We start from the raw sequence: 453,954 nt of genomic DNA, 5'->3' as shown, positions 1-453,954 counted from the left end.
CCGGCATAATAGTCGAGCGGCTGTCCTGCCTCCATCTGCTGGTCCTGACGAAGCATCTCCCGGGCGCGCTGCATGTCGCGCTGAGCGTTGTCGTCGCCGCGCTGTCCGACCTGCTGACTGGCCCCGGCATCCTCGAAACGGATATTGGGCTCGCCAGTCTGATTGAACCTGATTTCCGGTTCGCCCTGACGCTCCACCTGAATATTCGGCTCGGCCTGCTCATACTGAACGTTGGGCTGCTGGCGCTGCACGTCGATCTGGGCCTCGTTGCCGGTCGATTGCACCTGCACGCGGGGCTCCTGGCGCTGCAGGTCGACATTGCTGTCATCCTGGTCGGCCTGCGAGGCCTGTGACTGATCTGCCTGCACGGACACCTGCGGCTCGGGCTGGGTCACATTGACCTGTGGCGGCTGCTGCCGCACCTCAACCTGCGGCTTCGGATTGGTCACGGCCACATCCGGCTCAGGCATGCGAACAATGATCTCGGGTTGAGGCTGATCAATGGTGATGATGGGCTGCGGTATCTGGACGCGCACATTGGGCTGCGCCTGCCGCACGATGATCTGCGGCTGGCCCTGGTCGACCCGTACGCGCGGCTCCTGCTGGGTTACCGAAACCAGCGGCGCCTGCTGCCGCACGTTCACTTCCGGATCAGGCTGGGTCACGACGATCCGGGCCGCCGCCTCGCGGTCCATCTGCTGTCCATTCGGGCCGAGCGCCTCATTGGCCTGATCATAATAGGTCTGGCAGCGCTCCTGATTGCCCGCTTCGACGACGGAGCGGCTTTCCTGCACCCACTCGGCGCGCAGCCGGTCGCTCTGTTCGCTGGAGAGCGCACGAAGCGCCTCACAATGCTGCTGCTGTTCTGCGTAATCGGCCGATGTCTGCGCATAGGCCACTGGCGTCAGGACGGTCGCACCAATCGCGGTCGTCATGAGCGCACGCAAAAATCTCCTGTTCATCATGCCTTCCTTCAAATTGAGGGAGCCGGATGACGACTCCGAATTGTGGGCGAGCAACAAAGGCGGTGCGACAGGGCCCCGCGCAGTGCGCTCAATCTCGATGTGAAGCCCTCCTATCGAGGACCACGGCCGCTGCGCCTGGGCGCAGGGCTCGTCCCGCTCAATGAAGCGGGCGCTCTTTGCTGTCTGGCGACGCGCAGGCCGCCGTCGTGCCCGTGGCACTGACCGCCAAACGGGTGGAGGACGCCTCGGTTCCGAACGAAACCCGGGTTATTTCAGAGATGACCTGGCTGGGATCGGCTCGTGCTCAGCCCATGAACCGGCCGAGTTGGGTAAATAGCCCGCCGCTCGCAAAAACATCGACATAGCGCGATTTCTGGAAGTAACCGTTGAGCGAGACGCGCGGCAGTTCGGTCAGCTTCTGAAGGTGGCTCGGATAGAGACCGCCCGGCCGCGTCGTGACCGCGGTGCGAAACCCCAGTTCCGCCGCCAGGGCGAATTCCCGCGGCCCGCAGGAGAGCGGACCACCCAGGGGGTAGGAAAAATGCTGCGGCCGCAGGCCGAACTGGGCCTCAATGACATCGACGGACTGGCTCATCTCGGATCGCGCCTGCTCCGCCGGGAGCTTGGCCAGCTCATAATGGTTCACCGTGTGGGCGCCGATGGTGCAGAGCGGATCGCCGGCAAACAGCCGCAATTCCTGCCAGTCCATGATCAGCTCCCGGCATTGCTTGTCGAGATCATAGCCATAGGCGGCAGTGAACTCGTGTAGCAGCGCCAGCCGGTCAGGTTCGGGCAGTTTTCGCAGGCGCCAGTAAAGCCGGTCGAAGGCCTCGCGCTTCTGGGCCAGGGTACGGGTATCGACATATTCGGTCTCCCCGTCCTCCGTGAAAGCCACCGCTTCCTGGCGGGCGATGATATCCTCGATGGCCTGCCACCAGAGCTGCCCGACCCCGTCCACGAAGGCCGTGGGAACATAGAGGGTGAATGGCGCCTCATGGGCACGCAGGATCGGCAGGGCGTGGCGCAGATTGTCCTTGTAGGCGTCGTCGAAGGTCAGCACGACGAATGAGCGGCCCTTGCGGGGTTCCGCCAGGCGCTCCAGGGCCTCGTCCAGGCTGACGATGTCGATGCCGAGGTCGCGGATGCGCTCGATGCAGTAGTCCAGGAAGTCCGGCTGCACCTGCAGGATGGCGTTGGGCGAGAAGTCGGCCGGCTCCTCGGGCAAGACGCGATGCAGGGTCAGGATAACCCCGCGCGAACGCGAGAGCAGCCGGAACAGGGCTGGCATGCCCGTCAGCCAGAGCAGTTCGAAACTCGCCCGGATGGCGGCATATTTCAGAGACATGCCGTCTCTCCATCGCTAGGCCGCAACCGAGTCCGTGAGAGCCGTGATTTCGACGCGGTCGAGACCGGCATCTTCGAGCGCCCGGCGCGCCGACTCGGCCCGTTCCATCTCGGCCTCATCATCGGCCACCAGAACGATGCGACCGCCCAGCTCGGCGAAAACATCGAGGCTTGAATTGCGGCCCACCTGGCCGGTCAGCACCACCACCACCTCGTAGATGTCCCCGAGCGCCTCGACCAGGGTAGCCGGACGGCTGGAGCGGCGATTTATGGCGCCCCCCTGCCCCCAGGTCACTTCGGCAAAGCCGTTGTCGGCGGATTTCTGCACCACGTCGCCAAAGCTGGCATCGCCTGTGCTGAGATCGCTCAGGCCGGGCGTATCGGTGCGCCGGCCGGTACCGGCATCGACCAGGGCGACGCTCAGCCCCTTGCCGATGGCGATGCCGATCAGGTCCTCGGCCAGAACCGGGCTGGCCCGGCCCGTATCGTGGTCTGCCAGCAGCAAGAGATGCGTACGGCCGAGCACGAGGTCGGAAACGAGATCGGCATGGCGCACCACCGCGCCGGATGGACGGGGGGCCGGTTTGCCCGATGCGGGCGTCGGCGCGCGCTCCCTGATTGCGCGGATCGCCTCGAATGCCTCGGCCTGCGCGTCGCGCCCGTCGTCGGCATCATCCATTGCACCCGTCGCGGCCAGCGCCGGGTCGGTTATGGATGGGCTCGTCTCAGCGTCGATCTCGGGGGACGTTCCAACCGAGGCAAAGCGGGACAGCACCTCTTCCAGGGTCTCGTCGGATGCCGGGGCTTCCTCAATGACGTCGTCCACCGCATCGACCTCGGACGCCACCGGCACGACGACGGCCTCGACCACGGGTTCGGTTTCGACATCCTCCTCACGCGTTTCCCAGCGCTGATCGGGTTCAAGCTCGTCGGCATCGAAGGGCTCTGCGCCCAGGTCGTCGGTGGTGTTCACGTTGCGCGCGACCGGCACTAGGGCGCGACCGGACATCAGCTCGCCAAAGGCCACCGCCCCGATCTGCAGGATCACCGACACGACGCCCACGCCGATCATGATCATCGAGGTCTTGGGCGATGCCGGGGTCACCGAGGGGGCCGCGACCGAGACGACGCGCACGTCGGGCAGAGCGGAATTGGTGTCGACGCGGGTCGAGGCTTCGTTGAACCGCAAGAGATAGGCTTCGAGCAGGTCGCGTTGGGCCTTGGCCTCGCGCTCCAGGCTATCGAGGCTGACCGTGTCGCGGGTGGCCAGCGAGGCGCTCGACTTGGCGCGGGCCAGATCGGCCTGGAGCGAGGCTTCCAGATCGGCCTCGATCTGCGCCTCGGCTTCCAGCGACTGGGCCACGCGCGCGCCCTCGATGCGAATCTGGTTGTCGAGTTCGGCGATCTGCGCGTTGAGCGCACGGATGGTCGGGTGGTTGGCCAGGAGCGTTGCGGAACGCTGGGCCTTTTCACCCTGCAGGCGCGCCTTTTCCTCGCTCAGGCGCTGGATGACCACCGAATCCTGTACATCGGCCACGCCTTCGATCGGCTGGCCGCGCTCGATCAACCCCCGAATGAGGGAGGCGCGCGACAGGGCCGCGTTCTTGCGCTGCTGCGATTCGGTGATCTGGCCAGAAATACTGGACAGCTGCTGGTCGAGCAGGCTGGTGTTGTTCTGGCCGGTGAAGAGGTCATTGTTGACCTTGAAATCGGCGACGGCCGACTCGGCCTCCTGCACGGAGACGCGGAGGCGCTCGATCTCCTCGCGCAGCCAGCCCGAGGCATCGACGGTATCGGAAATGGAGAGCTGGGCACGGCGGGCCACATGCGCGGCGGCAACGGCATTGGCGATCTTGGCCGAGAGCGCCGGATCGGTGGTGCTGACACTGACCGAAATGACGCGCGAATCACGTTCCTGCGCCACGTCCAGGCGCTCATAGAGCGTCTTGAGCACCGTCTCGTCGACACTATCGGGCGTGGCCGTGCGGCGCCCTGCTAATTGCATGATCATGCCCAGCGGCGAAAAACCCGAGGCAGCGCCGTTGAATTCGGGATTGGAGCGCAGGTCGAGCTGGTCGATGACACCCAGCAGCGTATCGCGGGACTTGAGCAATTCGATCTGGCTGGAGACCACGCCGACATCGCCGGCGGACGAACTGGGCGCCTGCTCGTTGGACGCCCGGACATAGGGATTGGACCGATCCTCGACGAGGATGGAGGCCGAAGACTCATAAAGACGCGGCTGAAACATCAGCACTACGAAGGTGATGGCCAGCAGCCCGAGCGTCACGACCAGAATGCGCGGAATGCGCCGGACGATGGCCGATAACAAGGCGGAAACATCAATCCGCGCATCGTCAGTTGCTGGCAGGTCGTAGGCCATGGCGCTCCCTCAATTCTGAGAAATGATTACGCCTTTCAAGGTCAATATTGGGTTAATCGCTCATGCATTTCGCCAGTGAAGGGGCCGGGCGTAAGCAAAATTTTAATCATGCCGAACCAGACTGCACGCAACTCAAACGCGCGGGATTCTCATGCGCTGGCTTGCCCTTATCACTGTCCTCCTGTCCCTGGTTCTGACCGGCTGCGCCACCACGCGGCCCACCACCTACATGGTGGACACCAAGGGGCCCTATCTACTCGACACCGGCGATATCGTGCGGGTCAGCGTCTATGGCGATGCTGAACTGAGCAAGACCTACAAGGTCGATGACAATGGCGCCGTGGCCTTCCCGCTGGTCGGGCCGGTGCCGGTTCGCGGCGGAACGACCGAGGACGCGGCACAGCGCCTGGCTCGGGCCCTTGCCAATGGCTATATGCGCAATCCCGATGTGGCCGTGGAAATCGACCAGTACCGTCCGTTCTACATCCAGGGCGAGGTCAAGACTGCAGGGCAGTTCCCCTATGTCTATGGCATGACAGTGCGCGCAGCGATCAGCACCGCTGGCGGCTATACCGAGACCGCCGATCGCGGACGTGCCGTCGTCTATCGCCGCCAGGGCAGCGAAATGGTCAAGGGCGCCGTCGACCTCGACTTCCCGATCTTCCCGGGCGACACGATCGTCGTGCAGGAACGCTGGTTCTAGAGGTGGGTGGCGACGGCTTCCGTGTGTTGCAGGTCTTGCGGGCACCGGTTGGCGGGCTGTTCCGGCACGTTGCGGACCTGACCCGCGCACTGGCCGCCGAGGGCCATAGCGTTGGCATCGTCGTCGATAGCCTCGCCAATGACGCGCAAACCGAGCGGCTGCTGTCCGCACTCGGTTCCGATGCCGTGCTGGGTATCCATCGCTTTGCCATGCCGCGGCTGTTCGGACGGGGCGATCTTTCGACCCCATTCGCGGTCAGCGCGCTCGCCCGCAAGCTCGACATCGACATCCTGCACGGCCATGGCGCCAAGGGCGGGTTCTACGCCCGGCTCGCAGCATTGGGCGGCAGCAAGGCCAAGGTCTTCTACACACCGCATGGCGGCGTGTTGCATTTCCCCGCCAGCAAGGCCTCAGGGCGGATATTTCATCGCATCGAGCGCCAGCTCATGCGGAAGACATCGACGATCATCTTCGAAAGCGCTTATGCGCAGAAGACGTATTCGGCACTGATCGGCACGCCCACCTGCCACAGTACCGTCATTCACAACGGCCTGCGTCCCGAAGAATTCGTGCCCGTGCCCCCCGGCCCCGACGCGGCCGACTTCGTGTTCGTCGGCGAATTGCGCGACCTCAAGGGCATCTTTCCGCTGGTGGAGGCGCTGGCGCAGGTGACCAGGCCGGATGGCAGGCCCGCCAGCCTGGTCATGGCCGGCGACGGACCCGATCGCATGGCCCTGGAAGCACGGATCGCCCAGCTGGGACTGACAGACAGAGTGATGCTGGTCGGCTCACAGCCGGCCCGCGAGGTCTTTGCCATGGGCCGCAATGCGGTGGTGCCATCGCTCGCCGAGTCCCTGCCCTATGTCGTGATGGAAGCCGCGGCAGCGCAGCTCCCGGTGATCTCGACCCGCGTGGGCGGCATCGCAGAAATATTCGGGCCAACGGCTGACAGCCTGATCCCGCCCGGCGATGCGGCCGCGCTGGCCGCAGCGATGACTGGGGTCCTGGCCGATCCGGCGGGGGCCAGTGCGGAAATGCAGGCCCGCCTGGGACATGTGGCGGCGGAGTTCTCCGTCACGCGGATGGCCGGCGCCATCGAGGCCCTCTATCGCGCCGCCGCCTAGCAGACTGCGCATAAGGATTTCACCGAGTATAAAGGTCTCTTGGTGACAATGCCGCGCAAACAACAAGCGCCGGTAGCCCCCATGTATCGCGTCGACCCGCAGAAGGCCATCGAAGAGCACGCGTCCCGTCACGACGACGCGGGCAGCGTGCGTTTGTCGCCCAAGGCCGAACAGATCATCGCCGCCCCCGTTGAACCAACGCTTTCGGGCGCGGTCATCGCGGGGGTTGCCCAGATCGTGGAGGCCGCCCTTCTGGCGCTGCTGGGCTACGGTATTCACGCCCTCTATGTCGAGCCGCCACAGGACAGCTTCTATATCCCGGTCATTCTCGCCAGCGTTCTGGTCGCCAATATCGCGTTCAACGCCGCACGCGCCCATCGCATCACCGTCTACCGCACCCACGTCTCGCAGATCGGCCGCGTCCTGGGGGCCTGGCTCGGTGTCATGCTGCTGCTCATGGTCGGCATCTTCTTTTTCAAGGCCGGGGACCTTGTCTCCCGTGTCTGGTTGCTCTCCTGGTTCCTCTCCGGCGCGGCGCTGCTCGTGGCCTATCGCCTGCTGTTGCGGAGCCTGGTGCTACGCTGGACGGCGCAAGGGCGCCTCAAGCGGCGTACGGTCATCGTCGGCGGCGGCGCGGATGCGGCGCTGCTGATCGAGCAGATCCAGGCCGGCTCGGAAAAGGACATCAACCTGCTCGGCCTGTTCGATGACCGCGAGGGCGAACGCTCGCCCGAAATCGTCTCGGGCTGCCACAAGCTGGGCAAGGTGTCGGACCTGATCGAGTTCGCGCGCCGCACGCCAGTGGACCTCGTGATCGTCTCCATGCCGCTCTCGGCCGAAAAACGTGTGCTCGATATGCTGACCCAGCTCTGGGTGCTGCCTGTCGACATCCGCCTGTCGGCCCATATGAGCAAGCTGCGTTTCACCGAGCGGGCCTATTCCTATGTCGGGGACCTGCCGGTGCTCGATATGGCCGACCGCCCGATCTCGGACTGGAACCTGATTTTCAAGTGGATCTTCGACAAGGTCGTTGCGCTGACCGCACTGATCCTTCTGTCACCGGTGATGCTGGTGACGGCCATCGCCATCAAGATCGAGAGTCGGGGGCCGGTCTTCTTCGTGCAGCCGCGCCACGGCTTCAACAATGAGCTGATCCGCATCTACAAGTTCCGCTCGATGCGGACCGACATGCTGGACACGGGGGCAGCCAAGCTGGTCACCAAGGGGGACCCGCGCGTGACCCGCGTCGGCAGGTTCATCCGCAAGACCTCGATCGACGAGCTGCCGCAATTGTTCAACGTGCTCAAGGGGGAGTTGTCGATCGTCGGCCCCCGCCCTCACGCTTTGCAGGCCAAGGCCGCCAACCAGCTCTATTATGAGGCGGTCGAGGGCTATTTTGCGCGCCATCGCGTCAAGCCGGGCATGACCGGCTGGGCCCAGATCAATGGCTGGCGCGGCGAGACCGACACGATCGAAAAGATCATGCAGCGCGTGAACCACGATCTCTATTATATCGAGCACTGGTCCATCCTGCTCGATCTCTACATCGTGGTGATGACACCGATCCGCCTGCTCAATACCGAAAACGCCTACTAGGCCGGATGATGGCAGGTCTTCGGTTCCGCACCGCCGGCGTCCTTGTCATGGCCATCATCGGAATGGCCATGGCAAGCGGTGCGCGCAGCGCGGAGAACCCCATTTGCGTGGATTGCCTGCGTGTCCGGGTCGGGCCGCCGACCGTGGTTCGGGGCCCCTTTCCGGACGAAATCGACGCTGCGTTTTCCGCGCTGAAGCTGCCCGACGGGACGTTCCGCGGGTTCAGTGCCAATGGCGCCACCTATGCCATCGACGGGCCCGATCTCTTCGACCTGAATGGTCCGAGACGTGCCGTGCTGGAGCCCGGGGGCGCCGGGAGCATCAATGATTGCGGACGCTGGCTGACGACGGCCCGGCGCACCGAAGGCGCGGTCCTGGGGTTCGTGCATCAGGAGCGGCAGTGTGATTACGACCAGGGGCAAACCGACAAGTCCATGGCGCTGGCCCGGTCCACCGATGACGGCCTGAGCTGGACCGATCTCGGAACCGTCATCACCGGGACCGACACACCCCGGCCGGGCACGGTCACTGGCGAAGGCGACTGCTCGTTGGTCGATGGCCATGACGGCTACTACTACGCTTACTGCCTGCGCAATTCCGATTGGCAGACCATCGCGGCGCGGGCCCCGATCAGCGAGCCGACCGAGTGGCGCAAATATCATGACGAGGCCTGGAGCACGCCCGGGCTGGGCGGTGATGCCACGGCCATCGGGTTTGTCGGCACCGGTGCCGGCTATCTCGAAGCACCGGGCTGGGTGGCTGCGGTAGCGACGGATCCATGGTTCGGGGGGCTACGCCTCTCCCTATCCGCTGACAAGGTCAGTTTCGTCGATCTCGATGAGCCGCTGCTGCCGATCGACGGCGCAGACTGGGAGCGGCCGGCCGCCACGGACCTGCTCGCCTATGCCACCTTCCTCAACCCTGAGAATGGCGGCAATACGCTCGGCAACAGCTTCCTGCTGGCCTATCTCTATGTGCCGGCCGGTCTCGGCTTCGAGAGCCGCTATCTCGTCCTGCGGGAGGTAAGCCTGACCGAGGAAGACGCGCCGCTGCCGGTCCAGGCGGGTGTGGCCCTGACCCGCTGGTCTGATCCCGCGCAGGGTGGTTTCGTTACCTCGACGTCCCCGCTGACGGGCGATCGCGCCACCTACCATGAGGACGCGGTCGTTGCGCATATGCTGACGCGCGCGCCGGACAGCCAAGCCAGCATAAAGTTTGTCGAATGCGCGAAGGATGTGGGGGGGCGGGTGGACCACATTCTGGCCGAGGCGGCCCAATGCGCAGCCACCGGCTACGTCCACGAGCGAACTGCGGGGTGGTTGTTTGCCCGTGAACAGCCGGGGTCGGTGCCGGTCTATCAATGCCTCTCGACCAGAACCCGCACCCATTTCGCTTCCAGCGCCGCGGATTGCGAAGGGCTGGGCGTGCGCAATTTCCTTCTCGGATACGGACTGGAGCCATAAGCATGAGTGGACAGGCAGGGGTTGGCGCGCAGGGCATGGGCGTGAGCCTGATGGGGTTGCGGTTCGCCGTCCTTTCGACGCGCAACATGCTGTTCCTGCTCGCCGTCCTGGCCATGAACTACACGCTCAGCCGCCCCTCCCCTGTCGATATGCTCTATATCGGGGCGTTCCTGCTGACGCTGTTTCACCTCACGCTATTCCCCAAGTTCGAGGTGACCCGGCGCGCCTTGATCCTCTCGCTGCTGCTCGGCTCCTGGGCCGTCTTCTTCATGGTGCCGTCGGTGCCGCATCTGGGCGAGGAGTTCGTGGCCTTCGAGCTCCTGGCGAAAACCTTCGCCATTGCCATCGGGGTGATCGGTGCCTTCGTCTCGATGAGCTGGCAGCGCCGGCATTTCGAAACCTTCATGCGGTTCTACGTCGCCTCGTGTGTGGTGGCCTCGATCCTGGGCACGATCGGCTTCCTGCTGCAGACCGAGCTTTTGACCTGGGACGGGCGCGCCAAGGGCCTCATCGACGACCCCAACATGTATGGCTCGTTCCTGATCCCGGGCATGATCTTCTGCGCCTATCTGCTGGCCCGCCCGCGCAGCCGCAAACTCGTGTTGCTGGGGGCCATGGCGATCATCCTGCTGGGCGTGCTGCTGTCCTTCTCCCGCATCGCGGTGGTCGCTTCGGCCGTGTGCCTGTTCGGCTTCTTCTTCTTCCAGAACCGGCGGCGTCCGCGGCGCCTGGTGATGATCATTGGTGGGACCGTGGCCATCGGCATCGTGATGTTTGCGGTCGCCAGCCTCACCTCCGCCGAGTTCATGGCCAAGCTGCTCGACCGCCTGACCTTCGCCAAGTCCTACGATCTGGGCGAGGAAGGGCGCTATGCGCGCTATCTGCTGGTCTTGCCGATGATCATGAACAACCCCATCGGCGTCGGCGTGCTGCAGCTCGAAAAGATATTCCCCGAGCCGATCCACAACATCTGGCTCAGTTCCTTCGTCAATTATGGCTGGGGCGGCGGCATCACCTGGATCACTCTGGTGATCTCGAGCGTCGTGGTCTCGATCCGCAATTACCGGCGGACGCGCGATGAGATCGTCGTGGCATTGATGATCTCGATGATTGCCGTGGTCATGTGTACCTCGCTGCATGAGGGCGAGCACTGGCGGCATTTGTGGCTGATGTTCGGCATGGTGTGGGGCGTGAACATCTACAATCTCGGCGCTGTTCGAAGGTCCCCCGCCCCGACGCCCTCACCCGGCCGAGGTCAGGGCCAGATCGGACCGCGCAGATAGCGCTCCGCGAGCGCAGCCGTCCCTTCGGCGAAGCCGGGCATATGGGTCTGCGCCAGGCTGGTTTCGGCATGCGAGCCGATCCAGGCCAGCAGCGCCATGCGCCGCAGCATCACCATGGAATCGAGCGCCTCGATATCTTCGTCCGAAAGCGGGCGGATCGCCTGGTAGGCCTCCAGCCAAGACGCCTTGAGGGCGGGAACGGCCTTGTGCGTTTCGTGGAAGGAAATGGCCGCGGCAAAGTCGTAGCCGAACCAGCACAGGCCGCAATCGTCGAAGTCGATCAGGCAAACCTGGTCGCCCTCGACCAGCAGATTGCCCAGGCGCATGTCGGCGTGAATGAGGCCGTAGCGGTCGGGCGCCGTGCCATAGGCGTCGAGGCGGCGCCGCAGGTCCTGCTGCGCCCTGTCCAGCACCTGGTGGATGTCAGCCGTGACACCGGGCGCGACGCGCCAGTCGCCCCAGAGCCCGCCGGCGTCCAGAATGCTCGCCGCCGTCCAGGCCTGGCGCTCGAAGCCCGGAGGCCGCTTCCAGGCGATGGCGTGCCGGTGCAGCCCGGCCGCATAGCCGCCGAGCACGGAAAACAGATCGACCAGATTGCTGTCCGGGCTCGGTTCATGCCCGGCGATGAAGTGAAACAGCACCGCCTGCCGCACCTCGCCGGTGGAGGTGCGGAACTGCTGCAGCAGCTTGCCGTTACGGCCGGCCACCGGCTCGGGAATGGACAGCTCGGTCTGCCGGTGCAGCGCCTCGAGCCAGGCCAGTTCGCTCTCGATATTGGCCACGCTCTGATAGTCGGGCCGGTGCACGCGCAGCGTAAACGCCTCGCCGCCCGGCACGGAGAGCAGGAAGGTGTGGTTCTCGGAATGGTTGATCAGCGACGGCTCGGCCCCCGCCAGATCGGCCCAAAGCGGTATGGCATTGTCCAGGTCGCGCACTTGCAGCGGCATGGTCTGCTCCAGCTTTGGCAACGGACCCAAAGGGTCCCGGAAGGGCTTAGAGTGAATGGTCGGAGCGGCCGGATTTGAACCGACGACCCTTTGTCCCCCAGACAAATGCGCTACCAGGCTGCGCTACGCCCCGACTGGTGCGGACAGATAGAGATTCCGGGTGCTGAGTGCAACCCCGTTTTTGCGGCACATGTGCACAAAGCCGAACAATTGAGGGACAGCCGGACTGGCCTGCCTCGGATCGTGGCAAGGCTAGCCCAGCGCCGCCAGCGTTGTGCGCCATTGGCCGCCGGCGTCGTCCATCTGCAGGCGTGCTGCCGCGAGGGCGCTGTCTATGGGCGGCTGCGAAACCTCGATGTCGGGCAGTTGCGCCCTGATCTGCGCACCGATCACCGGATGCAGCTGCAGCACTCCGCCGATAAAGGCAACGGGCCGCTCGCCAACCCTCGCCGCAAGCGCCTTTGCCAATCCGGCCAGTTCCGTTCCGGCCTGGCGCAGGATGTCGAGTGCGGTCGCGTCACCCGCTTCGGCGGCCCTGGCGACGCCCACGGCCAGGGCACCGATGCGGCCGCGGTCGCCCGCATAGACATATTGGCGGACGTCGTGCCACTCGGCGCCACCCACGAGCGCGAAGATCGCCTCCGCGAGGGCCTCGATAGCGTCATAGGACCCGGTCCGGTCCAGGACACGATAGATTCGGTCAAGCGCCTGCAGGGCAATCCAGCTGCCCGACCCCGCATCGTCGATCAGGATGCCCCTGCCCCCGACGCGGGTCGTCGTTCCATCAGCCGCCACATGCACGCCGATGGACCCGGTGCCGGCGGAGACCAGATGCCCCTGCCCCGGCCGAAAATGCGCCGCATAGGCGAGGATGATGTCGTCCATGACCAGTATTCGGTCCTGCGTCAGTCCAAGCGCCTCACTCGCCAGGAGGCGAATGTCGTTGCTCGCCGCGACACCGAAACCGGTCAGCCCGCCCACCAGTCCCACCGGCTCCAGTCCCGCAGCCGCGACCGCCTCGGCCACCTGGCCCAGCGCGGTGCCGAGACGCTGGCGCTCGGCCGGGTTGAACACATGCGCGGTGGCGCCGCCGACGCTGCCGCGCGCCACAACCTGCCCCGCCGCGTCACAGGCGACCCACCGGCTGGCCGTGCCGCCGACATCGAGACCGAGATGGACTTGTCTCACCGGGGCACGCCCTCTTGGACAAACATGCGGGTGATTTCACGCGGATTGGTGATCATGGTTCCCACGACGACGGCATGGGCACCCAGTGCGAAGGCCTCGGCCACCCGTTCGGGTGTGTTGTAACGCCCTTCGGCGACGACCGGAACCTCGAGACGGTTCGTCAGCGCTTCCAACAGGGCCAGGTCCGGCGCGTCCGGCTTGGGCTGGGTGGCCTCCGTATAGCCGGAGAGGGTCGTGGCAACATAGTCGGCGCCCCATTCGGCGGCCTTGAGGCCTTCCTCGAAGGTCGAGACATCGGCGAAGACTTCCGCCCCCAGCTCGTCGCGGATACGGCGGACCAGCACGCCAGGGTGTTCCCCGTCGCGCGGGCGCTCCGTGCAATCAAGCGCCACGATCCCGGCCCCTGCGGCGACAATGGCTTCGGCGGCCGCAAAATCGGGCGTGATGTAAACCGGGTAGTCGCTGGAGAACACCTTGTGGATGCCGATCACCGGCAATCCCGCTGCGCGCACTGCCGCGATGTCGTCCGGGCCATTGGCCCGTATCGCAACGGCGCCGCCATCGCGGGCCGCCAGCGCCATGGCGCCCATGAAGTGCGGACCATGCAGCGGGTTGTCTGCCCGTGCCTGGCAGGAAACGACGAGGCCCCTGGGCAGCATCATTTCACCGCGCCTGAGGTCATGCCGGCGATAAACTGGCGCGAGAGCACGATATAGATGAGGATGATCGGTGCGGCCGACAGGGTCAGCCCGGAGAAGAGCACCCCCCAGTCGGTCGTATATTCGCCCATGAAGGTGGTCAGGCCCTGTGGCAGGGTCTTGAGATCATCATTCTGGATGAAGACCAGCGGGAAAAAGAAGTCGTTCCAGATGGGCACCACATTCTGGATGCCGGCGATGACCATGGCCGGGCGCACCAGCGGCAGCATGATCGACCACATGATCCGCGCCTCGGAGGCGCCATCCATCCGGGCCGCGTCCTCCAGCTCATTGGGCAGGGTGCGGATGAAACCGGTCATGATGAATATCGTCGTGGGCAGGCCCATGGCCGTATAGACGAAGATCAACGAGAGCTGGTTGTTGAGGATGGAGAGGTCGCGCATCAGCATGAAGAGCGGAATGATGGCGAGCTTGAGGGGCAGCGTCAGCCCGGCCACGAAGAACATCAGGATGAAATTCGCGCCGGTAAAGGCATAACGCCCGATGGCGTAGGCTGCCATGGTGCCCAGGGTCAGGATCAGCACCATGGAAGCGCCGGTGACCACGAAGGAGTTGATCAGGTAGCGCAGGAAATTGGTCTGCGTCCAGATCTTGGCGAAGTTGCCGACCTGGGTGAAGTCGGGAATGCCGAAGGGCGACTGGAAGATCTGCGGCGTGGTCTTGAAGGCCGAGAAGATCATGATGACGATCGGCGCCAGCATGATGATGGTATTGGCGATCAGGATGACCTGCAGCAGCCCATCCCGGCCCAGCGTCCCGAGAAGCCCCTTGCGGTCGTAATAGGTCGCGGTGCCTGCGGTGGTACTCATATCTGGATCTCCCGGGCGCGCAGCCGCACGGTGATGACCGAGGCGATGACGGCTATGAAGAGGAAAATCAGCACGGCCAGGGCGCTGCCTAGCCCGAAATCCTGCTGGCCGGCGGAGACGTTGCCGAAGGCGGTGCGATAGAAATAGAGCCCGAGCACGTCGGTCGACCCGAAGGGCGAGCCATCGAGCCCACCCATGATGTAGGGCAGCTCGAACCAGTTGAAGGCGCCCACGAACAGCAGCGTGAAGACGATGGTGGCGCTGGGCGCAACCAGCGGCCAGACGATCTTGGAGATCTTCACCCACTCGCTTTCGGTTTCCATGCGCACCGCGTCCAGGATTTCCCCGGGGATGCGCTGCATGCCGGCGAGGAAGACCAGCGTGGGGAAGCCCACCATGTGCCAGGCCTGGGCGACGATGATGCTCCAGAGTGCGGTGCCGCTCTGCCCCAGCCAGGGCTGCGCCATCCATCCCAGGCCAATGGACTTGAGGGTGATGTTCACCACGCCGAACAGCGGGTGATAGAAGAGCTTGAAGAGATAGGCGACGATGATCGTCGACAACACGACCGGCAGGAAGACCGCGATGCGGTGGAACCGGGCGCCGGGCAATTCACGCCAGAGCGCATAGGCCAGGATGAAGCCGAGGCCATTCTGCAGCACCATGAGCGCGAAGAAGACTATGATATTGTTCTTGAAGGCGTTGAGCGTCCAGCTGCGATAGGGCTCGACGAACAGCACGGTGTGGAAGTTTTCCAGCCCCACGTACGCACCGCGCTTCAGGCCCTGCCAGTCGAAGAAGGCATAGGCGAAGGCCGAAATGATCGGATAGACGATGAACAGCGCCACGAAAGCCAGTGGCGGCACGATGAGGACGGTGATCCAGAGGCCACGTCCTGTCATCCGAAGTTTGGGCATTTGGGCTCGCTGTGGCTCTGTTGACCCCGGCCTCACCCCACCCTCAATCCCTCCCATCAAGGGGAGGGAGGCGCAGGGCCGAAGCCTTGGTGTTCATCGTCTCCCTCCCCCTTGTGGGGAGGGATCAAGGGTGGGGGTGGCAACACGCACAAGGCATTTGGGTCACCCCCAGGTCAGAGGGTGGGGTGGAGCCGCGAGCCCGGAGGAACCCGATGCTCCACCCCGGAGGCGGAGGGAGTGGCCGCCTTAGTTCTGGAAGGGCTCGTACCAGGCCGCAAGGCCAGTGGTCAGAACCTCGCCGATGGCCTCCGAAGTGGTCTCGCCGGAGAACAGCTTCTGCATTTCGCCCTGGATCAGCACCGAGCCGGAGGGCTCGCCATAACGGAAATGCGCCAGCATCAGGTATGGGATCGAGGACTGGTTGAGCTCGGCAACTTCGGCCAGCAGCGGGTTGTCGAACGTGACGCCCGGAATGGTCGAGATGTTGTTGAGCGTATTGGCGAAAGCCTGGCCGAATTCCTGGCTGGCAAGGTAGTTCACGAAGGTGATTGCCGCGTCCTTGTTCGGCGTGGCGGCGTTCACCGCATAGCCACCGTCGAAATAGACGGCCACCAGCTTTGCATCATCGGCAGTTTCGCCGGGTGCCGCGAACATGCCCAGCTCGATATCCGGGTTCTGGTTCTTGAAATTGGCCAGTTCGTACGAACCGCCGATGAACATGCCGGCCATGCCCGAGGAGAACAGCTGCTGGGCGGAGGGGTAGTCGAGGCCGATGAACCCATCCGGGAAGTAGTTGGCCGCGATGTCGGCGACTGCGCCCAAAGCAGAGGTGAAGCGCTCATCGGTGAAATCGGCATTGCCGGCCACGAGGTCATTGTAGAAGTCTTCGCCCATCAGCGAGGAGCCGAGACCGAAGGTGACCGTTTCGTTCTGCCAGGCGGTGGCGGTGCCATTGGCGAAGGGGATGACGCCGGCGTCCTTGAGCTTCTGGCTCAGGGCTTCCAGGTCCGCCCAGGTCTGGGGTTCTTCGAGCCCGTTGGCGTCAAAAATGGCCTTGTTGTAGATGACGAACTGGGTCTGGCTGGCGAAGGGCACGGCGTAGATCTTGCCGTCCGAACGCATGCTTTCCGCCGACAGCGAGGCCTGGGAGAAATCGGCCAGCGCCGGGACTGTCTCGGTCGAAAGCGGCTCAAGGTAACCGGCCGACGCCACGTTTTCGAGCCCGCCATAGGCGCGCACCATCATCACATCCGGGCCAGTGCCGCCGGCCAGGGCGGTGGAGAGGATGGTGTTGTAATTGGTGGCTTCGAAGGTCTCGAACTTGACGGTGATGCCGGGATTGGCAGCCTCGAAGGTGTCGATGAACTGCTCATAGGCAGCCTTGTCTTCCTGGCGCCAGCTCCAGAACGTCAGGTCCTGGGCCAAGGCCGGGGCGGCGACGAGCACGGCCCCAAGGGCAGCGCCGATACGGATCAGATTGGTCTTCATGGAGTTCCCTCTCCTTGCAAAGTCTCTTGGAAGGTCTTGTCCCGGCGCCCCTCAGGGCGTCAGCCGCCGGCCATCCTCGGCGGAAAAGTAGTGCGCGGCCCCTGGCGCAACCGTCACGGTCACGGCCTCGTCGGGCGCGAAAAGGTCATTGGGTGTGGTCCGGGCCGACAGCAGCGTGCCATCGGCCAGGCGTGCATAGACATAGGCGTTGTCGCCCAGATACTCGGTGTAGACGATCTGGGCCGACAGCCCGTCGGCCTGCCCCCGCACCAATTCAACGGCATCGGGCCGCAATCCGAGCTTGAGCGTCTGATCCGCGGGCAAGGGGCCGGTGGCGACAGATCCGCCATTGGCGACGCCGAGGCGATCGCCGTCGCGGGTCACGTCGACCAGCGTCATGCGCGGCGAGCCGATGAAGGTTGCAACAAAGGTGTTGGCCGGCGTCTCGTAGAGTTCGCGCGGCGCGCCCACCTGTTCGATGCGGCCATTGTTCATCACCACGATCTTGTCGGCCAGGGTCATTGCCTCGACCTGATCGTGCGTCACATAGATCATCGTGCCGCCGATCTCGCGATGCAGCCGCGCAATTTCCAGGCGCACTTCCGAGCGCAGCGCCGCATCGAGGTTGGAAAGCGGCTCGTCGAGCAGGAACACGTCGGGCTTGCGCACCAGGGCCCGGCCGATAGCGACGCGCTGGCGCTGACCGCCGGAGAGTTCGCGCGGCCGGCGCTTGAGCAATTGATCGAGCCGCAGCATGCGGGCCGCATCGGCGATGCGCTTTTCGACCTCGGCCTTGTCGAGCCCCATCAGCCGCGCACCGAAGGCCATGTTTTCATACACGTCCATGTGCGGATAGAGCGCGTAGGACTGGAACACCATGGCAATGCCGCGACGGGATGGCGCGACATCGTTCATGCGCGTGCCGTTGAGGATGAATTCTCCGTCCGTGATCGGATCGAGACCGGCGATCAGGCGCAGCAGGGTGGATTTTCCGCAACCCGAAGGGCCGACGAAAACCACGAACTCGCGGTCACCGATTTCCAGATCGATTCCGTGCAACACGGCGGTGTCGCGGAACCGCTTCTTGATGCCGCGAAGCGATAGCTGCGCCAATTGCTCTCTCCATCCCGACCTGCCCCACGCAGGTCCCGTCACCATGCCCTTGCCGGCCATGCTGAACGGAATACTAAATTCCGCAAAACTCTTGTGTCAAGAATATTCAATTACGCTGCGATTGTCAGCAATGGGCCAAAAACCGCGCAGATAGGCCGTTCAGGATCCGTTCATCCGCGGGGTCCAGGAGGCACCCGGTTATCGGGCCTTGAGGACAGTCACCGCGCTTTCGGAATTGTGGATGAAGTCGTGGGCATCGGCCTGGCGGCGGATCATCAGGATGAACAGCATGTCCATCAGCATCAGCTGCGCATCGCGCGAGGTGATGGCCGAGGATCGCACCCGCTCTTCATCGGCCACGGTAAACAGGTGGATATCGGCCAAGTCGAGCAGCGGATTGGGCTGCAGTCCCGTCATCGAAATGACCGTTGCCCCCCGCTGCTTGGCAATCTCGGCGATGCGCAGCGTCTCGAGGCTCCTGCCCGAGTGCGAGAGGGCCAGGAGGACATCGGTCTCGTTCAGCGCCGAGGCATTGGAAATCTGGATATGGCTGTCGCTGTCGATCAGCGCCATGCGCCCCAGCTTGAGGAGCTTATAGGAGAAATCCTTGGCCACGAGAGACGATGCGCCCACGCCGGCAAGCTGGATTTTCCGCGCTTTGACCAGGGAATCAAGCGCCAGATCAATGGTTTGCTCATTGTTGGCGGCCAGCGTCTCGCGCATCGAGAGCAGCTTGGACCCGATGAGCTTTTGCAGGATGGTGACATAGCTGTCGCTGGCATCGATGGTGCCATGGATGACGCCGCCCGGCGTGTGCCACTCAATGGCCTTGGCCTTGTTCACCGCCAGCTTGAGCTGCTGGTAGCCCGCATAGCCGAGCTTCTGGCTGAACTTGACGACACTGGACTGGCTGCGACCGGTCGCTTCGGCCAGGGCCGCAGAGGACAGGGTCAGCATCTGCTCGGGATGGTCGATGATGAACTGGGCGATCTGGCGATCCGCCTGAGTCATGGTGTCGAGCTTGGCACTGAGGACTTTCAGAATCGACATTGCAGTTTCCGTGACGCCGGCCCCGGCCCTGCCCGGAACTCGAGCACTAGAGCCGACACCCCTGTGTTGCAACAAGGTTCTCATACCCGCCCCGGCCGCAGACGCGCCGCCAACCACCGGAGCCACACAAATATGGAATACAATATTCCTTGTTGCGTTGACACCCGGAATATTCACTTCTAGCATCGCGCAGAAATTGAGCATAGGCACGATGGCAAAAACCACCCTGATGGCCGAGCTGGAACAGCTCGTTTCCGAAGCCCGCAACCCTGACACGCTGCAGATCGACCTGATGTCGTCGGGCGAGATCGTGGCAGCGATGAATGCCGAAGACGCCAAGGTCGCCGAAGCGGTGCGTCAGGTCCTGCCGGAAGTAGCCGCGACAGTCGATTGCATTGTGGAGGCCTTCAAGGTTGGAGGCAGGCTTGTCTATATGGGCGCCGGCACCAGCGGCCGCCTGGGCGTGCTCGATGCCTCGGAATGTCCGCCCACCTTTGGTGTTCCCGAGGGGATGGTGGTCGGCCTGATCGCTGGTGGCGACCGGGCCCTGCGCTACCCCATCGAAGGCGCCGAGGATTCGCGCGACGAAGGCCGAAGCGATTTGGAAAGAATCGGCGTGTCGGCCAAGGACGTGGTTGTTGGGATCGCGGTCAGCGGCAGAACCCCCTATGTCATCGGTGGCCTGGATTATGCCAAGAGCGTCGGCGCCGTCACGGCCGCTCTCTCGTGCAATCCTGATTCCGCCATTGCCCGCATGGCCGACATCGCCATTTCGCCGCTGGTTGGTCCTGAAGCCCTGACCGGCTCGACGCGGCTGAAATCCGGCACGGCACAGAAACTGGTTCTCAACATGCTGACCACGGCCAGCATGATCCGCATCGGCAAGTCCTATGAAAACCTGATGGTGGACCTCTCGGTCAGCAATGAGAAACTGGCAGCCCGAGCCACTCGCATCCTTGTCGAAGTGACCAATTGCTCGATGGAAGACGCCGAGCGCTTCCTGGCTGCAAGCAGCAACAATGTGAAGCTCGCCATCCTCATGGCGCTGACTGGAATGGACGCTGCGCAAGGCGAGGTTGCGCTGCGCCAGGCGGACGGTTTCCTGCGCCGCGCCGCCGCGCAACACCAGCCGCGTGCGGCCGGTTGAACGGGCGCATTGATGGATCTCCTCGTCAATCTCTATAGCCGCAAGGTCGATGAGTTGCGCGAACGGGCTGAGAAGGTCGCCGCCACCATTCGCGTGGCCCTGCCGCCCGAGCAACACATCATCAAGGATTGGGTCCGCACCCATTTTTCCGAGTACTGGGTCAGTGAAGTGACCGCAGCCATGGCGCATCAACCGCCGGGCTGCCTCATTGCCACTGTCGACGGTCAGTTGGTGGGCTTTGCCTGCTACGACGCCACGGCGCGCGGTTTTTTCGGCCCCACCGGGGTCTCCGAAGACCAGCGCGGCAAGGGCATTGGCCTGGCGCTGTTCTATCACACGCTCGTGGCCATGAAGGCCCATGGCTATGCCTACGCCATCGTCGGTTCGGCTGGGCCGGTGGACTTCTATGTCAACGCCGCCGGTGCGCTGCCCATCCCCTCCGACAAGGAGGACATCTACCAGGGACTGCTGCGCATCAAGCCGCAGCAGCAGGGAAACTAGGACATGTCGTCGACGCCACTCGCCCTATTTGTCGGCATGCCGGGCCATGAGCTCTCGCCCTCCGAGATCGCCTACTTTCGTGAGGCCAATCCATTCGGTCTGTTCCTGTTCAAGCGCAATCTCGACAATCCCGAACAGATCAAGCGCCTGGTGGCGCAGTTCAAGGAAGCGGTCGGCCGCGACGACGCCCCGGTCTATATTGACCAAGAAGGCGGACGCGTGCAGCGCCTGGACAATGGCAATTGGCCGCTCTTTCGCCCGCTTGGTGATTTTGGCGCTCTGGCCCGCAAGGACCTCGAAACCGGCAAGCGTGCGCTGCGCCTCTCGACCCAGGCCATGGGCACCATGCTGGGTGAACTGGGTCTGGGCAGCGGCACGACGCCAGTGGTCGATCTGGCGCGTCCCGGCACGCACAATGTCATCGGCAACCGCTCCTTTGGCGACGATCCGGAACTGGTCACGGCTCTTGGACGCGTCGTGGTCGAGGCGATGCTGGAAGTGGGCTCGATGCCCATCTTCAAGCACATACCCGGCTATGGTCGGGTCAATGTCGATCCGCATTTCGACTGCCCGGTCGTCGATGCCAGCATTGCCGACATGGCCCAGAGTGATTTCAGGCCCTTCGTTGCGCTCAATGATGCGCCCTGGGCCATGGTGGCACATCTCATCTTCTCGCAGATCGACCCGGAACATCCTGCTTCGGTGTCTTCCGCTGTCTGCGACATGATCCGCCGCGACCTTGGTTTTGACGGCGTGCTGATCAGCGACTGCCTCACCATGGAGGCACTCAAGGGAACATGGCCGGAGCGCGTCAAGGCATGCCTCGACGCCGGCTATGACATCGCCCTGCACAGCCAGGGCGATCTGGCCGCCAGCGAGGCGGCGGCCAAGGCGGCGCGGCCGCTGACTACGGACAGCCTTGCCCGCATTGATCGAGCCCAGAAGCGGCTCGGATCGCACCACGTCGACGTGCGCGCCCTGCACGCCGAGGTAGAGGGAATTTTCAGGGAGAATGGCTTCGCCTGAGGGCCTGGCTAATAACAAGGAGAGAATTGATTATGCGACAGATTTCATGGATTGCAGCCGCGTCCGTGCTGGCCCTGATGGCGGCAGCGCCCGTCCAGGCCCAGGACTCGAGCGGCAATGTTCTGACGCTCGCGTCGGAACAGACCACCACTTTCGTGCGCAACTTCAACCCGTTCGGGCAGACCTCGGCGCGCTACACCACGCTCGATTTCATGTACGAGCCGCTGGTTGTGTTCAATCGCCTCAAGGGCAATGAGCCGAACTTCCGCCTGGCCGAGAGCTACGAACTGGCTGACGACCTCAAGTCGATCACCTTCGTGCTGCGCGACGGCCTCAAGTGGTCGGATGGCGAAGCCCTGACCGCTGACGACGTCGTGTTCACCTATGACTATATCGCCAAGTTCCCGGCGCTGGACTTCATCTCGGTTGGCGCCCTTCTGGACAGCGTCGAGAAGGTCGACGACCGCACGGTCAAGTTCAACCTCAAGGAAGCCAACTCGCTGATCGCCAACACCATCGTGGGCATGCCGATCGTTCCGGAACATATCTGGGCCGACATCGAAGACCCGGTGACCTTTGCCAACGAGAATCCTGTGGGTTCGGGGCCGATGACCGAAATCACCCGCTTCACCCCACAGGTCTATGAGCAGTGCCGCAACCCGCACTATTGGGACGCGGACAATCTCAAGGTCGACTGCCTGCGCATGCCGCAGCTGGCCGACAACCCGCAGGTGCTGGCCGCGCTGGCCGATGGCACCCTGGACTGGGCCACGAGCTTCGTCCCCGACATCGACAACACTTTCGTCGCCAAGGACCCGGAACACCACAAGTACTGGTTCACCCCGTCGAGCCTGGTGTCCTTCCAGGTCAGCATGGTCACGCCGGACGAGAACAACCGCAAGGCGTTCAACGACGTCAATTTCCGTCGTGCCCTCTCCATGCTGATCGACCGCCAGACGATTGTGGATATCGCCGGCTATGGCTATCCGCTGGTCAATGACGATCCGGCCGCCCTGGGCGAGCTCTACAAGAGCTTTGCCAATCCCGAGGTCGAAGCCGAGTTCGGCAAATACGGCACGTTCGACCTCGAGGCCGGCATGGCCCAGCTCGACGAGGCCGGCTATGTCGACGCCGATGGCGACGGGTTCCGGGACAATCCCGATGGCACCCCGATTGCCATCGAGATCATGGTTCCCAATGGTTGGACCGACTGGATTGATGCGGTGCAGATCGCATCGGAGAGCCTGACCGAGGCGGGTCTCAACGTGAAGATGGCGACTCCAGAAGCTGCCGTCTGGACCTCGAGCCTGATCGCGGGCGAGTACTCGATGACCCTCAATGCCCTGGCATCGGCGGCCAACCCGTACTTCCCCTATATCCGCTCGTTCAACCCGAACGATTTCGGCAAGTCGCGCTTCACCGCCCCGCATTGGGAAAATGAAGAGCTGAGCGCACTGCTGGCCGAATACACGCAGATCAAGGATCCGGCGGAAGCCAAGGCTGTCATGGACAAGGCCCAGATGATCGTGGCCGAAAACATGCCGATCATCCCGGTCTATAACAGCCCGTCCTTCTACGAGTACAATACCAGCCGCTTCACCGGTTGGGCCGATGCCGACAACCCGAAATACTCGCCGGTTGTCTCCAATGCCAATCCGGCTCGCCTGCTGCAGCTGCTCGACCTCGACCCGGTGGCCGCCGAGTAACTCCTGAAGGGAGCGACCCGCTCGGCCGCTCCCACCACCCTCGGTCCATCCCCATCAAGGGGAGGGAAGCGCAAGACCGAGATGCCAATGCTCATCGTCTCCCTCCCCCTTGTGGGGAGGGATGAAGGGTGGGGGTATTGGTGTCTCGGCCTTCGCGATGCACTGAAAGGAACACATCACCATGGCCTTTTTGCTGCGGCGACTGGCGTTCTACCTGGCGGCTTTTCTCGTCGCCGCCACCATCAACTTCTTCCTGCCCCGGCTCATGCCGGGGGACCCCATCCAGATCATGTTCGCCAGCGCCGGCTCGGAACTGTCGCTGGAAAACCTCAACGCGCTCAAGCTGACCTTCGGCTTCATCGACGCGCCGCTGCACCAGCAGTACTTCGCCTATCTGCAAAGCGTGTTCACCGGCGATCTGGGCCGCTCGATCAAATATTTCCCGCTGCCGGTCACCGAACTGCTCGGGCGTGCCCTCATCTGGACGGTCGGCCTGATGGGTATTGCCACCCTTGTCAGCTTCACGCTCGGGAGCCTTCTCGGCGTTTTCGCCGCCTGGCGCCGTGGCAAGATCGTCGACTCGGTCATTTCGCTCACCGCCATCTTCTCCAGCTCGGTGCCGGCCGTCGTGGTGTCGCTGATCATGCTGTTTGTCTTTGCCTATACGCTGGGCTGGTTCCCCAATGGCTACGCCGCCGACCCGCTGATCGATCCCGCCTGGAGCTGGGAATATATCTCCAGCGTGATCTATCACGGCACCCTGCCGATGCTGACCCTAGTCTTCGTGCTCTCGGGCGGGTTCGCCGTGACCATGCGCAATAACATGATCAACCTCCTGGGCGAGGACTATATCGTCATGGCCCGCGCCAAGGGCCTCAGCGACAATACCGTCATGATCTGGTATGCGGCGCGCAATGCCCTGCTGCCCACCGTATCGAGCCTGGCCATTGCCATCGGCACAATCCTGGGCGGCTCGCTGGTGACCGAGGTGGTGTTCAACTATCCCGGCCTCGGCAATACGCTCTACCAGGCCATCATCGCCCGCGACTATCCCGTCATCCAGGGCCAGCTGCTGATCATGACGGGCGCCATGCTCGTCTCCAATTTCGTCGTCGATCTGAGCTATGTGCTGCTCGATCCGCGTCTGAAGAAAGCCTGACGCGATGAAGCTGTTTTCTCAACTCCTGCACAACAAGAAGGCCATGACTGGCCTCGTCATCCTGGCCATCATCCTGCTCGTTGCCATTCTCGCGCCATGGCTGACCGAATACAGTCCGGTCAAGCGCGTTGGCCGGCCGCACCAGGCGCCGAGCTGGGACTACTGGATGGGCACGACGCGGCTTGGCCACGACGTTTTCTCCCGCCTCGTGCATGGCGCGCGCGTGTCGCTTGCGGTCGGTTTCGGGGCAGGTCTCCTCATCACCCTCATTGGCACCGTGCTTGGCATCATCGCCGGCTACAAGGGTGGCGTGATCGACGAAGTCATCAACTTCTTCACCAATATGGTGCTTGTCGTTCCCAACCTGCCGCTGCTGCTGGTTCTGGCCGCCTTCATTGGCCAGGCGAGCCCCCTGGTGATCGCCATCATCCTGGGTCTCACCTCCTGGGCCTGGGGCGTTCGCGTGACGCGCTCGGAAACGCTCTCCATCCGCCAGCGCGACTTCGTCAAGTCGGCCGAAATGCTGGGCGAACCGAGCTGGCGCATCATGCTGTTCGAGATCTTCCCGAACCTGATCTCCATCGTCGGCATCAATTTCATCGGCTCGGTCATCTTTGCCGTGATCACCGAGGCGACGCTGGAGTTCCTTGGCCTGGGCGACCCCAATACGGTTTCCTGGGGCATCATGCTCTACAATGCGCAGAACGCGGCGGCCCTGTCCGTCGGCGCCTGGTGGGACATACTGGCCCCCTGCTTTGCCCTCGCCCTGCTTGGCCTCGGGCTTGCGCTCATCAATTTCGCCATCGACGAGATTGCCAATCCGCGCCTGCGGACCGGCGGCATGCTCAATCGCTGGACCAGAATGGTGCGCCTCGGGGAGGGCAAGCTATGACCGAGCCCGTCCTGTCGGTTCGCAATCTCAATATCGACTATGTTGGCGCCGAGGGCGAGTTCCACGCGGTCAAGAATGTCAGCTTCGACATCGCGCCGGGCGAGTTCTTCGGCCTGGCCGGGGAGTCCGGTTGCGGCAAGTCGACGATCGCCTTTGCCATTTCGCGCCTGCACCGCCCCCCTGCCCTGATCCGAACCGGCAGCCAGATAATGGTCGGGGGCCGCGACGTCATGGAACTGGATGACGCGGAATTGCGTCGCTTCCGCTGGCGCGAGGTCGCCATGGTGTTCCAGAGCGCCATGAACTCGCTCAATCCGGTGCTGACCATCGAGGCGCAGTTCCATGACGTGCTCAAGGCGCATGGTCGCATCACCCGCGCCGAGGCGCGCGAGCGCGCCGCAGAACTGCTCAAGCTGGTCGACATCGCGCCGGAACGGCTCGATTCCTATCCGCACCAGTGTTCGGGTGGCATGCGGCAGCGCATCGTCATCGCCATTTGCCTCGCACTCAATCCCAAGCTGCTGATCATGGACGAGCCCACCACCGCGCTGGATGTGGTGGTGCAGCGCGAAATCCTGCAGCGCATCGACGTGCTGCGCAAGAAGTTGGGGTTCTCGGTGCTGTTCATCACCCACGATCTGGGCCTGATGGTGCAGGTCAGTGATCGTATCGGGATCATGCTGGAGGGAGAACTGGTCGAACTCAACGATGCCCAGACCATCTATCGCCAACCCCAGCACGCCTATACCAAGCGGCTCTGGGCTTCCATGCCCAAGCTCCATGGCGAGCAGACGCGCGTGGAGGCCATGCCATGAACGAGACCATGAGCAACCCCATTCTCGCCCTTGACGATGTCTCGAAGGTCTTCGGTCGCGCTGACAAGCCGGTCTATGCTGCGCGTTCGGTAAGCTTTGCCCTCCATCCTGGCCGCACGCTCGCCCTGGTGGGGGAGTCCGGCTCTGGCAAGACCACTGCCGCGCGGCTCATCATGCGCGAATATTCCCCCGATCAAGGACGGTTGCTGTTTCACGGCGCGCCGCTGGGGAAAGCAGACAGCAAGGCCCTCAAGGCATATCGCTCCTCGGTACAAATGGTGTTCCAGGATCCGTTTTCGTCGCTCAATCCGACGCATACGATCCGCTATCACCTCGAGCGCCCCCTCAGGCTGCACCAGAAGGGCCTCAGCCCGGCGCAGCGACGGGCGGCCATCGTGGAACTGCTCGAACGCGTCAAGCTCGGCCCGAACCTCATCATGGACAAGTTTCCGCATGAACTTTCGGGCGGACAGCGGCAGCGCATCTCCATCGCACGGGCACTGGCGGTGAACCCGCAGGTCATCGTTGCCGACGAGCCGACCTCCATGCTTGACGTCTCGGTGCGCCAGGGCATCCTGAACCTGCTCAACGACATGAAGTCCGAACTGGGACTGGCCCTGCTCTACATCACCCATGACATTGCCACGGCGCGCTATGTCGCCGACGAGATCATGGTCATGTATGCCGGGCAAATCGTGGAATGGGGGGCGGTCGATCGGGTACTTGACGATCCGCGCCACCCCTATACGCGGCTGCTGCTGTCCGCCGTGCCCGACCCCGATCGGCGCTTTGACGACATCCGTTTCGCCGACGAGTTGGGTCGGATCGAGGAAATCCGAGCGCAGGCCGCGAAGGCCCAGCCCGCGGTCAGCCAGGTGGGCGAGAACCACTTCTTCCGTCCCATGCCGGCCTGATCATGACCACCCAGCTCCACGCATCGATCGAGACCTTTCCGATCGCGGGACAATTCACCATCGCCCGGGGCAGCAAGACCAAGGCCGTGGTGGTCAGCGTTGCGCTCGAACGGGACGGCCATGTTGGCCGGGGCGAATGCACGCCCTATGCCCGCTATGGCGAAACCCCGGAGACGACGCTGGCAGCGATCGAAGCGTTGGCACCGGCGATAGCTGGCGGGATGACGCGGCAGGAGCTTCAACGTGCGCTGGCGCCGGGAGCAGCCCGCAACGCCCTCGACTGTGCCTTGTGGGACCTTGAGGCAAAACGGGCCGGAACCTCGGTCGCGGCACTCGCCGGGATCACCCTGCCGCAACGGATCGAGACCGCCTTCACCATCAGCCTGGGCTCGCCCGCGGCGATGGCGGAGGCCGCAGCCAGGGTGGCTCACCTGCCCCTGCTCAAGATCAAGCTGGGGGCGCCGGGCGACGCCGAACGCCTGGGCGCGGTACGGGCGGCCGCGCCAAACACCCGTCTTGTCGTCGATGCCAATGAAGGCTGGCATGTCGACGATCTGGGCGTCCTGCTTGAGGTCAGCCGGCATTGCGGGGTGGAACTGGTGGAACAACCGCTGCCGGCCGGCGCCGATGCGGCGCTGGCCGATATCGACCATCTGGTGCCCATTTGTGCCGATGAAAGCGTCCATGCCCTGCAAGGGCTGGAAGACCTCGTGGGACGCTACGATGCCATCAATATCAAGCTCGACAAGACCGGCGGCCTGACCGAGGCGCTGGCCGTCGCCGGGCGTGCCGAAGAGCTTGGACTGGCGGTCATGGTGGGCTGCATGGTCAGCACCTCGCTTTCGATGCTGCCGGCGCGCCTGCTCGCAGCCAAGGCACGCTGGGTGGATCTCGATGGACCGCTGCTCCTGGCCGAAGACCGGCCGGGCGGCCTGGCCTATCGCGGCGGTGTTCTCGACACCGGTGCTTCGGCGCTCTGGGGCAGTTGAGCCCAGACCGCAGCCCTATTTCGGATGCGTCACATCGCGGGTGCGCCGAAGCGCATCGACCGTCTGTTCATAGCGCTGGCTGGCGACGCCGAGGAAAAGACAATCGACGATGGCCAGTTGCGCAATGCGGCTAACCATGGCGCCGGCGCGGAGCCGACTTTCACGGGCCCTGCTGACCAGACATTCGTCGGCCGCCTGGGCCAGGGGCGAATCCGGCGAACCGGTCAGTGCCACCGTGAGGGCGCCCGCCTGCCGCGCGATGTCGAGAAATCGCACAGTGTCGGCGGTAGCGCCCGAATGCGAAAAGCCCAATGCAACTGTCCCAGCCGGCGAAAGCAAGGCCGCTGTCCAGGCCTCGTGTGGATCGGCCAGCAGAAAGGCGTTGCGACCAATGCGGAACAGCTTGTGATGCAGGTCCTGGGCGACGAACTGGCTGGCGCCAATGCCGAAGAGCAGGATGCGCTCGGCCTGATCGACGGCCGCTACCACGCGCTCAAGCGCGCCATAGTCGAGGCCGGACACGGTTTCATCGATGGCCAGGATTTCCAGAGAAGCCACTTTGGAGGCCATTTCCTGCAAGGTGTCGGACTGCGCGATCTCGGCGCCGAGTATCAGGTCGTTGCCGAACTGGGCTGCTTCCTTGCCCAGTTCCGTGGCGAGCGACATGCGCAGTTGCGCATAGCCCGAAAGCCCGAGGACCCGGCAGAACCGGACAACCGAAGCAACCGATGTGCCGCAGCTGTCGGCCAGTTCGGAAATGGTCTGCTCAAGCACGATCCGGGGCTGGTCACGGATCACCGTAGCCACCCGCTGCATTGCGGGGGTGAACTTGTCCACAGAGGCTTCGATGGTCGATTGTATCCCCAAGGTCTTCTCCCTTCGGCCCGCCTCCCGGGGGTCGGGCGCGAAATCGGCGCGACCCTATCCGAACCGCTTCCGCATGCCCAATGAAACTAAAGTTCAGAACACTGATCAAGTATGAAAATTATTGACAGCCTCCAGTGGGACTTCATAGGCTTGTCATAGAGGTTGGTGTCGCCCGCGTGAGAGAGAGCGCAAAGACGATGCACCGAAGACCTTGGCACAGCCTTCAAAGATCGGGGCTGGCTCAACAGTGAGGGAATTCCAAGATGCAATTTTCCAAGAAACTCCTTGCCGGGCTGGCCGTGGCCACCGCCCTGACCGCTGTCGGCACCGCACTGCCCGCGCAGGCGGCCGAACTGCGCATGGCCTGGTCGCAGGATGCTACCGGTCTCGACCCGCACAAGCAGACCGCGTTCTCCTCGCTGCGCCTGCTCGAATTGATCTATGAGCCGCTGGTCCGCCTGGACGCCGAGCTCAATGTCGTGCCCGCCATTGCCTCGAGCTGGGAATTTGCCGAGGACGCCAAGACCCTCACCTTCTCGCTCGATCCGAATGCCAAGTTCTCCAATGGCGCCCAGGTCACCTCGGCAGACGTGAAGGCTTCCTTCGAACGCCTGCTCGATGAAGAGACCGCCGCGGCCGCCCGTTCGAACTTCCTCTCGATCGAGAGCATCGACACTCCGGACGATGCGACGGTGGTGTTCAACCTTTCGACCGCAGACGTGCCGATCCTGGTCGCCATGGCAACCATCAACGCGGCAATCGTCCCTGCCTCCGAGATCGAGGCGGGCAATGTTGGCACCGAGGCCGTCGGCTCGGGCCCCTTCAAGCTCGACAGTTGGGAGCCCAACGCCCGAGAAGTGCTGAGTGCCAATGAGGACTGGGCCGGCGGCGACCTCGCCATCGATGGGATCACCATTTCCGTGCTGCCGGACGAAACCGCGATCCTGGCCTCGCTCCGCGCCGGCCAGACCGATTTCGCCCTGCTCAACGATCCGCTGGTGGCAACTCTGGTGCCGATGGAGCCCAATCTCGAGCTCAACCGCGTTGGCGTCCTGTCCTACAATGTGCTCCAGCTCAATCCGTCGCGCGCGCCCATGGACAACCTCAAGGTTCGTCAGGCGATGAGCTGCGCCATCGACCGCCAGGCGATCATCGATGCCGCCCTGGCCGGCGAGGGCAAGGTGACCGGCCCGCTGACCATGCCGGCCTTTGCCCAGGACCCGTCCAACCTCTTCTGCTACGAGCAGGACATCGAAAAGGCCAAGCAGCTGATGGCCGAGTCGGGCGTTGGCGGCTTCACCGCCAAGGTGATTGCGGCCACCGGCGAGCCGCCTGTCGCGGCGTCCGAAGCGCAGGTGCTCCAGGCCCAGCTGGCCGAGATCGGCGTCAATCTCGAAATCGAGATGATGGAGCTCAACGTTTATGTCGACACCTGGCTGGCCGGTGACTTCGACATGGCCGTGGCCCAGAATGGCGGCCGCCCGGACCCCTATCCGATGTACAACCGCTACTTCACCAAGGAAGGTAACCTGGTCAAGGTTTCCAACTTCGTGGACGACGAACTGGACAGCCTGATGAAGCAGGGTCAGGCCGAAACCGATCCGGCCAAGCGCGTCGAAATCTTCCAGGCCTTCGAAAGCCGGCTGGCCGAGCTGTCGCCCTGGCTGTGGCTCTCCACTGGCTATAGCTACACGGCCCAGCTCAAGACCGTTTCCGGCTTTGAACCCTCGCCGACGGGAACGCTTTTCGGCCTGACCAAAGTGTCGGTAGAATAGTCCAATCAGGGACCGGCCGTCCCGGCCGGTCCCGCCTTTCGGGTCACGTCCATGAGTTATGTGGTTCAGCGCCTGCTGACCTTTCCGCTGATCCTGCTCGGGGTATCCGTGCTGGTCTTCGTGTCGATCCGTCTCGTGCCGGGCGACGCCATTACCGCGATGCTCGGCACTGAGGCAGGGTTGCTCACCCCCGACCAGCGCGCGGCACTTGCCGCCTATTTCGGCATCGACCAACCTGTCTGGGCGCAATATCTGCGCTGGCTGGGCGGCCTGGTCCAGGGCGATCTGGGTATATCCTCGATCTACGGCAAGCCGGTCCTCGCTGTCATTCTCGAGCGCTTCCCGCTCACCCTGCAGCTGTCGCTGATGTCGATGGTCATCGCCCTGGGTGTCGGCGTGCCGCTGGGCGTTCTCGCGGCGTCGCGCAATGAGCGTCCGAGCGACCTGGTGGTGCGCGTCCTGGCCATGCTGGGCCAGTCGACACCGAGCTTCGTCATCGGCATTCTCATCATCTATGTGCTGTCGGTCTATTTCGGCTTCGTGCCGGCCATGGGCACCTTCACGCCACTCCTGGTCGACCCACTGGCCAGCATCGGGCAGCTGATTTTCCCCGCGATCACCCTCGGCTTTGCCTTCGCCGCCTCGGTAACGCGCATCTCCCGCTCGTCCATGCTCGACGTGCTCAGCGACGATTACGTACGCACGGCCCGGTCCAAGGGCGCGACCCCGGCAAGCGTGATCTGGCATCACGCCCTGCCCAATGCACTCATTCCCGTGGTCACGCTCTCGGGCGTCGAATTCGGCTACCTGCTGGGCGGCGCGGTCATCGTCGAGCAGATTTTCGCCCTGCCCGGCCTGGGGCGTCTCGTTCTCGATGCCATCACCCAGCGCGACTATGCGCTGGTGCAGGGCACGGTCCTGTTCATCGCCTTCAACTTCCTGGTGGTCAATCTGCTGGTCGATCTCGCCTATGTCGCCCTCGATCCCCGCATCCGGATCGGGAGGCGCTGATGGGCAAGCTGTTCTCCGCCCTTTTCCGCCATCCCTCGGGCCGTATCGGCCTGGTGATCATCGGAATCTATGTGCTCGCCGCGATCCTCGGAACGCTGGGCCTGACACCCCATGACCCGCTCAAAATGTTCCCCATCGACCGGCTGAAGGCGCCGAGCGGCGGCTACTGGTTCGGTACCGACCTGTTGGGCCGCGATGCCTTCAGCCGCCTGATGGTGGGCATCCGGCAGTCCATGCTGATCGCCTTTGCCTCGGTGGCCTGCGCCACCCTCGCCGGGACCATCATAGGCCTGCTTTCCGCCTGGTGGGGGGGTATCTGGGATGGCATCTTCATGCGCGTCATGGATGTGCTGCTTGCCTTCCCGGCGATCCTCCTGGCGCTGCTGATCATCGCCATAGTCGGGCCTGGCACCATGACCAGCGTGGCCGCCATCGCCATCGTCTACACCCCGATCTTTGCGCGCGTCGTTCGCGGCCCGGCCCTGTCGCTCAAGCAGCGCGACTTCGTGGACGCGGCCCGCACCTTCGGCAGTTCGCAGTTCTACGTGCTGACGCGGCACTTGCTGCTCAACTTGGTGGCACCGCTCGCCGTGCAGGTGACACTGGCGCTGGCCTGGGCCTTGCTGACCGAGGCGGGCCTGAGCTTTCTCGGCCTGGGCACGCAGCCACCGACCCCCTCGCTCGGGCTGATGCTGGCGGAAAGCCGCAACCTTATGCAGCACGCCCCCTGGCTGATGATCTTCCCGGCCCTCACCATCATGCTGGGCATTCTCGGCTTCAACCTGACGGGTGACGCCCTGCGCGACATTCTCGACCCGCGTACCCAAAGGAGGGAAGCATGACCCCCCTGCTCTCCGTCCGCGATTTGCGCGTCGGCTTCGGCCGCGACCACAAGGCCAATGAAGTGGTCAAGGGTGTCAGCTTCGACCTCAATGCCGGCGAAACGCTGGCCATTGTCGGCGAGTCCGGCTCCGGCAAGTCGGTGACGGCCCTATCCATCAACCGGCTGGTGGATTTCGGTGGCGGCCGTATCACCTCGGGTTCGATCAAGCTCACCCGCAGCGATGGCTCCAGCCTGGATGTGGTGCGCGCAAACGAAAGAACCCTGCTTGGCATTCGCGGCCGCGATGTCGGGATGATCTTCCAGGAGCCGATGACGTCGCTCAATCCCGTGCACACCATCGGCGCACAGATCTCGGAGGCGTTCCGCCTCTCCAAGGGACTGACCGGCGCTGCAGCGCACCGGGCCAGTCTGGAAGTGCTAGGACGCGTCCGCATCCCCGACGCGAAATCACGCCTGGATTATTATCCGCATCAGCTCTCGGGCGGCATGCGCCAGCGGGTGATGATCGCGATGGCACTGGCATCGAGCCCGCGCCTGTTGATCGCCGACGAGCCTACGACTGCCCTCGATGTCACGGTGCAGGCGCAGATCATGGCACTCCTGGCCGAATTGCGGGCCGAAACCGGCATGTCGATGATCTTCATCACCCATGATATCGGGCTGGTCGCCGGCATCGCCGACCGCATCATGGTCATGCAGAATGGCGTCGCGGTCGAGCAGAACGACACCGGCGCCGTCCTCGACGATCCTCAGCACGAATACACGCGCCACCTGCTGCGCGCGGTTCCGCACTTCACCTCCGGCAAGGCTGTGCGCAGCGACGGCACCCGGCAGGAAACCATCGATCCGATCGTCAAGGTCGATGACCTAGTCGTCCGCTTCCCCGTTGGCAGGGCCTGGTTCGGACCGAAGGGCGCTATCCATGCCGTGGACGGGGTCAGCTTCGACCTGATGCCCGGCGAGACCCTGGCCATTGTCGGCGAAAGCGGTTGTGGCAAGTCCACTACCGCAAGAGCTCTGCTCAACCTCAACACCCCGCACCGCGGACAGATCCAAGCCGGTTCGGGTCATTCCAGGCGGCCGGTCCAGATGGTGTTCCAGGACCCGTTCGCCTCACTCAATCCGCGTCTTGATGTCGAAGCGCTGTTGGCAGAGCCAGCCATTGCCAATGGCCAGCGTCCGGACGCCGATCTTCGGGAGCGGATGCATTTTCTGCTCGACCGCGTCGGACTGCCCAGGGACGCCCTAACGCGCTACCCGCACCAGTTCTCCGGCGGCCAGCGGCAAAGGTTGTGCATCGCACGGGCGCTGATGCTCAACCCCGATGTGGTGGTGCTGGACGAGGCAGTGTCGGCCCTCGACGTCTCGGTGCAGGCCCGGGTTCTGGAGCTTCTGGTCGACCTGCAGCGCGAGTTTGGTCTCGCCTATCTCTTCATTTCCCACGACATGGCCGTGGTCGAACGCATTGCGCACCGCATCGCCGTGATGTTTGCCGGCCAGATCGTGGAAATTGGCGACGCCCGCGCCGTGTTGGCCGATCCGCAGCATAGTTACACCAAGCGGCTGATTGCTGCCGTGCCGGCGATCGAGCGGCGCAAGCAGCACTTCGCCGTCGACATGACACAGGTGCCCTCGCTTGTCCGTCCGCCAGGCTACGAGCCACCGCCGGCGCTTTGGCATGACAACGGGCAAGACCACCGTGTCCGACTCGAGGAAACACCATGACGGAACTTGACGTCCGGCTGGACCGGGCCTTTGCCCCGCTGGCGGCGGCCATCGAGGCCGGCCGCATTCCCGGCGGGGTGCTCGGGATGATCGATGGCGCCGGCAATCGTGCCGTGCGCGCCCTGGGTCAGGCGCAGACCGTTCCAACCAGCAGGCCAATGCGCGCAGTGACCTGGTTCGACCTCGCCTCGCTGACCAAGGTGCTGTTCACCACCGAGCGAATCCTGGCGCTTGCGGAGAGTGGCCGGATCGATCTCGACGCGCCCCTCACCTCGGTTTTGCCTGATTATCGGCACTACAATCTCGACAATTGGGAGCGCAAGGTGACCTTCCGGCAGTGTCTGGGGCACCAGACACCGTTTCCGGCGGTCTTTCCCCTCTATACTTATGGGCGTGATCCGGACCTGTTGCGCACTTTCCTGTTGCAGCACGAGTTCCCGGCTGGACCCTCTGTCTATTCGGACATCAACTTTATCCTGCTGGGCCTGGCGCTCGAGCGCATCGAAGGCGAGTGGATCCGTCAGATGGACCCCGGCCCGGGCTTTGCCTGGTTCGCCGATCCCTCCGAAGCGGCAGCTACCGAGGACTGCTACTGGCGCCATCGCGTGCTGGTGGGCGAGGTGCATGACGACAATTGCTCGGCGCTGCAGGGCGCAGGCCATGCGGGCCTGTTCGGCACGGTAGACAGCGTGCTCGACTTTGCCGCCTCCAAACTTGCCAGCGCTGGCGCCGATGCCCTGATCCGCACACCCTTGTCAGGTCGCCGGACCCATGGCTGGGAGCGCCCCTATGAGGGTTGGTCTGGGGGAGAACACTGCTCGCCCCGGACCATCGGCCATACCGGCTTTACCGGCACTGGCCTCTGGATCGATTTCGAGAAGGGCCAGGCCTGGACCCTCCTGACCAACCGGGTGCATCCAACGCGACATTTCGATAGCGGCATCATTGCGCTGCGCCGCGCCGTCGGGGATTGCATCAATGCCCAATAAGGAGACTGCAATGGAGCCGATCTGGGCCATCGGACTGATGACGGGCACCGTGCTCGACGGCAATATCGATGTGGCGCTGCTGCGCACGGACGGCGAATCCATCGACAGTTTTGGCGCTTACACCCTGGCGCCCTACCCGCAGTCCATTCGCGACCTTTTGGAAGAAACTCTGGCTCAGGCCCGCAAGTGGAATTTCGAGGGGCCGGAACCGGCAATCTTCAAGCAGGCAGAGGATGCGCTGACCCGCGCCCAGTCCGCAGCGGTGCTCAACCTAGTCAGGCAGGCCGGACTGCGCCCCGAGGATGTCGGGATCATCGGGTTCCACGGCCAGTCGGTATTGCACCGCGCGCCGCAGCCGGGCCGCATTGGCGCCACCCGCCAATTGGGCAATGGCGCTCTCATGCGCGAGCTGACCGGCATCAAGACCGCCTATGATTTCCGCTCGGCCGATGTGCGCGCCGGTGGCCAGGGCGCGCCGCTGGCGGCGCTCTATCACCAGGCGCTCCTGCGCAAGATTGGCGCGACCGACGGCAAGACGGCCGTTCTCAACCTTGGCGGTGTCGCCAATGTCACCTTCTGGGATGGCGCCGATACGCTGGTGGCCTTCGATACCGGGCCGGCCAATGCCCCCATCAATGACTTCATCAAGGGCCTTGGCCTGGGGGACATGGATCGCAATGGCGAGATGGCCCTGCGCGGCACGGTCGATGAGGAGCGGTTGGCGCGACTGCTGACCCATCCCTACCTGTCGGCCCCCTACCCCAAATCGCTCGACCGCTTCGACTTCCTGGCCAGCATGGCAGACGGGCTTGGCGCCGAAGACGGTGCTGCAACGCTCACCGCCTTCACCACGGGGGCCGTCGGCAAGGCGCTGGACCTGCTGCCATCGCGACCGGACAGGCTGATCGTCTGCGGCGGGGGGCGGCACAATCCGGCGATCATGGCCATGTTGAAGACGCGAGCCAACGTCGACGCCGTACCGGCCGAAGCCGTGGGCTGGCGCGGCGACGCCATCGAGGCGGAGTGCTTCGCTTTCCTCGCGGTGCGCGTGCTGCGCGACCTGCCGATCAGCTTCCCGACCACGACGGGGGCGCCACACCCGCTGACTGGCGGCATGCTCGCGGCCTGACATGGACGGGTTGAGCCTGGAAGTATCGGGAACGCCGAGGGCTGATGACCTGGAGGTCATCGGCCGGCACCTGACGGCGTTCAACGAAGCCGATGTGGGGCCATCGGAGCGTCGGCCCCTGGCCGTATTGGTGCGCAATGACGCTGGAGAGATTGTGGCCGGCATTTCCGGCTACACGGCCTGGGGCTGGCTCTATGTGCAATGGCTCTGGGTGGCCGAGGATCAGCGCGGAAAGAAGCTGGCTGGCACGATGCTGGCAGCGGCGGAAGGTGAAGCACGCCAGCGCGGCTGCCACGGCGCCTATATCGACACCTTCAATCCCCATGCGCTCCATGTCTACCAGCGCGCCGGCTACACTCCGTTCGGAACGTTGCCGAATTTTCCGCAGGGCCGCACAAGAACCTTCCTCCAGAAAGCGCTCAGCGGTTCCGCCTGACGCTATCCTCGATAGCCCAGCAAACGCGGCACAAAGAGCACGAAGTCGGGCACGAAGGTGATGAAAGCGAGCGCTCCCAGCAGGGCGATCAGGAAGGGCGTTAGCTCTCGCACGATCGCGCCCACGGGCTGCCGGGTGATGTTCGCGACCACGAAGAGCAGCAGCCCATAGGGCGGCGTCACCAGGCCGATCATTGTGTTGACCACCACCACGACGCCGAAATGCAGCAGGTCAATTCCCAGCGCCTGTGCGGTCGGCACGAAGATGGGCACGATGATCAGCAGGATGGCACCCCCTTCGAGAACACAGCCAAGCACGAGCAGGAGCAGGTTCATCACCAGCAGGAAGCCGATGGGCGAGAGGTCGAATTGCTGGATGAAGCCGGCAAGGCTGGCCGGCACATCCTGGCGCGTAATCACGTAGTTGAAGGCCAGAGCCCCCGCGATCAGAACACCCACCGATGCGGTGGAGCGCGCACTGTTGAGCAGGGTCGTGAAGAACTGACCGGCACTGACCGAGCGATAGACAACAACGGATACGGCCAAGGCGTAGAAGGCGGCGACGGCGGCGGCCTCTGTGGGGGTCATGATGCCACCATAGATGCCGCCCAGCAGGATGACCGGCAGGAGCAGCGCCGGGACGGCACGGAAGGTGGTGACGGGGATGTCCCGGAGCGCCACCGACTCGTCGCGAGGAAAGTTGCGGCGGGTGGCGATGAAGGCGTTCATGGCCATCAGTACCAGGCCCATGAGCAGGCCCGGCAGGATGCCGGCGGCGAAGAGATAGCCGATCGATGTATCGGAAACCAGGGCATAGAGCACCATGGGGATGGAGGGCGGTATGATCGGCCCTATGGTGGCTGAGGCCGCCGTGATCGCAGCAGCGTAGGACGGGCTGTATTGGCCATTCCTGGTCATCATGTTGATGATGATGCGCCCCATGCCCACGGCGTCGGCGATAGCGGAGCCCGACATGCCCGAGAAGATGAGGCTGGAAAACACGTTGACATGCCCCAGCCCACCCCGAAAGCGACCGACCACGGCCTGCGAGAAGCGCAGCAGGCGGTCGGCCAGGGAGCCGGCATTCATGATGTCGGCGGCCAGAATGAAGAGCGGAATAGAGAGGAGCGTGTAGCTGTTGAACAGGCCCTGGAGCAGGGTTTCCGAGGCAATCGAGGTGTCAAACCCACGGCCTGCGAGAAACACGATGGAGCCGACCAGCATCGAAATACCTATCGAATAGCCGAACAGGGACAGCAGCGCGATGAGCGCAAGGGCCCAGACAAAGGGGTCAAACATGCTCGGCAACCTCGGATGCAGAAGGCGCGGAATTGGTGTATCCGGCGCCAGTCAGGGCGCGCCAGCAGGTGCGGAGGCTGCGCGCGACAACGGCCAGAACGAAGGGGATGTAGATCGCGAACAGGATATCGAAGCGAATGTGGAGGAAGGCGGTCTTTTCCACCTTCATGAAGGTCACGTAGCCGTAGATGTCGGGCAGCGACCACAGGAGAATGGCGGCAACGATGGCGGCGGCCGTGAAATCCATGAAGCGCTGCACCGGGCGGGGCACGGCTGCATGGATAATGTCGAGCCGGATCACCTCCTCGTCGCGCAGCACGAAGGCATAACCGAACAGGATGCCCCACAGCCAGGCGACCGTCACATATTCCACCGTCCAGCCCAGTGGCAGGTTGAGGAAATAGCGGAAGACGATCTGGATCAGAAAGCTTCCGAACATGCTGGCCAACAGCAGGACGACGAAAAGCTCTGCGACCCTGTGCAGGCGGCTCCAGAGACTGGCCAACTGGTTCATGGTATGACCTCGACAGGCATGGCATGCTGTTCCCGCCACCGGATGGCGGGAACTTTGGGACGTCCCCGGGGGAAGACGGTCCCGCCTTGGCGCAGGTCGGGCCGCCTTCCCGATGCTCACCAGGAACGAGGAGAGCATTGGCCGGGGATGAGTTCAACGCGTTCTAGAGCGCGTTGATCTTGTCCAGGAGGCCCTCGGGCCAGTCCTTGGAAAATTCGGAGTTCAGGTATTCCGCGAGCACGTGATCGCGGAACGCGGTCTTGTCAGGCTCGTAGACGTCAAGCCCTTCGCCCTTGAAGAAGTCCACCAGCACGGCCTCCTGTTCAAGGGTTGTCTTGTCGAGCGCGGCCTCGAATTTGAGGGCACACTCCTGCACCTTGGCCTGCTGGGCCTCGGTGAGGCTGTTCCACTTGGACATGGAAATGGCGAACTGGTTGTTGGCAATCAGGTGGCCAGTGAGAATGATCTGGTCGGTGACTTCGTAGAATTTCATCGACTTGTCGGCCGGGAGCGGATTGTCCTGTCCATCGATCGCGCCTGTCTGCAGGCCCGTATAGACTTCCGTGAAGGCCATGGGCGTGGGGCTGGCGCCGAGGGCCTCGCCTACGAACTGCCAACCTTCGCCACCGGGCATGCGCAGCTTGACGCCGGCGAGATCGGCAGGAGTCATGATCTTCTTGTCGCCGCGCAGATTGACATGGCGCGTGCCAATATAGGGGTTGGCGAGAACCTTTACGCCGGCCTCGCTCTCCACGGAGGCCCAGAGATCGTCGAGGACATCGGAATGCGTTACCGCCCGCAGGTGGTCGTAATCCCGATAGAGATAGGCAGCGCCCAGAATGCTGGTGGCCGGCACCTGGTTCTGGAAGTCGTAGATGGCGAGGCCCGCCATGTCGAGATTGCCGCGCTGCATCGCGGTCAGTTCGGTGCCCTGCTTGAACAGGGTGGCGCCAAAATAGGGCTTGAAATCGAATTCGTCGCCGAGACACCCCCCGAACTCGGTCCGGAGCAGCTCACTGCGAATGTCGGTCTCGGCGACCGTGTCGGAATAGATCAGCTCGACCTTGTCCTGAGCGAAACTGGTCGTGGCCATGAGGGCCACAGCCAGCGCTCCGAAGCCGGTCTTGATTGTCGTATTGATCGAACGCATTGGTTCCTCCCTTTTGCATTCCATGCCGGCGCCAAGGGCCCCGGACACTCTCCTCACCCCGGCTGACTGACCGGAGAATTCTCTGTTCCGAAGGACTCGAACGTCACCCGCATGGCGTCGGCGTCTGCCGGCAGGCCGGTGAACAGCTCGAAAGCCTTGACCGCCTGGAACACGGCCATTCCAGCGCCCGACATGGTCCGGCATCCGAGCGCTCGCGCCTTGGCCAGCAGTGCCGTCTCGAGCGGGAAATAGACGATATCGGCCACCCAGGTCTGGCGGCGCAGCAGGTCAGGATCGATGGGCAGGCCCGGCGATTTATCCATCCCCACGGGTGTGGTGTTGACGATGCCGTCGAACACCATGTCGGCGAAGTCGCCATGCCGAGCCGCCCTGACATGGGTTTCACCGCTCGCGAAACGGCCGGCAAGTTGCTCGGCCCGCCCTTGATCGATGTCGGCGATAACCAGTTCGCTCACCCCGCACTCAACCAGGGCATTGGCAACGGCCGACCCGGCGCCTCCCGCCCCGAGCTGAAGCACGCTTCGGTTGGGCGCGCCTGCCATTTCGAACCGGAAGGCCTGGGCAAAGCCCCAGAGATCGGTGTTGTAACCAATGGCCCGGCCGTCACGGAACACCACGGTGTTCACGGCGCCCACACGGGCAGCGCCATCGTCGACGTCGTCGAGATGGGTCATGATCGCCTGTTTGAAAGGATAGGTGACGTTCAGTCCTGCGAAACCGAACAGCTTTGCGCAGGAAAGTATGTCACCGATTGACGGAGCGCCGGCCCCTCGATGCGCTGTGTCGATAAGGGTGTATGTGTAGTGCAGGCCCTGCCTGCCGCCCTCTGCCATGTGCATGCGCGGTGTACGGGACCGCTGGATATTCTCGCCGACCAGGCCGACCAATACCGATCGGAGCGCAGGCCGGGACGCGGTCCTGTTCAACTCAACGCTGGCAGAATGAACCAACGGCACGAAAGTCTCCTCCCCAGGCGTAAGGCACGCCAGCGCAGTCCAGGCTCAACCGCGATCGTCGAATGTCCGCGGCCCCAGGATCATTGGAAGCACTTTGTACGAACTGGTTAGTTTAGTCAATATTGCTCGTGACGGAAGGGTGTCCATTGCATTCGGCAAACATCCAATCTGGCAATTTCTTGTTCCATAACTGATAGTTACGGGGAAATCACGCTACTGCCCGAGGCCCTAGCGGGCTGTGGACGGCGACCGCACCGCACCTGCGGACAGGCACAACATGCATTGACATGTACGAACCGGTTAGTACGCTAGATTCAACGACCCTGATCGGCGGTCGAAGGAGGCGATTTCGTGCTGAACACTGAACTGGAGCCGTTCCTGGCTGCGTGGAACGAAAAATGGTCGCGGCTGCCTCAAGGCGCCAAACCGGCAGATCGCCGAGCGCTGTTCGAGGTCATCGCCAGGGAAATGCGTCTGCCAACGCCCGAAGGCGTGGAGACCACCGCGGAGCATTGGGTGCCGAGCGCTGCCGGGGACGTGCGCGTCCGCATTTTCCGCCATCAGGGCGACCAGATACAGCCCTGCCTCATCTACATGCATGGCGGGGCCTGGATGCAGGGGAGCCCGGAGACGCATTGGGACATCACGGCACGCATCGCAGCCGCCAACCGGCAAACAGTGATCAGCGTCGACTATGCCCTGGCGCCCGAACATCCCTTTCCGGCCGCTATCACCCAATGCCAGGACGTTGTGCGCTGGGCCAATGCGAACGCCAGCGCGCTGGGGATCGACCCGGAGCGGATCGCCGTGGGCGGCGACAGCGCCGGAGCCAATCTCGCGGCTAGCCTGGCACTGGCGTTTCGCGACTCCGACATCCGGATCATCGGGCAGTTGCTGGTTTATCCTGCTGTCGATTTCGAAATGCAGCGCCCGGCCTATGTCGAGAATGCCCATGCGCCACTGCTCAGTGTCGCCGGGATGCCGGCTGTGAACGCCATGTACTGCCCCAATCCCGAGGATCGGCGGAATCCGCTGGCGGCGCCGATGCTGGCCGAACGCCATGACGGCCTGCCGCCCGCCTTCGTTGCCGTCGCGCAGTATGATCCGCTCCGAGATGACGGCCTCGACTATGCCGCAAAGCTGCGTGAATCCGGCGTTTCGGTAGAGCTCGATACCGGCGCCGGATTGATTCATGGCTATCTGCGGGCAATGGACTATTGCGCAGCCAGCCGTGACAACCTGGGCCGGATGTGCTCCTGGCTTGATCAGATGAACAGGTCTGCCACTTGATCATGGATGGTGTTCCCCTGCCCTCGACGCCGCGACTGGAGTTCGCCTTTTCCATTTCGGCCGAAATAGGCCAGGCGCGTAGCGCCGGTCGCCATGGCCAGGGAGAGCGCCTCCACATCCCCATCCTCTCGGGACGGGTGGAAGGGCCGCGCCTGAGCGGCACCATCCTTCCAGGCGGGTCGGACTGGCCCCTGATCCGTCCCGACGGAACCTCGGAGATTTCGGCGCGCTACACGATCCTGACTGCCGACGACACGCCGATCCTTGTCCACAATGACGGTCTCAGGGTCTCTTCGCCGGACGTCCTGGCCCGTTTGCGGCGGGGCGAAGCGGTCGACCCGGCAGAGTACTATTTCTTTTCAACGCCCCGCTTCGAGGCACCGGACGGCCCCTATCGCTGGCTCAGCGACACCATCTTCGTTGCGTCATTGGCGCCGCGTCCCGGCGGCATCGAAATTCGTGTCTTCGCCGTCTGTTGACCCATTGCCTTGCACCGCTTCCCGTAATTGACTGCGTATCGGAGGAACCGCCGGTTGCATTCAGCACCGGCGTTCACGCGTTTTCGCGATGCTGAAGCAGAGGAGAGCAGCACGATGGACTACAATGACGATTCCGGTCTCGACTTCATCGAGGGCTTTTCGCTGCTGGCCGGCGCCATCTGGATCATAGGTGCACTGCTGATCATTGCGTTGGTCTTGCTGGGGCAAGGCCGAGTCTAGGCGGCCGACACGTCCCGAAAGTCCCCCGCGCGCTCGACGCAGGCAGCATAAAAACGTCCCAGGCGGCTATCCACCGCGATTGCCGCACGTCGGCAGACGTCAAGCGACTGGGCGTGATCAGCGCCCGTCGCGAGATCGGCAAGCAGCCGGCCATGGGCCTGGGTCAGGGCAGCAAAGGCAGCGCCCTGGGCCGTGATGGCGTCTCCAACCAGAATGTGAACCTGCTCCCGCTCGCTCATGCCCTTGAGCTCCACCGCTCCGGCCGGCAGCAGTGCGAGATGCGGGACGGCCGAGGCGGTCTGTCCGGTCACCAATATGTCGTGTCCGACATGGCGGCACATGCCTTCGATGCGGCTGGCGACGTTGACGGTGTCGCCAATGCAGGAATAGTCGAAGCGTTGCTCAAAGCCCATATTGCCGACCAGGGCCGGACCGGTAGCAATGCCGATACCGATCGAGATCGGTTCGCGCTCGGAAGCATTGAGCCGGTCAAGCGCGTCGCGCATCTCAAGCGCGGCGCGGCAGGCCCGCTCGGCGTGACGCTCGACCTCGACAGGCGCGTTCCAGAACGCCATCACCGCGTCGCCCATGAACTTGTCGATGGTGCCGTGCTGTTCGACAATGGCCGCGCCCAGCGCCGCGAACAAGCGATTGAGAATGGCCACCACGGCCGAGGGCTCGGTGCGTTCGGCCAGGGCCGAGAAGTTGCGAACGTCGCAGAACATCACTGTCAGCTCCCGCACGTCTCCGCCAAGCCGCAGCAGCCGGCTATCGGTTTCGATGCGGGTCAGCAGCGAGGGTTCGACATAGTGGGCGAAGGCGCGGCGGATGCGGCGCCGGTCTGCATCGGTGACCGCGAAGCGGAAGAAGGCCATTGCCGCATAGATCAGCAAGGCGCCGAGCAAGGCGAAACTGGGGTCGATCAGGAGCCTGGGTACGGAAAAGGCCCACCAGCTTGCCCCGAGCAGCACGCCGCCAATGGCCAGCGAGACGATCAGTCCGGCGATCGGGCCGGTGAAGATCACGGCGAGCACGATGAGCAGTCCGGCCAGCGCGAAGATCGCCATTTCCAGCCCTCCGACCCAGTCGGCCCGAACCAGATAGGTGCCGGTCAGCATCTGTTCGAGCGCCTGGGCGTGGATGGAGACGCCGGGCACCGCGACGCCCAGCGCGCTGGCCCTGATATCGAGCAGGCCACTGGCAGAGGCGCCCACCAGCACGATCTGGCCGGACACCAGCGGGGCCAGGTCCTGATAGTCATCCGAGAGCAGGTCGCGGGCGGAGACGTAGATGTCCGGTGGCAAATGCCGGTAGTAGAGCCAGATGTCGCCGCTCGGCCCGGTGGGCACCGAGACATCGCCGATACGCAATTGCTCCACCGTGCCGGCGTCGGCGCTGTCCCCGATGACCACCAGGGTCGACACACCCAGGGCAACACGCAGGGCTTCGGCGGACAAGGTCGGCAGCACGGAGTTTCCGCTGCGCCAGAGCATGGGCAGGCGTCTTGCGACGCCGGCGCCATTGCGGTCGAGGCTGGCCACGCCGAGCCCCTGGGCCGCTTCGGTGAGCGCAGGCAGAGGCTCGGCCGCGCCTCCCAGTTCCGGCAGCATGCCCAGCGGGTCCGAGCCTGTCATGGCCAGTCCCGATTTCGGCGCGAGGTTCGTGGCGGCGGCCCGGCTGCTCTGGGCCAGGCTCAGTACCGTGGGGCCCCTGGCCAGCGCCGCGGCAAAGCGCGCGTCATAGTCCTCTCCGCCCCCCGCCACGGAGGACGGCGAGAGCCGGTCAGGCTCGCTGAACAAAAGATCGAAAGCGATCGTGGCGGCGCCAAGCTCGGTCAGGCGCTCCGCGATAATGGCCATGGTGCTGCGCGGCCAGGGCCACTGCCCCAGTTCGGCCAGGGAGGGCTCGTCGATGTCGATGATCCGGATGGGCAGCTCCTGCGGCACCTCACGCGGCCGCAATTGCTGGAAGACGTCGAACGTGGTCTCCCGCGCCACTGCCAGGGCATAGGGGTCGGCGGCGCGCACCAGGGTCAGCCCGGCGATGACAGCGAGGCCAAACAGCAATGCCAGCCAACCCCGCCTACCCATGCAATGCCTCAGTTGTAGCGGCCATCGACCGCCATTGACGGGGCCGGGGCCACCTCTGGGCGACTGCGCACCTCGCGACGGAAGTCGCTGGGCGACATGCCCGCAATCTTGCGGAACGACTTGTTGAAGGCGCTGAGCGATCCAAAGCCGCTGTCCATCGCCACCGCCAGAACGCTCGCCTCTTCCTTCATCAACAGGGCCTGCGCATAGGACAGGCGCATGAGGTTGATATAGTCGTTGAGGGTCATGCCCGTGCATTTCTTGAAGACGGTCATGGCGTATTTGGGGTGGATATCGGCGGCCACCGCAATGTCGACGGAGTCGATCTCCTCGCGGAAATTGTCGGCTATGAAGTCGCAGATGCGCACGACGATGGGCGAGATATGCGGATCCAGTCCCCCGGCATCGGCGATGGGCTGCGTCTCAGGCAGCAGGCGATAGGGCGAGAAGCGCAGGCGCTCGATCCGCAACAGCAGCTCATCGACCGCCAGGCTGGCCTTCATCGGGTCGCCCGATCTTGTGTAGTCCAGCCAGCGCTCGAAATTGACCGGGTCGGCTGCGTCGGTGGCGCCGGAGACCAGCGTTGCCCCCTGCATCAACCGCGCTTGGACATCGGCCGGCAGGCGCAGCCGGAAGAAATGCACCAGCGGCAGATGACCGCCCGCATAGATGAGATCGTCGGAGGCGTCGTCGAGACGGTGCGGCTGCCCGCCCCAGAACAGTGCAAAGTCACCGGCTGCGAACCGGGCTTGGTGGCCAGCCATATGGTAATGCGCCCAGCCGCGAACGATGTAGTTCACCTCCACCTGCGCATGCCAGTGATCTGCTCGCATCAGGCGCGGCGAGGTCAGAAACATCTGCAGCGCCGTGGGGACGCGTTCGACGCCATTGGCCCGAGGCTCGTAATAGGGGCGCGTATCCATCTTACTTTCCGCCCGATCTGCATACCCGAAATCGGGGTATGGCTCCTTGGGTCGCGCTAACTTAGAAATCGCACGGCTCAAGAGCAATTGAAAAGCATGCCTCTCAGGCGGCTGGCTCAGCCATCCGGACAACGATCCGCACCTTCCTGAGGAAACCAGATATGACCGACACCAAGATTCGCTGGGGCATTATCGGCCCGGGCAGCATCGCCAAGGCATTCCGCGGTGGGCTCAATGGCAGCCAGCATGGCGTGCTGTCCGCCATCGCCACCCGCAATCCAGATCGGCCGGGCCTTCAGGACACATTCCCCGAAGCGCGCATCGTGCATGGCTATGAGGCCCTGCTCGCCGACAAGGACATCGACGCGGTCTATATCGCGGTGCCGCATCCGGGCCATGCCGAATGGGCCATCAAGGCCGCCGAAGCGGGCAAGCATGTGCTGGTGGAAAAGCCCCTGGCGCTCAGCGCGCATGAGGCCGATGCGGTGTTCCATGCCCATCGCAAGGCGGGCACCTTTGCCGGCGAAGCCTTCATGTACCGCCTGCATCCGCAGACGGCCAAGATCGTCGAATTGCTCCGCTCCGGCACGATCGGTGAAGTGCGGATGATCCAGTCGAGCTTCGGCTTCTCGATGGGCACGTTCCAGCCGGAGCATCGGCTGTTCGCGTCGGCGCTGGCCGGCGGCGGCATCATGGACGTCGGCTGCTATCCCGTCTCGATGGCGCGGCTGATCGCCGGTGTGTCCGTGGGCAAGGACTATGCCGATCCGGTCAAGGTCGCGGGTACGGCCAATCTCAATGCCGAGGGCACCGACGACTGGGCCGCGGCCACGCTAACCTTCGAGAACGGCATCGTGGCGCAGGTCAGTTGCGCCGTGATGGCCAACCTCGACAATGTCCTGCGTATCCACGGGTCGGAAGGCCGGATCGAGGTGCCGGACTTCTGGTTCGCCGGCGGCAATCGCGACCAGGGTCTCGGGCGCATCGACATCATCAAGGGCGGGAAGACCGAGACGATCAGCGTCAACGAAACCGCCCATGTCTATGCCTTCGAGGCCGAGGCGGCGTCGCAGGCGATCCTTGCGGGCAAGCAGGAATTCGACGCCCCCGGCATGAGCTGGGGCGATACGCTGGGCAATCTGCGCGTGCTCGACAAATGGCGCGCCGATGCGGGCGTGGAATTCTCGATCGAAACGCCGCAGGTGCGGACCCGGACCCTGGACAATCGCATTTTGGGTCCCAATACCGGCATCATTCCCAAGCGCTCCATTCCCGGCCTTGCCAAGCAGGCATCGGCGGTCGCGCTCGGCTTTGAGGACTTCAAGACCTTCTCGTCCGGCGCCATCCTGCTCGATGCCTTCTGGGAGCGCGGCGGCAATATCTTCGACACCGCCTTCATCTATGGCGGCGGCTATACCGAAAAGCTCTTCGGCATGTGGCAGAAGAGAAGCGGCGTGCGCGAACAGGCCGTGGTGATCGGCAAGGGCGCCCATTCCCCGCTGGTCTATCCCGATGTCATCGGCAAGCAGTTGACCCAGTCTCTGGACCGTCTCCAGACTGATTATGTCGACATCTATTTCATGCATCGCGACAACACCGACGTGCCGGTGGGCGAGTTCGTCGATGCCATGGATGCAGAGGTGAAGGCGGGCCGTATTCGCGGGCCGTTCGGCGGGTCGAACTGGACCAAGGAACGCATGGACGAAGCGATCGCCTATGCCGAAAGGACGGGAAAGACCAAGCCGCAGGCGCTCTCCAACAACTTTGCGCTGGCCGAAATGCTCGACCCGATCTGGGCCGGATGCGTAACCGCGGCGACACCGGATTTCAAACAGTGGCTGGTCGACCGGCAGGTAACGAACTTCTCCTGGTCGAGCCAGGCGCGCGGCTTCTTCACCGACCTTGCCGGTCGGGACAAGCGCGACAATGAGGAACTGGTGCGCTGCTGGTACAATGACCAGAATTTTGGGCGACGCGACCGCGCGATCGAACTGGGCAAGCAGCTCGGCCACTCGCCGATCCACATCGCCCTGGCCTATGTGCTGGCCCAGCCCTTCCCCAGCGTGCCGCTGATCGGCCCGCGCCGGCTGGTGGAGCTGGAAGACAGCCTCAAGGCCTTCGAGATCAAGCTGACGCCGGAACAGGTGCGCTGGCTGGAACAAGGCTGATCGAAATGAGAAGGCCCCGGAGCGATCCGGGGCCTTTCAGTTTCTATTCGCTGGCAAAGGCCGCAATCGGCGTACTTTTTGCCAGATGCACCATGCGGAGCGCGGCGAGGAATGCCAGCCCCGCAAACACCACCGCGACAACGAAAAGCGGCACGATGGCGAGCAGGATCGCCGCGTTGTCGGTGGCCTGGGCATAGCCGGCCGCGTTGGCAGCGACACCGGCCAGGGCGGCGCCGAGGGCATTGCCTGCCGACTGGGTCGTGGGAAGCAGTGCCGAGGTGCGGTCACGCTCAGCATCGCTGCTGGCCTCCATGATGGTGAGCATGGTGTAGCCATTGGAAATGCCGAAGCCCATGCCAATGGCCAGCTGTGCAACAATCAGAATGACCGGCTGGGTCAGCTGGAGCCCGGCAAATACGCCAACCAGCCCCAGCGCAAGCAGCACAGGCCCAAGGCGGATGAGGATACGTCGGGTGGACCGCCTGCGCACATTGGCAACCGTCACGGAAGACAGGCTCCAGCCGATGGCCATCACCGCCCCGATGATTGCCGCCTGGGTCGGGCCGTATCCCCACAATTGCTGCAACAGCAGCACCAGATAGACACCCGTGGCCGCGCCGGCGATCGGCATGAGCAGGAACATCCAAAGCCCGGACCCCACCGCTGAACGCAGGGAAAAGGCATCAGGCGGCATCAGTCGCTCGATGCTCCGCCGGTCGAGCCACACCGCCATGATGAGGGCAACGGCCGCGACGGCGAGCAGCAGTCCCGCCTGCATTGGCGGTGCGATGGCGGCCAACGCCACCAGCATGGTCCCGCCGCCGATCGTCACCAGCCGCAAGCCCGGGAAGCCGCTGCTCTGGGTCACCCTTTCACCCTGCGGCACGACAAGGAGCACCATGGTGCCGAAGATCAGCACCAGCGGGACATTGACGAGAAAGGCAGCGCGCCAGGAAATCAGCTCCGTAAGCGCCCCTGCCCCGGCCGGGCCGCCAAAGGCCGCAATGGCCCAGACCATGGCCTGCATTCCGAACACCTTGGGCACCAGTCGGCTGGGGAACAGCTCAGGGATGAGCGCAAAACAGAGCGCGGCAACAACGCCCTCGCCGAACCCCTGTATCGCCCGGCCCACCAGCACCTGCGACATGTCTCCGGCGGTCGCGGCGATCAGCGTGCCCACTAGGAACACCCCCGCCAGGCCCAGCAGCGAGCCACGCGATCCCAGCCGACGCTTGAACAGGGCTGCGGCCGCGCCACCGACAATGGCAAAGACCAGATAGAGCGTGGTCGCCCAGGAAATGACCTCGATGCCGCCCAGCTCCTGTACGGCCGAGGGCAGAGCCGCCGAAGTGAAGAACGCATTGAATGCGAACAGGGACACGCCCAGGGCAAGAATGGTTGTGACAGCCAGATAGCGGGGGCCGAAAATTTCGGCCCAGCGGCCTTCCACGGTTTCAGACATGACGGGTGCCTTATTAAACAAGATACCACTTGTTTAATTAGAGCCGGGGCGGAATGCAATCCGATTTCGCTCAAATTTTGGGCAGAACCGGTATCACCCCTGTGCGTGCTTGTCAGACCCGGCCAACTGGCCTATCTAAGCCCCTGCAGGCTTGCCTGCATTGTTCTCAGGGCGGGGTGAAATTCCCCACCGGCGGTAAAGGCAGACATGCCAAGCCCGCGAGCGCTCCCGACCATCGGGAGGTCAGCAGATCCGGTGTAAATCCGGAGCCGACGGTCACAGTCCGGATGAAAGAGAACGGGACAAAGCGCCTTTGCCGGCGCGCGTGGCTATTTGGCTGCGCCATTTTCGGCATGTCGCCTCCCGTAACCCTGAGGAAACTGGTTACGGAAAGGACGACAGATGAGCCAGATTTCCTCGACTTCCAACAGCGCCGCAACGTCGGGCGCCGCCTTCATGGTGGTGGCCAGCATCGTGTTTGCAGGCACCAATGTTCTCCAGTCGGTTCTGCCGACGCCCGCCGAATGGGGCGGCTTTGGCATGAGTTCGACAGGTATGGCCTTCTGGCAGTACGTGATCGCCTCTATCCTGGCGCTGCCCCTGATCCTCAGGATCGGCCTCTCAAACCTGCGGACCAGGCGCCCGGTCGCCCACGAGATCCGGGCCTTCGTCTCGGCCCTCGGCGTCCATGTCTTCGTCTATGGCTTCGCCTCTGGCGTGCCGATCTGGCAGATGGTGACCCTTCTGGCCACCGGCCCGCTCTTCATCATTCTTGGCTCCGCCCTGTTCCTGGGTGAGAGGGTGTCCTCGGCACGCCTTGCTGCCTCCATTATCGGCTTTGTGGGAGCCATCATCGTCTCGGGCGTCGGAACTGAAAGCCTTGGCTGGCAGGCGCTGATCCCGATCACTGCCGCTGCGCTCTGGGCCGGCACCGATGTGCTGACCAAGTATCTGGCCCGCAAAGGCGAGAGCCCTGAAACCATGACCATCTCGCTGCTGGTCCTGATGACGCCCAATCATCTTGCCATTCTCCTCGTGGCCAATGCCCTTTCTGGCATCCTGCCCATGGGTATGGCGCCGGGTTTCCCGTTTGCACTGCCCGATGGCACCGGCCTCTGGCTGTTGTTGCTGCTCGGCGCCCTGACGGCTGTCGCGCAATATCTGCTGGCCTTCGCCTATAAGGTTGCGGACGCGACCTATCTGCAGCCCTTTGGCGACCTCAAGGTGCCACTGAGTGGCCTGGTGGGCTGGATTGCCCTGGGCCAGGTGCCATCGCAGTGGTTCTGGGTCGGTGCGGCGCTGATCGTGGCTGCGTCAGCCTTCATCTACTGGGTGGAGAACCGTGGCGCACCGAGCCGCCTGCAGCCCGCCTGACAGGTTCCAGCATCGCAGTTCAAGGGCAGGACGGGTTCCGTTCTGCCCTTTTTCTTGCCGTGAGGCGCGATTCATTCCAGATATGGAACGTCCATTCCACGGGAAGCCGCCATGTCCGCGCCGCCTATTGTTGCCCCAGAGGATTTCGAAGCCCTTCGTGCCGCAATCATGGCGCAGCGAACCACACTGCCCAAGCGGCTCATGCAGGTCGGCGCCTATGCGCTGGAGCATCCGGACGAAATCGCCTTCGGCACCACGGCCAGCATAGCGCAGGCGGCGCAGGTGCAGCCGTCCACGCTGGTGCGGTTTGCTCAGAACTTCGGTTTCGATGGCTTCTCCGGCCTGCAGCATCTGTTTCGAGCCCGGCTCAAGGGGCGGAACTCATCCTACGAAGACCGGCTCCGGCAGATCGAGGAAAGCGGGGCCGAAGAGGCGGAAAGCAGCACCATCCTCAAGGGTTTCATCGCGGCGGCCCATCAGAGTCTGGAGGCGCTGACCGCCACCATCGATGCGGATCAGTTCGAAAGAGCCGTTGCCCTCTTGGCAAAGGCCGACACCATCTACCTCATTGCCCGACGTCGCAGCTTTCCCATCATCAGCTCAATGGCTTATGCCTTTGGCAAGCTCAAGGTGAGTTGCCAGGTGGTCAGTTCGGCCATCGGCAATGATGACGACATCCTCACCCTGGCATCACCCGTTGACGCGGCCATCGCGGTCAGCTTCTCGCCCTATGCAGCGGAGAGCGTGGTGCAGGCGCAGAGCCTTTCAGAGCGGGGGGTTCCCGTTGTCGCGCTCACCGATTCCGCCCTGTCGCCGCTGGCGGCCTGTGCCACCGAGTGGTTCGAACTGATCGAGGCGGATCACGCGGGCTTCCGCTCCCTTTCCGCCAGCCTGGCTTTGGCCACAGCGCTTACCGTCTGCGTTGCGGAGCGCCGCCGGCAGATCTAGGCGCGGTGACGCCCGGATCAAATGCTGCGGATTCTCGTTTGGAACGAACATTCCATATTGAATGAAATCAGAACCTGTGTTTCATTCTCCGTGACAGTTCGCAGCCCGGAGGAGGAGCAGGCTTTGGCCCCAGGCTATGAAAACACCAAAGACAACAAGCTGGACGTGATCACGATTGGTCGCGCCTCCGTGGACCTCTACGGCCAGCAAATCGGGACGCGCCTCGAGGACGTTGGCAGCTTCGCCAAGTCGGTCGGCGGCTGCCCCACCAACATCGCCGTCGGCACGGCACGACTGGGCCTCAAGTCGGCTTTGATCACGCGTGTGGGCGACGAGCAGATGGGGCGATTCATCCGCGAGCAGCTGGTTCGCGAAGGCGTGGAGACCGCCGGAATTGTAACCGACCCCGAACGCTTGACCGCGCTCGTGCTGCTGGCTGTCGAGAATGACAAGTCCTTCCCGCTGATCTTCTATCGCGACAATTGTGCGGACGCGGCGCTGAACGAGGACGACATTCATGAGTCGTTCATCAAGTCGGCCCGGGCCGTGCTGGTGACCGGCACGCATTTCGCCAAACCGAACAGCGACCGGGCGCAACGCAAGGCGATGCGCATCGCCCGCGCCAATGGCAGCAAGGTCATTTTCGACATCGACTACCGCCCCAATCTCTGGGGACTGGCGGGCCATGATGCTGGCGACAGCCGCTATATCGCCTCGGACGCCGTATCCGAGCATCTCAAGACCGTCCTGCCCGAGTGCGACCTGATCGTGGGCACGGAGGAAGAAGTGCTTATTGCGGCCGGCGCGGCCGATATCCGATCCGCGCTCAGGACGATCCGGACACTCTCCTCCGCCGTGATCGTCCTGAAGCGTGGGCCCATGGGCTGCATCGTCTATGAGGGGCCAATCCCGGACGATCTGGAAGAGGGCATCGTCGGCAAGGGCTTTCCCATCGAGGTTTACAACGTATTGGGGGCCGGCGACGCGTTCATGAGCGGCTTCCTGCGCGGCTGGCTGCGCGGGGAGAGCCATCAGACAAGTGCTACCTGGGCCAATGCCTGTGGCGCCTTTGCGGTGAGCCGGCTGCTCTGTGCACCCGAGATTCCGACCTGGCCAGAACTGCAGTACTTCCTCGAGCACGGCAGCACCGAGAGGGCGCTGCGCAAGGACGAGGCGATCAACCATGTGCATTGGGCGACCACCCGGCGGCGCGAAATTCCCAAGCTCATGGCCCTGGCGATCGACCATCGCAGCCAGCTTGAGGACATGGCGGGCGGCGATGCCGGCAAGCTGGCGCGCATCCCCGATTTCAAGGTTCTGGCTGTCCGTGCTGCTGCTCAGGTCGCGAATGGGCGCGACGGATTCGGTATGCTGCTTGACGACAAATATGGGCGCGACGCGCTTTACGCTGCAAACGCCCTGCCCGATTTCTGGGTGGCCAAGCCGATCGAGCTGCCGGGATCGCGCCCCCTGCAGTTCGAGTTCACGCAGGATCTCGGGTCGCGCCTGGTAGACTGGCCGGTGGATCACTGCATCAAGGTCCTGTGCTTCTTTCACCCGGACGACCCGGCGGAATTGCGGCAGGTCCAGATCGCCAAACTGCGTTCGGCTTTCGATGCGGCGCGCAAGATCGGCCGGGAATTGCTGGTCGAGATCATTGCCGGCAAGCATGGGAAATTGAGTGACGATACGGTGGCGCGCGCGCTGACGGAGATTTACGATGCCGGCATCAAGCCGGACTGGTGGAAGCTCGAACCGCAGGCCAATGCTGCGGCATGGGCGGCCACCGATGCGGTGATCGAAGCGCGAGACCCGTTTTGCCGCGGTGTGGTCCTGCTGGGGCTCGATGCACCGCAAGCGGCGCTGGAGGCCGGATTCGCGGCGGCCAAGACGGCGCGAACCGTCAAGGGTTTCGCCGTGGGTCGCACAATATTTGGTGACGTAGCCCGCAAGTGGCTGGATGAACAGACAAGCGACGAAGAGGCCGTAGCCGAAATGGCCAAGCGGTTCGGGGCGCTGGTAGCGATATGGGAGCGGCCATGAGCCAGAAGACAATCCGACTGACGATGGCGCAGGCCGTGGCGCGGTTCCTGAGCGCCCAGAAGACGATCATCAATGATGAGGCGGTGCCCATCTTTGGGGGCGTCTGGGCGATTTTCGGCCATGGCAATGTCGCCGGGGTGGGCGAGGCGCTGCATGCGGTCAAGGATAAGCTGCCGACCTATCGCGGCCAGAACGAGCAAAGCATGGCCCATGCAGCCATCGCCTATGCCAAGGCCAATTTCCGCCGCCGCTTCATGGCCTGCACGTCCTCGATCGGGCCGGGCGCGCTCAACATGGTCACGGCCGCGGCCCTGGCGCATGTCAACCGCATACCGGTGTTGTTGCTGCCCGGCGATGTGTTCGCGAACCGACTGCCCGATCCGGTGTTGCAGCAGGTCGAGGATTTCGGCGACGGCACTGTTTCGGCCAATGACTGCTTCAAGCCCATCAGCCGCTATTTCGACCGCATCACCAGACCAGAGCAGATCATTCCGGCACTGCGCCGCGCCATGCAGGTGCTGACCGACCCGGCCGAATGCGGGCCGGTGACCCTGAGCCTATGCCAGGACGTGCAGGCAGAAGCCTATGACTATCCCGAGAGCTTCTTTGCCGAGAAGATCTGGATGCCCCGGCGCATCATGCCGGACGCCGATGAGTTTGCCATGGCGGCCGCGGCGCTGAAGCTGTCGAAGAAGCCGGTGATCATTGCCGGCGGTGGCGTGCTCTATTCGGAGGCCAGTGACAGCCTGGCCGCCTTCGCAGAGGCGCATGGCATTCCGGTGATGGAGACACAGGCAGGCAAGAGCGCCCTGCCCCACGACCATGCGCTCAATATGGGCTCGGTCGGCGTCACGGGCACGTCCGCGTCCAATCGCCTGGCCGAGGAGGCCGATGTCGTGCTCGCCGTCGGCACGCGGCTGCAGGATTTCACCACCGGTTCCTGGGCCTTGTTCAAAAACGAGGACCTCAAGATCATCGGGTTGAACGTGCAGGTGTTCGACGCGGCCAAGCACAATGGCATGCCGCTGGTGGCTGATGCGCGGGTCGGGTTGGAAGCGCTCGGTGCCGCCCTCATGGGCTGGCAGGTCGATTCCGCATGGACCGGGGGGGCCCAGGAGGGCAAAGATGAATGGCTGAAGGCGGCAGATGCGGCGCGGGCCGCGTCCAATGCGGAACTGCCCTCGGACGCCCAGGTGATCGGCGCGGTGCAACGCGGCCGGAGCAAGGCGACGCTGGTCTGCGCCGCCGGTGGCTTGCCGGGTGAATTGCACAAGCTGTGGCGCGCGGAAGCGCCAGGCAGCTACCATCTCGAATATGGTTTTTCGACCATGGGCTACGAGATTGCCGCCGGGCTGGGCGTCGCCCTGGCACGACCGCAAAGCGACACCCTGGTCATGGTCGGCGACGGCAGCTATCTGATGATGAACTCGGAAATTGTCAGTGCCGTGATGCTGGGCGTTCGGCTCACCATCGTGGTGCTCGACAATTCCGGCTATGGCTGCATCAATCGGCTGCAGATGGCCACGGGCGGCGCCAACTTCAACAACCTCTTCCGCGACACGCGACACGAAACCATGCCAAGCATCGACTTCGCCGCACATGCCGCAGCCATGGGCGCGACGGCGAGGAAGGTGGCTTCGCTTGCCGAACTGGAAGCGGCATTGAGCGAGACAGAGGGTGCGGCAGGCGTCCATGTATTCGTCATCGACACCGACCCGCTGATTACCACGGATGAAGGTGGTCACTGGTGGGACGTGGCCGTGCCGGAAGTCAGCGATAGGCCGCAGGTCAATGCGGCGCGCGAGGCCTATGTGAAGGCGCTGAAGGCCCAGAGGGCCGGGTAGGAGAACAGGAATGAAAGCCAAGCTCGGCATGTCGCCCATCGCGTGGTGGAACGACGATCTGGTCGAATTGAGCGATGACGTCTCGCTCGAAGAATGCCTCAGGCAGTCGCGCTCGGCCGGGTTCACCGGCATGGAGAAGGGGCGACGCTTCCCCGACGATCCGGATGTGATGCTGCCCATTCTCAAGGCGGCCGACGTCACACTGTGCGGCGGCTGGTTTTCAGGCACTTTGGTCGATGAGGACATCGGGGCCAACAAGGACCGCATTCAGCCCATGATCGAGCTGTTCAAGGCGGTTGGCGCCCCCTGCATCGTCTATGGCGAGGTGGGTCGCTCGATCCAGGGCAAGCGCGAGGTGCCGCTTGCCAACAAGCCGAAACTCTCCGACGACGAGATGAAGGCCTATGCCCGGAAGGTGACCGAGTTCGGCGAATGGTGCGCCGACCAGGGCATGCCGCTGTCCTACCATCACCACATGGCGGCAGTGGTGGAGACCGAGCCGGAGCTGGACGCCTTCATGGCCGCGTCGGGCGAAGGCATCCCGCTGCTGCTCGATGCGGGGCACCTCGCCTTTGCGGGAGGCGATGTTCTACGCGCCATCGACAGGCACCATGCACGCATCAACCATGTGCATGTGAAGGATATTCGCCGCTCGGTCGTGGACGCGCTGGACCGGAGCAAACAGAGTTTTCTCGATGCGGTAGCGCTGGGCGCCTTCACCGTGCCGGGTGATGGCTCGCTGGATTTCGGCGCCATCGTGCAGCGGTTGGCGGACCATGGCTATGAGGGGTGGTTCGTGGTCGAGGCCGAGCAGGACCCCGTGAAGAACCCGCCGCTCAAGATGGCCCAGATCGGCCACAAGGAACTGATGCGGGTGATGACGGCGGCCGGCTACGCAGTCGAGACGCAGGGATTCCCGAAAGGGTGAGTCTTTTGAACCGGTTGTGCTAAAGCCTTGCCGAACTGAATCACGCGGGAGGCGAGCATGGCCCTGAAGGAAAACGATCTCAAATGGTTCCGCCCGCTCTGGCGTCGGGTCGCGGTTGCCGCTTTCCTGCTCCTGTGGCTGGGTTGGGAACTGTTCTACACCAAGGACACGTTCTGGGCCGTGCTTGTGGGTGCAGCCCTGGTCTATGTGGCCTGGAACTTCTTCTACAACTTCCCCAAGGAGCAGCCCAATGACGCACTCCCCCCTGCTGGTTCGGCCGACGACGAAAACCGGCAAGATCCATGACGTGACGCCGGCCTCGGCCGGCTGGACCCATGTCGGGTTTGGGCTGCACCGGCTGCAATCGGGCGAGGCCTATGGCGAAGAGACGGGCGAGCGCGAAGTTTGCCTGGTGCTCGTCAGCGGCAAGGGGCGTTTTGCCGTCGATGGCGAGGATTTTGGCGAACTGGGCGAACGCATGAGCCCGTTCGAGGGTGCCCCCTGGGCGCTCTACGTGCCGGCAGGCCGCCATTGGGCGGTCGACGCAACCACCGATCTGGAACTGGCGGTCTGCTCGGCGCCGGGCGGCGGCGACTACCACGCCCGGGTGATCGCGCCGGGCACGCATCCGCGGATCAGCCGCGGCAAGGGCGCCAATGTGCGCCACGTCTACAACATCATGCCCGAGGATGACGGGGCAGCCAATGCGCTGCTGGTGGTGGAAGTGATCACGCCGCAGGGCAATACCTCGTCCTATCCGCCGCACAAGCACGACCGAGACAATCTGCCCCATGAGAGCCAGCTCGAAGAGACCTATTACCACCGCATGAATCCGTCCCAGGGTTTCGCCTTCCAGCGCGTCTACACGGACGATCGCAGCCTGGATGAGGCGATGGCGGTGGAAGATGGGGATGTGACCCTGGTGCCGCGGGGGTATCATCCGGTCGCCACGACGGCGGGCTATGATCTCTATTATCTCAACGTCATGGCCGGTCCGAAGCGGGTATGGAAGTTCCACAATGCGCCGGAACACGAGTGGCTGCTGAAGTAGCCTCGGTCATACGTGCTGATCGAACAGGATGACATTGCCGTCCGGATCGGTGATCGAGAAGTTCGCCGGTCCGGTCGATTGCGGGTCGATTTCCGTTCCCGCGTCGATTCCGCTGGCACTGAGCGCCTTCTGGATCTGCCGAATATCGGTGAAACTCGGCAGGGTTTCGGAATTGGCATTCCAGCCCGGATTGAAGGTCAGGATGTTGCTGTCGAACATGCCCTGAAACAGACCGATCACATGGTCGCCGTTCTTCATGATCAGCCAGTTCTGAGCCTCTTCGCCCATGATCGCGACAAATCCAAGCTTCTCGTAGAAGGCGCGAGAGGCGGAGATGTCCTTGACGGCGAGGCTGACGGAAAAGGCGCCGAGTTCCATATTGTCCTCCCTGGTCAGACCAGGGAAGACTATGGATCAAAGGCCCTCGTCGCAAGGCGCGAGGCCTATCGGGCTTCCGAACCGCTCGAAACTCAAGGCGGCCCGTTGTGAATGTGGATCAGCGACCCTGGAAGACTGACTTGTCGGCCAATGGACCGGTGATCTCGCTGACCTTGACCGCCCTTCCCTCTTTGACGGATTTGAGGGCTGCTTCGGCGAGCGCCAGGGCAATCAGCCCGTCGGTGCCGCTGGGCGAGGCGGGAGATTTCGATTCCACGAAATCGATGAAGCTACTGATTTCAAAGGCATAAGCCTCCGTGTAGCGGGTCATGAAGAAATCGTGCAGCGGCGGGCGCGTATAGCCACTGGCATTGGCGATCTCGACGGAGACCGGGCGCTGGTTCTCCGCCGCCACCGCCCCCTTCGAGCCATGAACTTCAATGCGCTGGTCGTAGCCATAGGTGGCGCGACGTGAATTGGAGATGGTGGCGTGCTTGCCCGATGCCGTGGCAAGCATGACCGAGGCACTGTCATAGTCTCCGGCGTCGCCAATGGCCTTGTCGACCAGCACGGAGGCCTGGGCCGAGACAGTTTCGATTTCCTCGCCCAGGAGAAAGCGCGCCATGTCGAAGTCATGAATCGTCATGTCGCGGAAAATGCCGCCGGAGCGTTTCACATAGTCGGCCGGAGGCGCGCCCGGATCGCGCGAGACGATGGTGACCATTTCCACGTCGCCGATCTGCCCGTCCGCGATGGCCTGCCTGACGGCGCGGAAATGCGGATCGAAGCGGCGGTTGAAACCAACCATCAGCGTCGCCCCGGTTTCGTCGACGACGCGCAGACAAGCCTTAACCCGCTCGACGTCCAGGTCGATCGGCTTCTCGCAGAAGATGGCCTTGCCGGCCCGGGCAAAGCGCTCGATCAGGTCCGCATGGGTGTCGGTTGGCGTGCAGATGATGACGGCGTCGATATCTGTTGCTGCCTCGATGGCTTCGATGGTGCGAACCTCGGCGCCATACTGGGCAGCCAGAGCGTTGGCAGCATCGGCCATGGCATCGGCCACGGCGACCAGTTTGGCCAGCGGGTTGGACGTGACGGCCTTGGCATGCACCTTGCCGATGCGACCTGCACCGAGCAGGCCAAAACGAACGGTCATCGAAAGAAACTCCACCTTTTGCCGGGCCTCAATCGGCCCGGCGACAATGGAACGAATAATCGATTTCGGAGGGAAACGAAACGGAAATTCCAGACCGTTCAGTGTTCGCGCGCGCGCTCCAGAATGCGCTTGCACTCGAGCAGTTCACGCAACACGTCAGACAGCTTTTCGCGGGCTTCCGCGTCCAGCGTCGGGTTGGCGAGCATTGCCGCCTCTTCCAGTTCCGCCTCGTCGCCAGCGGCCTCGGCCTGCTCGATCAGCGGGAGTATTTCGTCGAGACCCTTGCCCTCGCCCACGGCGATGACATAGCGCGGCCCCTGGTCCTTGAGGATCTTCTGGACGCCCTTGATGGTGAAGCCCTGATCATAAAGCAGGTGGCGGATGCCGCGCAGCAGCATCACGTCTTCAGGCCGGTAATAGCGGCGGCCGCCGCCGCGCTTCAGCGGCTTGATCGTGGAGAAGCGAGTTTCCCAGAATCGCAGAACGTGCTGCGGGAGATCGAGCTCTTCGGCAGCTTCCGAGATGGTACGGAAGGCGTCTGGCGACTTGTCCAAAACGCAGGTCTCCCCGGCGTGAGCACCACAATCGATGCTCTCTCAACTCGTCTTTCCGGCTGCAGAACTGGGGCTAACCCCCGCAGCGCAAGGCTCCTAAAAGCCTTACTTTCCAGCGGAGACCATAGACTTGTTGATCTTGGACTTCAACACATTGGACGGTTTGAACACAAGAACCTGGCGCGGCAGGATCGGCACTTCCTCGCCGGTCTTGGGATTGCGGCCGATCCGCTCGTTCTTGGAGCGTACCTGGAATGAACCGAAGGAGGAGAGCTTGACGTTGGCCCCGGTCACCAGAGCGTCAGTAATAAGCTCAAGGACACGCTCAACCAGTTCCGCCGATTCGGTCCTCGAAAGGCCGACAGAGCCATAGACCGCTTCGGCCAGATCGGCCCGCGTTACCGTCTTCTGCGTCATTCGCACCCCCGTGTTGCCATGAGTCCAGTCTCCCGGCGTTCGGCAAGCCAGATGTCACCACCAATGCGCCTACCCGGCCAGAGCGGCCGAGCACTGGCTCGGGATTCCGTCCCAGATCGACGCCACCTTGCGATCTTCATGTCGCGGCTTCAGCGCCGGGCTCCTCCACCCACCAAGACACTAACGCCTTGAAACGCTTAAGGTCAATGCAGGTTGCCGCCTACCAGCGAATGAGCGAGGCGCCCCAGGTGAACCCGCCGCCCATGGCCTCGAGCATGACGAGATCACCCTGCTTGATGCGTCCGTCTGACACCGCCACGCTGAGAGCGAGAGGCACGGATGCGGCGGAGGTGTTGGCGTGCAGGTCCACGGTGGTGATGACCTTCTCCGGCGGCAGGCCGAGCTTGGCCCCTGCCCCGTCGATGATGCGCTTGTTGGCCTGGTGCGGCACGAACCAGTCGAGATCGTCCACGGTGTAGCCGGCTTGTTCGAGCGTGGCATAGACGACGTCAGTGATCTTGCCCACGGCATGGCGGAAAACCTCGGGCCCCTGCATATGCACATGGCCCGTCGTGCCGGTGGTCGAGGGGCCGCCGTCGACATAGAGTTTGTCCCAATGGCGCCCGTCGGAGCGCAGGGCCGATGTCAGGACGCCGCGCGCCGGTTCATCCGGTGCCTGGTCAACCCGCTCCATGACAACGGCACCGGCACCATCGCCGAACAGGACACAAGTGGTGCGGTCGTTCCAATCGAGCAGGCGCGAGAAGGTTTCCGCGCCGATGACCAGCACGCGGCGGGCCATGCCGTTCTTGATGTAGCTGTCTGCAGTGGCAACCGCATAGACGAAGCCGGAGCAAACCGCCTGGATATCGAAGGCGAAGCCGTGATGCATGCCCAGCTTCATCTGCACCAGCGTTGCGGCACTGGGGAAGGTGTAGTCCGGCGTGGTGGTGGCCACCACGATCATGTCGATATCTTCGATGGCGAGCCCGGCATGAGCGAGAGCCGCGCGTGACGCGGCCGTCGCGAGATCCGAAGTATATTCGCCTTCGGCAGCGATGTGGCGCTCCTTGATACCAACCCGCTGCTGGATCCATTCGTCCGAGGTGTCGACGGTCCTGGCCAACTCCTCGTTGGTGAGCACTTTTGCCGGCAGATAGCTGCCAACGCCACGGATGACGGAACGAATGATGCTGGTCACGCCGAATTTGCCTCGGTCTCGGAGGGCAGGTCGGGGTCTGCCTTGTGGATGGGGAAACGGTGCATGGTGTCGCCAATCTTGTCCATGAGGCGGCTGCGCGCCATCTCATAGGCAAGGCCGAGGGCGCTCTTGTAGCCGATTTCGTCGGTGCCGCCGTGAGACTTGATGACGATGCCGTTGAGGCCCATGAACACGCCGCCATTGACGGTGCGCGGGTCCATCTTGCGCCGCAGGGCATTGAGCGCCGAGGACGCGAAGAGCGCGCCGATCCGGCTCATCAGGGTCGCCTTGAGCGACTGGCGCAGATAGGTGGCGACCTGTCGCGCCGTACCTTCTGCAGTCTTGAGGGCAATATTGCCGACAAAGCCTTCGGTGACGACGACGTCCACCGTGCCCTTGCCGATGTCGTCGCCTTCGACGAAGCCGTGATAGGTGAACCCGGCGCCGCTGGCCTCGGTCAGGATCTTGCCGGCCTCCTTGATGGACTCGAGACCCTTGACCTCTTCGGTGCCCACATTGAGCAGCCCAACGGTGGGCGAGTCGGAATCGAACAGGGCGCGAGCGAGGGCCGAGCCGAGAATGGCGTAGTCCACCAATTGCCGTGCATCGGCGCCGATGGTGGCACCCATATCGAGCACGATGATGTCCGAGCGCAAGGTCGGCCAGATCGCAGCAATGCCGGGGCGGGAAATTCCTTCCATGGGGCGCAGGCAGAAGGTGGCCATGGCCATGAGCGCGCCGGTATTGCCACCAGAGATGGCGACATCAGCCTGCTTGTCCTTGACGGCCTGGATGGCCATCCACATGGACGAGGTGCCCTTGCCCTTACGCAGGGCCTGGCTGGGCTTTTCGTCCATGGCAATGATGGTTTCGCAGTGGCTCACTGTCGAAACGGGCTTGAGGTCCGGGAACTCGTCGAGCAGCGGCTCGATCTGGTCCTTGACCCCATGAAAGATGAAACGCGTGTTCTTGCGCTCCTTGAGGGCAAGATGTGCACCATGGATGACGGCGCGCGGGGCGTGGTCGCCGCCCATGGCATCCACGGAAATCGTTATAGAATCGGTCATTTCAGCCCGTTTTTCGGCCCGCAGGCGCAGGCAAGCAAACATATCCCATCATCGGGTCGGCGCAAGCCCCGGAGGACCGGCGCTCAGCTCTTGTCCCCGTTTCCGTCCTTGAGACGGGCCAGCTTGGCGAAGGGCCCCGGCTCTGCTTCGTCGAGCGAAACCCCAATATTATCAAGGCTTTCGCCCTCGAGACGCGGATAGGAATCCAGCGCCAGTGCCAGCGTTTCGAGCAGCAGCGCACTCAGATCGACTTCGGGGCCGTCGATATGATCGGGAAAATCGTCGCTTTCAAGGTCGACGAAGACTTCGGAGCCGGGCGTGGGCTGCTGACTGTCCCGCGGGGCGGGCAGGAACACGCGATCGATGTCTTCGGAAATGGTTTCGGCGACCGGTTCGAAGCTGACGACAGAGGACTGGGTCACTGCGGCATCGAGATGGCCCTGGGCGCGCAGGCCTCCCCGTAGCGGCACGACGGTCAGATGCGCTGAAAAGCGCTCGACGGAGAGGATTTTCATCACCTTCGCGATGGCCTCGCGCGTGGCCTCGTCGGCCTCCACCGACACGGAGCGGCCGGCGGCCGGCAATTTGTCGATCCGCACCACGGCGTCGAAGATAGGCTCCTTGCGCTGGCTCATGCCGCCACCTCGAAGCGGATCTGGCCAGCGGTGATCGATTCGACCGACTGGGTCGCCAACTCGGCGTCGCGAGAGCGGACATAGTCGGCCAGAGCCAGCAATCGAGTGGTGTCTTCGCCTTCGAAGATGTTGCGGGCGAGGACGCCGGCCAGAGCCTCGACATCATCGCGGTCCAAGGCTTCGTTCAGTGCAGCGAGCAGGCCGAAAAAGATGTTGCCCATCTTCTGGATCTTCTTGGGCACGCCCAGATCGGTGACGCCCATCTCGCGCAGCGAACGGTCCATATCCTTGAAGAAGAGATCGAAGACGGATTGGCTGAACGCCTTGGCGCTTTCCGGGCCGTGGCGGAGTCGGCGGAACAGCAGCGCCATGTGCAGGCTGATCATGTCAAAGCGCCCGGTCACCGTGTCGGGGACCCCGTACTGGGTATAGAGAACTGGCTGCCGGGATTGCGCCACAATGGAATTATAGACGGCGTAAACCGCGTCCGAGGCAGTCTTCTTGCGAAACAGTGACAGGATCATGGGATTGCGCTCGTCGTCGGTATCGGTCAAACACGGGACAGTAGCGGGTGCCGGCCCATTGCCAGCTTGCCAGACCGCCAAGTTGACAGCTACACAGTCCGGCAGCCTAAGGGCACGCGCCCAAGTGTCACGCCTATAGTCGAGAGCCATCGGGAAAGTCAAATTCATGCCCCTGCGTATTGCAAAAGCCTCCGTTGCCGCAGCCGTCCTGGCCGTCGCGCTCGCCGGCTGCACCAGCAGCACGTCGCTGATTTCCAAGCGCACGCAAGGCTATGAAATTCCCGACTCGGCACTGCAGCAGATCCGGCCCGGCCAGAGCCAGCAATTGGTGACGCTGGTACTGGGCTCGCCGCAGTCCACCAATACCTTCGGCGACCGCACGGCGTGGTATTATGTCGAGACCAAGGTCAACCAGACTGCCTTTGGGGTGACCATGGTGGAAAGCCGTACGGTGCTGGCGATCTATTTCGACCGCAACAAGAAGGTGATCGAGCGTGCGGTCTATGCGCTGCAGGATGGCAAGGCGATCAACATCGAGACGCGCCGCACCCCGTCCTTCGGCGAGGACGCAACGTTTATCGACGCGATCCTGTCCTCGTTCTGAGGCAGAAACCGAAGCGAACACTCAAAGCCCCGGTCCGCCGGGGCTTTTCTGTTTCAGGCGCGGGCCTGCCGCCAGGCGCCCAGCCCCAGAAGCAGGATTGCCACGCCCGCCACGGGAATGGCCAGAAGGTTGATCGCCTCCCAGCCCACCAGCTGCAGAAGCAGCCCCGAGCCCAATGAGGCCAGTGCGCTGGCACCAAAGACCACCTGCTCATTAACGGCCTGAACGCGTCCGGCCTCCTGCGGACGATAGCTGCTGGCGAGCATCGCGGTGCCGCCAATGAAACCGAAGTTCCAGCCCACCCCCAGCAGCACCAGGGTCACGGTGAAATGTGCCACGCTGGTGCCGTTGAGCGCGATCATGGCGCAGGTCATGATCAACAGCAGCCCGATCGCGGTCACCAGATGCGCGCCGATCCGCTTGATGATGGCACCGGTGACGAAGCTGGGCGCGAACATCGCAACGACGTGCCACTGAATGGCGCCGGCAGCCTCGGTCGGCGAGTGGCCGCACAGATGCACCATGGCCAGCGGCGCCGCGACCATGATCAGGGTCATCAGGGCATAGGCCAGCGCGGCTCCCATCATCGGGAGCAGTACCTCGGGCAGGCGCAGCAGGACCGACAGGGGGCGACCAGCATCCGCCGTGCCGGAGGCTTGAACGACCGGCGCCAGACGCGTGGCCGAGAGAATCAGCACCGACAGTGACGAGATCACGGCGATGACCATGAAACTCGCCGCATATTCGGCGCCGGGGACCCAGGTGCGGGTTATGGCGCTCAGTTGAGGCCCGAAAAAGCCGGCCGCAACGCCGCCAAACAGGACCCAGGAAATGGCCTGACTCTTGAATTGCGGCGCCACGCTGTCGGCCGCGGCGAAGCGGACCTGCTGCATGAATGCGCCGGAGACACCGACAAGGAACAGGCCGGCCGCAAACAGGTAGAACTGGCCGAGTATGACCGCGAGACTGGCCAGGACCGAGGCCGGGATACCGATCGCCGCGCCCAGCATCAGGCCCCGTGTCCTCCCCAGGCGGTAGATGAGCATGGTGGCGGTGGAGGTCGTCAGCGCAAGGCCCACGATCATGGCGGTGACCGGCAGGGTCGCGGCCGACGGGTCGGGCGCGAAGTTCACGGCGGCCAAGGCCGCCACGGACATGATGATGGAGGAATTCGACCCAGCAAGCGCCTGCGTTGCGGAGAGCAAACCGATATTGCGGATGGACTGGCTGCGGCTGTCGGGCATTTCCGACTCCCTTGGAGGAGCCGGGAAGGTGCGCCTCGCCGCGCACGCCGTCAATGATGTTGGATCAGGCCAGGTCGGCTCCCGCCGAACGGGCAATGGAGTCCAGCGCGGCATTGACCAGGCCGGTGGCATCGTCCTCGTAGAAGGCGCGCGCCACATCGACATATTCGGAGATCACGACGCGGGCCGGAATGTCCTTGCGACGAAGCAGTTCGAAAGCGGCCGCGCGCAGAATGGCCCGCAGAGTGGCATCGACGCGTTCGATCGGCCAGCCCTCGGCCAGCGCCTTGTCGACCGAGGGATCGACCTCGAGCTGGTGACGGGTGACCCCGGTCACGATCTGCCGGAAGAAATCAGCGTCGGCGGGGAGATATTGCTCACCCTCGACTTCGCGCCCAAGGTGAAAGGCACCGAACTGGGCCAGCGTGTCTTCCAGCGTCGCCCGGCCAATATCCATCTGGTAGAGGGCCTGCACGGCAGCAAGACGGGCAGCGCCGCGCTGGTTGGCGGGGCGCGCGGCGCCGGGATCACGTTTGGGATGGTCGGTCATCTAGTTATTCAGTTTCGCTTTCACGTCGGACAGGGCGAGCGCGGCACGCGCCGCATCCCCGCCCCTGTCCTGGTCATTTACATGGGCCCGTATCCAGGCCTGAGCTTCGTTTTCTACCGTCAGGATGCCGATGCCAAGAGGCAATGCGTCAACGACCGCCAGTTCGGCAAGCGCGCGAATGCTTTCATTGGCAACCGACACATAGTGGTTGGTCTGCCCGCGGATGACGCAGCCCAGGGCGACATAGCCGTCGAAGCGTCCGGTTTCAATCGCCATTGCCATGGCCACGGGCACTTCCATGGCGCTGGGCACCGCGATCACCTCGTGGCTCGCCCCGGCCTTCTCCAGTGCCGCGATGGCGCCGCGCTTCATCTCGTCGGCGATATCGGGATAGGCCCGCCCCTCCACGATCAGGAAACTCAACCCCCTGCCCGCATTTTCGGGCAATGGGAACCGCACACCATAGGAGTCCATGAGCTACCTCCCTCCGTTCGCGCCGATAATTCGACGCGCGCAGATCATAGCGCAACATGGCCTTGCCCGGCAGCGCAGCCTGAAACCGGTGTGAACGAAAGCTTCACAGTGCGCGGCGCAGGCGGTCAATCCTGATCGTCTCGCAGCACCGTCTTGTGCTCCGCCAATTCCGCAAGGAACGAGCGGAAGTCATCGGCCGCAGAGAAGTTCTTGTAAACACTGGCAAATCGGACAAAGGCCACGTCATCAAGACCCTTCAGGCCCTCCATGACATATTCGCCGATCTGGTCGGAGGTCACTTCGACTTCGCCGAGGCTCTCGAGCTGGCGCACGATGCCGGAGATCATGCGTTCAACGCGCTCGGGCTCGACCGAGCGCTTGCGCAATGCGGTATTGACCGAACGAGCCAGCTTCTCGCGGTCGAACGGCACTTTACGGCCAGTCTTCTTGACCACTGTGAGATCGCGCAGCTGGACGCGCTCGAAAGTGGTGAAACGCCCGCCACAGGCATTGCAGACGCGACGGCGGCGGATGGCGCCCGAATCCTCGGTCGGGCGGCTATCCTTCACCTGGGTATCGTCATTGCCACAATAGGGGCAGCGCATGGCGGGCCTTCTGGTTGGTCAGTTGTAGATGGGGAAACGATCGGTGAGCGTTTTAACCTTCTCGCGCACCTGAGCTTCGATGGCGCCATTGTTATCGTCGCCATTGGCCTTGAGGCCGTCGAGAACCTCGATGATCAGCTCGCCCACTGTCTGGAACTCGGCCTCGGCAAAGCCGCGCGACGTGGCGGCCGGAGTACCCAGGCGCACACCGGAGGTGATGGCGGGCTTTTCCGGATCGAAGGGCACCGCATTCTTGTTGCAGGTGATGTGCGCGCGTTCGAGCGCCTTCTCAGTTGCCTTGCCGGTCAGACCCTTGGGCCGGAGATCGACCAGCATGAGGTGATTGTCTGTGCCGCCCGAGACGATGTCCACGCCGCCCTTGACGAGCGTTTCCGCCAGGACCTTGGCATTGGCCACGACCTGACGGGCATAGGATTTGAACTCCGGCGAGAGCGCTTCCTTGAAGGCCACTGCCTTGGCGGCGATGACATGCATCAGCGGGCCACCCTGGATGCCAGGGAAGATCGCGGAGTTGATCTTCTTGGCGATGTCCTCGTCATTGGTGAGGATCAGGCCGCCGCGCGGGCCGCGCAGGGTCTTGTGGGTCGTGGTGCTGGCGACATGGGCGTGGGGGAACGGGCTGGGATAGACCCCACCCGCGACCAGGCCGGCGACGTGGGCCATGTCCACGAACAGGATTGCACCAACCTCGTCGGCAATGGCGCGGAACTCGGCCCAGTCCATGACGCGCGAATAGGCCGAGAAGCCAGCCACGATCATCTTGGGCTGGTGCTCGCGGGCGAGCTGGCGAACCTGGTCCATGTCAACGCGGCCATCCTGCTTGCGCAGGCCATATTGAATGGCATTGAACCATTTGCCCGACTGGTTGGGCTTGGCACCATGTGTCAGGTGGCCACCAGCGTCCAGCGACATGCCCAGGATGGTATCGCCGGGCTGGATCAGCGCCTGATAGACGCCCTGATTGGCCTGCGAGCCGGAATTGGGCTGCACATTGGCGAAGCTGACGCCAAACAGCTGCTTGGCGCGCTCGATAGCCAGCGTCTCGGCGACGTCCACATACTGGCAGCCGCCGTAGTATCGCTTGCCGGGATAGCCTTCGGCATATTTGTTGGTCAGCACCGAGCCCTGCGCTTCCAGCACGGCACGCGAGACGATGTTTTCCGAAGCGATCAACTCGATTTCGTGCTGCTGGCGTCCCAGCTCGTTCTGGATGGCCTGCGCCAGCTCCGGATCGGTTTCAGCAACTGAATTGGTGAAGAAGTGCGGAAAAAGCGGCAGTGAGGTGGCAGCGCTCATCGGACGGTTACCTCGCAAGGGATCGTGTGTGTCGGCGTGGCGGTGGCTTTATCACGGCGCAAGCCGCGATTCCAAGGCTCGGAATGGAGTGGTGTCTGGGATTGCAGGCGCATGGGGCTCCCCTGATTGCGGATGGGTGCCCAGGCGAGCGGCAGGACATGGTTCGCGTTCCCCGGTGGTTCCCCACCTTTTCTCGCCAGTCGCGCGAACGGGCCTGTTATGGCGCAGAATGGTGCTGAGGGAAAGGGGGAAGCGCTCCGCCTCAGGCAAACTTGCCCCGCGTCGGCGCGGGAGCGGGCCGATCCTGTTCCAGCTTGCGCTTGAGCTTGGCTAGCGCGACCCGCTGCATCTGCAGCTTTGTCGCGTTGAGCGGGGTAATCACCACAACTTCGATGCCGGTCGCCTCGTCAACGGCGGCAACCCGCATCTGCTGGCCGATCTGTACAAATTCGAACAGGACCTCGCCGTTGCTCATTGCGACGCACCTCCGAATGTCAGCATAGCGGAGTCGCGCAGAATGAAAAACGGGGCCCCTGCCCCGCAGGAACCCCGTATCAGACGTGACGTCACCCGAGCATGACCCTCATCGGCCTGCTGGCGTGAGGGGCTCCAGCGGGGCGACCTTGCCTATCTCCGGCTTCAGGTGAAGCTGACCTTGCCCTCTTCGTCGAACTTGTAGACGTCGTCGCGGAAGCTGACCGTGCCCTGGCGATTGGCCCAGGCCGTGATGTAGGTCGTGTGGATCGGCATCTGCGAGGAGAGGTTCACGTCGAGGCGTTCGAGCGAGTCGAAGGTGCTGTCCACGCGGGTCTGGTCCCAGTCGCCATTGTCGCGCAGCAGCCAGGCCACCAGTTCGTTGACACCATCGACACGCACACATCCAGACGAGTGGAAGCGCGCATTTTCGCCAAACAGCGCCTTGGATGGGGTGTCGTGCAGGTAGACGTCGTAGGGATTGAAGAAATTGATCTTGCAATGCCCCATGGAGTTTTCGGCGCCCGGCTCCTGGCGATACATGTAGTTTACCTGGGCATCCGTGATATTGGCCCAATCAATGGTCGCCGGATCGATGGTGTTGCCGCTGCCGTCGTAGATGAAGATGTTCTGCTTGGCCAGATATTGCGGATCTTCCAGCATGTACTTGGTCAGGTCCTGGCGGACCAGGGACTTGGGCACATGCCAATAGGGGTTGAAATTGACCTGGTGGATCTTGCTGGCCAGGATCGGCGTGGCGCGCTCGACCCGGCCGACCACCGCGGTGTGGCGTTGCTCGACCATGCCGCCGCCCACCGCTTCGATGGTCGCGGCGGGAATATTGACCACCACGTAGCGCTCGGACAGGTTCGGAGCCATGTTCTGGACGCGGGTGTAATTGAGGTAGAGCTGCTGCAGGCGTGTGGCGGCGGGCACGTTCAGGGCGTACCAGGTCGCTTCATCGATCCAGCCGTTGACGATCAGCCCGTGGCGGGCCTGGAAGACGCGCACGGCGCGATCGGTATCGGCGTCGAACATGTCACTGGCGAACTCGACCAGCGGCATGTCGCCGGAGGATATGAGACGACGCTTGAGCTGCACCACCGCCGGATCGGACTTGCCCAGATTGAGCTTGAACGCCCGCTGCGGGATTTCCTCCCAGCCGCCAGCGGCGACGAAGGGTTCATATTGCGAGATGGCGAGCTGCAGGTTGTGCAGCGTGTCGAAGGACAGGATCGGCTCATTGGTGGCGATGGTCGCCGCGGCCGCCGCCGTGTTGCTGTTGGGATCGGCCTCATTGATGATGCGGCTGCGCTGCATCATGTCGAACACAGAATCCTGCGCCCAGGCCGGTACCGCAGCCGAGGCGCCGGCAAGTGCCATGGACCGGATAAAATTACGTCGCGTCAGCCGCATTCAACCACCTTAGAATTCGCCCGCCATTTTGCCTTGGCGACTAGCGTGCCCCGGGGTGCTTCGCAACGTCTGTCAACGTCTTGTGAACCCGGCGGAGCCCTAGCCATGCCAGCAAATGGTTTCCAACCAGGTAATCTGGGCTGCATGTGCTTTGCGGCACAAATAAGAAACGCCGGCCTCGCGGCCGGCGTCTTCCAGGCAGTTGTGGCATGGAGGCAACACATGCCGCCATCTGCCGATTGTTTTGTCCTGCGCGAGGACGACTAGAGTTTGTACAGGATCTGATCGACCCAGAAGCGTTCGAGACGGGCGAGAGCCTTGTTGAGGCCGTCGAATTCCTCGTCGCCCAGGCCGCCGACCTTGTCGATCGACTTCAGGTGGCGGTCATAGAGTTCGTCGATGACTTCGGCCACCTCCTCACCCTTGGGTGTCAGCTTGATGCGAACCGAACGGCGATCGGTACGCGAGCGTTCCTGGAAGATGTAGCCGGTCTCGACCAGCTTCTTGAGATTGTACGAGACGTTCGAGCCGAGATAGTAGCCGCGGGAGCGCAGTTCGCCGGCGGTCAGTTCAGCATCGCCGATATTGAACATGAGCAGCGCCTGGACGGGGTTGATGTCGTCCCAGCCCATACGGTCGAATTCGTCCTTGATCAGGTCGAGCAGGCGGCGATGCAGACGTTCGACACGTGCAACGGCCTCCAGATAAAGGGGCTTGAGACCTTCACTACGTTCCGGGGTAAGCGCCTCGGCCGCGTTCGACTTGATTGCCATTTGTGCCTCACTGTTTATCCAACGTGCGATTTTTCGCATCTCATGAGGCCAAACTACGGCTGCCCAACTAAGATCGCCCTAAGCCATACGCTTAAAACTATCTTACTGGAATGCAATGAGAATTTGGCTTAATGGCGCCTTACTGCAGGTGAGAAACTTGTAACCATTCCCGAGCGTTAACAGCGCCCGGGCTGTGCCGCCAGACCAATCGTCAGTCGGCCTGGGCGCGGGTGAAGCGCAGGCTGAGGGCAAAGATAAGGACGATGGCGGCCAACAGGACCAGCCGGACACCAAAACCGAACACGCTCATCCGGATGTCGGGATTGCCAGATAGGTAGAGCGCCAGTTCCAGCGTCGTCGCCCCCACCAGCAGCACGGCTCCCCAGCTCGCCTTGATCCACAAACCCACCGCCGCAAACAGTCGGGCAAGGCAGAACGCCGCAAGGAAGGTGAAGGAGGTGAAGCCCATCGCGGTGATCGGGCTGGTCGCCCCCAGATTGACACCCAACAGGCGCGCGGCATCGCTCAACCCAAGGATCAGCGCCAGAATGGCAACGATCCGCACATAGAGCGACAAATTGGGAGCCTGGAACAGCATGGCCGTGTGATAGCGCGGCAAGGGGCCTGCGACAAGCAGTGGCTTGGAGGCCGGTCCCGTCGCTGTTAACTAGAACTCACAAGGAGAGCACCATGACCCAGAACTGGCCTCGGCACGACATGTCCTTCCTCGGCGGGCGCCGGTTGCGCCGCCTGCGCCAAGCGGAATGGAGCCGGGCCATGGTGCGCGAGACCGAACTCTTGCCGCGCGACCTGATCTGGCCGCTCTTCGTCATCGAGGGACAGAACGAGAAGACGCAGATCAAGACCATGCCGGGGGTGGAACGGCTCTCGATCGACCTGATGGTCGAGGCGGCACGCCAAGCGCGCGATGCCGGCATTCCGGCGCTGGCAATCTTTCCCAATACGCCCGATCATCTGCGATCGGAGAGCGCGAGCGAGGCCTACAACCCGGATAATCTGATGTGCCGGGCGCTGAGCGCGATCAAATCGGCGGTGCCCGAGATCGGGCTGATCGCCGATGTGGCGCTGGACGAATATTCCAGCGACGGCCAGGACGGGCTGGTGCGGGACGGCGAAATCCTCAACGACGAGACGGTGGAGGTCATGGTCCGATCAGCTCTCGTCCAGGCCAGTTCAGGCGCCGACATCATCGCCCCGTCGGACATGATGGATGGGCGCGTGGCAGCCATTCGAGCGGCGCTCGATGCGGGGGGCTTCGAGCATGTGCAGATCATGTCCTATGCGGCAAAATACGCCTCCTGCTTCTACGGTCCGTTCCGCGAGGCAGTCGGCTCCGGGAGCCGGTTGAAGGGCGACAAGCGCACCTACCAGATGGACTACGCCAATTCGGACGAAGCCCTGCGTGAGATCGAGCAGGACATTGCCGAAGGCGCTGACAGCGTCATGATCAAGCCCGGCCTGCCCTATCTCGACGTGGTGCGCCGGGCGGCGGACACGTTCAACGTGCCGATCTACGCCTATCAGGTGAGCGGGGAATACGCGATGATCGAGATGGCGGGCGCCGCCGGGGCGATCAATCGCGACGCAGCCGTGCTGGAAAGCCTCTGGGCCTTCAAGCGGGCTGGCGCCGATGGCGTGCTCACATACTATGCCCTGGAAATGGCCCGCAAGCTGGGTGGCTGAGCCTGTTGCGGTGAGCGCCTAGCCCGCCCGTTCCGTGGTCCCGGCTTCGGCAATCAGCTGAGCCGGGCGCTTGCCCCGCCGCGGCCGCACGGCGCTGACAATGCCGGCCATCGCCACCAGCCCCATGCCCGCGAGGGCCGGAGGCTCGGGCGCATGGCCGAAAACCAGCCAGCCCAGCGTCCCGGCCCAGACCAGATGCATATAGGTCATCGGCGCCACCAGCGCGGCCGGCGCATAGCGATAAGACTGGGTGAAGAGATAGTGCCCCAGCCAGGCCGACACCCCAAGCCCGATGAACAGCACGACCTGCATCGGTGTCGGCGCCACGCCATGCAGGGTCCAAGGCAGAAAGATGCCGAAACCGATGGCGCCGACCAAGGCCGAATAGAACAGCATTGCCATGGTCCGCTCGGTATGGGCCAGCACCCGCGAGAGCAGGTTGTAAGCTGTGGCAACGACCACATTGCCCAGTACGAAGACGACCCCTAAAGGGTCGAGCCCACCGCCCGGCCGGGCGATCAGCAAGACGCCAGCAAAGCCGACAAGAGCCGCAACCCAGGCAGCGGGGCCAACCTTCTCCTTGAGCAGCGGTCCTGAGAGCAGAACCACCAGCACCGGGCCGAGATAGACAATGGCCGTGGTTTCGGCCACCGGCATGCGCTGCAGTGCCAGGCTGACCAGGAAAGAGCCCAGCGCAAGGCTGGCAGCCCGCACCAACACCAGGCCTGTGCGCTGCGTCCGCACCATTTCGCGGCCATGTATCGGGGCGACGATGGCCAGCATCAGCAGGCAATGGCCGATATAGCGGATGGCCGCCACCATGGGCACATTGTACTCGGTGATGAGCAGCTTGTTGGTGGTGTCATTGTAGGCGAACAGCAAGGTGGCGCCCAGAATGAGGACGAGACCACGCAGAGGCTGATGCGTCAGCGGCGCGGACGAAGAGGCGGGTGCAGGCATGACCAGGAATCCGACGGGTCACCTTGGCGGAAACGCTAGCCGGCGACTCGAATAATGCGAGACCTCCAGACTAGCGCCCTTCGCGCGTTCTGCCCAGCAGCGGCAACGCATCAGGTCGCGGCGCCGGGCGCAAAAACGCCCGCACCGGCATGCCCGCGTCCCCTAAGCTTCCGCGATCAGCTCTTGCAGAGGTTGCCCGACACCCATTGCACGATCTGGCTGGCGGGCATGGCGCCGGAGGTGCGGGCCTTTTCCTTGCCATCGGCATAGAGGATCATGGTGGGGATGCCGCGAATACCAAGGCGCGCGGACAGGGCCTGGTTCTCGTCCGAGTTGAGCTTGGTGAAGCGGACGCGCGGCTCCAGCACGTCGGCGGCCTTCTCGAATTCGGGCGCCATCATGCGGCAGGGCCCGCACCAGGGTGCCCAGACATCGACGAGCACCGGAACGTCTGACCGCGCGATCTGCCGTTCGAGGGCCTCAGAGGCGAGATCGGCCGGCTCGCCAGCAAACAGCGGCTCACCGCATTTCCCGCACTTGGCGGCCAGCGCGTCGCGTTCGGCATCGACACGATTGATGGCATTGCAGTGGGTACAAACGATATTGCTCATGATCCTGTGTGGCCTCGAAACTGTCCTTTCGCAGATATATTAGACACGCCTAATATCTTCAAGTCCACGATTGTGGCTTTTCTGGCCGCCGCCTCTTGCAAGCCGGTACGGCCATGACAATCTGTTGATCCATGACACAGGATTTTGCTGCACGCCCCGCCCTTCCAGACCCTGCCACGGCCCCGGAACTGTTCGACGGGCTGCTGACGCGACGGGCCACGGCCTATCTCGTCGACGTGGTGCTGATGAGCGTGATCGTGTTCGCGATCACGCTGGTCGGGGCGATATTAGGGTTCTTCACCTTCGGGCTGGCCTGGGTGTCGCTGGTCTTCGCGGTTCCGGCCGCCATTATCCTCTACTACGCGGCCACGCTGGGCTCCCCGCGCCGGGCGACCGTGGGCATGCAGATGATGGATATCGTGCTGACGCCGACGCGCGGCCAACCGCTCGACGGTTGGATGGCGGTGCTGCACGCGCTGGTGTTCTGGATCACCATCTGGATCTGCTGGCCGGTGACGCTGCTGTTCGCGCTGTTCACGCCGCGCCGGCAGATGATCCACGACCTGATCATGGGCACGCTGATGGTGCGCCGCTCGCCGATGCTGCGCCACTGGCAGCGCATGCGCATGGCGGATCAATACGACGTTTGAGGCGTTGAAGCGGAGTGCGGCCAGGGTTACACTGGCCGTCTCTGCATTAGCGGGTCTTGAATGACCGACCAGACGCCCGAAACCACGCAACTCTTCCTGACCGCCGCCCTGCCCTGCCCCTACCTGCCGGGCAAGATGGAGCGCAAGCTGTTCACGCATCTCAGCGGCCGACGGGCGTCCATGCTGCACCAGTTGCTGAGCGATAACGGATTCCGCCGCAGCCAGAACCTGATTTACCGGCCCGCCTGCGAGGGCTGCAATTCCTGCCAGTCGGTCCGTATCGTGGCGGGCGAGTTCGCGCCCAACAAACGCTTCCGTCGCGTCCGGCGTGACAATGGCGATATCGGCGTGACCGTGCAGCCCACCGTGGCGACCCTGGAGCAATACGAGCTGTTCAAGCGCTACCTGGATGCGCGCCACGCGGGTGGTGGCATGACGCAGATGAGCTACCAGGACTATGAGTACATGGTCGAGGATACGCCGGTCCAATCGATCCTTGTCGAGTATCGCCTACAGGACCTGCCCGACCAGCCCCTGGTGGCAGTGGCGCTGACCGATGTGATGCCAGACGGGCTTTCCATGGTCTATTCGTTCTACGATCCCGATTTGGCGCATCGGAGCCTGGGGACCTTCCTCATTCTCGACCATATCGAGCAGGTGCGTTCGGCTGCCCTCAGCTATGTCTATCTCGGCTATTGGGTGAAGGACTCGCCCAAGATGGCCTATAAGGGCGACTATCGCCCCCTTGAGGTGCAGCGCGGCTCGCTGGGCTGGACGCGGCTGGAAGACTAGCGGCTCACACCACGATATCGAAGACGACGAGACCGTCGCGACCGCCCTCAAGCGCCGCGACCAGGCGGCCGCCTGCGGCCTTGTGGGCGGGATGCACCAGATAGGCGTCGCGGGCCGCTTCGTCGACAAAGTCGATGCTGAAACCCTCGGTGAAACCTTGATGCAGCCCTTCCGGGGAGACATTGGGACCATAGCTCATGCCCAGGAAGCCTGGGACAAGTTCACGCAGAGATTCAAGTTCACCGTAGATGGCGGACTTTTCTGCGGCAGTGATCTCGGGACGGAAGCGGACGAGAACGATGTGGCGGATCATTTTGTTGAGTCTTTCGAGCCGGTTAGGCGTGGTGTTTCAGATGTTGAGTCCGTCTTAGGGGCCCCTCACGGGCGTTCCGGCCGCCCCTCGGATCACGCCCGAGGGCAAGCTCTTTTCCCCAAAGGGAGAGATAAGGGACTGCGTTCGCCGAAGCGTCGTCCGGCCCTACGCGCCTAGCGCTCCGGGCGTTCCTCGCTAAAATCGGTCCACCGGACCGATTTTCCGCTGCGCGAACGCTCGTCACCCCCTGAACTTGTTGTTGCGCGGGAAGCCGGTCGGCGGTTGGCGACCGGCAGTGGCGCGGTCGCCAGCCCAGTCGACCAGTTCCTCGGTGGGCTTGGAATAGGTGCGCCCCGACGAGTCCGTCCAGGTGAGACCGTCGGCGGCGTAGAAGGTCTTGATGTCCGATATGCCGCCGTCCTTGTAGCGCTGCAGGCGGACGCCCTTGCCGCGGCTCATGGAGGCGAGCTGGCTCAGCGGGAAGACAAGGAGCTTGCGGTTCTGGCCGATGACGGCGACGCGATCGCCCTCGCAGGGCACGATCAGCCGCGCCTCGTCGGGCAGCGAGACATTGAGGATCTGCTTGCCCTTGCGGGTGTTGGCGATCAGGTCGTCCTCGTTGACGATGAAGCCATAGCCGACCGAGGAGGCGATGATGCGCTGCTTGCCTGGGCGATAAACGAAGAGGTCGACAATGTCCTGCCCCTCCTCGATATCGACCATGATGCGCACCGGCTCGCCCTGGCCGCGGCCACCGGGCAGCTTGTCGGCGCCCAGCGTATAGACCTTGCCACCGGTGGTGAGCATCAGGAGCTTGTCGGTCGTCTCGCAGTTGAAGGCAAGCTTGAGGCGATCGCCGGTCTTGAAACCCTTTTCGTCCGTCGGGGCATTGTGCCCCTTGGGCGCGCGGATCCAGCCCTTTTCCGACAGGATCACCGTGATCGGCTCGCGCTCGATGAAGGCCTCGGTGATTTCGGCGGCATCGGCTGTCGGGGTGTCCCCGAAAATGGTGCGACGGGCGCCAAGTGCATGGGGCGTCACGCCGTCTGCCTCGAAAAGCGGATAGGCTTTCTTCAGCGCCTCGACCTGCTTGGCGATTTCACCCCATTGGCGCTTGTCCGAGGCCAGAAGCGCTTCGAGCCTGCCCTTCTCCTCGGTGAGGGTCTTGTGCTCCTGCCGGAGCTCAATTTCCTCGAGCTTGCGCAGGGACCGCAGGCGCATGTTGAGGATAGCCTCGGCCTGGTTGTCGGTCAGGTTGAAGGCGGCGATCAGGCTCGCCTTGGCATCGTCCTCCTCGCGGATGATGCGGATCACCTCGTCGAGGTTGAGATAGGCGATGATATAGCCTTCGAGCACTTCGAGGCGGTTGGCGATCTGCTCCAGCCGGTGCTGGGAGCGGCGCATCAGCACCACCTTGCGGTGGTCGAGCCAGGCGCGCAGCGTATCGGCCAGGCTCATGACCTTGGGGGTCGTGCCGTGATCGAGGACGTTGAGATTGAGACTGAAGCGTACTTCGAGCTCGGTGAGCTTGAAGAGCTGCTCCATGAGAATGACGGCATCGACGGTGCCGGCGCGCGGCTCGAGCACGAGCCGAATGTCGTCGGCGCTCTCGTCGCGCACGTCCTTGAGGAGCGGCAGCTTCTTGGCCAGCAACAGTTCAGCGATCTTTTCCACGAGGCGCGATTTCTGCACGCCATAGGGGATCTTGGTGACGACGATCTGATAGACGCCCCTGCCCTTTTCCTCCTTTTCCCAGATGGCGCGGTGGCGGAAGGCGCCACGGCCGGTCTCGTAGGACTGGACGATGGAAGAGCGGCTCTCGACGAGCTGGCCGCCGGTGGGGAAGTCGGGCCCGCGAACCAGGTCGTCCATGCTGGGCGGAGCCGAGAGGTCCTGGTGGATCAGCTCTTCGGTGGTGGCATCGGGATGATGGATGAGCTTGAGCGCGGCGTTGCAGAGCTCGACCAGATTGTGCGGGGGCACCGAGGTCGCCATGCCCACGGCAATGCCGGTTGAGCCGTTGGCGAGCAGATTGGGGAAATTGGACGGGAGCACCATGGGCTCCTCGTCCTCGCCGTCATAGGTCGGCTTGAAGTCGATGGCATTCTCGGTGATGCCTTCGAGCAGACGCGTGGCCACATCGGTCATGCGGCTTTCGGTGTAGCGCATGGCCGCCGGGCTATCGCCGTCGATATTGCCGAAATTTCCCTGGCCATCGACCAGCGGGTAGCGCAGGGCAAAATCCTGCGCCAGGCGCACCAGCGCGTCATAGATCGACTGGTCGCCATGGGGGTGAAACTTACCGATCACGTCGCCGACGATGCGGGCGGACTTCTTGTAGCCCTGGTTGGGATCGAGCCGCAGCAGGCGCATGGCATGAAGGATGCGGCGATGCACGGGCTTGAGCCCGTCACGCGCGTCCGGCAGGGCACGCTGGGTGATGGTGGAGAGGGCGTAGCTCAGATACCGCTCTTCAAGCGCCTGCTTGAGATCGACGATGCGCTGGTCATCGGGGGGCGGAAGGGTATCGGCGTCGGACATGCTTTGCTCAGTTCAGGAGAACGAATCAGGAGCAGAGTATAGCGTCCCGGTCGCGTCAGCCGCAGGAAAGTGCCGGTTTTCCTGAGCTTTCTGGCCCACTAGCTCCGCGTCAGCAACTCGATCAGTGGTTCGCGGGTGGGCGGTGGATCGATCTGGCGGGCGTGCCAGACGTGCATATCGAGGAAATGGCCGGTGAGGCGAAAGGCATTGCGCAGATCGTCAGGCGAGGCGTTGCCACGGGCATGGAGGAAACTCGGGAGCGGCAGGAGCCGATCCTTGTAGGGCTCGGCGGCGGCACGGGACACGGCGCGACCGGACTTGGGAGAGACATGGGTCAGATTTTCGGTCACGCCTGTGGCGGCGCAGCTTTCGAGATCAAGTCCGAAGCCCAGCTCATCAAGCAGCGCCAGTTCGAAGCGTGCGAAGGCCACCGCGTCGGGATCATGGTCGATGAGATCGAGCGCCATGCCGAGCAATCGATCATGCGGATCGCGTTCGGGCAGAAGATGGAGATGTTCGCAGACGGTCTGAGCCAGATAGAGGCGCTTGCGATCGGCAATCAGGCCGGCGGCGCGGGCGTGGAGGAGCTCGACAGTGAAGGTGCCGAGATGGTCTTCCAGGCGGGCGCGCCAGGTGAGCTGGATGGTGTTTCCGGGCTGCAGCGTGGCCGCGAGCCTGGGCGACCGCCCACCGCGAATGAGGCCGGAATAGCGCCCACGCCCGGCAACCATCGCCTCGGCAATGACCGAGGTCTCACCGTGGCGGCGTACGCCTATAAGAAGGGCTTCACCGGTCCATTCCATCGTGGCCGCACCTCCCTTCTCCCCTTGTGGGAGAAGGTGCCCGAAGGGCGGATGAGGGGTACAGGTTCTTTTCACTGGCACCGAGTGCGCGGAGAAAACCCCTCACCCTGGATGTTCTGCTGAACGCAGAAAATCCTGTCCCTCTCCCACAAGGGGCGAGGGGGGCACCGGTGCGTGTTTCACTTTTTCCCATGGGGGAATTCCAAGCCCATCTCGCGGTAGCGTTCCGGGTCGTCGGCCCATTTCTCGCGAACCTTGACGAAGAGGAAGAGGTGGATGGGCACCTCGTACATTTCCATCAATTCCTTGCGGGCTTCGGCGCCAATGGCCTTGATGGTCTGGCCGCCGGCACCGAGGACGATCTTCTTGTGGCTCTCGCGGCTCACATAGACGACCTGGTCGATCTTGTAGGAGCCGTCCTTCTGGATCTTGAAGCTCTCGGTCTCGACGGTGGAATTATAGGGGATCTCGTCATGCACGCGCAGGAACAGCTTCTCGCGCGTGACCTCGGCCGCGGTGATGGCCATGGTCAGGTCGGTCAGGTGATCTTCCGGGAAATGCCAGGGACCGGGCGGGATGTGCTTGATGCACCAGTCGATGAAGTCCTTCACGCCATGGCCCTTGAGCGCGGAGAGCATGAAGGTGGCCTCGAAACGCAGGCGCTCGTTGAGCGACTGGGACAGCGCGAGCAGGCTCTCGTGCTTGACCGTGTCGATCTTGTTGAGGATCAGCACCTTGGGCTGGCGGATGTTTTCGAGGCCCTCCAGCAGGGTCTCGATTTCGGGCGTGACGCCCCGATCGGCATCAAGGATGAAGGCGACAATGTCGCTGTCCCCTGCCCCGCCCCAGGCATTCTCCACCATGGCGCGTTCCAGCCGCTTCTTGGGGGCGAAAATGCCGGGTGTGTCGACAAAGACCAGCTGGGCGGAATCAAGCGTCAGCACGCCGCGCACCTGCGACCTTGTGGTCTGGGCCTTGTGCGTGACGATGGAGACCTTGGTGCCGACCAGGGAATTGAGCAGGGTCGACTTTCCGGCATTGGGGGCGCCGACAAGGGCAATGAAGCCGCAGGAGGTGTCGGCCAGTTCGGTCGGTGTGTTCATTTGCGTTCCTTCCAGACCTTCTGGCGGACGAGGAATTGTTCGGCGACGCGGTGCTCGGCAATCTTCTTGGAGGGGCCGATAGCCTCGATGCGCTCAAAGCCGGCGAGATCGACGCCAATGGTGAATTCGGGCGCATGGTCTGGGCCGGTGCGCTCGACCAGCACATAGGATGGCGGCTCGAGGCCGCGCGCCTGGGCCCATTCCTGCAGGGTCGTCTTGGCATCGGCCCGATTGGCCTGGCCATCGGCGAGGTAGTCTTCGAAATGCTGCTCGATGAAGCTGCGCGCCGGCTCCAGCCCGCCATCGAGATAGATGGCGCCGATGACCGCTTCGGTGACGTCGCCGAGAATGGCGTCCTTGTCGGCGCCGCCGGAACGGGCCTCGCTGTCGCCCAGGATGATTTCGCGCCCCAGGTCGAGCTGGCGGGCGATATCGGCGCAGGTTTCCTTGCGGACCAGGGTATTGAGCGTGCGGCTCAGTTCACCCTCATTGGAGCCGGGATAGCGCCGGTAGAGCATGTCGGCAACAACGAGCCCGAGCACCCGGTCACCCAGGAACTCGAGCCGCTGATAGGAGCGTTCGATGCGCTTGCCCGGCGACACGGCACTGGAATGGGTCAGCGCGCGCTCGAGAAGGTCGGCATCGGCGAAGCGATAGCCGAGCCGGAACTGGAGCTTTTCGTGGGTCCTGTCGCGTCGGCTCACGGCGCAGCCAGATTGGTGTCCGGCTGATCGCCATAGACCGAACGGAACATGCGATCCCAGCGAACATTGGCCGGCCACTGCCAGATCTGCCAGGGCGGAATATTGTCCTTGATCGAGAAGAAGCGGGCTTCGGCCTTGGCGATCAGGTTTTCATCCGGAACATAGCCGACCTGGCTCAGCACGCGGCTATCGGCGGACCGGTCGCGATTATCACCCATCATGAAGTAGTGCCCGGCAGGCACGACATATTCGGGCGTGTTGTCGAGCGAGAGATTATCGCCAATCTCCTGGATGATATGGGTTGTGCCCTCCGGGAAGGTCTCGCGATAGACGGTGACCTCGCGGGTATCGCCATTGCTATCAGTGTCCAGCGCCTTACCCACTTCCTCGCGTTCCACCATGGTGCCGTTGATGTAGAGGCGGCCATCCTTCATCTGGATGCGGTCACCCGGCAGACCCACGACGCGCTTGATATATTCCATGGTCTGCGGGACCGGGCGGAACACGGCGATGTCGCCGCGATTGGGCTCGCGACCCAGAATGCGGTTGGAGATGGGCAGCTCGAAATCGAGCAGCGCGAAATCGCCATAGCGACCCAGCGAGAAGGAGTGCTTGCCGTAACCCCAGACGAACTTGTTGGCGATGAAGTAGTCGCCGATCATCAGCGTCTGCTGCATCGAGGCGGTGGGGATGGAGAAGGGCTGGTAGAGGAAGAAGCGCAGGAAAATGGCAATCAGCAGTGCTTCGACAATGACCACGAAGGTTTCCACCCATTCATTGGTGGCAGTCTTCTTGGCGGGCTTTTCGGCAGGCTGGCTCATGGTGCTTCCCGGATTGGCGGTGCGGAAGGGTTAGGCGTTTGCCCGCGTGGGGTCAACGTGCTTCGTCGCGCCGGGTGGTCGCCTTCACTTGATCGGAAGAGCTTCGATAATGACGAAGGCCTGGGCCAGGCCCGCATCGTCGGTAATGGTGAGGTGGATATGGGGCTCGTGACCCTCGGGCACAAGGCGCGCCAGGGCGCGGGCCGCCCCGTTGGTCAGCTGCATGGTCGGCTTGCCCGAGGGCAGGTTCACCACGCCCATGTCGCGCCAGTACACGCCCCAGCTGAGGCCGGTGCCCAGCGCCTTGGAACAGGCCTCCTTTGCGGCAAAACGCTTGGCATAGGAGGCTGCACGCTGTGCACGACGATCAGATTTTTTCTGCTCGATCGGCGTGAAGCAGCGCTGCACGAAGCGGTCGCCGAAACGGTTGAGCGTTTCTTCGACGCGGTGGATCTGAATGAGGTCGGAACCGAGGCCGACGATCATTTGACCCCCTGGATGCCACGGCTGCCCGGCTTCACCGCCGGGATGGCGGCCAGCTCGGGAGGCAGTTGATCGGCCGGATAGGCGGGCACCTTGAACTCGATCAGGCTCACCAGCGGCACCCCGACATCGGCCTCGCCGCCAGAGCGATCGATGAGGCACGCTGCCGCAACCACATTGGCGCCAATCTTGCGCAGGGCATCGACGCATTCGCGGATCGAGAGGCCGGTGGAGACGATGTCTTCCACGACCACGACCTTGTCATCGGCGGAAATCTCGAAGCCGCGCCGCAGCTCGAACTGACCTTCGACGCGCTCGGTATAGAGCGCCGGCACGCCCAGATGCCGGGACGTCTCGTAACCGGGGATGATGCCCCCAATGGCGGGGGAGACAACCTTTGTGACGCCCGGCACTTCGGCGCGGATGCGCTCCGCCAGCGCCTTGCAGAGCTTTTCGGTCTCGCTGGCGTATTGGAAGACCTTGGCCTTTTGCAGGAAGACCGGCGAGCGCAGCCCCGAGGACAGGATGAAATGCCCCTCCAGCATGGCCCCGCAATCGCGGAAAATCTGAAGGACTTCTTGTTTATCCATCGCGCGCACTCCTATCGACACTGCCGTCCCATTCGAGCGTCGAGATCATTCCCGCCTCGCGCAGGCCGGCCCGCTGGACCGCGGACAGGCCAGGACTGCGCTTGAGCGTTGCCAGAACATCGGTCAGTTGCGCAAGGTCACGCACCTCGATTTCAAAGATCATCTGGTGGAAGTCGGGCGAGATCATGCGCATCACCAGATTGTTGATGTTCGCATCGCATGCCGCGATCGCCGAGGAAATCTGGGCCAGGGAACCCGGCCGATTGACCGATTCCATCGAAATGACGGTGGGATAGAGCTTTTCATCGGAACGCGTCAGATTCCAGCGCACGTCGACCCAGGCCACGTCGCTATCATGCTTGGCGATCAGTGCGTCCGAGTGGATCGGGTAGACGGTGAGCGGGTTATCCGGCTCGAGAATGCCGACCAGCCGGTCGCCGGGCACGATGCCCTCGCCCGATACGGTCACCGGGGTGTGGAAATCGAGTTGCGCGAGGGCCGCCTTGGCGCGCGGGCCCGAGCGCTGGCCGCCCGGCACGCGGAAGCGGAACTGATCGGAACCCCGCAGGGCAAACCAGCCGTCAGCGGTGTCGGCCACCGGCAGGTCAAGCTTGCGGCGGCGCTTGCGGATGCCCTTGACCTGGGCAAGCGCCGCGGCGAGCGCTTCCGAACCGATCTTGCCCTCACCCACGGCCACCAGCAGGTCGCGCTTGGACTGTTGTTCGAGGGCTTCGGCCAGCGCCTTGCCCTCGCTCTCGTCCAGCATGACGCCCTCACGCTCCAGCATCATGTTGAGCACGTGTTCGCCAAGGGCATGGGCACGCTGCGCCGCCGCCTGGCGCACGGCACGACGAATGGCGGCGCGGGCCTTGCCGGTTGCAGCAATGCCGATCCAGTTGCTGGGCGGACGATGGTTCTGATCGCGCAGGATCTCCACCTCGTCACCAGAGCGGAGCTGGGTGACGAGCGGCAGGATCAGGCCATTGATCTTGGCGCCGACGCAGGTGTCGCCAATATCGGTGTGCAGCGCATAAGCGAAGTCGATGGGCGTCGCGCCGCGCGGCAGGGCGATGAGGCGCCCGCGCGGGGTGAAGCAGAACACCTGGTCCTGGAACAGCTCGAGCTTGGTGTATTCGAGGAAGTCTTCGCTCGAGATGCCGGAGGTCAGGTGGCTGATGGTCTGGCGCAGCGAGCCATAGGCGTGCGATTCCATCTCGATGCGGCCCAGATTAGCCGAAGCACCGTCCTTGTAGAGCGCATGGGCGGCGATGCCGAACTCGGCGATGCGGTCCATGTCCTCGGTACGGATCTGCAGTTCGACACGCTGGCGGCTTGGCCCGACAATGGTGGTGTGGATCGACTGATAGTCATTGTGCTTGGGGACCGAGATGTAGTCCTTGAAGCGGCCGGGCACGACCTTCCAGGTGGTGTGGATCATCCCCACGGTGCGGTAGCACTCCTCGGTCGACCCGACGATGACTCGGAAGCCGATCATGTCGGACAGCTGCTCGAGCGCGATCGACTTGCGCTCGATCTTGGAGAAGATCGAATAGGGCGACTTGACCCGCGCCTTGACGCGGGCAGCGATACCCGCCTCGGCCAACCGCTCGGTCAACTCAGCGGTGATCGTGTCGATGGTTTCGCGATTGTCCGCCTGCATCTGCTCGAGGCGCGCCGTGATCGCCTTGTAGTGATCGGGCTGGAGGATGCGGAAGGAGAGATCTTCGAGTTCGTTGCGCATGTCCTGCATACCCATGCGCCCGGCGAGCGGGGCGTAGATATCCATGGTTTCCTGCGCGATGCGCCGCTGCTTCTCCGGCGCCATGAACTGCAGGGTGCGCATGTTGTGCAGCCGGTCGGCGAGCTTGACCAGCAGCACCCGAACATCCTGGCTGATCGCCAGCAGCAATTTCCTGAGATTTTCGGCCTGCGCTTCCTCGCGCGAAACCAGATTGAGACGCTCGATCTTGGTCAGGCCATCGACAATCGTGCCGATCTCGCCGCCAAACATCTGGTCGATCTCGGCGCGGGTGGCGTCGGTGTCCTCGATGGTGTCGTGCAGGAGGCCCACGGCGATCGAGGCATCATCGAGCTTGAGCTCGGTGAGGATCGCTGCCACTTCCAGGGGATGGTTGAAATAGGGGTCGCCCGAGGCACGCTTCTGCGAGCCATGCTTCTGCATGGCGTAGACATAGGCCTTGTTCAACAATTGCTCGTCGGCGTTCGGGTTGTAAGCCTGAACCCGCTCGACAAGCTCGTACTGACGCATCATGGAGTTAGCCGCCCGCTCGCACCCGCAAGCTTAGCGCCTGTATCGGAAATGAAAAGAGCGCCCGACGCATGCCGGACGCTCCCTGATATAATTGGAACACTGTGCGCCGCAAGGCCAGTGCATGCCATTCGAGCTGCCACTCAAGCTAGCTTTCGTGGCCTGCTCGCCTCATATCTCTCCAGTGGAGAGATTTGCCACTTAGGGACGGCTCTCAGTCGTCGCGACGCTCCGGGGGTGCCAGGCTCTCGATGCCGCGCAGCAGCTCTTCTTCGCTGATGGTGTCGAAGTTGATCGCGTCGTCGTCGCCGGCGCTCTCGATCATCGGAGCAGCGCTGGTCTCGGGCTCGTCGACCTCGACATATTTCTGCAGCGAATGGATCAAATCTTCGCGCAGGTCTTCGGGCGAAATGGTGGCGTCGCCGATTTCACGAAGGGCAACGACGGGATTCTTGTCGTTGTCACGCGAAACAGTGATCTGCGCGCCGGAGGAAATCATGCGCGCGCGATGGGCGGCCATGAGGACGAGATCGAAGCGATTCTCGACCTTTTCAATGCAGTCTTCAACGGTGACGCGTGCCACGAACGTCTCCACACTTTGGGGAATGAAGGGCCGCAATACACGATGGGGACCCTCATGACAAGGGTCCCTCCCGGTTCAAGGGCGGCGGGGTCGCCGCTTTACGCGCGGGCCCAAATGTGCGAATACCGAACTTAAGATATTAAAAGTCTCGGCGGAATTTAATTAATGGCCGTCCCGGACGGCGTTTTATCATCGGCAGCCCTGCCCCCTGGGAGTGTTCATCATGGCCATTGATCCGCGCGAGAAGATCGCTCTCTTTATTGACGGCGCCAATCTCTATGCCACGTCCAAGGCGATTGGCATCGATATCGACTATCGAAAGCTGCTGACCGAGTTCAGCGCCAAGGCCTATCTGCTGCGCGCCAACTATTACACGGCGCTGGTCGAGGATCAGGAATATTCCTCGATCCGGCCGCTGATCGACTGGCTCGACTACAATGGCTATACGGTGGTGACCAAGCCGGCCAAGGAGTTCACGGACTCGATGGGGCGCCGCAAGGTGAAGGGGAATATGGATATCGAGCTGACGGTGGATGCGCTCGAGCAGGCCCCCTATTACGACCATCTGGTGCTGTTTTCAGGCGACGGCGATTTTACCGCCCTGGTCGCGGCGCTGCAGCGCAAGGGCAAGCGCGTGACCGTGGTGTCGACGCTGACAACCTCGACCCCGATGATCTCGGACGAACTCCGGCGCCAGGCAGACTTCTTCCTCGACGTGGCGGAACTGGCCAAGACGGTCGGCCGGCCGCAGGTGCAAAGGCCGGTGGAGGCCTGAGGCACTTGCCGTCAAAGATGAAGGTCCGTCCTCGGGGTTGACGGGACGAGCTGCGCCCTACCCGCGCCCGCCCTCTTTCATGATGCGGGCCTTATCGCGGTTCCAGTCGCGTTCGCGGCTGGTGGCGCGCTTGTCGTAATTCTTCTTGCCCTTGCCAACCCCGATCAGCAGCTTGGCCTTGCCCTGGTCGTTGAAATAGAGCTTGAGCGGCACGATGGTGTTACCGGCGCGCGCAACTTCCTGGTCGAGCTTGGCCAATTGCTTCTTGCTGACCAGCAGCTTGCGGGGGCGCTTTTCCTCGTGATTGAAGCGATTGGCCTGCAGGTATTCCGGTATATGCGCGTTGATCAGCCAGAGTTCGCCGCGCTCGGGCGAGGCATAGGATTCCGCGATCTGCGCCTTGCCCAGGCGGAGCGACTTGACTTCGGTTCCGGTGAGCACGATGCCGGCCTCGATGGTGTCCCCGATCTCATAATCGAAACGCGCACGACGGTTCTCGGCCACCTGCCCGTGGCTGATCCATCCGTTCTTGTTCTTGTCGTTCTTGCTGGCCATGAGCTCGATCAGTTCTCAAAAATAAAATGCCCGGCCCTCAGCTCACATCCGAGGGCCGGGCAACAAAGCTTATCCTACTAGATAAGGCCGGCGTGCGAGATTGCAAAGTCCATGGCATCCTGGGTCGGCTTGCTGACCGGCACGAGCGGCAGCCGCATCTCGTTGGCACAGAGGTTCAGGCGGTTCGCCACATATTTTGCCGGAGCCGGGTTGGGCTCCATGAACAAGTCCTTGTGCAGGAAGGCCAGCTTGTCATTGATGGCGCGCGCGCCAATGAAATCACCGGCCAGCGACAGTTCCTGCATCTGCGAGCAGAGACGCGGCGCCACATTCGCCGTCACCGAAATACAGCCGTGTCCGCCATGGGCGTTGAAACCGAGCGCGGTGCTGTCGTCCCCCGAGAGCAGGATGAAGTCACTGCCCAGGCGGACGCGCTGCATGGTGGCGCGCTCCATGCTGCCCGTTGCGTCCTTGACGCCGATGATATTGGCGTGAGCATCGCGGAGGCGAGCGATGGTGTCCACGGTCAGGTCGACCACGGTACGCCCGGGCACCGAATAGAGGATGACCGGAATGCCAATGGCGCTGGCGATGGCCGAAAAGTGCTGAAACAGGCCTTCCTGGTTGGGCTTGTTGTAATAGGGGACAACCGACAGCACAGCGTTGGCACCGGTCTTTTCGGCGAACTGGGCAAGCGAGACAGCCTCGGCGGTGGAGTTTGACCCGGCGCCGGCCACGACCGGCACGCGGCCATTGGCCACTTCGATGCAGATTTCGACCACGCGGCGATGTTCTTCATGGCTGACAGTGGGGCTCTCACCGGTAGTGCCCACCGGCACCAGACCATGTGTGCCCTCGGCGATCTGCCAATCGACAAAGCTGGCGAAGGCTTTCTCATCCACGGCCCCATCGCGCATGGGAGTGATGAGTGCCGTAATCGAACCACGCAGCATTTGTCGGTATTCCTCAATTGGATGCCGGTCACACGTCCGGCCTCTTGCTCATGTGTGAAGGGTACGGCGCCGGTTGGCGCCGATCGGGCCGCACCTTACTTTCAACGGCGGTCCGCCACAAGGCACGCGAAACGCCTTGTGACTCGCTGCAAGAGGCCGGTAAATGGGCGCATGAAACCGCTGTTTTCGCGCCGGCGCATTGTCCCCGACGACCACGCTGCCTTTTCAGGCCTGCCGGTGTCGCATATCGCCCTGCGCGATGCGCGCACCAGGGCCGCCGTGCATCTGCGCGGCGATTTCGGGCAAGGCGGAATGCCGCTTGTGTGCCTGTCTGGCTATCACCGGAACATGAGCGACTTTTCCGCCTTCGCCGATTACTTCCAGCGGCTGGGACGTGGACGGTGGCCCATGGTTCTTGTCGATCTGCCCGGCCGCGGTCGGGCGGACGACCGGCCAGGTGGCGCCGACTATAGCACGCTCAGCGATGCCCAGGACGTGGCCGATGTGCTGGCGGCGCTGGGAATCGGTCGCGCGCTGATCCTGGGGCAAGGCCATGGCGGCCAGGTGGCGATGGCGCTGGCGGCCCAGCACCCGCTGCAGATCGGCGGCACCATATTGCTCGACGCCGGCCCGGTGACGGACTCGCGCGGCATCGTGCGCCTGCGCAATAATCTGGCCCATATATCGAGCCTGCGGGGCAGCAAGGCCGTGATGGCCGGATTCCGGCGCATGCTGGCGGGGGATTATCCCGGCCTCGGGGAGGCGGAGCTCGACGCACTCGCCTTGCGCAGCCATTGGTTCGACAAGCGGGGGCGCGCTCGCCCATTGTTCGACACGCGGCTCGTCGATCGGATCAAGGATATCAGTTTCGACGATATCTTGGTGGCCCAGTGGCCGCTTTATGACGCCCTGCGCTGTGCGCCGCTGATGTTGCTGCGCACGCAGCTGACGGACCAGGTGCGGCGCGAGACCTTCGAGGAGATGGTCAAGCGGCGCCCCGACGCGGTGGCGATCACCATTTCCGGGCAAGGCTCCCCTGCCCTGTTCGACCAGGAAGCGGAAATCGAGGCAGTCGCCGAATTCGTGTTCCATGTCGGCAAGGGAACCCGCCGCGCCGCGTGAGGTCGGCCCGGCAGCGCCACTCAGGTGGGCGCGGTTGCCGTTGCCAGCAGGATGGCTTGCTCCACCCATTGTTCGCGCCTGATGCGCCCCCTTACGGCGATGCGTCCTTCCAACCAGTCGATATGCGCCGGTTGCCAGGCCGCGACCTGATCGAGGTGATAGACACCCAAATCATTGAGCGATGATTCCGTCTTTGCACCTATGCCTTTGATTTTCTTGAGATCATCGGGTTTTCCACCGCGCGGTGAGGGCAGGTCCGGCGGGCGCTGCTGGGTCGGCACGGACTGTTGCGGCACGGATGGCGCGTCGTCTCGATCCACTGCCCCGGCGAGGCGGCGCGCGGCCGACCGGGGCGCAGCCGCAGGGGCGAGCGTTTCGGGCCGGTTCATCTGCGCAGCCGCCAGGACCTGTGCCTGCAGCCGGGTCTCGAAACGAGGGCGATTGGCGAAGGCGCGCGCGGCAATATGGGCGCAGTAGCCCAGCACACAGCCGGTCAGATAGGCCACCAGCACGAGCAGCGCCACTTCGACGACATGTTCGGCCGTGATCACGATCGGCCCTCATCCGGCGCCCGGCTGAGGCTGAGCCATCCGGTCACGACGCCGACGAGCGCGGCGCCGGCCATGAAGGGCCAATAGACCCCCACGAGGAAGAGAACCGAGCCGAGGAGCGATGCCATGACCGTTCCCGTCAATCCTGCCCGTCGGCGTCGCGCACCGTCACCACGATGCGGCGATTGCGGCGCTTGCCGTCGGCCGTGTCGTTGTCGGCAACCGGCCGCATTTCTCCATAGCCGATGGCATAGAGACGCGACGCGGATACGCCTCGCTCGATCAGCGCGTTGACCACGGACTCGGCGCGCGCCACCGACAAGGCGAGGTTGCGCTGGTCGTCGCCGTCGCTGTCGGTATGCCCCTCCACCTCCACAACGGCGTCAGGGCACTGGTTCAGGGCCTCAGCAAAGGCATCGAGCTCCGCATTCGCCCCGGCCGCGATAATCGCTGCGCCGGACTGGAACAGGATGGCATTGTGCTCGGAGAGTTCCGCGACGCGGGTCCGGCACTGGTCAAGTCCGGACGGCGCCGAAATGGCAGAGGTCCAGCCGGCGCCGAGGGCGGCGATCTGCGCCTCGATGGCGGCCTGCTCCTGCCGGCTGGCCGCTTTTCCGTCGAGGTGCCAGGCGCCGCCCGCGAAATCCAGCCGGCCCTGCTGCAATTGCAGGAGCGCCCGCAGGCCCGCCTGGGCATTGGGCACGAAATCCCCAGGGCCGCCGGCGGCAATGGTCAGTGCGTCCGATTCGGTGCCAGCCAGCATGGCAAGATAGCGCGCCGTCGCTACGGCGGGCACGCTGCCGGCCAAAGTCACGGTGCCATCGGCTGCGCGTGTGGCACTGAAGCGATAGGGCTCCTCCGGCTCCTGAGGGGCAACGGCATCCGCCGGTGGCGGCTCGGTCGGCCCGGGTTCCTGCGCTTGAGCGACCGCTTGATCGTCCGGCTCGGTGGGCTGAGGCAAGGCAAGTGCCAGCGTCCAGCGCGGGGCCGACGTGCCGAGCATGCCCTGAGCCTGCGCCTCCGCATCGGCGTCCAGCAGCGTGCCGCTGGCGGTCCAGCGCTCGCCATCATAAGCCACCTGTCCCTCGGCAAGGAGCGTCAGCATGTCCATGGCCTGCAGCACATCGGCGGCAAAACCGTCCGGGGCGTCGGGACGAACCACTGTCTGGTCCACCACCGCCGCACCAGCGCGAACCGCGAGGAAGCGTTGTAGCGACTCGGCTGGAACAGCGCCATCGAGCACGACAGAACCATCGGCCGCCTTGGTGGCGGCCCAGAAATACGGCTCGACGGGTGCAGGGTCGGGAATCGAAATACCGGCGTTGGCAGACAGGTCCGCTGCAGCCGCGAGGGCGAGGACCGCGTCGCGGGCCACGCTATCGGCTGCGGTACCGGACAGGGTCCAGCCCTTGCCGTCGAACGCCGCCCGGCCCTGTTCCAGACCCAGAAGGGCGTCGACGGCGGCCCGGGCCTTGGCTGGAAAATCTTCCGGCGCGCCCTTGGCGATGCGCGTGGTGTCGGTCACGCGGGTACCCACATGGATCTTGAGCCAGGATTGCAGAGCCGCCGCGGGGACGTTGCCGGCAAACAGGAAGCTGCCATCGGGGAGACGCTCGCCGGACCAGACGAAGGGATCCGCAACAGACGGCAAAGCCGGAGGCTCGGACAGCGCCAGGGTCCAACCCGCCTGGGCCAGGCCCAGCACCGCAAACTCGGTCTGGATGGAGCCCTTGTCGATCGCGGAGGCAGGCTCGCCCTCAACGGACCAGCCAGTGCCATCGAAGCGCACGCTACCCTGCCTTAACCAGGGCAGGAAGGCCATTGCCTGCCCAGCCGAACTGACGAAGTTTGGGCTCTCGCCCGAGGCAAAGCTGAGCTTGGACGTCGCCGCAGAACCGGCCTGTGCCAATAGATCGGCCTCCACAGCCGGACTTGGCACCATGCCTTCCAGCACGATACTGCCGCCGGCGTCGCGCCGGGCGGAAAACACATAATTGGCAGCGCGCGGCGCCTGAACCGCCATTTCGCCAAGGACGAGGCCCTGCGGAACCGCGGACTGCAGCAAATTCTCCATGGCACGGTAGTCGGTCGGTGACTGTGCGGTGCCCGAGATCGAGATTGTCTCGGACCGCAGGGAGAACCGCCCCTCGGACATGTGGCCGAGCAGTTCGAGGCCAAAATCGACCGCGCGACGGTAACCCTCGGGGGCGCCCGCGCCATATTTAAGGAAGCTCACATCTGCCCCCGCAAGGGCCGCAAAGTTCTCACGCGTGGCGTCGTCCGGGACGTAACCATCGAAAACCAGCGCCCCGCCGGGTTGCCGGTTTATGCTGAGCCAGTATTCGGTGATGCGCGGTGGTGCGAGATCGACGATGGAATCGGTCCCCGACAGCGCCTCGGTCACGGCCTGAGCAACCTCGATGCTGGGCGGCACGCCTTCGAGGTGACTGACACCATCGATGATGCGGGCCTCGCCCTGCTCGAGGCGGGCCAGCTGCTCGACAAGCAACTTAGTGCGCTCTGCAAACCCCTCGGGCGCGCCGGAAGCGAGCGAAAGGCCTGTGGCGATGGGCACGCCGGCGACATCAGCTAGGCGCAGACGATCAGCCACGCGCTCTTCCGGCACGTGGCCGGAAATGGCGATGCGGTTGCCGTCGAACTCGGCGCGCCAGGTATAAGGCGCGATGCGGACAGGCTCGACGACGATATTTCCCTCAGAAATACCTGGAGGGAGATCGGCCAGAGCCATCTGCACGGCGCCCAGAGCTTTTTCCGACCGGGCCCGGCCTGCGGCGTTGAGCGTCAGCCCGGACAGCTCGAACAATCCGCTGTCGATCAGTTCGGCCTGCGCCAGCGCAAAATTGACGCCAGCGCGCCAGAGGGTCTCGTCGGGTTGGCCGGAGCGGATCTGCAGATCCACTTCTGCCAGGCCAGGTATGGATCCCAACTCCTGGCGCATTGTCTCATTTGGCACGCTCCCAAAGAGACTTATGGCATCGCCCTCAACAGACACGTTAATTCTGTATGGCGTTGCGAGCGGGGCAATGGTGACCGTCTCGTCGACCGAGGCAATGCCGGACAATGCCGTCAGGCTGGCGATGGCCTGATCACGTTCTGTCTCCGAAGCGGTGGTTCCGGAAAGCGTGACCCGACGGCCCGCCAGTGCGATATGCGCCCATTCCTGGCCCGACGCCTCAAGAGTGGCCCTGCCCTCCTGAGCAAGGGTATCCAACATCGCCGGACTTGCCATGGCCAAGGCGGCCACAGTGCCGCCGAGAACAGTCACAAGGCCTGGCGCCACCCACTTGAGGAGGTCCCTGATCATCCCGAATCCATTGGAAAGCCGCTACTTGGGCAAGGGTAGATGATTTACGAACAAGGACAAAGGAAAAAGGGCGCCGGCGGGTCTGCGGATCGACACGCGGAAACAAATTGCAGAAAGGGCGTCGACCAATGCGGCGGAGGTTCTGCCAGGGGTCAGCCGAAGACAGAAAAAAAGAAAGGCCCGGCAGAGCCGGGCCTTTCCGAATTCAGTCGTAATCCAAGGATTACTTGAATTCCTTGGCAGCCTTGAAGGTGACCTTGTAGGCACCGTTCTGGTGAGCTTCGCCCTTGATCGAGGAGGTGAAACCACCGCCCGGAGCCCAAGCGAGTTCGGCAGCACCGTAGAAGTCGGTGGTCGAAGCAGTCACGTTGCCGAAGACACCGACTTCGCCGGTGACCTTGACGGTCTCGGAGACGGCAGCAACGAGCTGAGCAGCGATCTGGTAGCCGTCCTGGCCGCCAGCGTTGTTCGAGTCGAAGTACTTGCCGCCGAGGTTGATCGACACGCCTTCGGTGACGGTGGCGCCGATGGAGCCGCCGAAGCCGAAGTCGGTGTTGGCGCCGACAGCCGAGTTGTTCAGAGCTTCACCCGACAGGGCGATCTTGAACATGTCGAAGGTGCCTTCAACCGAAACCAGGCCGTGCCAAGCGGTGGCAGCGGTCGTGTTCTGGACAGCGAACGCGCCGCGGACCTTGAAGGCATCGAAGGTGCCGGTGATGCCAGCGTGCATTGCCCACGAGTCGACGGTGCCGTCGAGGATACCACCAGCAAGGCCGGTGACATGAGCGGTGATGCCCTGGCCAGCATATTCGAGAACGCCGATGGCGGTACCAGCGGAGGTAACCGGAGCAACGTCGTTCAGGTTTTCGAGGCCGGCCTTGATGGTGACGCCGTCAGCAACAGCCGAGACGACCTGGATCACGTGACCACCGGTGTCGAGGTTGCCGTCGAGGATGTCCCACTTGACGCCCTTGTCAGCCCAGTCCGAACCGAACAGGCCGAGGAAGTTGAACGGCTCGTCGTCGCCGAAGTTGGCAATCGAGCCCTTCTTACCAGCCATGATGGTGGTGGTGTCGCCGACCGAAACATAGGCTTCGTCGAAAGTCAGAGCGGCATTGTCGCCATCGGGATCGTTGGCTTCGTTGCGAACGCGGCCAATATCAACCTGCTTCAGCTTCAGGGTAACAGAAGCCGGACCGAAGTCGGAAGAAGCAGTGCCAACGAACTTCAGCCAGGCTTCGAACTTCGAGCGCCAGTCCAGTTCGGACGGCGAAACGCCGTCGTTGTCCATGGTGTCACGAACGCTCGCACCACCGAGGATGCCGGCGACCGGGAACGAACCGCGGTAGTCGCCCCAGTTGAATTCGTAGGAGACGCCGCCGGTGATCTGCAGGCAGTTGTCCGAGGACGAGATGGTCAGGCCGGAGATGCCCAGCGAGTCGCAAACGTCGAGCGAGGTGAGAACGCCCAGATCAGCAGCGAAGCCAGCGGTCGAGAGACCAGCGGCAGCAACAGAACCGAGGATAAGGCTCTTGAGTTTCATTAATTGACCTCCAAAGTCAGTCATTCTTTGTGCCGGTTACCCAGCGGTTTGTCGAAACGCGACCACACAATTCGTGGTGCTGTGTGTTGCCGTCGCGTTGCGACCGACAAACGATCCCATGCATGGATTCGCAAGACCCACTCTACGCATGCAAAAAGCTGACGCAATCGCGGCAAGCGGGTTTTGGGGCTGACACAATGTGGTTGCACACGGGTTGTTGCAGATTCAGCACACAGTTGGAAACGGACTGTTAAGCGGCGTGAAGATTTCGTTAAAATCCGCGGTATTCCGGGGCTTTGCCGACCAATCGGGCGCTGCAGGCGCGGGTTTGGCGTCGATTCCGTGTACGATGCGGCTCCTGCCCAAATCGCGGCGGCGCCATGGTGCAATCGTGACCAGGGCAGCATGGGCAAATGTGCCAGCAGGCCAGCCGCGCGACGTCCGCAAGGTTGTCGAAGTGGGGCCGTGCGCGTGGGGTCGATGCGTCATTGTGGGCCGGGCGGGCATTGACGGCACCCGGGGACTCGAGGGGCTGCCGGGCAACAGAGAGCCGCGTCGGTCGGGGCTAGTTCGACCCCGACCACACCTTTTCGCCAGCGATCCAGGTGGAGCGGACCCGGCGGTCGTCCGAGAGATGTACGAAGCTGGCCGCTGCAGCGGGGCCCAGGTGACCCAGGGTTTCGGCCATGCCAATCGCTTGCGCTGGATAGAGGGAGGCCATGCGGAAGGCCTCGTCCGGCTCCAGGCCAATGGTGTCGATCATGAAATTGACAGCGTCGATCATGTCGAGATCTGCCCCGGCCAGCGTGCCGTCGGCCAGGCGCAGGGCGCCGTGGGCACGGGTGATGGTGCGGCCATTGAGTTCGAAGCTGGTGAGGTCGGTACCGGTCTGGGACATGGCGTCGGTCACCAGGAATATACGGCCGGGACCGCGCTTGGCGCGCAGCGCCGCGCCCATCGAGGCGGGGTGAACGTGAATGCCGTCGGCAATCATCCCGGCGGTGACCTCGGGCCGGGCGAGGACCGCACCGACGACGCCCGGTTCACGGTTGCCCATCTGGCTCATGGCGTTGAACAGGTGCGTCGCCATGCTGGCGCCGGCATCGAAGGCGGCTATGGCCTGATCATAGCTGGCGTCCGAATGCCCAATGCTGACAATTGCTCCGGCCGCCGCCAGCGCCGCAATCCGGTCGGGCGGCACGGTTTCGGCGGCGACTGTACACAACAGGGTGGGCAAGGCTTTCGCGGCGGCTGTGAGGCGCGCCAGATCGGCGTCGTCCATCGGACGGATCAGGGCAGGATCGTGGGTACCCTTGCGGGCCAGCGCCAGATGCGGCCCTTCCAGATGAAGGCCGATGAAGCCAGGCACGCGCTCGGCGTCCGCAGCAATGCCCGCGGCGATGGCCAGGTCGTTGATGGCCGCAGTGTCGGTAATCAGGGTCGGCAGCAACGCCGTCGTTCCGAACTGGGCGTGCGCCGAGCAGATGGTGCGGATGGATTCGAGCGTGGGCGCGTTGTTGAACAGCACGCCGCCGCCGCCATTGACCTGCAGATCCACAAAGCCGGGCACCAGCATGCCCCCGTCCAGCGCGATGTGCTCGGCATGGGCCGGCACGGCATCGCGCGAAACGATGCCGGAGACGTAACCGAACTCTACGAGCAGAACCGCATCGTCATGCCAGTCATTGCCATCAAAGATGCGCGCGCCGGAAAAGGCGAGAAGGTCGCTCATACCGTCTCCGTGACCTTGCGCAGCATTGGCGGCTCATCGGGGTTGAGGCCGCGATGGCGCGCCAGCGCCTCCACGAAGCCGTAGAAGGAAACGATCAGGGCGAGCGGATCGGTGATCGGGTGGCCCGTGGCGGCAAAGGGCAGACGCGTCGCCGCTCCCGCCCGATCGCTGGTGAGGAAGGCGCGCGCGCCCTGCCCGGCCAACTTGTGGGCCATGTCGGCGACCGAAGCCTCGGCCGCATCCCGGGCCGCCAGGCCCAGTACCGGATATCCGGGGGTCACGATCGAGACCGGGCCGTGCATCACCTCGGCGGCACTGTAGGATTCGCCCTGGATGCCGCAGGTCTCCTTGAACTTCAGCGCCGCTTCATTGGCGATGGCAAAGCCCGGACCACGGCCCAGCACATAAAGCGCGGAATGTCCGTCCAGCGCCGGAATCATCTCGGACCAGTCGCAGGCCACAGCCTGGGCCAGGCTATCGGGCAGCGCATCGATGGCGCAACCGAGGTCCGCATCGCCGCTCCAGCGCGCCAGGAGCGCAAGGCCCGCGACGACGGAGGTGACGAATGTCTTGGTTGCCGCAACGCTCTTTTCAAGGCCGGCATGAAGATCGATGGTCACGTCACTGGCGCCGGCCAGCGGCGAGTCCGGCGTGTTGGTGATGGCGATCGTGGTGGCCCCGCTGCGGCGGGCAGACTGCGCCATGCCGACGATGTCCGGGCTCTTCCCCGACTGCGAAACGGCGATGGCCGCAGCCTTGCCGAGCTTTAAGTCGCGTCCATAGATCGAGGCGATGGAAGGGCCCACCGAGGCCACTGGAACACCCATGGTCAGCTCGATCGCGTATTTGAGATAGGCCGAGGCATGGTCCGAGGAACCGCGCGCCACGGTCACCACCAGGGCTGGGTCAAGGGCGCGCAGGCGCGCCGCTGCATCGTCGAGCGAACCGGCCGAGGCCTTGAGGAACCCGGCAACCACCTGCGGAATCTGATCAACTTCCTGGCGCATAATAGTTTGTTCGGTCACGATTTGCGGGCTCCATTGCTGGCATCGCCAAGCCGCAGCTCGGCAACAAAGTCATAGGTGTCGCCCCGATAGATGGAGCGGGTGAATTCGATGACGCGGCCGGTGCCGAGATAGGAAATGCGCTCGATATGCAGTCCTGCGGACCCGACGGGAATCTGTAGGAGGTGGGCATCGTCCTCGGCGATATTGGCGGCGCGAATGCGCTGGATAGCGCGCACCGGACGGGTGCCCGACACTTCGAGATGCTTGTAGAGCGAATCCTTGATGGCGGTTGGCTCGGGCAGGATGTCGGCAGACAGGCTCGCGCGCTCTATGGCGAGCGGTGTGTCGCCGGTGAGGCGCAGGCGCGAAATGCGGGCCACGCGCTGGCCGGCGCCGAGCCCGAGGATGATGGTTTCCTCCGGCGACGGCAGATAGAGGCCACGCTCCAGCCATTCGGCCCGCACCGCCATGCCACGGCGCGCCATATCTTCGGTGAAGGAGGTGAGCTGGGAGAGCGATTGCTCGACCCGCTGGGTTTCGGGCGCGACGAACGTGCCCGACCCGTGCCGCTGCACCAGCACGCCTTCGTGCACCAGCTGCTGCACAGCCTTGCGAACGGTGACGCGCGACACATCTGCGCGTTGCGCCAGGTCCCGCTCGGAGGGCAAGGCATCGCCGGGGTTGATAAGCCCACGCGTTATGGCATCTTCTATCCAGCGCTTGAGCTGGAGGTAGAGCGGGCCACCAATCGGCAGCACGACCGGTCCCTCGCCAAAAATATTGCCGGACTGTTCAGTCACTGGTGCTCCTAGGCCGCCCTCGCGCGGGACGGCAGGTCAGGTACGGCAGATGCCGCACCGGCCTATAATACCAATAAAATACCATTTACCAAGCCCCTTTGCGTGGAGCTGCGCGCAAACATCGCATATCGCTGTGGATATTGCGCTTTTGCGAAACGCAAATTATCCCTTGGGCGTTTGATACGCTTAAGTGGTATTTTTTTGGCATCATTGCCAGGCGGGAGAACCAATGGCCGACAAGCAGACCGAAGGGCGCCACGCGCAGGCGGCAGGGCTGGACCTGATGGCCGATGCCGACATCCTCGCGCTTCTCGCCCGCGGCCAGGTGGCGGCAGCCGAATGCGTTGGCGCTGCTGCGCCGGCCATTGCCGAAGGCGCGGTCTTGGCCGCCCGCACAATCAGGGAGGGTGGCAGGCTGATCTATGCCGCAGCGGGCAGTTCCGGCCTGATGGCGCTTGCCGATGCCCTCGAATTGCCGGGCACCTACGGCATCGCGCGGGACCGGATCGTCGTATTGCTGGCAGGCGGCCAGGACGCGCTCGTCGACATGCGCGGCGGACCTGAGGACGATGGCGACGCCGCCCGCACCGCACTCGAAGCGGTTGCACCGGACGCGCGGGATTGTGTCATCGCGGTGACCGCCAGCGGGCATACGCCCTATCCACTTGCGGCAGTGGATGCCGCCCGGCAGGCCGGTGCGCGCAGCATCGGCATCGCCAACAATGCCGGGGCGAGCCTGTTCGAGCGGGTCGATGTGTCCATCTGCCTCGAGACGCCGCCAGAGGTCATCGCCGGGTCCACGCGCATGGGCGCGGGAACGGCGCAGAAGATCGCACTCAACATGCTGTCCACCCTTATGGCGATCCGCCTGGGTCATGTGCATGACGGGTTCATGGTCAATGTGGTGGCGGACAACGAGAAATTGCGCGGCCGGGCGCGGGGCATCGTGATGGCCGTGGCGGGCGTGGACGGCGTTATTGCCGAGAGAGCGCTGAAGGCCAGTGGCGGCGCCGTAAAGCCGGCCATTCTCCTGGCCCTCGGCGTCAGCTCCCCCGCCGAAGCCGAGACGTTGCTGGCCCGCCATGACGGCCATCTGCGCCCTGCCATTGCACAGCTGCCAGAACCCAAGGCCGGGTAGTGCCGATCAACCAGACTTGCTTCAATTGCACCTGTCGAGAGCGACCGGGAGCCGAGGCGATGTCGTGGATATCCATCAGAACCGCCCGTGGCGTGATTAAGATCAAGCCGCGCTGGCAGATGCGCTGGGCCGAGCGGACCGGCAAGGTGCGCGTCATTGATCTCGGGCTGGTGATCATCGCCTGGTGGTCGGATGACGATCTGGCGCGACTTCAGTGACCCGGACGGGAGCCCACGCGATAGCCTTGCTCGGCTTGGTGAAGCCGGTCTGACGCACCGCAGAATTGGCCCCGTGCGAGGGTCGCAAGCGCTGGCAGACACGCAGGTATTGAATGGGAAGTGGCGGAGAGGAAGGGATTCGAACCCTCGAGACCGTTCCCGATCTGCACCCTTAGCAGGGGTGTGCCTTCGACCACTCGGCCACCTCTCCGGCGCGGTCGGGTCTAGCGGGAGCGTTCGGGGATGGCAAGCGGTTTTTGTCCCCGCCGCGGCAGGGGCGGGCCGGATGTGGATACCGACTGCACGGCGCCGCCTCAATTTGGTTGGTAAGCTGGGCCATTCTTGGCTTAGATCGACGCGGCGGCGGACGGGTCCGAATCTTCGGATGCGTCGATTCCCAAGATGTGCCGGAACCAGGCAAGAGGCGGAAACGAATGACAGGCAGGATCGACATATGGCGCGGATGGCTGGCAGCACCGCTCCTGGCCGGCATGGTCGGCACTGTTGCAGCGCAGGATGCGGCATCGCCGGCACTGATCGAAGGGGTCTGGCGCACGCTGCTGCAATCGGAAATCACCATCAGCCCATGCGAGGGCGGCTATTGCGGCCATCTTTCGCACATCGTGGTGCCCGAGGGCATGCTGAGCGGCGCCGAGGCGGAAGCGGCCGCGGCCATGGCACCCGAAGACTTCTTCGACTATCGCAATGAAGATCCCGCCCTGCGGGACCGCCCGATGCTGGGGCTACAGATCCTGACCCTGTGGCCGGGTAAAGAGGCCTACATTTTCGACGGGGAGATCTACAATCCCGAGGATGGCAAGACCTATTCGGGCTATGTCGAGATGGTCGGCCCGGACACGCTGCGCCTCAATGGCTGCGTGCTGTTCAATGTCGTGTGCCGCGGCGAAGAATGGACGCGCGTGCCGGCGGAAGAAATCGAAGCGCGGCTGGAAGCCGAGGCGGCAGAGCCTGCCGCCTCGGTCCAGTAGCTCACTCGCGCATCAAGCGCATCTGCGGCACGCCATTGCCACGCAGGGCGGGCGAGACGCCATGGATATCCACGGTCGCGGTCACCCGCTGGCGCAGCGCGGCGAACATGAAGGTCGGCGTCACATTCACCGGTTCGTCGAACTGGATGGTGACGGTATAGGCCTGCATGTTGTGGGCCAGCTGCACGCCGATCAGCAATCCCCTGAAGGGCTGCTCAAGATAGTGGCCTTTGACGCGCATGCCGACCTGGAAGGGCACGGCCACCCGGTCCGGCAGGGCAGCGCGGGCGGTGTTCCAGTCGCGGTAGCCATGGGCGCGCGCCACTTCTTCAAGCGCGGCGCTGTGGCTCAGTTGCTGGCCGGATCGGGCGCGCTGTTCGCGCAGGGATTTTGCCTCGGACTTCAGAGTCTGGGCGGATGGGGTATCGAGAGAAAAAGACATGGTTCGGGTCTCTCCAGACATGGAGGCGACTTCGTGCATGGGGCCCGCATTGCCATGATGCGCCTTGGGAGAAAACAACCGAAGGGCTCACAAAACGGCTGGACTTCACCAAGGATCTTACGATCCGCGGGCGGCAGGCGCCAGCAACCGGGGCGGTAAATGCGCTCGATAGGCGTTCGAGTCAAGAGCGCGCCGATCAAATGCGGTGATGGTCTGATCAGACAATTGCGTTGGGCGGACGGGCGGTGCCGGTCTAGGAACAATGCCAAACGCATCGCGGGGGACCGATGACCGAAATCCTGTTGCTGTTGGCGGGCCTGGTCGGTGGCGCACTCAATTCGCTGGCCGGTGGAGGCTCGTTCATCGTGTTTCCGGCGCTGCTGTTTTCTGGCGTTCCGCCGGTGCTGGCCAATGCTTCCAACACCTATGCGGCCCTGCCCGGCTATGTCAGCGGCGCCGCCGGCTATTGGAAATCGGTGGCCGGCTACAAGGATCGCCTGGTGATCTATGGCCTCGTGTCAGCGGTCTTCGGCTATCTGGGTGCCGAACTGCTGCTGGTGGTTTCCGACGAGCAGTTCTCGCTGGTCGTGCCCTGGCTCATGGGATTTGCGGTCGCGCTGTTCGTTTTCGGCAACCGGATCAACATGGCGCTGCGAGCCCGCAGCGGCGAGAAACGCGGCATGAAAGCGCTGGGCGCAGTGCTCTTGATGGCGCTCCTGGCGGCGGTCTGCGTCTATGGCGGGTTCTTCAATGCCGGGCTCGGCATCTTGCTGCTCGCCTTTCTCGCCATGGCCGGCATGACCGACATTCACGCCATGAACGGGCTCAAGCTCTATATCTCGTCCATCGTGGCGGTGGTGGCGGTCGCCCGCTTCGCGCTCAATGGTTCAATCGACTGGTATCACGGCTCGATCGCGCTGGTCGGCGTCACCATCGGTGGCTATGCCGCGGCCCGGCTGGCCAGATTCATCCCGACGCATTGGATCCGCATTGGCGTGATCGTCTATGGCATCGGCATGACGGGGTATTTCTTCTGGGGCGCGTATTTCGCATAGAGCCGCTATCCTCAGACTGTCCTCAACCACACCGCCGCGTCATGGAAGGGCGCACCCCCAAAGGGCGGTGATGGCACCGCGCTGGTCAGCATGTTGATGCCCTTGCCGCCACGATGCGCCTTGTTGCGGTGCAGCCCCTCGGCGATGAGCACGCCGGTGCACAGCCCGTCATGGATACGGGCTGTCAGTTCGACCTGACCGCGACCATTGCCGATGATGACGGCGGCGCCATCGGCAATGCCGTGCCGGACCGCATCCTCGGGATGGATGAAGACAGTCGGCTCGCCCTCGCGCCGGAGGCTGCCGGGCGTCTGGTTGAAGGACGAGTTGAGAAAGGCGCGTGCCGGGCTGGTGGCCAGCTTGAACGGATGCGTCTCGTCCGCGGCCTCGTTGATCGCCCAATGATCGGCAAAGCGCGGCATTCCGGCCGGATCGCAGACCCAGCGATAACCCTTGCGATCGGCAACGTCCTGCCAGTTGGGGGCAAAACGGAAGCGACCATCGGGCCAGCCGAAACCATTGGCGAAGCGGGCGACCCCGTCAGGGCGCTCGCGATCGACAAAGCCGGTCTTTTCGACCTCTTCGAGTGCCGGATAGTTCGAGCGGGCAAAGGTGTCAGCCACCACCTCGCGGTCGGTAGCGTGGAAGACCGGGTCGTCGCTGCCAAGCCTCAAGGCGATAGCGTTGATGACCTCGTGGTTGGAACGCGCCTCGCCCGGGGCCTCGACCACCGCCGGACCGTAGAGCACGCGCGTGTGGCCGCCGCGGGTGTAGTAATCGTTGTGTTCGAGGAACATGGTGGCCGGCAGCACGATATCGGCAAGTTCGGCCGTTTCGGTCATGAACTGTTCGTGCACGACCAGGAACAGGTCCTCACGCATCAGCCCCTGCCGCACCAGCGCCTGATGCGGCGCCACCGTGGCCGGATTGGTGTTCTGAACGATCATCGCATGCACCGGCCCGCCGCCCTGCAGCGCTTTTGCGTCGCCGGTGAGGATGGGGCCGATCTCGGACATGTCGAGCAGGCGCGGCGTGCCCTTTTGCAGATGCGTGCCCTCGAGGCGTGATTTGTCGAGACCCCAGGTGCCGGAATTGGAATGGAAGGCGCCGCCGCCGCGATGCTGCCAAGCCCCAGTCATCGCGGGGATGCAGAGCGCAGCGTGAACTGCCGTGGCGCCGTTGCGCTGGCGGGAAAAGCCGTAGCCGAGGCGGAAAAAACTGCGCGGGGTCTTTCCTACCAGATGGGCGAATGCCTCGATCTCGGCCACCGAAAGGCCCGTGACCTCGGCAGCCCATTCGGGTGTGCGCGTCGCCAGATGGGCTTCGAACTCGGGCGAGAAATCGGTACGCCGGGCCATGTAGTCGCGGTCGGCGAGGCCGTCACGCAACAGCACGTGCATGGTGGCCACGGCCAGGGCGCCATCGGTGCCGGGACGCAGAACCAGGCCCATATCGGCCTGTTCCATGGTGGCGTTGCGATAGATGTCGATGACCACGACCTTGGCGCCGCGGGTCTTGCGGGCCTTCATCGCGTGCGTCATCACATTGACCTGGGTATGCACCGCATTGGTGCCCCAGATGACCACGCAATCGGCCTCGGCCATCTGCTCGGGATTGACGCCGCCCAGAAGGCCGGTGCCGGCAATGTAGCCAGGCCAGGCGAGACCCACGCAGATCGTGTCATATTGGTGTGAATAGCCGCGCACGGCGCGCAGGCGTTCGATGCCATCGCGCTGCACATGGCCCATGGTACCGGCATAGAAATAGGGCCAGACCGCCTCAGGGCCGTGGGTGGCCTCGACCTCGAGGAAGCGCGCGGCGATCTCGTCCAGCGCATCGTCCCAGGAGATGGTTTCCCACTGCCCTGCCCCCTTGGAGCCAATGCGGCGCATCGGCTGGAGCAGCCGCTCCGGGTGGTGGATGCGCTCGGCATAGCGCGCCACCTTCTCGCAGATCACCCCGGCCGTATAGGGATCATCCTTGGCGCCGCGCACCCGGCCGACGCTGCCGTCGGGCAGGATGTCGACATCGAGCGCGCAGACCGAGGGACAGTCATGCGGGCAGACCGAGCGGATGGTGCGTTGGGCGAGCGGAGCGTTCATGCCCACAGGGTATCGCCGCCCCTGCCCCGCGACAATCGCATTGTGGTGATGGGTCCGATCAGGGGCGATGATGGCCGCGTTTAGGTGGCAAACGCCTTGGTTGCGGTTTCGGCATTGCGACGGGCGCGGGTGGTGGCATGTTTGGCCAATTGCGCTGCTCCGCCATGGAACTGCGAGAAGGTGATGCGACCCGATGCGCCGGCAATCGTCACACCGCGCCAGTTGGGCCGTACTGAGCGGACCTCGGACCAGTCCAGCGCAACCACGCGTCCCAGGGCGCTACGATGCGTCACTTGCCGATGATCCCACCGCGTCTGGGTAAACAGGCCCGCCATGCCGATGCCGAGGGCTCCGCCCGAGAGCAGCAGTACGGCGATGTAGGTGGCGACCAGTTGAGTCGTGTCAGCGACATGCCCCATGATGACAACGGCGAAAAGCAGGATTGCGGCCAGCGCCGCCGCCCCGTAGCAGGCAAAATACTCGACCATGGATGGGCGCAGCTCCGCCCAGCCCCCTTCGACCACTACTGCATCTTCGGGCTGCAGCAGCCGAAGCGCCAGGAACGCGGCATAGCCAAAGGCGACCACCCCCGCCGCGCGCGAAAGCGGCAAGTGGGCAGTAGCGGGAATGTACTTGAGAAGGATGAGAAGGGTGATCGTCACGAGTGGCAAAGCCACTTCCTGCCAACGCAAAGGCACGCTGCTATTCTCCACGGTGCTGGGGCCGGTGACGCGGTCTCGACCAAACTTGTGAAAACAAAGGTACGCATGCGCAGTGATTTGGCCATTCACAATTTCGCCAAAACTGGGGCAGTGCCCTCGTCGGGTGGCGAGGGGACGGGCCTGGCGGTTGAGAATATGAATCAACTGGCTGACAGATTGAGTCTCCTGCAACCCTCAAGCCATTGATTTTTCGCCACTTGCCTTGACCGAACAAGCAAAGGCCGCCCCAGCGCGTGACCGGGGCGGCACTTCAATTCTTGTCGGTCAATTGTGGCTGAAAAGCCTCAGCGACCGGCTGTGACGGGTGCGCCAACCATGGCCGCCGTGGTCTGTTCCTCCGCGTCGATCTCGGCTTCAGGCTCCTTGCGCAGCGTGGAGGACAGCGGTCGTTCCTCGAGCAGGAAGGTGAGGCCGAAGGCCAGCAAGGCCGCAGCGGCGGCAGTGAAGAACACCGGGTGGAGGGCGCTGGCGAATGCCTCGAGCACGAGGTTGCGAACGGGCTCGGGCAGCGCCGATACAGCCTGGGCGCTGAAGCTGCCGGTTCCGCCACCCGTGGGCATGACATCGCCAAGCCGCGACGCGAGACCGCTCGAGAAGATGGCGCCGAAAATGGAGACGCCTATGGAGCCACCGATCTGACGGAACAAAGTCGTTCCTGCGGTCGCCGCACCCACCACGCTGCGCGGCACCGCGTTCTGGGTGGCCGTGACGCTGACGCTGTTGACCGGGCCGATGCCTGCGCCCACCAGGAACATGTAGAGCGCGATCTGCCAGGACGGGGTATCGAGCTGCATGGTGGCGAGCAGCAAGAGGCCGATCGTGAGGCCGAAGGTTGAGACCTGCGGCAGGACCTTGTAGCGGCCGGTGCGAGTCATGATGAAGCCGGAGGACATCGAGGCGCCGATCAGACCCACCATCATCGGCACCAGCTGCAGCGCAGAATCGGTAGGCGAGACGCCCTTGGCGAGCTGCAGAAACATGGGCAGGAAAGTGATGGAGCCGAACATGGCCATGCCGACGAGGAAACCCACGGCGCTGGTGACCGCGAAGGTGTTGTTGCGGAACAGGGCGAGCGGCAGCACGGGCTCGGCAGCCCGGGCCTCGGTCCAGAGGAAGGCCCCAAGCATGACCAGCGCACCGACGATGAGACCGATGATCTGTACGGAAAACCAGCCCCAGGTATTGCCACCGAGCGAGGTGGCAAGGACGAAGGCGGTCAATCCGCCCGATAGCAGCACGAAGCCGGGATAGTCGATGCTGTGCTTGACCCGCTCGCCACGTGGCTTGAGCGCCACCGCGATGACTGCGAGCGCCAGTACGCCCAGCGGCAGGTTGATGAGGAAAATCCACTGCCAGGACATGTGCTCGACAATGAAGCCGCCGAGGAGCGGGCCGACCACCGTAGCAACGCCAAAGACCGCGCCGAACAGGCCCTGCACCTTGCCGCGCTGGCGCGGGGGGATGATGTCGGCCACCACGGTCATCGCCACGACCATGAGACCACCCCCGCCCAGGCCCTGAATGGCCCGTGCGAAAATCAGGAAAGTCATGGAACTGGCCATGGCCGACAGCACGGCGCCGACCAGGAAGATGACTATGGCAGCCTGCAGCACGATCTTGCGGCCGTAGAGGTCGCCGAGCTTGCCATAGATGGGCGCGACCACGGTGGAGCTGAGCAGATAGGCAATGACGACCCAGGTCAGGTGATCAAGGCCGCCAAGCTGGCCGACGATGGAGGGCAGCGCCGTCGATACGATGGTCTGGCCCAGCGAGGCCAACAGCAGGGTTACCGCAACGGCGCCGATGACCAGCGCGACGGAGGGGTTCTCCGGCGCTTCGGTCGGTTGAACAGGTTCGGACATTGGGGCATTCCTTGCGAAGAGAGCCGGCGGGGTGCGCCAGGCCTTGCGAATTCGATCTTGGCGGCATACATGTGCCGACAGCAATTACATGTCAATAGCATGCATCTGCAGGAAGCATGCAAATATGCGGAGGCTGCCATGCCTTTCAAGAGCGGAACCGAGCTGGCCGCCATGTTGCGCGAGGCCGGCATCGACCCGGCGACGGCCGAGGCCGTGCTCGATATTGACGGGTTGATGCAGAAATGGCGTCGCCGCGCCATGCGCCGGGAACTGGGTCACCGCGCTCTGGTCGACCTTAAGGTGGGCATCGATCTGGCCCAGTTCGATGTGCTGGCGGCCATCGAAGGGCCGTCCCTGGATGCGGGCGAGAGCCAGGGCGAAACCATGATCGCCACGGTCGCCGAACGGCTCAACATTGATCCTTCCCGCGCCAGCCGACTGGTCAGCGAGATGGTGGAACAGGGCTTTGCGCAGCGCGCCGTCAGCCAGGCCGATGCGAGGCGCACCGTCATCGTGCTCACCGAACGCGCGCGCGCGGTGGTCGGGGCGGTGCAGGCCTACAAGTTCCTCATCATGGGCGACTTTCTCTCAGAGTGGGACCCGGCCGAACTGGCCGCATTCGTGCCCCTGCTCAAGCGCTTCGGCAGTTGGATGGATGGTATCGATCCGGCCATGGAAAAGCATGCCGCGGAGATCGCAGCCTTGGCCGAAAGTATCGCCCAGCAAGGAACGCAGTCCGAGCCGGCCTGACGCACCCGCCCGCCAGGCGGCGAGCAGGCGACCGGCCGGACCGGTTCGGCTAGTGTTTACGCACGTCGTACTCGGCGGCGACTTCGCCCGAAACGGGATCGGTCAAACCCAGATCGTCGCCAAGATCCTCGAGCATGGACCGCATGCCATCGAGTGACTTGATCATAGCGGGACGCGCCTTGACGATGCTGTCGAAATCATCCCACTCGCCCAGCACGCAGTAGGATCGGTCGCCCGTCTTGACGAGGCTGAAACGCCGCATGCCGGCCGATTTGAATTCGTCGCCGGCCGATTTCAGCATGTCGTTGTGATGGGCAATAAACGCGTCGTCGAAGCCGGGTTTCACCCGCATACGCACGATATTATAGGCCGTCATTCAAGGCCTCCCATGTTTGGCCGCACCGGCCGCCCACGCGGCCTGACGCGGAGCCGACATGATACGCCCGCCCGGTCTCTGTTTACAGGGGGTTTCATCGATCGAACGGGTGCTGCGGCGCAGCGATTGCCGTGATGGCAGCCATGAAAACGATTTGTTGGACAGCAGCGGTTTGCGCGCCTAGCAATCTCGGCGCCACGGAGAGGAGCGGACTGAGGATGACACAATCACGCCTGCCGGTCACGGCGCTCCTGGGCGCCAACATGTTCTTTTCCGGCGTCACCTATGCCGCCACCATGCCCTATGCCTCGCTGGTCGGCGTGGACAATCTGGGTATGTCGCCAGGATTTTTCGCGGCGGTGATGAGCACGGGCGCCATCTGCGGGACCTTTGTTTCGCTCGGTCTGGGCTATCTCTCCGACAAGCTGCCGGATCGGCGCATCCTGGTTTTGATCACGGCATTGGCCGGCATTCTCGCGCATGGGCTTATCTATCTCTTTCCGTCGCAACTGAGCTTTGCCATTGCCATGGGGCTCATCATGCCGCTGGCCGGCGCCTGCTATGGCCAGGGCTTTGGCTATGTGCGCGTGTTCTATCTCAAGCATCGTCGGGCCAGGGCCGACTTCATGGTCACGAGCCTTCGGACTGTGTTCACGCTGGCCTGGGTCGTCGTGCCGCCACTGGCCGGGTGGGTCGCCGCCCAGTTCAGCATCTTCGACATCTATCTGGCGTCGTCACTCAGCTACGCCGCCATGGCCGGAATCTTCGCCCTGCTGATGACGGATCAGCGGACGGCGGTGCAAGTGCCCGCTCCCGTACGGGCCGAGGGGGCATCGCTGCTGTCCGTGTTCGAGCTCAGGCCCGGGGTACTGGCCGGGCTGGCCGGGCTGATCGTCATGGTCGGCGCCATGCGGCTCCTCACCTTGACCGTCTCGCTCTTCATCGTCAGCGACCTGGGCGGGACGGTGACTGATGTGGGGTTCTATGCCGGCATCACGGCCGCCGTCGAGGCACCCTGCATGCTGCTGCTGGCCTGGCTGACAACGCGGCTGAGCAAGGAAACCCTCTTGGCGGCGGCGGGGCTGGTCATGGCGCTTTTCATCGGGCTTACCAGCGTTCTGACAAGCGTAACGGCGCTCTACTGGCTTTTGCTGCTCAATGGCCTGGGCACGGCGGCACTGATGAGCATCAACATTCCCTATATCCAGGACGCCATAAAGGGCCGCATCGGGCTATCCACTTCGCTGATGGACATTGTGGCCATCGCCGCCAACCTCCTGGGGGCAGCCGGGTTCGGCCTGCTTGCCTCGGGCGGCAACTACCGGCTGGCGCTGGCGGTTGCTGCGGGTCTCTCGGTGATTGGCGCAGCCATCATGGCACTTGGCAATCTGGAACGGCTGGGCCGGCCGAAACCGGCCCTTGCCTGATCATTCGGAGGCCCGGCTCTTCTTGTGGTCCTTGGGCTTCGCCTTCCTGGCGGGGCGCTCGGCACCATCCGCGGCGGGCTTGGCCCATTTCGGCTTACCCTTGTCCTTGGGGAAGGGCTTGTCCTTGGCGGCGTAGGGCTTTGGGCTCTTGGCGGGCCGGGCCTCGCGCGGCGGGCGCGGGGTCTCCATCATGGCCTCGAAGTCACTATCGGCCTTGGGCTTGGCGTAGCGTTCCTTGCGGTCGGCACGCTCAGGACGGGCTTTCATCGGGTCGTACTTTTCCGGCGGCCCTGGCGGCCGGCGCTTGGACTGCGGTCGATCCGGGCGCTCGCCGGGACCCTCGACGGCATTGATGTGCACACCCTTTTCGCCGGTGCCATTGGTGCCGACATTGCGCAGGAAGCTGTCGACCTTGTCGGCCGCAACTTCGAAGATCGTCTCGGTGTCGAAGATGCGGATCGAACCGACGGCCGATTTGGTGACACCACCGGCCTTGCAGATCATCGGCAGCAGCCAGCGCGGCTCGGCCCGCTGCTTGCGTCCCAGGTTGACCTTGAACCAGGAGCCGCCGGCGAAGGCCTCGCGGCTGCGCGGCGCGCGATCTTCCTCGACCGGAACATTGATGTCCTCGGGCACAGGACGTGCGGCCAGTTGCATGCGCAGATAGGCCGCAGCCACCACTTCGGGGTTGTGCCGCTCCAGAAGTTGGGCGACCAGCGGCGCCTCGTCCTCATTGGCGGGCACGAGCAGCGTCTCGGCGGTCAGGATGTGCTCCTGATAGCGCGCGTCGATCTCGGCGGCCGTCGGCGGCGCCAGCATCTGGGCGTCGATCTTGGCGGCGCGCAGGATGGACTGCGCCACGCGCTTGCGATGGGTGGGCGAAATGACGACGCAGGTACCCTTGCGCCCTGCCCGTCCGGTGCGGCCCGAGCGGTGCAGCAGGGTCTCGGCATTCATGGGCAGTTCGGCATGGATGACGAGGTCGAGATTGGGCAGGTCGATGCCGCGGGCGGCGACGTCGGTGGCGACGCAGATGCGGGCGCGGCCGTCGCGCATGGCCTGGAGGGCATTGGTGCGCTCGGCCTGGGTCAGTTCGCCCGAGAGGGTGACCACGTCGAAGCCGCGATTATGGAGGCGCGCCGAAAGGTGCTTCACTGCTTCGCGGGTCGAGGCGAAGACGATGGTATTGGTGCTTTCGAACCAAAGCAGCGTGTTGATGACGGCGTTCTCGCGCTGATCGGCGGGCACAACCATGAGCTTGTAGTCGATATCGGCATGCTGCTCGCCCGAGCTGGTGGCCGAAATGCGCAGCGCATCGTTCTGGAAGGTCTTGGCCAGCTCGGCGATGGGACGCGGCACGGTGGCCGAGAACAGCAGCGTGCGGCGATCCTCGGGGGCCGCGGCGAGGATGAACTCGAGGTCTTCGCGGAAGCCGAGGTCGAGCATTTCGTCGGCTTCATCTAGGACGACAGCGCGGAGGGCCGACATGTCTAGCGCGCCACGGGTGATGTGATCGCGCAGGCGCCCGGGCGTGCCGACGACGATATGGGCGCCGCGCTCCAGCGCCCGGCGCTCAGTGCGCTGGTCCATGCCGCCGACGCCGGCCGCCGTCTGGGCGTGCATTTCGGCACAGAGCCAGTCGAGTTCGCGACGGACCTGCATGGCCAGTTCGCGGGTCGGGGCGATAACGAGGGCCAGTGGTGCGCCGGGGGCGGGCAGGATCAGGTCGTCGCCGAGCAATGTCGGGGCGATGGCCATGCCGAAGGCGACGGTCTTGCCCGACCCGGTCTGGGCGGAGACGAGCAGATCGCGTCCATCCGCTGCGGGCTCGATCACGGCGGCCTGCACCGGGGTGAGACTGTCATAGCCTTTGGCCTCTAGGGCGCGGGCAATGGGGGCGATAATGGTTTCAGGCAGGGACATTAGGGGGCTTTCATGAAGCAGAACAGCCCCGGCAAGCGCGATGTCCACTCCCAAAACTCCGGGACATCTTCGCTCAAAAAGGGCGGTCGTTGGTAATGGTGCTCCGGCGATGTGCGAGAGCAATCGGACTTGATTGTGCACAATAGCACGATCAAGCAAAAAGGCCGCCCGGCTGGGCGGCCTGGTGTTTGGGGGTGGCGGAGGCATCGGCCCGGCCCTTCGCGGGGCTCAGGGCGTTCGCCCCTCAAATCGCTCCACTGGAGCGATTTGCCGGCTGACCAAAGTCAGCCGTCGGGTCTTACCCGACGATCTCGTCGTCGCTGAAGAAGAACTTGATTTCCTGGGCGGCGGTTTCGGGGGCGTCCGAACCGTGGACGGAGTTCTCGCCGACGGAGAGGGCGAATTCCTTGCGGATGGTGCCTTCGGCGGCGTTGGCCGGGTTGGTGGCGCCCATGATCTCGCGGTTCTTGAGGATGGCGTTTTCGCCTTCCAGGACCTGCACGACGACCGGCGAGGCGATCATCTGCTCGACCAGTTCACCAAAGAAGGGGCGCTCCTTGTGAACCGCGTAGAAGCCTTCGGCCTGGGCGCGGGTCATGTGGATCTTCTTCATGGCAACGGGGCGCAGGCCGTTCTCTTCGAACTTGGCGACGATCTTGCCGATCAGGTTGCGGCGGACGGCATCGGGCTTGATGATGGAGAAGGTGCGTTCGATCGCCATGGCGGTCATATCCTGCATTTGCTTGGAAAAGGTGGCGCCTTGTAGCGGGGACACGTGTCAGGCGCAAGACGCCAAGATGCCGCCGGGTCAGCCCTTGGGCGCCAGGCAATCGGTCTGCCCTTCGGTGGCTTCGATCTCCCCTTGGGCCACAACATTGTTCTGGGGGTCGGCGGCGGTGACAGACAGATTGATGACCGGCTCGGGCGCTTCGATGACCTGCTCGGTGCTGACCGGGACAATCTGCATGGTGCAGATTTCGGCGGTGCTGATGGTGGGCAGGTGGACGGCTACAATAGTGCCGCGCGGCTCTGCCAGACCGGCAGGCTCGACCGACCAGCAGGCGCTGCCATCGAAGGTGGCCTTGATGAGGATGCGTTCGGCGTCGATGCGGCAGGCCGAGAGGGACGTGAAAATGGCGGCTTCCTGCGCCACGACGGCACCAATGCTGAAGCTGGCGGCAAGGACGACCGGGACGGCGGCAAGGCTTCGGCGCATTAGACATCTCCTCGGGGGCGCTGTATTGGCACAGCGACACGTTTGAACGACTTTATGGACCGCCGATCCTTTCCAGCGGATCGGCGAGATTATGGCATGCTCAATATCAATAACCTGACCTATCGCATCCAGGGCCGCGTGCTGCTGGAAGATGCGGCTTTGGTGTTGCCCGACGGGGTCAAGGCCGGGTTCGTGGGCAAGAACGGTACGGGCAAGACCACGCTGTTCCACCTGATCCAGGGCCATATCGGCCCTGACGCAGGCTCCATCGAGGTCAACAAGAAGGCGCGGATCGGCGCGGTGGCGCAGGAAGCGCCGGCGGGCGACGAAACGGTGCTCGAAGTGGTGCTGGCTGCCGACAAGGAGCGCGCGGCGCTGCTGGCCGAAGCCGAGACGGCGACCGACCCGCACCGGATCGGCGAAATTCATATGCGGCTGGCCGATATCGACGCCCATAGCGCCGAGGCGCGGGCATCCTCGATACTCAAGGGCCTCGGCTTCGAACACGACCGGCAGAATGCGCCGACCCGGGAACTCTCGGGCGGCTGGCGCATGCGCGTGGCGCTGGCGGCGGTGCTGTTCAGCCAGCCCGACCTGTTGCTGCTGGACGAACCGACCAACTATCTCGACCTCGAAGGGACCTTGTGGCTGGAGAAATACCTGGCCACCTATCCCTACACAGTGTTCCTCATCAGCCACGACCGCGACCTCCTCAACAAGGCGGTCAATGCCATCGTGCATCTCGAGCATCGCAAACTGACCTTCTACAAGGGCAATTACGACACGTTCGAAGAGACGCGTCGCATGCAGATGGAGCTCAACAACAAGCAGCGCGAGAAGACGCTGGACCAGATCGCGCACTTGCAGAAATTCGTCGACCGCTTCAAGGCCAAGGCGACCAAGGCCAAGCAGGCGCAGGCGCGCGTCAAGATGATCGAGAAGCTGCGCCCGCCCGAGGCGATGTTTGACGAGCATGCCGCGCCGTTCCAGTTCCAGCAGCCCAAGACCGAGCTGCCGACGCCCATGATCACGCTGGACAAGGTGTCGACCGGCTATGGCGACAAGGTGATCCTCAGGAATGTCACCCAGCGCATCGACCCGGATGCGCGCATCGCGCTGATCGGCGTCAACGGCAACGGCAAGTCGACCTTTGCCAAGCTGCTGGCCGGGGACATTCCGGTCATCGACGGCAATCTCAAGATCAACAAGAAGCTCGAGATCGCCCATTTCGCGCAGCACCAGATGGACAAGCTCAAGCCCGAGCAGACGCCGCTGGAGCATGTGGCCGAATTGATGCCGCTCGACAACGAGACCAAGCGCCGGAGCCGGCTGGCGCAGATGGGGCTGACCACCTCGCGCATGGACACCAAGGCGAAGAACCTCTCGGGTGGCGAGCGCGCGCGACTGCTGATGGGGCTCATCACCTTTTCGGGGCCCTCGATGATGATCCTCGACGAACCGACCAACCATCTCGACATCGATAGCCGTGATGCGCTGGTCTATGCGCTCAACGACTATGAGGGCGCAGTGCTGATCATCTCCCATGACCGGCACCTGATCGAAGCGACCTGCGATACGCTCTGGATCGCCGAAAACGGCACGATCCGTGAGCTGGACGAGGACCTCGACAGCTACCAGCGCAACATCACCTCCAACAAGGACGGCAAGGCGGGGAGCGGCTCGAATGGTAATGACCGCAAGCAGTCGCGACAGGAGGCGGCCGCGCGTCGGGCCGAACTGGCTCCGCTCAAGAAGAAGATCGCCGACGCCGAGAACAAGATGAAACGGCTCAGGACCGAGATCGACAAGATCGAGGCGCAGCTTGCTGACCCCAAGGTCTATGACGGCCCGCCAGATCGCCTGATCGCGCTGGGCAAGGACAAGGCCCGCTTCGGCGCCGAGCTGGAGGCGCTCGAAGAGAGCTGGCTGGAGCATTCGGCAGAGCTGGAAGAGGCAGAGCGCGCATGAAGGCCGCGGCGATCATCGCTGAACTCGGCCTCGTCCGGCATCCGGAAGGCGGCTGGTATGTGCAGACTTTCGAGGGCGCGCCCGGCCCGGACGGCCGGGCTCGCTCCACGGCGATCTATTTCCTGCTCGAAGCCGGCCAGGTGTCGCATTGGCACCGGGTCGATGCCGTGGAAATCTGGCACTGGCACGCCGGGGCGCCACTGGAGCTCCGCATCGCGGCCTCCGGAGGCGTTGAGACCGGCATTCTGGGCGTTGACCTGGCCGCCGGGCAGCGCCCGCAGGCGATCGTGCCGGCACATGCCTGGCAATCCGCCCGGAGCCAGGGCGAGTGGACCTTGGTGAGTTGCACGGTGGCGCCCGGCTTCCGCTTCGAAGGTTTTGAGCTGGCCGCGCCTGGATGGGAGCCTGTCGGCTTCACCAAACCGGCATGAAGTCGTTGACGGGCGCGACGCGGTCCTCTTCACTCGGGGCGTGAACTCCGCGAGGCACAAGATGACCCGCCTGCCTGCCCTGATCCTTGCTTTGATCCTGTCGCTCTCTGCCCTGCCCGCTGCGGGGCAGGACCTGTCTGGCCTCACCAAGCAGGAACGGGCCGATACGCTGCGCTTTGCCGTGAACAATGGCCTGTTCACGCTCTACCACGAAGTGGCCCATCTGCTGATCGACCGGATGCAACTGCCGGTATTGGGCAAGGAAGAGGATGCTGCGGACAATTTTGCCACTTGGGTGCTGCTGCACAAGAACACGCCCGAGGCCAACCAGACGCTGGAAGACGCCGCGCGCGGCTGGGTGCTGACCGGCAAGAGCTATGGCGACTATTTCGGCGACGAGGACTATGCCTCGGGCTACAGCCCCGACCAGCACCGGGCCACGCAGATTGTCTGCCTGATGGTCGGTGCCGATGGCGCGGCCTTCCGGCGCGTCGCCAATGCCTACAACATTCCCGCCGAACGGCAGCACACCTGCCTTTACGACTATGAGCTTGTTGACCGGACCTTGGGCGGCCTCCTCTCTCCCGCGGGGTCGGGGAGCCGCGTGGACGTCACCTACCATGATGGCGGTCACCGGCTGCGGCTGGCGGAAAGGGTTTTTCGCGGCAGCGCCATCTTCGACACCGTCGCCGAGGAGTTGCGCCGGGGCTATCGGCTGGATGGTCGGGTAAAATTCACGGCGCGGCGGTGCGGAGAATCCAATGCCTTCTATGACCCCGCGACAACCGAGATTATCTTCTGCTATGAGCTGATGGCGGACTTCATGCAGCTCTATGTGGACGAGCTGCCGCGGCGCAGCCGCGATTGAGGGAGACGTCGGGGGGCGACGTTGTTTGGGCGGCAGGCGCCGCTGGATGGGGGACATTTCATGAAGCGAACAATCACGGCAGCGGCCGTCGGCTTGCTGTGCCTGGCAATCGGCTCCGGTGCGGCCCTGGGCCAGGATGACGAGAACCAGATCCTGGACGACGCCATGGCTTTTGCCATGCACGATGCTGCCTTCACCATCTATCATGAGGTGGGGCACATGCTGGTTGGCGAACTCGGCCTGCCCGTGCTGGGCAAGGAAGAGGACGCCGTCGACACGCTGGCGACCATCTGGCTGCTCAATGACGAGGACCAGGATTACGCCTTCAACGCGCTCATCGACGCCTCGGACGGCTGGTACTTCAACGCCGTCAACTCGACCGGCTCGGGTGTCGACGAGTTTTCCTATTATGACGAGCATAGCCTGGATATCCAGCGCGCCTATGCCATGGTCTGCCTGATGGTGGGGGCGGACCCTGATAATTTCGGGGAAACCGCCGACATCTATGAACTGGCCCCCGAGCAACAGGAGGACTGCGCCTATACCTATGAACAGGCGATGGCGTCCTGGGGCACCCTGCTCGCCTCATTCGAAATCAATGGCAACGAAAGCGCGCCGATCGAGGTGGTGTACGACGATGCCGGAGAATTTGAGGAATTCGCCCAGGCCCTCAAGCAGGACGAGTTGCTCGAGCGGGCGGCGGCCGAGATCATGGGCACCTATGCCCTGCCCAACCCCGTGACCTTCCGCGCCACCCAGTGCGGCGAGGCCAACGCCTTCTACGACCCTTCCGCCAGCGAAGTGACCTATTGCTACGAACTGGCTGCGGAGATGTTCAACCTCTACGTCTATGACATCGCCGGCTGGGGCGACACCGCCAATTGATCGCGTCGGCGGCAATTGCGCCGCCGGCAATTTTCATTTCGAGAACAAGATATTGCCTCATCATGTATCGTTTGCTGATAGCGCTTTTGTGCCTGCCTTTCCTTGCCTCCACCGCCCCGGCGCAGGAGTTGCACCCCCAGGCCTATGAACTGGCCGAACTGCGTGGCGACATCTCGCCGGAAGAAGCCGAGATTGCCCTGGAACTGATGTTCCGCCATATCGCCTATGTGCTGCATCACGAGGTGGGGCACCTGCTGATCAACGAACTCGACCTGCCGGTGCTTGGCTGGGAAGAAGACGCGGCGGACTCGCTCTCGACGCTGCTGCTGATCTGGGGCGACTCCGAAGATGCCTTCCGGACCCTGGATTCGGCCATCTATGGCTGGGTGCTTGGGCACGAGCGCGGCGGCATGCCGGGCGCCGATCGCCTGGCCGACGAGCATAGCCTCGATCTGCAGCGGGCGTATCACTCGGTGTGCATGATGATTGGCGCAGATGCTGAAATCTACACGCCCATCGCCGACAAACTGAACATGCCGGAGGCGCGTCGCCAGCGTTGCCCGGGTGAATTCAATCGCCTGCAGCGGAGCTGGGACGCGGTCCTGGAGCCGCATCGTCGCCCCGAAGGTCAGGCGGAAAGCGTGGTGCACGCCGTCTGGCTCGACCCGGACGAGGACACAGCCCCTTACGCCTCGCTGCTCAGGGACGAAGGCTTGATCGATATGGCAGCCGCGCAGCTGGCCGATGCCTTCCACATTCCCCGTGAAGTCGGGCTGGTGGGCCGGAACTGCGGCCACCCCAACGCCTATTATGTCCCCGACTATGCGCGGGTCGACCTTTGCTACGAGTTGGCAGCGCTCTCGTTCCACATGTTCGCCGATGACATCGTGGCCAGGCGCCAGCAGGCGGCCGAGGCGCGGCTCCCTGCATCAGCGCCGGCTAACTGAAGCCGACATAGCGCCCGGGCCGGTGGTTCAGGGCAATGATCATGTTGAGCACCAGCGCCCCGAGGATCGAATAGAGCACGCGATCGAAGGGCAGGACGAAGAAGGCGATGACGAGGATGACCGCATCGACGCCAAGCTGGAAATAGCCGGCGCGGATGCCGAAATTGTCCTGGAGATAGAGCGCCAGGATGTTGATGCCACCCACGCTGGCCTTGTGCCGGAACAGCGACAGGATGCCGAGCCCCATCAGCCCGCCCCCGACCAGGGCGGCAAACAGGGGATGGATCTGCTCGATGCCGATCCAGCCCGGGATCTGGCTTGTGAAATAGGAGACCAGCGCCACGCTGGCGATGGTCTTGACCGCGAAGGGCCAGCCCATGCGCAGAAATGCCAGGCCGTAGAACGGCAGGTTGATGGCAAAGAACAGCCAGCCGAAGGGAATGCCGGTGATGTATTGCAGCAGCAGTGCCAGGCCGGCACTGCTGCCGGTGGTCAGTTGCACCTGCGCATAAAAGGCAATGCCCAGCGACACCAGCATGGTGCCGATGAGCATGGCAAAGATATCCTCGTGCAGCTTGTGGCGGCTGGGCGTCGAGAGATCCGGCGTCATGCCTTCTTCACCCAGCGGCCATTGGCCTCCTGCTGCCAGTACGTGACGTCATTGTCGGCGCGCAGCAGCTTCCAGGCCTGGCGGGCCGCTGCCACGGCCTCCGGGTCGTGGCCGGAAAACAGGTAGACCAGGCGCACATAGCCCTCGCCCGATTGCGGCACCGCGCCATCGGCGAAAAAACGCACCGAGGCGCCATTGGCATTGTCGGAGCCGGTCGTGATCAGGATGGGCTGGAGCGGGTCGGTCTCTTCCCCGGCAAGACCGTGGGCAAGGAAGCTGTCGTCGCGATAGGACCACAGATGTGCATCGAGTGCCTCAGCGCGTTCGCGCGAGCCCACCTCCACCACTGCGCGCCAGCCGCGCTCCAGCGTCTTTTCGAGCAGGAGCGGCATGACGGCCTCGAGCGGGCGGGTTTCGAGATGATAGAACAAGACTTCAGCCATGAAATCATCCTATCGATGGCCCAAGGATTGCGCCAGCGAGTCGCGTGCCATAGGTGGAGCGGCGGCGTCAGGGTGCGTTGTGCCCCGGCGCCAACTGCCGCAATCTGAACGCCGACTGTTTCCCGTGGCCAAGAAGGTGGACTGACGTTCAATCCTCATGAGACGCCTGACGCGCTACCTGACGAGGCTGTTTGCCACCGATGCCATGATTCTGTTTGGGATCGTGTGTTTCCTGCTCTGGCTGGTCAATTGCCTGCGCTCATTCGACGTCGTCTCGGTCAAGGGGCAAGGCTTCGGGACGCTGGCCCTGCAGGCGCTCTACACCATGCCGCCGCTGGCCCTGTCCTTCTTCTATATCTGCGTCGGCATCGGCGTGGTGCGGGCGCTGACGGCGCTCCAGACCAGCCATGAGCTCCACATCATCCACACCAGCAACGGCATGTCGGGGCTGTGGCGGGCAACGGCCGCCACGAGCGCCGTGGCCATCGTTGCGGTGCTGCTGCTGGCGCATGTGATCGAGCCGCTGGCCAATCGCCAGCTCAACCAGCTCTCGGCGGAAGTCGCGGCGGACCTGGTCAGCTCGACGCTCAAGCCGCGCCGTTTCACCCAGGTCACACCCGGGGTGATCCTGCTCATCGGCGGCCGCGCCGATGGCGGGGTGATCACCGAATTCTTCGCCGACGATCGGCGCGATCCTGAAACACGGCGGACCTATATAGCCGCCTCGGCCAAGGTTCTGGGCGTGGGCGAGGACTATGTGCTCGAGCTCAACGACGGGACGCTGCAATATACCGAGGCCGACGGTCGCTACTCGGAAATTCGCTTCTCCAGCTACAATGTCAGCGTGGAGAGCCTGGCGCAGCAGACGCTGCAGGTCGACGAGCTCGCGGAGATGGACAGCTTCAGCCTGATCGACCGCGCCCTTAACCAGACGGGCTGGCAGCCTGCCATCGTCCAGCGTCTGCTCGATCGTTCGGCCGAGGCGCTGCGGGTGCTGGGCCTGGTGCTGCTGGTGGTGGCGATTGCCGGATTTCCCAGCGGCAACCGCACGCGTCTCAAGCTGCCGCTCGAGGCTATCGTCATGGTGCTCGCCTTCGGGGAACGCGGCATCAGCGCCTATAGTCCGCTGGGCAGTGGCACCGGCGCCATCATCCTCATCGTCCTGGCCGTGACCGTGCTGGCCGTCCGTACCTGGCCTCGCCGGGTGATTGCGGAGGCAGCGGCATGATCAATCGTATCGACATCGTCGTGCTGACGCGGCTTTCGAGCCGCATTGCGGCGACCGTGTTCATCTTCTACGGGCTGATCGCGCTGGTGGAGTCGCTCGACACCTGGCGCTTCAATTTCGTGGCCGAGCAACGCGGGCTGCATATGGCCATTGTGATGGTCGCGATGAGCGCGGTGCGCTGGACCATCAAGACCCTGCCGGTGACCGTGCTCATGGGCGCCATCCTGGGCCTGGTCGATCTCAAGCTGCGACACGAACTGACCGTCATCAAGACCAGCGGCATCTCGATCTGGCGGGTGCTGCGGGCGCCCGTCCTGGTGCTGATCGCCGCCAGCTTTCTGATTGCCCTGGGGGCGGAGACCCTCAGCACCCAGATCAATCGCGAGCTTGCCCCCACCCCGCCGGGCCAGACGGCCCAATTGACCCCGCCCGGCGAGATCTGGCTCGAGCAGCGTGGCGAAGGCGCACATTACGTACTCATGGCGCGCAATATGTCCCAGGGCGGCGCCTTGCTGGCCGATGTCACCCTGTTCCACCTCGAGGGAAGCGACCTGCCTCGGCTGGAGGCCCCGGAGGCCATTCTCGAAGCGGGCCAATGGCGCTTTCCGACAGCCACAGTGCGCGTACCGGACGGGCCGGCCCGGACACTGCGCGATGTTCTGGTGCCGACGACCTCGCGCCCGGCCGAGATCAGCCTCAAGCTGGCCTCGACCGAGGACATGACGTTTTTCGAATTGGCGCGATTGCTGCAGCGGGGGATCAGCGATCCTTCGGTCCGCTCGGCCACCGCCATGCGGCTGATCAAGCTCCTGGCGCTGCCGCTGGTGCTGACCGGGTCGCTGTTGATCGCCTTTGCCTTCACCGCCGGCTACAATCGCAGGACCCAGTTCGGCCCCGCCGTGCTCTACGGTGTCGTGTTGGGTTTCATCGTCTTCATCATCACCGAAATGGCGGACCGGGCGGGCTCGACGGGCGTCGTCGATCCCGTCTTCGCGGCTGTCGGGCCGGCCGTTGTCGCCATCGTGATCGGGGTCAGCGTGCTGCTGCGCAAGGAGGATGGCTGGACCTGAACCGGGCGCGGCCCGCATTCGGATTTTGGCCGTATTCATCGACCAATTGACAGCGTGGCCACAACGCCGCATTGAAGGCGCTACTCGAGAAGCGGACCAAACCATGACCTTTTCAGACCTCCGGCGCGCCTTGGGCGCGATGTTCATCGGCCTCGCGCTGGCATTCATCCCGGCCGTCCCGGCCATGGCCGCCACCGTGGTGACGGTGAATGGGGAGCCGATCAGCGACGTGCAGGTCGACCAGCGCCTGCGCCTGTTCCGCATGGAAGGCAATAATACCGGCCGCAATGGTGCGCTGGAGCAATTGATCACCGAGGCGATCCAGATCCAGGAAGCCAAGCGTCTCGGGATCAACGTGTCCAACGCGCAGGTCGACGAGGCCCTGCTGCAGATCGCCCGCAATCTCAATGTCAGCCGCGACAAGCTGCAGCAGATGCTGCAACAGGGCGGCGTCAGCTCTGCGACCCTGCAGGATCGCCTGCGCGCTGCAATCGCGTGGAACGGTGTAACCGAGGCCGTCGTGGCACCGCAGGTGCAGGTCTCCGAGCTTGAGCTGGACCAGCAGGCGGCCCAGCAGATCGCCGATTTCCAGAAGTTCGACTATATCCTCAAGGAAGTGGTGTTTATCGGCGGCGGTGGCCGCTCGGGCCAGGCCAATCGCTACCGCTCCAGCTTTGCCGGCTGCGACACGGCGGTCGAACTCTCGCTGGCCTATACCGACGTCGCCGTTGTCGATATCGGCCGCCGCCACGCCACTCAGATACCTGACCCGATCGCCAAGGAACTGGCGGGGCTCAATGTTGGCGGCATCACCAAGCCGCGGGCGGTGGAGAATGGTCTTTCCATGCTGGCAGTCTGCGAGAAAGTGCAGGCCGAGGACCTGACCTTCGTCAAGGGCGGACTGCGCGAGGATGCCGGCGGCGACGCCATGGCCGCGGAAACCAAGGCCTATCTCGAACGCCTGCGCAGCCAGGCCAAGATCATCTACCAGTAGGACTGGGCGGTCTCGACCGCGGAACCATGGCCCGGAGCCGGGCGGAAAGAAGCGGTCGCAGCATCATGCGGCCGCTCTGTCTTTGGGGGACAGAATGCCAGCACCTCTAGCGGTGACCATGGGAGAGCCGGCCGGCATCGGGCCGGACCTATTGCTTGCGCTCTATGCGCAGCGCGTCGAGCGCCAGTTGCCGCCTTTCGTGGTGTTCGGGCATGTCGATTTTCTCAGGGCAAGGGCGCAGCGACTGGGGCTGAATATCGACGTCATTCCGGCCGATCCCTATGAGGGTATGAAGGCCTTTGCCCGCGCCCTGCCGGTGTTTCCGATAAGCGGCCCCATTGAGGACACGCCGGGTGAGCCAAGCAGCGACACCGGAGAGGCGGTGATAGACAGCATCGAGCGAGCAGTAACCGCCGTTCAGGATGGCACCTGCCGCGCCGTGGTCACGGCGCCGATCCACAAAGGTGTGCTCTACCAGGCAGGTTTCTCCTATCCCGGCCACACCGAGTTTCTGGCGGCACTTTGCGCTCATGACGGGACAGCCCCCCTGCCGGTCATGATGCTGGCCCATGAAGACCTGCGAGCCGTGCCGCTGACCATTCACGTGCCCATCAAGGACGTGCCCGGGCTGATCAACCGCAAGCTGATCCTCGATACGCTGCGCGTGATGGCGCATGACCTCAGGCAGCGATTTCACATCGCGGCGCCCCGTATCGCGGTGGCCGGGCTCAATCCGCATGCGGGCGAAGGCGGCACCATCGGGCGCGAGGATGTCGAGATCATTGGCCCGGCCATTGCCGATGCCGTGGCCGAGGGGATCGACGCCGTGGGTCCCCTGCCCGGCGATACGCTGTTCTATCCGCCGCACTGGCGGCAATACGACGCCGTGCTCGCCATGTATCACGACCAGGCACTGATCCCGATCAAGACGGTCGCCTTCGATTCCGGGGTCAATGTCACCCTGGGCCTGCCTATCGTGCGCACTTCGCCCGATCACGGCACCGCCTTCGACCTTGCCGGCACCGGCAAGGCCTCCCCTTCCAGCTTCGCCGCGGCCATCGCCATGGCGGACCAGATGACGGCGCCAAAGCCATGAGCCAGATCGACAATCTTCCGCCGCTGCGCGAGGTCATCAATGTCCATGGGCTGCGTGCCAAGAAGGAGTTGGGCCAGAACTTTCTGCTCGACCTCAACCTGACAGCCCGCATCGCCCGTGTCGGCGGGTCGCTCGAGGGCGTGCGCGTCATCGAGGTGGGGCCGGGCCCCGGCGGTCTGACGCGCGCCCTGCTTGCCGAAGGCGCCCGCGAGGTCATCGCTATCGAACGCGACGCCCGGGCCCTGCCGGCACTGGCCGAAATCTCCGACGCCTATCCCGGCCGGCTCACGGTCATCGGCGGCGACGCGATGGAGATGGACTATCGCCTGCTGGCCGACGGTCCGACCCGGATCGTGGCCAATCTGCCCTATAATATCGGCACCCAGCTTCTCACCGGCTGGCTGACCATGGAGCCCTGGCCGCCCTTTTTCGAGAGCCTGACGCTGATGTTCCAGCGCGAGGTGGCCGAACGCATCGTCGCCAGGCCCGGCGACAATCACTATGGCCGCCTCGGCGTCCTTGCCGGCTGGCGGACCGATGCGCGCATCGCCTTCAATGTCTCGCGGCAGGCCTTCGTGCCGCCGCCCAGCGTGACCTCGGCCGTGGTGCATATCGTGCCCAAGCCTGTCGAGGAGGGTCTACCGGTGAAACTGGTCGAACAGGTCACCAAGGCCGCCTTCGGGCAACGCCGCAAGATGGTGCGGCAATCGCTGAAATCGCTGGGTGTTTCCGTGGAGGAACTGCTTGCGGCGGCCAGGCTTAAGGGCGACGAACGGGCCGAGGAACTGCCGATCGAGGCGTTCCTGGCCATGGCGCGGGCACTGCCGGGGCTGCGGTAAGTCCCCATCGTGCCGTCGAGCTAGCCGCTTGGAGGAACAGTGATGATAAATGGCTATCGGCTGACCACTAGACGTGGTCCCAAGGTCGACCCTTGGCTTGAGAGGTATCCGGCCCTATCCATACATGAAGTCATCGATCGCAAAATTACCCGTGTGATTGATATTTGGATCGACGGCCACACGGGAATTGCGCGCAGCAGGGATATGCTGGAGTTGGGCGGCAGTATGGTCCCTGAGCATCCCGACCCACATCCGGGGCCCGACATCCCGTTTACCGAGCTAACCAACGAGCAGTTCGAGCGCTTCTGGACGAATGCCGTCCGGCGGGTCGAGTGGGAACTTGGAACCAAGGTGCCGGAGTAGCCTCTCGCTAAGCCCCTATCGATGATTTCACTGGGCTCTCTGGCACCGGCAAGGGCGCCACGAATACCAGCCTCACAGCCACCAGCAAAGCCAACGCCGCCGCGCCGCCGCTGACCAGCATGACACCAGGCCAGCCCCAGGCCGTCCAGGCATAACCGCCGAGCGTGCCCAGGATCGATGCGCCGAGATAGTAGGCGACGAGATAAATTGCCGAGGCCTGCGCCTTGCCGGTGCGGGCGCGGCGTGTGACCCAGGCGCTGGCGATACCATGGGCGGCAAAGAAGCCCATGGTGGAGATGGCGAGACCGAGGATGATGACGAGGGTATCGTCGATCATGGTAACGGCCATGCCGGCCCCCATCAACGCCACCAGTGCCCAGAACACCTTGCGCCGACCCAGTCGCTGCGACAGCCCGCCCGCCCAGGTCGAGCTGGCGCTGCCCAGGAGATAGACGAGGAAAATCGCGGCAATGGCCGAATGGCTCAGCGCAAAGGGCGGCAAGGCCAGCCGGAAGCCGGCATAATTGTAGAGCGTGACGAAGCCGCCCATGAGCAGGAAAGCGCTGGCGAACAGCCAGGGCAGTGCAACATCGTCAAAGCTGGCCCGGCAGCGACGCCAAAGCTCCGCAAGACCAATCGGATCGCGCACGAGCTGCCGTGGCTTGGGCAGCAGGATGGCAACGGCGAGGGCGGCGAGAAGGATCAGTCCCGCCAGGATACCTGTGCCGAGGCGCCAGCCCAGCCAGTCCGAGAGCACGCCGGATATGACGCGGCCTGCCATGCCGCCAATGGCGGTGCCGCCGATATAGAGGCCCATGGAAAAGCCCAGCGCATCCGGGTCCATCTCCTCTGAGAGGTAGACCATGGCCACGGCGGGAATACCGGCCAGCGACACACCCATCAGCGTGCGCAATGTGATCAATTGCCACCAGATCTGCGTGAAAGGCAGCAGGATGCCCAGCAGCGCGGTGACGATCAGCGCGCCGACGATCAGCCGGCGCCGCCCCAGCCGATCGGCCAGCATGCTGGCCGGGATTAGCGCGACGGCCATGGTGGCCGTGGTTGCCGAGAGGGCCAGCGAGGCCGTGCCGGCATCGCGCACCCAATATTGCGCAAACATGGGCAGTAGCGGCTGCACCGAGTAGAGCGAGGCAAAGACCGAGAAGGCCGAGAGGAAAAAGGCGATGTTGGCGCGGAGGAATGCCGGCGTGCCGCGACGGATGGCGGGAGTGGTCATGGGGCGACGCGATTCATGAATGGCTTTCCACCGCAACAGAATCCTTGCCAAGCACTCGTGCCATTCGAGCGCAGCTCTCATGGCCTTTTCGCATCAAATCTCTCCACTGGAGAGATTTGCCCTGCGGGACTGCTCAAAGAGAATCGATCTGGCTCTGCAAGTCCTTGACGAAGCTGGCCAAATTCACCTGTCGCTCGCGCCTGAGGCGGGCCGAGGCAAGGATGGTGCGGACGCGGTCCACAGAGTGCTCGAGGTCGTTGTTGACGATCACGTAGTCGTATTCGCCATAATGGTCCATCTCGACGCGCGCATTCTTGAGGCGCTTCTCGATGGTGCCGACGCTGTCCTGGGCGCGACGTTCGAGGCGCGCCCGCAGCTCCTTGATCGATGGGGGCAGGATGAACACGGTCACCATGTCGGCCCGGCACTTCTCGTAGAGCTGCAGCGTGCCCTGGTAGTCGATGTCGAACAGGATGTCCTCGCCACGGGCGAGCTGTTCTTCCACCTGGGCACGCGGGGTACCGTAGAAATTGCCGTGCACCTCGGCCGATTCGAGCAGCTCGCCATCGCGCTGCATCTTCTTGAAGGTCTCGACGTCGATGAAATAGTAGTGTTTGCCATGCACCTCGTCGGTGCGGCGGGCGCGCGTGGTCACCGAAACCGAGAGCTTGATATTGGGATCGGCGCCGAACAGCGATCGGGAGATCGAGGATTTTCCTGCGCCTGACGGGGAGGCAATCACCAGCATGACGCCGCGGCGCTGAAATTCCATTTGACCTGTCTCTATTCGACGTTCTGAACCTGCTCGCGTAGTTGATCGATCACCGCCTTGAGGTCAAGACCGATGGCGGTGAGGTCCACTGCGTTTGCCTTGGAGCAGAGCGTATTGGCTTCGCGATTGAATTCCTGGGCGAGAAAGTCGAGCCGACGGCCGACCGGTCCGCCCTGCTCGATCAGGGTGCGGGCAGCCGCGATATGGGCGCGCAGCCGGTCCAGCTCTTCCTGGATATCGGCCTTGGTGGCGAGCAGCAGCGCTTCCTGCGCCAGCCGCTCCTGTGACAAGCCGGGGTCGTCGCGCAGGGCGGCCAGCTGCGCGCGCAGGCGGATCTCGATGGCGGCGCGGGACCGGGCGGGATGGGTCTCGGCCTTGTCGACCAGCAAGGCGATGGAATCGAGCTGCCCGCGCAGGACCGCGGCGATTTCCGCGCCTTCCTGCAGCCGTGCAGCCTTGAGACGCTCGATGGCCTCGGCAGCGCAGTCGAGGATCAAGGCCGCTTGCTCGTCCTCGTCCGTCGCCCCTGCCCCCTCATCGAGTTCCAGCACACCGGGCAGTGCCAATATGCCGTCGAGGCGCGGCGGCGCCGCATCGACCTGACGCAGGTCCTCAAGCGCGGCAATCACCGTCGCCAACGCTTGCTGGTTGACGCGCACGGCGCCGCTGCCAGCGCCGCGATCCAGCGTCACCACGAGGTTGATCGAGCCACGGCTGAGGGTCTTCGAGAGCAGTTGGCGCAGCGGGATTTCAACCGCGTCCAGCCCCGGCGCCAAGCGCAGCCGCATGTCTAGCCCGCGGCCATTGACGGATTTCAGTTCGATGCGCACCCGCAAGGGTCCGGCCTGCCGCTCGGCGCGGGCAAAACCGGTCATGCTGGAAAGCGCTGCACTCACTGCTGCGTATCGCCTTCGGCGGCGGCCTCGGCCTCCTGGGCCTCCAGCGCCTGGCGCGCGGCCTCCGCCTCGGCTTCGGCCTGGGCAGCAGCCTCGGCTGCGATCTCGCGATAGCGCGCTACATTCTCCTGGTGCTCGGCATAAGTCTCGGCAAAGACATGCCCTTCGCGCGGGGTCGCGCCCTTGGCCACGAAATAGAGATAGTCGTGGCTGTCGGGATTTGCGACGGCCTGCAGCGCCTCGATGCCCGGATTGGCGATGGGCGTCGGCGGCAGCCCATCAATCTGATAGGTATTGTATGGTGTCTTGCCCTCGATTTCGGAGCGACGAATGCCGCGATCCAGCGTCGATTGCCCCAGCGTGATGCCATAGATGATGGTCGGGTCGGACTGCAGGCGCATGCCTTCGCGCAGGCGATTGACGAAGACAGCGGCGATCTGCGGCCGCTCGCTGGCAATCCCGGTTTCCTTCTCCACGATCGAGGCCAGGATGAGCAGCTCTGCCGGGGATTCGAGCGGCAGGTCGGCTTGGCGGGTCTCCCATACCTCGGCCAGGGCCTGGGTCATTGCCAGTTGCATGTCGTCGAGCACGGATTGGCGCGTGTCCCCCGGCGTGTAGTCATAGCTGCCGGGCAGGATCGAGCCTTCGGGCGGCAATTGGTCGATGGAGCCGGTCAGCCGGTCATCGGCATTGATGCGCTGTATCGCCTGCCAGACCGTCCAGCCCTCGGGAATGGTCACCGCATAGCGCAGCGGATTGCCCGTGGTCAGTTCCTTGAGGATTTCCGACATGCTGGCGCCGGCAGGGATATTGAAGTCGCCGGCCTTGACGACGGCGCTGTCTTCCACGCGGCTGCCGAACTGGCTGAAGATGAAGGCATTGCTGATGAAGCCCTGGTCCTCGAGCCGTGCTGCGGTCGTCGAAAGCGTATTGCCGGACTCGACCCGGAAGACGCGATCCTCGCGCGTCGGGCCATCGCCGTAATATTGCGAGGCAACATAGAAGAAGCCGCCGCCGGCCACTACAAGGCCTATGACCAGCAAGGTCAGCAGGCCGTTGAGGACGTCGATCAAGCCATTGCCCGAGCGGCGGCGGCGCCGGTTCCTGCGGTCGTTCATCTTCCCTGTCACTCGCGAATTGGGCCTGTTGTCACTTCGACGATGCGGAACAAAGGTTCCGGCTATCCGCGCGAAGCGATTTCGGCCTTCATGTCATTGTTCTTGCGCCAAACTGTGGCGGGGCACCGGCATTGTTGGCGATGGCGCGGCGCAAAGACAAGGGGCACACCGCATCCCGTGCGATGTGCCCCCTACAATTTTCATCAAAAACTCAGCTGACCTTGCGCATCACCAGCGTGGCATTGGTGCCGCCAAAACCGAAGCTGTTGGACAGGGCCACGTTGATTTCCTTCTTGATGGGCGTGTGCGGCACCAGATTGATCTCGGTCTCGACCGAAGGATTGTCGAGGTTGAGCGTGGGCGGCGCAACGCCGTCGCGCATCGCCAGCAGGCAGAAGATCGCTTCCACCGAACCGGCAGCACCGAGCAAATGGCCGACAGCCGACTTGGTCGAGCTCATAACTGCCTTGGGTGCGGCATCGCCCAAAACGCGGGTCACGGCGCCAAGCTCGATCTCGTCGCCCAGCGGCGTCGAGGTGCCATGGGCGTTGATGTAGTCGATATCGGCCGGAGAGATGCCGGCACGCTTGACTGCCGCGCTCATGGCGCGGAAACCGCCATCGCCATCGGGCGAAGGGGCGGTAATGTGGTAGGCGTCGCCGCTGAGGCCATAGCCGATCACTTCGCCATAGATCTTGGCGCCGCGGGCCTTGGCTCGCTCATAGTCTTCGAGAACGACAATGCCGGCGCCCTCGCCCATGACGAAACCATCGCGGTCCTTGTCATAGGGCCGCGAGGCGGCGGTGGGGTTGTCGTTGAAGCCGGTCGAGAGCGCGCGGGCGGCCGAGAAGCCGGCCAGCGAGAGGCGGTTGACGCAGCTTTCCGTGCCGCCGGCAACCATCACGTCGGCATCGCCCAGGGCGATGAGACGCGCGGCGTCGCCAATGGCATGGGCCCCGGTCGAACAGGCCGTGACCACCGAGTGGTTGGGGCCCTTCAGGCCGAAGCGGATCGAGACATGGCCCGAGGCCAGGTTGATCAGGCGCCCGGGGATGAAGAAGGGGCTGATACGGCGCGGCCCCTTTTCATGCAGCGTAATGGAGGCATCGTAGATGCCGCCAATGCCGCCAATTCCCGAGCCGATCAGGACGCCAGTGCGTTCCTGCTCTTCCTGGGTCTTGGGTTCCACGCCCGCATCCTGGATGGCCTGAGTGGCCGCAGCCATGGCATAGACGATGAACGCATCGACCTTGCGCTGCTCCTTGACCTCCATCCACTCGTCGGGGTTGTACTTGCCGTCGGCATAGTCCCCGAGTGGAATACGATGGGCGATCTGGCAGGCAATATCGTCGATCTCGAAATCGTCGATACGCTTGGCGCCACTCTTGCTGGCAAGGATGTTGGCCCAGGTCGGCTCAACACCGCAACCAAGCGGCGTGACTAATCCCAGTCCGGTGACGACGACTCGGCGCAATTCCATGGTCAGCGGCCTAGCCCCCAGTCTTAGCTGGTGGCCTTGGTCAGGAAGGCGACCGCATCACCGAAGGTCTGGATCGACTCGGCAGCGTCATCGGGGATTTCGACCGAGAATTCTTCCTCGAAAGCCATCACCAGCTCGACCTGATCCAGGGAGTCAGCACCCAGATCGTCGATGAAGCTGGCCTTCTCGGTGACCTTCTCGGCATCCACATTGAGGTGTTCCACAACGATCTTGCGGACCCGATCAGCGACATCGCTCATATTTGACTTCCCTTTTTAGAAATCGACGTTTCAATTCGCTTCTTATTGGCGCAAAGCCAAATCATCAAGCGCAGTGTTGGTTTGCACAGGGGCAATGTAAGCGGCCTTCCAGGCGCCCGCAAGGCAGGCCGGCAGAAGAGACCGGGGCGCGAGGTATCACGTTTCTTCCGCCATAGCCAGCCGCGTTCGGCCCGGTTTCCAAGGCTTTCGCCCTGAAAACCAGCACTAGATCATCGCCATGCCGCCGTTCACGTTGAGCGTATGGCCGGTGATATAGGCGGCGCCGTCGCTGGCGAGAAAAACCGCGCAGGCCGCCACTTCCTGGGCCGTGCCGAGCCGTCCCGCGGGGACGGTCGAGAGGATCGACTCACGTTGCTTGTCGTTGAGTTCGTCGGTCATGGCCGAGGCGATGAAGCCGGGCGCGATGGAGTTCACGGTGATGTTGCGGCTCGCGACCTCATAGGCCAGCGCCTTGTTCATGCCGATCAGCCCGGCCTTGGAGGCGGCATAATTGCCCTGCCCCGGATTGCCCATGACGCCGACCACCGAGGAGATGCCGATGATGCGGCCCCAGCGCTGCTTCATCATCCCGCGCAGCACCGCGCGGTTGAGATGGAAAGCCGCTGTCAGGTTGACGGCCAGCACCTCGTCCCATTCCTCATCCTTCATACGCATGAACAGATTGTCACGCGTCATGCCGGCATTGTTGACCAGAATATCGAGACCACCCATGGCCGCCTCGGCGCTGGGCACCAGCTTGTCGACCTCTTCGAGCTTGCTCAGATTTGCCGGCAGGATCGGGCAGTCCTTGCCGATGTCCTTGGCGGTGTCTTCGAGGGCGCCGACCCGCGTTCCCGAAAGCGCCACCGTCGCGCCTGCAGCGGCCAGCGCCTTGGCGATTTCGCGGCCGATGCCGCCGCTGGCGCCGGTGACGAGGGCGCGTTTACCAGAAAGATCAAACATTTAGGTCTCCTCCGAGGAGAAAGCGATTCAAGCGCTTCAGACTTTGATTCAGGCGTTGAGCTGCGCGACGAAGGCTTCGATATCGGCCGGCGAGCCGATGGCCTGGGCCGTTGCGTCGGTGGCAATGCGCTTGGCAAGGCCAGTGAGCACCTTGCCCGTGCCCAGCTCCACCAGATTGGTGACGCCACCCTGGGTGGTGAGCCAGGTGACGCTTTCGGTCCAGCGCACGACCCCGGTGACCTGTTCGACCAGCCGCTGGCGGATTTCATCGGGATCGGTAATTGGTGCGGCCAGCACATTGGCGACCAGGGGCACCACGGGTGCCTTCATGTCGACTTCGGCAAGCGCTGCGGCCATAGCGTCGGCGGCCGGTTGCATCAGCGAGCAGTGGAACGGCGCGCTGACCGGCAGCAGCAAGGCGCGCTTGGCGCCCTTGCCCTTGGCGATCTCGACGGCGCGCTCGACGGCGGCGGTTCCCCCGGAAATCACGACCTGGCCGGGCGCGTTGTCATTGGCAACATCGCAGACTTCACCTTGGCCGGCCTCCGCGGCCACTGCCCTGGCAGTGTCGAGATCGAGGCCGAGCAGCGCCGCCATGGCGCCATGGCCGACCGGCACGGCTTTCTGCATTGCCTGGCCGCGCGTGCGCAGGAGGCGCGCGGCATCGGTAAGGCTGAACGTGCCGGCGGCGCACAGGGCAGAATATTCGCCCAGCGAATGGCCGGCGACAAACTTGGCGTGGTCCTTGAGCGAGACACCCTTGGCCTCGAGCACACGCACCACGGCCACGGAAACGGCCATCAGCGCGGGCTGGGCGTTCTCGGTCAGGCGCAGAATGTCCTCGGGACCTTCGAACATGGTGGCCGAGAGGCGCTCGCCCAGAGCTTCGTCGACTTCCTGGAAGACGGCGCGGGCCACGGGATATTCGTGGGCGAGATCCTTGCCCATGCCGACGGCCTGGCTGCCCTGGCCGGGAAAGGTGAATGCAGTGCTGGACATGACGAGTCCCCCCTTTGCAAACCAATGTGACAACCCGCACGGGGGCTGTCCAGTTGCCGCGGGCTTTGCCGGGAGTGTGTGGCGGTGTCAAGGCGCAGCGGCCACGGCGCTTGCCTTCTCCCCCTGTTTCCCCTATAGGCACGCCAGCAATTCGTTTGGCCGGGGGCTGAACGGAGGGTTTTCGCTTTGGCGAAGACAGGGTCCGCCGGACCCGGCCTCCCGTGTTCCCGCTCTTTGCAAGACTGCTTTGACGCCTTTCCGGCTTCGAAGGGGCTCCGCGCCAGGCATTGCTGAGACAAACTCGAAAGGAAGGCGCATCAATGGCCCTTTACGAACACATCTACCTCGCTCGCCAGGACGTGTCCCAGCAGCAGGTCGAAGAACTCACCGCAGCACTGACCGAAGTCCTCGGCCAGGGTGGCGGCAAGGTGACCAAGAACGAATACTGGGGCCTCAAGGGTCTCTCCTACCGCATCCGCAAGAACCGCAAGGCGCACTACACCCTGCTCAACATCGAAGCCCCGGCCGCTGCCGTCGCCGAGATGGAGCGCCAGATGCGCATCAATGAAGACATCCTGCGCTTCATGACCGTGCGCGTGGACGAGTTGGAAGAAGGCCCGTCGGCAATGATGCAGAAGCGCGACCGTGACGACCGCGAAGGCGGCCGCGGTGGTGATCGTGGCGGCTTCTCCGGCGAACGCCGTCCGCGCCGCTTCTAAGACAAGGAACGAGTCCAAATGGCTATCAAAGACCTTACCACTTCCCAGGCCCGCCGCCCGTTCCAGCGTCGTCGCAAGACCTGCCCGTTCTCGGGCGAGGGCGCGCCCAAGATCGACTACAAGGACGTGCGCCTGCTCTCGCGCTACGTGTCGGAGCGCGGCAAGATCGTGCCGAGCCGCATCACCGCCGTTTCGGCCAAGAAGCAGCGTGAGCTGGCCCGTGCCATCAAGCGCGCCCGCTTCATCGGCCTGATGCCCTACGCCGTTCAATAAGCTCGCCGGGACGGCGATCTTGCGGCGTCCGCCTGCGCTTCCGGTGCTCACGTACTGATGTACGCTCCGCTCCGGTTCTCGGCAGCCACCGCCATCTCATCCGTCCCGACGGCTTCTTGAGGCACCTCACCGCAAGGTGAAACGTTGGGGTCGCGAATGGTTCGCGGCTCCTAACCGCCCCAGAGGCGGGACAGCCAAAGGAATAAAAATATGAAAGTCATTCTGCTCGAGCGCGTTGGCCGCACCGGCACCATCGGCGACGAAGTCAACGTCAAGGACGGCTTTGCCCGCAACTTCCTGCTGCCCCAGGGCAAGGCCCTGCGCGCCACGGAAGCCAACCGCAAGCGGTTCGAAAACGAGCGTGCTCACATTGAGCAGCGCAACGAAGAGCGCCGCAATGCCGCTGCAGGCATCGCCGAAGGCCTCAACGGCACGACCGTGACCATGATCCGCCAGGCCGGCGAAACCGGCCAGCTCTATGGTTCGGTTGCCGCCCGCGACATCGTCGAAGCCCTGGCTGTCGAAGGTTTCACCGTGCAGCGCAACCAGGTCGACCTGGCCGAAGCCATCAAGACGGTCGGCGTGCACTCGGTGTCGCTCGCCCTGCACCCGGAAGTCGAAGTCTCGATCACCGTCAACGTTGCCCGTTCGGCCGACGAAGCCGAGCGCCAGGCTGCCGGCGAGGACGTCACCGTTCATACGTTCGACACTGACGAGGATGGCGATTTCGCTGCCGGTCAGGCCGCTGCCGCCGCCGAAGACCGCTTCGAAGAGTAATCTTCGTTCAGGTTTGCCTTCGAAAGGCCGGGCCCAGTGCCCGGCCTTTTGTTTTTCCGGATCACGCCGGACGAATCGGCGGCCCGGCCACAGGCAAGGGGCGGCGCGCATAATTCACGATGTCCCCGGTGTTCACAGGGAACGTTTCCAGTACATTAACCCTGCTCCAGCTAGCCCAAGACTCAAGCCCGAGTCGCATGGTTAAGAAAGGTTAACGCCCACAGGAACCGTCATGGCCGAGATTGCACGCCTTCACCCCGCCGAAGACAAGTCCTTTCGCGTCGCCCCGCACAATGTGGAGGTGGAGCAGGCGCTGCTGGGCGCCATCCTGATCAACAATGACGCCTTCTATCGCGTCGCCGATTTCCTGCTGCCGGAGCACTTCTACGAGCCCATCCACAGGGAGATCTATGAGCTGGCCGGCAAGATCATCCGCGCCGGCAAGGCGGCGGAACCGGCAACGCTCAAGACCCACCTGCCCGACCAGCTGCTGCCCGATGTCACCATGATGCAGTACCTCTCGCGCCTGGCGGCGGAGGCGACGACGGTGCTCAACGCCGCTGATTATGGCCAGGCCATTTATGACCTCGCTATCCGGCGCAACCTGATCATGGTGGGCGAGGAAATGGTCTCGGTCGCCTATGACGGCGATGTCGAGATGACGCCGGTCAAGCAGATCGAAAAGGTCGAGGGCGAGCTGTTCCAACTGGCGGAAAAGGGCCGTTATGACGGCGGCTTCCAGGCCTTTGGCGCCGCACTCAATGCCTCTATCCAGATGGCCGGCGAAGCCTTCCAGCGCGATGGCGGGCTTTCGGGCGTGGCCACGGACCTGCACGATCTCGACCGGCAGATGGGCGGGTTGCAGCGTTCCGACCTGATCATTCTCGCCGGCCGCCCTGCCATGGGCAAGACCTCGCTCGTCACCAACATCGCCTATAATGTCGCCAAGGCCTGGCGGGGCGATGTCACTCCCGACGGCCATTCCAAGACCGTCAATGGCGGCATTGTCGGCTTTTTCAGCCTGGAAATGAGTTCGGAACAGCTCGCCACGCGTATTCTGGCGGAGCAGGCGGAGATTTCCTCCTCCGACATCCGGCGCGGCCGCATCCACGACAACCAGTTTGCCAAGCTGGTCGATGTCAGCAACATGATGAGCAAGGTGCCGCTCTATATCGACGATACCGGCGGCATTTCGGTGGCCCAGCTTGCCGCCCGCGCCCGGCGCCTGAAGCGACAAAAGGGGCTCGACCTCCTCATCGTCGACTATCTGCAGTTGCTCTCTGGCTCGTCGAAGGCGTCGAGCCAGAATCGCGTGCAGGAGCTGACCGAGATCACCACCACGCTCAAGGCGCTGGCCAAGGAACTGGAAGTGCCGATCATCGCGCTTTCCCAGCTCTCCCGTCAGGTGGAAGCGCGCGACGACAAGCATCCGCAACTGGCCGACCTGCGCGAATCAGGTTCTATCGAGCAGGACGCGGACGTGGTTCTGTTCGTCTATCGCGAAGAATACTATCTCAAGAACAAGGAACCCAAAGAGGGCACGCCGGAGCATCTGACCTGGCAGGGGGAAATGGAGAAGGTGCACGGCAAGGCGGAAGTCATCATCGCCAAGCAGCGTCACGGTCCCACCGGCACGGTGCAGTTGAGCTTCGAGGCTCAATTTACCCGCTTTGGTAACCTTGCCCGGGCAGACTACCTGCCTGAACGCATGGAATAGGCATGGCGCTGACTTCGGGCCTTGGGGGCCAACTGAGCATCGATCTGGGGGCCCTGGCCCGGAACTGGCGAGCCCTGGACAAGGTGAGCGCCGGCGCATTGACGGCTGCGGTGGTCAAGGCCGACGCCTATGGCATTGGCATAGATGCGGCTTCGAAGGCGCTGCACGCGGCCGGCGCGCGCTTCTTCTTCGTGGCGACGCCCGATGAAGGCATGGCGGTGCGGGCCGCCCTGCCCGACGCGCACGTCTTCATCCTCTACGGGCTCTATCCGGGTGCGGCCAATCTCTACATCCGCCAGAACCTCATGCCCGTGCTCTCCTCCATGTCGATGCTGGAGGAGTGGCTGGCAAAGTGCGTCGAACGCAACGAGGCCTACCCGGCGGCCTTCCATTTCGATACCGGCATCAATCGCATCGGCTTCCGGCTCAACGAGGCGGGCCTGGTCCGCGAGCGGATCGAGGCGCTCGGCTATGCGCCACAGATGGTGATGAGCCACCTCGCCTGCGCCGACACGCCCAACCACGAGAAGAACCGCACGCAGCTGGCCCTGTTCGGCTCGGTCATGTCGCAGTTCCCGGGCATTCCCGCCTCCCTGGCGAACTCGGCTGGGCTGATGACGGGACGTGACTATCATTTCCAGATGGTGCGCCCGGGCATCGCGCTCTATGGCGGCCGTGCCGTCAATGGCCGCAAGAACCCCATGCAGCCCGTGGTGACATTGCATGTGCCCATCCTGCAGGTGGCCGAGGGCCGCACCGGCGAAACCGTGGGCTATGGCGCCGCCTATACGCTCAACCGCAATTCGCGGCTGGCGATCCTGGGCTATGGCTATGCGGACGGTTTCTTCCGCTCCCTGTCGGGCACCAATCAGCGGCCCGGCGGCAAGGTCTTCATCCGCGGCAAGCTGTGCCCGGTGATCGGCCGGATTTCCATGGACCTGACCGTGGTGGACGTCACCGAACTGGGCTCCGACTTGCCCATGCCCGGGGAAGGCGCCGAAGTGCTTGGCGCCCATATTGGCGTTGACGACCAGGCCGATGCCGCCGGCACCATCGGCTACGAAATCCTCACCAGCCTCAAGGGCCGCTACACGCGCAACTATGTCGGTGACGGCCGGCTGCCGGAGTAGCGTCAACCCGTGCGCAGCCGCCTGCTCATCGGCCCTAAGCGCTTGGCGCCATGGGCACGCTTCCTCGCAATCGGTCGGATGCGAAAGCCGCCTTTCACCGTGCAACCGCAAGCCGCGAGGCCGGGCGGTCGCTGGCGTTCACCCAAGGTGTTCTCATTTCGTTCTTGCCTCACCCCCGAGTTGACTGCTAGCCTCGCGCCCACTCAACGTCCGGATTCGACTTGCCCAGCTCTCCTCCCCTCTACGTCATCCTGCTGCGCGCCATCGGCCCGGCGACACACCGGCTGATGAGCATGGCGCAATGGCGGGAGGCCGCCGAACGAGCTGGATTCGTGGCGCCCGAAACACTGGTCAACACCGGCAACATGATTGCCGGCTTCGAGGGGACGGCGGCGGCCGCGCGCAAGGCGATGGAGCCGGTCCTGCGCCATTTCGGGTTGGGCGAGAATGTTGCGGCCATTGTCCGGACGCCGGCGCAATTGCGGCGGCTGGTCAAGGCGGACCCGATTGCCGATGCAGCGCAGAACCGGCCGGCGGAAACCGGCGTCTATTTCTTTGCTGCGGCCAAGCCGGACTTTGGCTTGATCAAGGAGCACGATGGCCCGGAGGCTATCCATATCGTGGCGGACCACCTGATGGTGGATTTCTCACAGGACGTGGCGCAATCGGGCAAGCTCATCCGCAAGATCGACAGGCTGTGCGGCCTCAACACGGCCCGCAACTGGAACACCACACGCAAGCTGGCCGAACGGGCCACGGCGCGGGAGAAAGCATAAGTGGCCAAGAACCGATCCCAATTCATCTGCCAGTCGTGCGGCGCCGTTTCGAGCCGATGGCAGGGGCGGTGCGATGCCTGCGGCGAATGGAACACCATAGTCGAAGAACTGGTGGATTCCGGTGTTGGTGCCGGCCCGAAGGCCGCCAAATCCAATGGCCGCCCTGCCAATCTTGTGCCGCTTTCGGGGGAGACCGAGAGTGCCGCGCGCGTCGTCACCGGCATCGCCGAACTGGACCGCGTGACCGGGGGTGGCTTCGTCAAGGGATCGGCCCTGCTGGTGGGCGGCGACCCGGGCATCGGCAAGTCGACACTGCTCCTGCAATCGGCGGCGGCGCTGGCGGCGCGGGGCAAGCGCGTCATCTATGTCTCGGGTGAAGAGGCGGTGGCGCAGGTGCGTCTGCGTGCGCAACGTCTCGGGCTGGGCGAGGCCGGTGTCCTGCTGGCCGCTGAAACCAATGTCGAGATCATTCTCGCGACCCTGGAGAATGGCCCGCCGCCGGACCTCGTCATCATCGATTCCATCCAGACCCTGTGGACCGACCGCGTGGACAGCGCCCCGGGCACCGTCACGCAGGTGCGCACCTCGGCCCAGGCGCTGACCCGGCTGGCCAAGAAGAGCGGCGCCGCCGTGGTGCTGGTCGGTCACGTCACCAAGGACGGGCAGATTGCCGGGCCGCGCGTGGTCGAGCACATGGTCGACGCCGTTCTCTATTTCGAGGGCGACTCCAGCCACACCTTCCGCATCCTGCGCGGGGTGAAGAACCGCTATGGCGCCACCGACGAGATCGGCGTCTTTGCCATGACCGAGCGGGGGCTTGAGCAGGTCGCCAATCCCTCCGCGCTCTTTCTCGACCAGCGCGACAAGGACGCGGCCGGCTCGGCAGTGTTTGCCGGCATGGAAGGCACGCGCCCGCTGCTCATCGAAATCCAGGCGCTGGTGGCACCCTCCCCGCTCGGCACGCCGCGCCGGGCCGTGGTGGGCTGGGACAGTTCGCGCCTCTCCATGGTTCTTGCGGTGCTTGAGACGCGCTGCGGGGTGCGTATCGGCGCCAATGACATCTATCTCAACGTCGCCGGCGGGCTGAAAATCAACGAGCCGGCAGCCGATCTGGCGGTGGCAGCGGCGCTGATCTCCTCGCTGACCGGAGCGGCCCTGCCTGCCGACGCGGTCTATTTCGGCGAGATTTCGCTGGCCGGCGGCGTACGCCCGGTGGTGCATGGTGCGCTGCGCCTGCGCGAGGCCGAGAAACTGGGCTTCGGTTCCGTGGTGACCGGCAAGTTGGGCAAGGCCGACCGCGCCTCGGGGCTTGAGGTCACGGAATATGCGCAATTGAGCGACATGGTCAGCCGTATCGCGGCCCAGGGCAAGCGCCCAATGCCCGAGCCGGAGCCGGAGGGCTGGTAAACAAAGTGTTTCCGGGGAGATCGGTCGAGCATGCAAAGGCTAGGCTTGGCAGGGCGCATCAAAGTCGCTAAAGGTCCGGCAAGAGCGCTATCCGGCCGGTGGCCGAGCGCTCTAGCTTTTGTTGGGCATGCTGAACTGTCCGGGAGTGGTCGCCACGTTCCGGTCCCATGCCAATAAGCCGGGGCGGCAAGGAAACAGGCGAAATCATATGCTGACTGCGTTCGACGTTGCTGTGGGTGTGCTGGTGCTGATCTCGGCAATCCTGGCCACTGCGCGAGGCCTGACCCGCGAAGTTCTGTCCCTGGCAACCTGGGCCGGTTCGGCCGCTATTGCCGTTTACATGTACTTCTTCCACGCAGACATAGCGCAGCAGTACATTGCCGAGGAAATCGTGGCCAATATCGCCACGGTGCTGGTGAGCTTCATCGTGTCGCTGATCGTGCTGCACCTGCTCACGATGCGCATTGCAGACTTCGTGGTGGACAGCCGTATCGGGCCGATCGACCGCACGCTGGGCTTCGTGTTTGGCGTTTTGCGCGGCGTGCTGATTGCCGTGGTGGTGACCATCTTCGGTCTTTGGCTGATGCCGAACAATCTGCCTGAATGGGCGTCGAACGCCCAGTCACTGCCCTATCTGCGCAACATGGGCAACACGCTGGTTTCCATGCTGCCCGAAGGGATGGAAGAGTGGGCGACCGATATCCTGCGCGGTGGTGGCACCAACCTGACCGAGGATCCGCAGGCCCCGGCGACCCCGCTTGAGGGCGGCGAAGCCGACCCCAGTATCGATGGCACGGTCGATCCAACCGATCCGGTGGTCGATCCGGCAGCCTGACCCTTTTTGAGGCGGGCAGCAGCGCACCCGCCTCATACCGGCCGCGTGCACTTGTCATTGGTGGCCGACCCCGAATTGCGCTATTGGCAAGCGAAGCGTTTTTCGCATGGAGAGCCCGGTGACCCATTGGAACGATGACGATTTCGATCTCAATGGAGACACGCTGCACGAGGAGTGCGGCGTGTTTGGCATTTTGGGGCATGGCGACGCGTCCACGCTGACGGCGCTCGGCCTGCACGCCCTGCAGCATCGCGGCCAGGAGGCAGCGGGTATCGTCAGCTTTGACGGGCGTCAGTTCCACCAGGAAAAGCATATGGGCCTGGTCGGGGACCACTATACCGACCCCGCCGTGCTGGCGAAGCTTCCCGGCAACATCGCCATCGGCCACACCCGCTATTCCACCACCGGCGAAGTCGCGCTGCGCAATGTGCAGCCCCTGTTCGCCGAACTGGAAGTGGGCGGTATTGCCATTGCCCACAATGGCAATTTCACCAATGGCCTGACGCTGCGCCGCCAGATCATTGCCACGGGCGCCATCTGCCAATCGACCTCCGACAGCGAGGTGGTGCTGCATCTGATCGCCCGTTCGCGCCATTCCTCCAGCACCGATCGCTTCATCGATGCAATCCGGCAGATGGAGGGTGGCTACGCCATGCTGGCCATGACCCGCACCAAGCTGATTGCGGCGCGCGATCCGGTCGGCATTCGCCCGCTGGTCATGGGCGAACTCGATGGCAAGCCCATCTTCTGCTCGGAGACCTGTGCCCTCGACATTGTCGGCGCCAAATATGTGCGCGACGTCGAGAATGGCGAGGTCATCATTTGCGAAATGCAGCCCGATGGCTCGATCAGCATTGAGGAGCGCAAGCCCGCCCGCCCCGTGCCGGAGCGGCCCTGCCTGTTTGAGTACGTCTATTTCGCCCGCCCGGACAGCATGGTGTCGGGTCGCAGCGTCTATACGGCGCGCAAGAACATGGGCATCAACCTGGCCAAGGAATCTCCGGTCGACGCCGACGTGGTCGTGCCGGTCCCCGATGGCGGCACCCCTGCGGCGATCGGCTTTGCCCAGCAGAGCGGCATTCCGTTCGAGCTGGGGATCATCCGCAACCACTATGTGGGCCGCACCTTTATCGAGCCGACCCAGCAGATCCGCGCCTTCGGCGTGCGCCTCAAGCATTCGGCCAATCGTGCCGAAATCGCCGGCAAGCGCGTGGTGCTGGTCGACGACTCCATCGTGCGCGGCACCACCTCGGTCAAGATCATCCAGATGATCCGCGACGCCGGCGCCACCGAGGTGCATATCCGCGTCGCCAGCCCGATGATCTTCCATTCGGATTATTACGGCATCGACACGCCCGATCCGGACAAGTTGCTGGCCAACCAGTATGGCGACCTCGACGCAATGTGCCGCTATATCGGCGCGGATTCTCTGGCGTTCCTGTCGATCGACGGGCTCTACCAGGCCGTGGGCGGCGAGAAGCGCAATCCCAAGGCGCCGCAGTTCACCGACCACTATTTCACTGGCGACTATCCGACGCAGTTGACCGATCTGCATGGCCGCACCATGAGCGATCCCAAGCAGATTTCGCTGCTCAAGGAAGCGGGTTAATGACTGATACCAAAGAGCTGGCCGGCAAGGTCGTCCTGATTACCGGCGCGTCGCGCGGCATCGGCTATGCCGCTGGCATCGAGGCGGCGCGGCGCGGCGCCCACGTCATCGCCGTGGCCCGCACGGTGGGTGGGCTGGAAGAGCTCGACGACGCCATCCAGGCCGATGGCGGTTCGACCACACTCGTACCGCTTGACCTGCGGGACGGCGATGCCATCGACCGGCTGGGCGCGGCGATCTTCGAGCGCTGGGGACGCCTGGATGGTCTGGTTGCCAATGCCGGGCAACTGGGCGTGCTGAGCCCGGTGGCGCATATCAAGCCAGACGATTTCGACAAGGTGCTTGCTGTCAACGTCACCGCCAACTACCGCCTGCTGCGTTCGCTCGACCTGCTGTTGCGCCAGTCGGACGCTGGGCGCGCGGTCTTTGTGTCCTCCGGTGCGGCGCGCTCGGCGCGTCCCTTCTGGGGGCTGTATGCTGCCAGCAAGGCGGCACTCGACGCGCTGGTGAAATCCTATGCGGGCGAAGTCGCCACGACCAAGGTCCGCGCCAACGTGTTCTATCCGGGCATCGTCCGCACCGCCATGCGCGCCAAGGCCATGCCGGGCGAGGACCCCAACACGCTGCCCATGCCGGCCGAAATCGTACCGCTTCTGATCGACATGCTGAGCCCGGCTCTCACCGAGAACGGCCGCCTGTTCGACGTCGGCACCGGCGCCTTCGAAAACATCTGACCGTGCTCAACCTGCGCCCCTATTCCCCCGAAGACCTTGATGCGCTCTATCGCATCTGCCTCGAAACAGGGGATGCGGGCGCCGATGCAACACCGCTGCACAATGACCCGCAATTGGTGGGTCACATCTATGCGGCGCCTTACGGCGTGCTTGAGCCGCACAACGTGTTTGTGGCCGAGGATGAGCAGGGCGTGGCGGGCTATGTCGTTGGCACCCATGACACCGACGCCTTCGCCGCGCGCCTGGAACGCGATTGGTGGCCAGCCCTGCGGTCACGTTATGCCGATGCGCAGGACCTGACCGAGGCCGACCGCGGCCGTGTTGCCTCGATATTGCGACCCGCCCACTCGCCGGCTGATCTCGTCGCCAGCTTTCCAGCCCATATCCATATGAACCTCCTGCCGCGCCTCCGCGGACAGCGCGTCGGCACGCGCCTCCTCGCTCTGTGGATCGACAAGGCCAGGGCGAGTGGCGTAACCGGCATCCACCTTGGCGCCAGCGCCAGCAATACAGGCGGCATCGCCTTCTGGACACGCAGCGGATTTGCGCCGCAGCGCGAAGAGCCGGGTGTCGTCTGGTTCGGGATGACGCTTTAGCCCGAAAGCGGCGTTACCAGAACCTTGTCGATGCGGTGCCCGTCCAGGTCCACAACCTCGAAACGCCAGCCGTCGCTTTCGAAGCTCTCACCGGCCACCGGCATGTGATTGACCTGAGAGAGAACGAACCCGGCCAGGGTTTCGTAGCGAGCGTCCCTGGGAACATCCACCTTGAAGCGGTCACTGAAGTCGTGGATGGGCATCCACCCGGCCACCAGCCATGAACCATCCTTGCGCTGCGTCAGGGCAGGCTCGTCACCCGGCTCCTCGTTGTAGACGCCGGTGATTACCTCGAGCACATCGCCATAGGTGATAATGCCCTCGAAATGTCCGTACTCATCGACCACCAGGGCCATCTGGGCCCGCGCCTCACGCATGGTTTCGACCACGTCGAGGGCGTCGGCATGTTCCATGACCACGGGCATTGGTCGAACCAGGCTCCTCAAATCCGGCTGCCGGCCAGCGGCCAGTGTTGGCAGCAGGTCAGACAGGGCCAGGACGCCGATGATGGAATCAGCGTCCCCTTCCTGGACCAGCACCTTGGTGTGGGTGGTCTCGAGCATGGTCTTGAGGCTTTCCTCATAGGTGTCCTCAAGGTCGATCGTCACCACATCGAGCCTGGGGGTCATGATGCCGCGCGCAGATCGGTCCGCAAGGCGCATCACGCCCGAGATCATGGAGTGCTCCTCGTGCTCCAGAATGCCAGCGGTGGTGGCCTCGGCAATGATGGTACGCACTTCCTCTTCCGTCACGGAATCCTCGGAGGCGCCGGACTGCCCCAGCAGTCGCAGCACCAGTTTGCCCGAGATGTCGAGAAGCCAGACAATAGGGGTGCCGACCAGGGCCAGAATGGCCATGGGCTGGGCGACGCGGGCGGCAACGGCTTCGGGATTGCGCAGGGCAACCTGCTTGGGCACGAGTTCCCCCAGGATCAGCGAGCCATAGGTGATCAACACAACAACCACGCCGACGCCGGCGACATCGGCGATGTTGTCAGGCATGCCGAGCGCTTCGAGCCATGCGGTGAGGCGCAGACCGAGCGTGGCGCCGGAGAAGGCACCAGACAGGATGCCGACCAGAGTGATGCCGATCTGTACAGAGGACAGAAACTTGCCCGGATCTTCAGCCAGCTTGATTGCCGTGGCCGCGCCCTGATTACCCTGGTCGGCCATGACCTTGAGACGGGCGGAACGGGAGGAAACTACGGCCAGTTCGGACATGGCCAGGGCGCCGTTCACGAGGATAAGAACGACGACGATGATGATTTCTGTAAGCAACAAACTGCGAAAATGGCACGCCGCGACCAATGGCGGGGTGTTACGACGTGCGCACTATAGGGCAAGCGGGCGACAAGTGAATAGGCCGATGGGCGGACAGAGCGCCTCCCAGGCGGACCCTACTTCTTGTCCGCGTAAGGGTTCTTGCCACCGCGAAGCCACATGCGGATGGGCGTGCCCTTGATATCGAATGCTTCGCGCAGGCCATTGACCAGATAACGCTGATAGGACGCAGGCACGGCATCGGGCCGCGAGGCGAAGACGATGAAGCTGGGCGGCCGGGTTTTGGCCTGGGTCATGTAGCGCAGCTTGAGACGGCGACCCGACACAGCCGGCGGCGGATGACTCTCGGTCATGCCAGCGAGCCAGCGATTGAGACGCGAGGTAGAGACGTGGGCGTTCCAACTGCGTTCGATCTCGAATATGGCGTCCATCAACCGATCGATGTTCTTGCCGGTGAGGCCGGAAAGGGTCACCAGCGGCACGCCGCGCAATTGCGGCAAGAGTCGCTCGCAGGCCTCGCGCAGTTCGGACAGCGTCTTGTTCTTGTCCTCGATCAGGTCCCATTTGTTGAGCGCGATGACCATGGCACGGCCCTCGCGTTCGACGAGGTCTGCCAGCGCCAGATCCTGCTTCTCGAAGGGAATGGTGGCGTCGAGCATCAGCACGACGACTTCGGCATATTGGATGGAGCGCAGGCTGTCGCCAACGGCCAGCTTTTCAAGCTTCTGGGTGACGCGGGAGCGGCGACGGATACCGGCGGTATCCACGAGATTGATGGTGCGGCCTTCCCATTCCCAGGGCACGAGGATGCTGTCGCGCGTGATGCCCGCCTCGGGGCCGACCAGCACGCGGTCTTCCCCGACCATGCGGTTCACCAGTGTCGACTTGCCGGCATTGGGGCGACCGACAATGGCGACGTTGAGGTAGCGGCGGGGGTTCCAGCGCAGGGTGGCGTCTTCACCCTCGCCCTCGAGCATGTCGGGTGTGATGTCGACATCGACCTCGGGCATGATGTCGAGGTCTGCTGCCGGGTCCCTCCCCTCGGCGGCTTCGGCTGCCTTCTTCTCTTCGGCCTTGTCGATGGCGGCCGAGACGATCGAATAGAGTTCGGAGAGGCCCAGCCCATGCTCTGCCGACAGCGGTATGGGTTCGCCAAAGCCGAGCTTGAAGGCCTCAACGAGGCCCGCTTCGGCCGAGCTGCTCTCGGCCTTGTTGCCGACCAGATGCACCTGCTTGCCGGCCTTGCGCAGGACTTGGGCAAAACGCTGATCGAGCGGCACGACGCCGGCGCGGGCGTCGATCATGAACAGGATGACATCAGCTTCGCGAATGGCCAGTTCGGTCTGCTGGCGCATGCGGTCTTCGAGGCTGCCGTCCTTGACGTCCTCATACCCGGCGGTGTCGAGCACCTTGAAGGTGAGATCGGCGATGCGGCCCTCGGCCTCGCGACGATCACGCGTGACGCCGGGGGTATCGTCCACCAGGGCAATCTTGCGGCCAACGAGGCGATTGAAAAGAGTCGACTTGCCGACATTGGGACGGCCGACAATGGCAAGTGTGACCGTCATGGCGGTATCCTCTCGGCCGGCCGGTTATTCGGCGGCGGGTTCAGCGGCGGGCTCAGCCGCGACGTCGGCCGGAGCATCGCCCTGCACAATCGCATCGATGGCTTCCGCCGCAGCTTCGGCCGGCTCTTCGGGAGCGACAGTCCCTGCCGAGAGCATTTGCGCCAGATAATAGGCCATACGGTTGCGCACCGCCGACTGCGCGAGCGGATCGTTGATGACAGCTTCAAAACTGGCCTGGGCAGCGGCGTAGTCGCCAGCCTTGTACTGGGCCAGGCCCAGCAATTCCCGGGCGACGCGGCGCATGTGACCATCATCGGTGGCCAGCGTCGCGACACGCGCCTCCACATCGCTCAGAGTGCCGGTATCGACCAGAATATTGGCGGCCAGCAGCAGCGCCAGTTCGCGCAACCGTGGATTGGACTGACTGTTGGCCAGCCCATCATAGGCGGCGACGGCGCCGGCAGTGTCGCCCTCCTCCTCAAGGAGTGCGGCCTTGCGGAACTCGGCCAGCACCGGATAGCCACCCGAGCCTTCGGCGGCCAGGGCATCGAGCTGGGCCTGCGCATCGTCCAGATTGCCCGCACCGGCCGCATCCAGGGCGGAATAGAGCTTTTCCGAAGCCGCTGCAGACTGGCTGGACGTGTACCAGGCCCAGCCTTCATTGACGGCCACCAGCGCCACGATGGCGATGGCGCCGCCAATGACGAAGGGGGCAAACCGACGCCACAGCGCCCGCATGCGATCGGAGCGCAGTTCCTCGTCGATTTCGTTGAAGATGTTCTCGTTGGACATGGAAGGCCTAGCGTCGAAAGAATTTGAGGGGGAGCATTATCATGCGGCCCCGGGAATGCAAACCGGCTCGCCGAGGCGAGCCGGGTGGAATTCGATTGTGCCCGTTAAGGACCTGAGCCCTGCGAGCATAGCTCTCCGGGCGTAGCCACCTAAAATCAGTCCGCCGGACTGATTTTGCGGCGCGTGGCGCCGCCGGTGGCTACTCCCACTCAATCGTGCCGGGCGGCTTGGACGTCACGTCATACACCACGCGGTTGATGCCGCGGACTTCGTTGATGATGCGGGTGGCCGTACGCCCAAGGAAGTTCATGTCGAACTGGTAGAAATCGGCGGTCATGCCATCGACCGAGGTGACGGCGCGCAGGGCGCAGACGAATTCGTAGGTGCGGCCATCGCCCATGACCCCCACGGTCTGGACCGGCAGCAGCACGGCAAAGGCCTGCCAGATCTTGTCGTACTGGCCGGATTTGCGGATCTCGTCGAGATAGACGGCATCGGCCTGACGCAGGATATCCAGCTTTTCGCGGGTAATGCCGCCGGGGCAGCGGATGGCGAGGCCCGGCCCCGGGAAGGGATGGCGACCGATGAAGCTTTCCGGGATACCCAGTTCGCGGCCCAGCGCGCGCACTTCGTCCTTGAACAGTTCGCGCAGCGGCTCGACGAGCTTCATGTTCATGCGCTCGGGCAGGCCGCCCACATTGTGGTGCGACTTGATGGTGACCGAAGGGCCGCCGGTGAAGGACACGGATTCGATCACGTCCGGATAAAGCGTGCCCTGGGCCAGGAAGTCGGCGCCACCAAGCTTCTTGGCTTCAGCTTCGAAGACCTCGATGAAGAGGCGGCCGATGATCTTGCGCTTGGTCTCGGGGTCGGACTGGCCTTCGAGTTCCCCGACAAAAAGGTCTTCTGCGTCCACATGAACCAGCGGGATATTGAACTGGTCGCGGAACATGGTGACGACCTGTTCGCTCTCGTTCAACCGCATCAGGCCGTGGTCGACATAGATGCAGGTGAGCTGGTCGCCAATGGCCTCGTGAATGAGCACCGCAGCCACCGATGAATCGACACCGCCGGAGAGGCCGCAAATGACCTTGCCGGTGCCGACCTGCTCGCGGATCTTTTCGATCATCTTCTGCCGGTAGGCAGACATGGTCCAGTTGCTGGCAATGCCGCAGATGTGGTGCACGAAATTGGCGTAGAGCTTCGCCCCATCGGGGGTGTGCACGACTTCGGGGTGGAACTGCACGGCCCAGATGCGGCGCGCCTCGTTGGCGATCATGGCAAAGGGTGCATTGGCCGATGTGCCGACGACCTCAAAGCCTTCGGGCAGCGCGACGACGCGGTCGCCATGGCTCATCCAGACCTGGTGGCTGGTGCCAAGGTCCCAAACACCTTCGGAGAGGGCATTCGTCTTGTGCACCACGACTTCGGCGCGGCCGAACTCACGGTGGTGGCCGGCCTCGACCTTGCCGCCCAGGGCCATGCAGAGCGCCTGCTGACCGTAGCAGATGCCGAGGATCGGCACGCCTGCATCGAGAATGGCGGGATCGATTGTGGGGGCGTTTTCATCCAGGGTCGACGCGGGGCTGCCCGATAGAACCACACCCTTGGGCTTGAGCTCTGCCATGGCGGCGCCAGCCGACTGGAAGGGATGGATTTCGCAATAGACACCGGTCTCGCGAATGCGCCGGGCGATCAGCTGCGTAACCTGCGAGCCGAAGTCGACGATCAGGATGGTATCGTTGCGGGTGGCGGTGTCTGGGTGCTGCATGGCGAGCCTTTAGCCTCGCCAACCAGATTCCGCAAGCATGGCGTTACCGATCAAGCCATGCACCTGCCACGCGAGCCATGCACGGCCCGAAAGCGCTAGTTTAGCAGGGCGATGGAGAGGTTCAGGTATCCGGCAAAACTGACCCAGGCCAGGTAGGGAGCGAACAACCATGGGGCAAGCCTATCATGCCTGCGGGAAGCGAGGATGAAGCCGACGATGGCCAGCCACATGGCCACCAGGATGACGAAGGCCAGCCAGGGTTGCTGGGCGAGGAACCAGACTGGGGACCAGGCCCAGTTGAGCAGCATCTGCGCGCCCCAGAACTTCATGGCGCTCGACTGTGGTGCCGCTACCCAGACGCGCCAGCCGGCCACTGCGATCATCACATAGAGTGCAAACCATACCGGGCCGAATACCCAGTTGGGGGGATTGAGCGGGGGCTTGGTCAGGGATTCGTACCAGGCGCCGGGCACCGACTGGGTACCGATCAACCCGCCGACACCGATCACAAGCACAAGAAAGACGGCGAGGGTGATCCAGGACTGAGGCGTTCGGTAGTCGGTCGTGGCGGTGTGCATGGCGCTCTCCCGTAGAGGTTACTGTAGAGAGAACGAGGTAAACCGGCGGGTGGTTCAATGGGCTTCGTCAGCGCAACCGACGGCCCTCGCCCCGAAGGGCGATGCGAGGCCGGAGCCCATCAGCCCTTGTTGCGCAGCAGGTGGCAGTAGAATCCGTCCGTATTGGTGCGATGGGGCGTGAGGCAAATGCCACCGCCCGGGGTGGCTAGGCCCTGGGGCAAGTCAGTGATGAGGGCACTGCGCCAGGCCTTGGCCATGTCCATGGTTTCAAAGCCGGGATAAGCGGCGAGAAAGGCGGCCACTTGGTCGTCGTTCTCCTCGGGCAGGATGGAGCAGGTGATATAGACCAGCGTCCCACCGGGCTTGAGATAGCGCGCCGCCTCGACCAGCAGCGCCGCCTGCTCGGACTGGCGCTGGGCGAGAAGTTCGGGCGTCAGCTTCCACTTGGTATCGGGACGACGGCGCCAGGTGCCGGTGCCGGTGCAGGGCGCGTCGACGACAACGCGGTCCATTTTTCCGACGAGATCATCGAGAGCACCCGGCTGGGGCGCGCGGACCTGGGCATTGCGCACGGCATTGCGCTTGAGGCGCTCGTAGATCGGCGCGAGGCGCGAGCGGTCGGCATCGTAGGCGAAGATCTGGCCCTTGTTGCCCATGGTGGCGGCGAGGGCCAGGGTCTTGCCCCCTGCCCCGGCACAAAGATCGAGCACCTGTTCGCCCTCACGCGCGCCGGCCAGCGCCGCGACGATCTGGCTGCCCTGGTCCTGCACCTCGAACCAACCCTTTTGGTAGCCCTCGTCAGTGGTGACATTGGGGGTCCGGGCGTCGCGGGGCCCCGCCGGCATGGTGATGCCGAAGGGGGCGATGGTGGTTGGCTGGGGCGAGAAGCGCGCCAGCGATTTCATGACCTTTTCGGGCGAGGCCTTGAGGGCATTGGCGCGCAGATCGAGCGAGGGCCTCCCGGCCATGGTATGACCCTCTGCCACCCAGTCCGCGCCAAGACCCCGTTCGAGGGAGGGCGCCAGCCATTCGGGAAAATCGGCCCGAACGGCCGCAGGAGCGCCGGACATGTCAGTAGTGGCGCCGGCCGCTTCTTCAGCGCTGAGAGCATCGGGCGCGTGAGCATCATCGGCAAAGGCGGCGTTCAGCGTCTCGGGCATCTCGCCCCAATCCCGCATGGCGACGGCCAGGATCAGGGCACGCGGGCTGTCGCTGCCCATGGCAAAGGCGTGGGAGGCGCGACGACGCAGGGCATCGTAAACCAGATTGCCGATGGCGGCGCGGTCCCCTGCCCCGGCGAAGCGATTGTTAAGGCCCCAGGCCTTGAGCGCTTCCGACACGGGACGCTTGCGCGTCTCCACATCGGTCAGGACTTCGATGGCGGCGGCGAGACGGCCGGGGAGGCGCATGGATCAGCTTTCCGGGAAATGGCAGACATTGACGCGATTGCCGGCGATGTCGACGAAGTCGAACCAGCTCATGGCGCCATTAGCGTTGATCGCGGTCACCTCGCGGCCATCATCGGTCAGGGCCGTATGCAGGGCCTGGGGATCGGGCGCAAAGAAATTGAAGGCCACATAGGTCTGGTCCGGCATCTTGTCGACCGGGATCAGCGTGAGTGCCGTACTGGTGCGACCGGCGCCGACGATCCGCATGCCGATATGCCCGGCGGAGCGGAAAATCTCTTCAAAGCCAAACATGCGAGCGTACCAATGCGCCGCGGCCTCGGTGTCGGCGGCGGGAACAAAGATCGTGTCGATGCGGGAGATCAGGGCCATGTCTGCTCAGCTTTGCAACAGGATGCGAAGGGTGAGCCATAGCCAGAACAGCATCAGCACGGCAAGCCCAGCGGTGTAGAAGGCAAAGCGGCGATAGACGCGATTGGTGGTGACGTGAATGGCCGCGTGAGCAATGCGCAGGACCACGAAGAGCCAGGCGAGACTGACAACGACAGCGTCGACCAGACCGAAATGCAGGACGACCAGACTGCCGACATAGAACAGGACCGGCAGCTGGAACTGGTTGTCGAAGCTGTTGGAGAGCAGTCGCGCCTTGAGTGGATAGGCACTGCGGTCTACAGCGATGTCGGCCACCCGGATCTCGCCGCGGGTGACGCGCGGTACGCGTTCGAAGCCGAGCCAGAAGACCAGGCCGAGCGCCAGGAAGACCTGCGCGGCCATGGCGAGGACCAGCAGCTTGTCGAGAAGGGGCATTGTTCAAGCTCCGGCAAAGATTCGGGTTGAAGCAGTAACGGACTGGAATTGAACCAGTTTTGGCCCCAACCTTTCCTCTCCCGCTTGCGGGAGAGGGGGACCATGCCTGGCATGGTGGAGAGGGGTGCCGCCTGCGCCGAATTGTGCCTAGACAGCACGTTGCGCACAGCTTGTGGCTCCCCCTCCACCGCCCCGAGGCGGTTCTCCTCCCCCGCGAGCGGGGGAGGATGGCGCAGTGAGCGTGTTCAGATCAGCGCCCGCTGCGATAATTGGGGGCTTCGCGGGTGATGGTCACGTCGTGGACATGGCTCTCGCTGAGCGCGGCGCCGGAAATCTTGACGAAGACCGAGTTCTCGCGGAAGTCCTTGAGGGTGTGGGCGCCGGTATAGCCCATGGAGGCACGGAGGCCGCCAGCGAGCTGGTGCAGCACGGCATTGACGGGACCTTTGTAGGGCACCTGGCCCTCGATACCTTCGGGCACCAGTTTCATCTGGTCGCGCACGTCCTGCTGGAAGTAGCGGTCGGCCGAGCCGGCGCCCATGGCGCCTACCGACCCCATGCCGCGATAGGACTTGTAGGAGCGGCCCTGGTAGAGGAAGACCTCGCCCGGTGCTTCGTCGGTACCGGCCAGGAGCGAGCCGACCATGACGCAGGAGGCGCCGCCGGCCAGGGCCTTGGCCATATCGCCCGAGAACTTGATGCCGCCATCGGCGATGACCGGCACACCGGACTTGCTCGCCTCTTCGGCGCAACCCATGACGGCGGCCAGTTGCGGAACGCCGACACCGGCAACGATGCGGGTGGTGCAGATCGAGCCCGGACCGATACCAACCTTGACGGCGTCGGCGCCCGCGTCGATCAGTGCGCGGGTGGCTTCGGCGGTGGCCACATTGCCGGCGACGATGCGGGTGGAATTGCTCTCGCGCTTGACGCGTTCCACGGCCTCGGCGACGCGCACCGAATGGCCGTGAGCAGTGTCGATCACCAGAAGGTCGACGCCAGCATCGATCAGTTGCAGCGAGCGCTCGAAGCCACCATCACCCACCGTGGAGGCGGCGGCGACGCGCAGGCGCCCCTGCTCGTCCTTGACGGCATTGGGGTGGAGCTGGGCCTTTTCGATGTCCTTGACGGTGATCAGGCCGATGCAGCGATAGTCCTCGTCCACCACCAGCAGCTTTTCGATGCGGTTGCGGTGCAGCAGCACCTTGGCCTCTTCCTTGGAAACCCCCTCGCGCACGGTGATGAGGTTTTCATGCGTCATCAGCTCGGAAATGGGCTGGTTGGGATTGGAGGCGAAGCGCACGTCGCGATTGGTGAGAATGCCCACCAGCTTGCCGATGGCGCGACCACCACGACCGCCATTCTCGACCACCGGAATGCCCGAGATGCGGCTGCGATCCATCAGGGCCAGCGCGTCGGAAAGGGTGGCGTCGGGACCGATGGTGATCGGATTGACGACCATGCCGCTCTCGAACGACTTGACCATGCGAACCTGTTCGGCCTGCTGCTCGGCGGTGAGGTTCTTGTGGATGACGCCGAGCCCGCCGGCCTGGGCCATGGCGATGGCCATATTGGCTTCGGTGACGGTATCCATGGCCGAGGACAGGATCGGCAGCTTGAGCGCTATGTCCTTGGTGACATAGGTCGAGATGTCGGTTTCGGTGGGCAGGATGTCGGAACGCGCCGGCTGCAGCAGCACGTCGTCGAAGGTCAGTGCCGCATCGCCGGTGATGGTAGTAATAATCTTCGCCAAGGCCAGACCCTTCCTGCCTTCTGATAAAACCAGAGCTGTTGGAATATGAACCGGCGGAGAGGAGTTCGCGGGTTCAGGTTGGCGAGGGTCAATAGCACCCAAGGGACACTTTGCCTAGTGCCCGGAACACGGCATTATGCCCGGGCGTGAATGAGAGAGGGTGACATGCAGCGGCTATATCTGGTGACGGCCCTTCTTGCCATCTCTTGCCTGCCGGCCCTGGCCGCCGAGCTGACCGACTTCGTGCCCGCAGAGGATGGTGCCGTTGCCTGCTGGCAGCGCATCTATTCCCCCGATCATCTGGCCGCACATCCCGACCAGCAGGTGACGGCGATGACCCTGGCCATGAGCTTTCTCAAATACGATCAGGAGGACGAGGGGCTGCACTATTTCGGCGTCGACGTGGCGCTGCGCGATGGCCGCAAGGGCGAGACCGGCGGCGGCTGCTGGGTTTATGACGGGTTGTCCGGTGCGGCGTGGACTGCGACGGCGGCGGCATGGAACTGAGCCTGGACGAAGCCGGCAATCTCCGCGCCGATCTTGATGCCTATGGCTATATGCGGGTCGAAACCGAATGCGGCGGCGGCGAAGGGGCCGAAACTTTCGAGCTGCTGCCCGGTCTCGACGACAAGGTGTTCCTGCTCCACAAGGCAGAGGCCAAGGTCTGCAAGGGGCTAATGCCGAGCTGGTGAGGTGGCCGGCACAATGCCTGGCCCATCCGGCAGCACTGGTCTATCTCAGGCGCAAATTTCCGGCCCGTTCAAAGGCGGAGGCTAATACCAGCCCGCGATAATCACACTGGCGGGGTATAACCGCCGCCATGATCGACGATCACGGGCGCTGATCCGCTCTCTGAGAGCGAGTGGGGATATGATGGCTTTTCGCAAGTGATGCCCGGCGTTTCGCCCTGGGCGACATTGCGCCACAAGTTCGTCTGTGAATCGAGGCAGGCCTTCGTCTGCTGCCATTTGAGGTAGTCATTGATGACTCCCCCTACGTCGGTCGACGTCGTGGTGCAGCCACCCGATGCAGCTGCCGCTGCGCACGCGCCCAGAACGACCCAGCGCGACGTCTTCTCACCATTACCAAACATGCAATATTGCCCCGATGATCCGGCCTTGCTTCTCAAATCCATGTTGAGATGCCGAATCGTTTCACGATCATAGCTTAGCGCCGCTCCGGGGTGGTTCAAACGGATCAGGTGAGAGGGACCACCAAAATCAGGACGGCCAAAGGTGCCAGTTCGGCCCCCGGCTGGGTGAATGGCGGCCAGCCCCACGACCAGCGCCCGCGCAGGTGGCGCGAGAGCAATCGAATGGCGAGGTGTCCGCCGATGACGACACCGGCACCCAGGCGTTGCAGTCCCGCCAGCGACAGCGCGATGGCCAAACTGATCACCGCAATGGACAGCACGATTTCACCGAGGCGCAGGTCCTTGAGCACGAAGGGGCGCACGGCCCGGCAACAGCCGACCTTCAGGCAAGCGGTCTTGATGGGCAGGTAGGCGCAGTTGATGCCTAGGCCGAAGGCCAGCCAGACATAACTCACCTCGAGCGATTGCCAGGCGGCAGCGCCGCCCAGCAGAAGCGCGAAGAGCGCCGTCGCCGCCGTTGCGCCGGACCAGGAGACGGGTGACGGCTCGACCCGGTTGCGCGCCACCGCGATCAGGATGCGGTAACCGGTGCCGACCATGAAAGCCGTCCCGAACAGGAAGCCCAGGCTCACCGCCACCCAGAAGCTCCAGGGCTGGAAAGCCATGGCGGCGACGAGGCCGAATACCATAGAGGCGAGCACGGCGCCGCCAAGGCGCAAGAGAAGAACCGGGCCTGGCAGGGACATGGGCGCTGGAGCCACCGCGTGGGATTTCGTCACGTCCATGGGTGACGCATTTGCCCGCGTCTGTCCATGCTGCCGAGACCTCAAGGAAATCGTGTTCGGCCAGAGATTTGTGCGTTTGGGGCTAGGCGGACTGCGCAGAGCGGCCCATAGTGGAGCGGCCGCATTCGCGGCTTCTCCGACCCATCCGGTTTTCTGCCTTGCTCCGCGTCACTCCGCTCATTCTGGCGGTCGCCCTGTTCATGGAACAGATGGACTCGACTGTCATCGCCACATCGCTGCCGGCTATTGCCCACGACATCGGCACCGAGCCGATCGCGCTGAAACTGGCGCTGACGGCCTATTTCGTGGCGCTGGCCATCTTCATACCGATCAGCGGCTGGATGGCGGACCGGTTCGGGGCCAAGAACATCTTCCGCCTGGCGATCTTCGTGTTCATGCTCGGCTCCCTGGCCTGCTCCTTCGCATTTTCGCTCGAGACTTTCGTGGGCTCGCGATTCTTCCAGGGCATCGGTTCGTCGATGATGACGCCCGTGGGGCGCCTGCTGCTGGTGCGCACCACGCCGCGCAACGAATTGGTGGCGGCCATGGCCTGGCTGACCATCCCGGCGCTCATCGCCCCGGTGACAGGACCGCTGATCGGCGGGTTCCTCACCACCTATCTCTCCTGGCACTGGATCTTCTGGATCAACATCCCCATCGGCATTGCCGGGATCATTCTTTCCAGCATCTATCTCAACGTGCCCGACGAGCGGACGCCACGGCCGGTCGATCTGGTCGGCTTCTTCATCGCGGCGGTGGCGTTTTCGGGCACGGTGTTCGGTCTATCGGTCATCAGCCTGCCGGCGCTGCCGATCATCTATGGCTACATGACGCTGGCCATCGGGGTGACTGCGGCGCTGTTCTACCTGCTGCATGCCCGCAAGACCCCTTATCCGCTGCTCGATCCGAAACTGTTCCGCCATCGCCTCTTCCGCTCCTCGATCACCGGCGGCTCGTTCTTCCGCATCGGAGTGGGCGCCATGCCATTCCTGCTGCCGCTGATGCTGCAGCTGGCCTTCGGCCTCAATCCATTCCAGTCTGGCGCCATCACCTTCATTTCGGCGATTGGCGCGATCATGAGCAAGTTCATCGCCGAGCGGGTATTTGCACGGTTCGGCTTTCCGCGCGTGCTCGGGCTCGCGGCGATCTTTGGCGGCATTCTGATCGCGGCGCAGGGCCTGTTCACGGCCGAAACGCCGGTGACCGTGATGATGGCGGTGCTGCTGGCGGGCGGCGTGCTGCGCTCCATCTTCTTCACCGGCACCAACGCCATCGGCTATGCGGACATTTCCGACGAAGAGGCCAGCCAAGCAACCGCCATCGTGGCCGTGGGCCAGCAATTGTCGGTGGCTTTCGGCGTGGCCGTGGCCGGCGCCATTCTCGAACTCACCAGCGCCTTCAGTGGCGGACATCTGACGCTACTCAATTTTCAGATCGCGTTTTTCACTGTCGGCGGGCTCAGCGCGCTGGCGGGCCTCATCTATTTCAGGCTGCCGGCCGATGCGGGCAGCAATGTTTCCGGCCATAGGGCCATCGCCAAGGAGTAAGCGGCCCCCTGGGCCCAAAACCAGATTGTCGCGCGCAACACCCCTGATCCTGGCCACCGCATTGTTCATGGAAAACATGGACTCCACGGTCATTGCCACCTCGCTTGCGGCCATCGCGGCCGATATCGGGACCGATCCCATCTCCCTGAAGCTGGCCCTGACCGCCTATCTGGTGGCATTGGCCATCTTCATTCCCATCTCGAGCTGGATGGCCGACCGCTTCGGGGCGCGGCGCGTGTTCCGCGTGGCCATGCTGGTGTTCATGATCGGCTCCATCGCCTGTGCTTTTTCCGGTTCACTGGCGCAATTCGTCGGCGCGCGCTTCGTCCAGGGCATGGGCGGCGCCATGATGGGGCCGGTGGCGCGGTTGGTGCTGGTGCGGATGACGCCGCGCCATCAACTTGTTGACGCCATGGCCTGGCTGACCATCCCTGCCCTTATCGGCCCGATCGTCGGCCCGCCCTTTGGCGGCTTCCTCACCACCTATTTCTCCTGGCACTGGATCTTCATCATCAATGTGCCGATCGGCCTGCTCGGCATTGCGCTGGTGAGCTTTGCGCTGCCCAATGAACAGCGCAACCGCCCGCGCAATATCGATGGCAAGGGCTTCGTGCTGGCAGGGCTGGCCTTTGCACTCTTCGCCTTTGGCTGCTCGGTGATCAGCCTGCCCGCCCTGCCTCCGATCATCGGCGTGGTCGCCGCTGCCATCGGCATGGTGCTGGGAGTCTTCTACACCCGTCACGCCCTTGCTACCGAATATCCGCTGCTCGACCTCAGGCTGCTCAGCGTGCGCAATTTCCGCATCACCATCGTGGCCGGCACTTTCTTCCGACTGGGCCAGGGCGCAACGCCATTCCTGTTCCCGCTGATGCTGCAGCTGTCCTTCGGGCTGACGCCGTTCGAAAGCGGCATGGTGACCTTTGCCGGCGCCATCGGCGCTTTGGCAGCCAAGTTCGTGGCCAACTGGATGTTTGCCCATTGGGGTTTCAAATATCCGCTGGTGATCTCTACCGCCATCGGCGCGGCCGGCATATTGGTGATGGGCTTTTACGACGCCAGTACCCCGGTGCCGCTGATGCTGGCCATCCTGGTCTTCACCGGGTTCTGGCAATCCACCTTCTGGACCGGCTCGAACGCCTTCACCTTTGCCGATATCGAGGACAAGGATGCCGGCCAGGCCAATGTGATGAGCCAGGTCTGGGGCCAGCTGATGTTCGCCATGGGCGTGGCGCTGGGTGGCGGCACGCTGGAACTCGCCCATCGGCTCCGCGGCGGCGGCGAGCTGGCGCTGGCCGATTTCCACATCGCCTTCTACGTGGTGGCGGCGGTTGGGTTCATTGCGACCGCCCTGTTCCTCAGGCTGCCACGCAATGCCGGCCACCAGCTGATCGGCGGGCCGCACGTGCATTGAGGGGGTGGCAGGGCATCATTGATGCGCAGCGCCGTTGAAGGTGCCGAACCCCCACCCTTGATCCCTCCCCACAAGGGGAGGGAGACGATGAACACCTGCACCCCGGACCTGCGCCTCCCTCCCCTTGATGGGGAGGGACTGAGGGTGGGGTGGGCAATGCACGCCGAAATCTAGGCTCTGCTATTCATCCGCTTCGCGGATCGGCTGCGAAGCTTTGAACCCCTTGGCGACGAGATAGGCCTCGGCCGAATCCTTGCGGCTCGATGGGGGTTTGATGTGGAACGTGCTGGTGAAATGGCGCTTGAGCATGTGCAGCAGCTCATGCTCGGTGCCGCCCTGGAACACCTTGGCCACGAAGGACCCGCCCGGCGCCAGCACCTGGATGGCGAACTCGGCGGCGATCTCGATGAGGTGGACGATGCGCAAATGGTCGGTGGCGCGGTGGCCGGTGGTCGGCCAGGCCATGTCGCTCATCACCACATCGGCCTTATGGCCGCCCAGCGCCTCGATCAGCAGCGCAGGCGCGTCGTCCTCGGTGAAGTCCTTCTTGAACAGGATGACCCCCGGGATGGGGTCCATGTCGAGATAGTCGATGCCCACCACCAGCGGGTTTTCGACGGTCGAGCCGACCGCCTTGGCCGCCACCTGCGACCAGCCGCCTGGTGCGGCGCCCAGATCGACGACGCGCATGCCCTTCTTGAAGAAGCGCTGCTTTTCGTCCATTTCCTTGATCTTGAAGGCGGCGCGCGACCGATAGCCTTCGGCGCGGGCGCGCGCCACATAGGGGTCGTTGAGCTGGCGCTCGAGCCATTTGGTCGAGGCGACCTTGCGACCCTTGGCCGTCTTCACGCGGATCTTGAGGTCCTTGTCGGACTTGCGGCCGCCGGTGCCCAGAGCCTTGTTATTGGCCATTGGCCTGTCTCCTCGGGTAGCGGTTGGGGCGCTTTTGCGTCCGGTCGGCGTCCATCAATGAAATCAGGATGCCCTCGCGCAGACCGCGATCGGCGACGCGCACGCGATCGGTCGGCCATTCGCGGCGAATGGCTTCGAAAATGGCGCAGCCGGGCAGCACCAGGTCGGCGCGGTCCTTGCCGATGCAGGGATGGGCAACACGCCTTTCGAACGGCATGCCGAGCAGCGCCCGCATGGTCTCGTCCACCTGGTCGCGGCGCATCCACAACCCGTCGACCTTCTGCCGCTCATAGCGCTCGAGCCCCAGATGCAGGCCCGCCAGCGTCGTCACCGTGCCGGAGGTGCCAATCAGATGCACCGGGTGGGTGCCGATCATCTGCCTGAGCTTTTCGCGACCGCGGAACTGGCGCAGATGCGACGCGACGAAAGCCACCATCTCCTCGAAGACCGCCGGGGTCACATCGACGCCGCCAAATTTCTCGGCGATCGAGACCACGCCCACCGGCAGCGACTGCCAGGAGCGAATCGAGGCCGACATGCGGCCCTGCGCCCGCGGCCGGCCGCCGCGGAAATCGAGCCAGGCCAGCTCGGAGGAGCCCCCGCCGATGTCGAACATCAGCGCGCCCTGAGCCTCGCCATCGATCAAGTCGGCGCAGCCGGTCACGGCCAGTTCGGCCTCGGTGCGCCTGTCAACGATTTCGAGGTCCAGCCCGATTTCGTTCTTCACCCTGTCGAGAAAAGCGGGACCATTCTCGGCGGCCCTGCAGGCCTCGGTGGCGATCAGCCGCATGCGGGTGGGCTGGTGGTCGCGCAGCTTGTTGCGGCACTGGCGCAGCGCTTCCATGGTGCGCTCCATGGCCGCGTCGCCGAGCCGTCCGGTGACCGAAACGCCCTCCCCCAGCCGGACAATGCGGGTGAAGCCATCGAGCACGCGGAAGCCGCGATCATGCGGGCGGGCAATCAGCAGGCGGCAATTATTGGTGCCCAGGTCGAGCGCCGCGTAGAGCGGGCCGCGATTGCGGCGTGGATGGGGGGCGATATGCGTCCGCTGATCCGGGGCCTGAGCGGGCGGCGTACCGCCCCGCTCCTTCCGGAGGGAACCGGAAGGTGCACCGGACCCTGCCTCGTCCACAAGGGCCGAGGCAGCGGCGGACCGAACAGAATCGGTCACGAAAGGCTCCTTTGTGCGCGGTCGCAAGGACCGGAAGGCCGGTCGCGCCCGAACGCACATCATGTTGCGTTGTCGGGATCGACGGTAGAGCAAGGGGGCAAGAAGCGCAATGCATTGGATGGCATGGCCACCCAGCCACAGTCCCACCGCCGGCGCCCGCACGCCGCCGAACTGGAAGTGCGGCTTTCCACATTGCCTTGCGACGTCGGTCCATTCCGGGTCGCGCCACCGAACCGGAAATGTGGCTATCCACATTTCCTGGCGACGCTCCGTGCCAGACGCTTGCAATCTGCCTGCGCTTTGTCTAATGAGACCCCGCGCCGCGCTTCGCAGCCCTCACCGGCCCGCGCCGCACAGCCAGCAGGCACCTGCTGGGGAATAGTTCAATGGTAGAACAGCGGACTCTGACTCCGTCGATCTTGGTTCGAATCCAGGTTCCCCAGCCAAACTCTCTTGCAGTTTCTTAAACAGTGAGCTCACCGCCCGATCGGGTGGTGCGATACGGCGTTGGCGCGTCATGGGCTGCCGTCCGCGCTTCGATCCGACGCCGATGGCGCATGGCATTTGGGGCGCATGTGCCGGCTTGGTAGCCGAACCGCCCTTGTTTTCGCGTTGCGGTCGCCGCTACAAGAGCGACACGCCTTGCGCATTGAACGAACCGGTTCGTTGTGTGGGCGCCGATGTGAGCGAGAAAGGCGATATTGCCATGTCCGAAAGCGGGTCTGAAGTGCGGAAAGCTGCGCGCAAGGCGCCGGGCCGGCAGCAGGACCCGGAGGGGACGCGGCAGAACATCATCGAGGTGGCGAGCCAGGAGTTCGCGCTCAACGGCCTTTCGGGCGCGCGCATCGACGAGATCGCGGCCAAGACGCGCTCGTCCAAGCGCATGATCTACTACTATTTCGGCGACAAGGACGGGCTCTATCTCAGCGCATTGGAGAGCGCCTACGCGCAGGTACGCGAGGGCGAAGCGGAACTGGACATAGCCGGGCTGACCCCGATCGAGGGGCTGAAGCGGCTGGTGGAATTTACCTTCGTGCATCACCACCAGCACGAGGATTTCATCCGCATGGTGATGATCGAGAACATCCATCACGGCCAATATCTCGAGCGTTCCAGCGTGATCGGCGACCTCAACGTCACGGCCATCGCCCAGATCAGGGACCTCTATGAGCGCGGGCTGGCCGAAGGCCTGTTCCGGCCGGGCCTCGATCCGCTCGAAATCCACTGGCAGATCAGCGCGCTGTGCTTTTTCAATGTCTCCAACCGGGCCACTTTTTCGCGGCTCTTTGCCCGCGATTTCGGGGCAGCAGACATGCAGGAACGGCTCAAGCGCAATACGGTCGAGATGGTGCTGCGCTACGTGGTCAAGGCCGAGGCGCTGACGGAATAGCGCCACCGCCCGGGGCGCGAATGTTCCGCGCGCGCCTGCCCGCTCGCCGTTGCGCGGCTGTCGCCATGGCTCGGACACCGGGTCGAAGATGTCGAGCCGGCCAGCGCCAGGGCACCAGCGGCGAGAGGCAGGCTCCGCTTCCGTAAGACCGATGGAAGGCTGCAAGCGCTTCCGTCTTGCCTCCTCCGTTTTGCCTCCCCTCCCCATCGCCCCCATGCCCCCTGTTCCCAACCCGCATTGACCACACCCCCTCCTCTCGTTATTGTACGAACTAGTTAGTTCGTACTGGGCAAGCACCATGAAAACGTCCATTGCCACGGTGTCGATCAGCGGCGACCTGCGCGAGAAGCTCGAGGCCATTGCAGCGGCTGGGTTCGATGGGGTGGAAATTTTCGAGAATGATTTCCTGGCCTTTGACCGCAGCCCGGCCGAGGTGCGGCTCATGGCCGAGGATCTCGGTCTCGACATCACGCTGTTCCAGCCATTCCGCGATTTCGAGGGCCTGCCTGAGCCGCAGCGCCGTCAGGCTTTCGATCGGGCGGAACGAAAGTTCGACCTGATGCAGGCCCTTGGGGCACCGCTGATGCTTGTCTGTTCCAGCGTGGCGCCGGCCGCAATGGGTGGCATCGACCGCGCGGCGGCCGATTTTCGGGAGCTGGGCGAGCGCGCCGCAAAGCGTGGGTCGAAGGTGGGCTATGAAGCGCTGGCCTGGGGGCGGCACGTGAATGACCATCGCGACGCCTGGGAAGTCGTGCGGCGGGCGGATCACCCCAATGTCGGGCTGATCCTGGACAGCTTCCACAGCCTGTCGCGCCGTATCGATCCGGACACGATTCGATCCATTCCGGGCGACAAGATCTTCATCGTGCAACTGGCCGATGCACCGGCGCTGGACATGGACCTGCTCTACTGGAGCCGGCATTTCCGCAATATGCCGGGCGAAGGTGATTTGCCGGTGGTGGATTTTGCCCGGGCGGTCGCGGCGACGGGCTATACGGGGCCGCTGTCGCTCGAAATCTTCAACGACCAGTTCCGCGCCGGTTCACCGCGCACCATTGCGCTCGATGGCCATCGCTCGCTGACCTTCCTGATGGACCAGGTGCGCGAGGCCGAGCCGGCCATTGCCCCGACCCTGCCTGCCCTGCCCCGGCGCGTGTCGGTGAAGGGCGTAAGTTTCGTCGAGTTCACCGCCGATGAGAGCGAGGCGGAAACCCTGCGCTCCATGCTGGGCCAGCTCGGTTTTGCGCGGACCGGCCGGCACCGCAGCAAGAGCGTCGAGCGCTTCAGCCAGGGCGATATTAACATAGTCATCAATACCGAGCGCGAGGGGCTGGCCCATGCCGCCTATCTGACCCATGGCACTTCGGCCTATGCCATGGGCCTGCTGGTGGAGGACGCGCAGGCGACATTGGCCCGCGCCCAGGCGCTCGACGCGCAGCCCTTTGCGCAACGCGTGGCCCCGGGCGAACTGTCCATTCCGGCCGTGCGCGGCGTTGGCGGCGGCGTCATTTATTTCCTCGACGATCATTCCGACCTGGCCCGCGTTTGGGATGTTGAGTTCGAGGCGGCCCCGGCCGCCGGGGCGGGAGGTGCCGGCCTTGTGGGCTTCGACCACATCGCCCAAACGATGAATTACGAGGAAATGCTGACCTGGATATTGTTCTACCGCTCGATCTTCCTGGTCGACAAAGGACCGATGGTCGATGTGGTGGACCCCTCGGGCCTGGTGCGCAGCCAGGTAATCGAGAATGACGATGGCTCGCTGCGACTGACGCTCAACGGGGCGGAAAGCCACCGGACGCTGGCGGGGCATTTCATCGCCGAGACCTTTGGCTCGAGCGTGCAGCATATTGCCTTTTCGAGTGGCGACATCTTTGCCAGCGCGCGCGCCCTCAAGGCCAATGGCCTGGAGCCGCTGCAGATTTCGCGCAACTACTATGACGACCTCGCCGCACGGCTGGGCCTCGCGTCCGAGACCATCGCGCAATTGGCAGAACTCAATATCCTCTATGACCGGGACGCGGGCGGCGAATTCTTCCAGCTCTACACGCCCAATTTCGGCGAAGGCTTCTTTTTCGAGATCGTGCAGCGCAAGGGCGCCTATGCCGGCTATGGCGCGGTCAACGCGCCGTTCCGCATCGCAGCGCAGAAGCGCTCTATTCGTCCGGCGAACATCCCTGCCCGCTAGGTCCGAAAACCGGACTATCCGTTGGCATTGTCCGCCGGCTGGTGCGGCTGCGCCTGGTATTCGACGCCCAGTTCCTTGAGCGCGCGCCAGACGACGCGGCAGGGCTGCGGACGGTGACCGGGCACGATCAGGTCAAAGCGATCGGGAATACCGCCGACCCGCGCGACTTCCAGCTTGGCGCCGGTGTCGGAGACATTGCGAACGATGCAGGGCACGCTTGCGAACCCCATGGCGATGGTGGCCTGGATGTATGTATTGCGGCGCGGCGCGATACGACGTTCGAGGAGGAGCGGGGACCTGGCGGGACTGCGGGAGGGCGGCTGTGGCATGAGAGCAGGCTAACCTGCGGCCATTGCCGCCGCCTGAACGCGGTATCGACAAGTTTACGCATCTGACCTGCGGCTGCGGCCCGACCCAGGCGTAAACCATTTCTTCACGATAAGGCAGACAAGGCCGCCCCTGCCCGTTAAGGTTTCGTCAACCACGAGGAGGCGGCCATGCGGGTACCCAATGGCGGACAGGATCTGGAAGAGCGCCGCATCGTGCGCGAGGGCAAGCGCCTGGCCGAGGCCATGCTGGCCAATTATGTCGATCCGCCCTCCTTTTCGGTTCTCGGGCTTTTCGAGCAGATCAAGGGCTGGCGCCTTCAGGCATTGAGCGCGCTGCGCAACCTGTCCCTCAAATATTAGGGCGGCCTGCCGCCGGCCTGTTCATTGGCCCTAAATCCAATTCCCCATTGTCCCGACAATGCACTAGTGTCTCCGGGCGAGGAGGACGCATGCGCATATTGCTGGTGGAGGACAATGAGGATCTGGGCGAGGCGATCGAAAAGCGCCTGCGCTCGGCCGGCCATTCGGTGGAGTGGGTGCGCGACGGCGACGATGTGGTGCCGACGGCCGAGGCGGAACCCTTCGACGCCGTGGCGCTCGATCTCATGCTGCCGCATCGCGACGGCATCAGCTTGATTGCCGAACTGCGCAAGCGCAAGTTCAACGCGCCGATCCTGGTGATCACTGCGCGCTCGGAAATCGACGACAAAGTGAGCCTGCTCGACCTGGGCGCGGACGACTATCTGGTCAAGCCCTTCGACCTGCGCGAACTCGAAGCGCGGCTGCGCGCCCTGTTGCGCCGCACCGGAGGCCAGGCGTCCAGCACGGTGGGCGTGGGCAATCTGGAACTGGACCTGGCCGGGCTCAATGCCGCCGTCGATGGCAAGGCGCTGGAGCTGGGGCGGCGCGAATTCCGGCTGCTGGAAATCCTGGTCGCGCATGCCGGCAAGGTGGTCGCCAAGGAGCGGCTGATGAACCAGCTGTTCAATTTCGACGAATCCGTTTCGGTCAACGCGCTCGAGCTGCACATTTCTCGCCTGCGCAAGAAGCTCGAGAACGCCAATGTCGAGATCGGCACCATTCGCGGCGTCGGCTACATGATGCGGGTGATCGATGCGTAATCCCCATCCAGCGTTGCTCCCCAATTGACCGCCAAACGCTTTTCCTTGCGGCGCCGTATCTTTGCGCTGGCGGTGGCGCTGCTCATGCTCGCTGCCGTGGTGCTGATCATCTTCATCCGCGACTATGCCGAGCGCGCCTCCGACCGCGCCTTCGACAGGCTGCTCGCCGCTTCCGCCCTGACCATTGCCGGCGCCGTACAGGTCGAGAATGACGCTGTGGTAGTGGAAATCCCCTTTGCCGCCTTCGCCATGTTTTCGGGCCGTGACCGGGTGTTCTACGCCGTGGAAGACCCGGATGCGCGCACCGTGACCGGCTATGAAGACCTGGCGGCGCAGGTGGGCGAGACCGTTTCAGCCGAGCCGAGCTTTGTCGACATGCGCTATCGCGGCGAGACAGTGCGCGTGGCCAGCGTCGGCAGGCTGATTTCGACCCCCAGCGATACCGGCTGGGTCACCATCCATGTCGCCGAGACCCAGAACCAGCGCGAGGCGCTGTCCAACGAAATCCTCTCCAACGCCGTGTTGCCGGTTATTGCCCTCACCTTGCTGGCAGTGGGTCTGGTCTGGTTTGGCATTTCGCGCATGTTCGCGCCACTGACCGAACTGGAACACGAATTGCGGGCGCGGGCGCCCGATGATCTCTCCCCAATCACCGTGCCGGTGCCGGAGGAAGTCGACCACCTGGTTTCAGCGCTCAACGGCTTCATGGGACGGCTGCAAAAGGCCATGGAGCGGGTGAGCGGACTGGTGGCCGAGGCCGCGCACGAGGTGCGAACCCCCCTCGCCTCTTTGCGTGCCCAGGCGGAAGTGGCGATGGACGAGCAGGACCCGGACGCCCTGCGGCGGCGCGTCGGGCGCATCCATACCGGTGCGGTGCAGGCCAGCCAGCTGGTCAGCCAGTTGCTGATGGAAGCCACCATCTCTCATCGGATGGAGAACCAGGAAATTGAAACCACGACGCTGGCGGCGGTGATCGAGGACGTGCGGCAGAGGCTGGATCCCGAGCAGGCGCGCCGCCTGGTGATCGACCTGGCCGCGGACGCCGCGGTAGCCCAGTTGCGGGGAGACCGCGTGGCGCTGCGCGAGATGATGCGCAATGTGGTGGACAATGCGCTGGTCTATTCGGAGGCGTCTGTCGATATCGCCGGTCGCATCGAGATGGGATATCTGGTGGTGGAGGTCAGCGACAGGGGGCCGGGCATCGAGGAGAGCGAGAAGGCGAGCGTGCTGGAACGGTTCAAGCGCGGCAGGGCCAGCAATGGCAAGGTGGGGTCGGGGCTGGGCCTGTCCATTGTCGCGCGCGTGGCCGCGGCGCATCGGGGCACACTGACCCTTCTCGACCGATCCGGCGGCGGCCTCGTCGTGTCCATCGCCCTGCCACTGCTCCGCCGCTCGGCCGGCGCCGGCGGCTCGGGCGTCTTGCCGGTTATGGGTGCGCTGGTCGTGGTGGCTGCCCTCTGGGGATCGCCCGCACCTGCAGAGGCGGCCACGACCACTTACCCGGCTCCCGATGGGTCGAGCCAGACCACGCTGACCATTCTGGGTACGACCGACACGCCGCTCTTTGCCTATTTTGTCGCGGGCTTTCAGGCCCAGCGACCGGATGTGAGCGTGATCTACGAAGAGACCGACTCCTTGCCGCTCTATGAAGGGTTCCTGGCCGGCACGCTCGACCGGGCGCCGGACCTGCTGATCAGTTCGGCCTCTGACCTGCAGCTCAAGCTGGCCAATGACGGACATGCCCTGGCCTATGACAGCCCCTGGCTTTCCGGGCTTCCCGACTGGGCACATTGGCGCAGTGAAGTGTTCGGCTTCACCTTCGAGCCGGCCGTCATCATTTATAATCGCGACCTGATCGCCGACGACGAAGTGCCTCGCACGCACCTGACACTGGCGGAACTGCTCGAAACCCAGACCGAGCGCTTCCGCGGCAGGATCGCAACCTATGACATTGGGGTTTCCGGCGTCGGCTACCTTCTGGCCGCGCAGGACCAGACGATCTCATCCACCTTCTGGCGCCTGGCCAGCGCCTTTGGCCGGGTCAATGCGCAATTCTCGGGCTCCAGCCCGGCCATTCTCAACGGCGTGGCCGATGGCACGCTGGCGCTGGGCTATAATGTGCTCGGCTCCTATGCCTTTGCCCGGCAGGCCGAGGGAGCGCCGATAGAGATCGTGGTGCCCGACGACTATGTGCTGGTGCTGACCCGCTCCATGCTGATCCCGCGCGACGCACCCAATGCCGAGCTGGCAAAGGCCTTCGTGGATTTTGCCCTGTCGCCGGCTGGGCAGGCCATTGCCTCGGGCCCGACCGCCCTCGGTTCGGTGGTGCCGAATGGTTCGGGCGCATGGACCAGCGAAGCGATCGCGGCACGCGGACGCGGCGTCATCCAGCCCATTCCGCTCGGTCCGGGCCTTCTCGTGGCGCTGGACAGATTGCGGCGGCAACGCTTCCTCGACACCTGGCAGGAAATCGTCTCCCCTAAGCCCTAAGTCACGGCCCCTGACTTCGCCGCTCGGCATGGCCCGGTGACGTCAGGAGAAGATTTTCCCTCAATGCATGGCTGGGGTGAACAATCGACCCCTACCGATCCGGCAGGACGAGGTCCATCTATTGGGCATGGAAACGACCGGGATCATCCGGGTCGGACAGGAAGGATTGGAAAATGAGCACCCCGCGCAAGAACAAGTTCTTTGCGACCCTCGACACTTTTGCCACCGTGTTCGGCAGCGCTGCTGCTGTGTCGGCGGCGGTTGAAGCGGGACGGGCGCCCAAGGCCAAGCACCTGGACACCCTGGGTATCGACCCGGTCGCGTTCCGCAACATCGGCAAGCTCTAAGCTCCGCTCTTCCCGGCGTTGAGCATAGGCAGGCAATGGGGCTCAGGCCCTCCCTCCGGAAGCCCCACGCCACAGGCCGATATGACAAAGCCCGACTGCCAGGCTCCTCCCTGGCAGTCGGGCTTTTCGCATTTTTCGCGCGCGCCTGAACGCGAGGTGAAAGCCAATCTCATCCCGGGTTCAAGCATCATGGCGAATAAGGCGGTCATCGAAAACAAGCCGGGTTACCCCAACCCGCTGATGAGGAGACCGACCATGAATACCATCGAACTCCGCGCCATGAGCGCTGTCGCCCTGACCCTCGGCGCCCTGCTCGCCATGATCCCGATGGCACCCAGTGCTGCCATTGCGGATGACGACGACATTATCTGCTTCGAGTATTCATTGCCCAATGGGCAGGACGAACTCGAATGCGATACGCGCGGCAACTACAAGGCCGAGTGCAAGCTGACTGACCCCGAGAACACCACGGATTTCTGCCAGGATATCAATTCGGCCTTTGAGGGCCGGGACGAGGCGCCGCAGTCGCTATCCGGCGGTGGCGGCGGCCCGGTCGATCCAGTGCCGCCGTCACGGCCACTGGGGCTGGTTTCCCGCTGATCCAACCCGGGCGTCTCTCCGCGGCCGCGTTCAGGCCGCGGAGAGATCGAAGTGTTCTGGCTAGTCCTCGTCCGCCGCGAGCTGGCTCAGGACCTCGCCCTTGCCGCGCATGCGCAGATAGAGCGGGATCAGCACGGCGGCGGCCGCAACCAGGTAAAGGCCGATGGCCAGCGGCGAATGCACCAGGATCATCGGGTCGCCCTGGCTGATCGCCAGCGCGCGGCGCAATTGCTGCTCGGCCAGCGGCCCGAGAATGAGGCCGATCACAACCGGCGCGATGGGATAGCCGAAGCGGCGCAGGACATAGCCCAATATGCCGAAGCCCAGCAGCATCATCAGCTCGAACGAAAAGTGGATCGGCCCCAGGGTCCCCGACATGGCGCCATTGGCCCCAAGCGTGCCGAGCGTGGCAAAGAGCAAGATGCCCGCATAGAGCCAGGGCTTGGGAATGGTGAGGAGCTTAACCCAGAGACCGATCAGCGGCAGGTTGAGCACCAGAAGCATGAAATTGGCGACGAGCAGGCTGGCAATCAGCGCCCAGACCAGCGGCGCATTGCTGGTGAACAGCAGGGGGCCGGGCTGCAGGCCGAACTGCTGGAAACCGGCCAGCATGATGGCGGCGGTTGCTGAGGTCGGCAGGCCCAGTGTCAGCAGCGGCACCAGGGTACCGGCGGCGGAGGCATTGTTGGCGGCCTCCGGTCCGGCCACGCCCTCGATGGCGCCCTCGCCGAATTCCTCGGGATGCTTGGAGAGACGGCGCTCGGCGGCATAGGAGAAGAAGGTGCCGATCTCGGCGCCGCCGGCGGGCATTGCGCCGATCGGGAAACCGATGAGTCCGCCGCGCAGCCAGGCGGGCCAGGAGCGCTTCCAGTCCTGCACGGTCATCCAGATCGAACCCTTGACCGCGATGATCTCGTCCTTGACGTTGGCGGCGGTGGCCGCGATGGCAAGGGTCTCGCCGATGGCAAATAGCGCCACCGCCAGGGTGGTCACCTCGATCCCATCGAGAAGATCGGGAACGCCGAAGGAAAGGCGCGCCTGGCCGGTCTGCAGGTCGATGCCGATGACCCCCAGGCCCAGCCCGATGAACAGCGCGGTGATGCCGCGCAGCGGACTGTCGCCAAAGGCGGCCGAAACGGTCACGAAGGCCAGGACCATCAGCGCAAAATAATCGGCCGGACCGAAGGCGATGGCGATGCGGACCACCCAGGGGGCGACAAAGGCCAGGGCCAGCGTGGCGATCAGGCCTGCTACAAAGGAGCCGATGGCCGCCGTGGCAAGGGCTGGACCACCCCTGCCCTTGCGCGCCATCTTGTTGCCCTCGAGTGCGGTGACGATAGAGGCACTTTCGCCTGGCGTATTGAGCAGGATGGAGGTCGTCGAGCCGCCATACATGCCGCCATAATAGATGCCGGCGAACATGATCAGCGAGCCGGCAGGGTCGAGGCGGTAGGTAACGGGCAGCAACAGCGCCACGGTGAGCGCCGGGCCGATGCCGGGCAGAACGCCCACGGCGGTGCCCAGGGTCACGCCGATAAAGGCATAGATGAGGTTCTGCCATTGCAGCGCGGCCGCGAGGCCGTTGGCGAGAAGGCCGAATGTGTCCATGGTCGTGCTACCCGATCAGGGAATGAGGCGCTCAAGCGGGCCGGTGGGCAGCGAAAGCTGCAGTCCGCGAGCGAAGATGAACCAGATGACGAAGGCGAAAGCCGTGCCGCACAGGAAGGTGAACCACAGCGGACCGCGCCCGAAGGCCTTGGTGGTGCAGGCCACCAATACGCCGGTGCCGATGGAAAACCCGGCCCAGGAGACCAGCGTGATCTGTCCCAGCAAACCGGCAATGACCCAAAGGACGGGCCCGTAATTATCCCGGGTGCGGGCGGGGAAATTTCCGCGCCAGGCGGAAATGGCGGTGCCGATGGAGAGAAGGAACAGCCCGGCCGCAATGCCATAGGGGAAGACCTGGGGCCCGACCCGCGCCTGCAGCGGCGGCAGGCGCATGGTGCTGGTCTGCCAGAAAATGACGAGGGAGATGGCCAGCAGGATCACGGCAATGACAAGCGCCGCCCCATCGGGGCGGCGCTGAAGGTTGGTGCCGGAACTCATTGCACCAGGCCGATGTCTTTGAGAACGGCGGTGGTCGATTCGATATCCTTGGCAAGCTGGGCATCGAAATCGGCGCCGGACATGTACATGTCCTGCCAGCCATTGGTTTCCATGATCGACTTCCAGGTGTCGGACGACGCCATCTTTTCGATGTCGGCCGTGATCGCGGCCTTCTGTTCATCGGTGATGCCGGGAGCCGCGGCGACCATACGCCAGTTCTCCACATTCACGTCGACATTGGATTCCTTGAGAGTCGGAATGCCGTCGACTTCATCGGCGCCGGTCACGGCCAGGGCACGCAGCTCGCCGGCAGCGATCTGCGATTCGAATTCGCCATATCCCGAGATACCGACGGTAACCTGGCCGCCAAGCACGGCCGCGAGGGCCTCGCCACCGCCCGAATAGGCGATGTAGTTGACCTGGGTCGGATCAACACCAACGGCCTTGGCGATGAGACCAGCCGCAATGTGGTCGACGCCACCGGCCGAACCACCGGCCCAGGCAACGGCGCCCGGATCGGCCTTGAGCTTGGCCACCAGGTCATCCATGGTCTGGAGTTCGGAATTGGCGGGCACCACGATCACGTCCGATTCACCGATCAGGCGGGCGATCGGGGTGACGTTCTCAAGCGTGACGGGCGACATGTTGGTCAGGATAGCGCCGACCATCACGTAGCCGCCCACGATCAGAGCGTTGGGGTTGCCGTTTTCCTGGGTGGCAAACTGGGCAAGTCCGATAGTGCCACCGGCACCGGGGACGTTGGTCACCTGCACATTGCCCGAAATGCCTTCCTCGGTCAGGGCCTGCTGCATGGAGCGGGCCGTCTGGTCCCAGCCACCACCGGGCGAAGCCGGCGCCATGATGGTGTAATCGGCCGCATAAGCGGGAATGGCAATGGCGCTGGACACCAGCGCCGCGAGAAGCAGCTTGTTCATAGATCCTCCCTAGAACAATTGCGAACGTCGTTGCGTCCGTATCCGGGAGCTTAGGCCCGCTCCCTGTCACTGTCCTGTCACGGAGGCTACGCCTTTCGGATGGGCGTGGGCAAGGTTCCTGTGCTGGGCTTCACGCGGTGCAAGAATGCCCACAATGCCGTCCCCCGCCTGTCCAGAGGACCAGTTGCAGCGGGCTCCATGAGTTGTACGGGCGTCGACTGGCCCTCGGGTCATGCCCGAGGGCGGCGCGGTGATTGCAGCGTGAGCAAGGTTTATCCGAAACTCGGCAAGACCAATCCCGGTGCGCTGGTGGAGACACATGTGCCAGCGTCGAATCGCCGGCGTTCATTCGGGGCGATGGAGACGGGGATGGATTTGCCGTCCCACTCCAGGCGTCCCGTCACCGTGCGGCTGGTGAGGCCGACGATTTCGAGAAGAGCGCCGGAGCGGTCGGTTACGACGCGAATGCCGGCCGGAAAGCGGCCGAGCAGTCCGCCGTCGCACCAGATCTCGCTGCCCTCCTGCGTATTGACGAGCTCGAATTCCACCCCATCGACCCGGCGTCCATAGGCGGTTTCCCAAGCTTCGTATCGGTGCGTTGCAGGCTTCGGCAATAATCCGGTGAACCACAATGCCCCCTCCGGCCGCGGCAGGATGCCGGAGAGGCGCTCGATGAAGTCGAGCAGGCACAGGATGGAGGGGGAGTACTTTTCGGTGAAGCCGGCCGCGCCTGTATAGGGGTTAAGCGTCTGCGGAAACCGGTCGGTGGCAAAGAGGGCAGACAGGGTCGGCTGCAGGATCCAGCTCAGTTCCACATGACGTCCATGGTGCTCGAACGCGTGGGGCGCGCGGATGAGACTGAGGACGTTCGTCGGCCCGTTCCAACTGTTCTGGCCGAAATTGGGGTCGAAGCGGGGATCGTCGAGCGCCATCGAAGTCACGGGGAATTTGGCAAAGAATTTCCGTGTGTTGAGCAGGTATCGCTCGAGTGCTTTGGCAAAGTTGTCCGCATCTCCGATCTCGCAGGCCAGCACCCGCAGAAGGTTGTCGGACTGGATGCGGACGACGCGGCCATGGCGGTCGCGGTCGTAGAAGAAGCCATCTTCGGGATCGTAGCACTGCGCATAGAGCGCGGCACGACTTGCTCCGGCCTTGAGCCGCCAGGCATTGGCGTCGCCGCCCAGATGGTCGGCAATTGCGCCGAGATAGTCGCGCTGGCAGGCGACATTCGCCGTCAGATCCGGGGCGATGAAGGGCAGGATCGGGTTGTCCAGATCATAGCGCGTGGGGTCATTGCCAAAGGGGCTATCGGGCACATGCCAGAAGCGCGACGACAGATCGTGGCCGGTGTCATAGGTCGAAAAGGCCTCGACGGCGCCGGTGCCCAACGTGTTGCGATAGCGTGCGAGCCAGGCGTCGTAACGCGACATGGCGCCGAACATCTGGCTCAGCCAGTCATCGTCCAGCCTGTTGAGCCGGAAGTGGTTCCAGACCGAGCGCGCCAGCGGGGTCACCAGCTGGATCTGGTTGAAGGCCGGCCCCTGTGGGGTGACCTTGTAGGGGAAAAGGCCATCCTCGCGCTGGAAGCGGGCGAAGGCCGAATAGGTCGCCGTGGTGATCGAGGGCAGGAAGCGGCTCAGCAGCTCGGCATTGATGGTGCCGGTGCTTTCCAGCCAGCAGCCGTGATAGATGCCCCCCTCGTGAAGGATCGGCGTCTCGTCCGCTGCCGGTGCGATGCAGTCGAAAAGCTCGCGCACGGCGTCATAGTAGCGCTCAGTCAGCCGGTCGGCGCTGGAGACGAAGCGCACGCCGGAGCGCTGCCACTCGGCCAGCAGGGTGGCGTCGGCGGGCTTGGCGAGCGGGCCGACTTTTTCGGCGACATCGGTCGCCCGCAATTGCTCAAGCAGTGGAGGGATCACGTCGACGCCTCGATGCGCAGGCCCTCGGCGTTGAAGAAATGCGCGTCAGCGGCCTTCAGGCCAAGAGAGACCGTGTCGCCACGCTTGTGCTGCGCATTCCCGGGCGCCTGGGCCATCAGCGTCTGGCCACTGGGCAGCGCGACATAGACGAAGAGTTCGCTGCCCAGATATTCGACGAGGGTGATGGTGCCCTCGACGGCAATGTCGCCTTGCGTGTCGATCGTCAGATGCTCGGGGCGGATGCCGACGGTCACGCCGCCGGTCGTGTTGAGCGGGGTTGCCAGAGTGCCGATGCCGGCAAGCTCGATCCCCTGCCCCGAGGTCGTGCCCTTGAGCAGGTTCATCTTGGGTGAGCCGATGAAACTGGCGACGAAGAGGTTGCGCGGATTGTTGTAGAGCTCGAAGGGCGTGCCGACCTGTTCGAGATTGCCTTTGTTGAGAACGGCGATGCGCGTGGCCATGGTCATGGCCTCGGTCTGGTCATGCGTCACATAGATCATGGTCGTACCCAGCCGGTTGTAGAGGCCGGCCAGTTCGACGCGCATCTGCACACGCAGCTCGGCATCGAGGTTGGACAGGGGCTCATCAAACAGGAACAGTTGCGGCTCGCGGACGATGGCGCGGCCGATGGCGACGCGCTGCTTCTGTCCGCCCGAGAGCTGGCGTGGCTTGCGTTCGAGCAATTCCTCGATCTGCAGGATGCGGGCGGCATCGGCGACACGGCGGGCAATCTCGTCCTTGGGCATGCGCAGGTTTGAGAGGCCGAAGGCCAGGTTCTTGCGCACACTCATATGCGGATAAAGCGCGTAGGATTGGAACACCATGGACAGGTTGCGCTGGCTGGCCGGCAGGTCGTTGACCACGCGATCCCCGATGGAAATCGTGCCGTCGGTGATCTCTTCGAGACCCGCAATCATACGGAGCAGCGTGGACTTGCCGCAGCCCGAGGGGCCGACCAGCACGAGGAATTCGCCGGACTGGACCTCGAGGTCGATGCCGTGAACGACTTCGAAACCGGCATAGGCCTTGCGAACTTCGGAAAGGGTAACAGATGCCATGTCTACCTCGGCCAGGAAAAGTGTTGTTTGGAGCACGAAAGGCCCCCTCTCCCTCTGGGGGAGAGGGTTGGGGTGAGGGGGCCTTTTGGCAAGCGCCGTGACAAAGGCCCCCTCACCCGGCGCTGCGCGCCGACCTCTCCCCCACAGGGAGAGGTGAAAAACTGCGGACGTCCGCTCATTTCAACCCGCTCATCGCGATTCCGCGGATGATGAGCCGCTGGAAGACGAGGAAGAACAGGAGGATGGGCAGGATAGAGAGGATCGACATGGCGAACATCGGCCCATACTGGCTGACGCCGTCGGTGCTGATGAAGCTGCGCAGCGCCAGGGGCACGGTGTAGTCCTTCATGTCATTGAGATAGACCAGCGGCCCCAGGAAATCCTCCCAGGTCCAGATGAAGGAGAAGATCGCTGCGGTCGCCATGGCGGGCAGGCTCAACGGCATGATGATGGCCCAATAGATCTTGAACGGCGAGCACCCGTCGATCATCGCTGCCTCGTCCAGTTCGCGCGGCAATTGGCGGAAGAACTGGATCATCAGGAAGATGAAGAAGGCGTCGCCGGCCAGGAATTTCGGCACGATCAGCGGCAGGTAGCTGTCCACCCAGCCCAGATTGAGAAACAGGATGTACTGAGGGATGAGCACCACGTGATAGGGGATCATCAAAGTCATCATCATCAGCGCGAACCAGATGGTCTTGCCGGAAAATTCCAGCCGCGCGAAGGCATAGGCCGCGAAGGAACACGAAACCACATTGCCGACCACCGAGAGCACGGTGACGACGGTGGAATTCCAGAAAAAGGTGGTGAAGCTCACCGGCAGGGCGTTCCAGCCCTTTGAATAGTTCTCCCAGTGGAACTCGCTGGGCCAAAGGCCCAGATCGCCGAAAATCTGGTTATCCGGCTTGAGCGAGGCCGCCAGCATCCAGAGCAGCGGATAGACCATGACCAGCGAGGTCAGGATCAGGAAGACATGCTTGAGAATGGCCAAGCGTCGCGCCCGCCTGGCCTTCTCCTGACGATAGGCATGGGCGATTTCGGCGGTGGACTGGCCGGGCATGGTGGTGGTGGTCATCTTGTCTCTCCCCCAGCGCGGTGCTGCTCCCTCCCCCCTTGAGGGGGAGGGATGGGGTGGGGGGTGTCGGCGTTTCCGCGAGTGCAAGGCGGGTTGATCGCCAATGCTCCGACACCCCCACCCTCGGTCCCTCCCCTCAAGGGGGAGGGATGCAACGGAGCCGATAGTTCAAAGGTCATTTGAAGCATCATCAGCCCCTCTCGTTCTCGTAGTGGACCCAGTATTTTGAGGTCCAGAAGGCGATGGCGGTGAAGGCGGCGATGATCAGCAACAGCACCCATGCCAGCGCCGAGGCATAGCCCATGCGCAGGAAGCTGAAGGCCTCGTTGTAGAGATAGACGGTGAAGAACAGGAGGCTATCGAGCGGCGCGCCCGAACCACCGGAGATGATGAAGGCACCCGAAAAGCTCTTGAAGGCCTCGATCATCTGCAGAACGAGGTTGAAGAATATCACCGGGGCCAGCAGCGGCACGGTGATGGCGAAAAACTTCTTCACCGGCCCCGCCGCGTCGATTTCGGCGGCTTCGTAAAGCTCCTGGGGAATGGCGCGCAACCCCGCGAGAAAGATCAGCATGGGTGAACCGAACTGCCAGATGGCGAGCACGATGAGTGTCCAGAGCGAGAATTTGGGGTCGGCCAGCCAATAGGGTCCGTCGCCACCAAACAGGCGCAGGATGGAATTGATCACCCCGTCATAGTTGAAGAGCTGGCGCCAGAGAATGGCCACGGCGATGGAGCCGCCGAGAATGGATGGCAGGTAGAACAGCGCCCGATACCAGCCGATGGCACGAATGCCCTTGTCGAGCGCCATGGCGACGCCGAGCGCGAAGATCAGTTTCAGCGGCACTGATATGACCACGAACTGGAATGTGACCTGCAGCGCCTTCCAGAAGCGCTGATCGAACTGGACCATGTAGGCGTAATTGTCGAGGCCGATCCATTGGGGCGGGCGCACGACGTTGTACTTGGTGAAGCTGAGATAGAGCGAGGCCAGGATCGGCCCGATCGCCAGCAGGAAGAAGCCGATTAGCCAGGGCGAGAGAAAGGCGTAGCCTGCAAGATTGCGGCGGAAGAATTTTTGCACGCGCGGCTCCAGTCGAAAACCAACCCGTCAGGGCAAGATAGGCCGGGATGCAGCACCTGTCGTGACCAATGACAGGTGCCGCCTCGTCCCGGGGAGAATATCCGCCGCCCCACGGGAGAGAGGGCGGCGGACCGGGTCAGCAGGCCTATGCGCGTGCCAGGATTGCGCGGGCCTGATTGAGGAAGTCGGATGCGACCTCCGGGATCGAGCGCTCGCCGAGCAACACGTTGACCGCCAGCCGTTCGAAGGTCTGCTCGACCTCATTGGAGCCGCTGGGGGGCGGCGGCGGCAGCACGGCGGTCTTGCCCTGGATCTTGTCGAAAAATTCGACCGAGAGAGCTTCGACTTCGGTCAGCTTTGGCTGGAGCGCCTCACGCACCTCGCTCTGGCTCGGGATACCGCGTTCCAGACCCAGCACCGCCGTCATGTCGAGATCGTTGACGAAGGCGCTCATATAGGCCGTCGCCGCCTCGGGATTGGCGCTGTCGCGAGTGAGGCAGACGAACTGGCTGGGCTGAACGATGGAGCCGGGCACCATGTCGGGGGTGTTCGGATACATGGCGGCGCCCAGCTTGTCCTGCATCAGGCTCTGAACACCGACCAACTGGTTGGACCAGAGATAGGTCATGGCCGTCTTGCCGGTGACGACGCCCATCTGCGCCAGGTCGGAAACGCCAGCCAGGCTGGCGCTTTCCGGTCCCGGCGGGGTGCCGCCGGCATTGCGGATTTTCTCCCAGGTCGACCAGTATTCCTCGACGATTTCCTGGGTGGGGCCATAGGAACCGTCCTCATTGAACAGCATGGCCCCCTTCTGCACCACGAAATCCGAGAAGTTCTGATAGTCGGCGGTGTTGTCGTCGGTGCCCGGAACGCCAGTGGCTTGCTTGATGGCGGCGGCAAACTCGGCCAGTTCGTCATAGGTATAGCCATAGGGGTCGAAGGTTTCGCCCGGGACAATCCCGGCTTCCTCGAACAGGCGCGTATTGAACATAGCCATGTGGCTATTGGCGCCGATGGAGAGGGCATAGAACTTGCCATCGACGGTGCCCGCATCGATGGCGCTCTGGTCCATCTTGGAAATGTCGAGGCTCTTGCCGACATAGTCGTCGAGCGGAACAATGGCGCCATTGGCGATGTATTCGAACAGCACGCCATAGCCCTGCTGGATCACGTCGGGCATGTTGCCACCGGCGATCTGGGTCGTCAGCTTGGTGAAATAGTCTGCAAAACCAAGAGTTTCGCCGGTGACGTGAATGTCGGGATTCTTCTGGTTGAAGATGTCGATCACCGCAAAGGTGCGCTTATCGCGCTCGGGATTGCCCCACCAGAAGTGACGGATTTCCGTGCTCTGAGCGAAAGCCGGACGGCCGATGGCCGCCAGGGCCAGCACCGAGCCCGACGCCCCCAGAAATGTTCTTCTTGTCAGTTTGCTCATCGTTGTTCCTCCCTTGAGCATTCCCTCGTTGAGCGGTGCCGGGTCCTCGACCGGCATCGCCATTGCTCCACTGACTTACGTACCTCGCAGTACGGGCCAGCAAATTCTTCGCCCTATCGTCGCCTAGCCATTTGCGGCAATCGGGGCCTTGTGCGGCATGACGATCCGCCGCCGCTCGGGCGTCAGCCGCGCCAGAAGCGCAGCACTCGGGATCATGTCGTGCCGGAAATACCCCCAGCTGGGGCCGTAGCGATAAACTGTCATGCGCCGCTGGCCCGGATTGGTGCGCCGCGCCGAGCCATGCATGATGGCATCGACGAACATGAGCGCGTCGCCGGCCTTCAGATGCACCTCCACCGCGCCGGCAATGCCATCGACCGAGGATTGCTCTTCGCGCTTGTCCACGGCGACCGTCTGCGGGTGGCGCAGATTGGATTTGTGGCTGCCGGGAATGACCATGGTGGCGCCGTCACCGGGGCCGATATCGTTGAGCGCCACCAGCACATTGACCTGGCCGCAGTGGAATTTGCCCGCATGGAAGCGGTATTGCGTGCGGATGGTGCCGACATGGCCGCCCGAATGCAGGCGCAGGGCCTGACCCGGGCCACGGACCGAGGCGAAGCATTCATCGATGAAGGCGGGGCCATGATGGCCGTCGAAGTTTTCGGGATCGTCCGAGCCGATGAAGTGCACCGCCTTGGCGAACCATGACGGGTGATCGATCATCTCTTCCCAGACGGGGCCGGCCTCGTAGACCTGCTGCAGGACCAGACCTTCCTGCCGGTCGGGATTGTTGTAGAGGCGCAGATGGCCGTCCCACCCGTCGCCGACGAAATCCTGATGCTGGTCGAGCGTGGCGTTGCAGGCCGCCACCTGCTGAGGCGACAGCGCGTCGGGGATGACGAGATATCCATTGAGGTCGAACAGATAACGTTCGAGTTCGGTGCAGGCCGCACCGGATCCGGTCTCCATCCCATCCTCCCGCTACGCCCCCCAATCGGGGTCGCTGTCACAAGCGCGGTGCTGCTGGGAAGGATCGTCCCGCCAACCGCGACCGCACGGTTGCAATCGTTTTGCGGGCAACTCAGAAGGTCGATACGAGCAGCTGTCCGTTGGTTAGTATCGGTCAGACAGCAGACGTACCGCGTAGCTCACGCTTTACCACATACCCTGGCTGGGCCCTTGGGCCCATGACGTGTCTCCGGCCGTTCCTGAGAGGTTGTCCCCGCTCAGATTGGCGACAAGATCACAATTGCTTCCATACAAGTCAATAGGCTTGACGGCGTCGCCGCGGGGTCGCTGCGGCCGAAAACGATACCGCCCCCGAGCATCCCGCCAGCTGCGCTTCTCCCCCCTGTGCATAACCGCCTCGAAACGAAGCAATTTTTTGCGCAATGGCGGGCAAGAACGCATTCCTGCGCTTTGAGCCGATGGACGCCCGATGCTACGGGGAGCGCCATGAATTTCCTTGTCCGCTTCCTGCCCAACATGGTCACCGTAAGCCCCCTCGAGCGGCTTCGCGCGACCCTGGGCGCCTTTCTCGGTATCCTGATCACCGCCGGCGTCACTGCACTGGCACTGGGACAAGGTCCGGAACTGCCCCTGCTGATGGCCCCGATCGGCGCGTCGGCCGTGTTGCTGTTTGCCGTTCCCTCCAGCCCGCTGGCGCAACCCTGGTCGATACTGGCTGGCAATTGCATCGCAGCGGTGGTGGGGGTCACGGCCGCGCAATGGCTCGGGCCGACCCCGGTGGCAGCGGCCCTTGCGGTGTCGATCAGCATCGGGCTGATGCTTTCGTTCAAATGCCTGCATCCGCCGAGCGGCGCCGTGGCCCTCACCGCCGTCATTGGCGGGCCGGCCATCACCGGGCTCGGCTATGGATTCGTCGCCTGGCCGGTCGCGATCAATTCGCTGCTGCTGCTGCTCGCCGCCATGGCCTTCAACCGCCTGACCGGCAAGGACTATCCGCACCGGCCGGCCCCTGCCCCGGCTGCAGAAGCCAAGGTGATCCCCTTTGCGCCAAAAGTAAGCCTTGGCATTTCGGTCGAGGACCTCAAGCTCGCCATCGAGGAGCGGGACGAAGTGGTCAGCGTGGATCCGGTCGATCTCGAACAGATGCTGGAGCGCGCGGCCCTCCTGGCGTTTGCGCGTCGCTCGGGCGGCATTACGGCCGGCATGGTCATGACCCGCGAGGTCATTAGTGTACAACCCGGGACGTCGCTGCGCGTTGCCCTGCGCACCATGCGTGCCAATGGGGTCAAGGCCCTGCCCGTGGCCGACATGGCCGGGCATGTGGCCGGCATCCTGACCCAGACGGACCTGCTCGAGAAGGCGGAATGGGGACCCGCACATGCCTCATCGGGGCTGGGCTGGCGCCTGCGCTCCATGTCCAATTCCGACCGGCCCTTGCGCGGCCGGGTCCGTGACGTGATGACCACCCAGGTTGCAACCGTCTCCGAAGCGATGCCGATCGCGCTGGTGATCAAGCTGATGCTCGATACCGGCCACCATCATCTGCCGGTCGCCGCGGATGACGGCACTCTCAGGGGCATGGTCACCCAGGCCGATCTGATCGCCGCCCTGTTCGGCGCCGACACCAAGGAACTGGCGCAGATCGCCTGAGCGCTCGCCAAGGCGGCCTCAGACGGCCCTGCCCGTCTCGCCGTCGAACAGATGTACGCGATCGGGCGCGATGGTGAGGGCGATCTGATCGCCCGCCCGCAGGTCGCTGCGGCCGGTGACGACGACGGTCATTTCCGCCGCGCCCGACGTCGTCACATAGGTCAGCGAACCGGTGGATTCGACAACCGCCACCGGCAGGGTCAGCGGCGCCTCGAGAGGATTGCAGGCCACCAGATGCTCAGGGCGCAGGCCCACCAGCACCTTGCGGCCGGCCTCCGCCGCGCGGCCAAGGGGAATTGGCCTTGTGCCGGGGAGATCGAGTGCAACGCTCTGCCCGTCCGCGCCAATCCTGCCGTTCACGAAGTTCATGGCCGGCGAGCCGATGAAGCCGGCGACGAAGCGGGTGGCCGGGCTATCATAGAGTTCGAGCGGGCTGCCCTGCTGTTCGATCACGCCATCGCGCATGACCACCACGTGGTCGGCCATGGTCATGGCCTCTATCTGGTCGTGCGTCACATAGACCGAGGTGGCGCCGAGCCGGTCGTGCAGGGCGCGGATTTCCTTGCGCATATGAACGCGCAGGGCGGCGTCGAGATTGCTCAGCGGCTCGTCGAACAGGAAGGCCTTGGGATGGCGGATGATGGCGCGCCCCATGGCCACGCGCTGGCGCTGGCCCCCCGAGAGTTCACGGGGGTAGCGATGCAGCAATTGCGACAGGCCGATGGTCTTGGCCACCTCTTCGGTGGCCCGCTTCATCTCTTCGCGGGACACGCGTTTCAGGCGCAGCGAATAGGTCAGGTTCTGCTCGACAGTCATATGCGGATAGAGCGCATAGGACTGGAACACCATGGCGACGTCGCGCTTTCGCGGCGGCACGCCATTCATCACGTCGCCGGCAATCTTCATGGTGCCGCCGGTGATGCTTTCCAGCCCCGCCAAGGAACGCAGCAGGGTGGACTTGCCACAGCCCGAGGGTCCGACCAAGGCCACGAACTGGCCCTTGGGGATGGTCAGGTCGATGTTCTTGAGGGCGTGGAAGCTGCCATAGTGCTTGTCGATGCCGATGAGTTCGATCTGCGGTTGGGCACTCATTTGAGGGCTCCCGAGGTTAGGCCGGCGACGATGCGGCGCTGCAGGATGACGAAGGCGGCCAGAATGGGCGTCACATAGATCGTGGCGTAGGCCATGATGTTGTTCCATTCGGTGGTGTTGGGACCCATGAAGGCGTTGAGCCCCACCGATGCGGGCTGCAGTTCGACGGCAGGAATCATCGACTTGGAATAAACGAACTCGCCAAAGGCCTGCATGAAGATCAGGATGGCCGAGACCAGGATACCGTTGCGGGCCAGCGGCAGCACGATGGACCAGAAGGCCCCGGCCCGTGAATTGCCGTCCACAAGGGCTGCCTCCTCGAGTTCGGCGGGAACGCTCATGAAACTCGCCCGCACCAGGACCACGAAGAACGGCATGGACTTGGCGGTGATGGCCAGGACCACTGCAAGCTGCGGATGGTTGAGCAGGCCAAGTTGCGCAAAGCCGACGAAGATCGGGGTGATCATCAGCGATGCCGGCAGCACCTGCAGCATCAGCACCAGGAACAGCGCCACGTCGATCCAGATATTGCGATAACGCGCCAGCACATAGGCGCAGCCGGTGCCCAGAATGGCGGTCAGCGCCATGGTGCCGAAGGCGATTATGGTCGAATTCCAGAGAAAGCGCCCCATGCCGCGCAGTTCCCAGACATAGGAGAATACGCCCCATTGGGGATTGGCGGGCACGAGGCCGGGCGGGGTGGCAAAGATCTCCGAACCTGTCTTGAGGCTGGTGACATACATCCAGTAGAGCGGGAAGAGATAGAGCGCCGCCAGGGCCAGGGCGACCAGCAGCAGCAGGCGTTGCATCCAGATCTGGGTCATCCGCGCACCTCGTGACGGGTCGAGCGCACATAAATGATCGAGGCGATCATCACGACGGCGATCATGACCACGGAAATGGTCGAGCCCTTGGCGAAGTCATACTGCCGGAACGACTGCTCCCAGGCCCAGTACTGGGCGACATTGGAGGAATTCGCCGGCCCGCCGGAGGTGATGGCGGCGAAGAGGTCGAACTGCTGCAGGGTGAAGATCAGCCCCAGAGAGATAACCGCGCCGATTGTCGAGCGCATCATCGGCAGCGTCATGGTCCAGAAGCGCTGCCAGGAAGTGGCGCCGTCCAGTTCGGCAGCTTCATAGAGATCGCGCGGTATGCCGGCCAGGCCCACGGCCAACAGGATCATGTTGAAGGCGGTGCCGAGCCAGATATTGGCGATAATCACGGCCCAGAGCGACCAGTTGGTGTCCGAGCGCCAGAAGATGTTCTCCGAGATGATGCCGAGGGCTTTGAGCACATAGTTGAGGACGCCGAAATCGCCGGCAAGGATCCAGTTCCAGATGGCGCCCACTACCAGGCCCGGCATCACCCAGGAGGCCAGGAACAGGCCGCGGATATAGGATGCCCCGGGGAATTTCTGCGTGAAGAACAGCGCCAGCCCGAAACCGAGGAGAAACTGCCCGGCAATCGAGCAGACCACGAATACGGCGGTGTTGCGCATGATCGGCCAGGTTTCGGGCGCGCTGAACACGGCGATGTAGTTCTTCAGACCCACCCATGGGCGGGCGAACGTCCCGAGGCTGAACATGTCAACCTCCTGAAAACTCATCACCACGTTGTAGATCAGCGGCAGGCCGGAGAGCGCAAGGAGGAACAGCAACGGCACCGCGACCAGCACGATGTCGAAGCCCTTGCCGTCGCGCAGGCTGGAAAGCAGGCGGGTCAACGCACCCTCCCCTGGAACAATGAGAAAGTGCTGCCCGGTTGCCCGGGCAGCCAGTCGTCGGGAGGGATCAGTTGCCCAGGATGCCGCCGATGGTTGCGGCGGCCTGGTCGAGCGCGGCCTGCGGCTCGGTCTGGCCGGTCAGGGCCTGCTGGATGGCGTCCTGAATGGCTTTGGAAATCTTGGGCCATTCCGGATGCGGGCCACGCGCCTGGGCATATTGGAGCTGCTCAAGGAAGACTTTGAGCGCGGCATCCTTCAGGGCGACGCCGGTCTCCGGCAGTCCGATATCCGAGCGGGCCGGAAGCTGGCCGAATTCGGGGAACAGGCGATCGTCCTGGCTGGCGAAATATTCCAAGGCCTTGAAAGCTTCGTCAGGGTGCTGGGTCGAGGCAAAGATCGCCCAGTTGAAGTCGCCCATGGCCGAGGAGCGCGTGCCGCCCTCGGTTTCGGTGGGCAGGAGCGCGACGCCCCAGTCGAACTTGGCTTCTTCGAGCATGCGGTTAAGTTCCCACGGGCCGGAGATGACCTGGGCCGCATTGCCCGAATTGAAGGTGCCGGTGGAATCCCACTGGCCACGGGTCAGCGTATCGGGCGAGGCCAGCTTTTCGTCCAGAATGGTCTTCCAGATTTCGAGCGCCTTCACCGCGCCGGGGGCATTGATATTGTCATAGCCGCCGCCGCCCATCTGGGCCCAGGGCAGGAACTGGAAGGTGCCTTCTTCGTTCGCCTTGGCCGAGAAGGCCAGGCCATAGATGTTGTTGGCAGGATCATTCAGCTTGCGCGAGACTTCCACCAGTTCGTCCCAGGTTTTGGGCGGCTCGGTGATACCGGCCTTGGCGTAGAGATCCTTGTTGTAATAGAGCGCGATGGTGTTGGTGGCCTTGGGGACACCATAGAGCTTGCCGTCCCAGGCTACCGAGTTGAGCGGGCCGGGGAAGTAGTTGGCCGGGTCGATCACCTCGGAATTGGCGATCCTGTCGGTGATGTCGAGGAAGGCGCCGCGCGCTGCAAACAGGGCGTGCTCGGGATTGTCGACGGCGATGATGTCGGGCGCCTGGCCGGTAGCAAAGGCGCGCATGGCCTCGGACACAACGTCGTCGAACTGGATCTCGCGGTATTCCACCTTGATGCCGGGCTCGCGCTCGTCAAATTCTCGCGCCAGGTTCAGCGCCGGCTGGTTGGCGTCGTCCAGCGACCAGATGGTGATGGTCACTTCATCCTGGGCCAGCGCGGCACCCAGCGTCAGCATCGATGTGGTTGCAAGGGCAATCGCCCCCACCAGGCCGAAACGGATAGTCATGGTTCTCTCCTCCCATTGATGACGGGCCCTCCGCCCGCCGTTCATATCCCCGCCCCGCACTCTCCTCGCTGCGCGGCGGGAAATTTCGTCACTCGCGGTTGTCGACGTAGTCGCCACCACGCGCGTCTTTCAGATGATTGAGCGCGCGGACCTGCCCCGTCATTTCCAGCGCGTCGCGATAGACCGGGTCGTGCCAGCCTTCGATGTCGATGGAGCCCGACCAGCCGGCCAGGCGCAGCTCGGAAATGATGTCGGTCCAGTTGCTGTCGCCGAAGCCGGGCGTGCGCATGAACACGAAGGGATGCTTGCCAAAAATGCCGTGCTCGCGGATCACGTCCCAGCGGATGGTCGCGTCCTTGCCATGCACATGAAAGATTTTCGGCGCCCATTTGCGGATCTGCGGCAGCGGGTCGATGAGATAGACCATCTGGTGGCAGGGCTCCCATTCGAGCCCGATATTGTCATCCGGCGTCTCGTTGAACATCAGCTCCCAGGCATCGGGATTGTGGGCGATGTTCCAGTCGCCGGTCTGCCAGTTGCCATCCATGGCGCAGTTCTCAAAGGCGATGCGAATGCCCTTGTCGGCGGCGCGTTTGGCAAGGTCCGACCACACCTCCTTGTACCGCGGCAGGCTATCGGTCAGCGGCTTGTTACGGATGCGGCCGGTGAAGCCGGCGACGCAGGTAGCGCCGAAATGGTGGGCGTTGTCGATGCAGTCCTTCCAGCCTTGCAGGGTCTGGCGGTCCATCTCCTGGTCTTCGAGCGGGTTACCAAACATGCCGATGGTGGAAATGGTGATGTCGCGGTCGCCAATGGCGTCCTTGCAGCGCTTGCCCAGTTCGGCGAGATCCTGCCCGTTAGTGGTCTGCCAGAAGAAGGGCTCGAAGCTTTCAAACCCCAGATCGGCGATCTCGCCGATACGCTCGGCGGCCTTGCCGGCCGATGCGCTGATCATGGTGCCGATACGAATGGATTTGGCGGGATCGCTCACGAAATGGTCCTTCAGGTAAAAATGGGGATGCGCTGGCCGGCCTTGGCGCTTTCGATGGCGGCAAAGACCATGGCGAGGCTCTTGATATTGTCGGCGCCATCGGTTTCCGGGGCCCGCCCGGCTTCGATGGCGTCGAGGAATTCGGCCAACACGCTGGCATGGCCATGCGTCTGGTTCTCATCATTCGGTGGGGGAACGTCGATGTCCGCGAGATCGCGGAAAAAGCCGGTGTCGCCGGTCACGACGCGGGCCTCGAAATGGTCGGCACCATCCCAGATCACGGTGCCCTTGGTGCCAATGATGCGCCAGGCGCTTTCCCAGCTGGTATTGGCGCCTTCGGCCGCCCAGGAACCGCGATAGTTGAACACCACATTGTCGTCGAACTCGAAAATGGCGTTGGCCGCGGCGCCATGCCGATACCAGGAGCCCGGCGGATTGGTTTCGAGGCAATAGACGGCGCGCGGTGTCTTGCCGGACATGAAGCGTGCCGCGTCCAGCGTGTGGATGGCCATGTCGAGCAGCAGGACATTGTCCATCTCTTCGCGGAACCCGCCGAAATGAGCACCGATGAAGAAATCGCAATTGAGGCTGGTCAATTCGCCAAGCGCGCCGCTCTCGATCAGCCGACGCAGCCGGCGTACGCCGGCGATGAAGCGCCGGTTCTGCACCACCGCATGCACGCGGCCCGCGGCCTTGGCACGCGCAATCATCGCCCGGCCCTCCGCGATGCTGGCCGCCATCGGTTTCTCGCTGAGCACGTGGCAGCCATGGCGGAGGCCGGTCTCGACCACACTGGCACGGGCAGCCGGCACCACGACGTCGAACAGCAGGTCCGGCCTGGTCTGGGCCAGCACGGCATCGAGATCTGTACCGATGACGATATCGCCGAGCCCGAACTCGGTGGCGCGCGCCGCTGCCGTGGCGCGATCGAGGTCCACCAGGCCGACAACCTTCACCCTGCCCTTGAGCAGGGGATGGTCGGCAATGGCCGACAGCCAGCCCTTGGACATGCCGCCGCAACCGACGAGCACCGCCTGAAACACCACGTCGTCCTCCCTATGGACATTCACGCGTCCTTGCCATCTTGTGCGGCATCACAGAACGCTGTCCCGTAAACGTTTACGACGCTATTATCGGGACGGCGCCTGTGTCAATAGGTTTTCGTAAACGTTTTCGAATGCGACGGGCCGCACTTGGGGGAAAGTCTGAAAATATGACTGGTATCAGGCGTTTGGCAGAGGCACTCAATGTGTCCATCGGCACGGTTTCCCGCGCGCTCAACGGCAAGCCCGACGTCAGTGAGGAGACTCGGAAGCGTGTGATGGAGGCTGCCGCGGCCATGGGCTATGTGCCCAACCAGGCCGGCCGGTCCTTGCGCAAAGGCACAACCGGTGTGGTTGGCTTCATGATGCAGTCCGGCTCGCAGATCACTGGCGAGGGCGACGTATTCTTCATGAGTGTCTTCGATGGCGTGCAGGCGGTGCTGGCGCGCCACCAGCTCGACCTCGTCGTCCTGCTATGCTCGTCCGAGGAAGATCCCGATGCCTATCTGCAGCGTGTGGTGGCGCGGGGCTTTGTCGATGCGCTCATCATCTCCGCGACCAAGCGGCACGATCACCGGATCGACTATCTGGCCGAGCGCAAAATTCCCTTCATCGCATTGGGGCGCAGCCTGACCGACGTCGGCCACCCCTGGCTCGACCTTGATTTCGAGGGCATGGCGCGGACGGGCGTTGATCGCCTGGTAGCCAAGGGGCACCGGCGGATCGGCGCGTTCGCCCCGATCGATGACACCAATCTGGGGTTCGTCTTCATCGACAGCTATCGCGAGGCGCTGGAGCGACATGGCATCGCCTTCGACCCGGACTTGATCTTCCGTTCCTTCCCCAACGACCGCGGTGGGCACGAGATCGGCGAACGCATCGCGGCCATGCCGCCCGATCGACGGCCAACCGGCTTCATTCTCACCAATGAAATGCTGACGGTGGGGCTCTATCGCGGGCTCTACGATTGCGGCATACGGCCGGGCGCGGACTTTGCCATCATCGGCCGTCACAGCACCAATTCGCAGTATCTCAACCCCAAGCTGACCTGTTTCTATCTTTCGCTGCGCGACCTGGGCATCGAACTGGCGGAATCCCTGCTGGCAACCATGCCCGGCTATGCCGAGCACTATCCTTTGGGTGTCGTGCGCCGCGTCGTGCCGCTCGAACTCATCGAGGGGGACAGCGACCAGCCCCTATCTAACCCGCCGGTCTGACCAGCACCCTGCCCCTGACCTGGCCGCGCAGGATCTGTTCCGCCTTTTCGGGCAATCCCTCGAGGCCAATCTCCGCGACATTTTCCGCATAGGCGTTGAAGTCGAACAGGCCGGCCAGCCGTGACCAGGCCGCCATGCGGGCATCGAAGGGCTGCATGACGCTGTCGATACCGGCCAGTGTCACGCCGCGCAGAATGAAGGGCAGGACATTGGTGTTGAGGCCGATACCGCCGGCATTGCCGAGGCTCGCCACGACGCCGCCATAAGCGATCTGGCGCAGCAGCTTGCCCAGCACGTCGCCGCCGGCGCTATCGATTGCCGCAGCGAAACGCGCGCTTTCGAGCGGCTTGTCGGGTTGGCCCAGGAATTCGGCGCGGTCGACGACGCTGGCAGCGCCGAGGGCGGTCAGCATGTCGGCATGCTCGGGCCGCCCGGAGAGTGCCGCGACGGTGTAGCCCAGGCGCTTGAGCAGGGCCACGGCGATAGACCCAACGCCACCGGCGGCGCCGGTCACCAGTATCTCGCCGCTCGCAGGCGTGATGCCCTCGGCCTCGAGCCTGTTGATGGCCAGCATGGCGGTGAGGCCTGCCGTTCCGATGACCATGGCGTCGCGCGTGGTCAGCGTACCCGGCAGGGGCACCAGCCAGTCAGCCTTCACCCGAGCCCGCTCGGCATAACCGCCCCAATGCGTCTCGCCGACCCGCCAGCCCGTCAGCACCACCGCATCCCCGACGCGATAGCGATAGTCCTGGCTGTCACGCACCTTGCCCGCAAAGTCGATCCCGGCCACGTGGGGATAGTTTCGCACCAGTCCGCCCTGCCCGGTCAGGCACAGACCGTCCTTGTAGTTGAGCCCGGCCCATTCGATGTCCACCGTGACATCGCCTTCGGGCAGGCGCGCGTCGTCCAGTGCCTGAACCGACGACGATATGGACCCGTCGTCTGCCTTCTCGGTCAGCAAAGCGCGGAAACTCATGGGCTTTTCTCCTCTTGCGGCCATTTCTCCTGCGAGGCCGTCGCCGACCTTAGCGAAGAGCGCTTGCCGGTGACCAGCCCTGGAAACGCCAAAGACCTGATTGCGGCCTCGACAAGACTTATCCCCGCGCCAAATCCACCCTCATACTCTGCCCGTCCTCACCGACAACACGCGGGACCGACGAACTTCAAGCCGTCCCGAAGGGCTCGACGCGCCGGTGGCGCGGCTGGAGGTGAGAAGGCCACGAGAGCTTCGTCGAATGGCGGGTAGTGCCTATCCCGCCGCTTCCGTGGCCGCGATGGCGGCCATATTGACAATGCCGCGGCTGGTAACGGTGGGTGCCAGGATGTGAGCCGGCTGGGCCGTGCCCATCAGGATCGGCCCGATGTGCAGCCCATTGTTGAGTTCCTTGAGCAGGGTCATGGAGAGATTGGCCGCTTCGAGATTGGGGAAGATCAGGAGGTTGGCCTCGCCCTTGAGCACTGAGTCCGGGATGTAGCGTTCGCGCAGTTCGGCATTGACCGCCAGATCGCCCTGCATTTCGCCCTCGACCACCAGGTCCGGGGCCTCGACCTTGAGCCGGTCATAGACGGCCCGCATTTTCTCGCTGCTGTCGCCGTCGCGGGAGCCGAAGTTCGAATAGCTCAGCAACGCCGCCTTGGCCTCGATGTTGAAGCGCTTGAGGTGATCGCGCGCCTGCAGGGCAATCGAGACCAGCTCATCTTCACTGGGGTCGATATTGGCGTAGGTATCGGCGAGGAAAAACACGCCGCGGTTGAGGATGAGCATGGAAAGCGCCGAAAGCTGCTGCGCACCCGGCGCCACGCCAATCACCGAATGGATGTCGCGGGCATGCTTGATGAAGCGCCCCTGCAGTCCGCAGATCAACGCATCGGCCTCGCCGCGCCGCACGGCCAGCGCGCCGATCACCGTGGTATTGGTACGCACAATGGTGCGGGCCGTATCCGGCGTGACGCCCTTGCGGCCCACCAGGGCGTGGAAATCGGCGACATAGTCGCGATAGCGCGGATCGTCTTCGGGGTTGATGACCTCGAAATCCGTGCCGGGCCGGATGGGCAGGCCGAAGCGCTCCAGCCGGTTCTCGATGACCGAGGGTCGGCCAATGAGGATCGGCTTGCCGATGCCGTCCTCGAGGATGACCTGGGCCGCGCGCAGCACGCGCTCATCCTCGCCATCGGCAAAGGCGATGCGCTTGCCAGCGGCCTGCGCCCGCTCGATCATCGGCTTCATCACCATGCCGGAGCGGAAAACGAAGCGCCGCAGCGTGTCGCGATAGGCATCGAAATCGGCAATCGGCCGCGTAGCGACGCCCGACTCCATGGCCGCCTTGGCCACGGCCGGCGCAATCCTGAGGATCAGCCGCTGGTCGAAGGGATTGGGGATCAGATAATCGGGACCAAAGATCGCCGGCACGCCATGGGCCGTGGCTTCGAGACCCGGTTCATGAGCGAGTCTGGCGATGGCGTGGGCCGCAGCCGCCTTTATCTCCTCATTGATGATGGTGGCGCCGCAGTCCAGGGCGCCGCGGAACAGGAAGGGGAAGCAGAGGACGTTGTTGACCTGGTTGGGGTAGTCCGAGCGGCCGGTACAGACCAGCGCATCGGGACGCGCCTCTTTCGCCAGCTCCGGCATGATCTCGGGCACGGGATTGCTGAGCGCCAGGATCAGCGGGTTTGGCGCCATATCCTTCATCATCTCGGGCTTCAGAGCCCCGGCCTTGGACAGACCCACAAAGATATCCGCTCCCGCCATGACGGCGCCAAGCTCGGTCTCGTCACTGTCCTGGGCAAAAGCGCCGCGCCAGCGGTCAACCGAATTGTCCCGCTTCTTGGTCACCAAGCCCTTGGAATCGGCGATCCAGATGTTTTCCCTTCTTGCCCCGACGGCGATCAGCATGTTCATGCAGGCAATGGCCGCGGCCCCTGCCCCCGACGTGACGATCTTGACCTGGCCGATGTCCTTCTTGACCAGCCGCATGGCGTTGATCACCGCCGCCGCGACGATGATCGCCGTGCCGTGCTGGTCGTCATGAAAGACCGGAATGTTCATGCGCTCGCGCAGGGCTTCCTCGATCTCGAAGCATTCGGGCGCCTTAATGTCCTCGAGGTTTATGCCACCAAAGGTCGGCTCCAGCGGCGCGACGATCTCGATGAAGCGCTTGGGATCCTGTTCGTTGACCTCGATATCGATCGAGTCGATGCCCGCAAACTTCTTGAACAGGACTGCCTTGCCTTCCATCACCGGCTTGGACGCCAGCGCGCCAATATTGCCCAGGCCGAGGACCGCCGTGCCGTTGGAAATCACCGCGACCAGATTGCCCTTGGAGGTGTAGCGATAGGCGTCGAGCGGATTGGCCGCGATCTCCTCGCAGGGCGTCGCCACGCCCGGGGAATAGGCCAGCGACAAGTCCCGCGTATTGGCCAGTGGCTTGATCGGCGTGACTTCCAGCTTGCCGGGCCGCGGGAACTCGTGGAAATGCAGCGCGGCTTCGCGAAGGCTGGCGGCCTTGTCGTCGGACATCGATCTCTCCCATGTTCTGGTGCGCCGCATCGCGACGCGCCGGGCCGCGTCCCCACGCGGCAAAACTCCTCAAGAACAGGTCCGGCAGCGCGTGGGAAGCTATGCCTTAGTCGTATTCAAAGCCATCGCGATTCCTGAATCAAATCCAGCGATCCGTGGCTCCGGGTTGATTGGTTCCGAATTCATGATAGACAATTGTCTGGAACGCGTCGAAATCGATACAGCAGACACCATGAGCCGCAATTTTCTGGTCATTGATCCCGAAGAGAATATCGATGTTCTCAAGGGACTTGCTTCGCCGATCCGGGTGAAGATGCTGAAGCTGCTGCACATGGAAGGTGCACTCAACGGCAATGATATTGCCGAGAAACTGGGTCTGCCCCAGTCCACAGTGTCGACAAACCTGCAAATTCTGGAGGGGGCGGGCCTGATCCGCACCGAAACGCAGAAGGCGCGCAAGGGCAACCAGAAGATCTGCCATTCCACCTTCGATGAAGTGCTGGTGATGTTCAAGGATGACATCAAGCCGCTGCGCGCCAATACGATCGAAGTCTCGATGCCGCTTGGGCTCTATACCAGCTGCGAAGTCTCGGCGCCATGCGGGCTCTGCTCGACCGAAGGCATTATCGGCCTGCTCGACGTCCCCGACACCTTCCTCGATCCGGACCGGATGAAGGCGGGACTGATCTGGTTCACGCGCGGGTTCCTCGAGTACCAGTTTCCCAACAATGCCAAGCTGGCGCAGAACACCATCGAATCCATGGAATTCGTGATGGAGCTGAGCTCGGAAGTGCCCGGGACTTCTGCGGACTGGCCCAGCGACATTACGCTCTCGGTCAACGGCACCGAGATCGGCACGTGGCTCTCCACCGGCGACTTTGGCGACAAACGCGGGGTCTATACGCCCGATTGGTGGAAGCTCAAGGGCAGCCAGTATGGCAAGCTGAAAAGCTGGCGCGTCACGCTGGACGGCACCTATGTGGACGGGATGAAGATCTCCCCGGTATCCCTGCACGATCTGGATCTTGGCAACCATCATTCGATCCGCCTGCGGATCGCGGTGAAGCCCGACGCCAAGCGTCCCGGCGGGATCAACATATTCGGGCGCGGCTTCGGCAATTACGACCAGGACATCATCCTGCGCCTGCAGACGGCACCCTAATTTATCCCCGGGTCCAGAACCTCACTCATAATGCCCCCATCACTCCCGCGCGGACGGACTGCAGCGAACTTTTGCGGGAGGAGCCGGGCGTAGCTGGGTCGCTCCAGTTGCGCGTCCAGGAAGCGGTCACCCTGCGACGAGCGTTCAATGGGGGCCGGAGTCCTCTACGAAAAACCGGTGTCCCGAGGCGGCGACGTCTCTATTACTTAGTTTTACTGAGACGCACGCGCCTCGGGACCGTCCATCTCGCAACCGGAGGCGATCACGCCGGCCGGCGCTCGCCCCTGCCCTCACGCAAATAGTCATATTTTTGGCCTTGCGCCACTCTCGGCGCGAGGCTAAAACACAATCACTGATACAAATCAGAAAAACGGAATTAGTGGGAGGAGCCGGTGAAGGCGTCCGTCATTGCCAACAAGGACTACACGATCGCCAAAATCGATGACCGTGTCTATGGGGCTTTTCTCGAGCATCTGGGCCGCGCTGTCTATGAAGGGATCTACGAACCCGACCACCCGACGGCCGACAAGGATGGCATGCGCGGCGACGTGGTCGATCTGGTCAAGAAGCTCAACGTGCCGGTCGTGCGCTATCCCGGCGGCAATTTCGTTTCTGCGTACAATTGGGAAGACGGCATCGGCCCGCGCGAGCAGCGTCCGACGCGTCTGGATCTGGCCTGGCATACCTCGGAAAGCAATGCCGTCGGCGTTCACGAGTTCGCGGACTGGTGCGCCACGGTCGGCACCGAGATGATGCTGGCGGTCAATCTGGGGTCCCGCGGCGTCGACGATGCCCGCAACTTCCTCGAATATGTCAATCATCCCGGCGGCTCATACTGGAGCGACCTGCGCATCAAGAACGGGCGCAAGGAGCCGTGGAACGTTAAAATGTGGTGTCTCGGCAACGAGATGGACGGTCCCTGGCAGGTCGGCCACAAGGATGCCGACGAGTATGGCAAGTTGGCCGCCAACACCGCCCGGGCCATGCGCATGTTCGACAAGTCGCTGGAGCTGATCGTCTGCGGTTCATCGCATATGGACATGCCGAGCTTTCCCGACTGGGAGCGCATCGTGCTCGAGCATACCTATGAGCATGTCGACCATATCAGCCTGCACATGTATTTCGCCAACCGCGACGACAATACGCCCAATTACCTTGGCCTGAGCGCCAAGCTGGACCGCTATATCGAGACCGTCGCCGCGACGATCAAGCAGGTGAAGGCGAAGAAGAAGTCGAAGAAGGACATCTATATTTCCTTCGACGAATGGAATGTCTGGTACCATTCCAACAAGAAGGATCGCGAGATCCTGGACGGCAATGGCGGCTGGCCGCATGCGCCGGGCTTGCTTGAAGACATCTACAATTTCGAAGATGTGCTGATGGTGGGGTTGATCCTCAACACCTTCATCCGCCGCTCGGATGTGGTGAAGATCGCCTGTATCGCCCAGCTGGTGAATGTGATCGCGCCGATCATGACCGAAAAGGGCGGGCCGGCCTGGGCCCAGACAATCTACTATCCCTATTATTTTGCTTCGGTTTTTGGCCGCGGCACGGCGCTGCAACTGGTGACGAACTCGCCGGGATACGAGACGACGCACGCCAAGGATACGGCCTTTGTCGACGTCTCGGGTGTGCACAATGAAGAGGACGGGACGCTGAGCTTCTTCCTCGTCAATCGCCACACCAGCGAAAGCATCGAGACCGAAGTCAGCCTGCAAGGCTTTGAAAACGCGACGGTTATTGACCACCAGGTCATGACCCACCCCGACCTCAAGGCCGTCAACACGGCGCGGAACCAGGACGAGGTGGCCCCGAAAAAGGGCTCGGGTGCCAAGGTCGATGGAGACAGGCTGTCGGTGGTGCTGCCGCCTTATTCCTACCAGATGGTGCGGGTCAAAATCTGACCCACCGGGCTCCGGCCCGGGTCCAGGACCCGCTGGATGAACGGGTCATGAATGCGAGGCGCGCCCCGGAAGTGGCGCGCCTCACTGTATTTTGTATCATAGTTCTGGATTTACATCACAAAACACATTGACAGCCTAAAACCCTCAGTTAAGTATGACTTATCTCAGGGTCGAGGAGCCCTGCGAAAGGGGATGCCACAAGGCATCCCGCATAGGGAGGACATCGATGGATAGACGCAATTTCCTGATCGGCTCGACGGCTGTCGGCGCACTCATGGTGGCCGGCAAGGGCCTGGCCATGGCGCAGGATGCCGGAGGCTCGGCACCGGACCTGACCCAGTTCCCGCGCAATGAAACGGTCATCGTTCACAACCCCGAAGGCATCATCCGCAACCCGGCCTGGTTCAATCTGTGGGCGGTGGGCGCCGGCAACGGGACCAGCAACGGCCTGCACAACCTGACCACGGACACGCTGTGGTTCATCGACCCGGATGCCGGCATCGAGGGCGCCAGCGAGAACGCGGTCTACAATTCGCTGGCCGACGATGTCTGGCAGTACAATGACGACTTCACGGAGATGACCGTGAAGCTCAAGAAGGGCATCTACTGGAGCGACGGCGTCGAATTCACCGCCGATGACGTGGTGTTCACGGTCGAAAAGCAGGCGGCAACGCCCGGCACGCCCTATAATGGCGCGTTTTCGGCCCAGGTGGCCGAAGTCACGGCTCCAGACCCCTATACGGTCCACTTCAAGCTCAAGAACCCCAATTCCCGCTTCCACGCGCTGTTCTCGGTGCGCTGGACTGCGGCCTGGATCATGCCCAAGCATGTCTATGAGAATGTCGAGGACATTCTCAGCTACGACGCCAACCCGCCAGTTTCCATCGGGCCGTATACGCTGCATTCGTTCGATCCGAACGGCACCTGGTATATCTGGGAGAAGCGCGAGGACTGGCAGCGTACGGCCATGGGCATGATTGCCGAGCCCAAGCCGCGCTACATCATCTACCGGAACAATATTTCCACCGACAATCGCCTGATCGAGATCCGCAACGGCAATCTGGACATGGTGCACGACCTGACGCCGGAAGGCACGTTCTCGGTGGTGCAGCAGGACCCGCAGATCCAGGGCTGGTTCCCGGGCTTCCCCTATGCCCATCCCGATCCGACCCTGGTGATGGCGATCTTCAACCACCAGAATCCCAAGTTCCAGGACAAGCGCGTTCGCTGGGCCCTGGCGCTGATGCTGGATGCGCGCGCCATGTCGATGGCGTCCTATCGCGGCGCGGCCACGCTCTCGGCCATTTCGGTGCCGCCGACCGGCACGCATCCGCGTGACTACCACGCCCCGCTGCAGGACTTCCTGATCAATTACGAGATCGATACGGGCACGTCCAAGGTGAAGCCCTACGATCCCAATATCGGGGTGCAGATCGCCGATATGGTGCGGCCGCAATTCGGTGACGCCGTGCCGAGCGATGAAACCGCGGTGCGCAACGCCTTCGGTTATGGCTGGTGGAAGCAGAACATCCCCGCCGCCGAAGAACTGCTCACGGCCGCCGGCTTCACCAAGAACGGCAACCAGTGGATGATGCCGGACGGCCAGCCCTTCACCTTCTCGGTGATGGTGCCGCAGGAAGGCGTGGTCAACCGTCTCGGCGTGATCATTGCCCAGACCTGGGCCCAGAACGGCATCGGCGCCACCGCCGAAGTGGATGCCGACACCTGGGGCCGCCAGCGCGTGGGCAATTACGAGTGCAATATCGCCTGGGCCGTGGAAACCTGGGGCGGTCACCCCGACCTCAGCTTCTTCATGGACAGCTATCACTCGGCCTATGTCGCCGAACCGGGCCAGAGCCAGCCGGACCGCAACTGGATGCGCTGGAAGGACCCGCGTCTCGACGAGATCATCGAGAAGATCCGCGGCATCGACTTCAACGATCCCAAGGGCATCGAATATGGCCACGACTTCGTGAAGCTGCACCTCGAAGAGATGCCGAACATCCCAATCATGGCGTACAACGTGTTCTCCATCCAGTCGAACCGGTTCTGGACCGGCTGGCCGAATGCCGAGAACAACTATGCCAATCCGGTCACCAACTGGTCGAACGGACGGTATATCTTCACGCAGATTTCGCCCGTCGAGGGCGCCGCGTAAGCTCCTCCCTGACGGCGCGGTCCCAGGCCGCGCCGTTGCCAGGGGGCGTGATGGCACGTCACGCCCCTTCCGCCTTCTCTGGGCCCCTTCCAATGATGATGGAGGGACATAGTGAGGACGGATCGGGGAGGCGCCAGCCTCTTTTGCTCTTCCTCCGGCCCGCGCCGTAGCGCGGCACAACAGGGCAAGGCTCCGTCGGTGACGGATGCCGAAGCCAAATGGATCGAAATCCTCGGGGCCCTGAAGGGCCCTAACCTATCGGGGGAGACCCTGCGGATCGGTGCAGCGGATGACGAGGAGAGCGAATGCGAGGCTATCTCTGGTTTGCGGGCAAGCGGCTGCTGCAATTGCTGGCAGTCATATTCTTTGGCGTGTCCGCCATGTTCCTGGTCACCTATCTCTCGCCGATCGACCCGGTCGAGCAGGTGCTCGGCCGCCTTTCGGCCCGCTCCAACCTGTCGCCGGAAGCCATTGCCTCCACGCGCATCGCCCTGACCGAGATGTTCGGCACGGGGCAACCCATGCTGCAGCAATATTGGAATTTCTGGACGCGGCTGCTGCGCGGTGACCTGGGCGCCTCGCTGATGGCGTTCCCGACGCCAGCCATGGAACTGGTGATGCGGGGCATGCCCTGGACGCTGGGCCTGCTGCTGACCTCGACCCTGATCACTTTCCTCATCGGCAATCTGATGGGCGGGCTGGCCGGCTACTTCCAGAACAATCGCTTCTTCAAGGCCTTCGGCATTGTCACCATGGGCCTCCAGCCGATCCCCTATTACATCGTGGCCTTCATCATCCTGATCATCTTCGGCTTCCTGTGGCCGGTGCTGCCGATTTCGGGCGGCTTCTCGATGGATGTACGGCCGAGCTGGACGCTGCCCTTCATCCTTTCGGTGCTGCAGCACTCGCTGCTGCCGGCCTTGTCGCTGGTGCTGGTGGGGCTGGGCGGCTGGTTCATCGGCATGCGGGCCCTGGTCAGCAATATCGTCACCGAAGACTATGTGACCTATGCCGAACTGGCGGGCGTGAAGCGCGAGACCATCGTGGGCAGCTATGTGATGCGGAACGCCCTGGTGCCGCAGATCACGGCGCTGGCCATGGTCATTGGCGGGGTGTTTTCGGGCACCATCATCACCGAGCAGGTGTTCAACTATCCCGGCATGGGCTCGCTGCTGGTCGATGCGGTCAATGCCGGTGACTACTCGACCGTATTGGCGGTGTGTACCGTTTCGATCACCGCCGTGGCCACGGCCATCTTCATCGTCGATCTGCTGCATCCGCTGCTCGACCCACGCGTGCGGACGGAGTAGTCCATGTTTGCCGTTTTCCGCGATCTGATCCGCTACAATATCGAGTTCACCATCGGGCTGATCCTGGTGGGGATCATGGTGATCTTTGCCGGCCTCTCGTTCTTCTCGCCCATCGATCCGAGCCTGATCTACATGGCCATTCCGGACCAGCCGCCCTCGGCGCAATATTGGTTCGGCACCAATTCGCGCGGACAGGACCTGTTCTGGCAGCTCTCCGCCGCCTTCAAGAACAGCCTGACCTTCGGCATCACCGTGGCCGTTCTCTCACGCATCATCTCGATCACGGTGGGCCTGGCCGCCGGCTATATCGGGGGCTGGGTCGACCGGGTGCTGATGTTCGTCAACGACATCTTCGTTGCCGTGCCGATCTTCCCGATCCTGGTGTTGTTCTATTTCGTGCTGCGCAACAATATGGACAGCTTCACCATGGCGCTGATCCTGGCTTGCTTCGGCTGGCCGTTCGATGCGCGGCTGATCCGCTCGGTGGCGCTGGGTTTGAAGCATCGCGAGTTCACGCGACATGCGGTGTTTGCCGGCATGAGCACGCGGCGCGTGCTGATGGAAGAGCACCTGCCCTATGTGATGCCGATCGTCTTCGCGACCTTCATGAACAACATGCTGTGGTCGATCGGCATGGAGGTGACGCTGGCGGTGCTGGGCTTCACCAATATCAACAATCCCACCATCGGCACCGTGCTCTACTGGGCCAATTCCCACTCGGCCATGGTGGTGGGCGTGTGGTGGTGGATCGTGATCCCGGTGATCCTGATCGTCATGACCTTTATCGGGCTGTTCCTGCTGGCGATGAGCATGAACGAATATATCGACCCTCGCAGCCGCCTGCGGAGGATGGGCGCATGAGGGTTTTGCTCGAGACCGCTCCCCTCCCCCTTGAGGGGAGGGGCTGGGGGTGGGGGTCGATCAGTGGACCACACAGCCACCCCCTCCCCGGCCCTCCCCTCAAGGGGGAGGGTGCCAAGGAACCGCACCATAGGGGCGCGAAAGAATGACCCTGGAAAAGAACCCCGAAATCCTCAAGGTCGAAGGCCTCAAGGCCTATTACCAGATGAACTATTTCGGCGTGTCCCGCGAGGTGCGCGCCGTCGACGACATCACCGTGACCATGCGCAAGAACGAGGTCTATGGCATTGCCGGGGAAAGCTCCTCGGGCAAGACCAGCTTCATCAAGGTGCTGGCCGCTGCCATCCGGCCGCCGCTGCGGGTGGTCGAGGGGACTGTCAAATACAGCTTCAGCAGCGGGCCGATCGACGTGGCACATGCCAGCCCGGCCGAGATCGAGGCGGTGCGCTGGAAGCATCTGAGCTACATCATGCAGGGCTCGATGAGCGTGCTCAATCCGGTGCGGCGGATCGGCCGGACCTTCCAGGATTTTGCGCAGCGCCCGCTGGGACTGAAAGGCGCGGCCTTTGAAGAGCGCGTGATCAAGCATCTGGCGCGGCTGAACCTGCCGCCGGACGTGCTCCGGGCCTATCCGCACGAACTCTCGGGCGGCATGCGGCAGCGCGTGACCATTGGCCTGGCAACGGTGTGCCACCCCGAATTCATCATCGCCGACGAGCCGACAACGGCGCTGGACGTGGTGGTGCAGAAGGAGGTGCTGAGCCTGATCCGCGATATCCAGAAGGAAATGGGCGCCTCGGTGGTGTTCGTGACCCATGACATGAGCGTCCATGCCAATGTGGCGGACCGGGTGGGCATCATCTATGCCGGGCGGCTGGTCGAGGAAGGCCCGACGCGGCAGATGTTCTTTGCGCCCAAGCATCCCTATACGGCGCATCTGGTGGCGAGCCTGCCACGCATCGGCGACACGCAGCAGCGTCCGGCGCTGGAGGGTCGACCGCCCAATCTGGCCGATCCGCCCCAGGGCTGCCGATTCCACCCGCGCTGCCCACTGGCAGTGGACAAATGCCGAAAGGAGGTGCCGCCGATGGAAGTGGTGGGACCCGATCATCGCACGGCCTGCTGGCGCTGGAAGGATGTGGAGCCCCTGGTCAATGTGGCGGCTCCGGCAGGAGCAATGGCATGACGACGCTGCTTGATGTGCGCAATGTGTCCAAGCGCTTCACCATGGGCGGGCTGTTCGGCCGCAAGACGGTGGATGCCGTGGTCGATGCCAGCTTTTCTCTGAGCGCGGAAAATCCGGAGATCTTCACCATTATCGGGGAGAGCGGCTCGGGCAAGACGACGCTGGCGCGGATGATCCTGGGGCTCGAGGACCCGAGCGAGGGCGAAATCCTGTTCCGCGGGGAAAAGGTGGACCGGCATGCCGGACGGGCCGAGCGGCTGAAATTCATGAGCCATGTGCAGCCGGTGTTCCAGAACCCGTTCGAGGCGTTCAATCCGCTCAAGCAGATCGAGCGGTACCTGGAAAGCACGGCGCGGCGGTTCCTCGACACAAGCGACAAGGCGGTCATCGACCGGGCCATGGACGAGGCGCTGCAGAAGGTGGGGCTGAGCCTGAAAGAGGTGCGGGGCCGGTTTCCGCACGAGATGAGCGGCGGTCAATTGCAGCGCTGCGCCATTGCGCGGGCGCTGATCCCCAATCCGCCGTTGCTGATTGCCGACGAGCCGGTGTCGATGGTGGATGCGAGCCTGCGCATGAGCATCGTCAACCTGCTCAAGAGCCTGCGCGATGACCTCAAGGTCTCGGTGATCTACATCACTCATGACCTGGCGACCGCCTATTACATTTCCAACCGGCTGATCATCATGCAGCGCGGGCGGATCGTGGAAATGGGGGATGCACGCACGGTGCTGGACAGTCCCGAGCACGCCTATTCGCGGCTGCTCAAGGCCTCGGTGCTTTCGACGGACGATGCCGGGGACGGCAAGCTGATGACCGACCCGGCCATGGTGGAGCTGGCCGGCAGCATGGTGGGGCAGGACGGGGAGCTGGTGCAGCGGCCCGATGGGCGCAAGGTGAGGGTCTACGCATGAGCGCGCCGATCTATCGCGACCCGGTTGAAGATGGCGCGGCCGACCCGGTGGTGGTCAAGCGCGAGGGCACGGATGAATGGTGGATGTTCTACACCAATCGCCGGGCCAGCGCCGACGAGCCCGGTTTTGGGTGGATCCACGGTTCGCCTATCGGCATCGCAGTGAGCAATGATGGTGGCGGAAGCTGGCACTATCGCGGCACGGTGAAGGGGCTGGATGCGCCGGGTGACAGCGGGCTCAACACGCACTGGGCGCCGGAGGTGATGTTTGCCGAGGGGCAATATCACATGTTCCTGAGCTATATCACCGGCGTGCCGACGCATTGGAAAGTGCCGCGCACCATCGTGCATTTCACCAGTGCGGACCTCGAAAACTGGACGCGGGTGGGGCCGCTGACGCTCTCGAGCAGCAATGTCATCGATGCCTGTGTGTTCAGGAGTTCCGGTGGGCTGTGGCGGCTGTGGTACAAGGATGAAGGCCAGGGCTCGAGCACCTGGAGCGCGACCAGCACGGACATGTTCAACTGGACGCTGGAAGGGCTGGTGCTGCCCGGTTCGCCCGATGCGCCGCCGCATGAGGGGCCGAATGTGTTCGCGCTTGGCGGGTTCTACTGGCTGATCGTGGATGAATGGCGCGGCCAGGCGGTCTATCGGTCGGACGATACGCTGAACTGGACGCGTCAGGGGATTGTCGCCGGCGATCCAGGCGCCGACCCGATGGACAGGCGCTATGCACGCCATGCCGATGTGGTGGTCAATGGCGATCATGCGGCGATGTATTACTTCACCCATCCCGAATGGGACGAGCGGGCGCAGAAGGACGGGCCACCGGACGTGGCGGCGCGGCGCACGGCCATCCATCAGGCGCGGCTGCGCGTGGAGAATGGGGTGCTGGTGTGCGAACGGGACGTGCCGGCCGGCCTGGCGCTACTGGCCTAGGTTCGGCGCTCGGGTTGCGCCGTCTTGGTCGTCGGTCGAAAATAGCGATGCTCGTTCGTCGTCAGGGCAAGGACCGGAGGACCACATGGACCGCGAATTTGCCGATGACGCGCTGACCCGCTTTGCTGCCGAGGGCGTGCCGCCGCTACCCGAGGGTGGCGGGACGCTGGAGCGGGACGATGTGCGGGTGTGGTTTGGCGATTATGGCAGCGGCCCTGCGGTCGTGCTGCTGCATGGCGGCATGGGCCATGCGGGCAATTTCGGTCACCAGGTTCCGGCGCTGCTTGCAGCGGGCTATCGCGTCATCGCCGTGGACAGCCGCGGCCAGGGGCGGAGCAGCTGGGATGGACGCCCGTTCTCCTATGAGCAATTTGCCGGGGACGTCGCCGCCCTGCTCGACCGGCTCGATATCGCCCGTGCGGCGATCGTGGGCTGGAGCGATGGGGCCTGCACGGGGCTGGCGCTGGCCAGGGCACACAAAGCCCGGGTGGCCGGCGTGTTCTTCTTTGCCTGCAATGTGGATGGCAGCGGGGCATGGCCATTCGAGATGACCGAAGTCATCGGCAACTGCCTGGTACGGCACCAGAAGGACTATGCGGCGCTGTCCCCTGCCCCCGATGGTTTCGAGGCCATGAGCCAGGCGCTGCAGGTGATGCAGTCGACCCAGCCGGACTATTCGGCGGCGGACCTTGCCAGCATCGACGTGCCGGTCTGGGTAGCACAGGCGGCCGGGGACGAGTTCATTCGGCCAGAGCACGCCCGCTATATCGCAGAGACCATCCCCGGCGCGCGTCTCGTGATGCTCGATGGTGTGAGCCATTTCGCGCCAGTGCAAAGACCGGCGCTGTTCAATGGGGCCGTGCTGGACTTCCTCACCAGCCTGTCCGATTGGCGCTGACTCAGGCGGGCGGCTTCCAGCCTGGCGATCCTTCACGCTGCAGCGGGCCGAGCCGGGTGATGTCCTCGCCACGGCGCATCGAGATATTCATGCGGAAGGAGTTGCCGATGCGCTCGGAGCGCTCGACAAAGAGAGCCGCAATATCGGGCGGACAGATTTCTTCCACCGTTTCGCGGAACAGGCGCAGCCAGCGCATGAAATGGGCATCGGCCAGTTCGGGGATGGCCATGTGCCGGGGCATGGGGCGGCCGGAATAGCGTCCGGTGCCGAGCAGCATGGAGCTCCAGAAGTCGGTGATCTTGTCGAGATGGGCGGGCCATTCGGCATCGGCAATGACGCGATTGAACACCGGGCCGATGAGATCGTCACGGCGCGCCCTGGCATAGAATTCGTCGACCACGGCGCGGATCATGGCTTCGTCGAGCCCCTCCGGCGTCTCCCAGCCGATCCGATGCAATTGCGTGCCAACGGGCGGACGATCAGGCGGATGCATGGGTGACGGCCTTGATGGAATAGGTGCAGCGACGGCCGCCCGAGACAATGTGATCCTGGCGTTCGACCTCGACATCGGGGCCGAGCACGGAGCGGAACACTTCGAGTTCGGCGCGGCAGAAACCCTGGCACGCGGTGGCGGCCGCGCAGATGGGGCAATGGTTTTCAATCAGCAGCAGGGAGCCATCGGGCTGCTCGGTCCAGGCGGCCATATAGCCTTCCTGGCTGCGCAGTTCCGCCAGCGCGGCGACCCGCGACTTGAGATCGGGCGCCGGCTCGACGGCCGCCACATAGGCGGAGCGGGTCTCGGCTTCGCGGACGGAGATGATGGCATCGAGCGCATCATCGCCAAGGCGGCTGCGGACGATGTCGAGCAATTGTACCGTCAGGGCGGCATGGGTATCGGGGAAACGGGACTGGGCCGTGGGCGTCAGGCTCCAGAGCTGCGTCGGCCGCCCCACACCCGCCGACGCGCTGCGCGCCTCGACCAGGCCTTCCTCGGCCAGCCGCGCCAATTGCTGACGGGCGGCCTCGCTGGTCGTCCCCAGCCTGTCGCCCAGAGCCGTCGCCGACAGCGAGCCCTGCATCTTGAGGGTCATGAGAATCCGCTCGGCCGGATTGCGCGGTGACCAGGCCGAATTTTCCAAGGCCGAACTTGACATATCTGCGGAAAGAGTTTTCAAAGTCATTGCTTGGAAATTAACCCGCCTTGCCAGTTCTTGCAAGCCGGTGCCGAAAGGACCCCGAAATGACCTTCTCGCTTCCCGCCCTGCCCTATTCGCCAGCCGCCCTTGCCGAGCGCGGCATGAGCCAGGAAACCCTGGAACTGCACCATGGCAAGCACCATCAGGCCTATGTTACGGCGCTCAATGGCTTTGTGGAGAAATATCCCGAACTGGCCGGCCAGTCGCTGGAGCAGATTGTCGCCTTTGCCAAGGACAAGCCGGATCTGGCACCGGTGTTCAACAATGCCGGGCAGCACTGGAATCATGTGCATTTCTGGCAGGCGCTGAGCCCCAATGGCGGCGCGCTGCCCGGAAAGCTCGAAGCCAAGATCGTCGAGGATTTCGGCTCGGTGGACGCGTTCAAGGACAGTTTCAAGACCGCCGCCACCACCCAGTTCGGCTCCGGCTGGGCCTGGCTGGTGCTGGGCACTGACGGCAAGCTCAAGACGACCAAGACGCCCAACGGCTCCAACCCGCTGGCGACCGGCGAAGGCAAGGTGCTGCTGGGCCTGGATGTGTGGGAGCACGCCTATTATGTGGACTTCCGCAACCGGCGCCCGGACTATGTGAGCAATTTCCTCGACAAGCTCGCCAATTACGAGTTTGCCGAAGCCAATCTGGGGTGAGGCGATTTCGGCGGCCTGATGCCCAACCCTTCCCTGCGGAGAGCCGGGTGGGGAACACCGAAGCCCAATCGGGGGGTGAGCGCGTGGCGCACCCCCAACCTCCCCGTCCACCGCCTCCCAACCTCACGTCAATGGAGAGGATGCGGTGCGGTGATCGCCTTTGAATGTTGCCCGCGCATTTGCTCCACTGGGTTACAATCGATAATGACTAGTCTGATGCCCGATTTCGATCTGCCCGACAGCATGGCCTTGCGCCCGCTCCGCCGACCCACGGTGAGCGATGCGGAATTTCGCGCCGCCATGTCGGGACTGGCATCGAGCGTGCATGTGGTGGCGGCCAGGCGCGGCACGGAGCGCGTGGGCCGGACGGCGACATCGGTGCTGTCGCTGTCGGCGCAGCCTCCTGCCATTCTCGTGTCCATCGACATCGTCAGCCGGCTGGCCGATGTGATTGCCAAGACCGGCGGGTTTTCCCTGGCCATGCTGGCCACGGACCAGCAGCAGATTGCCGACGCGTTTGCCGGACAGGTTCCACCCGAAAAGCGTTTTGCGGATGGCGGGTGGGAGGCGTGGCCATCGGGACAGCCCAAGCTCAGGGGCGCGGTAACGGCACTCGACTGCGACGTGATCGGCGCCATGGAAACCGGTACGCATGTCTTGTTTGCGGGCGCCATCGTGGACGCCGAGACCGATACCAGCCGCAGCCCTCTACTGTGGCACAGGCATGGCTACCAGGCCCTGCACGGGGTCGACTGACCGCAGGCGAGATGCCACACTGCAAGACAGGTGATTTGGCGCAACGTTTGCCGCCCTTCGCCGTTTAACCCGGAGAACGGGGATCGACCTTGCCACGCTATTACTTCCACTACCGCACCGATGACGCCCTGATCCGCGACGACAAGGGCAGCGAACACGCCAATCTGGAGGCAGCCGAGCAGTCGGCGGCCGAGATGGGGCGCGCGATCATCGAAAAGGTGGCGGGGGAAGGCGGCGAAATGGATGCGCCACGCTCCATCGAGATCACCGATGCCAGCGGCAAGGACCTGCTCTATGTGGTGTTCTGGGCGGGACCACAAATCGGCGACGGCTCGGCAACGCCCATCGAACCAGCCACGCTGCATTAGGCGCCCGCCGCTTGAGGAGCGGCGGGACACCTTGGAATGACCGCCTAGAAATTGCCCTCGAAGACCTGGTCGAAAATGCCGCCTTCATCGAAGAAGCGTTGCTGCACCTGACGCCAGCCGCCAAAATCATCGACACGCCTGAGGTCCAGATCGGCGAAGACCGAGAGGGCTTGCGGTTCAACCGCGCTGGGATCGGCAGGGCGGAAATAATGGCTGGCAGCCAGTGACTGCCCCTCGGGCGAGTATAGATATTCGAGATAGGCCTGGGCCAGGTCCCGCGTTCCACGCGCATCCACATTGGCATCGACTATGGCGACGGAAGGCTCGGCCAGGATCGACACGGAGGGGGTGACGATCTCGAACTTGTCGGCGCCGAGTTCGGCCAGGGTGAGCAGAGCCTCGTTTTCCCAGGCGATCAGCACATCGCCAAGGCCACGCTGGGCAAAGGTGATCGTCGCTGCACGCGCGCCGGTATCCAGCACGGGCACATTGCTGAACAGGCGGGCGAGATAGTCCCGGGCCGTCTCCTCATTCCCGCCCGGCTGCGCCAGGGCCCAGGCCCAGGCGGCCAGGACATTCCAGCGCGCCCCGCCCGAGGTCTTGGGATTGGGGGTAATCACCTGCACGCCATCGGCGACAAGGTCGTCCCAATCCGCAATCTGCCTCGGGTTGCCCTTGCGCACCAGGAAGACGATGGTCGAGGTGTAAGGGGCATTGTCATGGGGCAGCGTGCCGCGCCAGTCGGACCGGATCCTGCCGGTGTGGTCGGCAATGGCGTTGATGTCGCTTTCGAGCGCCAGCGTCACGACATCGGCGGGCAGGCCTTCGATGACTGAGCGGGCCTGGGCGCCCGAACCACCATGGGTGGTCTGAACGGCGACGGCCTCCCCGGTCAGCGCCTGCCAGTGGGTGACGAAGGCCTGGTTGAAGGCCTCGTAGAATTCCCGCGTGGGATCGTAGCTGACATTGATCAGCGTGCGCGACTGGGCCGCGACAGTGACGATTGTACTGAACGCCAAAGCGGCGACCAGGCCGGCACAGGCCAGGATGCGAGCAGCAGTTTTCATCGGAAACCCTCCCGTTGATGACCCTAATACGCTACCAAATTGGTATAGTATCGCAAGGCGCGGGTATGTTGCGGAGGACGGGCCGCAGGAAATATCCATTGCGCCATGATGGGCTGGATGAAAAATCATTTTTGCCCACAGGGCGCGGTGCAGGCTGAGAATGAAATTCTTTTCGGATAAAAGGCGTCATACTTCAGAAATGCGCCGCACCTGTACTTTCGGAAATGGAAACATTCTTTGGCGAAAATGAAAATGGCGGCCGATTGGCCGCCATTGCTGACGTTTTTATATTGGTGAATGCTGGATCAGAACGACATGCCGACATGGACCGTGACGACAAATCCAAAGAACAGGGCGGCGATGAGCGCCGCATAGGAAACGTACTGAGACAGTTTGGGCATGCATGCACCTGCGTTGTGACGTAGGCAAAGACTACCAGATTGATAGAGTTTAACAAGTGGTAAACCAACCCCGGACCCGTCCGCAAGGGAAACGCTTTGCCGCGTTGTGACGATTTCATGAAATAAAGCTGCCGGGGGCGCCTGCCCACCCTGCCGGCATTCAACCCAAGGGGTACAGACAGTGTCATCTGCGCCGCCTAAGGTAGCGCCATGCGAGTCACAGGGAGCAGGGCATGACGACGGCGGTTGAGGCGCAGTATCGTGAACGGGCGCGGTCCAGGGCAAGTGACAATGAAAGCCTCCTGCTGTTCCTGAGCCGGGCCATTGCGGCCATCGACCCCGACGATCTTTCCCGCCAGGACCCGGATGCCCTTATCGATGCGCTCGCGACCAGCCATGGGCGGCTGCTGTCGGGACCCGTGGATTCGACACGCGTGCTGGCGACGCCACCGGTGGTAACCGGGGCCCCGCTGGTGCTCGACATCCTCTCGCCGGACATGCCCTTCATCGTCGACAGCGCCCTGGCGGCGCTGCGCGCCATGGGTGGCGCCATCCGCCTGTTCGCGCATCCGGTGCTGCGCGTGGCCCAGGGGCAGGTCGTTTCGGAAGGCGGCACCGCGGTCAGCGTGCTGCATATCCAGAGCGATCCAGTCGCCGATCCGGATGCGCTGGTTGCCGAGCTGGAGGCGACGCTCAAGGACGTGGCCAATGCGGTGGGGGACTGGCAGCCCATGCTCGACCGCGTCCGGCGCGCTACGGCGGGGCTCGACGTGCTCAAGCCGGCGCAGCGTGAGGAAGCGGCGCGCTTCGTGGAATGGCTGATCGAGCACAATTATACCTTCCTGGGAATGCGCGAATATCGGCTTGAGGGGGACGAGCTGGTGCCGGTTCCCGGCACGGGCCTGGGCATCCTGCGCGACGAAGATCTGCGGGTGCTGCGGAGCGGGCCGCATTATGTGGAAAGCACGCCGCAATTGGTGGCCTTCGTGCAGGGGCCCGATCCGCTGCTGGTGACCAAGGCTAATGTCCGCGCCCGCGTCCATCGGCGCGCCCATATGGATTATGTGGGCATCAAGCTGTTCGGGCCGGACGGCAAGGCGAATGGCGAATTGCGCGTGGTGGGCCTCTATACGGCGCAGGCGCTGGCGACGCCGCATACGGAAGTGCCGCTGATCCGCCGCAAGATCGCCGAGGTGATGCGCCAATCGGGTGTCGATCCGCTGGGCCATGCCGGGCGCACGCTGCTGGGCGCGCTGGACAGCTATCCACGCGACGAATTGTTCCAGATCGACACGCCGCAACTGGCCGAGTTCGCCGAGGCTATTGCCGGGCTCTACGACCGGCCGCGGGTGCGCGTGCTGCCGCGCATCGACCGGTTCGACAATTTCGTGTCCATTCTCGTCTATGTGCCGCGCGACCGCTATGACGGCAATGTGCGGGCCCGGATCACCCGCTATTTGGCCGATCTCTATGACGGGCGGGTCTCGGCCTATTATCCGCACTTCCCTGAGGGGGAACTGGTGCGCCTGCACGTAATCATCGGGCGCAATGGGGGGCCGACGCCGCAGCCGGAGCGGCGGGCGCTGGAAACCGGCGTCGAGGCGCTGACGCACGATTTTTCCGACATGCTGATGGCGGCGGCGCCGGAGCCGGGCCTGGTCAGCGACTGGAAGCAGGCCTTTTCGGGCGCCTATCAGAGCCGCAACGACGCCGAGGACGCGCTGCGCGATATCGGCGTGTTCAACGGGCTTGGCGATGACGGCATTGCCATTCGGCTTGCCAGGCGCAGCGGCGCAGATGGCACGCTCGGGCTCAAATTTTACCATGAGGGCACCGCCATTCCGCTGTCGGACCGGGTGCCGATGCTGGAGCATTTCGGCTTCCGGGTGATCGACGAGCGGACCTATACGATCGTCCCGCGCGACGGGGTCGAGCGCTATCTGCACGACATGGTGCTCGAGGTGGGCGAGGACGGCGGCGGCGACGTCCTCACCCGGGCGCGCGCCATCGAAGCCGGCCTGATGGCAGTCTGGACGGGGGATGCGGAAAGCGACCAGCTCAATACGCTGGTGACGCTGGCCGGGCTCGACTGGAGCCAGGCGGCGCTGCTGAGGGCGCTGTCGCGCTATCTCAGGCAGGTCGGGACCTCCTATTCGCAGCGCTATATCGCTCAGGTGATGGTGAGCCAGCGGGAGGCGGCGCGGGGCCTCGTGGCCCTGTTTGCGGCACTGCATGACCCGGCCGGAACCGACCGCGAAGCGGCGGCCGATGCGGCGCGGGCGGCGATTGCGGCGCAGCTCGACCAGATCTCCTCGCTTGATGAAGACACGATCGTGCGGCGGTTCCAGAACCTGATCGAGGCTTCGCTGCGCACCAATGCCTGGCAGCGCGACACCCATGGCGGACGGCGCCCGGCACTGGCGATCAAGTTCGATTGCAGCAAGGTCGAGGGGATGGTGGCGCCCCGGCCCTATCGCGAGATTTCGGTCTATTCGCCGCGGGTGGAGGGGGTGCATCTGCGTTTCGGGGCGATCGCACGCGGCGGCATCCGCTGGTCGGACCGGCCGGAAGACTTCCGCACCGAGGTGCTGGGGCTGGTCAAGGCGCAGCAGGTCAAGAACGCCGTCATCGTGCCGGTGGGAGCAAAGGGCGGGTTCGTGCCCAAGCGGCTGAGCGCCGGCATGGCCCGCGAGGCCTGGCTGGCGGAGGGTACGGAGAGCTACAAGGTGTTCATCGGCGCGCTGCTCGACGTCACCGACAATCTGATAGCCGGCGAAGTCGTCCCCCCGGCCAGTACAATTCGCCGCGATGGCGACGATCCCTATCTCGTGGTGGCGGCCGACAAGGGCACGGCGAGCTTTTCCGACCTTGCCAATTCCATTGCGACCGGGCGCGGCTTCTGGCTGGGCGATGCTTTCGCCTCGGGCGGTTCGGCCGGTTACGACCACAAGAAGATGGGGATCACCGCCCGCGGCGGCTGGGAGGCAGTGAAGCGGCATTTCCGCGAGATGGACCACAATATCCAGACCGAGGCGTTCACCGTGGCGGGCGTGGGCGACATGAGCGGCGACGTGTTTGGCAATGGCATGCTGCTCTCCCGCGAAATCCGCCTGGTGGCGGCGTTCGACCATCGCGACATCTTCATCGATCCCGATCCTGATGCGGCCGCAAGCTATGCCGAGAGGGAACGGCTGTTCGCCCTGCCGCGGTCGAGCTGGCAGGACTATGAGAAAGGCCTGATCTCGCGGGGCGGCGGGATATTTTCGCGCGCGCTCAAATCCATTCCGCTCAGCCCCGAAATGAAGGCCCTGCTCAGCCTCGAAGCGGACGCGGCGACGCCCGCGGAGGTCATGCGGGCGATCCTCACCGCGCATGTGGACCTGCTGTGGTTCGGCGGCATCGGCACCTATATCAAGGCGACCGACGAGGACGACGCCAAGGTCGGCGACCGGGCCAATGACGCGATCCGCGTCGCCGCCAGCCAGGTGCGGGCCAAGGTCGTTGGCGAAGGCGCAAACCTGGGGGTGACGCAGCGTGGGCGCATTGCCTATGCCCTCAATGGCGGCCGTATCAACACCGATGCCATCGACAATTCGGCGGGCGTCAATTCCTCGGACCTCGAGGTCAACATCAAGATCGCGCTGGCGCCCGTGGTCGCCTCGGGCCAGCTCAGCATGGAGGAGCGCAACATCTTCCTCGCCTCGATGACCGAAGAGGTGGCGGCGCTGTGCCTGAGGAACAATTATCTTCAGACCCTGGCGATTTCGCTGGCAGAGCGCGCGGGCCTGGCGGAGCTGCCCGACCATCGCGTGCTGATCGAGGGCCTTGAGGCTCGCGGCCTGCTCAACCGGGCAGTGGAGTTTCTACCGACCGATGCGACCCTCGACCTGCGGGCCGCAGAGGGCAAGGGGCTGACACGCCCGGAGCTGGCAGTAATCCTGGCCTATGCAAAACTGACATTGTTCGACGACCTGCTGAGGGGTACGGCGATCGACGATCCCTATCTGTCAGGCGAACTGTTCCGCTATTTCCCGGAAACGCTGCACCGGGCCTATGGCGAGGCTGTCGAGAACCACCGGCTGAAGCGCGAAGTCGTGGCCACGGTGCTCGCCAATGCGATGATCAATCGCGGCGGCCCGGCCTTCGTTTCGGAGCTGACCGCAGCCACCAGCGCCAGTGCCGGCGAGGTGGCGCTGGCCTATGCCGCGGTCCGTGACGCCTATGGCCTGACGCCCCTCAATGCCGAAATCGACGCCCTCGATGGGGCGGTCCCTGGTTCAGTGCAGCTTTCGCTCTATGCCCAGGTCGAGGCCTTGCTGCGGCAGGAAGCGCTTTGGTTCCTGCGCAACGGCTCGGTGACCGGCGGCCTTGCCGCATTGGTCGAGCGGCATCGCGACGGGGTTGTTCGCCTGGCTGCAGCCAAGGGCCTGTTGCCGGACGACCAGCAGGCGGCGCTCGATGTCCGCGTGAGCGGTCTGATCGCACACGGGGTACCGGCCGAGCTGGCCCAGCGCATCGGAGAACTGCCCTTCCTCAGCCATGCCAGCGACATCGTGCTGGTCGCCGAGCGCAGCGGCGTGGACGTGCTGGTGGCGGCCCGCGCCTATTTTGGCGTCGCGGGACTGTTCGACCTGTTCCGCATCATCGAGGCCGGCCGCGCCATCGTCCTGGGCGACCGGTTCGACCGCATGGCGCTGGACCGCGCGCTCGCCAACCTGATGCGGGCGCTGCGCGACCTGACGTCGGATGTGTTGTCTGCCGGGACGGTCAGCGACTTCATCGCCCAGCGTTCGGTTGCCGTGGCGCGGACTGTTGCGGCGGTAAAGGAGTTGACCGAGGGCGGCATAACAGTGTCGCGGCTCAGCGTGGCGGCGGGCCTGCTGACCGACCTGGCGCGGGAGGGGTAGGCGGCCGGACGGCAGACATGTTGTTGGGCCCCCTCCCCCGGATTGCCTTGCCGGGCGGCAGTCACCCGAAAGTCGGCCTTGTATGGCTGAGACGATTGGGGCTTGTGGGTGGCAAAGATGGAGACCTGCCGATGACCGACCTCGCCCAATGGCTCGACACCCAGACGACGGACCGGGAGCTTGGCTCGACCATCAAATCCATGGCGGCGGCAGGGGCCGAAATCGCGTCGGTGTTGCGCCAGGCGCCCATTGCGGGGCAAACCGGCCTCGCGGGCTCGGACAATGTGCAAGGCGAGGCCCAGAAGGCGCTCGACGTGATTTCAAACGACATAGTTTTGAATCACTTGCGGGCAAATCCGGCCATTTCGATTCTGGTTTCTGAGGAGCTGGATGAAGCCGTTGAAATGTCGAGTCAGGGACGGTTCATTATCGCCACTGACCCCCTGGATGGATCTTCAAATCTCGACGTAAACGTTACCGTGGGCACGATTTTTTCGGTGCTGGCCAGCGCCGGTGGCCTCTTGCAGAAGGGCGAGGCCCAGTTGGCGGCCGGATATGTCGCCTATGGGCCGGCGACGAGCCTTGTCATTCGCATCGCGGGCGACACAAGCGTCTTCACGCTCGATGCGAATGGCCAGTGGCAGCAGACGGTTTCCGCCGCGATCATCCCTGCTGCGTCGGGCGAATTTGCCATCAACACGGCGCGGGAACGCTTCTGGGACGCGGCGACCATCGGCTATGTGCGCGAAAGCGTGGCGGGCGAAACCGGGCCGGCGGGCAAGCGCTACAATATGCGCTGGGTGGGCTCGATGGTGGCCGACGTGCACCGCATCCTGATGCGCGGCGGCATCTTCCTCTACCCGCTCGACAGCGAGACGGCGAGCAAGGGCGGGCGGCTGCGGCTGCTCTACGAGGCCAATCCGATGGCCTGGCTGGTCGCAGGCGCGGGGGGCGCATCGACGACTGGCAGGCAAGGGATTCTCGATGTGCAGCCGACCGGCATTCACCAGCGAGTTCCGGTGATCCTGGGATCAGCCGAGGAGGTTGGCCGGGTGGAGGCGTGGTACGCCCGGGCGTGACCGAGGGGCGCGGTCTGCGTCCGAGCCAGGCTTTTCGCAACAGATCAGTGGCTGGTGATCCCCAGGCTCTGCTCCACGCGGGCAATATCCTCGGGCGTCGGATTGACGATGGCTGCCAGTTCCAGGAACAAGCGCTCCGCTCCGCCAGGACTGACAATACCCATCATGCGTCCGGTTGTTTCGCCAATGTTGACCCAGTGATGGAGAACATTGGGCGGCAGCGTCACGACGGTTCCCGCGCCGCCCTCAAAGCTATCTTCACCGCACCAGAAGCGGAATGTCCCCTCGATAACGCGGAAGACCTCGGTTTCCCTGGTGTGCGTATGGGGCGTGGGTCCCTTGCCCGGGGCGACAAAATTTTCCCAAATGCCGATCGTGCCGTCGGTCTGCGCGGCAGTGACGTGGACCAGAACGGGGCTCCCATGCGGGGCGCGGCCATTTTGAGGACTGTCGGAAAAAGAAACCAAGGCTCTATTGAAAGACATGGCGCCAATCTCCTGTGGAGGCCTGGCAGAATATCACCGTTGGCGGGGGCACTCCAGATGTCGGCTCGGCACCGGTCGCGAGAAATTGCAACGATGCGATTGTTTGGCTAGAAGGCTGTTGATATGGCCGGCAACAGGTAGTGCCGGAAGGGAGCCAGCATGACCAACGACCCCAATCGCCTGCCGGAAACCAATTGGGGGGCATGGCAGAAGCGCCCGTTCCACCGCCAATATCTGATGACGCAGGCGAGCCGGCTGTTCGACTTCTTCGAGGCAGCCTCGCTCAATCCCAAGGGTGGGTTCTTCGAACTGTCCGATGACGGCCAGCCGCTCTCGCCCGAGAATGGCCTGCGCCAGATCCACGTCACCACCCGCATGATCCACTGTGCCACGATCGGCAGCCTGATCGGGCGACCCGGTTCGGACGAGATCATCGACCATGGCATGCGCTATCTCTGGGAGAAGCACCGGGACACGAGGCATGGCGGCTATGTCTGGTCGCTCGATGACAACGGCACGGTCGATGACAGCAAGCAGGCCTATGGGCACGCCTTCGTGCTGCTCGCCGGATCGAGCGCCAAGCTCGTCGGCCACCCGCTGGCCGACCAGGTGATCGCCGACGCCTCCGAGGTGATCGAGACACGCTTCTGGGACAAGAAGGTCGGGGCGGTGCGCGAGGAATTCGCCAATGACTGGCGGCAGATCAGCACCTATCGCGGCCAGAACTCGAACATGCACCTGACCGAAGCGCTGATGGCGGCCTATGAGGCCACCGGCGAGAAGGAATATCTGCGCAAGGCCACGCGGATCGCCGACCTCATCATCAATCGCAATGCGGCACGCCTCGATCATCGCGTGGCCGAGCACTTCCATGAGGACTGGAGCCTCGACAAGGATTATCTCGGCTCGGAAATGTTCCGACCCTCCGGGACCACGCCGGGGCACGCGCTGGAATGGTCGCGGCTCCTGTTCCAGCTGTTCGTGCTGACCCGCAAGGAAAGCAGCTGGATGCCGGAATCGGCGCGCGGGCTATTCCGCCAGGCGATCGAGCTGGGCTGGGACAAGGTGCATGGCGGCTTTTTCTATACGCTGGACTGGAACAACCAGCCGATCATGCGCGAAAAGCTCTGGTGGCCGGTGGCCGAGGCAATCGGCGCGGCAGCCTTTATCGGCGGCCATGATCGCGATGACTTCTACCAGAAATGGTATCGCAAGCTCTGGGACTTTGCGGAGAACCATGTGATCGACCATGAGCGCGGCGGCTGGCACAGCGAACTGACCGAACAGCTGGTGCCCACATCGCGCCTGTTCGTGGGCAAGCCGGACCTCTACCATGCGCTGCAGGCCTGCCTCATTCCCCTCTATCCGGTGACCGGGAGCCTGACGCACGGGATCATCGAGGCCGATCATCCCAAGCGGCTCTGACCGCACACCGAGCGCGTTGACCACAACCATTGCCCGTTCTCTGCGTTTGCCCTGCTCAACGCGGAGAACGGGCAATGACATTTCTGGACGGCAAGGTCGCGCTGGTCACCGGCGCAGGATCGGGGATCGGCAAGGCGACGGCCTTGAAGCTGGCGCGGGACGGCGCGGCGGTGGTGGTGATGAGCCGCACCCGCGAAGAGGTGGACGCGACAGCGGCCGAGATCGAAAAGGCCGGCGGCAAGGCCAAGGCCAGCGTGGCCGATGTCACCGATGACGGCGCAATGCGCGCGCTGGTGGCCGAGACGCTGGGGCATTTCGGGCGGCTCGACATCGTGGTGGCCAATGCCGGGATCAATGGCGTGTGGGCCCCGATCGAGGAGCTGGCGCCGGAGGAATGGGACACGACCATTTCGGTCAACCTGCGCGGCACCTATCTCACCATCCACCACACCGTGCCCGCGCTCGAAGCGGCGGGCGGGGGCGCGATTGTCGTGGTCTCTTCCATCAATGGCACGCGCACCTTCACCTCGCCCGGCGCCAGCGCCTACTCGGCCACCAAGGCAGGGCAATTGGCCATGGTGAAGCAATTGGCGCTGGAACTGGGCCGGCGAAAAATCCGCATCAACGCGGTCTGTCCTGGGGCGATCGAGAGCGACATCGAGGACAATACGGAGCACCGAAACGCCGGGAAGGCCGGCATACCGGTCGAATTTCCGGAGGGCGACATTCCCCTGACCGGCGGCAGAAGCGGCAAGGCGGCCGACGTGGCCGATGTCATTGCCTTCCTGGTGTCGGACGCGGCCCGGCATGTGACGGGCAGCCCGGTATGGATCGACGGGGGGCAGAGTTTGCTGCGCTAGGCCGGCCGGAGACAAATCCATGCTCCCGGTCGCGGTTGTCAGCGTGGCGCGCGCGGCGTAAAGCACGGCCGATCAATCGTTTCGGTGAACCAAGATGACCGCCCTGCCCGCCCAATTGCCGCGCCTCGTGGTCGAGCGCGCCGTTGCCGCCGCGCTGGAGGAGGATCTGGGCCTGGCCGGGGACCTCACCAGCCAGGCGACACTGGCGGTGGACGCCTGGGCAAGGGCTACGCTATCGGCCCGCGAGGCCGGCGTGATTGCCGGGCTGGACCTGGCGGCGGCGGCATTCCGGCTGTCCGGCGAGGGCGTTCAGTTCGTGCCGCGCCTGCGCGACGGGGACCGGGTGGCCGAGGGCGGCCTGGTGGCCGAGGTCTCGGGGCCGGCGCGCGCGGTGATGTCGGCCGAGCGCGTGGCGCTCAATTTTCTCAATCACCTGAGCGGCATTGCATCGCTGACGCGCATCTATGCCGATGCCATAGCCGGAACCGGGGCGCATATCTGCGACACGCGCAAGACGACCCCGGGGCTGAGGGCCTTCGAGAAATACGCAGTCCGGTGCGGGGGTGGCGCCAATCACCGCTATGCGCTGGACGACGCCATCCTGATCAAGGACAACCATATCGCCGTGGCCGGCGGCGTGACGGCCGCCTACAAGGCCGCGGAGGCCTTTGCCGGACATCTGGTGGCCATCGAAATCGAGGTGACCACGCTGGCCGAGCTGGAAGAGGCCCTGGCGGCGGGCGCCCGGATCATCATGCTCGACAACATGGACAATGACATGCTGCGGCAGGCCGTGGCCATCAATGCCGGGCGGGCGCGGCTCGAAGCATCGGGCGGGGTGAAGCTGGATCGGGTGCGCTCGATCGCCGAAACCGGGGTGAACTACATCTCCACCAGCCAGATCACCATGGGCGCCAGGCCGCTCGACCTGGGCCTGGACGTGATTATCGAGGGCGCGGCATGAGCGTGGTGACCGAGGCGCCTCCCCTGACGCTCACCGAAGTGGCCGTCGAGGCGGCCATTGCCGCGGCCAAGGTGATTTGCGCCGTCTATGAACGGCCGATCCAGGTCGTGACCAAGGACGATGGCTCGCCGGTCACCGAGGCCGACGCCGCGGCGGAGGCGGTCATCATCGAGCATTTACGGCCCACGGGGTTGCCGGTCCTCGGCGAGGAAAGCGTTGCCGCCGGCATCGTGCCGGTACTGGGCGAGCGCTATTTCGTCGTCGATCCGCTGGACGGCACCAAGGAATTCATCAAGCGCAATGGCGAGTTCACCGTCAATATCGCGCTGGTGGATGGCGGCAGGGCCGTGATGGGCGTGGTGCTGGCGCCGGCAACCGGCGACATCTTTGCCGGAGACGCCGATGGGGCCTGGACAGGCAGGGTCGTCGATGGCGAGGTCACCGGGCGGCGCGACATTCGTGTTACGACGCAGGCCCGTCCCCGCATCGTGGCCAGCCGGAGCCACGGCCACGTCGCGCTCAAGCAATTGTGCGAGACCCTGGACGTGGAGAGCGATGTCTCGGTCGGATCATCGCTGAAGTTCTGTTTGCTGGCGCGCGGCGAGGCGCAGCTTTACCCTCGCTTTACCCCGACCTGTGAATGGGATACCGCCGCCGGTCAGGCTGTGCTTGAAGCAGCGGGCGGAGCTGTCGTCACGCTCGACGGAGCGCCGCTGCGGTATGGCAAGGGGGATCTGAAGTTTCTCAATCCCTATTTCGTGGCCGCGGCCAGTGCAGAACTGGCCGAGGCGGGCGCGGCCGAAATGCGGCGCCTGCTCGGCTAGCGGCGCGGATTGCGCTGAAGCGCGGTCCCATATCGAGTGCCCTGATGCGCCGTTCGGGCGCCGATATGCAATCAGCGATTAACTGATCTGCGTGGTTCCAGCCCTCGTAAGGCTTGCAGCAGTCAAGCCAGGCATATATAGGCCGAGCATATATCGGACCGAAATATGGTCAGGGATCCACGCGCATGAACGTCAGGACATTGTGCCTATCCATTCTCTACGAGGGGGATGCGAGCGGCTATGACATTCGCCGGATGTGCACGGAAGGCAATTTCGCCTATTTCGTGGAAGCCAGCTATGGCTCGATCTATCCCGCGCTGGCCCGGCTCGAGGACGAGGGGCTGGTCAGCAGCCGCACCGAGCAGCAGGACGGCAAACCGGCCCGAAAAGTCTACACCATTACCGAAGCGGGCCGCACGGCGTTTGCCGAGGAACTGAGCGAACCGTTGGGCGAGGACGTGTTCCGCAGCCCGTTCCTGCTGTTCGCGCGCTTTGCACATATTCTGCCGCAGGAACTGGTGGAAGAGCGGTGCCATGAACAGCTCCAGCGGACGCTGGAAGAGCTCAAGCAAATCTACCAGGCGCCGGCCGAGCACGACTGCTCGCCGGCCGATCACTGGGTCATCAATTACGGACGTGCAGTATTGGAGGTTGCGGAGCAGCATCTGCGCACCCATATGCACGAACTGATCACAATGGCGCGAGCCGAGCCACGAAAAGACGCGGCTGAATAAGGGGCGAATTCAACTATGCGTGCAATGCTTTCCTATGGGCTGGCGTTTGGCATCCTGCTTCTGGCGGGCGGCTGGCTGGCAACCGGTACTCTGGTGCAGGGCGGTCAGGGCCCCGGCAAAGGCGAAAAGCCGATCATTTCGGCTATCGAGGGCGAAGAGCATGGGCCGATCGCGACAGCGCTGGCAGATGCCGGCGTCCTGGCCGAGCATCCCGAACCGGAAGTTGATCCGGCGCTGACGATCGCCCAGCGCAACGAAACCACCACGGGCGCCAGCGCCCCGCTGCAAGCTGTCAGGACCGAGCGGTTCGTGGCCCAGCCGATGCCGATCGAAGTGCCGCTGCGTGGCCGGACCCAGGCCAAGGCAACGGTGACTGCCGTGGCCGAGACGAGCGGCGCCGTGGACACTGTTCACGTGACCAAGGGCGAGCGCGTGGAAGTTGGCGACAAGCTCTGCACGCTCGACCAGGGTACCCGTGCTGCCGCCGTCGCCCAGGCCGAGGCCGGGCTGGCCCAAGCCGAAGCGGCCCTGGCCCAGGCCCAGCTCAACTACGACACCAATGCCGATTTGCGCGAGCGCGGGGTGGCCGCGGCCAATACCGCCAATGCGGTTGATGTCGCGCTTGCCCAGGCCAAGGCCGGCGTCAGCCAGGCCAAGGCCGGTCTCGACAATGCCAAGGCCGAACTGGACCGGACGGAAATCGTCGCCAAGGTTGCCGGCCTCGTGCAGGACCCGGTCGCTGTCGAAGGCGCCATGCTCAATGCCGGCTCGCCCTGTGCCACGATCGTGCAGCTCAATCCCATGGTGTTCAAGGGCATGGTGCCCGAAGCCCATATCGGACTGGCCAAGACCGGGCTCGATGCCACCATCAAGACCGTGACCGGCCAGACGGTCGACGGCAAGGTGACCTATATTTCTGCGGTTGCGGACAGCGCCACACGCGCCTTCCCCGCCGAGATCGAGATCCCCAATGAGGATTTCGCCATCCGCGACGGCGTGACGGCTGAAGCCATCGTCAACATCGGCACCGCCCCGGGGCATCTGCTGCCACAATCTGTCCTGACGCTGGACGATGATGGCGTGCTGGGCGTCCGGACCGTGGAAGACGACGTGGTCGCCTTCTACCCGATTACCATTGTGAGCGACACGCGCGAAGGCGTGTGGGTCACCGGACTGCCCGTGATCGCCGATGTGATCACTGTCGGCCAAGAGAATGTGAGCGCCGGTCAGACCGTCAAGGCCAGTCCGGTAGATGAAGCCACCGAAGCCACCGCCAGCTAAGGACCCAAGCTATGCTCGATTTCATCGAAAAAGTCCTCAGGATGCCGCGGGTTGTCCTGACGATCATGGTCGTCGTCCTGGGTGGCGGTACGCTTGCCTATCTCTCCTTGCCCAAGGAGAGCTTCCCGGCCATCGACATTCCCTACCTCTATGTCTCGATCAGCCAATCGGGCGTTTCGCCCAGTGATGCGGAAAACCTCCTCGCCAAGCCGGCGGAGGATGAGTTGTCCAGCCTGCCTGGGCTCAAGACCATCACGACCACGTCGACCACCGGTCACGCCTCGGTGCTCCTCGAATTCGACATCAACACGGACAAGGACCAGGCGCTGCAGGATACGCGCGCCAAGATGGACGCGGTAAAAGCCAAGCTGCCGGCCGACGCCAACGACCCGACTGTTTCCGAGATCGACTTTATCGGGCCGGTCATGTCGGTGGCTGTCTATGGCTCCGCTCCGGAAAAGGAACTGGTCCGTCGCGCCGAGCAGTTGCAGGATGCCATCGAAGCCATTCCCGAAATTCGGGAAGCCGTGCTTTCCGGCGCCCGCAAGGAACAGCTCGAAGTCCGCGTCGACCTGCTGCGCCTCGAAACCTACGGCCTGACGGCCAACCAGCTGTTTGACGCGCTGTCGCGCAACAACATGGTGGTGGCCGGTGGCACGCTCAATACCGGGCAGGGCTCGTTCAACGTCGAAGTGCCCGGGCTCATCACCACGGCGGAAGACGTGTTCAACCTGCCGCTCAAGACCGATGGCAACACCATCGTGACCTTTGGCGACGTGGCCACGATCACCCGAACTCTCGCCGATGCGACCGAATTCACTCATGTGAACGGCTCCCCTGCCCTGATCATGGGCGTTTCCAAGAAGCCCGGCACCAATATCATCGACGTGTCCGACAAGGTCCGCGCGGTGACTGCCGAGGTCGCCAAGGACTGGCCGACGGGCGTCAGCTATTCGTTCTTCCTCGACCAGGCGGAAACGACCACGTCGCTGTTCCGTTCCCTCGAGGCGGCGGTTCTGACCGCCGTGGCGCTGGTGCTGATCACCTGCGTGGCGACGCTGGGTGTTCGCCCGGCGATCATGATCGGCCTGTCCATCCCCCTGTCGTTCATGATGGCATTCCTGGTGGCCCAGGGCCTGGGCATGACCATCAACATGATGGTGATGTTCGGTCTGGTGATCGCGGTGGGCGTGCTGGTCGATGACCCCGTGGTGGTGGTCGAATATGCCGAGCGAAAGCTGCAGGAAGGCGTTCCCAAGAAGGAAGCCTTCATCATGGCCATGCGCAAGATGTTCGTGCCCGTGGTGGGTGCAACGGCGACCACGCTGGGCGCCTTCGTTCCGCTGCTGTTCTGGCCGGGCATCATCGGCAAGTTCATGAGCTACCTGCCGACGATCGTGATCATCGTCATGATCGCCTCCTTCATCTCGGCGCTGATCTTCATGCCGGTCATCGGCTCGATCATCGCCTCGACCCATGTTGACCAGAAAGAAAAGGCCAAGGCCGACATCGTCATGTATCCGGACAAGTTCGACACCAAGAAGGTGGGCGGTTTGACCGGGTTCTACGTGCGGATCATGGAGAAGCTGCTGCACTGGCCGCTTCCTACCCTGGCCGTGGGCATTGGCATCATCGCCACGATCTTCGTCACTTATGCGATGAACCCCACAGGCTCGGAGGCCTTCCCGGCATCCGAACCCGAATTCGCCACGGTGGCGGTCGTCGGACGCGGCAATTACTCGCCCGAAGAAATCCGGGACATGCTTGTGGAAGTCGAAGACGAGCTGATGCAGGTCCAGGGTATCCAGGACGTGATCATGCAGTTCGGCACGACCGGCGCCTTCGGCACCATGCCGCCTGACACGATCGGCAATTTCCAGCTGCAGCTGACCAAGTGGAGCGAGCGTGTTCCGGCCGAACAGATCTTCGCCAATATCCGCGAACGCGTGAAGGACTTTGCCGGTCTCGATATCCAGCTGCTGGCGGCCGAAAGCGGTCCGCCGGCCGGCAAGGACATCAATATGCGAGTGGAGAGCTCGAACTACGACGACCTTGTTCCAGTCGTGACCGCAATCCGCGATCACCTCGCCACATGGCCGGAGATCGTTGACGCCGAAGACGGTCGCCCGTCGCCCGGCATCGACTGGGAGATCACTGTCGACCGTGCGGAAGCGGGCAAGTATGGCATCGGCGTGCGCGAACTGGCACCCTATGTCCAGCTGGTGACCTCGGGCGTGAAGCTCGGGACCTATCGGGATGCCGAAACCGGCGACGAGCTGGATATTCGCGTGCGCCTGCCGGAAGATGAGCGGACCTTCGACGCGCTCGATTCGATGCGCATTGCCACTGCCCAGGGCCTGATCCCGGTCAGCAACTTCATCGAGCGCACCGCCGTGCCCAAGGTGGCCAGCATCCAGCGCCGCGACCAGGTCTATACGATGAACGTGGCTGCCGGGCTGACCAATCTTCCAGACGGCGTCTATGCCGCCGACAAGGTGGAAGAGCTGCAGACCTGGATCGCCCAGCAGGACTTCCCCGACCGGGTGAAGGTGGTGTTCGGTGGCGCCGAAGAGCAGATGGGTGACGCCAATGCCTTTATCGGTCAGGCCATGATCATGGCCCTGGTGCTCATCTCGTTCGTCCTGCTGCTGGAATACAACAGCTTCTACCAGGTGCTGGTGACATTGATGACCGTCGCCATGTCGGTGGCCGGCGTGCTGCTCGGCATGCTGCTGACCGGGATGACATTCTCGGCGATCATGACGGGGCTGGGCATCGTGGCGCTGGCCGGTATCGTGGTGAAGAACGGCATCGTGCTGATCGACACCTATAACGACTACCACCGGCACCAGAACGTCGAAGCGGTCAAGGCGATGCTGCTGACCGTCAGCCAGCGCGTGCGGCCGGTGCTGCTGACCGCGTTCCTCACCGCGCTGGGCGTGATCCCGATGTGGGCCAATATCGAGTTCGACTTCATCCGCCGCGAAATCGTGGTGGGTGGCATCGCCGGCTCCTGGTTCATTCACCTGTCGGCAGCGCTGGTTTCGGGCCTGTTCTTCTCCACCGCCCTGACCCTGATCATGGTGCCGGTGATGATCACGGCACCGACGGTGATGTGGAGCCAGATCCGCTGGCTCGGCTCGGTCTTGGCAGCCTTCGGCGCGTGGGTGGCAAGCCCCCTCCGCCGCCGCCAGGCCGTCGCCGCCCCCGCCGGTTTCGATGGCATGGCGGTGGAGGTGCCGGACGATGCCGACAGCGCCAAGCGCTACATCGTCTCCAAGGATGCCGGGCTGAAGGAAAAGGAAGCCAATGGCGTCACGGTGGTGAGCCGGAGGGATGCAGCGGAGTAAGCGGCCCCCGCCATTCGACCCCAGGTCTCATGGCCCTTCTCGCTCAAATCGCGCCTGGCGCGATTTGCAAGACGCTCAAAGGCCCGCAGCGATGCGGGCCTTTACTTTTTGGCTATTTTAGCCAATATTCTTTTAGCTAAAATAGCTAATGGAGCCAGCCATGGGTACGATGTCCGCAACCGATGCCAAGAACAAATTCGGTCAGTTGTTGGAGATGGCGCGAACCGAGCCCGTGCGCATCCAGAAAAACGGCCGCGATGTTGGCGTGCTGGTGTCGCCTGAGCAGTTTGCGGCTATGGAGAATCAGTCGGCTGCGCGGAAAGTCCGGCCGGCCATTGAGGATCTGATGCAGCGCAGCATGAGCAGGCGCAAGTCACTCTACGAAGCGCTTGCAAAATAGATCATGGCCTTCACCTACCTCACTCTCGATGAGGCGTTGCGAATTCACCAGTTACTCATCGAGCGCTTTGGTGGTGCGGAAGGCGTTCGTGACTACGGCCTGATTGAAGCTGCCTTGCTCCGCCCGCAGACCGGCTACTATGCCGACCTGCTTGAGGAGTCCGCCGCGCTCTGGGAAAGCCTGGCAATGAACCACGGCTTCGTGGATGGAAACAAGCGCGTCGCCTATGCGTGTCTCGAACTCTTTCTGCAGTTGAATGGCATCGATATTTCGGCCGAGAATGATGAGATCGAGCGCTTTATCTACACCCATCTGGAGGCCGGCACGTTTCGCAAGGACGTTCTGGAGGCGTGGTTGCGCGCCCACACAACGCCACTCGCCTAGGCCGATGCAAAGGCCTCGAACAGGGCCCTGATGCGGGCGGTCTGGCGCAGTTCCATGGGGGTGAGCAGCCAGATGGCGATAGCAAAGGCGGGTTCGTCGGAGAGCCGCACGAGCCCGGGAGATCCAGCGGCCAGGGCGGCGGGCACCAGCCCTGCCCCAAGGCCGGCATCTACTGCGCGATACATCATCAAAGGCGTCGGCACGCTGGCCTGCGGACGTATTGTGGGGTGAACCCGCCGCAGCCAACGCGCGGAAGGCTGGCTGCAATCGCGATTGCCGTATTCGAGCCAGGGCATGGCCTCCGGGTCGGCGGCGATGTCGGCCCGCGCATAGGGATAGAATTCGAGCTTGCCCAGTTCGCGCCCGAAGAGGTGCTCATCGGGGCTGTTGGTGGCGCGCAGCGCCACTTCGGCCTCGCGGCGGGACAGATTGCGCAACTCTGATCCGACCTCGACGGCGAGGTCGATCTGCGGGTGACGGGCACGAAAGCGGGCCATGACGGGCATATAGAGCCAGGCCAGGGCGTCGACGGTGGTGAGCTTGATGTGGCCGGTGAGGCGGTGATCGCGGCCGGTGATGTCGCGCTCGAGGCCCGCCAGCTCGGCTTCGATGCGGCGGGCGCTTTCGAGCAGGCGCTCGCCTTCGGGCGTGAGGATGACGCCATCGTCGCGGCGATCGGCCAGGCGGGCGCCGAAATGAGCCTGGGATGGTATTGCCCCCGGCCGTAGCATTGATGGTGCTGGGCGTGGACAGCGTGGTGGTGACCGGGGCAGCGCTGGCCTATGCGGCGGCGCGGGTGGGGTTCACGCTGAGCTATTGGAGCGGCGTGAACAGGCCCCGATCCCTGTTCTGGGGTGTGGGCATGGCAATGATCGCCGTCCTCACCGCCCAGGCAATGGTGGCGGTGTTGGCAGGGTGGCGCTGACACCCTGCCCGCTGTTCGGCCCGGCGCTGGGCCAATGCCTATTCTGCGGCCGGGACGCCCCGCTTGACGAAGCCTTCCGGGTCGTCCTGGGTGCGGGCCAGCAGTTCGGCGGCCTCAGAGGCCTCGCGCTGGCGGTTCCACATCTGCGCGTAGAGGCCTTCCTGCGCGAGCAGGTCGAAATGGCTACCGCGTTCGGCGATCTGGCCGTCGCGCAGCACCAGGATTTCGTCGGCATTGACGACCGTGGAGAGACGGTGGGCGATGACGACGGTGGTGCGGTTGCGCGACACCTCGTCGAGGGCGGCCTGAATGTCGCGCTCGGTCTTGGTGTCGAGGGCGGAGGTCGCCTCGTCGAGGATCAGGATGGAGGGCGATTTGAGAATGGTGCGGGCAATGGCCACGCGCTGCTTCTCACCGCCGGAGAGCTTGAGCCCCCGCTCGCCCACCTGGGTGTCATAGCCCTTGGGCAGGGTATCGATGAAATCGCCGACCTGGGCCATGCGGGCCGCGTCGCGCACTTCCTCGGTGCTGGCATCGGGGCGGCCATACTGGATATTGTAGCCGATCGTGTCGTTGAACAGCACCGTGTCCTGCGGCACCATGCCGATGGCCGAACGCAGGCTTTCCTGGGTCACGTCGCGCAGGTCCTGACCATCAATGGTGATGCGGCCGCCGGTGACGTCGTAGAAGCGGAACAGGAGACGCGAGATGGTCGATTTACCGGCGCCCGTGGGACCGACGATGGCAACTGTCTTGCCAGCCGGTACCTCGAAGCTGACACCCTTCAGAATGGGCCGATCCGGGTCGTAGTGGAAGGCGACATCCTCGAAGCGGACAACGGGGCCGGTGACCTGGAGCGGAGCGGCGCCGGGCCGGTCGGTGATCTCGGGGTCCTGATCGAGCAGCTTGAACATCTCCTCGATATCCGTCAGCCCCTGGCGCAGTTCGCGATAGACAAAGCCGATGAAGTTGAGCGGCCGGTAGATCTGCATCAGGAAGGTGTTGAGCAGCACGAAATCGCCCAGCGTCAGCGTGCGGTTCATCACGCCCATGATGGACATGATCGAGATGATCAGAAAGCCGCCATAGAAGATGACCGCCTGGCCGAAATTGAGAAAGCCGAGCGAAGACCAGATACGGATGGCGGAGCGCTCATAGCCCTCCATGGCCTTGTCGAAGCGCCTGGCCTCCATCTCCTCATTGGCAAAGTACTTCACCGTCTCGAAGTTGAGCAGGCTGTCGATGGCCTTGCCATTGGCGTCGGTGTCGCTCTCGTTCATGGCCCGGCGGATCGAGATGCGCCAGTTGGAGGCCTTGATGGTGAAATAGAGATAGGCCCAGATCATCACCACCAGGACGCCGAGATAGCTGACGCCGAACAGCCACACGAAGATGACTGCCACGACGACGAACTCGACAATGGTGGGTGCGATATTGAGCATGGCGAAGCGGACGACCGTCTCGATGCCCTTGGTGCCGCGCTCGATGACACGGGAAAGCCCGCCGGTGCGCCGCTGCAGGTGAAAGCGCAGCGAAAGCCGATGCATGTGGTGGAAGGTCTGGAGGGCCAGCTTGCGCACGGCATGCTGGCCGACGCTGGCAAACAGCACGTCGCGCAATTGCTGGAAACCGGCGTCGACAATGTTGCCGACCACATAGGCGATGACGAGGACCAGCGGGATGGCGAGGCCCAGGACAAGGGTCGAATCCGGGGTCGGTCCGTCCAGACTGTCGATAATGCCCTTATAGGCAAAGGGAACGAGCGTGGTGGCGACCTTGCTGGCCAGCAGCGCCGACAGCGCCAGGACCACACGCAGCTTCAGATCGGGGCGATTTTCCGGCCACATATAGGACCAGAGATTGCGGACCGTAGAGAATACCGATCCTTCGTCCGCGCTGACGGACGGCTTCTTCTCAGAACTGTTTCGAGCCATCAGGCCGTTTCCGTTTCCTTGTTGGCGGCGACGGGCGCCAGCCCCTTGAGGAGACCGCCAAAGGCCGAGTTCAACTCGGCCAGTCTGTCGTGGCGGATGCAATAGCGATTGCGCGTGCCGTGCGGCTTGCGCTCGATCAGCCCGGCATCGTGCAGCACCTTGATGTGCTGAGAGACGGTGGACTGGGCCAGGGTGAGGCTGTCGGTGACATCGGCGCAGCAGCACTGGCCCTGCTGCTGGGTCGCGAGAATGCGCAGAATTTCCAGCCGGACCGGGTGGCCCAGGGCCCGCATGATACTGGCAATGTCGTCGTCATGCATGGCGCAGCACTCAATTCGCTCATCACCGTGCCGCCCGGGAGCAAGGCGCTCGACAGCGGTTGATCGGTGAATTGCGATGGAAGATGGGGCCTCTTGCCCTGAAAATCAATAGGCACGCAAAAACGGCGCCCTAAGGCGCCGCTTTCCAGTGGATTATTGCCCAGCCGCCTCGTCGGGCAGATCGAAGACCTGGCCGGGATAGATGCGATCGGGATCACGGATCTGCCCGGTATTGGCCTGGTAGATCGTGGTGTATTTGAGCCCTTCGCCATAGACGCGGCGGGCAATGGTCCAGAGGTTGTCACCCCGTCGGATGATGGCCTTGCCCGACATGAAGCGCTGCGCTTCGGGGTCGCCAAGCGACACGGCCACCATGGTCGGCACGGCAGGCTCGGCCGGCTCGACCTGTTCGGCTTCCGGTGCAGCGTCTGCGACGGCGGCCGGTTCGGCCGCAGGTTCGGTGCTGGGCTCGGTCACCGGGGTCACCGCTTCCACGGCGGGCGCTTCCACGGCAGGCGCTGCCGCAATGGCAGGTGCCGGTTCGGCCGCAGGGGCGGCGGGCTCGGCTGCCGGTGCAGTCTCCGTGGCGGGCTCGGTGGCCGGCGCTTCGGCCGGGGCAGCCGGCTCCGCAGCGGGAACCGCCGGCGCAGCAGATGGCTCTGGTGCGGCGGGCTGCGTGGCTTCAGGTTCGGCTGGCGTTTCGGCAGGAGCTGCTTCGGTTGGCGTGGCCTCGGCAGGCGCCTCGGCTACGGCCACCGGTTCGTCGACAGCAGGAACATCGACGACGAAATCGACCTCGGCACGGGCCACCACATCGGCGGAACCCGGCTGCAGCAGGTCGACGCGGACACGCTGGCTGGGCTTATCCAGCACCGGGCCCGCTTCAACCAGCCAACGGCCACCTTCGACGGTGGCGTCGGCGATGAAGCTGTCGTCGACATAGAGGCGAATGGTCCCGCCATCCGGGCCGGCGCCGGCAAAGAAGGTGCGATCGGTCTCGATTTCGATGGCATCGATGGTGGGCGGCACGTCGGCCAGTTGTGCGGGTGCCGGGGCGGTTGCCGGTTCGGCCACGGGCGCAGGCTCGATCGCCGGCGCGGGTTCGACCGGTTCGGAGGCGGGCGCCATGGCAGCGGCGCCGGCGGGTTCGTCCGCCGCCGGGGCCTGGGCTACAGCAGTCGCGGCCGGGTTGGTCGTATCGGCCTCAGGCGCCGATGGAGACGCCTCCGGCGTTGCGGGCGCGGTTGCCGGCGCCGTCTCGGTCACAGGCGCGGCGGCCTCGGTGGTAGGCGCCGGTGCGACTGGCTCGGGAGCCGAGGCCACCTGCATGGTCGAGGTGTCGGCCGGTGCCGCAGCGGGCTCGGCCTCGGTCTCTGCCGGTTCCGCGGCAGCCATGGCCGTGGGCGATTCCGTCGCGGCTGCTGGCTCTGGCGCCTCGGCCACGGTGGTTTCGGGCGCAGTGGCCGGTGCCGGCGCTGCCTCGGGCGCAGCGGCGGCCGCCGGCGTCTCGGGTGCAGCGGGCTGTTCGGCGGGGGCCGGCGCAACTGGTTCGGGCGCCGCCGCGACCTCGACGGGCGCCGTCAGGCCCTGGAGGACCTCGCTGGCTTCGCCGGGCTTGCTGGCGACCACCAGCGGCTGGCTGGTCTTGTCTTCATTGATGACGACGATGAAGGAGTCCTCGGCGGTGCCGGGCTTACCCTCTTCGCCCAAAGTGATCTCAAGCCCGCCGGGCGGCAGGGGATTGTCGGGCACAAAAACCCAGTCGCCGCTGTTCTCGACTTCGACGGTTCCGAGCAGTTCGCCATTGGCGAACACTTCCACCTTGCTTCCGGGCGCGCCGCTACCGGCGATGACCACGGAGCCATCGGGCTCGGCACGCAGCAGGCCAAAGGTGGCCGCGATCACGCCATCGACATTGGCATCGGGTTCGGCGGGCGGGGTCGTGTCCAGTTCCGGTTCGGCGGGCACGGCCTCGTCGGCCTCTTCGGCAGCCTCCTCGGCCGGTTCCTCGGCGTCGGCGACCACCGGGGCGGGCGCGGCCGGGATCAGGCCGACTTCGGCCATCTTGCCGCGCAGGCACTGCCCCATGCCATCGGGGCTGTTGAAGCAGGAGACAATCGACGGGCCGGAAAGGACACCGAGAATAACGAGAAGAGTGACTGCCGCTGCCCCGATAGTCAGAGCCAGAGGTCGTTTCGGAGCGGTTTCGGCCAGTTTGCCCTCCCGGTAAATGCGCTCAGCCGGCGAGGTTTCTCGCCCGGCTTGTCTTTGCCCCAGATGCCGAATCCCAAGACGCCTCAGTCTTCAACAGCTTGTATGTGATTGATTCATACAGAGCTTCAAACGAGGCATCAATGATATTGGGCGAAACGCCGATGGTTACCCAGCGATCGCCGCTGCTGTCACGGCTTTCAACCAGTACACGGGTGACCGCGCCCGTGCCGCCGTCCAGGATACGCACCTTGAAGTCGACCAGTTCGAGATCTTCGATTCGGGCCGAATACTTGCCCAGGTCCTTGCGCAGGGCCTGATCGAGCGCGTTGACCGGGCCATTGCCTTCGGCCACCGACATCAGCAGCTCACCATCGACACGGATCTTGACCACCGCCTCGGTGACGGTGACCTCGTCGCCCATGGCATTGTGGCGGCGCTCGACCATGGTGCGGTAGTTTTCGACATCGAAGAAGTCCGGCAAAGTGCCGAGGACCCGCCGCGCCAGCACCGCAAAGGACGCGTCGGCGCCATCATAGGAATAGCCGCGGGATTCGCGTTCCTTGACGGTGGCGAGCAGCTTTTCGAGGCGGGGATCGTCCTTTTCGAGCACGATGTCATGGCGGGCCAGCGCCGTCAGCAGGTTGGACTTGCCCGCCTGCTGGCTGACCATGATGGCGCGTTCATTGCCGACGCTTTCGGGCGGCACATGCTCATAGGTGGAAAAATCCTTGAGCAGGGCCGAGGCATGGATGCCGGCCTTGGTGGCAAAGGCAGAGGCGCCGACATAGGGCGCCTGCCGCGCCGGCGCGCGATTGAGGCGATCATCGAAGGCGCGCGAGATATGGGTGAGCCGTTCGAGCTGGGCGGGGGTGATGCCGGTTTCGAAGCGCTCGGCATAGAAGGGCTTGAGCACGAGCGTGGGGATGAGGGTGACCAGATTGGCATTGCCGCAGCGCTCGCCCAGGCCATTGAGCGTGCCCTGGATCTGGCGGACGCCGGTTTCGACAGCCGCCAATGCGTTGGCGACGGCCTGGCCGGTATCGTCATGGGGGTGGATGCCCAGCCGGTCGCCGGGGGCGATGGTCATGACGTCGGCGACGATCTCGCGCACCTCCGAGGGCATGGTGCCGCCATTGGTATCGCAGAGCACGACCCAGCGGGCGCCGGCATCGAGCGCCGTCTGGACGCAGGCAAGCGCATAGGCGCGATTGGCCTTGTAGCCATCGAAGAAATGTTCGAGATCGACCAGCGCTTCCTTGCCGGCGGAAGCGGCGGTGCGCACCGTATCGGCCAGGCCTTCGAGGTGCTCCTCGGTGGTGGAGCCCAAGGCCAGCTCGACCTGGTAGTCCCAGGCCTTGGCGACGAAGCAGGTGGCGTCGGCAGCCGAATTGACGAGGGCCTGGACACCCGGATCATTGGCGGCAGAGCGCCCTGCCCGCTTGGTCATGCCGAAAGCGGTGAAAGTGGCCTTTCTGGTGCGCTTCTTCTCAAAGAAGGCGGTGTCGACGGGATTGGCGCCGGGATAGCCGCCTTCGACATAATCGACGCCCAGCTCTTCGAGCATGCCGGCAATGGCGATCTTGTCCTCAAGCGAGAACTCAATGCCGGCGGTCTGCGCACCGTCGCGCAGGGTCGTGTCGAAGAGGTAGAGGCGTTCACGGGACATGGATTGGGCCTAACTCGGATTACTTGCCGGTCTGGTCTGGCTGGGGCCAGACCTCGGTGTCGTGGTCGGGATGCTGGTGGTTGGAGGCCTGGATGGCACTCCACCAGGCCTCGCGATCGGGCTGCTCGGTGGCGCCGCCATGCGCGATTGTGGGCAGGGTATCGAACCAGGGCACGCGGCTCTCATTGCCGGTATTGGCATGGGGCGGGAACAGCTCGGGATGGTCGAGCGAACCGATGGTGAAATTGACCCGGTCGCCGGTGGTGTCGTCATAAAAGAGCGGCGTGCCGCACCTGGCGCAGAAGCCGCGATCGACATGATCGGAGGAGCGGAAGCGCGCTGGCTCGCCGCGGGTCCAGGTGATGGCGTCGCGAGGCGCGGCCACCAGCGCGGCAAAGATATTGCCCACCGCCTTCTGGCACATGCGGCAGTGGCAGATGTGGGAATTGTCCATCATTTCGGTGGCGTGGTAGCGCACGGCGCCGCACTGGCAGCCGCCGCTGACGTCCATCTTGTAGCGGTCCATCAGGTGTCCTCCCGGGGTGGCCAATCGGCCGTATCGTGATCGGGGTGCTGGTTGGAATGGATTCCGGCCATGAAGTCGCGCCATTCGTCGCTGACCTCGGTGCGCTCGGGCAAGGTGCTGAGGCCGGCAAAGAAGGGCAGGCGATCGTTGAGATTGACCTGGATTTCGGGGGCGGCGACGGTGGGATCGTCGAAGGCACCGATGGCCAGTTCGAGCCCATAGCGGGTTTCATAGGCGAGCGGGGTGCCGCAATCGCCGCAGAAGGCGCGGCGGGCGGCGTTGGAGCTCTGGAACCATTTCGGTTCGCCGCGGGCCCAGACGGCGTTATGCGCGGTGACCAAGGGGCCGAAAAAGCCGCCAAAGGCCTTCTGGCACATGCGGCAATGGCAGATGGAGGGGCGGCCGAGCCGGGTGACGCGGAAACGCACCGCGCCACACTGGCAGCCGCCGGTATGGGCTTCAGCCTGGGGCATGACACACTGCTTCTATGTTGTTGCCATCGGGATCGATGACGAAGGCGCCGTAATAGTGCTCGTGATAATGCGGGCGCAGGCCCGGGGCGCCATTGTCGGTGCCGCCTGCGGATAGGGCGGCAGCGTGGAAGGCGTCGACGTCGGCGCGGCTATTGGCGGAAAACGCGTAGTGGCGGCCGGGGCCGGTCTCGGCGCTTTCAGTCAGCCAATAATCGGGCTTGGTGCGGCCATAACCGCCGACCTTGACGCCGCCGGTGAACTCGACGGGCACCTCATTGAGCAGGGTGACGCCCAGCGGGGCGAAGGCGGCGTCGTAGAAGGCTTTGGATTTCGCCCAGTCCGCAACGAGAATTCCAACGTGATCAAGCATGATTGCATCTCCGGTTTATGGAGCGGCGATCTGCAGCGATTCCGCTGACAGGAGGTGGCAGGAGGGTCACCGCTTGACCTCCCATTTGGTCTGGCGGGCGCCGGTTTCGTCCTTGTAGTCCATCAGGGCGATGCCCTGTTCGGCCAGTTCGTTGCGGATGCGGTCGGCTTCGGCGAAGTTTTTGGAATTGAGGGCGGCGAGGCGGGCAGCCACCAAGTTGGGCACGGCGGAATCGACCTGGACGTTGCGCTTGATGCGCAAGCCCATGAGGTCGGCCAAAGCGAGCCCCTCGGCCGCCTTGTCCTGATCCATAATAAGCGCATGGATGCGCGCGATGGCACCCGGGGTGTCGAGATCATCAGCGAGACGATCAATGACCTCGGTCGGCAGATACGCGGACGGCTCAGCGTCCCCAACCGCGCGCTCCCACTTCTCGAGCAAATTGACGGCCTCCTCCAGCCTTCTCTGGGAGAAATCAATCGGCTCGCGGTAGTGGGTCATCAGCATGGCCAGCCGGAGCACCTCGCCGGGCCACTTGCGACCGCCGAAGGCTTCGGTTTCGAGGAGGTCGTGGATGGTGAAGAAGTTGCCCAGGGACTTGCTCATCTTCTGGCCTTCGACCTGAAGGAAGCCGTTGTGCATCCAGACATTGGCCATGGCGTGGGAGCCGTGGGCGCAGCGGGACTGGGCGATTTCGTTTTCGTGGTGCGGGAAGATGAGGTCGAGCCCGCCGCCATGGATGTCGAAGGTTTCACCCAGATAGCGCTCGGACATGGCCGAGCACTCGATATGCCAGCCGGGACGGCCGCGGCCCCAGGGGCTGTCCCAGCCGGGTTCATCGTCGGAGGAGAGCTTCCAGAGGACGAAATCGGCCGGGTTGCGCTTGTGGCTGTCCACGGCGACGCGGGCGCCGGCGAGATTGTCCTCGAGATTGCGGCCGGAGAGCTGGCCATAGTCGGGCATGGAATCGACGGCGAAGAGGACTTCGCCGCCGGCCTGATAGGCGTTGCCATTGTCCAGCAGGCGCTGGATCATGGCCTGCATTTCGGGGATGTTTTCGGTGGCGCGGGGCCGGATGGTGGGCTCCAGGCAGCCGAGAGCGGTCACGTCCTTCTGGTATTGTGCGGCCGTGGTTTCGGTGACCTTGCGGATGGCTTCGTTGAGCGGCAGGTCGGGATGATCGCGCAGGGCGCGGGCGTTGATCTTGTCATCGACGTCGGTGATGTTGCGCACATAGGTGACGTGGTCCGGCCCATAGACATGGCGCAGGACGCGGAACAGCAGGTCGAAGACGATGGCGGCGCGGCCATTGCCGATATGGGCGAAGTCATAGACCGTGGGGCCGCAGGCATAGAGACGCACATTGTTCGCATCCATGGGCTCGAAGGGCACCTTGGAACGGGTGAGCGTATTGTAGAGGAACAGCTGCGGCTTTGCCGTGGTCATAGAGAGGTCCTGTCGCCAGACACATTCGGTGCTCGGTCGTTCGTGGTCGCGTTCTCGAACCGGAAAAGCGGCACCCACTTTTCCCGAGAACGCTCCGCTGGCGGGGAGGCTCTATCCATTGCGCAATTTCAGGATGAAGAAGACCGCTCCGCCAACGCTTGGGTTAGCAGGTAATAATGCAGCAGGTAATGGTGCACGTGGACTTCATGGCGCGGAGATTGGCCGGACGAACGGAAGAAATCAAGCCCAAACAAAAGAGGGCGACCCCGAAGGGCCGCCCAATCGCTTTGGAGGCGACAGGTAACTGATGCGGGTCGCTAGGACCTAAACTGCTGGTGGCACTGGCCGCAGGTGCCCATGATGGTCTTGACGGCCGCGCCATAGCCGGCGGCATCGCCGGCCTCGGCAGCGGCAATGCCCGCTTCGGCCGCCGCAACACCGGTGTCGACGATGGCGGTAAAGGCTTCCCAATTTTCCCAGATGGCCGGCAGCGCCTTGCTGCTGCCAACAATCGACCCTTCGGGGAAGAGGGCCGGGATGTGACTGTAATTGTCGCGCACCGTGGTCAGGGCCGCGACGGCTTCGGCGCCGGACAGGTTACCCAGAGTGCGCATGATGCCGCCATCCTCCTTCATCAGGGCCTGGCGCATCGCCACAGCCTCTTCGGGGGTGGCGGGCGGAGTGAAGGCGTCCTGGGCGAAGGCGCCAACAATGCCTCCGGCCAGAATAGCGGCGACAGCAAAGGCGGAAGCTTTGCGGATGAGCATCAATACTTTCCCTCAATCATGATGGACATCGAAGCGGGCCCCTCTACCCGAGCCAGCACACTTGCATGGCAAGATGACGCGCCCAACGAGCACACGCGAATGTTATCAATCAGTTGGCGAGCAGCGCCACGGCCTGATCGATGTCGCCGAACAGCGATTTTCCACCCGCATCCAGGGCGCCGATGCGCACCCGGTCGCCGGGCTTGAGGAAGGGTGTGCGGGCCCGCCCATACTTGGCCTTCTCGGCCGTGCGGGCTTCGGCGATGCAGGCAAAGCCGATGCCATCGGCCTTGATGGGCAGGGTCTGGTCGTGCGGATTGGACACGGTGCCACCGCCAATGATCGTCCCCGCAGCGAGGTTGCGGGTGCGGGCGGCCTCGACGATGAGATCGGCGAAGTCGAAATGCATGCCGATGCCTGCATTGGGCTGGCCGTAGAGCACGCCATTGACCTCGATGCGGATGGGCAGGTGGAGGCGATTGTCGTGCCAGGCGGCGCCCAGGCTGTCGGGCGTGATGACCACGGGTGCGAAACTGGTCGAGGGCTTGGCATGGAAGAAGCCGAACCCATTCTGCAGGTCATCGGCCACCAGCCGGCGCAGCGACACGTCGTTGAGCACGGTGACGAGGCGAATGGCCGCTGCGGCCTGTTCGCGGGTTGCCCCCATGGGCACGGGTCCGATGATGACGCCGACTTCAGCTTCGAAATCGAGCGCCAGATCGTCGCTTGGAATGATGATGGGCGCAGTGGCCGCCGACAGCGAATCGGAGCCGCCCTGGTAAAGCAGCGGGCGGATCGATTGCAGTTCCTCGTCCTTGCTGCCCTTGAGCGACCGGACGCGCTCGAGATGGCTCATATAGGCGGAGCCGTCGATCCATTGATAGGCGCGCGGCAAAGGGGCGTGAGCATCGGCAGCGTTGAACGCCTGGCCCGCGATCTCGCCGGCGTCGAGCTGGCGCGCCAGATCGGCCAGAGCCGGCGCGGCCCGGGGCCAATCGTCGAGCGCGGCCTGCAGCGTGGGCGCGACGCGGCCAGCCGAGACATAGCGGGAAAGGTCGCCGGAAACGACCGCAAGCTGGCCATCCGGGCGATTGTTGCGCAGGGTGGCGAGTTTCATTGCAGGCTCTCCTTGGGTCCGGTGTTGCCGCAACGCGCTACCGCCGGGCAAATCACGCGGCTATAATGTTGCCATGGAGCTTAAAGCATTATCCACTCCGACAGAATCGGAACCAATGCTTCAAGCCATTGTTTTGACGCATGATCGATCTCCGGCCCGCGTCCGGAAAGCAAAGCCGCAGGCTTTGCCGATCGTGCTCCAGCGATGTCTCAGGAGCCCTCGGGCTCGCGCGGTTGCGGACCCGCATACGGGAATTTGGCGTGCATTTCACCTTGACCAGGCTTCGGCCCCTGATCCTGCTTATTCTGGCCAGCGTGGTGCTGGCGCTCGATATCGACGCGGCCCATGCGCAGGCAGCCCAATGCGCGCAATTGCAGGCGGCGCTGGCCCAGTTCGACCGCAATAGCGAGTTTCGCCAGATGGGCGGCAATTCCAACGCGGCCCGGCAGCTGCAGCGGCAGGTGCAGCAGGCGGAGAGCCGCTATATCCGCGACGGGTGCAATGATGACGCGCGCGCCGGCCGGCAGCTGACCCGGGCCTGCCAGCTCATCGCCCGCGAAGTGCTCGACCTGCGCGACGAGTACGCCCAGGTCAGCCAGTCGGTGGAGACGGCCAACGCCGTCGCGCAGCAGCGCGAGTCGATCCTTCAGGAAATGGCGCGCTTCGGCTGCAATTCGGGCTCAAGCGCGACCTTCACCCGCGACCGGCAGAATGTGTTCGACCGCGTCTTCGGCACGACCACCGAGAATGACTTCACCAATGGCGATTTCGTCGATGGCGGCGACTATTGGGGCTACCAGGGCTACAACACGGTGCGGACCGTCTGCGTGCGCCTGAGCGACGGCTATTTCTGGCCCATCAGCTACGCCACCCTGCCAGACTATATCGGCAATGACGCCATGAGCTGCCAGCAGATGTGTCCCAATACGGCGGTAGAGCTCTACTATTACAACAATCCCGGCGAGGAGCCGGAGCAGATGCGCAATATGAACGGGACGCCCTATACGGCCCTGCCCAGCGCCTTTGCCTATCGCAATGAATTCGACAAGTCCGCCACCTGCCAGGCCGCGCCTGTTGCCGATGGATCGGTGACCGTCACCAGCGCCGCCGATGGCAGCAGCCGGGCGATGCTCGACATCAATGGCGTGCGGTTTCCGTTGCCGCTGCGCGATCCGCGCGGCGTCGCGCCGGTCCAGGCGGCGCCGGTGGAGGAAGTCGCCACGGTGGCGCTGGTCGACGTGCCCCTGCCCCGCCCAAGGCCCTCCGGCCCCGGCGAGGTTGCGCGTCAGCCGCTGGCGCAGGCCGAGCCGGAGCTGCGCATCGTCAAGCTGGGTGACAAGACTGTCAGGGTAGTCGGTCCAGACACGCCTTACGCCCAAGCAGGACAAGCAGGGACTTGAGCTCGGGGCCGTCGTGACGGCCGGTCAGCGCCAGCCTCAGGGGCAGGAACAGCGCCTTGCCCTTGCGGCCGGTCGATGCCTTGAGGGCATCGGTCCAGTGGCTCCAGGTCGTCTCGTCCCATGGTTCGGGCGGCAGCAAGGCCTTGGCGAGCGCCAAGAAATCGCGATCTTCATCGGCCACGACCGGCTCGACCGGACCGGTGACCAGCTTTGACCACTCGGCGATGTCGGGAAATTTGGCGAGGTTTTCGCGCAGCAGCAGCCACATGGCTTCGCCTTCGAGGCCGAGGGCCGAGAGGCGGGACGCTGCCGCGGCATAGGGCATGGCGTGAAGCATGCGGGCGTTGAGCGTATCGAGTTCGGCCGGATCGAAGCGGGCCGAGCCATGCGAGATCATCGAGAAATCGAGCTTTTCGGCGATGGCGTCGAGGCTCTCATAGGGCTCGACGGAAAGGCTGGTGCCGGTCAGCGTCGCGACGATGGCGATGGCCAGGGGCTCATAGCCCTCGGCGCGAAAATCGGCGATGGACTGGCTGCCCAGGCGCTTGGAAAAGCCTTGGCCCTGCGCGTCGGTGAGAAGGTTATGGTGGCCGAAAACGGGCACCGCGCCGCCCAGTGCCTCGAAGATCTCGATCTGGGTGCCGGTATTGGAAACGTGGTCTTCGCCGCGGATGACATGGGTGATGCCGAGGTCAATGTCATCGACCACGGAGGGCAGCGTATAGAGATAAGAGCCGTCGGCGCGGATGAGTACCGGGTCGGACATGGAGGCGGTGTTGACCGTCTGCGCGCCCTTGATGAGATCGTCGAAATGCACGGGACGGCCATCGAGCCGGAAGCGCCAGTGCGGGGTGCGGCCCTCGGCCTCGAGGCGGGCGCGATCCTCCTCGGTGAGGGCGAGCGCGGCGCGATCATAGATCGGCGGCTTGCCCAGCAGGCGGGCGCGGGCTCGCTTGCGGTCGAGCTCGTCCTCGGTTTCGTAGCAGGGGTAGAGGCGCCCCGCGGCGATCAGGCGGTCGCGGGCAGCGTCATAGAGGGCGGTGCGCTCGGACTGGCGAACCAGCAGGTCTGGTTCGACGCCAAGCCATTTGAGATCCGCTTCGATACCATCGGCGAATTCGCGGGTGGAGCGCGCCAGATCCGTATCATCCATGCGCAGGACATAGCGGCCGCCATGACGGCGGGCGAAGAACCAGTTGAGCAGTGCCGGGCGGGCATTGCCCAGGTGAATGCGGCCGGTGGGGGACGGCGCCCAGCGAACGGTGACGCTCATCCGACGGTTCCGTCCTTGTAGCCATTGGTGATGGGATATTTGCGGCCCTGGCCGAAGGCGCGGGGGGTCAGCTTTGGGCCGGGCGCGGACTGGCGGCGCTTGTATTCGGCGATATTGAGCAGCCGCTCGATGCGCTTGACCAGGTCGGGCGCGTGGCCGCGCTTGACGATGTCGCCCAGCGCCATTTCCTCCTCGACGATGCAGGTGAGGATATCGTCGAGCACCGGATAGGGCGGGAGGCTATCCTGGTCGGTCTGGTCGGGGCGGAGTTCGGCGGAGGGCGCCTTGTCGATGATCGACTGGGGGATGACCTCCCCTGCCCGGCCGAGGCAGTCGCCCGGCACGTGCTTGTTGCGCCAGGCGGCCAGGGCATAGACGTCCATCTTGAACATGTCCTTGAGCGGATTGTAGCCGCCATTCATGTCGCCATAGATGGTGGCGTAGCCCACGCCCATTTCGGACTTGTTGCCGGTGGTGAGCAGCATGGAGCCGAGCTTGTTGGACACCGCCATGAGGATGGTGCCGCGCATGCGCGACTGGATGTTTTCCTCGGCGGTGTCGATGGGGCGATTGCCGAAGATGGGCTGCAGCTCATTGAGCGCGCCATCCACGGGGTCGCCGATGGCGACGACGTCGTAGCGCACGCCCAGGCGATCGGCGCAGTCCCTGGCGTCGCGGATGCTCGCCTCGGAGGTGTAGCGATAGGGCAGCATGATGGCGTGGACCTTGTCCGGCCCGAAGGCATCGGCGGCCATGGCGGCGACCACGGCGCTGTCGATGCCGCCGGACAGGCCCAGCACCACATGGGAAAAGCCGTTCTTGTGGACATAGTCCCGGAGACCCAGCACGCAGGCGCGCCAGGGCGCTTCCTCGACCGAGGTCAGGTCTTCGACCTGGCCATTGGTGCAGGTCCAGCCGGCGTCTTCGCGCACCCAGTCGGTCACGATGAAGTCGGGCGTGAAGGATTTGCCCTGCATCACCAGCTTGTCGCCCGGCTCCATGGCGAAGGAGGCGCCATCGAAGACCAGTTCGTCCTGGCCGCCGACCTGGTTGAGGTAGAGCATGGGCACGCCATCCTCGGCGACGCGGGCGCGGACCAGATCCTTGCGGATATGCTGCTTGTTGGTCCAGTAGGGCGAGCCATTGGGGCAGAGCATGATCTCGGCGCCGCGCATGGCCAGATGTTCGCACACGGCCGGGTGCCAGATGTCCTCGCAGATGGGAATGCCGACCGGGACGCCCTTGATGGTGACCGGCAGCGGCAGCGGGCCGGCTTCGAAATAGCGTTTCTCGTAGAACACGTCGCTATTGGGCAATTCGCGCTTGTAGCGGATGGCGGTGATCTCGCCGTTCTCGGCAACCAGCACCGCATTGTGAAGGCCGGTCACGTCGAGCCAGATGGTGGGCAGGATGAGGACCACGCCGCAGCCGACCGTGTCGGCCACAAGCGCGCGCGCGGCCGCAATGGCGTCCTTGATGAACTGGTCCTTGAACAGCAGGTCGTCCGGGAAATAGCCGGTCAGGAACAGCTCGGACAGCATCAGGATATCGGCCCTGGCCGCACTGGCGTCGTCGAGGGCCTTGCGGGCGAGCGCCAGATTGCCGGCCAGATCGCCGACCTTGGGATTGAACTGAGCGAGCGCGATGCGGAGCTGGTCGGTCACGGGGGATGGGCCTGGGTGCAAGGGACAGGGCCACCCGGCCAAAGGCCGGATGCGGCGCCAGACTTAGCCGCTCACCCTATCAAGGGCAAGCGGCGCGGCCGGCAGGACGCATTGCCGGCTGGCGATGCTACTCGCCGGCCGCCTGCAACTGGCGCGGGGGTTTTTGCGCATGCACTTCCTCGGCCACGAGGAAGGCCAGTTCCAGCGCCTGGCTGGCATTGAGGCGCGGGTCGCAATAGGTGTTGTAGCGGTCCGACAAGGTCGCCTCGGTGACGGCAGAAACGCCGCCGACGCATTCGGTGACGTCGTCGCCGGTCATCTCGATATGGACGCCGCCCGCATAGGTGCCCATTTCGCGGTGAACCTCGAAGAAGTTTTTCACTTCGGAGAGGACGCGGTCAAACGGACGGGTCTTGAAGCCGGTGGAGGCCTTGACGGTGTTGCCATGCATGGGGTCGCAGCACCAGACAACGGTGCGGCCGGCCTTCTGCACGGTTTCGATCAGGCGCGGCAGGTGCTCGTGCACCTTGTCGGCGCCAAAGCGCGAGATCAGCGTGATGCGCCCGGCCTCGTCGGTGGGATTGAGCCGGTCGAGCAGGCGCAACAGGTCGTCATTGGCAAGGCTTGGTCCGCACTTGATGCCGATGGGATTGTTGATGCCGGCGAAATATTCGACATGCGCCTCGTCGGGATTGCGGGTGCGATCGCCGATCCAGAGCATGTGACCGGAGGTGGCGTACCAATTGTTGGTGATCGAATCCCGGCGCGTCAGCGCTTCCTCATAGCCGAGCAGCAGCGCCTCGTGGCTGGTGTAGAAGCTGGTCTGCTTGAGCGCCGGCGTGTTCTCAGGGTTGAGGCCGAGAGCACCCATGAAGGTGATGGCATCGTCGATGCGTCGGGCCACTTCCTCGAAGCGCGCGTCCCAGCTCGAGCCCTTCATGAAGCCCATGGTCCATTCATGGATGCGGGTCAGTTCGGCATAGCCGCCCATGGAGAAGGCGCGCAGCAGGTTGAGCGTGGCCGCCGACTGGCGATAGGCCATCAGCAGGCGATTGGGATCGGGAACGCGGGCCGCTTCGGTGAAGGCGATGTCGTTGATGATGTCGCCGCGATAGGAGGGCAGCTCCACGCCGTCGATCGTTTCGGTATCGGCCGAGCGGGGCTTGGCAAACTGGCCGGCTACGCGGCCGACCTTGACCACGGGCTTGGACGCGCCATGGGTCAACACCACCGCCATCTGCAGGAAGACGCGGAAGAAGTCGCGGATATGGTCCGCACCGTGCTCGGCAAAGCTTTCGGCGCAGTCGCCGCCCTGGAGCAGGAAGGCCTCGCCGCGGGAAACGGCGGCCAGGCGGGACTTCAGCTCGCGCGCCTCGCCGGCAAAGACCAGCGGCGGGAAGGTGCCCAGCTGACGCTCGGCTTCAGCCAGCGCCGCCGGATCGGGATAGGCAGGCACCTGCTTGATCGGCTTGTCACGCCAGGAGCTGGGGGTCCAGGTGGTCATTTTCTGTCTCGCTTGAGCCGGGGCACGGTCACTGTGGGCGCTCTAGCAAGCCAGAGCGCCCCTGCCAAGGAGAAAGGCTCAGACCTTCTTACAGTCGCGATAGACATAGGTCGGCGCCTTGAAGGTGACGAGCTCTTCGGCGGCCGAAGGATGGAGCGCAATGGTGCGGTCGAAATCGGCCTTGGTGGCGCCCATGCCGACGGCGATGCCGACGAGCTGGATCATCTCGGCCGCCCCTGGACCCAGAATATGAACGCCCAGGACCTTGCCCCCGTCCTTCTCGGTGATGAGTTTGAGAACCATGCGCTCGGTGCGATCCGAGAGCGTGTTCTGCATGGGGCGGAAGCGGGCGACATAGACGTCCACGTCGCCATGGGTAGCCGCCTCGGCCTCGGTGAGACCAACCGTGCCGATCTCGGGCTCGGCGAAGACCGCGGTGGGGATCAGCGAATGGTCGACCTTCATTGGATTGTCGTTGAACACGGTCTCGGCAAAGTACCAGCCTTCGCGGATGGCGACGGGCGTCAGCTGGGCGCGGCCGGTGACGTCGCCGACGGCATAGATGGATGGCACAGAGGTCTGCGAATATTCATCCACCGCGACCGAACCGTGTTCGGTCAGCTTGACGCCAGCGGCTTCCAGGCCAAGGCCATCGATGTTGGGGCGGCGGCCCGTGGCGAACATCACCGCACCAAAGGGTGCCGAGGTGCCATCACTGAACGTGGCGGTTGTGTCGCTGCCGGTGCGGGCCAGGGATTTGATGGTGGTCTGGTAGATCAGCCGGATGCCACGCTCGGTGAGGCCCGCCTCCAGGCCGCGCCGCATGTCTTCGTCAAAGCCGCGCAGGATGCAGTCCCCGCGGTAGATAATGGAGGTGTTGACGCCCAGCCCGGCGAAAATGGTGGCGAACTCGACGGCAATATAGCCGCCGCCCTCGATCAGGATGGAGTGCGGCAGGGCCGGAAGGTCAAAGGCCTCATTGGAGGTGATGCCGAATTCGGCGCCCGGGATATCGGGAATGAACGGATGGGCGCCCGTCGCGACCAAGAGATATTTGGCGCTCAGTTCGCGGCCATCGCGGACGAGGCGAATGCCATTGGGTCCGGTGACCACCGCACGGTCGCGGATGATCTCCACGCCGGGCTTTTCGAGATTGCTGGTATAGCCGTGCTCGAGCCGGGTAATTTCCTTTTCCTTGGCGGCAACCAGGGTCGGCCAGTCGAAGCTGGCATCGACCTGCCAGCCGAAACTCCCGGCCACATCGAACTGATCGCGGAAGCGCGCCGCGTAGACATAGAGCTTCTTGGGAACGCAGCCGCGGATCACGCAGGTGCCGCCAACCCGGAATTCCTCGACGATCGCAACCTTGGCTCCATAGGTGGCCGCCATGCGCGCGGCGCGCACGCCGCCTGAGCCTGCGCCGATGACAATCAGGTCGTAGTCGAATTCCATGAGAGCCCCCTGCCCGGATGCATGCCGCGCATCACAGTTCTGGTCCATCGTCTAGTACCGATGGATATGATGTGCGGCTTCGCACAAAAAAAGACCCCGCACAAGGCGGGGTCTTCAACTCAGGACTGCGCTGCGCTCAGAGCTCCACGCCCTTTTCACGCAGACCGGCCCGCACCTTGGCGAAGAATTCGGTCCGAAGGTTGTTGGTGTAGACCTGCAGGACACGGCGAATATCGGTGTTGAGGTCGGAATTGGCCTTGGCCAGTTTCTGGCCCGTGGGCGACTCGTAGAAAGCGACGATTTCGGTCAGCTCTTCCATGGAAAAGTAGATCGCATAGATGCGCGCGAACTGATCGAGCAGTTCGCCCTTGCGACCGTTGTATTCCTTGATGACATCGCCGATGACGTCGCTGGTCTGTTCCTGGATTTCCGGGTTCTGGGTCACGATCTGGCGCAGGGTATCGATGCCAACCTCGACGACAGTGGTTTCGAACACGGCGCCACGATCGGTCAGGTCGATATATTTGCGCGCCATGGCCAGTTGCTCGGGGGCAACTTCCTGGGCCAGGGCCGGCACAACGGCATTGGCACCGAGCGCCACCATCGCGGCCAGCGCAATCATCCTGACGCCACGCGCCCAGTTTCGAATATTGGAGAAAGCCATCGTGTCCCGTTCCACCCTGGTCAATTGCCCTTGAGAAGTGTTTCTACGCCATTTGGCGTCGCCACATAAGCCTTGCGGCACATATTGAGGAACAGCCCGTGCTGGACGACGCCCGGAATGTTCAAAAGCTCGCTGGAGAGCGCTTCTGGCTGCGAAATGCGGCCAAAAAAAGCATCAAGAATGAAATGCCCACCGTCGGTGACGAAGTCCTTGCCGTCGGCGGTCACGCGCAGCCTTAGTGCACCCTGGGCATCATGGCGTGCCAGGACATCGGCCACAGCGCGCCGGGTTGCACCAAGGCCGAAGGCATTGACTTCGATGGGCAGCGGAAAACGGCCCAGAGTCTCCACCAGCTTGGAGCTGTCAGCGATCACGATCATGGCGTCCGAAGCCGCCGCCACGATTTTCTCGCGCAGAAGCGCGCCGCCGCCCCCTTTTATCAGGTTCAGCGCCGCATCGATTTCGTCGGCACCATCGACGGTGACGTCGAGCCGGTCGAGAGCATCGAGGTCCGAAAGCGGTATGCCGCAGTCGCGGGCCTGTCGGGCCGTCGCCTCGGAGGTCGGGACGCCGACGATCTCGAGTCCCTGCGTCACGCGCTCACCCAGCAGGTCGACGAAATGGCGGGCGGTGGAGCCGGTGCCGAGCCCCACTTTCATACCCGACGATATCTCGGCGACGGCCCGGGCCGCAGCTTCACGCTTGAGGGCTTCGCTCATGGCGCCACTCCTGATGCAATTGGCGGGGGTGTGACAGGCGCAAACGCCTGCTGTCAAGCCGACCTTGGGCGGTCAATCACGCTTTGGTGAGCCACCAGTGTAACCGGCTGGCAACACAATATGGCGATGATATCGCATATGCGGCGGAAAAGTGGCACGTCTCTTCCGGGAGTTCCGCATACACAGTAAAGAGCGCAAATAGTCGCGGGCACGAATCAGGCCAGCGCATCAGAGGCCAAGTGGAAGCATGAGCATCTTTAGAATTGCATTGGCGATCGGCATGGCGATCCTGCTGGCGGCCAGCAGCGTGCTGCCGACCAGCGCAGCATTGTGGTATAATCCCGACACCAATCAGTTCGAGGATCGCGCCGCGACTGCCAATCGCGGCGGCAGCCCGATCCGCAAACAGATTGTCAGCTACGAAACCACCCACAAGCCAGGCACGATTGTCATCGAGACGAGCGAGCGCCGCCTGTATCTTGTGCTCGAAGACGGCAAGGCGATGAAATACGGTATTGGCGTGGGCCGTGACGGGTTCCGCTGGTCCGGCACCCACCGGATCACCCGCAAGGCCGAGTGGCCCGGCTGGACCCCGCCGCCGGCCATGCGCAAGCGCGTTCCCGACCTGCCGGCCTATATGCCCGGCGGCCCGGACAATCCGCTTGGCGCCCGCGCCCTCTATATCGGCTCGACGCTCTACCGCGTGCATGGCACGTCCGAGCCCTGGTCCATCGGCCAGGCCGTGTCCTCGGGCTGTATCCGCCTGACCAATGACGACATCACCGATCTCTATGATCGCGTGCAGGTCGGCGCGCTTATCGTGGTCAAGCACTGAGCGACATAAAGATTTCGACAGGGGCCGCCAATTTGGCGGCCCTTTGCTTTTCGGCCGCTTTGCGCCGGGCCCGATGACGATTAGATTGTGTGCATGACTGGTTCGTCCCTTTCGCAACGCCCCCTGATCGACAGCTTCGGCCGCCGCATCTCCTATCTGCGCATTTCGGTCACTGATCGCTGCGACTTCCGCTGTGTCTATTGCATGGCCGAAGACATGACCTTCCTGCCCAAGAAGGACGTGCTCAGCTTCGAGGAAGTCGAGGCCATAGCCGGCGCCTTCATCGCGCGCGGCACCACCAAAATCCGGCTGACGGGCGGCGAGCCGCTGGTGCGCCGCGATATCATGTCGCTGGTCCGCAGCCTGGGCAGCAGGATCGGCAACGGGCTTGATGAACTGACCCTCACCACCAATGGCAGCCAGCTCGGCAAGCATGCCGAGAGCCTGTTTGCGGCGGGCGTTCGTCGGGTCAATGTGTCCCTCGACACGCTCGATCCCGGACGCTTCCGGCAGATCACGCGACGGGGGCGGATCGAGGATGTGCTGACGGGCATTGCAGCGGCCCAGGCGGCGGGGCTTGCCATCAAGATCAACATGGTGGCGATGCGCGGCGTCAATGACGACGAGATCGAAGCCATGATGGCCTGGGCGCATGGCCAGGGCATGGGCCTGACCCTGATCGAAGGCATGCCGCTGGGCGAAGTCGGGATCGATCGGGTGGACAGCTATTTGCCGCTGCGCGAACTGCATGAGCGGCTGGCAAGGCGATATACTTTCGCCAAGCTCGACAAGCGCACCGGCGGGCCTGCCCGCTATGTGCATGTGGCCGAGACCGGCGGCACGCTGGGCTTCATCACCCCGATGAGCCACAATTTCTGCGAGAGCTGCAATCGCGTGCGGCTAACGGCCACCGGGCAATTGTTCCTCTGCCTGGGCCAGGACGACCAGGTGAACCTGCGCGATGCCTGGCGCGAAGGGGGCATGGCCGCGCTGGACGCGGCGCTGGACCACGCCATGATCATCAAGCCCAAGGGCCATGATTTCGTGCTCGACCGGACCCACGAGGCGCCGGCCGTGGCGCGGCATATGAGCGTCACGGGTGGGTAAGCCACAGATCGAGGCCAATGCGCTCAAGGCCCTGTTGGACAAGGACTTTGCCGGCATTTCTGCCTTCTGGCCGCTTGTGGAAGGAGAAGAGTCTCGCGTCTATGCCTTTGACATTGAGGACGACCGCCTTGTCGTGCGGGTCAACCGTTCCGCCGCGGGATTTGAGAAAGATCGCCTGGCGCATGAGCGATTTCACGGCCCGGGGATTCCCGTGCCTGAGGTCTTGCGGCTAGCGCCCACCGGGACCGGTTCCTGGTATTGCGTATCTCGCCGACTTGCGGGCGACACTCTGCAAGCGCTGCCGAGGGGCGAGGCCCTGCACTATGGCGCTGCGATGGGACAACTGCTTGATGCCCTGGCCGCACTGGAGTTGAGTTGGGTGCGAGGCGCAGGACCATTCAACGCGTCTGGAGAAACAGCCTTTGCTCAGTGGCCGGATTTTGTTGCAGAGGTCGGGACGTGGAACTGGACTGCATTGCCCGCGTCGCCAGGCACAGATGTTTCCCGCCTGGTCGACAGGGTGTGCCGGATGGCAGTGGCGCTGCCGGATCGTCGCAGACTCGTTCATGGCGACTTCGGATCGAACAACGTGCTGGTACAGGGCGGCGCGATAACCGGCCTGATCGACTGGTCGGAGGCCATGATCGGCGATCCGCTCTATGACATCGCCAATGTCTTCTACTGGCGACCATGGCTCGACAGTATGGAGCAGCAATGCCGCTTCATAGAACAGCATGAGCCCTGGCGGATCGAGGAGCGCGACACCCTGACCTGCTACCAGATCCGCGTCGGGCTGGGGGTGCTCCACGATGCCCTGAAGGACAAGGATGCCCGGATGACAGCATGGGCGCTGAGGCGCTGCCTATCCATCGCCGCTGCAGGCTAGCGTCCCGGCGCGCGTTCGATCAGTTCCACCAGGATGCCATCGGGATCGCGGACGAAGGCGACGCGGCGGATCATTTCGGTATTGTAGGCGTCGCGCGGCTGCTCGACGATCTCGACGCCAGCGGCGGCGAGCAATTCGACCATGGCGTCGACATCGTCATAGGCGAGGGTCAGATGGCGCATGCCCGCTTCGGAATGGGGCACGTCGCGGAAGCGCTCCACCGCATGGGCGGGCGCCGCCACTTCCAGCATGCCGCCGCCGGCATCGAGAAAGGCCAGTTCGCCGCCCGCCGTGGTGCGGCGCAGGGCCAGGCGCAAGCCCAGGAGGCCGCAATAGAAATCGATGGCGCGATCCATGTCGCTGACCGTCATGCCGACATGTTCGAAGCCGAGCAGCATGGCGCGAACCCCGCTCCTACTTGTCGTCGTCGGAGATGATGGCGAAGTCGAGCGGCAGCGCCGTGGTATACTTGATCTGACCCATGGCGAAGGCCGAGCTGACATCGGTCAGGTTGATCTTGCCGATCAGGCGCTTGTAGAAGGCGTCGTAGGCGCCGATGTCGGGCACGACGACGCGCATCAGATAGTCGACATCACCGCTCATGCGATAGAACTCGACGACCTCGGGGAACTCGTCGACCACGCCCGAAAACTTGCGCATCCAGGCATCATTGTGCTCGTTGGTCTTGACCGAGACGAAGACAGTGACGCCGACATTGACCTTGACCGGGTCAAGAACCGCCACGCGCCGCTGGATGACGCCGTCTTCTTCCATCTTCTGGATGCGGCGCCAGCAGGGGGTGGTGGAGAGGCCCACCTTGCGGCCGATTTCAGCCACCGGCATGGTCGCGTCCTTTTGCAGCAGCGTCAGAATCTTGCGGTCGATCTTGTCCAAAGCCATCCCGGTCCCTTGAAATCAGATTTTACCTTGAGAGCCATTCGTCTGCGTCGGCGACAGAAGCAGTGCCATATTGGCCAATCCGGCGCAATAAAATTGCGCGTCACAATGTAATTGCCCGCGCAACACTAACTTAACCCTGTCCGCGGGCGCCGCGCCACCGCTTTTGCCGCAGCGGACATCCTCGCCAGCCGCATGGGTCATGCAGGCGGCCCCCGTTTCACGCCCTGTTAACTACGCGCCGCCTAAGGTTTCGCCGTGAGCGTCGCGAGCGCGTTTTTGTTCGCATCATTGAGTAACGAGTAACACTTCCATGCCGGTTCCCGACGCCGATCCCCGTGCCCGCTCCGGGCGTGACGGCAAGCGATCAGCACAGAAAACCGTGCTCGAGGCCCGCCAGCGGCTGACCTCCAGCTCTGGCACGCGTGCGGATTTCGACTTCGAACTGATGCACGACTATGCCGATGCCCGCATCGGCGCGGCGCTGCCCATGGCCGCCATCGTGGGCATTCTGGCTATCGTTGCGAGCTTCTGGGTACCGATCACGGTCGCCGCGCTCTGGGCCGGACTGGTCATCGCGACCCTCTTGGTGGTGGTGCTGACGGCCCGCCGCTTCAAGACGGTCGATCCCTCAAAATTCAACGCCGCGCGCTGGACAACCAGCTTCGTGGCCGCCGAAAGCGTTGGTGGCCTGGCCCTATCGCTGCTGGCCTTGTTCACCCTGGTGACCGATCCAGAGGCCCTGGCGCCGGTGATGTTCGCTATGGTGCTGGTCAGCGTGGCGGCCAACGCCGTTGCAACCCATACCTTGCCGCCGGCCACGCTGATGAGCACGCTGCCGGTGACCACCACCGTGTCCATTTCGCTGATCGCCCTGGGCGGCACGCTCAGCTACACGCTGGCCGCCGTCGCGGTTTGCGGGGAAATCTTCTTCCTCTATCTCGCCCGCCAGCTGCACGCTTCTGAGCTGGAAACCATCACGCACCAGGCGGAGAAGGACACGCTGATCTACGAGCTGGAAGAAGCGCGCACCATGTCGGACGAAGCGCGCCGCCATGCCGAACAGGCCAATATTGCCAAGAGCCAGTTCCTGGCCACCATGAGCCACGAACTGCGCACCCCGCTCAATGCCATCATCGGCTTTTCCGAGGTGCTGAAATCGGAGCTGCTGGGCCCGCACCACGTCGCGCAATACAAGGAATATGCGGGCGACATCCATGCCAGCGGGCAGCATCTGCTCAACCTGATCAACGAATTGCTCGACCTCAGCCGGATCGAAGCGGGCAAGTACGAGCTCAACGAAGAGGCCGTGTCGCTGGTTGATATCGCCGCCGACTGCCGCCGGATGATGGAGTTGCGCGCCAAATCCAAGGGCATCGAGCTGGTGTTCAGCGTCGGCGATAACCTGCCCAAGCTGTGGGGCGACGAGCGCGCCATCCGCCAGGTGGTACTGAACCTGCTCAGCAACGCGATCAAGTTCACGCCGCAGCAGGGCAAGGTCGTACTCGTGGTGCAACGCAGCGGCGATGGCGGGCAGATGATTTCGGTCAAGGACAATGGCCCCGGTATTCCGGAAAACGAGATCGAGACAGTGTTGTCCTCGTTCGGCCAGGGCTCGCTGGCGCAGAAGACCGCGGAACAGGGCGCGGGGCTGGGCCTGCCGATCGTCCAGAAGATCATGGACCTGCATCAGGGCCGGTTCGACCTGTTCTCCAAGCTGCGCTTCGGCACCGAAGTCATCGCCACCTTCCCCCGCGCCCGGGTGATGGACGCGCTGGCACCCGTCGTCGAGCGCCGGAACAGGCTGGAAATCTATTCGGAAGCCGGCTGAGCAGTGGCAACGCCTTGCGGCCGCCGAAATTTGGCCGCTTTCCCCGCAAGGATCGTCGGCCTGGAGTGCCCATGACCAAGCGAGCCTTACTTGTCCTGATTGCGGCCCTGCTGGCGCCTGTGAGCCTGCCTGTCCTGACTTACGGCCAGGACGAGGAGCCGCCGGAAGCCACGGCGCCGAGCAATGACGCCGCCGCGTTCGACACCAGCTACTGGCCCTCACCCTCGGTATCGGCGCGGCTGCAACGCGAATTTCTCGATCGGGTGCGCTGGTCGGCGGGCATGGCAGCGCGCGACAGCCTGGCAGCGGCCTTTGCGGAGAAGTCGCCAGTGGATACCTGGCTCGAGCTGGTGGCACCGGACGGGCTGGAGGCCAATAATGTCGCCGATGCGCTGACCGCCTATTGGGTGCTCAACTGGGTGGCCGCCAATGGCGCTTATGACGCCAAGGTCGACAATGCGCCGATCCAGCGGCAATTGCGGGCCGCCTTCGCCAATGACCCCAATTTCATCAAGCTCAGCGACCAGCAGCGCCAGGAACTGGCGGAGGGATATATCCTCGAATTCCTGGTGGAACACGCGGCGCTCAACAGGGCGGTCGGCCAAGGCGATACCGCCACGCTGCAACAGCTGGCGGCCTCGGCCGTTGCCCGGTTTCGGCAGAAGATGAAGGTCGACCTGCTGTCGGTGGAGCCGGGACCGGACGGTTTTGTCGGCAAACCGCCTAGCGCCGATTAAGACGACTTGCCGCTGACGGCGGCACTCTCGAAGGTCGCCATGTTGTCGTGCAGGTGGAGGGCGGTCTTGGCCATGACGGCTGCAAGGGCCGCGCCACTGCCCTCGCCCAGCCGCATGCCGAGATCGAGCAGGCCCGTCTGCCCCACCTTTTCGAGCGCCCTGGCATGGGCACTCTCGGCTGAGACGTGCGCAAACAGGCAGTGATTGATGGCAGCCGGGTTGACGGCATGGGCAATGGCGGCAGCGGTGGTGGCGACATAGCCATCGACAATGACCGGCACCTTCTGGTGCCGGGCGGCGACCAGTGCGCCCAGCATGGCGCAGATTTCACGGCCGCCCAGCCGGGCCAGAATTTCCAGCGGGTGGTTGAGCTGGCCGGCATGGTGCGCCAGAGCCCGATCCACCGCCTCGGCCTTGCGCTTGAGCCCAGCATCGTCGACGCCGGTGCCGCGGCCGACCCAGTCGGCGCCGGTGCCACCATAGAGCGCGGCATTGATGGCGGCGGCAATGGTGGTGTTGCCGATGCCCATCTCGCCCAGGCAGATGAGGTCCGGCTTGCCGGCAACCGCTTCCATGCCATAGGCGATGGTGGCCGCGCACATCTGGTCGTCCAGCGCCGGCTCGACGGTGATGTCGCCGGTCGGCAGTTCGAGGGCAAGTTCGAAGACGCGCAGATTGATTTCGTGCAGCGCGCAAATCTGCGAAATGGCAGCGCCGCCATTGGTGAAGTTGGCGACCATCTGCGCGGTCACCTCGCGCGGGAAGCTCGAGACGCCCTGATCGGTGACGCCGTGATTGCCGGCAAAGATGGTCACCATGGGATTGTCGAGGCGCGGCCGGGCACGATGCTGCCAGCGCGCCAGGAACTCCACCAGCTCTTCGAGCCTGCCCAGGGACCCGGGCGGCTTGGTCAATTGTGCATCGCGCTCGCGCACGGCCGCCACGGCCTTTTCATCCCCTTCGGGCACGGCCACGAGCAGGTCGACGATGTCGGAAAAGGCGGAATTGAGTGGCATGGCAGGTCCGGCGCAATGTGTTAGGAAGGCGGGGTCTTGTTGCCCATTACGGAGCGAAAAGCAATTGACGGACGGGGCACCGGAGACCGGCACAGGGGACCATATCGACGCCGACAGCCGCGAGGCCTATCGGCCGGACCCGGTACGCGGCGGGCTCGGGCTCAAGGACGATCTGGTGATGGCGCTGCGCTTCTTTTCGCGCCTGCCCACCGGCGACTCGCCGCATGAGCAGCCCGATCTGGGGCGCATTGCCATGGCCCTGCCGTTTGCTTCGGTGGTGATGGGCATTGGGCCGATTCTGCTGCTCGGCGGCGTCTGGCTCGGCCTGCCCGGCTATTTTGCTTCCGCCCTTGCCGTCGGTGCAATGGTGCTGATCGGCGGCGGCATGATGGAAGATTCGCTGGCAGACGCCGCAGATGGCCTGTTCGGTGGGGCCACGCGTGAGCGCCGACTGGAAATTCTCAAGGATAGCCGCCATGGCACTTATGGCGTGGCGGCGCTTTGCCTGTTCCTGGTGTTGCGGGTGACGGCCATTGGCAGCGTCGCCACCATCAACCCGCTGGCGGCAGCGGGATTGTGGCTTGCGGCCAATATTGCCGGCCGATCCGGTGCGCTCTGGGTCGCCGTGGCGCTCCCGCCCGCCCGGGCCGATGGTGCCTCGGCAAGCGCGGGTGCCCTGCCCCTCTCGCGCTTTGCCATCGGCGCGGCACTGGCTGCATTGCTGGTCTTCGTGATCGGCGCGCCCGCATCGAGCCTCATGGGCGTTATCCTGGCGGTGGTGGTGGTGGCGCTCGTGGCGCTGGGCTGGACGGGGCTTTGCCGACGCCTGGTGGGAGGTCAGACCGGAGATCTGATCGGGGCTGCTGCGGGACTGGGCGAGGTCGCGGCGCTGGCCGTGCTGCTGGTCTTTGCCTGAACGGGCGTCCTCTCGCCTTGAAATCGCCGCGCCGACACCCATTATCGAAGAGGCGTGGACAGGAAGGGCAAGCACAGCATGATCTTTATCGGCATTGCCCTGGTCATCGCTGCCGGCCTCGTCCTGATGATCAGCGCCGATGCGGGCAGCCTGATCGGCCTCACGCAGATGCAGACCGCCCAATTGGTGCCGCTCGTGGTCTTGCTGGTGATCTTTGCCGGCGGCCTGTTTACCCGGCGCCATCGCGCCTCTGAACTGGTGGGCGGTGTGCTGCTCTGGGGTGGGCTGTTTGGCGTGGCCATGGTGACCTATGCCTATCGCGACGAATTGCTGGGGGTCATGGGACGAGTGGCAGGCGAGCTGCAACCCGGCGTGGCGCTGGTCGATGCCAATGCGGGCACGGCCACCTTCCGCCGCGGCATGAGCGGGCATTTCGAGGTCAATGCCACGATCAATGGGCATACGACCCCGATGGTCTTCGATACTGGCGCCAGCGCCGTGGTGCTGACAATTGACGACGCCATTGCGGCGGGGGTCAATGTCGAGGGGCTGCGTTACGTCGTGCCGGTGTCGACCGCCAATGGCCAGGGAATGGCGGCGCGAACGCGGCTCGACAGCATCGAGGTGGGCGGCATCGTGCGGCGCAACCTGACGGCCTTCGTTACCCAGGACGGCGCGCTGGACACCAGCCTTCTGGGCATGACTTTCCTTGAAACGCTCAGCCGCTACAGCGTCACGCAGAATTCCCTGGAACTGGTCGATTAGCCGGCGTCGGCCAGGGCCCGGTCTTCCACCACCGCCAGAGCGCGCATGAACACCTCGGGCCCGGCGCCCGGGCGGCAGGCATCGACACTCATGATCTGGCGGAACTGGCGCGCGCCGGGGCGGCCATTGGCAAGGCCGAGCATATGGCGCGCGATGGCGTTGAGCCTTGTGCCCTGGCCGCGCTGGGTCTCGGCGTAATCGGCCATGGTGCCCATGATGCCGGCCAGATCCGGTATGGTGCGGGTGTCGCCAAAGAAGCGGGCGTCCACTTCGGCGAGCAGCAGGGGATTGTGGTAGGCGGCGCGGCCCAGCATGACGCCATCCATGTGCTCAAGGTGTCCGGCCGCCTGGTCCAGCGTGTCGATACCGCCATTGATCATGGTGGGCAATGGCGCCAGCCTGGCGCCCAGCCGATAGACGCGCGGATAATCGAGCGGCGGAATGGTGCGGTTTTCCTTGGGGCTCAAGCCCTGCAGCCAGGCCTTGCGGGCATGCAGATAGAGCGCCGCGACGCCGGCCGCGACCATGGCATCGGCAAAGCGGTCGAGGCTCTGCTCGGTGTCCTGATCGTCAATGCCGATGCGGCATTTGACTGTCACCGGCCGGTCGGTCGCATCGCGCATGGCGCGGACGCATTCGGCCACCAGCTCCGGCTCGGCCATCAGGCAGGCGCCGAAGCGCCCGGACTGCACCCGGTCGGAGGGGCAGCCGACATTGAGGTTGATCTCGTCATAGCCGAAGGTTTCGGCAATCCGGCAGGCCTCTGCCAGTTCCGCCGGGTCCGAGCCGCCCAATTGCAGCGCTACCGGATGCTCGACGGCGTCGAAACGCAGGTGTCGCTCGGCGTCGCCATGGACGATGGCGCCGGAATTGACCATTTCGGTGAAGAGCAGGCTTTGGCGCGTCAGCAGGCGATGGAGGAAGCGGCAATGCCGGTCCGTCCAGTCCATCATGGGGGCCACGGAGAAGCGGCGGGCGCGCTCCAGCGGTGTGGCAATGTCCGGTTTCGCCTGCAGCAAGGGGCGCGGTGCTCCGTCGTTCGCGTCAGATCCAGCGGCGCGTCCTGGCCGTGTAGTCCAGATAGGTTTGCCCGAAGGCGCGCTCAAGGCGGCGTTCCTCTACCGGAATGACCAGGCGGTCAAGTGCCAGCCACGTGAATGGCAGCACTATCATGCCCCAATCGAGGCTGGCCGCGATCATGATTCCGGCCACCAGCAACAGAATACCGCAATAGAAGGGATTGCGAGACCAGCGGAAGACGCCGTCCGTCACCAGCGCCGCGGGTGCATCGTTGGGCCGCGTGGAGGTGCCGCTGCCCGCCAGGGCCCGGGCCGCCGCAACCTCGAGTGCCAGGCCGGCGATTGCCGGAACCAAGGCAATGGGAACCAGCGGTCCCCACCATGCCGCCGGCGGCAAGATGGGCAGGGGCAGCACCGCCTCAAGCAGGACTGCGACGGCAAGTGCGAGAACCACATAGCCATCGGGCGGGATCGGCATGGTTTCGTATCGAGGTGCCCTAGTCATCGCCCCGAGATAGGACGCCTCGTGCCCATGATCAACCAGTCTGATCTGGATCAAAGCGCGGTGCGATGCATTGTTCTAGGGTGCAAGTACAATCAAGGGGCAAAGGAGTTCGCCATGTATTCCAATATTGTCTGCGCAGTCGACGGTTCGGAATTGAGCACGAAGGCGCTCCGGCATGCGCTGGGGCTTGCGGCCAAGACCGGCGGCAAGGTGACGGCGGTGACCGTGACGGAGCCGTCCATCGTGCTGGCACCGGGGGCGGAAATCATGATGGTCGATACCAGCTCGATCATTGCTGACCTGGAGAAGGCCAAGGCCGAGTCGGCCAAGGGCATCCTGGCCGATGCAGAGGCCGCCGCGAAGACGGCCGGGGCATCCGTGACAGGCATTCATATTGCCAACAGCCCGGCGGCAGAGGGAATTTTGCAGGCCGCCAAGGAGATCAAGGCAGACCTGGTGGTGATGGGATCGCATGGCCGGCGCGGCCTTGGGCGGCTGCTGCTCGGCAGCCAGGCGGCCGAGGTGCTGGCGCATACCGACCTGCCGGTGCTGATCGTCAAATAGCAACTAACATGTCAGTGGTGGCGCGGCGGGGTGAAATGGGCTAAAGGCCGTCAGACCTCACCTCTCCGGGCCGGCCATGACCAATTCCGCACCGCAAACCGTCGCTGTCATCGATATCGGCAAGACCAATGCCAAGGTGGTGCTGATCGACAGCGTGACACGCGCGCAGCTGGCGGCCGAAGGCACGCCCAACAGCGTCCTCGCCGACGGCCCCTATCCCCATGCCGATGTGGAGCGTCTGTGGCAGTTCATTTGTGGCTGCCTGCGCCGCTTCCACGCTGCCCATGGCATCGGGGGGATTTCAATCACCACCCATGGGGCCACCGGCGCCCTGCTCGCCGGGGATGCGCTGGCGCTGCCGGTGCTCGACTATGAATTCGATGGCCCTGAGGAAACCGGCGCGACCTATGGCCGGGTGCGTCCGGAATTTGCCGAGACGCTGTCGCCGCGCCTGCCGAACGGGCTCAACTGGGGTGCGCAGCTCTTCTGGCAATCGCAGCGGTTCCCCGAAGCGTTCGGCCGGGTCACGGCAATCGTGCCCTATCCACAATATTGGGCGTGGCGGCTGACGGGCCAGCTTGCCAGCGAGGTCACCTCGCTGGGCTGCCATACCGACCTCTGGGCGCCGGACCGGGCGGACTTTTCAAGCATGGTGGATGCGCTGGGATGGCGGAGCCTGTTCCCGCCCGTGCGCCCCGCCGCCTCGGTCATCGGAACATTGCTGCCCGCAGTCGCGGCGGAAACCGGCCTGCCCGCCAGCACGCCGGTGACCTGTGGCATCCACGATTCCAATGCGTCGCTGCTGCCCCATCTTGGGCGGCACGAGGCGCCGTTCACCATCGTTTCGACCGGCACCTGGACCATCCTGATGACAGTGGGGGGTGATACCGGGGCACTCGACCCCAAGCGCGACAGCCTCGCCAATGTCGACGCCTTCGGCCGCCCGGTGCCGACCGCCCGGTTCATGGGTGGACGCGAATTCGACACCCTGGTGCCGGTTATCGCCGAGCCTGGCCCGGCCGATATCGCGCATGTCATCGCCCAGGACGTGCAGGTATTGCCCAGCTTCGCGCCGGGCGTCGGCCCGTTCGGCGACCGCGACGGGCGATGGACAATTGATCCGGGGACGCTGAGCGCCGCCCAGCGGACCGCTGCGGCCTCGCTCTACCTGGCGCTGGTGGCCCGGGCCTGCCTCGACCTCTGCGGGCTGGGCCACAGCATCACGCTCGAGGGGCCGCTGGCACGCAATCGCCTGTTCGGCGCGGCGCTGGCACGGCTGTCCGGCGTCCCGGTGCTGGCCTCGGGCGACGCAACCGGAACCAGCCTGGGGGCCAGCCTGTTGTTCGGGGGACGCTTGCCGGAAACCGACGGCAGCCATGCAATTGCGCCCCTGCAAGTGGACGGGTTCGATGCCTATGTTGACAGGTGGCAGGCGAGGGTAAGCGAGCGATAGGGTCACCCGGCCAGACGGGCCTCGCAGCAGCAAGGAGACCGCCATGGCACAAGGCAGACACCGCGTCGTCATCGTTGGAGGCGGCTTTGGCGGGCTGGCGGCGGCAAAGGCTCTCAAAAGCGCCGATGTCGACATCACCCTGATCGACCGCAGCAATCATCACCTGTTCCAGCCCCTGCTCTACCAGGTGGCGACGGCGGCGCTCAGCCCTTCGGAGATCGCATGGCCCATTCGCCATGTGCTGCGACGTCAGGACAATGTGCGGGTGCTGATGGCCGAAGTGGTGGGTGTGGACGCCGAACAGAGTGCGGTGCTGCTCCAGGACGGCAGTCGCCAACCATATGACAGCCTGGTGCTGGCGACCGGTGCGCAGCACGCCTATTTTGGTCACGACGAATGGGAGGCGTTCGCGCCCGGCCTCAAGACCGTGGACGATGCCACCGCCATCCGCCGGCAGCTGCTGCTGGCGCTGGAGGCGGCGGAGCGGGAGACCGAGCCGGAGCGGCGCAAGGCCCTCCTGACCTTCGCGATCATCGGTGGTGGCCCGACAGGCGTGGAGATGGCCGGGGCCATCATCGAACTGGGACGCGCCAGCACGCGCGGCCAGTTCCACACCATTGCGCCGGGACAATTGCGGGTGGTGCTGATCGAGGGTGGCGACCGGCTGCTCGGCAATTTCCGCAAGGAACTGTCGGACTACACGCTGAAGTCGCTTCGTGACCTGGGCGTCGAGGTCGAGCTGGGGCAGATGGTGAGCGGCATTGATGCGGATGGTGTCAGCTTCGGCGACAAGCGCCTTGAGACGCACACCGTCATCTGGGCGGCCGGCGTGGCCGCCTCCCCCGTGGCGCGCTGGCTGGGCATCGAGGGTGACAAGGCCGGCCGTGTCAGGGTGGAACCCGACCTGTCCGTGGCCGGTCATCCCAATATCTTCGTGATCGGCGACGTGGCCAGCATCACCCAGGACAATGGCAAGCCAGTTCCGGGTGTTGCGCCCGCCGCCAAGCAGCAGGGCCGGCACGTGGCCCAGGTCATCCGGCGCCGCCTCGCGGGAGAGACGGCGCCCCTGCCCTTCCGTTACCATCACGACGGGGACCTTGCCACCATCGGCAAGAGCGCGGCGGTGATCGACTTCGGCTGGATCACGCTCAAAGGCCGGCTGGCCTGGTGGATATGGGGCATTGCCCATATCTATTTCCTGGTGGAGACACGGACCCGCATCTTCATCACTCTGAGCTGGCTCTGGATCTATCTGACGGGCCAGCGTGGCGCCCGGCTGATCACCCATGGGCGCCCCCCGGAGCGCCATATGCCCGAGCGGAAGGGCCAGGATCAGCGCTCCGCGACCACCACGGTCACCGGCTTGGACAGCGCGCGCTCGCGCAGCCAGATATAGAGGCCCGAGCCGATGACGATCGGCGCGCCGACATAGAGCCAGACATCGGGCGGCTGCCGGAAGATCAGCCAGCTTGCCGCGGACATGAAGAAGATCTGGAAGTAGGAGAATGGCGCCAGCACCGTTGCCGGGGCGAGGCTGGACGCGATGGTGATCAGCTGGTGCCCGAGGAAACCGAACAGGCCCACGGCAAAGAAGGCCACCCAGCCATCGACCGTTGCCGGCAGCGACCAGAAGAAGGGCACAACCGGCAAGAGAAAGACGGTGGCGAAGATGCCCACATAGAACTGGCTGGTGGCGGCGCTGTCATAGCTGGCAACCTTGCGGGTCAACAGCATGTAGAAGGCGGTGCTGAGCGCGGCGGCCAGGCAGAGAAAGGTCGCGGGATGGAAGGCGTCTGTGCCCGGGCGCACGATCACCAGCACGCCGATGAAACCAACACCGATGGCACTCCAGCGGCGCCAGCCCACCTGCTCGCCCAGGAGCGGCACCGACAGAGCGCAGATCAGCAGCGGCACGGTGAAGGCGATGGAGCCGGTCACGGTCAGGGGCAGAAATTGCACGGCAAGGAAATTGCACCCTGTTGCGCCCAGCAGGGCCAGCGCCCGGAAGACCTGCAACCTGGGATTGGCCGAGCGCAGCATGGTGCGGCCATGGCGCGGCAAATGAATGGTGGCCACCAGAACCAGATGGATCGCGTAGCGCAGGAACACGATCTGAACAAAGGAAATGCCGACCAGGCCCAGCCATTTGGCCGAAGAATCGATGCCGGTGAACATCAGATAGGCGGATAGAGCCAGGCCGATGCCGAGCAGGCGGCTCTCGGCCGGCGGGGAATATGGTCCAGACATTGCGATTTCCAGGGGCCGCGCGGGAGTAGCAGCCGGGCGCAAGGCTGGACAAGACCGCTTCGCATGTCAATCGCAGGACGGCAAATTCTTGTATGGAAGAAGGCCGGTGGCGGCACGGTCCCTCACCCGGAGGCCGGGTGAAGGATGCGTTTGCGCATGGGGTAATTCCCGTTCTGATTGAATCAGAACGGGAGCTCTATCTCTTTGTTTTGTCACGCTTTCGAACCGCAAAAGTGGTGTCCACTTTTGCTGAAAGCGCTCTAGAAGGTTTCGGCCAGATGGCTGAGCCTGAGCGAGCCGGACAGATCCGAAGCGGTCACTGTTGCGCCATGGCGCGGGTGGAACAGCAGCTCCACCGGGCGCCCCGGGAGCAGGGTCAGCGCGTTGTCGCTGAAATAGCCCGGAACATCGACGCTGGCCGTGGCAAAGAAGGCCGGCTTGTCGGTTTCCAGGGTCAGCACGGCCTTGCCATCCCGATCGGACCAGCTGGCGCTTATGTTGGCGCCGACCAGCTCATAGGCCTTGTAGGGTTTGGGGAAATAGTCGTTTTCACCCAGCACCTCACCGCGCGCATCCTTCCAGACGAAATAGAGGAATTCGTCCTCGGCAAGCCCTGCGAACGGAATGTCGGCGATGGTGATTGCCGCGTCGGGGCCGACAGCGGAATTGCCGGAGAAGACAACGCGGCTTTCGCCGGTCACCTTCACCGCCAGGACTTCCAGGGCGATCGATACCGGCCTTCCCGTGTCATTGATCGCCCGCAGCGCGATCTGATCGGGCAATTGGCCTTCGACAGGCGTGCCGCGCGAATTGGTCTGCACGGTCGTGATTTGCGGCACGGCAACAACATTGACGAGGTTGAAGAAGCGCCGCGCCATGTAGTGCATCAGTTTCCACTGCCCGCCATAGTCCAGGCTCGACCAGCTTGCCACCGGCCAGATGTCATTGATCTGCCAGTAGAGCGTGCCCATGCATCGGGGTTTGGTCGAGCGCCAGTATTCGATGGCGGTCTTGATGGCGAGCCCCTGCTGGATCTGGGACAGGAACACCATGTTCTCGAAATCGCGCGGGAAACGGAAATAGCGCGTCATGGTTTCAAGGATGCGCGCATTGCCGCCGGCATTGCGCTGGTGGTTTTCCATGACGGGCGAGGACGGATTGCGGTCCTTTTGCTCGGCAAAGGTCTCGACGACATTCATCGAGGTGAAGGACTGGAAGCCGAATTCGGAGGCAAAGCGCGGATTGACCGTGCGGTAGGCCTCAAAGCTCTTGGCCGAGTGCCAGACGTCCCAATAGTGCAGATCGCCCCGGGTGTCGGAATGCCAGCCATCGGAGAAGTCCATATAGCCCAGAGAGGGCGAGGACGGCCAGAAGCGGCGGGCGGGGTCCTCGTCCTCGACGATGCGATGCAGCAGCGAATTGAGGCGGTCGTAATTGGCAATGTAGCGGCCCATATCGGCCTTGGTCTCGGGATACCAGTTGAGCGAACCGATGACCTCGTTGTCGCCGCACCAGAGGGCGATGGAGGCGTGGTGGCTGAGCCGGCGCACCTGCTGGGTGACCTCGGTCTCGACGCTTTTGAGGAATGTGCGGTCGGACGGGTAGCTCATGCAGGCGAACATGAAGTCGTGCCAGATGAGGATGCCGAGTTCGTCGCACAGGTCGTAGAACCAGTCCGGCTCGTATTGCCCGCCACCCCATATGCGCAACATGTTCATGTTGGCTGCCTTGGCGCTTTCGAGCAGGTCACGGACGACGGCCGGCGTGGCGCGACTGGGGATGGCGTCGGCCGGAATCCAGTTGGCGCCCATCATGGTGATGTCGCGGCCATTGATGCGACACTTGAAGGAATGGTCGATCTCGTCCTTCTCGACCACCCACTGCAGAGCGCGCAGGCCGATCTTGCGGGTCGTGACTTCGCCTTCGAGATTGGTGACCAGCTCATAGAGCGGCTGCTCACCCTGCCCGGCCGGCCACCAGATGCGTGGGTTCTGGATGGTGATGTTGTGGGTGAAGACATTCTCGCCCTTCGCCACCACCAGCTTGTCGGTAATCACCTGGCCGTCGATGCTGTGTTCAAGTTCCACTTCACCATGCGCGAAGGCAAAAAGCCGAGTCTTTATCAAGAGTTCGACCGAGTTCTGGCCATGGGCCTGGTCGACCTGCACGCTTTCCTGCCGCGCCAGGCGCGACTTGCGGAGGCTCATGGTGCCATAGACACCGATCGGCATCAGGCAGATGCCCCAATCCCATCCCGCATGGCACGCGGCCTTGCGGATGAAGTTCATGTGGATGCCCTTCAAGCCGTTGGTCTGGTAGTTCTTGGTGAAGGGGATCGGGAACGGATGCGCGTCGGCGCGCGCCTTGGCGACGTCCGGTGCAATGCCGAACTCGATGCGGAGCGTGTTCTCGCCTTCATGCACCTTGCCGGTGACGTCGATATCGTTGCGGACAAAGCTGTTGTCGGTGCGCGCAACTTCTTCGCCATTGAGGAAGATGGTGGCGATGCAGTCCACTTCCGCCAGGGTCAGTGTCAGATAGCCGTCAATATCGGAGGCCGATGCAGCAAAACGGCGCTCGAGCGTCCAGGCGGTCTCATTGACCCACATGACCACCTTTTCGTTTTCACCGAAATAGGGGTCCGGGATCAGGTCCGCAGCCAGGAGCGCATGATGCACGTCGCCGGGCAGCATGATGGTCGTGGATATGTCGCGTGCCGGCGCGGCAAGCGTGAATTCTCCGCCCAGAGCGAGGGCAGAATTGTGGGCAGCGATCGGCATGACAAGTTCCTCCGGGTCGGCAGCAGCCGACACGAAATGGCCAATAGCAGTCTCCGCAATCGATTTCAATGCAACGTTACAACGCATTTTGCCGACATCCCGACGCGGTCGCCGAGCGGGCCGAGGGCACCCCGCCGCCATTGACGAAACCGCGCCGAAACCGCACGTTCCGAAAACGTTTTTTCCACTAAATTAGGATTTGCCCGGATAGCCTTGCGGAATGGGGGGCCCGTACCATGTCTGCATTCCAGCGCATCGCTGAGATTTTTTCCAAGCCTCCCGACGCGCCGGACCTGGCCGTGGCGCAATGGCGCGCCTTGAGCCGGCAGGTTCCGCTGATGTACGCGATGCTGGTGGCGAACACGATCATCGTGGCCTGGACCCATTACGCGGTCGCCCCGGTGACACTCACCGTCTACCTGCCCGCCGCCCTGGTCCTTCTCAGCATAGTGCGCGCCTATATGTGGTTGCGGTCGCGCCAGCGCATTCTGAGCATCGCCAAGGCGCGGGCCAATCTGCGCGCGATGATCTTTGTGGGTGCAGCACTGGCGCTGGGCTTCACCAGCTGGAGCTTCAGCCTGTTCCCCTATGGCGATGCCTATCTGCAGTCGCAGATCGCCTTCTATATGGGCATCACCACCATTGGCTGCATGTTCTGCCTGATGCATGTGCGGGCTGCCGCGCTGGCCGTTGGCATCTGCGTGCTGGGACCATTCACCGCGTTTTTTGTCGCTTCGGGCCAGGAGACGCTGATTGCCATTGCGATCAACATGGTGGTGGTCATTGCCGTCCTGCTGATCATTCTCCTGGCCAATAATCGGGATTTTGCCGATCTGGTCGCCTCGCGCAATGCCATGGCGCATCGCCAGTCCGAGACGCAGCGGCTGCTGGACGAAAACCACCGCCTTGCCAATATGGACAGCACCACCGGCCTGCCGAACCGGCGCAGCTTCGACCGCCGTCTTGCCGTGGCGCTGCAGGATGCCGAGGCCACCGGCCGGACCATTGCCGTGGCCCGTATCGATCTGGATCGCTTCAAGTCGATCAACGAGATTTTCGGGCAGCTGGCGGGTGACCGGGTGCTGCTTGAGGCGGCACGCCGTATCGACGCGCTGCGCCGGCCCGATACATTCGTCGCGCGCCTCGACAGCAATGCGTTTGGCTTGATCCTGCAGGGTCCGGTGGACGAGCAGACGCTGAGCCATGCAGGGGAAGTGCTGTGCGGGGCGATGCGCCTGTCCTTTGACCAGCCCGAGGGCGCCATCCGCCTTTCGGCCTCGGCGGGCTTTGCCGCTTCGCGCCCCAACGAAACCGCACACAGCCTTTTCGACCGGGCGGATTATGCGACCTCGGTGGCCAAGCGCGAAGCGCGCGGCAGGGCCGTGATCTTCTCCGAGCGGCACGCGCGCGAGATCAGCCAGGTGCGCCGCATGGAGCACCAGTTGCACGCGGCCAATCTGGAAGACGAGATCTATGTGCTGCTGCAGCCGCAGTTCGACGTTTCGCTTGGAGAGACCACCGGCTTTGAAGTTCTGGCCCGCTGGCGCAGTCCGGTTCTGGGAGAGGTTTCCCCGGCCGACTTCATCCCCATGGCGGAACGCACTGGCCAGATCAACCGCATCACCCAGACGGTGCTCCGCAAGGCGCTTGCGGCCAGCGTCCACCTGCCGAAAGGCATCCGACTCTCGGTGAACCTGTCCGCCAACGACATCGGCTCGACCACGGCCATCGAACAGATCGTGGCGCTGTTCGGGGCCAACAGATCGCCCTGCCGGATCGATTTCGAGATTACCGAAACGGCGGTGATGCGCGACCTCAAGCAGGCCAACCAGTCGCTGCTGATCCTGCTGGGGCTGGGCGCCCGCATCGCCCTCGACGATTTCGGCACGGGCCATTCCAGCCTCACCCATGTGCAGAAACTGCCGCTGCACCGGATCAAGATCGACCGCAGTTTCGTGGCCGAGGTGACCAATGACCCAGCCAGCCGGGCCATCGTCAAGACCATGATCGACCTGTGCCGGAACCTGGGCATTTCCTGCGTTTTCGAGGGGATCGAGACGGAGGAGCAATTGCACGCCCTGGTGGCGCTCGGTGGCACGGTCATGCAGGGCTATCTGTTCGGCCGCCCCATGGCGCTCGACCAGATCGACGGCTATCTCACGCGCGAACGCGGGCTGCGGCACCTCGAAGGCCGGGCCGCGAGCTGATGGCGTGAGGGGCGGGATTTGACCCCGCCCCCTCGTTTACTGCGCTGCAGCTGCATCCAAGTCGAGAAATCCGCCGGACTGGCGCTCCCAGAGCATGGCGTAGTGTCCGCCCGAGGACAGCAATTGGGCGTGGGTGCCCTCCTCGACGATCCGCCCCTGCTCCAGCACCACCAGGCGATCCATGGCCGCGATGGTGGAGAGGCGATGGGCAATGGCGATCACCGTCTTGCCGCGCATCAACTGGGTCAGCTGCTCCTGGATGGCCGCTTCGACCTCGCTGTCGAGGGCCGAGGTGGCTTCGTCGAGCACCAGGATCGGGGCGTTCTTGAGCAGCACCCGGGCGATGGCGACACGCTGGCGCTGGCCGCCGGAGAGCTTGACGCCCCGCTCGCCCACATGGGCGTCATAGCCCGTGCGGCCCTGCGGATCGGCCAGGCCCATGATCACGTCGTGGACATTGGCCTGTTCGGCGGCCCGGATCATCTCCTCGTCGGTCGCGTCGTGGCGGCCATATTTGAGGTTCTCCCGCACCGAACGGTGCAGCAGGGACGTATCCTGGCTCACAAGGCCGATGGCGGCCCTGAGGCTTTCCTGGGTCACCGCCCGCACGTCCTGGCCATCGATGCGGATGGCGCCGTCCTGCACGTCGAACATCCTCAATGCCAGGTTGACCAGCGTCGACTTGCCCGAGCCCGATCGGCCGACCAGGCCGATCTTTTCGCCCGGCGCCACGGAGAGGCTGAACCCATCGATCACCGAGCCCTGCTTGCCGCGCCAGTAGTTGAAGCTGACATTGTCATAGTCCAGCCCACCGGATTTCACTTCCAAGGGCCTGGCCTCGGGCGCGTCCAGCATGGTGAGGGGCTGGGCGATGGTGTCCATCGAATCCCGCGTGGTGCCGACCTGGCGGAAAATGTTGGAGCCGATTTCGAGGATCCAGCCGCTCATGTTCATGATCTGCAGCGCGAAGGGGATGGCCGTGGCCACGGCTGCCGCCGTCAGCGAACCATTGTTCCACCCGGTCAGCGCCAGCCAGGTGACCGAGACCACCAGACCCGCATTGAGCAGGAAGAGGATGGACCACATATAGGTGAACACCCGCATCAGCTTGCGGAATTCAACCGCGTGTTCCATCACGCTGTCGGACACGTAGCGGTCCTCGTGTTCGCCGGTGGCGAAGGTTTTGAGGGTCTGGATATTGGTGTAGCTGTCCACGATGCGGCCGGTCATTACCGACTTGGCCTCCGAGAGCGTCTCGGAATAGCGGGCAATGAGCGGCATGGCGATGGTGAAGAGCACTGCGTAAAGCAGCAGCCAGACCCCGATGGGCACCAGCAGCACCGGATCGAGCCGGGCCAGCACGACAATGGCCACGACCACGAAGACCAGCGCGTACCAGGCCGCGTCGATGGTCAGGTTCACCCCGATCTCGATAGCCTCGCCGGCCTGGATGATCTTGTTGGCGATGCGCCCGGCAAAGTCGTTCTGGAAAAAGGTCCAGCTCTGGCGGATGACGTGCCAGTGGCTCTGCCAGCGGATGAGATCGACCAGGTTGGGGACGATGCCGTGATTGCGGATGAGCGTATCGAGGAGGAAGGTCAGCGGGCGGACCAGCACGACGACCACCACCATCCAGAGCAGGGTCTGGCTGTGTTGATCGAAGATTTCACCCGGATTGGTGGTGGCCAGCATGCCGACCACGAGACCGACAAAGACCGGCATCAGCGCATCGGCCACCGAGCCGATGGCCACCAGGATGATGCGCAGGAAAAAGGCGACCCGGAACTGGCCGACGAAATAGCCCACGAAGGCATTGAGGCCCATGGGCGGCTGGCGATTTTCGGCCAGGGCCACGGGGGAGTAGAGGTTGTCGAAGAAGGTGACGACGCGGTTGAACATTGTTCTGCTCTTTTATTGAGCCGCGCCTGACGGGAGATGGTTTCTCTACGGTCAGGTTCGGTATCGGTCCGATTTGGTGTGTTTGCTGATGGTCATTCCCGCAGCGGGATGGCGATTGCGTCGGATCGTGATGATGTCACCCATCTGGGTTCTCCTTGGTCTGATTGATCTTGAAGGCTCGGCACGTCCTCCCCTCCCCCTTGAGGGGAGGGGCCGGGGGTGGGGGTTCAGGACCCTCCCCTAACTCCACTCTCGTGGCATTCGCCGGAACCCCCACCCTAGCCCTCCCCTCAAGGGGGAGGGAACAGATCGAGCGTCCGGCAATACTCGTTCTACTGCGCCGCCTCTTCGGGCTGGTCGGCGTCGATGAAGCCACCGGACTGGCGTTGCCAGAGGTGGCTGTAGATGCCCCCGCTGTCGACGAGCTGGGCGTGGGTGCCCTGCTCGACGATCTTGCCCTTATCGAGCACCACCAGCCGGTCCATCATGGCGATGGTGGAGAGGCGATGGGCGATGGCGATCACGGTCTTGCCCTGCATCAGGCGCTGCAACTGGCTCTGGATGGCCGCCTCGACTTCGGAGTCGAGTGCCGAGGTCGCCTCGTCCAGCACCAGGATCGGCGCGTTCTTGAGCAGGACACGCGCAATGGCGATGCGCTGGCGCTGCCCGCCGGACAGCTTCACGCCGCGCTCGCCCACATGGGCGTCGTAGCTCTTGCGACCCTTGGGGTCGGTGAGACCCGGAATAAAGTCGGCGGCCTCGGCCTGTTCGGCTGCGGCGATCATCATCTCCTCGGTCGCATCGGGGCGGCCATAGAGGATGTTCTCGCGCACCGAACGATGCAGCAGCGAAGTGTCCTGGGTGACCACGCCGATATTGGCCCTGAGGCTATCCTGCGTCACCTCGGCAATGTCCTGGCCGTCGATGAGGATGCGCCCCTCCTGCCGGTCATAGAAGCGCAGCAGAAGGTTCACGATGGTGGACTTGCCGGCGCCGGAGCGGCCGACAAGGCCGATCTTCTCGCCCGGGCGAATATGCAGGTTCAGCCCCTCGATGACGCCCTTGGACTTGCCATAGTGGAACGAGATGTTCTCGAACCTGATATCGCCATTGACCGTGCCGATGGGCTTGGCCTCGGGCTTGTCGGCCACGACGCGCGGCAGGGAGATGGACGAGATGCCGTCGCGCACGACGCCGATATTCTCGAACAGGGCCGACATTTCCCACATGACCCATTGGCTCATGCCCTGGAAGCGCAGCACCAGGGCGGCGGCCACGGCAATTGCCCCGGGGGTCATGTTGCCACCCAGCCATTGCCAGATGCCGACAGCGAAGACCGCGAAGAGCAGCGTGCAGTTCATGAGCGTGATGGAGGTCTGCAGGAGCGTGACCATGCGCATCTGCTTGTAGACCGTGCCCAGGAAGCCATCCATGGCTTCGCGGGCATAGCCCTCCTCGCGCCTGGAATGAGAGAAGAGCTTGACCGTGGCGATATTGGTGTAGCTGTCCACGATCCGGCCGGTCATCAGCGAGCGGGCATCGGCCTGGGCCTCGGAAATCTTGCCCAGGCGCGGGATGAAATAGCGCAGCAGTGCCAGGTAGCAGCCCAGCCAGATGACGAAGGGCAAGGCCAGCCAGGGATCGCTCATGAAGGCGAGGACGACGGCGCCGGTGAAATAGACAATCACGTATACGGTGACGTCGAGGACTTTCATGACCACTTCGCGCACGGCGAGGGCGGTCTGCATCAGCTTGGCGCCAATGCGGCCCGCAAACTCGTCCTGGAAGTAGCTCATGGACTGGCGGATGAGATAGCGATGCGCCATCCAGCGGATGCGCTGGGGGAAATTGCCCAGCAGCGTCTGGTGGATGATCATTGCGTCGGTCACCTGCAGCAGCGGAATGACCAGCAGCAGGAGTACGCCCATGCCAGCCAGCTTCCAGCCCTCGTCGACAAGGAAGGTCTCGCGATTGGCGGTGCCCAGCCAATCGACGATCGATCCCATGAAGCCGAACAACATGATCTCGAGCGCAGCGATGGCAGCACCCAGAATGGTCATGGCAGCCAGCCAGCGCTTGGCGCCGTCGCTATAGTGCAAACAAAAGGCCAGCAGGCCCTTGGGTGGCTCTACCGGCTCGGCCTGCGGATAGGGATCGACCCGTTTTTCAAACCAGTGCAACATTGTTCGTAGCCATCTCGTTGTCGTTCGCGGCAACTCGCCGATGGCCCACACCCTTGCGACCTCAAGCGCGGTTGAGGTCAAGGCATAAATGGCCGCCGGCAACAAACCGCGCGGAAATTTCGGAACCGACGCTCATGGGACCACGAAGGCGCAGAGGAGCGTCGTGCAGGCAGCCGTCTAGCGCCTCCTCCCCAGTGTCGTCCCAATTGACGCCACAAGAGTCATGCTATGCAGCCGAGAGCCGCATAGGATACACGAGAACACAGACTCGGCTGTCACCTGACGGCCACACCTCATAACCAGAACAACGTGACAATTGGACCGCTTCATGCGCACCGAGAGCGAACAGACCATCTACCTCAAGGATTATGCCCCGACCCCGTACCGGATCGTGTCAGTAGAACTCGATTTCAGGATCCTGGAGGAGAGGACGCGCGTGCGGGCGCAACTGACCGTGGAGCCACGGCCGGACACCGCGCCGGGGACGCCTCTGGTGCTCGATGGCGACGACCTCAAGCTCGATTCCATTGCCCTTGATGGCGCGCCGCTGGTGCTCTCGGCCTATGCGGCGGATGCCAACAGCCTGACCCTGGTCGAGCCGCCGCATCGCCGGTTCGTGCTCGAAACCGAGGTCACGCTCGAGCCCGCGTCGAACACCAAGCTTATGGGCCTCTATCGCTCCAGCGGCACCTGGTGCACTCAGTGCGAGCCCGAGGGGTTTCGGCGCATCACCTATTATCTCGACCGGCCGGACGTGCTGGCCCCATTCAAGGTGCGCATGAGCGCCCCCAAGGCGCTGGCGCCGGTGCTGCTGGCCAATGGCAATCTGGTCGACAAGGGTGAACTGGGCGACGACCTGCACTTTGCCGTCTGGGAAGACCCGTTCCTCAAGCCTGCCTACCTGTTCGCCCTGGTAGCGGGCGATCTCGGCTCGATCACCGACAGCTTTACCACGATGAGCGGCCGCAAGGTGGAACTGGGCATCTATTGCACCCATGGCAAGGAAAGCGAGTGCTTCTACGCCATGGACAGCCTCAAGCGCTCCATGGCCTGGGACGAACGTCGCTTCGGGCGCGAATATGACCTGGACGTGTTCAACATCGTCGCCGTCTCCGATTTCAATTTCGGGGCGATGGAGAACAAGGGGCTTAACATCTTCAATGACCGGCTGGTCTTTGCGAAGCCCGAGACGGCCACCGACGCCAATTATCATGGCATCGAGCGGGTCATCGCCCACGAATATTTCCACAACTGGACCGGCAATCGCATCACCTGCCGCGACTGGTTCCAGCTTTGCCTCAAGGAAGGCCTGACCGTCTTCCGCGACCAGGAATTTACCTCGGACGAGCGCAGCCGCCCGGTGCAGCGCATCCACGACGTACAAAACCTGCGCACCAGCCAGTTCCCGGAGGATGGCGGCCCGCTGGCCCATCCGCCGCGCCCGGACAGCTTCCGCGAGATCAACAACTTCTATACGACCACTGTCTATGAGAAGGGCGCCGAGATCGTGCGCATGCTGGCGACCCTTCTGGGGGAAGCCGGTTTCCGCAAGGCCATGGACCTCTATTTCGAGCGCCATGACGGCGACGCGACCACGATCGAAGCCTTCATCAAGGTGTTCGAGGATGCGAGCGGCCGCGATCTCAGCCAGTTCGCCACCTGGTATCTGCAGGCCGGTACGCCGCAGGTCGGCGTGTCGGACAGCTACGATGCCGCCAGCCAGACCTATACGCTGACCCTGACCCAGAAGGTCGACCCCACCCCAGGGGAACCGACCAAGAAGCCGCTGCTGATCCCGGTGCGGTTCGGCCTCATCGGCCCCAATGGCAGCCCCGTGGGCTGGAACGGGGTCTCGGGCGGCACCGTGGAGGGCGATCTGATCGTGCTCGACAGCGAGAGCGTGACGCTGACCTTTACCGGTGTCGCCAACAAGCCGGTTCCCTCGCTGTTCCGCGGCTTTTCCGCTCCGGTGAAGGTGGAGTCCGGCCTCAGCCAGGACGACCTTCTGTTCCTTGCGCGACACGACAGTGACCCGTTCAACCGCTGGGATGCATTGCAGTCGGCGGCGACGACGCTGATTGCCAGCGCGGCGCAGGGGAGCACTTGGTCGGCGACTGACGCCGATGCCCTGCGGCAGGCGCTGGTCGATACGCTGGAGAACCCGGACCTCGATGACGCCTTCAAGGCACAGGCCATCGACATTCCGGCCGAGACGGTCGTTGGTCGCCATATCGGCAAGGACGTCGATCCCGACGCCGTGGCCGAGGCTCGCAAGGCGCTGGTAACGGCCTTGGTTGGTCCGATTGCGGAAAAGCTGACAGCGCTCTATCGCGACCTCGCCATCAGCGTGCCCTATAGCCCCGACGCGAACCAGGCCGGACGCCGCTCATTGCGCAATGGCCTGCTGGCCCTATTGGTGGCCGGATCGGATCAGGGCGCGGGCCTGGCGGCGGAGCAATATTCTGGCGCGACCAACATGACCGATCGCTATGCGGCCATGGCCATTTCGGCGCGCAACTGGACGAGCGAGGCCCCTGCCCTCCTGGGCGATTTCCGCACCCGCTTCGCCGGCGACCCGCTGGTGTTCGACAAATGGCTCACGGCCAGCGCACAGGCTCCGGACGGAGGGGTCATCGAGCGGATGCGCGCCACGCTGGCGGCGCCCGACTTTCCGCGCACCAACCCCAACCGGCTGCGCTCGCTGCTGGGCAGCTTCGTGATGACCAATCCGGTGCAGTTCACCCGCACCGACGGCCTGGGCTTCCGCTTCATCACCGAAGCGGTTGTCGATATCGACAAGGTGAACCCGCAGGTGGCCTCGCGCATCCTGACCGGCTTCCGCATTCTGCCGACGCTGGAAGCGGCGCGGCGGAATGCGGGACTGGAGGCCCTGCAGGCGCTCAAGGACCAGCACAAGCTCAGCCGCAATGTGGGTGAAATCCTCGACCGCATCCTGGCCGGCTAGGCAGGTTTGCGGGGGGCGCAGCAGCGCCCTCCGCAGCCAACCCGTCGCGGCGGTGATGGTGCGAAAATCTTTGGAAGATTTTTTCTTCACCGCTAAGTGATTCAGCCGACTCTGCTTTTTCCCATCCGGCCAAATTTGCCCTGACAGACGCTCTGGACAAGTCGGGGCGACCTGATTCATACCTTGTTAAGGGCAAGTTTGGTTGGGGCTAAACCCCTTTAAAGGATGGAGAATTTCATGCGGTCGTCGGGGGCATCCGGCGCCGGCGCACTCGGATTCCGCGTCGGCAAAGGTAACGACAAGCAACACCTTCGCGCGCGCGGCTCCAGCTCCCCCGGATGGCGCTTTTCTCACACCGCAGCCGCCGTTGCCGCCACGGCCTTCCTCGCCGCAAGCCTGTTCGTCGCTTACGACGCAACGCAGACCTTCGCCGATGCGCGCCGGGACCTGGCCATGATCGGGGAGATGCTGGCCGCCGATCTGGCGCAGCGCTCACCGGACCAGGCACGAGAGTCCCTGGCGGCGAGCGAGGCGCTGTTCTCCGACGCTATCGATGCCCAGTTCATCGACGCCAGCGCGGATATATCCGCGCCACTTTCGCTGGTGGTGCCGGCGGGCCCGCATGGCAGCCTGGCAGTGTCTGCGAGCTCTAGCCAGCCCCTTGCAGAGATTGCAGGGCGCGGGGCGGCCGCCTTCGCCCTTGCCGGCCTTCTGACGCTGGCCGCCTCAAGGCGCCGCCGCAGCCAGCCCGATCCCACGCAACGCGACAGCTACAGCCGGCTCGCGGCCGCCATTCCGATGGGCCTGGCCTGCTGGACCGGCACCGGGCAGTTGATCGTCTGCAATGATCAGTATCGCAGCCGTCTCGACATCGACGATGCCACGCTCACCTATCATCAGGCAGTCAGCCGCCTGATCGCCGGGGGCTACATGAAGCTGGTGCGGGACGATAGCAGTGTGCGGCTCCTGGAGCTGCACTGCGAAGACGGCACCTGCCTGCAGATCGATGAACGCCCCCTGGGCGACGGCGCCTTCATGACGCTGGTTTCGGACATTACCGAAACCCGGCGAACGAACGCCCTGCTACATGCCATCCGCGACGAACAGCGCCTGCTGGCCCGCCGCTACCACGAGGAAAAGCTCAAGGCGGAGGCGGCCAGCCGCGCCAAGACCAATTTCCTTGCCCATCTCAGCCACGATATCCGTACCCCGCTCAACCACATCATCGGCTTTGCCGACCTGATGCAGCACCAGACCTATGGGCCGCTGGGCGACGCGCGCTATGCCGAATATGTCGCCACCATCAAGAATTCGGGCGAACACCTGCTGGCCTCGTTTGCGGCGATCCTCGACCTGGCGGAGCTGGAGAACGGCAGCAAGGCGCTGCGGCAGGACCCGGTATTGCTGGACGAGGTTCTCGGCGTCGTCGCGCAGCGGTTCAGGGGCCAGGCCAAGCGCGCCGGCATCACCCTCGATATTGGCCCGGCAACAGGCGCCGTGCTGCGTGGCGACCGGCTCGGACTGATCCGCATGGTGGGCAATATCATGGACAATGCCCTGCGCTTCACCGAGACCGGTGGCAAGGTGACGCTCGCCAGCTTCGTGGCCGACGATGGCGTGGTCATCGAGGTCACCGATACCGGCATCGGCATGTCGGAAGAGCGGCTGGCGGGGCTCAGCCAGCCCTTCGCCCTGGGCGATGCCCGCTTCACCCGCGAAGGCGTCGGGCCGGGCCTCGGCATCTCGATTGCCCGGGCCATCGCCGAACAGACCGGCGGGCGCATCGCCATCGACTCCAGCCCATCGCTGGGCACCACGGTCGCCATCTCCTTGCCGATCGACCCGGCAGCAGCCGAACTGATCGCCGCCTGAGCCGCTAGAGTTCAGCCGCCCGCGCGTACCACTCGGCCGCGGCCGCCTGCACTTCCTGCTGCATCTGCGCAATATCCAGCTCCAGCCGGCCAAAGTCGGGATAGTTGGACAGATGGGCCAGCAAATCCTTGAAGGCGGGGGTCCAGGCCTCCTCCTTGAACGGGCTGACCAGGGCCGAGCTCATCACCTGCAGGGCCGTCGAATAGAGGGCGTGAATTTCTGCCAGGCGCTGCCCCGTCGGAACCAGCCCGATCTCTCCAAGGCGAGCGAGGACGCGCGACGTTGGGGCCTGCGGCAGCGCTACCTTCGCCCCGGCCACGAGTTGCGCGGACTGGGCGATGAATTCGAGATCGACCAGGCCACCTGCAGCCAGCTTGAGATCAAAGGCATGGCGCGGCTTGCGTTCCCGGGCCATGAGCGCCCGCATCGAGACGACGTCCGCAATGGTCTTGGCGACGTCGCGCGGCCGGCCCATGACATCGGCAATCTCGGCGTCCACCCTGGCGCCGAGGTCGCCAGTGGCGGCAATGACCCGGGCGCGGCTGAGCGCCAGGTGTTCCCAGGTCCAGGCATTGTCCTTGTGATAGGCACGGAAGCCGGCAAGGCTGGTCGCCAGCGGCCCGGAATTGCCCGAGGGCCTGAGGCGCATGTCGGCCTCGTAGAGCACGCCCTCCGCCGTCGGCGCCGAGACGGCGGCCACCAGGCGCTGCGTCAGCCGCGCGAAATAGTGTGAAGTGGACAGCTGCCGCTCGCCATCGGACTCGGTGTCCGGCGCGTCGTAGAGCAGGATGAAATCGAGGTCGGAGGTGAAGGTCATTTCGCCGCTCGCCATCTTGCCGAAAGCCAGCAGCGCCACATCGGCACCCGATATGCGCCCGTGGCGCGTGGCGAATTCGTCCTGCACCTTGTCGAACAGGCGATGCAGCAGGGTTTCGGCCAATGCGGTGAACTGCTCGCCGGCACCCTGCGCGGTCACCGTCCCGGAGAGCAGCCCGGCGGCGACCAGGAATTTCTGTTCCTGCCCGATGATGCGGGCGCGGTCGATGAGCTCCTCATAGGAGCGGGCTTCGGCAAGGAAGGCATCCACCTTGCCCACCAGCACGTCGCGATGCGTCACCTCATTGGCGAAGGCGGGATCGATCAACCCGTCCATGACATGGGCGCGATGGATGACCGCCTCGGCCATGCGTGGCGCCGAGGCCATGAACTGCACCAGCAGCGTGCGCAATTGTGCGTGGTTGCGCAGCAGCGCAAAGAGCTGCACGCCGCCCGGGAGGCGGGAGAGGAAGTCGTCGAAATGGGCCAGCGCGGCATCGGCATTGCCGGCCCGCCCCAGTGTCTGCAGCAGGGCCGGCAGCAATTCGGTCAGGTGGGCGCGGGCGGCCGAGGTGCGGGTTGCCGCATAGCCGCCATAGTGCCATTTGCGCACGGTCTCGATCACCTTGTGGGCATCGGCAAAGCCCATGGCGGTGAGGGTTTCGAGCGTATCGGGATCGTCGTCGCTGCCGGTGAAGACCAGACTGCCCTCGTCGGAGCCCAGGGTCTCGCCCTGGGTGAAGAGCTCGGCATAGTAGCGGGCCACCCGCTCCAGCGCTGCCCGATAACGCTTCTCGAAGACGGGGAGGTCAGGCTCCCCCATCAGCCGGGCGATGACCGCCACACCCTCGGAGGTGTCAGGCATGATGTGGGTCTGTTCGTCGCGCAGCATCTGAAGGCGGTTCTCCACCGCGCGGAGGAACCAGTAGGTCTCGGTCAGTTCCCTGGCGGTGTCGGCGTTGATCCAGTTGGCGGCGGCCAGGGCGGCCAGGGCCTGGGAGGTAGGGCGCACCCGCAGGGCCTTGTCGCGGCCGCCCGCGATCAATTGCTGGGTCTGGGCGAAGAACTCGATTTCGCGAATGCCACCGCGACCGAGCTTGACGTTGTGCCCCTCGACCCGGATGTCGCCGACCTTCTTGGAGACATTGATCTGCCGCTTCATGGCCTGGATGTCGGCAATGGTGGCGAAGTCGAGATGCTTGCGCCAGACATAGGGGGCCAATTCCTTGATGAACGCCTCGCCGACCGCCTTGTCGCCGGCGCAGGGTCGCGCCTTTATCCAAGCGGCCCGCTCCCAGTTCTGGCCGCGCACCTCGTAATAGGCGAGCGCCGCATCGACCGAGATGGCCACCGGCGTCGAGCCCGGATCGGGGCGGAGGCGCAAATCGGTGCGGAACACATAACCGCCGGCCTGCCGATCCTCCATCAGGCCGACCAGCTTCTGCACCATGCGAGAGTAGATTTTCGTGGCTTCCGAGGGGTCGGCGAGCACGGTCTTCTGCGGATCGAAGAAGGCGACAATGTCGATGTCGGACGAATAGTTGAGCTCGCGGCCGCCATGCTTGCCCAGGGCAAAGATGGCGAGACCCGAATTGGCGGCGGTCGCCTGGTCGGCGGCAATGGCAAGCTGGCCCTTCTCGGCGGCCTGTCGCATAAGCAGGTTCAGGCCGGCCTCCAGCGCCGCGTCGGCCAGATCGGAAAGCGCCTCGGTTGCGCGTGCCGTGGTCCAGGCACCGCCTGTCTCGGCCACGGCGGCCAGCAAAGCGGTGCGACCCTTGGCCAGCCGCAGCGCACCGGCGACCCCAGCTTCGTCGCCCGTGCGGCCCATCTCGTCGACCGTTTCGAGCAGAGCCGCAAAGGCCGTATCGGGACCTGTCTCCAACGCTCCCGCCAGCCACTCGGCATTGGCGCGCGTCAGGTCGAGCAGATAGGGCGCTGATTGCAGCAACGGTCCCAGCACCGGCGCCGCCGCATGCAGCGCCCCAACGCGGTCGGGTGGCAACTCGGCCAGCAAGGCGTCGAAGGCGGGGTGATCGAGAGGCGGCAGGGGCGCAAGACTGGTGCTCATTTTTGAGGCATAGCTTGCGGCGCCTGACGCGGCAAGGCGTCGCGTTCAGCCGGCCGGCAACTCGATGACCGCCCGTACGCCGGGCTGGTTGTCCTCGATGCGGAAGCTGCCGCCATGCAGGCGCGCAACTGCATTGACCAGCGAGAGCCCGAGGCCAGACCCCGGTTCGGAGCGGCTCTTTTCGAGGCGCACGAAGCGTTCGAGCACCCGCTTGCGGTCCGCCTCGGGTATGCCCGGGCCGTTATCGGCAACGCTGATCAGCACAAGTGGCCCCTCCCGTCGCAAATCCACGGCAATGCGGCCCGGGCTGCCATCCTCCGGCCGGGCATATTTCACGGCATTTTCGAGCAGGTTGACCATGGCCTGTCCGACCAGTTCCCGGTTGGCCTTGAGGGTCACGTGGGGCGCGACGCTAGTCTCCACAGTGATGCCGGCATCCTCGGCCACGGGACCATAGAGCTCGGCCACATCGGCAACGATCTCGCTGACATCAATTTCGGAGAGCGCGCCGGATGGCGCACCGGCTTCGGCACGGGCGATCATCAGGAGCGCGTTGAAGGTCTGGATCAGCCGATCGCTCTCGGCAATGACCGTTTCCAGCGCCTTTTCGCGCGTTTCGACGCTGGCGGTATCGCGCAGGGCCGCTTCGGCCTGGTTGCGCAGCCGCGTCAACGGCGTCTTGAGGTCGTGCGCGACATTGTCGGTCACCTCCTTGAGCCCCTGCAGCAGCTGCTCAATGCGATCGAGCATGGCGTTGAGATTGGTCGCAAGGGCATCGAACTCATCATTGCGCCGCGTCACCGGCACGCGCTCGCTGAGATTGCCCGACATGATCTTGGACGAGGTCTGCTGGATGGTGTCGATGCGCCGCAGGACGCGCCGCGCGGTGATGCCCCCGGCGATGACCGAGAACAGGATGATCCCGACCACGCCTGCGAGGAAGCTCTGCAGGATGATGGCCGAATAGCCCCGGCGTTCGACGACGTCGCGACCGACCACCAGGCGCATGCCATTGCCCAGCTCGATCGAGCGCACCACCGCGACGCCCTGGCGCTGGCCGCCGGGACGATCGGGCTGGGGCCCACCTGCGGCGGCGTCATCGCCCAGGGGATCGGGCCGTTCATAGTCGAAGCTATAGACGCCGGGCTCGATAACCACTTCGGCGGGAACATCGGTGACGTTGCCGAGCAGATAGAGGCCGGATGCGTCGCCAAGAAAGTATATCCCCGGCCCTGGCTGGGTCGACAGGCGATTGACGGCAAAAGCCAGCGCGCGAATGCCCTGATTGGCCTCGATACGCTGGAACAGGCGGATTTCGCGATCGATGTCGTCGGTCTGCTGGCGCTGGATCTGCACGCTGGATTGCCAGCCGATGAAGCCCATCAGCAGGATGGAAAAGACCACGAAGATGGCAATGAAGGTGACGGTCAGGCGGACGGTGGAGGTGCGCCAGACCTGGGCGATGCGGCTCAATGGCCTACTCCCGGATCATGTAGCCGGCGCCTCGCACCGTGTGCAGCAGCGGCGTGGCATGCCCCTTGTCGATCTTGGAGCGCAGGCGCGACATATGGACGTCGATGACATTGGTCTGGGGATCGAAGTGATAGTCCCAGACATTTTCAAGCAGCATGGTGCGGGTCACCACCTTGCCGGCATTCTTCATGAGATATTCGAGCAGGCGGAATTCGCGCGGCTGGAGGAGAATGTTCTCGCCGTCGCGCTCGACCTTGCGGCTCAGCCGATCGAGCGAGAGGCCACCCACAGTGTAGCTGGTGGCTGCCTCTGCCGGGCTTGAGCGGCGGGCCAGAACTTCCACCCGCGCCAGAAGCTCGGTGAAGGCATAGGGTTTGGTGAGGTAGTCGTCGCCGCCGGCGCGCAGGCCGGTCACCCGATCATCGACTTCACCCAGGGCTGACAGGATCAGCACCGGGGTCTTGTCGTCCTCTGCCCTGAGGCTCTCGACGATGCTGAGGCCGTCGCGGCGCGGCAGCATGCGATCAACGATGAGCACGTCATAGTCCATGCCCGAAGCCATGGCATAGCCGGTTTCGCCATCGGCAGCGTGGTGGGTCACGTGGCCCGCCTCATCGAGGGCCTGCACCAGATAGCTGGCGGCTTCACGGTCATCTTCAATGAGGAGGATTTTCACGCCTGACGCTCCGACGCTTTGGTCTGATAGGGCCCCGGGACCGTCCCGGAGCCCTGATTGCTTTATTCAGTATCGCCAATCGGCAGGCCGATGAAGCGCGCTTCACCGTCGCGGGCAACCTTGATCAGCACGGTGTTGAGACCGCGATCCTGAACGGCCTGCACAGCCTGGTTGAAGTCGGCCGGCTCGGACACCGGCTTGTTGTCGACTTCGAGGATCACGTCACCGGTCGCCAGACCGCGCTGGGCGGCGGCGCTGTCGCCATCGACGTTCTGGATCAGCAGTCCACCCGAACCGTCGCCATTGGGCACCAGGGTCATGCCGAGGGCCGTGGCCGCTTCAGGCAGGGCCTGCGGTGGGGTGGGCTGCTCCGGCGTCTGGGCGGCGGCGGTCTCGTCGAGCTGCTGCAGGGTCACCGAGACGGTGGTTTCAGCACCATCACGCCAGATGGTCAGCTCGACAGTGGAGTCGGGGGCCTTGCTGGCAATGGTGCGGCTGAGGTCCAGCGCATCATCGATCTGGTCGCCATCGACCTTGAGGATGATGTCGCCAGACTGGACGCCAGCGGCGCCGGCCGGACCATCTTCGGTGGGTTCACGCACGATGGCGCCGCGGGCATTGGACAGGCCAACGCTGTCGGCGATGTCCTTGGTGACGTCCTGGATGGAGACACCGAGATAGCCACGGGTCACCGAGCCCTTGTCGATCAGCTGGTTGACGATCTGCTTGACCGTGTGAGCCGGAATGGCGAAGGCGATGCCGACATTGCCGCCATTGGGAGAGTAGATGGCGGTATTGACGCCCACCACTTCGCCATTGGTGTTGAAGGCCGGGCCACCCGAATTGCCGGTGTTCACGGCCGCGTCGATCTGCAGGAAGTCACCATAGTTGGAGCCACCGATATCGCGGCCGGCGCCGGAGATGACGCCCACGGTCACAGTGCCGCCCAGGCCAAAGGGATTGCCCACGGCAACCACCCAGTCACCCACGCGGCTCGGCTCCTCGTCGCTCTCGAAAGAGACGAAAGGCAGGTTGTCGCCCTCGATCTTGAGGACGGCAAGGTCGGTCCGCTCGTCGGTGCCGACGATCTCGGCTACCTGCTCGGAACCGTCCTCGAAGACCACGGTCACCTTGGTGGCGTCCTCGACGACGTGATTGTTGGTGACCACATAGCCGTCTTCGGAAATGATGAAGCCCGAACCCGCAGCCATGAAGCGGCGCGGCGTGGCATCTTCGCCCGGCGCGCCTTGGCCGTTCGGGCCACCAAACTGGTCGAAGAAGTCACGGAACGGGTGATCTTCGGGCAGGTCAGGGAAATTGAACTCGAAATTGAAGTCGCGGCCACCGCGCTGGACGGTCCGGCCGGGCGCTTCGGCTTCCACGAGAATCGAAACCACGGCAGGCTTAACCGCCTCGACCAGGTCGGCAAAGCCCTGCTGGACCTGCGCCTGCGGCACCACGATCTGGGCCGCGTTCTGCACCTGCGCATTGGCGGCCTGGCCAGTCAGCACAAAGGCAGTGGACACGCCGCCGACGCCGACCAGAAGGGCAAGTGCGGAAGCGCCCAGCCAGCGGCGGGTGCGCGAAAGAATTGTCGAACGCATGGGAACGTATCTCCTTCGTTAAGCTCTCAACAGCTTATGGCGATACGTATGGAACGACGCGCCTTTCTGTGAAGTTGCGCCAAGATTAAGCTTTGGCAATGTTGCCGGCGGGATTATGGCGCTAGCGCGCGTCGCTGTCGCGTTCGAGGGCATCGAGGGCCGCCTGCTCCTCGGCTGTGAGCCCGACGGCCGCCTCGACCGGCAGGCGCCGGCGCGCGACGAGCAGCAGGCCCAACCCGACCAGCAGCAGCGCCGGCGCTGCCGCCCAGAGCAGGATCGTATGCGCGTTGAGACGCGGGTTGAGCAGCACATACTCGCCGTAGCGGTCCACGATATATTGCTCGACCTCTGCATTGCTGTCGCCGGCCACCAGCCGCTCCCGCACCAGCACGCGCAGGTCGCGCGCGAGATCGGCATCGCTGTCATCGATGGACTGGTTCTGGCAGACCAGGCAACGCAGGCCCTCCGAGATGTCGCGCGCGCGCTGCTCGAGGGCCGGATCGGCCAGCACCTCGTCGGGACTCACCGCAAGCGCCGCTGGCGAAAGAACAATCAGCAATGCGAGGAGGACGGCGCGCAGGGTCATTGCGCGGCCTCCGGCTGGTGCTTGCGAGCCCGCTGCGGAACGCCCACGCGGAGGCGACGGTCGGTCAGGGACAGGACCCCTGCCCCGGCCATGACCAGGGCCCCGATCCAGATCAGCAGGATATAGGGCTTGTGCCACACGCGGATGACATGGGTGTCGTCCAGCGGTTCGCCAAGCTGCAGGTAAAGCTGGGAAAGCCCATAGGTCTGGATGGCGGCCTCGGTGGTGGGCATGCCGCTCGCCACATAGCGCCGCCGCTCGGCCCGCAGGGTGTCCCGGCTGCCATCGGGCCCGATCACGGTGAAGGTGCCGGTGTCGGCGACATAATTGGCGCCGGGCACCTGCTCGAAGCTCTCGAAGGTTATCGAATAGCCGGACAGGTCGGCGGACTCACCCGGGTTAAGCGTGGTCACCAGTTCGGTCTCCCAGGCGGAGACCGAGACGATGCCCAATACCGTCAGCCCAAGCCCGAGATGGCCAATAGCGGTGGACCAGATGCTGCGCGGCAGGCCCATGAGCCGGCGGGTGCTTTCGCCCAGGGGGATGCGACCGAGGCGGCTGCGCTCGATGAGTTCGGCGATGGCGCCGAAGCTCACCCAGAAACCGAGCAGCAATCCGATCGGCACCAGCGAGATGGACACCCCACCCAGCGCGGAAATGAGGATGGTGAGGAAGATGGCAAGCGCCGCGAGGCCCATCAGCCGCTGCCCGGCCGCCACCAGGTCGGCGCGCTTCCACGCCAATAGAGGCCCGAAGGGCAGCACCAGCAGGAGCGGCGCCATCAGCGCGCCGAAAGTGAGGTTGAAGAACGGCGCACCCACCGAAATCGTGGTGCCGGCAATTGCATCGAGCAGAAGGGGATAGAGCGTCCCGACCAGCACGGCGCCGGTGGCCGTGGCCAGGAACAGATTGTTGAGGATCAGCGCTCCCTCGCGGCTGATGGGGGCGAACAGCCCTCCCTGCCGCAATGCTGGCGAGCGGATGGCGAACAACAGGAAGGCGCCGCCGATCAGGACGGCCAGAATGGTGAGGATGACGAGCCCGCGCGCCGGATCGCTGGCGAAGGTATGGACCGATGTCAGAATGCCGGAGCGCACCAGGAACGTGCCCAGCAGGGACAGGGAGAAGGTGATGATGGACAGAAAGATCGTCCAGATCTTGAGGGCGTTGCGCTTTTCCATCACCAGCGCCGAATGCAGCAGCGCCGTGCCGGCCAGCCAGGGCATGAAGCTGGCATTTTCCACCGGGTCCCAAAACCACCAGCCGCCCCAGCCGAGCTCGTAATAGGCCCAGTAGGAGCCCATGGCGATGCCCAGGGTGAGGAAGGTCCAGCTCAGCATGGTCCAGGGCCGCACCCAGCGCGCCCAGGCCTGGTCGATGCGCCCGGAGACGAGCGCGGCAATGGCAAAGGAAAAGCAGATCGAGAAGCCGACATAGCCGGCATAGAGCAGCGGCGGATGAATGGCGAGGCCGATGTCCTGCAGGACCGGGTTGAGGTCGGCGCCTTCGAGCGGGGCGGGAACCATGCGCTCGAACGGATTGGAGGTGAAGAGGGTGAAGCCGGCAAAGGCTGCCACCAGCAGGCTTTGGGTCCCAAGCACCAGATTGGCAAGATCGTCCGGCAGGCGGCGCCCGAACGCCGCGACCAGGGCACCGAACAGCACCAGGATCAGGATCCAGAGCAGCATGGAGCCTTCGTGATTGCCCCAGACGCCCGAGATCTTGAAGATCAGCGGCTTGAGCGAGTGGGAATGATTGGCAGCCAGCGCGAGACTGAAATCAGAGACCACGAAGGCCTGGATGACCGCGAGGAACGCGACCGCCACCAGCACGAATTGCAGGATCGAGGCCTGGGCCAGCACCTGCGCCAGCCGATCCCCGCGCCGCCAGAACGTCAACCCGCCAAGCGCCGCCAATGTGGCGATGGCAAAGGCCAGTATCAGTGCGAAATGTCCGAGTTCGATGCTCACTGCGCCGCCGTCTCCGGCCGCCATTCGCCCTGGGCCTTGAGGGCCTCGACGACTTCCTTGGGCACATAGTTCTCGTCGTGCTTGGCCAGGACATTATTGGCCTCGAAGCGGCCGTCCGCAGCAAGGCTGCCTTCGGCCACGACACCCTGCCCCTCGCGGAACAGGTCCGGCAGGATGCCGGCATAGTGAGCCACAATCTCCTGGCCGCCATCGGTGATGGTAAAGACATTGTCCTGCCCGTCGCGCGTCCAGCTGCCGTCCTTGACCAGGCCGCCGAGCCGGATCGCCTGTCCGGGCGACACATTGCGCGCCATGACATCGCTGGGCGAATAGAAGAACACGATCTGGTCGCGCAACGCCGTCAACACCAGGGCCGCGGCAATTGCCAGCACCAGCGCAAGACCGGCAATAACGGCCAGGCGCTTCTGCTTGCGGGTCATGCCTTTGCGGCGCGCATTTGCCGGCATGGTCATTGCGTGTCTCCGTCGAGCGTCAGGCCCGCGCCCAGCGCGAGCGTATCAAGATCACCGCGGTCGAAGGCGGCCGGATAGGCCGCGACGGCCGCATCATAGGCCTTCTGCGCGCTCTCGCGATCATCGAGCACCAGATAGGACCGCACGAGCTGCGTCCACTCCGCGATCGTTCCGCCTTCCGAGAATAGCCGATCGGCCAGCCCGGCAACCATGTTCTGGATCAATTCGGCGTCAGGCGGAGAAGCGGTATCGACACCGCCATTCTGCGCCACAGCCAGTCCCTGTCGGGCAGCCAGCAACCAGGCTTCGTCGCCCTGTGCCAGGCCGATCACGTCCTGCCAATAGCGCGCGGCCGTCTCGAAATCCCCGGTCCGCATCATTTCTGCCGCCAGATAGAGGCGCGACCGCACATGGGTGCCGTCCGCTTGAGCGGCAGCCTGTAACAGCTCCATCGCCTCCGGCGAGCCCGCGCCATCGGCCTGCAGCAACAGCGCCTCGGCCAGGTCGGTCTGCACGTCGGGGTTGGGGCCGCCCAGCGCGATAATTCGGCGATAGGCGTTCGCGGCGTCGGCAAAGCGCCCCTGTTCGAGATAGGCCGGCGCGATCACCTGCCAGCCGCGAAGATCGTCGGGGACCTGGGCAAGCCGCGTTTCGATGCGAGCGATCGCGTCCGCCAGATCCATCGACTGGACGGCCAGTTCCGACCGTTCCGCAAGCGGTTGGGCGGGCAGGTCCGGTCGCCCGAGAATGGCGTAGAGGCCCAGGCTGAGTGCGGCAACGGCCATCAGCCCAACCAGCAGGGGCACGCGTCCCAGTTCCCGCACGGGAGATGGCTGCGATTCGGCCTGGCCGCGCAGCATTTCGCGGGCCAGTTCGCCCCTTGCCGCCTGCGCCTGCTCGGCATCGAGCTTGCCCGACTGTTCGTCGGCCTCGATCCCCAGCAGGGCGAGACGAAAATGATCGTTGGGATCGGCCAATTCGGTCCCGGTTGCGTTGACCGTGCGACCCGCCGCCGCATAAAACAATGCGGCGCAGGCAATGGCGGTAACGGCTATGGCAATCGACCAGAAAATCATGGGCCCCAAACGCTTGTCTGCCAGACGCGGCAAGGCATGGCCCTCTATAAGCCGAATGCGGCGAAAAACCACCAAAACCGCATGCATGGGCAGGGACGCATTGCCACAGGGGTCGATGGTCGCGGGCGCACTTGCCGCATGACAAGCCCTGAATTCGACTTTGCGGTCTTCGGCTCCACCCCGCTTGCCCACATGCTGGCGGGGGTGCTGGCGTCCCGCCATGGGCGGCGCGTGCTGCTGGTGGGGGAAAGCCAGGCGGGCTATCGGCTGCCGCGCGGCATCGATCTGTCCGTTGCGCCCATGACCCGGCCGGAAAGCTGGTCCGTGCTTGGCCAGACCCTGCCCGAAGCCATTCGGCTGGTGGGGCGGATCGCCGGACGCAGCGGAACGAGCCGCGTCGACCCGGTCTTCTTTGCCGAGGGCGGTCGGGACAAGGAGGCCTTGGGCCATCTGCGCCATATGGCTGCAGGATTTGGCATCGCAGCCGAGCCCGTCGCGCCGTCGATGCTCGGCGCCGGCAGGAGTGGCGTCATCCTTCGCGACGCGGTCCGCATCAACAGGCCGGCACTGGAGGCAGGTCTCGAGCGTTGGCTCAGCCAAGCCGCTGTCGAACGGGTCAGCGTGCACAAGGCCACTATCGCCAATGACGGTCAGGTAGAGGTCATTGCCGCGGGCCAAAGCCACATTGCCCGACAGGCGGTATTGGCCGATGACGAGGCCATCATGGCCTGGCTGCCATTGCGGCAATGGCCGCCGCTGCTCCGGCGCCTGGCCTCGTCCAGCATATTGACGACACCGACCCAGCAATTGGCCGCCAGCGTCATGCTGGACCTTTCTTCCGGGGTGTTCCTGGCCCAGCAGCCCGAAGGCGGCATTGCCGCATTCGGGCCCGGCGACCTAGCCGATTTCTCCGGCCGCCTGCAGGCCCTGCTGGGACCGAACCGGCGCGTCGAACAGGCGGGACAGACCACATTCAAGGCGCTGGTGACGCAGGATGGGGCGCCCGCATTCGGGCGCGCGGCCGGCACCGGCGCCGATGTCGTCGTCGGACTGGGGTGCATGGGGGCCTTTCTTGTCCCCGCCCTCGCCCGATGGCTGAGCGGATCGGCCGCCCCCCATGAAGCTGCGTGGTTCGAGGCCCGGCTGATCAACCGGACGGCGCGGACGGCGCCGGTGGACGAGTGTGTGCCTGGACTGGTGGGCGAGCCGGCATGAGGGCACAGATCAACCGCCTGCCCGAGGGAACTGCCAAGGGATTTGCCGGCGCCGCTATCGATCGCGGGCGGCCGTTGCGGTTCCGGCTGGATGGCCGGATTGTCTCGGGCTTCGATGGGGACACGGTGCTGAGTGCGGCGCTGGCCTCGGGGATCGACACGCTGGGGCAGTGCCAGGGCAGCCCTGTCGGGCTCCTGCCCCGAGCCACACCGGCCATCAGCCATGCCAGTCTCGCTAATGACCCGCAAAGGGCCCTGCCGATGGCCCGGACGCTGGCCCAGGACGGTGCCGAATATATCACTCTGGGTGTCCGGAGGCCGGGCGCACTGACCCGCCTGTTCCAGCCTGGGCGAACCCTGGGCTTGCTGCTTGACGACCTGCATGCGCTGGACCGCCCGTGGCGCACCACTGCCGGGGCGTCGAACCTTTCTGCAGACCTGCTGGTGATTGGCGGCGGGGTCGCGGGCCTTGCGGCGGCGCTGGCCGGCGCCCGTGCGGGACTGCAGGTGATAGTGCTGGAGGCCCGGCCCCAGTTGGGCGGCTGTTCGGGGCTGTTCGGCACGCAGGAAGGCGAGGATACGCCGGAAGAGAGCATGAGCCGCCTGGCCGGCGATGTCGTCGCAAATGACGCGATCAAGGCGTTGACGGCCACGCGGGCATTTGCGGTGCGGCCGGGCCTGGTGCGGGCCCATCAGGTCGCCTCCGAAGCCGGGACTGTCCAGGGGCGCGTCATCGACATCAGCGCCCCGCATATCGTGCTGGCGACAGGGTCTCTGGAAAAGCTGCCGATCTTTGCCGGAAACCGTCTGCCCGGGGTTATCGGCACCCTCGACGCCTATGAACTGGCGACCCGGTACGGGGTCTGGCCCGGCCAGACGGCATTGGTCGCCACCTCCAGCAATCCGGCCTACCGGCTGGCCATGCTCGCCAGCGATGCCGGCATTGCAATTGGTCGCATCTTCGACACACGGCCGCGGGCCAGTTCGCGCTTCATCGAGTTTTCGCGGGCCTATGGCATGGTCCAGTCGCCGGGCACCACCCCTGCATCGGTGGGCATCGCCCGGGCAGGCGGGACATTATCGGTCCATCTTGACCGGCAGGGCGGTTCGACCATGGTCACCGATCGCCTCCTGGCCTGCGGCGGCTGGCAGCCCGATCTGACCCTCTGGCACATCGCGGGCGGCGCCAGCCAATGGCATGCTGGCCACGGTCGCATCGAGGCGATCGGGTCCTGCGATGGTGTCGCGCTGGCGGGCAGCGCGGCGGGCTATCTCACGCGTCTTGGTTGCATCCAGAGCGGATCGGACGCTGTGGATCAATTGTTGGGGCGTCCCCGGCGTCCCGTAGAAGACCCGGTCATCGATCCTCTCTATGAAACGCCTGATGGGCCGCCCGGCATTTCGGAGCAGAGGCCACAGGCCGCGCCAACCTATCTGGATGGCGGCGTCAGCCTGCTGCAGCGCCCTGCCCCGGCGAGCCGTCGTCGCGCGTGGCCATTCTGGCGTCATGGGCCAGCGGGCCTGACGGTCCTGTCCGAAGCGCCGCAGCCGCTGGCGATCTGCGATGTTGCAGCGGGCGTCGAACTCGGCCTTGTGCCTCCGGCTGCCGCCGGCGTTGTGGCGCAGGAACGAGTTGCCCTGGTCCCCCTGTCCCGTCGGGATGGTGACGATAGCGAGAAAGTCGACGCGGACGAGCAGCCGGGGGCTCTGGAGGTTCCGAGCTATCTCAGGGGCCGGTACGGGTCCGACGCGCAATTGGTACGGCTGGTGCCCGGCGAGCCGCGGACATTTGATACCGGGGCGCTGGTCTATCGCAGTTCGGACAATAGCCATCCGCTCCAATCCATCGGCGTGGTGCTGCGCCAGGGGGCGGGTGCGGCCATTGCGCTTGTGGCAGTGCCGGCGATCGCTGCGGGGCTACCGGTGACCGTACGCGACAAGGGTTCTGCCCTCGCGCGGATCGAACCACTGGAGCGCTAGCGAGCGCCGCGCGGCCGACCGCGGTCGGAATATGGCAAGCAGATCTTCAGGTGCGACGTTCGGCCGTTGCGCGTGCGCGTTTCAGCGTCTCGGCATAGTCGGCGTTGAAGCGGATCTCTGCCATCTTGATCGCGGCATCGAGCCGGGCGCCGGTCATGACATCGGCCGGGTTTTGCCGCAGCAGGTCGAGATTGCGCTGAATGTGCAGCTCCAGAGCCTGCCCGGCCTGGCTCCACGCCTGGTCGAAGGCAGCGTTGAGGGCCAGCGAGTCGCGGCAGTCCCGGACGGCCGAGAGCAGGTAAACACCGCTTATGGCGCCGAGAAGCCGATCATTGTCGATACGGTCGGCACCGTCGCGGGGACGGCGCATGGCCTGGTTGAGGTCGGTCACCACTTCCTTGAGGCGAGGTTCGACCCGATCCGACACCAGTTTTGTGATGGTCGAGAGCACCTGCGCCGTTCGGCTGCCGCGCGCGAACTCGATATAGCCGGTCAGCGACCGCACCAGCCGGTGGAACCGATCCAGGCCGCGACACGCAAGATCGATATCGGCAAAGGGGCCGGCCAGCTGCAAATGATGCAGCTGGTTCTGGGCATGTCCGAGAATGGCCTCGATGAGTGGGCCAAAACCGTTGCGCACGACGGCCACCTCGCTGGCATTGCCGGACAGCTTGATGACCGTGGTGATCAGACGCGTCGGGTTGGCGACCTGTCCGATCGCGGCATGAAACAGCATCGCCGCCAGGTTCGGGTCCTGCAGTGGCATGGATTGGAGCGCCACCCCCAGCGCGGCATCGTCGGTCATCGTATTGACCGCCTTGCCGAATCCCTGAGCCTTGGGAAGCAGGGCGCGGGCGCGCAGCGCCGCCATCACCTTGCCCAGCTCTTCGCGGGCATTTTCGCGGTTGAATTGCGCCCGCAGGCGCCGCATGGCCTCGTTGTCGGCGTCGACCTTGTCCAGTGTGGCTTTCATGCGGCCCAGCACATCGGGCATCAGCGGCTCGAGATCGGCCGCACCGAAATTGCCGTTGGCCACGCCATCTGACGAAATCAGGCCGGGACAGAGGTCTCTCACGACCCAGACCCAGGCAGCACTGGCGGCATCGACGCTGACCGAGCCGGCCAGGGCGTGGGGCACGGGTTCGTTGACCAGCACGGGATCAATGAGACCACAAAACGGCCTGCGCGCCGGCGCGGCAGTGCGAACGGGGACCCGCGCGGGCTGCGTTGCGGCAGCGTCGATGCTTTGTGCGGGCTGGTTCATATGCTCTTCAGGTCAGGAAGGACGTCACCATCGACCCTAAAGGGGCTTGGTAAACAATCCTTTTCCTGCCCGAATTCGTGAACGCTAGGCGGCACCCTGCACGACGTTCCACACGCCGTTCTGCTCGCGGCAGGCGGTACCCTTCTTCACATAGTCCGAACCACCGATCTTGACGGTGTGGGTGAAGTCGCGACAGTCCAGATTGTTGACGCGAACATAGGGTCCCACGGCAACCGTGCCGGTCGTGCCCTTGTCCCCGGCCCATTGCCGCGGCGCGCCGGGGCGGCCAAACTGCAGCGCATAGAACTGGGCGCTGTTGGCCTCGTTGGAATCCTTGGCGGTCATCAGGGCAAGCGCGGCCGGATCAACAAAGCCATTGGCGATGCTGGTTGTCAGCTTGGCCGTTTGCACGGTCTGGGCCGATGTGGGGACCATGGGCTGCGCGATGACGGGCTGGGTGACAACGGGCGCCTGGGCCACACGGCCTGTCCCCGTGCTCGAGCATCCTGCCAGCACCAGAGCAAGGATCGGAAGGGCGACGGTCGAAATGCGATTCATGAGCGATGTGGCCTCTGCGTGCAGTCGTTTGGTACTTGTTGTCGTAATGCGGCGAAAGTGCGTCAATTCCCGGTCGGTCGAACCAATCCGCCCAGCCGTGCGGTGGGCAGGCGCAACTCGACGAGCAGCCCCCCAAGCTGGGAGCGCTTGAGCTCAAGGCTTCCCCCGTAGACATCGACCAGTTCCTTGACGATATCCAGCCCCAGTCCGGTTCCCGGTGTCTTCTCGTCGAGTCTGACGCCCCGGCGCAACACTTTTTGCGCATCTGCATCGCTCAGTCCGGGGCCGTTGTCGTCAATGCGAATCAGAAGGTCGCGTCCCTTCTCGGTGCGCTCGCTCGAGAGCCGCACGCCAACCTGGCCCTTCGACCACTTGCAGGCATTGTCGAGCAGGTTCCCCGCCATCTCCTCCAGATCCGCTTCGTCGCCCCTGAACCAGGGCAGGGATGCATCGGGGCGCTGGAAGGCGATGGTCACCTCGGGATGAATCTTGCGCATGACGCGGGTGAGACGCAGCATGATCATGGTAGCATCGGCCTTTTTGCCGACCACCGAGGTGCGCGCGGCCAGGCGCGCCCTTTCGAGATAGGTCGAGACCATGTTGCTCATCTTCTCGGTCTCGGTCGATACCACGTCGGCCAGGGCGCCCTTTCGAGCATGAGCCTCATTGCGGAGCACGGCTATGGGGGTCTTGAGCCCGTGGGCGAGATTGCCCACCTGGTTGCGGGCGCGCTCGATGATCTGGGTATTGGAGCGCAACAGCTCGTTGACCTCTTCGGCGAGGGGCGCGATCTCGGTCGGATAACTGCCAGAGACTTCTGCGCTTTCCCCTTCGCGCACGGCTTCGACGGCGCGGCTGAGCTGGCCGATGGGACGCAGCGCAATGCGGGCGACGAAGGCGCTCATCGCCGCCAGCATCAGGCCCACCGCGCCCAGCACGATGAAGGTCTGGCCCCGGAAATCCGACACCAGTTGCAGAATTTCGGTGAGATTGCCCGCCACGGTGATGCGGTAGCTCTGCTGGTCGAGCGTGACCGTGCGCTGGACCATGCGCAATTGCGTGCCGAACGGGTCGTTGGTGACTTCGGTGCTGCGGCCGAACGCATCCGCCGCGCTGCCTACACCCGGCAGGTCGATGCCGACTACCGAGGTCGAGAGATTGACCAGGGCACCGTCCTCCTCGCGGATGATCCAGTACCAGCCCGATCGGGGCCGCTCGAAGCGCGGGTCGGCCAGTGCGATATCCGGGGACTGGGGATCACCGGCTTCGAGCAGCGCCCCGGCAAGGCTTTCGACGTGAAAGTCGAGCGTCTCGGTCAGCGTCGTGTCGAGGGCCCGGGAGTAGAGATCGGTCAGCAGAATGCCGGTGGTCACAAGGGCGAGCACCAGCCAGCCGGCGGAAAGCCAGAACATGGAGGCGGCGATGGAGCCCTTGCGCAGCATGTCAGGCCCTTGTCTGGTCGGCCATGTTGGAAAAGGCGCGCTTAATCGCCGAGGATCTGGTAGCCCAGCCCGCGCACCGTCTGGATGCAATCGTCGGGGAGCTTCTTGCGCAGGCGGCCGACGAACACCTCAATGGTGTTGCTGTCGCGGTCGAAGTCCTGGTCATAGAGATGTTCGGTCAGTTCCGTGCGGGAAATGACCTTGCCCTTGTGGTGCATCAGATAGCTCAATAGGCGCAGTTCGTGGCTGGTCAGCTTCACCGACTGGCCATCGACGGTCACCTTTCCCGAGCGTGCATCGAGCCGCACTGCACCGCAGACGATCTCGTTGCTTGCGTGTCCGGCTGCCCGGCGCACCAGGGCCCGCACCCGGGCCAGCACCTCTTCCATGTGGAAGGGCTTGGCAACGTAGTCATCGGCGCCGGCGTCGATGCCCTGCACCTTGTCGCTCCAGCGGTCACGCGCCGTCAGCAGCAGCACCGGCGTGGTCTTGCCGGCGCGGCGCCATTCCTCGAGCACCGAGAGCCCGTCCATCTGCGGCAGGCCGATATCGAGGATGATCGTGTCATAGGGTTCGGTGTCGCCGAGGAAGTGTCCTTCCTCGCCGTCAAAGGCCACGTCCACGGCGTAGCCCGCTTCCGTCAGCGCTTCCTTGAGCTGCCGATTGAGATTGGTATCGTCTTCAACAACCAGAACACGCATGGTTCGCCCCCCGCCAGGCCCTTGCCACTATTGAGCGTCCAAAGTCAGGTTTTGCGCCTGACCATCCGGGCTCAACACACCGATAACATATACCAGCGCGCCGCCTTCGTCACAGACCTGCACGTTAAGTATTTCGGCATTCGGGTCGACCCCCGCCCGGGCCAGCACGGCGTCGAGCGAGAGTATCTCGCCAGAAGACACCGCTTCCTGGATCTGGCGCTTGTCGAGGCATGCCTGCGCCTGCGTCGTCCCTGTGCTCGCAAGGGCCAACGCAAGCGCCAGGGCAAGGGCAATCGAGGCCGAGGGTTTTGGAGTGTTCGTTTTCATGTCCCGATCAATAGCGGCTGCAAACTGAATGGGACATGAATGGGGCAAGACTTGCCCGGTTTCCACACAATTGCCCTCAGGCTTTCCCGATATCCGCCTTGAGCCCCTTGCGCAGGAACAGGACGGCCAGCGCTTCGAGCACCAGGCTGCCGGCAGAGCCGCTGTCGAGCGTAGGCAGGTCGATGCCCAGCATCTGGGCCAGACCCGCCAGCAGCATGAAGGCAGCGACGATATAGGTCTTGTAGCCGGAAAGAATGTCCATTTTCGTATCTCCATTGGAGGTTGAGGAAGAAATGGGGGCCGCGGCGAGGGACGCAGCCCTGATGGCTGCGACCCGCCCGGTCCAGCCGCGTCCGAAAATCGCAAAGGTCGAGAGCGCCCGGAGAAAGCCGAGCCGGCGGTCGCAGAGCGCGTTGATCGTCCGGGCCGCGTCCGCGCGCTGCGTAGCACCCAGGGTCAGGGGCCCGACAACCCCATCCACCACGACGCCCAGCGTGGCCTGCAGCGTGCGGATGGCGCGATCGGGGCCGGAATTGACGGCATAGTCGAACACCGCGAGATCGACACCCGGCGGCAGGTCTCCGGCGTGGCAGGCGTCCCAATATCCCTGGCGATAGATTTCCGCGGCCTCGGCCCGGCCGAGCCCCCGCACGGCGGCTTTGGGCAGGTCCCACCAGGGCGACACGCTGCGCCAGCGGGCCAGCGTCTTGCGGGTAATGCCCATATTGGTCGCGCCGCCCGGATCGGCGGGATGGTCCACATAGCCGCCCTCGTGGCGCAGGACTTCTGCAAGGCACGCTTCAAAGCGATGTTCAGACATTGAAAGCTCCCATTGCTGCCTGCCCTGCCCCCAGCACGGCGCTCATCTGGGTGACGGCAAAGGTGAACGCCGACGCCGCACCCCCGAAATCGACAATTTGATCCGCCAGGGCGTAGTCGGCCGTCGGCGAGCCGGAGACCAGCGTGCGGACCGGCGTCCCTCCATCGAAAATCTCGACCTGCCAGGCCTCCGGCACATGCTCCAGCGCCGGCTCCGCGATGCCCCAGCCATCCGCGTCAGCGCGGCTGCGCCGGGTCCAGCGCAGGGCAATTGCACCGTCGGGCTGCCGGGCCGCCTTGAGATGCACAGGGGACAGCGGCCGCACCGGCCCCGTCTCGATCGAAACTGTCTCCATCGCAACGGCATCGCCTGCAGAAAACCGGATTGTGCGGCTTTCGCCGATCCAGTGCGGTTCGACCGGCAGCGTCGCGGCTCGGTTATCAAGCACCAGTACCCGTCGTCCGGCCGACACCGGTCCCATCGCCGCCTCCGAACCATCAAGGCCTCGCAGCAATTGGGTCAGTCGATATTGCCCGGCCCCCGTGAGTTCGGCCTTGGCAAAGCCAATGATTTCCCATTGCCCGGCGTCGGTCTCGACCGCGATCCGGTTGCTTCCCGCCAATGCCGAACCGGGTTCGACATCGGCCAGATGTCCCGCAAGGAGCCTGATCTCCAGGCTGGTGCCGCGATCCCATCGAGCCGGTGGGCCGGCACTCACATCGGTCAGCACCGTCCCGATGGCAGCGGGTCGCGAAAGGCTGGCCAGCGCGGCACCGGTGGTTGCGTCGCTGACCCGCACCAGCCCCGGCCATGGGTCCGCGAAAGCGCCGAGCACCAGCCGGCTCCGCGTCGGATCGGCCGGCAGGGGCGGCAGTTGCGCGGCCAGGACGAGCGGCGTGACAGGGGGGACGGCAAGGGTGGCGCTACCGCTCGGCCGGTCCACCCCGGTCGCTATCGCATCGCCCCGCGGCACCGCGCCAGCCGTTACCTGACGCACACTTCCGTCTCGGATCTCGGTGATCTCGAAGGGCCCCTCGGAGAGACCAGCCAAGGCAATCCTGTCCCCCGGCTCCAGCGCGACTGTGCTGGGGGGCAAGGCAAATTCGACCCGGTCACCACTGGACGAGCGGAGGTTGAGAAGGCGCTCGGCCGCCAGGCGCGCCGCTGCGCCGTCCAGCACCAGCGGCAAGCTCTCGGACACCAGCGGCCCCGTGCCGCCGCAATGCCGTCGCGGTTGCGGCCAGATAGTCACGCTCCCGATCGAAATGTCCCAGAGCCAGACGCCCCGGTTTTTCGGCGGGATCGCCACGGCGGCGCGACAGGGTCGGGGCGTCGGTCTGGGCGAGATCATCCTGCTCAATGAGCGCCGCCGTGACCGGTCCCTGTGCGAGGCCCACAAGCACACCACCGCGGGCAGCCAGTCGCTGGCCCGTCATCTCGAGGACCGGCTCGATGGCCTCCCGGGCCGTAGCTGGCGCGGACATGGTCAGTCCGCCGATCAGCGGCGCTGTGGGCACTGCCTGCAGATCGCAATCATGTTCGGCGGCAATCGCCATCGCCAGCTCATCGCTGGCCAGGGCACCCAGTCGCCCGGTCAGCCAGTGGCCCGTGCGGTGGTTGGAGCCGTCGGCCCAGACATCGGTCTGCGCAGGAAAGGCCGGAAAGGGCCGTGCATCCCAGGTCCAGCAATAGAGTCTGTCCGGGTCAACCATGCCGGCGGGATTGTTGGCCGGGTCAGTCCAGTGGTTGTGGTGAGCACGCAGCACCTGCCGCTGGATCAGGCCGTCCGGTGTGCCGCTGGAAAAATAGGGCCGCCCGCTCTCGGCGCTCTTCTCGTCCCCGAAAATATTGGGCTGGTTGGCCCCCTTATCGACGGCGCCACAGCCCAGTTCCGTCAGCCAGATCGGCTTCGAGCCCGGCACCCAGGCCGTTGGGGTCGGGCTGCGCACGCCGCCCGGCCGGTCATGGTGATATTGCCCCCAGAACGCGGCAATGTCCTTGACCCGCCAGACCCAGTGCTCGCCATGGGCTTCGTCGGTGATCGGCGTGCGCGCCTGCGCCCGCCGGTCGGCATCGCTGGCATAGTACCAGTCGAAGCCTTCACCACCCGCAATGTTTCCAGCGAGATAGCCCAGCTCATAACCAGTGGTCGCCAGCGCCGCATCAGCATGCGCTTCCCCGTCGCGCCAGTCGGCCAGCGGCAGGTAGCAGTCGATGCCCACCGCATCGACATCGTCCGATGCCCAGAGCGGATCGAGATGAAAGAACTTTTCCGTCCCGTTCTGGCAGCCCGAATATTCACTCCAGTCGGCGGCGTAGGTGAGCTTGGTGCCCGGCCCGACGATCGCCCGCATGTCGGCGGCCAGGTCAACCAGCGCCGCGACGAAGGGGAAGCTGTTGCCCGCCCCGCACACCGTGCTCAATCCCACCATCTCGGAGCCGATCAGCATCGCATCGACGCCGCCCGCGGCAACCGCGAGATCGGAATAGTGCAGCATCATGGCCCGATAGCCCGGCACAAACGCCGCCACTTGCGACGCCGCGTCGGCAGTGCCATCGGGCGACCCAGCCTGGCCCGGTGCCGGATTACAGGTCAGCCGGCCCCGCCAGGGATAGGCCGCCTGCGCTGTACCGCCATGGGGATCGGGCAGCGCATTGTCCTGGGGGATATCCATCAGCACGAAGGGATAGAGCGTGACCTTGAGGCCCCGCGCCTTGAGATCGGCAATGGCGGCCAGGACCGAGGCATCCGACGGCGTCCCGCCATAGGCCGGTCCGCCCTCATGGCTGGACACGACCTGGGCCACCTCCCGGGAGACCCCGGCCACCGACCAGGTCGCACCCTCTACCTGGCGCGTCGCGCCCTCGACCCGCGGCGAAACCGTACAGGTGCCGCAGCGCAGGTCGTCGCCGAACCAGCTGACGACCAGGGCAACATGTTCGAGGTTCGGGCACAGCGCCTGCAATTCGTCGATCGAACAGGTCCAGTCGCTGACGCCGGCGGCCAGATGCGCGTTCTCGCTGACCCCTGCCCCCGGCCCCAGCACCCGCACGCGCGGCACCGGATCATAGCCGAATTCTGTGGCGCCCGGGATCACCGTCACCGCACGGATCGCCGGTTCCAGATCGCCCACCACCCGGCAGAGCTCCGCCGAGAGTTGCGGAATGCGATTGCCGAAGCGGCTGAGCGGCAGGTTCTCGACCACGAGATAGCACAGCCCCCGATAGGCCGGCGCATTGCCAACGCCCTGCACCGCCTCGATCAGGCTGTCCGGCATCTGGTCGTCGTCGCCGTGATAGAAGCGCAGGTTGAGATCGCGCGTATCGAGCAATTGCCCGTCGGCCCAGATGCGGCCGAGCCGCGCCACCCGGCCTTCGCAGAAGCCGATGGCAAAGCTGGCCAGCACTTCCTCGGTGTCTTCGGTGGGGCCGAACCCTTTCGAGCCGGCCGTTTCGCTCTGATGACGCACCAGTTCGCGGGCCCAGATGATATTGCCGCTGAGCCGTCCCCAACCATAGAGGCGCGGCACCCCCAGCCCCTCGCTGGACGAACCGAGCCGCACATCGAACAGCGGTCCTTCGGCCTTGTCGCCGCCGAACAGAAAGCCATCAACGGCGCTGCCGGCCAGCGCGCCCAGCGCCCGCCCCACGGTCGCGCCGATCGGACCGCCCACCAGGCCGCCGACAAACTGTCCGGCCACCGAAAGTGCCAGTGTCGCCATGTCTATTTGTCCTTGTTGCACCCAACGACTACCCCGCCGCCCTCGGGCTCGACCCGAGGGCCAGCCGCGGCAGGCACCGTCACTTCAATTTAAGTAGATGGCGGCCCTCGGATCAGGTCCGAGGGCGACCCGGATGCGTTGCGAGATCGGCGCTATCGGGAAACCGGTAGCGCCCGCTCACGCGCTTCACCCAGCCGGCCGTCAGGTTCGCTTCCACCACACCCAGATGCTCCTGGGCATGAATGAACCGCGTTTCCGAAACCAGGATGCCGCAATGGCGCGGTTCGCTCAGGCCCGCCAGCCGGAACAGCACCACCTGCCCGGCCCCTGGCGGCTCCGACTCCGCAATGAGATAGCGCTCTGCCGCTCGCCTGAGCGCTGCCGGCTCGTCGTGATCGCGCCAATGCGCGCGATAGGGCGGAATTGCCGCCGGCTCCGCACCATAAAGCGTGCGCCAGACGCCGCGCAGCAGCCCGAGGCAATCGCAGCCCGCCCCGAGGGTCGCCGCCCGGTGCCGATAAGGCGTCCCCAGCCAGGCCCGCGCGGCTTTGACGATGTCATCTTGGGTCATGGCACCACGGCCCTGCCGTCCATGACATCGCCATTGCGCGGGTGGCGGAGCACATAGTCGCTGCCCGGAATGTGCGGAAAGCCCCTGAAATTGGCGGCATTGCCGAACCGCGCCTTGCAGGTGGCGAAGCGTCGGTCGCAGCCCGCGGTCACGACCAGCGCATCACCGGGAACGACCCATTCTCCCAGGCGCGTGGCAAAACCAAGCACATCGCCCTCCGGCGTGCGTCGATGGGTCAGCACCGGGTCGCGCACCCCCTCGCGCCGACCGCTCGTCCAGTGCCCCAGGCCGAAGGCAAACCAGTCTTCCGCGAAGCCGGAAAGGCCGCTCACGCGGACCTGGAAAGCATCGATTACGGCGGTGACGAGCGCCGATCCCTTGTGAGCGGGCAGGTCCAGGTCGACGCCGCAGCGCCCATCGCCGATCTCGGCATCGCACAGCGCCTGATAAACCCGGCCACGCCGCATATTGAGCGCCTGTTGCGCAGAGCGCAGCTCGGCGCGGAACACCGCGTCCTCACGCACGATCTCGCCGATCGCGTCCACCCGCAGCAGAAGCTGCTGCTCCGGCGCCGCCCAGTTCACCAGCCAGCTTTCCACCCGCGCACCGTCATAGCGGCCCAGCAGAATGTCATCCTCGGCAATGGCGAGGCTGTCGAGAACGCCCAGCACCTCACCGGTTTCGACCTGCTGGCCCAGTCGGGCCGGCATTTCGCCGCTGTCCAGCCCATGGGTGGGCGCACAGTTGGTGCCCTCGATCATCAGCGGCCGATCATGATCGGTGAAGCCGAGCGTCACGCCATCCGCACGGATGACCCGCCAGCACCGGGCCGTGGTCGTCTCGCCCTGTGCCAGATGCGCGGCGAAATCTTCTGGGATCGTCCTCATGGCAGGATCTCCACCAGCGGGATACTGGGCGCCTCGGCGCCATCGAAACCATTGAGTTCGATGTCGAGGCGATCCGTATCGAAGCGCACCGGCACGTCGAACAGGAAACCAGCGCTGACCACCGCTCCATCGGCGGGAGCAACATCGAAGCCGACCAGCCCCGTGGCCACATCGACGGTCCAGCCGCCTGGCAGCTCAACCCCATCGACCGCGATCCTCACGCTGCCCGCCACCGGCTTGGTGATGTCCCGCAAGTACGGGTCGAACGCAGCGCCATAGGTCTTGACCAGCTGAAACTGGGCACGAACCCCGTCGCCAGTGCCGAGCACCTGGTCGGTCGGCAATGGCACGAGCCCGCCGGAGGAATGGTCCAGCCCATCGCGCCACAGAAACCCGTGCAGCCGCCCGCGTCGCTCTTCGAAAAAGGCCAGCACGGCCTGCATGTCGGCGCGCGACTTGACGCCATAGCCGGCATTGTAGCGCCGGCGCGAATGCGCCCAGCGCCCATTGCGCTTCTCGCCCCCACCGGCCAGCGTTGTCACCTCAGTCCGCCGCTCCGGCCCACCCCGCGCGCCCAGCGCGATATCGAGCGGAAATCGTATGTGATGAAAGGCCATTTTTTGTTCCGCGCTGTCGGTTCCATCGCCTCCCTCCCCCTTGCGGGGAGGGAAGCTGAGCAGGACTTGGCTCGCCAAGTCCGTGGTGAAGCAGGGTGGGGGATCGTCAGACACCGCGTCCGCGTCGCACCCCACCCCAACCCTCCCCGTCAAGGGGAGGGAGCTAAATCGCGCGCGTAGCGAACATCAGCTTCCCCTCGTACCCCGCCGCACGGCGCGCAACAGCATCGCGCTCACTTCCGCCTCGCTGGCCGCAAAGCTGCGCGCGTCGCTGGCGGTGACATTGAACGTCACGTTGACCGCGCCCCCGCCGCCGGCCACGCCCAGCCGTCCGTCAGCGCCGCGCTGCAGGGGCATGATCGCCTCCGGCCCCGCCTCGCCGGCCAGGCCCATTCCCCTTCCCAGCGGGAAATAGCTTGGAGACGCAATCACCCCGCCCTTGGCAAAGGGCGTCACCGCCGGATTGGTCGATGCGAACAGGTTCTCCACCAGCCCGCCAACCAGCGTCCCCAGCGGCTTGAACGCGGCCTTCAGGGCAATGTCCGCAAAGGCCCGCCCGATGTCAGAAAGCACCGAGCGAAATGACTTCCCGTCCATCACGGCGCCACGAAAGGCCCGGCTCACCGAGTTGGCAACGCTGTCGGCCAGGTCGCCAATGCGTCCCAGCTCCACCGAGACATCACCGAGTTGATCGCGAAACTCTTCGCCAAACAGGTCACCGGCCATCGGGAAAGGTCTCCATTAGTCTCTCGAGCTCGTTTCGCCCCAGCGGGCCGGCCCGATCGCCCATGATCGCCCCCCAGGCTGCGGCCAGTTCGCGCGGCGTCATCGCCCAGAAGTCGCGGGGCGGCAGGCGCAATACGCCCAGCCCGAAGCGCATGGCTTCGCTCCATGGAAAAGGTCTCATTCGCCGTCTCCGAAAGTCGCCCTGAGCAATCGCACGGCAATTTCCGCCGCCCCGCGCAGGCCGCCCTCGACGCTCATGCGCGCCAGGTCGTCATCGCTGATCCCATTACCACCACCGCGCAGTCCCGCCCCGAGAATGGCCGTCAGGTCGCGCGCGGAGATCCGCCCCTCGGCGAAACGCTCCGCCAGGCCCGCCAGGTCCCCGGCACCCAACCGCGCCTCCAGCTCGGCCAGCGCGCCCAGCGTCAGGCAAAGCGTTCTCGTCTCGCCACCGATCTCGGCCGCGATTTCACCCCGATGAATGTTTGTCATTGTCTTCCTCCGCGCCGATGGGTCGGCTCCTACGTCTCCCTCCCCCTTGCGGGGAGGGAAGCGAGATAGGACTTGGCGCTTGCCAAGTCCGTTAAGTCGAGCAGGGTGGGGGAACGACGTAGCAGGGTGTGCGTGGCTCCCCCCACCCCAGCCCTCCCCGCGAGGGGGGAGGGAGCTGCATCGCGTCAAACCGCCACGAAGCTCACTTCGCCCGCGCTTTCCAGCGCCAGGTCGAAGGTCACTTCTCCCGCATGATCGGCCGAAAATTCCAGCGCCACGATCTGGAACGGTCCCTCCACCGTGCCGAAGCTGGGCAGGATCAGCTGCCAGCTGCGGATCGTGCCGGCAAAGAAGAGCGACCGGATCGTCGCGTCGGACGCCTGGTCCTTGAAGACCCCCGCCCCTGACACCGAAGCCCTCTTGACCCCGCCCCCGGCGAGCAGTTCGCGCCAGCGCCCGGCACTCTCCTGGTCGGTCGTGTCGACGCTCGCCGCATTGAAACTGAGGCTGCGTGTGCGCAGCCCTGCCACGGTGAGAAAACTCCCCGACCCGGTCTGGTCGAGTTTGAGAAGCACGTCCTTGCCACTCTGGGCTGCCATTTTCCTGTCCTTGCCTGGAAGGTCACCCCACCCTCACTCCCTCCCCATCAAGGGGAGGGAGGCGCAGGATGCGATGCCCATGTTCATCGTCTCCCTCCCCCTTGTGGGGAGGGTAGTGAAGCTGGCCCCAGCGGGGCTTAGCGAAACTCGGGTGGGGGTCCTTTTCCGCGCACCAGAGATCGCCTCACTCGCTGAAAAACCGCAGCGTCACCGCCGCCCTCGCCTGTCCGGTCGCCGTATCGATGCTGGTTTCCGTCCGCATATGCTCGCCATGCGTGACCACCAGCCCGGCCGGCACCAACCCCGCCAGCGCCACCGCCACCACGCGCTCGGCGATTTCCAGCGCCGCCTTGCGGCTGGGCTGGTCGCTCCAGCAGTGGAGCAGCACGCGATGTTCCTGGCCCGGCGCCGCGTCGCCGTCATGCTGGCGCATGTCGTGGCGGTCAATGACCACATAGGGCGCCGGCCGGTCGCGCGGCGGCGCGTCGAACACGCCCCCTGCCCCGATTATTGCCGCCAGCGCCGTATCGGCCTCCAGCGCCGTCACCAGTGCCGCCTGCAGGCTCGCAATCGGATGCATGGCCTACCCCGTAAAGCTGGTTTCGCTGCACGCGCAGCTGAGATGGGCCCGCCGGCCGTTCAGGTCCGCCGTGCTCACCACGTCCAGGTTGCGCCCGCGATAGACCACCCGATCACCAGGCGAGACGTCGCTGCGGAAGCGCATGACCACGCTATGCGAGATGGCAACGGTCCGGCCGTCGGCATTGGTACCCTGCCGCCCCGAAAGGCTGCGTACCCGCGCCCAGAGATTGGTCACCGGCACGTAGATGCGCGCGTGCCCGCCACCGCCATCACCGAGGCTTTCGCGCCGCTTCAATTGCACCCGGTCGGTCAGCGTGCCGATGGCCGGGATCTTCTCCGCGCTCACAGTCGCACCCGCTTGTGCCGGGCAACGGCACGGTCAAAGCCTGACGGCACGATCGCCCCCGATCCGGCCACGACCACTGCGTCGCGATGCTCGAACCAATGCGCCACCAGCCCGAGCAGGGCCTGCCGAAGGTCGGCGGGCACATCCGCAGGCTCGGTGCCGAAGCCGGCGACATAGTCAATCTCGAGGCCTTGCCGCTCCTGCAGCAGCGGCATGCCCACCACGACGCGCGGCACCACCAGCCTGTCGGGTTCACTCAGAAACTGCGCCAGCGCGATATCGTGGCTGCCGCCATTGTCGTCGACGGCATTGATCGCGGTGACCGAAATCAGCGGCGATACCGGCAGCCTCACCGTGCCGCCTTCGGGCCAGTCGTCGAGCACCACGCGCCAGCTTTGCGCCAGCAACGCCTTGCCGGTGACGCCCTCGACATGCAGCCGCGCCGCACCAATGAGGGTCGTGATCAGCCCGTCTTCGGCACTGTCATCGACCTTGAGGAAAGCCTTGGCCTCGGCAAGCGAAACCGGCTCCTCGGCGGGTCCCGCCAGGAGATAGGAAGTCATGTTTGTTGTCCCGATATTGTGTCGTCAACCGGCCCGGCGCCGGAGGCGCCACCCTCCCCCGTGTGGGGAGGGAAGCGAGATAGGGCTTAGCGCCAGCTAAGTCCGTTGAATCGAGCAGGGTGGGGGTGTCTGTCCGTGGCTTCGGTGACAGAAATCACCCCCACCTAGCTTCGCTATGGCCAAAGGCCAGGCTCACGACCCTCACGAGGTGCCAAACTTCAGCAGCTTGATCGCGTCATAATCGGCGATCCCGCCGCCAACCCTCTTCGTCGTGTAGAACAGCACATAGGGCTTGGAGCTGAACGGGTCGCGCAGCACCGACACACCCTGGCGGTCGACGATCAGATAGCCGCGGCGGAAGTCACCGAAGGCCAGCGAGAAGGAATTGGCGCCGATATTGGGCATGTCCTCGGCCTCGACCAGCGGGAAGCCCATGAAGCTGGCGCGTCCATCGGCCGCCGCCGCTGGCTGCCAGAGATAATTGCCATCGGCATCCTTGAGCTTGCGCAGCGCACCCTGCGTCTTGCGGTTCATCAACCAGGTCGCATTCTGGCGGTAGCCGGCCTTGAGCGCATAGACCAGGTCGATCAGGATATCACTGGCATTGCTGGCCGGCAGCGCGCCGGACACGCCCGTGGCGAGATAGCCCAGATTGCCCCAGCTCCAGCTCGCCTCTGCCACCTTGGTGGCATTGAGGAAGCCATTGGGCTTGTTGGTGCCGTCGCCGGTCACGAAAGCCGTGGTCTCCTGCGCCGCGAAGGCCGCATTGACCTCGTCGGCAATCCACTGCCCCACATCCACCGCCGCATCGTCGAGAAAGGCCGAGGTGGCTGCCGGCATGGCATAGAGCTCGGTCGTGGGGTAGCTCAGTTCCGCCAGGGTCTGGCTGTTGGTGGTCGGCCGCGCTGCGGCCTCGCCCACCCAGCCGGTCGCCGGACCGGTCACGGTGATCGGCCGCTTATAGGCTGAACCCGACACCTGCCGCACGCCGGCAATGGCGCGGATCGGCGAGATATGGGTCATCAGCCGCGTAATCTCGGTTTCGACCTCGGCCGGCACCACATAGCCGCCATCGGCATTGACGCCGATCTGCAGCGCCTTTTCCTCGCCATGCTTCACATAGGCCGAGAACGCTTCCTTGTATTCGCCATCGGGCAGGTTGCCGCCCTTGCCCTCGATGGCCGGGCGCCCGCGTTCGGCGGTCAGGCGATCCATCGCCGCCTTGTGGCCGTCGATCACCCGGTTGAGCTTTTCGAGCTTGCCCTCGATGAGGCCATCGGCCGATCCGCGCTTTTCGATCTCCTTCAAACGCTGGTCATTGGTGGCCTTGAATTCCTCGAATGCCGAGGAAAATTCGGCGAAGAGCGCGGCAATGTCGCCCCCTGCGCCGGCCTTGGTCTCAAGGCCGTCGTCGATCCGATCCATGTCGGTTTCCTTCTATCGGTTACGGATAGTTTTCGTGGCGGCGGCAATGGCCGCGCCGGCCGTGAGGGGGGAAGCGATGCGCGCTTCCTCCATCATCGGAAAGGTGACGATCGAGACCTCGTAGAGGTCGATCTCATGCAGCAGGCGATTGCCGTCGCGACGGCTCGCCTTGACCGTGCGGAAGCCGATGGAGAGGCCATCGAGCGCCCCGTTCCCGATCAGCCGTTTGAGCGCATCCGAGCGCGGCACGCCTGGCACCAGCCGTCCAGTGACGAACAGCCCGTGGCTGTCCTCGCCCATGCTCTCCCAGGTGCCCACCGGCTCCTTGGGATCGTGCTGGAACAGCAGCCTGATCCGCCCGCGCCGTCTGACGAGGCTTTTCGCAAATGCCCCCGGCAGCACAATATCGCCGCCGCTATCGAGCCTGCTGAAGACGCTCGCATAGCCGGCAAACCGTCCCTCCGCGTCGATGGGAATGGCACTCATCCGCGCTTCGCCCCGCCCGAACGCGGCTTCGGCGAACTGCGCTGCTTGTCGGCCAGCGTCCCCGCCAGGTTCCAGGCGAATTGCCGGAACGTTTGCTGAGCGCCCTCGCGATCCTGTTTGTCTGCCATGGGCTTAGTCCTCCTTTCGGAAAAGCCGATTCAACTGTGCGATCTCCTGCACGAAGTCGTTGAAGTGTTGATTCACCTTCGTCATCTCCCTCAGGCTCCACACGAGCAGGGCGCTCGAACCGCTTGCCCAGAGAAACAGCGCGAGATGGGCCAGGTCCCCGCGCTCGATGACGGTTTTTGTCAGCTCGTCCATGGGTTCCTCCAGGCAATAAAAAAGCCCCCGGAGGGGGGCTTGGAAAAGGGCTTGCGATTTTCTATTCCGGGCTAAAGCCTGCCGCGAACCACGACGAAGAATTTCTCGATATCCGACGCCTGCGCAAAACCGAAATCTGCCTTGGACTTTTTCCAAAGCCGAAGCAGGCGAACGCCGGCATCGGACTGGGCGAAAACCACATCGAGAAAGCCCGCCAGCGCCCGGCGTTCTTCCAGGTCCAGCCCCCCGACGAGATAGTCGGCCAGCGCGACCTCGTTGGCTTCGACAAAGAAGGGCACGTCCTGATGAAATCGCATGGCGAGCGCCCAGAAGCTGGCGGGTGTACCCATGGTTTCACTCCAATATTGGGTAAGCGGTCTGTATCCTGAATCCCTCAGGAAATCTGGGGTCATGAACAATGTAGATGCCGACCGAGGTAGTCGTGCGAATATATGGTTGTGATGTCAGGCTGAGCCTGAACGCCTCTTTGCCGGTCGGCGATCCAAACTGCGCAACTATATAGGCATCCCGCTTGATCCCATGCGCTACTTTTAACACAGTCGCATGGTTCAATGCCAAAGTAGAATTTACGAGACGGTTCGCCGATGCCAAGGAAGAAAACGAACCTGCCCTGTACCTGAAGATGGTCGTTGGGCCAGCCTGCCACGCACCTCCGCCAACGCGTGCTAATAGATAAGCATCTGATTTCCCTACGTGTTCTGCAATAGCATGAGCACCATCTATGCCTTCATGATCGAGGAGGTCCACAGGTCCCAGGCCGTCAGCCTGCGCCACCTGAACTCGTTCACCGGCAGGTCTCTCCTGCGGGGCGCCTCCGAGATCGTCAATCCACTGCCCGCCCTCCGGCGTCCCTTTCGGTGCTCGCGGTTGGTCCGGCCGATAGCGCCGCTCCAGCCCGGCGATCAGCACATCCAGCTTCAGCGAAAGCGTTGCCAGCCGGAATTCATACCCAAGCGCGTTCAGCGCTCGCTCCGCAATCCGTGACGTCACCTAAGCCCCGCTCCCGACCCCGGTCAGCTCCCGCTTCTCCGCATCGGTGAGGAAATCCGCCGCCCCGACCCTGGCCCAAAGCGCCGCGCGGTCCTCGGCCAGCGCCTCGACACCCTCGAAGTCCGGAACGATTTCTGCCCCTTCAAAGGCCGGTCCCAGCCACCCGCTCAACTCCTCTGCCACCCGCATCACCAGCGGCACCAGGGTCTGCCGCCACAGGGCCCTGTTGGCTTCGGCGAGGTTGGCATAGGTATTGTCGCCGGGGATGCCGAGCAGCATGGGCGGCACGCCGAAGGCCAGGGCGATGTCGCGCGCTGCCGCGTGCCGGGCCTCGATGAAGTCCATCTCGCGCGGGCTCATGGCGATGGCTTTCCAATCCAGCCCGCCATCGAGCACCATGGGCCGGCCGGCATTGGCCGCCCCGGCAAAATGGGCTTCCATCTCTTCCTTGAGCCGGTTGAACTGCTCTTCGGTCAGGCTTCCCGCCCCCGCCGAATAGACCAGGGCCCCGCTGGGCCGTGCCGCATTGTCGAGCAGCGCCTTGTTCCACTGCGCCGAGGCATTGTGAATGTCGAGGCTGGTCTGCGCCGCTTCCAGCGGCCCCATGCCGTAATGGTCGTCGAGCGGATGGAACAGCGCCATATGCAGCACGCCCGGCACCGGCAGCGGCTCCTGGGAAATCCGCACCGCCCTGCCCCCGGCCTTGTAGTCATAGGCCACCGGCCAGCCATCGCGCCCGGCGACCACGCTCATCCGGTCGGGCCGCAAGACGAACAATGTCCGCACCGTGCCATCGACGATCCCCGCCTGCAGATAGGCATTCCCTGCCGTCTGCAGATAGGCATAGACGGCCTCCAGCAGTTCCGCGCCCGATTGCCGCCCATTGGGCTTTTTGAGCAAGAGCTGAAGCGGATGTTCGCTCACCACCCGACCATCGGCCCTGACCACCAGCGGCACCCGATTGGCAGCCTCGGCAATCAGCCGCACGCAGCGATAGACCACCGGATTGCGCATGAACCCCTGGTTGACCAGGCTGGCATAGCCCCGCCCGCTCCACTGCGCCGGCCCCAGCTGGCTCAGCGTCAGCATGGTGTGTCCGGCAAAGTCCTTGGTTTCGTCGGGCGTGTTTGTCCGTCCGCCAAACAGGCGGTTCAGCAGGTTTGGCATGGAATAGCACCTCAGTACCGTGTAAGTTCAATTGCAGGTTGGAGACAGACGATGCCCCGAGCCATTTCGGCAGATCAGATGCGACGACTGAAGCGAGACGAGCAGAACCGCTACCAGTCTCGATACTCTGTCCCTATGCAGCCGGTCATTTCTGACTATGCCGACGTTCAGAGGCTGAGGCCTGTTCCGTCACTGCACGCGCTTGAACAGGTCGGCGGGCCCGAATTGGACGAACCATTATCCCTGCCCGACCGGCAGGTCTGGTCGTCCCGGATCAATGATCTGCTCGGCTAGACGTGAGCCTGCTGCTCGACACCAATGTCCTGTCTGATCTGAGGCGAAACCGCCCGGGGAACGCGGTTCTCTTCGACTGGAGAGAACGCGTGCAGGCTGAGCCAAAATACATTTCCGTTGTTTCGATCCTTGAACTCGAATTTGGCGTATTGCAGGCTGAGCACCGGCAGCAGGGCAATGCCGCCGCCCTTCGGCGTTGGCTGGATACAATAGTGATCCCCGGATTTGCCGGAGCAACAATTAGTGTTGATGTCCAGATCGCTTTGGCATGCGCAAAACTGCAGCGCATTCGCACGCTCCCGGCCAATGACGCCCTCATCGCCGCGACTGCGTTGGTCCACAACTTGACCATTGTCACCCGCAACACAGCCGACTTTGCCGGCTTGGGCGTAGAGCTCGTGAACCCATGGGTAACCGGCTGATCGCCCTTCACAAGCCCCTCACCCGCGGTCTTGCATCGTTCAGCACCAGCTCCGTCAGCGCCCAGACCAATGCATCCACCCGATCCGGCGAATGGCCCTCGGCCTTGCCGTCCGGTCCGAAGGCGCAGAGTTCGTCCTCCAGCGCCGTCAGCCCGGAGACGTGGCGCACCAGTCCCCGTGCGTAGAGCGCCGCCACCGGCTCGGCGCGCACCCATTTGCCGCGACTGGCCCTGACCGTGCGCACTGGCACCGCCCCATCAACCTGCGCCAGCACCTGCCGCACCAGATCCCCGCCCTGGTTGACTTCCACCACGATGCAATCGGCCTCATGGGCATGAAACGCCGCCACTGCCCGCGCCGCCCAGATGTCGGGGCGCACGCCCTTGAGCGTAGCGTCTTCGAGCACCACGGCGCCCTCGCCTGCCCGTCCGGCGACGACAATGCCGCAGGCGTCCGAGCGCTCTGTTCCGGTCACCGGCGGATCAACTGCCACGACGATGCGACCCAGTTCGGTGCCCTCAAAGCGCGCAAACATGCGCCGCTGCCACAGCGCGTCGGGCCGGTCCTCGATCAATTCGCCATCGAGTTCCTGCCGCCCGAGTACCGTATCCCGGTAGCGCGCCACCACCGCCGCCATGAAGGCGTCCGCCAGGTGCTTGTTCACCTTGGTCTTTGCCCGCGTGATCACGGTCGCGTCGTCCGCCATCAACCGCTTCATCAGCTTGGTCGTGCGCGGGGTGGTCGTCACCAGCTGGCGCGGCCGCGCGCCCAGCCGCAACCCGAATTGCAGCATGTCGAAGGCGGCCTCCGCCTTCTTCCATTTGCCGGTCTCGTCGCACCAGGCCGCCGCAAATTGTGGTCCGCGAAAGCGCTCGGGGTCCGATGCCGGCAAAAGATGTGCCTCTACGCCATTGGGCCAGATCAGCACGTTTTCCCGCAGTTTGGGACTGCGATCAGGGGGGCAGACGCGCAGAACGCCGCTTTCGCCGCGCACCATCACCGCTTCGGCCTCGGTCATGGTTTCGCCCACCAGGGCGATCGGCCCCACGCCTTCTTCGGCAAGCCTTCGCACCCATTCGGCGCCGGCCCTTGTCTTGCCGGCTCCGCGCCCGCCGAGCAGCAACCAGGTGGTCCAGTCGCCCTCCGGCGGCAGTTGATGCGGATAGGCCCAGACCTGCCAGTTGAAGGCCAGGCGCCGGATTTGGTTATCCGGTAGCTGACCGGCCTCCCGCAGCAGGCTAGACCGCAATGTCGACATCGTCTTAGGCGAGCCCCTTGGTTATGGCATTGATGCGCGCTTCGAGCTTGCGGCGCAGATCGGCTGCTTCTCCGGCGTCATTCAGCGTACCATCAGGCCGGGCCTCGGCACGCTCCAGGGCGATCAGCTTGTCCAGGTCGCGCACAAGGTCGCTGAGGACCTTGCTTTCCACTCTTGATCCCATGCTCAACTCCGTTTCCACTAGGTCCATCTGGCGCTCCAGCAGGCCCATCAGGCGCGCGATCAGCAGCTGCCGGTCCATGGCCTGCGGGCTGCCGGGACGCAGCCATTTGCTGGCCCGCGCCCGCGCGTCCAACTGTCCGCGCCGCAGCCGGTATCGGTGGGCAATGCCATTGCAGGTCAATCGGCCAGCTTCATAGTCGTGGCGCACATCGTCCCAGGGCACGGAGTCGCCATCGCGGTTCCGCTCGGGGTCAAACTCATCCATGTCGGGAACTTTCGTTCAGGCCGCCCGAAGGCGTTTTCATCGACCCAATTCGTCGACCATGCCTGAACTCTACCAGACCAGCGTCACGCGGGGATATCTTCTTGATTTTGCAATCCAGGCAATGGGTTACCGCCGCCTGGCTGGAGCGCTTTCAGCAAAAGTGGACACCACATTTGCGGTTCGAAAGCGCGACAAAACAAAGAGATCGAGCTCCCGTTCTAGTTCAACCAGAACGGGAATGGCTCTAGTCCAGTTTGCCCGCTGCCTTCAGTGCCGCCTTGTCGCTCCTTGCGCTCATGGCGGTGGTGCCGCGATCGACGGCGTCCTTGATCATGCCGGTCGCCGCCGCCTCGAGGTCCGGCCGGCCGCGCGCCAGCGTCTTGAGTCCGGCGATCATGCGCAGCATCACCTCGATACTGCCGGCCCCGTCGCGCGCGATGGGACGGAAGGCGTCCGCCATCAGGTCATTGGCGTCGAGCGGCGCAACCAGCACGCGGTCATATTTGAGCTCACTGTCGTCGGTCGGTCGGTCCGTGAGCACCCGCACCAGCGTGCCGATCACCACAATGGCGGTGCCGGGGTCATTGATGCCGGGTGAAAGCGCCTTGCTGGCAATCTCGGCCAGGACGATGAGGCCGAATCGCGGATCGCTGTCGAAGGTGCGGGCCTTGCCCACCACAAAGGCGCTGGCCAGCTTTTCGGCCAACCCTTCATCGACTGAACCCTCGACCAGGACGAGTGGGCGGTCGGGCGCGGCATAGGCACCGGGCCGGGCGGTGATCGAGACCACCAGCTCATGCTCCTCGGCCAGGTCCTGCAGGCGACCGGTATCGATATGCTGCACATAGCCGATCTTGCGCGAAAACACGGCTTCGCCTTCGGCTTCCGCTTCCAGCGGCCGGCAACCCAGCAAGCCCCGCCCCGGCACCGAGCGAAACGCCCGCTCCGCTGCTTCGCCGGCGCGTTCCACCGTCTCTCCGACGCGGCCGATGGCAGAGATCTGGCCGATCCAGCGGATCAGGGCCGCCACGACCAGCACCACGACACCGAGCGTCACCGCGAACAACAACAGCCGACCGGCTTCGCTGTAGATGCCGGCCGAGAGCCCGATAATGCCCACGATGGAGAACAGGAACGCGCCGATAAAGACCGAGATGGAAGTCTGCGCGCTTCGGTCGCCGACGATCAGCGGCACCGCCCGCGGCGTCGTTTGAGATGATGCACTCGATAGGGCACTGACGATGGTCGAAAGCGCAAAGACCGCCACGGTCAGAAGGCTCGATGCCAGCACCGTCAGGATCGATTCCACCGCTTCCGATGACAGCGTGAAGGGCAGTCCGTCCGGAATGAGGCGCGCCATGCCAAAGGCGATCAGCAGGGTCAGCACCGCGACCAGCGAAAACGCCAGCGGCAGGAACCACATGCGCTGGACAACCTGCCTGAACTTGAACGCGATCTGACTCATGGACTGCTCCCCCGCACAGAAAAGGTCTCACGCGGCAAAAGGTTGCCTCGGCTCCCGCGGCGGCGCGCAGGGCCTAGGGACCGAATATGCGCCGGGCCTCGAGCGCCAGCCCCATGCCCACGCTTCCCAGCACATCGGTGCGCACCACCTCGGCGTCCGGCATCATGGCCCTCAGGCGATCCGCAACCGCCGGCACCAGCGTCGAGCCCCCGGTCAGGATCATGCTGTCGACGTCACCGGCGCCAATGCCGGCGAGGCGGACGGTCTCCGTTATGGTCTCTTCAAGCCGCCCGATGGAGGCTGCCAGCGCCTCACCGAGCTGGGAAACGGTGATGGAGGTCTCGATCACGCGCTCACGCACCGCGAAGGAAAAGGCCACTTCGTCGCTGTCCGACAGCGCAATCTTGGCCGCCTCGACAGCGCCAATCAACCGGTGCCCCAACCGCTCCTCGACCAGCATGACGAAGGTCTCGACTTTCTCGGCCTCCCGCGCCTCGCGCATGGTGGACCGCAGGTCGCGCAGGGCCTTGGCATCATAGAGCCGGTTGATCCGATGCCAGGTCGAAAGGTCATTGTAGGGGGCCACCGGCAGGTGCCGCTTGCCGTCCAGCGTCCTTGATCCAAGACCCAGTTCCGGCATCACCCGGCTCATGGCCAGCAGCCGGTCGAAATCGGTGCCGCCGATATGTACGCCCGCCGTCGCAAGGATGTCGTCAGTGCGGTCGGGCCGGCCGGCGCGGTCGGGCGAAACGCGCACCAGCGAGAAGTCCGAGGTACCACCGCCCAGGTCGACGATCAGCGCAAGCTTCTCGCCTGCCACCTGCCGTTCATAGTCGAGCGCCGCCGCGATCGGCTCGAACTGGAATTCAACATGGGCAAAGCCTTGGCGGCGCACTGCCTGTTCGAGCTGGCGCTGCGCTTCGGCGTCTGCCACCGCGTCGTCATCAACGAATTGCACCGGCCGTCCAACCACCACTGCATCCAGTTCCAGGCCGGTTACCGCTTCGCCGCGCGCCTTCATCTCGGCGACGAAAATCCCCAATATGTCGTCAAAACGATAGACACGGGCGCCCAGACGCACGCCGTCATCGAACAATTTCGTGCCCAGAACACTCTTGATCGAGCGAAGCAAGCGCCCATCGGCGCCCGAGACATACTCGCTCAGCGCCGCTCGCCCAAAATGGATGGTCCGGTCTTCGGCGCCAAAGAACAGGACACTGGGCATGGTGGGTTGCCCGTCTTCCAGGTCCACCAATTGCGGCACGCCGTTTGCGTCCACCCTGCCCAGGGTCGAGTTGGACGTGCCGAAGTCGAGGCCGCAGGAAAGGGTCATGGGAGCCGCCATCGTCATGGGAAGCACGCGGGGGTGGCGCGCGGGGACGGCTCTCTTAAGGGGAGAAGGCGATCATGGCAACCGCCGGCGCGCCTCAGGCCGCCTTGCGCTGCCGCTGCTGGCGACCGCGCAGGTCGACCACTTCGAGCCGGGCAAGGCCACGTCGCTGGGCCTTTTTCACGGCCTCGCCCGCGGCCTCGATCACCGACCGGTCAAGGGCACCCGCGGGATTGACCACGGCGATGCCGGTGCTGAGCGTCACCTGCCCTGCATGGCTCTCGCGATTGGCCAGACCTTGAAGACGCACTGCGGCGGCGATGCGGCTCGCCAGGTCGCGCGCCATCAGGGCGGGCATGTCGGGCAGGACCAGCATGAAGCCGGACCGGCCCGAGCGCAGGCAGCGGTCGGTTTCGCGCGGCAGCAGTCCGGCGATCACCTCTTCAAGCCTGTCGAGGCTGTCCTCGACCGCCTCGCGCCCATAGGCCGCGAAATAATCCGCGTAGCCGTCCATTTCGAGCGCGATCACGCAAAGCGATACATTGCGCTGGGCGGCATGCTGCCAGCTGCGGCGCAGCTCTTCATCGATGCGCTGGGCGAGGCGGGATTTCTTGTTCGGATTGCGGGCGATGGCGGCCTGGCCGTAGGGCGGCTCCTGGGCCCCGGCGCCGCGGCCGAGTGCTGCGCGGATACGCGCCCACAGGCCATCATTGCCGCTCATCGTCACTTTGTTCATCAAGCCTGTCCTGGGCCACGTCCGGGTCGACCAATCAGGCCATACTTATGGTTAACAGGAGGTAAGCATCTCAAGCTAAAGGGATTCCGGCGGCTCCCATTCGGGCCATTCCACCGCGTGCTCCTCCCACTCCTCCGGATCGATCTCCGTTTCGAGGAACGTGCGACCCTTCACCGAAACACCGACATCCACGACCGTCTGCGGGTCGCCGGAAACCAGCGGATGCCACCAGGCAAGGCCCTTGCCTTCGGCCAGCCGCCGATAGGCGCAGGTCACCGGAATCCAGGGAATCTCGCGCACGTTCTCAGGCGTCAGCTTGATGCAGTCTGGCACGATTTCCTTGCGGCGGGGATAATTGGTGCAGGCACAGCTGTCGCCATCGAGCAGCCGACAGCGCACATCCGAGGTGATGAGCGTGCCGGTATCCTCGTCCTCGAGCTTGATCAGGCAACAGCGGCCGCAGCCGTCGCAGAGCGCTTCCCACTCCGCGGACGACATCTGCTCAAGCGTTTTTTCTTCCCAGAAGGCCATGTCTACCGTTTGCCGTTCATGTTGTTGCCGGTTTGCGCTTGCGGGCGCGGCAATGCAATCATATTCCAGCGATTGTGTTGCCTTGTCCGGCGTTTAAGGACAACTCTGCCCAGATCAGGGCATCGGGGTCAGTCGTGCAGGATCCATTCTATACCAAGGAAAAGAAGCGCCGGCCCAAGGGCAGCATGCTGGCGGCGGATGCCTGGCTCGATTCGTCGCTCTACGAATTCTGGCAGGCGCTGGGTCGCGGCTATACGCGCTACCAGGATTTCATGTCCCGGTTCCATGTCTCCGGAATCAGGCGCTTTTTCGTCGAGATTCTGTCCGACGCCTTCACCTTCGGGGCCATCGGCGCCGTGTTGATGACGGCCCTGGCCCTGCCCGCTTTCGACATCATCGATCGCGGCGCCTTCAACAAGGCCGAAGACTATTCGGTGGTCTTCCTCGATCGGTTCGGCAGCGAGATCGGCCGGCGCGGCATTCGCTCGGATGACAGCGTGGCACTCGACCAGATGCCGGACTACCTGATCAAGGCAACCCTCGCCACCGAGGACCGGCGCTTCTACGACCATTTCGGCATCGACGTGGTGGGCACATTGCGTGCCCTGGCCAGCAATGCGCAGGGCGAACGCGGTACCCAGGGCGGGTCGTCGATCACCCAGCAGCTCGCCAAGAACCTGTTCCTGTCCTCCGAGCGCACCATTGAGCGCAAGATCGTCGAGGCGTTCCTGGCGGTTTGGCTCGAGTGGAACTACTCCAAGGATCAAATCCTCAAGCTCTATTTCGACCGCGCCTATATGGGCGGGGGCAATTACGGGGTGACTGCCGCTTCTGAATTCTATTTCGGCAAGCGGGTGCAGGACATCAACCTGGCCGAGGCAGCCATGCTGGCGGGCATGTTCAAGGCACCGGGCAATTACGCTCCCCATGTCGATCTGGCGGCGGCGCGCGGGCGCGCCAATCTGGTGCTGACCAATCTGGTGGCCGCCGGGTTCCTCACCGAAGGTCAGGTTACCGCAGCGCGCCGGCACCCGGCCGCGGCGGTGGACCGTACCAACGACATCAATTCGCCGAACTACTTTCTCGACTGGGCCTTCGAGGAAGCCAAGGCGATCATCGAGTCGTCCAACGCGCCGGGCAACAATTTCATTGTCCGGACCACCATCGACACGACGCTGCAGAGCTACGCCGAAGAGGCCATTACCTCCGTCATTCGCGACCAGGGCGAGCAGTACCGGGTTGAACAGGGAGCCATGGTGGTCACCGACACCCAGGGGGCCATTCGCGCCATGGTCGGAGGAACGGACTACGCCAAGAGCCAGTTCAACCGGGCCATCGTGTCCACGCGCCAGCCTGGCTCCTCTTTCAAGCCCTTTGTCTATTCCGAAGCGTTCGAACAATTGGGCCTGACGCCCAGCGACACGATTTCGGACCGCCCGGTCTGTATCGGTGACTGGTGCCCGCAGAATTACGGCCGCTCCTATCGCGGACAGACGACACTGCTGGCGGCCTTCGCCGCCTCGATCAACACGGTGCCGGTTACGCTCTCGATCAAGACCGGCCGCGAGCCGATTGCCGCACTCAGCCACCGCATGGGGCTGCGGGCCGATTATCCCGTCACCCGCTCGCTGGCCCTGGGCGTCGCCTCGGTTTCGGTGCTGGACATGACCTCGTCCTATGCGGTTTTTGCCAATCACGGCTACAAGACCCCGGCCTATGGCATCACCCGCATGACCACGTTCAACGACCAGCTGGTCTTTGAAAAGGACCCGAATGCTGCGCGCGAACGCGTTCTGTCGGAGCAGACGGTGGCCTATATGAACCAGATGATGCGGACCGTGGTCACCGGCGGCACGGGGCGCCGCGCGGAGATTGAGGGTGTTCCCACGCTGGGCAAGACCGGCACCACCACGTCCTATCGCGACGCCTGGTTCTGTGGTTTCACCGGCAATTATGTGGCGGCCGTCTGGTTCGGCAATGACGACTACCGGCCCACAAACAACCTCACGGGCGGAACCCTTCCGACCATCGCCTGGCAGAAGTTCATGGCCTATGCGCACACCAACATCGAGGTGAAGCCGGTCTTCGGCATCGACTTCGAGCCACCACAGGTCGTGGTAGCCGATGCCGGACTTGAGGATGTGGAAGACCTCGAAGAGCGCCCGCCCAGCCTCAAGCCGGCCGCCGCGCGCAAGCTGCTCGATCTGGCGGAACGGCTCAAGAGCACCCTGGACCATGCCACGCCGCTGCGTGACACCGCCCAGGCGTCCGGCCCGGACGTCACCGAGCTCTAGAGCGCTTTGAGCAGAAGTGGACACCACTACTGCGGTTCGAAAGCACGACAGATCAATGAGATGGAGCCCGTTCTGATCCAAGCAGAACGGGAATGGCCCTAGTGACCCGGCTGGCGCCTATAGGTGCCATTGAATGTCACGTTGTGACCGCCACACATCATGTTGTCTGTCGCCACCAGCGCCGCCTGCATCAGTTCCAGCGCGATGACGCAATCGTAGTCCCCAGCCTCATCAGGCCGCAGGGCGCCGTCCATGCCCACGGCAAATTCCAGCCGATGCCGTTCGACATCGACCCATGATATCGGCACGACCACGGTGAACTCGCCGACATGGACGGCCCCAAGTTCGACCCGCTGGGGGACGGACGCGCCCCAGCTCGCAAAGCCTTCGATCGACAGGGCAGCATCGCCGCTTCGGGTGATCGTGAGGTCCTGCTCCGGGCTGGCCGTCCATTGACCAAGCCAGGCCGCAATTGATTGTGGCTTGTCCTTGCCTGCCGCATCGCCGATGCCAATAGCGAGAACCAGGCCTGCCAGAACTGCCCCAGTCAGTCCTTCTCCCAAGCGCATCGTCCCTCGCCTGCCGAAAACGGCAAAATCACCTTCCGCCCCGGTTCCCCGGTTGCTACAAGCCTAATCTATCCACAACGCATACGGTCCAGCCATCCCATGCCCCAATTGCAGAGAAGCTGACCGTGCGTTTTGTTCTACGTCTGCTGATGAGTATTGCCGTAGCCTTGGCTGTGGGGTTTGGCCTCAGCTACTACGCCCTGACCGATGGGCGGCTGTTCGGCGCGGTGTCGCTGGGGCCCTGGATGGCCTGGCCCGATATCGGCGCACCCAACCCCAATCCCTATACGACAGGGCATATTGTGCGCGCTGCCGCCCTGCAGCTTGGCCGGAGCGAAGGGCTGCAATTCGTGGCGACGGCCGATAGCGACGGCGCGGCGCTGGACCTGGCCTGTACCTACCGGATTGACGGCCACGTGCCCGTATCCACCTTCTGGACCCTCGCCGCCGTCGACGAGGACTGGGTCAACCTGGCGGCCCCGGGCACTGACGCCGCGTTGCGCTCCAGCGAGATCGTGCGCCAGTCGGACGGTGCGCTGCGCATTCATGTGGGCACGTCGCTGCGCCCCTCGAACTGGCTCGAACTTACCGGCTCGGGGCTTTTCAGCCTGGTTCTCACGCTTTATGACACGACCGCCCTGTCCAGCTTTGCGTCTTCCGACGTGACCATGCCATCCATCACTTTGGAGACATGCTCATGATCCGCACGCTGCTCTGGCTGGCCGGCGGATTGCTGCTCGGTGGCATCATCCATATCGCCACCATCCTCACCCTCCCCCTCCTGGCCGAGGAAACCACCTGGACGCGCGTCTCCGCGCTCAACGCCCGGAACCAGCTGGTGGTCCTGCCGCCGGTGGAGCCCGGGCAGCCCAATCCGCTGCATCTCGACCCCGAACTCAGCTATGGCATCTGCCAGCTCGACCTTTCCGAGGGACCGGCCTATCTCAGCGGCGTCCTGCCCGATGCCTTCTGGTCGGTGGCGCTCTTCAACGAGGCGGGTGTGGTGACCTATTCCACCACCAATCGCGACGGCATCGGACAGACGGTCGAGATGGGTATCTTCAACGCTGCGCAGACCCGACTTCTCGCCCAGCAACAGATCGACATCGCCGAGGGTCTCCTCGTGGTCGAGGCCAGTTCGGACCGGCTGTTCGTGCTGGTTCGGCTTTCCGCGCCCCACCACGCCATGCGCAGCCGCTTCGAGGCGGAACTGTCCGAAATCAGTTGCGGTCCGCGGGAGAGCTGAGCCATGCAGCCGGCCGCTTTCGACACCGCTCTCGCCGCCACCGTCCAGCGCTATCTGGCGGACGTCGCCGGGCCGCGCGAACACCTCTCGCTCCTGCGCTGGCAGATCGCCCAGGGCCATCGCCTCGACCAGCGCACCACCTTCCCGGGCCATCTCACCACCAGCGCGGTGATCCTCTCACCGGATCATCGCCAGACGCTGCTCATCGACCACGTCACCATCGGCCGCTGGCTGCAACCGGGCGGCCATTACGAAGCGGCGGATGCCTTCCACCTTTCGGCGCTCCGCGAAGCCGAGGAGGAAACCGGCGTCACCGGCCTTGCCCTGCATCCCTGGCACATGGGAGGGGACCTGCCTTTCGTCATCGACAGCCATGACGTGCCCGGCAAGCCGGCGCGCAACGAGCCACCGCATGTCCACCACGACCTGCAATATCTCTTCATTGCCGACCCGGCCCTGCCCCTCGTGCCGCAACTGGAGGAAGTCCACGCCGCGAAATGGTGCGACGTCACCATGCTTGGGGACTTTGCCCCCAAGGTGCTGGAGCGGCTCAACGCGGTGACGCCGCCGGGCTGACAGGCGCTTACCTGCTCAGGAATGGCCTCATGGCAGTTGCATGCAGGGCTGCAAATTCCAGCCGTCGAATCCACTGCAGCGGTTCGGCATCATCCGCATCTGCCTCCGCGCCGAACCCCTCGATCGTCCGGTAGAAGAGCACATTGGACTCGGCGTAGCCGATCCGCAGGCCCGCCTGGCGCACGAGCAAGGGCCACTCGACGTCGTTGGCCAGAGTATCCACCCGGCTCTCCGACGTGACGAGCCGTGTCGCCTCGGGAGACAGCCTGCGGATGGCAAACATAAGGTCCCAGTAGTGGCCAGTCAGCAGCCCAAAAGTGTGATTGACCAAGGCCTCACTCTCGCGCAGGCGTCTTGGCTCATGGGCAAGCGCTTCCTGGGATCGCCCGACCACCAGCATATCGGCTTCCGGGTCGGCATCCAGCACCCGGCGCAGGTCGTCCTCGCCGAACTCGATCCAGCGCAGCAAGTGGTCGAAATCCGCGTAGAGCACGTGCCGAGCGTCGGAGGCTAGCGCGATGGCATCGCGGCGGAAGCGCCCGATATTCGCCTCGCTGGCACGGTGAATCATCGTCCTGGCATCCAGGGCATCGGTTGCCGCCACCACGTCAGGGTGGGTAGCGTCGGATATGTTGAGCGAAATCGCCGGAAAAATCGCCGCCAGGCGCGGGGCTAATCGGGCAATTGCCGGTGCCGTCCGGCCTATCGGATCGTGCAGTGTCGCCCCGAGTACAACGTCCACGCTTCTGCCCCCTGCCCCATGTCATCCATATCCGGTCGCCCGTCCAAGATGGGAACCCTCCCCGCTTCTGCCTAGTCCTCGAGCGGCAGCAGGGCATCCACAAAGCCGGGTTCGACGAACTGGATGCTGCCATCGGGCAGGCCCAGTATCCTGTCGATGATGATGCCCTGGAAAGTCAGGCCCTGCTCGAGCGCGGCGTTGGCCCTGGCGCGATCCGCCGTGCCGCGGGCGGCGATGGCATTGGCGACCATGTCATGGGACATGCTGCCCAGCGCCAGGATGGCTTCCGCGGCCAGCCGCGCATCGGGCACGTTAAAGCAGCCGTCCCGCCGGCCCGCTTCGATAATGGTTTCGAACATGGGCAGCACGGTCTTGATATTGGCCCGGTTGATGCGGTCATAGAGCGCGATGTTTTCGGGGCGCAACAGGGTCTCGAACGCCGCCAGGATGCCGTCGGCCTGATCCCGCTTGAAGCGGCGCAGCGCCCGCAGGCACTGGTCCATCTGCTCGAAGGCCGAGAGGCCCGGCTGGGAAATCACCTCTTCGATAATGCCCACGGTGAGCCCGGCCATGCGCGCGCTCAGGGCTTCGAGCACGTCATCCTTGGCGGCGAAGTGATGGTAGAAACCGCCCTTGGATACGCCCGCCGCGATCATCAGGTCCTGCACTGTGGTGGCTTCGAACCCCTTGCTGAAAAACAGCCTCTGCGCGCAGTCCAGGATCTGCTCCCGTCGCTCATCCGCACTGAGATACGCTCGCGCCAATCCAATTCTCCTTGCAAACCGACCGTCGGTCTGTTTATGCTGCACGCCATCTGGCAAGTCAAGGAGCCATTCATGGCGGGGGCAACAGAACCGGTCGACATCATCGCGGTGCGTAACCTGGGTTATCGCTACAAGGGTCAGGCCCGACCCGCGGTGGACGGGGTGAGTTTTACAGTACGGCGCGGCGAAATCTTCGGCTTGCTGGGACCTTCGGGCGCGGGCAAGAGCACGACGCAGAAAGTGCTCACCCGGCAGCAGCGCAGCTTCACCGGCGAGGTTGATATTTTCGGTAAGCCCCTCGCCGATTGGGGGCAGGACTATTTCGAGCGCATTGGCGTCGGCTTCGAGCTGCCCAATCACTACCTCAAGTTCACGGCCCGCGAGAACCTCAGCTTCTTTGCCTCGCTCTATTCGCGGCCCAGTCGCGATCCGCGCGAGCTCATGGCCTTGGTGGGCCTCGAGGACTATGCCGACAAGAAGGTCGAGACCTTCTCCAAGGGGATGCGGATGCGGCTCAATTTCGTCCGGGCCATCCAGCACGATCCCGAACTGATCTTTCTCGACGAACCGACCGCAGGGCTCGACCCGACCAATGCCGGTATCGTCAAGGAGCTGGTCGCCGATCTGGCCCGCGCCGGCAAGACCATCGTCCTCACGACCCACAACATGAACGACGTGGACCAGCTCTGCGACCGCATCTCCTTCATGGTCGACGGGCGCTTTGCGGCGCTTGATCGCCCGCAGGCCCTCAAGGCCGCCCATGGCCGGCGCATGGTCGCCGTGACTCGGGAGGATGGACCGACCGAGGAGTTCGCCCTTGATGGGCTGGGCGCCAATGACCGGTTCCTGGCATTGCTGCGGACCGGCCAGGTGGAGCGCATCCACTCCCAGGAGGCCAGCCTCGACAAGGTGTTTGCCGACGTAACCGGGCACCGCCTCGATCAGGTCGAAGCCGAGGCGACGCCATGAGCACCGTGTTGTGGCGCCTTGTCGGTTGGGACATCCAGCTTCAGGCGCGGGAAAACATCTATGCTTTCACGGTCCTCACCACGGCCGGCTTCGCGATATTCCTCACGCTGCTGCCGGCGGAGGCTCCACCCACGATTTTTTCGCTGGTGCTGTATTTCGATCCCGCCATCGTCGGCGGCAGCTTCGTGGGCTCCATCGTGCTCATGGAGCGCAGCCAGAACACGCTGTCGGCGCTTGCCGTATCACCGGCCCCGGCCGCCGACTATGTACTGTCCAAGGTGATCACGCTCACCCTGCTGGCCATCGCCGGGAGCCTGTGCCTGGTGGCCGTCGCTTTTTGGGTTCCGCCCATCGACATGGTTCTGCGCTTCACGCTGGTCCTGGTGTTCACCGGCGCCATCGGCGCATTGGGCGGTCTCCTGATCGTGGCCGGGGCCAATTCGATGAACCACTTCCTGGCCCGCGCCATCCCGATCACGCTGGCGCTGTCTCTGCCGTTCCTGTCGCATTTCGGTATCGTCACGGGTGTCTGGCAATGGGTGCTGTTTGCCATCAATCCCGGCCACGCCATGCTTCGGGCCATGCTCTGGGCGACCGACCCCACGGCCGTCACCCTCCCCGATATCGTCTATGCCCTGACCTACATGGCCATATTCTGCCTGGTGCTGTTTCGCTGGGCCGTCGCCGTCTACAGCTCCGAACTCAGCCGCGTCGAGGAGTAGGGCGAAATGCAACCCATTCTCACCGTCATCCGCCACGACATCGTCTCGATCACCCGTGACAGCATCATGATCAACGTTGTGGTCATGCTGTTCGTGATGGCGATCGCCACGGCCATCCTGCGCCATATGGGCCTCTATCCCGAGTGGTGGCACAATACCCTGCTCCTGCTGCTCCTCGCCTATATGCCGGGCATGGGCTACCTGTTCGCCATGCTGATCGTCGACGAGATGGACAGCGGCGTGAACCAGGCGCTGGTGGTCAGCCCCGCCTCGGTCACCGGCGTGTTGTGGGCGCGGGTCACCCTGCCGACCCTGTTCGTCATCGCCTATGCGTTCTTCTTCATCTACACCGCGCGTGCGATCGACCTGCCCTTTCACGAGTGGCTCCTGCCGGTGCTCACCCTGTCGCTGTCGGTGTCCTGGGTCACGCTGCTGGTCCCGGCCCTGTCACGCGACAAGGTGCAGGCGCTGGGCCTGTTCAAGATCCTGAACCTTTATTGCGCCATCGCCACGGTCGGGCTCTTCATTCCGGACGACGTCTGGTATCGCCCGGTGCTGTTGCTGACTCCCTCGAGCTGGGCCCTCAACGGCATCCAGGCCTTCATCGCCGGGCGCGTAGGCGCAGGCTATGGCTGGTCGATCGGGGGGCTGGTCTTTTTCGGCCTGCTCGTGGCCCACGCGGCATTTCTCTATCTGCGCCGCCAGTCGCGCTAGGCCTGAACCGCGCCAAGCAGTGCGCCGGCGATCCCCAGGGCCAGCACGACGGCCCATGGCGGGCATTTCCAGGCCACCAGCGCCACGAAGCCCGCCAGGGCCAGGGCAAAATCCAGCGGGGCGAGGACTGCGCTCGTGAACACCGGATCGTAGAGCGCAGCGCCCAATATCCCGACAACGGCGGCATTGGCGCCGCGCATGCCTGCCTGTGCCTGCGGCCAGCGCCGCAACTGGTTCCAGAACGGCAAGGCTCCGGTCAGCAACAGCATGCCGGGCAGGAATATGGCGACCAGCGCAATGGCGGCGCCGGCCAGTCCGTTTGGCCCGGGGCCGCTGACGGCACCGAGATAGGCCGCAAAGGTAAAGAGCGGTCCCGGCACCGCCTGGGTGGCTCCATAGCCCGCCAGGAACTGGTCCGGTGTCACCCAGCCACGCGCCACCGTCTCGGCCTCGAGCAGCGGCAGCACCACATGCCCTCCCCCGAACACCAGCGCTCCGGCCCTGTAGAATGCGTCGAACAGGGCAATCGCCGGATCGAGCGAAGAAAGCACCGGCAAGGCCAACAGCAATGCGCCGCAGAGCGCCAACAGCATGGCGCCCAGTCGTCGCGAACCCGGGAAGGCATGATCGACGCTGGTCTTTGTCGCACCACGGCACAGCCAAAGCCCCGCAAGTGCTCCAGCTATAATGGCCCCCACCTGACCAGCCGCTCCCCCTGCAACGGCCAGTATTGCCACGGCAGCGACCGCAATCGCGGCCCGCTCCCGGTCCGGGGTCAGGCTGCGCGCCATCCCCAGAACCGCCTGGGCGACGATCGCTACCGCCACCAGCTTCAATCCATGCAATGCCCCTTGCGCGATGGGTCCGTCGAGCAGTGCCGCGCCATAGGCGAAGGCCACGAGCAACAGCGCCGATGGCAGGGTGAACGCGGTCCAGGCAGCCAATGCCCCCAGGGGCCCGGCGCGCATCAATCCCAATGCAAAGCCGACCTGGCTCGATGCGGGGCCTGGCAGAAACTGGCAGAGGGCAACCAGGTCCGCATAACCGGCCTCGTCTATCCAGCGCCGCCGGGTCACCAGCTCGTCGCGAAAATATCCCAGATGGGCGATTGGACCACCAAAGCTCGTGAGACCGAGCTTGAGAAAGGTCCCGAAGACCTCGCCGGGTGTCCCCCGGTGGGTTGAGCCATCGTCTGTCAATCGACCCCCGTGTCCCGCCTATTTCTGCGGGATGACTTCTCTATCATAGACCATGGTCTGGAACCGCGACGGTATGGTGACACCAGTCCCATTGCCCGCTCCTGTACCCGACATGCAGAAGTCGCCGCGATTGGCCCGGTCCACCCAGGGCCGCAGGCGCCGCAGGTTCTCGTCAACGCCCATGGATTGCTCATGCGGCGTTTCGACCAGCAGATGGTCGAGCGCGTAGGCGTAGCTGTCATAACGATAATTGAGCGCCCGCACGAACCAGTCGATATGCCATTGGTTCTCGGTGCGGCGGGCCGCAACATTGTCGGCCACGCTCTGTTCTATGCCGCCAAGTTCGGCCAGCGCGATGCGGCGTTGCCGATCGACCGCTTCGACCGCGCAGATCGACTGGAACGTCGTCGGCAGCGTGTCGAGATCGGCCAGGATATGCCGTCCGACCGTGTTGTAGCGGGTGGGGGACGACTGATACTGCGTGGTCCGCAGCCAGGTGTAGTAGCGCTCTGGCGTATAGCGGAAGTCGCGCGCCGGCCCGATCCGTGTGCGCTGCAACTCCACTGATCCATCGAACAGCCAGTCCCGGCTGTGGGCGGCGATCAGGAAGCGCCAGGTGCGGTCATGCATCTCGCGTTCCTGGTCGGTCTGATTGAGATTGCTGACCGGTTCCTTGCGATTGGTCGCAATCAGCTTTCCGGCATAGGGCATGACCGTGTCATGCAGCACGCTGGGCTGGGCTCGACCGAAATCACCCACGGGACGCGCGACGCATCCGGCGGCCAGCATCGCCACGGCAGCAAGAAGCAAGGGCCGGACCAGGCGGCCGGCAGAACTAGACACGCTTGCGCTTGCGCCGCGTGTCGCTGTGATTTTTTGGTGGCGGCGGCGTCCCGCGTTCATAACGCACCCCGGTAAATATCAGGATCTGGGCGTCGCCGGGGACTTGCGTCCCAGCACTGGCGGATTTCTTCCGCCCCTCGAACTTCAGCAGCTTTCCCAAGCCAGCCTCCTCTATGCGCCGCTCCCCCGTCCCTAATGGGGGCAGCGAGTTCAGTTAACTTCGTCCCGGCGCGACGCCCCTCGCGCTGTCTGCCATTAAGAGATCGTCAAGGTTAACAGTCTGCTAACGAATTGACGGCAAGAGTCGGTCTCGCATCAAATTCGATGCAAAAAACGAGTCGATGGTTCCGCCGGAAATGCTTGGATTTCAGCCCTACGAGACCTTTCAGCTGCTGATCGAAACGGGTGGTGTAGATCGCACCAACACCCTCCTGATCGCGGCCTGCGACGCCTATGCGCGACGCGGCAAGCCGACTGTTCCCGAAATGGAACAGTTCGAGACGCTGGCGGCCCGGCTGTTCCCCACTGCCGGCCCGCAGGCGCGGGCCAAGGGCGCCGCCATACTGGGCCGCGCCGAAGTGCTGTCGCCGGCGCTGGAACGCCTGGTCGTCGACAATATCGGTGAAGACCTCATCCCCTTCCTCGAAGGGGCTGCCGAATTGTCCGACCAGACCATGCTCGACATCATTGCCCGTTACGACGTGCCTGCCAGCGCCACGCTGGCCAGCCGTTCCGACCTTTCCAATGTCGTCCTGGCCAAGCTCTTCCAGATGAACTCGCGCAAGGTTTATCGCGCGCTGGCAGCCAATGGGCACATTACCCCGCGCGGCGCCTATCTCAGCGCGCTGGCCCGCTCGGCCCAGATGGACCATCTCGTCGCCGAGGCGCTCGGTCGCCGTGACGATTTCGACGCGGCTCTCCTGGCCCCCGCCTTTTTCGACCTGTCCGACGCCCACCGCGTCAAGGTCATCCAGGCCTTTGCCAATCGCACCACCCCGACGGCGCCCATCTCGCGCACCATCGAGCAGCTGTCGGTCGCCAGCGGCGAACTCACCAAGGCGCTGATGAAGCTCTTCTCGGAGAACCGCCGCCCCGAGGTCACCCGGCTGCTGGCCCAGATTACGGGGCTCGACGAAGTTCGCTGCGGGCAGATCGCTCACGACGTGACCGGCGCCTCGCTCTTTGTCATCCTGCGTGCCTTTGGCGCCACCGCCTATGACGGGCTCAAGGTGTTGATCCATGCCACCAGCCATGACAGCGAGCGCTCCCGTGCCCTGGCCGATTTCGCCACCCTGTTCGGCGCCGTATCGTCCGAATCCATGGCCTATCTGATGAGTGCCTGGCGCGGCGAGGTGAACCTGCTCGAGCTTTCCAAGCCGCAGCACCAGCCCTTTACCCAGCCGAGCAAGCGCACCGCCGCCATCGGCCCCGCCCACAATCCGGTGGTCGAGCAGGCCATCGAAGCCCTCGCCAAGATCGGTGTCCGCCGCGCCGGGTGACCGATCGGTGATGTCCCAGACAAAAGGCCCCCGAACCAGGTTCGGGGGCTTTTTCTATGGCCGATCGTCCTTGATCAGATCGATGTCGAGATCGTCGCCGCGCATGTCGATGCTCAGCACCCATAGGTCCGGATCGAAGTCGATCTCGCGGGCGATGCGCTCGCGCACCTTGTCTGGCTCCACGCGCGCAAAGCGACGCTGGAACACCGGCCCGACTTCGTCGCCCCGGCTGACGACCGGCGCCGGCGTATAGAGCGAGCGCGTGCCGTCGAGATGATCGACCTCGATGAATACCTGCCCCGCTATGGGGTCGCCGCGGCGCGCCACGACGCACATATTGCCCATGTCATTGTGGCGCCGCACGAAGGCCATGCACCACAAATCGCTGCGCAGGCTCGCCACGTCAGATCGTAGCGCCGGCCTTGACCAGCAGTTCGACGAGGTCGGGCTGCACCTGCCCGGTCATCTTGTAGCGATGGAAATTCTCGAATTCGCGGATCGCCCGCGACGTTTCGGGACCCGGCTTGCCATCGATCGGCCCCCGGAAGAAACCAAGACTGGCAAGGCCCGTCTGGATCTGCGCCACCAGCGCGGCGTCGGTGGCCGGTGGCACGCTGGCGGGAACAGCGGCGCTCGCAGCGCTGGCCAGTTGCACGGCTTGCGGCGGCTGCGCGGCCACAGCGGGCTGGACCGGCGCCGGCATGGGCTGGGTCTGCGCCGTCAGGGAGGGCAGCGAGGCGCCGGGCACTGGTGGGCTGGACGAGGCCGGCGCCGTGCCGCGCGATCCGTCCACCGCTGCAATGATCGAGTCGATCGTATTGGCGGCCGACTGCGCCACGTCGTCAAAGACCTGCTCGGCCGGCGACAGCTCGGGCAGCCGCGCCACCACCCGGTCCTGCTGGACCGGTTGCGGCTGCGCTGCGACCGGGGCCGATGCGGCCACGGCCACCTGCTGGACGGGCTGAGCCTGAACGACCGGCGCGGGGGCAGCGGCCGCCTGGGGCTGCTGGGCGACAGGCGTTGTGGTGCGGCCGGCTGCGTCAGAGCCCAGAATGGCTTCGATGACGGCGGGGTCATTGGCCCCGGTCGGCGTCATGCCATTGCGCATCTCGAAGGCGCGGATCGCTTCGGCTGTCTTGGGGCCGTAATAGCCATCCACCTTGCCGGAAAACAGCTGCAGTTCGAGCAGCTTCTTCTGCACCGCGAACATCTGCGCATTTCCCACCGGCGCATCGGGCACCACTGGCGCTGCGGGGGCGGCAACGCTGCCCGTGGTTTCGGCGCTGCTCACGGGCGCTGCGGGGACTTCGGGCAAGGTCCTAACGGCGGCCGGCTCCGTCGCGGGACGCTCCACCACCGGGGTCGGTAGCGCGGCGACATGGTCGCGCGGGGCGACAAAGAAGGGCGAGGGATGTTCGGCGGTCTGGAAGAACAGCGCATTGCTGCCGGCGAGCGCCGTCATGGTCACCATGGCCAAGAGGCCCGTGGACGCCAGGGGCGCGCGCATATAGCGCGAAAAGGTCCAAAGCCCCGCACGGCCGAGGCTGCCGAGCAGGGCGCTGCCGGCCATCAGCGGCAGCTGGGTGAGGGTCGAAGCCGTCATTGCGCTTTTCTTTTTTCGTTTGGCCATGAAACCGGGGCTGCGGGAGCGGGCTCGCGATAGAGGGGCAGAATGTCGGCAGTTTCGCCCGGTTTGGTTGCCGGACCGTTTATGGGCAGCAAAACGGTGATGGTTGTCCCCGCCCCGATCTCCGACATGGCGCGCAGCGTGCCGCCATGGAGCTCGACCAGCCCCTTGACGATCGACAGCCCCAGTCCCGTCCCTTCATATTTGCGGCTCAGCCCGTCCTGGACCTGGAAGAAGGGTTCACCGATTCGCGCCATGGCCGCAGGCGCCATGCCGATGCCGCGGTCGCGCACCGAGAAATTGATCGACTGTCCCTGCCGCTTGACGCTGGCCGTCACGACGCCGCCATCATGGCTGAACTTGATGGCATTGGAGAGCAGGTTGATCATGATCTGCCGGCAAACGCGCTCATCGGCCGTCATGACCGGCAAGTCGGGCTCGATCTCCGGCACCAGCCGGATGTCGCGCTCCTGCGCCAGCGAATCGACCATGGAGAGGCATGCCGGCACGATCTGCGCGGGATCCATGGATTCGGCCTGGATTTCAAACTTGCCTGCCTCGATGCGGGACATGTCGAGCAGCATGCCCACCACTTCGAGCAGGTGCTTGCCGCTCTGCTGGATAAGGCCAGCATATTCCTTGTGCGTTGGCGAGAGCTCGCCGCCGATGCCGCTGGTCATCATTTCCGAAAAGCCCACCACGGCATTGAGCGGCGTGCGCAACTCATGCCCGATCGTGGCAAGGAAACGCGACTTGGCGTTGGACGCATCCTCGGCGACCCGGCGCGCCTCGGCCATGGCCGCCTCGGCGTCCTTGCGGGCGGAAATGTCGCGCACCAGGGCAATCACCTCGTGGCGCGGGCCGCGGGCCTCGTCCTCGACGATGGGCGAGAGCTGCATTTCGACCCAGACGAAGCTGGGGACGTTGCTGCCGGCGCGGGGATCGTCCTGGCGCAGGCGCACCTCGATAGTACGGCTGCGCCCATCCTCGGCAGCGTCGGCAAATGCGGTGAGGAAAGCCGGCCGGTCCATGACGTGCAGCCGATCGCTCAGCTTGGCCCCGGCAATCTGGTAGCGGGGGCAGCCGAACAGGGCTTCGGAGGAGCGCGATGCCAGTAGAATCGCGCCTTCGGGCGAGAAGCGGAGCACGGCGTCCTGCACATGTTCGATCAGGTGCCGATAGGCGCTGATCTGGGCCTTGTCGTGCACCTCATAGGCGGCATTGATGCGGTGGGCGCTGTGGGCGACGACGGCGAAGGCCATGATGAAGCCCAGCGCCGAACTGGCCAGCAGGAAGGGCTCTGCGACCGGCGTTGCCGGCAGGCCCAGGAGCGAGGCGACCAGTCCGAGCAGTGACACGGGAACCAGGGCCAGCCAGCTCAGCCGGCGCAGCACTGTGCGTGCGACAAGGGCGGCCAGGACCGGGCCCTGAACCGCGACAGCCAGGCCGGCATCGCCCAGGCGCGGATCGGCCAGGGTGAGCACCATGCCCACGGCCATCAGCGTTGCCACCTGGGTGGCGACGGCAAACTCGACCAGGCCGCGCTGGTGCATGGCAAGGCTTACCAGCCCGCCCGCCAGGATCAGCGATGCGAGAAGGAAAGGCAGCGGCGCTCCGACCAGAAGGGCGTAGATCGCCGGAAACATGCTGAGGCCTGCGGCGGCAACCAGGATGCGCGCGTTGTTGGCGATGGTCTTGCGACGGAGCATTTCGGGCCGGTTGCCGACCCCTGCCCCGGCAGGATCACCCGCCTTGCTGGCTCCGAAAAGCTTGAAGCTACGCATCCACAAATTACTCACTCACGACGCCTGTTGTGTCCGGCCCGCATGGCCCGGATCGCGGCCCTTCCCCGAGCCGCCTTGCCCGAATGGGTTCGGGTCTTTGTTGATGTCAGCCTCGACCCGCAACCGCTAAGACGAGCTTAAGTCGGGGCGCCCAGGCACCCGCTTCCGGGCTCCCGGGAGCCGGTTTTGGGAGTTAGCGTAAACAAGGGGTTGCCTGGCTTGCGGATGGCGATGGCATTTGTCTCAAATTTTATCGACTTGTCCCAGCCGCGCTTAATCCGGGGCGCCTAGCGTCATCTCATCGGACGGGATGGTCCCGCCGCGATGGACTTGAAATGATGTTTCTCCTGCGCTCGGCATTCTGGCTCACCCTCGCATTCCTGGTCATCCGGCCGGGCATGGGAGAAGATGTGAGCAATGGCGCCGGCCAGCTCTCCAGGGACGCAATGGCCCGCGGCAGTCAGTTCGTCGCCGAGCAGATCGAGGCCATCGAATGCAGTGATATTCAATGCTTCGGCGGCAAGGCGCTCGCCACCGCGGCATTGCAGGCTACCCCGCTCGCCGGTGCACCCATGCATGGCTCTCCGGCGAATCTCCCGGTTCCGCTGCCCAGACCTCGGCCGGACCGGGCGGGATAGAAGGCGCCTGCCCCGGCGCCGACAACGTTACCCCAGGGGTCGTGTCACTTCCCCAAGCGACGCTACTCCATAGGCCCCTGGCCCCTGCCGCAGATGCGCTGCCCCGCATCTGCGGCTTTTCTTTTTCGCGGCACCCGGGACACTGGCAAAGCCGCGGCACATCCCCTAGATAGGGCACATGACACAGCCGCAGGCCTTTCAGGACATCGCCGAGAACCTCTCTTTCCTTGATGACTGGGAGGACCGCTACCGCTATCTGATCGAACTGGGCCAGGCTTTGCCCAAGCTCGACGAGGCCGAGCGCAATCCGGCAAACAAGGTCAATGGGTGCGTATCCCAGGTCTGGCTGGTCGCCGAACCCCAGGCGGTCGATGGTGCGCCGGGGCTGCGCTTCCGCGGCGAAAGCGACGCCATGATCGTGCAGGGGCTGGTGGCTGTCCTGCTGGCGCTCTACTCCGACCGCCCGGCCCGCGATATTTCCGAGACCGATGCGATCGCCCTGTTCGATGAACTGGGCCTGCGCGAACATCTGACGACGCAGCGCTCGAACGGGCTGGTGGCCATGGTCAACCGCATTCGCAACGAAGCGCGTGCCGCGCTCGCCTAGAGCGTTTTCAGTGACAGCGCGAAAGCTGAGAGCGTAGCGCTAGGCAAACCGTCTCAGCCGCACCAGCAGCGGCTTTTCCACCACGGTATAGACCATCCATCCCAGCACCAGGCCTCCGGCAATCGCCAGGGCGATGGCTCCGCCGACCACCAGGCCATTCTCCGGTTCCAGCAGCTTGAGAAGCACGCCTGCGACGGCGGCCACCGCGAAGATGTGCACCAGGTAAATCGAGTAGGACGCATCGCCCAGCAGCTCGAGGAGCCTGAAGCGCGGCAGACGGTCTTCCAGTCCCACGAACAGGGCGATTGCGGCGCAGGCAAAGGCGAGGAAGCCCAGGAACGCCGTCTCGTCCTCCATGATCCCGCGATCCACCCAGAAGCCTTCGACGAGGCCAGCGAGGCCGATGGCCACCAGCGGGGCAATCATCGCCCTTGGCATGCGGACGAGGCGCCCCTCGACATGGGCCAGCCCCAGCCAGGCGCCAGCCACGAAGGCCAGGGGCATGTAGCTGGTATAGAAAGCGGGAATGGCGCTTTCCGGGTGGAGGATCAGTCCGACCAGGCTCAAAAGGGAATAGGCTACCGTCAGCACGAGAACGCGCTGCCGCCCGTTCAGCACCGCCAGCAGCGCGAAGCTGACATAGAAGAACATCTCGTAGTTGAGCGTCCATCCAAGCTTGTAGAGCGGATGCAGGCCGTGGCTGGCGGGATTGTAGAATGGGATAAAGGCCAGCGAGAGCAGCAATTGCTGGCCGTCAAAGACCGTGGTCTTGAAGATGTCGGGCAGGACCAGGGCCAGCAATGCCGCCATGAAGGTAAAAGCCCAATAGAGCGGAACCACCCGCAGAACCCGGCGCCGGATGAAGCTGCCGGCCTCGAACCGCCCCTGTCCCGTCACAGCGACCATGATGAAACCGGAGACCACGAAAAACAGGATCACGCCAAGCCATCCCAGCCGACCATAGGCAAGCGATTGTTCGGCCAATGGATAGAGCAATGCGTGCGAAGCCAGGACCAGAATGGCGGCACAGGCTCTGAGGGACTGAATACCGGTGATCTTGCTTGACATTTGATCGGGGCGCTCGGGATTTACCTATCCATATCACCACTCCGCACCGACCAAACATTACCAACGAAGACATCGTTAATTTGGCCCGCTCAGAACATCGGCACGCGCTCGGGCAACCAGTTCCGCGTCGGCCCCCGGTCCGGTCCGATGGCCTCCTCGCCCAGGCCCAGTGCGGTCGCCGCCTGCTCCAGCCCGATGCGCAGGACGAGCTTTGCGCTGCGGCGCGGCCAGTTGCGCGTCTGCTCGATATCCTGCAGGCCCCGGTCGTAAAGGCAGACATCGGTCAGCACGCCCCAGCAATCCGCCGGCAGCCGGCGTGCCAGGATGGCGAGCCGTTTGCGCGCGTCGGCGGCGCTGTCCGCCAGGTCACCCTGCATGGGCGGCCCGTTCCGGCCCACCCGCCCGGGGTCGTATGACATGGTCACCCGCTGGCGCAGGCTGGCCCGGTCGAACAGTCGCATCAGCCGGCCAGCAGCTTCCAGATGGTGGGGCGACAGGAAGTCGTGGTCCCGCCCGCCACTGCCGAGACGGAGCACGGCATCCGGCAGAGGCAACGGGCGCTGCTGCGCATCTTCCGCCATCTTCAATGCGCCTCGCCCTGAACCTGCTGTTCGAGGACCGAAACCTCGGCATCGAAGGCCGGATCGTCGCGCATGTCTTCGATCAGCCCGCAGGCATAAGAGACTGTTGTCCTATCTCGCCCAAAAGCAGCACCAACGGCCGAGAGGCTTTCCCCCAGCATGACATGGGCCAGGTACATCGCCAGTTGGCGCGACCGGGCGATGCCGAGCCGGCCACGAGCTGTGCTCAAAATCAGGGTGACCGGCACCTCGCAATGCTCGGACACCAGGCTCACGACGCGTTCGACCGCCGTGTGTTCGCGGAAGATTGGAGACGGAAATTGGGCCCGGCTGGCGGCCTGTCGTTCAGCGTGCATGATGCTCTCCACTCAAGATAGGATGATATTCCTATCATTGACCGAACACCAGCCACCCGGGGATAAGTCTGTTTCGTTTTCGCTGCTTCACCGCCTGATCGGCTCTGCTGCCGCCTTCCGACAATCCGGGGAGACGACCGCAAAAGAAAATGGCCGCCTCGTAGGGCGGCCATTTTGACGACGCTTGGGATGGGGTGGACGCTCAGTCGGTCTTGCGACCGAGGCCATTGTCCTTGGCGAGCTTGGAGCGGGTCGCCGAATAGCTCGGGGCAACCATCGGATAGTCGGCCGGAAGGCCCCACTTCTCGCGATATTCCTCGGGCGAAAGGTTGTAATGGGTCCGCAGGTGGCGCTTGAGCGACTTGAACTTCTTTCCGTCTTCCAGACAGATGATGTAGTCGTTGGCCACGGACTTGCGGACCGGGACGGCCGGCTTGAGTTCCTCGACCGGAGCCGGTGTCTCATTGGCCTGGAGGGCGCGCAGCGCGCCGTGCACTTCGGCGATCAACTTGGGCAGGTCGCCCGGGCTGACGGCATTGTGACTGACATAGGCGGATACGATCTCCGTGCTGAGTTCGATCAGATCGGCCTCAACAGTTGCGAACGCGCCGGTATCGTCGTTCATTTTTCAACCTTCCGTTTTTTTTATTGGGCAGCAACAAGGGCAGCCGCTGCCTTGTTGCTCTATTATGACTGTTTATTATGCCACGCAACCCCGTAGAGTCCCCGTAACATACAAATGAGCGCCAACTATGAAGCGGAATTTTGTTCTTTGTTTGGGGCCAGTTCATCAATCATAGTTTCTTTGCACGGTTTGTAGCCGGACAAATAACTGGCTCTGGCAAGGAGATGGGCTGAAACAGGCGTGGTCAGCCACAGGAAGACCATGCCAATAATGGCGCGCAGGGAGACTGCGGCATCTTGGCTCAGAACAGCCACCGCCAGCAGAATCAATCCGCCCCCGACTGCCCCGGCCTTGGAGGCGGCGTGCATGCGCGTGTAAAGATCGGGCAGCCGGACGACGCCCACGGCCGCCAGCAGGGTGAAGACCGCTCCCACCAGCAACAGCACGCCGCCGATATAGAGCTCCAGTCCGCTCAGCATGGTCAGCGCTCCTCAGTCACGATGTCGTTGCGCGAGCCCCGCAGCAGAACGTACCGGGCCAGGGCAACGGTTGCCAGGAACCCCAGCAGCGCCAGGGCGATGGCGATATCGAGATAGAGCCACAGGCCCGTTCGCACGGCGATCGCACCGACAAAGCCCATGGCCACCACCGTCAGCAGGTCCAGGGCGAGCACGCGGTCGGACAAGGTCGGGCCGATGACGATCCGCACCAGCGAGACGAGCAGGGCCAAGCCCAGCAGCACGAGCGAGATCAATGTCGCCCATTCAATGAAGATCGCGGCCGTCATTCGAACACCTCACTGACCTTCTTCTCGAATCCACTGGCGATGTCGGCAATCATTGCTTTTCGATCGTCCATGTGGAGAGCGTGAACATAGAGCACGGACTTGTCAGCCGAGACATCGACGCTCAGCGTGCCCGGCGTCAGGGTGATCATATTGGCCAGGAGCGTGATCTCGGCGTCGGATTTCACCGTGAGAGGGAAGGCGATGATCGCCGGCCGCACGGCTTTGGATATGTCGGGGCGCACCACCACGATCGCCACACGCACCGCGCTGACCATCAGTTCGTAAACGAACAGCAGGGTCAGCGACACAACGCGCCGCACCCGCCGCAGGGTCCTCGGGCTCGCCAGGGCCTCGCGCAGGACGAGAACGGCAACACCGCCGATCAGCCCGCCGAACACCAGGTTGAGCCCGGTAAAATTGCCGGAAATGCCGGCCCAGATCAGCGCCAGTATGACGACGAGGAAAGCCGTGTTCATGGTGCGTCTCCTGCAAGGCCGGTCGCGGCCACATAGCGCGCCGGGTCGGCAATGTCGGCGGCCCCGATGCTGATCTGGTCCATCAGCGGCCCGGGCCAGAGGCCGACCACCACGATACCCGCGACCAGCAGCGCGGTCGCGCCGAAGGCCAGGCGGCCACGGCCATCGAAGGCCACCAGAGTGGCCGCCGCATGTTCGCCGCCCTGCCCCTCGGGCCCGGCACGCCAGAACATATGCGCCCAGAGCCGCGTGCCCGCGATCAGGGTGAGCACCGCATTGATCATCAGCGCCAGCACCATGGCCGTGCCCACCCAGCCGGGCGTCGATCCGGTCACGCCCTGCGCCAGGCCCGCATCGAGCAAGAGCAGTTTGGGCCAGAAGCCGAGAAAGGGCGGCACGCCCGCCGCGGCTAGGACCAGCACGAGGAAGAGGATCGAGATCGGCGCGCTGGCCGCATAGAGCCCGCCCATCTGCCTTGTATCGGTCGCCCCGGTGCGCTTCTCGATCAGGCCGGCGACCATGTAGAGCGCCGTCATGGTCAGGATGGCGTGGAAGATATAGAGCCCCGAGCCGGCGATGCCGTTGAGCGAGGGCATGGCCAGCCCCGCGACCACCGCGCCGATGCCGCCGATGACCACAAAGCCGATGGCGCGGCGCAGATTGGTCTCGGCGATGGCCCCAAGCGGGGCAATGAGCAAGGTGGCAATGGCGACCAGCGCCAGGGCCGGCTCCAGCAGCTCACGGCTGGCCGGCAGCACCGCCACCAGCGCCCGCAGCATGGCATAGGCACCGACCTTGGTCAGCAGGCCCGCGAACAGCGCCGACACGGCCGCGGCCGGGGTGTGATAGGAGGCCGGCAGCCACGCATTGACGGGAAAAGCCGCCGCCTTCATGCCGAAGGCCAGCATCAGCAGGGCTGCCACCCCTGCCATGGCCGCGGGATTGGCGGCGGGCGCCACGCGCATGATGTCCGACATGTTGAGCGTGCCCAGGAGGCCGTAGAGCAGGCCCAGCGCCAGCAGAAAGAAGGTGGTGGCCAGGAAATTGAGGAAGCCGTATTTGACCGCCCCGTCGAGCTGCATCGGCCGGTTGCCCTGCACGATCAGGCCAAACGAGGCGATCAGCATGACCTCGAACCACACATAGAGGTTGAAGAGGTCGCCCGTCAGGAAAGCCCCCGTCACCCCGGCGAGCAGCAGCAGCACCATGGAATGGAAGGCGTCACGCCCGTCCGCCTCGGCACGGTCGATCTCGGCATAGAGCAGCACGATCAGCGTCACCACTGCCGCCGCCAGCGCAAAGCTGGCGCCGAACAGGTCCGCGGTCAGGCTGATGCCGAAGGGCGGCAGCCACTTGCCCATGGTCATGCTGACCGGGCCGTTGGCCACGATTTCGAGGAGCAGCGCGATCTCGCAGGCGATGATGCCGGCCACCACGATCAGCGCCCCGATCAGCGGCGTGCCATTGCTGCGACGGAACATCAGGAGCCCCGCGGCTCCCATCAGCGCCAGCGCCACGGGCAGCACGATCACCCAATCGCTTGCGGGGGTGAGGATGTCGAGCATGCCCATCGGCACTTCGCTTGCGGGGGTCGGTGAGGCCATGGGTCAGTAACTCAGTGGCGGGCTTGGCGAGCGTTCGGGCTCGGCCAGGCGCATGGTATCGGTATTGTCGGCATCCAGGCTCTGATAGGCGCGAAAGGCCAGCACGAGCAGGAAGGCAAACATGGAAAAGCCAATGACGATCGCCGTCAGGATCAACGCCTGCGGCAAGGGATTGGCGATCGGCCCGTCGGGCGCATCGAGCCCGTCGGGGACGATGGGCGCGATGGCCTGGGTGACCCGGCCGGCCGTGAAGATCAACAAATTCACCCCATTGCCGAAGATCGTCATGCCGATCAGCATGCGGATCACCGATCGCGACAGCAGCAGATAGGTGCCGATGGTGATGAACAGGCCCACCAGGGCCGCCAGCACATAATCCATCAGAGATCCTCCTCGCGGTCGCTCTCGAGCGACAGGGCAATGGCCGACAGGGTGCCGAAGACCACGCAATAGACGCCGATGTCGAAGAACATCGGCGTCGACAGCGGCAGCTCGGTATTGCCGAAATCGAGATAGAGCCAGATGCTGGTCATGAAGGGCGATCCGGTGAACAGGCTGAGCAGCCCGGACAGGCCCGCCAGCACCACGCCAAAACCGGCAATGGCCATGGGATCGATATGCAGCGCGCGCCGCACCGCGCGCACGCCGACCGCCATGCCGAACACGGCAATGGAGGCCGCCGCAATCAGCCCGCCGATAAAGCCGCCACCCGGTTCATTATGGCCGCGCAGGCAGACATAGACCGAGAACACCAGCATGACGGCAACGATCAGCGGCGCCAGGGTGCGAAAGATGACCGTGTTCATGGGGTGACCTTTCCAGGCTTGCGTGCCCGCTTCGGTTTGTCCGTCGCCGGCGGCGGTCCTTCCATGGTCTTCTTCTGGCGGCGCAGCAGCGCCAGAATGGCCATGCCGGCGCCCATCACCACCGCAATCTCACCCAGCGTATCAAAGCCGCGATAGTCCACGAGGATCACGTTGACGATATTGTGCCCGTGGGCGATCGGCACGCTGGTGGCGGTGAAGAAGTCCGACAGCCGCGTGTTCAGCGTGCCGTTGAGCACCAGCATGAGCAACAGGCTCACGCCCAGGCCGCACACTGCCGCCAGCGCGCCATCGCGCGACCAGTCCTCGAAGGGACGGTGGTCGCGCTGGTCGAGCCGCAGCCGCGTCATCACGAAGGTCAGGATAACCACCGAGAGGATTTCCACCATGAGCTGGGTAAAGGCCAGGTCCGGCGCCCCGAAGAGCAGGAAGATCAGGGCCACTGCCGTCCCCTGAACGCCGAGCGACAGGATGGCGATCAGTCGCGAGGACGCCACCAGGACGGCGGCAAGGCCGAGCACGGCCAGGCCCAGAATCCCCCATTCGTAGATTTCGAGCGATGGCGGCACGAGCCGCTGGCTCCAGTCACCCAGTTCGGCCGCCGGCACGATCCAGTCGAGCCCGCCCCAGGCCAGCATCGGGCCGAACAGGGCAAGGGCCATCGCCGCGAAAACCACGACGAGATAGAATTCGAGCTGCCCGTGATGCAGGAACCGCGTCACCGCGCCGGCAAACCGGATCAGCGAGAACATGACCGCGTCAAAAACCGTATCGGCGGTCCAGCCCAGCGCATTGTCGAAGCGGCGCAGCACCGTGCGAATGGTGTCCGCCTGGCGATAGACCAAAATGCCCAGGCCCCAGGTCAGGGCCGACAGCCACAGCAATGGCGAGGTAACGTCCAGCGCCAGCGTCAGGTGGCTTTCGACCGCCTGCCCGAGAATGGCCGAAGCCCCCGGAACCAGCACGTCATGCCCCAGCCAGTCGGGCAGGATGCCGGTGACGATGCCCGCCGCACCCAAAACGATCGGACCCGCCAGCATGGCGATGGGCGCCTCATGCGGGCTCTTGGGCGTCGGCACGGCCTCGCCCAGGAAGGGCCGGATCATCACCAGCATGGCGACACCGGCCAGCATGGCATTGCCCAGCACCAGCACGGCCAGCACCAGAATGGCGGTCCATTGGCCGCTCATCAGCCCGAGATACATTTCCTCCTTGGCGAAATAGCCGATGGTCAGCGGCAGGCCGATCATCGAGAGCGCCGCAAGGGCTGCACCGATGAAGGTCACCGGCATCTTGTCCGCAAGCCCCCTCAGGGCGGTAATCTCGCGCGTCCCCGCTTCATGGTCGATGGCGCCTGCCACCATGAACAGGCCGGCCTTGTAGAAGGCATGGGCAACGAAATAGACCACCATCCCCGAGATGGCGTAGGGGCTGCCCAGCCCGATCAGCAGCACCAGCAGGCCCAGCGAGGCGATGGTGGTCTGGGCCAGGATCTGCTTGAGGTCGGTCTGCTTGAGCGAACCGAGCGCGCCCCAGATCAGGGTTACCCCGCCGAAGATGACCAGCACATTGGTCCAGACATCGGTCCCACCCAGCACCGGCGTCATGCGGGCCAAGAGATAGACGCCTGCCTGCACCATGGTGGCCGAATGCAGGAAGGCCGAAACCGGGGTCGGCGCTTCCATCGCATTGGGCAGCCAGAAATGCAGCGGAAACTGAGCCGACTTGGTGAAGGCCGCGCCCAGAAAGCAGATGAGCACCAGCAGATAGAGCCCGTTGTCGCGCAGCACGTCGCCCATGCCACGCAGCGCGCTCATCTCCCAGGTGCCCGTCAGCTGGTGCACCAGGATCGCACCGGCGAGCAGGAACATGCCACCGATATTGGTGATCACCAGCGCCTGGATGGCGCCGCGCCGGGCCGCCTGCCGCGCATGGTCGAAACCGATCAGCAGGAACGAGGTAACCGAGGTCAGCTCCCAGAACAGGAACAGCGAAAGCAGGCTGTCGGCCAGCACAAGGCCCAGCATGGCGCCCATAAAGGCCAGCATGAAGCCCAGGAACCGTCCCTGATGGGGGTGTCCGGCCAGATAGGCGCCGGAATAGAGAATGATCAGCGTGCCGACGCCCGAAATGGTCAGCGCGAAGATCAGGCTCAGCCCGTCGATGTGAAAGGACAGGTTCAGCCCATAGGCGGCGACCCATTCGAGCGCGCTGGAAACGGCGTGGCCATGAATGACGGGGTCGGCAAAGCCGAGCAGGAACACGAAGATACTGGCGGGTACGATCGCCAGGATCCATCCGGCAAAGGCGCCGGCAAAACGGTGGATGAACGGCGCCAGCATGGCGGCCACGAAAGGCGCAACGGCGACAAGCCCTATGCCTGCATCAAGGGTCGGCCCCAATGCTGCCACTCCTCTCTCGCCTTTTGGCGATTCAAATGGAATTTGGCCTGCGACCTTACCGATTGGGGTCCCCGGGACAAGCACAATCGGACCGGGTGCGACCATAGGGCCATGCGTTTTCAACCATTTCCGGGGCTGGCAATGCCGCGCCGGGCGGCCTATGTCCTCTCTCAGCTTCCCTGGGCGGCCCGTTCTGCCCATCCTGCGGAGAGATCATGACCAAGACTATTCCGCCGAGTGCCCGGCGCGTTTCCCATAATCACACCCATCACAATGTCACCCGCGAGGACCCCTATGCCTGGCTTCGGGCGGACAATTGGCAGGAGGTGATGCAGAAGCCCGAGACGCTCGATCCGGAGATCCGCGCCTATCTCGAGGCGGAAAACGACTATTACGAAGCCGAGTTCGGCAAGCCGACCGCTGAACTGCAGGACCGGATCTACAAGGAAATCCGCGGCCGCATCAAGGAGGACGACAGCGGCGTCCCGTCCCCGGATGGCGAATGGGCCTACAACACCCGCATGCTGGAGGGGAAGCAGTACCCGCTGATCGTCCGCACGCCGCGCGAAGGCGGTGCAGAAAGCATTCTGCTCGACTGCAATGTCGAAGCCGGCGAGGGCTATTTCGGCTTTGCCGGTGCCAGCCACGACCCGTCGCACCGCACGCTGGCCTGGGCCGCCGACCGCGCCGGCTCGGAATATTACGACATCGTGCTGCGTGACCTCGAAACCGGCAAGGACAGGGACGAGGTGATCCGCAACACGGCGGGCTCCTATGTCTGGTCCAATGACAGCCGCGCGCTCTATTACACCGAATATGACGACAACCACCGACCCTATCGCATCCGCCGCCACGATATCGGCACCGAACAGGCGAGCGATCCGATCATCTATGAGGAAAAGGACCCCGGCTTCTTCGTGGGCGTCGGCAAGACGCTGTCGGACAAGTTCATCATCATCGATGCGCATGACCACCAGACCAGCGAAGTCCGGCTGATCGACGCCGAAAAGGGTGGCGAGCCGCGCCTTGTGGCCCCACGCCTGATAGACCGCGAATATGAGGTCGATGAGCGCGATGGCGTCCTTTATATCCGCACCAATGCCGATGGGGCCGAGGACTACAAGATCGTTACTGCCCCGGTTCACACCCCGGCGGCCGAGAACTGGACGGACCTCGTCCCGCATCGCGAGGGCGTGCTGATCCTCGATGTCGCCTTGCTCAAGAACCACATGCTGCGTCTCGAGCGTGAGGATGGCCTGCCGCGCATCGTCGCCCGCGACCTGCGGACCGGCAAGGAAGAAACCGTCAGGTTCGACGAGGAGGCCTATTCGCTCGGCATGTCGACCGGCTACGAGTTCGACACGACGGTGTTCCGCCTCACCTATTCCTCGCCCACAACGCCCAGCCAGGTGTTCGATGTCGATCTCGAAACCGGCAAGCGTACCCTGCTCAAGACCCAGGAAGTGCCCTCGGGACACAATCCGGCCGACTATGAAACCAGGCGCCTGTTTGCAACCGCGCCCGATGGCGAGCAGGTGCCGGTGACCCTGCTCTACCGCAAGGGAACCGCGCGCGACGGCTCCAACCCTGCCCTCCTCTACGGCTATGGCGCCTATGGCATGTCGATGCCCGCATCCTTCTCGGTCTCGGTGCTCTCGCTGGTGGATCGCGGCTTCGTCTATGCCATCGCCCATATCCGCGGCGGCATGGAAAAGGGCTATCGCTGGTACCGCCATGGCCGGCGCGAGCACAAGCCCAACAGCTTCTCCGACTTCATCGCCGCAGCCGAGATGCTCATCGCCGAGGGTTACACGAAGAAGGGCCGGATCATCGCCCAGGGCGGTTCGGCCGGTGGCATGCTGATGGGCGCCATCGCCAATCTTCGGCCCGACCTCTGGGGCGGCGTCATCGCACAGGTGCCGTTCGTGGACGTGCTCAACACCATGCTCGACGACACCCTGCCGCTCACCCCGCCCGAATGGCCCGAATGGGGCAATCCCATCACCTCGCCCGAGGATTACCACCGCATCGCGGCCTATGCGCCCTATGAGGCGGTTTCGGCCCAGGCCTATCCGCCCATCTTCGCACTGGCCGGGCTGACCGATCCACGCGTCACCTATTGGGAGCCCGCCAAATGGGTTGCCAAGCTTCGGGCAACCAAGAGCGGCGACGCGCCATTGTATCTCAAGACCAATATGGGGGCGGGCCATGCCGGGGCGTCCGGCCGCTTTGACCGCCTCAAGGAAACCGCCCAGTGCTATGCCTTTGCAATAAAGTCAGCAGGATTGGACGGTTAGTTCCTTCACCGTCATTGTTGCGACAGACCCAAAAGCCTATAAACGCCAACGAATAGCCGGTTCCCGCCAGCGTCAAACCTTTCCAAGAACGGAGGCTACCATGACCACCAAGTTCACCCTGCCGCCCCTGCCCTATGCCTATGATGCGCTGGGCCCCTACATGTCGGCCGAAACGCTCGAATATCACCATGACAAGCACCACCAGGCCTATGTCACCAATGGCGAAAAGCTTTTGGAAGGCTCGGGCCTGGAAGTGCTGCCGCTCGAGGACATCGTCAAGGAGAGCTATGGCAAGAATGCCGGCCTCTTCAACAATGCCGGCCAGCACTACAACCATGTCCATTTCTGGAACTGGATGAAGCCCAATGGCGGCGGCAACAAGCTGCCGGGCAAGCTGGCGGCCAAGATCGACGAGGATCTGGGCGGCTTCGACAAGTTCCGCACCGACTTCATCGCCGCCGGCACCACCCAGTTCGGTTCGGGCTGGGCCTGGCTGAGCTTCGACCACAAGGCGGGCAAGCTCTCGGTCACCAAGACCCCCAATGGCGAATCGCCGCTGGTCCATGGCGGCATTCCGCTGCTCGGCGTCGATGTGTGGGAGCACTCCTATTACATCGATTATCGCAATGCCCGCCCGAAATATCTCGAAGCCTGGTTCGACAATCTGGTGAACTGGGAGCATGTCGAAAAGCTCTATGAGGAAGCCACCGCCTGATCGCGGCGCACGGCCTCTCCTGCCCATCGAACCCGCCGGCCCCTGGCCCGGCGGGTTTTGTTTTTCCGCAGCCGATTTCGCCGAACCGGAACCGCACCCTTCATTCCCCCGTTGAGGCATGTTAACGAAGCCTTAACGATAAGAGGGGCCGTCGTGACCGTTCCAGGCAAAACCATCGCCATTCTGGCCGCAAATCCGGCCCTGAGCGCCGTGCTGACCATGGTGCTGGCGAGCGACTCGCGCCTGCGCGTCCGTCCTTTCGACAGCGAAGCCGAGCTCTTTGCCTATATGCGCATCGCCCCGCTCGACATGCTGGTGGTCGATTTCGACCGCGAGGGCCGTCCGGCCTATGAAATGGTCGAGGCCATTCGCCTTGATCCCAGCTTCGTGTCCCGCGAATTGCCGGTCATTGCGCTCACCCGCGCGATCACCCCGCCGATGCGCCAGCAGGCGATCAGCGCCGGCATCGACGAAGTGGTGGTCAAGCCGATGTCGCCGCGCCATCTGCTGCAGCGGGTGCAGGCGCGCCTGCTCAACCGCAGCGTCATCGGCGCCCTGGGCTTCGGCTATCGCGGCCCCGAGCGCCGCAACCGCGTGCCCGCCCGCACCACCGAGCCGCATCCGGCCCGCCGCTATACCGACAATGTCGTGCCGCTCTTCCCCGACCGCCGCGCCAAGCGCCCAGATCTCGGCCCCCTGGCCTGACCCCTCACCTGTCGACCCGGTACGTCTGCCCGGCGCGCCCTACCGCTTCTGCTCGCTGACCCAGACGACCTTGTTCCACAAATCCTCGACCGAGTCGGCGAACTGGATGTTGCGGTCGTGATGCGACACCGAGGCGGCCAGCACATCGGCGGCAAACCCCCTGACAACCTCGAAGGCGCGGTGACGATTGAGCATCACCACGGGCCGCACATTGCCCGCCGCCCAGGCGCCGAAGAGCGCGGATATCGAGGCCAGCGAGCCGGGCAGCGCCACGAAGGCGACACTGGAGCGGGCGAGAAACGCCAGGCGCTCGGCCTGGTCGGGCAGCACGGTGATCGGCACGCCGGTCAGCGCCTGCGGTAGCACGATGCTGGCATCGGCGACGATCTCCACCGTGCCCCCGGCCGTCCGGGCCGCGGTGATCAGGGGCACCGGCAAGACCGCGTTCTCGGCCAGGCACAGCATGCGCGCGCCCTTGCGCGCAAACACGCGCCCCACTTCGCCCATCAGGCTGGCGCGTTCCGGGTCGCCGGGCCCCCTGTCCGAGGCAAAAATGGCGACGGTCAGCGGCGATTGCATGGACCCGACCATCAGCGCCGCCGCCCCGTCAGCCCACCCAGAATGCCGCGTACCAGTTCGCGCCCCAGCGTATTGGCTACGGTTCGCGCGAAGGAGTTCATCGCGGCCTCGGTTGGCGATTGGCGCGTGCTGCGACGTGGCGCGGCTGCCTTTTCGGCCCGCGCCCTTTCCTTGGCCAATGCCTCGGCTTCTTCGCGCCGCTGCGCCTCATATTCGGTCCGCTCGTCGGCGAGCTGCTTGTCCCGCGCCCTCCTGTGCAGCACCTCGAAGGCGGATTCGCGGTCGAGCACCGTGTCATAGAGCCCGCCAACCGGCGAATTGGCCAGCGTCGCGTCGCGCTCGGCCGGGGAGATCGGCCCCACCTGCGCCGAGGGCGGGCGAATGAAGGTGCGCCCCACTATCGAGGGCACGCCCTTGTCCTCCAGCACCGACACCAGCGCCTCGCCGATGCCGAGCTGGGTGATCGCCTCCTCGGTCGAAAAGGCCGGATTGGGCCGGAATGTCTCGGCCGCGACGCGCACCGCCTTTTGCTCGCGCGGCGTATAGGCGCGCAGGGCGTGCTGGACCCGATTGGCGAGCTGGGCCAGCACGCTTTCGGGAATATCAACCGGGTTCTGGGTGACGAAATAGACGCCGACGCCCTTGGAGCGGATGAGCTTGACCACCTGCTCAACCTTGTCGATCAGCGCCTTGGGCGCGTCATCGAACAGAAGATGCGCCTCGTCGAAGAAGAAGACCAGTTTCGGCTTGTCCGGATCGCCCACCTCGGGCAGTTCCTCGAACAGTTCGGACAGCAGCCAGAGCAGGAACGTGGCGTAGAGCCGTGGCGCCTGCATCAGCTGGTCGGCGGCGAGGATCGACACATAGCCCTTGCCATCCGTGTCGGTGCGCATCAAATCGGCAATGCTGAGGGCCCGCTCCCCGAAGAAATTGTCCGCCCCCTGCTGTTCCAGCACCAGCAGCGCCCGCTGGATGGCGCCGATCGAGGCGGTGGTGACATTGCCGTAGCGGCCCGAGATTTCCCGCGCCCGTTCCTGGATATCCACCAGCAGCGCCCGCAGGTCCTTGAGGTCGAGCAGCAGCAGGCCTTCCTCGTCGGCGACGCGGAAGGCGATATTGAGCACGCCTTCCTGGGTGTCGTTGAGATCAAGGATACGGCTCAGGAGCACCGGACCCATTTCGGAGATGGTGGCGCGGACCGGATGACCCTGCGCGCCGAACAGGTCCCAGAAGATCACCGGATAGACGTCATCCTGAAATTCGGTGAACCCGATTTCCTCGGCCCGTCTGGTCTGCCAGTCCTTGGCCTGGCCCATCCTGGACACGCCCGACAGGTCACCTTTGATGTCGGCGGCAAAGACCGGCACGCCCGCGGCGGAAAACCCCTCGGCAAGGACCTGCAGGCTGACCGTCTTGCCGGTACCGGTGGCGCCGGTAATCAACCCGTGACGGTTGGCATATTTGAGATTGAGATATTCCGGCCGGTCGCTCACGCCCAAAAAGATCTTGCCGTCCACGAGCATGCCGCATCACCTGTTGGTCCGTTGTTGCCTCCGCTTATAGCCGTCGCGGCGCGCCGCGAACAAGCCAAAGCGGTCGGCAATCACCGGAATGGCCAACCTATCCTGCAGGCCGGACCGAACGGCGGGCCTTCACCATGGCGGCCAGCAGAGCGCCGATTTCATAGGGCTTTCGCACCACCGGCACATGCGCCATGGTGTCGGGAAGCATCCCGCCTTCGCCATAGCCGGTGGCAAAGATGAAGGGGATGGCGAGCCCAAGCATTTTCTCTGCCACAGGCAAGGAGGTCTCCGATCCGAGATTGACGTCGAGGACGGCAATATCGGGCGGACTGGTCTCGATGCGGCGCAGGGCCTCGCCCATGGTGTTGACTGCCGTCACCTTTTCAAAGCCCCGATCGGCGAACATGGCTTCCACATCCATGGCGATCAGCATCTGGTCTTCCAGCAGCAGCACGTCGAGATCGGCCGGCAGCAATTCCCGCCCGCCCGGCGTAACCGGCGCATCCTGGCCAACTGGCGAGGGGGTCGCGCCGCCCCGCAAGTGTCGCCCGGGCAGCGTGAAGCGCCCCACCAGGCCATCTGGCGCATAGTCAATGACGCTGGTGCCGCCCAGTTCGAATGGAATGCTTCGGTCCAGCAGCGCCGTGCCAAAGCCGGTCCGGTTTGGTGGCGTCACCTCGGGGCCGCCCCTTTCCACCCATTCCAGCCTGCAACTGCCGTCAGGCTCCATCTGCCATCGCACCTCAAGCCGCCCACCAGCGCAGGACAATGCGCCATATTTGGCGGCATTGGTCGCCAGTTCGTGGGTCACCAGCGCCATCACCGAGAACGCCCTTGCATCCAGCCAGGCGTCCGGCCCTCCGAGGAAAACAGTGTTATTGGCTGACCGATAAGGGCTGAGTTCGGCCTGCAAGAGGTCGGAAAGCCGCCCCCCGCCGTCGCCCCGGATCACCTGGTCATGCGCAATGGCAAGCGCCTGGATGCGCCCCTTTAGCGTCGCCACATAATCCTTGAGGCTGCGCCCGTCCTGCACGGGTTGCCCCACCAGCGACTTGATCACCGCCAGGATGTTCTTGACGCGGTGATTGAGTTCCTCGTTGAGCATGCGCTGGCGCACATCGGCCTTGGCGCGCTCGTCAGCCATCAATTCGTTGTGGCGCAGCAGCACCTCGACGATAGAGGCGCGCATCGCCTCGGCCACTTCCCGGTCGCTGTCGGACCAGGGTTCGGCCTGTCCATGCACGGTTTCCTTCCAGATGGCGAAGCTCTTGCGGGGCGTCAGCCGGTCGCCCAAGGGACCGGTCTCATAGGATTTTTCCGGATTTCCGGCCCAGTTGAGGGTCTGCAGCACTTCGCGCCGGAAAAAGAACAGATAGTCTCGCGGCAGTTGAGAGAGTGGAATGGCCAGCACACCTGCCGCATCGGCGGAAAAGCCGACAGCGGCCGGGTAAAGCGTCTGCAATGCATGGCTGGACCAAACCCGGTTATCCGCCAGCGCGCCCACCAGGTCTGCAATCTGCTCGATCTCGCCCTCAGGCGGGGTGCTGCCGAACGCCGTCCACTTGCCGTGCAAATACAGTCCGAACCCGTCATTGGGGATCAGTTTGCCCAGTTCTTGGACCTGTTCATGCAGCAGCTCGGATACGTCCCGGCCGCTTGCCAACTGGTGGACCCGTTCCAGATAGGCACGCGTCCTCGCGGTCGTGTCCAATTGGCGCCGCTGGCGCAGCGACCCCAGATGCAACGATAGGAAATCGCCGAACATCTCGGTGGCCACCCGCAAGGGCATGGGCAGCACCTTGGGCGCATAATGGTGGCAGGCGATCATGCCCCAAAGCTGGCCGTCGACGATGATCGACACCGACATCGATGCCGAGACCCCCATATTGCGCAGATATTCGCAATGGATCGGGGAGACGCTGCGCAGATGCGCCAGGCTCAGATCAAGTGGCTGGCCCGCTCCGTCCAGTTCCGGCACCAGCGCAACGGGGCGGAACCCGGCATCGGAAATGACGCGGATGGTGTTCTTGAGATAAAGCGCGCGCGCCTGCTGGGGAATGTCGCTGGCCGGGAAATACTGGCCGAGGAAACTTTCCAGCTCGGGGCGTCTGGCCTCGCTCACCACCTTGCCGGAACCGTCGGGTTCGAAGCGGTAGATCATCACCCGGTCATAGCCGAGCAGGCCGCGCACGATGCGTGCGGTCTGCCGGGTCAGGAGGTCGATGTCATCGAGACCGGAAATGCGCGAAATCATGGTGCGCGCCAATTGCAGCGGCTGGTCACGGACCGTGTCGTCATGCGGCTCGAACTCGACGATCACAGCGGAGAGATACCGGTGGATCGCAATGTCGAACCGACCGCCTCCGGGCATTTGCTGGTCGATGAGCAGTGCCGGCCGTTCCACTTCGCCCGAGGTGGCCAATGCGTTGCGCAGGCTGTGGGTCAAGGCTCCGCCCAGCACCAGTTCGAGCGTGGCGCCGTTGGGGTCGCCGTTGAGCCCCAGCATGTCGAGTGCATTGGCGGAATGGCGCTGCACCGTCGAGAGGCCGGGATCAAGCGCCAGCAGCGCGCCATGGGGCTGGATACTGCCCGGAATATGGATCGGTTCCCTGTCGCAATTGGTCAGGTCGACCGTCTGTTCAGTCGTCATGCGTGGCTGCTCTTGAAGGCAATCTCGGCCCGTTGGAAGGTGGATTGGCTGGCCGAAACCACCCGGTTCATGTCGATATCGGGTGCGGATTCCAGCACTTCGAGAAAGCTGCGCCAGTTGGCGAGCCCGTCGGCCTGAACCGACAGGTGCCGGGCGCCGTAGTCGCGCGTCAGGCCCAGTTCCAGTGCGCGGCCAAGCAGGATCTGCGCACCCAGTGTTGCCCCCTGGACCACATAGAACATGCCCAGCAGGTCCGCTGTGTCCGACAACCCATCGCTGGCTGTCACCGCAACCGGTTCCAGGCTCAGATCATCGAGATCCTGTTCGATCGATGCGGCCACGGCCGTGGGCCGCCAGCCCAGCAGCGCGGCCGGCCAGTCCATCTCCGCCCACCGCCTCTCAAGGGGCAAGCGGAACAGGCTCAGCGCCCTGAGATAGCGCCGATATCCTGCCATGTCTGAAAATTGTCCCACTGCGCCATCGACGGCCTGGTGCAACACTGCGGTGCTTTCGCGCAGCATCCAGCGCCTTGTCGTTTGCGGCATGGTCCATCCGGTTTGGCCGAGGCAAACAATGGAAATAGGCGCCTCGGCGTTCCCGCGATATTAAAAATATTAAGTTGCGCGCATCTCGCCGACCACGTTGCCGCGCACATTGCGGATCGGCTGACGCGCGAATTGCTCCAGCACCGCTTTCTGGTTCGCGTCCGGGTCGGCATGGCGGAGCAGCAACGCTGCGACCATGGCGTGGCTGGCCGCCATATTGCCGTCGTCGCATTTGAGCGCGTAGCCCCAGCCCTTGTCGCGGATGGCGCCGCATTGCACGCCCTCGGCCCCGCCCTTCTGCATGACGCGGCCCAGGAAGGCCTCCATCACCAGCGTATCCAGATGTCCCGTTCCCGCCACCAGATGCGGATGGCTGGTCGCGGCGTCAAAGAGCATTTGCGCGCCCTGCGCGTGGCCGGCATCGAGGCCTCTGCCCGTCGCCATCCGGGCAAAGCCGCGGGCCCAGGCGCGCAGCGGCGCGGCCCAGGTGGGGATCGAACAGCCATCGGTGCCGCAGCGATCTTCGGTGAGGTCCTCGCCGATCACATATTCCACCGCGGCCCGCACCGCGCGCTGCACATCGTGTTCCCGCTCGACATAGCCGTGGGTCGGAACGCCCATGGCCAGTGCCACGCTGAGCATGCCCGAATGCTTGCCCGAGCAATTGTTGTGCAGCGGGCTCGGGTCGCGCCCGGCCGCGCGCAGGGCATCGCGCGCCTTGCCATTGGTGGGCATATGCGCGCCGCATTCGAGATCGGCCGCAGACAGGCCCATGCGCGTGAGGAAGTGGTCGACATTGCTCACATGCTCGTCCTCGCCGTGATGCGACGCACAGGCCAGGGCCAGTTCCTCGGGCGTATGGTGAAAACGGTCGATGGCATGCCGGTCGAAAATCGCCAATGCCTGCATGGATTTGATGGCGGACCGGGGAAAGATCGGCCGGTTCACATCGCCGCCGGAAGCGATCACGCCGCCATCCGCATCGACAATGATGAGGGCGCCGCGATGGCGGTTTTCCACCCAGTTGCCGCGCACGGCCTCGGCGAGAATGGGATTGGCATCCATATGAAAAAACTCCGGTCCTGGCTGTTCACCACGAACAACCGAGGACCGGAAAAGTCAACATGCATGGGTAGGAGGTACGCAGTACTGAACAGAGACGACCGGGATCAGATGTCCCAGTCGGAAACTGGTGTGAGAAAGCGGGAATTGACCCAGCCCTTGGTGTCGCCGCGCTCGACCAGGCACCAGTCGGAGCTGTTCTCGACCTCGATGCAGCGCTCGACCCAGACATGCAGGCCGGGGGTGAAGGCGCCAACCTTCTGGGAATAGCTGGCGGGCCATTTGCGGACATTGAGATGATCCCACTGCGCCACGCCACTGACCTGGGCCAGCGTGTCGACCTGGTAGCCGGCGGCCATGGCCGGCTGGACCGCAAAGCCGGCGGCGGTGGTGATGATGAGGCCGCACAGCGCCGCGACCAGAACCTTTTCCTGTGCCTTGTTCATTTCCAATGCCCTCGGATTTCCTGTTGTTGGATGCACAATGGCACCCCGGGATTGAACCGGCGCTGAGTCCGCCGTTCAGATAGCGTTCATTCTCGGGGGCCAGGAGCGCGCCGGGCTCAGTTCATGTCCCGCTGATGGACATAGAGGATGACGCTGTTGCCGCCGCCAAAGCGCAGCGAAACCACGTCGTGCTGGTCATATCCCTTGGCACGCAGCGCGCTCATCAGCTTGGGATTGCGGGCGATCGGCTGGCGCAGAACATTGACATTTCCGTTCAGGAACAGCGTCCCGTAATTGTTCTTGCCCCAGACCGTCAAGTCCTCGCACACCGGCTGGAGCCAGATGCTGCGGTCGCGAATTGCCGTGATTTCAGAAGCACTTACACGGCGCATGAAACCCATCTCGTCGGCGCAGTTATGCTCGACGCTGGGGCTGGGATTGTTGGGGCCGCCGGGAATATTGGCGGCCAGGAACTGGGCGGCGCTGGGCCCAACCGACGAGACGGTGGCAAGGCCTGCGAGCAGGGCAAGGGTGGTGAACTTGATCATTTCCATAACTCCTCAATGGTGATGACGCGACCGGTTGTCCGGCCGCCTGCCGATGCGCTGCACCGGCCTTGAGCGAGGTTTTGCGCCCACCCGCTTGAACCGCCGCTGAGGCCGCCGTTCATCATTTGTTAACCCGCGAAAACCCGCCGCGCCTGTTGGCAGCACAGGCAATCCGTGACAAATTCGCGTGGAAATAGAGGAGGTTCGAATGGCCAAGGTTCTGGTGACGGGTGGGAGTGGAAAGCTGGGGCGGGCGGTTTTGCGCGACCTGGTCGAGCATGGCTATGAGGTCCTCAACATCGACCAGCAGGCCCTGCCCGAGCCGATCTGCCCGAGCGTGCGCATCGACCTGACCAATTTCGGCGAGGTCGCCGGAGCCATCCTGGGTGGCGTTGATGAACGGGGCGGCCCCTTCGACGCCGTGGTGCATCTGGCAGCCATTCCCGCACCGGGCCTTGCCGCCAATGCGCGCACGCTCTCGAACAACGTCACCTCCAGCTACAACGTGTTCGAGGCCTGTCGCCTGGCCGGCATCAAGAATGTGGTCTTTGCGTCCAGCGAGACCGTGCTGGGCCTGCCCTTCGACAATCCGCCGCCCTATGCGCCGGTCGACGAGGAGTATTTTCCCCGCCCGGAAAGCGCCTATTCGCTGGGCAAGCTGCTCGATGAGACCATGGCCGCCCAGTTCTGCCGCTGGGACCCGGAGCTGCGCATGGTGGGCCTGCGCTTTTCCAACGTCATGTATCCAGAGGACTACAAGGCCTTTCCCGGCTTCGACAGCGACCCGCGCAAGCGCAAGTGGAACCTCTGGGCCTATATCGACGCGCGCGACGGCGCCCAGGCGGTGCGGCGCGCCATCCAGGCCGATTTCAAGGGCTTTGAGGCGTTCATCATCGCCAATGCGGACTCAGTGATGTCGCGATCCAATATCTCGCTCCTCGCCGAGGTGTTTCCCGGTGTCGAGCAGAAGGGCAACATCTCGACCAACGGCACACTGCTGTCCATCGACAAGGCCAAGCGCATGCTGGGCTATTCGCCCCAGTTCAGCTGGCGAAACGAGGTCAAGTAGCCCCTTTCCGCCTGCCGCATAGGTCAACCGCAAGCAATTTTGCATCGGAAACGTGCATTTTCGGCACTTGCGCTTTTTGTGAGCACAAGCATAAGTGCCGGCAATGGCGAACCCTGACCTGTCCATCCTGATCATCGACGAGAACCGCATTCGCGCCTCGATCATCGAGGAGGGCCTGCGCGAGGCAGGATATGTGCGGGTAGCCGTGATCCATGACGTCAACGAGGTTGGCCGCACCATCTCGCAGACTCCGCCCGACGTCATCTTCATCGACCTCGAGAATCCCAAGCGCGATACGCTCGAGCATTTCTTTTCGCTGAGCCGGGCCATCCAGCGCCCGATCGCCATGTTCGTCGACCGCTCGGATGGCGCCATGATCGAGAAGGCCGTCGAGGCGGGCGTCTCCGCCTATGTGGTGGACGGCCTCAAGAAGGAGCGCGTCAAGCCGATCCTCGACATGGCGATCTCGCGCTTCAATGCCTTTTCCCGGCTGACGCGCGAACTGGAGGAGGCGCGCAGCGCGCTTGAAGAGCGCAAGATCATCGATCAGGCCAAGGGCATATTGATGAAGACCAAGGGCCTGGGAGAGCCCGAAGCCTACGCCCTGCTGCGCAAGACCGCCATGAACCAGAACCGTCGGCTGGTGGACATTGCCCAAAGCCTCATCACCGCCGCCAACCTGCTTGGGCCATAGGAAACGCCATGTCCCGTCCCCACCTTACCGCCGGCTTTCTCCCCCTGCTCGACAGCGTGCTGCTCGTGCTGGCCCATGAGCTGGGCTTTGCCGAGGACGAGGGATTTTCCCTCAGCCTCACCCGGGAAACCTCCTGGGCCAATATCCGTGACCGTACGGCTCTGGGTCATTTCGACATCGCGCTGGTCCTGGCCCCCATGCCGATTGCGGCCAATCTCGGCCTGACGCCGATCGCAACACCAATGATCACCCCGGTCATGACCGGTCTCGGCAATAACGCCATCACCGTCAGCGCCGACCTCTGGACCTCCATGGCCGAGGCAGGCGCTCCCGGCGATCTCGTGGCGGGTCCGGCCGGCAAGGCCCTGGCACAGGTGGCCAAGACCAGCGACCGCAAGCTCCGCTTCGGAGTGGTGCACCAGACATCCTCGCATAATTACGAATTGCGCTATTGGCTGGCGGCGAGCGGCATCATGCCCGACCGCGATGTCGAAATCGTCGTCCTGCCACCGCCCCTGCTGCCGGAGGCGCTGGGCGCCGGAAGCCTGGATGGCTATTGCGTCGGAGAGCCCTGGAACAGTGTCGGCGTCGTCAGGCATGGCGCCCGAATTGCCACGACCAAGTCATCGATCTGGCAATGGAGCCCCGACAAGGCCATCGGCATGCGCACGGACTGGGCCGAACGCAATCCCGAAATCGTCGCATCGGTGATCCGGGCGACCTATCGCGCCGCACAATGGTGCCAGGACCGGGACAATCGGCTCGAGGCGGCAAGCATCATGGCAGCCCCCGCCTATCTCAACCAGCCGACCGAGATCGTGGCGCGGGCTCTGACAGGCCAGATCGACGGCGGCGTGCAAAGCATCGACATCCCGGATTTCTTCGTGCCGTTTGACGGCGCAGCCAACTTCCCGTGGAAGAGCCATGCCCTCTGGTACTACAGCCAGATGGTGCGCTGGGGCGAGATCGCTGCAAGCCCCAGGCATGCCGCGCTGGCCGCAGCAACCTTTCGCCCCGATCTCTATCGGGCCGCGCTGGCGCCGATCAAAGCGACCGTGCCGGCCGACGACTATCACGTCGAGGGCGACAGAAAGGTGCGCCACCTCGTTCCGGCGCTGGATGGGTCGCTCGAGCTGGGGCCGAACCAGTTCTTCGACGGCGCGCTTTTCGACCCCGCCACGCTTGACGCCTATATCGCCGGACAACGCGATCAAAGCTGATCATTATTGGCGCAATTCCGAAAACTGCTTAAAAAGTTCGCACTACGCTATCGATCCTGCCCGTGCATCAGGCACTCCCTTTGAGCAGCGCGAACGGCGGATATCCGCTAAACCTCTGTCGCCGTAGGACGAATCCGCAATCGCGGCAATTGGCACGCTTCGTGCAGTGCAATTGGCGAGCGAGCTCCTCCCTGGACTGCTCACAGCTCTCGGCGTCCGAAGATGGGCGCTCCATGGCAAGGCTGCCAACTGACTCGCGTCCGGATCACTGACCGGCGCGCGGTGCGGTTGGTGGCCTTTTTGTATTGGAGCGCAGCACCAGCGTCGCGGGGCTTGTCGACACAAAACGGAGACGATGATGACTGCGACTACAAGCCCCCGGCCGCCACGCCACCGCCTCATCCCCCTGCTTACGGGCCTTGCATTCGGCCTCATGGCCAGCACGGCCAGTTGGGCGGCCATGCTTGACCTGGAGAAGGATGAGCTGAAATTCGGCTTCATCAAGCTCACCGACATGGCTCCCCTGGCCGTCGCGTATGAGCTTGGCTACTTCGAGGACGAAGGCCTTTATGTGACCCTGGAACCGCAGGCCAACTGGAAGGTACTTCTGGACGGCGTGATCACCGGTTCCCTGGATGGCGCACACATGCTGGCCGGCCAGCCGCTGGCCGCCACCATCGGCTATGGCACCAAGGCCCACATCGTCACGCCCTTCTCCATGGATCTCAATGGCAACGGCATCACTGTCTCCAACGCCGTATGGGAGCTGATGAAGCCCCATCTCGAGATGGATGCCGAGGGCAAGCCCGTGCATCCGATTTCGGCCGCGGCGCTCAAGCCGGTGATCGAGGCATTCGAGGCCGAGGGCAAGCCGTTCAACCTGGGCATGGTGTTCCCGGTTTCCACCCACAATTACGAATTGCGCTACTGGCTGGCCGCCGGCGGTATCAATCCGGGTTATTATTCCCCCGAGGACGTGTCCGGGCAGATCGCGGCCGACGCCTATCTATCGGTGACCCCGCCCCCGCAGATGCCGGCCACGCTCGAAGCGGGCACGATCGATGGCTATGCCGTGGGCGAGCCGTGGAACCAGGCGGCCGTCTTCAAGAAGATCGGCGTGCCGGTGATCACCGACTACGACATCTGGAAGAACAATCCCGAAAAGGTCTTCGGGCTCACGGCCGAGTTCGTCGAGGCCAATCCCAACACCACCATCGCCATCACCAAGGCGCTGATCCGTGCGGCCAAGTGGCTGGACGAGAACGACAACGCCAACCGGGCCGAGGCGGTGGAAATACTCTCGCGCTCCGAATATGTCGGCGCCGACGCCAATGTCATCGCCGCATCGATGACCGGTACATTCGAGTTCGAAGCAGGCGACGTCCGCGACGTGCCGGACTTCAACGTCTTCTACCGCTATTACGCGACCTATCCTTACTATTCCGACGCCGTCTGGTACCTGACGCAGATGCGCCGCTGGGGTCAGATTGCCGAGGACCAGCCCGACAGCTGGTATGATGAGGTCGCCAGGTCGGTCTATCGCCCCGATCTCTACTTGGAGGCCGCCCGCCAGCTCGTGGACGAGGGCTTGATCGAGGAGGCCGACGTGCCGTGGGACAGCAGCGGCTACCGCGAGCCGACCGCCGAGTTCATCGACGGCGTCACCTATGACGGCACCAAGCCCAACGCCTATATCGACAGCCTGCCGGTTGGCCTGAAGACCGGTGAGCGCGTCGAGGGCAGCGAAGTTGTCGCCAATCAATGATCGCCCGGGTGGCCGGGACACCGGCCACCCTCAGCCTCCGAGGACTGCGAAATGACCCTTGCAAGCGAAGCCCCCGCCTCCAGCGGCCAGCGCCGGCAGAAGCTCTTCACCGCCATCAATCGATCCGCCGCCTGGCTCAGCGCCCTTGGCCTGGGCTGGCTGGTCCCCCTGCTCAAGATCGCTGCCGGTGACGATCCGCGCGAACAGATGGGCGAGCTGCGCGACAGCCTGTTCTTCCCGCTCATGGGCATAGCGGTCTTCGTCATTGCCTGGGCGAGCCTCGCGCCTCAGGTGCAGACTTCGCTCGGTGCCATTCCCGGCCCGGCGCAGGTCTGGGAACAGACCGCGGCCCTGTGGCAGGACCATCTGGCCGAGCGCGAGAAGGAAGCCGAATTCTATGCCCGGCAGGACCAGCGCAATGCCGAACTGGTGGCTGAGAACCGCGCCGACGACGTCAAGTGGCGCGCCTATACCGGCAAGCCGACCTATCTCGACCAGATCCTGACCTCGCTCAAGACCGTGGGGCTCGGCTTCCTGATCGCCACCATTGTCGCGGTTCCGCTCGGCATTGCCTCCGGCCTCAGCCGCCCGTTCAATGGCGCGCTCAATCCACTGGTGCAATTGTTCAAGCCGGTTTCGCCGCTGGCCTGGCTGCCCATCGTCACCATGGTGGTCTCGGCGCTCTATGTTGATGCCAGCGAGGCGCTGCCCAAGGCGCTGGTCATCTCCGCCGTCACCGTGACGCTCTGTTCGCTGTGGCCCACGCTGATCAACACCGCGCTGGGCGTCGCCTCCATCGACAAGGACCTGGTCAATGTGGGCAAGGTGCTGCAGCTCTCCACTGCGACCACCATCACCAAGCTGGTGCTGCCTTCGGCCCTGCCGCTGATCTTCACCGGCCTGCGCCTCTCGCTCGGTGTTGGCTGGATGGTGCTGATCGCCGCCGAAATGCTGGCGCAGAACCCGGGCCTGGGCAAGTTCGTATGGGATGAATTCCAGAACGGCTCCTCCACCTCGCTGGCCCGCATCATCGTCGCCGTCCTGACCATCGGCATTATCGGCTTCCTGCTCGACCGGGTGATGTTCACCCTGCAGACCGCCTTCACCTTCTCCGGCAAGCGATAGGACCAGGACATGGCCCCCATTCTCCAGCTCTCCGGCATTTCCAAGCATTTTGGCGAGGGCGCCAAGCGCGTCGATATTCTCGACAATATCAATCTGGACGTCGAGGACGGCGAATTCGTCGCCATTCTCGGCTTTTCCGGCGCCGGCAAGACGACGCTGATCTCGCTCATGGCAGGCCTGTCCGAACCCGACCGGGGCGGCGTGATCTATCGCGGCCGCGAAATCGACGGCCCCGGCCCGGAACGCAGCGTGGTGTTCCAGTCCTATTCGCTGATGCCCTGGCTCAGCGTCTCCGGCAATGTCGATCTGGCGGTCAACGCCGTGCACAAGTCCAGGTCGCGCGCCCAGCGGCTGGAGCTGCGCAGGCGCTATGTCGAAATGGTCGGGCTCGGCCACGCCGCGGACCGCCGCCCCGCCGAATTGTCGGGCGGTATGCGCCAGCGCGTCGCCGTGGCCCGGGCGCTGGCCATGCAGCCCGAAATCCTGCTGCTCGACGAACCGCTTTCGGCGCTCGATGCGCTGACCCGCTCCAAGCTGCAGGACGAGTTCGCCCAGATTTCCGAGGCGGAAAAGAAGACCATCATCCTCATCACCAATGACGTGGATGAGGCCATTCTGCTGGCCGACCGGGTCATCCCGCTGACCCCTGGCCCGGCGGCGACGCTGGGCCCCGATTTCCGGGTCGATATCGAGCGCCCGCGCGATCGCGCCGCGCTCAATGGCGATGACCGCTTCATCAAGTTGCGGCGGGAGATCACTGAATATCTCATGGATGTCGGGGCGGCCCGCAACCAGGGCGGCGAGGCCGATCTGACCCTGCCCAATGTCGTGCCCATTGCCCGCGGCAAGTCGGCACGCCTGCCCAAGGCCTATGCCGAAGCGGCGGGGAGTGAGGTCGAGGCGCATTATCTCGACTTTTCCGAAGTCTCGAAGGTCTATCCGACACCCAAGGGGCCGCTGACCGTCGTCGACCGCTTCGACTTCCAGATGAAAAAGGGAGAGTTCGTCACCCTGATCGGCCATTCGGGTTGCGGCAAGTCGACCGTGCTCTCCATGGTGGCCGGGCTGAACGACATTTCCGGCGGCACGATTTCCCTCGACGGCAAACCCGTCGTCGGCGCCGGTCCGGAACGCGCGGTGGTGTTCCAGGCGCCCTCGCTGATGCCCTGGCTCACGGCGCGGGAGAACGTGGCGCTTGGCGTCGACCGGGTCTATCCGAAGGCCAGCCCGGCCGAGCGGCGGGACGTGGTCGAGTATTATCTCAACCGCGTGGGCCTCGGGGATGCAATGCATCGCCCGGCCTCGGAACTCTCCAACGGCATGAAGCAGCGCGTCGGCATTGCGCGTGCCTTTGCGCTCTCGCCCAAGCTCCTGCTGCTCGACGAACCCTTCGGCATGCTCGACAGCATCACCCGCTGGGAATTGCAGGATGTGCTCATGGATGTCTGGGCGCGCACCCAGGTCACCGCCATCTGCGTCACGCACGACGTGGACGAGGCCATTCTCCTGGCCGACCGGGTCGTGATGATGTCCAACGGCCCCAATGCGCGCATCGGCAATGTCATGGAGGTGGACCTGCCTCGCCCGCGCTCGCGCAAGGCGCTGCTCGCCCACAAGGACTATTACGCCTATCGCGAGGAACTGCTCGACTTCCTCGAAGCCTATGAGGGCGGCGCCAATCCGGACCAGGCCACGCTGGACCATATCCGCGCCAAGCGCCGCGAACGCGGCCAGTCGGTCGCGGCCGAGTGAAGAACAGCCCAATAAACATGCATTCCGAGAAGATGCAGCCATTTTGCCCACTCTTTAGGCATGAGGCCGGACATTGCAGCGGCACCCGGCCCGAACCCGGTCTTTGCCGTCGCAGAGAAACTCAGGCAAGTCACTGATATTTAACAGGAACCGCGTCCGTCCCCGTTCTGGCACGGTTCGTGCAATGTAGAATGCGAAGGAGCTCCTCCCAAGACGCTCTTCGACACACCGACGTCCAAAGGCGGGCGTCCCACAGGCAAGGTCGCCAACAGACACGGGCTGGTTCCTGAACCAGTGTCCTGTCGGTTGGCGGCCTTTTTGTTTTCCAGACCCAAACCGGAGCCCCATCCGATGTCACAGGATCAGACTTCAGGACACCCCGCCGCCCTCTCCACCGGATGCATGAGGAGCGCATGATGGAAAAACTCGTCGTCATCGGCGCCGGCATGGCTTCGGGCCGTGCCCTGGAGCACATTTTCGAGGAGGCTCCCGGCCGCTTCGACGTCACGCTGTTCGGGGCCGAGCCGCGCGGCAATTACAACCGCCTGATGCTCTCGCCGGTCCTGGCCGGCGAGAAGGAATATGACCAGATCATCACCCATGACTCGGCCTGGTACGAGGATCACGGTGTCCAGACCCGCTTCGGCGAAACCGTCACGGCCATCGACCGCACCCGCAAGGTCGTGGTCAGCAAATATGGCGAAACGCCCTATGACAAGCTGATCATCGCCACCGGCTCAGCGCCCTTCATCATCCCCCTGCCCGGCAAGGACCTGCCCGGCGTCATGGCCTTCCGCGATCTCGACGACGTCAATCGCATGGTCGAGGTTTCCAGGCGCCCCGGCGCCAAGGCGGTCGTCATTGGTGGCGGCCTCCTGGGCCTGGAGGCCGCGGCGGCGCTGCGGGCCCGCGGCATGGAAGTGGTGGTGCTCCATCTCATGGGGCACGTCATGGAACGCCAGCTGGACCCGGCCGCCGGTTTCCTGCTGCAGCGCGACCTCGAAGCGCGCGGTATCAAGGTGCATTGCAAGGCCCAGACCAAGGCCATTCTGGGTGAGACCCATGTCGAGGCCGTCGCCCTGGAGGATGGCACCGTCTATGGCGCCGACATCGTCGTCATGGCCGTGGGCATCCGCCCCGAGACCCGGCTCGCAGTCGATGCAGGCCTGCATGTCGAGCGCGGCATTGTCGTCAACGACCAGATGGTCACCTCCGACCCGGACATCCTGGCGCTGGGCGAATGCGTCGAGCACGAGAAGATCGTCTATGGCCTGGTGGCGCCGCTCTATGACCAGGCCAAGGTGCTGGCCAAGACGCTGGCCAAGGTGGATGCCGCCTTCCGTCCGGTGCAGACGGCCACCCAGCTCAAGGTGACCGGTGTTGCGGTCTATTCGGCCGGTGACTTCGCCGATGCCGAGGATCGCGAGGAAATCGTGCTGCGTGATGCCACTTCGGGCATCTACAAGCGCCTGGTCCTCAAGCAGGACAAGGTCATCGGCGCCGTGCTTTATGGCGAGACTGGCGACGGCCCGTGGTTCTTCGACATGATCCGCAAGGCCACCGACACGCGCGAAATGCGCGACACCCTTATCTTTGGCCAGGCCTATCAGGGGGGCGCTGCGCTGGACCCTATGGCGGCCGTTGCAGCCTTGCCGGATGATGCAGAAATCTGCGGCTGCAACGGCGTATGCAAATCCACGATCACCGGCACGATCGTATCCAAGGGCCTGACCGATCTCGACGGCGTGCGCGCCCATACCAAGGCCTCTGCCTCGTGTGGCTCGTGCACGCATCTGGTCGAAAAGCTCATGGCGATCACCCTGGGCGACAGCTACAACCCGGCCGCCGTCAAGCCGATGTGCCCCTGCACCGAGCATGACCACGGCACCGTCCGCAGGTTGATCGTTGCCAAGGGGCTCAAGTCCATTCCCGAGGTGATGCAGGAGCTGGAGTGGAAGACCTCCTGCGGCTGCGCCAAGTGCCGCCCGGCCCTTAACTACTACCTGGTTTCCGAATGGCCCGGCGAATACGAGGATGACGGCCAGAGCCGCTTCATCAACGAGCGCGTCCACGCCAATATCCAGAAGGACGGCACCTATTCGGTCGTGCCGCGCATGTGGGGCGGCATTACGAACCCCAGGGAACTGCGCGCCATTGCCGACGTGGCCGACAAGTTCGCCATTCCCACCGTCAAGGTGACCGGCGGGCAGCGCATCGACCTCCTGGGCGTCAAGAAGGAAGACCTGCCGGCCGTGTGGGCCGATCTCAATGCCGCCGGCATGGTATCGGGCGCCGCCTATGCCAAGGGATTGCGCACGGTCAAGACCTGCGTCGGGTCGGACTGGTGCCGCTTCGGCACCCAGGACTCCACCGGGTTCGGGGTACGACTGGAAAAATTCATGTGGGGGTCATGGACCCCGGCCAAGGTCAAGCTTGCCGTGTCCGGCTGCCCGCGCAACTGCGCCGAAGCCACCTGCAAGGATATCGGCGTCGTCTGTGTCGACAGCGGCTACGACATCCACTTCGCCGGGGCCGCGGGCCTCGACATCAAGGGCACGGAAGTCCTCGGCCACGCCAATACCGAAGACGAGGCTCTCGAGATCATCGTGGCCCTGACCCAGCTCTATCGCGAGCAGGGGCACTATCTCGAGCGCATCTACAAATGGGCCAAGCGCGTCGGCAGCGACAGCATCAAGGCCGCCGTCATCGACGACCTCGCCAAGCGCCGTCAGCTCTACGACCGGTTCGTCTATTCCCAGCAATTCGCCCAGGTCGACCCCTGGGAAGAACGCGTCAACGGCAAGGATGCCCACGAATTCGCCGCCATGGCCGAATTCGGGCTTCCGGTGGCAGCGGAGTGATCGCCATGACCGACTGGATCGAACTGGGCCGCATTGAGGCCGTACCGGTGCGCGGCTCGCGTTGCGTCAATACCCCTTCGGGCAAGATCGCCGTCTTCCGGACTGCGGAGAACGAGATCTACGCCATCGAGAACCGCTGTCCCCACAAGGGCGGCCCCCTTTCCGAAGGCATCGTGCACGGTGCCTCGGTTACCTGCCCGCTCCACAACTGGGTCTTCGACCTGGCTTCCGGACAGGCCCAAGGCGCCGACGAAGGTTCGGTGCGCACCTACCCCGTCAAGGTCGAAAACGGGCTCATCTACATCGCTCCCGACGTATTGCTGCAGGTTGCGGCCGAATAGGCCGCCACCGCTCCTCCCCCAAACCCAGGAGATTGGTCCCATGTCCTACGTTGCCCCCAAAGAACTTGCCGCCAAGATGATCGAGGCCGGCGAATCCAAGGTGTTCATGTCCACCAAGGATACGCTGATCCGTGCCTATATGGCCGGCGCCATCCTGGCGCTTGCCGCGGCCTTTGCCGTGACCATCACCGTCAATACCGGCCAACCGCTGGTCGGCGCCTTGTTGTTCCCAGTCGGCTTCTGCCTGCTCTACCTCATGGGTTTCGACCTGCTTACCGGTGTCTTTACCCTCGCCCCGCTGGCCCTGATCGCCAAGCGCCCGGGTGTCACGCTGGGCGGCGTGCTGCGCAATTGGGGGCTGGTCTTTGTCGGCAATTTCGCCGGCGCACTGACCACGGCCGTCTTCATGGCCATCATCTTCACCATGGGCTTCTCCCATGCGCCAGACGCTGTGGGCGAGAAGATCGGCCATATCGGTGAAGCGCGAACCCTCGGCTATGCCGCAGCAGGGTTCTCGGGCATGCTGACGCTGTTCGTCCGCGCCGTCATGTGCAACTGGATGGTTTCGACCGGCGTCGTGGCCGCGATGATGTCCACCACCGTTTCGGGCAAGGTCATCGGCATGTGGATGCCGATCCTCATTTTCTTCTATCTCGGTTTCGAGCACTCCATCGTCAACATGTTCCTGTTCCCCTCGGGCATCATGCTGGGCGGCCAGTTCACCTGGGGTGACTACCTGCTCTGGAACGAGATCCCCACCGTGCTCGGCAATTTGGTCGGCGGCCTGACCTTTGTCGGCGGCATGATCTACGCCACCCACTACCGCACTTCGCCCAGCCGCAACCCGGCCGCGATGGGCGCTTCCTCGGCGGCCTACAAGCCCGCCGAGTGATCCGCAGGAGGCCCCGCCCCGCTGACCCTGGCGGGGCCTTTGCCGTTTCATCGCCCAACGCGCTACGGAGACAATAATGACGGAACTGACCCGCGAAGACGTCACGGCCATGATCCTGACCGCCAAGCGTCAGGCGGGCCTGACCTGGGAGGGCATTGCCGAGGCCATCGGCATGTCGCCAGTCTGGACCCATTCGGCCGCCATGGGCATGAATGCCATGCCCCAGGACAAGGCCGAGGCCCTGGCCACCCACCTGGCCCTGCCACAGCAGGCCGTGCTGGTGCTGCAGGAAAGCCCCACCAAGGTGTGGACGCAGGCCGTGCCAACCGATCCCTGCATCTACCGGCTCTACGAGATCGTCGGCGTCTATGGACCCACGATCAAGGCCCTGATCCACGAAAAGTTCGGCGACGGCATCATGTCGGCGATCGATTTCGACATGCAGATCAGCCGGGTCCAGAACCCCAAGGGTGACCGGGTCAAGATCGAGATGTCGGGCAAATATCTCTCCTACAACGCCTGGTAGGTCGAGACACGACTGGCTCCGCCGCGACCGGCGGGGCCAATATCCGGAATTGCCGCCATGCTCATGAGACTGGATCCACCTGCACTTGCCGTCACGATCGGCCAGCACTCGAGTGCCGGCGGCAAGCCGCGCAACCAGGATTTTCACGGCGCGCTCGTGCAAGAAGGCGCGGCCCTCCTACACAAGGGCGTCGCCCTGGCCATTGCAGATGGCATTTCGCCCAGCCCCGTCAGCCATATCGCCGCGGAAACAGCCGTCAAATCCTTCCTGACCGATTATTACTGCACGTCCGAAGCCTGGACGGTGAAGACCGCCGCGAGCCGCGTGATCACCGCCACCAATAGCTGGCTCGCCGCGCAGGGCGCCGGTATCGAAGAGCGCGACCACGCCTTCATCACCACCTTCAGCGCGCTGGTGCTGAAGGGGCGCCGGGGCCACATCTTCCATGTCGGCGACAGCCGCGTCTGGCGATTGTCGGGCGAGACCCTCGAGCCGCTCACCCAGGATCATCGCTCGCAGCTGTCGGGCGGCAGCGGATATCTGGCGCGCGCACTGGGGCTCGAGCCCTCGGTGGAGATCGACTATCGCAGCCTCCCATTGACGCCGGGGGACATTTTCGTCCTCACCACCGATGGCGTGCACGGCGCGTTGTCACCGCGCGACCTGGCATCGCGCCTCGGCGGTCAGGCCAATCTCGACATCGCCGCGCGCGACATTGTCGAGGCCGCCCTCGCTGCGGGCAGCGATGACAATCTCACCATCCAGATCGTGCGCATCGAGGACCTGCCCGCCGCCGATCACCTTGCCGATCTCGACGATGGCCAATTGCTGCCGCCCGCCCCCCTGCCCATGTTGCCGGCCTTGCTCGATGGCTATCGGATCCAGCGCGAACTGCACGCCTCGAGCCGAAGCCATGTCTACCTGGCGACCGAGATCGACACGGGCCGCCGCGTCGCCATGAAATTCCCATCCGCCGACCTCAAGGAGGACGAGGCCTATCTTCGCCGCTTTGCGGCCGAAGAGTGGATCGCGCGCCGCATCCAGTCCGCCCATGTCCTGGCCGCGGCGCCGGCGCCACGGGATCGCAAGACGCTCTATACCGTCACCGAATATGTGGAGGGGCAGACCCTGCGGCAATGGATGGCGGACCATCCCGCCCCGCCCATCGAAACGGTCAGGGGGCTGATCGAGCAGATCGGCGCGGGCCTGAGGGCCTTTCACCGCAAGGACATGATCCACCAGGATCTGCGTCCCGAAAACATCATGCTCGACGCCGATGGCACGGCACGGATCATCGATTTCGGCGCCGTGCGCGTTGCCGGGGTGGTCGAGGCGATGCCCAGGAGCGATAGCGACGACATCCTGGGCACCCATCAATATGCCGCCCCGGAATATTTTGCGGGCCAGCGCGGGACGGAGCGGTCCGACATCTATTCGCTGGGCGCGATCGCCTATGAGCTGGTCACCGGCGAACTTCCCTATGGCGCGGCGGTGGCCCAGGGCCGGCGGCTCACCTATCGACCTGCCTTTGCCAACCGCCGGGACGTCCCCGCCTGGGTCGACAATGCCCTCCACAAGGCGGTGCATCCCGATCCGGCGAAACGCTACCAGGCGATCAGCGAGTTTCTCTACGATCTGCGCCACCCCAATCCAGCGCTCCCCAGTCTCGACCACCTGCCGCTGGCGCAGCGCAATCCGGTGCTGTTCTGGCAATCGGTCAGCATCGTCCTCGGCGGCGCCTGCCTGGCGCTGGTCTGGCTGCTGCTGCACCGATAGACGTTATGCACAAAATATTGGCAGATACGATTTTTGCCACGTTTTTGCGCGTTTTTCTTTGATCGCCCTCGGTGGACGCGCTATTGTCTCACCGTCGTCCAGAGTTGGGCGACCATTTCGGCAAAGCCGCCAACCCGGATGGAGAGCAGAGTGCTCTCGCTCCCGGTTGGCGGCTTTTCTTTTTGGATCAAGGCATGAACCCGAGCGCGGCGACCGGCACCATCAAGACAACCTGCCCCTATTGCGGGGTCGGCTGCGGCGTGCTGGCGACGCGGCAGGCCGACAACAGCGTGACCATTGCCGGCGATCCCGACCACCCGGCCAATTTCGGGCGGTTGTGTTCCAAAGGCTCGGCCCTGGGCGAGACGATATCGCTCGAAGGCCGGCTATTGCATCCCGAGATCGACGGCACCCGCGCCAATTGGGACCAGGCCCTCGATCTTGTGGCCACGCGCTTTAGGGCCGCCATCGCCGAGCACGGCCCACAATCGGTCGCCATCTATGGCTCGGGCCAATTGCTGACCGAGGACTACTACGTCGCCAACAAGCTGATGAAGGGTTTTATCGGCAGCGCCAATATCGACACCAATTCGCGCCTCTGCATGGCCTCCTCGGTGGCCGGCCACAAGCGCGCCTTCGGCTCGGACACGGTCCCGGGCAATTACGAGGACCTCGAACAGGCCGATCTCATCGTGCTGGTCGGCTCGAATCTGGGCTGGTGCCACCCGGTGCTCTACCAGCGCATCGTGGCGGCCCGCGCCGCCCGGCCGGAGATGAAAGTGGTGCTCATCGACCCGCGCCGCACCGTCTCGGCCGACATTGCCGAGATGCATCTGCCCATCGCGCCGGATGGCGACAGCGCCCTGTTTGTGGGCCTGTTGGCGCATCTCGATCAACTCGGGGCCGTCGACAGCGACTATGTGGCCGCCTACACGACCGGCATCGAGGCGGCCGTGCTGACCGCGGAAGACTGGCCCGTCGCGCGCGTTGCCGAGGCCACCGGCCTCTCCCCGCTCTCGATCACCCGCTTCTATGACCTGTTCACCCGCACCCGGAAAGTGGTCACCGTCTTTTCCCAGGGCGTCAACCAGTCGGCCGCCGGCACCGACAAGGTCAACGCCATCATCAATTGCCATCTGGCCACGGGGCGCATCGGCAAGCCGGGCATGGGCCCCTTTTCGGTCACCGGCCAGCCGAACGCCATGGGCGGGCGCGAGGTGGGCGGGCTCGCCAATATGCTGGCGGCACACATGGATTTCACGCCCGAGGCGATTGACCGGGTCGGGCGGTTCTGGGGCGCGGCCGATGTCGCGCAGGGGCCGGGCCTCAAGGCCGTCGACCTGTTTGCCGCCATGGCGCGCGGCGAGATCAAGGCCGTCTGGATCATGGCCACCAATCCGGTGGATTCCATGCCCGAGGCCGATGCGGTGCGCGATGCGCTGAGGGCCTGCCCCTTCGTCGTCGTCTCGGACATGAACCGCAACACCGATACGATGGCACTGGCCCATGTGCGCCTGCCCGCTGCCGGCTGGGGTGAAAAGGACGGCACGGTCACCAATTCGGAGCGCCGCATTTCGCGCCAGCGCCCGTTCATGCCCCTGCCCGGCGAGGCTCGTCCGGACTGGTGGATCATCAAGGAAGTGGCCCGCCGGCTCGGCTTTGGCCAGGCGTTTGCCTATTTCGGCCCGGCCCAGATCTTTGCCGAGCATGCCGCGCTCTCCGGCTTCGAGAACGATGGCGGCCGCGACTTCGACCTCTCCGGCCTTGTCGGGGCGGACTATGAAACAATGGCTCCAACGCAGTGGCCCGTGCGTTCGAGGCCCGCCGCCCGGATGTTCGGGGACGCCAAGTTCTTTACGCCCGATGGCAAGGCCCGCTTCGTGCCCGTACAGCCGCCGCCGCCTTTCGCCCCGTCGCCGGGTGTCCTGATGCTCAATACCGGTCGCGTGCGCGACCACTGGCACACCATGACGCGCACCGGCAAGGCCGCCCGGCTGTCCGCCCACATGGCCGAGCCGTTCGTCGAAATCCATCCTGCCGACGCGAACGCCCTGGGGATCCGTCGCGCCCATCTGGTGCGGCTCAGCAATCGCCACGGCGTCGCCGTGGTGCGCGCCCTCGTCACCGACCGGCAGCGGCGCGGCGAGCTCTTCGTGCCCATGCACTGGACCGACCAGTTCGCCTCCGAGGGGCGGGTCGATGCGCTGGTTCCGGGCAAGACCGATCCGGTCTCGGGCCAGCCTGCCCTCAAGATGGCGCAGGTGCATGCCGAACCCATGGGCGCCCGCCTTTACGGTTTCCTCGTTGCCGCATCGCGACCACGGATCGAGGCCGATTATTGGGCAATCGCACCGGCTGCCAATGGCTGGCGCGCCGAAATCGCCCTGCTCGATGAGCCTGGCGACTGGGAGGCATTCCTGGCCGCCACCTTTGGCAGCGATGCCGGCTTCCAGTCGCTCCGCGACGAGCGCTCGGGGCGCCGCGCCTTCGTACTCATTGAAAACGGCAGGCTGGTCGCCGCCCTCTATACCGCGCCCGATCCGGTACTGGTCTCGCGGCAATGGGCCGTCGACCTGCTCGGCGCGGACGACCTGACAGCCTCTATCGTGCTTGCCGGGCGTCCCGGCGCCGACCGGCCAGATGGCGGCGCCATCGTCTGTTCGTGCATGGGCGTGGGCATCAACACCATCACCGAGGCTGTGACGCGCCATGGCTGCACCACTGTCGAAGCTGTCGGCGCCTTGACGCGCGCGGGCACCAATTGCGGCTCCTGCCGCGCCGAAATCAGGGGGATTGTCGATGCAAACCGTCTCATCGCCGCAGAATAGCGCCCGGATCGCGCCACTTGCTGTCCTGCCGGTGTTTTTCGACCTCAAGGGCAAGCGCGTCGTCGTCATCGGCGGTTCGGAACCCGCGGCCTGGAAGATCGAATTGCTGGAGGCCGCGGGCGCGCAAGTCGAGGTGTTTGCGAAGGAAATTTGCGAGGAGCTTGTTGAACTTCTACGCCACACCCCTCATCCGCCCTCCGGGCACCTTCTCCCACAAGGGGAGAAGGGGACTCAGAGCCTCCCCGAACACCGGCCTACCCCTCTCCCCTTGTGGGAGAGGGTGGATCGGCCGCAGGCCGAGACGGGTGAGGGGGAGGCTGGAACGACCTCAGGCATCACCCTCCACCCCCGCCCCTGGCACCCCGCCGACCTCAGCAACGCCGCCCTCGCCATTGCCGATATCGAGGACGACGCCGAGGCCCGCGCCTTCATCGCTGCAGCGAAAGCGGCAGCCGTCCCCTACAATGTCATCGACCGGCCCGAATTCTGCCAGTTCCAGTTCGGCGCCATCGTCAACCGTTCGCCGGTCGTGGTCGGCATTTCCACAGCCGGGGCGGCCCCTATCCTGGGCCAGGCGGTCCGCCGCCGCATCGAGACGCTGCTGCCCCAGACCCTCACCGAGTGGGCCCAACTCGCCGCAAGGGTGCGCCACGCCGTGATGGACACGCTTGAACCAGGCCCGCAGCGTCGTGCCTTCTGGGAGCGTCTGGCCGAGAAGGCCTTCGGTAGCCGGGCGCCCGAAGAGGCCGACGCCGCCGTGACCTTTGCCGCCCAACCGCCGACTGGCCGGGTCACGCTGGTCGGCGCCGGTCCGGGCGAAGCGGACCTCCTCACCATCAAGGCTGTGCGCGCCCTGCAATCGGCCGATGTGATCCTTTTCGACGATCTCGTCTCGTCCGAAGTGCTTGAACTGGCCCGCCGCGAGGCCAAGCGCATGCTGGTGGGCAAGCGCGCCCAGCGGGAGAGCTGCGCGCAGGACGACATCAACGCCATGATGCTGTCGCTCGCCCGTCAGGGAAAGCACGTTGTGCGGCTGAAATCGGGTGACCCGATGATTTTCGGGCGGGCCGGCGAAGAGATCGAGATGCTGGAAAGTCACGGCATTGCCGTTTCCGTCGTCCCGGGCATTTCCGCCGGCATGGCGCTGGCCAGCCGGCTGGGTGTCTCGCTGACCCATCGCAATCATGCCCAGTCCGTCCGCTTCGTCACCGGCCATTCGCGCAAGGGGGCGCTGCCGGACACCCTCAACTGGACGGCCCTTGCCGACCCGGCCACCACCTCGGTCTACTATATGTCGCGGCGTACCCTGCCCGGGATTGTCGCAGAGCTCACCGCCAAGGGGATGAGCCTTCATACCCCGGCCATCATCGCCGGCAGCCTGGGCCGGACCGAGGAGCAGATCTGGCGCGGAACGATTGGCGAAGCCGTCTCCGCCGTCGAAGCGTTTCCCCTCTCCGCACCGACGATCTTTGCGGTGGGTGATGCGCTCCATTCCCGGCGCCGGACCACGGCTTCAGACGGGCGAACTAGGGAAATATCCGTAGGCACCTTGGCAAAAATCTGAGGCCCCACCACTATTTGCGGTCAAGTCAGGTTTTGATTAACCAAGTTGCTGCACGGTGCGTTCACCATATTGGAGGCACCGATGACTACCCCAAACAAGCTGCTACTTGCGGTCCTGCTGACCACCGCCGCCATTTCTGGCGCGTCCGCGGCCGACCTGGATTTTGACTATCCGGCCGTCATCGACATGACCGCCAGCAACCAGGTCGACTGGAGCGGCTTTTATGCTGGCGTTTATGCCGGCTATACGGGCGGCCGGGCGACCAGCACGTCTGTCGGCAATGAGACGCCCATCGATGTCAAAGGTGGTCTCCTGGGCGGCACGGTCGGCGTGAATGCGCAGTACGACAAGTTCGTGCTCGGCCTCGAAAACGATTTGGCCTGGAGCGGGGCGGAAGGCAGCGCGACCTGCGTCGGCAACGCGGCGTTCAACTGCAATGGCAAGCTGGACTGGCTGGGCACGACCAAGCTGCGTGCCGGCGTCGCCTTTGACCAGTTCATGGTGTTTGGCACCGCGGGCGTGGCCCTTGGCGGCATCACCGCAACGGTGGACCCTGTGCCCGGAGGCATCACCGGATCCTACTCTTCGGCCATCTGGGGCTGGACGGCAGGCGCCGGCGCCGAAATGGCCGTCACCGACCAGGTCAGCGTCAAAGCCGAATATGCCTATTACGATTTTGCCTCCGTTCAGGCAGAGGCAGGCACGGTCACGGCCGCCGGCGCAACCGACATCAAGTCGAGCGCCCATGTCCTCAAGCTCGGCGTCAACTACCGCTTCTAGCTCGATCGCTGGCTAACGCACCAAGGTCGGTCCTTGCGGCCGCCCTTCCTCTTTTCCGAACCCCTCACTTCATCCAGAACATCGGCGTCAAATCGAACGACACCGGCTCGTTCTTCTCGTTGGTGGCCATGATGTCGGCCATATGGGCCCACCAGCGCTTCATCACCTCGGTATTGGGCAGATCGGCCATGGTGTGGTCCACGCGCCGCCAGAGCACGCCGAAAAGCGTGTTGGTTTGCTCGTCGAGATGGATCGAATAATCCTTCACCCCCGCTTCATGCAGCAGGTCGACGAGTTCGGGAAAGATCGCGTCGTGGCGCTTTTTGTATTCGGCGGCCATGCCGGGATTGAGCTGCATCTTGAAGGCGTGCTTTTCGTAGCCATTGTCGCGGATCATGCGCGGCGCTCCTTGTACATCCGGAACAGGATCGGCAGTGCGATCACCACGATCAAAAGCGAGCCGGTGAAGATCGTCATCACGATGCCCGGCACGTTGAGAAGGCCCAGGCCGAAGGTCACGAGGCCGATGATCAGGGCCGCGATCACCACGCCGATGATGGAGCCCGCGCCCCCCATGATCGACACGCCGCCCAGCACCACCATGGTCACCACGTCGAGTTCAAAACCTTCTGCAATCGAGGGGCGGGTCGAGCCCAGCCGCGCCGTCAGCAGCACCGCGGCGATGCCGCTAATCAGGCCCGTCAGGCAGAACAGCACGAATTTTATGCGATCAACGCGCACCCCCGAGAAGCGGGCGGCGGTCGCATTGTTGCCGATGGCGAACACCCGCCGGCCGAAATTGGTGCGATGCAGCAGCACGTAAAAGATCACCGCGGCCACCAGGAACAGCACCAGCTCGAACGAGACGACCCACCAGACATAGCCCTGGCCAAACCAGGCGAACTCCTTGGGATAGCCCTTGAAGCTCTGGTCGCCCAGGATGATGAAGGCAATGCCGCGGAACAAGCTCATCGTGCCGATGGTGACCACGATCGAGGGCAGCTTCAGCCCCGTCACCAGGAAGCCGTTGAACGCGCCGCAGACCAGGCCCACGGCGATGCCGACCGCCACCAGCGTGGGCGTATCGGCGCCATATTGCAGTGCCAGGCCCATCAACGTCGAGGCCAGCGCGATGATCGAGGCGACCGACAGGTCGATCTCGCCGGTGATGATCACCAGCGCCATGGCCAGCGCGATCAGGCCCTTTTCGGTGAAGTTGAAGGTGAGATCGCTGAGACTCCAGGCGTTGAGGAAGTAGGGCGAGGCAAAGCTGTTAGCCAGGAAGATGGCCAGCGCCACCAGGACCAGCAGGCTTTCCCAGCTCATCACCACGGATTTCAGCGGATTGTCGAGCCGGTCGGGAAGGCGACGGCCGGTTGATGAAATATCGGTCATGATGTTGTTCCGTGAACATGCCAGGCCTGAGGCTCTTGCGCCTCCCTCCCCCTTGAGGGGAGGGACCGAGGGTGGGGGTGTCGAGGGTCGAACAAATCCAGTGTCCGCCTTGGCCGCGACACCCCAACCCCTCCCCTCAAGGGGGAGGGGCTATTGGCGCCCGGCGCCATCATGCGGCCACCTCGGCTTTCTTGAGAATGATGCGGCCCTTGCTGCGCTCGCTCGTGGCATTGAGCACCACGGCGAGCAGGATCGCCATGCCGGAAATGGCCATCTGCCAGAAGGGCGAGACGCCGATGACCGGCAGCGCATTGTTGACGACACCGAGGAACAGCGCTCCCAGTATGGCCCCGCCCACAGTGCCGATTCCGCCGGCAATCGAGACGCCGCCGATGACGCAGGCCGCCACGACGGTCAGCTCATAGCCGCCGGCACTTTCGGTCGAGGCGATCACATATTTGGACACATAGAGATAGCCGGCCAACCCCGACAGCGCACCGGACAGCACAAAGGCCAGGAATTTGGTCCGTCCCACATTGATGCCGGTATAGACCGCCGCAACCGGATTGACGCCGATGGCGTAGAAGGCGCGGCCCCAGGGGGTCCGGGTCATCAGGATATAGACCAGCACCGCCACCACGATGGCAAACCAGCTCAGCACCGGCAGGCCGAGGAAGACGCCGCGCTGCAACTGGATGAAATCGGTGCTCATCTGCGAAGCGTTGACCCAGGTGCCGCCCGAAGCCACGAAGGCGAGGCCACGGTAGATGGTCAGCGTGCCCAGCGTCACCACGATGGGCGGGATGTTGAGCTTCCACACCAGAATGCCGTTGAAGGCACCAAGCGCGGCTCCCACCACCAGGCATCCAGCGATCAGCAGCGGCACCGGGATGAACGGAAAGGCGGCATTGGTCAGCGCCACCAGCATGCCGGTCAGGGCCAGGTTGGAGGCCACGGAGAGATCGATCGAGCGCGTGAGGATGACGGCCATCTGCCCCAGCGCCAACATCATCAGGATGGACGTGTCATTGAAAATGGTCAGCAAATTGCCGGGCTGGGTAAAACGCGGAAAGCGGATGGTCACCAGCACCAGCACGGCGAGGATGGCCAGCGCCAGCCAGGTTTCGCGGGACTTGAGAAGCCTGTTCATGCCGCCTGCTCCTCGACGATGCCGGCGGCAAGCCGCACCAGTGTTTCGGGTTGCAGGTTCGTGTTCTCCAAAGTCTCGACCACCAGCCCCTCGCGCATGACAACGATGCGGTCGCTCATGCCCAGGATTTCAGGCAGTTCGGACGAGACCATGATGACGCTGAGACCCTGCGAGACCAGCTCACCCATGAATTCGTGCACGGCGGCCTTGGAGCCGATATCGATGCCCTTGGTGGGTTCATCCAGAATGATCACTTTGGGCAGGGTGGCCAGCCATTTGGCAATCACCACCTTCTGCTGGTTGCCGCCCGACAGCGTCGAGACATTCTGGCTGAGCGAGGAGGCGCGCAGGTCGAGCCGCTCGGTATAGGTGCGCGCCAGCCTGAATTCCTCTGCCATGCGCAGGAAGCCGGATTTGCTGGTCTTGCCCAGGCTGGGCAGCGAGACGTTCTTGAAGATGGGCTCGCCGGTGATGACGCCCTGCTTGCCACGCTCTTCGGGCACATAGACGATGCCGGCTTCCACGGCGTCGGCCGGCGAGTGCGGCGCCACGGTCTTGCCTTCGAGCACCATGGTGCCTGCCGATGGCCGGGTCATGCCGAACACGGCCTGCATCACTTCGCTTCGGCCGGCGCCGACCAGGCCATAAAAGCCCAGGATTTCGCCCTTGCGGACGCTGAATGACACATTGTCGAATTCGGTCGGGTGACTGAGGCCGGAAACCTCGAGTACCGTCTCGCCGATCGTGGTCTGGCGGGCCGGAAAGATCTGGTCCACCGAACGGCCGACCATCATGGTGACGATCTCGTTCTGCGGGGTGTCCTTGATGAACCCCTTGCCCACCATTTCGCCGTCGCGGAACACGGTGTAGCGGTCGGCAATGCGATAGATTTCGTCGAATTTGTGCGAGATGAAGAGGATGGCTTTTCCGTCCTTCTTCAGCAGCTCGACAAGGACGTAGAGTTCCTCGATTTCCTTCTGGCTGAGCGCGGCGGTCGGCTCGTCCATGATGACCACCTGCGCATCGACGCTGAGCGCCCGCGCTACGGCCACCAGGTGCTTCTTGGCGATGCCCAGTTCCTTCAATGGCATGGACGCGTCGATGCCGGCGGCCATGCTGTCGAGCGTTTCCTGCGCCTCACGGCGCATCGTCTTCCAGTCGATCATGCCAAAGCGCGTTTTCGGCGCGTGCCCGAGATAGATATTCTCAGCCACGCTCAGTTCGTCGAAGAGAACCGTTTCCTGATGGATGGCGGTGATGCCAATTTCCGACGCGGAATGCGCGGTCGGCAGGGTCACCGGGGTCCCGTTGACGCGGATTTCGCCGGAATCGGGCTGGTAGATGCCGGTCATGGTCTTGACCAGCGTCGATTTGCCGGCCCCGTTCTCGCCGATGAGGGCCGTGACCTGGCCGGCATAGAGCTCCAGCGACACATCATGCAGCGCCCGCACACCCGGGAAGCTCTTGGATATGCCCGAAAGGGTCAGGATTGGGTCGGTCATGTCTTCACTTTGTCAAATACCCCCACCCTCATTCCCTCCCCACAGGGGGGAGGGATGCGATGAACACAGGCATCGCGATATGCGCCTCCCTCCCCTTGATGGGGAGGGAATGAGGGTGGGGTGGAGCCACAAGCGCTGGCGCTCCGGTGCGGAAACATCCGCACCGGAATTGCCCTGCAAAGATCAGTAGATCTTGCTGAACTCTTCGATGTTCGACGCATCAAACTGGAACGGCGCAGCCATGGCGGCCGAGTTGGTGTCGTCCAGGGTCACTTCACCGACATGGCCGATGGAGAAGGTCGCGCCAGGAGCGGCTTCTGCGCCTTCAACGAGAGCATTGGCGAGGTACACAGCCGAGTAGCCGAGGTCGATCGGGTTCCACAGAGCCACGGCCTGCGACGCGCCATTGTCGATGAACTGCTTGAATTCGGACGGCAGGGCGAGGCCGGTGACGTTGATCTTGCCGATCAGGTTCTGGTCGGTCACCACCTGCGCCGCGGCGACAACGCCGACGGTGGTCGGGGCGATGATGGCCTTGAGGTCGGGATAGGCCGCGATCAGGCCACGGGCTTCTTCGGTCGACTTCACCGAGTCATCGTCGCCATAGACGGTGGCGACCAGGTTGATGTTCGGGAACTTCTCGGGGATCGCGGCCTTGGCGGCTTCGATCCAGGCATTCTGGTTGGTGGCGGTGGACGCTGCCGAGAGGATGGCCACGTCGCCGCCCTCGGGCAGGTAGTCGGCAGCCAGCTTGATGATGGTTTCGCCGATCAGGTTGATGTCCGAAGGATTGAGGTGCAGCTGACGGCCTTCCGGGGCGACACCCGAGTCCCAGGAGATCACCTTGATGCCGCGTTCCATGGCACGCTGCAGCACCGGCACCAAAGCGTCCGGATCGTTGGCCGAGATGGCAATGGCATCGACCTGCTGGGCGATCAGCGAATTGACGACTTCGATCTGGGCTTCAGCGGTCGCGGCCGTCGGGCCGGTATAGATCACTTCAACATCGCCCAGTTCGGCGGCCGCTTCTTCGGCGCCCTTGGCGGCGGCATCGAAAAAGCCGTTGCCGAGCGACTTGACGACCAGCGCGATGCGGGTCTGCGCCATGGCCGGCGTGGCGAGCAATACGGCAGCGGTGGCCGTGGCGGCGAGCAGTTTCCAGAGTTTCATTTGATCCTCCCGAGGATTGGTCTGGTCTTGGTCGTTGGTGGTCCCGTTTCTCAGGCCATGGTCGCTTCGGCCTGAGCAGTCGCGTCCGCCACGATAAGCCGCACACCTGCCGTTTCCAGCATCTGGCGGTCCTCGTCGCGGATACCGCTGTCGGTGATGACGGCGGCTATTCGGTCGAGCCCACACAGGATGAGGCTCGAGCGTCCCGAAAATTTGGAAGAATCGGCGAGCACGACCAGTTCGTCGGCCTGCCCGATCAGCGCCAGCTCCGACTGCACGATCATCGGATCGGCTTCCATCAGGCCATGGGCACCGATGCCCTGACAGCCGATGAACATGCGCTTGGCGTAGAAATGGCTCGCCACCACACCACCGAATGGCGAGAGGATGACGTTCTGCTCGCGATAGACCGTGCCGCCCGGAATGACGACGGAATTGCGCGAATTGTGGATGAGGAATTCGGCGATAGCGAAGCTGTTGGTGAAAACGCTGAGGCGCTTGGCCGTCAGGTGATGCACCATCTGGTAGGTCGTGGTGCCGCCATTGATGATGATCGGCTCGCCATCGCGGCACATGTCCGAGGCCGCCCGGCCGATTGCGCGCTTCTGCGCGATATTGATCGTTTCGTTGACCGAGAAGGGCCGACCCATCAGCCCGCCCTGCGCCGGCGGGTTGATCGCCTCGGCCCCGCCGCGCACCCGGCGCAGCCGGCCCTGCTCGTCGAGCGCCGCAATGTCGCGGCGAATGGTGGCTTCAGATGAGCCAGTCACCTCGCAAAGCTCCGCCACCGTCACCACTGGGTGGGATTGTGCGGCGGCCAATATGACGCGATGGCGTTCCGTTTCGTGCAAGGCTGATACTCCCTGAATGCATTTGCTTCCATCAATTCCGGGCAGAGTCAATCATCAATCCGCATATTTCCGTCATAATCGCGCAAACATGACGAATTCTGATTGTTTCTGATTGACAGTGTTGACCGTTCTATGCCCATGTCCGGCCAATACCCGTTGCAGGTATCCGAAGCTCTAAAACTCTCGATTGTCACCCCGGCGAAAGCCGGGGCCCATCCTGGGATCTCAAGATGGATCCCGGCTCAAGGCCGGGATGACAGTCGGCGGAGGCTTTGAGACCGGACCCGTGCGGCGGGACGCGAACAGTCTAGTCTTCTCGGGAGGAATCCGATGTCCACCGCGCCCAAGCGCCTCCAGAACCTGTGGGATGATGCCAAGGCCGCGTCCATGAGCGAGCCGGAACGCCTCGTTTATCGGTCCAACCTGCTCGGCTCAGACAAGCGCGTCACCAATTATGGCGGCGGCAATACCTCTTCCAAGATCATGCAGAAGGACCCGCTGACCGGCGAAATGGTCGAGGTCCTCTGGGTCAAGGGCTCGGGCGGCGACAATGCCTCGATCAAGCTCGATGGCTTCGCCACGCTCTACATGGACAAGCTGCGCGCCCTCAAAGGTCTCTATCGCGGCGTCGAGTACGAGGACGAGATGGTGGGCTATTTGCCCCACGCCACCTTCAACCTCAATCCGCGCGCCTCCTCCATCGACACCCCGCTCCATGCCTATGTGAACCGGCCCTATGTCGATCACATGCACCCCGACGCGATCATCGCCATCGCGGCCTCGAAGAATTCGAAAGAGCTCACCCAGCAGATCTTTGGCGACACCATCGGCTGGCTGCCGTGGAAAAAGCCGGGCTTCGAACTGGGGCTGTGGCTGGAGAAATTCTGCCTCGAGAACCCCAATGCCAAGGGCGTCGTTCTCGAGAGCCATGGCCTCTTCACCTGGGGCGACACGCCCAAGGAATGCTACGAGACTACCATCGCCATCATCAATCAGGCCATCGAATGGTTTGAGAACCAGACCGAGGGCAAGACCATCTTTGGGGGCAAGGCTGTCGACAGTCTCCCTGCCGACCAGCGCCGCGCCATTGCCGCGCGCCTGATGCCGAAAATCCGCGGCTTCATCTCGGAAGACAGCCACAAGCTCGGGCATTTCGATGATAGCGACGCCGTGCTGGAATTCGTCAATTCCAACAATCTGCGTCCGCTGGCCGCGCTGGGCACGTCCTGTCCCGACCATTTCCTGCGCACCAAGATCCGGCCGCTGGTCATCGACTTCGACCCGGCCAATCCCAATGTCGATGCCGTCATTGCCGGCCTGGCCGACCAGATCGCCGCTTACCGCGTCGACTACCAGGCCTATTACGACCGCTGCAAGCACGACAATTCGCCCGCCGTGCGCGACCCGAATGCCGTCGTTTACCTGATCCCGGGCGTGGGCATGATCACCTTCGCCAAGGACAAGGCCACGGCCCGCATTTCCGGCGAGTTCTATGTCAACGCCATCAATGTGATGCGCGGCGCCTCGACCGTTTCGGAATATCAGGGCCTTCCCGAACAGGAAGCCTTCGACATCGAATATTGGCTGCTTGAGGAAGCCAAGCTCGCCCGCATGCCCAAGCCCAAGTCGCTGGCGGGCAAGATTGCGCTGGTCACCGGTGGCGCCGGCGGCATCGGCAAGGCCACGGCCGCCCGCCTCCTCCGCGAAGGCGCCTGCGTGGTCCTCGCTGACATCGACCAGACTGCGCTCGATGGTGCCACCGAGGAGCTGTCCGGCGTGTTCGGCAAGGATTTCGTCCGCCCGGTGAATATCAATGTCACCAAGGAAGACCAGATCATCGCCGGCTTCGCCCATGCCGTGGTCGAATTCGGCGGCCTCGACATTCTCGTGTCCAATGCCGGCCTTGCCTCTTCCGCCCCCATCGAAGAGACCACGCTCGACCTCTGGAACAAGAACATGGACATCCTGTCCACGGGCTATTTCCTGGTCAGCCGCGAAGCCTTCAAGATTTTCCGCGCCCAGAAAATCGGCGGCAATGTCGTCTTCGTCGCCTCCAAGAATGGCCTGGCTGCCTCGCCCAATGCCGCTGCCTATTGCACGGCCAAGGCCGCCGAAATCCATCTGGCCCGCTGCCTCGCCCTCGAAGGCGCCGAAGCGCAGATCCGCGTCAACGTCGTCAATCCGGACGCCGTTCTGCGCGGCTCAAAAATCTGGGCCGGCGAATGGCTCGAACAGCGCGCCTCGACCTACAAGACCGACAAGGATGGGCTTGAGGAAATGTATCGCCAGCGCTCCATGCTGAAGCGCTCGGTCTTCCCCGAGGACATTGCCGAAGCCATCTACTTCTTCGCATCGGACGCCTCAGCCAAGTCCACCGGCAACATCATCAATGTCGACGCCGGCAACGCCCAGTCGTTCCCGCGGTAAGATCTGACGGGGTCGAAGGACCCCCTCCCCGGCCCTCCCCTCAAGGGGGAGGGTGGGCCTACACCATCACTGAGTTTGCGGCTCCTTTGCTTCCCTCCCCCTTGAGGGGAGGGATTGAGGGAGGGGGTCGTAGAGGGAGGCACATTCCATGACCGAACACATCATCGACCCGTCCACGATCGAAGCCGAAAATGCCAGCCGCGCGGCGGACCTGCATGTCGATTACGACACCCTCGGGGAACGCCTCGATCGGCGCGGCGTCAATATCGACGCTATCAAGAACAAGGTCGCCGCCTTCTCGGTCGCCGTGCCCTCCTGGGGCGTGGGCACTGGCGGCACCCGCTTTGCCCGCTTCCCGGGCAAGGGCGAGCCACGCGACATCTTCGACAAGATCGAGGACTGCGCCGTCATCGCCCAGCTGACCCAGGCGACGAAAACCGTCTCGCTGCACATTCCATGGGACAAGGCCGATCCGAACCGGCTGAAGCAGGCCGCCAGCCGCTTCAATCTCGGCTTTGACGCGATGAACTCGAACACGTTCTCGGACGCCAAGGGGCAGTTGCAGAGCTACAAGTTCGGCTCCCTTTCCGCGGCCGACAAGGCCACCCGCGACCAGGCCATCGAGCATAACCTCGAATGCATCGAAATCGGCAAGACCATCGGTTCGAAGGCCCTCACCGTGTGGATCGGCGATGGCTCGAACTTCCCCGGCCAGGTCAATTTCGCTGACCAGTTCGGCCATTATCTGGACTCCATGAAGTCCATCTATGCCGCCCTGCCCGATGATTGGCGCCTCTATACCGAACACAAGATGTATGAGCCGGCCTTCTATTCGACCGTCGTGCAGGATTGGGGCACCAACTACCTCATCGCCAGGGAGCTCGGCGACAAGGCCTATTGCCTGGTCGATCTCGGCCACCATGCGCCCAACGTCAATATCGAGATGATCGTGTCGCGACTGGCCCAGTTCGGCAAGCTCGGTGGCTTCCACTTCAACGACAGCAAATATGGCGACGACGACCTCGATGCCGGCTCGATCGATCCCTATCGCCTGTTCCTGGTGTTCAACGAACTGGTCGACGCCGAGACCCGCTACAGCGACTTCCATCCGGCGCACATGCTCGACCAGTCGCATAATGTCACCGATCCGATCGAGTCGCTGATGCTCTCGGCCGCCGATGTGCAGCGCGCCTACGCCCAGGCGCTGCTGGTTGATCGCGAAGCCCTTAAGGGCGCCCAGGACGGCAATGACGCTCTCGCCGCCACCCAGGCCCTGCGCCTCGCCTATCGCACCGATGTCGAGCCGATCCTGGCCATGGCCCGCATGGAACAGGGCGGCGCCATCGATCCTCTGGCCACCTACCGCGCCTCTGGCTATCGCGCAAAAGTCGCCGAAATCCGCCCCGAGATTGCGGCAGGCTCGAGCGGCATCGTCTGACGGCAAGTCAGACACAGCTTTTCCGCGGCACCTCCCCGCCAAGGAAAACGGAAGGCCCGGTGATCCGTCACCGGGCCTTTTGCCTGCCGTATCGGCTCACGGCTTCACCAGCCCGCCGAAATAGTCGAGGGCATAGGCTTCCACGCCGTCCACCTCGATCACCTCGCGGCCGCGAAAGCTCGCGACATTGCCCTTGCTGGTGTCGATGTAGCGGCCATGCGGCCCCGACCAGTCGAAGCCGCCGAGGAACCGCCCTTCCCCATACATGCACGCGAGCGCCGCCTTGATGGTCGCGCCGGCCCGTTCGGCGTCGATCAGGTCAGGACGCAGGACCTGGCCGTAATAATTCATGGCCCAGACCGGCTCGAAGCCGCGCCAGAGCACCTCCTGGCCCAGGAAATCGGTGCCGCCGAAATAGCTGTCGAAATAGCGCCATTCCCCTCCGGACCAGGAAAGGTCATTGGAGCCCGGGCGGCTGGGCCGGGTCCGGTCACCGCCGCCCACATAGCTGGCGGCCTTGGCCCGGACGATGATGGCATTGAGTTCTGCGGCAGTCATGGTCACCCCTGGTTTCGGGCCAGGAATGGGGCCACGCCGCGTCAGGGCCTGTCAGGACGGTTCGCGCATATAGGCGGTGGCCTGGAGCATCCAGTCACGAAACAACCGGACCTTGGGCAGGTTCCGGCGGCTTTCAGCATAGACCATGTAATATCCCCGCCCGTCCGATGCGAGCAGTGGAAAGGGCTGGATCAAGCGACCCCCGTCGATTTCGTCGCGAAACAGCGCCGGTGTCAGCATGGCGACGCCGCGCCCCGCCATGGCCGCGGTGCCAAGCAGGCTCTGCCAGCCCAGCATGCTGGCCGGCCGCCCCTCGGCCGAATAGCCCCGCACGCCAGCGGCCGTGAACCATTTGTTGAGCCAGTCGTCCTCGGGGTCGAGAATTGGCAATCGCAGCAGGTCCGCGGGCTCCTTCACGCCGCCAATGCTTTCGGCCAGCACCGGGCTGAGCAGCGGCGAAAAATCGGCCTTGACCAGCAAATGCGATACCAGCCCATTGCTCTGCGGCTCCGCAAGGGTGCGAATTCCGATATCGACCTCGCCATGCAACAGGTCGACCAGGCCGCTTTCGGCATTGAGCCGGACGGCAATTTCGGGATGCGCGATCTGGAACAGCCCCAGGTTCTGTGCGAGCCACTGACCGGCAAATGTCGGCACGGCGGAGATGGATAATTGCCCATCGACCGCACCAGCGGTGTCGGCAAAGGCGTCGCGCAGCAGGTCGAATGCCTGCCGCACCTGCGGCGCCAGTCTGGCCCCCACCACGCTCAGCTCAATCTGCCGGGGCTTGCGCAGAAACAATGCCGTGCCCAGGCGCTCTTCCAGCAGCTTGATCTGGTAGCTGACGGCGGCCTGGGTCATGCCCAGTTCCTCGGCAGCCCGGGTGAAACTGAGATGACGCGCGACGGCCTCAAAGGCGCGGATGGCAGAGAGCGGTGGCAGGGCCATGGATAAGGTAGCCTTATGCGCAATCATCGACGTTTAGTTGGAAACGACTGCGATCAAGGAGCAATCTGGTGTTCAAGTCAATACACAGAGGGCGCCTGCATAAAGTTGGCGTATGTCGAAATGACCAGCATCCCGACCTTTCTTGGCTTCCTGCTGACACTCCCCGCTGCGCGTCTTGTCGATGAACAAACCCGCCGGCGCCGGGCGATTCAGGGCCTGCGCCTGTCGTCGCACCTGCTCAACGATGTCGGGATGCCCGACTACGACAATCCCGCCGCCGATCCGCGCTGGGTGCAACGGCCGGACCTTGAACGCTGAGGCTTGCCAGCATCGGCGGATGGCCTAAAACAGGGCCATGTCCAAGACCACGCCCGCAACGCTCGCCCTGACCAAGGCCGGCATCCCATTCACGCTCGCGCATTATGACTACGACCCCAGTGCCGAGCGGGTCGGACTGCAGGCGGCAGAGGCCATGGGTGTTTCCGCGGCCGAAGTGTTCAAGACCCTGATGGTGGAGCTGGACGGCAAGCCGGCCTGCGCCATCATACCCTCCGACGAGGAGCTGAACATGAAGAAGCTGGCGGCGGCGCTGGGCGGCAAGTCGGCGCAGATGATGAAGCCAGCCGATGCGGAGCGCCTCACCGGCTACAAGGTTGGCGGTATCAGCCCGCTGGGCCAACGCAAGGCAGTCCCCACTGCCCTGGACGAATTGGCGACGCTCTACGACGAGATCTTTCTCAATGGGGGGCAAAGAGGGCTGCAGATTCGCATCCGCCCGGCTGACCTGGTCACGGCACTGGATTGCGTCGTGGCCGATCTGGTGCGGTAAGGCATCAAGGCCCCCTCACCCGCCGGCTTCGCCGACGACCTCTCCCCCAAGGGAGAGGTGAAGAAAGGCGGCCGCGGCAGCGGCACCTCTCCCTTAGGGGGAGAGGTCGGCCGAAGGCCGGGTGAGGGGGCCTCTCTGTTCCAGAAACGACAAAAGGCGCCCGCATGGACGCCTTCATCGGATGACCTGGAGGTCAGCGCCGCCTTTCGGCGACAATCGCTATTAGTTGACGTAGGTGCCGCGTGCGATGGAGCGGATGTCACCCTTGGTGATGCCCAGGTCGTGCAGCTGGCGGGCGTCGAGGTTGTTCAGCTCGCGCAGGGTGCGCTGGTACTTGGCAAAGTCGGCAATCTTCTTGGCGATGTTCATTTCGGTTTCCCCTTCGTTTGATGACCCTTATCTAGATCACTTCTGTCGTGATTAGTAGGTAGTCTTGTTGCACATCCGTTATGCATTCAGTGCAAACGAAAGAGGCAGCTCCGTCGTAATCCCTCCCCAATGACGGCCGCATTGTGGTGCGGCCGATTCCACTTCACTCCTCATAAAACCCTGCCATAACAAGAAAAAACCAGATCAAGCCTGAGCCAGATCCGGCTTTTTGATTTTTGACCACTTGGTCAACAGCCATGCGTCAGCGGGTAGCTTATCCGCGCGACCGCGTGCGGGCTGCCCGTCGATCCTCGCGCATTTCGAACCACATGGCGTTCAGAATGCCGAAGGAACAGGCCAGGCTCAGGCCTAATATCCACGAAAAATACCACATGGCGCCCTCCTAATAGGCATTGGGGTTCTTGGTCAGGTTTTCGCCGGAGACCGTGCCGCGCATCACCCGGAACACCCAGGCGGTGTAGATCAGCACGATGGGCAGGAAAACCAGCGTCGCCAGCAGCATGACGAACAGCGTCATGTGGCTCGAGGAGGCATCCCAAAGCGTCAATCCGGCATTGGGCATGGTCGAGGACGGCAGGAAGAACGGGAAGGTCGATACCCCGGCGGTCGCGACGATACCGAAAATGCCCGCACTGCTGCCCAGATAGGCCAGCCAGCGATAGCGTCCCATCAGCCCCAGCACGGCCAGGGCCATGCCTGCAAATCCGATGACCGGCGCAGCGATCATCCAGGGATAGGTGCCGTAATTGCTGAGCCACCCGCCCTGCACCAGGTCCACCGTCTTGCCGAGCGGGTTGATCGGGCCGTTGGGATCAATGGCGCTGGTCACGACATAGCCGTTCATGAACGCGACCCACACTCCGCCAAGGGCGAAGAGCGCCATGGTGGCCACACCGGCCCAGATGCCATATGTCCGCGCCCGCTCGGCCATCACCCCGACCGTTCGCCCCACAATGAGGGTGGCGCCATGGGTTGCGATCATGCCGAGGCTTACCAGCCCGGCCAGCAGGGCGAACGGCATGAGCAGCTGGAAGAAGTTGCCGGTGTAGAAGATGCGCATGCTGTCGTCGAAATGGAACGGCGCTCCCAGCAGCACATTGCCCACCGCCACCCCCATGATCAGGGCAGGCACGAAGCCGCCGACGAACAGGCCCCAATCCCAGATGGCACGCCAGCGCGCATCCTCGATCTTGCCGCGGAACTTGAAGCCGACGGGCCTCAGGATCAGCGCCAGAAGGATGACGATCATGGCCAGGTAGAAACCGGAAAAGCTCACGGCGTAGAGCGGCGGGAAGGCCGCGAAAATGGCACCGCCCCCCAGCACCAGCCAGACCTGGTTGCCTTCCCATGTCGGCCCGATGAGGTTGAGCAGCAGGCGCCGCTCCTCGTCGGTGCGGGCGGCGAAGGGCAACAGCGTGCCGACGCCGAGGTCGCGACCACCCATGATCGCGAACCCGATCAGCAGCACCCCCAGAAGCAGCCACCAGATCAGCCGCAGCGATTCATAATCGAGTGGAATGGTGCTCACGGTGCGAGCTCCTTGTTTGCAGGGGTGGCAGGCAGGGTGGCGATGACGAAATCGTCCTCGTCGTCGGGGGTAAGAAGCTTTTCCTTCGGCCCGGCCTTGATGATGCGCACCATCAGCATGACCATGATGACGATCAGCGTGGTGTAGAGCAGCACGAAGAAGCTCAGAGACAGCGCCAGGTCGAGCACGCTCAGGCCCGAGGCCGCATAGAAGGTAGGCAGGACCCCTTCCACCACCCAGGGCTGGCGGCCGAATTCGGCGATGAACCAGCCCGCCTCGATGGCGATCCAGGGCGTGGGCAGCAGGAATACCGTCAGCCACAGAAGCGGCTTGTTGGTGTCGATCCAGCCGCGCGAGGCGCGGTAGAACCAGAGCCCGAAGAAGCCGATGAAGAAGAAGCCCAACCCCATCATGATGCGGAAGGTCCAGAACAGCGGCCAGACAGCGGGCACGGTATCCTGGGCCGCCAGGGCGATTTCCGCGTCCGTGGCGTTCTGAACGTCCTCGCGATAGCGCTTGAGCAGCAGCCCGTAGCCCAGATCGGCCCAATGCTCCTCGAAGACCGTGCGCGCTTGGGCATTGCTGCCATCGGCGCGAATTTGCTGGAGCGCGTCATAGGCGACCATGCCGGAACGGATGCGATCCTGGGCTCTGTCCACCAGCTCGTTGATGCCGGGCAGTTCCTTGTCCAGCGAACGGGTGGTGATCAGGCCACCGACCCATGGAACCGAAAGCGACCAGATCGGCTCGCCATCGGCGCCAGGGATGGCAATGATGGTCCAGGGCGCCGGGGCCGGCTCGGTGTGGAAGGCGGCCTCCATGGCCGCGACTTTCATGATCTGGTTTTCCGTGGCCACATAGCCGCTCTCGTCGCCCAGGACGACGACCGACAGGGCCGAGGCCAGGCCGAAGCTGGCGGCCACCACGGCCGAGCGCTTGGCCAGCTCGACATGCCTGCCCTTGACCAGGAACAGTGCCGAGATGGCGAGCACGAAGACGGCGCCGGTGACATAGCCGGCGCTGACCGTGTGCACGAACTTGGCCTGGGCCACGGGATTGAAGATCACCGCCATGAAGTCGGTGATTTCCATACGCATGGTATCGGGATTGAATTTTGCCCCGACCGGGTTCTGCATCCAGCCATTGGCGACCAGGATCCAGAGCGCCGAGAAATTGGCGCCGAACGCCACCAGCCAGGTGACCACCAGATGCCCCAGCTTGCTTAGCCGGTCCCAGCCGAAGAAGAAGAGGCCGACAAAGGTCGCTTCGAGGAAGAAGGCCATGAGCCCTTCGATGGCCAATGGCGCACCGAACACGTCGCCGACATAGTGGCTGTAATAGCTCCAGTTCATGCCGAACTGGAATTCCATGACGATGCCGGTGGCGACACCCATGGCAAAATTGACGCCAAACAAGGTGCCCCAGAACAGGGTCGCCTTGCGCCAGACTTCGCGCCCCGTCATCACATAGACGCTCTCCATGATCGCCATCATGAAGGACAGGCCCAGGGTCAGGGGCACGAAGAGAAAATGATACATCGCGGTAGCGGCAAACTGCCATCGCGAGAGGTCGACGACGAGCATGTCGATCATGGCACGTTCTTGCTCTCTGGTTGCGGCGGCAGACACCGGTCCGCCATTGTCTCGCTCCAATAGCGCTTTGGGGCACCGCCTCGCCTTGATCCAAATCAATATGCTTCGCAGAGGCCACCGCTAGATTGCGAATGGTCAGCCCCACCGCTCAAGATATTCAGTGACCCGCCCAACCAGCCCTGCCAGTACCCGGACCCTTGCCCGCCTCCATTCGAGAGGGGGTGCAGCGCTCGCCCTCGCCATTGTCGCGCCGCTGATCGCAGGCCTGCTGTTGGTCTGGCAGGCATGGTCGCTGTCCGATGTTCTGGGTCGCGCCATCGAAGGGGGCGAACCCATGCCGGCGCTGCTGCCCGGGGTCGGCGTCGTCGTCGGCTTGCTGATTGTGCGCGCGGCGCTGGGAGCCTTGGGCGAACAGGCCGGCATCGTTGCCGCCGAAACCATCAAGCAGCATGTGCGGCAGGTCCTCTTCACCCAGTTGCTGGCGCGTTCGCCACGCGCGGCACAATCGACGGCATCGGGAGCCGCCGCGTCGGCCATTGTCGACCAGGTCGAGGCTCTCGACGGCTATTTCGCACGCTACCTGCCGGCGGCCCTGCAGGCGGCCCTCCTCCCGCTGGTTTTCGGTGCCGTTATCCTTCCCCTCGATTGGGTCGCGGGCGTGCTGTTCCTGGCCACCGCGCCCCTGATCCCCATCTTCATGGCCCTTGTCGGCTGGGGCGCACAAGTCGCCACGGATCGGCAGGCCCGTGCCCTCTCGCATCTCTCCATGCGCTTTGCCGATCGGTTGCGGGGGCTGATGACGCTCAAGCTTTTCGGGCGCGCGGCACAGGAGACTGCCGGCATCCTCGAAGCCAGCGAGGCCCTGCGCATCCGCACCCTCAAGGTCCTCCGCATCGCTTTCCTGTCCTCGGCGGTCCTCGAATTCTTCGCGGCGCTGGGCGTCGCGGGCATCGCCCTTTATGTCGGGCTGACCTTCATCGACTACCTGCACCTGCGGACTGGTCCGCTGACGCTGCAACTTGGGATGTTCCTGCTGCTGATGGCGCCGGAGGTCTATAATCCGCTGCGCCTCCTGGCGGCGCACTATCACGACCGCGCCACGGCCAGGACCGGACTTGAGGAAATTGAACGACAACTTGGGGCGATCGCGGACGAACCCACGCCAATGCGGGACATCGTTCCGCGCACGGGCCCCGCAATCGGCGTCGATCTGGCGCAGGTGACCCTGCGCACGCCTGACCGGCTGAGGACAGTGCTGCAGGATGCCAGCCTGCACGTCGCAGCGGGGCAGCACGTTGCCCTGCTCGGCCCCAGTGGCACCGGCAAATCGACCCTGCTCGAGGCCCTTGCGCGCTTGCGCGACCATGAAGGCGGGCTTCGTCTGGCCGGCCGTGCCCTTGCGGATTGGCCGGAAGACGAACTGCGGGCCCGCACCTTTCTGCTCAGCCAGAAACCGCGCCTGATCCATGGCAGCATTGCCCACAATATCGCCCTGGGTCGTCCGCACGCCTCGCGGGCCGAGATCGAGCGGGCGGCAGACCTTGCCCTGGTCAGCCCTTTCGCGGCGGCGCTGCCCGACGGGCTCGACACGATCATCGGCGAGGATGGGGTTGGGCTCTCGGGAGGGCAAGCGCAACGCGTCGCCTCGGCGCGGCTCTTCCTGCGCGATGCCGGCCTGATCCTGCTCGACGAGCCCACGGCGCATCTCGATGCGACCACGGAAGAGGCGTTCATCTCGGCCATCCTGGACCATGCCCGGGGCAGGACGCTTATCGTGGCGACCCATTCCCTGGCGCTGGCGAGCCGCATGGACCGGGCCTGGCGCATGGCCGACGGGCACCTTCTGCCGGCGCCGATCACCCGGGAAAGGGTCGTCGCATGAAGGCGCTGGCAATGTTTTTTCCGCTTTTTCAACGCCGTAGCCGCGCCCTGCTGGTGGCGTTGCTCCTGTCTCTCATCACCCTTTGTGCCGGCGTAGCGCTTCTGGGCACGTCGGGCTGGTTCATCACGGCCACGGCATTGACGACGGCCGGGCTGGGCTTCAACCTGTTCGTACCCTCCGCAATGGTCCGCGGCCTGTCCTTCGTGCGGATCCTGTCCCGCTATGGGGAGCGGCTGGCGGGGCACGACGCGACGCTGAGACTGCTGTCCGACCTGCGCGGCTGGCTGTTCGCAAGGCTGTTTCCGCGCCTGCCGCTTCCAGATCGTTCCCTGCGCCATGGCGATCTGGTGTCGCGGCTGACCGCCGATGTCGACGCCCTGGACACCGCCTTCCTCGTCGCGGTAGGGCCACTGCTTTCTGCCATCATGGTCGGCGCTGCGATGACCGCCTTGCTTACCTGGCTGCTACCCGCAGCGGCCCTGCCCTATGGCGTGGCGCTCGCGGCGGCGGCGCTGGGCGTGCCAGCCGTAATGGTGATGCGCAGTCGCCCGCTGGGTCGGGACAGCGTGGCCGCACAAGCCGAATTGCGCATGAGCGTGCTCGATGGCGTCCATGGCCACACCGACCTGGTGCTCCTGGGACGGCTGGGCACCACCGCTCAGCACTTCGCCTCTGCGGGTCGCGTCGCGGCCAGGCTGCGTCGCCGGCTGGGCGCGGCAAGCGCCCTGGGGAGTTTCAGCGTTCAGGCGCTCGCGGCCCTGGCCCTGCTCGGCACGCTTTGGGCGGGCCTGAACGCGCTCGATAGCGGCCAGATCGAGGGTCCGGTGCTGGCCGGATTGATGCTGGCCGTGCTCGGCAGTTTCGAGGTGACCAGCATCATCGTGCGCAGCACCGCCAAGGCCAGCCAGGCCATGGCTGCCGCCGAGCGGCTGGTCGCGCTGGCCGAACTGCCGATACCGCTGCGGGACCCTCCCAGACCGGCCGTGCTTCCGGCAGATGGTGACATTATCCTTGAAGGGGTCCGCTTCGCCTATCCGGGCCTACCCGTCATCCTGGACGACCTGTCGCTCACGATCGGTGCCGGTGAACATATAGCCATCACTGGCGCCAGCGGCAGCGGCAAGTCGACACTGTTGAACCTCCTGTTGCGGCTGGCGGAACCACTATCGGGTCGCATTCGCATCGGCACGGTTCCCCTGCCCGACCTAGCCATTTCAGAACTCCACGCACATATGGCGCTGCTCAGCCAGGACAGTCCGGTATTCATCGACACCATCCGCAACAATCTGCTGATCGGGCGGGCCGAGGCCAGTGACGACGACCTTTGGGCCGCCCTTGCACTGGCGCAGCTCGATGCGCATGTCCACGCCCTGCCCGACGGATTGGACACTATTCTGGGCGAGGCAGGGCGAACGCTTTCGGCCGGGCAGGCGCGCCGGCTGTGTCTGGCCCGCGCCCTGGTATCGAATGCCCCGGTTCTGCTTCTGGACGAGCCGACCAATGCGCTCGACCGCGACACGGAGGAGGCATTCTTCCGGGTCCTGGCGACGGCGACCAAGGGGCGAACCGTTGTCCTTGTGACGCATGCGGTCCTTCCCGCCGGCACCGTCGACCGGATTCTGACGCTGCGTGCGGGGCAGTTGGACTGACGCGCGCGGCAGGAGGTGCCGTCAGCCGCAGCGCAGTCTCAGGCGTGCAAGGTCAGGGACGGTCACGTGCCGATTGCCAAGGATCTCGATGACGCCGTCTGCCTTGAGCCTGCTGATCTGGCGGCTCACGGTCTCGATCGTCAGCCCGAGGAAGTCGCCGATATCGGCGCGGGTCAGCGGCAGCTCGAAGCGGGTTTCCGGCTCGACCTCGGTCGGGTCGATATGGGTGGCGATGAGATAGAGAAAGCTGGCCACCTTCTCTGCTGCGGACTTGCGGCCAAGCGTGACCATCCAGTCGCGGGCTTCGTCCAGTTCCCGCAGCGCCTGGAGCATGACCAGATGCTCGAGCGCCGCGCTTTGCGTGAGCAGCGTCTCCAGCGCCGGCTTGGGTATGAGGCACAGGTCGACCTCGGACGCAGCCTCGGCGCTCACCCGGCTTTCCGCCGCAAAAGGCCGTCCCAGGAGGTCGGGCGCGAATTGCAGCCCGACGACCTGCTGGCGTCCGTCCTCAAGCACCTTGGACAGCTTGACCACGCCCCGGAGCACGTTGGCATAGCTGGAGATCGGCATGGCGTCCGCCAGCAGTTCCTCGCCCGCGTCCTTGCGGACGCGCCGCGTGGACTTTGCAAGTGCCAGCAACTGCTCGGGATTGAGGGCGCCGCAAATGCCCTGGTGTCGCGCCTCGCAGCTCTGACACAAGACAGGAATATCGGAATTGTGGATGTCCTTGCGTACCGTCTGCATGTCGAACTCCTGACCCTGACAGAGATATGCCGGAGGCCAGATGTCGATAAGGCGCAAGCATGTCGCAGTGCCAACTGGTCGCAGGAGCGGCAACACTTGCGCCTCTTGTCGCCTAGCCAATATTGGCAGGTTGCACCACTGGACGGCCCGTGTATCCATTGCAAGCAGGAGGGCAATGGATGCAAGTCAACGTCTTCATTTCGACCGGCACGGACGACAGTCCAAGAAAGTTGCTGGTCCTCCCGATCGATCCGGGTGCGGCCATACCCAGTCATCTGCGGAGCACAGAGTGGCAGCATTTCGCGACGACGCTGGCGAGCGACAAGCTGCTTGGCGCGCAGGCCGCAGTGATCGAGGCCGACATTGCCAGGAATGGCTATAGTCTGGTCTCGCCGACCGGCTAGCGCATTATTCTTTCACCGCACCCTTGACCTTACCATGATGGGAAGGTCCATATAGGGATGGACGAGGTGAAAGACCATGAACGAACACGTCCATCACAACCACGCCGCCGCCCCGGTTTCGCTCGATATCGAAGGCATGACCTGCGCCTCCTGCGTCAATCGCGTGGAGAAGGCCCTGCTGAAAGTCCCCGGCGTCGAGAGCGCGTCTGTCAACCTGGCGACGGAGCGGGCCACTGTTTCCGGCGGCGACGCCGAAGCCCTGGTCAAGGCCGTCGAGAAGGTCGGATATAAGGGCAGCATCCGCCAGCCCGATGCCCCCGCGCATGATCACGCCCACCATCACGATGAGGATGCGGCCATCCTCAAGCGCGACGTGATCATCGCCGCCATCCCGACCATTCCGCTGTTTGCCCTGGAAATGCTCGGCCACATCCACATGCCCTTCCACATGTGGCTCATGTCCGTCGTGCCCACGAATGTGCTCTACGGCGCCTATTTCGTACTGGCCACCTTTGTGCTGTTCGTGCCCGGCCTGCGGTTCTTCCGCATCGGACTGCCGGCCCTGTTCCGCGGTGCGCCCGAGATGAATTCGCTGGTCGCGCTCGGATCCGGCGCAGCCTGGCTCTATTCCACCATCGTGACCTTCGCACCCCAATTGGTACCCGCGAGCACGCGCTATGTGTATTTCGAGGCCGCAGCCGTCATCGTCACGTTGATCCTGGTCGGACGCTGGCTCGAGGCCATCGCCAAGGGCCGTACCGGCGAGGCGATCCGCCAATTGATGCATCAACAGGCCAGGACGGCGCGCATCGAGCGCAATGGCGAGGCCGTCGAAGTGGGCGTCGATGCGGTGCGCGTGGGAGACATCGTGCTGGTCCGGCCCGGCGAGAAAATCGCGGTGGACGGCGAGATCGTCGAGGGCGAAAGCCATATCGACGAATCCATGATTTCGGGCGAGCCCCTACCGGTCACCAAGGGTGTCGGCGCGGATGTGATCGGGGGGACCCTGAACACATCCGGCAGCTTCCGATTCCGGGCCACCAAGGTCGGTGCCGACACCATGCTGGCGCAGATTATCCGCATGGTCGAGGACGCGCAGGCCGGCAAGCTGCCGATCCAGGCGGTTGTCGACCGCATCACGTCAGTCTTCGTGCCGGTCGTGATCGGTGTCTCGGTCCTGACTGCGATCGTCTGGTTCCTGGTCGGGCCGCAGCCCTCCCTCACCTATGCGCTGGTCAATGCCGTCGCCGTGATGATCATCGCCTGCCCCTGCGCCATGGGCCTGGCCACGCCCATGTCGATCATGGTCGGAACGGGCCGCGCGGCGCAGTTGGGCGTGCTGTTCCGCAAGGGCGAAGCCCTGCAGCAATTGCGCGACGCCAGCATCGTCGCCTTTGACAAGACCGGCACGCTGACCGAGGGCAAGCCAGTGCTGACCGATCTCATCCTGGACGATGAGTTCGAGCACGATGAGGTTCTCGCGCTGGTGGCGGCCGTGGAGTCGCGGTCGGAACACCCAATCGCCACGGCCATTGTCGCCGCCGCCGAAAAGGCGGGGCTGGCCCTGGGCACGGTGACCGAGTTCACCTCGAATTCGGGGACCGGCGTGACGGCCCGTGTCGATGGACGGCTGGTATCGGTGGGCGCCGAGCGGCATATGAGCCACCTCGATTTCTCCGACTTCGCGGACGCCATCGGCAAGCTCGCAGCCGAGGGCAAGACCCCTGTCTTTGCCGCCATCGACGACAAGCTCGCTGCGGCCATTGTGGTGGCGGATACGATCAAGCCCACCAGCAAGGCGGTGATCGAGGCACTGCATGGCATGGGGCTCAAGACCGCCATGATCTCGGGCGACAACAGGCGGACTGCGGAGGCCATCGCCGCGCAATTGGGTATCGATGAAGTGCGGGCGGAAGTGCTTCCGGCCGACAAGGTCGAGGCGATCAAGTCCTTGCGCAAGAACGGGTCGGTCATTGCCTATGTCGGCGACGGCATCAACGATGCGCCGGCCCTGGCCGAAGCCGATGTCGGCATTGCCGTGGGATCGGGCACCGACGCGGCCATCGAAAGTGCAGACGTGGTGCTGCTCGGCGGCGACCTAAAGGGCGTGCTCAACGCCCTGACCGTCAGCAGGGCCACGCTCCGCAATATCTGGGAAAACCTGTTCTGGGCCTTTGGCTACAATGCCATCCTGATCCCGGTGGCGGCCGGCGTGCTGTATCCGGCGTTCGGTATCCTGCTGTCCCCGATGATCGGGGCCGGAGCGATGGCCTTCTCCTCGATATTCGTTGTGGGCAACGCGCAGCGCCTGCGTGCAGTCAAGGGAGTGTCGTGATGAACATCGGGCAGGCCGCATCGAGTTCCGGCGTATCGGCCAAGATGATCCGCTATTACGAGCAGATCGGGCTGATCACCCCGCCTATGCGGACAGACAGCAATTACAGGGTCTATGGCCCCGACGAGGTGCATGTGCTGCGCTTCATCAAACGCGCCCGCACGCTGGGGTTTTCCGTCGAGGAGACTGCAGCGCTGCTCGGCCTCTGGCAGGACCGGTCCCGCGCCAGTGCCGAGGTCAGGGACATCGCCAGCAGCCATATCGCGGCGCTGGAAACCAAGATTGCCGAACTGCAGGGCATGGTGAAGACACTGAGCCATCTGGTGCATTGCTGCGCCGGGGACAGCCGGCCCGATTGCCCCATTCTTGATGATTTGGCCGGCTCGCCGGCCCAGAAAGGAAACTGAAATGACCGAGAAAATCACCCTCACCGTCAACGACATGACCTGTGGTCATTGCGTTGGCACCGTGCGCGGCGCGCTCGAAGCGGCCTTGCCGGGCACCCAGGTCGAGATCGACCTTTCGGCCCACAAGGTCAGCTTCACCGGCGACCGGACCAAGGGCGAAGACGCAATCCGGGAGGCCGGTTACACGCCTGAGCCGGCCTGAGAACACAAAACTGGTGAGCCCCCGCAACGCCAAGGAAGGCGGGCATCGCCCGGAACTCGGGCGGAGAGATAGCGGGATTCGCGTGTCACCATAACGACGCCGCAAGTCCCTGAAAACAATGAGAAAGGGGCGCCCGACATGTCGGACGCCCCTCTTTCGATCATCGGGCAGGAGGCATATCACGTACCGGCGCGATATGCCTGGCCGAGCGCCCGACGTCAGAACGGGCTTTCCGCGTCGAGGAATTCCTCGACATTGTCGGCCGTGATGACCGTCGAGTCGAGGATGTAGCGGCCGGCGACCTGAATACCGCCGGTGAAGTGCGAGGTCGTCAGCTCGATGGCCGTGGCGATCATCGCGGGGCTGTAGCTGACGTCGATCGGGACCAGCTTGTCGCCCGCCTGCACGCGCTGCAGGATCTGCTGCATGCCTGCGCCGCCAACGATGAACAATTCGTCCTCGCGGCCGGCCTGCTTGATGGCCTCGATGGCACCCAATGCGATGTCGTCATCCTGCGCCCACACGCCCTTGATGTCCGGGAAGCGGGTCAGGAAGTCCTGCATCACCTTGAAGCCGTCATCGCGGTTCCAGTTGGCGAATTCGTCATCCAGGACCGTGATGTTGGAGCCTTCAATGCCGGCCATGAAGGCGTCGAAACGCTGCTGGTCGATCGGGATCGGCAGGCCGCGCAGGATGACGATATTGCCGCCATCGGGCATCGCCTGCTTGAAATACTCAGCCGAATTGGCCCCCAGGCCCGGATTGTCGCCGGCGACGTAGAGGTTTTCCACGCCATCGATGGACAGCTGGCGATCCACCACGGTGACGAACTTGCCGGCGTCCTTGACCTGCTTGATGGCAGAGGTCATCGCATCCGGATCGCCCGGAAGGATCACCAGCGCATCGATATTGCGGGTCGAGACCATGTCCTCGATATCGGCGATCTGCTTGGGCGCATCGGCGGCCGAAGCGAAGACGAAGCTGACATCGGGATAGGTGGCGGAGAGCCGGTCGATCGCCTGCTGGGCGAAATAGTTGACGCCACCGGTCCAGCCATGGTCGGCCGCCGGCACCGAGACGCCGATCGTGACCTTGTCCTGGGCCATGGCAACGCTGCCCAGGCTGCCGGCCACGACGGCCGCTGCAAGTAGGGATTTCACCAGTTTCATTTCAGTCCTCCCAAAGATGCCCTTGTGGGCAGTGTGTAGTCGTTTTGCGGGAGCGTCCGGCCGACCATGACCGGTCTCGCTCCAACTTCTCCCCCGGCGCCCGTCAGGCGCTGCGGCGACCGCGCTGCAGCAGCACGGCCAGAATGATGATGACGCCCTGGAATGCGCCGTTCAGATAAGGGCTGATGAAGCTCTGCAGGTTGAGGATATTGCCGATCAGCCCGAGGATGATCACGCCGACCACCGTGCCCCAGACCCGGCCATAGCCGCCCTTGAGGGTCGTGCCGCCGATGATCACGGCGGCGATCGCCTCCAGCTCCCAGAGCACGCCCGTGGTGCTCGATGCCGAGCCCAGGCGCGGCACATAGAGCAGCACCGCCACGCCGACGAGAACGCCTTGCAGGATGTAGGTGATCAGCCGGACATTATCGACATTGATGGAGGAATAGCGCGCCACCTGTTCGCTCGACCCGATCGCGGCGCAGTAGCGGCCAAAGGCGGTTCGGCGCATGATGATTTCGCCGGCAATGGCGACCAGCGCGAAGACGATGATCGGCCAGGGCACGCCCAGAATGCCGTTGTAATAGACCGGCCGATAGAGGTCCGCGACCTGGAAGTTGAGCGAGAGGGTGCCGCCGTCGGCAAGGAAGGTCACCAGCGAGCGGAAGATGCCCATGGTGCCCAGGGTGACGATGAAGGCCTCGATGCGCCCCCGCGTGATCATCAACCCATTGCCGATGCCGGCAGCACCACCCACCGCCAGGCCCGCCGCCATACCGATGAGGATTACGCCCAGCGATATCCCCATCGATGGGATCAGGGCATTCATGACGATGATCATGATGCCCGCCACCACCGCCGCCATGGAGCCCACCGACAGGTCCAGCCCGCCGGAGGTGATCACGAAGGTCGCGCCAATGGCGATGATGCCGATGAAGCTCGACCGTGCCAGCACGTTGGTGATGTTGTTGTAGCTGAGGAAGTTCTCGTTGAGCGAAATGCCCAGGAGAACCAGCAGCGCCAGGGCCACGAGCGGCCCTATGGTCTTGAGATCGGGGCGAAAACCCCGGTTCGGCTTTGCCGGAAGGTCAGGCGCTGATACGCTCATCGTGTCCACTCTGCTTGATGCCCGCGGCGTACCGCATGATTTCTTCCTCGGTGATCTCGGCGCCTTCCAGCACGCCGGCGAGGCGACCGGTGCGCACCACCACGACGCGATGGGAGAGGCCGATCACCTCCTGGAGTTCGGAGGAGATCAGGATGATCGATTTCCCCTCCGCGGCGAGCGCCGCGATGATGTGGTAGATCTGCTGCTTGGTGCCCACATCGATGCCGCGCGTCGGCTCATCCATGATGATGATGTCCGGCTCGCTCTCCATGGTCTTGCCCAGCATGAGCTTCTGCTGGTTGCCGCCGGATAGCCGCCCCACCGCAACCGAAGCATCGCGCGCCCGGATGTCGAAGCGCCGCACGGCGCGCGCCAGGGCGGCGTCTTCGCTGGCACTGTCGAGAAAACCGAGCTGCAGATGCTTTTTCAGCGTCAGGAGGGTCAGGTTGGGCCGCAATCCCATGTTGAGCAGCAGCCCCTTGCCCTTGCGGTCCTTGGTCATATAGGCGATCCCGGCATCGACCGACTGGCCGACGCTGGTGAAATTGACCGGCTGGCCCTCGAGCTCGACGGTGCCCGCGCTGCGTCGCATCAATCCCACGACTGCCTCGGCGATGGCCGTGCGCCCGGACCCGATCAGCCCCGCGAAACCGAGCACCTCCCCGCGGCGCAGATCGAAGGAAATGTTCTCGATGCCCGCCGCGGACAGGTTGCGCACGCGCAGCACCACATCCGCGTCGACATTGGGCTCATGCTTGGGTGGGTAGAGGTTGGAAAGCTCGCGCCCCACCATCATCTGGGCAATGCTGTCCGGCGTCAGCGCCTCGGTACCGACGGTGGTGATCAGTTGGCCATCACGCAGCACGGTGACGCGATCGGCGAGGTCCATGATCTCGTCGAGCTTGTGCGAGATGAAGATCACAGCCACCCCCCGCGCGGTCAATCGGCGGATCTGCTCGAACAGGGTCTGCGTCTCGCCCACCGAAAGCACGGCGGTCGGTTCATCCATGATCAGCACGCGCGCATCGCGGCTGATGGCCTTGGCGATTTCCACCATCTGCTTGTCGGCAATCGACAGCGAGGCAATGCGCGCGTCAGGATCGACCTTGACGTGGAGCGTGTCGAGAATTTCGACCGAGCGACGGCGCATCTCGGCGATGTCGAGGAAACCGAAGCGCTTGAGCTCGCGCCCGAGGAAAATTGATTCGGCCACCGTGAGGTGTTCCGCCAGGTTCATTTCCTGGTGGATGAGCACGATGCCCATGGCTTCAGCCGCGCCATTGGGCGGCAACACCACGGGCTGTCCATCGAAATGAATTGCGCCAGACGTCGGCTGCTCGATGCCCGAGAGGATCTTGATGAGGGTCGATTTGCCCGCGCCATTCTCACCGATGACGGCATGCACCTCACCGGGCCGAATATCGAAGTCGATGCTGAACAGCACCGGAATCTCGCCGAATGACTTGGAGATGCGATGCGCCGACAGAATCGGCAAAGCGCTCGTCCCCTGGGCACCATCCATGGCTTGACCTCTCCCCGAAGCCCGGTCCGCTTTGTTGCGGAGCTCTTGGCTGCAAGTTCGATGTAAAGGTTTTCATGATTGATGTAAAGGTTTACAGAAGAGGATAAAGGTATGGCGATCTGCGGATGAACGTGGCGGAGGGCACGGCATCTGCTAAAGGCAGGAGCGTGCTGGGCTTTCCCAAGTCCGGTTCGAAGGGCGGAGCAACCCCACGTGCAGCAGCATAAGCTGGCCACCATCGAAGATGTTGCCGCCATGGCCGGGGTTTCCATCGCCACGGTCAGCCGCGCCATCAACGAGCCGACCAAGGTGGCCGATGCCACAAGGCTCCGCGTCACCGACGCCATTGCCCGCACCGGATACACCACCAATGCCATGGCAAGATCGCTGCGCATGCGGCGGTCCAACATGATCCTCATTCTGGCCCCCGACGTGGGTGACCCGAACTTCTCCAACATCCTGGTGGGTCTCGAGACCGAGGCCAGCAAGCGCGGCTACGGGCTTTTGATCGGCAATACGCAGAACGATCCCAACCGCGAAACCGACTATCTGCGGTTCATCAGTTCGAACCAGGCGGACGGGCTCATCTTGTTCACCGGCCACCTGCCCTATGGCATCGGCCAGGGTCCGGACGCGGCGCGCCTGCCACCCATGGTCGCCGTCAACGAGCCCGTGGTGGGCAAGGACGTACCCTTTGTGGGGGTCAACAATTTCGAAGGCGCGCGCGTTGCTGCGGAGCACCTGATTTCACAAGGCCATCGCCGCATTGCCTTTGTCGGCCGCGCGCCCAATCGCGAGATCAGCCGGTTGCGCGAAGAGGGCTATCGCGCGGCCCTCAGCGGCGCGGGCCTTGCCATCGATCCGCGCCTGATCATCGACGGCGACGGCACGACGGAAAGCGGCCGGGCCGCCGCCGAACTAATGTTCGTGCGCGACGCATTGCCGACGGCCTTCCTCTGCGTCAACGATGCCACTGCCATGGGGGTCATCATCGCCCTCAACGCGCGTCGCTACGACCTGCCCCGGCAGTTCTCGGTCATGGGGTTCGACGACATCACCTTTGCAAGCTTCCTCACGCCATCGCTGACGACGATGAAGCAACCCCGCCACCGCATGGGCGAGGCCGCCATGGAGCTGCTGCTGACCCTGCTGGCAGGCGAGCAACCGAAATCGCGCGAAGTGCTGCTTCGGGCCGAACTGATCGTGCGGAATTCGGTCAGCCGGCCGGGCATCTAGCAGGCACTCTACTCCACCTCGTCGGTCCCCTCCGGGTCAGGCCGCGATCTCGAACGCTGCCCGCACGAGGCGCCTGGTATAGTCGGTCTGTGGATTGACCAGCACGTCGCTGACCGGCCCCTGTTCGACGATCTTGCCGTGCTGCATCACCATCACGCGGTGGCACAGGGCCCGCACGACCTTGAGGTCATGGCTGATGAACAGATAGCTCAAACCCTTCTCGTCCTGGAGCTTGCGCAGGAGGTCGATGATCTGCGCCTGCACGGAAAGATCGAGCGCCGAGGTCGGCTCGTCGAGCAGGATGAATTCCGGCTCGAGCGCAATGGCCCGGGCGATGGCGATACGCTGGCGCTGGCCGCCGGAAAATTCGTGCGGAAACCGCTGCAGGATGTCGCCGGGCATGCCGGCATCGACCAGCGCCTGCCGGACCCGATCGACCCGTTCGCGTCCATTGGCGCCGATATTGTTGACGATCAGCCCTTCCTCGATGATCTGGCGGATCGACATGCGGGGGTTGAGGCTGGCAAACGGGTCCTGGAACACGATCTGCATGCGGCTGCGCAGGGGTCGCATGCCCTGGCGGTCCTTGTCGTGGATCGGCTCGCCATCGAAGAATATCTGCCCGCCCTGGTTGCCGATCAGCCGGATCAATGCCTGCCCGAAAGTGGTCTTGCCCGAGCCGCTCTCGCCGACGATCCCGAGCGTCTCGTGGCGCATCAGCTTGATGTCGAGATTGTCCACGGCCTTGAGGTCGAAGAAGTCGGGATTGAAGAAGCCACCGCGCTTGAGCGTGAAGGTGACCTTGACCTCCCTGCCCTCAAGGACGGTCTCATGCGCCCCCTCCTCCAGCGGCAACGCGGTGCCCTTTGGCTCCGAGGCCAGCAGATGCTTTGTGTAGGCATGCTGCGGATTGGCAAACAGCGCTTCGGTCTCGTTGTGCTCCTGCACCCGGCCGTTCTGCATCACATAGACATATTCGGAGAACTGCCGGACGATCGTCAGGTCATGGGTGATCAGGATCACCGCCATGCCGTACTTGTCCTTGAGGTCCTTGATCAGGTTGAGGATCTGCGCCTGGACGGTCACGTCGAGCGCCGTGGTCGGCTCGTCGGCGATCAGCACGTCCGGCCGGTTGGCAAGCGCCATGGCGATCATCACCCGCTGCCGCTGTCCACCGGAAAGCTGGTGCGGATACTGCTTGAGGCGTGCGGCGGGCTCGGGGATCTGCACTTCCTCGAGCAGCTTTTCCGCGCGCGTCATGGCCTCCCTGGCGGAGACCTTGTTGTGCAGGTGGATGATTTCGCAGATCTGCTGGCCGATCGTATAGACCGGGTTGAGCGAACTCATCGGCTCCTGGAAGATCATGGCGATGTCGTTGCCGCGCATCTTGCGCATCTGCGCATCGCTCATGGTCACGACATTCTGGCCCGCCAGCGTGATCCTGGTCTCGGGCAGAATGCGCGCGCGCTTGGTCAGCAGCTTCATGACGGTGCGGGCGGTAACGGACTTCCCCGAGCCGCTCTCACCCACAAGGGCAATTGTTTCGCCCTTGTGCAGCTGGAAGGAAACATCGCGCACGGCGTTGACGATGCCGCCCTCGACCTTGAAATCGACGCCGATATTGCGGGCATCGAGGATCAGTTCACGCCCATGATTGCCCAGGTCGTGACGTTCGGAGGGCGCCAGGTTCTTGTCGGTCATGTCCGGCTCCTCAATAGGGATCGATGGCATCGCGCAGGCCATCGCCCAGCGCGTTGAAGGCGAAGACGGTGATCAGCACGAAAATCACCGGCGAGAGGATCCAGGGATACGATCCGATCACCGAGAAGGTGCCGGTGTCCTGCAGCATCAGGCCCCAGGAGATCAGTGGCGGCTTCACCGCAAAGCCGAGGAACCCCAGGAAGCTCTCCAGCAGCACGACCGAGGGAATGGCAAGCGTCACGGCCACAATCACATGGCTGAGGACGTTGGGAAGGATATGCCTGGTGATGATGCGGGCATCGCTCGACCCCACGGCGATCGCCGCGCGCACATAGTCGATCCGGGCCAGGGACAGGGTCTTGGACCGCACTTCGCGGCTGAGCTGCGCCCAGCCCAGCACGGCCATGACGCCGATGACAAAGGCGATGAAGACGTTGGAGGGGGCGGTGACCGGGATCAGCGAAGTCAGCGCCAGGTAGAGCGGCAGTTGCGGGAAGGCCAGAACGAATTCGACAAAGCGCTGCACCCAGGCGTCGAGCGCTCCGCCGATATAGCCGGAGGTGATCCCGACCAGGGTCCCGACAATCGTCGTCATCGTCACCACGGCCAGCGCGATCATCAGGCTGATGCGCGATCCAACGATGCCGCGCGAGAGGATGTCCCGGCCAAACTTGTCGGTTCCCAAAAGCTGGATCGGTCGCCCGTCCACCGCGCCGAAGAAGTGGATATCGGTGGGGATGACCCAGAACAGGTAATAGCTGTAGCCCTTGACGAAGAAGCCCGTGGGCGTGGGGTTGGATTTGTCCGCCCCGGTCAGCGGCTGGAAGGTGACGGGGTCGAATTCGCCAGTATCACCAATTGGATAGACATGGGGGATGAGACTGAAGTTTCCGCTAGGATCCTCGAAGGCGATCACGTCGGGTGGCGCGAAGGGCAGGTTCGGCTCCTTGGGATCCATGGGCGCGAAGAAGTCGGCAAAGACGGCGATGATCAGCAGCATCACCACCAGGACCAGGCCGATCATGCCCATGGTCGAGCGGCGGAAACGCCGCCAGACCAGGGTTGCGTAGCCCTCGGCGCGTCCGGACAGGCGTGTCGCCACCGGCGCGACATCGGCTTCCTCTGCGGGCGTGCTCATCGGGCCGCCGCTGACGTCCGTTGGCAGGGGTATGGAGGAATGTGTGTCGATCTTGCTCATTCACCGCCTCCCAGGCGAATCCGCGGATCGAGGGCAACCAGCAGAATGTCGGAAATGATGTTGCCGATGATCAGCGTTGCGGCGAGCACCAGCATGAAGGTTGCCGTCACATAGACGTCGCCGACGCCCATGGACCCCACGATGGCAGGTCCGACGGTGGCGAGGCCGAAGACGATGGCGACTTCGATTTCGCCGGTGAGCATGTAGGGCAGGACCACGCCCTGATAGGCGACCAGCGGGTGCAGCGCGTTGGGCACGGCATGCTTCATGATCACGGCGCCTTCGGGCAAGCCCTTGGCCCGGGCAGTCTCGACATATTGGGAGTTGAGCACGTCGAGCAGGTTCGCTCGCATGACACGCATATTGTAGGCCAGTCCGCCGAAGGTGGCGATGAACACCACCGGCCAGACATGCTGGATCAGGTTGACGAACTTGTCCCAGCTCCAGGGCGCGCCGCCATAGCGGGCGGAGAAGAACATGCCGACTTCGCTGACGTTGAGCCGGAACACCAGCAGGTAGAGAATGATGATGGCGAGCAGGAACCGGGGGATGGTCATGCCCAGGAAGGAGACGATGCCCAGAAGGGTGTCGATCCACGAATATTGGCGTGTCGCCGCCACGATGCCGAGCCCGATGCCCAGCAGCGAGGCCAGCAGGTGGCAGGTCAGGGCCAGCAGGATCGTCGCCGGCAGCCGCTCGGAAACGACCTGGCCAACATCCTTGTTGTAGAAGAACGAATGCCCGAAATCGAAGCGGGTCACGATCCCGGTGATCCACCGGAAGTACTGCACGATGATCGGATCGTTGAGCCCGTTGGCCTGACGATAGGCCTCGGCCTGGATCTCGGCGAGATCGGGCCGCACGCCGCCCTGATTGATCAGCATGGAGCGGATGGTGTCGGCGTAGTCACCCGGCGGCGCCTGGATGATGGCGAACGTCACAACGCTCAACAGCAGCAGGAGCGGTATCGCGCCCAGAATGCGCAGGGTCAGAAATCGGAGCATGGACGGCCTCACTATCGGGGCTGAAGAACCCTTGCCCAGCCCTGCCACCGGTGGGAAGAGGGGCGGATCGCGACTGTGCCACGGTCCGTCGGGTTGCTGAATTGGCTCCCTTGCCCTTCCCGGGGAGGGGCGAAGGTGAGGGGCAGCGGGGCCGCCCCTCTGGTTTGCCTATTACATCGGGCCGGCACCACCGGGCTCGCCCGGCAGGGTTTCGGGATGCAATTCGTAGTCGCCCTGCTTGTCCTCGGGGACGAAGACGCGCTCGCGGATGATGTTGTCTTCAGCCCAGTTGAACATGAAGATCGGGGCACCAGCCGGGATGTTGGCAAAGCGCTTGTTGATGATCAGCGCACCCGGATACTGGGTCAGGCCCACCGAATAGACGTTTTCGGTATAGAGGCGCTGGTACTGCTTCATCAGTTCGGCGCGTTCGGCATTGTCGCTGGACGCAATGAACTTGTTCACGACATCAACCAGCTCCGTCTCGAAGGGCAGCAGGTCGACCGTGCCGTCCGATCCGGCGCGGTGGAAGTAGCTGGTCCGCGGCCCGGTGGGGGCAAGGGCAGCCGTTCCCTGGACCACCGAGACCATTTCCGATCCCTGGCGCTCCACGCTCCAGTCATATTGGCCGGACTGGGCGATATCGTCCCGCGCCGTGCCCGACTGGAAGTTGGCGATCACGCGGAGGCCGAGTGGCTCCATCTGGGCAATCACGCCTTCGGCAAGGTTGGTGTCGGTGCCGTAGTCGGTATTGGCCAGAACGGTGATTTCCACGTCAGCGCCGCCGGCAGTGCCTTCAGGGAAGTTGCGGATACCATTGCCGTCGGTGTCCATCAGCCCCAGGCCATCGAGCAGCGCATTGGCCGCTTCCAGGTTGTAGGGATAGTAGACGGTGGAATCCTTGTCGTAATAGGTCGTGCCTGCATAAAGGCCACCGGGATAAATGGCCGTGAAGGGGCCGCGCACCAGGGAATCACCCAGGCGCTGCCGATCGACCGCCATCGTCACCGCCTTGCGGAAATCTAGATTGCGGTTGAGTTCGCGCACGGCCTGGCCGCGTTCATCGGGTTCGCCCCAGCCATTGCCGGAGAGGTTCATGCGCAGCGCATAGCCGATGGTACGGGCACCAAACTGCAGGCGGGCCGGAGCGCTGTCTTCGGCCGAGCGGCGCAGCGCCTCGACATAGCTTTCAGCCTGTTCGAGGTTGGAGAAGTCGCCCGAACCGGCCACGGCCTGCACGTCACGATCCGCCCAGGTCGAGAGGCGATAGTGCATCTCGTTGAGATAGGGCAGCTGGTTGCCGTTCTCGTCGACCTTCCAATAGTAGGGGTTGCGCCGCATGACGATGATGTCGTCCGGGCGATATTCCACCGGCACCCAAGCGCCCATCACCGGAATATTCATATATTCGGGCGGGAAGGCGTTCTTGTATTCCTCATAGGTGTTGTCGGCGTTGTATTTGGGATGCTCCGGCTTGAGGATGTGGCTCGGACCCGGACAGAACGTGCCATAAGCCATGGCATAGAGGTACTGGGTCGGCCGCACTTCCTTGAAGGTCCAGCGGATGGTGTAGGCATCGAGCGCTTCAAGCGTGGTGCCCTCGCCAAAGGTCTCTGGCGTGCCGCCATTGAGCGGGGAGACGTTGGGATCGAGGATATTGTCGTTCCAGTAGAACATCACGTCTTCTGAATCGAACGGGTCGCCGTCGGACCATTTAGCGCCTTCGATCAGGTGCATGGTCAACTGGTGGCCGTCCTCGGACCATTCCCAGCTCTTGGCCAGGTTCGGCATGGGCTCGAGTTCGTCGGCCTTGACCTCGAAGAGCGGTCCGGTGCGCGTCAGGCACTCGGAAAGGCCGATGTCGATGCCGCCCCAGCCCTGGCTCTGGCCGCCAATATAGTTCCAGCCTTCGGGCCGGCCGCCAATGACGTGGCGCATGGTATCGCCATAGACGCCAATGCCGTCGGGCATGTTGGCGGCCTTGTAGACCATCGGCTCCTTGGGCAGGCGCTCGGCCACCGGAGGCAGCTTGCCGGTCTCGACATATTTCGAGGTCACCCAGTCGGGCTCGTGATATTCCGGCAGTGCCCTGAATTCGAGGATATCGGATATGCTGACGAAATTCGGCTCGCTCTGTGCGGCGAATTCCGGCGGATCCGGTAGCTCACCTGTCAGTTCCTGTGCCGGCAGAGCCAGCATCGAAACGGACAGCAAAAGTCCTGCCCCGCCAAGGGCATAGATGTGCTTTTTCAATAGAACCTCCCATCGCATACGGGGCCAAGGCGGTCATGCCCGGGTCGGTTTCTCCTCACCGACCCCTGCGCCCGTACATGAACAAAGCCTACCCCTTGCGAAGGGCGAAACAATCCGGAATGATAGTGACTAATTCCGGCTTCCTAAGAACTATGGGAAAAGTATGACTGTTATCGAGGGGGCGGCCCCGCCCGCGCGCCGACGGGAAAAGGCACCGCGGCCGACACCACGGCCGGACCGCAGTTTCTATGCATCCGGAAAGGCCTTTGGCCGCTTCGGAATCCGGGCGTTTCCGCCCCAGATCATGCCCGAGCCGCACAGCCATGGCCATATCGAGTTCAACTGGCTGACCACCGGCACCATGGACTACATGTTCGATGGCGGCCCCCTGACCGTGGGCGCCAACCGGCTCGTCGCCTTCTGGGCGGGCATCCCCCATCAGACCGTTGGGCTGCGCGACGTGGACAATGCCCGCCAGCTCAACATCTATCTTCCGGTGGACGCGTTTCTCGAAATGCCGCAACTGGGCCGTCTCACCGAAACGCTGATGGGCGGCGGCGTCATTCAGCTGGCGCCCGAATGCATCGGCCTTGAGACCCTCGAGCGCTGGTATGGCGACTATCGGAGTGGCAATTCCCTGCGCTCCGATCTCGTGCGCGCCGAGATCGGCACCATGTTCCGGCGCGCCGCCATCACCGGCTGGGACGAGCTGCTGCCGGCTTGGCTGGAAAAGACGACGTCCCGCAGCCGCACTGCCAGTCCGGTCCGCTATGTGGTGCGGATGGTCCGGCATATCGTCGAGAACATCACCGATCCGCTGACGGTGGACAGCATTGCGGAAGTGGTTGGGCTGCACCCCAACTACGCCACCAACCTCTTCACCAAGGTGATGCACATCTCAGTGCAGAAATTCGTCACCCGCATGCGCCTGATCCGGGCGCGAAGCCTCCTGTTCGACAGCAACATGGCCATCGCCAATATCGCGTTCCAGTCCGGCTTTTCCAGCCAGACCCAGTTCTACGAGCACTTCCGCAAGGCCTATGGCATGACCCCCAGCCAGATGCGGGAAAACAAGATCGGATAGAACCCCTACCCCATCTCCTGCACGATGCGCAGGAATTCGGCATGGCCGAGTGCCTGCTTTGCCGCGGCGCGGTATTCGCGCACCAGCCCGTCAAACGTCGCGCGCGCGAACTGCCGGAGCGCGGGATCGGCTTCCATCTCCTTGCGCGCCAAATCCTGATCGAGCAATCCCAGGCCGTTCAGCACCGGATAGTGCAACTGGGTCTCGATATGCGGCAGCCCGCCGAGATAATTCGGGAAATGCTCATGGCGCGGCATCTGCTTTTTCCAGCGCGCCAGCCGCTCCTTTGTCTCGGGATGGATGCGGTTGGCCCGCACCTCGCGCCAGAATGGGGTATCGTCCCGCTCGGTCACATAATGGGTGTTCACGAAGGTTCGGAAATCATCGACCTGCCGCCCGACCCGGGCATTGTAGTCGTCGCGGGCCTTTTGCCCGATCTTTTCGGGCCGGTCCATATAGCGCTGGGCGAACAGCATCATCTGGACGATGGTGCCGTGGATGGAGGTGGATTCAAGCGGTTCGAGGAAGCTCGAGCTCAAGCCCACTGCCAGGCAATTGCCGATCCAGGCCTTTTCCAGCCGGCCGATCTGGAAACGGATATCCCCGCGCACCTCGATCTCGTGCCCCAGCGCGCTTTCGATCTCGGCCTTGGCTTCGTCGGGCGTCGTGAACTCGTCGGAAAACACGTAGCCGCAGCCGAAGCGGGTGCGCGTGGGGATCTGCCACATCCAGCCCGAACTCTGCGCCCAGGCCCGCGTATAGGTCGGCAATTCCTCGCCTTCCTTGACGTCGATCCAGAAGGGCAGCGCCCGATTGACCGGCAGTTCATGGGCATAGGATATCCAGGGCGCCTGCAGCGCCTTGACGATGAGCTGCTTGCGGAAGCCGGTCGCGTCGATGAAGAAGTCGCCTTCGAGATGCTGGTTGCCCTCCAGCACCAATGCGGTGATGTCACCCGTTTCGGGGTGGCGCTCAATGCCTTCCACCAGCGCATCGACCTTTTCGACGCCCTGTGACTTGCTCGCGAAGAACTTGCCCACCAGCGCCTGGTCGAAGTGAAAGGCGTGGTGAAAGGGCCCGAGCGGGATCAGGCTGCCATCCGGCCTTTGCGCATAGGGCGCCTTCCACTGCTCCAGCAGCGGCTGGAACAGATGCATGTCCTGCACCGGCTTGCCCGCGGCCACGGCATAGACATTGAGATAGTCCGATGGCGCCCCCGCGGGAGCCTGCACGACCAGGTGCGGATCGTCGATCGGCCCGTAATAGGTGAACCCCTTGCGCCGCCAGTCCTCGTGCCGGATGCCCAGTTTGAAGCTGGCATCGGTCTTTCTGAAAAACTCGAACTCGTCGATGCCGAAATGCTTCAGCAGCACCCGGAATGCCGCCGTGGTGGCCTCGCCGACCCCCACGGTCGGAATCTTCGAGCTTTCGACGACCGAAATCCTGAAATCCAGCCCGCGCCTGCGCGCTTCATCCTGAATGATGAAGGCCGCGATCCACCCGGCCGTACCGCCCCCGACAATGACGTAATGGGATGGTTTGTCCATCGCCTGTCCTCCCTTGGGGTCACGCTAGAATTGGGTCAGGGCGGACACAAGCTGGCACGCGGGTGCCCGTCCACATCTTCTTAGGAAGACGGAACTCTTCCTCAGAATAGCGAAAGCGGCTCGACGTGGGTGGCGAGCCGCTTTCATGACGCCGGGAGGAGCGTCGGAAACGATCAGTGATGCGCGCCGCTCATTTCGCGCAGTTCTTCGACAGATCGGACGCGCTTGCGGGCGGCGCCTTCCCAGTCGCGGGTCTTCACCGTCGAGCTGGCCATACGCTCCTTCGCCGCCGGCACGGCCTCGGCATATTGGGGCAGCCACTGCGCCTGAGCGACGACCATTTCGTCGACCATGGCCCAAACCTCGTCTGGCGTGCAGATGGCGCCGACTAGCGGGTCATGCAGCACGGCGAGCTTGAGCGTATCGATATCGCCGGTCATCGCCGCTTCCACGGACAGACGCTGCACCGAGACCGAAACCGAACAGGTCGCCGCGCAAGCCGTGGGCAGGGTGATGCCCTCGATCATGTTGATGCCGAAGCGATCGACATAGCCCGGGCTCTCGATGATCGCATCATCGGGCAGGTTGGTGATGATACCGTTGTTGCGCCGGTTGAAATGGCCGCGATAGGGCCTGCCGGTTTCCATCGCCTCGATGATGTAGCTGGCGTGCTCGCTGGTGCGCTTGTATTCGGAAAGCGGCTTATTGGCCTGCTCCTTGAACATGGGGAAGTCGGTCTCGAACCAGTTCCGGCGTTCCGTCGAATAGCGCAGATAGCCGCCGGTCTCGCCATGGATCCAGTCGCTCATGTCGATCCAGCGGCCGATTTCCTCGGGCCGCTTGCGATACCAGGGCAGGTATTCGCTGAGGTGGCCGTTCGACTCCGTGGAATAGACGCCGAAGCGCTTGAGCACGTCGATGCGTACCTTTTCCTGGCGGGAATAGACTGGGTGGCGCTCGAAGGCGGCGATCAGCTCGTCCTTCTCGATCTTCCGGCCCTTGGCGCGAATGTCGATATACCAGGTCTGGTGATTGATGCCCGAGCAGACATAGTCCAGCTCGCTGTCATCCACGCCCAGCACCTGGGCGATCTGGTGCGCGCCGTGCTGCACGCCGTGGCAGAGGCCGACCACATTGACCCCGCCATACATCTCCGCCGCCCAGGTATTCATGGCCATGGGGTTGGCATAGTTGAGGAACAGCGCGCCGGGCTCGGCAACCTCACGGATATCCTTGCAGAAATCGAGGATCACCGGGATGTTGCGCTGCCCATAGAGAATGCCGCCGGCGCAGATGGTGTCGCCAACGCATTGGTCGACGCCATATTTGAGCGGAATGGAGATGTCGGTGGCAAAGGCCTCGAGCCCACCCACGCGGACGCAGCTCATGATGTAGCGCGCGCCGGTGATCGCGGCCCGCCGGTCCGTCGTCGCCGTCACCTTTGCGGGCAGCTTGTTGACCGAGACGATGGTCTCGATGATCTGGCGCACCATGTCGAGATTGTGCGGATTGATGTCGGTGAGCGCGAACTCGCAATCGACAAACTCGGGCACCTTGAGCAGGTCCGATATGAGGGTTTTGGTGAAGCCGACCGAGCCGGCGCCGATGACGGTAACTTTGAACGACATGGATCCTCCACGGGCGCATCGGCCCTTCGTATTGCTTCAGAACTAGCCGCCACAGCCGTGAGGGTGTAGAGAAAGCTTGTGCGAACGCGGGTAATTTTGTGCTCACCACCCTCCTGAACCATGGCTTCGACATCCGGCGGCTGGCAACAGCGCGCAGCGCCGCGCCGCTCCATTGCATGGTGGCCAGCGCCGGCTATGAACAGCGCCGCAACGAAGTCTATTCATGGGATGGCATGAAGCGGGGCACGGCGCCCTTCCTGGTCATACAGCACACCACTTTTGGGGAGGGCCGGCTGGATCATGCTGGCGTGCAATATCGGCTGACCCCGGGCAAAACCATGCTTGTGACCATGCCGCATGCCCATCGCTACTTCCTCGAGCGCGGTGGTCATTGGGAGTATTTCTGGCTGCTGCTCAACGGCAGGGAAGCACTGCGCCTGGCCCGGGAAATCCTCGACGCTGCCGGTCCGGTGCTGACGCTCGGCGCCGAACAAGTCGACCGCCTGTCCGCCGCGACCCTCAGAGCCATCACGGCCAGCGATCCCACGCCGGGCCAGGCCTCCGTGCTGGCCTATGAGGCCATGACCGCATTGCATGACGGCGTCTTCGGGCTGCGCCCGCCCCCGGAAAACACCCTGCCCCCATCGATCGAGCGTGTCATTGCCTATATCGAGGACAATCTGGGCAGTTCACTGCAGGTGGAGCGGCTTGCCGACATTGCCGAGATGAGCCGGGCCCATTTCGTGCGCCGTTTCACCCTGGCCATGGGCCGGCCGCCATCGGACCATGTGCTTGAGCAGCGTCTGGCCCGCGCCGAACGCCTGCTTCTGGCCACCGAGATGAGCGTAGGCGAGATCGCCAGGCTCACCGGCTTTGCCGACGGCAATTATTTCGCCAAGGTGTTCCGGAAGCACCGCGGCGCGGCGCCGCTGGAATACCGCGCCACGCGCTTTGAGGCAGGTTAGTCGCGGCCCTCGGCCTTGAGCCGTTCGAGGATTTCGTCGAACTGGACCATGGAGACATTGGCGCCCCACTCCATGCCGGAATCGACCACTCCATTGCGCATCTCGAAATCGGGGAAGTTCGAGACGGACCGATAATGGGTCTTGCCGTCGCGCTCCTCGAAATGGTGCTCCTCGTAATAGCGCTCATCCTCCTCGGCCATTCCCTCGACCACGAAGGTGTTACGGATCATTGATTTGGGCTCAACCGCGAGATAGGTGCCGAACATCACCCACCGCGTTCCGTCGGGCGAGATGCCCACGATCCGCCATTTGCCACCGGTGCGCACGTCGTATTCGATCACCTCATTGTTGCCGAACCCCCACCAGTGGGCGACGTGCTCCCGCTCGGTCCACACTTTCCACACCAGCGCCAGAGGCGCATTAAAGGTGCGGGACATGATGATCAGTGGTTCATCCTCGGGCAGTTCGGTCTTGAACGGATTGGGAAAGGCCTGGTCGTTCATGGTGGTTCTCCTCAATTCTTGCTGTCAGATGCGGGGGTCTGGAGGCGCGCAAGATAGGCGTCGAGTTGATCCAGGTTGCGCTCCCAGAACTTGCGATAGGTCTCGAGATATCCCGCCACTTCGCGCATCGGTGCGGCATCGAGCCGACAGGGGCGATACTGGGCCTGCTTCCCCCTGGTCACGAGGCCGGCATTCTCGAGCACCTTGATGTGCTTGGAGACGGCGGCCAGCGTCATGTCGAAGGGTTCGGCCAATTCATTGACGCTCGCCTCTCCGGTGGAAAGGCGCGCCAATATGGCGCGTCGCGTCGGGTCGGCCAGGGCGGCCAGAGTTGTGCTCAGCGGATCGCTCATTGCTCAACCATTCTCTATTCAACTACTACGTTAAATACCGTTTGGTTGAATAGATGTCAAGCCAATGACGATGCCCTGCCGATCACGGCCATGGACGCAGGGCTCAGGCCCTGTTCCGGCTGAAGAGGAAGAGTTGGTTGCCGTGATAGTCGACCTGGCCCGTCCGGCCATAGTCGAGCCTGGTTGCCAGCCCGGTCGATGGCGCGTTGCCGGGATCGATGATGCAGCATGTGCGTTCAATGCCCTGCGCATCGGCCCAGTCGAGCAATGCGCGCATGGCCTCGAGTGCATAGCCCTTGCCATGAAAATCGGGATGCAGCGCCCAGCCGGCTTCGGGAACCTCGCCCAGCGCCGGACTGATTGCCCGCTTGAAGTCGGCGAGCCCCACATCGCCGATCATGCGCCCGCTGGCGCGTTCGACCACGGCCAAGTAGCCATAGCCGAGCATCCGCCACAGGCCCGCATAGCGCAGCAGGCGCCACCAGACTTCCTCCTGGGTCGATGGCCGCCCACCGATGAAGCGGGTGACTTCCGGATGCGCCCAGATCGCGAGGCTGGCCGAGAGATCCTCCGGTCGATGCGCCCGCAGCAACAGGCGCTCGGTCTCGATCTCGGGAACGGCGGCCATTATCCGGCGGCCACGGCCGTCCGCGGCATTTCCGAAAAGATCTCGGCCTTGCCGTTGCGGATCATGACGATCTCCTCGAGCCGCAGGCCGAACCGGCCCTGCAGATAGATGCCGGGCTCGATGGAGAACACCATGCCCTCGTCCAGAACGGTGTCGCTGGTGCCGGTGATATAGGGCGCCTCATGCACGTCGATGCCGAGGCCGTGGCCGGTGCGGTGCAGGAAATTGGGGCCATAGCCGGCAGCCGTGATCACGTCACGCGCCGCCTTGTCCACGTCGCTGGCCCTGGCGCCCGGCACGGCGGCCTTGAGCGCTGCTTCCACGGCCCGGTCGACGATGGAATGGATTTGCCCATAGCCTTCCGGTGCGGAACCGAAATAGCCCATGCGGGTCATGTCCGAGGGATAGCCATCAAGACGGCAGCCGGTATCGATCAATACGGCGTCGCCGGCCTTCAGCTGCGTCGCACCCGTATGGTGATGCGGGAAAGCGCCGTTTGGCCCGAAGCAGACCGAGCAGAACACGGTCTCGGAGCCATTGGCCTTGTAGAAATCGTCAATGAACTGGGCGATTTCGATCTCGGTCATGCCCGGCCTGAGCGCGGCAAAGGCGGCGCTCACGGCACGATCATTGAGCAGATGCGCCGCCTTGATGCGATGATACTCGTCCGCGTCCTTGCGCGAGCGCAGATAGCCCACCGTGTCCGCGGTGAAGCGGCGGCGCGCACCAGGCAAAGCGTCGAGCACCAGCAGCGCGAAATCGGCGCGCATGGTTTCGTCGAGCACGATGGACGGCGCGGTGCGGTCAATGCCTGTCGCGGCCAGCAGGTCCTCCAGCGCCGCACCGGGACCATCGGCATCCGCCCATGGAAAGAACGGCAGGTCGGTGTGCTGGCGTGAGGAATCCACGTTCAGCGCCGGCATGAGGAAACCGGCGAAGCTCTTGCTCACCATCAGCATGACCGGGCGCTCATCGCCATGCGGCGAGAGGTCGGCCAGATAGCGCATATGGCTCGAGGGCCCGATGACGACCAGGTCGGTGCCGGTCTCGGCCATGCGGGCGCGCAGTTTTTCCATGCGGATGGCAAGTGTCGGGTTCATGGGTGATGTCCTGGGCAATGGGAGTGGCGGAGCCGGGCGGGAGGAGGAGTTACCCGGCTCCGCAGGCGGCGGCCGGAGGGACCTGGCCGCCGCGAGGGTGTGTGCAAGAACGCCTTAGTTCTTGGTCACGAGTCGGTAGTAGACGAAGTCCGAATTGGACCCGTTCACATAGCCTTCCACATTATTGGCCATGGCGATCTGCAGCGCGGCCTGGAACATGATGACGATCGGGCTTTCGGCCTGAACCTTCTTCTGCAGGTCGATATACATTTCGTTGCGCTTGGCCTGGTCGGACTCGGCCAGCGCTGCGCGCACCTCTTCGTTCATCTCTTCCGGCACAGCCCAGGCATTCCGCCAGGTGGTGGTCGCCGTGTAGTTGTCGTCCGAATTGTCGGAGTTGTACGCGAAGGCCTTGGCGTTGGAATGCGGGTCCATGAAGTCCGGGCCCCAATAGAGCAGCATGGCTTCGTGGGTGCGGTCACGATATTTCGTGATCACCTGGGCGCCGGTGCCGGGCAGGATTTCGAAGTTGATGCCCGCTTCGGCAAAACTCGCCTGCAGCGACTGGGCCATGTCCGTGAACGGAGCCGCGTTGATCACGTCGAGCGTGACGTTGATCGGGGTCTCGACGCCAGCATCGGCCAGGATCTGCTTGGCCTTCTCCACATCATAGCTGAACGGGGTCTCGTCATAGGAGCCGGGGAAGCCCTTGGGCCAGAAGGCCTGGTGCTTTTCCATCTGGCCCTTGAGGAAGGTCTCGGTCATGCCGTCATAATTGACGAGATAGCGGGCGGCTTCCCACACGGCCGGGTCAGTCAGGCTGTCGGTCTTCTGGTTGAACGAGAGGAAGTGCACGGCAGCCTGCGGGAAGGCCTCGACCTTCACGCCCTCGCCCAGGCCCGCGATCTGGTCGGGGGTCAGGTTCTTGGCCATGTCCACGTCGCCGGAGGTGAGCAGAAGCTGCTGGGTTGCGGCCTCGGCCACATGGCGAATGAGCACCTGCTTCATGGCCGGGGCGCCGGCGAAATAGTTCTCGTTGGCGGTCAGGCGGACCATTTCGGCCGGACGGTAGTCGGTCAGGACATAGGGGCCGGAACCGGCCGAATTGGTGTTGAGCCAGGCATTGCCCCAATCCTCACCCTCGACATGCTGGCTGACCAGCACTTCGTCGACGATGGAGGCCGGGCGCGAGGCCAGCACGTTGAGCACGAAGGCCGAGGCGAAGTCGCCATCCCACTTCACGGTGACGGTGTTGCCGTCCACGGTGACCATTTCGTCGATGTTCTCCGGGGTCCAGCCAAGCTGGGCCAGGATGAAGGCCGGCGTCAGGTTCAGCGTCACGACGCGCTTGAACGAATAGAGCACGTCCTCGGCGCGCACCGGATTGCCCGAGGCGAAGGTGGCGCCATCGCGCATGGTGAAGGTGATGGACTTGGCCGCTTCGTCGGCCGTCCACTCGCTGGCAAGGCCCGGGGCCAGGACAGTGGTGTCCTCGGCGGCGTACTGCACCAGGTGGTCATAGAGGTTGGCGTTGATTTCGCCAGCCGAGAATTCATAGGCCTGGGCCGGATCGAGCGCGACGATGTCGTCGATATTCTGGGCGATCACCAGGGCGTCGGCCGGTGTTGCAGCATAGGCAGCGCCCGAAGCCAGCGGCAGGGCGAGCGCGGATGCCAGAAGGGCAGCGCGGAAGAGTTTCATGTGCGTTTCTCCTTGGGGGTCGGTTTGTTGCGGACCGGCTTGTTGGCGCCGGTTTGAGGTTTCGCCACGGTCGGACGCGGCCGGGCCGTGGAGCGAAAGAGGGCGAGCGTGCCGGTCCAGAGCAGACGGGCCGGCTTGTCGGTATGGTTGGACCATGAATGGGGGCGATTACCGCGGAAATGCAGGCTGTCGCCGGCCTGCATGACCATCTCTTCGCCGTCCAGGCGCTGGGTGATGGCGCCCTCGAGGACGAAGAGGATCTCCTCACCCTCATGCGCCACCGTTTCCGAGCGGTATCCGGGCGGCACGGTCATGAGAAAGCTCGACAGCTGATTGCCGGGGAAGTCAGCGCCCAGGCGCTCATAGACGATGGACGACCCATCGAGCGAGAAGCGGTTTCGTTCCCCTGCCCGCGTCAACGCATTGTGCGGGGCGGGCGCGGAGATAAAGTAGTCGATGGCGACGCCCAGGGCCTTGGCAATCTGTGCCAGCGTACCCAGCGACGGGGTTGCATGGTCGCGCTCGACCTGGCTGAGATAGCCAACCGAGACCTGCGCAGCCTCGCCCAGCGCCATCAGCGTCATGTGCTGCTGGCGGCGGCGCGCACGGATCAGCGCCCCGACCTTGGGGTGCCCCTCCTCCACCTTCGCCACTGCTTCCGCCACGACCCTCTCCACTAAAATTTTTTTGATATAAGCAAAGTTTCTTGTATGGTGGAAGCGAAATGTGAAGTTCTTGCCATCCGCAGGCCAACCCGGCCGGCGGCCATAACGGTTTGTTTTTCCGAAAGGATTTCGAGTGGCGATCGATCAGCAAAGTGCCCCGCCCGGCTCCGGACCGGTTTTGGTCAAAAGGCGCGTGCGGCGCGGCCTGACCACGACCGGCGGCTTTCTGATCACGCTGTTCCTGACCTTTCTGGGCCTATTGGCCATCACCTTCTTCATCGGCCGGGTTATCCCCATCGACCCGGTCCTGGCGGTGGTCGGCGACCGGGCCACGCAGGCGCAATATGATGCCGCAAAGATCGCCATGGGGCTCGACCAGCCCCTCTGGATGCAGTTCATCACCTATGTCGGCAATGTCTTCACCGGCGATTTCGGCATGTCGGTCTCGACCGGCCGTCCTGTCATCGAGGACCTGAGCCGGTTCTTCCCCGCCACCTTCGAAATGGCGACCCTCGGCATCCTCGTCGGCGTTGTCCTGGGCGTGCCACTGGGCGTCACCGCCGCATCCCGGCAAGGGTCGTGGCTGGACCAGGCCATCCGCGTTGTCGGTCTTCTGGGCTATTCGGTCCCGGCCTTCTGGCTGGGCCTTGTCGGCCTGGCCCTCTTTTATGCGCGCCTGCGTTGGGTCGGCGGGCCGGGGCGGCTCGACATCTTCTATGACGGCCTGGTGTCTCCGGTCACCGGCATGATCCTGATCGACAGCCTGCTGGCCGGCGAGATCGACATCTTCTGGAACGCGGTCTCCCACCTGATCCTGCCCGCCTCGGTGCTCGGCTTTTTCAGCCTGGCCTATATCGCCCGCATGACCCGCAGCTTCATGCTCGACCAATTGAGCCAGGAGTTCGTCACCACCGCCCGGGTCAAGGGCGTGCCGGAGCGCGTTGTCATCTGGCGCCATGCCTTCAACCCGATCCGGGTGCCGCTGATCACCGTCATCGGTCTTTCTTATGCCGGTCTGCTCGAAGGCTCGGTGATGATCGAAACCGTGTTCTCCTGGCCGGGCATCGGCAACTACCTCACCACGGCCCTCCTCAATGCCGACATGAACGCGGTCCTTGGGTCGACGCTCGTCATCGGCGCCGTCTTCATCGTCATCAACAAGGTCTCGGACGTGCTCTACCGCGTCCTCGACCCGAGGGCTCGCTAATGACCACGCGCGACTGGCTCCTCGCCGATAGTCCCACCTCGCGGCTGCAGGCCAATGTAGGCCGGGCCTACCGGGTCTTTGCCGCGCTCATGCGCAATCCGCTTTCCGTACTCGGTGGCGTCATCATTCTCGTGCTGCTGCTCACCGCTGCCCTGGCGCCTTGGATCGCACCCTATTCGGCAATCGGGCAGGATCTGGCCAACCGGCTGATGCCCCCCTCCGCCGCGCACTGGATGGGCACTGACGAACTGGGCCGCGACATTTTCAGCCGCGTCATCTGGGGCTCGCAGATTACCCTCACCATCGTGCTGCTGGTGGCGCTGATTTCCGCACCGCTGGGCCTGCTCATCGGGGCCATCGCCGGCTATTTCGGCGGCTGGGTCGACCGCATCCTGATGGGCTTTACCGATATCTTCCTCTCGCTGCCCAAGCTGATCCTGGCCCTGGCTTTCGTGGCCGCGCTTGGCCCCGGCATCAACAATGCCATCATCGCCATCGCCATCACGTCCTGGCCGGCCTATGCCCGCATCGCGCGCGCCGAGACGCTGACGATCCGCAATGCCGAATATATTTCCGCCGTGCAATTGGCCGGTGGTGGACCGATCCGCGTCATCGTCCAACACATCCTGCCGCTCTGCACCTCCTCGATGATCATCCGCGTCACCCTCGACATGGCCGGCGTCATTCTCACCGCCGCGGGGCTCGGCTTCATTGGCCTGGGCGCCCAGCCGCCGCTGCCCGAATGGGGTGCGATGATCTCGCGCGGCCGCACCTTCATTCTCGATCAATGGTGGGTGGCGACCATGCCCGGCTTTGCCATCATCATCGTCAGCCTCGGCTTCTGTTTTCTGGGCGACGGTCTCCGCGACGTGCTCGACCCCAAGAGCGAGGGGAAGTCATGATCCTCGCCATTCACGCTTTTGATGTCACGGCTCCATTGCATCCCTCCCCCTTGAGGGGAGGGAATGAGGGTGGGGGTCCATCAGTGATCCACTGGACCACCCCCCTCCCCAGCCCTCCCCCTCAAGGGGGGAGGGAGACCATCGCAAAAGGCTTCGTTTTCATTGGAGGGAACAAATGACCTCCCCCCTCCTCACCGTCGAAAATCTCCGCGTCAGCTTCCCCACCCATTCGGGCCGCGTCGAAGTGGTGAAGGGCCTCTCCTTCACCCTTGGCCGCGAGCGCCTGGGCATTGTGGGCGAAAGCGGCTCGGGTAAATCCATGACCGGTCGATCCATCCTGAAACTCATCCGCAAGCCGGGCGAGGTCAGTGCCGACCGGCTCGAATTCGACGGCATCGACATCCTCTCCCAGAGCGAAAAGCAGATGCGCGCCATCCGCGGCGCCCGCATCTCCATGGTGATGCAGGATCCCAAATTCTCGCTCAATCCGGTGATGACCGTGGGCGAGCAGATTGCCGAAGCGCTGGTCACGCACCAGAAATTGCCGCGCCGCGACGTGCAGGCCCGCATCATCGAGATGCTGCATGCCGTGCGCATCAACGATCCCGAGCGCGTGGTGAACCTTTACCCCCACGAGGTTTCGGGAGGCATGGGCCAGCGCATCATGATCGCCATGATGCTGATCCCTGAACCCGAACTGCTGATCGCCGACGAACCGACTTCGGCGCTCGACGTCTCTGTCCAGGCCCAGGTGCTCGACATTATCGACGAATTGGTGCGCAACAAGGGCATGGGGCTGATCCTGATCAGCCATGACCTCAATCTGGTCAGCCGCTATTGCGACCGTATCCTGGTGATGAATGCCGGGCGCGTGGTCGAGGAATGCGCGGCGGGGCAGCTCGAAAACGCGCAGCATCCCTATACGCGTGGTCTCCTCGCCGCCATGCCGGTGATCAATGAAACCCGCGACGAACTTCCCGTGCTCGACCGCACGCAATGGGCCGGCACATGAACGCCATCGACCTCACCAATCTCGACATCTCCTATGGCGACACCAAGATCGTCCATGGCATCAATCTGAGCATTCCCGAAGGCGAAAGCTTTGCGCTGGTGGGTGAGAGCGGCTCCGGCAAGTCCACTATTCTGCGCGCCATTGCCGGCCTGGCGCCGGAATGGACGGGCGACATATCGATCATGGGCCGGCAGCGCAGCCATGGCGTCGATCGCGCCGTGTCGCGGCAGGTGCAGATGGTGTTCCAGGACCCGTACGGGTCCCTGCATCCGCGCAAGACCATCGATTCCGCCCTCTCCGAGCCGCTGGCCATCCATGGCATCGGCAATCGCGGGGAACGCGTCGATGCAATGCTCGCGGCGGTCGGTCTCGATCAGCGGTTTCGCTTCCGTTTTCCGCACCAGCTTTCCGGCGGCCAGCGCCAGCGCGTGGCCATCGCCCGCGCGCTGATGCTCGAGCCCAAGGTCATGCTGCTCGACGAGCCGACCTCGGCGCTCGACGTCTCCGTGCAGGCCGAAATCCTCAACCTGCTCAAGCGCCTCCGGCGCGAACAGGGCCTGACCTTCCTTCTGGTTACCCACAACCTGCCGGTCGTCAGTTTCCTCTGCGACCGGCTTGCCGTCATGAAGCAGGGCCGCATCGTCGAGATTGCCGATGTGGCGCAGTTGAAGGCGGGTGACCTCAAGGAACCCTATTCGCGCGAATTGCTCGCCGCGACAGAGGGTGGGTAAGCACGACAAGCGCGATGCCACTCCCTCCCCCTGGCGGGGAGGATAAGGCCGGTGCCCGCCGGACCTATGCCTATATGACCAAGGACGACCAAATGACTGACCACACCCCTGCCCTTGCCGCCTTCGATGCCGCGATTGCCCAGGCAAAGAGCGCCGACGCCGCCTACAAGGCGCTGCAGGACCTCGCCCAGGCCAGCGTGGGCGCGAGGCTCTTCACCATCATGACGGTCGACATGGCCGCCGACGTCGCCCGCCGCGCCTATACCAGCGATCCCGTGAACTACCCGGCCTCCGGTACCAAGCCGATCAACTACGGCCCCTGGTTCGACGTCGTGCACAAGCAGCGCCAGTATTTCGTGGCCAACACCATCGCGGATATCGCCAAGGTCTTCTTCGACCACGAATTGATCAATTCGCTGGGCTGCCAGTCGGTCATCAACATGCCGATCATCCTCGGCGACGAACTGATCGCCACCATGAACATCCTTGATGTCGAGGGCTATTACACGCCCGAACGCGTGCAGATGGTGCGCGAAATCCTCTCCATCCCGGCCAAGCTGGCCGTGCTGGTGGCGCAGACGCGGGAGCCGAAGGCATGAGCGGCACCGCGCGCGACACCGCATTCCGCAGCTTCGAGGAAGCCCTGGCCCGCAATACCGATCCGCTGGCGGCGGGTGCAGCGCTGCACGCGCTCGCCGACGGGCTGATCGGCGCCCGGCTGTTCACGCTCACCGCCATCGAGATGCCGCTGATGCAGGTGCGGCGTGTCTATTCGAGCCATCCGGAGGTCTATCCGGTTCTGGGCACCAAGCCGATCGTGCTCGACGACTGGTTCGAAGCCATGCGGACGGAGCGCCGGATCACCGCCATCAACACCGCCGCAGGGATGGAAGGGCAGTTTCCCGATCTCGCCCTCATCCGGTCCCTGGGCTGCAATGCCTCGCTCAGCGTCCCGGTCATGCTGGGCAATGAACTCATCGGCACCATCAATGCGCTCGACGAAGAGGGCCGTTACGGCCCGGAGGCAATCGCCCGAGCGGCCGATCTCATCATTCCGGCCACCGCCGTCTTCCTCATCCTGCGCCGGCATTTCGGTGTCTGATCAATAGATTAGGCCTGTAAAAAATTTCACTTTCCAGCAAAAAATTTTTACCACCCACTTGAGTTGCTGCTGGGCCAGTGCTGCAATAGGCCGTGGAGCAGAGGGGGCACGCGGTGAAGCGCTGCCGTGAGTTGATGGGCTGTGGGGAATGATCGGCTATCTGGCCCAACGCCTGGGCATGATGGCGGTGACCCTGTTTGCCATCATCACACTGACCTTCTTTCTGATGCACGCCGTGCCCGGTGGTCCCTTCGTGTCCGAGCGCATGCTGGCGCCCGAGATCGCAGCGGCACTCAACGCCAAATACGGCCTCGACCTGCCGATCTGGCAGCAATATCTGAACTATCTGGGCAGCATCGCCAGTTTCGACCTCGGCCCCTCGTTCAAATATCCCGGCGTGTCGATCAATTCGATGATCGCGGCCGGGCTGCCGGTCACGCTGCAGACGGGCCTGCTGGCCGTCATCTGCGTGGTGGCGCTGGGCGTGCCGCTCGGCGTCATCGCCGCGCTCAATCGCAATCGCTGGCCCGATACCACGGTCATGTTCATTGCTACGCTGGGCGTTGCCATACCGAGCTATGTCATTGCCACGGTGTCGCTTTACGTCTTCGCGCTGCGCCTGGGCTGGGTGCCGACCTTCGGGCTGGATGACTGGCGCGGCTATTTCCTGCCGGTCTTTGCGCTTTCGGGCTTCTGGATTTCCTTCGTTTCCCGCCTGACGCGGTCCTCCCTGCTCGAAACCCTGGAGCAGGACTACATGACGACCGCGCGCGCCAAGGGGCTGAAGCCGGGGCAAATCCTCTTCAAGCACGGCCTGCGCAATTCGCTGCTGCCGGTCGTTACCGTGCTGGGGCCGGTGGTGGCGAACCTCGTCACCGGGTCCTTCGTCATCGAGCAGATCTTTGCCCTGCCCGGCATCGGCCGGCAATTCGTGCTCTCGATCACCAATCGCGATTACACCGCCATCATGGGCATCACGATCTTTTATGCCGCAATCCTGATGGTGATGATCCTCATCGTCGACCTGCTCTATGTCTGGCTCGACCCGCGCATCAAGCTGACCAAGGCGGCCGCATGAACGAGATCGCTCCAGAGATGTGGGCCAAGGTGCCGCCGGGCGCGGCCATGGCGGCTGCGCCACCACCTGCCCCCACCTATGGGCAGGAGGTGCGCCGGCGCCTCTGGGCCAACAAGCCCGCTGTCATTTCCATAGTGTTCATCGTCGCGCTGGTGCTGGCGGCCTTTTTCGGACCCTATTTTTCCCCGCACACCTATTTCCGGCAGGATCTCAAGCTCTCCAATATCCCGCCGGCGTTCGAGACATATGCCGTGGCCCAGACCGACGGCAGCGTCACGCGCTTCTTCCTCAATGCCTCGAATTTCAACCTCTACGAGGTCGATGCCGAAGGGCATGTGCTTGGCCTGCTGCGCGGCGGTCGCAAGGATATCCTCAAGAAGAACCAGCCCTATGAATTTGGCGACCAGGCCGTAACGCTGGACTATTCAAAGCTGCCGGCCCGCCTGCTCCTCGAGGACGGGACCGAGCTGCGCCCCTCAGGCTGGAGCTGGAACCGGACCTATCTGTTCGGCACCGACCAGCTTGGCCGCGACATCCTGGTCCGCCAGCTCTATGGCGCGCAGATTTCCTTGACCGTCGCCTTCGTCGCAACGCTGGTGAATTTCTTCATCGGCGTCTTTTATGGCGGCATTGCCGGCTATGTCGGCGGTCGTGTCGACGCGGTAATGATGCGCATTGTCGAGATCATCTCCACCATCCCGCTCACGCTCTATGTCGTGCTGCTGATGGTGGTCTTCGATAGTGGGCTGCTGTCGATCATCGTGGCCATCGGTTCGGTGTTCTGGGTCGATATGGCCCGCATCGTGCGCGGCCAGATATTGAGCCTCAAAAGCCAGGACTATGTCGCGGCGGCCCGCACCATGGGCGCCTCGCCGGCCCGCATTCTCACCCGGCACCTGCTGCCCAATTCCATCGGCCCGATCATCGTCACGCTTACCATGCTGATCCCGTCGGCCATCTTCATCGAGAGCTTCATGAGCTTCATCGGCCTCGGCGTGACCCCGCCCCTGGCCTCATGGGGCTCGCTCACGTCCGAAGCGGTCGAGACCCTGCGCACCTATCCGCATCAATTGTTCTTCCCGGCGGCAGCGATATCGCTGACCATGTTCGCCTTCAATTTCCTGGGCGATGGTCTGCGCGACGCCCTTGATCCGAGGTTGCGCGGATGAGTCAGGCCGTTCTTTCAGTTCGCGATCTGGCGACGTCCTTCTTCACCCGCCGAGGCGAGGTGCAGGCCGTGCGCGGCGTCAGCTTCGACGTGCGTCCCGGGGAAATCCTGGGACTGGTGGGCGAAAGCGGCTCCGGCAAATCGATCACCTGCATGTCCGTGCTGCGCCTGCTCAAGGCCGGCGGCCGCATCAAGTCGGGCAGCGCCAGTTTCGAGGGCACGGATTTGCTCTCGCTCGACGAAGATGCCCTGTCAGACCTGCGCGGCAACCGCATCGGGGTGATCTTCCAGGACCCGATGACCTCCCTCAATCCGACCCTGACCGTCGGCGAGCAGGTCATGGAGGCGATCCTCCGACACAAGCCTTTGAGCCGCCCTCAGGCCCGTGAACGCGCCATCGAGCTGTTCGAGCTGGTGCGCATCCCTTCCGCCGCTGCGCGGCTCAAGTTCTACCCGCACGAGTTTTCCGGCGGCATGCGCCAGCGGGTGATGATTGCCATTGCCCTGGCCTGCGAACCCAGGCTGCTGATTGCCGATGAGCCCACAACGGCGCTCGATGTGACCATCCAGCGCCAGATTCTGGCCCTGCTCAAGGATTTGCAGCAGCGGCTGGGCATGGCGGTTATTCTCATCACCCACGATCTCGGCGTCATCGCGGAAGTCACCGACCGCGTCCTGGTGCTCTATGGAGGGCTTGTCATGGAGACGGCACCGGTGCGCGAACTGTTCGCCGCTCCAGGCCATCCCTATACGGTGGGTCTCCTCGGGGCCGTGCCAGACCTGCGCGACGATACCCATAGACGCCTGACGCCCATTCCGGGCAGCCCGCCCAATATGTTGGCGCCGCCTCTTGGTTGCCCCTTTGCGCCGCGCTGCCCGCATGCCATGACCCGGTGCCTTGCCGAATTGCCACCCTTGTTTGGTGAAGGTCATCAGTCCCGCTGCTGGCTGCAACACCCCGACGCACCCAAGGTGGACGCCGTGCACGAGGTGGTCGCATGACCCAGCCGCTTCTCCAGCTCCGCAACCTGCACAAGCATTTCCGCCTGTCCTCGCCGCCGTTCACGCCCAAGCCGGTCCTGCGCGCCGTCGATGGCGTCGATCTCGACCTGATCAAGGGCGAGACGCTGGGACTTGTTGGAGAGTCGGGCTGTGGCAAGTCCACCCTGGCACGCACGGTCATTCGCCTGCACGAGCCGACCTCGGGCAGCATCGTGTTTGACGGCCAGGAGGTCGGCAAAGGCAGCGAGCGCCAGATCGGCACATTCAGGCGCCGTGTGCAGATGATCTTCCAGGACCCCTATGCCAGCCTCAATCCACGCATGAGCGTGGGCGAGCTGATTGCCGAGCCGCTGGACATTGCCGGCGTGGGCACTCCTGCCGAGCGCCGCAAGAAGGTGACCAACCTGCTCGACCGCGTTGGCCTGCCCGCAGATTCGGCGGACCGCTTTGCGCATGAATTTTCCGGCGGCCAGCGCCAGCGCATTGGCATTGCCCGCGCCATAGCGCTGGAGCCCGACCTGGTCATCTGCGACGAACCGATCTCGGCACTCGATGTGTCGGTGCAGGCGCAGGTCGTCAACATGCTCGAGGACCTGCAGGCCGAGTTGGGCCTGACCTATCTGTTCATCACCCACGACCTTTCCATGGTCCGGCATATCTCGAACCGGATCGGGGTGATGTATCTGGGCCGGATCGTCGAGCTCGCGTCCAGCGCCGATCTCTATCATCGCCCCAGCCATCCCTATACGCGCGCCTTGCTCTCGGCCATTCCGGTTCCGGATCCTGAGGCTGCGCGCGCCGCCGAGCCGATGCAGGGCGAAATTCCGAGCCCCATAGACATACCCTCGGGCTGCCGTTTCCGGACGCGCTGCCCGATGGCCACCGATCTCTGCGCGCGGGTCGACCCGCCGCTGACCGATGTTGGCGGCGGACATCTCTCCGCCTGCCACTTCGCCGGGGAACTGGCGCAACAATCCACCGGGGCATAGAATCCCCGACAACAGGAGAGAACGCGAATGAAGAACACGGTTCTGCCGCTGGTGACAGCGGCCCTGCTGGGCAGCACGGGCGCGGCCCTCGCCGCCGGCGAGTTGACCTATGTGGTCAATAATGAAAGCGCCAAATACGATCCCGGCACCACCGCCGAGACCTTTGCCGCCCCGATCATCGGCAACACCTTCGAGGGCCTCATCCGCCTGGATGCGAATGGCGAAGTGGTCCCGGCCCTGGCCGAGAGCTGGGAAATCTCGGACGACGGCCTGACCTACACCTTCCATCTGCGCGATGCGCTGTGGTCGGACGGCGAGCCGGTCAAGGCGTCTGACTTCGTCTATGCCTGGAAGCGCGTGCTCGACCCGGCTTCGGGCGCGATGAACTCGCAGATGCTCTACCACATCGTGGGCGCGGAAGAGGCCTTTGGCGGCGGTGATGCCGAAGCCATCGCCATCTCTGCACCCGATGACAAGACGCTGACCTTCACCCTCAAGCAGCGCGTGCCCTACATGCTGCAACTGCTCAACTACCCGACCTTCTATCCGGTCCGCGAAGATGTCGTTTCGGCCGACCCGGAAGGCTGGACCCGCGATCCGGCGACCTTTATCGGCACCGGCCCGTTCCGCGTCACCGAATTCAATCAAGGCGAGTCGGTCGTGTTCGAAAAGAACCCGAACTATTACGCCGCCGACCAAGTCAGCCTCGACAAGCTCACCTTCCGCCTGATCCCCGATCCGGCGACCGCGCTGGCTGCCTTCGAGGCCGGGGATGTCGATGGCATCGAGGCGGTTCCGGCGCCGGAAATTCCGCGCCTTTCGGTGGAATCGGACGCGTTCATGATCGTGCCGGCACTAGGCACCACCTATGCCTTCTTCAACCCGCATCAGGCACCGCTCGATAATCTGCATGTGCGCAAGGCCCTGTCGATGGCCATTGACCGCTCGGAGATCATCGAATTCGTGCTGCAGTCAGCCGACACGCCGGCCCTGGGCCTCGTACCCCCGGGCATGGGCCTTGCCGGCGAGGACTTCACCGAAGGCCGTGACACTTTCGGTCTGTCGGAAACGGCGGACGTCGAAGGCGCCCAGGCCGAACTGGCCGAGGCCGGCTACCCGAATGGCGAGGGTTTCCCCGAAACCCTGTTCGTGACCTATTCGTCGCCGCCGATCGAGAAGCTGCTCGAAGCCATTCAGCAGATGTGGAAGGAAAACCTCAATATCGACGTCGCCATCCAGGCGACCGAGTGGCAGGTCTATTACCCGGAAGTGCAGAAGGTCGAGTACCAGATCGCGCAGATGGGCTGGGGCGCAGACTATCCGCACCCGATGACCTTCCTCGACAACTTCGTGACGGGCAGCGCCAACAACCTCAACAACTGGTCCAATGCGGACTATGACGCCGCAATTGAAGCCGCCAAGTCCGCATCGGACGAGGCCGCGTCGCGTGACGCCATGCGTGAGGCCGAGGCTATTCTGATGAACGACCACGTCATCCTGCCCCAGTACCACCGCTACAATTACATGATGATGAGCCCGGAAGTGACCGGCTTCTGGCGCTCGCCGCTCAACGTGCCCTATTTCCGCGACGCGGAAATCGCCGAGTAAGCGGCACTTTTGAAAGTGAAAGGCCCGCAGGATCGCTCCTGCGGGCCTTTCTTGTATCAGCGGGTCAGACTGCTGCAGCCATCAGCGACGCATTGCCGCCCGCGGCCGTTGTGTCGATGCAGACATGACGTTCGAGCTGCAGGCGGCCGATATCGGCCGGCCCGGCGAGGATGGGCAGCAGGGCGTCGGTTCTCTGGCCCAGGGCCAGGCGAATGTCCCTGAGCCCCGCCTCGTCGCCGAACCAGGCGACCGCATCGAAGCCGCTGCCGCTGCGCAGGCGCTCGAGGTCGACCTCGGCGGTCTCGATGCCGCAGCCGCAGCGCTCGGCCATTTCCATCTGCGTCGCCACATCGTCCGGCGTCGGACCGAGGCAGAGCAGGGTTCCACGCGGCACCACATGCAGGCGATTGCTCTCGCCGGTCGGCCCCGGCAGGTCCAGCACGCGGTCCTGCAGGTCGCCGCCACCCTGGGTGAAGCGCGGCAAATAATGCGGCCCACCGGCCTTGGGGCCGGTGCCCGAAAGACCCTCGCCGCCAAAGGGCTGGCTGCCGACCACGGCGCCGATCTGGTTGCGGTTCACATAGATATTGCCCGCATGGACCGTTGTCGCCAGCCGCTTCACGCGCGAGGAAATGCGGGTGTGCATGCCGAAGGTCAGCCCGTAGCCAGAGGCATTGATGGCGGCAAAGACCTTGGGGAGTTCGTCGCCCTTGAATGTCGCCACATGCAGGACCGGGCCGAAGATTTCCTCGGGCATGTCCTCGATCCCGGAGACCCCGACCACCGTCGGGGCGATGAAGGTGCCGCCCGCGGGCGCCGGAAGCTGGTGCAGGACCTTGTCCTGTCGCGCCGCGATATAGGCCGCGATCTTGTCGCGTGCCGCCGCATCGATGATCGGGCCGACATCGGTCGAGAGCTTCCAGGGGTCTCCAAGCACCAGTTCATTTATCGCGCCCTTGAGCATGTTCAGAGTATGTTCATGAACGTCATCCTGGACATAGAGAATGCGCAAAGCCGAGCACCGCTGCCCGGCCGACTGGAAGGCCGAGGCGATGATGTCGCGCACCGCCTGCTCGGTCAGCGCCGTCGTATCAACCACCATGGCATTGAGCCCACCGGTCTCGGCAATCAAGGGCGCATGGGGTGGCAAATGTGCCGCCATTGCCTGCTCGATCCGCCTCGCGGTCGGCAGCGAACCCGTGAAGGCGACCCCGGCCATGGCGGGATTGGACGTCAGGAGCGTTCCAACCTCCGGGCCGCCCGGCAGGAGCTGCACCGCATCTGCGGGCACACCGGCCTCATGCATCAATTGTATCGCCCGGAAGGCCACGAGCGGGGTCTGCGGGGCCGGCTTGGCCAGAACCGGATTGCCGGTTGCCAGGGCCGCTGCGATCTGTCCGGTGAAGATCGCCAGCGGAAAGTTCCAAGGGGAAATGCAGACGAATGGCCCGCGCGGCGGTGCAGTGAGCTTGCCCGCTTCCTCGGCGTAATAGCGAAGAAAATCAACGGCTTCGCGCAGTTCGGCGACCGCATCGGCCCAGCTCTTGCCCGCCTCGCGCGCCAGGAGCGCAAAGAACTCGGCGGCATTGGCCTCATAGAGGTCAGCCGTTCGCCGCAGCATTTCCGCCCGCTCAGCAACCGGCACATCGGCCCACTTGCTGGCGCTGGCCGTAGCAATTGCCTGACCGACCTGCGACGCACTGGCTTCCGTCACCGCCCCAACAGTGTCGGCATGATTGGCTGGGTTGATGACCGGCCTGGCTTGCCCCCCTGCGCCGTCCATGGCGCCCAGGCTGTGCGCCTGCCAGCGATGTTTTGCAAACGAACCGCGCGCTGTCTCCATCGCTTCGAAAGCCACGGGATCGGTCAGGTCCAACCCCGCGGAACTGCGCCGACCCGCGAAGATGGCAAAAGGCTGCGGGATAGCAGGGTTCGGGATGGCCTCGCCCAGGCCCAGCAGCTTACCGATGGGATCCTCCGCGACCGTCTCGGCCGGAATGTCGTCATCGGCGATTTGATAGACGAAGGAGCCATTGGCGCCGTTTTCGAGCAGGCGCCGTACCAGATAGGCAAGCAGGTCCTTGTGCGCGCCGACGGGGGCATAGATGCGCGTGGTGGTGGCGTGGTTCTTGCGCAGCACTTCATGCAATTGCTCGCCCATGCCGTGCAGCCGCTGGAACTCGTAGCTATCGTTAAGTCGCCCGGCTTCGGTCGCCAGATGCAGCACGGCCGCCGCCGTATGGGCATTGTGGGTGGCGAATTGCGGATAGATATGGGGCGCTTCGAACAGCTTCCTCGCCGCCGCGATGTAACTGACGTCGGTCGCTGCCTTGCGGGTATAGACCGGGTAGCCCGGCAGGCCGAGCACCTGCGCCCGCTTGATTTCGGCGTCCCAATAGGCGCCCTTGACCAGTCGCACCATGATCCGCCGATCCAGACGTTCGGCCGTTGTCTCGAGCCAGTCGATGAGCGGCAGCACGCGCTTGCCATAGGCCTGAACCACAACGCCAAAGCCGTTCCAGCCGGCCAGTTCAGGCGTCTCCAGCACCGCCTCGATCACGTCGAGCGACAGGTCGAGCCGATCGGCTTCCTCGGCATCGATGTTGAACCCCATGTTCGCCTTGGCCGCTGCCATCGCCAGCCTGCGCGTGGCTGGCACCAGCTCGGTCATGACACGGTCGCGCTGGGCAAACTCGTAGCGCGGATGCAGCGCACTGAGCTTGACCGATATCCCCGGATTGTCGCGCACCGAGCCGTGGACGCAGTGCGGAGCAAGTGCGTTAATGGCGTTGAGGTAAGCGTCGAAATAACGCTTTGCGTCGTCAGCCGTGCGCGCTGCCTCGCCCAGCATGTCGTAGGAATAGCGGTAGCCAAGTGCCTCGGGTTTCCTGGCGTGGGTAATGGCTTCGTCGATGGTGCGCCCGAATACGAACTGGCTGCCCATCAACCGCATGGCGTGGCCGACAGCGGTGCGAATGACAGGCTCACCCAGCCGCGCCACGGCGCGGTGCAGCGCCGATTTCGGGCCAATCTCGGGATCGCCCAGCACATCCGCCGTCAGGTTCAGAGCCCAGGAGGAGAAATTGACCAGCGGGCTGGGCGAGCCGCCGAAATGGCTGGCCCAATCGGCACCGCCGACCTTGTCGTGGATGAGAGCGTCGATGGTCTCGCTGTCCGGGACACGCAGCAGGGCTTCAGCCAGCGACATCAGCGCCAGGCCTTCGTCGCTATCGAGGCCATATTCCGAAAGGAAACTCTCCATCAGCCCGAGCCTTGAGCCGCTGCGCACGGCCTCGACCAGTTGTGCGGCCCGTCGAGATATCTCTGTCCGCTGGGCGGCATCGAGTCCCGTCGCTTCGATCAGATCGCGCACGAGGGTGGTCTCGTCGGCAAGAAGGCGGGAACGGAGTTCGATGCGGGGCGAAATGTCTGGCATGGGGTCAATCCTGATCAGAGGACCCATGATGACAGAGTTGAAACAGGCGTTTCGCCCGATGTATGGTGTCCACAGATCCTGTCGGCACATTTTTTGGCTTCTTGTGAGATGAAACGCCTATGAAGGTCCCATCCGCTGGTCCATTGGACCAGATCGATCGCCGCATTCTTGAGGAATTGGCACGCGACGGCCGCATCAGCATTGCCGAGCTGAGCCGTCGGGTGAATCTCTCCAAGACTCCCTGCCAGGCGCGCATCAGGCGTCTCGAGCAGAGCGGCTATATCCTGGGTTATCGCGCCGTCATCGACCCGACACGGCTTGGCTTGCCCCATGTCGCCTTTGTGGAGGTGCGCCTGAGCGATACGCGCAAGGCAGCGCTCGAAGCCTTCAACGAGGCGGTCCGCGCCCTGCCTGAAGTCGAGCAGGCGCACATGATTGCCTCCAGTTTCGATTATTTGCTCAAGGTGCGGACCAAGGACATCGCCGCCTATCGCGAGGTGCTGGGCGAGAAGATTTCCGCCCTGCCCCACGTCGCCCACACATCCACCCATGTGTCCATGGAAGCGGTCAAGGATGACGCGGAATAGCGACGCTCTTGCATGGTGGCCAGTGCTCTGCCATTCCCAGAGCACCACCTCAGTCAGGGCACGCGCATGAAAACCATTCTCGTCGTCGGGATCGGCACCGGCAGCGCCAATCACCTGACGGTTGCGGCCATCGAAGCGCTCAACCGGGCTGATGTGTTGTTTGTGCCCGACAAGGGCGCGAGCAAATCCGATCTCGCCGAGATTCGTCGTGAAATCATCGATCGGTTCGTCCGCAAAACCGACCCGCGCCAGATCGGCTACGCGGTGCCCCGCCGGGAAGCCGCGAACGGCGACTATGAGGCCGGTGTGGCGGATTGGCATGCGGCGCTCGCCGACATCTTTGCCCTGCTGATTGCCGATGTGCCGGCAGAGGGCACCGGTGCCTTCCTCGTCTGGGGGGATCCGGGGCTCTACGATTCCACCCTGCGCATTCTCGAACGGGTGAGCGAGCCAGTCAGGATCGAAGTCGTTCCGGGCATCACCGCCATCCAGGCGCTCACCGCCGCGCATGGCATCGCGCTGAACCGCATCGGGGAGCCTGTGCTGCTCACCCCGGGCCGGAGGCTTGGACCGGTCGAGATGGACACAGTGGTGATGCTTGACGGGCGCATGGCCTTCCTTGAGGCGGACCCGGATCTCGAAATCTTCTGGGGCGCCTATCTCGGCACGCCAGACCAGCTCCTGGTGTCCGGGCGGTTGGGCGATGTGGCCGAGCGCATTGTCTCTACCCGTACGTCAGCGCGCAAGCGACACGGTTGGATCATGGATACCTATCTCCTGCGCAAGCCGGAGTAGTGCTGGGCCGGATGGGCTGCTAAAACCGTCCGACCCATGTCAGCGAGCCTCGAGTGAACACTGCAACCGCGATTCTTGGTCATCAATCGGGCGCTCGCCGTGGCGCCTGCCCGACCCTGGCCGAACCCATGCAGACTGGGGACGGACTGCTGTCGCGGGTTCGGGTCGAGAACGGCCTCTTGGCGCCCCAACAACTGGCCGAACTGGCCAGCCTCGCCCAAGCCCATGGCAACGGTATCGTGGAAGTCACCGCCCGCGGCAACCTGCAGGTGCGCGGCCTTCGACCCGAGACGGCCGGACGCTTTGCCCGCGATGTCGCGGCGGTGATCAAGGTCGAAACGGGCCTGGTGGTCGACACCTCCCCCATTGCCGGGCTCGACCCGTTTGAGCTTGCCGATGCCCGCCCGCTGGCGCGACGCATCCGGCAGGAGGCAGCTGAGCTTTCCGGCCAGCTCGGTCCCAAGGTCAGCGTCGTCATCGACGGGGGTGGACAAATGTCCCTTGCGGCCCTCAAGGTCGATATCCGCCTCCTGGCGACTGGCCCTGGCCAATGGGCCGTTAGCCTGGGTGGTGGCAAGCCGCAGATCATGGACGGGGCCGGCGCCGTCGCAGCGGCCATGGCGGTGCTGGGCGCACTCTCCGCGCTCGGCCCGGAAGCGCGGGCAATCGACCTTTTTCCGGCGTCGGGAGCACCTGCACCCGATCGGCTCTTGCACCGGGATGGCATGGCCGCAAGCAGGTTCACCCTCCGCACCGGGCACACGCTCCGGGTCGCTTTGCCCTTCGGTTCGGCACGCGCCGCCGACCTTATTGGCCTAGCCCACGCAGCCGAAAACGCAGGCGTGAGGATCATTCGACTCGCCCCCGATCATACGCTGTTGCTTGACGACGCCCCCGAAGCGCTCATCCAGCACGCTGCCACATTGGGCTTCATCACGGACCCGGCCGATCCCCGCCGCCGCGTTAGCGCCTGTATTGGCAGCCGCGGCTGCGCCTCCGGTTTCATCGCCGCCCGGGAAATGGCGGATCGCCTGGCCACCCATGTCCAGCCCGGCCAGCACCTGCACGTCTCCGGCTGCAGCAAGGGCTGCGCGCATCCCCGGCGCGCCGAAGTGACGCTGGTGGGACGCGCGGACGGGATTGGCCTTGTCATCGATGGCCGGGCGGGCGATACGCCTCTAGAAATCTTGGACGAAGGCGCGCCTATCGCCGCCCTCGTTCCCTCCCGGGACAGGCGATGACGCAATACGACTACATCAAGGATGGCGACAGCATTTATCGCCAGTCCTTCGCCATCATCCGCGCCGAGGCCGACCTGTCGCGCTTCGACGATGACCAGGCCGATCTGGCCGTGCGCATGATCCATGCGGCAGGCATGGTCGCGGCCGCCGACCATTTCGTTTTCGGTCCCGGCTTTGTTACCGCAGCCCGTCGCGCGCTGATGGCTGGCGCGCCCATTCTGTGTGATGCGGAAATGGTGGCCCGCGGCGTCACCGCCACCCGCCTCCCTGCCGGCAATGAGGTCATCTGCACGCTTCGCGATCCGCGGACCGCAGAATTGGCGGGTGCCATCGGCAATACCCGTTCGGCCGCCGCCCTGCATCTCTGGGACAAGCACCTTGAGGGCGCAGTGGTCGCCATCGGCAATGCCCCCACTGCGCTGTTCCACCTGCTCGAAATGCTGCGCGACGGCGCTCCGAAGCCGGCCGCTATTCTAGGCATGCCCGTGGGCTTTGTCGGCGCGGCGGAGTCGAAAGATGCGCTGGCTGAAAACTCATATGGCGTGCCCTATGCGATTGTGCGCGGGCGCCTGGGCGGCAGCGCCATCACCTCGGCCTGCCTTAACGCGCTTGCGAGGCCGGGGCTGTGAGGGGGAAACTCATTGGCGTCGGCACCGGCCCCGGCGACCCGGACCTCCTCACCCTCAAGGCAGTGCGGGCCATCGAAAGCGCCGATGTCGTGGCCTATTTTGCCAAGCGCGGCAATCCGAGCAATGCCCGCGCCATCGCCGCCGCGCATTTCCGTCCCGACCAAGTCGAGGAAGCGCTGGACTATCCGGTGACGACCGAGATCGATCGCCATGCCAATGGCTACAAGGACCAGATTGCCGGATTCTATGCCGAGGCGTCCGAAAGGCTGGCCGCGCATCTCGATGCCGGCCGCAGCGTGGCGGTGTTGAGCGAGGGCGATCCACTATTCTATGGAAGCTACATGCATCTGCATGTGCGCCTCGCTCCCCGCTATGACACCGAGGTCGTCGCCGGCATAACGGCCATGTCGGGTTGCTGGTCTGCCGCGGGCCTGCCGCTCGTGCAGGGCGATGATATCCTGACCATCCTGCCCGGCACGCTGGACCGCGCCGACCTGACCCGCCGCCTGTCCGATACGCAGGGGGCCGTCATCATGAAATTGGGGCGCAATCTGCCAAAGGTGCGGGCTGCCCTGGCCGATGCGGGCCGGCTCGAGGGGGCTGTCTATGTCGAGCGTGGCACCATGACCAATGGTTCGGCCATTGCCCTGGCCGACAAGGCCAATGACGACGCGCCCTATTTTTCGCTGGTTCTGGTACCCGGCTGGAGTGCGCGGCCATGACCGGCAGGCTCACCATTGTGGGGACGGGCCCGGGCAATCCTGGCCAGACCACGCCGCAGGCAATGGAGGCCATCGCCGGGGGAGAGTTGTTCTTCGGCTATGGTCCGTATCTCGACCGCCTCATGCTGCGCTCCGACCAGACGCGCGTCGCCTCTGATAATCGCGAGGAGATCGACCGCGCCCGCGCGGCGCTCGATGCAGCCTCCAAGGGCGCCTATGTTTGCGTGGTCTCGGGCGGTGATCCCGGGGTCTTTGCCATGGCCGCCGCCATCTGCGAGGCGGTGGAGACCGGACCCGAAACCTGGCGGCGGCTCGACATCAAAGTGCTGCCCGGAGTGACCGCCATGCTGGCCGTGGCCGCTCGCGCAGGCGCGCCACTCGGCCATGATTTCTGCGCCATTTCGCTCTCGGACAATCTCAAGCCGTGGGAACTCATTGAGCGCCGCCTGCGTGCCGTTGCCGAGGCGGGGCTGGTCATTGCGCTCTACAATCCCATCTCCAAGGCCCGCCCCTGGCAATTGGGCACGGCCTTCAAGATCCTGCGTGAAGTGTTGCCGGTGACAACGCCGGTGATCTTTGGCCGCGCCGTCGGGCGGCCGGACGAGCATTTCGTCGTCGTGCCGCTGGGCGAGGCCGATGCGCAGACTGCCGACATGGCAACCTGCGTGATCATCGGCTCTGCCGAAACCCGCATCATTGAGCGGCCAGGCATGGATCCGCTGGTCTATTCGCCCAGGGGTGTCGGCTGATGAGCTCGCCCTGGCTCACCATCATCGGCATCGGCGAGGATGGCCTCTACGGCCTCTCCCCTGCCGCACGGACGGCACTGGCCAATGCCGAAATCGTCTTTGGCGGGGCCCGGCACCTGGAATTGGCTGCACCGGCCATCCATGGCGATCAGCATCCCTGGCAGACACCGTTCTCGGCGTCCATCGATGCCGTATTGGCTGCCCGTGGCCGTAAGGTCTGCGTGCTCGCCTCTGGCGATCCGTTCCACTATGGCGTCGGTGCCACGCTGTCGCGGCATATCGACCCGGCGCAAATGCAGGTCATTCCGCATCCCTCCGCTTTCAGCCTTGCGGCGGCGCGTCTCGGCTGGCCGCTGCAGGACGTTGTCAGCCTATCCTTGCACGGTCGTTCCATCGACCTCATCCGGCCCCATCTGCACGCCGCGGTGCGCATTCTCGCGCTGACCTCGGACGAAAAGGGTCCGGGGGCGCTCGCGGCCCTGCTGGTCGAAGCTGGGTTTGGCCGCTCCATCATCACCGTCATGGAGGCTCTGGGCGGGCCGCGCGAGCAAGTGCGGTCGCAGATGGCCGACGGCTTCACCCTGACCGATCTTGACCCGCTCAATATCTGCGCCATCACCGTGGTCCCGCTGCCGGGTGCGCGCGTCCTGCCGCTGTCGCCCGGGCTCGACGACGCTCTCTTCGAGCATGATGGGCAGATCACCAAGCGCGATGTGCGGGCGCTCACCCTTTCGGCCCTTGCGCCGCGCCGGCACGAACTGCTCTGGGACATCGGCGCCGGGTCCGGGTCGATCGGCATCGAATGGATGCTGGCCGATCCCAGCCTCAAGACCGTCGCCATTGAGGCGGAGCCTGAGCGAGCCGAACGCATCGCCCGCAACGCCCGCAACTTCGGCGTGCCCGATTTGCGCGTGGTCGGCGGACCTGCCCCGCACGCGCTTGCCGGGCTCGAGGCGCCCCATGCCATCTTCGTCGGAGGTGGCGGAACCGATCCGGGTGTCATGGAGGCGGCCCTGACCGCCTTGCGCCCGGGAGGGCGACTGGTGGCCAATGCGGTGAGCCTGGAGATGGAACAGGTGCTGCTGGCGCTCTTCGCTGAACGTGGCGGCGAGCTGGTCCGTCTCTCGGTTGCCCAGGCGGCCCCCTTGGGCGGCATGACCGGCTGGCGCCCTGCGATGCCAATCACCCAGTGGCGCTGGAGCAAGCCATGACCGTGCATTTCATCGGCGCGGGTCCCGGTGCCGCCGATCTCATCACCGTGCGCGGTCGGAACCTGCTCGCCCGCTGCCCCGTCTGCCTCTATGCCGGCTCCATCGTGCCCCGCGAGATGCTCGACTGGTGCGGCCCCGATACGCGCCTCATCGACACCGCCCCGATGTCGCTCGATGAGATCGAGGCCGAATATGTTGGCGCGCATGAGGCTGGCGAGGATGTGGCCCGCCTGCATTCGGGGGATCTCTCCATCTGGAGTGCGGTGGCCGAGCAGATGCGCCGCCTCGACCGGTTGGGCATCCCCTATACGCTCACGCCCGGCGTGCCCGCCTTCGCCGCCGCCGCGGCGGCGCTCGGACGTGAACTGACCATTCCGGCCGTCAACCAGTCGGTGGTACTCACCCGGGTTGGCGGCCGCGCCTCGCCCATGCCCGATGGCGAAACGCTATCGGCATTCGGAGCTACAGGGGCGACCCTCGCCATCCATCTGGCAATTCATTCGCTGGGGCGCGTCGTTGACGAACTGACGCCGCTCTACGGCGCGGACTGCCCGGTCGCCATTGTCGCCCATGCCAGCTGGCCGGGCGAGGTGATCATCCGCGGGACGCTCAGCGATATCGAGGCCAGGTTCGACCCAGCCATCGAGCGCACCGCCATCATCTTTGTTGGAAGAGGCCTTGGCGCCGAAGACTTCCGCGAGAGTTCGCTTTACGATCCCGATTATCAACGCCGTTTCCGCGGACGCGATGGACTATAGGAGCTGACCATGGCTGCACTCACTCTCCCCGAACTCAAGGACAAGGCCGTCCTCATCACCGGGGCATCGACCGGGATCGGCGCCGCGCTTGCCAAGGCCTTCGGCGCGCAAGGAGCGATGGTTGGCGTCCACTACAATTCCAGCGAGGACGCCGCAAAGGCGGTGGCTGACGCGGTCGAGGAAGCCGGCGGCAAGGCGCATCTCGTGCGCGCCGATGCGTCGAAATCGGGCGAAATGGCCCGCGCCGTCGAGGAGACCGCTGCGGCCTTCGGGCGGCTGGACGGGCTCATCAACAATGCCGGGGGCATGGTCGCCCGCCTGCCCTATGCGGAGATGACCGACGAACACTATGACGCGGTGATGGACCTCAATGGCCGTTCCGTCCTGGCTGCGACGCGGGCGGCGCTGCCGCATATGAAAGCGGCCGGTGGCGGCTTTGTCATCAACACCACCTCGATCGCGGCCCGCAATGGCGCCAGCGGCGGCGCCGGGCTCTACGGTTCTTCAAAGGCCTTCGTGGCCAATGTGACGCGCGGCATGGCCAAGGAGTTCATCCCCTTCGGCATTCGCGTCAACGCCGTGGCGCCGGGCGTCATCGAGACGCCATTTCACGAGCGCTATTCCACCGAGGCGCAACTCAAGGCGCAGCTGGCGACCGTGCCGCAGGGGCGACTGGGCGTCGCCGAGGACTGCGTCGGGGCCTATCTGTTCCTGGCCTGCGAGAGCCTCTCCGGCTACATCATCGGCCAGACCATCGAGGTCAATGGCGGCATGCTGATGCCGTGAGGCGACCGCTCAGGTCGCCGGGTTCTTCGGCGGCACATCCTTGAGCTGGCCCAGCAAATAGGCATGCGTGGCCGCATTGGCGACCACCAGGCAGCCCGTGCGCTCGAACACCTCCGGTCCCCTGCCCCACCAGTCGGTGACGATGCCACCGGCCTCTTCGACCAGAAGAATACCGGCAGCCGTATCGACAAAGCCGGTTTCTTCGAAATAGCCGGTCAGCCGCCCGCAGGCGACCCAGGCGCAGCTATTGGCTGCACTGCCCACAATACGCACCGCGCCGATCGGAGCACGGATGGCGTCAAGGCGCTGGTAGGCCCCCGGATAAAGCTGCAGGTTCGGCGTCGGCAGACCGGTGCCGACACACATCATGGCCACATCGGTGGAACGGCTGACCTGCAGGCGCTCGCCGTTGAGGAAAGCGCCACCGCCTTTCTTGGCCGTGAACATCTCATCGGCCACCGGATCGTAGACCAGCCCGCAAAGCGTTTGGTTGCCGCGCCGCAATGCAATCGTGATGGTGTAGTGCTGGCCATTGAGGAAATTGGTGGTGCCGTCAATGGGGTCCACCAGCCAGCGGTGCTCGGGGTCCGAACCGTCGACGGGCGCGAACTCTTCTCCCGTCAGGCTCCAGGTCGGATCAATCTCGAACAGACGCTTGCGGATCAACTGCTCGGATTCGCGATCGGCATCCGAGACGAAGTCACCCGGCCCCTTCACTCCGATTTCGAGATCGCGAAAGCGCTTGAAATGCGCCTGGGTCAGCTCTCCCGCCTCACGGGCGGCCGCAACCATGGTGTCCAGAATGGAATCGTAGTCTTTGCTCATGATGTGAGGGCCGCGTGCAGCCCCTCCGGATCGTCGGTTGTAATCTGATCGACCTTGAGCGCGAGGAGGCGCTCGACCTCGGCGAGACTGGCCGGGGTGACCTCGCGGATGGTCCATGCGTCGATGCGGACGCCGTGCCGATGAAAGGCCCCGACAATGTCGAAGCCCGCATCCTGCGCATGGGTCACCATTGGCCAATGCAGGTAAATGAGGTCGGCGCCGGGCAGCGCCCTGACGGCGTCGTCGACAAAGGCCTGCAAAGACCCGGCGGACAATGCAGCGCGGAAATTCTGCTCGTTGCTGGGGTCAAACCCCTTCTTCATGCCTGGCACGGCCGCAGCCAATAGATCGATCGCCGCCGCCGATCCCGACGACACGATCACATTTGCGGCCACCGGGCCGACCGCCCGGGAAAAGTTATCGACGGCCCGCGCATCGAGCACGGTCTCGTCTTCCTTGTAGTCGAGCTGCAGCAGCGCATCGGGATGCACCTGCCCCTCGGTCATCAGCCTGCACAGGTCGTCCAGCAGCATGACCCGGTCGGCAATCGGCGCCCCATCATTGCCGCGCAGGTGCAATTGCCGGATTTCGTTGTCCGTGGTCGACGCCACCGCGCCCTGTCCGGTCGTTTCCCTCTCAAGGGTCTTGTCGTGCAACACGGCAAAACCCTTGTCGGCGGAGACCACAAGGTCAACCTCGACGCTGGCGCCGAGCCGCATGGCCTCCAGAATGCGGGCACCTGTGAACACCGGATCGCTCGCCTTGCGGCGGGCGCGATGCCATTTGAGCCAGGTACGGTGACCTTTGCGCTCGATATAGAGGGGATCGGCCATCTCAGCTCCGATAAACCCGGGCATTGTTGCGGTAGGCCGCGATGGCCTTGGGCTGCAAGTCAACCTTCTGGCCGGCGCTGAACAGGTCGGGATGCGCCACCATGGATTTGAGCCGCGTTCCGTCGCTCAGATCGAGATCGACAAGCCCGTGCGTGCCGTAGTCGGTGACCCGGTGCACCACGGCCACGCCGTCATCCGAAGCGGTCAGGTCGAGGACTTCGGGGCGAATGGCCACGGTTGCCGGACCATCGGGGATCGGAATGTCGAGCCCGAAGCCGGCATGGGTGAAGCGACCATTGGCCACCTGCCCCTCGATCAGGTTCATCGTGCCGATGAAGCCGGCGACAAAGGGTGTCTGCGGCTCGCGATAGACGACATCGGGCCGGTCGATCTGCTCGGTCCGCCCATCGCGCATGACCACGATCCGGTCGGCCATGGCCAGGGCTTCGTCTTGCCCGTGGGTCACGAAGAGCGTGGTGATTTTCAGGCGCTGCTGGATGTCCCGCACCTCCTCGCGCAGACGCTCGCGCAGATGCTGGTCGAGGCTTGCGAACGGCTCGTCGAGCAGCAGGATCTTGGGCTCCAGCACCAGCGACCGGGCAAGAGCCACGCGCTGCTGCTGTCCACCTGAGAGCTGGTTGACGCCGCGCGTGCCGTAACCGGACAGGCCCACCAGTTCGAGGACGGCATCGACCTTCTGTTTGATCTCGTCCTTTGGCAGCCCACGCAGCTTGAGGCCAAAGGCCAGGTTCTTGAACACATTCATATGGGTCCAGAGCGCGTGGCTCTGGAACACCATGCCCGTGGGCCGCCGTTCGGGCGGAAGGTGCGTAATGTCATCGCCATCGATGGTGATCTGCCCCGCAGTGGGGCGCTCGAAGCCCCCCACCATGCGCAGCAGGGTGGACTTGCCCGAACCCGATGGGCCGAGCAGGCATACCAGCTCCCCGTCGGCCACATCGAGCGAGAATTTGTCCACGGCGACGGTGTTGCCGGCGAAGTTCTTGGAGACGTCGGTGATTTTGAGAACAGACATTGGATTTCCCTAGCCGCCAAAGCCGCGGGCAAAGGCGCCGCCACCGATGACCCGGCGGGCGAACATGAGAGCGATGAAGGACGGGACCCAGAGCATCACCGAGAGCACGGCGCCATACTGGATGACCATCTGATTGTTGATGAAGGAGATCATCAGCACCGGCATGGTGCGGATGCCGGGTGCGCCGATCAGCCAGGCGCCCTCGGTTTCATAGAAGGTGCCGACAAAGCTCAGCAGCAGGGCAGCGGCGATGGTCGGTCCGGCCTGCGGCAGAGTGATCGACCAGAAGACCCGGAACGGACCGGCGCCGACATCGCGGGCCGCCTCTTCCATGCGCCGGTCGACGGCCTGAAAGGCGGCCACGGGAATCCAGATCATGAACAGAAGCGTGCCCACGAGCTGGATGAGGACCACACCCCAGAAGGTGCCGATCAGGTTCAGCTGCAGAAAGATCGCGGCTATCGCGATCAAGAGGCCGAATTTTGGAAAGGCGTGCCCGGCGAGGAACGAGAAGAACAGTACCGTGCGCCCCGGAAAGCTCATGCGGGCAAAGGCATAGGCCGCGGGGAGGCAGATGGCGGCCGAGAGCAGCGTCACCACGGTAGAGAGCTGCAAGCTCAGGGTCAGTGCCGCCCAGACATCGGGACGGGTCAGCGTCTGGTTCCAGAACCGGAGACCGAACTGTTGCGGAACGACATTGGGATAGCGCCAGACCTCCGTGAAGGCCCAGGTGCCGACGACGATCAGCGGCAGGACGATGGCGGCCGAGAGCAGGATGGCGAACACAATGCCGGTCCAGTCCAGCGGCGGACGCGAAGGAACAATGCTGGCCGGGGCCATGGTGACGGGAGCAACGCGTTCCATCTCACTTCCCCTGGTTGCGTGCGACCGAACGCACATAGAAAAGCCCGAAGGCGATACAGAAGCCGAAGGTTATGACGGCCTGGGTGATGGCGTTGAGCGGGTCGTTCACCTCGCGGAAGGTGCGGTTCATGAACGGCCCCATCATTTCGGGCGATGCCGGCCCCAGGAGATAGGGCAGCGTGAACGACGAGAAGATGCCCAGCACCGAGAAGGAGATGGCCACGAGTACCGAATTGGAGATGCGCGGCAGGATGATGTGCCAGAAGACCTGCAGGCGGTTGGCGCCGACGTCTCGCGCCGCTTCGACGGCCTGGTTGGCAACGCTGCCAAGGCCGGAGAGCAGGATCAGCACGGTCAGCGGGATATTGTCCCACACAAGGCCGATGACCGGCCCCCAGGGGGTCAGGTATGGCGTCCGAATCTTGGGCAGCCCTACCGCGTTGAGCAGGATGTCGACCATGCCATTGGGCCCCAGCACGCGGATGAAGGCATAGGCCAGGATGATCGATGGCACGAACATCGGAAAGATGGCGAGCGCCTGCACATAGGCGGGAAGCCGCCCTTGCGAAAAGCGCAGGTAAAGCGCGATCGGCAAACAGATGACCAATAGCAGGATGGCGCACATCAGCGTCGTCCACAGGGTCACCGCGAGATTGTCGATGCTATACTGATCGGAAAAGAAGAAGACGTAACTGGACAGATTGAAGCCGTAATTGCCCTCGGCATCCGGCCGCCAGATGGTGCGGCCAACGGCGTTGATGATCGGCCAGATGATCAGCCACGCCATCAACAGGACAGGGATGGCGACAAGCAGGAGGCCGGTCGGCCTCCTGTTGTCGGACTTTTCGATGAGCGGACGAGCCGCTCCGTCAGCAGCCTCGGTGGTCACGAGTTGCGATCGACGTTCGGAGCCACATTGCGGTACCAGCCATCATTGATGGGGCCGGACCAGTCGCCACCCGGGAAGGTCGGGATGGAGGTCGGGACGATGTCGGCGAAGCGCTCGCGCAGTTCGGGTGCCACATAGTCCCAGGAAACGCCCGGGAAGCCGCCGAGCTCGGTCAGGATGGCGCTCTGGATTTCTTCGGACAGGATGAAATCGGCGAGCTTGAGCGATGCGTCGCGGTTGACGCCGTTCTCGATGACGATGGAGCGGGTGAAGCCGCCCGCCAGCGCCAGGTCCTGAAGCTGGACCAGGCCGGTGTCTTCCGGCAGCACGCCCTGGCTGATGGCCTGCAGCACCTGGTCGGACCAGACCGGGGTCATGGTGACGACGCCCTGCGAGAGCAGCTGGATCGACTGGGTATTGCCCGAGGAATAGGCGCCGTTGTCATAGAGCGAGGGCGCGATGTCCTTGAGGATCTCCCAGGCCTTGCCCAGAGCCTCGTTGCCGAATTCTTCGGTGTAGTTATCGACCGTAAACTTGGAGGGGTCGAGGCCATTGGCCTGGTGGATGGCGCGACGGACGAAATTGCCGCCCGAACCACCCTTGTCGGGGCGGTTATAGACGAACTGACCCGGGTTTGCCTTGATCCAGGCCACCAGGTCATCCCAGGTCTTGGGCGCATCGGCCGCGCTCAGCTTGGTGCTGTCATAGGCCAGCAAGACCTGCGAGCCGCGATAGGGGAGCGAATAGTCGCTCTCGATGGCCAGCGGATTGACCTTGTCGTAGTTGGAAAGCCCGGCGGCCTTGATGTTGGTGTAGATGCCGGCCTCGATGGCGCCTGCGGGCAGTTCGGCATCGGCGGACTCGAAGAAATCGGCCTGCGGATCGGTCCCGGTCTGCTTGGCGGCCATGGCGCGCTCGGCGATCGAGATAATACCGGCACCATCGCCCGCATCCACCAGATTGAGGGACACGCCGGGGTTCGCCGCTTCGAAGGCGGGCTTTACCGTATTGGTCCAGAAATCGAGAATGTTGCTGTCCGAGCTGGTGTACCAGTCGATCACGCCTTCGGCGGCGAAGGACATGCGGGGCATGAGGGCCATACCGGCCACAGTACCCGCAGCGGAAATCATGAAGTCACGACGTTTCATGTACTTTCTCCCATCAAGGCGACCGTTGGGGCCACCGCGCTTGTCGTTGCCGAATGCGGAGGCAGCGTAACGGCGCTAGCCGTCTTGGCGAACCGGATCGGCACCGGTTCGCCCGCCTCATGGGCCTCCTCCCTCTTTGCGTTGGCGGGCGGAAGGCGGTCCCAATCTCATGCCGGGTACAGCCTGCCGCGATGGTCCATCGCTACCGCAAGACAACACCCATTAGCGATTGCACACAAGTGCATTTTTTCGCCCTGTTGATTGCGTAGATAGGCGCCTTACATAACGCTTTGATGACACAGGCTGATTGCACAGCTGTGCAACAATTTGCGCGGGCTGTTTCAAAAGCAGGCGCGGACCCCTAAAAAAGGCACAAATCGAGCCGTTGCCCCGCACCGGTCGGGCAAGCTTGGGCACCAAGGATCGGCCGCATTTGCCTTAGCGTCGACCCGGTCGCACCGACCGCCGCCACACCGGAATCGGTTCGATCATGCGTCGTTCCGAAACGGCCCGCTCGGGCTGCAGCAGCAGGTCCACGACTTCGTCGGCCATCGGATCGAGAGGCTGTCGAAATGTGGTCAACTGGTAGGACGCCCAGCCGGCCTGTTCGATGTCGTCGAAGCCAACCACGCAAAGATCATCGGGGATCGCGATGCCGAATTCCTGTCGGGCGACGTCCATGAAACCCAGGGCCAGAAGGTCCGTGACGCAAAAGACGCCATCGGGTGCCTCGGATCGTCCGAACACCCGCCGCGCCGCCTCCTGGCCGGATTGGTAACTTGTCGGCCCGGCCTCGGTGACCACGACCGGCATGCCGGCGGCTTCGGCTGCGGCCACGAACACCTTCTCGCGCTCGACCAGACTGGCCGTGCGCGCGTTGGACGTGATCAGACCCAGCCGCTTGCAGCCAGCGCGCTGGAGCAGGAACAGCGCCTCGCGGCCTGCCATGGCGTTGTCGACGCCCAGATTGCTCGAGCCCTGCAAGCGCTCGTCACGATTGATCAGCACCACCTGCTGCCCATTGGCCAGACAGGTCTCGATCAGCGAGGCAGGCGGCGTCCCGGAAAGAACCACGGTGGCGTCGGCGCGATAGTTGAGTGTCTGCCGCAGGGCCGCCGAGACACTTTCGGTGTCGGTCTCGGTGTTGATCACCATGGTGATCTTGCCCGCTGCCTGCAATTTGCGGGTGAGGACATCGACCATGCGCGCGCGGATCGGCGTGGTCATGTCGGCGACCACGAGGCAGACGATATTGCTGCGTTCGCGCAGGCCACGGGCGAGATGGTTGACGTGGTAGCCCAGGGCATTGGCCGCCTCGAGCACCTTGCGGCGCGTCGCCTCGGACACGCTGGCGCCGTCGGTAAAGGTGCGCGATACGGCTGAACGCGACACCCCGGCCCTGTCGGCCACCATCTGCGCACTGACAAAGGAAGGGGGTTTGGGTTCGCTCATGGGTAAGGCGTGCCACAGAGTGCGCGTGTTAGTGAAGCGAAAAACTGCGCTGCCACGTGCTGCGCCACCGAGGTCGGGTCAGGCGCGCCGACGGGCCCGGGGCTTGCGAGGCTCTTCGGTCTCGCTGAGGAAACGATCCTCGAGGCGCGTTTCCAGTCGCAGCATATGCGCCTCCGCCTCGGCCATGTGCTCTGCCAGGATGGCGGACGCCGCGTCCGCGTCGCGGCGCCGCATGGCGGCGATCAGGTCGCGCTGGTGGCGGATGCCACCCTCGCGCAGCACGGGTTCGGGCTGCACATAGATGTCCTGGGCGATCGTCAGGTCCTTGAGCAGGCGCTGGAGGAAACGAGCCGTGAAGGCAAGGATCGGATTGTCTGAATACTCGGCGACCACGCCATGGAAATCGAGCTCGGCCATGCGCTGGTTCCAGCGCTCGCGGGCGTCTGCCGGTTCATGGTCGTAGATTGAAATGATGGCCTCGAGCCGCTTGAGCCCGGCCTCGTCGATGTGAGGCGTGGCGCTCGCCGCCACCAGCGGCTCGAGTGCCTTGCGCATCTGGTAGATGTTGGCGATCGAGAGGTTCTTGGCGAAGAGGAAGTTGGAAAGCAGACTCATCGCCCGGCCCTCCGACATGCGCTCGATAAAGGCGCCGCCGCCCGGACCGGTGCGCACGGAGATCAGACCCTGGACTTCGAGCGCCTTGAGCGCCTCGCGCACCGTGCCCTTGCTGGCCGCGAACTGGGCCAGCAGATCCCGCTCCTGCGGCAGCCGATCGCCGGGGCCAAGGCCATGCTCGACGATCATGCGCTTGATGGCATCGACGATCTCGTCCGTGCGCTTGCGGCGCGGAGGGCCGGCGCTTGCCGGTGGGTCGATGGGATCGGGCAGGCTCATGCGGTTTCCGAATGGTCGAGGCGCGGTGCGCTGGCGATCAGCGCGCGCGTATACTCATGCTTGGGCGCGGCAAAAAGCTCGGCCGCCTGGCCGGTTTCCACCACCTCTCCCAGATACATGACGGCGACCCGATCGGAAATGGATTCCACAACCGCAAGATCGTGGCTGATGAACAGGTAGGAAAGCCCAAGATCGTCGCGCAGCTGCTGAAGCAGCAACAGGACCTGCGCCTGCACCGAGACATCGAGCGCGCTGACCGGCTCGTCGAGCACCAGGATGCGTGCCTCTGCCGCCAGCGCCCGGGCGATGGCGATGCGCTGCGCCTGTCCGCCGGAAAACTCGTGCGGGAAGCGGTCGAGCGTATCGAGCGGCATCTGCACCGCGTCGACCAGTTCCCGCTTGCGCCTTGTGCGCGTGGCGCGGTCGTACCCGCACAACAGGCGCAGGGGCACATCGAGGATGTCCCCGATGGTCTTGCGCGGATTGAGCGAAGCGACCGGGTCCTGGAACACATATTGAATCTTGCGGCCGAAGGCGCGCGAGCCCTGTGCCGCCAGCTCCGACCAGGGCCTGCCATCGATCTGCATGGTACCGGCTGTCGGACGTTCAAGACCCACCAGCATGCGCGCCAGTGTCGACTTGCCCGAGCCGCTTTCGCCTACGATGCCCAGGGTCTCGCCCCTTTTGAGGTCGAGCGAAATGCCGCGAACGGCATGCACCTCGCTGGCCTGCCGCCCGAACAGGTTGCGGCCACCGCCAAAGGTCTTGACCAGATCGCGGATTACAACGACGTCCTGGCTCATGCCCCCGCCCTTTCGAAAAGTGGCTGGACGCGGTCGAGGAACGCATGTCCCTCGCCCAGTTCCGGCACGCAGGCGATCAGGCGGCGCGTATAGTCGTGCTGAGGATTGCGCAGCACCGCGCCGGTTTCGCCCTGCTCGACGATGAGGCCGTCCTTCATGACCGCGACGCGGTCGCAGACCTGAGCGACGACCCCGAAATCGTGGGTGATGAGCAGCAGCGCCAGGCCTCGCTGCCGCCGAAGGTCGTGCAGCAGTTCGAGGATGCGCGCCTGTACCGTCACATCGAGTGCGGTGGTCGGTTCGTCGGCAATGATGATGTCGGGATCATTGGCCAGCGCCATGGCGATGCCGATCCGTTGACGTTGACCACCGGAAAGCTCGTGGGGATAGGCCTTGATGCGGCTCGAGGCATCGCGGATGCCGACGGTATCCATCAGTTCCATCGCACGCGCCAGCGCCGCCTGCTTGCCAAGAGGCTTGTGCGCGAGGACGGCCTCGGCGATCTGTTCGCCCACCGGAAAGAGCGGGTGCAGCGTCGTCAGCGGGTCCTGGAAGACGTAGGCGACGCGAGCGCCGCGCAGACCGATCAATTGCTGCTCGGGCAAGCACAGCACTTCCTGGCCTCCCACATAGACCCCGCCGCCAGTGATCACGCCTGGCGGTGAGGCCACAAGGCCCATCAGCGAAAGCGCCGTCACCGACTTGCCCGATCCGCTCTCCCCGATCAGCCCCAGGCATTCGCCCTTGTCGAGCCGGAAGCTGATATCGCGCACCGCCGGAGTGATGCTGTCACCGGTATCGAAGCCGGTGGATAGGTTCTCGACCACCAGTGCCGGGGAGTTTTCCATCTTCGCCGGCGGCTGGGTCTTGCGTTCGATTTTCGTGATCGGCATAGGCCGGTTGAGGGCCCCCGAGCGCAGGCGCGGATCGAGCACGTCGCGGATGCCGTCGCCGAGCAGGTTGATGGACATGACAAGGACGAAGATCATGATGCCCGGAATGATCGAGGCATGGGGCGCGGTGAACAATTGTGCCCGCGCCTGCCCCAGCATCGAGCCGAGATCGGAGGTCGGCGGCTGCGCGCCCAGCCCGAGAAAGCTGAGGCCTGCCGTTTCGAGGATCATCCAGCCCACGGTCGTGGACATGGTGATGACGATCACCGGCAGCACATTGGGCAGGACCTCGGTGAACAGCACCGCCACGTGCCCCTTGCCCGACAACCGCGCCGCATCGACGAATTCGCGACTGCGTATCGAGACGGTGACACCCCTGATATTGCGGGCAAAGAAGGGGATATTGACGATGGCGATGGCGTAGAGCGCATTGAGCAGGCCCGGCCCCAGCGCTGCGACGATGGCAATCGCCAGCAGGATATAGGGAAAGGCCATGAGCATATCGACAAAGCGCATCAAGACGCTGTCGGTGGCGCCCCGCGCATAGCCGGCGACCAGACCGATCAGCGAGCCAAAAATGGCCGCCAGTGCTGTGGCGCTGATGCCGACCAGCAGCGACACCTGCGTGCCCCAGATCAGCCGCGAGAGGATGTCACGCCCCAGATGATCGGTGCCCAGCCAATGCCCCTGGCTCAGGGGCGGCAGCAGCCGGTTGGGCTGGTCCGTGATGTCCGGATTGGGCAGCGGCAGAATTGGCGCGAGCACCGCCAGCACAACGATGAAGGCAAAGAGGAAGAGGCCCACGGCTGCGAGCCTGTTGGCCATCAGCAATTGCCAGTTGCTGCGCCGCTTGCGGGGTGCGGGAGTGGTAAGGGCCATCTCGGTCATGCCTTGAGCCTCGGATCGAGCATGGCCTGGGCGACGTCGGCCAGAAGATTGACGAGCACATAGACGGTCGCGGCAACGAGCACCCCACCCTGCACCAGCAGCAGGTCACGGGTTGAGACGGCCTTGACCAGCATCTGCCCCAGCCCCGGCCACTGGAACACGGTCTCGATATAGACCGCGCCGCCCAGCACGAACCCGGCCTGGATGCCCAGCACCGGGATGATGGAGACGAGCGCGGCGCGGAAGGCGTGGCGATAGATCACCACGTTTTCAGTAAGACCCTTGGCACGGGCGGTGCGGATGAAGTCCTGCCTGAGCACTTCGAGCATGGCGGCCCGAGTCAATCTCGCCACAACCCCGGTGGCAACGATGGCCAGCGTTCCCGCAGGGAGGATCAGGTGACGCAGCAGGTCCGGCAGGTCGCCGCCACCATAGACGGCATACATGCCCGAGGCCGGCAGCAGCCGCCATTCAACGGCAAAGAACAGGATGAAAACCAGCCCCAGGAAGAAGGCTGGCATGGATATGCCGATCAGCACGAAGAAGGTGACAATGCGGTCGGTCCAGCCGAACTGGCGCACCGCCGAGACAATGCCTGCCAGGATGCCGAGCACCGAGCAGATAACCAGTGATGCTCCGGCAAGGATCAGCGTGGCGCTGAAACGCTCCAGCACCTCATCGATGACGGGCCGATTGAGGATGTAGGAGCGGCCAAAATCGCCCTGGAGGAGATTGCCGATCCAGATCACATATTGTTCGGGCCAGGAGCGATCGAGCCCGAGGGCGCGGTTGATCCGCTCGACATTTTCCGGCGTTGCATAGGAGCCCAGCAGGGCCTGCGCCGGATCGCCGGGGATGAGTTTCATCACCAGAAAGACAATGATGGAGAGCCCCAGGATCACCGGGATGGCGGCCAGAAGGCGCTTGCCAATATAGGCGGTCATGTCTGGTCCCTCCTCTGGCTCGTGGCGGGCACCCCTCATCCGCCCTTTGGCTGCAGCCGTGACGGATGAGGGGACCTTCAGCCTATTGCTTGCTCACGTCCCGCAGAACCAGCGAGAAGTCTGGCTGCAGCTGAAAATCTTCCACTGCGTCGGTGACCACGGCATTCTGTTTCCAGTTGGCGACAAAAAGCCAGGGCGCGTCCTCATGGGCGATTTCCTGCACCTGTTTGTAGAGGTCGGCGCGCTCGTCCGGATCGGTCGAGACCCGGGCCTGGTCGAGCAGGTCATCCACCTCGGGGTTCGAATAATAGGACGAATTGAACCCGCCATCCTCCGGCCAGGCCGCGGTGCGCAGGGTGAGGAAGGGCAGCGTGTCCGGATCCGAGGTCATCCACGCCATTTCGGCCATGTCGGCCTTGCCCTCGAGACCCGGGTTCACCTCCGACAGGAAGGTATTCCACTCATAGGTTTCAATCTCGACGTCCAGGCCCACCGCTGCGAGGTCGGCCTGAATGGCTGTCCCCATGGGGACCGGGTCGAGCATGCCCGAGCCGCCTTCGGTGACATAGAAGGTCAGCGAGGCACCTTCAGCGCCGGCTTCGGCCAGGAGCTTCTTGGCCATTTCCGGATCATAGGGATAGGGATCGACGTCTTCGTTGTAGGCCCAGTTGAAGGCTGGCGGGATCGGGCCAGCAGACACTTCGGCAGTGCCCTGCAGCACATCGTTGACCAGGCTTTCCTTGTTGACCGCATAGTTCACCGCCTGGCGCACGCGCACATCGGCAAAGGGGCCTTCCTTGGCGTTGAGCATGACGTACCAGACATGCGGGCCAACGGCCTCGACAACCTCGAAATTGGCGTCGTCACGGAACTGGGCGACATTGTCGGGCGGGGTTTCGAGCAGCACGTCAATGCCGCCGGACAGCATTTCGGCCACACGGGTATTGGCGTCGGTGATCGGGCGGTAGATGACCGCCTCGAGCGACGGAGCGCCGTCCCAATAGTCATCGTTGCGCGAGGTGACAACGCTGGTATTGGATTGCCATTCCTCGAATTTGAACGGGCCGGTACCGACAGGATGGCGGCCATAATCGGCGCCATATTTCTCGACCGCGGCAGGGGAAACGATCAATCCCGTCGCCGATGCCAGGTTCGACATGAAGGGTGCGAAAGGCTCGTTGAGCGTGAACTTGACGGTCAGGTCATCCACGACTTCGACATTCTCCACCGACGAGAAGAAGAAGGCGAGCGGGAACGGGCCGGTATCGGCGAAGGGATGGTTTTCATCCAGCATGCGGTCGAAGTTGAACTTCACCGCTTCGGCATTGAAGGGCGAACCGTCATGGAAGGTCACGCCTTCGCGCAGGTTGAAGGTGTATTCCAGGCCATCGTCCGAAATGGTCCAGTCAGTGGCGAGGGCCGGCTCAATCTCAAGCGTGCCCTGCTTGTTGCGCACCAGGCCATCATAAATGTTCATGGCAATGCGGAAGTCGTTGGCCGCCGTCGAGACGTGCGGGTCGAGCGACGCCGGCTCGGCGATCTGGCCGACCACCAGCACATTGGGTGGCGTCTGCGCGCTGGCCGGGGCGACCAATGCCAAAGCAGTCGCGACCATCAGGGGCGCGAGCCCCATCCATTTGCGATTCATGAGCTTTCTCCTTGCATTCCCTGTGCCTTGCCCCTCTGGCCACGCCATGAGACAAGTGCCATGCATTATTTATCATCATAAATTTGCCTGCTCGTCAATTTATGCTAATAAATTCGCGAAAGGACGCTCCTATGACGTTTTCCATCGTGGCACGCGACCCTGATACCGGTGCGCTTGGCGTAGCCACGGCTACGGCCGGCCCTGTCGTGGGCGCGCTGGTACCCCATGGCGCCGCCGGGGTCGGGGCTATTGCCACCCAAGCGCTGACCAATCCCTACCTCGCCTATGATGGACTGGACCTGCTTTCGGGCGGGGCCGGGGCGCTCGAAGCGCTCGAAGGGACCTTGGCGCGGGACCCCGCGCCCGAACTGCGCCAGCTCATCATCATTGATGCGGCCGGCACCACAGCCGCGTGGACCGGCCCCTCGTGCCAGGGGGTTGCCGGTCATCTGCTGGAAGACGGCTTCGCAATTGCTGGCAACCTGATTGCGAACGAGGCGGTCTTGGAGGCCATGGCGTCCGCCTATCGGGAAGCGCGCGGACTTGCCCATCTGTCGGATCGCTTGCTGATGGCCATGGAGGCCGGCGCTGCTGCCGGCGGCGACAGCCGCGGCGTGGGCTCGGCTGCGATCAAGGTGTTTCATCGCGAACGCTATCCCGTGGTTGATCTCAGGATAGACTGGTCGAACGCCGTCATGGCCGAGCTGCGCGCCCTGCACTCGGAAGTCACATCTGGTGACTATGCGCAGTTCTTCCGCAAGGTTCCTGGCCGATTCTAGAGTGGCAGGACCCGTGAGAACTTCACGGCACCCAGCGAGAAGCTGCTCTCGATCGAGGCGACGCCTTCGAGTTGGGTCAGTTTCTCGCGCAGGAAATGCTCGTAGGATTCGAGATCGGCGCACACGACCCGCAGCAGGAAGTCGAACTGCCCCGTCATGAGATAGCACTCCATCACCTCGGGCCAACGGCTGATCGCGGCGCCAAAGGCATCGAGATTGCCGGCACGCTGCCGCTCCAGCTTGATGGAGATGAAGACCGATACCGGCAGGCCGACGGCCTTCTGCTCGATATTGGCACTATAGCCCGATATGATCCCGGCACGCTCGAGTTGCCGGAGACGTCGCAGGCACGGCGAGGCGGAAAGCCCGACCTTGTCGGCCAGTGCCTGGACCGTCATGCGGCCATCTTCCTGCAACGCCCGCAGAATCCGCCTGTCGACCGGGTCGATTGCGCCGTTGGCAGATTCCACCTGTTCTGGTGACATTTCGGGGCAAATCCTGCGCTCTGGTTCAACTTATCGACCAAAATAGGTGAGTTTCGCCCTTTGGCAAACCTTAATGTCAGACATATCGAGAGGAGAGGCGATATGGCGAGTGCGGGGATCGGACGGGTTCAAGCCATCGAGGCGCTGACCAGAAAGTCACTCTGGCTGGCGAGCTGGATGGTCCACCATGCGAACCATATCCGGCCCAATATCGACGGCGTTAAGGTCGGCGGACACCAGGCCAGTTCCGCCTCCATGGCGGCGATGCTCTCCACCCTTTATTTCGGTGTGCTCAGGCCCGAGGACCGGATTGCCGTCAAGCCGCATGCGGCGCCGGCCTTCCACGCCATCCAATATCTGCTGGGTCGCCAGACCCGGCAAAAGCTCGTCGATTTCCGCGCCTTTGGCGGCGCCCAGTCCTATCCTTCGCGCACAAAGGACACCGACGACGTCGACTTCTCCACCGGCTCGGTGGGTCTCGGCGTTGCCTTCTCGGCCTTCGCTTCCCTGGTCCAGGACTATGTGCGCGCCAAGGACTGGGGCGGCAAGGATCGCTCAGAGGGCCGCATGATCGCGCTGGCCGGCGATGCCGAACTCGACGAGGGCAATATCTATGAATGCCTGCTTGAAGGCTGGAAGCATGGCCTGAGGAATTGCTGGTGGATCATCGACTACAACCGTCAGAGCCTCGACGGCGTGGTCCGCGAAGGGCTCTATGATCGGATCGAATCCGTCTTCAAGGCCTTTGGCTGGAAAGTCGTCACGCTCAAATATGGCGCCCTGCAGCGCGCCGCCTTTGCCGAGCCTGGCGGGGACCGGCTGAAAGCCTGGATTGATGCCTGCCCCAACGCGGTCTATTCGGCGCTGATGTTCCGTGGCGGCGCCGCCTGGCGCGAACGGCTCAGTGACGAGATCGGCGATCAGGGCGAGGTCTCTGCCCTGCTCTCTCGCCGCAGCGACGACGAACTGGCCGCGTTGATGGCCAATCTGGGCGGCCATTGCGTCGCCAGCCTCCTCGATCAGTTCGAGAACGCCGATAGCGAGCAGCCGACGGTGTTCATCAATTATACAGTCAAGGGCTGGGGCACGCCGCTGGCCGGTCACAAGGACAATCATGCCGGGCAGATGACCAGCGCGCAGATCGAGCAATTGCGTGAAGCCCACGGCATCCGCGAGGGTCACGAATGGGAGCCCTTCGAAGGGCTGGAGCAACCCGAAACGCTGCAAGCCTTTCTCGACAAAGTTCCCTTCAACACCAAGTCCTCGCGTCGCCTGACCTCGCCTGCCGTGCCGACCATCGGCCCGCAATTCATCGGCACCGGCCCGACCTCGACCCAGGCCGCCTTCGGGCGCATTCTCGATGCGATCGCCAAGACCGATAGCGAGATGGCCCGCCGGATCGTCACCACGTCACCGGACGTGACGGTGTCGACCAATCTGGGGGCCTGGGTGAACCGGCGGAACCTGTTCGCCAGCAAGGAGATGGTGGACATTTTCCAGAAAGAGGCCATTCCCTCGACGCAGAAATGGCGGTTCACGCCGGAGGGCCAGCATCTCGAACTGGGGATTGCCGAGATGAACCTCATGCTGATGCTGGGCGCCGCGGGGCTTTCGCACTCCCTTTTCGGCGAGCGCCTCCTGCCCATCGGCACCCTTTATGATCCGTTCATCTCCAGGGGCCTGGATGCCCTCAACTATGCCTGCTACCAGGATGCGCGCTTCCTGCTGGTGGGCACGCCCTCGGGCGTTTCGCTGGCCGGTGAAGGCGGCGCGCACCAGTCGATCGCCTCGCCGCTGATCGGCATGTCGCAGGACGGATTGGCGAGCTTCGAGCCGGCCTTTGCCGATGAATTGTCGGTCATCATGGACTGGGCCTTTGACTATATGCAGCGCTCGGGCGATGCGCGGCCGGATCTGGCCGACTGGCCGCGCGATGTGACGGGTGGGTCGGTCTATCTCAGGCTGTCCACTCGGACGATCGACCAGGTGCCGCGTGACGCTAAAGCCTTGCCGATAAACGATATTATTCGTGGCGGTTATTGGTTGAAACCGCCGACGCCGGAATGCGACGTGGTGATTGCCTATCAGGGCGTGCTGGCGATCGAAGCGATCGAGGCGGCGGGCCGCATCGGAGGCGACCGGCGCAATGTGGCCGTGCTGGCGGTGACCTCGGCAGATCGGCTGAACGCGGGCTGGCAGGCCGCCCAGCGCGGACATCTCCATGGCGACCAAACCACTGTCAGCCATATAGAAAACCTGCTTTCCGAGGTCCCGCGCGGGGCAGGAATTGTCACCGCGATCGACGCCCATCCGGCCACTCTGGGGTGGCTGGGCAGCGTGTTGGGACACCGCACGATTGCCTTGGGCGTCGAGCATTTCGGGCAGACCGGAACCGTGCATGACCTCTACCGCCATTTCGGCCTCGACGCCGAAACCATCGTCGCTGCGGCCAGCCGGTCAGGGTCCAGGAGGTCGTGAATGAACACATTCTGAACGCGCCAAGTGGTCTTGCCACATGCGGCTCAATTTGTCAGACATATGTCATATGGCAGATTTTTGGAGAAGAGTTTGCCAGACCGTTCGCCCCCAGGAGGCGAGCAAGCAAAGGACGTGATCAGACCCGGGGGAAATGGGCCTGGCACATCAGGGAACATCGGAGAGCTCTTACAAGGAGGGAGCACATGCATATCATGCCCAAACTGGTCGGCGCATTGGCAGTCGCGACAGCGCTGACCCTGCCCGCCCTGGCCCAGACCACGATCGTGGCACCCGGCCAGTCCACCACCGGCACCTATATGGACTACATGAAGACGGTCTATGACCGCGCCACCTTTGCTGAATTGCTGCAGGTGCCGATCGCGACCTTCGACAAGGAATTCAAGCTGACGCCGATGGCGGCCGAAAGCTGGAGCCAGTCGGAAGATGGCCTGACGTGGACCTTCAAGCTGCGGCCGGGTCTCGTCTGGTCCGATGGCGAACCGCTGACCGCCGAGGATTATGTGTTTGCGCTGCAGCGCGCCGCAACCTCCGGCTATGACTTTGCATGGTACTGGGACTTTGCCGGCGGCATCAAGGGCTGGAAGGAAGTCACCGAAGGCACGGCCGACGTCTCGACCCTCGGCCTTAAGGCCGTTGACGACCTGACCATCGAGGTCACCACCACTGCCCCGAAACCCTACCTGCCTTCCGTCACCAGCCTCTGGTATCCGGTGCCCAAGCACAAGGTGGACGAACTGGGCGACGACTGGGCGCTCAATGTCGACACCATCGTGTCGTCCGGGCCTTTCGAGATCGAGAGCTGGGAGAAGTCGAACAATTCTGTCGTCTTCACCAAGTCCGACACCTATACCGGCCCCTGGCAGGCCCAGATCGACCGGCTCGAAGTCGATCCGAGCCTTGGCGCGCCCGAAGTCGGCCTGCCCGCCTTCCTGGCCGGTGACACCGACTATTCGTTCCTCAACACCGGGCAGGTGCCCGTCGCCATGGCGGCCGACCCTGACGGCATCCGCAAGAATGCGGTGTTTGCCACCTCGTATCTCTCCTATGACCTCGAGTCCGAGCCGTTCAACAATGTCGACGTGCGGAGGGCCTTCTACTATGCCATCGACCGCGACGAGCTGACCTCGACCGTGCTCAAGGACATTGCCATTCCGGCTGGCTCGATCCTGCCGCCCGGCTATCCTGGGTACAATCCGGACGTCGTGGCCCAGGCCACTTTCGATCCGGAAAAGGCCAAGCAGTACCTGGCCGATGCCGGCTACCCGAATGGCGAGGGCTTCCCTGCCATCGAAATCTGGATCCGCGAGGAAGGCGGCTATAACGGGGCCATCGTGCCGGCCATGGCGCAGTACCTGCAGGCCGAGTTCAAGGATGTGCTCGGCATCACGGTCGATATCCGCCAGCTTCCGGGCGCGGATTGGATGGACGGCCTCAGGGGCAAGAAGAACAACATCTTCATTGCGCCCTATGAGTATGACTATCTCGACCCGTCCAACTTCTACGGCATCTTCTACAATGGCGGCCGCCACGGCTATTTCGTGCCGGAATATGACGCCCTTGTTGCCGAAGCCGATGCCGAAAGCGATTGGGATACCCGCTACGACCTCTACGCGCAGGCCGAGCAGGTGATGATCGACCAGGGCCTGATCGTGCCGCTGGTGCACCCGATCACCACGGCCATCATCTCCAGCGACCTCGGCGGCGAGGCTTCCACGCCCAATTCGCTGGGCTTCACCCCATTGGACCGTCTTGGACACTACTTCTTCACGCATCTGACGAAGTAAGCCAGCGTTCCATAGAGGCGCCTCCCGGGTATTCCCAACCGGGAGGCGCACCTGCCAAATCGGGGTCCCATATGTCGCTCGTCGAAATCGAAGACCTCCGGGTCAGCTTCCGTCAATATGGCGGCGCGGTGGACGCCGTGCGCGGCATCAGCTTCACCGTCAATGAGGGCGAGAGCCTGGGCATCGTGGGCGAAAGCGGCTCGGGCAAATCGGTGAGCTGCAGCGCCCTGCTGCGCCTCCTGCCCGCCACGGCCGAAGTCAGCGCGGCGAAGCTCCGCCTCGACGGCATTGACGTCGCCAAGGCCGGCCGGGACGACCTGGTTCGGCTGCGCGGCCGAGCCGCGGCTATGATCTTCCAGGACCCCATGACGGCCTTCGACCCGGTCTTCACCATCGGCCACCAGATCGCCGAGACCATCCAGGCCCACCGCACCGTTTCCCGTCGCGACGCCCTCAGGGAAGCCGAGGAGCTGTTGCAGCGCGTCGAGATCAAGAACGCCAGCGACGTTCTCACCTATTACCCCCACCAGCTCTCGGGCGGCATGTTGCAGCGCGCGATGATCGCCATGGCGCTTTCCTGCCGGCCCAAGGTGCTGATTGCCGACGAGCCGACCACGGCGCTCGATGTGACCATCCAGGCGCAGATCCTGCAACTGATCAAGAAGGTGCAGGCCGAGTTCGGCATGGCCCTGATCATGATCACCCACGACCTCGGCGTCATTGCCGAAACGGTGGACCGCGTGCTGGTCATGTATCGCGGCGAGGTGATGGAACAGGGCCCGGTGCAGCAGATTTTCGATGCGCCGCAGCACGACTACACCAGGCAGCTTCTGGCGAGCCTGCATGCGCGCTTCGAGCCCTCCCGGGGCAGCGACACGGACACCCCGGCGCTTGAACTCAAGGGTCTCGCCAAGACCTATCGCATTCGCCGCCGCCGGGGCTTTCGCTCCGACTATGCCGATTTCCATGCGGTGCGGGAGATCAACCTCGCCCTGCCCCGCAACCGCATCGTCGCCATTGTGGGCGAAAGCGGCTCGGGCAAGACCACCACCGGCATGATGGCCATGCGCCTGACCGACGTGTCGCGCGGCCAGATCCTGGTCAACGGCACCGACATCTCCGGCATGACGCCCGAGGCGCTCAAGCCGTGGCGCAAACAGATGCAGATCGTCTTCCAGGACAGCTATTCGGCACTGGACCCGATGATGACGCTGACCCAG

Annotated in this window: 428 protein-coding genes, 3 tRNA genes, 1 pseudogene and 2 riboswitches (2 of these 434 cut by a window edge); of the genes and pseudogenes, 186 read left to right on the top strand and 246 right to left on the bottom strand. The window is 64.1% G+C overall.

The genetic code is table 11. The annotated features are described in order from the left end of the window. From K1X15_RS06495 to K1X15_RS06485, 3 genes are all read right to left on the bottom strand, one after another. Window positions 1-935, bottom strand: the 5' portion of a protein-coding gene (locus tag K1X15_RS06495; RefSeq protein WP_220306683.1) for a PRC-barrel domain-containing protein. 286 nt of this gene lie to the left of the window's left edge; the window shows 935 of its 1,221 coding nt (coding positions 1-935); its start codon is at window positions 933-935; the stop codon falls past the left edge of the window. A gap of 334 nt (window positions 936-1,269) precedes the next feature. Then, window positions 1,270-2,310, bottom strand: a complete 1,041-nt coding sequence (locus K1X15_RS06490) for a polysaccharide deacetylase family protein (protein WP_220306682.1) — start codon at window positions 2,308-2,310, stop codon at window positions 1,270-1,272. A 15-nt stretch (window positions 2,311-2,325) separates the two neighbouring features. Next, a complete protein-coding gene (locus K1X15_RS06485) occupies window positions 2,326-4,692 on the bottom strand; it encodes a GumC family protein (protein ID WP_220306681.1) in 2,367 nt (788 codons plus the stop codon). A 151-nt stretch (window positions 4,693-4,843) separates the two neighbouring features. Between K1X15_RS06485 and K1X15_RS06480 the strand changes: the two genes are divergently transcribed. The 5 genes from K1X15_RS06480 (at window position 4,844) to K1X15_RS06460 (ending at window position 10,861) form a co-directional block, all read left to right on the top strand. Then, entirely contained in the window at window positions 4,844-5,395 is a 552-nt protein-coding gene (locus tag K1X15_RS06480; RefSeq protein WP_220306680.1) for a polysaccharide biosynthesis/export family protein, read from the top strand. A 2-nt stretch (window positions 5,396-5,397) separates the two neighbouring features. Continuing rightward, window positions 5,398-6,519, top strand: a complete 1,122-nt coding sequence (locus K1X15_RS06475) for a glycosyltransferase family 4 protein (protein WP_220306679.1) — start codon at window positions 5,398-5,400, stop codon at window positions 6,517-6,519. A gap of 81 nt (window positions 6,520-6,600) precedes the next feature. Beyond that, window positions 6,601-8,115: an undecaprenyl-phosphate glucose phosphotransferase gene (locus tag K1X15_RS06470; RefSeq protein WP_220306678.1), complete on the top strand. Its 1,515-nt coding sequence runs from the start codon at window positions 6,601-6,603 to the stop codon at window positions 8,113-8,115. 47 nt (window positions 8,116-8,162) lie between these two features. Further along, window positions 8,163-9,578 (top strand): hypothetical protein, encoded by a 1,416-nt coding sequence (locus K1X15_RS06465; protein ID WP_220306677.1) that lies wholly within the window; start codon window positions 8,163-8,165, stop codon window positions 9,576-9,578. 2 nt (window positions 9,579-9,580) lie between these two features. Then, window positions 9,581-10,861: an O-antigen ligase family protein gene (locus K1X15_RS06460; protein WP_220306676.1), complete on the top strand. Its 1,281-nt coding sequence runs from the start codon at window positions 9,581-9,583 to the stop codon at window positions 10,859-10,861. Here K1X15_RS06460 and K1X15_RS06455 read toward each other — a convergent pair. The 9 genes from K1X15_RS06455 to K1X15_RS06415 form a co-directional block, all read right to left on the bottom strand. Further along, window positions 10,834-11,808: a phosphotransferase enzyme family protein gene (locus K1X15_RS06455; RefSeq protein WP_220306675.1), complete on the bottom strand. Its 975-nt coding sequence runs from the start codon at window positions 11,806-11,808 to the stop codon at window positions 10,834-10,836. The two genes, K1X15_RS06460 and K1X15_RS06455, sit on opposite strands and share 28 nt — an antisense overlap. A 56-nt stretch (window positions 11,809-11,864) precedes the next feature. Further along, window positions 11,865-11,941 (bottom strand) — tRNA-Pro (locus K1X15_RS06450). Between the two features lie 119 nt (window positions 11,942-12,060). Continuing rightward, complete coding sequence (locus K1X15_RS06445; protein WP_220306674.1) at window positions 12,061-12,996, bottom strand: N-acetylglucosamine kinase; 936 nt, start codon at window positions 12,994-12,996, stop codon at window positions 12,061-12,063. Beyond that, a complete protein-coding gene (locus K1X15_RS06440; protein WP_220306673.1) occupies window positions 12,993-13,658 on the bottom strand; it encodes an N-acetylmannosamine-6-phosphate 2-epimerase in 666 nt (221 codons plus the stop codon). Before K1X15_RS06440 ends, K1X15_RS06445 begins: the two co-directional genes overlap by 4 nt. Beyond that, window positions 13,655-14,524, bottom strand: a complete 870-nt coding sequence (locus K1X15_RS06435) for a carbohydrate ABC transporter permease (RefSeq protein ID WP_220306672.1) — start codon at window positions 14,522-14,524, stop codon at window positions 13,655-13,657. The genes K1X15_RS06440 and K1X15_RS06435 overlap by 4 nt, the downstream gene beginning before the upstream one ends. Then, window positions 14,521-15,441: a carbohydrate ABC transporter permease gene (locus tag K1X15_RS06430; protein ID WP_220306671.1), complete on the bottom strand. Its 921-nt coding sequence runs from the start codon at window positions 15,439-15,441 to the stop codon at window positions 14,521-14,523. Before K1X15_RS06430 ends, K1X15_RS06435 begins: the two co-directional genes overlap by 4 nt. Window positions 15,442-15,687: 246 nt before the next feature. Beyond that, window positions 15,688-16,929, bottom strand: a complete 1,242-nt coding sequence (locus K1X15_RS06425; RefSeq protein ID WP_220306670.1) for an extracellular solute-binding protein — start codon at window positions 16,927-16,929, stop codon at window positions 15,688-15,690. A 51-nt stretch (window positions 16,930-16,980) separates the two neighbouring features. Continuing rightward, window positions 16,981-18,042 carry an ABC transporter ATP-binding protein gene (locus tag K1X15_RS06420; RefSeq protein WP_220306669.1) on the bottom strand — a complete coding sequence of 354 codons (1,062 nt, stop codon included), beginning with the start codon at window positions 18,040-18,042 and terminating at the stop codon, window positions 16,981-16,983. A 198-nt stretch (window positions 18,043-18,240) separates the two neighbouring features. Next, entirely contained in the window at window positions 18,241-19,092 is an 852-nt protein-coding gene (locus K1X15_RS06415; protein ID WP_220306668.1) for a MurR/RpiR family transcriptional regulator, read from the bottom strand. Window positions 19,093-19,303: 211 nt separating this feature from the next. Here K1X15_RS06415 and murQ point away from each other — a divergent pair, with 211 nt between their 5' ends. The 9 genes from murQ to dgcA all read left to right on the top strand — a co-directional run bounded on the left by murQ (window position 19,304) and on the right by dgcA (window position 28,241). Then, window positions 19,304-20,239, top strand: a complete 936-nt coding sequence (gene murQ, locus K1X15_RS06410) for an N-acetylmuramic acid 6-phosphate etherase (RefSeq protein ID WP_220306667.1) — start codon at window positions 19,304-19,306, stop codon at window positions 20,237-20,239. 9 nt (window positions 20,240-20,248) lie between these two features. Continuing rightward, complete coding sequence (locus K1X15_RS06405; RefSeq protein WP_220306666.1) at window positions 20,249-20,740, top strand: GNAT family N-acetyltransferase; 492 nt, start codon at window positions 20,249-20,251, stop codon at window positions 20,738-20,740. Between the two features lie 3 nt (window positions 20,741-20,743). Next, window positions 20,744-21,766: a glycoside hydrolase family 3 N-terminal domain-containing protein gene (locus K1X15_RS06400; protein WP_220306665.1), complete on the top strand. Its 1,023-nt coding sequence runs from the start codon at window positions 20,744-20,746 to the stop codon at window positions 21,764-21,766. 32 nt (window positions 21,767-21,798) lie between these two features. After that, entirely contained in the window at window positions 21,799-23,472 is a 1,674-nt protein-coding gene (locus K1X15_RS06395; protein WP_220306664.1) for an ABC transporter substrate-binding protein, read from the top strand. Between the two features lie 181 nt (window positions 23,473-23,653). Beyond that, a complete protein-coding gene (locus tag K1X15_RS06390; protein ID WP_220306663.1) occupies window positions 23,654-24,631 on the top strand; it encodes an ABC transporter permease in 978 nt (325 codons plus the stop codon). Window positions 24,632-24,635: 4 nt separating this feature from the next. Continuing rightward, entirely contained in the window at window positions 24,636-25,523 is an 888-nt protein-coding gene (locus tag K1X15_RS06385) for an ABC transporter permease (protein WP_220306662.1), read from the top strand. Further along, the gene (locus tag K1X15_RS06380) at window positions 25,520-26,338 is read left to right on the top strand and encodes an ABC transporter ATP-binding protein (protein WP_220306661.1); all 819 of its coding nucleotides are present in this window, start codon (window positions 25,520-25,522) and stop codon (window positions 26,336-26,338) included. Before K1X15_RS06385 ends, K1X15_RS06380 begins: the two co-directional genes overlap by 4 nt. A gap of 8 nt (window positions 26,339-26,346) precedes the next feature. Further along, complete coding sequence (locus tag K1X15_RS06375) at window positions 26,347-27,252, top strand: ABC transporter ATP-binding protein (RefSeq protein ID WP_220307456.1); 906 nt, start codon at window positions 26,347-26,349, stop codon at window positions 27,250-27,252. Window positions 27,253-27,254: 2 nt separating this feature from the next. After that, window positions 27,255-28,241: an N-acetyl-D-Glu racemase DgcA gene (gene dgcA / locus K1X15_RS06370; protein ID WP_220306660.1), complete on the top strand. Its 987-nt coding sequence runs from the start codon at window positions 27,255-27,257 to the stop codon at window positions 28,239-28,241. Between the two features lie 15 nt (window positions 28,242-28,256). On the opposite strand, the gene K1X15_RS06365 is transcribed toward dgcA, so the two are convergent. After that, window positions 28,257-29,108: a MurR/RpiR family transcriptional regulator gene (locus K1X15_RS06365; RefSeq protein ID WP_220306659.1), complete on the bottom strand. Its 852-nt coding sequence runs from the start codon at window positions 29,106-29,108 to the stop codon at window positions 28,257-28,259. A 263-nt stretch (window positions 29,109-29,371) separates the two neighbouring features. On the opposite strand from K1X15_RS06365, the gene K1X15_RS06360 reads away from it, so the two are divergent. From K1X15_RS06360 to K1X15_RS06330, 7 genes are read left to right on the top strand one after another with little or no spacing between them, the layout of a single operon-like run. Beyond that, window positions 29,372-30,883 carry an ABC transporter substrate-binding protein gene (locus K1X15_RS06360; protein WP_220306658.1) on the top strand — a complete coding sequence of 504 codons (1,512 nt, stop codon included), beginning with the start codon at window positions 29,372-29,374 and terminating at the stop codon, window positions 30,881-30,883. Between the two features lie 51 nt (window positions 30,884-30,934). After that, entirely contained in the window at window positions 30,935-31,894 is a 960-nt protein-coding gene (locus tag K1X15_RS06355; protein WP_220306657.1) for an ABC transporter permease, read from the top strand. Continuing rightward, window positions 31,894-32,736, top strand: coding sequence for an ABC transporter permease (locus tag K1X15_RS06350; RefSeq protein ID WP_220306656.1), 843 nt, complete (start codon window positions 31,894-31,896; stop codon window positions 32,734-32,736). The genes K1X15_RS06355 and K1X15_RS06350 overlap by 1 nt, the downstream gene beginning before the upstream one ends. Further along, window positions 32,733-34,463, top strand: a complete 1,731-nt coding sequence (locus K1X15_RS06345; RefSeq protein ID WP_220306655.1) for an ABC transporter ATP-binding protein — start codon at window positions 32,733-32,735, stop codon at window positions 34,461-34,463. Before K1X15_RS06350 ends, K1X15_RS06345 begins: the two co-directional genes overlap by 4 nt. Continuing rightward, window positions 34,460-35,452: a serine hydrolase domain-containing protein gene (locus tag K1X15_RS06340; protein WP_220306654.1), complete on the top strand. Its 993-nt coding sequence runs from the start codon at window positions 34,460-34,462 to the stop codon at window positions 35,450-35,452. The genes K1X15_RS06345 and K1X15_RS06340 overlap by 4 nt, the downstream gene beginning before the upstream one ends. A 10-nt stretch (window positions 35,453-35,462) precedes the next feature. Further along, a complete protein-coding gene (locus tag K1X15_RS06335; RefSeq protein ID WP_220306653.1) occupies window positions 35,463-36,581 on the top strand; it encodes an anhydro-N-acetylmuramic acid kinase in 1,119 nt (372 codons plus the stop codon). Between the two features lies 1 nt (window position 36,582). Continuing rightward, complete coding sequence (locus K1X15_RS06330) at window positions 36,583-37,017, top strand: GNAT family N-acetyltransferase (RefSeq protein WP_220306652.1); 435 nt, start codon at window positions 36,583-36,585, stop codon at window positions 37,015-37,017. A gap of 2 nt (window positions 37,018-37,019) precedes the next feature. Here K1X15_RS06330 and K1X15_RS06325 read toward each other — a convergent pair whose 3' ends face one another. The 4 genes from K1X15_RS06325 to K1X15_RS06310 all read right to left on the bottom strand — a co-directional run bounded on the left by K1X15_RS06325 (window position 37,020) and on the right by K1X15_RS06310 (window position 40,956). Then, window positions 37,020-38,315 carry a TRAP transporter large permease gene (locus K1X15_RS06325; protein ID WP_220306651.1) on the bottom strand — a complete coding sequence of 432 codons (1,296 nt, stop codon included), beginning with the start codon at window positions 38,313-38,315 and terminating at the stop codon, window positions 37,020-37,022. Next, a complete protein-coding gene (locus tag K1X15_RS06320) occupies window positions 38,308-38,829 on the bottom strand; it encodes a TRAP transporter small permease (protein ID WP_220306650.1) in 522 nt (173 codons plus the stop codon). The genes K1X15_RS06325 and K1X15_RS06320 overlap by 8 nt, the downstream gene beginning before the upstream one ends. A 163-nt stretch (window positions 38,830-38,992) precedes the next feature. After that, window positions 38,993-39,979 carry a TRAP transporter substrate-binding protein DctP gene (gene dctP, locus K1X15_RS06315; RefSeq protein ID WP_220306649.1) on the bottom strand — a complete coding sequence of 329 codons (987 nt, stop codon included), beginning with the start codon at window positions 39,977-39,979 and terminating at the stop codon, window positions 38,993-38,995. Between the two features lie 53 nt (window positions 39,980-40,032). Beyond that, on the bottom strand, window positions 40,033-40,956 hold the full coding sequence (locus K1X15_RS06310) for a shikimate dehydrogenase (RefSeq protein ID WP_338033491.1): 924 nt from the start codon (window positions 40,954-40,956) through the stop codon (window positions 40,033-40,035). A gap of 351 nt (window positions 40,957-41,307) precedes the next feature. Between K1X15_RS06310 and K1X15_RS06305 the strand changes: the two genes are divergently transcribed. The 3 genes from K1X15_RS06305 (at window position 41,308) to K1X15_RS21405 (ending at window position 42,965) form a co-directional block, all read left to right on the top strand. Then, a complete protein-coding gene (locus K1X15_RS06305; RefSeq protein ID WP_220306648.1) occupies window positions 41,308-42,246 on the top strand; it encodes an alpha/beta hydrolase in 939 nt (312 codons plus the stop codon). A 2-nt stretch (window positions 42,247-42,248) separates the two neighbouring features. Continuing rightward, entirely contained in the window at window positions 42,249-42,725 is a 477-nt protein-coding gene (locus tag K1X15_RS06300) for a DUF3237 domain-containing protein (protein ID WP_220306647.1), read from the top strand. A 114-nt stretch (window positions 42,726-42,839) separates the two neighbouring features. Further along, window positions 42,840-42,965, top strand: coding sequence for a hypothetical protein (locus K1X15_RS21405; protein WP_276315313.1), 126 nt, complete (start codon window positions 42,840-42,842; stop codon window positions 42,963-42,965). On the opposite strand, the gene K1X15_RS06295 is transcribed toward K1X15_RS21405, so the two are convergent. Both K1X15_RS06295 and K1X15_RS06290 read right to left on the bottom strand, forming a co-directional pair. Then, window positions 42,962-45,055: a CHASE2 domain-containing protein gene (locus K1X15_RS06295; RefSeq protein ID WP_220306646.1), complete on the bottom strand. Its 2,094-nt coding sequence runs from the start codon at window positions 45,053-45,055 to the stop codon at window positions 42,962-42,964. The genes K1X15_RS21405 and K1X15_RS06295 overlap by 4 nt on opposite strands. Before the next feature lie 8 nt (window positions 45,056-45,063). After that, window positions 45,064-45,978: a helix-turn-helix domain-containing protein gene (locus tag K1X15_RS06290; protein ID WP_220306645.1), complete on the bottom strand. Its 915-nt coding sequence runs from the start codon at window positions 45,976-45,978 to the stop codon at window positions 45,064-45,066. 161 nt (window positions 45,979-46,139) lie between these two features. On the opposite strand from K1X15_RS06290, the gene K1X15_RS06285 reads away from it, so the two are divergent. Continuing rightward, window positions 46,140-48,146 (top strand): aldo/keto reductase, encoded by a 2,007-nt coding sequence (locus K1X15_RS06285; RefSeq protein ID WP_220306644.1) that lies wholly within the window; start codon window positions 46,140-46,142, stop codon window positions 48,144-48,146. A gap of 43 nt (window positions 48,147-48,189) precedes the next feature. On the opposite strand, the gene K1X15_RS06280 is transcribed toward K1X15_RS06285, so the two are convergent. Next, complete coding sequence (locus K1X15_RS06280; RefSeq protein WP_220306643.1) at window positions 48,190-49,608, bottom strand: MFS transporter; 1,419 nt, start codon at window positions 49,606-49,608, stop codon at window positions 48,190-48,192. 158 nt (window positions 49,609-49,766) lie between these two features. After that, window positions 49,767-49,911, top strand: a riboswitch (FMN riboswitch). 99 nt (window positions 49,912-50,010) lie between these two features. On the opposite strand from K1X15_RS06280, the gene K1X15_RS06275 reads away from it, so the two are divergent. The 7 genes from K1X15_RS06275 to iolB all read left to right on the top strand — a co-directional run bounded on the left by K1X15_RS06275 (window position 50,011) and on the right by iolB (window position 57,796). Further along, a complete protein-coding gene (locus K1X15_RS06275; RefSeq protein ID WP_220306642.1) occupies window positions 50,011-50,982 on the top strand; it encodes a DMT family transporter in 972 nt (323 codons plus the stop codon). Window positions 50,983-51,093: 111 nt separating this feature from the next. Then, window positions 51,094-51,930, top strand: coding sequence for a MurR/RpiR family transcriptional regulator (locus K1X15_RS06270; RefSeq protein WP_220306641.1), 837 nt, complete (start codon window positions 51,094-51,096; stop codon window positions 51,928-51,930). Between the two features lie 123 nt (window positions 51,931-52,053). Next, window positions 52,054-53,973: a bifunctional 5-dehydro-2-deoxygluconokinase/5-dehydro-2-deoxyphosphogluconate aldolase gene (locus K1X15_RS06265; RefSeq protein WP_240549676.1), complete on the top strand. Its 1,920-nt coding sequence runs from the start codon at window positions 52,054-52,056 to the stop codon at window positions 53,971-53,973. Further along, window positions 53,970-55,817, top strand: coding sequence for a 3D-(3,5/4)-trihydroxycyclohexane-1,2-dione acylhydrolase (decyclizing) (iolD, locus tag K1X15_RS06260; protein ID WP_220306639.1), 1,848 nt, complete (start codon window positions 53,970-53,972; stop codon window positions 55,815-55,817). The genes K1X15_RS06265 and iolD overlap by 4 nt, the downstream gene beginning before the upstream one ends. 10 nt (window positions 55,818-55,827) lie before the next feature. Then, complete coding sequence (gene iolE, locus K1X15_RS06255) at window positions 55,828-56,745, top strand: myo-inosose-2 dehydratase (protein ID WP_220306638.1); 918 nt, start codon at window positions 55,828-55,830, stop codon at window positions 56,743-56,745. Window positions 56,746-56,802: 57 nt separating this feature from the next. Further along, a complete protein-coding gene (locus K1X15_RS06250; RefSeq protein ID WP_220306637.1) occupies window positions 56,803-57,051 on the top strand; it encodes a DUF3329 domain-containing protein in 249 nt (82 codons plus the stop codon). Continuing rightward, window positions 56,996-57,796: a 5-deoxy-glucuronate isomerase gene (gene iolB, locus K1X15_RS06245; RefSeq protein WP_220306636.1), complete on the top strand. Its 801-nt coding sequence runs from the start codon at window positions 56,996-56,998 to the stop codon at window positions 57,794-57,796. Before K1X15_RS06250 ends, iolB begins: the two co-directional genes overlap by 56 nt. Window positions 57,797-57,802: 6 nt before the next feature. On the opposite strand, the gene K1X15_RS06240 is transcribed toward iolB, so the two are convergent. The 8 genes from K1X15_RS06240 to K1X15_RS06205 form a co-directional block, all read right to left on the bottom strand. Further along, complete coding sequence (locus tag K1X15_RS06240) at window positions 57,803-58,174, bottom strand: VOC family protein (RefSeq protein WP_220306635.1); 372 nt, start codon at window positions 58,172-58,174, stop codon at window positions 57,803-57,805. Window positions 58,175-58,292: 118 nt separating this feature from the next. After that, a complete protein-coding gene (gene iolG / locus K1X15_RS06235; protein WP_220306634.1) occupies window positions 58,293-59,330 on the bottom strand; it encodes an inositol 2-dehydrogenase in 1,038 nt (345 codons plus the stop codon). 98 nt (window positions 59,331-59,428) lie between these two features. After that, window positions 59,429-59,884 (bottom strand): MerR family transcriptional regulator, encoded by a 456-nt coding sequence (locus K1X15_RS06230; protein WP_220306633.1) that lies wholly within the window; start codon window positions 59,882-59,884, stop codon window positions 59,429-59,431. A 105-nt stretch (window positions 59,885-59,989) separates the two neighbouring features. Next, a complete protein-coding gene (locus K1X15_RS06225; protein WP_198876614.1) occupies window positions 59,990-60,301 on the bottom strand; it encodes an integration host factor subunit alpha in 312 nt (103 codons plus the stop codon). A gap of 220 nt (window positions 60,302-60,521) precedes the next feature. Further along, window positions 60,522-61,493, bottom strand: a complete 972-nt coding sequence (locus K1X15_RS06220; RefSeq protein WP_220307454.1) for a beta-ketoacyl-ACP synthase III — start codon at window positions 61,491-61,493, stop codon at window positions 60,522-60,524. Between the two features lie 5 nt (window positions 61,494-61,498). Continuing rightward, complete coding sequence (gene plsX / locus K1X15_RS06215) at window positions 61,499-62,569, bottom strand: phosphate acyltransferase PlsX (protein ID WP_220306632.1); 1,071 nt, start codon at window positions 62,567-62,569, stop codon at window positions 61,499-61,501. An 83-nt stretch (window positions 62,570-62,652) separates the two neighbouring features. Then, complete coding sequence (locus K1X15_RS06210) at window positions 62,653-63,204, bottom strand: YceD family protein (protein WP_220306631.1); 552 nt, start codon at window positions 63,202-63,204, stop codon at window positions 62,653-62,655. Beyond that, complete coding sequence (locus tag K1X15_RS06205) at window positions 63,201-63,758, bottom strand: ubiquinol-cytochrome C chaperone family protein (RefSeq protein WP_220306630.1); 558 nt, start codon at window positions 63,756-63,758, stop codon at window positions 63,201-63,203. The genes K1X15_RS06210 and K1X15_RS06205 overlap by 4 nt, the downstream gene beginning before the upstream one ends. Window positions 63,759-63,894: 136 nt before the next feature. Between K1X15_RS06205 and K1X15_RS06200 the strand changes: the two genes are divergently transcribed. Beyond that, the gene (locus K1X15_RS06200) at window positions 63,895-64,332 is read left to right on the top strand and encodes an outer membrane protein assembly factor BamE (RefSeq protein WP_220306629.1); all 438 of its coding nucleotides are present in this window, start codon (window positions 63,895-63,897) and stop codon (window positions 64,330-64,332) included. A 53-nt stretch (window positions 64,333-64,385) separates the two neighbouring features. On the opposite strand, the gene K1X15_RS06195 is transcribed toward K1X15_RS06200, so the two are convergent. The 9 genes from K1X15_RS06195 to K1X15_RS06155 form a co-directional block, all read right to left on the bottom strand. Next, the gene (locus K1X15_RS06195; RefSeq protein WP_220306628.1) at window positions 64,386-65,576 is read right to left on the bottom strand and encodes an MFS transporter; all 1,191 of its coding nucleotides are present in this window, start codon (window positions 65,574-65,576) and stop codon (window positions 64,386-64,388) included. Between the two features lie 64 nt (window positions 65,577-65,640). Continuing rightward, on the bottom strand, window positions 65,641-66,126 hold the full coding sequence (gene nusB / locus K1X15_RS06190; protein WP_220306627.1) for a transcription antitermination factor NusB: 486 nt from the start codon (window positions 66,124-66,126) through the stop codon (window positions 65,641-65,643). After that, on the bottom strand, window positions 66,127-66,600 hold the full coding sequence (ribH, locus tag K1X15_RS06185; RefSeq protein WP_220306626.1) for a 6,7-dimethyl-8-ribityllumazine synthase: 474 nt from the start codon (window positions 66,598-66,600) through the stop codon (window positions 66,127-66,129). A 125-nt stretch (window positions 66,601-66,725) separates the two neighbouring features. Then, window positions 66,726-67,205, bottom strand: a complete 480-nt coding sequence (gene nrdR / locus K1X15_RS06180; RefSeq protein ID WP_220306625.1) for a transcriptional regulator NrdR — start codon at window positions 67,203-67,205, stop codon at window positions 66,726-66,728. Between the two features lie 18 nt (window positions 67,206-67,223). Further along, a complete protein-coding gene (gene glyA, locus K1X15_RS06175; RefSeq protein WP_220306624.1) occupies window positions 67,224-68,522 on the bottom strand; it encodes a serine hydroxymethyltransferase in 1,299 nt (432 codons plus the stop codon). A gap of 131 nt (window positions 68,523-68,653) precedes the next feature. Beyond that, a riboswitch (ZMP/ZTP riboswitch) is annotated at window positions 68,654-68,736 on the bottom strand. 48 nt (window positions 68,737-68,784) lie between these two features. After that, the gene (locus K1X15_RS06170; RefSeq protein WP_220306623.1) at window positions 68,785-68,997 is read right to left on the bottom strand and encodes a DUF6898 family protein; all 213 of its coding nucleotides are present in this window, start codon (window positions 68,995-68,997) and stop codon (window positions 68,785-68,787) included. A 164-nt stretch (window positions 68,998-69,161) separates the two neighbouring features. After that, complete coding sequence (locus K1X15_RS06165; RefSeq protein ID WP_220306622.1) at window positions 69,162-70,412, bottom strand: L,D-transpeptidase family protein; 1,251 nt, start codon at window positions 70,410-70,412, stop codon at window positions 69,162-69,164. Window positions 70,413-70,675: 263 nt separating this feature from the next. Continuing rightward, window positions 70,676-71,185, bottom strand: coding sequence for a transcriptional regulator LdtR (ldtR, locus tag K1X15_RS06160; RefSeq protein ID WP_220306621.1), 510 nt, complete (start codon window positions 71,183-71,185; stop codon window positions 70,676-70,678). Between the two features lie 211 nt (window positions 71,186-71,396). Continuing rightward, on the bottom strand, window positions 71,397-71,804 hold the full coding sequence (locus tag K1X15_RS06155; RefSeq protein WP_220306620.1) for a DUF6163 family protein: 408 nt from the start codon (window positions 71,802-71,804) through the stop codon (window positions 71,397-71,399). A 71-nt stretch (window positions 71,805-71,875) separates the two neighbouring features. Between K1X15_RS06155 and hemB the strand changes: the two genes are divergently transcribed. Beyond that, window positions 71,876-72,889 carry a porphobilinogen synthase gene (gene hemB / locus K1X15_RS06150; protein WP_220306619.1) on the top strand — a complete coding sequence of 338 codons (1,014 nt, stop codon included), beginning with the start codon at window positions 71,876-71,878 and terminating at the stop codon, window positions 72,887-72,889. Window positions 72,890-72,907: 18 nt separating this feature from the next. On the opposite strand, the gene K1X15_RS06145 is transcribed toward hemB, so the two are convergent. Further along, window positions 72,908-73,849, bottom strand: a complete 942-nt coding sequence (locus tag K1X15_RS06145) for a DMT family transporter (RefSeq protein WP_220306618.1) — start codon at window positions 73,847-73,849, stop codon at window positions 72,908-72,910. 176 nt (window positions 73,850-74,025) lie between these two features. Then, on the bottom strand, window positions 74,026-74,460 hold the full coding sequence (trxC, locus tag K1X15_RS06140) for a thioredoxin TrxC (RefSeq protein WP_220306617.1): 435 nt from the start codon (window positions 74,458-74,460) through the stop codon (window positions 74,026-74,028). Window positions 74,461-74,591: 131 nt separating this feature from the next. Here trxC and K1X15_RS06135 point away from each other — a divergent pair, with 131 nt between their 5' ends. Both K1X15_RS06135 and K1X15_RS06130 read left to right on the top strand, forming a co-directional pair. After that, the gene (locus K1X15_RS06135; RefSeq protein ID WP_220306616.1) at window positions 74,592-75,110 is read left to right on the top strand and encodes an RDD family protein; all 519 of its coding nucleotides are present in this window, start codon (window positions 74,592-74,594) and stop codon (window positions 75,108-75,110) included. A gap of 60 nt (window positions 75,111-75,170) precedes the next feature. Further along, the gene (locus tag K1X15_RS06130; RefSeq protein WP_220306615.1) at window positions 75,171-75,902 is read left to right on the top strand and encodes an arginyltransferase; all 732 of its coding nucleotides are present in this window, start codon (window positions 75,171-75,173) and stop codon (window positions 75,900-75,902) included. Between the two features lie 4 nt (window positions 75,903-75,906). On the opposite strand, the gene K1X15_RS06125 is transcribed toward K1X15_RS06130, so the two are convergent. From K1X15_RS06125 to rpoZ, 10 genes are all read right to left on the bottom strand, one after another. Then, on the bottom strand, window positions 75,907-76,215 hold the full coding sequence (locus K1X15_RS06125; RefSeq protein ID WP_220306614.1) for a Dabb family protein: 309 nt from the start codon (window positions 76,213-76,215) through the stop codon (window positions 75,907-75,909). A 240-nt stretch (window positions 76,216-76,455) separates the two neighbouring features. Then, entirely contained in the window at window positions 76,456-78,756 is a 2,301-nt protein-coding gene (gene parC / locus K1X15_RS06120; RefSeq protein ID WP_220306613.1) for a DNA topoisomerase IV subunit A, read from the bottom strand. A 98-nt stretch (window positions 78,757-78,854) separates the two neighbouring features. Beyond that, a complete protein-coding gene (gene recO, locus K1X15_RS06115) occupies window positions 78,855-79,559 on the bottom strand; it encodes a DNA repair protein RecO (RefSeq protein ID WP_220306612.1) in 705 nt (234 codons plus the stop codon). A gap of 179 nt (window positions 79,560-79,738) precedes the next feature. Next, window positions 79,739-80,662: a GTPase Era gene (era, locus tag K1X15_RS06110; protein ID WP_220306611.1), complete on the bottom strand. Its 924-nt coding sequence runs from the start codon at window positions 80,660-80,662 to the stop codon at window positions 79,739-79,741. After that, complete coding sequence (rnc, locus tag K1X15_RS06105; RefSeq protein WP_220306610.1) at window positions 80,659-81,366, bottom strand: ribonuclease III; 708 nt, start codon at window positions 81,364-81,366, stop codon at window positions 80,659-80,661. Before rnc ends, era begins: the two co-directional genes overlap by 4 nt. Then, the gene (gene lepB, locus K1X15_RS06100) at window positions 81,363-82,187 is read right to left on the bottom strand and encodes a signal peptidase I (protein ID WP_220306609.1); all 825 of its coding nucleotides are present in this window, start codon (window positions 82,185-82,187) and stop codon (window positions 81,363-81,365) included. The genes rnc and lepB overlap by 4 nt, the downstream gene beginning before the upstream one ends. Window positions 82,188-82,271: 84 nt before the next feature. Beyond that, window positions 82,272-82,673: a holo-ACP synthase gene (gene acpS, locus K1X15_RS06095; protein ID WP_220306608.1), complete on the bottom strand. Its 402-nt coding sequence runs from the start codon at window positions 82,671-82,673 to the stop codon at window positions 82,272-82,274. Then, a complete protein-coding gene (gene pyrE, locus K1X15_RS06090; protein WP_220306607.1) occupies window positions 82,670-83,260 on the bottom strand; it encodes an orotate phosphoribosyltransferase in 591 nt (196 codons plus the stop codon). The genes acpS and pyrE overlap by 4 nt, the downstream gene beginning before the upstream one ends. Continuing rightward, window positions 83,253-85,532, bottom strand: coding sequence for a RelA/SpoT family protein (locus K1X15_RS06085; protein WP_220306606.1), 2,280 nt, complete (start codon window positions 85,530-85,532; stop codon window positions 83,253-83,255). The genes pyrE and K1X15_RS06085 overlap by 8 nt, the downstream gene beginning before the upstream one ends. A gap of 211 nt (window positions 85,533-85,743) precedes the next feature. Further along, entirely contained in the window at window positions 85,744-86,112 is a 369-nt protein-coding gene (rpoZ, locus tag K1X15_RS06080) for a DNA-directed RNA polymerase subunit omega (RefSeq protein ID WP_220306605.1), read from the bottom strand. 223 nt (window positions 86,113-86,335) lie between these two features. On the opposite strand from rpoZ, the gene K1X15_RS06075 reads away from it, so the two are divergent. Beyond that, entirely contained in the window at window positions 86,336-86,887 is a 552-nt protein-coding gene (locus tag K1X15_RS06075) for a LabA-like NYN domain-containing protein (RefSeq protein WP_220306604.1), read from the top strand. A 57-nt stretch (window positions 86,888-86,944) separates the two neighbouring features. Here K1X15_RS06075 and smpB read toward each other — a convergent pair whose 3' ends face one another. After that, a complete protein-coding gene (gene smpB, locus K1X15_RS06070) occupies window positions 86,945-87,442 on the bottom strand; it encodes an SsrA-binding protein SmpB (protein ID WP_220306603.1) in 498 nt (165 codons plus the stop codon). 77 nt (window positions 87,443-87,519) lie between these two features. Further along, window positions 87,520-88,395, bottom strand: a complete 876-nt coding sequence (gene dapA / locus K1X15_RS06065) for a 4-hydroxy-tetrahydrodipicolinate synthase (RefSeq protein WP_220306602.1) — start codon at window positions 88,393-88,395, stop codon at window positions 87,520-87,522. 171 nt (window positions 88,396-88,566) lie between these two features. Here dapA and K1X15_RS06060 point away from each other — a divergent pair, with 171 nt between their 5' ends. Next, window positions 88,567-89,517 (top strand): alpha/beta hydrolase, encoded by a 951-nt coding sequence (locus tag K1X15_RS06060; protein ID WP_220306601.1) that lies wholly within the window; start codon window positions 88,567-88,569, stop codon window positions 89,515-89,517. Between the two features lie 20 nt (window positions 89,518-89,537). Here K1X15_RS06060 and K1X15_RS06055 read toward each other — a convergent pair whose 3' ends face one another. The 7 genes from K1X15_RS06055 to K1X15_RS06030 form a co-directional block, all read right to left on the bottom strand. Beyond that, window positions 89,538-90,068 (bottom strand): hypothetical protein, encoded by a 531-nt coding sequence (locus K1X15_RS06055; protein ID WP_220306600.1) that lies wholly within the window; start codon window positions 90,066-90,068, stop codon window positions 89,538-89,540. Then, on the bottom strand, window positions 90,065-90,196 hold the full coding sequence (locus tag K1X15_RS21400; RefSeq protein ID WP_276315312.1) for a hypothetical protein: 132 nt from the start codon (window positions 90,194-90,196) through the stop codon (window positions 90,065-90,067). The genes K1X15_RS06055 and K1X15_RS21400 overlap by 4 nt, the downstream gene beginning before the upstream one ends. A gap of 11 nt (window positions 90,197-90,207) precedes the next feature. Beyond that, a complete protein-coding gene (locus K1X15_RS06050) occupies window positions 90,208-93,393 on the bottom strand; it encodes an OmpA family protein (protein ID WP_220306599.1) in 3,186 nt (1,061 codons plus the stop codon). Window positions 93,394-93,616: 223 nt separating this feature from the next. Beyond that, entirely contained in the window at window positions 93,617-94,936 is a 1,320-nt protein-coding gene (locus K1X15_RS06045; protein ID WP_220306598.1) for a hypothetical protein, read from the bottom strand. 565 nt (window positions 94,937-95,501) lie between these two features. Further along, window positions 95,502-96,668, bottom strand: a complete 1,167-nt coding sequence (nagA, locus tag K1X15_RS06040; RefSeq protein WP_220306597.1) for an N-acetylglucosamine-6-phosphate deacetylase — start codon at window positions 96,666-96,668, stop codon at window positions 95,502-95,504. Further along, on the bottom strand, window positions 96,665-97,675 hold the full coding sequence (locus K1X15_RS06035; protein ID WP_220307453.1) for an SIS domain-containing protein: 1,011 nt from the start codon (window positions 97,673-97,675) through the stop codon (window positions 96,665-96,667). Before K1X15_RS06035 ends, nagA begins: the two co-directional genes overlap by 4 nt. 14 nt (window positions 97,676-97,689) lie before the next feature. After that, the gene (locus K1X15_RS06030) at window positions 97,690-98,475 is read right to left on the bottom strand and encodes a GntR family transcriptional regulator (protein WP_220306596.1); all 786 of its coding nucleotides are present in this window, start codon (window positions 98,473-98,475) and stop codon (window positions 97,690-97,692) included. Window positions 98,476-98,704: 229 nt separating this feature from the next. On the opposite strand from K1X15_RS06030, the gene K1X15_RS06025 reads away from it, so the two are divergent. Then, on the top strand, window positions 98,705-99,613 hold the full coding sequence (locus K1X15_RS06025; RefSeq protein WP_220306595.1) for an N-acetylmuramic acid 6-phosphate etherase: 909 nt from the start codon (window positions 98,705-98,707) through the stop codon (window positions 99,611-99,613). 59 nt (window positions 99,614-99,672) lie between these two features. Then, a complete protein-coding gene (locus K1X15_RS06020) occupies window positions 99,673-99,831 on the top strand; it encodes a hypothetical protein (RefSeq protein WP_220306594.1) in 159 nt (52 codons plus the stop codon). Window positions 99,832-99,952: 121 nt separating this feature from the next. On the opposite strand, the gene K1X15_RS06015 is transcribed toward K1X15_RS06020, so the two are convergent. Beyond that, window positions 99,953-100,042, bottom strand: a tRNA-Ser gene (locus K1X15_RS06015). A gap of 223 nt (window positions 100,043-100,265) precedes the next feature. Between K1X15_RS06015 and K1X15_RS06010 the strand changes: the two genes are divergently transcribed. Next, complete coding sequence (locus K1X15_RS06010; RefSeq protein ID WP_220306593.1) at window positions 100,266-100,820, top strand: DUF2147 domain-containing protein; 555 nt, start codon at window positions 100,266-100,268, stop codon at window positions 100,818-100,820. Window position 100,821: 1 nt separating this feature from the next. Here K1X15_RS06010 and K1X15_RS06005 read toward each other — a convergent pair whose 3' ends face one another. Beyond that, window positions 100,822-101,262, bottom strand: a complete 441-nt coding sequence (locus K1X15_RS06005) for a glyoxalase superfamily protein (protein WP_220306592.1) — start codon at window positions 101,260-101,262, stop codon at window positions 100,822-100,824. A 287-nt stretch (window positions 101,263-101,549) separates the two neighbouring features. On the opposite strand from K1X15_RS06005, the gene K1X15_RS06000 reads away from it, so the two are divergent. Continuing rightward, window positions 101,550-102,317 (top strand): sulfite exporter TauE/SafE family protein, encoded by a 768-nt coding sequence (locus K1X15_RS06000; protein WP_220306591.1) that lies wholly within the window; start codon window positions 101,550-101,552, stop codon window positions 102,315-102,317. 11 nt (window positions 102,318-102,328) lie between these two features. Here K1X15_RS06000 and K1X15_RS05995 read toward each other — a convergent pair whose 3' ends face one another. From K1X15_RS05995 to K1X15_RS05985, 3 genes are all read right to left on the bottom strand, one after another. Then, on the bottom strand, window positions 102,329-104,419 hold the full coding sequence (locus K1X15_RS05995) for a molybdopterin-dependent oxidoreductase (protein ID WP_220306590.1): 2,091 nt from the start codon (window positions 104,417-104,419) through the stop codon (window positions 102,329-102,331). A gap of 80 nt (window positions 104,420-104,499) precedes the next feature. After that, window positions 104,500-105,081, bottom strand: coding sequence for a hypothetical protein (locus K1X15_RS05990; protein WP_220306589.1), 582 nt, complete (start codon window positions 105,079-105,081; stop codon window positions 104,500-104,502). 344 nt (window positions 105,082-105,425) lie between these two features. Next, on the bottom strand, window positions 105,426-107,003 hold the full coding sequence (locus tag K1X15_RS05985) for an MDR family MFS transporter (RefSeq protein WP_220306588.1): 1,578 nt from the start codon (window positions 107,001-107,003) through the stop codon (window positions 105,426-105,428). Window positions 107,004-107,141: 138 nt separating this feature from the next. On the opposite strand from K1X15_RS05985, the gene K1X15_RS05980 reads away from it, so the two are divergent. Then, a complete protein-coding gene (locus K1X15_RS05980) occupies window positions 107,142-107,753 on the top strand; it encodes a MarR family winged helix-turn-helix transcriptional regulator (protein WP_220306587.1) in 612 nt (203 codons plus the stop codon). A 49-nt stretch (window positions 107,754-107,802) separates the two neighbouring features. Here the strand turns inward: K1X15_RS05980 and K1X15_RS05975 are convergent, their stop codons facing one another. Further along, a complete protein-coding gene (locus K1X15_RS05975) occupies window positions 107,803-108,129 on the bottom strand; it encodes an antibiotic biosynthesis monooxygenase (protein ID WP_220306586.1) in 327 nt (108 codons plus the stop codon). Between the two features lie 218 nt (window positions 108,130-108,347). Between K1X15_RS05975 and K1X15_RS05970 the strand changes: the two genes are divergently transcribed. Next, complete coding sequence (locus K1X15_RS05970) at window positions 108,348-109,556, top strand: MFS transporter (protein ID WP_220306585.1); 1,209 nt, start codon at window positions 108,348-108,350, stop codon at window positions 109,554-109,556. Here K1X15_RS05970 and K1X15_RS05965 read toward each other — a convergent pair whose 3' ends face one another. The 3 genes from K1X15_RS05965 to K1X15_RS05955 form a co-directional block, all read right to left on the bottom strand. After that, on the bottom strand, window positions 109,557-111,479 hold the full coding sequence (locus tag K1X15_RS05965) for a DEAD/DEAH box helicase (RefSeq protein WP_220306584.1): 1,923 nt from the start codon (window positions 111,477-111,479) through the stop codon (window positions 109,557-109,559). Window positions 111,480-111,777: 298 nt separating this feature from the next. After that, window positions 111,778-112,200, bottom strand: coding sequence for a nucleoside-diphosphate kinase (ndk, locus tag K1X15_RS05960; RefSeq protein WP_220306583.1), 423 nt, complete (start codon window positions 112,198-112,200; stop codon window positions 111,778-111,780). An 87-nt stretch (window positions 112,201-112,287) separates the two neighbouring features. Continuing rightward, window positions 112,288-112,695: a hypothetical protein gene (locus K1X15_RS05955; RefSeq protein WP_220306582.1), complete on the bottom strand. Its 408-nt coding sequence runs from the start codon at window positions 112,693-112,695 to the stop codon at window positions 112,288-112,290. 96 nt (window positions 112,696-112,791) lie between these two features. Here K1X15_RS05955 and K1X15_RS05950 point away from each other — a divergent pair, with 96 nt between their 5' ends. The 5 genes from K1X15_RS05950 (at window position 112,792) to K1X15_RS05930 (ending at window position 117,794) form a co-directional block, all read left to right on the top strand. Continuing rightward, the gene (locus K1X15_RS05950) at window positions 112,792-114,663 is read left to right on the top strand and encodes an ABC-F family ATP-binding cassette domain-containing protein (protein WP_220306581.1); all 1,872 of its coding nucleotides are present in this window, start codon (window positions 112,792-112,794) and stop codon (window positions 114,661-114,663) included. Next, entirely contained in the window at window positions 114,660-115,094 is a 435-nt protein-coding gene (locus K1X15_RS05945) for a cupin domain-containing protein (protein WP_220306580.1), read from the top strand. Before K1X15_RS05950 ends, K1X15_RS05945 begins: the two co-directional genes overlap by 4 nt. Before the next feature lie 61 nt (window positions 115,095-115,155). After that, on the top strand, window positions 115,156-115,962 hold the full coding sequence (locus K1X15_RS05940) for a DUF4344 domain-containing metallopeptidase (protein WP_220306579.1): 807 nt from the start codon (window positions 115,156-115,158) through the stop codon (window positions 115,960-115,962). A 60-nt stretch (window positions 115,963-116,022) separates the two neighbouring features. Beyond that, entirely contained in the window at window positions 116,023-116,847 is an 825-nt protein-coding gene (locus K1X15_RS05935) for a DUF4344 domain-containing metallopeptidase (RefSeq protein ID WP_220306578.1), read from the top strand. 62 nt (window positions 116,848-116,909) lie between these two features. Next, window positions 116,910-117,794 carry a DUF4344 domain-containing metallopeptidase gene (locus tag K1X15_RS05930; protein WP_220306577.1) on the top strand — a complete coding sequence of 295 codons (885 nt, stop codon included), beginning with the start codon at window positions 116,910-116,912 and terminating at the stop codon, window positions 117,792-117,794. Here K1X15_RS05930 and K1X15_RS05925 read toward each other — a convergent pair. After that, a complete protein-coding gene (locus tag K1X15_RS05925; RefSeq protein WP_220306576.1) occupies window positions 117,787-118,404 on the bottom strand; it encodes a YitT family protein in 618 nt (205 codons plus the stop codon). The genes K1X15_RS05930 and K1X15_RS05925 overlap by 8 nt on opposite strands. After that, window positions 118,401-118,847: a DNA polymerase III subunit chi gene (locus K1X15_RS05920; RefSeq protein ID WP_220306575.1), complete on the bottom strand. Its 447-nt coding sequence runs from the start codon at window positions 118,845-118,847 to the stop codon at window positions 118,401-118,403. Before K1X15_RS05920 ends, K1X15_RS05925 begins: the two co-directional genes overlap by 4 nt. A 157-nt stretch (window positions 118,848-119,004) precedes the next feature. Here K1X15_RS05920 and K1X15_RS05915 point away from each other — a divergent pair, with 157 nt between their 5' ends. The 6 genes from K1X15_RS05915 to K1X15_RS05890 all read left to right on the top strand — a co-directional run bounded on the left by K1X15_RS05915 (window position 119,005) and on the right by K1X15_RS05890 (window position 124,437). Further along, window positions 119,005-120,075, top strand: coding sequence for an LptF/LptG family permease (locus K1X15_RS05915; RefSeq protein ID WP_220306574.1), 1,071 nt, complete (start codon window positions 119,005-119,007; stop codon window positions 120,073-120,075). Next, window positions 120,072-121,145: an LptF/LptG family permease gene (locus K1X15_RS05910; protein ID WP_220306573.1), complete on the top strand. Its 1,074-nt coding sequence runs from the start codon at window positions 120,072-120,074 to the stop codon at window positions 121,143-121,145. Before K1X15_RS05915 ends, K1X15_RS05910 begins: the two co-directional genes overlap by 4 nt. Before the next feature lie 103 nt (window positions 121,146-121,248). Beyond that, window positions 121,249-122,139, top strand: coding sequence for a peptidylprolyl isomerase (locus K1X15_RS05905; protein WP_220306572.1), 891 nt, complete (start codon window positions 121,249-121,251; stop codon window positions 122,137-122,139). Window positions 122,140-122,233: 94 nt separating this feature from the next. Continuing rightward, window positions 122,234-123,235, top strand: coding sequence for a 4-hydroxythreonine-4-phosphate dehydrogenase PdxA (gene pdxA, locus K1X15_RS05900; protein WP_220306571.1), 1,002 nt, complete (start codon window positions 122,234-122,236; stop codon window positions 123,233-123,235). Then, window positions 123,232-124,074, top strand: a complete 843-nt coding sequence (gene rsmA / locus K1X15_RS05895) for a 16S rRNA (adenine(1518)-N(6)/adenine(1519)-N(6))-dimethyltransferase RsmA (RefSeq protein ID WP_220306570.1) — start codon at window positions 123,232-123,234, stop codon at window positions 124,072-124,074. Before pdxA ends, rsmA begins: the two co-directional genes overlap by 4 nt. A 42-nt stretch (window positions 124,075-124,116) precedes the next feature. Next, window positions 124,117-124,437, top strand: coding sequence for a hypothetical protein (locus K1X15_RS05890; RefSeq protein ID WP_220306569.1), 321 nt, complete (start codon window positions 124,117-124,119; stop codon window positions 124,435-124,437). 7 nt (window positions 124,438-124,444) lie between these two features. On the opposite strand, the gene K1X15_RS05885 is transcribed toward K1X15_RS05890, so the two are convergent. From K1X15_RS05885 to fabD, 8 genes are all read right to left on the bottom strand, one after another. After that, entirely contained in the window at window positions 124,445-125,674 is a 1,230-nt protein-coding gene (locus tag K1X15_RS05885) for an MFS transporter (protein ID WP_220306568.1), read from the bottom strand. Between the two features lie 133 nt (window positions 125,675-125,807). Continuing rightward, complete coding sequence (gene gmk / locus K1X15_RS05880; RefSeq protein WP_240549675.1) at window positions 125,808-126,446, bottom strand: guanylate kinase; 639 nt, start codon at window positions 126,444-126,446, stop codon at window positions 125,808-125,810. 11 nt (window positions 126,447-126,457) lie between these two features. Beyond that, a complete protein-coding gene (locus K1X15_RS05875; RefSeq protein ID WP_240549674.1) occupies window positions 126,458-127,342 on the bottom strand; it encodes a YicC/YloC family endoribonuclease in 885 nt (294 codons plus the stop codon). After that, window positions 127,339-128,460: an endolytic transglycosylase MltG gene (gene mltG, locus K1X15_RS05870; protein ID WP_220306567.1), complete on the bottom strand. Its 1,122-nt coding sequence runs from the start codon at window positions 128,458-128,460 to the stop codon at window positions 127,339-127,341. The genes K1X15_RS05875 and mltG overlap by 4 nt, the downstream gene beginning before the upstream one ends. Before the next feature lie 211 nt (window positions 128,461-128,671). Beyond that, window positions 128,672-129,934, bottom strand: coding sequence for a beta-ketoacyl-ACP synthase II (gene fabF, locus K1X15_RS05865; RefSeq protein ID WP_220307450.1), 1,263 nt, complete (start codon window positions 129,932-129,934; stop codon window positions 128,672-128,674). A gap of 29 nt (window positions 129,935-129,963) precedes the next feature. Further along, window positions 129,964-130,200, bottom strand: coding sequence for an acyl carrier protein (locus K1X15_RS05860; RefSeq protein WP_046103861.1), 237 nt, complete (start codon window positions 130,198-130,200; stop codon window positions 129,964-129,966). Window positions 130,201-130,425: 225 nt separating this feature from the next. Then, complete coding sequence (gene fabG / locus K1X15_RS05855) at window positions 130,426-131,163, bottom strand: 3-oxoacyl-[acyl-carrier-protein] reductase (protein ID WP_220306566.1); 738 nt, start codon at window positions 131,161-131,163, stop codon at window positions 130,426-130,428. 48 nt (window positions 131,164-131,211) lie between these two features. Further along, on the bottom strand, window positions 131,212-132,162 hold the full coding sequence (gene fabD, locus K1X15_RS05850) for an ACP S-malonyltransferase (protein ID WP_220306565.1): 951 nt from the start codon (window positions 132,160-132,162) through the stop codon (window positions 131,212-131,214). 320 nt (window positions 132,163-132,482) lie between these two features. Between fabD and rpsF the strand changes: the two genes are divergently transcribed. From rpsF to K1X15_RS05795, 11 genes are all read left to right on the top strand, one after another. Then, entirely contained in the window at window positions 132,483-132,881 is a 399-nt protein-coding gene (gene rpsF, locus K1X15_RS05845) for a 30S ribosomal protein S6 (protein ID WP_220306564.1), read from the top strand. 18 nt (window positions 132,882-132,899) lie between these two features. Further along, window positions 132,900-133,154 (top strand): 30S ribosomal protein S18, encoded by a 255-nt coding sequence (gene rpsR / locus K1X15_RS05840; RefSeq protein ID WP_067450285.1) that lies wholly within the window; start codon window positions 132,900-132,902, stop codon window positions 133,152-133,154. 210 nt (window positions 133,155-133,364) lie between these two features. Beyond that, window positions 133,365-133,931: a 50S ribosomal protein L9 gene (gene rplI, locus K1X15_RS05835; protein WP_220306563.1), complete on the top strand. Its 567-nt coding sequence runs from the start codon at window positions 133,365-133,367 to the stop codon at window positions 133,929-133,931. A 232-nt stretch (window positions 133,932-134,163) separates the two neighbouring features. After that, window positions 134,164-135,648, top strand: a complete 1,485-nt coding sequence (locus K1X15_RS05830; RefSeq protein ID WP_220306562.1) for a replicative DNA helicase — start codon at window positions 134,164-134,166, stop codon at window positions 135,646-135,648. A gap of 2 nt (window positions 135,649-135,650) precedes the next feature. Beyond that, on the top strand, window positions 135,651-136,778 hold the full coding sequence (gene alr / locus K1X15_RS05825; RefSeq protein ID WP_220306561.1) for an alanine racemase: 1,128 nt from the start codon (window positions 135,651-135,653) through the stop codon (window positions 136,776-136,778). A 221-nt stretch (window positions 136,779-136,999) separates the two neighbouring features. Continuing rightward, window positions 137,000-137,554 (top strand): DUF1697 domain-containing protein, encoded by a 555-nt coding sequence (locus tag K1X15_RS05820; protein ID WP_220306560.1) that lies wholly within the window; start codon window positions 137,000-137,002, stop codon window positions 137,552-137,554. Beyond that, window positions 137,555-138,961, top strand: coding sequence for a DNA repair protein RadA (radA, locus tag K1X15_RS05815; RefSeq protein ID WP_220306559.1), 1,407 nt, complete (start codon window positions 137,555-137,557; stop codon window positions 138,959-138,961). A gap of 208 nt (window positions 138,962-139,169) precedes the next feature. Beyond that, window positions 139,170-139,796: a CvpA family protein gene (locus K1X15_RS05810; RefSeq protein ID WP_220306558.1), complete on the top strand. Its 627-nt coding sequence runs from the start codon at window positions 139,170-139,172 to the stop codon at window positions 139,794-139,796. A gap of 106 nt (window positions 139,797-139,902) precedes the next feature. Continuing rightward, on the top strand, window positions 139,903-141,405 hold the full coding sequence (gene purF / locus K1X15_RS05805; RefSeq protein ID WP_220306557.1) for an amidophosphoribosyltransferase: 1,503 nt from the start codon (window positions 139,903-139,905) through the stop codon (window positions 141,403-141,405). Next, window positions 141,405-142,139, top strand: coding sequence for an SDR family NAD(P)-dependent oxidoreductase (locus K1X15_RS05800; protein ID WP_220306556.1), 735 nt, complete (start codon window positions 141,405-141,407; stop codon window positions 142,137-142,139). Before purF ends, K1X15_RS05800 begins: the two co-directional genes overlap by 1 nt. Window positions 142,140-142,141: 2 nt before the next feature. Beyond that, a complete protein-coding gene (locus K1X15_RS05795; RefSeq protein ID WP_220306555.1) occupies window positions 142,142-142,735 on the top strand; it encodes a GNAT family N-acetyltransferase in 594 nt (197 codons plus the stop codon). Here the strand turns inward: K1X15_RS05795 and K1X15_RS05790 are convergent. The 9 genes from K1X15_RS05790 to guaB all read right to left on the bottom strand — a co-directional run bounded on the left by K1X15_RS05790 (window position 142,732) and on the right by guaB (window position 152,690). Beyond that, on the bottom strand, window positions 142,732-143,997 hold the full coding sequence (locus tag K1X15_RS05790; RefSeq protein ID WP_220307449.1) for a hemolysin family protein: 1,266 nt from the start codon (window positions 143,995-143,997) through the stop codon (window positions 142,732-142,734). The two genes, K1X15_RS05795 and K1X15_RS05790, sit on opposite strands and share 4 nt — an antisense overlap. A gap of 134 nt (window positions 143,998-144,131) precedes the next feature. After that, window positions 144,132-145,583, bottom strand: a complete 1,452-nt coding sequence (gene der / locus K1X15_RS05785; RefSeq protein ID WP_220306554.1) for a ribosome biogenesis GTPase Der — start codon at window positions 145,581-145,583, stop codon at window positions 144,132-144,134. A gap of 24 nt (window positions 145,584-145,607) precedes the next feature. Further along, a complete protein-coding gene (locus K1X15_RS05780; RefSeq protein ID WP_220306553.1) occupies window positions 145,608-146,375 on the bottom strand; it encodes a tetratricopeptide repeat protein in 768 nt (255 codons plus the stop codon). A gap of 199 nt (window positions 146,376-146,574) precedes the next feature. Beyond that, window positions 146,575-148,146 (bottom strand): glutamine-hydrolyzing GMP synthase, encoded by a 1,572-nt coding sequence (gene guaA, locus K1X15_RS05775; RefSeq protein ID WP_220306552.1) that lies wholly within the window; start codon window positions 148,144-148,146, stop codon window positions 146,575-146,577. A 95-nt stretch (window positions 148,147-148,241) separates the two neighbouring features. Continuing rightward, window positions 148,242-148,724 carry a TspO/MBR family protein gene (locus K1X15_RS05770; protein ID WP_220306551.1) on the bottom strand — a complete coding sequence of 161 codons (483 nt, stop codon included), beginning with the start codon at window positions 148,722-148,724 and terminating at the stop codon, window positions 148,242-148,244. A 119-nt stretch (window positions 148,725-148,843) separates the two neighbouring features. Next, window positions 148,844-150,133: an RsmB/NOP family class I SAM-dependent RNA methyltransferase gene (locus K1X15_RS05765; protein ID WP_220306550.1), complete on the bottom strand. Its 1,290-nt coding sequence runs from the start codon at window positions 150,131-150,133 to the stop codon at window positions 148,844-148,846. Window positions 150,134-150,136: 3 nt separating this feature from the next. Then, window positions 150,137-150,502: a VOC family protein gene (locus tag K1X15_RS05760; protein ID WP_220306549.1), complete on the bottom strand. Its 366-nt coding sequence runs from the start codon at window positions 150,500-150,502 to the stop codon at window positions 150,137-150,139. 6 nt (window positions 150,503-150,508) lie between these two features. Continuing rightward, on the bottom strand, window positions 150,509-150,937 hold the full coding sequence (locus K1X15_RS05755) for an MAPEG family protein (RefSeq protein WP_220306548.1): 429 nt from the start codon (window positions 150,935-150,937) through the stop codon (window positions 150,509-150,511). A gap of 250 nt (window positions 150,938-151,187) precedes the next feature. Further along, window positions 151,188-152,690, bottom strand: coding sequence for an IMP dehydrogenase (gene guaB / locus K1X15_RS05750; protein ID WP_220306547.1), 1,503 nt, complete (start codon window positions 152,688-152,690; stop codon window positions 151,188-151,190). Window positions 152,691-152,855: 165 nt separating this feature from the next. On the opposite strand from guaB, the gene K1X15_RS05745 reads away from it, so the two are divergent. Further along, window positions 152,856-153,197, top strand: coding sequence for a hypothetical protein (locus K1X15_RS05745; RefSeq protein WP_220306546.1), 342 nt, complete (start codon window positions 152,856-152,858; stop codon window positions 153,195-153,197). Continuing rightward, entirely contained in the window at window positions 153,188-153,382 is a 195-nt protein-coding gene (locus K1X15_RS05740; RefSeq protein WP_220306545.1) for a hypothetical protein, read from the top strand. The genes K1X15_RS05745 and K1X15_RS05740 overlap by 10 nt, the downstream gene beginning before the upstream one ends. A gap of 101 nt (window positions 153,383-153,483) precedes the next feature. Here K1X15_RS05740 and K1X15_RS05735 read toward each other — a convergent pair whose 3' ends face one another. Both K1X15_RS05735 and K1X15_RS05730 read right to left on the bottom strand, forming a co-directional pair. Further along, entirely contained in the window at window positions 153,484-153,825 is a 342-nt protein-coding gene (locus K1X15_RS05735; protein WP_220306544.1) for a hypothetical protein, read from the bottom strand. A gap of 62 nt (window positions 153,826-153,887) precedes the next feature. Beyond that, window positions 153,888-154,529: a hypothetical protein gene (locus K1X15_RS05730; protein ID WP_220306543.1), complete on the bottom strand. Its 642-nt coding sequence runs from the start codon at window positions 154,527-154,529 to the stop codon at window positions 153,888-153,890. Between the two features lie 197 nt (window positions 154,530-154,726). Here K1X15_RS05730 and K1X15_RS05725 point away from each other — a divergent pair, with 197 nt between their 5' ends. Together K1X15_RS05725 and K1X15_RS05720 are read left to right on the top strand one after the other, a co-directional pair. Further along, window positions 154,727-156,115, top strand: coding sequence for an MFS transporter (locus K1X15_RS05725; protein ID WP_220306542.1), 1,389 nt, complete (start codon window positions 154,727-154,729; stop codon window positions 156,113-156,115). Between the two features lie 25 nt (window positions 156,116-156,140). Then, entirely contained in the window at window positions 156,141-157,526 is a 1,386-nt protein-coding gene (locus K1X15_RS05720; protein ID WP_220306541.1) for an MFS transporter, read from the top strand. Between the two features lie 180 nt (window positions 157,527-157,706). On the opposite strand, the gene K1X15_RS05715 is transcribed toward K1X15_RS05720, so the two are convergent. Beyond that, window positions 157,707-158,438, bottom strand: a complete 732-nt coding sequence (locus K1X15_RS05715; RefSeq protein ID WP_220306540.1) for an RlmE family RNA methyltransferase — start codon at window positions 158,436-158,438, stop codon at window positions 157,707-157,709. Continuing rightward, on the bottom strand, window positions 158,428-159,609 hold the full coding sequence (locus K1X15_RS05710; RefSeq protein ID WP_240549673.1) for a Ppx/GppA phosphatase family protein: 1,182 nt from the start codon (window positions 159,607-159,609) through the stop codon (window positions 158,428-158,430). Before K1X15_RS05710 ends, K1X15_RS05715 begins: the two co-directional genes overlap by 11 nt. 372 nt (window positions 159,610-159,981) lie before the next feature. On the opposite strand from K1X15_RS05710, the gene K1X15_RS05705 reads away from it, so the two are divergent. The 3 genes from K1X15_RS05705 (at window position 159,982) to K1X15_RS05695 (ending at window position 163,187) form a co-directional block, all read left to right on the top strand. Then, window positions 159,982-160,055, top strand: a tRNA-Gln gene (locus tag K1X15_RS05705). Between the two features lie 236 nt (window positions 160,056-160,291). Then, window positions 160,292-160,999 (top strand): TetR/AcrR family transcriptional regulator, encoded by a 708-nt coding sequence (locus K1X15_RS05700; protein WP_338033490.1) that lies wholly within the window; start codon window positions 160,292-160,294, stop codon window positions 160,997-160,999. Between the two features lie 298 nt (window positions 161,000-161,297). Next, on the top strand, window positions 161,298-163,187 hold the full coding sequence (locus tag K1X15_RS05695) for a bifunctional sugar phosphate isomerase/epimerase/4-hydroxyphenylpyruvate dioxygenase family protein (protein WP_220306538.1): 1,890 nt from the start codon (window positions 161,298-161,300) through the stop codon (window positions 163,185-163,187). Between the two features lie 14 nt (window positions 163,188-163,201). Here K1X15_RS05695 and K1X15_RS05690 read toward each other — a convergent pair whose 3' ends face one another. Continuing rightward, complete coding sequence (locus tag K1X15_RS05690) at window positions 163,202-163,516, bottom strand: PilZ domain-containing protein (RefSeq protein WP_240549672.1); 315 nt, start codon at window positions 163,514-163,516, stop codon at window positions 163,202-163,204. Between the two features lie 168 nt (window positions 163,517-163,684). On the opposite strand from K1X15_RS05690, the gene K1X15_RS05685 reads away from it, so the two are divergent. The 5 genes from K1X15_RS05685 (at window position 163,685) to K1X15_RS05665 (ending at window position 168,074) form a co-directional block, all read left to right on the top strand. Beyond that, window positions 163,685-163,876 (top strand): hypothetical protein, encoded by a 192-nt coding sequence (locus tag K1X15_RS05685; RefSeq protein ID WP_220306537.1) that lies wholly within the window; start codon window positions 163,685-163,687, stop codon window positions 163,874-163,876. A gap of 89 nt (window positions 163,877-163,965) precedes the next feature. Further along, window positions 163,966-164,637 (top strand): response regulator transcription factor, encoded by a 672-nt coding sequence (locus K1X15_RS05680; protein WP_220306536.1) that lies wholly within the window; start codon window positions 163,966-163,968, stop codon window positions 164,635-164,637. Between the two features lie 24 nt (window positions 164,638-164,661). Further along, a complete protein-coding gene (locus K1X15_RS05675; protein ID WP_220306535.1) occupies window positions 164,662-167,127 on the top strand; it encodes a sensor histidine kinase in 2,466 nt (821 codons plus the stop codon). Window positions 167,128-167,300: 173 nt separating this feature from the next. Next, the gene (locus K1X15_RS05670) at window positions 167,301-167,474 is read left to right on the top strand and encodes a hypothetical protein (RefSeq protein WP_220306534.1); all 174 of its coding nucleotides are present in this window, start codon (window positions 167,301-167,303) and stop codon (window positions 167,472-167,474) included. Between the two features lie 255 nt (window positions 167,475-167,729). Continuing rightward, entirely contained in the window at window positions 167,730-168,074 is a 345-nt protein-coding gene (locus K1X15_RS05665) for a hypothetical protein (RefSeq protein WP_220306533.1), read from the top strand. 60 nt (window positions 168,075-168,134) lie between these two features. Here the strand turns inward: K1X15_RS05665 and K1X15_RS05660 are convergent, their stop codons facing one another. From K1X15_RS05660 to K1X15_RS05620, 9 genes are all read right to left on the bottom strand, one after another. Continuing rightward, window positions 168,135-169,682 carry a tripartite tricarboxylate transporter permease gene (locus K1X15_RS05660; protein ID WP_220306532.1) on the bottom strand — a complete coding sequence of 516 codons (1,548 nt, stop codon included), beginning with the start codon at window positions 169,680-169,682 and terminating at the stop codon, window positions 168,135-168,137. 15 nt (window positions 169,683-169,697) lie between these two features. Further along, the gene (locus K1X15_RS05655) at window positions 169,698-170,180 is read right to left on the bottom strand and encodes a tripartite tricarboxylate transporter TctB family protein (protein ID WP_220306531.1); all 483 of its coding nucleotides are present in this window, start codon (window positions 170,178-170,180) and stop codon (window positions 169,698-169,700) included. Beyond that, window positions 170,177-171,115 (bottom strand): Bug family tripartite tricarboxylate transporter substrate binding protein, encoded by a 939-nt coding sequence (locus K1X15_RS05650; protein WP_220306530.1) that lies wholly within the window; start codon window positions 171,113-171,115, stop codon window positions 170,177-170,179. Before K1X15_RS05650 ends, K1X15_RS05655 begins: the two co-directional genes overlap by 4 nt. Before the next feature lie 272 nt (window positions 171,116-171,387). Further along, entirely contained in the window at window positions 171,388-173,034 is a 1,647-nt protein-coding gene (locus K1X15_RS05645; RefSeq protein WP_220306529.1) for an MGH1-like glycoside hydrolase domain-containing protein, read from the bottom strand. Continuing rightward, a complete protein-coding gene (locus tag K1X15_RS05640; protein WP_220306528.1) occupies window positions 173,031-174,092 on the bottom strand; it encodes an ABC transporter ATP-binding protein in 1,062 nt (353 codons plus the stop codon). The genes K1X15_RS05645 and K1X15_RS05640 overlap by 4 nt, the downstream gene beginning before the upstream one ends. Window positions 174,093-174,267: 175 nt before the next feature. Then, complete coding sequence (locus tag K1X15_RS05635) at window positions 174,268-175,152, bottom strand: carbohydrate ABC transporter permease (RefSeq protein ID WP_220307446.1); 885 nt, start codon at window positions 175,150-175,152, stop codon at window positions 174,268-174,270. Window positions 175,153-175,357: 205 nt separating this feature from the next. Beyond that, window positions 175,358-176,251 carry a carbohydrate ABC transporter permease gene (locus tag K1X15_RS05630; RefSeq protein ID WP_220306527.1) on the bottom strand — a complete coding sequence of 298 codons (894 nt, stop codon included), beginning with the start codon at window positions 176,249-176,251 and terminating at the stop codon, window positions 175,358-175,360. 145 nt (window positions 176,252-176,396) lie between these two features. Continuing rightward, a complete protein-coding gene (locus K1X15_RS05625) occupies window positions 176,397-177,686 on the bottom strand; it encodes an ABC transporter substrate-binding protein (protein ID WP_220306526.1) in 1,290 nt (429 codons plus the stop codon). Window positions 177,687-177,809: 123 nt separating this feature from the next. After that, a complete protein-coding gene (locus tag K1X15_RS05620; protein WP_220306525.1) occupies window positions 177,810-178,658 on the bottom strand; it encodes a phytanoyl-CoA dioxygenase family protein in 849 nt (282 codons plus the stop codon). 486 nt (window positions 178,659-179,144) lie between these two features. On the opposite strand from K1X15_RS05620, the gene K1X15_RS05615 reads away from it, so the two are divergent. Beyond that, window positions 179,145-180,308 (top strand): HPP family protein, encoded by a 1,164-nt coding sequence (locus tag K1X15_RS05615; RefSeq protein WP_220306524.1) that lies wholly within the window; start codon window positions 179,145-179,147, stop codon window positions 180,306-180,308. Between the two features lie 18 nt (window positions 180,309-180,326). Here K1X15_RS05615 and K1X15_RS05610 read toward each other — a convergent pair whose 3' ends face one another. From K1X15_RS05610 to K1X15_RS05585, 6 genes are all read right to left on the bottom strand, one after another. Next, window positions 180,327-181,400 carry an ABC transporter ATP-binding protein gene (locus K1X15_RS05610; RefSeq protein WP_220306523.1) on the bottom strand — a complete coding sequence of 358 codons (1,074 nt, stop codon included), beginning with the start codon at window positions 181,398-181,400 and terminating at the stop codon, window positions 180,327-180,329. Beyond that, on the bottom strand, window positions 181,397-182,224 hold the full coding sequence (locus K1X15_RS05605) for a carbohydrate ABC transporter permease (protein WP_220306522.1): 828 nt from the start codon (window positions 182,222-182,224) through the stop codon (window positions 181,397-181,399). Before K1X15_RS05605 ends, K1X15_RS05610 begins: the two co-directional genes overlap by 4 nt. Next, window positions 182,221-183,123 carry a carbohydrate ABC transporter permease gene (locus tag K1X15_RS05600; RefSeq protein WP_220306521.1) on the bottom strand — a complete coding sequence of 301 codons (903 nt, stop codon included), beginning with the start codon at window positions 183,121-183,123 and terminating at the stop codon, window positions 182,221-182,223. Before K1X15_RS05600 ends, K1X15_RS05605 begins: the two co-directional genes overlap by 4 nt. Window positions 183,124-183,190: 67 nt before the next feature. Next, window positions 183,191-184,423: an ABC transporter substrate-binding protein gene (locus K1X15_RS05595; protein WP_220306520.1), complete on the bottom strand. Its 1,233-nt coding sequence runs from the start codon at window positions 184,421-184,423 to the stop codon at window positions 183,191-183,193. An 88-nt stretch (window positions 184,424-184,511) separates the two neighbouring features. Next, window positions 184,512-185,414, bottom strand: a complete 903-nt coding sequence (locus K1X15_RS05590; RefSeq protein ID WP_220306519.1) for a sugar phosphate isomerase/epimerase family protein — start codon at window positions 185,412-185,414, stop codon at window positions 184,512-184,514. Window positions 185,415-185,425: 11 nt separating this feature from the next. Beyond that, window positions 185,426-186,460 carry a Gfo/Idh/MocA family protein gene (locus K1X15_RS05585; protein WP_220307445.1) on the bottom strand — a complete coding sequence of 345 codons (1,035 nt, stop codon included), beginning with the start codon at window positions 186,458-186,460 and terminating at the stop codon, window positions 185,426-185,428. A gap of 167 nt (window positions 186,461-186,627) precedes the next feature. On the opposite strand from K1X15_RS05585, the gene K1X15_RS05580 reads away from it, so the two are divergent. Beyond that, on the top strand, window positions 186,628-187,674 hold the full coding sequence (locus K1X15_RS05580; RefSeq protein ID WP_220306518.1) for a LacI family DNA-binding transcriptional regulator: 1,047 nt from the start codon (window positions 186,628-186,630) through the stop codon (window positions 187,672-187,674). Here K1X15_RS05580 and K1X15_RS05575 read toward each other — a convergent pair. Then, a complete protein-coding gene (locus K1X15_RS05575) occupies window positions 187,658-188,650 on the bottom strand; it encodes an MDR family oxidoreductase (RefSeq protein ID WP_220306517.1) in 993 nt (330 codons plus the stop codon). The two genes, K1X15_RS05580 and K1X15_RS05575, sit on opposite strands and share 17 nt — an antisense overlap. Before the next feature lie 273 nt (window positions 188,651-188,923). Further along, the gene (locus K1X15_RS05570; RefSeq protein ID WP_220306516.1) at window positions 188,924-191,191 is read right to left on the bottom strand and encodes an NADP-dependent malic enzyme; all 2,268 of its coding nucleotides are present in this window, start codon (window positions 191,189-191,191) and stop codon (window positions 188,924-188,926) included. Window positions 191,192-191,423: 232 nt separating this feature from the next. On the opposite strand from K1X15_RS05570, the gene K1X15_RS05565 reads away from it, so the two are divergent. The 9 genes from K1X15_RS05565 to K1X15_RS05525 all read left to right on the top strand — a co-directional run bounded on the left by K1X15_RS05565 (window position 191,424) and on the right by K1X15_RS05525 (window position 202,519). Beyond that, window positions 191,424-192,353: an ArsR/SmtB family transcription factor gene (locus K1X15_RS05565; RefSeq protein WP_220306515.1), complete on the top strand. Its 930-nt coding sequence runs from the start codon at window positions 191,424-191,426 to the stop codon at window positions 192,351-192,353. A gap of 392 nt (window positions 192,354-192,745) precedes the next feature. Then, window positions 192,746-194,257: an arabinosylfuranosidase ArfA gene (gene arfA, locus K1X15_RS05560; protein ID WP_220306514.1), complete on the top strand. Its 1,512-nt coding sequence runs from the start codon at window positions 192,746-192,748 to the stop codon at window positions 194,255-194,257. A 274-nt stretch (window positions 194,258-194,531) separates the two neighbouring features. Next, window positions 194,532-196,415, top strand: coding sequence for an ABC transporter substrate-binding protein (locus K1X15_RS05555; RefSeq protein WP_420828374.1), 1,884 nt, complete (start codon window positions 194,532-194,534; stop codon window positions 196,413-196,415). Between the two features lie 305 nt (window positions 196,416-196,720). Further along, entirely contained in the window at window positions 196,721-197,725 is a 1,005-nt protein-coding gene (locus K1X15_RS05550) for an ABC transporter permease (protein WP_220306512.1), read from the top strand. 3 nt (window positions 197,726-197,728) lie between these two features. Beyond that, window positions 197,729-198,586, top strand: coding sequence for an ABC transporter permease (locus K1X15_RS05545; RefSeq protein WP_220306511.1), 858 nt, complete (start codon window positions 197,729-197,731; stop codon window positions 198,584-198,586). A 145-nt stretch (window positions 198,587-198,731) separates the two neighbouring features. Beyond that, a complete protein-coding gene (locus K1X15_RS05540; RefSeq protein WP_220306510.1) occupies window positions 198,732-199,772 on the top strand; it encodes an ABC transporter ATP-binding protein in 1,041 nt (346 codons plus the stop codon). Then, the gene (locus K1X15_RS05535; RefSeq protein ID WP_220306509.1) at window positions 199,769-200,683 is read left to right on the top strand and encodes an ABC transporter ATP-binding protein; all 915 of its coding nucleotides are present in this window, start codon (window positions 199,769-199,771) and stop codon (window positions 200,681-200,683) included. The genes K1X15_RS05540 and K1X15_RS05535 overlap by 4 nt, the downstream gene beginning before the upstream one ends. Beyond that, entirely contained in the window at window positions 200,680-201,621 is a 942-nt protein-coding gene (locus K1X15_RS05530) for a family 43 glycosylhydrolase (protein ID WP_220306508.1), read from the top strand. Before K1X15_RS05535 ends, K1X15_RS05530 begins: the two co-directional genes overlap by 4 nt. An 85-nt stretch (window positions 201,622-201,706) precedes the next feature. Beyond that, window positions 201,707-202,519, top strand: coding sequence for an alpha/beta fold hydrolase (locus tag K1X15_RS05525; protein WP_220306507.1), 813 nt, complete (start codon window positions 201,707-201,709; stop codon window positions 202,517-202,519). Window position 202,520: 1 nt separating this feature from the next. On the opposite strand, the gene K1X15_RS05520 is transcribed toward K1X15_RS05525, so the two are convergent. Continuing rightward, entirely contained in the window at window positions 202,521-203,012 is a 492-nt protein-coding gene (locus K1X15_RS05520) for a group III truncated hemoglobin (RefSeq protein WP_220306506.1), read from the bottom strand. Further along, on the bottom strand, window positions 202,999-203,610 hold the full coding sequence (locus tag K1X15_RS05515; RefSeq protein WP_240549671.1) for a helix-turn-helix transcriptional regulator: 612 nt from the start codon (window positions 203,608-203,610) through the stop codon (window positions 202,999-203,001). Before K1X15_RS05515 ends, K1X15_RS05520 begins: the two co-directional genes overlap by 14 nt. A gap of 149 nt (window positions 203,611-203,759) precedes the next feature. Between K1X15_RS05515 and K1X15_RS05510 the strand changes: the two genes are divergently transcribed. The 3 genes from K1X15_RS05510 (at window position 203,760) to K1X15_RS05500 (ending at window position 205,486) form a co-directional block, all read left to right on the top strand. Then, complete coding sequence (locus K1X15_RS05510) at window positions 203,760-204,362, top strand: superoxide dismutase (RefSeq protein ID WP_220306504.1); 603 nt, start codon at window positions 203,760-203,762, stop codon at window positions 204,360-204,362. Window positions 204,363-204,578: 216 nt separating this feature from the next. Further along, on the top strand, window positions 204,579-205,118 hold the full coding sequence (locus tag K1X15_RS05505) for a flavin reductase family protein (protein ID WP_240549670.1): 540 nt from the start codon (window positions 204,579-204,581) through the stop codon (window positions 205,116-205,118). Window positions 205,119-205,207: 89 nt separating this feature from the next. Then, on the top strand, window positions 205,208-205,486 hold the full coding sequence (locus K1X15_RS05500; RefSeq protein ID WP_220306503.1) for a DUF6894 family protein: 279 nt from the start codon (window positions 205,208-205,210) through the stop codon (window positions 205,484-205,486). A gap of 44 nt (window positions 205,487-205,530) precedes the next feature. Here the strand turns inward: K1X15_RS05500 and K1X15_RS05495 are convergent, their stop codons facing one another. Then, on the bottom strand, window positions 205,531-206,553 hold the full coding sequence (locus tag K1X15_RS05495; RefSeq protein WP_220306502.1) for a sulfate ABC transporter substrate-binding protein: 1,023 nt from the start codon (window positions 206,551-206,553) through the stop codon (window positions 205,531-205,533). Window positions 206,554-207,187: 634 nt separating this feature from the next. On the opposite strand from K1X15_RS05495, the gene K1X15_RS05490 reads away from it, so the two are divergent. Both K1X15_RS05490 and K1X15_RS05485 read left to right on the top strand, forming a co-directional pair. Then, window positions 207,188-211,861, top strand: a complete 4,674-nt coding sequence (locus tag K1X15_RS05490; protein ID WP_220306501.1) for an NAD-glutamate dehydrogenase — start codon at window positions 207,188-207,190, stop codon at window positions 211,859-211,861. A gap of 131 nt (window positions 211,862-211,992) precedes the next feature. Then, window positions 211,993-212,940, top strand: coding sequence for a class 1 fructose-bisphosphatase (locus K1X15_RS05485; protein WP_220306500.1), 948 nt, complete (start codon window positions 211,993-211,995; stop codon window positions 212,938-212,940). 44 nt (window positions 212,941-212,984) lie between these two features. Here K1X15_RS05485 and K1X15_RS05480 read toward each other — a convergent pair whose 3' ends face one another. After that, complete coding sequence (locus tag K1X15_RS05480; RefSeq protein WP_220306499.1) at window positions 212,985-213,425, bottom strand: cupin domain-containing protein; 441 nt, start codon at window positions 213,423-213,425, stop codon at window positions 212,985-212,987. Between the two features lie 159 nt (window positions 213,426-213,584). On the opposite strand from K1X15_RS05480, the gene K1X15_RS05475 reads away from it, so the two are divergent. The 9 genes from K1X15_RS05475 (at window position 213,585) to K1X15_RS05435 (ending at window position 223,647) form a co-directional block, all read left to right on the top strand. Then, window positions 213,585-214,850, top strand: a complete 1,266-nt coding sequence (locus K1X15_RS05475) for an AGE family epimerase/isomerase (RefSeq protein ID WP_220306498.1) — start codon at window positions 213,585-213,587, stop codon at window positions 214,848-214,850. Between the two features lie 74 nt (window positions 214,851-214,924). Beyond that, window positions 214,925-215,710 carry an SDR family oxidoreductase gene (locus K1X15_RS05470; protein ID WP_220306497.1) on the top strand — a complete coding sequence of 262 codons (786 nt, stop codon included), beginning with the start codon at window positions 214,925-214,927 and terminating at the stop codon, window positions 215,708-215,710. 94 nt (window positions 215,711-215,804) lie between these two features. Continuing rightward, window positions 215,805-216,674: a carboxylating nicotinate-nucleotide diphosphorylase gene (gene nadC, locus K1X15_RS05465; RefSeq protein ID WP_220306496.1), complete on the top strand. Its 870-nt coding sequence runs from the start codon at window positions 215,805-215,807 to the stop codon at window positions 216,672-216,674. Beyond that, window positions 216,671-217,498, top strand: coding sequence for a 3'(2'),5'-bisphosphate nucleotidase CysQ (cysQ, locus tag K1X15_RS05460; protein WP_220306495.1), 828 nt, complete (start codon window positions 216,671-216,673; stop codon window positions 217,496-217,498). Before nadC ends, cysQ begins: the two co-directional genes overlap by 4 nt. A 185-nt stretch (window positions 217,499-217,683) precedes the next feature. Further along, on the top strand, window positions 217,684-218,232 hold the full coding sequence (locus K1X15_RS05455; protein WP_220306494.1) for a PadR family transcriptional regulator: 549 nt from the start codon (window positions 217,684-217,686) through the stop codon (window positions 218,230-218,232). Between the two features lie 15 nt (window positions 218,233-218,247). Beyond that, a complete protein-coding gene (locus K1X15_RS05450) occupies window positions 218,248-219,513 on the top strand; it encodes an efflux RND transporter periplasmic adaptor subunit (protein WP_220306493.1) in 1,266 nt (421 codons plus the stop codon). Window positions 219,514-219,524: 11 nt separating this feature from the next. Continuing rightward, window positions 219,525-222,863, top strand: a complete 3,339-nt coding sequence (locus K1X15_RS05445) for an efflux RND transporter permease subunit (RefSeq protein ID WP_220306492.1) — start codon at window positions 219,525-219,527, stop codon at window positions 222,861-222,863. Window positions 222,864-223,023: 160 nt separating this feature from the next. After that, entirely contained in the window at window positions 223,024-223,263 is a 240-nt protein-coding gene (locus K1X15_RS05440) for a type II toxin-antitoxin system prevent-host-death family antitoxin (RefSeq protein WP_240549669.1), read from the top strand. Between the two features lie 3 nt (window positions 223,264-223,266). Further along, entirely contained in the window at window positions 223,267-223,647 is a 381-nt protein-coding gene (locus K1X15_RS05435; RefSeq protein ID WP_220306491.1) for a type II toxin-antitoxin system death-on-curing family toxin, read from the top strand. Here the strand turns inward: K1X15_RS05435 and K1X15_RS05430 are convergent. After that, window positions 223,644-224,378, bottom strand: a complete 735-nt coding sequence (locus K1X15_RS05430; protein ID WP_220306490.1) for a LysR family transcriptional regulator — start codon at window positions 224,376-224,378, stop codon at window positions 223,644-223,646. The genes K1X15_RS05435 and K1X15_RS05430 overlap by 4 nt on opposite strands. On the opposite strand from K1X15_RS05430, the gene K1X15_RS05425 reads away from it, so the two are divergent. Continuing rightward, complete coding sequence (locus K1X15_RS05425; RefSeq protein WP_220306489.1) at window positions 224,354-224,572, top strand: MAPEG family protein; 219 nt, start codon at window positions 224,354-224,356, stop codon at window positions 224,570-224,572. The genes K1X15_RS05430 and K1X15_RS05425 overlap by 25 nt on opposite strands. A gap of 38 nt (window positions 224,573-224,610) precedes the next feature. Here the strand turns inward: K1X15_RS05425 and K1X15_RS05420 are convergent, their stop codons facing one another. From K1X15_RS05420 to K1X15_RS05375, 10 genes are all read right to left on the bottom strand, one after another. Continuing rightward, entirely contained in the window at window positions 224,611-226,506 is a 1,896-nt protein-coding gene (locus K1X15_RS05420; RefSeq protein WP_220306488.1) for an ABCB family ABC transporter ATP-binding protein/permease, read from the bottom strand. Further along, entirely contained in the window at window positions 226,506-226,826 is a 321-nt protein-coding gene (locus K1X15_RS05415) for an ArsR/SmtB family transcription factor (protein WP_220306487.1), read from the bottom strand. Before K1X15_RS05415 ends, K1X15_RS05420 begins: the two co-directional genes overlap by 1 nt. 153 nt (window positions 226,827-226,979) lie before the next feature. Then, window positions 226,980-228,914 carry a LysM peptidoglycan-binding domain-containing protein gene (locus K1X15_RS05410; RefSeq protein ID WP_220306486.1) on the bottom strand — a complete coding sequence of 645 codons (1,935 nt, stop codon included), beginning with the start codon at window positions 228,912-228,914 and terminating at the stop codon, window positions 226,980-226,982. Between the two features lie 148 nt (window positions 228,915-229,062). Further along, on the bottom strand, window positions 229,063-230,706 hold the full coding sequence (gene cimA, locus K1X15_RS05405) for a citramalate synthase (protein WP_220306485.1): 1,644 nt from the start codon (window positions 230,704-230,706) through the stop codon (window positions 229,063-229,065). 19 nt (window positions 230,707-230,725) lie between these two features. Beyond that, the gene (locus K1X15_RS05400) at window positions 230,726-231,232 is read right to left on the bottom strand and encodes a GFA family protein (RefSeq protein WP_220306484.1); all 507 of its coding nucleotides are present in this window, start codon (window positions 231,230-231,232) and stop codon (window positions 230,726-230,728) included. After that, the gene (locus K1X15_RS05395) at window positions 231,232-231,705 is read right to left on the bottom strand and encodes a GFA family protein (protein ID WP_220306483.1); all 474 of its coding nucleotides are present in this window, start codon (window positions 231,703-231,705) and stop codon (window positions 231,232-231,234) included. The genes K1X15_RS05400 and K1X15_RS05395 overlap by 1 nt, the downstream gene beginning before the upstream one ends. Further along, on the bottom strand, window positions 231,692-232,075 hold the full coding sequence (locus K1X15_RS05390; RefSeq protein ID WP_220306482.1) for a VOC family protein: 384 nt from the start codon (window positions 232,073-232,075) through the stop codon (window positions 231,692-231,694). Before K1X15_RS05390 ends, K1X15_RS05395 begins: the two co-directional genes overlap by 14 nt. 66 nt (window positions 232,076-232,141) lie before the next feature. Then, on the bottom strand, window positions 232,142-233,521 hold the full coding sequence (gene cysS / locus K1X15_RS05385; protein ID WP_220306481.1) for a cysteine--tRNA ligase: 1,380 nt from the start codon (window positions 233,519-233,521) through the stop codon (window positions 232,142-232,144). Window positions 233,522-233,838: 317 nt separating this feature from the next. Continuing rightward, window positions 233,839-234,288 carry a c-type cytochrome gene (locus tag K1X15_RS05380; RefSeq protein ID WP_220306480.1) on the bottom strand — a complete coding sequence of 150 codons (450 nt, stop codon included), beginning with the start codon at window positions 234,286-234,288 and terminating at the stop codon, window positions 233,839-233,841. A gap of 109 nt (window positions 234,289-234,397) precedes the next feature. After that, the gene (locus K1X15_RS05375) at window positions 234,398-235,405 is read right to left on the bottom strand and encodes a fumarylacetoacetate hydrolase family protein (protein WP_220306479.1); all 1,008 of its coding nucleotides are present in this window, start codon (window positions 235,403-235,405) and stop codon (window positions 234,398-234,400) included. A gap of 260 nt (window positions 235,406-235,665) precedes the next feature. On the opposite strand from K1X15_RS05375, the gene K1X15_RS05370 reads away from it, so the two are divergent. Next, on the top strand, window positions 235,666-236,805 hold the full coding sequence (locus tag K1X15_RS05370) for a DUF2865 domain-containing protein (protein ID WP_220306478.1): 1,140 nt from the start codon (window positions 235,666-235,668) through the stop codon (window positions 236,803-236,805). Here the strand turns inward: K1X15_RS05370 and gltX are convergent. From gltX to rpiA, 6 genes are all read right to left on the bottom strand, one after another. Further along, on the bottom strand, window positions 236,750-238,078 hold the full coding sequence (gltX, locus tag K1X15_RS05365) for a glutamate--tRNA ligase (protein WP_220306477.1): 1,329 nt from the start codon (window positions 238,076-238,078) through the stop codon (window positions 236,750-236,752). The genes K1X15_RS05370 and gltX overlap by 56 nt on opposite strands. Then, window positions 238,075-239,742, bottom strand: a complete 1,668-nt coding sequence (locus K1X15_RS05360) for an NAD+ synthase (protein WP_220306476.1) — start codon at window positions 239,740-239,742, stop codon at window positions 238,075-238,077. Before K1X15_RS05360 ends, gltX begins: the two co-directional genes overlap by 4 nt. A gap of 127 nt (window positions 239,743-239,869) precedes the next feature. Beyond that, the gene (locus K1X15_RS05355; protein WP_220306475.1) at window positions 239,870-241,246 is read right to left on the bottom strand and encodes a class II 3-deoxy-7-phosphoheptulonate synthase; all 1,377 of its coding nucleotides are present in this window, start codon (window positions 241,244-241,246) and stop codon (window positions 239,870-239,872) included. A gap of 78 nt (window positions 241,247-241,324) precedes the next feature. Then, window positions 241,325-242,698 carry a glutathione-disulfide reductase gene (gor, locus tag K1X15_RS05350; RefSeq protein WP_220306474.1) on the bottom strand — a complete coding sequence of 458 codons (1,374 nt, stop codon included), beginning with the start codon at window positions 242,696-242,698 and terminating at the stop codon, window positions 241,325-241,327. A 136-nt stretch (window positions 242,699-242,834) separates the two neighbouring features. Beyond that, window positions 242,835-243,362, bottom strand: coding sequence for a DUF2059 domain-containing protein (locus K1X15_RS05345; protein WP_220306473.1), 528 nt, complete (start codon window positions 243,360-243,362; stop codon window positions 242,835-242,837). A gap of 20 nt (window positions 243,363-243,382) precedes the next feature. Beyond that, a complete protein-coding gene (rpiA, locus tag K1X15_RS05340) occupies window positions 243,383-244,081 on the bottom strand; it encodes a ribose-5-phosphate isomerase RpiA (RefSeq protein ID WP_220306472.1) in 699 nt (232 codons plus the stop codon). A 247-nt stretch (window positions 244,082-244,328) separates the two neighbouring features. On the opposite strand from rpiA, the gene K1X15_RS05335 reads away from it, so the two are divergent. From K1X15_RS05335 to K1X15_RS05325, 3 genes are all read left to right on the top strand, one after another. Next, the gene (locus K1X15_RS05335; protein ID WP_240549668.1) at window positions 244,329-244,916 is read left to right on the top strand and encodes a L,D-transpeptidase; all 588 of its coding nucleotides are present in this window, start codon (window positions 244,329-244,331) and stop codon (window positions 244,914-244,916) included. A gap of 93 nt (window positions 244,917-245,009) precedes the next feature. Beyond that, window positions 245,010-246,023, top strand: coding sequence for a GTP 3',8-cyclase MoaA (moaA, locus tag K1X15_RS05330; RefSeq protein WP_220306471.1), 1,014 nt, complete (start codon window positions 245,010-245,012; stop codon window positions 246,021-246,023). Then, complete coding sequence (locus K1X15_RS05325; protein WP_220306470.1) at window positions 246,016-246,909, top strand: phosphotransferase family protein; 894 nt, start codon at window positions 246,016-246,018, stop codon at window positions 246,907-246,909. Before moaA ends, K1X15_RS05325 begins: the two co-directional genes overlap by 8 nt. Here the strand turns inward: K1X15_RS05325 and K1X15_RS05320 are convergent. Together K1X15_RS05320 and K1X15_RS05315 are read right to left on the bottom strand one after the other, a co-directional pair. Further along, a complete protein-coding gene (locus K1X15_RS05320; protein ID WP_220306469.1) occupies window positions 246,906-247,307 on the bottom strand; it encodes a VOC family protein in 402 nt (133 codons plus the stop codon). The two genes, K1X15_RS05325 and K1X15_RS05320, sit on opposite strands and share 4 nt — an antisense overlap. A 16-nt stretch (window positions 247,308-247,323) precedes the next feature. Next, a complete protein-coding gene (locus tag K1X15_RS05315) occupies window positions 247,324-247,803 on the bottom strand; it encodes an Lrp/AsnC family transcriptional regulator (protein ID WP_220307441.1) in 480 nt (159 codons plus the stop codon). A gap of 316 nt (window positions 247,804-248,119) precedes the next feature. Here K1X15_RS05315 and K1X15_RS05310 point away from each other — a divergent pair, with 316 nt between their 5' ends. Together K1X15_RS05310 and K1X15_RS05305 are read left to right on the top strand one after the other, a co-directional pair. Further along, window positions 248,120-249,637, top strand: a complete 1,518-nt coding sequence (locus K1X15_RS05310; RefSeq protein ID WP_220306468.1) for a sensor histidine kinase — start codon at window positions 248,120-248,122, stop codon at window positions 249,635-249,637. Window positions 249,638-249,708: 71 nt separating this feature from the next. Then, complete coding sequence (locus K1X15_RS05305) at window positions 249,709-250,374, top strand: DUF6683 family protein (RefSeq protein ID WP_220306467.1); 666 nt, start codon at window positions 249,709-249,711, stop codon at window positions 250,372-250,374. Here the strand turns inward: K1X15_RS05305 and cobT are convergent. Continuing rightward, a complete protein-coding gene (gene cobT / locus K1X15_RS05300) occupies window positions 250,371-251,390 on the bottom strand; it encodes a nicotinate-nucleotide--dimethylbenzimidazole phosphoribosyltransferase (protein ID WP_220306466.1) in 1,020 nt (339 codons plus the stop codon). The genes K1X15_RS05305 and cobT overlap by 4 nt on opposite strands. 64 nt (window positions 251,391-251,454) lie before the next feature. On the opposite strand from cobT, the gene K1X15_RS05295 reads away from it, so the two are divergent. Further along, window positions 251,455-252,306 carry an adenosylcobinamide-GDP ribazoletransferase gene (locus K1X15_RS05295; protein WP_220306465.1) on the top strand — a complete coding sequence of 284 codons (852 nt, stop codon included), beginning with the start codon at window positions 251,455-251,457 and terminating at the stop codon, window positions 252,304-252,306. Window positions 252,307-252,384: 78 nt separating this feature from the next. Further along, a complete protein-coding gene (locus K1X15_RS05290) occupies window positions 252,385-253,071 on the top strand; it encodes a retropepsin-like aspartic protease family protein (protein ID WP_220306464.1) in 687 nt (228 codons plus the stop codon). Here the strand turns inward: K1X15_RS05290 and dusA are convergent. Both dusA and K1X15_RS05280 read right to left on the bottom strand, forming a co-directional pair. After that, window positions 253,068-254,090, bottom strand: coding sequence for a tRNA dihydrouridine(20/20a) synthase DusA (gene dusA, locus K1X15_RS05285; protein ID WP_276315311.1), 1,023 nt, complete (start codon window positions 254,088-254,090; stop codon window positions 253,068-253,070). The genes K1X15_RS05290 and dusA overlap by 4 nt on opposite strands. Before the next feature lie 25 nt (window positions 254,091-254,115). Further along, complete coding sequence (locus K1X15_RS05280) at window positions 254,116-254,568, bottom strand: methyltransferase family protein (RefSeq protein ID WP_220306463.1); 453 nt, start codon at window positions 254,566-254,568, stop codon at window positions 254,116-254,118. A gap of 54 nt (window positions 254,569-254,622) precedes the next feature. On the opposite strand from K1X15_RS05280, the gene K1X15_RS05275 reads away from it, so the two are divergent. The 3 genes from K1X15_RS05275 (at window position 254,623) to K1X15_RS05265 (ending at window position 258,008) form a co-directional block, all read left to right on the top strand. Continuing rightward, window positions 254,623-255,159, top strand: a complete 537-nt coding sequence (locus K1X15_RS05275) for a universal stress protein (RefSeq protein ID WP_240549736.1) — start codon at window positions 254,623-254,625, stop codon at window positions 255,157-255,159. Between the two features lie 76 nt (window positions 255,160-255,235). Further along, window positions 255,236-256,612 (top strand): FGGY-family carbohydrate kinase, encoded by a 1,377-nt coding sequence (locus tag K1X15_RS05270; protein ID WP_220306461.1) that lies wholly within the window; start codon window positions 255,236-255,238, stop codon window positions 256,610-256,612. A 43-nt stretch (window positions 256,613-256,655) separates the two neighbouring features. Beyond that, entirely contained in the window at window positions 256,656-258,008 is a 1,353-nt protein-coding gene (locus tag K1X15_RS05265) for an NAD(P)/FAD-dependent oxidoreductase (protein ID WP_220306460.1), read from the top strand. Here the strand turns inward: K1X15_RS05265 and K1X15_RS05260 are convergent. Next, window positions 257,945-258,859 (bottom strand): DMT family transporter, encoded by a 915-nt coding sequence (locus K1X15_RS05260; protein WP_220306459.1) that lies wholly within the window; start codon window positions 258,857-258,859, stop codon window positions 257,945-257,947. The genes K1X15_RS05265 and K1X15_RS05260 overlap by 64 nt on opposite strands. Window positions 258,860-259,119: 260 nt before the next feature. Beyond that, a complete protein-coding gene (locus tag K1X15_RS05255; protein ID WP_220306458.1) occupies window positions 259,120-261,639 on the bottom strand; it encodes a beta-mannosidase in 2,520 nt (839 codons plus the stop codon). A gap of 236 nt (window positions 261,640-261,875) precedes the next feature. Between K1X15_RS05255 and K1X15_RS05250 the strand changes: the two genes are divergently transcribed. Then, window positions 261,876-263,846 carry a putative bifunctional diguanylate cyclase/phosphodiesterase gene (locus K1X15_RS05250; protein WP_220306457.1) on the top strand — a complete coding sequence of 657 codons (1,971 nt, stop codon included), beginning with the start codon at window positions 261,876-261,878 and terminating at the stop codon, window positions 263,844-263,846. 36 nt (window positions 263,847-263,882) lie between these two features. On the opposite strand, the gene K1X15_RS05245 is transcribed toward K1X15_RS05250, so the two are convergent. Further along, window positions 263,883-265,745: an ABC transporter ATP-binding protein gene (locus tag K1X15_RS05245; RefSeq protein ID WP_220306456.1), complete on the bottom strand. Its 1,863-nt coding sequence runs from the start codon at window positions 265,743-265,745 to the stop codon at window positions 263,883-263,885. Window positions 265,746-266,077: 332 nt separating this feature from the next. Continuing rightward, entirely contained in the window at window positions 266,078-267,928 is a 1,851-nt protein-coding gene (locus K1X15_RS05240) for an ABC transporter ATP-binding protein (RefSeq protein ID WP_220306455.1), read from the bottom strand. Window positions 267,929-268,256: 328 nt separating this feature from the next. Between K1X15_RS05240 and pepN the strand changes: the two genes are divergently transcribed. Then, the gene (gene pepN, locus K1X15_RS05235; protein ID WP_220306453.1) at window positions 268,257-270,893 is read left to right on the top strand and encodes an aminopeptidase N; all 2,637 of its coding nucleotides are present in this window, start codon (window positions 268,257-268,259) and stop codon (window positions 270,891-270,893) included. A gap of 237 nt (window positions 270,894-271,130) precedes the next feature. Further along, window positions 271,131-272,765, top strand: coding sequence for a sensor histidine kinase (locus K1X15_RS05230; RefSeq protein WP_220306451.1), 1,635 nt, complete (start codon window positions 271,131-271,133; stop codon window positions 272,763-272,765). Between the two features lie 4 nt (window positions 272,766-272,769). Here the strand turns inward: K1X15_RS05230 and K1X15_RS05225 are convergent, their stop codons facing one another. From K1X15_RS05225 to ccmI, 8 genes are all read right to left on the bottom strand, one after another. Beyond that, entirely contained in the window at window positions 272,770-275,649 is a 2,880-nt protein-coding gene (locus K1X15_RS05225; RefSeq protein ID WP_220306449.1) for a bifunctional [glutamine synthetase] adenylyltransferase/[glutamine synthetase]-adenylyl-L-tyrosine phosphorylase, read from the bottom strand. Between the two features lie 45 nt (window positions 275,650-275,694). Continuing rightward, window positions 275,695-277,122, bottom strand: coding sequence for a HAMP domain-containing sensor histidine kinase (locus K1X15_RS05220; RefSeq protein ID WP_220306448.1), 1,428 nt, complete (start codon window positions 277,120-277,122; stop codon window positions 275,695-275,697). 4 nt (window positions 277,123-277,126) lie between these two features. After that, window positions 277,127-277,798 (bottom strand): response regulator transcription factor, encoded by a 672-nt coding sequence (locus tag K1X15_RS05215; protein ID WP_220306446.1) that lies wholly within the window; start codon window positions 277,796-277,798, stop codon window positions 277,127-277,129. A 62-nt stretch (window positions 277,799-277,860) separates the two neighbouring features. After that, window positions 277,861-279,402, bottom strand: coding sequence for a Do family serine endopeptidase (locus tag K1X15_RS05210; RefSeq protein ID WP_220306445.1), 1,542 nt, complete (start codon window positions 279,400-279,402; stop codon window positions 277,861-277,863). Between the two features lie 121 nt (window positions 279,403-279,523). Next, window positions 279,524-279,988 carry a cytochrome c-type biogenesis protein gene (locus K1X15_RS05205; protein WP_220306443.1) on the bottom strand — a complete coding sequence of 155 codons (465 nt, stop codon included), beginning with the start codon at window positions 279,986-279,988 and terminating at the stop codon, window positions 279,524-279,526. After that, window positions 279,985-281,958 (bottom strand): heme lyase CcmF/NrfE family subunit, encoded by a 1,974-nt coding sequence (locus K1X15_RS05200; RefSeq protein ID WP_220306442.1) that lies wholly within the window; start codon window positions 281,956-281,958, stop codon window positions 279,985-279,987. The genes K1X15_RS05205 and K1X15_RS05200 overlap by 4 nt, the downstream gene beginning before the upstream one ends. Continuing rightward, complete coding sequence (gene ccmE, locus K1X15_RS05195; RefSeq protein ID WP_338033489.1) at window positions 281,955-282,431, bottom strand: cytochrome c maturation protein CcmE; 477 nt, start codon at window positions 282,429-282,431, stop codon at window positions 281,955-281,957. Before ccmE ends, K1X15_RS05200 begins: the two co-directional genes overlap by 4 nt. Beyond that, window positions 282,428-283,540, bottom strand: coding sequence for a c-type cytochrome biogenesis protein CcmI (gene ccmI, locus K1X15_RS05190; protein WP_220306440.1), 1,113 nt, complete (start codon window positions 283,538-283,540; stop codon window positions 282,428-282,430). Before ccmI ends, ccmE begins: the two co-directional genes overlap by 4 nt. A gap of 105 nt (window positions 283,541-283,645) precedes the next feature. Here ccmI and K1X15_RS05185 point away from each other — a divergent pair, with 105 nt between their 5' ends. Next, the gene (locus K1X15_RS05185) at window positions 283,646-284,722 is read left to right on the top strand and encodes a hypothetical protein (protein WP_220306439.1); all 1,077 of its coding nucleotides are present in this window, start codon (window positions 283,646-283,648) and stop codon (window positions 284,720-284,722) included. Continuing rightward, window positions 284,719-286,701 (top strand): FAD-dependent oxidoreductase, encoded by a 1,983-nt coding sequence (locus K1X15_RS05180; RefSeq protein ID WP_220306437.1) that lies wholly within the window; start codon window positions 284,719-284,721, stop codon window positions 286,699-286,701. The genes K1X15_RS05185 and K1X15_RS05180 overlap by 4 nt, the downstream gene beginning before the upstream one ends. Window positions 286,702-286,747: 46 nt before the next feature. On the opposite strand, the gene K1X15_RS05175 is transcribed toward K1X15_RS05180, so the two are convergent. The 25 genes and pseudogenes from K1X15_RS05175 to K1X15_RS05060 all read right to left on the bottom strand — a co-directional run bounded on the left by K1X15_RS05175 (window position 286,748) and on the right by K1X15_RS05060 (window position 305,328). Then, complete coding sequence (locus K1X15_RS05175) at window positions 286,748-287,965, bottom strand: hypothetical protein (protein WP_220306435.1); 1,218 nt, start codon at window positions 287,963-287,965, stop codon at window positions 286,748-286,750. 84 nt (window positions 287,966-288,049) lie between these two features. Continuing rightward, window positions 288,050-288,523 (bottom strand): hypothetical protein, encoded by a 474-nt coding sequence (locus tag K1X15_RS05170; RefSeq protein WP_220306434.1) that lies wholly within the window; start codon window positions 288,521-288,523, stop codon window positions 288,050-288,052. Window positions 288,524-288,585: 62 nt separating this feature from the next. Further along, window positions 288,586-289,965 (bottom strand): ATP-binding protein, encoded by a 1,380-nt coding sequence (locus tag K1X15_RS05165; protein WP_220306433.1) that lies wholly within the window; start codon window positions 289,963-289,965, stop codon window positions 288,586-288,588. A gap of 41 nt (window positions 289,966-290,006) precedes the next feature. Continuing rightward, window positions 290,007-290,666 (bottom strand): response regulator transcription factor, encoded by a 660-nt coding sequence (locus K1X15_RS05160; RefSeq protein ID WP_220306431.1) that lies wholly within the window; start codon window positions 290,664-290,666, stop codon window positions 290,007-290,009. 27 nt (window positions 290,667-290,693) lie between these two features. Further along, on the bottom strand, window positions 290,694-290,993 hold the full coding sequence (locus K1X15_RS05155; protein WP_220306430.1) for a PepSY domain-containing protein: 300 nt from the start codon (window positions 290,991-290,993) through the stop codon (window positions 290,694-290,696). A 76-nt stretch (window positions 290,994-291,069) separates the two neighbouring features. Continuing rightward, on the bottom strand, window positions 291,070-291,813 hold the full coding sequence (locus K1X15_RS05150; protein WP_220306428.1) for a glycoside hydrolase family 108 protein: 744 nt from the start codon (window positions 291,811-291,813) through the stop codon (window positions 291,070-291,072). Further along, complete coding sequence (locus K1X15_RS21580; RefSeq protein WP_476700513.1) at window positions 291,806-292,612, bottom strand: GTA baseplate fiber-binding domain-containing protein; 807 nt, start codon at window positions 292,610-292,612, stop codon at window positions 291,806-291,808. Before K1X15_RS21580 ends, K1X15_RS05150 begins: the two co-directional genes overlap by 8 nt. Window positions 292,613-292,879: 267 nt before the next feature. Further along, a pseudogene (locus K1X15_RS21575) lies at window positions 292,880-295,535 on the bottom strand (baseplate multidomain protein megatron); the annotation flags it as partial. Window positions 295,536-295,647: 112 nt separating this feature from the next. Next, window positions 295,648-296,106, bottom strand: a complete 459-nt coding sequence (locus K1X15_RS05135; RefSeq protein WP_220306425.1) for an NlpC/P60 family protein — start codon at window positions 296,104-296,106, stop codon at window positions 295,648-295,650. Continuing rightward, window positions 296,103-296,993, bottom strand: a complete 891-nt coding sequence (locus tag K1X15_RS05130; RefSeq protein WP_220306423.1) for a DUF2163 domain-containing protein — start codon at window positions 296,991-296,993, stop codon at window positions 296,103-296,105. Before K1X15_RS05130 ends, K1X15_RS05135 begins: the two co-directional genes overlap by 4 nt. Beyond that, window positions 296,990-297,610 (bottom strand): DUF2460 domain-containing protein, encoded by a 621-nt coding sequence (locus K1X15_RS05125; RefSeq protein WP_220306421.1) that lies wholly within the window; start codon window positions 297,608-297,610, stop codon window positions 296,990-296,992. The genes K1X15_RS05130 and K1X15_RS05125 overlap by 4 nt, the downstream gene beginning before the upstream one ends. 186 nt (window positions 297,611-297,796) lie before the next feature. Beyond that, entirely contained in the window at window positions 297,797-298,336 is a 540-nt protein-coding gene (locus K1X15_RS05120; RefSeq protein WP_220306419.1) for a phage tail tape measure protein, read from the bottom strand. Continuing rightward, window positions 298,326-298,517 carry a rcc01693 family protein gene (locus tag K1X15_RS05115; protein WP_220306418.1) on the bottom strand — a complete coding sequence of 64 codons (192 nt, stop codon included), beginning with the start codon at window positions 298,515-298,517 and terminating at the stop codon, window positions 298,326-298,328. The genes K1X15_RS05120 and K1X15_RS05115 overlap by 11 nt, the downstream gene beginning before the upstream one ends. Beyond that, window positions 298,514-298,828 carry a gene transfer agent family protein gene (locus K1X15_RS05110; RefSeq protein WP_220306416.1) on the bottom strand — a complete coding sequence of 105 codons (315 nt, stop codon included), beginning with the start codon at window positions 298,826-298,828 and terminating at the stop codon, window positions 298,514-298,516. Before K1X15_RS05110 ends, K1X15_RS05115 begins: the two co-directional genes overlap by 4 nt. Before the next feature lie 185 nt (window positions 298,829-299,013). Beyond that, window positions 299,014-299,427 (bottom strand): phage major tail protein, TP901-1 family, encoded by a 414-nt coding sequence (locus tag K1X15_RS05105; protein ID WP_220306415.1) that lies wholly within the window; start codon window positions 299,425-299,427, stop codon window positions 299,014-299,016. Window positions 299,428-299,611: 184 nt separating this feature from the next. Next, window positions 299,612-300,007, bottom strand: a complete 396-nt coding sequence (locus K1X15_RS05100) for a DUF3168 domain-containing protein (RefSeq protein ID WP_220306414.1) — start codon at window positions 300,005-300,007, stop codon at window positions 299,612-299,614. A gap of 3 nt (window positions 300,008-300,010) precedes the next feature. Then, window positions 300,011-300,355 carry a phage head closure protein gene (locus tag K1X15_RS05095; protein WP_220306413.1) on the bottom strand — a complete coding sequence of 115 codons (345 nt, stop codon included), beginning with the start codon at window positions 300,353-300,355 and terminating at the stop codon, window positions 300,011-300,013. Beyond that, entirely contained in the window at window positions 300,352-300,918 is a 567-nt protein-coding gene (locus K1X15_RS05090; protein ID WP_220306412.1) for a head-tail connector protein, read from the bottom strand. Before K1X15_RS05090 ends, K1X15_RS05095 begins: the two co-directional genes overlap by 4 nt. 201 nt (window positions 300,919-301,119) lie before the next feature. Beyond that, window positions 301,120-302,343, bottom strand: coding sequence for a phage major capsid protein (locus K1X15_RS05085; protein ID WP_220306411.1), 1,224 nt, complete (start codon window positions 302,341-302,343; stop codon window positions 301,120-301,122). Between the two features lie 12 nt (window positions 302,344-302,355). Further along, window positions 302,356-302,829, bottom strand: a complete 474-nt coding sequence (locus tag K1X15_RS05080) for an HK97 family phage prohead protease (protein ID WP_220306409.1) — start codon at window positions 302,827-302,829, stop codon at window positions 302,356-302,358. Continuing rightward, the gene (locus K1X15_RS21385) at window positions 302,826-302,957 is read right to left on the bottom strand and encodes a hypothetical protein (RefSeq protein WP_276315310.1); all 132 of its coding nucleotides are present in this window, start codon (window positions 302,955-302,957) and stop codon (window positions 302,826-302,828) included. The genes K1X15_RS05080 and K1X15_RS21385 overlap by 4 nt, the downstream gene beginning before the upstream one ends. Before the next feature lie 4 nt (window positions 302,958-302,961). Further along, window positions 302,962-303,150, bottom strand: a complete 189-nt coding sequence (locus K1X15_RS05075) for a hypothetical protein (RefSeq protein WP_220306408.1) — start codon at window positions 303,148-303,150, stop codon at window positions 302,962-302,964. 71 nt (window positions 303,151-303,221) lie between these two features. Next, the gene (locus tag K1X15_RS05070) at window positions 303,222-303,500 is read right to left on the bottom strand and encodes a hypothetical protein (RefSeq protein WP_220306407.1); all 279 of its coding nucleotides are present in this window, start codon (window positions 303,498-303,500) and stop codon (window positions 303,222-303,224) included. A 4-nt stretch (window positions 303,501-303,504) separates the two neighbouring features. Beyond that, on the bottom strand, window positions 303,505-304,161 hold the full coding sequence (locus K1X15_RS05065) for an RNase A-like domain-containing protein (protein ID WP_220306406.1): 657 nt from the start codon (window positions 304,159-304,161) through the stop codon (window positions 303,505-303,507). After that, window positions 304,162-305,328: a phage portal protein gene (locus tag K1X15_RS05060; protein ID WP_220306405.1), complete on the bottom strand. Its 1,167-nt coding sequence runs from the start codon at window positions 305,326-305,328 to the stop codon at window positions 304,162-304,164. 51 nt (window positions 305,329-305,379) lie between these two features. Between K1X15_RS05060 and K1X15_RS05055 the strand changes: the two genes are divergently transcribed. Both K1X15_RS05055 and K1X15_RS05050 read left to right on the top strand, forming a co-directional pair. Further along, entirely contained in the window at window positions 305,380-305,622 is a 243-nt protein-coding gene (locus tag K1X15_RS05055; protein ID WP_220306403.1) for a hypothetical protein, read from the top strand. A 2-nt stretch (window positions 305,623-305,624) separates the two neighbouring features. Beyond that, window positions 305,625-306,044, top strand: coding sequence for a type II toxin-antitoxin system VapC family toxin (locus tag K1X15_RS05050; protein WP_220306402.1), 420 nt, complete (start codon window positions 305,625-305,627; stop codon window positions 306,042-306,044). A gap of 7 nt (window positions 306,045-306,051) precedes the next feature. Here the strand turns inward: K1X15_RS05050 and K1X15_RS05045 are convergent, their stop codons facing one another. The 6 genes from K1X15_RS05045 to K1X15_RS05020 form a co-directional block, all read right to left on the bottom strand. Continuing rightward, window positions 306,052-307,302, bottom strand: coding sequence for a DNA-packaging protein (locus K1X15_RS05045; protein ID WP_220306401.1), 1,251 nt, complete (start codon window positions 307,300-307,302; stop codon window positions 306,052-306,054). 4 nt (window positions 307,303-307,306) lie between these two features. Then, complete coding sequence (locus K1X15_RS05040) at window positions 307,307-307,750, bottom strand: hypothetical protein (protein WP_220306400.1); 444 nt, start codon at window positions 307,748-307,750, stop codon at window positions 307,307-307,309. Between the two features lie 244 nt (window positions 307,751-307,994). Further along, entirely contained in the window at window positions 307,995-309,215 is a 1,221-nt protein-coding gene (locus K1X15_RS05035; RefSeq protein WP_220306399.1) for a DUF2254 domain-containing protein, read from the bottom strand. A 73-nt stretch (window positions 309,216-309,288) separates the two neighbouring features. Then, window positions 309,289-310,548: an Hsp70 family protein gene (locus K1X15_RS05030; protein ID WP_220306398.1), complete on the bottom strand. Its 1,260-nt coding sequence runs from the start codon at window positions 310,546-310,548 to the stop codon at window positions 309,289-309,291. A 94-nt stretch (window positions 310,549-310,642) separates the two neighbouring features. Continuing rightward, complete coding sequence (locus K1X15_RS05025; RefSeq protein ID WP_220306397.1) at window positions 310,643-311,281, bottom strand: diguanylate cyclase domain-containing protein; 639 nt, start codon at window positions 311,279-311,281, stop codon at window positions 310,643-310,645. A gap of 75 nt (window positions 311,282-311,356) precedes the next feature. Continuing rightward, on the bottom strand, window positions 311,357-311,812 hold the full coding sequence (locus tag K1X15_RS05020; protein ID WP_220306395.1) for a YcgN family cysteine cluster protein: 456 nt from the start codon (window positions 311,810-311,812) through the stop codon (window positions 311,357-311,359). Window positions 311,813-311,946: 134 nt separating this feature from the next. Between K1X15_RS05020 and K1X15_RS05015 the strand changes: the two genes are divergently transcribed. Continuing rightward, window positions 311,947-314,106 (top strand): transglycosylase domain-containing protein, encoded by a 2,160-nt coding sequence (locus tag K1X15_RS05015; protein WP_220306393.1) that lies wholly within the window; start codon window positions 311,947-311,949, stop codon window positions 314,104-314,106. A 98-nt stretch (window positions 314,107-314,204) separates the two neighbouring features. On the opposite strand, the gene K1X15_RS05010 is transcribed toward K1X15_RS05015, so the two are convergent. Continuing rightward, on the bottom strand, window positions 314,205-314,675 hold the full coding sequence (locus K1X15_RS05010; RefSeq protein WP_220306392.1) for a hypothetical protein: 471 nt from the start codon (window positions 314,673-314,675) through the stop codon (window positions 314,205-314,207). A gap of 125 nt (window positions 314,676-314,800) precedes the next feature. Here K1X15_RS05010 and K1X15_RS05005 point away from each other — a divergent pair, with 125 nt between their 5' ends. Genes K1X15_RS05005 through K1X15_RS04995 form a run of 3 tightly spaced genes read left to right on the top strand, consistent with a single transcriptional unit; the run spans window position 314,801 to window position 316,497 of the window. Next, on the top strand, window positions 314,801-315,376 hold the full coding sequence (locus K1X15_RS05005) for a DUF1214 domain-containing protein (RefSeq protein ID WP_220306390.1): 576 nt from the start codon (window positions 314,801-314,803) through the stop codon (window positions 315,374-315,376). After that, window positions 315,373-315,921 (top strand): DUF1254 domain-containing protein, encoded by a 549-nt coding sequence (locus K1X15_RS05000; protein WP_220306389.1) that lies wholly within the window; start codon window positions 315,373-315,375, stop codon window positions 315,919-315,921. The genes K1X15_RS05005 and K1X15_RS05000 overlap by 4 nt, the downstream gene beginning before the upstream one ends. A gap of 3 nt (window positions 315,922-315,924) precedes the next feature. Further along, entirely contained in the window at window positions 315,925-316,497 is a 573-nt protein-coding gene (locus tag K1X15_RS04995) for an NUDIX hydrolase (RefSeq protein ID WP_220306388.1), read from the top strand. A gap of 7 nt (window positions 316,498-316,504) precedes the next feature. On the opposite strand, the gene K1X15_RS04990 is transcribed toward K1X15_RS04995, so the two are convergent. Both K1X15_RS04990 and K1X15_RS04985 read right to left on the bottom strand, forming a co-directional pair. Further along, complete coding sequence (locus K1X15_RS04990; RefSeq protein WP_220306387.1) at window positions 316,505-317,239, bottom strand: hypothetical protein; 735 nt, start codon at window positions 317,237-317,239, stop codon at window positions 316,505-316,507. A 71-nt stretch (window positions 317,240-317,310) separates the two neighbouring features. Continuing rightward, complete coding sequence (locus tag K1X15_RS04985; protein ID WP_220306386.1) at window positions 317,311-318,003, bottom strand: TetR/AcrR family transcriptional regulator; 693 nt, start codon at window positions 318,001-318,003, stop codon at window positions 317,311-317,313. A 72-nt stretch (window positions 318,004-318,075) separates the two neighbouring features. Here K1X15_RS04985 and K1X15_RS04980 point away from each other — a divergent pair, with 72 nt between their 5' ends. The 3 genes from K1X15_RS04980 to K1X15_RS04970 are packed head-to-tail and all read left to right on the top strand — an operon-like array spanning window position 318,076 to window position 320,408. Next, window positions 318,076-318,972 carry an ABC transporter ATP-binding protein gene (locus K1X15_RS04980; RefSeq protein WP_240549667.1) on the top strand — a complete coding sequence of 299 codons (897 nt, stop codon included), beginning with the start codon at window positions 318,076-318,078 and terminating at the stop codon, window positions 318,970-318,972. Further along, entirely contained in the window at window positions 318,969-319,694 is a 726-nt protein-coding gene (locus K1X15_RS04975) for an ABC transporter permease (RefSeq protein WP_220306384.1), read from the top strand. Before K1X15_RS04980 ends, K1X15_RS04975 begins: the two co-directional genes overlap by 4 nt. A gap of 6 nt (window positions 319,695-319,700) precedes the next feature. Then, entirely contained in the window at window positions 319,701-320,408 is a 708-nt protein-coding gene (locus tag K1X15_RS04970) for an ABC transporter permease (protein WP_220306383.1), read from the top strand. Here K1X15_RS04970 and chrA read toward each other — a convergent pair. Genes chrA through K1X15_RS04955 form a run of 3 tightly spaced genes read right to left on the bottom strand, consistent with a single transcriptional unit; the run spans window position 320,405 to window position 322,610 of the window. Further along, window positions 320,405-321,607, bottom strand: coding sequence for a chromate efflux transporter (chrA, locus tag K1X15_RS04965; RefSeq protein WP_220306382.1), 1,203 nt, complete (start codon window positions 321,605-321,607; stop codon window positions 320,405-320,407). The genes K1X15_RS04970 and chrA overlap by 4 nt on opposite strands. A gap of 18 nt (window positions 321,608-321,625) precedes the next feature. Beyond that, window positions 321,626-322,450, bottom strand: coding sequence for a hypothetical protein (locus tag K1X15_RS04960; protein ID WP_220306381.1), 825 nt, complete (start codon window positions 322,448-322,450; stop codon window positions 321,626-321,628). Continuing rightward, on the bottom strand, window positions 322,443-322,610 hold the full coding sequence (locus tag K1X15_RS04955) for a hypothetical protein (protein WP_220306380.1): 168 nt from the start codon (window positions 322,608-322,610) through the stop codon (window positions 322,443-322,445). The genes K1X15_RS04960 and K1X15_RS04955 overlap by 8 nt, the downstream gene beginning before the upstream one ends. A gap of 196 nt (window positions 322,611-322,806) precedes the next feature. Here K1X15_RS04955 and K1X15_RS04950 point away from each other — a divergent pair, with 196 nt between their 5' ends. Continuing rightward, a complete protein-coding gene (locus K1X15_RS04950; protein ID WP_220306379.1) occupies window positions 322,807-323,949 on the top strand; it encodes a DUF2336 domain-containing protein in 1,143 nt (380 codons plus the stop codon). Window positions 323,950-324,003: 54 nt separating this feature from the next. Here the strand turns inward: K1X15_RS04950 and K1X15_RS04945 are convergent, their stop codons facing one another. From K1X15_RS04945 to K1X15_RS04935, 3 genes are read right to left on the bottom strand one after another with little or no spacing between them, the layout of a single operon-like run. Next, on the bottom strand, window positions 324,004-324,351 hold the full coding sequence (locus K1X15_RS04945; protein WP_220306378.1) for a DUF1491 family protein: 348 nt from the start codon (window positions 324,349-324,351) through the stop codon (window positions 324,004-324,006). Window position 324,352: 1 nt separating this feature from the next. Next, the gene (locus tag K1X15_RS04940) at window positions 324,353-325,552 is read right to left on the bottom strand and encodes a peptidoglycan-binding domain-containing protein (RefSeq protein WP_220306377.1); all 1,200 of its coding nucleotides are present in this window, start codon (window positions 325,550-325,552) and stop codon (window positions 324,353-324,355) included. Beyond that, the gene (locus tag K1X15_RS04935) at window positions 325,549-327,360 is read right to left on the bottom strand and encodes a PAS domain-containing sensor histidine kinase (RefSeq protein ID WP_220306376.1); all 1,812 of its coding nucleotides are present in this window, start codon (window positions 327,358-327,360) and stop codon (window positions 325,549-325,551) included. Before K1X15_RS04935 ends, K1X15_RS04940 begins: the two co-directional genes overlap by 4 nt. A 335-nt stretch (window positions 327,361-327,695) precedes the next feature. On the opposite strand from K1X15_RS04935, the gene K1X15_RS04930 reads away from it, so the two are divergent. Both K1X15_RS04930 and K1X15_RS04925 read left to right on the top strand, forming a co-directional pair. Next, window positions 327,696-327,998, top strand: a complete 303-nt coding sequence (locus K1X15_RS04930) for a hypothetical protein (protein WP_220306374.1) — start codon at window positions 327,696-327,698, stop codon at window positions 327,996-327,998. Between the two features lie 178 nt (window positions 327,999-328,176). Further along, a complete protein-coding gene (locus K1X15_RS04925) occupies window positions 328,177-328,605 on the top strand; it encodes a SufE family protein (RefSeq protein WP_220306373.1) in 429 nt (142 codons plus the stop codon). 39 nt (window positions 328,606-328,644) lie between these two features. On the opposite strand, the gene K1X15_RS04920 is transcribed toward K1X15_RS04925, so the two are convergent. The 11 genes from K1X15_RS04920 to K1X15_RS04870 form a co-directional block, all read right to left on the bottom strand. Then, window positions 328,645-329,673, bottom strand: a complete 1,029-nt coding sequence (locus K1X15_RS04920; protein ID WP_220306372.1) for an acyltransferase family protein — start codon at window positions 329,671-329,673, stop codon at window positions 328,645-328,647. A gap of 89 nt (window positions 329,674-329,762) precedes the next feature. Continuing rightward, on the bottom strand, window positions 329,763-330,227 hold the full coding sequence (locus K1X15_RS04915) for a DUF6456 domain-containing protein (RefSeq protein ID WP_220306371.1): 465 nt from the start codon (window positions 330,225-330,227) through the stop codon (window positions 329,763-329,765). Between the two features lie 29 nt (window positions 330,228-330,256). Next, window positions 330,257-330,610, bottom strand: a complete 354-nt coding sequence (locus K1X15_RS04910) for a helix-turn-helix domain-containing protein (RefSeq protein WP_220306369.1) — start codon at window positions 330,608-330,610, stop codon at window positions 330,257-330,259. Window positions 330,611-330,812: 202 nt separating this feature from the next. After that, window positions 330,813-331,235, bottom strand: coding sequence for a Ros/MucR family transcriptional regulator (locus K1X15_RS04905; protein ID WP_220306368.1), 423 nt, complete (start codon window positions 331,233-331,235; stop codon window positions 330,813-330,815). Window positions 331,236-331,360: 125 nt separating this feature from the next. Next, window positions 331,361-331,714: a monovalent cation/H(+) antiporter subunit G gene (mnhG, locus tag K1X15_RS04900; protein ID WP_220306367.1), complete on the bottom strand. Its 354-nt coding sequence runs from the start codon at window positions 331,712-331,714 to the stop codon at window positions 331,361-331,363. A 2-nt stretch (window positions 331,715-331,716) separates the two neighbouring features. Further along, the gene (locus tag K1X15_RS04895) at window positions 331,717-332,022 is read right to left on the bottom strand and encodes a cation:proton antiporter (RefSeq protein WP_220306365.1); all 306 of its coding nucleotides are present in this window, start codon (window positions 332,020-332,022) and stop codon (window positions 331,717-331,719) included. Further along, window positions 332,019-332,498 carry a Na+/H+ antiporter subunit E gene (locus tag K1X15_RS04890; protein ID WP_220306364.1) on the bottom strand — a complete coding sequence of 160 codons (480 nt, stop codon included), beginning with the start codon at window positions 332,496-332,498 and terminating at the stop codon, window positions 332,019-332,021. Before K1X15_RS04890 ends, K1X15_RS04895 begins: the two co-directional genes overlap by 4 nt. After that, window positions 332,495-334,102, bottom strand: coding sequence for a proton-conducting transporter transmembrane domain-containing protein (locus tag K1X15_RS04885; protein ID WP_220306363.1), 1,608 nt, complete (start codon window positions 334,100-334,102; stop codon window positions 332,495-332,497). The genes K1X15_RS04890 and K1X15_RS04885 overlap by 4 nt, the downstream gene beginning before the upstream one ends. 3 nt (window positions 334,103-334,105) lie before the next feature. Then, the gene (locus tag K1X15_RS04880; RefSeq protein ID WP_220306362.1) at window positions 334,106-334,483 is read right to left on the bottom strand and encodes a Na+/H+ antiporter subunit C; all 378 of its coding nucleotides are present in this window, start codon (window positions 334,481-334,483) and stop codon (window positions 334,106-334,108) included. After that, window positions 334,483-334,908: a Na(+)/H(+) antiporter subunit B gene (locus K1X15_RS04875; protein WP_220306361.1), complete on the bottom strand. Its 426-nt coding sequence runs from the start codon at window positions 334,906-334,908 to the stop codon at window positions 334,483-334,485. The genes K1X15_RS04880 and K1X15_RS04875 overlap by 1 nt, the downstream gene beginning before the upstream one ends. After that, entirely contained in the window at window positions 334,905-337,328 is a 2,424-nt protein-coding gene (locus K1X15_RS04870) for a putative monovalent cation/H+ antiporter subunit A (RefSeq protein ID WP_276315309.1), read from the bottom strand. The genes K1X15_RS04875 and K1X15_RS04870 overlap by 4 nt, the downstream gene beginning before the upstream one ends. Before the next feature lie 215 nt (window positions 337,329-337,543). Here K1X15_RS04870 and K1X15_RS04865 point away from each other — a divergent pair, with 215 nt between their 5' ends. The 3 genes from K1X15_RS04865 to K1X15_RS04855 all read left to right on the top strand — a co-directional run bounded on the left by K1X15_RS04865 (window position 337,544) and on the right by K1X15_RS04855 (window position 341,045). Next, the gene (locus K1X15_RS04865) at window positions 337,544-339,625 is read left to right on the top strand and encodes a S9 family peptidase (protein WP_220306358.1); all 2,082 of its coding nucleotides are present in this window, start codon (window positions 337,544-337,546) and stop codon (window positions 339,623-339,625) included. Window positions 339,626-339,725: 100 nt separating this feature from the next. Next, window positions 339,726-340,340 (top strand): superoxide dismutase, encoded by a 615-nt coding sequence (locus tag K1X15_RS04860; protein WP_220306357.1) that lies wholly within the window; start codon window positions 339,726-339,728, stop codon window positions 340,338-340,340. Between the two features lie 153 nt (window positions 340,341-340,493). Further along, the gene (locus K1X15_RS04855; RefSeq protein ID WP_220306356.1) at window positions 340,494-341,045 is read left to right on the top strand and encodes a response regulator; all 552 of its coding nucleotides are present in this window, start codon (window positions 340,494-340,496) and stop codon (window positions 341,043-341,045) included. A gap of 39 nt (window positions 341,046-341,084) precedes the next feature. Here the strand turns inward: K1X15_RS04855 and K1X15_RS04850 are convergent, their stop codons facing one another. The 7 genes from K1X15_RS04850 to K1X15_RS04820 all read right to left on the bottom strand — a co-directional run bounded on the left by K1X15_RS04850 (window position 341,085) and on the right by K1X15_RS04820 (window position 348,398). Then, window positions 341,085-341,624: an LOG family protein gene (locus tag K1X15_RS04850; protein ID WP_220306354.1), complete on the bottom strand. Its 540-nt coding sequence runs from the start codon at window positions 341,622-341,624 to the stop codon at window positions 341,085-341,087. Between the two features lie 11 nt (window positions 341,625-341,635). Continuing rightward, window positions 341,636-343,147: a helicase HerA-like domain-containing protein gene (locus K1X15_RS04845; RefSeq protein ID WP_220306353.1), complete on the bottom strand. Its 1,512-nt coding sequence runs from the start codon at window positions 343,145-343,147 to the stop codon at window positions 341,636-341,638. 97 nt (window positions 343,148-343,244) lie between these two features. Then, a complete protein-coding gene (locus K1X15_RS04840; RefSeq protein ID WP_220306352.1) occupies window positions 343,245-345,797 on the bottom strand; it encodes an HWE histidine kinase domain-containing protein in 2,553 nt (850 codons plus the stop codon). Next, the gene (locus tag K1X15_RS04835) at window positions 345,794-346,342 is read right to left on the bottom strand and encodes a biliverdin-producing heme oxygenase (RefSeq protein ID WP_220306351.1); all 549 of its coding nucleotides are present in this window, start codon (window positions 346,340-346,342) and stop codon (window positions 345,794-345,796) included. Before K1X15_RS04835 ends, K1X15_RS04840 begins: the two co-directional genes overlap by 4 nt. A gap of 69 nt (window positions 346,343-346,411) precedes the next feature. Continuing rightward, a complete protein-coding gene (locus K1X15_RS04830) occupies window positions 346,412-347,407 on the bottom strand; it encodes an asparaginase (RefSeq protein ID WP_220306350.1) in 996 nt (331 codons plus the stop codon). A 104-nt stretch (window positions 347,408-347,511) separates the two neighbouring features. Continuing rightward, a complete protein-coding gene (locus K1X15_RS04825) occupies window positions 347,512-347,850 on the bottom strand; it encodes an SH3 domain-containing protein (protein WP_220306349.1) in 339 nt (112 codons plus the stop codon). 116 nt (window positions 347,851-347,966) lie between these two features. Further along, window positions 347,967-348,398: a hypothetical protein gene (locus K1X15_RS04820; RefSeq protein WP_220306347.1), complete on the bottom strand. Its 432-nt coding sequence runs from the start codon at window positions 348,396-348,398 to the stop codon at window positions 347,967-347,969. A 208-nt stretch (window positions 348,399-348,606) separates the two neighbouring features. On the opposite strand from K1X15_RS04820, the gene K1X15_RS04815 reads away from it, so the two are divergent. The 14 genes from K1X15_RS04815 to K1X15_RS04750 all read left to right on the top strand — a co-directional run bounded on the left by K1X15_RS04815 (window position 348,607) and on the right by K1X15_RS04750 (window position 367,591). Then, window positions 348,607-349,467, top strand: a complete 861-nt coding sequence (locus K1X15_RS04815; RefSeq protein ID WP_220306346.1) for an NAD-dependent epimerase/dehydratase family protein — start codon at window positions 348,607-348,609, stop codon at window positions 349,465-349,467. A gap of 103 nt (window positions 349,468-349,570) precedes the next feature. After that, window positions 349,571-350,161: an ANTAR domain-containing response regulator gene (locus K1X15_RS04810; RefSeq protein WP_220306345.1), complete on the top strand. Its 591-nt coding sequence runs from the start codon at window positions 349,571-349,573 to the stop codon at window positions 350,159-350,161. 8 nt (window positions 350,162-350,169) lie between these two features. After that, window positions 350,170-351,381: a CmpA/NrtA family ABC transporter substrate-binding protein gene (locus tag K1X15_RS04805; protein WP_220306344.1), complete on the top strand. Its 1,212-nt coding sequence runs from the start codon at window positions 350,170-350,172 to the stop codon at window positions 351,379-351,381. Window positions 351,382-351,814: 433 nt separating this feature from the next. Next, a complete protein-coding gene (locus K1X15_RS04800) occupies window positions 351,815-353,146 on the top strand; it encodes a CmpA/NrtA family ABC transporter substrate-binding protein (RefSeq protein ID WP_240549734.1) in 1,332 nt (443 codons plus the stop codon). Window positions 353,147-353,197: 51 nt separating this feature from the next. Next, entirely contained in the window at window positions 353,198-354,271 is a 1,074-nt protein-coding gene (locus K1X15_RS04795) for an ABC transporter permease (protein ID WP_220306342.1), read from the top strand. Between the two features lie 9 nt (window positions 354,272-354,280). Then, window positions 354,281-356,023 (top strand): ABC transporter ATP-binding protein, encoded by a 1,743-nt coding sequence (locus K1X15_RS04790; RefSeq protein WP_220306341.1) that lies wholly within the window; start codon window positions 354,281-354,283, stop codon window positions 356,021-356,023. A gap of 413 nt (window positions 356,024-356,436) precedes the next feature. After that, window positions 356,437-358,884, top strand: coding sequence for a nitrite reductase large subunit NirB (gene nirB / locus K1X15_RS04785; protein WP_220306340.1), 2,448 nt, complete (start codon window positions 356,437-356,439; stop codon window positions 358,882-358,884). 5 nt (window positions 358,885-358,889) lie between these two features. Further along, window positions 358,890-359,225, top strand: a complete 336-nt coding sequence (gene nirD / locus K1X15_RS04780) for a nitrite reductase small subunit NirD (RefSeq protein ID WP_220306339.1) — start codon at window positions 358,890-358,892, stop codon at window positions 359,223-359,225. 40 nt (window positions 359,226-359,265) lie between these two features. Further along, window positions 359,266-360,117 carry a formate/nitrite transporter family protein gene (locus tag K1X15_RS04775; protein ID WP_220306338.1) on the top strand — a complete coding sequence of 284 codons (852 nt, stop codon included), beginning with the start codon at window positions 359,266-359,268 and terminating at the stop codon, window positions 360,115-360,117. A gap of 76 nt (window positions 360,118-360,193) precedes the next feature. Next, window positions 360,194-360,643, top strand: coding sequence for a cyanase (gene cynS, locus K1X15_RS04770; RefSeq protein ID WP_220306337.1), 450 nt, complete (start codon window positions 360,194-360,196; stop codon window positions 360,641-360,643). A 63-nt stretch (window positions 360,644-360,706) separates the two neighbouring features. After that, window positions 360,707-362,419, top strand: coding sequence for a bifunctional protein-serine/threonine kinase/phosphatase (locus tag K1X15_RS04765; protein ID WP_220307438.1), 1,713 nt, complete (start codon window positions 360,707-360,709; stop codon window positions 362,417-362,419). Between the two features lie 194 nt (window positions 362,420-362,613). Further along, window positions 362,614-365,247, top strand: a complete 2,634-nt coding sequence (locus K1X15_RS04760) for a nitrate reductase (protein ID WP_220306336.1) — start codon at window positions 362,614-362,616, stop codon at window positions 365,245-365,247. Beyond that, complete coding sequence (gene cysG, locus K1X15_RS04755; protein WP_220306335.1) at window positions 365,219-366,811, top strand: siroheme synthase CysG; 1,593 nt, start codon at window positions 365,219-365,221, stop codon at window positions 366,809-366,811. The genes K1X15_RS04760 and cysG overlap by 29 nt, the downstream gene beginning before the upstream one ends. Window positions 366,812-366,892: 81 nt before the next feature. After that, the gene (locus tag K1X15_RS04750; protein ID WP_220306334.1) at window positions 366,893-367,591 is read left to right on the top strand and encodes an outer membrane protein; all 699 of its coding nucleotides are present in this window, start codon (window positions 366,893-366,895) and stop codon (window positions 367,589-367,591) included. 64 nt (window positions 367,592-367,655) lie between these two features. On the opposite strand, the gene rhaM is transcribed toward K1X15_RS04750, so the two are convergent. The 6 genes from rhaM to K1X15_RS04720 form a co-directional block, all read right to left on the bottom strand. Next, entirely contained in the window at window positions 367,656-367,988 is a 333-nt protein-coding gene (rhaM, locus tag K1X15_RS04745) for an L-rhamnose mutarotase (RefSeq protein ID WP_220306333.1), read from the bottom strand. Continuing rightward, on the bottom strand, window positions 367,985-368,986 hold the full coding sequence (locus K1X15_RS04740; RefSeq protein WP_220306332.1) for an ABC transporter permease: 1,002 nt from the start codon (window positions 368,984-368,986) through the stop codon (window positions 367,985-367,987). Before K1X15_RS04740 ends, rhaM begins: the two co-directional genes overlap by 4 nt. A 169-nt stretch (window positions 368,987-369,155) precedes the next feature. Continuing rightward, on the bottom strand, window positions 369,156-370,136 hold the full coding sequence (locus K1X15_RS04735) for an ABC transporter permease (protein ID WP_220306331.1): 981 nt from the start codon (window positions 370,134-370,136) through the stop codon (window positions 369,156-369,158). Continuing rightward, window positions 370,133-371,638 carry a sugar ABC transporter ATP-binding protein gene (locus K1X15_RS04730; RefSeq protein WP_220306330.1) on the bottom strand — a complete coding sequence of 502 codons (1,506 nt, stop codon included), beginning with the start codon at window positions 371,636-371,638 and terminating at the stop codon, window positions 370,133-370,135. The genes K1X15_RS04735 and K1X15_RS04730 overlap by 4 nt, the downstream gene beginning before the upstream one ends. A 183-nt stretch (window positions 371,639-371,821) precedes the next feature. Then, entirely contained in the window at window positions 371,822-372,808 is a 987-nt protein-coding gene (rhaS, locus tag K1X15_RS04725) for a rhamnose ABC transporter substrate-binding protein (RefSeq protein WP_220306329.1), read from the bottom strand. A gap of 50 nt (window positions 372,809-372,858) precedes the next feature. Further along, window positions 372,859-373,659, bottom strand: a complete 801-nt coding sequence (locus tag K1X15_RS04720; RefSeq protein WP_220306328.1) for a DeoR/GlpR family DNA-binding transcription regulator — start codon at window positions 373,657-373,659, stop codon at window positions 372,859-372,861. 330 nt (window positions 373,660-373,989) lie between these two features. Here K1X15_RS04720 and K1X15_RS04715 point away from each other — a divergent pair, with 330 nt between their 5' ends. Together K1X15_RS04715 and rhaI are read left to right on the top strand one after the other, a co-directional pair. Continuing rightward, window positions 373,990-376,086 carry a bifunctional rhamnulose-1-phosphate aldolase/short-chain dehydrogenase gene (locus K1X15_RS04715; RefSeq protein ID WP_220306327.1) on the top strand — a complete coding sequence of 699 codons (2,097 nt, stop codon included), beginning with the start codon at window positions 373,990-373,992 and terminating at the stop codon, window positions 376,084-376,086. Between the two features lie 148 nt (window positions 376,087-376,234). Further along, window positions 376,235-377,524: an L-rhamnose catabolism isomerase gene (gene rhaI, locus K1X15_RS04710; protein ID WP_220306326.1), complete on the top strand. Its 1,290-nt coding sequence runs from the start codon at window positions 376,235-376,237 to the stop codon at window positions 377,522-377,524. Window positions 377,525-377,620: 96 nt separating this feature from the next. On the opposite strand, the gene K1X15_RS04705 is transcribed toward rhaI, so the two are convergent. Together K1X15_RS04705 and K1X15_RS04700 are read right to left on the bottom strand one after the other, a co-directional pair. Beyond that, window positions 377,621-378,082 carry a DUF5680 domain-containing protein gene (locus K1X15_RS04705; protein WP_220306325.1) on the bottom strand — a complete coding sequence of 154 codons (462 nt, stop codon included), beginning with the start codon at window positions 378,080-378,082 and terminating at the stop codon, window positions 377,621-377,623. A 51-nt stretch (window positions 378,083-378,133) separates the two neighbouring features. Continuing rightward, window positions 378,134-379,030: a LysR substrate-binding domain-containing protein gene (locus K1X15_RS04700; RefSeq protein ID WP_220306324.1), complete on the bottom strand. Its 897-nt coding sequence runs from the start codon at window positions 379,028-379,030 to the stop codon at window positions 378,134-378,136. Window positions 379,031-379,150: 120 nt separating this feature from the next. Here K1X15_RS04700 and K1X15_RS04695 point away from each other — a divergent pair, with 120 nt between their 5' ends. Next, a complete protein-coding gene (locus K1X15_RS04695; RefSeq protein ID WP_220306323.1) occupies window positions 379,151-379,348 on the top strand; it encodes a hypothetical protein in 198 nt (65 codons plus the stop codon). A gap of 37 nt (window positions 379,349-379,385) precedes the next feature. Then, window positions 379,386-379,859 (top strand): Cys-tRNA(Pro) deacylase, encoded by a 474-nt coding sequence (gene ybaK / locus K1X15_RS04690; protein ID WP_220306322.1) that lies wholly within the window; start codon window positions 379,386-379,388, stop codon window positions 379,857-379,859. A gap of 222 nt (window positions 379,860-380,081) precedes the next feature. Here the strand turns inward: ybaK and K1X15_RS04685 are convergent, their stop codons facing one another. The 4 genes from K1X15_RS04685 to K1X15_RS04670 form a co-directional block, all read right to left on the bottom strand. Then, window positions 380,082-380,228, bottom strand: coding sequence for a DUF1127 domain-containing protein (locus K1X15_RS04685; protein ID WP_220306321.1), 147 nt, complete (start codon window positions 380,226-380,228; stop codon window positions 380,082-380,084). A 274-nt stretch (window positions 380,229-380,502) separates the two neighbouring features. Beyond that, window positions 380,503-380,622, bottom strand: a complete 120-nt coding sequence (gene cydX, locus K1X15_RS04680; protein WP_220306320.1) for a cytochrome bd-I oxidase subunit CydX — start codon at window positions 380,620-380,622, stop codon at window positions 380,503-380,505. 9 nt (window positions 380,623-380,631) lie between these two features. Next, a complete protein-coding gene (gene cydB, locus K1X15_RS04675) occupies window positions 380,632-381,777 on the bottom strand; it encodes a cytochrome d ubiquinol oxidase subunit II (protein ID WP_220306318.1) in 1,146 nt (381 codons plus the stop codon). After that, complete coding sequence (locus K1X15_RS04670; protein ID WP_220307437.1) at window positions 381,774-383,366, bottom strand: cytochrome ubiquinol oxidase subunit I; 1,593 nt, start codon at window positions 383,364-383,366, stop codon at window positions 381,774-381,776. Before K1X15_RS04670 ends, cydB begins: the two co-directional genes overlap by 4 nt. Window positions 383,367-383,529: 163 nt before the next feature. Between K1X15_RS04670 and cydD the strand changes: the two genes are divergently transcribed. Together cydD and cydC are read left to right on the top strand one after the other, a co-directional pair. Beyond that, window positions 383,530-385,251, top strand: a complete 1,722-nt coding sequence (gene cydD, locus K1X15_RS04665) for a thiol reductant ABC exporter subunit CydD (RefSeq protein ID WP_240549666.1) — start codon at window positions 383,530-383,532, stop codon at window positions 385,249-385,251. An 11-nt stretch (window positions 385,252-385,262) separates the two neighbouring features. Beyond that, window positions 385,263-386,900, top strand: a complete 1,638-nt coding sequence (gene cydC / locus K1X15_RS04660) for a thiol reductant ABC exporter subunit CydC (protein ID WP_240549665.1) — start codon at window positions 385,263-385,265, stop codon at window positions 386,898-386,900. A 21-nt stretch (window positions 386,901-386,921) separates the two neighbouring features. On the opposite strand, the gene K1X15_RS04655 is transcribed toward cydC, so the two are convergent. Further along, window positions 386,922-387,644, bottom strand: a complete 723-nt coding sequence (locus tag K1X15_RS04655) for a Crp/Fnr family transcriptional regulator (protein WP_220306316.1) — start codon at window positions 387,642-387,644, stop codon at window positions 386,922-386,924. A 179-nt stretch (window positions 387,645-387,823) separates the two neighbouring features. On the opposite strand from K1X15_RS04655, the gene K1X15_RS04650 reads away from it, so the two are divergent. The 4 genes from K1X15_RS04650 (at window position 387,824) to K1X15_RS04635 (ending at window position 390,992) form a co-directional block, all read left to right on the top strand. Continuing rightward, window positions 387,824-388,048, top strand: a complete 225-nt coding sequence (locus K1X15_RS04650) for a hypothetical protein (protein WP_220306315.1) — start codon at window positions 387,824-387,826, stop codon at window positions 388,046-388,048. 76 nt (window positions 388,049-388,124) lie between these two features. Beyond that, window positions 388,125-390,383, top strand: coding sequence for a heavy metal translocating P-type ATPase (locus tag K1X15_RS04645; protein WP_220306314.1), 2,259 nt, complete (start codon window positions 388,125-388,127; stop codon window positions 390,381-390,383). Beyond that, entirely contained in the window at window positions 390,383-390,790 is a 408-nt protein-coding gene (gene cueR, locus K1X15_RS04640; protein WP_220306313.1) for a Cu(I)-responsive transcriptional regulator, read from the top strand. The genes K1X15_RS04645 and cueR overlap by 1 nt, the downstream gene beginning before the upstream one ends. A 1-nt stretch (window position 390,791) precedes the next feature. Then, the gene (locus K1X15_RS04635) at window positions 390,792-390,992 is read left to right on the top strand and encodes a heavy-metal-associated domain-containing protein (RefSeq protein ID WP_220306311.1); all 201 of its coding nucleotides are present in this window, start codon (window positions 390,792-390,794) and stop codon (window positions 390,990-390,992) included. A gap of 218 nt (window positions 390,993-391,210) precedes the next feature. On the opposite strand, the gene K1X15_RS04630 is transcribed toward K1X15_RS04635, so the two are convergent. From K1X15_RS04630 to K1X15_RS04620, 3 genes are all read right to left on the bottom strand, one after another. After that, on the bottom strand, window positions 391,211-392,161 hold the full coding sequence (locus K1X15_RS04630; protein ID WP_220306310.1) for a substrate-binding domain-containing protein: 951 nt from the start codon (window positions 392,159-392,161) through the stop codon (window positions 391,211-391,213). A 103-nt stretch (window positions 392,162-392,264) separates the two neighbouring features. Continuing rightward, the gene (locus tag K1X15_RS04625) at window positions 392,265-393,269 is read right to left on the bottom strand and encodes an ABC transporter permease (protein ID WP_220306309.1); all 1,005 of its coding nucleotides are present in this window, start codon (window positions 393,267-393,269) and stop codon (window positions 392,265-392,267) included. Beyond that, on the bottom strand, window positions 393,250-394,791 hold the full coding sequence (locus K1X15_RS04620) for a sugar ABC transporter ATP-binding protein (RefSeq protein ID WP_220306308.1): 1,542 nt from the start codon (window positions 394,789-394,791) through the stop codon (window positions 393,250-393,252). The genes K1X15_RS04625 and K1X15_RS04620 overlap by 20 nt, the downstream gene beginning before the upstream one ends. 213 nt (window positions 394,792-395,004) lie before the next feature. Here K1X15_RS04620 and K1X15_RS04615 point away from each other — a divergent pair, with 213 nt between their 5' ends. Further along, window positions 395,005-396,027, top strand: coding sequence for a LacI family DNA-binding transcriptional regulator (locus K1X15_RS04615; protein ID WP_276315307.1), 1,023 nt, complete (start codon window positions 395,005-395,007; stop codon window positions 396,025-396,027). A 36-nt stretch (window positions 396,028-396,063) separates the two neighbouring features. On the opposite strand, the gene K1X15_RS04610 is transcribed toward K1X15_RS04615, so the two are convergent. The 4 genes from K1X15_RS04610 to K1X15_RS04595 all read right to left on the bottom strand — a co-directional run bounded on the left by K1X15_RS04610 (window position 396,064) and on the right by K1X15_RS04595 (window position 402,129). Beyond that, a complete protein-coding gene (locus K1X15_RS04610; protein ID WP_220306307.1) occupies window positions 396,064-397,728 on the bottom strand; it encodes an ABC transporter ATP-binding protein in 1,665 nt (554 codons plus the stop codon). Between the two features lie 10 nt (window positions 397,729-397,738). Continuing rightward, entirely contained in the window at window positions 397,739-398,866 is a 1,128-nt protein-coding gene (locus K1X15_RS04605; protein WP_220307434.1) for an ABC transporter permease, read from the bottom strand. Window positions 398,867-398,922: 56 nt separating this feature from the next. Next, window positions 398,923-399,930, bottom strand: a complete 1,008-nt coding sequence (locus K1X15_RS04600; RefSeq protein ID WP_220306306.1) for an ABC transporter permease — start codon at window positions 399,928-399,930, stop codon at window positions 398,923-398,925. 171 nt (window positions 399,931-400,101) lie between these two features. Next, a complete protein-coding gene (locus tag K1X15_RS04595; RefSeq protein ID WP_240549732.1) occupies window positions 400,102-402,129 on the bottom strand; it encodes an ABC transporter substrate-binding protein in 2,028 nt (675 codons plus the stop codon). Window positions 402,130-402,487: 358 nt separating this feature from the next. Here K1X15_RS04595 and K1X15_RS04590 point away from each other — a divergent pair, with 358 nt between their 5' ends. Then, window positions 402,488-403,267 (top strand): helix-turn-helix domain-containing protein, encoded by a 780-nt coding sequence (locus tag K1X15_RS04590; protein ID WP_220306304.1) that lies wholly within the window; start codon window positions 402,488-402,490, stop codon window positions 403,265-403,267. Window positions 403,268-403,272: 5 nt separating this feature from the next. Here the strand turns inward: K1X15_RS04590 and K1X15_RS04585 are convergent, their stop codons facing one another. Both K1X15_RS04585 and melA read right to left on the bottom strand, forming a co-directional pair. Then, window positions 403,273-404,814, bottom strand: a complete 1,542-nt coding sequence (locus tag K1X15_RS04585) for a tryptophan halogenase family protein (RefSeq protein ID WP_220306303.1) — start codon at window positions 404,812-404,814, stop codon at window positions 403,273-403,275. A 173-nt stretch (window positions 404,815-404,987) separates the two neighbouring features. Beyond that, window positions 404,988-406,442, bottom strand: a complete 1,455-nt coding sequence (melA, locus tag K1X15_RS04580; RefSeq protein WP_220306302.1) for an alpha-glucosidase/alpha-galactosidase — start codon at window positions 406,440-406,442, stop codon at window positions 404,988-404,990. Window positions 406,443-406,540: 98 nt separating this feature from the next. On the opposite strand from melA, the gene K1X15_RS04575 reads away from it, so the two are divergent. After that, entirely contained in the window at window positions 406,541-407,407 is an 867-nt protein-coding gene (locus tag K1X15_RS04575; RefSeq protein WP_220306301.1) for a helix-turn-helix domain-containing protein, read from the top strand. Here the strand turns inward: K1X15_RS04575 and K1X15_RS04570 are convergent. The 6 genes from K1X15_RS04570 to K1X15_RS04545 form a co-directional block, all read right to left on the bottom strand. Continuing rightward, entirely contained in the window at window positions 407,404-407,910 is a 507-nt protein-coding gene (locus tag K1X15_RS04570; protein ID WP_220306300.1) for an SRPBCC domain-containing protein, read from the bottom strand. The genes K1X15_RS04575 and K1X15_RS04570 overlap by 4 nt on opposite strands. Before the next feature lie 11 nt (window positions 407,911-407,921). Beyond that, window positions 407,922-408,263 carry an ArsR/SmtB family transcription factor gene (locus K1X15_RS04565; RefSeq protein ID WP_220306299.1) on the bottom strand — a complete coding sequence of 114 codons (342 nt, stop codon included), beginning with the start codon at window positions 408,261-408,263 and terminating at the stop codon, window positions 407,922-407,924. Window positions 408,264-408,366: 103 nt separating this feature from the next. Continuing rightward, window positions 408,367-408,891 (bottom strand): GNAT family N-acetyltransferase, encoded by a 525-nt coding sequence (locus K1X15_RS04560; RefSeq protein WP_220306298.1) that lies wholly within the window; start codon window positions 408,889-408,891, stop codon window positions 408,367-408,369. After that, window positions 408,891-409,991 carry a M24 family metallopeptidase gene (locus K1X15_RS04555; protein WP_220306297.1) on the bottom strand — a complete coding sequence of 367 codons (1,101 nt, stop codon included), beginning with the start codon at window positions 409,989-409,991 and terminating at the stop codon, window positions 408,891-408,893. The genes K1X15_RS04560 and K1X15_RS04555 overlap by 1 nt, the downstream gene beginning before the upstream one ends. A gap of 114 nt (window positions 409,992-410,105) precedes the next feature. Next, window positions 410,106-411,692 (bottom strand): ABC transporter substrate-binding protein, encoded by a 1,587-nt coding sequence (locus K1X15_RS04550; RefSeq protein ID WP_220306296.1) that lies wholly within the window; start codon window positions 411,690-411,692, stop codon window positions 410,106-410,108. Further along, window positions 411,689-412,357 (bottom strand): helix-turn-helix domain-containing protein, encoded by a 669-nt coding sequence (locus tag K1X15_RS04545; RefSeq protein WP_240549664.1) that lies wholly within the window; start codon window positions 412,355-412,357, stop codon window positions 411,689-411,691. Before K1X15_RS04545 ends, K1X15_RS04550 begins: the two co-directional genes overlap by 4 nt. Window positions 412,358-412,535: 178 nt before the next feature. Here K1X15_RS04545 and K1X15_RS04540 point away from each other — a divergent pair, with 178 nt between their 5' ends. From K1X15_RS04540 to K1X15_RS04490, 11 genes are all read left to right on the top strand, one after another. Further along, window positions 412,536-413,564, top strand: a complete 1,029-nt coding sequence (locus tag K1X15_RS04540) for an ABC transporter permease (RefSeq protein WP_420828363.1) — start codon at window positions 412,536-412,538, stop codon at window positions 413,562-413,564. Then, a complete protein-coding gene (locus tag K1X15_RS04535; RefSeq protein WP_220306295.1) occupies window positions 413,564-414,466 on the top strand; it encodes an ABC transporter permease in 903 nt (300 codons plus the stop codon). Before K1X15_RS04540 ends, K1X15_RS04535 begins: the two co-directional genes overlap by 1 nt. A gap of 175 nt (window positions 414,467-414,641) precedes the next feature. Then, entirely contained in the window at window positions 414,642-415,478 is an 837-nt protein-coding gene (locus tag K1X15_RS04530; protein ID WP_220306294.1) for an ABC transporter ATP-binding protein, read from the top strand. Beyond that, window positions 415,475-416,209 (top strand): ABC transporter ATP-binding protein, encoded by a 735-nt coding sequence (locus K1X15_RS04525; RefSeq protein ID WP_220306293.1) that lies wholly within the window; start codon window positions 415,475-415,477, stop codon window positions 416,207-416,209. Before K1X15_RS04530 ends, K1X15_RS04525 begins: the two co-directional genes overlap by 4 nt. A 92-nt stretch (window positions 416,210-416,301) precedes the next feature. Continuing rightward, complete coding sequence (locus tag K1X15_RS04520) at window positions 416,302-416,808, top strand: GAF domain-containing protein (RefSeq protein ID WP_220306292.1); 507 nt, start codon at window positions 416,302-416,304, stop codon at window positions 416,806-416,808. Beyond that, complete coding sequence (locus tag K1X15_RS04515) at window positions 416,805-417,311, top strand: GAF domain-containing protein (protein ID WP_220306291.1); 507 nt, start codon at window positions 416,805-416,807, stop codon at window positions 417,309-417,311. The genes K1X15_RS04520 and K1X15_RS04515 overlap by 4 nt, the downstream gene beginning before the upstream one ends. Before the next feature lie 148 nt (window positions 417,312-417,459). Next, window positions 417,460-418,389: an ABC transporter permease gene (locus tag K1X15_RS04510; RefSeq protein ID WP_220306290.1), complete on the top strand. Its 930-nt coding sequence runs from the start codon at window positions 417,460-417,462 to the stop codon at window positions 418,387-418,389. Then, entirely contained in the window at window positions 418,386-419,558 is a 1,173-nt protein-coding gene (locus tag K1X15_RS04505; protein WP_220306289.1) for an ABC transporter permease, read from the top strand. Before K1X15_RS04510 ends, K1X15_RS04505 begins: the two co-directional genes overlap by 4 nt. Then, a complete protein-coding gene (locus tag K1X15_RS04500) occupies window positions 419,555-420,559 on the top strand; it encodes an ABC transporter ATP-binding protein (protein ID WP_220306288.1) in 1,005 nt (334 codons plus the stop codon). The genes K1X15_RS04505 and K1X15_RS04500 overlap by 4 nt, the downstream gene beginning before the upstream one ends. After that, window positions 420,556-421,548: an ABC transporter ATP-binding protein gene (locus K1X15_RS04495; RefSeq protein ID WP_220306287.1), complete on the top strand. Its 993-nt coding sequence runs from the start codon at window positions 420,556-420,558 to the stop codon at window positions 421,546-421,548. The genes K1X15_RS04500 and K1X15_RS04495 overlap by 4 nt, the downstream gene beginning before the upstream one ends. 27 nt (window positions 421,549-421,575) lie before the next feature. Next, a complete protein-coding gene (locus tag K1X15_RS04490) occupies window positions 421,576-423,156 on the top strand; it encodes a peptide ABC transporter substrate-binding protein (protein WP_220306286.1) in 1,581 nt (526 codons plus the stop codon). Window positions 423,157-423,220: 64 nt separating this feature from the next. Here K1X15_RS04490 and putA read toward each other — a convergent pair whose 3' ends face one another. Beyond that, a complete protein-coding gene (putA, locus tag K1X15_RS04485; RefSeq protein ID WP_220306285.1) occupies window positions 423,221-426,592 on the bottom strand; it encodes a bifunctional proline dehydrogenase/L-glutamate gamma-semialdehyde dehydrogenase PutA in 3,372 nt (1,123 codons plus the stop codon). A gap of 119 nt (window positions 426,593-426,711) precedes the next feature. On the opposite strand from putA, the gene K1X15_RS04480 reads away from it, so the two are divergent. The 9 genes from K1X15_RS04480 to K1X15_RS04440 all read left to right on the top strand — a co-directional run bounded on the left by K1X15_RS04480 (window position 426,712) and on the right by K1X15_RS04440 (window position 434,070). Beyond that, window positions 426,712-427,179, top strand: a complete 468-nt coding sequence (locus K1X15_RS04480) for an Lrp/AsnC family transcriptional regulator (protein ID WP_220306284.1) — start codon at window positions 426,712-426,714, stop codon at window positions 427,177-427,179. Window positions 427,180-427,245: 66 nt separating this feature from the next. After that, on the top strand, window positions 427,246-427,974 hold the full coding sequence (gene cobF, locus K1X15_RS04475) for a precorrin-6A synthase (deacetylating) (protein WP_220306283.1): 729 nt from the start codon (window positions 427,246-427,248) through the stop codon (window positions 427,972-427,974). A gap of 53 nt (window positions 427,975-428,027) precedes the next feature. Further along, window positions 428,028-429,215, top strand: coding sequence for a precorrin-3B synthase (cobG, locus tag K1X15_RS04470; RefSeq protein ID WP_220306282.1), 1,188 nt, complete (start codon window positions 428,028-428,030; stop codon window positions 429,213-429,215). Next, window positions 429,212-429,844 (top strand): precorrin-8X methylmutase, encoded by a 633-nt coding sequence (locus K1X15_RS04465; protein WP_220306281.1) that lies wholly within the window; start codon window positions 429,212-429,214, stop codon window positions 429,842-429,844. Before cobG ends, K1X15_RS04465 begins: the two co-directional genes overlap by 4 nt. Continuing rightward, a complete protein-coding gene (locus tag K1X15_RS04460) occupies window positions 429,841-430,566 on the top strand; it encodes a precorrin-2 C(20)-methyltransferase (protein WP_220306280.1) in 726 nt (241 codons plus the stop codon). The genes K1X15_RS04465 and K1X15_RS04460 overlap by 4 nt, the downstream gene beginning before the upstream one ends. Further along, window positions 430,563-431,315 carry a precorrin-3B C(17)-methyltransferase gene (locus tag K1X15_RS04455; protein WP_220306279.1) on the top strand — a complete coding sequence of 251 codons (753 nt, stop codon included), beginning with the start codon at window positions 430,563-430,565 and terminating at the stop codon, window positions 431,313-431,315. The genes K1X15_RS04460 and K1X15_RS04455 overlap by 4 nt, the downstream gene beginning before the upstream one ends. Then, a complete protein-coding gene (gene cbiE, locus K1X15_RS04450; protein WP_220306278.1) occupies window positions 431,315-432,526 on the top strand; it encodes a precorrin-6y C5,15-methyltransferase (decarboxylating) subunit CbiE in 1,212 nt (403 codons plus the stop codon). Before K1X15_RS04455 ends, cbiE begins: the two co-directional genes overlap by 1 nt. Next, window positions 432,523-433,284: a precorrin-4 C(11)-methyltransferase gene (gene cobM / locus K1X15_RS04445; RefSeq protein WP_220306277.1), complete on the top strand. Its 762-nt coding sequence runs from the start codon at window positions 432,523-432,525 to the stop codon at window positions 433,282-433,284. Before cbiE ends, cobM begins: the two co-directional genes overlap by 4 nt. A gap of 9 nt (window positions 433,285-433,293) precedes the next feature. Then, a complete protein-coding gene (locus K1X15_RS04440) occupies window positions 433,294-434,070 on the top strand; it encodes an SDR family NAD(P)-dependent oxidoreductase (protein WP_220306276.1) in 777 nt (258 codons plus the stop codon). Between the two features lie 9 nt (window positions 434,071-434,079). Here the strand turns inward: K1X15_RS04440 and K1X15_RS04435 are convergent, their stop codons facing one another. The 12 genes from K1X15_RS04435 to K1X15_RS04380 form a co-directional block, all read right to left on the bottom strand. Continuing rightward, window positions 434,080-434,895, bottom strand: a complete 816-nt coding sequence (locus K1X15_RS04435; protein WP_220306275.1) for an inositol monophosphatase family protein — start codon at window positions 434,893-434,895, stop codon at window positions 434,080-434,082. Then, window positions 434,892-435,728, bottom strand: a complete 837-nt coding sequence (locus K1X15_RS04430; protein WP_220306274.1) for a glycerophosphodiester phosphodiesterase — start codon at window positions 435,726-435,728, stop codon at window positions 434,892-434,894. Before K1X15_RS04430 ends, K1X15_RS04435 begins: the two co-directional genes overlap by 4 nt. A 1-nt stretch (window position 435,729) precedes the next feature. Continuing rightward, window positions 435,730-436,764 (bottom strand): ABC transporter ATP-binding protein, encoded by a 1,035-nt coding sequence (locus tag K1X15_RS04425; protein ID WP_220306273.1) that lies wholly within the window; start codon window positions 436,762-436,764, stop codon window positions 435,730-435,732. A gap of 9 nt (window positions 436,765-436,773) precedes the next feature. Further along, on the bottom strand, window positions 436,774-437,604 hold the full coding sequence (locus tag K1X15_RS04420) for an ABC transporter permease (protein ID WP_220307431.1): 831 nt from the start codon (window positions 437,602-437,604) through the stop codon (window positions 436,774-436,776). Window positions 437,605-437,629: 25 nt separating this feature from the next. Further along, entirely contained in the window at window positions 437,630-438,415 is a 786-nt protein-coding gene (locus K1X15_RS04415) for an ABC transporter permease (RefSeq protein WP_220307430.1), read from the bottom strand. A gap of 98 nt (window positions 438,416-438,513) precedes the next feature. Next, a complete protein-coding gene (locus K1X15_RS04410) occupies window positions 438,514-439,665 on the bottom strand; it encodes an extracellular solute-binding protein (RefSeq protein WP_220306272.1) in 1,152 nt (383 codons plus the stop codon). Window positions 439,666-440,103: 438 nt separating this feature from the next. After that, a complete protein-coding gene (locus K1X15_RS04405; protein WP_220306271.1) occupies window positions 440,104-441,117 on the bottom strand; it encodes a LacI family DNA-binding transcriptional regulator in 1,014 nt (337 codons plus the stop codon). Window positions 441,118-441,195: 78 nt separating this feature from the next. Beyond that, window positions 441,196-442,011: a FadR/GntR family transcriptional regulator gene (locus tag K1X15_RS04400; protein ID WP_220306270.1), complete on the bottom strand. Its 816-nt coding sequence runs from the start codon at window positions 442,009-442,011 to the stop codon at window positions 441,196-441,198. Next, window positions 442,008-442,814: an ATP-binding cassette domain-containing protein gene (locus tag K1X15_RS04395; protein WP_220306269.1), complete on the bottom strand. Its 807-nt coding sequence runs from the start codon at window positions 442,812-442,814 to the stop codon at window positions 442,008-442,010. The genes K1X15_RS04400 and K1X15_RS04395 overlap by 4 nt, the downstream gene beginning before the upstream one ends. Continuing rightward, window positions 442,811-444,595: a dipeptide/oligopeptide/nickel ABC transporter permease/ATP-binding protein gene (locus K1X15_RS04390; protein ID WP_220306268.1), complete on the bottom strand. Its 1,785-nt coding sequence runs from the start codon at window positions 444,593-444,595 to the stop codon at window positions 442,811-442,813. The genes K1X15_RS04395 and K1X15_RS04390 overlap by 4 nt, the downstream gene beginning before the upstream one ends. Next, window positions 444,592-445,539, bottom strand: a complete 948-nt coding sequence (locus K1X15_RS04385) for an ABC transporter permease (RefSeq protein WP_220306267.1) — start codon at window positions 445,537-445,539, stop codon at window positions 444,592-444,594. Before K1X15_RS04385 ends, K1X15_RS04390 begins: the two co-directional genes overlap by 4 nt. A gap of 82 nt (window positions 445,540-445,621) precedes the next feature. Then, entirely contained in the window at window positions 445,622-447,172 is a 1,551-nt protein-coding gene (locus tag K1X15_RS04380; RefSeq protein ID WP_420828373.1) for an ABC transporter substrate-binding protein, read from the bottom strand. A 146-nt stretch (window positions 447,173-447,318) separates the two neighbouring features. Here K1X15_RS04380 and K1X15_RS04375 point away from each other — a divergent pair, with 146 nt between their 5' ends. Further along, the gene (locus K1X15_RS04375) at window positions 447,319-447,966 is read left to right on the top strand and encodes a DUF1028 domain-containing protein (RefSeq protein ID WP_220306266.1); all 648 of its coding nucleotides are present in this window, start codon (window positions 447,319-447,321) and stop codon (window positions 447,964-447,966) included. Here K1X15_RS04375 and K1X15_RS04370 read toward each other — a convergent pair. After that, complete coding sequence (locus K1X15_RS04370) at window positions 447,963-448,451, bottom strand: Lrp/AsnC family transcriptional regulator (protein WP_220306265.1); 489 nt, start codon at window positions 448,449-448,451, stop codon at window positions 447,963-447,965. The two genes, K1X15_RS04375 and K1X15_RS04370, sit on opposite strands and share 4 nt — an antisense overlap. Window positions 448,452-448,553: 102 nt before the next feature. Between K1X15_RS04370 and K1X15_RS04365 the strand changes: the two genes are divergently transcribed. From K1X15_RS04365 to K1X15_RS04355, 3 genes are all read left to right on the top strand, one after another. Further along, entirely contained in the window at window positions 448,554-450,929 is a 2,376-nt protein-coding gene (locus K1X15_RS04365) for a transketolase (RefSeq protein ID WP_220306264.1), read from the top strand. Window positions 450,930-451,132: 203 nt separating this feature from the next. After that, window positions 451,133-452,734, top strand: coding sequence for a peptide ABC transporter substrate-binding protein (locus K1X15_RS04360; protein WP_220306263.1), 1,602 nt, complete (start codon window positions 451,133-451,135; stop codon window positions 452,732-452,734). 71 nt (window positions 452,735-452,805) lie between these two features. Then, a protein-coding gene (locus K1X15_RS04355) for an ABC transporter ATP-binding protein (RefSeq protein WP_220306262.1) crosses the window boundary here: on the top strand, window positions 452,806-453,954 show its 5' portion. It continues 606 nt past the right edge of the window; the window shows 1,149 of its 1,755 coding nt (coding positions 1-1,149); the start codon lies at window positions 452,806-452,808; its stop codon lies beyond the right edge, outside the window.

Source organism: Devosia salina, from assembly GCF_019504385.1.
In the GTDB taxonomy this organism is placed as follows: domain Bacteria; phylum Pseudomonadota; class Alphaproteobacteria; order Rhizobiales; family Devosiaceae; genus Devosia; species Devosia salina.
This window is presented reverse-complemented; position numbering and strand designations above follow the sequence as displayed.

Coding starts and splice junctions, on each gene's coding strand:
- K1X15_RS05035 (WP_220306399.1), bottom strand. CDS start 309,215: ATGAGTCAGATCGCGTTCAAGTTCAGGCAGGTTGTCCAGCGCATGTGG.
- K1X15_RS04975 (WP_220306384.1), top strand. CDS start 318,969: ATGAGCACCGTGTTGTGGCGCCTTGTCGGTTGGGACATCCAGCTTCAG.
- K1X15_RS05450 (WP_220306493.1), top strand. CDS start 218,248: ATGCGTGCAATGCTTTCCTATGGGCTGGCGTTTGGCATCCTGCTTCTG.
- iolB (WP_220306636.1), top strand. CDS start 56,996: ATGACGCACTCCCCCCTGCTGGTTCGGCCGACGACGAAAACCGGCAAG.
- K1X15_RS06295 (WP_220306646.1), bottom strand. CDS start 45,055: ATGGGTAGGCGGGGTTGGCTGGCATTGCTGTTTGGCCTCGCTGTCATC.
- K1X15_RS06350 (WP_220306656.1), top strand. CDS start 31,894: ATGGGCAAGCTGTTCTCCGCCCTTTTCCGCCATCCCTCGGGCCGTATC.
- K1X15_RS06285 (WP_220306644.1), top strand. CDS start 46,140: ATGACCGACACCAAGATTCGCTGGGGCATTATCGGCCCGGGCAGCATC.
- K1X15_RS04795 (WP_220306342.1), top strand. CDS start 353,198: ATGACCCTTGCAAGCGAAGCCCCCGCCTCCAGCGGCCAGCGCCGGCAG.
- K1X15_RS04520 (WP_220306292.1), top strand. CDS start 416,302: ATGACTGACCACACCCCTGCCCTTGCCGCCTTCGATGCCGCGATTGCC.
- K1X15_RS05640 (WP_220306528.1), bottom strand. CDS start 174,092: ATGGCATCTGTTACCCTTTCCGAAGTTCGCAAGGCCTATGCCGGTTTC.
- ndk (WP_220306583.1), bottom strand. CDS start 112,200: ATGGCGATCGAACGCACCTTCTCCATCATCAAGCCCGATGCCGTCCGC.
- K1X15_RS04805 (WP_220306344.1), top strand. CDS start 350,170: ATGTCCCGTCCCCACCTTACCGCCGGCTTTCTCCCCCTGCTCGACAGC.
- K1X15_RS05910 (WP_220306573.1), top strand. CDS start 120,072: ATGATCAATCGTATCGACATCGTCGTGCTGACGCGGCTTTCGAGCCGC.
- K1X15_RS05045 (WP_220306401.1), bottom strand. CDS start 307,302: ATGTCGACATTGCGGTCTAGCCTGCTGCGGGAGGCCGGTCAGCTACCG.
- K1X15_RS04610 (WP_220306307.1), bottom strand. CDS start 397,728: ATGACCGACAAGAACCTGGCGCCCTCCGAACGTCACGACCTGGGCAAT.
- K1X15_RS05075 (WP_220306408.1), bottom strand. CDS start 303,150: ATGGACGAGCTGACAAAAACCGTCATCGAGCGCGGGGACCTGGCCCAT.
- K1X15_RS06485 (WP_220306681.1), bottom strand. CDS start 4,692: ATGGCCTACGACCTGCCAGCAACTGACGATGCGCGGATTGATGTTTCC.
- K1X15_RS05885 (WP_220306568.1), bottom strand. CDS start 125,674: ATGACCACTCCCGCCATCCGTCGCGGCACGCCGGCATTCCTCCGCGCC.
- K1X15_RS05685 (WP_220306537.1), top strand. CDS start 163,685: ATGCGGGTACCCAATGGCGGACAGGATCTGGAAGAGCGCCGCATCGTG.
- K1X15_RS05135 (WP_220306425.1), bottom strand. CDS start 296,106: ATGACCCAAGATGACATCGTCAAAGCCGCGCGGGCCTGGCTGGGGACG.
- cbiE (WP_220306278.1), top strand. CDS start 431,315: ATGAGCTCGCCCTGGCTCACCATCATCGGCATCGGCGAGGATGGCCTC.
- K1X15_RS05940 (WP_220306579.1), top strand. CDS start 115,156: ATGACCCGCCTGCCTGCCCTGATCCTTGCTTTGATCCTGTCGCTCTCT.
- K1X15_RS05425 (WP_220306489.1), top strand. CDS start 224,354: ATGGTATTGCCCCCGGCCGTAGCATTGATGGTGCTGGGCGTGGACAGC.
- nagA (WP_220306597.1), bottom strand. CDS start 96,668: ATGAGCGACCTTCTCGCCTTTTCCGGCGCGCGCATCTTTGATGGCAAT.
- K1X15_RS04820 (WP_220306347.1), bottom strand. CDS start 348,398: ATGATCAAGTTCACCACCCTTGCCCTGCTCGCAGGCCTTGCCACCGTC.
- K1X15_RS06320 (WP_220306650.1), bottom strand. CDS start 38,829: ATGAACCAGTTGGCCAGTCTCTGGAGCCGCCTGCACAGGGTCGCAGAG.
- K1X15_RS05935 (WP_220306578.1), top strand. CDS start 116,023: ATGAAGCGAACAATCACGGCAGCGGCCGTCGGCTTGCTGTGCCTGGCA.
- K1X15_RS04440 (WP_220306276.1), top strand. CDS start 433,294: ATGGCTGCACTCACTCTCCCCGAACTCAAGGACAAGGCCGTCCTCATC.
- K1X15_RS04970 (WP_220306383.1), top strand. CDS start 319,701: ATGCAACCCATTCTCACCGTCATCCGCCACGACATCGTCTCGATCACC.
- cydC (WP_240549665.1), top strand. CDS start 385,263: ATGTTTTTTCCGCTTTTTCAACGCCGTAGCCGCGCCCTGCTGGTGGCG.
- K1X15_RS05620 (WP_220306525.1), bottom strand. CDS start 178,658: ATGGAGACCGGATCCGGTGCGGCCTGCACCGAACTCGAACGTTATCTG.
- K1X15_RS05760 (WP_220306549.1), bottom strand. CDS start 150,502: ATGGCCCTGATCTCCCGCATCGACACGATCTTTGTTCCCGCCGCCGAC.
- K1X15_RS06340 (WP_220306654.1), top strand. CDS start 34,460: ATGACGGAACTTGACGTCCGGCTGGACCGGGCCTTTGCCCCGCTGGCG.
- K1X15_RS06390 (WP_220306663.1), top strand. CDS start 23,654: ATGGCCTTTTTGCTGCGGCGACTGGCGTTCTACCTGGCGGCTTTTCTC.
- K1X15_RS04495 (WP_220306287.1), top strand. CDS start 420,556: ATGACCCAGCCGCTTCTCCAGCTCCGCAACCTGCACAAGCATTTCCGC.
- K1X15_RS05030 (WP_220306398.1), bottom strand. CDS start 310,548: ATGACCCTTTCCTGCGGCCTCGACTTCGGCACGTCCAACTCGACCCTG.
- K1X15_RS04400 (WP_220306270.1), bottom strand. CDS start 442,011: ATGAGCCTGCCCGATCCCATCGACCCACCGGCAAGCGCCGGCCCTCCG.
- K1X15_RS21385 (WP_276315310.1), bottom strand. CDS start 302,957: ATGGCAGACAAACAGGATCGCGAGGGCGCTCAGCAAACGTTCCGGCAA.
- K1X15_RS05205 (WP_220306443.1), bottom strand. CDS start 279,988: ATGACCCTGCGCGCCGTCCTCCTCGCATTGCTGATTGTTCTTTCGCCA.
- K1X15_RS05400 (WP_220306484.1), bottom strand. CDS start 231,232: ATGGACCGCTACAAGATGGACGTCAGCGGCGGCTGCCAGTGCGGCGCC.
- K1X15_RS05240 (WP_220306455.1), bottom strand. CDS start 267,928: ATGTTGCACTGGTTTGAAAAACGGGTCGATCCCTATCCGCAGGCCGAG.
- K1X15_RS06085 (WP_220306606.1), bottom strand. CDS start 85,532: ATGATGCGTCAGTACGAGCTTGTCGAGCGGGTTCAGGCTTACAACCCG.
- iolD (WP_220306639.1), top strand. CDS start 53,970: ATGAGCCAGAAGACAATCCGACTGACGATGGCGCAGGCCGTGGCGCGG.
- K1X15_RS05490 (WP_220306501.1), top strand. CDS start 207,188: ATGACGACGGCGGTTGAGGCGCAGTATCGTGAACGGGCGCGGTCCAGG.
- K1X15_RS05510 (WP_220306504.1), top strand. CDS start 203,760: ATGACCTTCTCGCTTCCCGCCCTGCCCTATTCGCCAGCCGCCCTTGCC.
- K1X15_RS04775 (WP_220306338.1), top strand. CDS start 359,266: ATGTCCTACGTTGCCCCCAAAGAACTTGCCGCCAAGATGATCGAGGCC.
- K1X15_RS04995 (WP_220306388.1), top strand. CDS start 315,925: ATGCAGCCGGCCGCTTTCGACACCGCTCTCGCCGCCACCGTCCAGCGC.
- melA (WP_220306302.1), bottom strand. CDS start 406,442: ATGTCGTTCAAAGTTACCGTCATCGGCGCCGGCTCGGTCGGCTTCACC.
- K1X15_RS04620 (WP_220306308.1), bottom strand. CDS start 394,791: ATGGATGGTGCCCAGGGGACGAGCGCTTTGCCGATTCTGTCGGCGCAT.
- K1X15_RS04925 (WP_220306373.1), top strand. CDS start 328,177: ATGACACAGCCGCAGGCCTTTCAGGACATCGCCGAGAACCTCTCTTTC.
- K1X15_RS06330 (WP_220306652.1), top strand. CDS start 36,583: ATGGACGGGTTGAGCCTGGAAGTATCGGGAACGCCGAGGGCTGATGAC.
- mnhG (WP_220306367.1), bottom strand. CDS start 331,714: ATGCTGAGCGGACTGGAGCTCTATATCGGCGGCGTGCTGTTGCTGGTG.
- K1X15_RS04480 (WP_220306284.1), top strand. CDS start 426,712: ATGAAGGTCCCATCCGCTGGTCCATTGGACCAGATCGATCGCCGCATT.
- K1X15_RS05130 (WP_220306423.1), bottom strand. CDS start 296,993: ATGAGGACGATCCCAGAAGATTTCGCCGCGCATCTGGCACAGGGCGAG.
- lepB (WP_220306609.1), bottom strand. CDS start 82,187: ATGAGCCAGCCTGCCGAAAAGCCCGCCAAGAAGACTGCCACCAATGAA.
- K1X15_RS05025 (WP_220306397.1), bottom strand. CDS start 311,281: ATGAACAAAGTGACGATGAGCGGCAATGATGGCCTGTGGGCGCGTATC.
- K1X15_RS05480 (WP_220306499.1), bottom strand. CDS start 213,425: ATGTCTTTCAATAGAGCCTTGGTTTCTTTTTCCGACAGTCCTCAAAAT.
- trxC (WP_220306617.1), bottom strand. CDS start 74,460: ATGAGCAATATCGTTTGTACCCACTGCAATGCCATCAATCGTGTCGAT.
- mltG (WP_220306567.1), bottom strand. CDS start 128,460: ATGAACGACCGCAGGAACCGGCGCCGCCGCCGCTCGGGCAATGGCTTG.
- ldtR (WP_220306621.1), bottom strand. CDS start 71,185: ATGGCAATCAAGTCGAACGCGGCCGAGGCGCTTACCCCGGAACGTAGT.
- rpsF (WP_220306564.1), top strand. CDS start 132,483: ATGGCCCTTTACGAACACATCTACCTCGCTCGCCAGGACGTGTCCCAG.
- K1X15_RS04920 (WP_220306372.1), bottom strand. CDS start 329,673: ATGTCAAGCAAGATCACCGGTATTCAGTCCCTCAGAGCCTGTGCCGCC.
- nrdR (WP_220306625.1), bottom strand. CDS start 67,205: ATGCGCTGCCCCTATTGTGGCAATGACGATACCCAGGTGAAGGATAGC.
- K1X15_RS06465 (WP_220306677.1), top strand. CDS start 8,163: ATGGCCATCATCGGAATGGCCATGGCAAGCGGTGCGCGCAGCGCGGAG.
- nusB (WP_220306627.1), bottom strand. CDS start 66,126: ATGACCGACCATCCCAAACGTGATCCCGGCGCCGCGCGCCCCGCCAAC.
- K1X15_RS04465 (WP_220306281.1), top strand. CDS start 429,212: ATGACGCAATACGACTACATCAAGGATGGCGACAGCATTTATCGCCAG.
- K1X15_RS04815 (WP_220306346.1), top strand. CDS start 348,607: ATGGCCAAGGTTCTGGTGACGGGTGGGAGTGGAAAGCTGGGGCGGGCG.
- cobM (WP_220306277.1), top strand. CDS start 432,523: ATGACCGTGCATTTCATCGGCGCGGGTCCCGGTGCCGCCGATCTCATC.
- K1X15_RS05150 (WP_220306428.1), bottom strand. CDS start 291,813: ATGTCTGAACATCGCTTTGAAGCGTGCCTTGCAGAAGTCCTGCGCCAC.
- K1X15_RS04910 (WP_220306369.1), bottom strand. CDS start 330,610: ATGCACGCTGAACGACAGGCCGCCAGCCGGGCCCAATTTCCGTCTCCA.
- K1X15_RS05735 (WP_220306544.1), bottom strand. CDS start 153,825: ATGGATTTGAGAAGCAAGGCCGGATCATCGGGGCAATATTGCATGTTT.
- K1X15_RS04600 (WP_220306306.1), bottom strand. CDS start 399,930: ATGCTCCGATTTCTGACCCTGCGCATTCTGGGCGCGATACCGCTCCTG.
- ybaK (WP_220306322.1), top strand. CDS start 379,386: ATGTCCAAGACCACGCCCGCAACGCTCGCCCTGACCAAGGCCGGCATC.
- K1X15_RS04850 (WP_220306354.1), bottom strand. CDS start 341,624: ATGCAATCGCCGCTGACCGTCGCCATTTTTGCCTCGGACAGGGGGCCC.
- murQ (WP_220306667.1), top strand. CDS start 19,304: ATGGCAAAAACCACCCTGATGGCCGAGCTGGAACAGCTCGTTTCCGAA.
- K1X15_RS06145 (WP_220306618.1), bottom strand. CDS start 73,849: ATGCCTGCACCCGCCTCTTCGTCCGCGCCGCTGACGCATCAGCCTCTG.
- K1X15_RS05445 (WP_220306492.1), top strand. CDS start 219,525: ATGCTCGATTTCATCGAAAAAGTCCTCAGGATGCCGCGGGTTGTCCTG.
- K1X15_RS04715 (WP_220306327.1), top strand. CDS start 373,990: ATGTCCACCGCGCCCAAGCGCCTCCAGAACCTGTGGGATGATGCCAAG.
- K1X15_RS06135 (WP_220306616.1), top strand. CDS start 74,592: ATGACACAGGATTTTGCTGCACGCCCCGCCCTTCCAGACCCTGCCACG.
- K1X15_RS05555 (WP_420828374.1), top strand. CDS start 194,532: ATGGTGGCCGGCAAGGGCCTGGCCATGGCGCAGGATGCCGGAGGCTCG.
- K1X15_RS05260 (WP_220306459.1), bottom strand. CDS start 258,859: ATGTCTGGACCATATTCCCCGCCGGCCGAGAGCCGCCTGCTCGGCATC.
- K1X15_RS05995 (WP_220306590.1), bottom strand. CDS start 104,419: ATGAACGCTCCGCTCGCCCAACGCACCATCCGCTCGGTCTGCCCGCAT.
- K1X15_RS05570 (WP_220306516.1), bottom strand. CDS start 191,191: ATGTCCGACGACAAGGCCGCCAGCCTTCGCGAAGCCGCGCTGCATTTC.
- K1X15_RS05520 (WP_220306506.1), bottom strand. CDS start 203,012: ATGCATCCGCCTGATCGTCCGCCCGTTGGCACGCAATTGCATCGGATC.
- gor (WP_220306474.1), bottom strand. CDS start 242,698: ATGGAATTCGACTACGACCTGATTGTCATCGGCGCAGGCTCAGGCGGC.
- K1X15_RS04435 (WP_220306275.1), bottom strand. CDS start 434,895: ATGAGCAAAGACTACGATTCCATTCTGGACACCATGGTTGCGGCCGCC.
- K1X15_RS05420 (WP_220306488.1), bottom strand. CDS start 226,506: ATGGCTCGAAACAGTTCTGAGAAGAAGCCGTCCGTCAGCGCGGACGAA.
- K1X15_RS05060 (WP_220306405.1), bottom strand. CDS start 305,328: ATGCCAAACCTGCTGAACCGCCTGTTTGGCGGACGGACAAACACGCCC.
- K1X15_RS06020 (WP_220306594.1), top strand. CDS start 99,673: ATGTCGTGGATATCCATCAGAACCGCCCGTGGCGTGATTAAGATCAAG.
- K1X15_RS04905 (WP_220306368.1), bottom strand. CDS start 331,235: ATGAACGACGATACCGGCGCGTTCGCAACTGTTGAGGCCGATCTGATC.
- alr (WP_220306561.1), top strand. CDS start 135,651: ATGGCGCTGACTTCGGGCCTTGGGGGCCAACTGAGCATCGATCTGGGG.
- K1X15_RS05945 (WP_220306580.1), top strand. CDS start 114,660: ATGAAGGCCGCGGCGATCATCGCTGAACTCGGCCTCGTCCGGCATCCG.
- K1X15_RS05610 (WP_220306523.1), bottom strand. CDS start 181,400: ATGAGTGCCCAACCGCAGATCGAACTCATCGGCATCGACAAGCACTAT.
- K1X15_RS04810 (WP_220306345.1), top strand. CDS start 349,571: ATGGCGAACCCTGACCTGTCCATCCTGATCATCGACGAGAACCGCATT.
- K1X15_RS05515 (WP_240549671.1), bottom strand. CDS start 203,610: ATGACCCTCAAGATGCAGGGCTCGCTGTCGGCGACGGCTCTGGGCGAC.
- cysQ (WP_220306495.1), top strand. CDS start 216,671: ATGAGCGTGGTGACCGAGGCGCCTCCCCTGACGCTCACCGAAGTGGCC.
- rpsR (WP_067450285.1), top strand. CDS start 132,900: ATGGCTATCAAAGACCTTACCACTTCCCAGGCCCGCCGCCCGTTCCAG.
- K1X15_RS05020 (WP_220306395.1), bottom strand. CDS start 311,812: ATGGCCTTCTGGGAAGAAAAAACGCTTGAGCAGATGTCGTCCGCGGAG.
- K1X15_RS06225 (WP_198876614.1), bottom strand. CDS start 60,301: ATGACGCAGAAGACGGTAACGCGGGCCGATCTGGCCGAAGCGGTCTAT.
- K1X15_RS04635 (WP_220306311.1), top strand. CDS start 390,792: ATGACCGAGAAAATCACCCTCACCGTCAACGACATGACCTGTGGTCAT.
- K1X15_RS05695 (WP_220306538.1), top strand. CDS start 161,298: ATGAAAACGTCCATTGCCACGGTGTCGATCAGCGGCGACCTGCGCGAG.
- K1X15_RS05435 (WP_220306491.1), top strand. CDS start 223,267: ATGGCCTTCACCTACCTCACTCTCGATGAGGCGTTGCGAATTCACCAG.
- K1X15_RS06250 (WP_220306637.1), top strand. CDS start 56,803: ATGGCCCTGAAGGAAAACGATCTCAAATGGTTCCGCCCGCTCTGGCGT.
- K1X15_RS21405 (WP_276315313.1), top strand. CDS start 42,840: ATGGACTACAATGACGATTCCGGTCTCGACTTCATCGAGGGCTTTTCG.
- K1X15_RS05625 (WP_220306526.1), bottom strand. CDS start 177,686: ATGAGCAAACTGACAAGAAGAACATTTCTGGGGGCGTCGGGCTCGGTG.
- K1X15_RS05670 (WP_220306534.1), top strand. CDS start 167,301: ATGAGCACCCCGCGCAAGAACAAGTTCTTTGCGACCCTCGACACTTTT.
- K1X15_RS05290 (WP_220306464.1), top strand. CDS start 252,385: ATGATCTTTATCGGCATTGCCCTGGTCATCGCTGCCGGCCTCGTCCTG.
- putA (WP_220306285.1), bottom strand. CDS start 426,592: ATGCCAGACATTTCGCCCCGCATCGAACTCCGTTCCCGCCTTCTTGCC.
- K1X15_RS05470 (WP_220306497.1), top strand. CDS start 214,925: ATGACATTTCTGGACGGCAAGGTCGCGCTGGTCACCGGCGCAGGATCG.
- K1X15_RS05905 (WP_220306572.1), top strand. CDS start 121,249: ATGACCTTTTCAGACCTCCGGCGCGCCTTGGGCGCGATGTTCATCGGC.
- cobT (WP_220306466.1), bottom strand. CDS start 251,390: ATGCCACTCAATTCCGCCTTTTCCGACATCGTCGACCTGCTCGTGGCC.
- K1X15_RS05225 (WP_220306449.1), bottom strand. CDS start 275,649: ATGAGCACCAGTCTTGCGCCCCTGCCGCCTCTCGATCACCCCGCCTTC.
- K1X15_RS05380 (WP_220306480.1), bottom strand. CDS start 234,288: ATGCTCATCCGCAAAGCTTCCGCCTTTGCTGTCGCCGCTATTCTGGCC.
- K1X15_RS06075 (WP_220306604.1), top strand. CDS start 86,336: ATGGCCATTGATCCGCGCGAGAAGATCGCTCTCTTTATTGACGGCGCC.
- K1X15_RS04765 (WP_220307438.1), top strand. CDS start 360,707: ATGAGACTGGATCCACCTGCACTTGCCGTCACGATCGGCCAGCACTCG.
- K1X15_RS05250 (WP_220306457.1), top strand. CDS start 261,876: ATGTCTGCATTCCAGCGCATCGCTGAGATTTTTTCCAAGCCTCCCGAC.
- K1X15_RS06300 (WP_220306647.1), top strand. CDS start 42,249: ATGGATGGTGTTCCCCTGCCCTCGACGCCGCGACTGGAGTTCGCCTTT.
- K1X15_RS05930 (WP_220306577.1), top strand. CDS start 116,910: ATGTATCGTTTGCTGATAGCGCTTTTGTGCCTGCCTTTCCTTGCCTCC.
- hemB (WP_220306619.1), top strand. CDS start 71,876: ATGACCCAGAACTGGCCTCGGCACGACATGTCCTTCCTCGGCGGGCGC.
- K1X15_RS05650 (WP_220306530.1), bottom strand. CDS start 171,115: ATGAACAAGCTGCTTCTCGCGGCGCTGGTGTCCAGCGCCATTGCCATT.
- K1X15_RS04380 (WP_420828373.1), bottom strand. CDS start 447,172: ATGGGGCTCGCGCCCCTGATGGTCGCGACTGCTTTGGCATTGGTCGCC.
- K1X15_RS06130 (WP_220306615.1), top strand. CDS start 75,171: ATGACCGACCAGACGCCCGAAACCACGCAACTCTTCCTGACCGCCGCC.
- K1X15_RS05915 (WP_220306574.1), top strand. CDS start 119,005: ATGAGACGCCTGACGCGCTACCTGACGAGGCTGTTTGCCACCGATGCC.
- K1X15_RS05245 (WP_220306456.1), bottom strand. CDS start 265,745: ATGTTCAACCGCGTCGTCACCTTCTTCGACAACCTCTACTCCCCCGTG.
- K1X15_RS04410 (WP_220306272.1), bottom strand. CDS start 439,665: ATGAAACGTCGTGACTTCATGATTTCCGCTGCGGGTACTGTGGCCGGT.
- K1X15_RS06435 (WP_220306672.1), bottom strand. CDS start 14,524: ATGAGTACCACCGCAGGCACCGCGACCTATTACGACCGCAAGGGGCTT.
- K1X15_RS06240 (WP_220306635.1), bottom strand. CDS start 58,174: ATGGAACTCGGCGCCTTTTCCGTCAGCCTCGCCGTCAAGGACATCTCC.
- K1X15_RS04405 (WP_220306271.1), bottom strand. CDS start 441,117: ATGAGCGAACCCAAACCCCCTTCCTTTGTCAGTGCGCAGATGGTGGCC.
- K1X15_RS04645 (WP_220306314.1), top strand. CDS start 388,125: ATGAACGAACACGTCCATCACAACCACGCCGCCGCCCCGGTTTCGCTC.
- K1X15_RS05505 (WP_240549670.1), top strand. CDS start 204,579: ATGCCCGATTTCGATCTGCCCGACAGCATGGCCTTGCGCCCGCTCCGC.
- K1X15_RS21400 (WP_276315312.1), bottom strand. CDS start 90,196: ATGGCATCGCTCCTCGGCTCGGTTCTCTTCCTCGTGGGGGTCTATTGG.
- K1X15_RS06480 (WP_220306680.1), top strand. CDS start 4,844: ATGCGCTGGCTTGCCCTTATCACTGTCCTCCTGTCCCTGGTTCTGACC.
- K1X15_RS04825 (WP_220306349.1), bottom strand. CDS start 347,850: ATGAACAAGGCACAGGAAAAGGTTCTGGTCGCGGCGCTGTGCGGCCTC.
- K1X15_RS04740 (WP_220306332.1), bottom strand. CDS start 368,986: ATGACCGATATTTCATCAACCGGCCGTCGCCTTCCCGACCGGCTCGAC.
- K1X15_RS05475 (WP_220306498.1), top strand. CDS start 213,585: ATGACCAACGACCCCAATCGCCTGCCGGAAACCAATTGGGGGGCATGG.
- K1X15_RS04590 (WP_220306304.1), top strand. CDS start 402,488: ATGCCCGAGCCGCACAGCCATGGCCATATCGAGTTCAACTGGCTGACC.
- K1X15_RS05950 (WP_220306581.1), top strand. CDS start 112,792: ATGCTCAATATCAATAACCTGACCTATCGCATCCAGGGCCGCGTGCTG.
- K1X15_RS04630 (WP_220306310.1), bottom strand. CDS start 392,161: ATGAAACTGGTGAAATCCCTACTTGCAGCGGCCGTCGTGGCCGGCAGC.
- K1X15_RS06430 (WP_220306671.1), bottom strand. CDS start 15,441: ATGCCCAAACTTCGGATGACAGGACGTGGCCTCTGGATCACCGTCCTC.
- rplI (WP_220306563.1), top strand. CDS start 133,365: ATGAAAGTCATTCTGCTCGAGCGCGTTGGCCGCACCGGCACCATCGGC.
- K1X15_RS05230 (WP_220306451.1), top strand. CDS start 271,131: ATGCGGTCGTCGGGGGCATCCGGCGCCGGCGCACTCGGATTCCGCGTC.
- K1X15_RS05680 (WP_220306536.1), top strand. CDS start 163,966: ATGCGCATATTGCTGGTGGAGGACAATGAGGATCTGGGCGAGGCGATC.
- K1X15_RS06470 (WP_220306678.1), top strand. CDS start 6,601: ATGTATCGCGTCGACCCGCAGAAGGCCATCGAAGAGCACGCGTCCCGT.
- K1X15_RS06195 (WP_220306628.1), bottom strand. CDS start 65,576: ATGCCCGACAGCCGCAGCCAGTCCATCCGCAATATCGGTTTGCTCTCC.
- K1X15_RS04845 (WP_220306353.1), bottom strand. CDS start 343,147: ATGCTCGTGGACGGCAAGATCTTTTTGGGCGTGAGCGACCGGCCGGAA.
- K1X15_RS05085 (WP_220306411.1), bottom strand. CDS start 302,343: ATGGATCGGATCGACGACGGCCTTGAGACCAAGGCCGGCGCAGGGGGC.
- K1X15_RS06035 (WP_220307453.1), bottom strand. CDS start 97,675: ATGCGCCAGGAAGTTGATCAGATTCCGCAGGTGGTTGCCGGGTTCCTC.
- K1X15_RS06000 (WP_220306591.1), top strand. CDS start 101,550: ATGACCGAAATCCTGTTGCTGTTGGCGGGCCTGGTCGGTGGCGCACTC.
- K1X15_RS05975 (WP_220306586.1), bottom strand. CDS start 108,129: ATGACGGCCTATAATATCGTGCGTATGCGGGTGAAACCCGGCTTCGAC.
- K1X15_RS04550 (WP_220306296.1), bottom strand. CDS start 411,692: ATGAAACTCTTCCGCGCTGCCCTTCTGGCATCCGCGCTCGCCCTGCCG.
- K1X15_RS05740 (WP_220306545.1), top strand. CDS start 153,188: ATGGAACTGAGCCTGGACGAAGCCGGCAATCTCCGCGCCGATCTTGAT.
- K1X15_RS04535 (WP_220306295.1), top strand. CDS start 413,564: ATGACCACGCGCGACTGGCTCCTCGCCGATAGTCCCACCTCGCGGCTG.
- gltX (WP_220306477.1), bottom strand. CDS start 238,078: ATGAGCGTCACCGTTCGCTGGGCGCCGTCCCCCACCGGCCGCATTCAC.
- K1X15_RS04560 (WP_220306298.1), bottom strand. CDS start 408,891: ATGGCCGCCGTTCCCGAGATCGAGACCGAGCGCCTGTTGCTGCGGGCG.
- K1X15_RS05765 (WP_220306550.1), bottom strand. CDS start 150,133: ATGCGCCTCCCCGGCCGTCTCGCCGCCGCCATCGAAGTCCTGACCGAT.
- K1X15_RS05395 (WP_220306483.1), bottom strand. CDS start 231,705: ATGCCCCAGGCTGAAGCCCATACCGGCGGCTGCCAGTGTGGCGCGGTG.
- K1X15_RS06200 (WP_220306629.1), top strand. CDS start 63,895: ATGCCCCTGCGTATTGCAAAAGCCTCCGTTGCCGCAGCCGTCCTGGCC.
- rhaM (WP_220306333.1), bottom strand. CDS start 367,988: ATGATCCGCGACAATGGCTACGAAAAGCACGCCTTCAAGATGCAGCTC.
- K1X15_RS06125 (WP_220306614.1), bottom strand. CDS start 76,215: ATGATCCGCCACATCGTTCTCGTCCGCTTCCGTCCCGAGATCACTGCC.
- K1X15_RS05430 (WP_220306490.1), bottom strand. CDS start 224,378: ATGCTACGGCCGGGGGCAATACCATCCCAGGCTCATTTCGGCGCCCGC.
- K1X15_RS05485 (WP_220306500.1), top strand. CDS start 211,993: ATGACCGACCTCGCCCAATGGCTCGACACCCAGACGACGGACCGGGAG.
- K1X15_RS06360 (WP_220306658.1), top strand. CDS start 29,372: ATGCAATTTTCCAAGAAACTCCTTGCCGGGCTGGCCGTGGCCACCGCC.
- K1X15_RS04830 (WP_220306350.1), bottom strand. CDS start 347,407: ATGGATGCCAATCCCATTCTCGCCGAGGCCGTGCGCGGCAACTGGGTG.
- K1X15_RS06010 (WP_220306593.1), top strand. CDS start 100,266: ATGACAGGCAGGATCGACATATGGCGCGGATGGCTGGCAGCACCGCTC.
- K1X15_RS05545 (WP_220306511.1), top strand. CDS start 197,729: ATGTTTGCCGTTTTCCGCGATCTGATCCGCTACAATATCGAGTTCACC.
- cueR (WP_220306313.1), top strand. CDS start 390,383: ATGAACATCGGGCAGGCCGCATCGAGTTCCGGCGTATCGGCCAAGATG.
- K1X15_RS06325 (WP_220306651.1), bottom strand. CDS start 38,315: ATGTTTGACCCCTTTGTCTGGGCCCTTGCGCTCATCGCGCTGCTGTCC.
- K1X15_RS06060 (WP_220306601.1), top strand. CDS start 88,567: ATGAAACCGCTGTTTTCGCGCCGGCGCATTGTCCCCGACGACCACGCT.
- K1X15_RS04525 (WP_220306293.1), top strand. CDS start 415,475: ATGAACGCCATCGACCTCACCAATCTCGACATCTCCTATGGCGACACC.
- K1X15_RS05090 (WP_220306412.1), bottom strand. CDS start 300,918: ATGACTTCCTATCTCCTGGCGGGACCCGCCGAGGAGCCGGTTTCGCTT.
- K1X15_RS04700 (WP_220306324.1), bottom strand. CDS start 379,030: ATGGCCCTGCCACCGCTCTCTGCCATCCGCGCCTTTGAGGCCGTCGCG.
- K1X15_RS04940 (WP_220306377.1), bottom strand. CDS start 325,552: ATGACGGCTTCGACCCTCACCCAGCTGCCGCTGATGGCCGGCAGCGCC.
- K1X15_RS06400 (WP_220306665.1), top strand. CDS start 20,744: ATGTCGTCGACGCCACTCGCCCTATTTGTCGGCATGCCGGGCCATGAG.
- K1X15_RS05495 (WP_220306502.1), bottom strand. CDS start 206,553: ATGAAAACTGCTGCTCGCATCCTGGCCTGTGCCGGCCTGGTCGCCGCT.
- K1X15_RS05100 (WP_220306414.1), bottom strand. CDS start 300,007: ATGCATCCGATTGCGAGCCTGCAGGCGGCACTGGTGACGGCGCTGGAG.
- K1X15_RS04510 (WP_220306290.1), top strand. CDS start 417,460: ATGATCGGCTATCTGGCCCAACGCCTGGGCATGATGGCGGTGACCCTG.
- K1X15_RS05125 (WP_220306421.1), bottom strand. CDS start 297,610: ATGGCCTTTCATCACATACGATTTCCGCTCGATATCGCGCTGGGCGCG.
- K1X15_RS05575 (WP_220306517.1), bottom strand. CDS start 188,650: ATGAGTTTCCGCGCTTTGCTGACCGAGAAGGCAGACGACGGGTCCATA.
- K1X15_RS06280 (WP_220306643.1), bottom strand. CDS start 49,608: ATGTCTGAAACCGTGGAAGGCCGCTGGGCCGAAATTTTCGGCCCCCGC.
- K1X15_RS04890 (WP_220306364.1), bottom strand. CDS start 332,498: ATGAACACGGCTTTCCTCGTCGTCATACTGGCGCTGATCTGGGCCGGC.
- K1X15_RS04365 (WP_220306264.1), top strand. CDS start 448,554: ATGGCGAGTGCGGGGATCGGACGGGTTCAAGCCATCGAGGCGCTGACC.
- K1X15_RS05120 (WP_220306419.1), bottom strand. CDS start 298,336: ATGGCCGGTGACCTGTTTGGCGAAGAGTTTCGCGATCAACTCGGTGAT.
- rhaS (WP_220306329.1), bottom strand. CDS start 372,808: ATGAAACTCTGGAAACTGCTCGCCGCCACGGCCACCGCTGCCGTATTG.
- K1X15_RS05155 (WP_220306430.1), bottom strand. CDS start 290,993: ATGAAAACGAACACTCCAAAACCCTCGGCCTCGATTGCCCTTGCCCTG.
- iolE (WP_220306638.1), top strand. CDS start 55,828: ATGAAAGCCAAGCTCGGCATGTCGCCCATCGCGTGGTGGAACGACGAT.
- K1X15_RS05335 (WP_240549668.1), top strand. CDS start 244,329: ATGAGCATCTTTAGAATTGCATTGGCGATCGGCATGGCGATCCTGCTG.
- K1X15_RS05055 (WP_220306403.1), top strand. CDS start 305,380: ATGCCCCGAGCCATTTCGGCAGATCAGATGCGACGACTGAAGCGAGAC.
- K1X15_RS05530 (WP_220306508.1), top strand. CDS start 200,680: ATGAGCGCGCCGATCTATCGCGACCCGGTTGAAGATGGCGCGGCCGAC.
- K1X15_RS05115 (WP_220306418.1), bottom strand. CDS start 298,517: ATGAGACCTTTTCCATGGAGCGAAGCCATGCGCTTCGGGCTGGGCGTA.
- K1X15_RS05345 (WP_220306473.1), bottom strand. CDS start 243,362: ATGGCTTTCTCCAATATTCGAAACTGGGCGCGTGGCGTCAGGATGATT.
- K1X15_RS04390 (WP_220306268.1), bottom strand. CDS start 444,595: ATGACCGAGATGGCCCTTACCACTCCCGCACCCCGCAAGCGGCGCAGC.
- K1X15_RS05550 (WP_220306512.1), top strand. CDS start 196,721: ATGCGAGGCTATCTCTGGTTTGCGGGCAAGCGGCTGCTGCAATTGCTG.
- K1X15_RS04505 (WP_220306289.1), top strand. CDS start 418,386: ATGAACGAGATCGCTCCAGAGATGTGGGCCAAGGTGCCGCCGGGCGCG.
- K1X15_RS04875 (WP_220306361.1), bottom strand. CDS start 334,908: ATGAACACGGTCATCTTTCGCACCCTGGCGCCGCTGATCGTTGCCGTC.
- K1X15_RS05255 (WP_220306458.1), bottom strand. CDS start 261,639: ATGCCGATCGCTGCCCACAATTCTGCCCTCGCTCTGGGCGGAGAATTC.
- K1X15_RS05665 (WP_220306533.1), top strand. CDS start 167,730: ATGAATACCATCGAACTCCGCGCCATGAGCGCTGTCGCCCTGACCCTC.
- K1X15_RS04650 (WP_220306315.1), top strand. CDS start 387,824: ATGCAAGTCAACGTCTTCATTTCGACCGGCACGGACGACAGTCCAAGA.
- K1X15_RS05355 (WP_220306475.1), bottom strand. CDS start 241,246: ATGACCACCTGGACCCCCAGCTCCTGGCGTGACAAGCCGATCAAGCAG.
- K1X15_RS06270 (WP_220306641.1), top strand. CDS start 51,094: ATGTCCGCGCCGCCTATTGTTGCCCCAGAGGATTTCGAAGCCCTTCGT.
- K1X15_RS05595 (WP_220306520.1), bottom strand. CDS start 184,423: ATGACTATCCGTTTCGGCCTGGTGGGGGCGATTGCCCTTGCAACCACA.
- K1X15_RS05635 (WP_220307446.1), bottom strand. CDS start 175,152: ATGCCCGGCCAGTCCACCGCCGAAATCGCCCATGCCTATCGTCAGGAG.
- K1X15_RS05780 (WP_220306553.1), bottom strand. CDS start 146,375: ATGTCCAACGAGAACATCTTCAACGAAATCGACGAGGAACTGCGCTCC.
- K1X15_RS04420 (WP_220307431.1), bottom strand. CDS start 437,604: ATGGCCCCGGCCAGCATTGTTCCTTCGCGTCCGCCGCTGGACTGGACC.
- K1X15_RS04705 (WP_220306325.1), bottom strand. CDS start 378,082: ATGACTGCCGCAGAACTCAATGCCATCATCGTCCGGGCCAAGGCCGCC.
- K1X15_RS05280 (WP_220306463.1), bottom strand. CDS start 254,568: ATGCCGATCCCGCCCGATGGCTATGTGGTTCTCGCACTTGCCGTCGCA.
- K1X15_RS06385 (WP_220306662.1), top strand. CDS start 24,636: ATGAAGCTGTTTTCTCAACTCCTGCACAACAAGAAGGCCATGACTGGC.
- K1X15_RS06025 (WP_220306595.1), top strand. CDS start 98,705: ATGGCCGACAAGCAGACCGAAGGGCGCCACGCGCAGGCGGCAGGGCTG.
- K1X15_RS05165 (WP_220306433.1), bottom strand. CDS start 289,965: ATGCTGCGCAAGGGCTCCATCGCCGCCTCCATGTTCTGGCTTTCCGCC.
- dctP (WP_220306649.1), bottom strand. CDS start 39,979: ATGCGTTCGATCAATACGACAATCAAGACCGGCTTCGGAGCGCTGGCT.
- K1X15_RS06460 (WP_220306676.1), top strand. CDS start 9,581: ATGAGTGGACAGGCAGGGGTTGGCGCGCAGGGCATGGGCGTGAGCCTG.
- K1X15_RS04360 (WP_220306263.1), top strand. CDS start 451,133: ATGCATATCATGCCCAAACTGGTCGGCGCATTGGCAGTCGCGACAGCG.
- fabG (WP_220306566.1), bottom strand. CDS start 131,163: ATGTTTGATCTTTCTGGTAAACGCGCCCTCGTCACCGGCGCCAGCGGC.
- K1X15_RS05320 (WP_220306469.1), bottom strand. CDS start 247,307: ATGCTGCTCGGCTTCGAACATGTCGGCATGACGGTCAGCGACATGGAT.
- ccmE (WP_338033489.1), bottom strand. CDS start 282,431: ATGACCATGCCGGCAAATGCGCGCCGCAAAGGCATGACCCGCAAGCAG.
- K1X15_RS06425 (WP_220306670.1), bottom strand. CDS start 16,929: ATGAAGACCAATCTGATCCGTATCGGCGCTGCCCTTGGGGCCGTGCTC.
- K1X15_RS04375 (WP_220306266.1), top strand. CDS start 447,319: ATGACGTTTTCCATCGTGGCACGCGACCCTGATACCGGTGCGCTTGGC.
- K1X15_RS05010 (WP_220306392.1), bottom strand. CDS start 314,675: ATGCGCTTGGGAGAAGGACTGACTGGGGCAGTTCTGGCAGGCCTGGTT.
- K1X15_RS05070 (WP_220306407.1), bottom strand. CDS start 303,500: ATGGGTACACCCGCCAGCTTCTGGGCGCTCGCCATGCGATTTCATCAG.
- K1X15_RS06050 (WP_220306599.1), bottom strand. CDS start 93,393: ATGATCAGGGACCTCCTCAAGTGGGTGGCGCCAGGCCTTGTGACTGTT.
- K1X15_RS05980 (WP_220306587.1), top strand. CDS start 107,142: ATGCCTTTCAAGAGCGGAACCGAGCTGGCCGCCATGTTGCGCGAGGCC.
- K1X15_RS05605 (WP_220306522.1), bottom strand. CDS start 182,224: ATGACCCAGATCTGGATGCAACGCCTGCTGCTGCTGGTCGCCCTGGCC.
- K1X15_RS05170 (WP_220306434.1), bottom strand. CDS start 288,523: ATGAATCGCATTTCGACCGTCGCCCTTCCGATCCTTGCTCTGGTGCTG.
- K1X15_RS06210 (WP_220306631.1), bottom strand. CDS start 63,204: ATGAGCCAGCGCAAGGAGCCTATCTTCGACGCCGTGGTGCGGATCGAC.
- cynS (WP_220306337.1), top strand. CDS start 360,194: ATGACGGAACTGACCCGCGAAGACGTCACGGCCATGATCCTGACCGCC.
- K1X15_RS05180 (WP_220306437.1), top strand. CDS start 284,719: ATGAGGGCACAGATCAACCGCCTGCCCGAGGGAACTGCCAAGGGATTT.
- K1X15_RS04370 (WP_220306265.1), bottom strand. CDS start 448,451: ATGTCACCAGAACAGGTGGAATCTGCCAACGGCGCAATCGACCCGGTC.
- K1X15_RS05175 (WP_220306435.1), bottom strand. CDS start 287,965: ATGAACCAGCCCGCACAAAGCATCGACGCTGCCGCAACGCAGCCCGCG.
- K1X15_RS04685 (WP_220306321.1), bottom strand. CDS start 380,228: ATGAACATCGCCAAGAAGATTGCCGACTTTGCCAAGTACCAGCGCACC.
- der (WP_220306554.1), bottom strand. CDS start 145,583: ATGACGGTCACACTTGCCATTGTCGGCCGTCCCAATGTCGGCAAGTCG.
- K1X15_RS04790 (WP_220306341.1), top strand. CDS start 354,281: ATGGCCCCCATTCTCCAGCTCTCCGGCATTTCCAAGCATTTTGGCGAG.
- K1X15_RS05660 (WP_220306532.1), bottom strand. CDS start 169,682: ATGGACACATTCGGCCTTCTCGCCAACGGCCTCGCGGCCGCGCTGCAA.
- K1X15_RS05955 (WP_220306582.1), bottom strand. CDS start 112,695: ATGCGCCGAAGCCTTGCCGCCGTCCCGGTCGTCCTTGCCGCCAGCTTC.
- K1X15_RS04895 (WP_220306365.1), bottom strand. CDS start 332,022: ATGACGGCCGCGATCTTCATTGAATGGGCGACATTGATCTCGCTCGTG.
- K1X15_RS05615 (WP_220306524.1), top strand. CDS start 179,145: ATGAATTTCCTTGTCCGCTTCCTGCCCAACATGGTCACCGTAAGCCCC.
- K1X15_RS05265 (WP_220306460.1), top strand. CDS start 256,656: ATGGCACAAGGCAGACACCGCGTCGTCATCGTTGGAGGCGGCTTTGGC.
- glyA (WP_220306624.1), bottom strand. CDS start 68,522: ATGAGCGCTGCCACCTCACTGCCGCTTTTTCCGCACTTCTTCACCAAT.
- K1X15_RS04760 (WP_220306336.1), top strand. CDS start 362,614: ATGAACCCGAGCGCGGCGACCGGCACCATCAAGACAACCTGCCCCTAT.
- cydX (WP_220306320.1), bottom strand. CDS start 380,622: ATGTGGTATTTTTCGTGGATATTAGGCCTGAGCCTGGCCTGTTCCTTC.
- K1X15_RS06335 (WP_220306653.1), top strand. CDS start 35,463: ATGGAGCCGATCTGGGCCATCGGACTGATGACGGGCACCGTGCTCGAC.
- cimA (WP_220306485.1), bottom strand. CDS start 230,706: ATGTCCCGTGAACGCCTCTACCTCTTCGACACGACCCTGCGCGACGGT.
- K1X15_RS05310 (WP_220306468.1), top strand. CDS start 248,120: ATGCCGGTTCCCGACGCCGATCCCCGTGCCCGCTCCGGGCGTGACGGC.
- K1X15_RS04395 (WP_220306269.1), bottom strand. CDS start 442,814: ATGAGCCAGGACGTCGTTGTAATCCGCGATCTGGTCAAGACCTTTGGC.
- K1X15_RS04415 (WP_220307430.1), bottom strand. CDS start 438,415: ATGGCGTGGCTGATCATCTGGCCGATCATCAACGCCGTTGGCCGCACC.
- K1X15_RS05305 (WP_220306467.1), top strand. CDS start 249,709: ATGACCAAGCGAGCCTTACTTGTCCTGATTGCGGCCCTGCTGGCGCCT.
- K1X15_RS04730 (WP_220306330.1), bottom strand. CDS start 371,638: ATGACCGACCCAATCCTGACCCTTTCGGGCATATCCAAGAGCTTCCCG.
- K1X15_RS05415 (WP_220306487.1), bottom strand. CDS start 226,826: ATGCATGACGACGACATTGCCAGTATCATGCGGGCCCTGGGCCACCCG.
- K1X15_RS05965 (WP_220306584.1), bottom strand. CDS start 111,479: ATGTCCCTGCCTGAAACCATTATCGCCCCCATTGCCCGCGCCCTAGAG.
- K1X15_RS05655 (WP_220306531.1), bottom strand. CDS start 170,180: ATGAGTTCCGGCACCAACCTTCAGCGCCGCCCCGATGGGGCGGCGCTT.
- K1X15_RS05375 (WP_220306479.1), bottom strand. CDS start 235,405: ATGAAACTCGCCACCCTGCGCAACAATCGCCCGGATGGCCAGCTTGCG.
- K1X15_RS05410 (WP_220306486.1), bottom strand. CDS start 228,914: ATGGGGCAGTGCCTGCGCGGCAAGATGGCCGAAGTCGGCCTGATCCCG.
- rsmA (WP_220306570.1), top strand. CDS start 123,232: ATGAGCCAGATCGACAATCTTCCGCCGCTGCGCGAGGTCATCAATGTC.
- K1X15_RS04500 (WP_220306288.1), top strand. CDS start 419,555: ATGAGTCAGGCCGTTCTTTCAGTTCGCGATCTGGCGACGTCCTTCTTC.
- K1X15_RS05755 (WP_220306548.1), bottom strand. CDS start 150,937: ATGCCCCTTCTCGACAAGCTGCTGGTCCTCGCCATGGCCGCGCAGGTC.
- K1X15_RS05745 (WP_220306546.1), top strand. CDS start 152,856: ATGCAGCGGCTATATCTGGTGACGGCCCTTCTTGCCATCTCTTGCCTG.
- K1X15_RS04695 (WP_220306323.1), top strand. CDS start 379,151: ATGACCAGCATCCCGACCTTTCTTGGCTTCCTGCTGACACTCCCCGCT.
- K1X15_RS05440 (WP_240549669.1), top strand. CDS start 223,024: ATGGGTACGATGTCCGCAACCGATGCCAAGAACAAATTCGGTCAGTTG.
- K1X15_RS05730 (WP_220306543.1), bottom strand. CDS start 154,529: ATGTCCCTGCCAGGCCCGGTTCTTCTCTTGCGCCTTGGCGGCGCCGTG.
- plsX (WP_220306632.1), bottom strand. CDS start 62,569: ATGACCGATTCTATAACGATTTCCGTGGATGCCATGGGCGGCGACCAC.
- K1X15_RS06165 (WP_220306622.1), bottom strand. CDS start 70,412: ATGCGGCTGACGCGACGTAATTTTATCCGGTCCATGGCACTTGCCGGC.
- K1X15_RS04835 (WP_220306351.1), bottom strand. CDS start 346,342: ATGCCGCAAACGACAAGGCGCTGGATGCTGCGCGAAAGCACCGCAGTG.
- cysS (WP_220306481.1), bottom strand. CDS start 233,521: ATGACCACGGCAAAGCCGCAGCTGTTCCTCTACAATACGCTCACCCGT.
- K1X15_RS06490 (WP_220306682.1), bottom strand. CDS start 2,310: ATGTCTCTGAAATATGCCGCCATCCGGGCGAGTTTCGAACTGCTCTGG.
- dgcA (WP_220306660.1), top strand. CDS start 27,255: ATGACCACCCAGCTCCACGCATCGATCGAGACCTTTCCGATCGCGGGA.
- K1X15_RS05160 (WP_220306431.1), bottom strand. CDS start 290,666: ATGCGTGTTCTGGTTGTTGAAGACGATACCAATCTCAATCGGCAGCTC.
- rpiA (WP_220306472.1), bottom strand. CDS start 244,081: ATGAGCGAAGCCCTCAAGCGTGAAGCTGCGGCCCGGGCCGTCGCCGAG.
- K1X15_RS04860 (WP_220306357.1), top strand. CDS start 339,726: ATGACCACCAAGTTCACCCTGCCGCCCCTGCCCTATGCCTATGATGCG.
- pdxA (WP_220306571.1), top strand. CDS start 122,234: ATGCCAGCACCTCTAGCGGTGACCATGGGAGAGCCGGCCGGCATCGGG.
- acpS (WP_220306608.1), bottom strand. CDS start 82,673: ATGATCGTCGGCCTCGGTTCCGACCTCATTCAGATCCACCGCGTCGAA.
- K1X15_RS06380 (WP_220306661.1), top strand. CDS start 25,520: ATGACCGAGCCCGTCCTGTCGGTTCGCAATCTCAATATCGACTATGTT.
- K1X15_RS05890 (WP_220306569.1), top strand. CDS start 124,117: ATGATAAATGGCTATCGGCTGACCACTAGACGTGGTCCCAAGGTCGAC.
- K1X15_RS05580 (WP_220306518.1), top strand. CDS start 186,628: ATGACTGGTATCAGGCGTTTGGCAGAGGCACTCAATGTGTCCATCGGC.
- K1X15_RS05110 (WP_220306416.1), bottom strand. CDS start 298,828: ATGACAAACATTCATCGGGGTGAAATCGCGGCCGAGATCGGTGGCGAG.
- K1X15_RS04555 (WP_220306297.1), bottom strand. CDS start 409,991: ATGAACCCGACACTTGCCATCCGCATGGAAAAACTGCGCGCCCGCATG.
- iolG (WP_220306634.1), bottom strand. CDS start 59,330: ATGACCGTTCGTTTTGGCCTGCTCGGTGCAGGTCGCATCGGCAAGGTG.
- K1X15_RS05525 (WP_220306507.1), top strand. CDS start 201,707: ATGGACCGCGAATTTGCCGATGACGCGCTGACCCGCTTTGCTGCCGAG.
- parC (WP_220306613.1), bottom strand. CDS start 78,756: ATGTCCGACGCCGATACCCTTCCGCCCCCCGATGACCAGCGCATCGTC.
- K1X15_RS05925 (WP_220306576.1), bottom strand. CDS start 118,404: ATGACGCCGGATCTCTCGACGCCCAGCCGCCACAAGCTGCACGAGGAT.
- K1X15_RS05210 (WP_220306445.1), bottom strand. CDS start 279,402: ATGCGTTCGACAATTCTTTCGCGCACCCGCCGCTGGCTGGGCGCTTCC.
- K1X15_RS04425 (WP_220306273.1), bottom strand. CDS start 436,764: ATGTCTGTTCTCAAAATCACCGACGTCTCCAAGAACTTCGCCGGCAAC.
- moaA (WP_220306471.1), top strand. CDS start 245,010: ATGACTGGTTCGTCCCTTTCGCAACGCCCCCTGATCGACAGCTTCGGC.
- K1X15_RS06415 (WP_220306668.1), bottom strand. CDS start 19,092: ATGTCGATTCTGAAAGTCCTCAGTGCCAAGCTCGACACCATGACTCAG.
- K1X15_RS06005 (WP_220306592.1), bottom strand. CDS start 101,262: ATGTCTTTTTCTCTCGATACCCCATCCGCCCAGACTCTGAAGTCCGAG.
- K1X15_RS05970 (WP_220306585.1), top strand. CDS start 108,348: ATGACACAATCACGCCTGCCGGTCACGGCGCTCCTGGGCGCCAACATG.
- K1X15_RS04515 (WP_220306291.1), top strand. CDS start 416,805: ATGAGCGGCACCGCGCGCGACACCGCATTCCGCAGCTTCGAGGAAGCC.
- K1X15_RS05455 (WP_220306494.1), top strand. CDS start 217,684: ATGAACGTCAGGACATTGTGCCTATCCATTCTCTACGAGGGGGATGCG.
- K1X15_RS05985 (WP_220306588.1), bottom strand. CDS start 107,003: ATGTCCGAACCTGTTCAACCGACCGAAGCGCCGGAGAACCCCTCCGTC.
- K1X15_RS05535 (WP_220306509.1), top strand. CDS start 199,769: ATGACGACGCTGCTTGATGTGCGCAATGTGTCCAAGCGCTTCACCATG.
- K1X15_RS04530 (WP_220306294.1), top strand. CDS start 414,642: ATGACCTCCCCCCTCCTCACCGTCGAAAATCTCCGCGTCAGCTTCCCC.
- K1X15_RS04735 (WP_220306331.1), bottom strand. CDS start 370,136: ATGAACAGGCTTCTCAAGTCCCGCGAAACCTGGCTGGCGCTGGCCATC.
- guaA (WP_220306552.1), bottom strand. CDS start 148,146: ATGCAGCACCCAGACACCGCCACCCGCAACGATACCATCCTGATCGTC.
- K1X15_RS04930 (WP_220306374.1), top strand. CDS start 327,696: ATGATGTTTCTCCTGCGCTCGGCATTCTGGCTCACCCTCGCATTCCTG.
- K1X15_RS04935 (WP_220306376.1), bottom strand. CDS start 327,360: ATGCGTAGCTTCAAGCTTTTCGGAGCCAGCAAGGCGGGTGATCCTGCC.
- K1X15_RS04750 (WP_220306334.1), top strand. CDS start 366,893: ATGACTACCCCAAACAAGCTGCTACTTGCGGTCCTGCTGACCACCGCC.
- K1X15_RS05185 (WP_220306439.1), top strand. CDS start 283,646: ATGACAAGCCCTGAATTCGACTTTGCGGTCTTCGGCTCCACCCCGCTT.
- K1X15_RS04655 (WP_220306316.1), bottom strand. CDS start 387,644: ATGCAGACGGTACGCAAGGACATCCACAATTCCGATATTCCTGTCTTG.
- dapA (WP_220306602.1), bottom strand. CDS start 88,395: ATGCTGCGTGGTTCGATTACGGCACTCATCACTCCCATGCGCGATGGG.
- gmk (WP_240549675.1), bottom strand. CDS start 126,446: ATGGAATTTCAGCGCCGCGGCGTCATGCTGGTGATTGCCTCCCCGTCA.
- era (WP_220306611.1), bottom strand. CDS start 80,662: ATGAACACACCGACCGAACTGGCCGACACCTCCTGCGGCTTCATTGCC.
- K1X15_RS06375 (WP_220307456.1), top strand. CDS start 26,347: ATGAGCAACCCCATTCTCGCCCTTGACGATGTCTCGAAGGTCTTCGGT.
- K1X15_RS06170 (WP_220306623.1), bottom strand. CDS start 68,997: ATGAGCAACGGCGAGGTCCTGTTCGAATTTGTACAGATCGGCCAGCAG.
- K1X15_RS04385 (WP_220306267.1), bottom strand. CDS start 445,539: ATGACCGCCTATATTGGCAAGCGCCTTCTGGCCGCCATCCCGGTGATC.
- K1X15_RS04625 (WP_220306309.1), bottom strand. CDS start 393,269: ATGAGCGTATCAGCGCCTGACCTTCCGGCAAAGCCGAACCGGGGTTTT.
- cobF (WP_220306283.1), top strand. CDS start 427,246: ATGAAAACCATTCTCGTCGTCGGGATCGGCACCGGCAGCGCCAATCAC.
- K1X15_RS05770 (WP_220306551.1), bottom strand. CDS start 148,724: ATGCACACCGCCACGACCGACTACCGAACGCCTCAGTCCTGGATCACC.
- pepN (WP_220306453.1), top strand. CDS start 268,257: ATGCGCACCGAGAGCGAACAGACCATCTACCTCAAGGATTATGCCCCG.
- K1X15_RS04980 (WP_240549667.1), top strand. CDS start 318,076: ATGGCGGGGGCAACAGAACCGGTCGACATCATCGCGGTGCGTAACCTG.
- K1X15_RS05690 (WP_240549672.1), bottom strand. CDS start 163,516: ATGCCACAGCCGCCCTCCCGCAGTCCCGCCAGGTCCCCGCTCCTCCTC.
- K1X15_RS05830 (WP_220306562.1), top strand. CDS start 134,164: ATGGCCGAGATTGCACGCCTTCACCCCGCCGAAGACAAGTCCTTTCGC.
- K1X15_RS05080 (WP_220306409.1), bottom strand. CDS start 302,829: ATGAGTGCCATTCCCATCGACGCGGAGGGACGGTTTGCCGGCTATGCG.
- K1X15_RS04570 (WP_220306300.1), bottom strand. CDS start 407,910: ATGAACGACCAGGCCTTTCCCAATCCGTTCAAGACCGAACTGCCCGAG.
- K1X15_RS04880 (WP_220306362.1), bottom strand. CDS start 334,483: ATGGATTATGTGCTGGCGGCCCTGGTGGGCCTGTTCATCACCATCGGC.
- K1X15_RS04800 (WP_240549734.1), top strand. CDS start 351,815: ATGGCCAGCACGGCCAGTTGGGCGGCCATGCTTGACCTGGAGAAGGAT.
- cysG (WP_220306335.1), top strand. CDS start 365,219: ATGCAAACCGTCTCATCGCCGCAGAATAGCGCCCGGATCGCGCCACTT.
- K1X15_RS06045 (WP_220306598.1), bottom strand. CDS start 94,936: ATGAAACTCAAGAGCCTTATCCTCGGTTCTGTTGCTGCCGCTGGTCTC.
- K1X15_RS05860 (WP_046103861.1), bottom strand. CDS start 130,200: ATGAGCGATGTCGCTGATCGGGTCCGCAAGATCGTTGTGGAACACCTC.
- nirB (WP_220306340.1), top strand. CDS start 356,437: ATGATGGAAAAACTCGTCGTCATCGGCGCCGGCATGGCTTCGGGCCGT.
- K1X15_RS05540 (WP_220306510.1), top strand. CDS start 198,732: ATGACCCTGGAAAAGAACCCCGAAATCCTCAAGGTCGAAGGCCTCAAG.
- fabD (WP_220306565.1), bottom strand. CDS start 132,162: ATGTCCAGCACTGCATTCACCTTTCCCGGCCAGGGCAGCCAGGCCGTC.
- recO (WP_220306612.1), bottom strand. CDS start 79,559: ATGGAATGGACCGGTGAAGCCCTTCTTATAGGCGTACGCCGCCACGGT.
- K1X15_RS04430 (WP_220306274.1), bottom strand. CDS start 435,728: ATGGCCGATCCCCTCTATATCGAGCGCAAAGGTCACCGTACCTGGCTC.
- K1X15_RS06345 (WP_220306655.1), top strand. CDS start 32,733: ATGACCCCCCTGCTCTCCGTCCGCGATTTGCGCGTCGGCTTCGGCCGC.
- nadC (WP_220306496.1), top strand. CDS start 215,805: ATGACCGCCCTGCCCGCCCAATTGCCGCGCCTCGTGGTCGAGCGCGCC.
- K1X15_RS04605 (WP_220307434.1), bottom strand. CDS start 398,866: ATGAGCACGCCCGCAGAGGAAGCCGATGTCGCGCCGGTGGCGACACGC.
- K1X15_RS06275 (WP_220306642.1), top strand. CDS start 50,011: ATGAGCCAGATTTCCTCGACTTCCAACAGCGCCGCAACGTCGGGCGCC.
- K1X15_RS05275 (WP_240549736.1), top strand. CDS start 254,623: ATGATCAACCAGTCTGATCTGGATCAAAGCGCGGTGCGATGCATTGTT.
- K1X15_RS04490 (WP_220306286.1), top strand. CDS start 421,576: ATGAAGAACACGGTTCTGCCGCTGGTGACAGCGGCCCTGCTGGGCAGC.
- K1X15_RS06395 (WP_220306664.1), top strand. CDS start 21,799: ATGCGACAGATTTCATGGATTGCAGCCGCGTCCGTGCTGGCCCTGATG.
- K1X15_RS06440 (WP_220306673.1), bottom strand. CDS start 13,658: ATGATGCTGCCCAGGGGCCTCGTCGTTTCCTGCCAGGCACGGGCAGAC.
- K1X15_RS05105 (WP_220306415.1), bottom strand. CDS start 299,427: ATGGCAGCCCAGAGTGGCAAGGACGTGCTTCTCAAACTCGACCAGACC.
- K1X15_RS06290 (WP_220306645.1), bottom strand. CDS start 45,978: ATGGATACGCGCCCCTATTACGAGCCTCGGGCCAATGGCGTCGAACGC.
- K1X15_RS05800 (WP_220306556.1), top strand. CDS start 141,405: ATGACTGATACCAAAGAGCTGGCCGGCAAGGTCGTCCTGATTACCGGC.
- K1X15_RS05810 (WP_220306558.1), top strand. CDS start 139,170: ATGCTGACTGCGTTCGACGTTGCTGTGGGTGTGCTGGTGCTGATCTCG.
- K1X15_RS05270 (WP_220306461.1), top strand. CDS start 255,236: ATGACCAATTCCGCACCGCAAACCGTCGCTGTCATCGATATCGGCAAG.
- K1X15_RS05565 (WP_220306515.1), top strand. CDS start 191,424: ATGAGCCGCAATTTTCTGGTCATTGATCCCGAAGAGAATATCGATGTT.
- K1X15_RS06455 (WP_220306675.1), bottom strand. CDS start 11,808: ATGCCGCTGCAAGTGCGCGACCTGGACAATGCCATACCGCTTTGGGCC.
- K1X15_RS04885 (WP_220306363.1), bottom strand. CDS start 334,102: ATGGCCTCACCGACCCCCGCAAGCGAAGTGCCGATGGGCATGCTCGAC.
- K1X15_RS04865 (WP_220306358.1), top strand. CDS start 337,544: ATGACCAAGACTATTCCGCCGAGTGCCCGGCGCGTTTCCCATAATCAC.
- K1X15_RS05390 (WP_220306482.1), bottom strand. CDS start 232,075: ATGCTTGATCACGTTGGAATTCTCGTTGCGGACTGGGCGAAATCCAAA.
- K1X15_RS04565 (WP_220306299.1), bottom strand. CDS start 408,263: ATGAGCGATCCGCTGAGCACAACTCTGGCCGCCCTGGCCGACCCGACG.
- nirD (WP_220306339.1), top strand. CDS start 358,890: ATGACCGACTGGATCGAACTGGGCCGCATTGAGGCCGTACCGGTGCGC.
- K1X15_RS05040 (WP_220306400.1), bottom strand. CDS start 307,750: ATGGATGAGTTTGACCCCGAGCGGAACCGCGATGGCGACTCCGTGCCC.
- K1X15_RS04585 (WP_220306303.1), bottom strand. CDS start 404,814: ATGGACAAACCATCCCATTACGTCATTGTCGGGGGCGGTACGGCCGGG.
- K1X15_RS05715 (WP_220306540.1), bottom strand. CDS start 158,438: ATGGCCAATAACAAGGCTCTGGGCACCGGCGGCCGCAAGTCCGACAAG.
- purF (WP_220306557.1), top strand. CDS start 139,903: ATGGAGAGCCCGGTGACCCATTGGAACGATGACGATTTCGATCTCAAT.
- K1X15_RS04840 (WP_220306352.1), bottom strand. CDS start 345,797: ATGACGACTGAACAGACGGTCGACCTGACCAATTGCGACAGGGAACCG.
- pyrE (WP_220306607.1), bottom strand. CDS start 83,260: ATGGATAAACAAGAAGTCCTTCAGATTTTCCGCGATTGCGGGGCCATG.
- smpB (WP_220306603.1), bottom strand. CDS start 87,442: ATGGCCAGCAAGAACGACAAGAACAAGAACGGATGGATCAGCCACGGG.
- K1X15_RS04950 (WP_220306379.1), top strand. CDS start 322,807: ATGCTTGGATTTCAGCCCTACGAGACCTTTCAGCTGCTGATCGAAACG.
- K1X15_RS05920 (WP_220306575.1), bottom strand. CDS start 118,847: ATGGCTGAAGTCTTGTTCTATCATCTCGAAACCCGCCCGCTCGAGGCC.
- rhaI (WP_220306326.1), top strand. CDS start 376,235: ATGACCGAACACATCATCGACCCGTCCACGATCGAAGCCGAAAATGCC.
- K1X15_RS04595 (WP_240549732.1), bottom strand. CDS start 402,129: ATGCTGGCTCTGCCGGCACAGGAACTGACAGGTGAGCTACCGGATCCG.
- K1X15_RS04455 (WP_220306279.1), top strand. CDS start 430,563: ATGACCGGCAGGCTCACCATTGTGGGGACGGGCCCGGGCAATCCTGGC.
- K1X15_RS05000 (WP_220306389.1), top strand. CDS start 315,373: ATGATCCGCACGCTGCTCTGGCTGGCCGGCGGATTGCTGCTCGGTGGC.
- K1X15_RS06355 (WP_220306657.1), top strand. CDS start 30,935: ATGAGTTATGTGGTTCAGCGCCTGCTGACCTTTCCGCTGATCCTGCTC.
- ribH (WP_220306626.1), bottom strand. CDS start 66,600: ATGGACTCCTATGGTGTGCGGTTCCCATTGCCCGAAAATGCGGGCAGG.